Raw genomic sequence first — 448,876 nt, 5'->3', positions numbered from 1 at the left:
GGCAGGCGGTGGGCATGGCCACCACCACCAGTGTCGAGATCGCATTCGACGACAGCCCCGGCATCGCCGTCGGTCGCCCCGGCCAGTACCTGTCGCGCCCGGGGTTCTGGCACGGTGGTGCCGGCATCGCTGCCTGCTGGTACGGCGCCGCCGAGGCCCTGGCCGACTACCTGCGCGAGCAGTGCCGCAAGCCACGCCCCGATGTCCACGCCGAGGCTCATCTGGGGGCGGTGGACGCCGCGCTGTTCGGCGCCCGCGCCGCCCTGCGCGAATGCGCCGCCTGGATCGACCGGCAGCCGACCGCCGATGCCAGCTTCGAAGTCCGCCGCACCCGCGCCCAGGTGGAGCAGGCGGTCGAGCAGGTGATCCGTCACGTGGGTCGTGCGCTAGGGGCCACGCCCTTCTGTCGCAGCAGCCATTTCGCCAGGCTCAGCGCCGACTTGCCCGTGTACCTGCGTCAGAGCCACGCCGAGCGTGACCTGGCAGCGCTCGGGCAACAGCTGGCCCAGGTGCCGGCAGGTGCGTGGCAGCTATGAGCGAGAACCGCATCCAGGCCAGCCGCGGCACGCCCTGGAGCGCCTGGCAGCACTCGGCGCACCTGGCCCGGGCCAGTTGGATCAGCCCCGATCAGCTATGCCCGCCGGGCCGGCGCCTGGTCCTGGTGGCGCCGCACCCGGACGACGAGGTTCTCATGGCCGGCGGGCTGCTGGCGGGCTTTCACGGCCGAGAACAGGACCTGCTGCTGATCTCGGTCAGCGATGGCGAGGCCAGCCACCCCGGGTCCGCGCACTGGACCGAGCATCGCCTGCGGCGCCAGCGGCCGCTGGAGAGCCGCCACGCCCTGCAACACTTGGAGCTGGACCTCAACCAACTGCAATGGCACCGGCTCAACCTCAAGGACGGTGCCGTGGCCCGCGACGAGGCGTTCCTGGTCAACCACCTGGGCCAGGCGCTCAAGCCCGGCGACCTGCTGCTGACCACCTGGCGCGGCGACGGTCATGCCGATCACGAGGCGGTCGGCCGCGCCGCGGCCCAGGCCGCCCGGGCCCGCCAGGCGCAGTTGGCCGAGGTACCGGTATGGGCCTGGCACTGGGCTCAACCCGACGATCCCCGCCTGCCCTGGCCCCGCGCCCACCGCCTGCAACTGGACGAGACGCGCCTGGCGCGCAAACGCCTGGCCATCGCCGCCCATGCCAGCCAGCTGGCGCCGGACCAGGGGCGCCCGCCGGTGCTCCCGTCCAGCCTGCTGGAATGCCTGCTGCAACCTTTCGAACTGGTGCTGCTTTGAATGGAAACGGAGTTGCCATGACCCTCGATGCACAGTATTTCGCTGAGCTGTACGCCACCAACGACGATCCCTGGGCCTTCCGCACCCGCTGGTACGAGCGGCGCAAACGCGCGCTGGCGATGGCCTGCCTGCCGCGCCAGTGCTACCCGCGCATCTTCGAGCCAGCCTGCGCCAACGGCGAACTGAGCGTTCAACTGGCCGAGCGCTGCGCCAGCCTGCTCTGCCAGGACATCGACAGCACCGCCGTGAGCCTCGCCCGCGAGCGCCTGGCCGGCGTGGCACATGCCAGCGTCGAGCAGGGCCGGCTGCCGGCGGACTGGCCCGACGGGCGCTTCGACCTGATCGTCCTCAGCGAGATCGGCTATTACCTGGACCCGGCCGAGTGGCTGCACGTGATCGAGCGGGCCGTGGCCAGCCTGAGCGACGACGGCGGCCTGCTGGCCTGCCACTGGCGCCATCCGATCGCCGGCTGCCCCCAGGACGGTGACCAGGTGCATGCGCTGATGGCCCACCACCTGCCACTGTATCCGCTGTTGCGCCACGAGGAAGCGGACTTCGTGCTGGCGTACTGGTCGTGCCGGCCCAACGTGCTCGACCTGGACGAGACCTGCCCATGATCGCGGTGATCATTCCCGCCCACAACGAAGCCCGCTGGCTCGGCCGATGCCTTGCGGCGGTCAAGGCCGCTGCGGTCCAGGCCCGGTGCGCCGGGCACTGCGTCGAGGTGCTGGTGGTGCTGGACCGCTGCAGCGACGCCAGCGCCGCCATTGCCCGTCGCCATGGCGTGCAGACCCTGGCGGTGGAAGCCGGCAACGTCGGCATCGCCCGCCGCGTCGGGGCGGCGCTGATGCTCGAACGCGGGGCTCGCTGGCTGGCCTTCACCGACGCCGACAGCCGGGTGCCATTGCACTGGCTGCTGTCGCAGGTGCAGTTCGCCGCCGATGCAGTGTGCGGCACGGTGCACGTCGAACGCTGGCAGCCATGGCAGAAGGCGGCCCTGCGCGAGTTGTACCGCAGCCGTTACGAGGCGCGCGAGGGGCACCGCCATGTGCATGGCGCCAACCTTGGCGTGTGTGCCCGCGCCTATGAGCGGGTGGGAGGTTTCCTGCCGTTGCCGACCCATGAGGATGTCCACCTGGTGCGGGCGCTGGAAGCCAGTGGTGCGCAGATCGTCTGGACGGCGCGGCACAGCGTGGCGACCAGTAGTCGCCGGGGCAGTCGGGCGCGGGATGGGTTCGGGGACTACTTGGCGGGGCTGGAGACTTCGCTGTCGTAGCGGCTTACCGGCGATGGGCTGCGCAGCAGCCCCATGACTCCCAAGCCTCCCCGACCGGCCGGCCTACATTGCCATCACGACGCCTTGCGCGAGCGCTTGGCCGTCTTCTTCGGCGCGCCGCCCTTGCCCCCCAGGCTGCGCTTGAGCAACTCGGTGAGGTCGATGATGTCGGCTCCCTTCTCCGCCGCGCCTTCGCCCTTCTCCACCACGCTGATCTTGCCCTTGCTGGCCTTCTCCTGCACCAGGTCGAGAATGGTCTGGCGGAAGGCGTCGTGGTACTCCCCGGGTGTCCACGGCCCGCTCATGTCCTCCACCAGGCGACGGGCCATGTCCAGTTCGCGCTTGTCGACCTTGGCCTCGGTCACGCTCTTGTCCAGCTCCAGCGTTTCCAGGCCGCGCACCTCCTCGGGCCAGCGCAGGGTGATCAGCACCAGCGCCTCCTCCAGCGGGCGCAGCAGTGCCAGGTGCTGGCGGGTGTGCAGCACCACCGTGGCCAGAGCCACCTTGCCGGTGCTCTGCAGGGTTTCTCGCAACAGGGCGTAGACCTTGCCGCCCCGGCGATCGGGGCTCAGGTAATACGGGGTGTCGAAATGCTGCAGAGGGATCTCGCTCGCCTCGACGAAGGAAAAGATGTCGATGGTCTGGGTCGCTTCCGGGCGCGCCTCGCGGATCTCCTGCTCGCTGATGATCACGTAGCGGCCTTTCTCGTATGCCACGCCCTTGACGATATCGTCCTTGTCGATTTCCTTGCCGGTGATCTTGTTCACCCGCTTGTAGCCCACCGGCTCCATGCTGCGCTTGTCGAGCCAGTCGAAATCCACCCGTTCGCTGCGTACCGCGGTGTTGAGGGAGACGGGGATATGCACGAGGCCGAAGCTGATCGCGCCCTTCCAGATTGCCCGGGCCATGGCAGTGCTCCTAAGGTTCGAACGGCGCGCCGTGCCGGCAGTAGCGCAAGGTGCCGCAACGCTCGCAGCACTGGCATTGCAGCCCGGCGACTTCACAGGTCAGCGTGGCGCGCCACTGGCAACCACGCAACAGGCAGACAAGGCTCATCGACCACCTCCTGGGGCCCGGAAAACGCAGGCCCCTCCCTTGCAGTGACTGCGCAGCATCCCGAAGGTTTACCCGCCCTGCTCTACGGCAGCGGGTTGCCACCGGTGACACCGAAGACCTCGCCGGTGATGTAGCTCGACTCCTGGGACGCCAGCAGCACGTACAGCGGCGCGCATTCGGCCGGCTGGCCGGGGCGCTTCATCGGGCTCTGTGCGCCGAACGAAGGGATCTTCTCCGGCGGCTGGCCGCCACTGGGCTGCAGCACGGTCCAGATCGGCCCCGGGGCCACGGCATTGACCCGGATGCCGCGCTCGACCACCTGCTTGGCCAGAGCCTTGGTGAAGGCGACGATGGCGGCCTTGGTGGTGGCGTAGTCGAGCAGGGTCGCCGAGGGCTGGTAGGACTGGATCGACGCGGTGTTGATGATGGTCGCCCCGGCCGGCATCAGCGGCACGGCGGCCTGGCACAGCCAGAACATCGCATAAATGTTGGTCTTCATCGTGTGGTCGAACTGTTCGTGGCTGATCTGGCCGATGTCCTTGCGTGCCACCTGCTTGCCGGCGACGTTGACCAGGATGTCCAGGCCGCCCAGCTGCTCGTGGCCCTGGTCCACCAGTTGCGCACAGAACGCTTCGTCCTTTAGATCGCCAGGGATGGCGATGGCCCGGCGCCCTTCGGCCTCGATCAGCTTGATCACCTCGCGGGCGTCGGGCTGCTCCATGGGCATGTAGTTGAGCACGATGTCGGCGCCCTCGCGGGCGAAGGCGATGGCCACGGCGCGGCCGATGCCCGAGTCGGCGCCGGTGATCAGCGCCTTGCGCCCGGCCAGGCGGCCGAAACCTTTGTAGGTGTCTTCACCGTGGTCGGGCTTGGGTTGCATGTTCACGTCCAGCCCCGGTTCCGCCTGGCCCTGGGCGGGAAACGGCGGATGCGGGTACTGGGTCAGGGGGTTCTGCATGCTGAACTGGTCGCGGGGTCTGTTGGGCATGGTGGCCTCCTGCTGGCGCTGTCTGATGGGCCCGTCGCTAGGCTGAACGACGTCACCTTTTTTTCGAGGCAGGCACGCGGCGAAGGTTTGTTTCGCGGGGCGGCGTTGCCGACGGGTGGTTGCCACAGGCGCGCTGAACCAATTGCCGCGTCCAGGCGTCCACCACAAAAGTTCGAGCGAGGCGCAATCGATGCAAGAAGATCCTGTCCAGGTCGTGCTGGACTACCTGAAGCGACACGACCTGGTGTTGACCACCGCCGAGTCCTGTACCGCCGGGCGCATGGTCGCTTTGCTGGCCGAGAAGCCTGGCACCGGCGAGGTGCTGGAAAGCGGCTACGTGGTCTATTCGCCCAAGGCCAAGCAGCGCCTGCTCGGCGTCAGCCCCCTGACCATCGAGCGCTATGGCCTGACCAGCGAGGCCGTGGCCTGGGAAATGGCCCTCGGCGCCCTCAAGGACAGCACCGCCACTGTCGCCATCGCCACCACCGGCGTGGCCGGGCCCGACGGTGCCGCTGGCATCGCGCCGGGCACCCTGTGCTTCGCCTGGGCCTTCGCCGGCGAGCCGCTGGCGGTGTTCACCCGCAGCCAGCGCTTCTTCGGCGATCGCCCCGAGGTGCTGCGCCAGGGCGCGCTGTACGGCCTGACGCGGCTGGAGCACTACCACCAACGCTGGCTGCGCGGCGAGCGGGCCTGACAGGAGCGCGACATGACGGATGACGAACAGGCCTCGCGTCGGTATCCCGTGCACGAAGACATGCACCTGCAGCGCCGCGTGTGGCGTTTCGAGCGGGCCGGCTGGTATGCCCTGCTGGTACTGGTCGTGGCGGCACTGGCCGGGCTGTTCGGCAATGGCCCGCTCAGCCAGGGCGAGGTGGAGAGCGCGGACGGCCGGGTGCGGGTGGAATACCAGCGCTTCAGCCGCAGCGGTGCGGTCGACAGCCTGCGCATCCGCATCCAAGGCACGGCCGGGGAGCCGCTGCAGGTGCTGCTCGGCGGTTCGCTGTTCCGTGAAGCGAGCATCGAGACGCTGCAGCCCGAGCCGCTGGCATCGCTGTCCCAGGGCCGGGCCCTGTTGCTGCGGGTGGGGACCGGCGCGGATGGCGTGGCCACCCTGTACCTGACCCTGCGCGCCGACACCGTCGGCACGCTTGATGGCCTGGTCAGGGCCGGGCCGACCAGCGCCGTGCGCTTTTCCACCTTCGTCTACCCCTAGGAGCTGCCATGGACTCGATCCTTCGCGCCGCCGGCATGTATGTCGCCCTGATGCTGCTGTTTCGCATCGCCGGCCGGCGCTCGCTGGCCGACCTGACCACCTTCGACTTCGTGCTGCTGTTGATCATTGGCGAGGCGACCCAGCAGGCCTTGCTGGGCGAAGACTTTTCCTTCACCAACGCGATGCTGGTGATCGCCACGCTGATCGTGCTGGATGTCGGGCTGTCGCTGGCCAAGCTGCGCTCTGTGCGCCTGGCCCGGCTGCTCGACGGCCATGCCACGCTGGTGGTGGAACACGGGCGCTTCCTGCACGGGCGCATGCGCCGGGCACGGCTGACCGAGGACGATATCCTCGAGTCGGCGCGTGACAGCCAGGGGGTCGAGACGGTGGAGCAGATCAGGTATGCGATCGTCGAGCGCAACGGCAAGATTTCGATCGTCAAGGAGCAGTGAGGGGGCCGCTTCGCGTCCCGAGTTCAGAAAGCCCTCTGGATTTACACCTCACCCTTTGCTGTGTTCCGGCGAGGTCGGCCCGGTGCCAGGCTTGATCCCGCGAGGACCGAAGATACCCCAGATGATCAGCCCCAGCACCGGCAAGGCGACCAGTACCAGGGCCCAGAGAATTTTGGTCGCATCGGACTTCTCGCTGCGAAACACGCTGACGATGGCCCACAGGTCCACCAGCAGGATGATCACCGCGACCGCTATCCAGAAATAGATCGTCAACTCACCCATGGCGCTTACCTCCTCGGGTTCGAAAGTGTTCAGGCCTGCCCCTGCGCGAAGGCCGGGGGCAGGCCGTTTTCCTGGCCCTGCGCCAGCACCTGGTCGACCACCGCCCGCACGGCCTGGCGGTGGTCGAGGCCGGCACCCTGCGCCTGCGCCAGGCAGTCGAGTTGCTGGTCGGCACTGGTGCCTTCGCGCAGGATGCGCTGGGCGTGGATGAAGGCGCGTTCGGCATCGGCGGAGTCGACCGGGACCTGCGCCTGCAACTGCGCCAGCCACCCCTCGGCGCTCACCGGCTGTTCGTCGTGGACTCCGATGAACTGGCCGTGGCGGCCGTGGCGCTTGGCTCGCCAGTAGTTTTCCTCGGTGATCCAGCGGACCTCCCGCGACAGCGGCGCCGGAGCGTAATGGGGTTGCGCGCAGCTTTCCACCAGGTGGCGGAACAGGCCGGCGATGCACAGGGCATCCTCCAGGCGCGGGCAGGCGTCGCAAATGCGCAGCTCCACCGTGGGGAAGCGTCGCGACGGCCGGATCGCCCACCAGAAGTCGCCATCCCTGGCCAGTGAGCCGGTACGCTCCAGCAACGCCCGGTAGCGCTGGTAGGCGGCCCAGTCGGCCAAGGGCTCCGGCAGCCCGGTGTGCGGCCACTCGCCACTGATCACCCGGCGATAACTCATGTAGCCAGTGACCTGGCCACCCCACAGCGGCGACGACGTGCTCAGCACCAGCAGCAGCGGCAGCCAGTACAGCAGCCGGTTGATCAGCTGCATGCGGTCGCAGCCCGGCGGCACGCCCACGTGCACGTGCAACCCGGACAGCAGGCTGCGCCGCGCCACGTGCTGGTAGTCATCGAAGACCTGGCGGTAGTGCGGGGTGGTCCGGGCTCGCTGGCGCAACCACTGCGCGCAGGGGTGGCTGGCGGCGCAGTACAGGCCCACGCCCTCCGCGGCCAGGGCATCGCCCAGGCGCTGGCGGCTGTCGCAAAAGAACTGGCGTGCCTCGTGCAGGTTGCCGAACACCGGCGAGGCGACTTCGATCTGGCTGCGGAACATTTCCTCGGCGAAGTATTCGCCCATCACCTCGCGACAGCGTCGGGCCACGGCCAGGGACGGCGTGGCCAGCACGCGGCCGTTGGCCAGCTCCACGAGGAGGTACTCTTCCTCGATACCGAACATGCAAGGCCGGTACATGGCCGCGTCATCCGCTGCGGGTGACGCTGAGCGCCACGGCAGCGATGCGCTCGACCTGCTGGTAGCCCGGCTCGAGCAGTTGCTCGCCGAACACGTCCGGGTCCACTTCCCGGTACACCCAGCTCCACTGTGGCCCGGCCAGGCGCAGGCGGATGGCGTGGAGCAAGGCGTCGCGCCCCTCGACGATGGCCACGCCGGTATAGAGCAGCAAGGTGCCGCCCGGGGCCAGGCGCTGGCAGGCCTGTTCGACGATGCGCAGCGACAGCTGCGCGCCCAGCGCCCCTCCGCCGTGGCGATAGACCCGTTGGCCGGCATCGAGCATGTAGGGCGGGTTGGCCACGATCAGGTCGAAGGTACCGCTGACGCCGTCGAGCAAGTCGCTCGGTTCCACCGAGACATTGCCCACCCCTGCCAGGGCGGCATTGATGGCGGTGTAGCGCAGGGCCAGGGGGTTGATGTCCAGCGCGCTGACCTGCGCATGCGGTGCGGCACGGGCGATGATCAACGCACCGATGCCAGTACCGCAGCCGATGTCGACGGCGTGCTGGACACGGGAGGGGCTGCGCTGCAGGTGGTCGTGGATGACCTGGGCGAAACGGTAGCTGTCGGGGCCGAAGAACACCGCGTCGCTGGCCTCGGTGGGAAAGGCCGAGTGCACCAGCAACAGGTCGTCCAGGTTCGACCAGCGCACCTTGGCGCGCAACCGTTCGCCCGCCTCCTCCAGGACCTGGGCGGTACGCAGTTGCTCGAGCTCGTCGAGCGACAGCAAGGAGGGCGGGAACGGCCGGCTCCAGCCGAACACGTCACGCAGGGTACGGGCGCGCTCGGCGCCTTCGCGGGCGTTGTTGCGCGCGTGGGTCGCCGGGGTCACGCAGGTGAAGCGGTAGCCGTCGGCGCGCAGGCGCCGGCCCAGCTGCAGCAGGGCCTGGTCGGCCTGGGTCTGTTCCTGGTTCAGCAGCATCAGTGAGGTTCCTCCTGGGCAAGGCCGGTCGCATGGGCGTAGGCGCGGGTGGCGCGCAGGCCTTCGGGCAAGGCGTGCCGGTTGCCGGCCATGCGCTGGATCAGAGCCTCGAGGGGCAGCGCCCTGGCGTGGGCGTCGTCCCGCTCGCCTGGGGCCATCTCGGCCTGCCAACTGCCCGGCGCCACCCGGGATACCCTGGCGCCTGGCCAGTCGCCGGCGATCCAGTCGTGCCAGAGTTGCTTCTCGTAGGCGCTGAACACCCCGAACATGGCGGCGTTGGGGCCTTCGATCAGGCTCCACAGGCGGCTGCGCGCCGGGTCCTGGCCACGGCATACCCAACCTTGGCGCTGCAAGGCCTGGAGAAACCCGGGCATGGCCTCGGCCGTGGACAGCCACTGGTTGATCGTGCGGCCCTGCAGGCGGCAGTGGTCGGCGTGCATGAGCCGGCCGAAGGCGCGCTTGCGCTCCAGAGCCGCGAGCAGTTCGCCCTCGAGGTCGAAACTGGCGATCAGGCTGGGTGTGTCGATACCCAGGGCGTTGAGCCGATAACCGCGCCGGACTCGTTGGTAGAACGCCTCGCCACCCGCTTGCGGCCATAGCTGGCGTAACGTCTGGAGCGACTTGCGGGCATGACCGCTGGCGGCATTGTCGATGGTCACGTGCAGTTGGAAGTAGTGGCCGTCGATGCCCAGCTCGGCCAACTCCTGGGTAGTGATCAGCAGGTGCAGCGGTGGCTGCTCATAACCAAAATTGTAGCCGATCACTTCGGCGAGAAAGCGGTCGCCGTGCTGCCCCAAGGCCAGTTGCAAGGCCCCTTGCAGGTAGCGTCCGTCGTCCAGGGGCAGTGGCTCGAGGCAGCCCAGCCGGCTGAGCAGGCGCTGGTAGATCAGCACATGGTTGCAACGCGGGTCGCCGTCACCGAGTTCCTCGAGGAAAGTGCGGATCAGGCCGTGGTAACGCGGGTCGCGCCAGTGCCGCAGGGTGCCATGCAGCCAGGCGCCATCGACCGCCTTGGTGGGGGCCACCTGCTGCAGGAACCACAGGGCCTGGGCGCGGTTGGCGAAGTAGCGGCGCGACGCGCCCTGGCGTCGCGCTGCCAGGTAGGCGGCATAGTCCTGGGCGACACGCTCGGCGTGTTCGCCGACCCAGGCCTCCAGTTGCCAGGGTGAGGTCGGCAGGTCATCGCGCAGGCCGTCGACGCGGGCCAGTTGCCCGGCGAGCCATTGTTCAGCGTCGCTGCATTGCCCGGCCAACAGCGCTTGGTAGCGTCGCGCCAGGCTGTCGTCGGCGGACGGGGTCAGCGCCGTGCTGGCGGCCTCTTGAGTCATGAGCCTCATGCCTGGGTCCCCTCGCCCGCTCAGTTATCCTGGTCCCGCGGCGGCATCGGCTGCGGTTCGGGCGTCGGCTGAGTGGCCGGCGCGTCGGGCTGCTGCATCTGCAGCGATGGCTTGCTCGGGTCGGCGTCCTTGGCCGGATGGTCGTTGTCACGGTCGAAACAGCCGCCGAGCAGCGTCAGGCTGCCCAGCAGGCAGATCAGTGGGGCCATGCGCATGGGATGTCCTCCTGTGCTGGAACGTGAGCGCAGTGCCAGGAGGCCCGGCACTGCGGGATGCCGCTACGAGCGACCGCCCTTGCGACCCGACTCGCTCGACCGGCCAGCGCCGGAATGCTGGCCGCCCTTGCGACCGGCTTCGGAGGCTTTCTGGCGGTCATTGGCGAAGTTGCCCGGGTTCTTCGATCCACCCTGGCTGCCGGTCCTGCTGTTCTCTTTGTTGGCCATGGTTGCTACCTCGTGTGGCTTGGGATGCACGGCCGTGTGCCGTACATAGCTTGGGAGTACGGCGGCAAGGCGGGATTCGCTCGATTCCGCTATCCACCGGACCGGTGGCGTTAAATAAGCGACCGGCGCTTATTGGTGCGCCAGGCTTACAAAGACTGCCTAGCCTTGCCGTGGATCGCCTCCAGCCTCCTCCAGCACCCGTTGCCGTCGGCCCAGCCAGCCGCCGGTCACTCCCCAGCCCAAGGCGATCAGCGCGCCGATCAGCATGGCCAGTTGCGGATGCTCGCCGATCACGTCCAGCCCGCGCTTGACCCAGCCGCTCAAGGCATCGCCACCTCGGTAGACCACCGTGTCGATGAAGTTCTTGGCCTTGTACTTGTCCTCGGCCGGCAGCACGGTGAACAGCATTTCCCGCCCGGGCCGGACCAGTGCGTATTCGCCGGCTCGGCGCACCACCATCACCACCACGAACACCGCGAACACCGGTGCCAGGGCCAGCCACAGGAAACCGACGGCCATCACCAGCGGCACCACCACCAGCAGCACGCCTACGCCCAGGCGCCGGGCCAGGCGGCCGGTGACGAACACCTGGGTGAGGATCGCCAGGGCCTGAACCACCGTGTCGATCAGGCCGAACACCTGGGTCTGGCGGGTGCGGTCGGTGAAGGTCTCGCTGACGATGCGCGCCTGCTCGAAGTACAGGAAGGTGCTGACGCTGGCCAGCAGCACCACGAACAGGGCGATGCCCAGCAGGTAGGGCGAGCGCAGCACCGCCGTGGCACCGGCGAAGGGGTTGCCGCCCAGCGGCCGCGACGGCGGGTGCTCGGCCAGGGCCGGCAACGGATGGCGGTCGCGCCAGTGCTGCAGGTAGCCGGCCGCCGCGATGCTGCCGAGCAGGAACAATCCGGCCAGCAGCAACAGCCCGGCATGGCCCAGCGGTGCCACCAGCAGCGTGCCGAGCAACGGGCCGCTCAGGCCACCGAGGCTGGCACCGGCGGCCAGCAGGCCGAACAGGCGCTTGCCCTGGACGCTGGTGAACAGGTCGGCGAGCACGCTCCAGGCCAGGGAAATGGCCAGCAGGTTGAACACCGACAGCCAGATGTAGAACGCCCGTGCGTTCCACAGGTCGTCGGGATCGCGGGCGAACAGGAGGGCGAACAGCCACAGGTTGCTGACGAAGAAGCCGTAGGTCCAGGGCAGGATGCGCCGGCGCCTGACCCGCGAGGCCAGCCAGCCGAACAGCGGCAGGCATGCCAGGGTGACCACGAAGGTGCCGGTGAACAACCATTGCAGGTTCTCCACCCCACCGGCCACGCCCATGGTCTCGCGCACCGGGCGCAACATGAAATAGCCGGTGAACAGCAGGTAGAACAAGGCCAGCCCGGCGACCACCGCCGGGCCTTCGCCAGGCTGGATGTTCAGCCCCTGGTCCAGGCGCCGCCGCCAGCCGTCCATGGCGTCAGGCGAACAGCTTGACCAGCGCCTGCTGTTGGGCCTCGCTGAGCAGCGGCCCTGTGCCGGCCTTGAGCTGGTCGAGCTGGCGCTCCGGGCGGCTGGTGGCCGGGATCACCGTGGTCACCGCCGGGTGGCTGATGGCGAACTTGAGGAACAACTGCGCCCAACTGCCGATCCCGGCCTGCGCGGCCCATCCCGGCAATGCCTGGTCCTTGACCCTGGCGAACAGGCGGCCATCGTCGAAGGCACGGTTGATCAGCACCGCCACGCCCTTGTCCTGGCACAGCGGCAGCAGTTCGCGGGCAGCCTCGGGGGCGTTGACCGAATAGTTGATCTGGATGAAATCCAGGGGCTCGCTGCGCACGATGCGCGCCACCTCGTCCTGGCCACTGGCCAGGTAATGGGTGATGCCGACGTAGCGGGTCTTGCCCTGGGCCTTGAGTTCGCGCGCATAAGGCAACTGGGTACGCCAGTCGCGCAGGTTGTGGATCTGCAGCAGGTCGACCTTGTCGGTACGCAGGCTCCTGAGGCTGCCGGCCCATTGTTCCTCGGCGGCGGCGCGGCTGTCGGCGGCGATCTTGGTGGCCAGGAAGCACTGGCGGTGCCAGCCGCCCTCCTCCAGCAATTGGCCGAGGATGGCGTCGGCGCCACCATAGTTGGGCGAGGTGTCGATCACCTTGCCGCCCCCCGCGAAGAACAACCTCAGCACTTCCTTGAGCTGCTGGTACTGGGCTGAGCCCGAGCGGACCTCGAAACTGCCGGAGGTGCCGGCGCCGATCACCGGCAGGGCTTCGCCGGTGGACGGCACCTTGCGGGCCAGCAGGCCGCTGGCGGGCTCGGCGCGCAACCAGGGTGTGGTCGCCAGCAACCCCACCGCCGCGCCGGCACGTAGGACATCGCGACGCCTGAACATAGAAAAGCCCCCGTCATGAGTCGGAAACTTTACAAGGCTAGCTGCTGGCCCTGGTGCTGTCCGGGGATTCTGTATCCGGATGTTTAGGCTTGGGGCCGCTTAGCGGCCCCAAAATGCCAGAGACCTACAGCAGCAAGCTCAGGTCCAGCCCCTGCTCCGTCATGGGCGGGCACCAGTAGTAACCACCGGTCAGTGGCCGGCTGAAGCGGTACAGGCCATCGACCACACCGTCCTCCAGGCCACTCATGCGCCGCAACTGCACTTCGAAGGCATCGAAGGCATGCCCCAGGGCGACGAACGCCAGGCCAGCGCCGCGCTCGTCGGCCCAGGCCAGCGAGCGGCGAACGATGAACGCCTCCGGCTCGAAGCTTTCCTGGGCGGTACGCTTGACGTGGGCCGACGCGGGCGCGTCCTCCAGCTCTTCGTTGTCGTCGAGGCGGCGGCCGATGATGTTGTCCTGTTCGTCCTGGGGCAGCGACTTGAAGTAGCCCAGGTCGTGCTTCCACAGCTGGAAGGCGGCGAAACTGGAGCCGGCCAGGCCCACCTGCTCGCCAGCGACGATCGCCGCCTCGACGGCGGCCTCGTCCACCGGGTTCTCGGTGCCATCCTCGTAGCCACTGAGGTCGTGGCCACCGCGGTGCAGGAAGCCCTCGACGCTGTCCACCAGGCTCAGCGCCGGGGCCAACAGCGCCTCCAGCGCCTGGGCGCGCAGAAACAGCTCGCCGCGCTGTTCACCGCGCAGCCACAGCCACAGGCCATGCTGGGTGCTGGGGTTCTCCACCGCCGCGTCCAACTGCGGGAAGGCACGCAGGCCCGGAACCTGGCGCCCCAGTGCCTTGGCCAGCGGCGCGCCGACGCCCAGGATCAGTGCCTGGCCATCGACCTGCGGCAGCAGCGCATCCAGCACGGCGGGCAGCGCCTCGGCCGCATGGACGGTGAAGAACAGGTGACGGGCATGGGCCGGCACCGGGGTGGCAAGCAGACCTTGCTGGAACGGCATGACAGGCTAATCCTCGGCAAAAGCGCGCATGCTAGAGCCGCAAGCCGCAAGGTTCAAGCTCCAGGTACCGCGCAGATCTGCTTACGTTTGCAGCTTGCAGCTAAACTGCTCTCAATTTGCCAAAGGGATGCCCACGATGACCGCCTCGCCCCTGCTCACCGCTGTCCTACCCCTCGCCCTGGGCATCATCATGCTCGGCCTTGGGTTGTCACTGACCCTGGCCGACTTCGCCCGAGTGGTGAAGTACCCTAAGCCTGTGATCGTCGGCCTGGCCTGCCAGCTCGTGCTGCTGCCGTTCGTGTGCTTCCTGATCGTCAATGGCTTCGGCCTGGAGTCGGCGCTGGCGGTGGGGCTGATGCTGCTGGCCGCGTCGCCCGGCGGCACCACGGCCAACCTGTTCAGCCACCTGGCCCATGGTGACGTGGCATTGAACATCACGCTGACGGCGGTCAACTCGTTGATCGCCATCCTCACCATGCCGTTGCTGGTGAACCTGTCGCTGATGTGGTTCATGGCATCCGACCAGGCCATCCCCCTGCAATTCGCCAAGGTCATGCAGGTGTTCGCCATCGTGTTGCTGCCGGTGGCCCTGGGCATGCTGATCCGGCATTGGGCACCGGCTTTCGCCGCGCGCCTGGAGAAGCCGATGAAGCTGGTGGCGGCGTTGTTCCTGGCCTTCACCGTCATCCTGGCGCTGGTCAAGGACTGGCAGACCGTGGTCGAGTACGCGCCGGTGGTCGGCGTGGCGGCGCTGCTGTTCAACCTGCTCAGCCTCAGCGTCGGGTACTGGGTACCGCGCCTGTTGAACATTCCCAAGCGCCAGGCCATCGCCATCGGCATGGAGATCGGCATCCACAATGGCACGCTGGCCATCGCCCTGGCGTTGAGCCCGACCCTGTTGAACAATCCGACCATGGCGGTGCCGGCGGCGATCTACAGCCTGATCATGTTCTTCACCGCGGCAGCGTTCGGCTGGTGGGTGAGCCGTGGGCAGAAGGTGGCGCCTGTGAGCGGGCGCGAGCCGGTGAACTGAGGCGGTATCGCTATTTTGGGGCTGCGAAGCGGCCCCAGCATTTGCCGACCCCGACGGCGTGACAAGCGATTTACCCAGCCCTTCGAGCCGCCCGCCGCCGTGCCTTGAGCTGGCGCTTGAGCACCCGCAGGGGCGGTGCATAGAAAAATCCGAACGAAACGCCGCTCTTGCGCCCCGGCATGGCATGGTGCAACCGGTGCGCCTGGTACAAGCGCTTGAGGTAGCGATTGACCGGCCTGGGCGCGTTCGGCCAGTGCCGGTGGAACACGCCATCATGGGCCAGCACGTACGCCACACCGTACCCCGCCACCCCGGCGCCGACCCACTGCAGCGGCGCATGCCCGGCCTTGCCCAGCGCCACCAGCCCGGTCGCGACCAGGGCCAGGGCGAGCAGATAGACGTCGTTGGTCTCCAGCATCCCCAGGTGCGGCTCATGGTGCGAGCGATGCAGCCACCAGCCCCAGCCATGCATGATGTACTTGTGGGCCAGCGTACCGACGCCCTCCATGGTCACCAAGGTGCCGAGCAGGATGGCGATATTGAACAGCATGTGACGATCCGGGTTGGCAACGAAGGGCGCAAGATTAACATTGCCCGCACGGCCCACGGCGGGTTTTTCCAGGGTTACCTGGACAGCGCCTGCAATTGTCATGTTCGTGCCCTTGACCCTCACGGGCGCGAGGCGTAAGGTCCGCGGCGCAATTTCGCATCCCGCAACAGGAGTCCTGCATTGGACAGTAGCCCCAGTCGATTGCGACAGGCCCACACGGCGAGCTAGTCCGGCAGCATTCCTGCCGCCGTCTCGCCGCCCTTGGTAGACGGTGGTTCACGCGGCCCTGGCGGGTCGCTGTTTCCCCTCTTTCCTCCCAGTTCCGTCGCCTCCGGGCGCTCGGGCCCGTGGTCCTGCGCACTCACCCATTTTTCGGTCGCGCCGCCTGCCTGCGGCGCCTGTACGGGCATTGCCCGTGGAAAGAGGTTCGCTATGGATTGGAAAGTCTTTCTGCTGCGCGTCAGCGTAGCGCTCCTGCTCGGTGCCCTGATCGGCGCCGAACGCCAACTGCGCCAGCGCCTGACCGGCCTGCGCACCAATGCGCTGGTCAGCACCGGCGCCTGCCTGTTCGTGCTGATGACCCAGGCAGTACCGGGCATGGCGCCCACCGACGCCTCGCGCATCGCCGCCTATGTGGTATCGGGTATCGGTTTTCTCGGTGGCGGCGTGATCATGCGCGACGGCTTCAACGTGCGCGGCCTGAACACCGCTGCCACCCTCTGGTGCACCGCCGCCATCGGCGTACTGTGCAGCCTGGGGCTGCTGCTGGAGGCAACCCTGGGCAGCCTGGTGGTGCTGTGCGCCAACATTCTCCTGCGCGACATCGCCCAGCGCCTGGACCGCCAGGACATGCTGCCGGCCAACGAGGTCGAACAGCGTTTCGAAGTGCGCATCGTTTGCCGCGGCGAGGACGAGATCCAGGTCCGCAGCCTGATGCTGCACAGCCTGAGCGACCCGGGCCTGCGCCTGCAGTCGCTGCACAGCGAGGACCTGGCCGATACCTCACGCCTGGAAGTGCGCGCCGAACTGCTTGGCAATCCGCAGGCTCCGGCCCAGTTGGAGCGCCTGGTCAGCCGGGTGAGCCTGGAGAAAGGTGTCAGCGCCGTGCGCTGGCAGGTTCATGGGTTGGCCTCTGACTGACGGGGCGGGCCGCAAGCTGCAAGCTAGCCCCCGTCCCGCAGGTGGCGCTCCTTCATTTCCTGGCGTTCCTTGGCCTCGATGCACAGGGTCGCGGTGGGGCGCAGCAGCAGGCGGCGCAGGCCGATCGGCTCGCCAGTCTCCTCGCACCAGCCATAGTCGCCGCGTGCCAGGCGCTCCAGGGCCTGGTCGATCTTGTCCAGCAGCTTCTTCTCCCGCTCCAGGGAGCGTAGCTGCCAGTGACGCTCTTCCTCGGCGCTGCCGATGTCGGCTGGGTCGCTGTGTACTTCCTGTTCGCGCAGGGTGCGGAATTGTTGTTCGATGCGTGCTTGCAGCTCGGCGCGCTGAGCCAGCAGCAGGTTGCGGAAGAACTGCCGTTGCGGCTCGTTCATGTAGGCATCAGGGCTCTGGCGCAGCAGTTCGTCTTCGGTCATGGTCGTTACTCGACAAGGAAGGGGCAGGAGGCAGATATTGCCAAAATGTTACGTTATAACAATATCATTGCAAGCCCGGGGGACCTGATAAAAAGCCCAATGCCTTAATGTCAGTCAGTTAAGCGGCGCTTTGTCATTTTTGGGGCTGCCTTGCAGCCCATCGCCGGCAAGCCGGCTCCCACACAGGCTGTGTGAAAACCCTCCGAGCAATCGGGCTGTTCAAAAAACAACCTAAAAATCGCGCTTCTACGCGTATTCTGGGTGAGTTGAGCAGCCAAGCTTTTCCAGATTTCGCGTAGAAACGCGATCCTGAAAAAGCATTGGAGGTTTTCACACAGCCTGCACAGGGACCGCGGCGACCACATCTGATGCGGTTTGCACGGACAGTGTGGGAGCCGGCTTGCCGGCGATGGGGCGCGAAGCGGCCCCAAATGACAACTGAAAGTCTTAACTGACCGGCATTGCCCAATGCCTTGCCTTGGCGCAGCGCGGCGTCCAGACTTGCCGGTTTCCCGCCAAGGACAGCCCGATGCACGTACGCCCTACCCTGCCCCGTGATATCCCGTCGCTCCCTGCCATCGAGCGCTCGGCCGCCCAGGCATTCGCCCGCCTCCCGGCACTCGCCTGGCTGGCCACCGGCGAGGTGCTGGACGAAGCCGCGCACCAAGCCTTCATGGAGGCCGAAGGCAGTTGGGTGGCGGTCGACGCACAAGACCGGCCACAGGGGTTTCTATGCGCCCACCCGGCCGGCGATGCGTTGCACATCCATGAGCTGTCGGTACGCCTGCAAGCCCAGGGGCAAGGCGTCGGAGGCAGCCTGCTGGCACAGGTCATCCGTGCGGCACGGCATCGAGGTATCCCGTTGCTGACATTGACCACCTTCGTCGAGGTGCCGTGGAATGCCCCGTTCTATGCACGTCGTGGGTTCGAAGTGATTGCGACGGATCAGCTGGGTGAGCGCCTGCGCGAGCTGCTGGCCGAAGAGCGGCGCCATGGGCTGGAGGGCCGTTGCGCCATGCGCCTGGTTATTCGAACCCATGGAGCATTGAATTGAACATGCGGTTGACGGAGTGCCCTATGGGAGCGTGATCAGCGTCGCGTGCCGCTACCCAGTTCGATCCACACCGGCGCATGGTCGCTGGCCTTGGGCTCGTTGCGTACCCAGGCATCCACGCCAGCGGCCTCGAGCCGGGGTGCCAGGTCGGGGCTGAGCAGCAGGTGGTCGATGCGCAGGCCGGCGTTGCGTGGCCAGTGGTTGCGAAAGTAGTCCCAGAACGTATAGACCCGGGCGTCCGGGTGAAGCTGGCGGATGGCATCGCTCCAGCCCTGCGCCAGCAGGCGCTGGTAGCATTCGCGGGACTCGGGCTGGAGCAAGGCGTCCTTGCGCCAGGAGCGTGGGTTGTAGATGTCCTGGTCGGTGGGCACCACATTGAAGTCGCCGGCCAGCACCGTCGGGTGCCCGCTGTGGCGCAGCGTCGCGGCATGCTCGATCAGCCGCTCGAACCAGCGCAGCTTGTACTCGAACTTCGGCCCCGGCTGGGGATTGCCGTTGGGCAGGTACAGGCAAGCCACCAGCACGCCGTGGGCGGCCGCCTCCAGGTAGCGGCTCTGGGTGTCCTCCTGCATGCCCGGCAGCCCACGGCGCACCTCCAGCGGCTGGCTGTCGCGGGCGAGGATGGCGACGCCGTTCCAAGAGGGCTGGCCATGGTGCAGGCAACCATAGCCCGCCGCCTCCAGGGCCTCGCGGGGGAAGTCCTTGTCAGCGGCCTTGAGCTCCTGCAGGCAGGCGATGTCGGGCTGTTCGCGCGCCAGCCAGGCGAGCAGCCCGGGCAGGCGGCTGCGGATGCCGTTGAGGTTGAAGGTGGCGATCTTCAATGTCTTCATGCGTCTGGGTCGTCCACATGGGCCTGTACCGCCTCCGTGAGGGCTCGCGCGTGGGCCTGGTCGGCCAGGGCCTTGAGCGCCAGCCAATCGTCCCAGTCGATGGCGCCATCGTCGCGCAGGGCCTCGGCGGTACGGATCAATTCATGATGATAGGCGTCCGGCGACTCGCGCCGGTAGCTTTCATCGTCGTACTGGGCGTACCAGGCTTCCAGCTCGGGGATGCTGCGTTCGATGCTCATGGGCCTGCTCCTCGCTGCGACCTTTGAATGTCTGAGCCCGGGGTGCCGGCAACGTTCAAACGCGAGCGCCGCCTGGGCAGCGCCGCGTGGAAAAAATTAAACCTTTGCCCCGAAGCTGCGCTCAACCGTTCGCGACACCGACGTCGCGGCAACCGATAGCGCGAGGCCAGAAATGAGTAACGATGCATTGCGAGCGGAGGTTCTCACCCGCCTGTTCCATGCCCATCCCCAGGGGCTGGGCAAGGAATTGCTGGACAACTACCGTGGCGAGAAGGCCGTGGCCGGCATGCTCAAGACCCTGCAGGAGCAGGGACTGATCCAGGACGGCAGCGTCAGCGTCGATGCTGGGCACCAGATCAGCGTCAGCTACCCGATCAAGCTGTCGTCGGCGGGGGTCGAAGCGGCGAAGAAGATCGAGGGGTGACGGGGCGCGAAGCGCCCCCTGTGTGAACAAGGCCCGCCATCATTCCCGCTTCTCATGATCCCGAGGCGGCTTGGCTGGCCCCTGCGGATCGACCTGCGGGTCTTCCAGGTCCGGGGAGTCCGGGTCGAAGCCCAGGTCCTGCGGCTGGGTGGCATGTTCGGAGGAATGCGGCCCCTTGGCGGGCTGCTGTGGCTTGCGGTCTTGCCCTGGCGTGGTCATGGCGTCGTCTCCCGGCGAAATGTCTACGGAAGAGCCCCAGGGCCGTGCAAAGTTTGATTCATCTGCCCGCCCCCACGCCCGACGGCATCAACCCGCCCCTGGCAATGCGTCAAGACGCGCCTGGCAGGCTGCCAATGCCGCCGTGCGGGTATCCAGCATGCCTTGCAACTGCTCCAACTGCCGGCGCATCTGCTCGCTGGCGCCCTGGACCTGGGCCAGGATCGCTCGCAAGCCCTGGACCTGGGCGTCGCGCTGCTCCAATTGTTCCTCCAACTGCGTGCGCTGCGTGGCCTGCTGGCGAGTCTGGGCCAACAGGCGTTCATTGTCGCGATGCAGTTGGGTCAGCTCGGCCTGCCTGGCGAGCATGCCCTGCTGCAACTGCTCCTGGGCGTCGCGGGCATGGCGGTGCTTTTCTTCCAGCGAGCGAACTTGCTCGTCCTTGTCGGCCAGGCGCACCTGCAGCTCGCCCAGCGACTGGTTGAGGCTGGCGCTGCGCAATTGCTCGCGCTGCAGAGTGCTCTGGGTGGCCGCCAGCTTCTCGGACTCGGCCGCCAGCGCACTGGCCTGGACCCGCTGCTGCTGGTGCGCCGCCACCAATGCCTGCTGGGCAAGCTGTAACTGTGCCTCGAGCTGCTGCCGTTGTTCGGCGAACACCGCCTCGGCCTCGTGGATGCGCGCCTGCGCTTGTTCATGCAGTTGTTCGGCCAGTTGCTCGACCAGGCGCCCCAGTTGCTCGTTCAGGCCCGCCATGCCCAGCGGGGCCGATGGCGACTGGCTGTCCAGCTCCTTGAGGTAGCGGTGGATGGTGGTCTTCGAGCCGGTATTGCCCAGCTCGATACGCACCGCATCGATGCTCGGGTGCTCACCCCGGGCCAGCAGCGCCTCCCGTGCCTGCTGTACCGCTGCCTTGTCGATCCCACCCCGGGCCATGTTCGCTCCTGTGATTCGTACCGTGGTATGTACCATGTAATTACGTATCGAATTCTGCGGATTGTCGGAGCACCTTTCAAGCCCTTCTACGAGCGACCATTCAACCGCGACACAAGGTCGCGTCCACGGGGGCGTCTCTTGATACAGGTCAATACGCCGGACAGGGTTCGCGAGACGATGGTCGGGCGGGTGCCCCGCGCTGCCAAAGGAGATCGCTATGTCGTCGCTGAGCCACATCCTGGTCGCCACCGACCTGTCCGCACCTGCCCGCCATGGCGCAGAACGCGCCGCACTGCTGAGCAAGGCACTGGACGCCTCACTGGACCTGCTGTTCGTGGCGAACCCCGCACCCTTCGAGCGCCTCCGGCAGATGGTCGCGCCAGAGGACGACCTGCTGGAGCAAGTGCTCCAGAGCGGCAGGGAAAAGCTCCACGAACTGGGCGAGCGGCTGTTCCAGCAACATGAAGTCGCCGCTGGCACGCATGTCATGTCTGGCCCGGTCATCCCCCAGATCATTCGTGCCGTGCAGGAAAAGCAGGCGAGCCTGCTGGTCTGCGGAGCGAAAGGCGAGAGCACGGCCCGCCGCCTGCTCCTGGGCTCGACCGCACAGCGGCTGCTCAGCCACATGCCCTGCCCCATGCTGGTGGTCAAGCAACTGCCGCGCCGCGACTACCGCACCCTGCTGGTGCCGGTCGATTTCTCGCCTTCGTCCCGGCGCTCGATCGCCCTGGCCAAGGCCATTGCCCCGCAGGCCGAGATCATCCTCCTGCACGTGTACGAGGCCCCGTTCGAAGGCAGCATGCGCTTCGCCAACCTCGACAACGACACCCTCAGCCACTACCGCAACGTGATCAGGAAGGACGCCCAGGAACAGCTCGCCGCCCTGGCCGAAGCCTCGGGCCTGCCCATGGCGCGCCAGGTCGCCGTGCACGGCGACCCGGCCTGGCGTATCGTCGAACAGGAACAGGAGCTGGACTGCGACCTCATCGTGATGGGCAAGCAAGGCGAGAGCGCCCTGGAAGAACTCTTGGTCGGGAGCATCACCAAGCATGTCCTGAACGCGTCCCAGTGCGATGTGCTGGTGACCCTGTAAGCCATGCCCTGGCGGCAGGATGCCGCCACCGCTACCGAAGCCCATAGAAGGCCCGAGCCTATGAATCTTCCCTCCTCCGATCCCTGCGCAGCCCACGCTACCCCTGCCTGGCAGGCACTCTCGGTCGCGGAGGTCGAGCAGATGCTGCGCACCGGGCCGGAGGGCTTGCAGGACGTCGAGGTCGCCAGGCGCCTGGAGCTGTACGGGCCCAACCGGCTGCTGCCACCCAAGCGCCGCGGGCCATTGCTGCGCTTGCTGGCGCAATTCCACAATGTTTTGCTGTACGTCATGATCGCTGCGGCGGTGATCACCGCCTTGCTCGAGCACTGGGTCGATACCTGCGTCCTGCTCGCCGCGGTAGTGATCAACGCCATCATCGGCTTCATTCAGGAAGGCAAGGCGGAAAGCGCCCTGCAGGCGATCAGGGCGATGCTCGCGCCGCATGCGATGGTGATTCGCAACGGCATCCCCCAAGAGATCGATGCCGCCGAGCTGGTGCCGGGCGACCTGGTCGTACTGGCCTCCGGCGACCGGGTGCCCGCCGACCTGCGCCTGGTGGCGGTCAAGGAACTGCGCGTCGAGGAAGCCGCGCTGACGGGCGAGTCCCTGCCGGTGGAGAAGGACACCGAGGTGGCCCAGGCCGACGCGCCACTGGGCGACCGCCACGGCATGGCCTATTCGGGCACCGTGGTGGTGTACGGCCAGGCCAGGGGGATCGTCGTCGGCACCGGCGCGGCGACGGAGCTGGGCCGGATCAACCAGATGCTCGCCGACATCCGCGGCCTGGCCACCCCGCTGCTACGCAAGGTCGATCGCTTCGGGCGCGTGCTGGCCGTGACCATCCTGGCCATCTCCGCCGCGACCTTCGTCATCGGCACGCTATGGCGCGGCCATCCACCGGCGGAAATGTTCATGATGGTCGTGGCGCTGGCGGCTTCGGCGATCCCCGAGGGCCTGCCGGCGATCATGACCGTGACGCTCGCCCTCGGGGTACAGCGCATGGCCCGGCGCAAGGCGATCATCCGCCACCTGCCGGCCGTGGAAACCCTGGGCTCGGTGACCGTGATCTGTTCCGACAAGACCGGCACGCTGACCCGCAACGAGATGACCGTGCAGCGCGTCGTGTGCGCCGGCCACGTGTTCGATGTCGGCGGCGTGGGCTATGCCCCGGTCGGCGATTGCAGCATCGATGGGCGCATCGTCGATCCTGGCGATTACCCGGCCCTGGGCCTGGCGATCCGCGCCGGGGTGCTGTGCAACGACGCCCACCTGCGCAATGAAGACGACTGCTGGCGGGTCGAGGGCGACCCCACCGAAGGCGCCCTGCTGGTGCTCGGCGGCAAGACCGGTTTCGAGCCCTCGGCCTGGACCCGCCTGGATTCCATTCCCTTCGAATCGCAGCACCGCTTCATGGCCACCCACCACCTCGACGGCGAGGGCCACTCCTGGATCTTCGTCAAGGGCGCCCCGGAGCGCATCCTCGAGATGTGTCACCGGCAACGCGACCACGATGGCGAGCACCCGCTGGATGTCGACTACTGGCGGCGCATGACCACCGACACGGCGGCCCAGGGCCTGCGTCTGCTGGCTCTGGCCTGCAAACGCTCGGCGCCGCAGGAGGGCAGCCTAGGCCACCAGGACATGGCCTCGGGGTACACGTTGCTGGCCCTGGTCGGGATCGTCGACCCACCGCGCGAGGAGGCGATCAGGGCAGTCGGCGAATGCCACCACGCCGGTATCCGGGTGAAGATGATCACCGGCGATCATGCCGAAACCGCCCGAGCCATCGGTGCCCAGCTGGCCATCGGCGTCGGCAAGCCCACCCTCACCGGCGCCGAAGTGGCGATGATGAGCGACGAAACCTTGCGCCAGGTCGTGACGGAGGTGGACGTGTTCGCGCGCGCCAGCCCCGAGCACAAGCTGCGCCTGGTGAACGCGCTGCAGGACAACGGTCAGATCGTCGCCATGACCGGCGACGGGGTGAACGATGCGCCTGCGCTCAAGCGCGCGGATGTCGGCATCGCCATGGGCCTGAAGGGCTCCGAGGCGGCCAAGGAGGCCGCCGACATGGTGCTGGCCGACGACAACTTCGCCACCCTCGCCACGGCCGTGCGCGAGGGCCGGGCAGTCTACGACAACCTGAAGAAATTCATCCTGTTCATGCTGCCCACCAATGGCGGCGAAGCGCTGGTGGTGATCGCCGCCATCCTGTTCGAACTCGCCCTGCCGCTGACGCCCGCGCAGGTGCTGTGGATCAACATGGTCACCTCCAGCACGCTGGGGCTGGCCCTGGCCTTCGAGCCGGCCGAGCGGGACATCATGACCCGCCCGCCGCGCGCGCCCAGGGAGCCTTTGCTGTCGGGGTTCTTCGTGTGGCGGATCCTGATGGTCTCGGTGCTGATGATGTGCGGGGCGATGGGGCTTTTCCTCTGGCAGATGAGCGAAGGCGCCAGCGTCGAGACCGCCCGCACCATGGCGGTCAATGCCGTGGTCGTCGCGGAAATGTTCTACCTGGTCAATACCCGTGCCCTGATCGCGCCGGTCACCAACCGCGAAGGCCTGCTCGGCAACCCTTACCTGCTGCTGGCCATCGCAGCCTGCGTGCCGTTGCAGCTGTTCTTCACCCATGCGCCGGTCATGCACGAGATCTTCGGTTCTACCGACCTGACGCTGCTGGAATGGGGGAAAGTCGTGGGCGCCGGGTTGCTCGTGTACCTCGTCGTGGAGCTCGAGAAGTCCATGATCCGCCGCACCCGCCTGGCGGCGAGGCTGGCCATGGCGGCGTACGATCCGCCGGGGCGCTAGGGGTACAGTCAGTTAAAGCTGTTTAGCCGACATTCGAGGCCGCTTCGCGCCCCATCGCCGGCAAGCCGTCCCCCACAGGGCTCCGCGTCAACCTAAGACTGGGTGATCTCCCGCTGGGGGGGGGGGCGACAAAACCACTCGATGCTCACACCACCTTGCGCAACGCCGGCAACCGGACCAGCGACCACCCCGCCTCGGATTCCGCCAACGCCAGGCGAATCCCGTCCAGGGGCATGGTGTTCAACAGCGTCAGGGCCAGGTCGCCGACCATCCAGTTGGCGGTGTTGGACGCAATCACCCGGCCATCGGCGGAAATCAGCACGGCCTCGTGTTCCAGGCGCATCAGGCTGCGCACCAGCAGGCGCTCGACGTTGTGCAGCGACAGGTCCAGCCCGGCCACGCCGATGAAGCGGCCCTGCACCAGAATCGGCATGGTGAACGTCAGCACGTACATGTTGGTGCCGTAGAGGTCCACGTAGGGCCCCTCCACCACGCTCTTGCCGGTGTCGCGCGGCCGGCTGTACCAGGGCATCGCGGTGTAGTCGTAGTAGTTTTCCCGGCGCCGGTCGAAGTTGGGCCGCAGCGGGAGGGTCTTGCCGGCATCGGCCAGGTACCACCACTCCAGGTGCATCTCCCGGTCGGCCAGGCAATTGGGTTCCACGATGATCCCGCCGCCACAGCCAAAGGCACCGGTGACCAGCAACTGCCGGTCGATCGCCGGCCGCAGGGAGGCCAGGTCCCTGGCGGCGGGCTGGCGCCCCTCGGCCAGGACACGCTCCCAGAGCTCGCGGGTTTCCTCCACCAACTGGCGGACCTGGCTGAAGATGGTCTCCAGCGTGCTGTCCAACTGCTGGGCGCAGGCGGCCAGGGGGTCGTTGTCGCTCAGGGCAAACATGGTATTACCTCACGCAGGTTCGGCTTTCTTGTTATGGGTCGCCTCGGGTCAAGGCATTGTGACGCAATTACCACGCCAGGCCTGGCGCGCTGCTTCCGGTCGGCGGCGTTCAGCCCCCGTGCGCCTCGGCCAGCAACTCCAGGCGCAGGCTGATCAGGCGCTTGATGCCGCGGCTCACATGCGCCTCGGCCAGTGCCCCGGCCAACACCGCATCGCCCGCCACCAGCGCCTGCAGGATCGCCCGGTGCTCCTGCTCCACCACCGTCACATCGCCACCGCCGGCCGCCTCCATCCACAGCAGCTCGCCCACCTCCGACTGCAGGCGCATCTCGGCGTTGGTCAGGCGCAGCGACTGGGCGGCGGCGGCCACCTCGATGTGGAAGCGTGCATCGGCCCGATGGCGTGCCAACCGCGAGCCGGCCTGGCTGAGCATGTCGATGTGCTGGGCGATGCGCGCGTGCTGCTCGGGCGAACTGCGCTTGGCCGCAAGGCGCGCAGCGGTGCCCGAGATGGCGGTCTGTTCGTCGCCCAGGTCACGCAGGTCCGGGCCGCTCATGTCGCGCAGGCGCTGCAACAGCAGCGCCTCGGGCAGCTCCACCGGCGCGCAGACGAAACTGCCGCCGTTGCGGCCGCGGCGCGTTTCGATCAGCCCCCGCTGGCGCAGCACCACCAAGGCCTCGCGCAGCGTGACGGTGGCGACCCCGAGCTGCAGGGCCAATTCCGATTCGCTGGGCAGTTGCTGCCCTTCGGCAAACAACCCGAGCTCGATGGCTTCCATCAACTTGCGCGCCACTTCATCGGTACGCCCTTCCTGGCGCAACCGGATGAATGCGGTATTACGAGCAGTATTCAGGGCAGTCATTGCCTCTCCCTATCGAGCATTGCCTGGCGTGGCGCGAGCCTCGGCCAAAAGGTTCAGTTCCGTATCTTATAACCAAGCGCAAGGCCTCCGATACCGATTGATCGCCCATTCTACCTCTCGACAAGGCGTTTCAGGGTACTGTTGGCAACTTTCTAAATCTAAGATATGGTTTCATATGTTTACAGCGTCGACAGGCCACCGTGGCTTCTGCTGTGCCTGCGTCCAGCGATTTCCACCAACAAGACCGACCAAGGAATACGCCATGCAAACCAAACTCCTGATCAACGGCCAGTTGGTCGATGGGCAAGGCAGCCCCTATCCCGTGTACAACCCCGCCGAGGGCACGGTGCTGGTGACCATCCCCGAGGCCAGCGGCGCCCAGGTCGATGCTGCCGTGCAGGCGGCCGACCAGGCGTTCGACAGCTGGTCGCAGACCCCGCCCAAGGAACGCGCGCTGCTGCTGCTCAAGCTGGCCGAGCGTATCGAGGCCGAGGCCGAGCTGCTGGCCCGCCTGGAGTCGCAGAACTGCGGCAAGCCCTACCAGGCCGCCCTGAACGACGAGATCCCGGCCATCGCCGACGTTTTCCGCTTCTTCGCCGGCGCCAGCCGCTGCCTGTCGGGGTCCGCCGCTGGCGAATACCTGCCCGGGCATACCTCGATGATCCGCCGTGACCCCCTCGGCGTGGTCGCCTCCATCGCGCCGTGGAACTACCCGCTGATGATGGTCGCCTGGAAGCTCGCCCCTGCCCTGGCTGCCGGCAACTGCGTGGTGCTCAAGCCCTCCGAGCAGACCCCGCTCACCGCCCTGGCGCTGGCCCGGATCATGGCCGAGCTGTTCCCCGCCGGCGTCGTCAACATTCTCTTCGGCCGCGGTCCGAGCGTGGGCGAGCCGCTGGTCAACCATCCCAAGGTTCGCCTGGTGTCCCTCACCGGCTCCGTCGCCACCGGCGCACGCATCATCTCCAGCACCGCCAGCAGCGTGAAGCGCACCCACATGGAGCTGGGCGGCAAGGCCCCGGTGTTGATCTTCGATGACGCCGACATCGACGCAGCCGTCGAGGGCATCCGCGCCTTCGGCTTCTACAACGCCGGCCAGGACTGCACCGCCGCCTGCCGACTGTACGTCCAGCAAGGCGTCTACGACCGCTTCGTCAGCAAGCTTGGCGAAGCGGTGGCGAGCTTGCGCATGGGCCTGCAGGACGACCCACAGACCGAACTGGGGCCATTGATCACCCGCGACCACCTGGAGCGCGTCGAAGGCTTCGTCGAGCGCGCCAAGGCCCAGCCACACATCCGCGTGATCACCGGTGGCAAGCGTGTCGACGGGCCGGGTTTCTTCTTCGAGCCGACGGTGCTGGCCGACGCCCGCCAGGACGACGAGATCGTCCAGCGCGAAGTCTTCGGCCCAGTGGTCAGCATCACCCCCTTCAGCGACGAAGCGCAGGCGCTGGCCTATGCCAACGACTCCGACTACGGCCTGGCCTCTTCGGTGTGGACCCGCGACCTCGGCCGCGCCAGCCGCCTGGCCGCGCGCCTGCAGTACGGCTGCACCTGGGTCAACACGCACTTCATGCTGGTCAGCGAAATGCCCCACGGCGGCATGAAGCAGTCGGGCTACGGCAAGGACATGTCCATGTACGGCCTGGAAGACTACACCTGCGTGCGCCACGTCATGTTCAAGCACTGAGCACCTGCGCGGCGCACCCGAAAAGTGCGCCGCGCACCCTGACGAGGCATCGCCAGCGATGCCTTCCCGAGTAGCAACCTGATGAAAAACGCCCAGCATGGGCCTTCGACATAAAACATATAAAACAATAGGTAATATGGCATGAGTTCTGCTTTCTCTCCTGCCTGAGCCCGAAACCAGCCGTCATCGTTACTTTCCGGCACAGCCGGGGTAATGGCTTACGAGGTGTGTCACCATGCTTATCACTGGCATCAAGAGCCGTCCGGTCTACGACCGGCTGCACCCCATGGCAGGTGGCCTGCGCCACTTGATCGCGGGCCAGGGCAGCGGCGGCGCGGCCATGCTGCGCCTGATCGCGGACATGTCGCCTGCGCAACGCCGCGACAGCACCCTGCTCTACTCCACCGAGTCCTTCTCTGGGCACAACCACCTGCAGGCCTTGCAAGCGGCGCAGGTGGGCGAACTCGAAGCGTTCAGCAGCAACCAGGCCTTGATCGAGGCCCTGCGCGACAGGCTCAGCGACGCCTACATGGGCACGCGCCTGTACCTCAGTGGCTCGGAAAGCTTCATCGGTACCGCCATGCAAGCGGCCAATGCCGTCGACCTGAATCGCGACGAAGTGCTTCGCGAACACAGCGGTACCCTGGTACGCCGCGTGTGGTGCGCCCATTGCGACACCTACACCGAGAACGTCACCCAGCGCGTGTTCACCTGCCCCGGTTGCCAGCTCAACCTGGTGGTGCGCGACCACTATTCCCGCCGCCTGGCCGCCTTCCAGGGCATCAAGGCCGATGGCGAAGTCCCAGGCGAACTGCCACCTGCCGAGGAGCTCGACACATGAATACCCATAACGGCACCCTGAGCGTGCGTGTTGCCCGGATCGAGCAGGTGACGCCAGAGATCAAGCGTTTCACCCTGACCTCTCCGGACGGCAAGCATCTGCCTGCCTTCTCTGGCGGCAGCCATGTGGTGGTGGTCCTCGAGGATGGCGACAAGACCCACCGCAACGCCTACTCGCTGATGAGCTCGCCCTATGACTCCAGCGCCTACCAGATCGCCGTGCGCCGAGTCAGCGACGGCCGTGGCGGCTCGCGCCACCTGCACGACAAGGTCAGCGAAGGCGACCTGTTGCAGATCCTGCAGCCGGCCAACCTGTTCCCGCTGGCCAAGCATGCCCGCCAGCACCTGTTCATCGCCGGTGGCGTGGGCATCACACCGGTGTATTCGCAACTCGAAGAGCTGCAGTCCAAGCAGTCCACCTTCGAGCTGCACCTGGCCGTGCGCGGCCCCGAGCACACCGCCCTGGGCCTGGAGCTGCAAGCCCGGTACGGCGAGCGGGTGCACCTCTACGTGCAAGGCCAGGACGCGCGCATGGACATCCGCCGCATCCTCCAGGCCCGGCCGTTGGGCAGCCATGTCTATGTCTGCGGCCCGGACAGCATGATCGACGACACCCTCGACAGCGCCCGCGCCCTGGGCTGGACCGACAGCCACATCCACTACGAACGCTTCGTCGAGCAAGGCTCCAGCGGCCAACCGTTCAGCGTCACCCTGGCGCGCCAGGGCGTGACCATCGAGGTACCCGCCGAACAGTCACTGCTCGAAGCCGCCGAACAAGCCGGCTACAAGCTGCCCTACCTGTGCCGGGGCGGCGCCTGTGGCTATTGCGAGGCCGAAGTACTGGAAGTCGATGGCGAACTCGACCATCGCGATGACTGGCTCAGCGAGGAAGACAAGCTGAGCAAGCGCAAATTCATGCCTTGCGTATCACGTGCCAACTGCAGCCGCCTGGTCGTAGACCTCTGAGACAGGAAAACAACAAGATGACCGTATTCAAGCCAATCGAAACCTACGCCGACGCCGGCGGCGAGCACACCTACAGCAACAGCCGCGAGGCGGTGCTACGCCTGCCCTTCCCGTACCCGGAAGACCAGTACATGTACTCGATGAACGTCGAACCCCATGTGCCCTTCGGCAACGGTGCCCTGCGCGCCCAGTTCGACATCGACGAGCACTACATCTCCGAGTGCCACCACCGTGCGCAGACCCTCGACAGCCAGCCGGGCGTGCACTACGCCGCCCTGCCGCACATGATGGAAGCCCAGTGGGACCTGCTGGAATTGCTGATGGAGTCCTACTCCCGCGACTTCCCCGAGCATTTCACCCTGGAGAAGAAAGGCAGCCAGTGGCGCTGGATCAACCGCCCGCTGCAGATCGACGACACCTTCACCTTCGGCGATGCCAGCACCTTGCCGATGGAGCCGATGGAGTACATCACCCGCCAGGCCCAAGGCGAGTTCATCCTGCTCGAAGAGCGTGACGAGACCCTGGTGATGGGCGCCGGCATGGCCACCCAGCGTGCGGATTACTCGCTGCGCTTCAACCTCGGCATGAGCTTCATGGAGTTCCACGGCCCGGTACCCAAGCTGCACGAGATGGGTATCCTGCAGCGCGCCCTGAAGTTCCTGCTGCGCCTGCGTCCGGGGCACCCGGTGCGCCGCACCAACTGGTCGATCACCGTCAACCCGCGCCTGGAAACCTCCGCCGAGACCCTGCCGGACTGGGCGCCCGACCGCACCATCGTCACCCCGGAGAACGCCGGCGAACTGGTCAACCTGCGCATCGAGCTGCAGCCCCTGCACCGCCTGCCGCGCAGCAATGCGGTGCTGTTCCCGGTGCGGACCTACCTGGTCAGCCTCAAGCAACTGGCCGAGTTCGCCCCGCAGTGGGCCAAGCGCATGCACCGGGTGATCCGCGACCTGGACCAGGAGCTGGTCGACTACAAGGGTTTCACCCGCTACCGCGACGCCATGGTCGCCTGGCTGTCGCAATACGATGACGGCACTCCGGTCGACGAGAACCTGCAGTAGTTCCACCCCACAGCGCGCCGCTACCGGCGCGCTTCCTTCCTTGATGTGCTTGCCTCCCAGGGTTCACCCATGAAAACAACAATACGCAATGTCTTGCCCGAGCGCTGGAGCCTGGTGTTCTCCGCCGCAGGTTCGGCCTATGGTGTCGGCCTGCTCGGCCTGTGGGCCTTGCCCTTCCTGATCAGCGCCATCATCAACGACCTGCAGCTCAACGAGGCCCAGGCCGGGTTGTTGATGTCCGCGGAGTTCGGCTTCACCATGCTCGCCTCGCTGCTGGTCGCGCCCTTCATGGGGCGTGCGCCACGGCGCACCCTGGCCCTGCTCGGGACCTTGCTGGCCATCGCCGCCAACCTGGTCAGTGCCCACATCGAGAGCATCCAGGCCCTGGCCGCGGTACGCTGCATCGCTGGCCTCGGCGCGGGCCTGGCCCTGGCCTGCGGCAACGCCGCGGTGTCCAGCGCGCGGCATCCGGACCGCATCGCCGGGCACATGAACGTGCTGTCGGTGCTGCTGATGATCGTGGTGATGCTGGGTTATGCCAAGGTCATGGCGCTGTTCGGCCTCTCGGGGCTGTACTACGCGATGGCCGCGACCATGGCGGTGATGCTCCCAGCCATTGCGGCGCTGGAGCAGCGTGCAGCGACCGTCGCCCCCGCGCCGGCGGCCCCTGGGGCGAGCAAAGGTTCGGGCAACATCCTGCTGAGCCTGCCGGCGATCTGCATGATGCTGGCGATGTTCGTGTTCCAGGCTCGCGACACCATGGGCTGGGCCTTCGTCGAGCGTATCGGCACCCTGGTCGGCTACAGTGGCGACGAACTGGGCGTGTTGCTGTCGGTCCAGTCCGTGGTCGGCCTGATCGGCCCGCTGATCGCGGCGATGGTCGGCAAGCGCTTCGGCATGAGCACCCCGGTGATCCTGGCCATCCTCCTGACCGGCGGCACCAGCCTGAGCTACGTGCTGGGCGAGCACTCCAAGGCCCTGTACACGGCGGGCGTGATGACCATCTGCGTCACCTACTTCTACGCCCTGAGCTACCTCACCGGCCTGGCGGCGGCGCTGGACCGCGAAGGCCGCGTCGTGGCGGCGGCCAGCAGCTTCCTGAGCCTGGGGCTGGCGGTGGGGCCGGCGATTTCCGGCGGGCTGATTTCCCTGGGTGGTTTCACCCTGGCGGCCTGGGGGATTGGCGTCACCGTGGTGCTGACCTTGCTGCTGGTGACCGTGCCGTTGGCCAGCATTCGCCGCGAGCATACGGCCTACACGCCAGTCGCGGCGCTCTAGCCAGCGGGCATCGGCCCTTGTCCTCGGATAAGGGCCATTGATCTGACAGAACACCGGTGGTGTCAGGACCGGTCTATTCGCCGCGGACCGAACCCAGCAACCAACTCAACGCCCCCGCCCAGCCACCTGCCACAGTCGGGCGATATCCCGGGCTCGTGCCTCGAGCAAATCCCCGGCTTCGGCACAGGCCTGCTCCAGGCTCATCGGCCCGCTGGCCAACGCGAAGGCGGCATCGACACCGTGGTCGTAGAGCTGCTGGTAACCCGCCCCAAGCGTACCGGCGAGCACCACCACCGGCACGCCATGACACTTGGCGACCCGCGCCACACCCATGGGCGTCTTGCCGCGCAGGGTCTGGGCATCGAAACGCCCTTCGCCGGTGATCACCAGGTCAGCGCCCCGCACCAGGGCATCGAGGCCCGCCAGCTCGGCCACCACCTCGACCCCAGGGCGAAAGCGCGCGTCCATGAACGCCTTGGCGGCGAAGCCCATACCGCCCGCCGCGCCACAACCAGGGAAATCGCGCACGTCTTCGCCCAGCAGGCGGGCGCAATGGTCGGCGAAATGGCCCAGGGCCCGGTCCAGGGCCTGCACCTGCGCGGGGCTGGCCCCCTTCTGCGGGCCGAACACCGCCGAAGCGCCATGGGGGCCGCACAAGGGGTTGTCGACATCGGCCGCCACCTCCACCTGCACCTCGGCCAGGCGAGGGTCGAGGCCGCTGGCGTCGAGGCGCGCCAGCCTTTCCAGGGCCAGGCCACCCTCCTCCAGCGGCTGCCCGTCGACGTCCAGCAGGCGCAAGCCCAGGGCGCGCAGCATGCCGGCACCGCCATCGTTGGTAGCACTGCCGCCGATGGCCAGGACGATGCGCTGCGCGCCGGCCGCCAAGGCGGCGGCGACCAGCTCGCCGGTGCCCCAGGTGCTGCTGCGGCAGGCATCGCGCTGGCCGAGCGGAACCCGTTGCAGGCCGCTGGCCTGGGCCATCTCGATGATCGCCGTGCGGCTCTCAGGCAGCCAGCCCCAGCCGGCATCCACGGCCTGCCCCAACGGCCCGCGTACCACCTGGTGGCGCAACTGGCCATGGCTGGCGGCCAGGATCGCCTCCATGGTGCCCTCGCCGCCGTCGGCCATCGGGCATTCGACCAGTTGCGCACCCGGCCAGACCTCGGCCAGGCCTTTGCCGATGGCCCGGGCGACACCGGCGGCATCGAGGCTGTCCTTGAACGAATCGGGGGCGATGACGACTTTCATGGGGATTCTCCTGATCCAGATGACCCGCATGCTGACAGCTGCGCGGCGATGCGGCCTCGGTCGGGTGCACAAAGACGCGACGGCATTGTTTGGGCAAATGCCTTTGCACCGCGCAGGCCGCTTCGCGGCGGTTCAGCGCGCATGGCATGGGCCAACCCTGCCAACACCTCACTGCGCCGGCAGCAACTGCAACCCCAGGTAAAGGCTCAGCAAACCTTCCAGCCGCAAAGGGTCCACCTCCGCCACTTCGGCGATCCGCTCCAGCCGATACCTCAGGCTGTTGCGGTGGATCCCCAGGGCATCGGCGCACGCCTGGCTCTGCCCATCATGGGCGCACCAGGCACGCAGGGTAGCCAGCAGTTGCCCGCTGGCATCCTTGGCGCGGATGCGCTGCAGCGGCTCGAGCAATTCATCCAGGGCATCGTCGTTGCGATGTCGCCAGAGCAATGTCGGCAATCGGTAGCGGGCAAGGCTCAGCAGGCGTTCGCCCGGCTCCACCTCGCGGCCGTAGGCCAGCAGGTCGCGTACCCGCCGGTACCCCCGGCGCAACTGCTCAAGGCTCTGCGCCGGGTTGCCCAGGGCCAGGCGCTGCACCTGCCAGCCATGGCGCTGCAGGCGCTCCAGCAGGCGCGGCTCGTCCGGCGCCACGGCCGCCGGGCGGCACCACAGCAGCGACTGCCGCGCAGGGCTCACGCACCAGCTGTCGGGGTAGCGGCTCATCAACCAGCCGGACAGCGCCTCGGCCGACGACCCGGCGTCGAGTTCGAACAGGCATGGCACCCGCGCCAACTGCGGCTTGAGGCCCAATTGCCGGGCTTCGTCGAGCAAGCGCGGGGAGTCGCCGCTGCCGCCGAGCAGCAGGGCCAGCAGGTCGTCGCAGCGCTGGCGCCGCCACTGCTGTTCCACCTGCAGGTGACGCTGGGCCAGAAGCATCTCGGCGGTCATGCGCACCAGTTCGCCATAGGTGCGCAATTGCTGCGGGTCGCCCGTCAGGCCCAGCACGCCGATCAGCCGGTCATCGAGCATCAGCGGCAGGTTGACGCCCGGCTGCACGCCCTTGAGGCACTTGGCCGCCTCGGCGTCCAGCTCGACGATCCGGCCGTTGGCCAGCACCAGTTGCGCGCCCTCGTGGCGGGTATTGATGCGCTCCGGCTCGCCGCTGCCCAGGATCAAGCCCTGGCTGTCCATGACGTTGACATTGCACGGCAGGATCGCCATCGCCCGATCGACGATGTCCTGCGCCAGGTCGTGGTCCAGTTCGAACATTCCAGGGTCCTTGCGGTGGTAGGCTTTGGTCCGCGGCACAGCAGCCCGTGCCCACGGCTGTGCAAAAGCACAAAGACAGCCGTGCCGCGCTCGCCGAGACTCGTCAGGGCCGGCGCCGCACACGGCACGGCGACAACCATAACAAAGAGATTCCGATCATGGCACACAGCCCTGCCCCTGACCAAGGCAAAGACCTCAGCCGCGACGCGCTGTACCGGCGCATCACCCTGCGGCTGATCCCGTTCATCTTCATCTGCTACCTGTTCAACTACCTGGACCGCGTCAACGTCGGCTTCGCCAAGCTGCAGATGCTCGACGCCCTGCAGTTCAGCGAAACCGTCTACGGCCTTGGCGCCGGTATCTTCTTCATCGGCTACGTGCTGTGCGGCCTGCCCAGCAACCTGGCACTCAACCGCTTCGGCCCGCGCCGCTGGATCGCGGTGATGATGATCGCCTGGGGCAGCCTGTCGACCTGCCTGCTGTTCGTCACCACACCCATGGAGTTCTATGTGCTGCGCCTGCTCACCGGCGCGGCGGAAGCCGGCTTCTTCCCCGGCGTGGTGCTGTACCTCTCGCGCTGGTTCCCGGCGGACCGCCGTGGCCGGATCATGGCCTTGTTCATGTCGGCGATCCCGGTCTCGGGCCTGCTCGGCGGGCCGTTCTCCGGCTGGATCCTCGAGCACTTCGCCGCCGGCCAGCATGGCCTGGCCGGCTGGCAGTGGATGTTCCTGATCCAGGGCCTGCCCACCGTCGCCCTGGGCATCCTCGCGGTGCTGCTGCTCAGCGACGGCTACCAGAAGGCCGCCTGGCTGAGCCCCGCCGAGCGCCAGGTGATCGAGGCCGACCTCAAGGCCGACGCCGCCACCAAGCCCACCACCCACAGCGACAGCGTGCTGGCCGTACTGACCAACCCGCTGATCTGGACCTTCGGCTTCGTCTACTTCTGCATCCAGAGCGGCGTGTACGCCATCAACTTCTGGCTGCCGTCGATCATCAAGAACCTGGGCTTCGACAATCCCTTGCTGATCGGCTGGCTGAGCGCCATCCCGTACCTGCTGGCCGGGGTGTTCATGATCGTCGTCGGGCGCTCGGCGGACCTGCGCAACGAGCGGCGCTGGCACCTCGTCGTGCCGATGCTGATGGGCGCCGTCGGCCTGCTGATCGCGGTGAACTTCGCGCAGAACCCGACCATCGCCCTGCTCGGCCTGTCGATCGCCACCATGGGCGCCCTCACCGGCCTGCCGATGTTCTGGCCGATGCCCACCGCCCTGCTCAGCGCCAGCGCCGCCGTGGCGGGCCTGGCGATCATCAACTCGGTCGGGCAGATGGCCGGTTTCCTCAGCCCGTACCTGGTCGGCTTCATCAAGGACCAGACCGGTTCGACCGATGCCGCGCTGTATTCGCTGGCGGCGCTGATCGTGCTCGGCAGCCTGGTCGCTCTGCGGGTATCCCGGGCTGGAGCGCTGGCGGCCGCGCGGGCCAGTTGATCCGCGAGGAGGGACTGCCAAGACTTGCAGCCGCCATTTGGGGCCGCTTCGCGGCCCCAAGCACCAGAGCTACCGCTTGACCGAGGGCTCGCCTCCGATCGTCAGATCATTGCATCGCTGCACCGCCAAAGGCGTCAAATGAAGCTGAACGGTCCTATGGAGAGCTCCCATGACCCAGCACGCCGTGGCACGCCTCGAACAACTCGACGAACACCACCCCCTGCGCGTCCAGGCCGGCAGCGAGGAAGTCATCCTGGTCCGCCGGGGTGACCTGGTGCACGCCTACCAGGCCAACTGCCCCCACGCTGGCGCGCCCCTGGAAGAAGGCGCCGTATGCGGCGGCCTGCTGGTCTGCCCCTGGCACAAGGCCGCCTTCGGCCTCGACGAGGGCGCGGTCTGCGAGCCGCCGGCCCTGACGGGCCTGCGCCGCTACCCGACCCAAGTGAAGGACGGCGAGGTCTGGGTCGACGACCAGCCCTGCCCCGCGAGCGAACCACCCCGCCACAGCGATGCCCGCTGCTTCGTGGTGATCGGCGCCGGCGCCGCAGGCTCGGCGGCGGTGGCCACCCTGCTGGACCACGGTTTCGGCGGCCGCCTGGTGTGGGTCGACCAGGAGCAACGGCCGGCCTACGACCGCACCGCCCTGAGCAAGTTCGTCATCGCCGGGCAGATGCCAGCCGATGAGGTGCCCGCGCTACTGGAGCCCGACGACCTGCACCGCGGCCAGCTACAACGCCTGCATGGCAAGGTGCGCGTGCTGGACACCGAGAAGCGCGAGGTCATCCTGGCCGACGGCCAGCGCCTGGCCTACGACGCCGCCCTGCTGGCCACCGGCGGCAAGCCCCGGCGCCCCGACCTGCCCGGCGTACAATTGCCCGGCATCTACGTACTGCGTTCCCAAGAAGACGCCGCGCACCTGCTCGATGCCGCCGAGCCGGGCCAGCCGGTGGTGATCGTCGGCGATGGTTTCATCGGCCTGGAGGCCGCCTCGGCGCTGCGCAAGTACGGCCTGCAGGTGCATGTGGTGACCCGTCACGAGATCCCCTTGGCCCGGCAGCTCGGCGAACGCATCGGCCGCACCCTGCGGGAACTGCACGAGCGCAAGGGCGTGGTGTTCCATGGCCCCACCGAGGTGGAACGCTTCGAAGGCCAGGACAAGATCGAAGCCGTGCAACTGGCCAACGGCGAGCGCCTGGAAACATCGCTGGTATTGCTCGGCACCGGCGTGCGGCCCGCCACATCGTTCGTCCAGGGCCTGCGCCTGGCCGAGGACCAGTCCTTGCAGGTCGACGCCCAGATGCACGCAGCCGAAGGCCTGTGGGCTGCCGGCGACATCGCCACCTTCCCCCTCGCCGGCCATCCAGTGCGCATCGAGCACTGGCGCCTGGCCCAGCAGCAAGGCGTGATCGCCGCCGCCAACATGCTCGGCGAACAGCGCCGCTACGACGATGTGCCCTTCTTCTGGACCTACCAGCACGGGCGCACCTATGAGGTGCTCGGGCATGGCCAGGGCTGGAACCGCATCGAGTACGTGGGCGAACCGGAGAAAGGCGACTTCATCGCCCTGCAGTGCCTCGACGACCAGGTCGAGGCGGTGATCGCCAAGGGCCACTCGCGGGCCATGGCGGTGCTGTCGCAGCGGATGAAAAGCCCGTTGAGCAGCCGGGAGGCGCGGGAGTTGATCGATACCTGGCCGGACTGAGGCCGCCTGGCTCACCGTCACACGCCCTTTCAAACCGTGGGGGACCTGTGTAAAACAGTCCAGATCCCTCACGGCAAGAAAAGGACCCTCTCCATGATCTACCGCTCCCTCGGCCAAAGTGGCCTCCAGGTCTCGGCCCTCACCCTCGGCAGCATGATGTTCGGCGAGCAGACCAGCACCGAGGACGCCCTGCGCATCATCGACAAGGCCTGGGACCAGGGCATCAACTTCATCGACACCGCCGACGTATACAACGGTGGCCGCTCCGAGGAGATCGTCGGCGAAGCGGTGGCCCGTCACCGCCAGGACTGGATCGTGGCGTCCAAGGCCGGCTATGGCCCGGTGGAGGGGATACCCAACCGCAGCGGCCTTTCGCGCAAGCACCTGTTCAACGCCATCGAGGCGTCGTTGACGCGCATGGGCCTGGACTACCTGGACATCTACTACCTGCATCGCGAAGACCACAAGGTGCCGCTGGAGGAAACCGTGCGGGCCATGGGCGACTTGCTGCGGCAAGGCAAGATCCGCTATTGGGGCGTGTCCAACTTCCGGGGCTGGCGCATCGCCGAACTGTGCAACCTGGCCGAGCGCCTGGGCGTGGCCAAGCCGGTGGTGAGCCAGCCGCTGTACAACATCGTCAACCGCCAGGCCGAACCTGAACAGTTGACCGCAGCCGCGTACCACGGCCTGGGCGTGGTGCCGTTCAGCCCGTTGGCCCGCGGCGTGCTCAGCGGCAAGTACGCCCCCGGGGCGGTGCCGGACGCCAGCAGCCGCGCCGGCCGCCAGGACAAGCGCATCATGGAGGTGGAATGGCGCCAGGAGTCGCTGGCCATCGCCCAGAAGATCCAGGCCTACACCCAGGCCAAGGGGGTTGGCATCGTCGAGTTCGCCATCGCCTGGGTGCTGAACAACCAACTGGTCAGCTCGGCCATCGTCGGCCCGCGTACCGAAGCGCAATGGAACACCTACGCAGGTGCGCTGGACGTGGCGATCACCGCCGAGGACGAGGCCTTCATCGATTCGCTGGTGACGCCGGGGCATGCCTCCACGCCAGGCTTCAACGACGTGGCGCATTTCGTGACAGGGCGACTGCCGCGCCAGTGAGTCGCTCGGGGCCGCGAAGCGGCCCCAACCTGGCATCGACCGATTGCAAGCGTTTATGCCTGGATCAGCCCCTGCAAGCCTTTGATCGCCAGCAGGTGCAGCGGGTAGAAGGCATAGCCCCAGCGCCCCACCGGCACGATACGCCAGTCGTCACGGCGCAGTAGCCAGCCCCCCAGCGGGAGCGCCACGGCGGCGATGGCCAAGACCAGCAAGGTCGTGGGGTGCAGGAGGTGGTCGCGCAACCAGCTGTTGGTCAGGTTGCCAGCCATGGCCAGCAGGCAGGGCAACAGCCAGCTCGCCCCACCCCGGCTACGCGCGATCAGGCAGGCGCCCGGCAATAGCACACCGGGCACACCGTACATCAGGCGCTCGCTGGCCAGGGCGGCGAGCAACGCCGCGGCGATCCCGCCCAGGCGCGCCAACGCCTGGGGATGGTGCACGCCCCAGGCGACCAGCAGGCCCAGCGCCAGGGTGGGGATCACGCTGAAGGTCTGCGAGCCGTTGTCCAGCCAGCGGTAGGGGCCTTCGCAGAGCACCGCGAACACCAGCAGCCAGCCCAGGTAGCGAGCATTGCCACGGGAGAACAAGGCCCCGCTGCGGCTGCGCCCGACATTGACGGCGATGGCCAGGCAGAACAGCGGAAAGGCCAGCCGCCCGAGGACGAACAGGCCCTCGGCGGCCGGCCAGAGAAAGCGCAGGTGGTCGGCGACCATGGTCAGGATCGCCGTCCACTTGACCAGGTCCAGCCCTGCCGAGCGCATCAATGGGCGTCCGCCCCCTGCCCCAGGTATTTGTCGCTCCAGGCGGCCAGGGGCAGCGGCGGTTGCTGCTCGAGGATGCGTCGCCAGATCAGCGCCAGGTCGTGGGCATTGAGCATCGAGCCGGCCCCGGCGCCGAGCCACAGCGACGGCGTGACGGCTGCCCAGCGCCCTTGCCCATCGCGGTGGGCCATGTCGAAGCGGAAGGTGTAGTTGCCGGGGATGCCCATGCGCAGGTCGCTCACCACCAGGGCGTCGCCGACCACGTCGTAGCGTAGCCAGTCGCCGGTGAACCAGCGCAGGCGCTCGTGCAGGGGCTCACCCTGCAGCGCCTTGGCCAGCGCCAGGTTGAGCGGCTGGCGCTGCATTTCCGGCGGCTCGCGGTCGAACCAGCTGCTCACGCCTTCGTAGTAGTCGCCGTCCGGGGTCTTGGCCAGCACCCGCCAGACCAGGCTGTTGAAGGCGATGGGCACGGCGCGCAGCTCGGTGATGGCGATCCCACGCTGTTCGAGCGCGAGTTCGAAGCGTTGCTCGGCGGCCATGCGCCCGGCCAGGCCGAAGCCCAGGTAGGCGGTACTGAACAGCAAGGCCGCCGTCAGCAGCGGGATCGCCCTCCCCGCCATGCCCCTGATGCCGGCATAGGCGACGGCGGCCAGCAGCGGCACGGTGTACAGCGGGTCGATGATGAACACCGCGGCCCAGCTCTCGGGGATCGAGTGCAGCGGCCAGAACAACTGGGTGCCGTAGACGGTGAAGGCGTCGAGGATCGGGTGGGTGACCAGCACCAGCCAGAACGCCAGGAACAGCCTGGGCAAGGTGTAGCCCTTGTGCGGCCAGCGCCTGCGCCCGATCCGCTCGACCAGCCAGGCCAGCAACAGGGCCAGGGCGGTGAGGACGAAGACCGAATGGGAGAAACCCCGGTGGTAGGTCATCTGCGACACGGGGTCGGCATAGCGGATCACTACGTCGAGGTCGGGCAACGTGCCCAGGGCAGCGCCGTAGAGCAGCGAACGGCGGCCCTGGATACGGCCCAGGACCGAGCCCTGCAGGGCGGCGCCGAGTACGGCTTGAGTCAGTGAGTCCACGGTTCAGGTCCCTGAAGCAGATGTTTTCGGGAACCTACCTGCATCGCGGTGGGCAGTGCAAATCCAATCGCCTGGCAAGCTTCAAGCTGCAAGAAAAAAGCTGGCCCGCGCAGATCCCGCTTTTCTTGCCGCTTGTAGCTTGAAGCTTGCAGCTGCGCCGCCCCCTCAGAACAGCTGCCAGGTATAGACCAGGATCAAGCGGTTCTCGTCGATGTCGGTGCGGTAGTTCGACCGCGCCATGGCATTTCTCACCCGAATGCCGAGCCCCTTGAACATCCCATCCTGTACCGCATAGCCGATGTCGATGTCCCGCTCCCGGTCCTTGCCTTCGTAGCCCAGCCCGGTGTCGACATTGTCGCCGGTGATGTAGCGCACGGTCGCAGTCAGCCCGGGGATACCCAGGGCTGCGAAGTTGTAGTCATAGCGCACCTGGTACGAGCGTTCGTCGGTATAGGCGAATTCATAGGTCGGCACCTCGTTGCCCAGCGGCGTGATGTTGGCGAACACTCGCGGGAACGGGCTGTCGCCATACATGCCCTGGTAGCCGACATGGAAGCTGTGCCCGCCGTGCTTGGCCGTGAACAGCGAGAAGAACGCCTGGTTGTCGATGTCGCCCAGCAGGGCATCGCCCTCTTCGCGCGCGGTGAAGTACCCCAGATTGGCGCTGAGCAGCCAATCCCCCACAGGCTCGCTGTGCTTGAAGCCGACGAAGCCCTGCCGGTAGATATCCTCCAATTGCCCGTACCACAGGCTGACGCTGCTCCGCTCGCCATTGAAGGCATAGTCGCCGCCCGCATAGTTGAAGGCGTCGCTCTCGGCCTGGCGCATGGGGACATGGCCGAGCATGGCGCTCATCTTGCCGTCGCCCCCCTCGTTGCGCAGGTGCGAGGACTTCAGGTGGCCAGCCTGCACGGTCAGGCCGTCCAGCTCGGTGGAACGGATGCTCGCCCCCTGGTAGGTCGGCGGCAGCAGGCGGATGTCGCTGAAGGTCAGCACCGGCAGGTTGGGCTGCAGCTCGCCGATGCGCAGTTCGGTCTTCGACAGCCGCGCCTTGAAGGTCGGTGCCAGGCGGCTGTACTCGTCGGCGGCGCGGCCATCGCCATGCACCGGCAACAGGCCGCTGTTGGCCCGGTCGGGGCTGCTGTCGAGCTTGATGCCCAGAAGGCCCAGGGCATCCACGCCGACGCCCAGGGTGCCCGGGGTGTAGCCGGACTTGAAGTCGAGGATGAAGCCCTGGGCCCACTCCTCGGTCTTCGACTGCGGATTGGCCCCGACGATGTCGGAATAGTCACGGCTGAAGTAGTAGTGACGGGCGCTCAGGCTGGCCTTGGCATCCTCGAAGAAGCCGCCTTCGGCGGCCAGCAGGGGTTGGCTGAGCAAGGTGACGCCCAGGGCGACGCAAGGGGTGTGGTTCATTCCGAAGCTCTCTTTGGATCTTGTTATTGTGAGTAAGGTGCTGGGAACGCGAAGGTGGCGGTTGGTGGGTTCCTCCTAAGGGCTACGGCGCAAGGCCGCCTGGGGTTGGGGGCGGCGCAGGCGCAGCAGCGCATGGGCCGCCAGGCCGAACAGCAAGCCCCAGAATGCTGCCGACAGGCCAAGGAAGGAGACGCCCGAGGCCGTCACCAGGAAGGTGAACAGGCCCGCATCGCGCTCTTGCGGTTCGGCCAGGCTGCGGGCCAGGGCCTCGCTGATGGCGCCGTACAAGGCAAGGCCGGCCAGGGCGGCGACCAAGGCGGCGGGGAATGCGGCGAACAACGACATCAAGGTGGCCCCGGCAATGCCCAGCAACAGGTACAGCACACTGCCGGCGACGGCCGCGACATAGCGCCGCCGCGGGTCCTCGTGGGCCTCGCGGCCGGTGCACAGGCTGGCGGTGACCGCCGCGAGGTTCAGCCCATGGCAGCCGAACGGCGCGAGCAAGGCGCCGCCCACGGCGCTGGCGCTGATCAGCGGGCTGGCCGAGGTCTGGTAGCCGGCGTTGCGCAGCACCGCCATGCCCGGCATGAACTGCCCGGTCAGGGCGACCAGCACCAGGGGCAGACCCAGGCTGAACAGCGCCGACAGGCTGAACTGCGGGGCGATGAATTGCGGCGAGGCCAATTCCAGCACCAGGGCTTCGCTGCGCAGTTGCCCGCTGGCCAGGGTGACCGCCGCACCGACCAGCAGCACAGTGGCCACCGCGTAGCGCGGCCGGAGCCTGCGCATCAGCACGTAGGTGACGAACATCGCCAGCACCAGCGCCGGCTGTGCCGGCAAGGCCCGGAACACCTCAATACCGAAGCTGAACAGGATGCCGGCCTGCATGCCGGCGGCAATGGAGCCCGGCAGGCGGGCGATGATGCGGTCGAAGGCGCCGCTGATACCGATCAGCAGCAGCACCAGGTTGGCCGCCAGATAAGCGCCGATGGCCTGCTCCAGGCCAAGCTGGGGCAAGGCCGTGACCAGCAGCGCGGAGCCGGGGATCGACCAGGCGATCACCACCGGCACCCGGTAGCGCAGGCTGAGCAGTGCGCCGAGCACGGCGCTGCCCATCGACACCGCCCACACCCAGGACGACAGCAGCCCCTGGGACAGGCCCGCGGCCTCGGCAGCGTGGAAAATGATCACCAGGGGGCCGGCGTAGGAGATCATCGTGGCGATCATGCCGGCGACGATGGCGGACAGGGAGCAGTCCTTGAACAGGTCTTTCATGGGACCTCGCGTGAGACATCGGGGCCCGGCCTTGGGTGGCGGGCGCTTGTTGTCAGGGGGGCCGGCATGGCGAGGGCTTGGCCCTCGATTCGCGGGCAAGCCCGCTCCCACAGGGCCCGAGTCGACCACGGCAAGGCCGTGTGGGAGCGCCGCCGTGAAGGGGCTGCGAGGCAGCCCCTGCGCCCTCAGCCCTCTTGCAACGCTCGCGGCCGGTTGCTGCGCTGCTCGGCATCGCTGTCGGGCGCCTTCTGCAGCTGGAAGTCGAACGTCAGCTCGGCATAGCGCCCGGCGATCCCCCGCGCCCCGTCCTCGCGGAACACCACCTCGCCCACCAAGCCATCGCGGGTGGCGTAGGCGAAGTCGTCCCACAGGTACTTGTCGCCAGACAGGTTGATCTGGGTGGTCAGGTGCCGGTGCCCCGGCGCCGAGATGAAGAAGTGCACATGGGCCGGGCGCTGGCCGTGGCGGCCGAGCAGGTCCAGGCACTCCTGGGTCGGGCCCTGCGGGTCGCAGCCGTAGCCCGAGGGCACGATGGTGCGCGCACGGTAGCGGCCCTCGGCATCGGTGACGATGCGCCGGCGCAGGTTGTACTCGGACTGGCTCTGGTCGAAGAACGAGTAGGTGCCACGGGTGTTGGCATGCCACAAATCGACCGTGGCCCCGGCCAGCGGCTGGCCCTGGGGATCGAGCACCTGGCCTTCGAGGAACATCACCGTGGCCACGCCCTCCTCGCTGCCGTCGTCCATGCGCACCTCGCCTTGGGCAATCGGCGCGCCGGCCACGTACAGTGGGCCTTCGATGGTGCGCGGGGTGCCGCCGGTGAGGCCGGCCTGGGCATCCTTGGCATCCTGCAGCAGGTCGAGGAAGTGCTCGATACCAAGGCCAGCCACCAGCAGCCCGGCCTCGCCGCGCCCGCCCAGACGGTTGAGGTAGTCGACGGCATGCCAGAACTCGTCCTCGCTGACCTCCAGGTCCTCGATCAGGCGGGCGGTGTCCTGCAGCACGCGCTGGATGATGCGCTTGAGGCGCGGGTTGCCGTCGTCGTTGCCGAAGCCGGCGACTTCTTCGAAGAACTTCTGGACCTCGGCAGTGTGGGAAATCTTCACGGTCATGATGGCGTACCTCGTGTTGTTCTTGTGCGTAGCGGGTGGGTCAGCGGTCGTCGGCGTGGATCGACGAGGGGTGGCGGCACAGGCCGTGCACCTCGATATCCATGTAGGGGAACAGCGGCAACTGCATCAGGGTGTCGTGCAGGGCCTCGACGCTGGGCAGGTCGAACACGCTGTAGTTGGCGTAGTGCCCGGCGATGCGCCACAGGTGGCGCCAGGTGCCCTCGCGCTGCAGGCGCTGGGCCAGCGCCTTCTCGTCGGCCTTCAGTTGCGCGGCCTTGGCCGGGTCCATGTCGACCGGCAGTCTCACGGTCATCTTCACGTGGAACAGCATGGTGCTTCTCCTTCTAGGCAAGTCAGGTTCAGCGCCGGGCGAAACGGATCAGGCGCGCTTCGTCCAGGGCCAGGCCCAGGCCCGGCGTGCGTGGCACGTGGAGCTGGAAGTCGCGGTAGACCGGCGCCTGGCTGACGATTTCCTCGGTCAGCAGCAACGGCCCGAACAGCTCGGTGCCCCAGGTCAGCTGGCGCAGGGTGAGGAAGGCATGGGCCGAGGCCAGGGTGCCGATCGAGCCTTCGAGCATGGTCCCGCCGTACAGGGCGATGCCGGCCGCCTCGGCGATCTGCGCGGTGCGCAGCACGGCACGCGGGCCGCCGTTCTTGGCGATCTTCAAGGCGAAGATGCTCGCCGCGCCGTCGGCCGCCAGGCTGAAGGCATCCTCGACGCTCTCGATCGACTCGTCGGCCATGATCGGCGCCGGGCTGCGCTGGTTCAGGCGCACCTGGCCGGCGCGATTGATGCGCGAGATGGGTTGCTCGACCAGGTCGATGCCGTTGTAGCCCAGCACCTGGCAGGCGCGGATCGCCTGGGACTCGTCCCAGTACTGGTTGACGTCGACCCGCACGCTGGCCCGCTCGCCCAGGGCGCGCTTGATCGCCACCACGTGCTTGAGGTCGTGATCCAGCGGGTTGGCGCCGATCTTCAGCTTGAAGATGCGGTGGCGGCGTGCCTCGAGCATCTGCTCGGCCTCGGCGATGTCCCGGGTGGTGTCGCCGCTGGCCAGGGTCCAGGCCACGTCCAGGCTGTCGCGCACCCGGCCACCGAGCAGTTCGCTGACCGGCAGGCCCAGGCGCTTGCCCTGGGCATCGAGCAAGGCGCTCTCGATGCCAGACTTGGCGAACGTGTTGCCCTTGGCGATCTTGTCCAGCTTGAGCATGGCGGCGTTGATGTTGTCCGCCGCCATGCCCAGCAGCGCGGGCGCCAGGTGGGCATCGATATTGGCCTTGATCCCCTCGGGGCTTTCGTAACCGTAGGCCAGCCCGCCAATGGTAGTGGCCTCGCCGATGCCCTCGACGCCGTCGCTGCAGCGCAGGCGCAGGATCACCAGGGTCTGCTGCTGCATCGTGTGCATGGCCAGCTTGTGGGGGCGGATGGTCGGCAGGTCGACGATGATCGCCTCCAGCCGGTCGATGGTCGGGCTTGTCATGCAAGGCTCCAGTTCAGTCAGTTGAGGGTCACGCCTGGCCGGCGGCCAGCAGGCCTTGGCGCCGGCCGCTGGCCAGGTGCACGGCCATGGCCAGCGCGGCGACCGCGCCAGGGATGGCGAAGGCGATGAAGTTCAGTTGCAGCGGCAGGTTGATGCCCATCAGCGCGCCACCGAGCAGCGGGCCGACGATGGCGCCGTTGCGGCCGATGCCGGAGGCCCAGCCAAGGCCGGTGGAGCGTACCGACAGGCCATAGAGCTGGGCGGCGCCGGCATAGAGCAGGATCTGCGTGCCGATGGTGGTGGCCCCGGCGACGAAGATCAGCAGGTACAGCACCGGCATCGGGCTGTTGACGCCCAGCAGGCTAATCGACAGCGCCGCGCCGAGGAAGAACGCCACCTTGACCTTGACCAGGTTGTAGCGGTCGCCCAGCCAGCCACCGAGGATCGCCCCGGCCATGCCGCCGAAGTTCAGCGCCAGCAGGAACGACAGGCTCGACCCCAGGCTGTAGCCGGCGTTGGCCATCAGCTTGGGCAGCCAGGAGCTGAGCGCATAGACCATCAGCAGGCAGCAGAAAAACGCCAGCCACAGGGCCAGGGTGCGCACCGCCAGGCCGTCGCGCAACAGCGCCAGCACCGAGGCACCCTTGCCCTTGCGCTCCGGTGCCTGCAGCACGTCATCGGGCCGCACGTCGCAGTCGGGGTCCAGGCGCTTGAGCAGTGCACGCGCTTGCTCCGTACGGCCCTGGCGCACCAGGAAGCCGATGGATTCCGGCAGGTAGTAGAGGATCACCGGCAACAGCAGCAGTGGCAGCGCGGCGGCGAAGAACATCGACTCCCAACCGAAGCGTGGCAGCAGGTAGATGCCGATGCCCGCCGAGAGCATGCCACCCAACGAGTAGCCGCTGAACATGATGGCCACCAGGGTGCTGCGCAGGCGCTTGGGCGCGTACTCGTTCATCAGCGCCACGGCGTTGGGCATCAGCCCGCCGCAGCCGAGCCCGGCGAAGAAGCGGTACACGCCGAACTCGCCGGGGGTGCTGGCGAAGCCGTTGAGGATGGTCGCCCCGGAGAACAGGGCGAAGCAGATGGCGATGCCCTTCTTGCGCCCGATGCGGTCGGCCAGGCTGCCGAAGACCAGGGCGCCGAACATCATGCCGAACAGCGCGTAGCTGCCCAGGGCGCCGGCCTGCAGCGGGGTCAGGCCCCACTCTTTCATGATCACCGGCAGCACCACGCCGTAGATGAACAGGTCGTAGCCGTCGAAGACCAGCAGCAGGCCGCACCAGGCCATGACCATCCAGTGAAACGGGGTGAAGCGGGCATTGTCGATGATCGGGTGGACGTCGAGGGTTCGCATGGCATCTGTCTCTCTTGTTTTTGTTGTGTGAGGAAAACCTTGCCCGAAGGCGGCGCTCAGCCGAGGTCGCCGCCGCCTACCGGCAGGGTCACGCCGGTGATGTAGGAGGCCTCGTCGGAGGCCAGGAAGAGGATCGCGCCGACCTGTTCGTCGATGCTCCCGTAGCGTTTCATCAGGCTGCTGGAGACGGTCTGGTCGACGATCTGCTGGTACCAGCCCTTTTCCTGCTCGCTCTGCTCGCTGCTGTTGCGCGGAATGCGCCGGGGCGGTGCCTCGGTGCCGCCTGGGGCGGTGGCATTGACCCGGATGCCACGGCCGGCCGTCTCGAAGGCCAGGCACGCGGTGAGCGCGTTGACCCCACCCTTGGCCGCACCGTAGGGCACGCGGTTGACCCCTCGGGTGGCGATGGACGAGACGTTGACGATGGCGCCGCTGCCGCGCTCGAGCATGTAGGGCAGCGCCGCGTGGCAGCACCACAGGGTGGGGAACAGCGAGCGGCGCACTTCGGCCTCGATCTGCGCCACCTCGTAATGCTCGAAGGGCTTGGCCCAGATCGTGCCGCCGACGTTGTTGACCAGGATGTCGAGGCAGCCGAAGGTCGCCACGGCCGTGGCCATGACCCGGGTGCAGTCGGCGTATTGCTCGAGGTCGGCGGTAAGGGTCAGTACGCCTTCCCCGGCCAGCTCGTGGACCAGTTCGGAGCGGTCCACCGCCACCACCTGCGCGCCCTCGGCCTTGAGCCGCCAGCACACGCCTCGGCCGATACCCTGCGCGGCGCCGGTGACCAGGGCGACCTTGCCTTGGAATCTGCTATCCATCGTTCTCTCCCACCATTGGGTTGTCGAACCCGCCACGAGCCCCTTCAGGCCCGTGGGCTTGGGTTGCGGCTACCGGCCCATTCGCCGCAAGCAGTTGCTCCCACAGGTACAGCGCATGCCTCGAAATGTGGGAGCTGGCTGCCTGCGATCGAGGGCAACGCCCTCGCCAGTCGCCAGGAATAAAAAGGAGGCCGCCCTCACCCGCACGATGCGGGCAGCCCCGTGAAGTCTCAGGCTGCCGCGGCGGCGAACTTTTCGTAGTAGAAGTTGGCCGGGGTGATGCCCTGTTCGCGGATGTACTGGCTGACCGCCTCGACCATCGGCGGTGGCCCGCACAGGTACACGTCGACATCGCCGTCGTTGAGGTGGCGCGGCTCGATGTGCTGGGTCACGTAGCCCTTCTGCGGGTACTGGCTGTCCGGGTTGGCCACGCAGGCGCTGAAGGTGAAGTTGGGGATGCGCGCGGCCAGGGCCTGGAGGCGCTCCATCTCGACCAGGTCGAAGTCGTTGGTGACGCCGTAGATCAGGTGCAGGGGATGCTCCGAGCCCTGCTCGGCGATCTTCTCCAGCATCGCCGTGAACGGCGCCAGGCCCGTGCCGCCGGCCAGCAGCAACAGCGGCCGCTGGATCGGGCGCAGGTAGAAGCTGCCCAGCGGCCCTGCCAGGGTCAGGCTGTCGCCGGCCTTGGCCAGGCTGGTGAGGAAGTGGCTCATCAAGCCGCCGGGCACGTTGCGGATCAGGAAGCTGACCTCGCCGTCCTTCTGCAGCGAGCTGAAGGAATAAGCACGGCTCTGGTCGCTGCCCGGCACCTGCAGGTTGACGTACTGGCCCGGCAGGAACGCCAGGCGGCTCAGGGACTCGCCCTTGATCGACAGGGCGATGGTGCTCTCGGACAACTGGCGTACCTCGCTGATGGCCGCCTCGAAGCTGGCCTGCTCGGCCTTGCACAGCTGCGACGAGGCCGGAATGCGCACCACGCAGTCGCTCATCGCGCGCATCTGGCAGGTCAGCACGTAGCCCTGGGCGATCTCTTGCTCGCTCAAGGCGTCCTCGATGAAGTTGTCGCCCAGGTCATAGCGCCCGGCCTCGGCCTGGCACTTGCAGGTGCCGCAGGCGCCGTCGCGGCAGTCCAGGGGGATGTTGATGCCCTGGCGGTAGGCGGCGTCGGCCACGCTCTCGTGGCCTTCGGCCTGGATGAAACGGGTCACCCCGTCTTCGAAATTCAATGCGATCTGGAAGCTCATGGCGTACCTCCGGGGCGAGCCTGGCCACGGTGCGCCATGCGGCACACCGGGCGACCCTCGCCTTGGCCTGGTGTCAGATGTGGTAGATGTCGATGACCTGACGCACGTAGTCGTTCTTCAGGACCACCTTCTTGGCCAGGATCCGCAGGTCTTCGCCCCGCAGGTCGAGGGTGTAGAAGCTGGTGCCGAAGTAGCTGTCGGTGGTCTTGTAGCGAAAGCTCAGGGTGTGCCAGTTGAACCGCACCTGGCACTGGCCATCGCGCTGCTCGACGATCTCGATGTTGCTGATGTTGTGGGAGGTGCGGGTGTCCGGGACGGTGGCGCTGGAGCGCTCGGTCTTGATGCGGAACACCCGGTCCTCCAGGCCGCCACGGTTGCCGTACCAGATCAGCGAGATCTCGCTCTGCGGGTCTTCGGTGAGGCGGTCGTCATCGTCCCAGGACGGCATCCAGAAGGTCGCGTCGGCAGCGTACAGCTCCAGCCACAGGTCCCACTGGGCATCGTCCAGGTAGCGCGCCTCGCGGTAGAGGAAGTCGCGCACGGTTTCATAGGTGCTGGTCATTGCACGGCCTCCACGGGGATCAGGCGCTGTTCCTGCTCAAGGGCCTTGATCATGGTCTCCTGCCAGTACTTGTGCTGCAGCACGAACAGGCCCTCGTCCTCGGTGCGTACGCCCGACAGCAGCGGCTTGAGCTCGATCTCGCGGGCGGCCTCGTCGGCGCCTTCGACCCAGTGGGCCGCGCCACGGGACATGTCGTTCCAGCCGGCACCGGCGCCATAGCCGGTCTGGCAGGAGCGGAACTCCTCCAGGTCATCCGGGGTGGCCATGCCGCTGACGTTGAAGAAGTCCTCGTACTGGCGGATACGCCTGGCCCGGGCCTCGGCACTCTCGCCCTTGGGGGCGATGCAGTAGATGGTGATCTCGGTCTTGTTCACCGAAATGGGCCGGGCGATGCGGATCTGCGAGCTGAACTGATCCATCAGGTAGACGTTGGGGTACAGGCACAGGTTGCGCGAATTCTCGATCATCCAGTCGGCGCGGGCCTGGCCGAAATCGGCGGCTAGCTCATCACGTCGCTCATACGCCGGACGGTCCTCGGGGTTGGCCCAGCGGGTCCACAGCAGTAGGTGGCCATGGTCGAAGGAATAGAAGCCGCCACCCTGCTTGGCCCAGGCGCCGGCACTCATGGTCTTGATCTGTTCCCCAGCCTCGCGCTGCTTGCGCTGGTTCTGGGTGGCGGCGTAGTTCCAGTGCACGGAACTGACGTGGTAGCCATCGGCGCCGTTCTCGGCGGTGAGCTTCCAGTTGCCTTCGTAGATGTAGGAGCTGGCGCCGCGCAGCACTTCCAGGCCTTCCGGCGACTGGTCGACGATCATGTCGATGATCTTCGCCGACTCGCCCAGGTGTTCGACCAGGGGTTTGACATCGGAGTTGAGGCTGCCAAACAGGAAGCCGCGATAGGACTCGAAGCGGGCGACCTTGGTCAGGTCGTGGGAGCCGTCGCAGTTGAAGCTGTCGGGGTAGCCGGCGTTGCTCGGGTCCTTGACCTTGAGCAGCTTGCCGCTGTTGTTGAAGGTCCAGCCATGGAACGGGCAGGTATAGCTCGAACGGTTGCCGCGCTTGTGCCGGCACAGCATGGCGCCGCGGTGGCTGCAGGCATTGAGGAAGGCATTGAGCTCCCCGTCCTTGTTGCGCGCGATGAAGATCGGCTGGCGCCCCATGGTCAGGGTGAGGAAGTCGTTCTTCTCGGGGATCTGGCTTTCGTGGGCCAGGTAGATCCAGTTGCCCTCGAAGATGTGCTTCATCTCGAGTTCGAACAGGCGCGGGTCGGTGAACATCTCTCGCTTGCAGCGATAGACACCTTTTTCCCGGTCATCCTCGAGCAAGGCATTGAGGTAATCGAATCCCAGGGACATGGCCAGGGTCTCCATTGTTATTGTTCAGGCCAGGTCAGGTTAGGGTGTGCCGGGATGGGGCAATATCCGGATCGTGCAGAGTGCTATCCGATTTGTGCAGGCAGGTTGGGCACCTGGGTGTATCGGGGCTGCCTTGCAGCCCCTGGATCAGGCGCCCGTGCGACGCCGCAAGGTCTCGGAGGGCAACTCGCCGAACTGCTGCCGGTAGCTCTCGGAAAACCGCCCCAGGTGCAGGAAGCCATAGTCCATCGCCAACTCGGTCACGCTGCGCACCGCGCAGCTGGCATCGCTCAGGCAGGCGTGCACCTGCTCCAGCTTGCGCTGGCGAATGTACTGCCTGGGGGTGGTCCCCAGGTGCCGGTCGAACAGCGCGTACAACGAGCGCACGCTCATGCACGCCTGCTCGGCCAAGCCTTCGGCGGACATCTCCAGCTTCAGGTTGTGCTCGATGTGCTCGAGGATTCGCTCCAGGCTGGCCCCCGGCGTACCGAGGCATTCACGGCGGACGTTGGTGGTCAGCAGGGTCAGCAGCTTGCTGGCGACGATCTGGCTGTAGTGCCCCTGCACCCGCGGCAGCGAATCGCTCACCTCGGCCTCGTGGCAGATCATCGCCAGCAGGCTGACGAAACCGTCCAGCTCCTCCAGCCGGTAGTGATTGCGCAAGAAGCGTACGCCTGCGCTGGGTCGCTGCCAGCGCTGCTCGTCGCAGATCGATTCGAGCAGGCGGGTCGGCACCTTGAGGATGAACTTCTCGCAATCTTCCGAGTAGGTCAGGTCGACCGGGTCGTCCGGGTTGATCAGCAGCAGTTCGCCCGGCACCAGGTGGTGCTCGCGCTGGTGCCCGCGCCACAGGCAATTGCCGTTGAGCAGCACCTGCAGGTGGTAGATGGTCTCCAACGCCGGCGAGGTGACGCGCACGCTGCCGCCGTAGCTGATGCGGCACAGGTCGAGGTCGGCGAACTTGCGATGGCTCAGGCTGGCCTGGGGGTGGGTGCTTCGGGACAGGCCGATGCAATGCTGGCCCACATGCCGGTTGACGTAGTCGGAAACGGCATAGGGGTCGGCGTGATGGAACACGCTGCTGCGCTCGCTCAACAGGCGGCTTTCCATAGGCAAGGCACTCGGCTTCGTTATTGTTCTGGTCGCCGCTTCCTACGGGCGCGAGGGCCTGTGGTCGCGGTCGTTCACGGTCATTCTATCGGGCCGGCGGGGGAATTCAGGGCTCAGGCGACCACCGGCGATGCTTGCACACACTAAGCAAAAAGCCGAGAGCCAGGCAATGCGACCAAGGAAAGGTCGTGCGGATAGCGGACAGGGCTGGACGGGTAGCCGGGCGATTATCGGACAAATTTTGAATCCAGATGGGCAAGCTGACCCCAACAAGCTCAATGCGCCGCCATGTCCTGACGAACCGCCCAACCCTGGCTGCGAGCCCGGAACTGCCGTGGCGCGATGGAGAACAGCTCACGAAAACGCCGGTAGAAATGCGGGAAGCTGACGAACCCGCTGGCCACCGCCACTTCGGTCAGCGACTTGCTGGTGTGCTGCAGCAACTGCCGCGCATGGGTCAGGCGCAGCTCCAGGTAGTAGCGCGGCGGCGTGGCCTGGACATGGCGGCGGAACAGGCGCTCCAGGTGACGCCGGGAAAGCCCGGCATGGCGGGCGATCTCGTCGATGCAGATAGGGTCCTCGATATTGGCATGCATCAGTTCAAGGGCCAGGCGCACACCGCGCGGCAAGGTCGGGTCGATGTCCGGCGCGGCCGCCGGCAGGCTGGCCTGCACCCGTGAACGGTCGCAGGCCAGCATCTGCTCCACGGCCCGGCGCAGCAGCTCGCCCCCGCTGTGTTCGAGCAGCCCGAGCATCATGTCCAGGGCACTGCTGGCGCCGGCACAACTCATGCGCTTGCGATCCAGCACATAGGCCAGCCGGCTGACCCGCACATGCGGGAACAGCTCGTTCATCATCGCCCGGCCATCGGGGTGGAAGGCGCATTCATGGTCATTGAGCAGGCCGGCCTCGGCCAGGAAGTAGGCCCCGTTCCACAGGCCACCGAGCAGGCAGCCTTGCTGGTCGGCCTGGCGTAGCTTGCCACGCAACAACGGATCGTTCTCCAGGCGCACCCGGAAACCACCGCACACCAGCAGGATGTCCAGCCCCTGCACATCGAGCTCGGCCAGCGGCGTGTTGACCGGCAAGGCCAGCCCCAGGTCGCTCATGACCTGGCTGCTCTCGCCCACCACCTGGATCTGGAACAACGGCGTGGCGCTCATCAGGTTGGCGGTCACCAGGGTGTCCATGGCAGCGGTGAAGGCCATCATGGAGAAGTGCTCGCGCAGGACGAAGGCCACCCGCCGGCACGGCTGCGACAGCGCCGTGCGGCCAGACGGATCCAGGTGGGCCAGGTTGGTGTTCTTCAGGACGCTTTCGAAATGACTCATGGCTCGACTCACAGGCAGCCGGTGCCCCGGCCAGGCCAGGGCGGGTGGGAGAAAAACGTTTACTTGCCGGCGGCGTCGCGGGACGCCTGCAGCCACTCGTCGAACTGCTGGCGGTGGGCGGCGACCCATTCCTTGGCGTGGCGCTGGATATCGGCAGGCTTCTTCTCGCCCTGCTGCATCTTCAGGTTCTGCGCGCTCTCGTCGTCGGTGCTGATCTGCACCAGCGAGAGGAACTTCAGCGCCGCCGGGTTCTTGTCGGCGAAGTCCTTGTTCAGCACGGCCACCACCTTGTCCACGGCAAAGCCCAGGTTCTTGCCCTTGTACAGGGTGTCGACATCGTTGTTGCCGTCAGGCAGGTCGGTCTTGGGCACTTCCAGCCAGACCACGTCGCGGCCTTCGACCAGCACGCTGGCGATCCACTGCGGCACCCAGGTGAAATACAGGATCGGCTTGCCATCCTTGTAGCGGGTGATGGTGTCGGCCATCAGTGCGAAGTACGAGCCTTGGTTGACGTGCACGGTCTTCTCCAGGTCGTAGGCCTTCATGTGGTGGGCGATCACCAATTCGCAGCCCCAGCCCGGGTTGCAGCCGGTCAGATCGGCCTTGCCATCGCCGTCGGTGTCGAACAGCTTGGCGATCTCTGGCTTCTTCAGGTCGGTGATGTACTTGATGTTGTGCGCATCGGCGGTCTTCTTGTCGATCAGGTAGCCCTGGCTCACTCCGGGCAGGATGTTGCCGGTCTTGACCATCGCGCTGTCACCGCCGGCCTGCTGGTAGAACTTGTCGTGCAGCTTCTCCCACAGGTGCACGGTGAAGTCGGCGTCGCCATTGGCCAAGGCCACCATCATCACGCCGTACTCGGTCTCCTTCGGTTCCTGGACCTTGTAGCCCAGTTCACGCAAGCCTTCCATGGCCACCTCGCCACGGAAGCGCTCCTCGGCGATGGAGGGGAAGATCGGCGTGACCTTGACGCCCTCGCCCGGCTTTTCGGCCGAGGCGCTGGCGCACAGGGAGGCGGCCACCAGCGACAAGGCGGTGGCGCATTGCAGGACGCTACGGGAGAACTTGGATCGATGCATTGTCACTTACCTTCTTCTGGTTGTTCTTTACAGGTAGGGCAGATGGGGTCGGTGGGCTCAGGCGGCCTTGCGTGGTGCGCCCTGCCCTGAACCACACAGGCGCAGCAGCAGGCCCACGGGGCCGGTGTGGTACCAGCGCAGGCTCGGGTCGGCGCTGCTGCGCGCGCCCATGGCCTGGGTCAGGCGGTCGAGGAAGATCGCCAGCAGCACCAGCCCTACCCCGCCGACCGTGGCCAGGCCCATGTCCAGGCGGCCGATACCGCGCAGCACCATCTGCCCCAGGCCACCCACCGAGATCATCGAAGCGATCACCACCATCGACAGCGACAGCATCAGGGTCTGGTTCATGCCCGCCATGATGGTCGAGGTGGCCAGGGGCAGTTGCACCCGGGTCAGCATCTGCCGCGGCGTGCAACCGAAGGCGCGCGCCGCCTCGATCTTGTCTTCCGGCACCTGGCGGATCCCCAGGTTGGTCAGGCGCACCAGCGGCGGCAGGGCGAAGACGATGGTCACCAGCACGCCCGGCACGTTGCCGATGCCAAACAGCATCACCACCGGCACCAGGTAGACGAACGCCGGCAAGGTTTGCATGGCATCGAGCACCGGGCGCACCACCCGCTCCAGGTGATCGCTGCGGGCGCAGAGGATGCCCAGCGGGATGCCGATCACCGCGCAGAAGAACACCGAGGTCAGCACCAGCGCCAGGGTGGTCATGGATTCCGACCACACGCCGATCAGCCCCAGCAGGGTCAGGGTGACGAAGCACAGCAGCGCCATGCGCCGGCCGGCCAACTGCCAACCGAGCAACGACGAAAGGATGATGCCGATGCTCGGCGGGATGCTCTGCAGCACGAACTCGATACCGTTGAGCACCTGGTCGATCGGCCAGCGGATGGCACGGAATACGTCGCGGAAGTTGTGCACCAGAAAATTCAGGGTGGCTTCCACCCAGTCACCCAGCGGCAGGGTGGCGGACTGGAACGGGTCGAGAAGACTGAACTCGGACATCGGGGCTTACCTCTTCTTGTGGCCGCAGGCGCTCATCGGCACCCGCGACGGGCGCTCAGTGGCGGCTCAGGGTCTGCAGCAGCTCGTTCTTGGAAATGGTGCCTTTGAGGGCGCCGGCGCGGTCGAGCACGGGTACCGGGTAAGGCAGGCTGGCAACGATACCCAGCACGTCATGCAGGGGCGTGTCGATGTACACCGGCTGCTGCTCGTGCAGGCTGTAGCGATCGCTGGCCGAGGCGCCGTTGACGTCGGTGTCGACCACGCCAAGCAACTGGCCATGCTCGTCGACCAGGTAGCCGTACGGCACCCCGGGCTTGAAGCGTGGCGCCTTGCCGTTGACCCGGCACACCGTCTCTGGATCGAACTGGGCGACATCCCCTGCCTTGAGCACCCGCGAGCTGTCGAAGCCTTTGAAGAAGGTGCGCACGTACTCGTTGGCCGGCTGGTTGATCAGCTCCTGGGGCGTGCCGATCTGCACCACCCGGCCGCCTTCCATGATCGCGATGCGATGGCCGATGCGGATGGCTTCCTCGATGTCGTGGGAAATGAAGATGATGGTGCGTTGCTGCTCGGCCTGCAGGCGGATCAGCTCGCCCTGCATCTCGCTGCGGATCAGTGGGTCGAGGGCCGAGAAGGCCTCGTCCATCAGCAGGATCGCCGGGTCGTTGGCCAGCGCGCGGGCTAGGCCCACGCGCTGCTGCATGCCACCGGAGAGCTGGTGCGGGTAACTGTGCTCGTGGCCAGCGAGGCCAACCTGGCTCAAGGCTTCGCGGGCCCTGGCGTGGCGCTCCTGCTCCGGGACGCCGGCGATCTCCAGGCCGAAGGCGGTGTTCTCCAGCACGCTCATGTGGGGCATCAGGGCGAAGGACTGGAACACCATGCCCATTTCCTTGCGCCGCACGTCGAGCAAGTCCTTGTCGGACAGACCGGTGATCTCTCTGCCGTTGAGATGGATACTGCCGGCGGTGGGTTCGATCAGGCGGTTGAACAAGCGCACCATGGTCGACTTGCCCGACCCGGACAGGCCCATGATGACGAAGATCTCGCCACGCTTGACGGAAAAGCTTGCATCGAACACGCCGACGACGTGGCCGGTCTTGCTGAAAATCTCATTCTTGTCGGCACCCTTGCGCAACATCTCCATGGCCATGTCCGGGTTCGGACCAAACACCTTGAAAATATTGTTCACCGAAAGAATTTCATCGGCATGGCTCATACGACCCTCTTCTTATGCTTATAACCAATCTTCAAACATCGCACTTCTCGGGTAAGGCGGGTTCGGATCAGTGCGAGTACGCTTGGCAGTCCGTTCAAGTTCGAACGCGAGTCAAACCGGCACGCAGGCGGCCCTGCTTGGAAAAATTCTCGACATCGATGTCTTCGATGCCGCGCCGTTGCTTTCACGTTAGGCCCAGGGGGGAGCGGGGTCCAACGACATTTAGGGCGCGCTAACCATTACCTGGGGTTATCAATGCCTTGGCGAGCGCGCTGTCCTGCAGGTTCCAGCGGGGCCACGGCTTCCCCAGGGCAAGCGCATACCGCCGCGAAGGGCCGCATGGCCGTGCCCCGCGCCCCGACGCAGCGGTTTACCGCCTGGGCGCTCCCACGCTAGAGTGAGGCACACCGCGCCCTCCCCAGCCCCACGAAGGACCTCGACACCCTGCCCCATGGCCAGACACACCGAACCCGATCAGACCCTGATCAAGATGCCCTCCCTGCGTGCGGTCAAGGTCTTCGTCGCCGCCGCCAAGTATCAGAACTTCACCCGCGCCGCCGAGGCCCTGTGCGTGACCCAGGCGGCGGTCAGCCGGCAGATCCGCGAGCTCGAGGCGCACCTGGGCGCCGAACTGTTCACCCGCGCCGGGCGTGCGGTGGAGCTGACCGTGGCCGGCTCGATCTTCTTCGATGCGGTGCAGTTGTCGTTCGTCAACATTTCCCAGGCCGCCGAGCGCATCCGCAGCAACACCAACACCAAGCACGTGGTCACCCTGTGCTGCTCGCCAGCGTTCTCCGCGCTCTGGCTCGGGCCTCGGCTGCCGCGGTTCTTCGAGGAGAACCCGGACATCGACATCAACCTCATCACCACCCAGAACTTCCTGTCCATGGAGCCGGGGGCGCGGCCGGACATCTTCATCTCCAAGCTGGGCAGGATCCACGAAGGCTACCGCTGCCAGCCGCTGAACCACGACATCATCTACCCGGTGTGCTCGCCCCAGTACCTGGAGCAGCATCCGGAGCTGCGCACCCTGGAAGGCATCCGGGATGGTGCCCTGCTCAACCTCAGCCCTTATGGCCGCTCCCAGGTCGCCGAGCACGTGGACTGGAACGTTTGGCTGGCCTTCCATGACATCGACCTGAAGAGCCGGGCCAGCCAGGCACCGCACTTCTTCAACGCCAACGACTACAACCTGCTGGTGCAGCTCGCCCAGAGCCACCAGGGCGTGGTGCTCGGCTGGCATATCCTGGTGGCGCCGCTGGTCGCCCAGGGCCTGCTGGTGCGGCCGGTGCCCCAGGAGGTGGTGCTCAAGGACACCTTCCACTACCTGTCGTTCAACGAAGACAAGGAGCACGACTCCAGCTGCCGCCGCCTGCGTGACTGGTTGCTGGCACAATACGAGCCACTGCAACGGGACGATCCCGGCGCCATAACGCCAGCTCATCGATCGCTCCGCTAGCGACGAGCCGTGAGCAAGGCCGCAGTTCTTGCCATACACCGATGCTGTCAGAGCCGGCGATGGGCTGCGAAGCAGCCCCACAGGCGCCAAGCCGATCACACATGAGGGTGGCTTGCAGGGCCGTGGGGAGCGGGCTTGCCCGCGAACAAGGCGCAACCCTTGCCCTGTACCGCTGGTATCACGACCGGCCCATAGGCTACTGCACCGGCAGGAAGTTCATCAGCAACAGGCTCTGCGCATAGTTCAGCCCGATCCTCCGGTAGCGCTCGTCGAGCATCTGCGCCAGCAGGTCCAGCCTCGCCACGATCTTGCCGAACTCCACCGCGAAACTCAGGTTGCTGCCCTCCTCGGAAATCTCGTTGGAGAACAGCAACAGCACACCATTGGCATCCTGGCGCTGGCTGAGCATCCAGGTGGCCTTCTCGATATTGCGCGCAGCGTTGTTGACGAACAGCGGGTCGATGGTATCGGTCATGTAGAACTCGGTGCGCCCGCCATGGGCGGTGATCAGCATGCTGCCGATGGCGTAGATGAAGGCACCGACCCGGTCGCCACGAAACTCCGGGCTCAAGGCATAGCTCAGCGCTGCCAGGTCGCGGCGGTTGCCCAGTTGCGGCAACGGCTGGCGCTGTTCGATGGCCAGGCGGATCTGCCGCTCGGCGGTGGCGGCATCGAGGTAGCCGGACTGCTTCCACTGGCTGGGGTTGCGCAGGTACAGCTTGTTCATCAGCAGGTACAGGCTCTGCAGGTTGTCGCGCATGGACAGGGTGGCCATGCGGTCGACGCTGGTCTGGAACAGCTCGCTGGGCTGACCGTCGCCGAACTGGCTGATGATGTCACGGCCCTGCTGCTGGGTGCAGGCGCACAGGGCGGTCAACGCACCTGCCAGGAGCAGGCGCAGGGAGAGTCTGAGGTGTGGAGCAACCATCGGCACCGGGGTCTGGAATCAACGGCTGGGCCGGGAATCGGCCCAACCTGACCAGACATAGAGCGCGCAAATGGGAAAAAGTGCGGCGGGCGGTTGCAACGCCGCCCCTTGGCTCACATCGCTTGGCGCAGCATCTGCACCACCTGTGCATGCAGCGCCGGATCGCCACAGGCCACCACGCAGCCGCCGTGCTGCGCCGGGCCGCCGTCCCAGGCGGTGATCACCCCGCCCGCGCCCTCGATGATCGGGATCAGCGCCTGTACGTCGTAGGGCTGCAGGCTGGCCTCGACGATCACGTCGACGAAGCCGGACGCCAGCATGCAGTAGGCATAGCAGTCGCCACCGTAGCGCATCAACCGGGCACGGCCGGCCACGGCCTCGAAGGCCGCCTTGCGCGCGGGCGTGTCGAACATGTCCGGGGTGGTGCACATCAAGGTCGCCGCGGCCAGGTCGGCGCAGGCGCGGGTCTTCAAGGGTGTGCCGCTGCGCCAGGCGCCCTCGGGCGTGCCGACGAAACGCTCGCCGGTGAACGGCTGGTTCATCACCCCGAGGACCGGGCGCGTACCGTCGTTCAGGGCAATCAGCGTGCCCCACAATGGCAGGCCGGTGATGAAGGCGCGGGTGCCGTCGATCGGGTCGAGCACCCAGGTCAGCGGGCTGCTGCCAGCGGCCACGCCTTGCTCCTCGCCGAGGATACCGTGCTCCGGGTAGCGGGCCTGGATCTGCGCACGCATGGCATCCTCGGCGGCCTTGTCGGCCACGGTGACCGGGTCGTACAGGCGCCCGCCCTTGTCCTCGACCTCCAGGCTCGCCCGGAAATACGGCTGGATCGCCGCCGCGGCGGCATCGGCCAACTGCTCGGCGAAGACGCGGAATTCGCCAATCTGCTCAGCACTCAGGGACATGGGTCAGGCCTCGTTCAGGGAAAGGGCTCGCATCATACCCGACTCCACCCGGGATCGAAGCCTGTGTCGAACCCAGGGTGGAGCGCGCCCATTCAATCGGCGAAGTCGGTGGACAGCGACCATTCCCGCCAGTGCGCCAGTTCCCGCTCGACCAGGGCATGCTTGGCCTCGACCCGCGCGACCGCATCGCTGCCCAGCGGCAGGCGCAGCGGTGGCTGCTCGGCGTTGGCCAGGGCCAGCATGGCTTCGGCGAATCGTTGCGGGTCGCCCGGCTGGGCATGGTTGGCCGAAGCGGCGAAGGTGCGCATCTGGCCGACCGTCTGGTCATAGTCGGGCAGTTCCAGGGCAGTCTTGACCAGCGACTGGTCGTCGAGAAAATCGGTGCGGAAGAACCCCGGCTCGACCACGGTCACCTTGATGCCCAATGGCGCCAGCTCCTGGTGCATGGCCTCGCTGATGCCCTCCACGGCGAACTTGGTCGAGCCGTACACGCCCCAGCCCATGTAAGCCTGGTAGCCACCCAGCGAAGAGATGTTGATGAGGTGACCGCTGCGCTGGCGGCGCATGTGCGGCAGCACCGCGCGGCTGACGTTGAGCACGCCGAACACGTTGGTGGCGAACAGCCGCTCGGTCTCGCTGGCGCTGGTTTCCTCCACCGCCCCCAGCACCCCGAAACCGGCATTGTTGACCAGGACATCGATACGGCCGAAGCGCTTGATGCCTGCAGCCACGGCCTGGTGGGCCTGTTCTTCGCAGGTGACGTCCAGGCGCACGGCCAGCAGGTTCGGCTGCTGGCCCAGGCGGGCCTCGATGTCCTCGGGCTTGCGCGCGGTGGCGATGACCGCATCGCCGGCCGCCAGGGCCTGTTGGGCGATCAGTGCACCGAATCCGCGGGAAGCGCCAGTGATGAGCCAGGTACGCATGTCAATTCCTCCTGTAGACGACCCTGCACCGCGCAGGGCCTTGTCGATGAGTGAGGTCACTGTACGTCTGGGCGGTTGATGTGATAATCCCATGAATTTCGCATGCGCTTGTGAGGTGCATTCAACAATGAAATCGCCCAGCACCGCCGACCTGTCGCTGTTCCTGTGCATCGCCCGGCACCTGAACTTCAGCCGCGCCGCCGTCGAACTGGGGCTCACGCCCTCGGCCCTGAGCCATGCCCTGCGCACCCTGGAAACCCGCCTGGGCGTGCGCCTGTTCAACCGCACCACGCGCAGCGTGGCCCTGACCGAGGCCGGCGAGCGCCTGTACCAGCGCCTGCAACCGGCCTTCCGCGATATCGCCGATGCCCTGAAAGATCTCGACAGTATGCGCGACAGCCCCTCTGGCAAGCTGCGCATCACCGCCGGCCGGGCCGCCGTGGAGCTGGCCTTGCTGCCGCTGGCCAGCCGTTTTTTGGCCGCCTACCCGGACGTGCGCCTGGAGATCGCCAGCGACGATGCCCTGGTGGACATGGTCGGTGCCGGCTTCGATGCCGGCGTACGCCTGGGCGAGCGCCTGCAGGCGGACATGGTGTCGCTGCCCATCGGCCCCTACCTGCGCTCGGTGGTGGTGGGCGCGCCGGCGTTCTTCGAGCGCCATCCGCGCCCCCGGCAACCCCACGACCTGCGCACCCTGCCCTGCATCGGCCACCGTTTCCCCAGCGGTGCGCTGTACCGCTGGGAGTTCGAACGGGGTGGCATGCGCCTGGAGGTGGACGTGCAGGGGCCACTGGTGCTCGGCGATGTCAGCCTGATGCCCGACGCCGCCCTGGAGGGCGTGGGCCTGGCCTATGTGTTCGAGGACATGGTCCGCGAGCACCTGGCCAGCGGCCGGCTGGTGCAGGTGCTGGAGGACTGGACGCCCTACTACCCGGGCTTGCACCTGTACTACCCGAGCCGACGCCATGTACCGGCAACCCTGAAGGCCTTCATCGAGTTCGTGCGCAGCCAGCGCGACGCCGATTTGTAACGCCAGGTTGCAGGCCCTCCTGCGGCCACTGGCGTTTTGCCCCTATGCGGTTTTTACTTGCAGAGTGCCTGGCGCGTGGCTGGGCTGCCGACGGCTGGAGATCCCGCCATGCGCCAAGACCACCTCGATGGCCTGGTCACCTTTCTTGCAGTGGCCGAGGAGAAAGGCTTCTCCACGGCCGCCGTGCGCCTGGGCGTCTCGCCCTCGGCGGTCAGCCAGAGCATTCGCAGCCTGGAGCATCGCCTGGGGCTGGTGCTGTTCAACCGCACCACCCGCAGCGTGGCCTTGACCGAGGTCGGCGAGCGCTTCCTGGAGCGGGTCCAGCCGGCCCTGGAGGCCTTGACCAATGCCTCCCGCGAACTGGGCCGCGAAGCCGACCACCCCAGTGGGCTGTTGCGCCTGAACGTGCTGCGGGCCAGCTACCTGATCGTGCTGCAACCGATCCTGCGGCGCTTTCTCGCCACCTACCCGGAGATCAGCCTGGAGCTGCGGGTGGAGAACCAACTGGTAGACATCGTCGCCCAGGGGTTCGACGCCGGTATCCGCTTCGGTGCGGCGGTCGACAAGGACATGGTCGCCCTGACGGTCGGCCCGCCGCTGCAGGCGCAGGTCATCGCCGCCCCCGACTACCTGGCCCGCCATGGCCGCCCCCAGCATCCACGGGCGTTGCTCGAGCACGACTGCATCGGTTTTCGCCACAGCAGCAGCGGGCAGATCGAACGCTGGGCCTTCAGCCGCGGCAACGAGCACTTCGAGTTGCAGGTGCGTGGGCGCCTGGTGCTCAACGACTCGGAGATCCTCGTACGCTCGGCCCTCGATGGGCTGGGCATCGCCTACATGATCAATGGCTATATCGAGCCCTTTCTCGCGCAAGGGCGCCTGGTGCGCCTGCTGGAGGACTGGAGCCCGTGCTTTCCCGGCTTGCAGCTGTACTACCCGGATCGCCGCCGGGTGCCGGCCAAGCTGCGGGCATTGATCGACTTCCTGCGCGCGGAATGGGCGCAGGCGCCATTGGTGGAGGAGTTGCTGTCGTGATGCGGACCTTCATTCAGTGATCGTCCAGGGCCGCCTCGCGCCCCGGTATTTGCTGGGGCCGAACACTATGAAGCCCTGCTTCAAGCCCCTTGCAGCAAGCCCCCGTCAATGCTTCGCCGATCCTGTTGAATAATCTGCATTCGGGCAACGAAGCGGAAAGCACGCGCATGAGCGAGATCGGCAGGCTGCTGGCCGCCCTGGCCAGCCAGGCCAGGGATGGCGAAGAAAGCGTCATGGCCACGGTGGTCAGGGTCCAGGGTTCGGCCTACCGGCGCCCCGGTGCGCGCATGCTGATCGCTCGCCACGGCGGCACCGTCGGCATGGTCAGCGGCGGCTGCCTGGAAGGCGAGCTGGCCCGCCGCGCCTGGTGGCTGACCGAGGGCGCAGAACCGGTGCTGCGTACCTACAGCACCGGCGTCCGGGACGGCGATGCCGATGAACAGGAGGCCCTGGCCTTTGGCCTGGGCTGCAACGGCACGGTGGATATCCTGCTCGAACGTGTCCGCGAGCTCGACCGTTACCTGCCGGCATGCCTGTTGCGCGAGGTCCGTGCCAGCCGCACCCCTGCGGTGCTGGCCACGGTGATCGACAGCACCTTCGCCGGCCTGGGCCTGGGTGCACGGGCCTGCCTCGACGCACGGGGCGTGCAACTGCCGCCCGGCCTGCCTGACGCGCTGGTCGAGCGGCTGGCCCTCGACCTGCACCAGGTGGCCGCGCAGCGCCGCAATGCCAGCCAGGCCTACCTGTGGCAAGAGCAGCGCTGCGAAGTGCTGTTCGAGTACCTGGCGGCACCGCGCCGGCTGGTGCTGTTCGGCGCAGGCCACGATGCACAACCCCTGGCGAACATGGCCGCGCAGCAGGGTTGGCAGGTCTGCGTGGTGGATGCGCGCCGCCACTTCGCCCGGCGCGAGCGTTTCCCCGAGGCCGAGCAAGTGCTGCACCTGGAGCTGCAGAGCTCCGTCGACCTAGCGGCCCTGCTCGACGATGCCGCCGTGGTGGTGATGAGCCACAGCCTGGCCCAGGACCGTCACTGGCTGGCCCAGGCCCTGGCTCATCGCAGCGCCTATATCGGCCAGCTCGGCCCACGGGAGCGCACCGAACGCCTGCTCGACGAGATCGGCGCCGGCAGCGACGCCCGCCAACGCCTGCACTACCCCATGGGCCTGGATATCGGCGCCGAGGGCCCGGAAGCCGTGGCCTTGTCGGTGCTGGCGGAGATCGCCGGGCACTTCAACGGCCGCGACGGCCGCCCGCTGCGCCTGCGCAACGCCCCCATCCACGATGGCCTGGGGGCGTTGCACGGCTGAGCCTCAGGCCTTGCGCAGCGCCTGGGGATCGATGGGCAGGCTGCGCAGGCGCTTGCCGGTGGCGGCGAACACCGCGTTGACCACCGCCGGCGCCACCGTCACCGTGGCCACCTCGCCCAGGCCGCCCGGCGCCTCGGGGCTGTCGATGCGGAAGGTATCGAGCGTTGGTGTCTCGTTCAGGCGCAGCATCCGGTAGCTGTCGAAGTTGCCCTGCTCGACCCGGCCGTCCTTGAAAGTGATATTGCCGAACAGCGCCGCCGTCAGGCCGAACAGGGTGCCGCCCTGGACCTGTGCCACCACGCTGTCAGGGTTGATGGCGATGCCGCAGTCGACCACGGTGGTGATGCGTTCGACGGTAACGTTGCCGGCATCGTCCACGCTCACCTCGGCCACCTGCGCCGAGTAGGTGCTGAAACAGTAGGTCAGAGCCAGGCCACGGCCCCTGCCGGCGGGCAAGGGATCGGCCCAGCCGGACTTGTCCTTGAGCGTTTCCAACACCTTCAGTGCCCGTGGGTGGGCCTCGAGCAACGGGTAGCGGAAGTCGAACGGGTCGCGCCCGGCCAGGTGCGCCAGCTCGTCCATCAGGCCCTCGACCATGAAGGCGTTCTGGGTATGCCCGACCCCGCGCCAGAACGCCGGCAGGATCCCCGCCGGCGGCTCGTGACGCACGTAGTGCACCGCCAGGTTGGGGAAGGCATAGGGGCCGCAGGCATCGCGCACGGCATCACGGTCGACGCCATTGACGAAGGCCGCCGGCAACCAGCGGGCGAGGATCGAGCCGCCGGTGATCTTGTGGGTCCAGGCCACCGGCCTGCCCTCTTCGTCCAGCGCCGCGCTGAGGTGGTTGTAGTGATAGGGCCGCAGGGTGCTGTGGCGCGTGTCTTCCTCACGCGACCAGATGACCTTCAGCGGATAGTCCACCTGCTTGGCCAGCTTCACCGCGTCGCTGACGAAATCCACGTCCAGGCGGCGACCGAAACCACCGCCGAGCAAGTGGTTGTGGACCGTCACGGCCTCTTCCGGCAGGCCGGTGATCTGCGCCGCCACGGCCTTGGCCCGGGCGGGCACCTGGCTCCCCAGCCATAGTTCGCAGGCGTCCTTGCGCACATGCACGGTGCAGTTGACCGGCTCCAGGCAAGCATGGGCCAGCCAGGGCACCTGGTACACCGCGTCGATACGCTTGCTGGCCTTGGCCAGGGCTGAGGCGGCATCCCCCTCGACCCGCACCTGCACCCCCGGCTGTTCGGCCGCCTTGCGCATGGCTTCGAGCATCTGCGCGCTGGACATCCCGGCGTTGGCACCTTCGTTCCACTTCGGCTGGAGCAGCGCCATGCCCTTGCGCGCCGCCCCCATGTGATCGGCCACCACCGCCACGGCGTTGTCGCTGTGCAATACCTGGCGCACACCCGCGACCGCCAGGGCCGGCGCCGGGTCGACCTCGGCCAGGGTACCGCCGACCACCGGGCACAACTGGATCGCCGCCACCTTCATGCCGTCCGGGTGGGCGTCGATGCCGAACACCGCCTGGCCGTTGATCTTGTCTGGCGAATCGGTACGCGGCGCCGGCGTGCCGATCAGCTTGAAGTCCTTCGGGTCCTTCAGCGGGATCTGCTCCGGCAGCGGCAGGCCGGCGGCGGCATCCACCAACTCGCCGTAGGCCAGCTGGCGGCCACTGCCTGGGTGCAGCACCTTGCCCTGCTCGGCCCGGCAACTGGCTGGGTCGACCTTCCACTGCGAGGCCGCTGCGGCTACCAGCAGGATACGCGCCGCCGCGCCCGCCTCGCGCAGCGGCTTCCAGTTGCCCGGCACCGAGGTCGAGCCCCCCGTGACCTGGAAGCCCAGCACCGGGTTGGCGTAGCGTTTGTCGTCGGCCGGAGCATGCTCGACGGTGACCTGGTCGAGGCCGACTTCCAGCTCTTCGGCGATCAACGCCGGCATCGAGGTGTAGGTGCCCTGGCCCATCTCCACCGGTTGGATGGTCAGGTAGACATGGCCCTGGCGATCGATGCGCACGTAGGCGTTGGGCGCGAATGCTGCCGCTTCGGCCTGCACGGCACGCACGCCCAGCGGCAAGGCGAAGCTGATCAGCAGCCCGCCGCCGACAGCGGCGCTGGCCTTGAGGAAACCACGCCGGCTGAAGCCTGGGGCAGGTTCATGGCGGGTCATGTCACACCTCCACCTGGCCGGAGGCGGTCTTGATCGCCTGGCGGATACGCACATAGGTGCCGCAGCGACAGATGTTGCCGGACATGGCGCCGTCGATCGCGGCATCGTCCGGCGTGGGGTTGCTGGCCAGCAGCGCGGTCGCCGACATGATCTGGCCGGTTTGGCAATAGCCGCACTGGACCACTTCGTGCTTGAGCCAGGCGGCCTGCACGCGCTTGCCCAGCTCGGTCTGGCCAATGCCTTCGATGGTGGTGATGTCCGCACCGGCCAGGGCGCCGACCGGCATCATGCAGGCGCGCACCGCCGAGCCGTTCATGTGCACCGTGCAGGCCCCGCACAGGGACAGGCCGCAGCCGAACTTGGTGCCGGTCATGCCCAGCACGTCGCGCAAGACCCAGAGCAGCGGCGTGTCGTCCTCGACCTCCACCTGATGCTCATGGCCGTTGATCTTCAGGGTGTGGACCATTGGACGATCTCCTCGGGGGTGTTGGGCGCTCACGGCTTGTCGTTATCGTTCTGGGCCCGGCCTTCGCGGCCTCGGGCGGGTAACCTGTAAAGGGTAGTGACTGGAGCGCGAGGGAAAAACCGCGCAAGGCTGCAAGCGGCATGAAGGCAAACTTAATGATCACGGCAACGCTGCCAGCCCGCGATTGCATCGGCGTGCCCTGCACAGTACGGTGATGCCCACACCCAAGGAGCCCCGCATGACCACCACCGCTGTCGCCCTCGTCCTGGCCGCCGGCCGCAGCCAACGCTTCGGCAGCGACAAGCGCCAGCAGCGCCTGGACACCGGCCAGACCCTGCTCGAAGCCAGCCTGGCTTTGCCCTGCGCGCGGCTGGCCGAGGTCTGGCTGGCCTTGCGCGATGACGACCGCGCCCCGGCCACGCTGCCGGCCAAGGTGCGCGTGCTGCAGTCCGGCGCCAGCCGCCTGGGCCTGGGGCACAGCATCGCCGCGAGCGTCGAGCGCATCGCCCAGGCCAGCGATGCACAGGTCCTGGCCCTGTTCCTCGCCGACATGCCCTTCATCCGCCCGGCCACCTTCGAGGCCCTGCTCGCCTGTGCCGATGCCGCGCACATCTGCCGCCCCGCCTACCAGGGCCGCCCAGGGCATCCGGTGCTGTTCGGCCGCGCCTTCTGGCCCGCGCTGTGCCTGCTCGAAGGCGACAACGGTGCCCGCGCCGTGCTGCAGGCCCACCCTGGGGCGGTACGCACGGTGGACGTGGCCGATCCAGGTGTGCTGCTGGACATCGACCGCCCTGCCGACCTGCCGAGTAGCGGCCAGCGTCTAGACTGAAGAAGGAATTCCCGCGCCACTTGGCCCGGACAACCAGCACCGGCATGAACGGGGGGCTGCCGTACGTGGAGGTGTGAGATGAGCCAGTTCAAGCGATTGTTCGTCATGCTTGGCCCGCAGATGCGCCACACACCCGCCCTGCAGCGGGCGGCGGCGCTGGCCGAATCCAGCGGGGCGTTGCTGGATATCAACGTCTTCGTCGACGATGTCGACACCTTCGGCTTGATGAGCGATGGCCGCGAGCGCGAGCGACTGCTCGAGCACAATCGCCAATGGCTGGCCGACGAGGCCGAACAACTGCGCACCGCCGGCCTGGACGTGTCCACCGAACTGCTGCTGACCCGCGACCCGTTGGCCAGCGTGCTGGAACAGGTCGAGCGGCTGGGATGCGACCTGCTGGTCAAGGACGTGCAGCACGAACCGGTGCTCAAGCGCTTGCTGGTCACGCCGCTGGACTGGCAACTGCTCAAGGACAGCCCGGTCGCCGTGCACCTGGTCAGCGAGATCCGCCTGCCCTTGCCCCGGCAGATCGCCGCTGCTGTCGACCTCAACAGCCATGGCGCCGGCGAGCACCTGGACGAGCAGGTGATCCGCAGTGCCCATGCCCTGGCCTTGCAATGCAACGCCGAGCTGCACCTGCTGCACGTGTGCGACGCGGCCAAGACCCATATCGCCGATTTCGGTGCCGGCACGGTGACCATGCCCGGTTTCGACGCCAGCGTACGCACAGCGCAGCGCACAGCCTTCAACCGCCTGGGCGATCATCACCAGATCGACCTGGAGCGCCGGCATTTCCTCGAAGGGCCGGCCATCCGGGCGATCGCCCAGTTCGTCGGCCAGAGCCGGATGGATGTGATCGTCATGGGCAACCACCGCCACGATGCCATGCAGACCTTCCTCGGCGGGACCACGGCCCATGTGATCGAGCATTCGCTGTGCAACGTATTGGCGATCAAAGCGGTGCGCTGAGGCGGCTGGTCCCATGCCGGTCAGCAAGCGATAGGGGGCTGCTGTGCAGCCCATCGCCGGCGAGCCGGCTCCCAGGGCCGCGCCGTTCTTGAGGTCGGCGCCAAATTTGTGGGGCTTGCCAGCGATGGGGCGCGAAGCGGCCCCAACGCTCCCATCCTGGGGAGCAACGCCGATCAGAAGCCCTTGCTGTAGTACAGCGAGTACGACTCGATGCCGTCGTTCGGCTGCTTGAGGCCAGCGTTGGAATAGTGGATCGCACGCAAGCCGACCTTCTGCTCGCCCGGCAGCTTCAGGCCGAAGCCGAGGCGGTCCTCGAAGTTGACCGACGAGCCCAGGCGCTGGTCGCCGACGTCGGTCTTGGAGAACGCCGCCAGGCCGATACCGGCCTCGATGAACGGGGTGTAGGTGAAACCGCTGAACTCATAGACGAACACCGGGCTGAACGACAGCGAATGGGCGCCGCTGGCCTCGCCACCTTCCCAATAGGTGTAGGCCGCATCCCAGTAGCCGGTCAGGTGGCCGGTGTTGCTTTCGAACCACTTCTTGTCCCAGTCGAACGACAGGCCGACACGGTAGGTCATGTCGCCCTGGCCGGTGGCGCCAACGGCGCCGGAAACCTGGGCGGCCTGCGCCAGGCTGGCGCCGGCGAAAGCCAGCACAGCGGCGGCCAACGAAGCGGCGAGACGGGTTTTCATCAATGACATCTCCTGATGGTCTTCACGGACAGGCCAGCCCCCATGGCTTGCGGCCTGTTGGCAATCGGGGGCTCGTGCCCCTCGTTCTCGCTTGTTTAACCCGGCGCATCCAGCCAGGTAACAAGGCGTAATACTTTTCGGATTATCGACCAGATAAACGGAAAGTTGAAAGGTATATGCCACTATTGGCTAAGACACACTGTTCCATTTGTGTAAGTAGTTTCGCTTTTTGCGCATGACAGTTCCCGACCCGCTCAGTCGTACTCCGCCTCCTCATGTTCCCCTAGCAGGCGCCGCTGCCGTGGCGTGGCCGCCGCCAGCACCTCGGGATTGAACTGCCATGCCAGGTCCGGCGAGAACTTCTGCGCCACCATGCGCCGGCCGTAGTGCACCTGGAGCATGTCGCGTACCTGCCCGGCGCTGCTGTTGGCGCCGCCGCTGTGCCAGACGTCACTGCGAAATACCAATGCATCGCCCGCCTGGCACAGGACCGGGCGCGCGTCCTGCCCCTGCCAACTGTCCTCGCCTGCCTGCGGCGGGCGCCCGGCGCGATGGCTGCCGGGCACGATCCAGGTCGGGCCGATGGCCTCGTCGATGTCACACAGGTACAGGTGGGCGGTGAGGATCTGCATCGGCAGGCTGAAGCCCTGCCGCGCGCGGACCCAGTCCGGCAGCGCCATGGGCAGGTGGTCCAGGTGCAGGCCCATGCCCGGGTAGCCGGGATGGCTGCGCCAGGCGGTCTGGCCGATCACATGGCAGTCCTGGCCCAGCGCAGCCTCGGCCAGCGCGATCACCGGCGGCAGGTCGAGAAACGGCAACCACAGTGGGTCGCGGTTGAACACGCACTTGTAGTGTTCCAGCAGGCCCTGGTAGTCCCAATGGATCGGTTGCAGGTCATCGATGGCGCAACGCAGCAAGGCGATCTGCAAGGGTTCGAGGACGCGGGGCAGCAGCGCATAGCCACGGTCGTGCAACGCTTGCAGCTGGGCATCCAGGCTCATGAGGGGGGCTCCCGGAAGATGGCCTACACCCCAATGCCGGTCAGTTAAGACTTTCAGTTGTCATTTGGGGCCGCTTCGCGCCCCATCGCCGGCAAGCCGGCTCCCACACTGTCCGTGCAAACCGCATCATGTGTGGTCGCCGCAGTCCCTGTGGGAGCCGGCTTGCCGGCGATGGGCTGCAAGGTAGCCCCAAAATGACAAAGCGCCGCTTAACTGACTGACATTGGCCTACACCCTGTTCGACGCCCCCAGGGCCGCTGCGTTCGAACCATGGCGGGCCGTCGGTCAGGCGGCCCGGCGCTCCTCCAGCAGCTTGACGAACATGCTCAGGCTGCGCGACACCGTGCCCCGCCGCCATACCAGCCAGGTCTTGAGGTAGCGGAAGTCCTCCGACAACGGCCAGACGCTCACCGTGCTGCAGCCGGGCATGCTGTCGAGCATGCTGCGTGGCATCAGTGCCAGGCCCGCACCGGCGCTGACGCAGGCGAGCATGCCGTGATAGGACTCCATCTCGTGGATTTTGCCCGGCACGGCGTTGTCCTGGACGAACCAGTTCTCGAAGTGATGGCGGTACGAGCAGTTGGCGCGAAAGGCATAGATGTTCTCGCCGTTGACGTCACGGGCGCGGCCCACCGGGGCGTGGTTGAGCGGCGCGATGATGACCATCTCCTCCTCGAACACCGGCATGCCCTCGAGGGTCGGATGCAGCACCGGGCCATCCACGAAGGCCGCCACCAAGCGCCCCGACAGCACGCCTTCGAGCATGGTCCCCGAGGGGCCGGTGGACAGGTCCAGGTCGACCTTGGGGTAGCGCTGGTTGTAGGCCGCCAGCAGGCCCGGGATGCGCACTGCCGCGGTACTCTCCAGCGAGCCGAGGGCGAAGGTACCCTGGGGATCCTCCCCCGCCACGGTCAGCCGCGCCTCGTGCACCAGGTCGAGGATGCGCCGGGTGTATTCGAGGAAGTTCCAGCCAGCCGGCGACAGGCGCAGACGGCTCTTCTCGCGGATGAACAACGCCACGCCCAGGTCTTCTTCCAACTGCTTGATACGGGTGGTCAGGTTCGACGGCACCCGATGGATATGCTGGGCAGCGGCGCTGATGCTGCCATGCTCGGCCACGGCCTTGAAGATCTCCAGTTGCACCAGGTCCACGGTCTTTCTCCAATCGTGAATGTTCCGCTCATTATTATTCAGTTTTCATTAAAGCCGCACACCACTAGTCTGGGCGCCAGTCGGATACAACAACGAGGAGCCCGCCATGAGCGAGATCAGCAGCCTGACCCATGCCATTTCCGTCGACCCGTACAGCGGCGAACGGATCGGCCACTATCCCTTCGACACCGACGCCGCACTGGAAGCGGCGCTGCAACGCGCCAAGGCAGGCTTTGCCCAGTGGCGCCGAGTGTCGCTGGGTCAGCGCAGCGAATACCTGCTCGCCCTGGCGACCGCCCTGCTGGCCAACCAGGAAGCCTTCGCGCAGATGATCGCCCGCGAGATCGGCAAGCCGATCACCCAGGCCCGTGGCGAAGTGAGCAAGTGCGTCGGCCTGTGCCAGTGGTACGCCGAGCACGGCCCGGCCATGCTCGCGCCGGAACCGACCCAGATCGACAAGGCCCGCATCGAATACCGCCCGCTGGGCCCGATCCTGGCGGTGATGCCGTGGAACTTCCCGCTCTGGCAAGTCCTGCGTGGCGCGGTCCCGGCATTGCTGGCCGGTAACACCTACGTGCTCAAGCATGCGCCGAACGTGATGGGCAGCGCCTACCTACTGCTGGAGCTGTTCAAGCAGGCCGGGCTGCCCGAGGGCGTGTTCGAGGTGATCAATGTCGCCCCGGAAGGCGTCACCCGTGCCATCCAGGACCCACGCATCGCCGCCGTCACCCTGACGGGCAGCGTACGCGCCGGCATGGCCATCGGTGCCCAGGCCGGCGCTGCGCTGAAGAAGTGCGTGCTCGAGCTGGGGGGCAGCGATCCGTTCATCGTCCTGGCCGATGCGGACCTGGATGCGGCGGTCAAGGCCGCTGTCATCGGTCGCTACCAGAACACCGGCCAGGTCTGCGCCGCGGCCAAGCGCCTGATCGTCGAGGCCAGCATCGTCGAGGAGTTCACCCGCCGGTTCGTCGAGGCCACGCGCCAGCTGAAGGTCGGCAACCCGCTGGAGGACGATACCTACATCGGCCCGATGGCCCGCTATGACCTGCGCGACGAGCTGGACGGCCAGGTCCAGGCCACCCTGGCCGAAGGCGCCACCCTGCTGCTCGGCGGTCACAAGCTCGAGGGTACCGGCAACTTCTACGCCCCGACGGTCTTCGCCGACGTGACGCCGGCCATGACGGCCTTCAGGCAGGAGCTGTTCGGCCCGGTGGCAGCGATCATCAGCGCCCGCGATGCCGACCACGCAGTGGAGCTGGCCAACGACAGCGAGTTCGGCCTGGCCTCGACGATCTACACCGCCGACCTGACCCTGGCCGAGCGCATGACCGAGGCGCTGGACACCGGTGGCGTGTTCATCAACGGCTACTGTGCCTCCGACCCCCGCGTGGCCTTCGGTGGCGTGAAGAAAAGCGGCTTCGGGCGAGAGCTGTCGCACTTCGGCGTGCGCGAGTTCTGCAACGTGCAGACGGTGTGGCTGGATCGCAACTGATTCCGACCGGGGCCGCATCGCGGCCCCAGATGGACCCTGGCCCCCTCACCCCCGCCTACGCTTCAAGGTCTCGCTCGGCAACTCCCGGAACAACTGCCGGTAGCTGTCGGAAAACCGTCCCAGGTGCCAGAACGACCAGCGCATGGCCACCTCGGCCACGGTGACCTGCGCATCCCCCCGCAGCAGGTCGCGCCGTGCGCCGTTGAGCCTGCGCAAGCGCAGCCAGTGCGCCGGGGGCATGCCGGTGAACGCCTTGAAGGCCTGCTGCAACTGGCGCAGGGAAACCCCGGCCACCTGCGCCAGCTCGACCAGGTTGAGGGTTTCTTCCGGGCAGTCGGCGGCCCACTCGCTGACCCGGCGCATGATCGCCCGCTCCTCGTCACGCCGGCCCAGGGCCTGCCCTTGCAGGCGCTGGCAGGCGTTGTCGAGGATGAACAGGCAATCTTCCAGCAGTTGCTCGGCCAGGGCCTGCCCTTGCAGCGGGCAGTCGGCACCGGCCAGACGCGTCAGGGTCGCGCTCAGCCAACTGCCGAACAAGGCATTCTGCCCACTGCCCAGCGGCACCATGAACAAACCTTCCAGGCGCGCCAGGTCCAGACCATGGCGGGCCAGAAACGTCTGGTCGAACACCACCGCCACTTCTTGGTAGTTCTCCGGAGTGATCCAGATGTTGCGGCTGTCTTCGTTGAGCAGGTACAGGCTGTTGTCGCTGCGGTCGAAGCAGAACGCCAGGGCACCGCTCGGGGCGTGGAAGAACTGCTCGACCCGGGTGTTCAGGCATTCCTCGTAGACCTCCACGCCATCGAGCCACAGGCAGCGCAGTTGACCATTGAAATGCCCCGGGGACATCTGCCGGTATTGCTGCTGCCAACCGGGGGTCACGCGCACCTGTTCGGTCACGTCGTGGGTATGGAAAGCCTGGACCTGCAAGGCATTGGGCGTTGTCACGCGGCATCCTTCATGCACTCTTTTGGTGCATTCATCGAGAAAAAAAGTGGATAGATCCACCCAGGGGGCTGCGGACAAGATAGCCCTCAGCGCTTTTCCTGGGAAGTTTCCTGCGCGAAGTGCCACCAAAACCCAACCAAGAGGTCTGTATGAACGCCCCCTTCGATCAGCTGTCCGCCTGGCTGAAAGAACACCGGATCACCGAAGTCGAATGCGTGATCAGCGACCTGACCGGCATCGCCCGCGGCAAGATCGCGCCCACCGCCAAGTTCCTCCACGAGCGTGGCATGCGCCTGCCCGAGAGCGTGCTGCTGCAGACGGTCACCGGCGACTACGTCGACGACGATATCTACTACGACCTGCTCGACCCGGCCGACATCGACATGGTCTGCCGCCCCGACCCGGCCGCGGTGTACCAGATTCCCTGGGCCCTCGAACCCACCGCCATCGTCATCCACGATACGTTCGACAAGCAGGGCAACCCCATCGAGCTGTCGCCGCGCAACGTCCTCAAGAAAGTCCTCAAGCTGTACGCCGACCAGGGCTGGCAACCGATCGTGGCGCCGGAAATGGAGTTCTACCTGACCCAGCGCTGCGAAGACCCGGACCTGCCCCTGCTGGCCCCGCTGGGCCGCTCGGGCCGCGCCGAAAGCGGCCGCCAGTCGTTCTCCATCGACGCGGCCAACGAGTTCGACCCGCTGTTCGAGGACGTCTACGACTGGTGCGAACTCCAGGGACTGGACCTGGACACGCTGATCCACGAGGACGGCCCGGCACAGATGGAGATCAACTTCCGTCATGGCGACGCCCTCGACCTTGCCGACCAGATCACCGTGTTCAAGCGCACCCTGCGCGAGGCGGCGCTCAAGCACAATGTCACCGCCACCTTCATGGCCAAGCCGATCACCGACGAGCCGGGCAGCGCCATGCACCTGCACCAGAGCGTGGTCGACATCGCCACCGGCAAGCCGGTGTTCGCCAACGATGACGGCAGCATGAGCGAGCTGTTCCTGCACCACATCGGCGGCCTGCAGAAGTACATCCCCAAGGTGCTGCCGATGTTCGCGCCGAACGTCAACTCGTTCCGCCGCTTCCTGCCGGACACCTCGGCGCCGGTGAACGTCGAGTGGGGCGAGGAAAACCGCACCGCCGGCCTGCGCGTCCCCACCTCCAGCCCCGAGGCCATGCGCGTGGAAAACCGCCTGCCCGGCGCCGACGCCAACCCCTACCTGGCGATCGCCGCGAGCCTGCTGTGCGGCTACCTGGGCATGGTCGAGCGCATCGAGCCCAGCGCGCCGGTCCAGGGCCGGGCCTACGAGCGGCGCAACCTGCGCCTGCCGATCACCATCGAGGACGCCCTGCAGCACATGGAGGACTGCCAGACCCTGCAGCGTTACCTGGGCCGCCAGTTCGTCCGTGGCTACGTGGCGGTCAAGCGCGCCGAGCACGAGAACTTCAAGCGCGTGATCAGCTCGTGGGAGCGTGAGTTCCTGCTGCTGAGCGTCTGATCCACAGGGCCAGCGGTGCCCACCCGTCATGCGCCCTGCCCAGGGCGCCGTGGGTGCCGGCTGGCCGGCGATGGGCTGCAGCGCAGCCCCTGTTACACCGAACCCAAGAACAAGACCAACGAGGTGTCGACATGCGTCATTTACCACCCCTGATTCCCACCGCACTCACCCTGCTGTTCGGCGCGACCGCCCAGGCCCAGCCGACGGTCAGCGTGTACAACTGGACCGACTACATCGGTGACACCACCCTGGCCGACTTCCAGGCCAGCCGCGGGATCAAGGTGATCTACGACGTGTTCGACTCCAACGAGACCCTGGAGGGCAAGCTGTTGGCCGGGCGCACCGGCTACGACGTGGTGGTGCCTTCCAACCATTTCCTCGCCCGCCAGGCCCAGGCCGGCGCCTTCATGCCGCTGGAACGCAGCAAGCTGCCGAACTGGAAGCACCTGGACCCGACGTTGCTCAAGCAACTGGAACGCAACGACCCGGGCAACACCTATGCCGTGCCCTACCTGTGGGGCACCAATGGCATCGGCTACAACGTCGACAAGGTCAAGGCGGTGCTGGGCATCGAGCGCATCGACTCCTGGGCGGTGCTGTTCGAGCCAGAGAACCTGAAGAAGCTCAAGCAGTGCGGCGTGGCCTTCATGGACTCGCCCGACGAGATGTTCCCGGCCATGCTCCACTACCTGGGCATGGACCCGAACAGCGAGGCACCTGCCGACTATGCCAAGGCCGAGGCCAAGCTGCTGGAGCTGCGCCCGTACGTCACCTACTTCCATTCCTCCAAGTACGTCTCGGACCTGGCCAACGGCGATGTCTGCGTGGCCTTCGGCTACTCCGGCGACGTGTTCCAGGCGGCCAACCGCGCGCTGGAGGCCAACAACGGGGTGAAGGTCGCCTACAGCATTCCCAAGGAAGGCAGCAACCTGTGGTTCGACCTGCTGGCCATTCCCAAGGACGCCAACAACCCCGAACAGGCCCTGGCCTTCATCGACTACCTGCTCGACCCGCAGGTGATCGCCAAGGTCAGCGCTGCCGTTGGCTACGCCAACGCCAACCCGGACGCCAAGGCCTACATGGACGCGTCGCTGGTGGACAACCCCGAGATCTACCCGCCCCAGGAGGTGCTGGACAAGCTGTACGTCTCCAACACCCAGAGCCCGAAGATCATGCGGCTCATGACCCGCTCCTGGAGCAAGATCAAATCCAACCGCTAAGCCGAGCCCGCACCATGTCCCAGACCTACGAACACACGACCTCCTACTACGCCGCCACGGCGCGCGACCTGGCGCCCTACCCCAAGCTCGAAGGCGAGCTGAGCGCCGATGTCTGCGTGGTCGGCGGCGGCCTGACCGGGGTCAACACCGCCCTGGAACTGGCCGAACGCGGCCTCTCGGTGATCCTCCTGGAGGCCCGGCGCATCGGCTGGGGCGCCAGCGGGCGCAACGGCGGCCAACTGATCCGCGGCATCGGCCACGACGTCAGCGGGTTCGCCCGCTACGTCGGCCAGGACGGCGTGCGCTACCTGCAACAGGCCGGGATCGACTCGGTGGCGCTGGTGGCCCGGCGCATCGAGCAGTACGGCATCGCCTGCGACCTGCGCTGGGGTTTCTGCGAGCTGGCCAACACCCCCGCGCAGTTCGCCGCCTTCCAGCACGAACTGGACGACCTGGCAGCCCTCGGCTACGCCCACGAGACACGCCTGGTCGGCCCCGAGCGCATCCATGAGGTGGTCGCCAGCGACCAGTACGCCGGTGGCCTGGTGGACATGGGCTCGGGCCACCTGCACCCGCTCGACCTGGTGCAGGGCGAGGCACGTGCAGCGCACGGGCTCGGCGCCCGCCTGTTCGAGCGCAGCCCGGTGCTGCGCATCGAGCACGGCAGCACCGTGACCCTGCACTGCGCCCACGGCAAGGTCCGGGCGCAGAGCCTGGTGCTGGGTTGCAATGCCCACCTGGACGAGCTGGAGCCGCGCCTGAGCGGCAAGGTGCTGCCAGCCGGCAGCTACGTGGTGGCCACCGAGCCGCTGCCCGAGCGCATCGCGCGCACGCTGATCCCCCAGAACATGGCCCTGTGCGACCAGAAAGTGGGCCTGGACTACTACCGCCTGACCGCCGACCGGCGCCTGTTGTTCGGCGGTGCCTGTCACTATTCCGGGCGCGACCCGAAGGACATCGGCGCCTACATGCGACCGAAGGTGCTCAAGGTGTTCCCGCAACTGGCCGACGTGCGCATCGACTACCAGTGGGGCGGCATGATAGGCATCACCGCCAACCGGTTCCCCCAGGTCGGCCGGCTGAGCCAGCACCCCAACGTCTATTACGCCCAAGGCTATTCCGGCCATGGCCTGAACGTCACCCACTGGACCGCGAAGTTGCTGGCCGAGGCCATCGCCGTCGGCCACAGCCAGGGCCTGGATGTATTCAGCGCCGTGCCACACCTGACCTTCCCCGGCGGCAAGGCGCTGCGCTCGCCGCTGTTGGCGCTGGGGATGCTGTGGTATCGGTTGCGCGAGGTGCTCGGCTAGCGGCCTGTACGGTCAATTCGTTTACCGCAGTTCGGGGCCCTGGGGAGCGTCAGCAGCCTGACGAACCCTGGGCCCCGCCGGCGTCTCGCGACGAGGTCGAGCAACCTCAGAGAATGGCGTGCAGCCCCTTGTCGGCGATGACATTGAGCAACTTCAAGGCAGGCCCCGCAGGACGCGTTTCACCCTGCTCCCATTTGCGAATGGTCGAAGTCGAGGTGTGCAGGTGCAGTGCGAACACCGGCTGACTGAAATTGAGCGTCTCGCGCAACCGCCTGATATCGAGCGCACTGAAGTCGCGAACCGGCGCCGGGCAGATCGCTTCGAATTCACGCATCGTGACCTTGCCAACGGCTCCGGTCTCGTGGAGAGCGGACAGGTCGTCGCGCAAGGATTCAATCAGTTTGCTGGTCACAACAGACCTCCATCACACTGCTGGCCAGGGCATCCGCAAAGCTTTCGCTCACCACGGATCCGACATATGCCCGTAACGGGCATATTTTCCAGAAATGATCAAAAAGCCAAAGCCTGGTATTTCAGAGAACCATGTAGGAAATCAGCCCATCACCCGCCCCGCAGGACGCACTCGACAGCCGGTCACGACCGCCCCACAGGGTCACGCAACAACGAGTACCCCCGCTCCAGCAGCGTCTGGCCGATGAAGCGCGAGCCGACCTCGTTGAGGTGGGCGTTGTCCAGGTACAGCAGCTTGCCGTCGATCAACGGGCTGCAACGCTGGCCCGGGCAGATCACCTGGTTGGGGTCGATGAAGCGCACCTGGGGGTACTTGGCGCGGATCTGCGCCCAGTAGTGGGGCCGGCTGCTTTCGTCGGTCTCGCACTGGCGCTGCAGGTCGAACATTAGCCGACGGATCGGGCAGGTGGCGGCCTTGTCGATGGGCTGGTTGTTGAGGATCACGATGACCTGGCCGCTGTGCTCCACGGCATGGCGGATGCTGTCCTCGATGATGCCCTTGGCCGCTTCGTCGCGCGGCCAGCTGCCCGCCAGCACCACATAGCGGTAGCGGTTGCGCTCGATCAGGTCGAACACCCGCGCATTGCGCAAGTCGCAATGGGCCGCGTACACAGGCGACATGCCGCCGGTGTAGCCGAGCACCGGCAGGCAGTTGTCGATGGTGTAGTCCATCAGGCTGATGTTGTCTGGCCGCGCCAGGATGTCCACCATGCCCGAGAAATGGTTGGCGAAGGAGTCACCCACCAGGATGCCGTCGATGGCCGGCTTCTCGGCACCCAGGCGGCAGTCGTCCTTGGGCCCGGTGGTGTACAGGGCATTGACCACATGGCAGCCCCGGCGGATCTCGGCAGGCTTGCTCAAGGTCATGGCCTCCAGGCTCTCGACCTTGGCACTGAAGCGCTGCGGGAACCCTTCGAACTGCTGGGTCACCCCTGCCACCAGCACCAAGCCCAGCGCCGGCACCGCGAAGCGCCGGAAGAACACCTGGGCAAAGCGCAGCTGCACCCCGCTGCGGCGCATCGGCACCTCGACATAGCGCCAGGACAGCCAGGACAGCAGCACCGCGACCACCACCACGGCGCCGCCCACGCCCAGGGTAATGGGGACGCCCAAGTAGTTGAGGTAGGCGATCAACGGCCAATGCCACAGGTACAGGGAGTAGGAGATCAGCCCGATGAACACCATCGGCCGGCTACTCAACAACGGCGACCGTGCCCCACCCGCCCCGGCGTAGATCAGCAAGGCCGCACCCAGGCAGGGCCAGAGTGCGTTGAGACCAGGGAACGGCGCACCTTCGCCGAGCCATGCCAGCGATACGCCGATCAGCAGGTAGCCAAGCACCGTGCACACCCCGGCACGCACACGACCGATGGCCCGTGGCTGCTGCAGGTACAGGCCCAGCCAACCCCCGAGCATCAGCTCGAAGAAGCGCGTGGGCAGCAGGTAGTAGGACGCCGTGGCGAACATCCCGGTGGCGTAGTGGGAGAACGCCACGGCCAGCGCCACCCCCACGCCCAGCACCAGCAGCAGGTGGCGGGGAGCCAGCCGGTACACCAGCACCACCAGCAGCGGCCAGACCACGTAGAACTGCTCCTCGATGCCCAGCGACCAGGTGTGCAGCAAAGGCGCTTCGCTGGCGTCGGCGGCGAAGTAGTTGCCGTACGTGATCCAGATATAGAAGTTCGACACCCCCAGCAGGGAAAACAACGCCGTGGCGTTGAGCCGCATCAGGTCGACCGGCGACAGCAGGAAGGCGCCGACCACCACGCTGGCCAGCAGCACGGTGGCCAGCGCCGGCACGATACGGTTGATCCGCCTTTGGTAGAACCGCCTGAGGGAAAAGCGGCCTTCGCGCACTTCGGCGAAGACCTGGGAGGTGATGAGGAAACCGGAGATCACGAAGAAGATGTCGACACCGATGAAGCCGCCCGGCAGCCACGCGGTATTGAGGTGATGCACGAAGACGGCGATCACCGCCACCGCGCGCAAGCCGTCGATATCGGTGCGGTACTTTTCACGAGTCATGCGCCAAGCCTTCCCTAGGTTTTGGAGACGGATGCCCAGAGGCAATGTGCCATCTCACAGTTGTAGGCTGGATTTGCGCGCTCGCCAAGGCGAAAAGTCAAAAACCCGACAATCGTACACCTAGCCAGGGTAACCTTTGAAAAACCCTGGCGCGAATCGTCATTTTTCTGGCTCCATCAACACTCGACGAAGGCCACGGCCAGGCCGCCACGCGAGGTTTCCTTGTACTTGTCGTGCATGTCTGCGCCGGTATCGCGCATCGTGCGGATCACCTGGTCGAGGGAGATGAAGTGCTCGCCGTCGCCGCGCAGGGCCATCTGCACCGCATTGATCGCCTTGACCGCGGCGATGGCGTTGCGCTCGATGCACGGCACCTGGACCAGGCCGCCGACCGGGTCGCAGGTCAGCCCCAGGTTGTGTTCCAGGGCGATCTCGGCGGCGTTCTCCAACTGCGCCGGGGTCGCCCCGAGCACCTCGGCCAGGCCCGCGGCGGCCATGGCGCAGGCCGAACCGACCTCGCCCTGGCAACCGACTTCGGCGCCGGAGATCGAGGCGTTCTTCTTGCACAGGATGCCCACCGCCGCCGCGGCCAGCAGGAACGCCACCACATCGTCGTCGCTGGCGCCGGGGTTGAACTTCATGTAGTAGTGCAACACGGCCGGGATGATGCCGGCCGCGCCATTGGTGGGCGCGGTGACCATGCGCCCGCCGGCGGCGTTCTCTTCGTTGACGGCCAAGGCGAACAGGTTGACCCATTCCATGGCGCTCAGGGTCGAGCCGATCACGTTGGGCTTGCCCGCCTCCTGCAGGCTGCGGTGCAAGCGTGCAGCGCGGCGCCTGACCTTGAGCCCCCCAGGCAGGATGCCCTCGTTGCGCAGGCCGTTGGCGACGCACTCGCCCATCGCCGCCCAGATCTTCAGCAAGCCCTCGCGCACCTCGGCCTGCGGTCGCCAGGCGCATTCGTTGGCCAGCATCAGTTGGCTGACGCTGAGCCGGTGCGCCCTGCACAGCGCCAGAAGCTCTGCGGCGCTGGAAAATTCATAGGGCAGGCGCACCGGGTCGGCATTGGCCTCGGGGGCATCGATCTCGCCTTGCTCGACGATGAAGCCACCGCCGATGGAATAGTAGGTCTGGCTGAAGCGCTGCCCGTGCTCGCCAAAGGCGTGCAAGCGCATGGCGTTGGGGTGGTACGGCAGGTTCTCGTCGAGCAGCAGCAGGTCACGGGCATACTGGAAGGCCACCGGGTGACTGCCGTCGAGCATCAGCCGCTGCGTATCCAGCAACTGCTCGATGCGTGGCTCGATGCTCTGCGGCTCGATACGGTCCGGCCACTGGCCCATCAGGCCAAGCAGGCAGGCACGGTCGGTGGCATGGCCAACGCCGGTGGCCGACAGCGAGCCGTACAGGCGCACCTCGACACGCCTCACCTGCGCCAGCAGCCCGCGCTCGCGCAGGGCTTGGGCGAAAGTGGCCGCGGCACGCATCGGGCCGACGGTATGGGAGCTGGAGGGGCCGATGCCAATCTTGAAAAGGTCGAAAACACTGATAGCCATGCTAATGCCTGACCGTGACGGGCGACTGCGCCGTGACACGGCTCTCTGGAAAAATTGAACGGTATTGCGAATTTGCGCGATACTGCCGCGCACACCCGCCAATGACCAACGAAAGTTCCTAAGCAAGGCTTTAGCCTAACTAAACGATGCGACGACAACTCAATGGCCAGCTGTTCGTCTGGCTGCATGTATTCTCCTGCGCGGCGCGGCACCTGTCGTTCACCCGCTGCGCCGAGGAACTGCACATCACCCCCGGTGCCGTCAGCCAGCAGATGCGCCAATTGGAGGAGCGCCTGGGCTACCGCCTGTTCCTGCGCCGGGCCCGTGGCGTGGAGCTGAGCGCCGAGGGCCAGCGCCTGGCGCAGACGGTGACCGAAGCCTATGGCAGCATCGAAGCCGAACTGCTGCGCCTGGATGCCGGCGAGATCCGCGGCACCCTGCGCCTGCGATCGATCCCCTCGTTCCTGGCCAAGTGGCTGACACCCCGCCTGCCGCGCTTCCAGCAGCGCTACCCGGACATCGAGCTGCGCCTGGTGGCCGAGGACAGCAACCAGGCCTTGCACCCGGACGATTTCGACCTGGCCATCGACCTCAACGATGGCAGCTACCCGGGCATGCGCTCGACCCCGCTGCTGGAGGAGCAGATCTTCCCGGTGTGCTCGCCGGCCCTGCTGCGCGGGCGCCCGCCCCTGCATGGCCCTGCGGACCTGGTGCACTACCCATTGCTGCACGACATCACCGCCTGGCGTGGCAGCTCGGAATACGCCGAATGGGAGTTCTACCTGCAGAGCATCGGCGCAGGTGGGCTGGATGTGCGCCGCGGGCACACCTTCAACCGCAACCACCTGACCATCGAGGCAGCCATTGCCGGGGTCGGTGTGGCCATCGCCCGGCGCACCCTGCTCAACGACGAGCTCGAGCGCGGGGCGCTGATCGTGCCGTTCGGCATGCCGATCGCCAATCACAAGCGCTACATGCTGCACTACCCGCCGGGGGGCCTGGGCCAACCGGGGGCACGGGCGGTGCATGACTGGCTGGTGGAAGAGGCACAAGGGTTCCGGGCGTTGCATCCCCTGGCGTTGGCGTGACGCGGTGCTGTCCCCTTTTGGGGCGCGAAGCGGCCCTAATGACCTCGGGATGGCACCTGGCCCCAGGATGACTACTGCACCGCGATCACCTTGTCCGGCTTGGGCGTCACGATCCGCCCCAGGTCGATACGCCGGAAATCCGGCTTCGCCCCCAGCCGCGCATTGAATCGCACGTTGAAGGTGAAGGGGTCCTCGGTCGCCACATCCAGCGCCCGCCCGTACATCGCCGTCACCCCTGCCCGGTCATACCCCATCAGGCTCAGCAGGGTCGGGAAGATGTTGTAGTGGCTGGAAGCGTTGTGGTTGTCGCCCAGGTGCGCGCGCCAGTCGAGCGACTTCACCCCCTGGCCCTGGATCACCACCAATGGCACCAACCCCTCCTCCGCCACCGGGTCGCTGCCGCAATGGGTGTTCAACCCCGGATCGCCCCGCTCATGCAGGTCCTGCCCATGGTCGGAGGTATAGATCACCACCGCCTGGCTCAGGTCGCCCTCGGCGAACAGGCGCCGAAAGAACTCGCCCACGCTCCACAGCAGGCTGTTACGGTACGAGTTGCGATACAGCACCCAGTCCTGCGGCCGGCCATCGAAACCTTCGCGGGTGCCGGTGTCGGCAACGTCGGCGAAGCGCCCACGCGGCAGCGCCGGCTGGTACTGCATGAATGCGTCGGGGTACTTGTCGTGCACCGGGAAGTGGGCGCCGACCTTGTTGATCACGATCAACTGTGCCTGGTCGTCCCGCAGCAGCTGCACCAGTGTCTGCAACGCGGCCATATCGCGCTGCATCACCGGCGTGTCGTCGAACTGCACGAAGCGGTCGATGTCGCGCTTCTCGGTTTCGGTCATCAGGTTCTGCAGCTTGCCGCCGGTACGTTGCCCATCGATGTAGACCGTGCCCAGCCCCGCCTGCTTGGCGTACTGCCAGATCGATGGGCCGGTCGAGTTGATCCGCAGGTAATCGGCGCGGGTCCCGCCATAGCGCAAGGTAACGTTGGTGTCGGCACTGCAGTTGGCCACCGCCGCCGCATAGCCGTAGTTGAAGATCTCCACCCCGGGCTGCGCCTGGGCCAGGTGACTGGTGACCCCCGCCGGGGTGTTCAGGTCCAGGTAGTTGCCGGCGACGCTTTCGTCGATCACCAGCACGATGTCCCGTGCCAGGGGCGACCCCGAACGGGCCAGGGTCACCGGCTGGCGCGGCCCGACGCTGTCGTGCAGCGACTCGTAGGTGAACAGGCTCAGGTAGGCCAGCGGCGTGTACATCACCGGCAGGCCACGGGCACCTTCGCCGGCACGCACGAACAGGATGCCGATCAGCAGCAGCAAGGCCAGCAACGGTGCCGCGACCGGCACCAGCCGTGGCAAACGCGGCACGGCGCCCGGCCGCAGGCCGATGCCGAACAGCAGCAAAAGCCCCTTGGCCAGGGCCACGCTGATCGCCTGCTGGTACTGCTGCAGCGCCTCGTGGATGAAGCCGCCGGAATAGACCATGGAGACGAACGCGCTGTAAGTCAGGTACGAATCGGTGATGCGGGTGTAGGCATCGAAGAACACCGCACTGGCCGTCAACGCCACGGCCAGTGGCCAGCGTACCCAGGCCGGGCGTATCCAGGCCGCCAACAGCAAGGCCACGGTCGTGATCGCGAACAGCCCCAGGTACATCAGCAATGCCGGGCCGATGCCCAGTGCTTCCATCCGCTCCTGGTAATACGTGTGGAAGCTCGCCAGGTAGGCGACCAGCAACAATCCCTTGATCCCTGCGCGCATGATTCGGCCACTCCGGTCATGGTTTTCCCTTCAAACCGTAGCACCCCTGTAACAAATCACAAGCCGAGAAAGTCAATTTTCCGGCGTTAACGTCACGCTGTATTTTGGCGTTACAAGTGACTCATCCTTGAGACTCTCTATCACGTACAGACCACGTTTTTCGCGGCCTTTGACCGTTCATCGGTTTGCCAACCGGCCAATTGCCAGTAGCTTTCCACGCTAACTCACGGATTGGAAAAGGGTTGATGGCAGATGGCCCTCTCGCTCAGCGCTTGTAAATTCAACGAAACATGCCATTGCTTTGACGCAAAACCGGACGGCTGAGCTATACCGAATTCACCACCTTGTTTCATCCCTATTACTCATCCATACGAGGCACTGCGCATGGACGTGAGCGTTTTTGGTACTGGTTATGTCGGTCTGGTACAGGCGGCGGCCCTGGCAGATGTAGGCCACCGGGTCCTGTGCGTGGATGTCGACGCCCACAAGATCAACCAATTGCGCCAGGGCGTGCCGCCGATCAGCGAGCCAGGCCTGTCGGAGCTGCTGGAAGACAACATCAAGGACGGTCGCCTGTTGTTCAGCACCCAGGCCAGCGATGCCGTTAGCCACGCCGAGCTGATCTTCATCGCCGTCGGCACCCCACCCGACGAGGATGGCTCGGCCGACCTCTCCCATGTGCTCGATGTCACCCGCCAGATCGTCGCGCTGATGGAGCAGGACCGCACCCTGATCGTCAAGTCCACCGTGCCGGTGGGGACCGCCGACCAGGTCCTGGCCCTGGCCCGCGAGGAACTGCAGCGCCTGGGCAAGGGCCAGTTGCAGGTGCGCGTGGTGTCCAACCCCGAGTTTCTCAAGGAAGGCAGTGCCCTGGCCGATTGCATGCGCCCGGACCGCATCATCGTCGGCACCCGCGACGAGATCGCCCACGACCAACTGGCCGAGCTCTACGCCCCGTTCTGCCGCAACCACGAAAAACTGATGTTCATGGACAACCGCAGCGCCGAGCTGACCAAGTACGCTGCCAACGCCATGCTCGCCACGCGCATCAGCTTCATGAACGAGCTAGCCAACCTCAGCGAGCAGCTGGGCGCCGACATCGAGGCGGTGCGCCGGGGCATCGGCTCCGACCCGCGCATCGGCTATCACTTCATCTACCCCGGTTGCGGCTTCGGTGGCTCGTGCTTCCCCAAGGACCTCAAGGCCCTGCTGCACACCGCCGAGCGCAGCGGTATGCCGCTGCGCCTGCTGCAGAGCGTCACCGAGGTCAATGACCGGCAACGCCAGATCCTCTTCGCCAAGCTCAAGCAGCGCCTGGGCACGCCGCTGGCCGGCAAGTCCATCGCGCTCTGGGGCCTGGCCTTCAAACCCAACACCGACGACATGCGCGAGGCGCCCAGCCGCTACCTGATGGAAGCGCTGTGGGCCGAAGGCGCCACCGTGCGCGCCTACGACCCAGAGGCCATGGACGAATGCCGGCGCCTCTACGGCTACCGTGACGACCTGCAGTTGTGCGCCACCCGCGACGACACCCTGCAGGACGCTGATGCCCTGGTGATCTGCACCGAATGGAAGAACTTTCGCGTGGTCGACTTCGCCCTGCTGGCCAGCAAGCTGCGCGAACGGGTGATCGTCGACGGACGCAACCTGTACAACCCCGAGCAGGTGGCGGCCCATGGCCTGCTCTACAGCGGCATCGGCCTGCGCCAGGTCGCCCCACAAGTGGGTGCGCCATGAAAGTGCTGGTCACCGGCGCGGCCGGTTTCATCGGTGCCCACACCTGCCTGCGCCTGCTGCGCGACGGCCACCAGGTGGTGGGGCTGGACAATTTCAACGACTACTACGATCCGGCCATCAAGCATGCGCGGGTGCTCTGGGTCCGCCAGCAAGGCGGCGACTTCAACCTGCGCCACCTCGACCTGAGCGACCGCGACGGCATGGCCCGGCTGTTCGCCATGGAGCGCCCGGAGGTGGTGGTGCACCTGGCCGCCCAGGCCGGCGTGCGCCATTCGTTGCAAAACCCCCAGGCCTACATCGACAGCAACCTGGTCGGATTCCTCAACATCCTCGAGGGTTGCCGCCGCCACCCAGTGCAGCACCTGCTGTACGCCTCGTCCAGCTCGGTGTACGGGGCCAACCGGCAGACCCCGTACCGCGTGCAGGACACCGTCGACCATCCGCTGTCACTGTACGCCGCCACCAAGAAGGCCAACGAGGCCATGGCCCACAGCTACAGCCACCTGTTCGGCATCCCTTGCAGCGGCCTGCGCTTCTTCACCGTGTACGGCCCCTGGGGCCGCCCGGACATGTCGCCGATGCAGTTCGCCAAGGCGATCAGCGAAGGCCGGCCGATTCAGCTGTTCAACCATGGCCGCCACCAGCGCGACTTCACCTATATCGACGACATCGTCGAAAGCCTGGTGCGGCTGATGCCACGGGCGCCGGCAGGCGACCCGGACTGGAACCCCCATGCCCCCGACCCGGCCAGCAGCCAGGCGCCCTGGCGCCTCTACAACATTGGCGGGCAGCGCCCGGTGGAACTGCTCGACTACCTGGCGCTGCTGGAGAAGCACCTGCAACGCAATGCAGTGATCGAGCTGCTGCCGTTGCAGCCGGGCGACGTGCTGGCCACCTGCGCCGATGCCAGCGCCCTGGCCCGGGTCACCGGCTTCACCCCACAGGTTTCCCTCGATGAAGGGCTCAGGCGATTCATCGCCTGGTTTCAAGAGTACTGCGCGCCCAACGCCACGACGACCACCCCGGCAGGCGAGCAGGCGGATCAACGGAGGGCGGTATGACGGGACAACCCAGAAGCGCGCAATTGCAGGCGCTGCACCAGGACAAACGCATGGACCCACTGCACCGGCAGCGCATCGACGCGGCCATCCACATGCAGGGCCGCGGCTGGCTTACCGGCCGCGTCGGTGGGCGACCGTGGACCCTGTCGCGGACCAACCGCGTGCTGTCGTGCCTCGCCGCACTGGCCTTGCTGCTGGTGCTATCACCCCTGTTCATCGTGCTCGCCGTGCTGATCAAGCGTTCGAGCCCGGGCCCGGTGTTCTTCGTGCAAAAGCGCACTGGCTACCGCGGGCGGGTGTTCGGCATGTTCAAGTTCCGCACCATGGTCGCCGACGCCGAGGCACTGAAGGAGTCGCTGCGCCACCTGAACAAGCACGGCGCCGATGCCATCGACTTCAAGATCGACAAGGACCCGCGCATCACCTCGGTCGGCGGCTGGCTGCGGCGCAGCAGCCTGGACGAGCTGCCCAACCTGATCAACGTGGTCACCGGCGACATGCGCCTGGTCGGCCCGCGCCCCACCTCGTTCAACGCCTACCGCTACAAGGACAACCACCTCGCGCGGCTGTCCATCTACCCCGGCATGACCGGCCTCTGGCAGATCTCCGGACGCAGCAACATCGACTTCGACCAACGCGTAGAGCTAGACCTGAGCTACATCAACGAACAGAGCCTGATGCTGGACCTGAAGATCCTCTTCAAGACTCCGTTCAAAGTCTTCACTGGCCACGGAGCAAGTTGAGATGGACGGTTCCACTTCGAGAAGCCTGAGTATCGCCACCCCGAGCGAGACCAACCTGACCGCCACTGTCCTTGACCTCGACCAGCGCACCCTGTTGCTGACCGCGGCCAACACCGGCAGCGGCACCAGTACCAGCACCCTGGCCTTCGCCAGCCAACTGGCCCTGATGAGCGCGGGCAGCGTGCTGCTGATCGACAGCAGCAACAGTGCCAACAGCCTCAGCCAGCAACTGGGCCTGGGCAAGCTGCGCGGGTTCACCGACCTGCTGTTCGACCAGGACACCCCGCCACTGGCCGAGGACTGCATCGTGCGCTTGTCCGACCAGGCATTCGACATGCTCCCCGGCGGCACCTGGATACGTGGCCGCGACCGCCTCGACCCCGAGCGCCTGCGCGTGCTGCTGCGCCAGCTCGCGGCCCAGTACCGCTTCGTGGTGATCGACGGCGAAGCCGTCTATGCCAGCGCCGACAGCCTGGTGATCGGCCCCCTGGTCGATGGCGTGATCCTCGTGGTGTGCGGCGAGCAGACGCGCTGGGAAGTCGCCCAGGCCGCCGCCCAGCGCCTGAGCCAGGCCGGCGCGCGGCTGATCGGCAGCGTGTTCAACAAGCGCAAGTACTACATGCCCAAGTGGCTGTACGACAACCTCTGAGGCCAGCACAGGATACCCACCATGAAATACCCATCGATTGCCCTGTGCGTGCTGGCACTGACCGGCTGCGCCAGCCAGGAAGCCCGGCAGATGCCGGTACAGATCCTCACCGCGCCGCCCACCGAGGCGCAGAACACCGAGATCGCCCGCCAGGAACAGGTGCTGCGCCCGCAGGACGTGCTGGAAGTGATCTTCCACCTCGGCAGTAGCAGCAGCTCGGGGGCCTACCGCATCCAGACCGGCGATACCGTCGACCTGAATTTCCTCGCCGCCGGCAACCTCAATGGCAGCCAACTGGTGCAGCCCGACGGCAGCATCACCCTGCCCAGCACCAACACCAGCGTGAACATCGCCGGCATGAGCACCGCCGAAGCCGAGAGCGCCATCCAGCAGGCCTATCGCAACAAGCGCGTGTTCCAGCGCAACCGCGACCAGGTCACGGTGCGCGTGCTCAGCCCCATGAGCACCATGAAGGATGCCCTGACCCACCCCGGCACCGGCATGAGCCGCGACATCACCGTGGGCATGGACGGGCGCGCGACCTTCCCCGAGATCGGCTCGATCCCGCTGCAGGGCATGACCGTCAACCAGCTGCGCGACTACCTCAACGAGCGCTACGCCAGCCTGCCGGGGCGCATGACCGTCGATGTGCTGCTCAAGTCCACCGCCGTCAACGAGATCTACGTGCTCGGCGAGGTCGGCCAGCCCGGCGCCTTCCCGATCCGCCGCCCGGTTTCGGTGCTCGAGGCGCTGACCCTGGCACGCGGCCCGACCATCAAGGCCAGGCTCGGCTCGGTGGTGATCATGCGGCGCAACGGCAACACCGTGCAGGCCTACAACTACGACGTCGACGAAGCGCTGTCGGGGAAAAGCCAGGCGATCGCCTACCTGCAGCCCGAGGACATGCTCTACGTGCCCAAGACCAAGCTGGCCAGCGCCGGCGAGCTGTCCCGGCAACTGGCCGACGTGATCCTGTTCCAGGGCATGGGCGTGAACTTCAGCTATCGCCTGGACAGCAAGGACGACAACAACGACCGGCGCGAAATCGACGCCGAATGACCGGGAGAACGCCATGACTACGCAACCCAAAGAGAACTACGTGCATGAGTTCTTCCGGATCTTCTTCGCCAACCGCCAGTTGGTCAAACGGGTGTTCCTGATCTTCGCGGTGATCGCCGTGGTGCTGCCGCTGGTGCTCAAGCAGAGCTACGACATCACCGCCGAGGTCATCGTGCAGTCCAAGAAGCTCTCGCAGAGCGACACCAGCTCGTCCCTGACCCAGGAGGCCGACCGCTTCATCCCGCCCTCGCTGGCCGACATGGAGACCGAGAGCAACATCCTGCGCTCGCCGACGCTGATCCGCCAGACCATCGACCAGCTGCGCCAGGAAGGCCACTACCAGGCCGAGCCCGGCCTGCTGCAGCGCTATGTGTCCGTGCCCCTGCGCGAACACGTGACCGACCCGCTCAAGCGCCTGTTCGGCAACGAGGTGGCCGAACAGCGCGACACCGCGCTCGATGACCTCACCGACCAGGCGATCAAGGAACTCACCGTCGAGACCCTGCCCGGCTCCAACGTGATCTCGGTGATCTACAGCGCCGACGATCCCAAGCTCGGCACCCTGTTCGTCCAGCGCTTGCTCGACAACTTCCTGAAGAACCGCCAGGACCTGCAGTCCAACGAACTGCCGGAAACCTTCTACGAGCAGAAGAAGCTGCACTACCAGGCCCGCCTGGGCGACCTGGAGAGCCAACGCCTCGGCCTGCTCGAAGCGGTCGGCTCGTCGGACCCGAAAGAGGAGATCACCTTCCGCCTCAACGCCATCAACACCGAGGAGCAGGCGCTGAACCTGTACCGCGACCGGCAGTTGCAGAACCGCCAGTGGCTGGACTACCTCAAGAGCAGCATGGCCATGGCCAACAAGGCCAGGATGACCGACTACAGCTTCCCCTACACCTTCACCACCACGGTCGACAACGTGGCCTTCGAGGACCGCGAGATCAAACAACTGGGTGAACAGCTGACCAGCCAGGTGGCCCGCTACGGCGCCGACCTGGCCGTGTTCCAGGCCAGCGCCGAACCCATGCTGCTGCTGCGCGAGCAGATCGGCCGCACCCGCCAGCAGTTCCTCAAGATCGTCGACAACCGCATCCGCGAACGCCAGCAGGACCTGGCCGTGACCCAGCAGGTGATCGATCAGAAGACCCAGCGCATCGCCGACTACAAGGCGCGCATCCACCAACTGCGCGAGACCCAGAGCAAGACCCGCCAGCTGGACACCGAGATCGATGCCCTGCACAAGGCCTTCTCCACCTACGCCCAGCGCTACGAGGAAAGCCGTGGCCAGGGCCTGCTCGATGGCAGCCAGTCCAACGCGCGGATCCTCAGCGCGCCGTACGAGCCGACCACCGCGGCCTTCCCCAAACCTGGCCTGATCATCCCGTTCGGCCTGCTCACGGGCATCCTGCTGTCGATCGCCCTGGTCTACATCAAGGAGTTCTTCGACCATCGCTTCAAGCATCCGGCGCAGATCGCCCATCAACTGGACCTGCCGGTGCTGCTGGTGATCAACGACCAGGCTCCGGCCCTGCCCAATCCGCATCGGTCCTGGTCGCTGCCACGCCTGATGCACTGGGTGCGCAATTGAACGCCGCCGTGCCCGCCGGCCACCGGCCGATCCTCCATCTGCTCAGCAGTGGCGGGTTCTACGGTGCCGAGCGCATGCTGCTGGACCACTGCCAGGCCACGCCGGGCCAGCATCGGGTGCTGTTCCTCGATGCCCCGGCGCAGCTGGTGGCGCGCTTTCGCGAGGCCGGCGTCGCGTGTCAATCGTGCCAGGGCCTGGTGCAGTTGCTGGCACAGCTGCACCAGTACCGGGGTGAACGGCCCTTGATCAACACCCACAACTTCAAGGGCCTGGTGTTCGGCTGGCTGGGCGCGACCCTATGGCGCCTGCCGCTGGTCAGTACCCAGCACGGCTTCACCCCGAGCAACCGCAAGCAGCGCCTATACACCTGGCTCACCTTGCAGCTGTGCCGCACACCCAAGGTGCAGCGGGTGGTCTGCGTGGCCGAGAGCATCGCCGCGCTGCTGCGTCAGGCGGGGGTCGCGGCCGGCAAGCTGCAGGTGATCCCCAACGGCCTGCCGCAGGCCGCCGCAGCGCCCAGGCGTGTCCACGGCAACGGCCAGTGGCTGGTCGGCTACGTGGGCCGCTTGAGCCGCGAGAAAGGCCCGGACCTGTTCCTCGACACCCTGATCCCGCTGTGCCAGCGCCACCCCCGGCTACAGGCGGTGATGCTCGGCGATGGCCCGGAACGCGCCGCGCTGCAGGCCCGTATCGATGCCGCCGGGCTGGGCGAGCGCATCAGCCTGCCGGGCTTTCAGCACGACATGCGCAGCTGGATGGCGCGGCTGGACACCCTGGTGATCAGCTCGCGCACCGAAGGCACGCCGATGATCCTGCTCGAAGCCATGCAAGAAGGCGTGCCGGTGGTGGCTTTCGGCGTCGGCGGCATCCCCGATGTCATCGAACACGGCCGCAACGGCCTGCTGGCCCGGCCGCTGGCGGTCGACGAGCTGGGGCGGCACCTGCAAGCCCTGCTCGACGACCCGGCGCAGGTCGCCGAACTGGTGGCCCGTGCCCGCCAGACCCAGCAGGAACGCTACCACCTGCCGACCCTGGCACTGCACTGGGCCCAGGTCTACCAGGGCGCGGCACAGGAGGTTGTCACATGATCATCCCACTGTCGCTGGTCAGCCTGGCCGGCCTGCTGTGCCTGGTGCTGCTGGCCAGCCCCTATCCCTACCTGGCGCCGGGCGCGGTGCTCGCCCTGGCCGGTGCGCTGGTGCTGTACCGGCGTCCGGCCTGGGGGCTGCTGGCGATCGCCACGCTGGTCCCGCTGGAGGGGCTGCTCAAGGACGGCCTGCTCTCCGGCGCCAAGCTGGTCGGGGTCGGCCTGGCGCTGATCCTGGCCCTGCAACTGGCCGTGCGCCAGTTGCCCGGCGAACGCCTGCGCAGCAGCCACTGGCGCCTGCTGCTGCCGTTTTTGGTGCTGTACCTGCTGAGCCTGTGGACCAGCGACAACCTGGCCCTGTCCCTGGGCCACCTGCGTGAACTGATCGTCGGCCTGGTGGTGTTCGTCATCGCCCTGCTGGTCGGTCGCGACCTGAACCTGGCCATGCTGGCGCGGCTGGTGAGCCTGAGCGTGTGCGTGATGTGCCTGTTCGCCATCTTCTCCACCAAGTACCAGGAACAGGGCCGCGCCACCGCGATGCTCGACCCCAACCTGTTCGCCATGCTGATCACCGTGGCCATGCCGATGAGCCTGTGGCTGGCGATCAAGGGCCGCCAGGTGCCGGTCAAGCTGTTCTGGGCCGCCTGCTGCCTGTTGCTGCTGGCCGGCATGACCAAGACCGAATCGCGCTCGGGCCTGGTGGTGCTGATGATCAGCCTGGTCATCGTGCTCTACAACTACCGCGAACAGCTGCGGCGCATCCGCCCGCGGCACCTGGGGTTCGCCATGCTCGGCCTGGCCATCGTGCTGCCGCTGGGGGCGGCGCTGATGCCGGCCGGCTACGTCGAGCGTATCCAGTCGCTGGTGCTGCTCAAGTCTGGGGTCAATGCGCACAAGGACGAGTCCCTGGGCCGCCGCGCCTCCTACCTGGTGGTGGGCAGGGAGATGATCGGCGACAGCCCGGTGTTGGGCACCGGCCCTGGCACCTTCCCGCTGCACTATGCCAGCACCGGTTTCTCCAAGGCCTTCGCCCCGGTCAACAGCAAGGTCACCGACCTCTACCGCCGGGCCCACAACACCTACCTGGAGATCGTCAGCGAAACCGGGTTGCCGGCCGGGCTGCTGTTCGTCGGCATGATCGCCCTGGCCCTGCGCAACTTCTGGCGAGCGCGCGCCGCCTGGCAGGCCGCCGGCGACCAGGACCAGGCCGACATGATGACCCACCTGACCATGAGCATGCTCGCCCTGGCGCTGTTCCTGATGTTCCTCAGCGCCCCCAGCCACAAGTACCTGTGGCTGATGCTGGCGCTGTCCAGCGTGGCCTGGCGCAAGGCCGCCGAAACGCGAACGATGGGGGGCGCGGCATGAGCCTGGTCAGCATCGTCATCCCCATGTTCAACGAGGCCCGGCACATCGCCCGGACCTTGCAGGCGGTACAGGCCGCCGCCGCGCAGGCAGGCCTGGCCTGCGAGGTGCTGGTGGTGGACAACGGCTCCAGCGACGCCGGGCCGCGTATCGCCCAGGCCCATGGCGCGCGCGTGCTGAGCCTGCCAGGCATGGCCATCGGCGCCCTGCGCAACCATGGCGCGCGGGCCAGCCAGGGGCAGTGGCTGGCGTTTCTCGACGCCGACATCGAAGTGCCCGCCGACTGGCTCGGCCGCCTGCTCGAACTGCACCGCCGTGGCGAAGGCGATGTCTTCGCCCTGGACTGCGATACCCCGCGCCAGGCGCCCTGGTTCGCCTATGCCTGGCAGCGCCGCACGCTGCGCGCCGGGCAGACAGTGCAGGACAGCACCTGGCTGCCGACCCCCAACCTGCTGATGCAGCGCCAGTGGTTCGAACGCGTCGGTGGCTTCGACGAGCGCCTGCGCACCGGCGAGGACAAGGACTTCACCCTGCGCCTGCACCAGGCCGGCGCCCGCCTGCGGGTGCTGCGCCAGCCGGTGGTGCTGCACTGGGGGTTCGAGGGCAGTTGGGCGGAATGGCTGGGCAAGGAGCTCTGGCGCCAGGGCAGCCACGTGCAACTGCTGCGCAGCCATGGCCTGAACCTGCGCCTGCTGCGCTTCCCGCTGCTGTCGCTGGCGATCTGGCTGCTCGATGCCCTGGCCCTGTCGCTGCTCCTGGCCGGCTCAGGGCACACCGCCCTGCTCCTGCTGCTGGTCGGCGCCCTGCCCGCCCTGGCGCTGAGCCTGCGCCAGAGCCTGAAGCACCGCGACCCGCTGTTCATCCTGCAACTGTGGGGGCTGCACTGGATCCGCCTGCACCTGGCCGGCGCGGCCCTGGTGCTCAATCTGTTCAACTGCAACGCAAGGAGGCCCGCTCGTGGCTGAATTCATCTTCTGGCTATGCCTGCTCCTGCCTTTCTATGCCTGGCTGGGCTACCCGCTGCTGCTCACGGCCATGGGGCCGTTCTTCCCCCGGCGCCGCCCCGCGCCGTTGCCAGCGCAGCACGTCAGCGTGGTGGTGGCCGCGCACAACGAGCAGCGGCACGTCGAGGACAAGCTGCGCAACCTGCTGGCGCACGACTGTCGCGTCGCCAGCCTGCAGATCGTCCTGGCCAGCGACGGCTCCAGCGACTGCACCGTGGCCCTGGCCCGCAACTTCGACGACCCACGCATCCTGGTGCTCGACCTGCCGCGCCAAGGCAAGAACAGCGTGCTGAACGCCGCGGTCGCCCACTGCACGGGCGACATCCTGGTGTTCACCGATTGCGACGTGCAGTGGGTCGACGGCACCCTCGACGCACTGCTGGCGCCGTTCGCCGACGCCGACGTCGGCGGCACGGTAGGCAAGATGATCATCCCCGTGGCGGGCAAGGGCCTGAGCCTGGGCGAAAGCCTCTACCGCCGCTACGAAGCCTGGCTGCGCCGGGTGGAGAATCGCACCGGTTGCACGGTTTCGGCCGACGGTGCCCTGCAGGCGCTGCGCCGCGAGCTGTACCAGCCGATCCCCGAACGGGTCAACGACGACTTCTACATCAATACCTGTGCCCCAGTCGCCGGCAAGCGTGTCGTCTATGTCGACCAAGCCACGGTGCTCGACTGTGGCGTCGACGAAGCCGAGCGGCAGTTCAGCCGCCGCCAGCGCGTCACCGTCGGCGGCCTGATCAGCCTCGCCGCTCGGCGTGAACTGCTCGACCCCCTGCGCCACGGTCTGTACGCCATCGCGCTGATCAGCCACAAGCTGGTCCGCCGCCTGGCCCCGGTGCTGCTGTTGCCCTTGCTGCTGGTCAACTTCTGGTTGCTCGACGAGCATGGCTTCTACCGCCTGACCCTGGCCGCCCAGTTGCTCGGCTACGCCATCGCCGTGGCCGGCCTGCTGGATGTGCGCCATCGCCTGCCCAGGCCGTTTCGCCTCGCCGCTTTCGTGCTGGTGACCCTGGCCGGCATGAGCGTCGGCCTGTGGCAGTTCCTGCGCGGGCACAGCTACAACCAATGGACCCCCAACCAGACCCGATGAGTGCCTGTCATGCCGATCAAGACCACTCTCAAGCGTGCCGGCGGTTGGCTGTACCTGAACTCGCCCAAGGGCCGCAGCCAGCTGCGCGGCGCCGGGGTCATCCTGATGCTGCACCGGGTGCTGCCCGACGACGCGAGCGCGGCCCTGCCCCATCGCAATGAACTGTGCGTCGGACCGCAGGCCTTCGAGTGCCTGCTGCGCTGGTTGCCACGGCACTTCGACTGCGTGCACCTGATGGACCTGCTCAAGGCCCATGAACACCCCCGTGGCACACAACGGCCCAAGGTCGCCCTGACCTTCGACGACGGCTGGCGCGACAATGCCCTGCATGCCTTTCCACTGCTGCAACGGCACCAGGTGCCGGCGAGCATCTTCCTGTCCACCGACTACATCGGCAGCCGCCAGCGCTTCTGGTGGGAGAGCCTGGGCGAGACCCTGTGGGGCAGCCATGGCGAGGCGCCGCGCCAGGCCCTGATCGAACAACTGCGCAAGGTCGGCCGGCCAGTGCCGGCGGCCTATTTCATCCATGAGCGCCCCCATGCCCGCAGCCAGGTGCTGGCCGGCTACCTGCAAAGCCTGAAGTCGCTCGCCCCACAGGCACTGTGCCTGCTGACCGACGCCTGCCCGGCCGAGTCGCAGCCCCAGGCCCTGGACTGGCGCCAGGTGCGCCAGTTGGAAAGCACCGGGCTGATCCGCTTCGGCCCCCACGGTGCCAGCCACGCGCTGCTGCCGGGGCTCGACGACCAGCGCCTGGACGAGGAGCTGAGCCGCAGCCACCAGGCCTTGCAGCAAGGCTGCACGCAGCCGCTGCCGGTGTACTGCTACCCCAATGGCGACCATGACGCCCGGGTTCGCGCGCGCCTGGCAGCGCACCGCTACCCCTATGCCCTGAGCACCCGCGCCGGGATCTGCCAAGGGCATGACGACCCGCTGGCCCTGCCACGCATCGGGGTCAGCCAGCGCACCGCCAGCCGGCCTTCGCTGCTGGCCTGGCGCATCAGCCGCGGAGGCACGGCATGAACCGCAACAGCTACCTGCGCCACATGCTGCTGAGCATGGGCACCAAAGTGGCGATGATCGCCCTGCGCCTGCTGCGCAACGTGTTGCTGGCGCGCATCCTCGGCCCCAGCGAACGTGGCCTGTTCGCCCTGCTCAGCACCCTGCCCGACCTGATCAGCGCGTTCACCAGCGGTGGGCTGAACACCGCGGTCGGCTACCAGGCGGCCCAGCAACGCAGCCTGGGCCTGCTGCTCAGCCAGGTGCTGGTCTACGGTTGCCTGATCGCCGGGGCGCTGACCCTGGTGTGCGTGGCCCTGGCGCGGACCTTCGGCACCGAGCTCGAGGCCACCGCCCAGCTCGGCCTGCTGGCCTGGCTGCTGCTGTTGGCGGTGCCGCTGACGGTGCTCAAGAGCGGCCTGTTGACCCTGCACAACAGCACCGGCGGCGTCGGCGCCTTCAACGCCCTGCGCCTGACCGAGTCGCTGGTGCCCTTGCTGCTGTTCGTCGGGTTGTTCTGGATGTGGCACGACGCGGCCCTGGAGGCGGCGCTGATCAGTTGGCTTGGCGGCCTGGGCCTGGTGGCGCTGCTGGGTCTGTACTGGCTCGGCCGCCAGCACTCGATCCGCCTGCGCTGGGACTTCCGCGGCCAGCGCGAACTGCTCGCCTACAGCGCCAGGAGCCACCCGGACGTGCTGTTCCAGCAGATGATCCTGCGCTCGGACTACCTGTTCATCGGCGCCCTGCTCGGCAGCACCGCCCTGGGCCACTACGCCATGGCCAGCGCCGCCGCCGAACTGCTGCTGATCGTCCCCGAGGCGGTCACCACGCCCTTGATGAAACGCCTGCTGCAGCAGGATGCCGGCATGGAGCGACTGACCCCACTGGCCCTGCGCCTGACCGCCACGGTGATGCTCGGCGCCTGCCTGGGCATGGCGCTGATCGGCGAGTGGCTGATCGTCACCCTGTTCGGTGCCGAGTACCAGCCGGCCTACCCGGCCCTGCTCGCCCTGCTGCCGGGGCTGCTGGGGTTGTGCTACGCGAGCATCCTGCGCCTGGACCTGCTGGGCAAGAACCGCCCCGGCACGGTGTCGTTGCTGATGGGCCTGGGGGCGGCGCTCAACCTGGTGCTCAATGTGGTGCTGATCCCCACTTTCGGCATCGTCGGCGCCGCGCTGGCCTCGTCCATCGCCTACCTGGCAGTGACGGTGGCGATGCTGGTGCTGTACTGCCGGCTCAGCGGCGTTCCCCTGTGGCAGACCTTGCTGGTGCTGCCCAGCGACCTGACGCCGCTGCGCCAGATGCTGCAACGGAGGCCGGCATGAAGCACCTGGCCCTGTTGCTCGCCAGCCTGACGTTGGGCACTGCCGCGCAGGCGGCACCGCTGTCGTGGGGCGATATCCGCGATGGCAGCCTCTACCTGCTCGCGCCCCGCGGCGACACCCTGGACATCCGCTGGCGACCGGCCTGGCAGGCCGAGGCCAACCATGAACGGCTCTACCTGCTCGACGGCCAGGGCCAGTTGCAGGCCGAGCGCCACATCCCCCCCGAGCAGGCCCGCGGCCACCAGCGCTGGCCGCTGCCTGCCAGCGACAACGCCTACCGCCTGGAGATCCCCGGCTACAGCTTCCGCCGCTACCGAGTCGAGTACAGCGACGGCACCCGCGCCCTGTTCGCCCCGGCCAAGGTGCACTTCAGCGCCGAAGTGGGGCCGGGTGTGACGCTGTTCTTCCAGGTGCCGGCCGGTGTGCAGGCCACCCTGGCCGGCAAGTACCACGGTGGCGTGCGCGGCCTGCAGGTGCAGCGCCTGGGCGACGAGCGGCAACTGGAGCTGACGCTCAAGCCCTACCGCGCCTACTGGCAATTCGACCAACTGGCACTGCCGGTATCCAGCACCGCGCAAACCTACCGCCTGCACTTGCAAGGCCGGGGCAAGGCGGCCTTCTGGCTCGACGGCAGCGCCAACCTGTTCGCCCAGCGCGCCGCAGACCTCGGCCCACTGCCGAGCGCCGAGGGCAAGGTCGCCCTGCGCCTGGGCGGCAGGGTGCTGGGCCCGACGCCCAGCCTGGGCGTCAACCTGCCCTACGTGATGCCGCCCCCTTCCAGCCATGCAGTGCTCGATGCCTTGCAGCCCCGGGCCGCCGGCTACTACAGCCTGCTCGACCTGCTGGCGCGCAAGCCGAACTACGAAAACGACTTCCGGCGCTTCTACCAGCAGCGCTACCCGATCACGCAGGACATCACCCTGCTCTCGGGCACCGGACGGCGCTCGGTGCTGGCTGCCGACCGCACCAGCGACGATGGCCTGGACGCCTGGCTCACCGCCACCCGCGAGCTGGGCGGCAAGGCCTTGCATTACCTGGCGTTTGCCGACGAGCCGAACCTCAACTACAGCGACTACGCCAGCTACCGGCGCTACTTCCAGGCCATGCTCGAGCGCGTCCAGCGCTTCCCCGGTGCCCGCGAGGCCGGGGTGCGCATCGCCATGCCGGCCAGCTCGAACCTGGTCAACGGGCCATTCCACGAAGGCAGCCGCCAGCGCATCGGCCTGGACTGGTCGCGGCGCCTGCTCGCCGAACACGACGCGCAGATCGACGCGCTGGCCTGGCACGAGTGGATGGTCCGCGACCTGCTGGCCACCCGCAGCTACCGCGACAGCGTGCGCCAGGCCGCCGCACTGGTTGGCCTGGACGACCAGGGCCGGCCGCGCAAGGCGCTGCTGCTGGACCAGACCAACATGTCCAGCGGCTCCAGCCTGAGCCGCTACGACCAGGACACCCACTACGCCAGCCTGTGGTGGGCCTCGGTGGTGGTCAACGCCTCGGCCGATGGCCTGCTCGACATGCTCAACTGGTTCCATGTGGCCGACGAGCCGGAGTGGCCCAAGGGCATGGTCCGCGTGCTCGGCGAGGACCACTTCGAACTCAAGCCGGTGGGGCTCGCCCAGCAGTTCATCCAGCGTCACTGGCTAACCCAGGTGCTGAGCCTGGACAACGACGCCTTCGAAGTCGATGCCCTGGCCATGGCCGAAGGCCGCCAGCGCAGCCTGCTAGGTGTCAACAAAACCGAGCGCGTGCAGCAGGTGGGCCTGACCCTGGCCGGGACACCGGCGCGCCGCGAGTGCCCGCAAGGCCAGTTGCAACTGTTCGGCCCCGACAGCCAGGCCCGGCAGGCCGCCTTCACCTGCCGCGACGGCACCCTGCACTTTCAACTGCCAGGGCAGACGCTGTTCGCCCTGACCTGGAGCGCGCCATGAGGCGCGCCTCGACCTGCAGCCATCAGGAGGCACCATGCACGTACTGAGCAAACTCCAGGACCGCATCAAGCGCAAGGGACTGCGCGACACACTGGCGAGCGCCTTCCGGCACTACGTCTTCTACCATTGGGAACTGCTGTGGATGGAGCGCGACCTGGAGACCCCGGTGCCACCGCACCGGCTCAAACCCTACCCGCCCCTGCGCGTGGAGACGATCACGGCGAACAACGTACAGGCCTTTGCCCGGCACTTCGGCGACCGGGTCGAGACCATGCGCGAGCTGGCCGCCGAGGGCCACACCGGGCTGATGTTCCTCGACGACGACGGCGATGCCGTGGCCTTCATCTGGGGCAGCCCGCGGCACTACCACGACCGGCACTTCTATGGCTGCTGGTTCCCGGTGGGGCCCGGCGAATTCTTCGAGTTCGGCGGCGAGCTGATCCGCAAGTATTGGGGCACCGAGCTCTCCGTGGACCTGCAACTGGCCCTGTGGAAGGCCATGGCCGCCCAAGGCTGCAACAAGGTGGTGGACGTGTGCGAGCAACACAACATCCCGGCGCTGAAGCTACACCTGCGCATGGGCTACCAGGAGCAAGGACGAATCATGAACGTGTACTGCCTGTTCGGCCGCTGGAAGTTCTTTCGCGAAACCCGTTACCAGGCGTCGCGCCTGGAGCCCCTGCGCAAGCCGGTGCCCGAGGGCACCACGGCCACGGCGTCCTGAGCCATGGGCCTGGACCTGAGCTGGTGCGCCTCGCTGTGCACCGACGACTTTCCCGCCGCCGGCTACGAGGCGCTGCGCCGCCGCCTGCCCGGCAGCACGCCATTCAACCACCTGGGCTGGCTGCGCGCCGCCGAGGCCGCCCTGCAGCCAGGCCAGCAGTTGCAGGTGTTGCTGGGGCATCAGGACGGCCGGCTGTGCCTGTGCCTGCCCCTGGTGCGCCAGCGCGAACCCTTCGGCCCCCTGAACGTGCCGGTGGTGCGGCACCTGGGCCATCCACTGAGCGACCGCATCGCCCTGCTCGTCGACCTGCCCGAGCGTTGCGCCAGGCAGGTGCTGCAGGTCATCCGCAAGCGCCTGCCCCACGCCCTGCTGCAGCTTGGCGAAGTCCCCGGCGAGGACGGCGACGACTGGTTGCGCCAATGGGCCATGGCCAGCTCGACCTACGAACGGCGCCTGACCTGCAAGGTACCGGTGCACCGCATCAGCGAGGCCGACCGCCAGGAGGTCAGCGGCGACCCGCGCTACAAACTGCGCCGCGCGCGCAAGCGCATCAAGGCCTGCGGCGCCCTGGTGCGGCGGGTCCTGGCCACGCCGCAAGACATCGTCGCGCTGCTCGACGCCGTGAGCGCCGTCGAGGCGGCCAGCTGGAAAGGCGACGACGAGGTCGGCATCTTCTCCGGCGACACGCGCCGCCAGTGGATGTACCAGGCCTTCACCGCCCTGGCTGCCGAAGGCCTGGTGTGCCTGGTGCTGCTGGAGCTGGACGGGCGCTGCATCAGCTATCGCCTGGGCTTGCTGGAGCGTGGCCGGGTCTACGACTACAACCTGGCCTTCGTCCCCGAGCATCGCGACCTGGGCAGCGGCCGCGTGCTGCTGGAGGAGTGGATCCACTGGGGCCTGGAAGACGGCTGGACCTGGGTCGATGCCTCGCGCGTGAGCCTCGAGAACTCCAGCCACCAGCTCCACGAACGCATGACAGGCCAACTCGAACAGTGGCGCATCAGTTGCTACAGCTGGCGCCTCGACGGTATCGCCCTGGGCCTGGCCCTGCGCTGCTGGCAGTGGCTCAAGCCACGCCTGCGCAAGCGCGCGGCCACGGCCGCGGGCGATGTTGTCCCCCATCCCCCACAGGAGAGCCCGGATGCCATCCCAGGTCATAGTCAACGCTGACGACTTCGGCCTCAGCGCCCACACCAACGCCGTGATCCTGCATGCCTTCCAGGCGGGCCTGATCAGTTCGGCCACGGCCATGGCCAACATGCCCGCCTTCGCCGGTGCCTGCGTGCTGGCCCAGCAACCAGCGCTCAAGGGGCGGATCGGGCTGCACTTCAACCTGACCTATGGGCGGCCGTTGAGCCAGGCGATCCTCGCCGAACAACGGTTCTGCGCCCCTCATGGGGAGTTCGACCTGCGCCTGAAGCGCCGCACGCTGCGGTTGTCCCGCAGCGAACGCGAAGCGGTCGAGCAGGAGCTGCAGGCCCAGTGGCAGCACTGCCTGGACCACGGCCTGGTGCCCAGCCACCTGGACTCGCACCAGCACGTGCACAACATCTGGCCGATCGGCGAGCTCGTCGCCCGCTTCGCCCGCCAGCAAGGCGTACCGGTGCGCCTGGCGCGCAACCTGGGGCACAACATCGGCCCGTTGAAACGGCTGTTCAAGACGCTGCTCAACAGGCGCTTGCGCCAGCTCAGCGGGGCGACCGCGGACTATGTCTGCACGCCCGTGGACCTGAAGGCGGGGCTGGCGCCCAAGGCGGGGGTGCTGGAGGTGGTGGCGCATCCCAGCGCCCTGGGCGGCCATGACTTCGGCGATGCCTACCTGGCCAGCGGCGAGTCGTTGAAGGCCCTGGTCGACTCGCAGTTGGGCGCGGTCGGCAGGATCGGCTACCAGGCGCTGGTCCCGGGCAAGAAACCTTGCCCCAGCGAAGTCGAACCGGCTTGAAACCCTGCCGGCGCGTCCCCGGTCGGCAGGCCGGGGGCGTCGGGATATTGTCTGATGGGCGGGAATAAATAATAATCCTTCTCATTTCATATCATACCTGCCTCGCCCATGTCGTCACCGGATACCTCCTCCCTGCGCCAGCACGTCCTGCATCGCCTGTTCGGCGAGCATCACGGCTGGCTGCTCGGGCGCCTGCGGGCCCACCTGGGTTGCCGCCACGACGCGGCAGACATGGCCGCCGAAGCGTTCGTCCAAGTGGTTGCCCATCCCGCGCCACACAGCATCCGCGAACCCCGTGCGTTCCTCACCACCATCGCCAAGCGCCTGGTCTATGCCAGCTGGCGCCGGCGCGACCTGGAACGCGCCTACCTCGAGGCCCTGGCGCAGGAACCCGAGGCGACCGCGCCCTCGGCCGAGGAACGGGCGCTGGCGATGGAAACGCTGCTGGCCCTCGACGCCTTGCTCGACGGCCTGTCGCCCAGGGCGCGCGCGGCGTTCTTCTGCAGCCAGCTCGACGGCATGAAGTACGCCGACATCGCTGCGCAGCTTGGCGTCTCGACCATCCGTGTTCGGCAGTACGTAGCCAAGGGGCTCAAGCTGTGCTGCCAGGAGCTGCTGTCGTGAGCAAGGCCATCGAACAGGCCATCGAATGGACCGCCTGCCTGGGCTCCGGCGAGGTGTCCCCACGCGAGCAGCAGGCCTTCGAGGCCTGGCTGGCCGCCGATCCGGCCCATGTCCGGGCCTGGACACGGGTCCAGGGCCATCTGGCGCTGACCCTGACGCCCCTGGCCGAGGGCGGGCCTGCACTGCGCCAGACCTTGCAGTCGGCGCCCAGCCTCGACCGCCGCCACTTGCTGCGTGGCGCCTTGGCCATGGCCGGGCTCGGCCTGGGCAGCTACCTGCTGGGCAAGACCGACCTGGCGCAGGAACTGGCTGCCGACCTGCGCAGCGGCACCGCCGAGCGGCTCGCCCGCACCCTCCCCGACGGCAGCCGGCTGCTGCTCGATGCCTGCAGTGCCGCCGACCTGCACTTCGATGCCCAGGCCCGCGAGGTCCGCCTGCGCAAGGGCAAGCTGCAGTTGCAGGTCGTCGCGGGCGCCCGGCCGTTCACCGTGCGCACCCCGGACGGCCAGGTGCAGACGACGGATGCCCGTTTCACGGTTGCCCTGCAGGCGCAGGCGAGCCGGGTGTGGGTACAGGCCTCCAGCGTCGCCATTCGCACCCTGGGCGGCGCCGAGGCGACGCTCGGCGAGGGGCATGGCGTGCGCTTCGATGTCGCCGGTATCCAGCGCCTGGCCGAGCATCGACGCGGCGAGAGCAGTTGGACCGGCGGCTGGCTCAGCGTCGATGACTGGAGCCTGGGCGAGCTGGTCGAGGCCTTGCGGCCCTACCGCCGGGGCATCCTGAGAATCGCCCCGCAGGCCGCTGATTTGCGGGTATCGGGCCTGTTCCCCCTGGATGACAGCGACGGCGCCCTGCGCGCCCTGGAGCAGACCATGCCGCTGAGGATCGAACAGACCTTGGGCTGGTGCACCCGCATCGAGTTGCGGGGTTAGCCAGATCAATTTTTTTCATCTCCCTATATCGCTTTCGCGCTCTCGTCACACATAGGTCCTGAAGCCGCACGAAAAACGCGGACCCGACCGACCTATGGAGCCCTTCATGCCCCCACGCCACCCCTTCCTGCTCGCCCCGCTCTGCCTGGCACTGGCCTGTTGCCTGCCGGTGGGCGTCGCCTGCGCCCAACCCCAGGCCGACAGCCGCCAGCAGACCTGGACATTCGACCTGCCCGCCGCCTCGCTGGCCACCACCCTCGATCAGGTCGCCCGGCAGAGCGGGCGCACCATCGTCTATGCGCCGGAACGGGTACGCGGCTTCTTTGCACCGGCCATCCAGGGCCACATGACCGCCGAGCAAGCCATCGCCCGTGCCCTCTCCGGCACCGGCCTGGTGCTGCAGGTCACCCCCGGCGGCATCCTGACCCTGGACCGGCAACGCACCGACCAGGTCAACCTCGGCGAAGTCATGATCGACGCCACGGCCGCCGAACAGGCCTGGGGGCCGGTCAGCGGCTACGTGGCCACGCGCAGCGCCACCGGCACCAAGAGCGACAGTGCGCTGCTCGAGGTCCCGCAGACGGTCAACGTGGTCACCCGTGACCAGATGCAGGCCCAGGGCGCGCAGAACGTCACCGAGGCCGTGCGCTACACCCCCGGGGTGGTCGCCTCCTTCGGCGATAGCGACAGCCGCAACGACGTCCTGCAGAGCCGTGGCTTCTTCCTGCGCTACAACCTCAACGGCTCGCGCCTGCCCTACGGTGCCTACAGCGCCGCGATGATGTGCATCGAGCCCTATGGCCTGGAACGCATCGAAGTGCTCAAGGGCCCGGCCTCGGTGCTCTACGGCCAGAACACCCCCGGCGGGCTGGCCAACCTGGTCAGCAAGCGCCCGACCTTCTCGCCCGTGCACGAGATCCAGCTACAGGCCGGCAGCAACGACCGCACCCAGGGCGCCTTCGACTTCGGCGACGGCCTGGACGACGACGGTACCCTCGCCTACCGCCTGACCGGCCTGCTGCGTGACAGCCAGGGCGAAGTCGACCACGGCTACGACAAGCGCGAGTTCATCGCACCGGCCCTCACCTGGCAGCCCAGCGAAGACACCCGCCTGACGCTGCTGAGCCACTACCAGAAAGACCGCAGCATCTCCGACTACGTCGCCTTGCCGGCCGACGCCAGCCTGCACGCCGGCGCCAACGGCCGCCTGCCGCGCAACCGCTACCTGGGCGAGCCCGGCTTCGACGGCTACGAGCGCGAGCAGTTCTCCCTGGGCTACCTGCTCGAGCACCGCCTGAACGACGTCTGGAGCCTGCAGCAGAACCTGCAGGTCAACCGCGTGCAGATCGACAACAGCGCCAGCCCCGGCTACCTGCTCAGCGCCGACGGCCGGGAACTCAGCCGTGTCGCCACCCGTGGCGAAGGCCAGGCGCGCAGCGTCACCGTCGATACCTTCGCCCAGGCCGACTTCACCACCGGCCGCCTCGGTCATCGCTTCCTGGCAGGCGTGGACTATCTCTCCCTGACCGACGAATACCAGTTCGCCTCGGGGCTCTACACCACCCCGCTGGACATCTACGCGCCGCGCTACGGCCAGGCGGTGCCCGAGCTGATTCCCCGGATCGACTACCACCAGCAGCGCGAACAGACCGGCCTGTACCTGCAGGACCAGATCCGCCTGGACAACTGGCTGTTGACCCTCGGCGCCCGCCAGGACTGGGTCTGGACCCGCACCGAAAGCGGCCTGGCCGGCGAGAACCGCAGCAAGCAGCGCGAAGACAAGCCGACCGGCCGCATCGGCCTGGCCTACCTGTTCGACAACGGCCTGGCGCCGTACCTGAGCTATTCGACCTCGTTCGAGCCGCTGGACGGCACCGACTTCTCCGGGCGCCCCTTCACGCCGATGACCGGCGAGCAGTACGAGGTGGGCGTGAAGTACCAACCGCCAGGCAGCAACGCGTTCGTGACGCTTTCGGCCTTCGAGCTGACCCAGGAGAACATCACCACGCCCGACCCAGACCCCACCCACGCCGGCTTCAACGTGCAGACCGGCAAGGCACGAGTGCGCGGCCTGGAACTGGACGCCAAGGCCAGCCTGCACGAGCGCCTGGACCTGCTGGCCTCCTATGCCTACATGGATTCGCGCGTCACCAAGGCCAATACCGCAGCTGACGGCAGCAGCCTGAAGGGCAACGAACTGGTCCAGGTACCTGCGCACCAGGCCTCGCTGTGGCTCGACCACACCCTGGGCGACGGCCTGTTGCAGGGCGCCGGGATAGGCTTCGGCGCACGCTACATGAGCAAGGCCTACGGCGATGCGGCCAACACCCTGGAAATGCCGGGCCGCACCCTGTTCGATGCCAGCCTGCACTACGACCTGGGCAAGGCCGATGGCCGCCTGGATGGTGCCGACCTACGCCTGAGCGCCAACAACCTGTTCGACAAACGCTACGTGGCGTTCTGCCAGAACGCCCTGCAGTGCTACTACGGCCAGCGCCGGACACTGCTGGCCACCTTGACCTACCGCTGGTAGTCGAGCAGCCAGCGCTGCAACGCCTGGGCCGGCATCGGCCGGCCCAGCAAAAAGCCCTGCCCCTGGTCGCAGCCGGCATGCCGCAGGAAGTCGTACTGGGCCTGGGTCTCGATGCCCTCGGCGGTGATACGAAAGCCCAGGGCATGGCCCAGGTCGATGATCGCCCGGGCGACGGCTACCGCGTCGTCGTCATCGGGCAGGTCCTTGATGAAGGCACGGTCGATCTTCAGGTGGTCGATGGGCAAGGCGCGCAGGTAGGCCAACGACGAGTAGCCGGTGCCGAAGTCGTCCACCGCCGTGGTCACCCCCATCGCCTGCAACCGGGCCAGCACCGCGCAGGCCTGCTGCTGGCTCTCCATCAACAGGCTCTCGGTGATTTCCACCTCCAGCAGATGCGGCGCCAGGTCATGGCGCGCCAGGGCCGTGGCCAGGCTGCTGACGAAGTCGCTGCGCTCGATCTGCAGGGCCGCCACGTTGACCGCCAGCGGGCCAGGCAGGCAGTCCTCGGTCCGCCAGGCTGCCAGTTGCGCACACGCCAGCTCCAGGACCCGCTCCCCCAGGGGGATGATCAGTCCGGTGCGCTCGGCCAGGGGAATGAACGCCCCCGGCGACACCAGACCGTGCTCCGGGTCGCGCCAACGCAGCAATGCCTCGATCCCTTCCAGGCGCCCGCTGAACAGGTCGACCTTGGGCTGGTACCACAGCTCGAACTCGTTGTGCTGCAAAGCCCGGCGCAGGTTGCGTTCCAGCTCCAGGCGCTGCTGCAGACGCTCGGTCATGTCGGGATGATAGGGGCGCCAGGCGTTGCGCCCACTCTCCTTGGCCACGTACATGGCGGTGTCGGCATGGCGCAACAGGCTGTCGACGTCCTCGCCATGCCGCGGGCACCAGGCCAGGCCGATGCTGCCGGTGACCAACGCGGCATTGCCGTTGAGATCGAAGGGCCGTTGCAGGCAGTGCAACAGGGCACGGACCTGGTGGCTGACCTGCTCCTGGCTGCCCTGGAGCATGAACACGAACTCGTCGCCGCCCAGCCGGCAGACCCGGTCCGGGGTGTCCAACTCCTGCAGGAAACGCGCCGTGGCCTGCTGCAGCAACAGGTCGCCCATGGCATGGCCAAGGCTGTCGTTGACCTGCTTGAAGCCATCGATATCGAGCATCAGCACCGCCAGGCCCTCGCCTTGGGCGATCGCCTGGGCCAGCTGTTGCTGGAACAGCACCCGGTTGGGCAAACCGGTGATGGTGTCGTAGTGGGCCAGGCGTTCGAAGCGGGCCTGGGACTGGCGCAGCTCGCGGTTGCGCTGTTGCAGCAGGCGATGATTGCCGCTGAGCTGGGCGACGAACAGGCTGAACAGCCCGGTGCAGCCCAAGGCGAAGAAGAACAGCGGCGAAGCGAACAGGCCCAGGGTCGGCCAGCCATCGCGGGGCGCGGCCACCAGTTGCCAGTGCCCGCCCGGCACCTCGACCGTCTGGCTCAGCAAGGGGTCGTCGAACAGCCGCGCATCGCCCCAGATCAGCGCCCCGTCGGCGCCCTTGCCATCGCCTCCGCGCACGGCCAGCTGGATCTCCAGCTCCGGCCCCAGGCCTGCCGCCCACAACAGGCGGTCGGTATCGGCGACGATCGACACATTGCCCCAGTAGAGTTTCACCCCACGCTTGCCGGTGATGAACACCGGGCGCCGGTAGATCAGCGCCCGGCCGCCCTGGTACAGCTGGACCGGCCCGGCCAGCACCGCCTGCTGGTGTTCGCGGGCCGACTGCAGCAGGGGGAACTGGTCCGGCAGGTGGCGGTAGTCCAGGCCCATGATCGCCTGGTTGCCCTCCAGCGGATAGACATCGCGGACCACGTCCGCCGGTGCCAGGGCGACATGGCGCATGTAGGGTACCGAGTCGAGCGCGCCACGGGCCATGCCGTGGAAGTGCCCGACGCTGATGCGGCCATCGGCGGCGATCAACTGGGCGATGCCCTCGGCCTCGCCGAATGCCGCGCGCAGCTGTGCCTCCAGGGCGGCACGCACGCCAGAGAGGCGTGCGCTGAGATTGGCCAGTTGCTCGCTCTCCCGGCGCTGCTGGTCCAGGTGCCCGAGCAGCGCCGACAGGCCGATGCCCACCAGGGCGAAGCCGACCGGTAGCAGGCGACCGAGGGTACGCCGCAGTGTCCCTTTTGCAGGCGCCGGTTCATCGAGGGGGGTAGGGAGGGTTCTCATGGGCGGCGGCCGAGGTCTATTCATCCTGTATCGGCGCGGTGGCGCCAATGTTGAGCCAGACTGGTGTTTTTCTTCACCAGGGTGCATGCTCGCAAGCTGAAGCGTTTCACCCCCAAGAAAAAGTGAGGTGCAGTACCCATGGACCGTCTGCTCGATTCGCTGTTTCCCGAAGCCTGTGACATCCCCGAGGCCTGGCGCCTGGGTGAGCCCCTGGAGCAACGCGACTACCTGGTCGCCGGCCAGCTCAGGCGCTGGGACGGCCCACTGGCCACGGTACGCAGTCCAGTGTGGATCAAGGACGGCGATGGCGAACACCAGGTGGTGCTCGGCAGTGCTCCGCTGCTCGATGCCAAGACCGCTCTCACCGCCCTGGACGCCGCGGTCGAGGCCTACGACAAGGGTCGCGGCGCCTGGCCGACGATGCGCGTGGCCGAGCGTATCCAGCATGTCGAAGCCTTCCTGGCGCGCATGCGCGAGCAGCGCGAGGCGGTGGTCAAGCTGCTGATGTGGGAGATCGGCAAGAACCTCAAGGACTCGCAGAAGGAATTCGACCGTACCTGCGACTACATCGTCGACACCATCGACGCCCTCAAGGACCTCGACCGCCGCTCCAGCCGCTTCGAGCTGGAACAAGGCACCCTCGGCCAGATCCGCCGCGCGCCCCTGGGCGTGGCGCTGTGCATGGGGCCCTACAACTACCCGCTCAACGAAACCTTCACCACCCTGATCCCGGCGCTGATCATGGGCAATACCGTGGTGTTCAAGCCAGCCAAGTTCGGTGTGCTGCTGATCCGCCCCTTGCTGGAGGCGTTCCGCGACAGCTTCCCGCCAGGGGTGATCAATGTCATCTATGGCCGTGGCCGCGAGACGGTGAGCGCCCTGATGGCCAGCGGCAAGATCGACGTGTTCGCCTTCATCGGCACCCACAAGGCGGCCAGCGACCTGAAGAAGCTGCACCCGCGCCCGCACCGCCTGCGTGCCGCCCTGGGGCTCGATGCCAAGAACCCGGGGATCGTCCTGCCCCAGGTCGACCTGGACAACGCGGTCGAGGAAGCGGTCACCGGTGCCCTGTCGTTCAATGGCCAGCGCTGCACCGCGCTGAAGATCCTGTTCGTCCACGAGGATGTGGTCGAGCCGTTCCTCGACAAGTTCCAACGCAAGCTCGCCGCCCTTGAGCCGGGCATGCCCTGGGAGCCAGGCGTGGCCCTGACGCCGCTGCCCGAGCCTGGCAAGGTCGACTACCTCGACGGCCTGGTGGCCGACGCCACCGCCAAGGGCGCGCGAGTGCTCAACCCGGGCGGCGGCCACAGCCGCGGCTCGTTCTTCTACCCGGCCCTGCTCTACCCGGTCGGCCGCGACATGCGCGTGTACCACGAGGAGCAGTTCGGCCCGGTCGTGCCGGTGGTGCCCTACCGCGACCTGCAGACGGTGATCGACTACGTGCTCGACTCCGACTATGGCCAGCAGTTGAGCCTGTTCGGCAACGACCCGCACACCATCGGCATGCTGGTGGACACCTTCGCCAACCAGGTCGGGCGCATCAACCTCAACGCCCAGTGCCAGCGCGGGCCGGACACCTACCCGTTCAACGGCCGCAAGAACAGCGCCGAAGGCACGCTGTCGGTGCACGACGCCCTGCGAGTGTTCTCCATCCGCACCCTGGTGGCGACCAAGTTCCAGGACGCCAACAAGGCACTGATCAGCGAGATCATCCGCAACCGTCAGTCGAGTTTCCTGACGACCGACTACATTTTCTAGCCGGGCCAGCTGGGGCGTATAGCAGCCCCAGCATTCTTTCCAACAATGTAACTGACGACTAGAACGCAAAGACCTTGAAGGCACCACCACTAATGGGGAAATGACATTTGCGTATTCGGCGAAACTGTACAAGCATACAGTTTCGTCTCATGCATGAGCCCACCCCAAGAAGGAGGACCTGGCAATGGCAGTCAAACCCATCCCCGAAGGGCAACACAGCATCACCCCGTACCTGGGCATCCAGGGCGCAGCCAAGGCCATCGAGTTCTACAAGCAGGCCTTCGACGCGGTCGAGATGTTCCGTCTCGACGGCCCCGACGGCCGCATCGGCCACGCCGAGCTGAAGATCGGCGACTCCTCGCTGATGCTCGCCGACCCGTGCGACATGGAAGACGGCCTGGCCGCCAGCCAGTCGGTCTCCGGTACGGCCATCGGCCTGCACCTGTATGTCGAGGACTGCGACAAGGTCTATGCCCAGGCCGTCGCCGCCGGTGCCACCGCGGTGCGCCCGCTGCAGGACCAGTTCTATGGCGACCGCAGCGGTGTCCTCAAGGACCCATTCGGCAACCTGTGGTTCGTCTCGACCCACAAGGAAGACCTCAGCCCCGAGGAAATCCGCGCCCGCGCCGCCAAGCTGTTCGCCGGTAACTGAGCGGCAAGCTGCAAGCTGCGAGCTTCAAGTTGAATGCCGCGCGGCTTTGCTTGAAGCTTGAGGCTTGTAGCTTGGAGCTGCTTCATGCGAATCATCGAAAAGAACGCCACCCAGGTGCGCACACTGACGCCGGCCGAGGAAGAACTGCTGGCCGGTTTCGTCACCGGCACCCTCGCCGGCCCACGCCTGTTGCAGGCCAATCAATGGCTGATGAAAGTGCGCAGCGCCAACCAGTGGCTGGCCTGCGATTGCCGCAAGGATGCCGTGCCGGTGCTCAATGTCACCCTCAACGGCAACACCGGCACGCTGTTCCTACGCAACAACCCGGACACGCCCGAACATGCCCCTGGTTGCCCGTTCAGCAAGGCCGAGCGCGAGGCCACCGAGCGTGTCACCGAGGCCGTGCAACCTGCAGCCTGGCTACCGCCCGATACACCGCTGCGGCTGCTCGGCGATTTCCGCCGGGCCAGCGAAACAGCCAGCGGCTCGGCCGAGGCCAACGAGCGGCGCGAACAGCAGCGCCTGCTGTCGCTGCTGCTGACCTGGATCGAAGCCAGTGGCTTGAACGTCTACGCCACCCACCTGAAGAAAGACCTCACCGCTCAGTTCGCCGAGCTGCGCAGCGTCGCTGGCCGGTATCCGCTGCTGGAGCGGGTCCCGGCCAGCAACTACCTGGAAACCCGCCTGGACATGAAGCACATGATGATGCTCAAGTCCCGCCTGCGCGAGGCCACGGTATTCGGCAACCACCGCCGCCACGGGCTGCTGCTCGACTGTGTCGACCAGATCAAGGGGCGCAAGCTGTTCAATGCCCGCAGCGAGGACGGCTTCGACTTCCAGGGGCACCACCTGTACTGGGGCGGCAACCGGGCGACCGGCCCCTTGCTGGCCCTGGCGCTGTATTCGCCGACCAGCGCCGGCAGCCACTTCTATGAGCTGATCCATGTGGCCAGCGTACCGGTGCTGTCCCGTGGGCACCTGTTCCCGGTGTATCGCGACGAGGAACGCGAGCCGCTCAAGGCACTGGTGTCGCTGGTCGACTGGATGGCGAGCAAGGGCGTCAAGGTGCTGATGCGCCGCCCGGTGATCGGCGGCCAGGTGATGGACGAACTGGTGCTGACCTCCGACCAGGACCGGGTGCTGTCGGTGTCGCTGCTGGAGCAGCCGGCCGGGCCCGAGCCGGATGCCGAGAATTTCAAGCGCTATGCCGACTTCAAGAGCCTGGAGACCTTTCGCAAGTATGTGGCGGGGTTCTTCATGCGTGAGCGTTGAGGGGCCAGGCTGCCTCTCAATTCAGGGCTGCGGAGACGAGCATCCAGCGTGATTTGACGCTCGTCGTTCCCCAGAAGCGTTTTTGTTGTTCGAGCCATCGACGCCGAGCAGTCCGATCACGAATGGACTGATCATAAAAGCAAGTTGAATCTCTATAGACCAGCTGTTCACATCAATCATGGGTAAAGTCATAAATACGTTCGCCTGCCAGTTCGCCAATCACACCGCCAGTAACGCCCCATCAATGAACTCGGGGGGGCAAACATCACCGTTGTGCGAATTCCTTTTGCCTAGTGAAGCCAAACAATATAGCGATCTTGGCAACCAAGCGTTGAGTTAGGCGCACACCTACATAAATAGAGAAATCTCCCACAACAACCTAGGAATCCGCTGGCAAGACTTCTTCTTATCCACCACTTACGGTCCTTACCTTGTTTCGTTACCGAATGCTCTCTTTTCACAGCGGGCGCTCGGTAAATCTGGATAAGGATCTTCCATGCCTCACCAATCCGATCTGCGTTACAGCTTCCAGCCCCTTGTTGGCAACGCCTTGTTCGAGGTGGTGTCGTTCAAGCTCCACGAAGCCCTCAGCACACCCTTCACGTTGCACCTGGAGCTGGTCAGCTTCGACGACGATGTCGCCTTCGGCGAACTGCTCGACAAACCCGTCCTGTTCACCCTCTGGCGCGGCGAACGCCCGTTGCGCTACGTGCACGGCCTGGTCAGCAGCTTCAGCCAGGGCGAGAGCGGTTTCCACCGCACCTACTACCACGCCCTCGTCGAACCCCAACTGGCCCGCGCCAGCCTGCGCTCGAACTGGCGCATCTTCCAGCACAAGAGCGTCCCACAGATCCTCGAACTGATGCTCAAGCGCCAGGGCATCACCCAGTTCGAGCTGGGCACCAGCTTCGAGCACCAGGTTCGCGAGTTCTGCGTCCAGGCCGGCGAGACCGACCTCGAGTTCATCGCCCGCCTGGCCGCCGAGGAAGGCTTCGTCTACCGCTTCGAGCACAGTGCCAAGCAGCACAAGCTGCTCATCACCGACCGGCTGCTGTCGCTGGGGCTGATCAGCCGAGGGGCCCACGAGCACGACGACGAGGATGACGGCTTCTTCGAGGACGATGAACCCACCGCTCCCCACACCGTGCTGTACCTGGCCAACAGCGGCGGCGACCAACCCAGGCCCTGCCTGCGACGCCTGCGCTACAGCGAACAGGTGCGCAGCACACGCCAGGTGCAGCGCGACTACACCTTCACCAACCCTGGCTACCGCCAGGAACATGCCGCGAACGCCCCTGAGGTCGTTCACCCGGCGCTGGCGTATGAACGCTTCGACTACCCCGGCCGCTACAAGCGCGATGCGGTCGGCAAGCCCTTCACCGAAACCCGCCTCACGGCCCTGCGCCATGACGCCCGTATCGCCGACGTCAAAGGCGACGACGCGCGCCTGCAACCGGGCCTGAGCTTCAACCTCGTCGGCCACCCGAGCGAAGACCTCAACGCGCACTGGCGGGTGATCCGCGTCACCCATGAGGGTTCCCAACTCACCAGCCTCGAGGAAGAAGCGGCCGGTGCCCATCAGGGCACACGCTACGAGCAGAGCGCGGTGCTGGTTCCCGGCATGGCCGAGTGGCGCCCCGAGCCCCAGCCCAAGCCGCGCATCGACGGCCCGCACATGGCCACCGTGGTCGGCCCGCCCGGTGAAGAGATCTATTGCGATGAGTGGGGCCGGGTCAAGGTCAGCTTCCCCTGGGACCGGGAAAGCAAGGACAACGAGTTCAGCTCCTGCTGGGTGCGGGTGTCGCAAGGCTGGGCCGGGGGTAGCTGGGGCTCGATGGCCATCCCGCGCATCGGGCAAGAGGTGATCGTCCAGTACGTCAACGCCGACCCCGACCAACCGATGATCATCGGGCGCACCTATTGCGGCAACCAGCTACCGCCCTACGAACTGCCCAAGCACAAGACGCGCATGACGATCAAGAGCCAGACCCACAAGGGCAAGGGGTTCAATGAACTGCGCTTCGAGGATGAGCTGGGGCAGGAGGAGGTGTTCATTCATGCGCAAAAAGACCTGAACACCAAGGTGCAGCACGATGAAACCCTCACCGTCGGCAACGACCGCAAGATTGCCACCGGCCGCGACTGCAGCTCGAGCGTTGCCCGTGACGAATCGACCACGACGGGGCGAGACCGGCGCGACCATGTCCAGCAAGACCTCTTCACCACGATCGACCGCAATGAAGTGCGTTCCATCGGCAACGCGAGTCACGACACGATCGGAACCGATCATTCCCTGAGCATCGGCGGTAACCAGTCACTCATCGTCGAAGGCGCACGCAGCGTGGAAGCCCGGACAGCCCAACGCCTGCTGACACCGTCCTACATGCTTCAGGGTACCGAGCGCATCCATATCCGCGGCCCCAGCGGCAAGATCATCCTCGATGCCGACGGCATTACCCTGGAAGCGCCCAACATCCGCTTCAAAGGCAACGTCACCTACCTGACGCCGGTGCAAGAGCAGCTCGAAGCGATTGAAGCGGCCATCCGTGAAGGCTCTCCCCTGATCGAAGAATGCCCCTTTGCCGATAGGGGCGACGCATGAGCCTGCATCAGCGATTGAGCGATCACGCAGCAATAGGTGATGCAGGTCGCGACAGCCTGTTCCTGCTGGCCGAAGCCTCTACCACCCCAGGCTTGCTCGGCCGCCTGGAGTTCCATGCCATCGAACACCAGTGCCTTTGGTACCTGGAGCAGAATCCCGGGCTGGAAAAGCATGCGCCGATACTCTTCCCGCTGAAACCCGGTAGTGACCTGGACACGTGGCTCGGCACACTGGACGGCTCGCTCGCCTTCACCGCGTTCGAGGCCACCTTGCCACTGGAGGCACTGGCGCAGCACCTACGCCGCTTCGGCAAGGTGCAGCAAGGCAAGCAACGGTACTTTCTACGCCTTGGCGACCCGCGGTCGTTGAGCCTGTATGTGGGATCACTGGCACAGCACGCCGATACCTTGGCCAGGCTGTTCGACCATGGGCGCGTACTCAGGCTCTATTTCCATGACCCCGCAACAGACCTGGCACTCGGCGTCCAGCCATTGTTCGAGCAAGCGGAAGACGCCTGCGAGCAAGAGGGTTACCTGGCCTGGCTGCGCCCTGAGCGGGAGGGCGGCCAATGAAATTGCCACCCCTGGACCTCGATGCGCTCCACAAGGCCGCGCTGCACGCCACGAACCGCCAGTTGGCCCAGTATCTACTCGATACCCTTGGCCCCACGCTACCCCGCCTGCATACCCGCCACGCACACATCCACGCGCTGGTCGCCCAGGCGGGCAACCTGGTCTGCCACGAGGGGTACGGCAGCACCCGGGAATACAGCGTGCTGGTCCTTACTCATTTCCTCCTCGGGCTGGGCTGGTGGAACGACCTCGCCTGCCAACCGCTGTGGCCTGGCACCCAAGCTGGCGGGCTGGCCCAGGATGAGCGGCTCGGCTTGCTGGCCGAGCAGGCGATCGCCCACCGTCAGCAGCTCGAAACCCAGTTGCCCCACATGCACGACATCATCCTGGCCATGTTGGGCTGGCGTGAAGATGCCAAGGACGACGACAGGCTCTGGCATTCGATCACCCAGCTGATGGCCCTGCGCGGCCTACCTTCGGACACGCACGAGGACTGCTACTGCCAATATGAGTCGGATGCCTGCGAGCGTTATGGGCTCCGCCCTCTGCAACACAAGGAACTCAATGGCAATGAGATCCTGGCCTATCGGCATTACGGCAAGCGCCTACCACAGCCTTCCGATGACCTGAAACACCTCCCGGCACTCCCCCGCAACCAAGTGCTGCTGCACGTCCTGCTGGCGATCGCTTTCGGACGCCATTTCTACCTCAATCCGCTGTTCGCCACCTGGGTCACGTCGCTGGACGAACAGGGCTCCGCACGCCAGAGGTGCCAGGTGCTGGGCAAGCAACTGACCGCTCACCAACGCGCACTCAAGGACACACCTTCGCATGTCTGAACCCCTTTTACCCCCCGGCCTGGAAAGGCTGCGCCAGGGCGTGCGCAACGGTGCACTACCCGTGCCCCCTACCCTCTGCGTGCCCTGCTCCCTGCCCGGCGCGCTGTTCTCCCTCGACGGCAACGACGGCTGCGACCACCTGCTGGGCATCCCCTCCCGCGATGGCGTCGGCCCTGAGTGGTTCCGCCGTAACCCCTGGATCCGCGACAAGACGCGCAATCAGCGCGACACCTTCCTGCAGCGGGTCCTGGAACACGCCGGCAGCACGCTAGGCGATGCCTGGCTCGCCGAGTTCCATGCCTTCGCCGCCACCGAAAAGCTTGAACTGGTGTGCGTCGATGACCAGTTGCAACTGGACGACCTGGCGCCGCCAGTGCTCGACCACATGGGCGTGCGCACCCACCAGGGGCTGGGCTTCGAGCTGCAGCGCAACTTCTTCTTCAGCGATCACAAGATCTACTTCGCCACCTTCACCCACGCCCGCTGGGCCGAGGCGCCGCGCGAGGAGTACACCGACGAGAACGGCGAGCATCGGATCAGCCCGCCCTATACCTGGCATACCCCCACCGGGCTGTACCCCGTCGAACTGGCCAGCGAGCAACTGGCCCGCCACTTCGCCGAGGCCAAGGCCAGGTCACGCGCCTGGGAGGGCGTCAAAGGCGCCGGCGAGCTCGCCCTCGGCGTGCTGGCCTTCGTGCCGGTGGTGCGCGGCATCACCGGCGCCGCCTCGGTCGGGCGCTACGTCTTCGTGGCCCTGGAAGCGGCCCTGGCCGCCGATGCCATGGTCGATGGCAGCCACCGCATGATCACCGGCGAAGGCCTGAGCATCGGCGAACACTTCTTCACCGAACTGGCGCGGCTGGCCAACCCCGCCACCGCCGAGGACCGCGGCAAGCAGGTGTTCATGGCCATCAACCTGGCCTTGTTGCTGCCCGCGGCCCTGGGCGGTGCGCGCTGGCTGATGCACAAGCTCCTGCCTGGCGGCGTGACCACGGTCAGGCTCGACAATGCCGCTCTTACCCAGGAGGAAGTCCGTCGCCTGGGCAAGCGCAGCGCCGGCGAAGTCACCGTGCTCGAAACCCGCATCGAGCGGCCCGCCCGCGACGGCGGGCTGCCGGTACGGGCCAGCGAACTGCACGCGGTGGACCGCAACGCCAGCCTGGTTTCCCTGGACGTCACCGGCGGCAAGGCCGACTACGCCTACATGGCCACCACCCTGCGCGACCGGCTGGTGGCGCTGATCCAGCACAGCGTGGGGCCGGTGCGCATGGGCGGCAGCTTGACGCGGGTGGTGGCCGATGCGGGTGAGGAGGCCCTGGCCGCGGCACTGGTCAAGCACTGGAACGTCAGGCCGCAGAACATCCTCGGCTACAGCACCGACCCTGCCATTCCCAGCCGTTTCGGGCTGAAGAACAAGAGCGACCATGGGATCGACATGTTGGTGTATGTGCCGCCACCACCGTCGATGAAGGTGAGGAATCCGACTACCCAGGCTATGCGTCATCACATCGATGGTTTGAAGGGAACAGCGCCGGTGGAAGAGATGCGCTTTGAAGAAGGAACGTTGTTGGTGATCGAGGTGAAAACGACGCTGGGGAAGAGTAAAACGCCAAGCCTTCTCAAAACTCAACAGGTTGGCGGAGCGAAGAATATCCGACGAGTAGATACGCTTATCACCAAAAAGAAAAGAGGCTGGGACCTCGAAAAACTAAAAGCAAATCAGCCAGATATCGAATCCAGAACACAGGGTCTTCGCGACGCCATGAGAACTGGAAAGATTGCATACCTTCACGCACAAATCTTCTTCAGCCCAAACGGCCAACTAAACAAAATTGCAGGAAACGCCACCGGCATCCAGATAAATAAATGGGACTAACATGAAACCAATAGACCGCTTAAAAAAAAGCCTCAAAGACACTCCAGAGTGGGCAGCTAGCGATTTACCACTGCAAACCTATAGAATACTCGACTACATAGATGGGAAAGAGATTATTGCAATTGCCTGCGATGAAATATTCAGAATAGGCATGAACGACATTGGAAAAAGTCTTCTGATGGCGACTCAGGCTCCAGGTTCAGAACCTACTGAAACTCTAGCTTCCGCCATACGAAAAATATTGTTAGCGAACGCCATCATAATACATGACCTAAAAGAAACCAACAGACTCGGCCTTGATGACCTAGATGGAATTACTCATGTAATTCTGACTGCATTATCCACCGGCCAATTCAATTTGATAGAACCCCTCCATAGAGCTGTTTTTGCAGGACTTGAAAACGGTTATGGTGTTAGTGACGGACATGACTTGCCCATTGGCACCACCCTGCGCTACGCCGCCTTCGGCCTGACCATCATCGGCGACTGGCTCGGCAAACCGCTCGACCTCGACAAACATGCCCTACCCCGCGACCCCGCCTGGGGCCAACTGGTCGCCCACTGGCGCGAGCCCGATCCCGAGAAACTGCTCCCCGTTCTACTCTCCGCCTGCGATACCCATGTCGAGCGCATCGCCCTGACCTCCCGCGAACTCGACTCCGGCAACTTCGAATTCGGCTCCCCCTTCGAAGCGGTCTACCCCGCCGAAATCCTGGCCATCCTCAACCTGCGCCGCTCCTTGGGGCTGACCAACCCTTTCATCGATCACCCGTTGATGAAAACGCCCTACGCCGCACTGACCTGCCCGCCAGGAACGCGCTTCGAAAAAGATGAGCTGCTCGAACGTTTCCTGTTGGCCGCTCGAAAGCACGACCCCGAGGCTGTTCCGGAGGGTCTCTATGAAGCCGTGCTGCAAACGAACTCGGCGAGGTGAACACGACGCTGGGTAAGAGCAAGACATCTGGGTTTCTGAAGACCCAAGCGGTCGGAGGTGCTGAAAATTTGCAACGAATTCAGGAGCTGATCAAAAAAGATAAAGGCGCATGGCAGTTAGACAAGCTGCAAGACTACGATCCCGATTTTTTGGAAAAAGTACAGACTATTGCAGCGTCCACAAGATCGGAAAAATCCCAACACGTCCACGCACAGTTTTTCGACACAAAGGGGAACCCCAGCAGGCTAACCACCCCAGCCAACGGCATACAGATAAATCTCTGGAACTAGCCATGATAAGAAACCGCTTGCAACGCAGCCTACGATCTTTAGATGGCTGGGCTACTGACAAACACCTTTACCAGCCCATTAGACTTGACAACTATATTGCAGGCACCTCCGACTTGGGACTGGCTTGTGATGACTTATTCAGGCTGGGACTTATTGAAATCAAGAAAGGTCTTTTACAGGCTCCTAAAGGCATGACATCACTAGCCCAGAAAAACATAATAGCCGGAACAATCCGAATGATTGTTAGCGATGCCACTCTAATTGAGCTACTTAAAAACACCAAGCAACCAGACACTGACTCCCTTGATGGTATAACCCATCTCATGCTATGTGCCGTTGCAACTGGACAGCATCAATTTATAGAGCCTTTTCATAGCACTGTTTTCAAAGGGCTGAATAACGGCTACGGGGTTCGCGACGGTCACAACTTACCCCTCGGCACCACCCTGCGCTACGCCGCCTTCGGCCTGGCCATCATCGGCGACTGGCTCGGCAAACCGCTCGACCTCGACAAACATGCCCTACCCCGCGACCCCGCCTGGGGCCAACTGGTCGCCTACTGGCGCGAGCCCGATCCCGAGAAACTGCTCCCCGTTCTACTCGCCGCCTGCGATACCCATGTCGAACGCATCGCCCTGACCTCCCGCGAACTCGACTCCGGCAACTTCGAGTTCGGCTCCCCCTTCGAAGCGGTCTACCCCGCCGAAATCCTGGCCATCCTCAACCTGCGTCGCTCTTTGGGGCTAGCCAACCCGTTCATCGATCACCCGTTGATGAAAACGCCCTACGCCGCACTGACGTGCCCACCAGGAACGCGCTTCGAAAAAGATGAGTTGCTCGAACGTTTCCTGTTGGCCGCTCGAAAGCACGACCCCGAGGCTGTTCCGGAGGGTCTCTACGAAGCCGTGCAACACCTCCCTACGGAGCACTAAAAATGTCCAGACAAGGTGCAATTCGAAAGGGCGACTCCCACTCGGGCGGTGGCCAGATGACCGAGGGCAACGGCGTGCTCATCGATGGTCGTCGACAATGCGTGTTGGGAGACCGGGCCCAATGCGCGCTGCATGGCGGCCCGTTCGCGCTAGTCTCCAGCGGGGACAACAGCGTGCTGTTCAACGGCACACCGCTGGCATTCGAACCTGCTGAGCTGGCTTGCGGCTGCCGGGTTTCGTCCTCCTGTGCAGCCGGCCATGCCAAAGGATGAGGTTGTGCTGACGGCCACCATCGCAGGCCCCCCGCGACAGGCCGGAACAGGCGACGTCTCTACCCCAGGAACAACCGATACGCCGGGTTCTCGGTCTCGTCCCAATACCGATACCCCATGTCCTCCAGCGCCTGGGGCAGCCCCGGCAGCTCTTCCACCGGCACCTCCAGCGCAGCGAACACCCGTGCCTCGGCCGCGCCGTGGTTGCGGTAGTGGAACAGGCTGATGTTCCAGCGCTTGCCCAAACGCTCCAGGAAACCCAGCAAGGCGCCGGGCCGCTCAGGGAACTCGAAACGCAGCACCCGCTCCTCGGCGCCCGGCGCGGCGTGGCCGCCGACGGTATGGCGCACGTGCAGCTTGGCCAGCTCGTTGTCGGTCAGGTCGAGCACCTCGTAGCCCTGCGCGCGTAGGCTGGCCAGCAACTGCTCGCGCGGGTCGTGTTGTGGGTGGGTCTGCACGCCAACGAACAGCCGCGCTTCCTTGCCCGGGTAGTAGCGGTAGTTGAACTCGGTGATCTGGCGCTTGCCCAGGGCACGGCAGAAAGCGCGAAAGCTGCCTGGGCGCTCGGGGATGGTCACCGCGATGATCGCCTCGCGCTGCTCGCCCAGCTCGGCGCGCTCGGCCACATGGCGCAGGCGGTCGAAGTTGACGTTGGCACCGGAGTCGATGGCGACCAGGGTCTGCCCCTGCACGCCTTCGCGGGCCACGTAACGCTTGATGCCGGCGACCGCCAGGGCGCCGGAGGGTTCGGTGATCGAACGGGTGTCGTCATAGATGTCCTTGATCGCCGCGCACAGCTCGTCGCTGCTGACCGTGATGACCTCGTCGACGAAGTGGCGGCACAGCTCGAAGCAGTGGGCGCCGACCTGGGCCACCGCCACGCCATCGGCGAACGTGCCGACCTGCGGCAGGATCACCCGCTCGCCCGCGGCCAGGGCGGCCTGCAGGCAGTTGGAGTCCTCCGGTTCGACGCCGATCACCTTGACCTCGGGGCGCAGGTACTTGACGTAGGCGGCGATGCCCGCCACCAGCCCACCGCCGCCGACCGGCACGAAGATCGCATCCAGCGCGCCTGGGCGCTGGCGCAGGATCTCCATGGCCACGGTGCCCTGCCCGGCGATCACGTCCGGGTCGTCGTAGGGCGGCACGAAGGTCGCGCCTTCGCTGTCGGCCAGCTGCAAGGCATGGGCCAGGGCGTGGGGAAAGCTTTCGCCATGCAGCACCACCTGGCCACCGCGCGAGCGCACGCCCTGGACCTTCAGTTCTGGCGTGGTGGTGGGCATGACGATGGTCGCCCGCATGCCCAGGTGCGACGCCGCCAGGGCCACGCCCTGGGCGTGGTTGCCCGCCGACGCGGTGATCACCCCGCGCTGGCGCTGGGCCGGGCTCAGGCGTGAAAGACGGGTGTAGGCGCCGCGGACCTTGAACGAGAAGGTCGGCTGCAGGTCCTCGCGCTTGAGCAGCACCTGGTTACCCAGGATGGCCGACAGCGCCGGGGCCGGTTGCAGGGGCGTCTCGATGGCCAGGTCGTACACGGGGGCGGCGAGAATACGCCGGACCTGCTCCGACAGCAGTTGCTGGGGCGTGGTCGGGGTACGGGGGCTGACGTTGAGGTTGGTCATCGATGACTCCTGGGGGTTGTTCAAGTGCCCGGGAGTCAGAGAGAAAGAACCCGCCTCCAGGGCGGGTTCGGTGCAAGTACGCGCTAGCCCGCCAATCCGATAATGGCGGTAATAATGCTGAGGGCGCGAAGTTGCGGGAAGGTATTCATGGTCGGGAAACTTATCCCGGCGCCCGGCATGAAGTCAACAGCCTTTCGCCGCTTCCTGAGCCGAGACCGGCACGTCGAACACTTTGTCGAACCCCCACTGGAAGACGAACGCATAGACGAAGAAGAACACGAACAGCGCCAGGTTGGTGACCAGCGCCGCCCACAGGCTGATGTCCAGCCAGTAGGCCACCAGCGGCAACAGGATCAGCACCAGCCCACCCTCGAAACCCAAGGCGTGCAGCAAGCGGCGCAACAGGGTACGGCTGCGCTTGCGCTGGCGCGCCTCCCAGCGCTCGAAGGCCCAGTTGAAGGCCATGTTCCAGCTCATGGCGATGCCCGACATCAGGATCGACAGCACCGTCGACTGGGCCATGCCGGCCCCGAACGCCAGCTCCAGCGCCGGGGCCACGCACGCCACGGCGATGACCTCGTAGAGAATGGCCTGGACGATCTTGCGGGCCTTGCCTTGCATGTAGCGTTTCCTCCAGAAAAGCCACACGTTACAAGCTACGGGCGACAAGTAAAAGCGCGAGTGTGGATGCCATTGCACATGCATCACATCCTTGGCGGCGTCTCGACGTCCTGATTGGACAACCCCAGCATCGCCTGCTTGTATCTAACACCTACAAAGCAAGACGCAATCGTACAACTTCGGACAAGGAATCGGACGGAGGAACGAGACGATGCCCCACACCGTCATGATGGTATTCGGTACCCGCCCCGAAGCGATCAAGATGGCCCCACTGGCCCGTGTCCTGCGCGAGTGGCCCGAGATCGACCTGCATATCTGCTCCTCCGGCCAGCACCGGGAAATGCTCGAGCAGGTCCTGGACGCCTTCGGCCTCTCCGTCGACCAGGACCTGAAGGTGATGACCCGCAACCAGACCCTCAACGGCCTGGCCCGCGACCTGCTGGACAAGCTCGAGCAGACCTACGCGCAGATCCAGCCGGACATCGTGCTGGTCCACGGCGACACGACCACCAGCTTCATCGCCGCCCTGGCTGCGTTCCACCGGCACATCCCCATCGGCCACGTCGAGGCCGGGCTGCGCACCGGCAACCTGCAGCAACCCTGGCCGGAGGAAGCCAACCGACGCCTGACCGGGGTGCTTGCCAACCTGCACTTCACCCCCACCAGCAAGTCCGCCGACAACCTGCTGCGCGAAGGCGTGCCGGCCACCCATGTGGAGATCACCGGCAACACGGTGATCGACGCCCTGCTGTGGATGCGCGACCACCTGACCCAGACCGCCTGGAAGCCTGCCAGCGACTCCCCGCTCGCCGTGCTGCGCGACGACCAGCGCCTGGTGCTGATAACCGGCCACCGCCGGGAAAACTTCGGCGCCGGCTTCGAGCGCATCTGCCTGGCCCTGGCCGAGCTCGCCCTGCGCTACCCGGACGTACAGTTCGTCTATCCGGTGCACCTCAACCCGCACGTGCAACAGGCCGTCTACGGCGTGCTTTCGCACCAGCCGAACATCCACCTGGTCGCCCCCCAGGACTACCAGCACTTCGTCTGGCTGATGGACCGCGCCTACCTGATCCTCACCGACTCAGGCGGCATCCAGGAAGAAGCCCCGGCCCTGGGCAAGCCGGTGCTGGTGCTGCGCAAGGTCACCGAGCGCCCGTCGGTGCTCGAAGGCGGCACGGTCAAGCTGGTCGGCACCCAGACCGAGCGCATCGTCAGGGAAACCAGCCAGTTGCTCGACGACCCCCAGGCCTATGCGCAAATGGCCAGGGTCTTCACGCCCTTCGGCGATGGCCATGCCAGCGAACGCATCGCCGAACGCCTGGGCCGCTGGTTCGTGGAGCGTGACAGCGGGCGAGACGACGCATGAGCCTGGTCTTCATCGACATCCTCACCTATGTGCTGTTCGGCCTGAAACTGCTGGCCATCGTCCTGGCCACGCTGATGTTCCTGCTCGGCCTGGACGACCTGTTCATCGACATCTGCTACTGGGGACGCAAGCTGATCCGGCGCTTTCGCATCTACGACAAGTTCGAGAAAGCCGACGAGAAACGCCTGTTCGAGGTCGCGGAGAAACCCCTGGCGATCATGGTCCCGGCCTGGAACGAGGTGGGCGTGGTCGGCGAAATGGCGCGCCTGGCCGCCTCGACCATCGACTACGAGAACTACCAGATCTTCGTCGGCACCTACCCCAACGACCCGCAGACCCAGGCCGACGTCGACGCCGTGTGCCTGCACTACCCCAATGTGCACAAGGTGGTCTGCGCACGCCCCGGCCCCACCAGCAAGGCCGACTGCCTGAACAACATCATCGACGCCATCCTGCGCTTCCAGCAGGACGCCCGCATCGAGTTCGCCGGCTTCATCCTGCACGACGCCGAGGACGTGATCTCGCCGATGGAGCTGCGGCTGTTCAACTACCTGCTGCCGAACAAGGACATGATCCAGATCCCGGTGTATCCCTATGCGCCGGAGTGGAAGGGCTTCACCGCCGGGCACTATGTCGACGAGTTCGCCGAGAACCACGGCAAGGACGTCATCGTCCGCGAGGCGCTGACCGGCCAGGTGCCTAGCGCCGGCGTCGGCACCTGCTTCAGCCGACGCGCCATCGGTGCCCTGCTCGAGGACGGCGACGGCATCGCCTTCGACGTGCAGAGCCTGACCGAGGACTACGACATCGGCTTTCGCCTCAAGCAAAAGGGCATGAAATGCATCTTCGCCCGTTACTCCATCACCGACCCGGCGCTGGCCCTCGAACAGCCATGGCGCCCGGGCATGAGCCGCGAGTTCGCCCAGGTGATCTGCGTGCGCGAGCACTTCCCCCGCGACTGGCAGCACGCGATCCGGCAGAAGTCGCGGTGGATCGTCGGCATCGTGTTCCAGGGCACCAGCAACCTGGGCTGGAGCCGCAAGGGCGCGCTCAACTACTTTCTCTGGCGCGACCGCCGCGGGCTGTTCGCCTACCTGCTGAGCTTCCTGGTCAACCTGTTGCTGCTGGTGCTGCTGGCCATCTGGCTGCTGACGGTGATCGCACCGGAGTCCTGGCGCTTCATGTCGATCCTCGGCGACAGCCGGCTGCTCTCCACCCTGCTCTGGCTCAACGGCCTGCTGCTGGTCAACCGCCTGTTCCAGCGCGGCTGGTTCGTCACCCGCTACTACGGCATCGGCGAAGGCCTGCTGTCGGCACCGCGGATGATGTGGAGCAACTTCGTCAACTTCTTCGCCAACCTGCGGGCCCTGCGCCAGGTCATGGAGATGGGCGACTCGCGACGGGTCGCCTGGGACAAGACCACCCATGAGTTCCCCGCCCTCGCCTCGCCGGCACGTACCCCCCTGGGCCAGCGCCTGGTGGCCAAGGGCCTGATCACCGACGAGCAACTGCAGCAGGCGATCACCAGCCCGGTGCGCCGGCGCCTGGGCCGCGAGCTGCTGTTGCGCGGTTGGCTGACCAGCGAGCAACTGGTCGAGACCCTGGCCGAACAACTGGACCTGCCCTGGGCACCGCTCAACCCGTTCAAGATCCCCCCTGAGCTGATCGCCAAGCTGCCACGGCGGTTGGCCACCCACTATGGCGTGCTGCCGGTGGACGAGGATGGCGACACCCTGGTGCTGGCCAGCGAAAGCCCGGTCAGCCAGGTTTCCCTGGGGGTCATCAGCCGCCAGCTCAAGCGCCCGGTGCGCTGCCGCCTGGCACCCCAGGGCCGGGTCACCCTCGGCCTGCGCCACCACTACCCCAGCCCCTGGCAGACGGCGCAGACCCAGGCGATGCTCGCAGTCCTGGCGCAGCACCAGGACGACGCCGAGCTGCTGGAGAAGGTCAGCGTGCACCAGGTCATGCTCGGCGCCTTGCTGCAGGTACGCGGCATGGTGCCAGTACCCCTGTTCAACCAGGCGCTGATCGACTTCGATCCGGAGCGCATGAGCCTGGGCGAACACCTGATCGCTCGCGGCATCATCACCGAACAGGTGCTCGAACAGGCCCTCGCGGAACAGGCCAGCGAACAGCAGGCCGCCTATGACCTGACCCGGGAGGTGGCATGAAGCCCCGTCTCGCCCTCCCCCTGGCCGGCCTGTTGCTGTGCACCTCCGCCCTGCCCACCCTGGCCGCGCCCATGAGCGATTTCCAGCGTTTTCGCAGCTACCCCTTCATGGAGCGTGGCTACCGTGAGGCCCAGCGCGACAACTGGCAGGAAGTCGAACGGCTGACCCGCCACGTGCTGGAGCGGGTCCCCAACAACGACGAGGCCCGCGCCCTGCTGGCCGAGGCCCTGGCGCACCAGCGCCGCTACAAGGAGGCCCAGGCCATCGCCGAGCAGCTCGCCAACAACCCCGACTATGCAGACGCCCTGCTGGAGCTGCGCCTGACCTGGATCGAACAGGACCCACCCGCGGCCAGCCAGGTGGAAGGCTGGATCGCCGACAGCGCCGGCAACCAGCGGGTGCGCCTGTGGCAGGCCTACAGCCTGAGCCTGGCCAAGTTCGGTGGCGCCGGTCGGGCCCTGGACTGGCTCAACCACCTGCCGCCCCGTGACGACGGCATGGTGCTGCGCCTGACCCGCGCTACCTTCGCCGAGCAACTGCGCAACTGGAGCGAAACCATCGAGCAGTTGCAGCCGCTGGCCGACCAGGGCCAACTGAGCACCGAGGACTGGCAGCGCCTGGCCAATGCCTACGTGCAGCAGCTCGATGAAGAAGGCCTGGAGAAGCTGCTGGCCAGCGCACCGTCCGAGCGCATCGCCAACCAGGCCCGCCTGGCCATGGCCAACCGCGCCATCGCCGTCGGCCACAACCAGCAGGCCCAGCACTGGCTGCGCTCGCTGCCGACCGAACAGTTGCAGCAACCCGAGCAGCGCCGTCAGCTCTGGGAGCTGGCCCGCGCAGGCAACGACGCCGCCCTGGTGCAACGCCTGAGCAACGCGCTGCAGCGGCCCTGCCTGGAAACCGTCGAGTGGCTGTCGCGTCGCGATCCGGGGTTGGCCCGCGAGCAGCTCAAGGGTTGCGCCGCCAGCGACGATCCGCGCGCCTACGCCGTGCTCCGGCAACGCCTGTACGGCGACCCGCCGCAACCCCGCACCGCGGCGCAGTGGGAGCAGCGCTACCGGCAGAGCGGCGACCTGGCCGCCCTCGAGCAGGCCAGTTTCATGCTCGTGAAACAGGGCCACAGCGAACGCGCCCGACAGCTGCTGGAACACGCCTACGACCGCCGCCAAGGCCGCCTGACACCTGGGCTGCTGCAGCGCCTGGGCAATCTGCATGCACGCGATGACACGCCACTGGATAGCCGGCGCGTGCTCAGCCTGGTCCCCCGGGTCGCCCCCGCCACCCGCGCCCAATTGCTCGGTCGCCTGGCCGAAGCCGGCCAGTGCGACGCGGTGCGCCAGACGATCCCCGCCACGCCCAGCGAAGTCGGCCAGTACCGGGCCCTGGGCCGCTGCGCCATGCCCGGGCAGCCAGGCGAGGCCGTGGTCTACTACCAGGCCGCCGAACGCCTGGGCGACCGCAGTAGCCGCCTGCCCCTGGCCTATGCCCTGGAGGCGGCCGGCGACTCCGAGGCGGCCGTGCCGATCTGGCGCAGCCTGCCGGACAGCGAATGGACCGACAACGCCCGCATGACCGCCGCCCGCGGCGCCCTCGACCTGGGCGATGCCGACAGCGCCCGCCGCCACTGGGACGCCGCCGCGCACCGCAGCGCTGACGACTGGGCGCTGGGCGCGGCCATCGCCCAGCGCCAGGGCGAGCCAGCCACTGCCCTGGACTTCCAGCGCCAGGCCCTGCGCCACCAGCCCCGTGCCGATCACTACTACGCCGCAGCCAACACCGCGCAACAGGCCGGCGACAGCGCCCAGAGCAGCGCCTGGCTGGCCGAGGCCGTACGCCTGGCGCCGGACCAGCCGCGCTACCGCGCCGACCATGGCATGCGCCTGGCCGGCTCGGCGGACAAGCAACAACGCCGCGCCGCCATCCCCTACCTGGAACAGGCCACCCGCGACTTTCCCGAGGACTACCGTATCGGCGAGACCCTCGCCCTGCGCTACGCCGAGGCCGAGGACAGCGCCGCCGCCCGCCGCGAGCTGCGCCGGGTCATCGACGTGGAGGAGCACCTGGTGGACGGCGATGACGAGCAAGGCAGCCTGGAGGCACGTCAGTACCGCCAGCGCCGCGCCCACGAGACCCTGTCGCGACGCGACAGCATCACCTTGGCCAGCACCTGGTCGCCGGCCGGCACCTCGACCAACGACAACTTCCGCGACAGCGGCCGCACGCAGCGCAGGGCCCAGTCGCAGAACGTCCAGCTGGCCATGTGGGACCATGCCCTGGGCGAGGAACCCAGCCGCAATGGCAGCACCTTGTCGGTCTATGGCCGGGTGCTGTTCGGCGGCCAGAGCCGTACCGACTACGCCCAGAGCCTGGGCACCGGCGTCGGCCTGCGCTACAAGCCGTTCGGTCAGGCCAACCTCAACCTGTACGCCGAGCTCTATCACCAACGGCAGGTCGAAGACAGCCACTACGGCGGCCTGAGCCTGGGCGAATTGCTCAGCCCGGCGAAGGTCGGTGGCAACTGGGGCGACTTGCGCCATCACGCCGAATCGAGCAACGACCTGCTGCTGCGCGCCACCGCCTCGTTCCTCGACCAGGGCGCCTGGCGCAACGACTGGCGCATCGACGAGGACCAATGGAACGAACGCTTCCTCTACCTCGATGCCGCCTGGTGGACCCGCGCCGGCGACCATGCCTGGCTGTCGCGCTACCAGCAGGGGCACGCGTGGAAACTGCCCGGCAACTCACCGCAAACCCTGATGCCCTATGGCTTCCTCGAATTCGCCAGCCAGGACCCGAGCAACGACTGGCGCCAGGACCTGCGTACCGGCGTAGGCGTGCGCTGGCAGTGGTGGTTCGACGACGACCGCTACAACGCCTACCGTGGCTCGCTGAAAGTACGCGCCGAATACCAGCAGTCGCTGGGCGGCAACCTCTACGAGCGCGCCAACGGCGTGCTGCTGGGTGTGGAGATGACCTTCTGATGCGCACCTTCCTGGCTACCTGCCTGCTCGCGCTGTGCCTTGCGGCGCAGGCCGACCAGCGCCTGTTCTACCAGCCGCTCAACCGCGATGCGGCCCTGACCCCCGCCCAGTGGCAGCAGCTGTGGCAGGCCACCGTGGCCCAGGGCGGCAAGACCCTGATCGTGCAGTGGAGCGCCTACGGCGACAGCGATTTCGGCGGTGCCCAGGGGTGGCTTGCGAACAGCCTGCGCGAGGCCCGGGCCCAGGGCCTGGAGCTGGTACTGGGCCTGTACATGGACCCTGCCTACTACTCGCGCCTGGAAGCGCTCGACGGTGACGGCCTGGGCGCCTACTGGAAGGCCCAGCTGGGCCGCTCGCTGGGCCAGTACCAACAGGTGCGTGCCACTTGGGACCTGGCCGTGGCCGGCTGGTACCTGCCCCTGGAGCTGGACGACCTGCACTTTCGCGATGCCGCCCGTCGCGAGGCCCTGTACCGCCAGTTGCAGGCCTTCAACCGCCGGTTGGACAAGCCCCTGCACCTGAGCGCCTTCAGCGCCGGGCACCTGTCACCGCGGGTCAATGCCGCCTGGCTGGACCAGTTGGCCGGCCTGGGCTTGACTGTCTGGTGGCAGGACGGTGCCGGCACCGCGCGGCTGCCGCCGCTGGTGCGCCAGGGCTATGAGCAGGCGCTGCCCTGCCGGGTCGGGATCGTGCGCGAAGCGTTTCGCCAGGTGAGCGCGGCCGGCCAGCCATTTCGCGCAGAGCCGGCCCAGCCCGCGTTGGCCGGTGGCTGCCATGCCGAAGCGGTATTCGCCCTGCGCTATCGACCCTGGGCACGTGGCCTGCTACCCCTGCGATGAGTGCCTGCGCCACTGGTTTGCCAACGGGTGGGAGTCGCCAGCCGATCATGTTCAGCACCATCGAAGAGCACGTGCGCAAGCAGGTCGCCCCCGCCGCCCTGCGTGCCGAGTTCCGCCAGCGCGAATTCGAGGCCATGCACAGGTTCTGCCTGCTGATCTTCTGCGTGAGCATCGGCGTCTGGCTGGTTTTCGACCTGATCGTCAGCTACCTCGGCGGCCAGGGCTTCACCTGGCGCTCGGGGCTGTTCATCGGCCTGCTGTGCTGCCTCACCGTGGTGCTCGGCTTCACCCGCAAAAGCCATCACTTCGATGTGCTCAACCTGGTGTTCATCGCGGTCATCACCCTGGCCATGCGCCTGGTGATCGAAGGCATTCCCATCGCCCTGCGCCCGGTGTGGCTGGTGCTGGGCGTGTCCACCGTGCTCTACAGCGTCTCGGTGCTGCCGGTACGGGGCTGGTCGTTCTTCTGCGCCGTGGCCATCACCTGGCTGCTGCTCAATCCGTTCTATCACACGCGCATCGAGCTGCTGGAGCTCGAAGGCGCCATGCTGCTGAGCTACGCGGTGTTTCTCAGCGGGCTGGTGAGCTACAGCTACCTGCGGATGCGCCAGGCCAAGCTGCACAACTTCTACCTGTCCAAGGTGCTGCTGGAGCAAGCCTACGTGGACGCCCTCACCGAGCTCCCCAACCGCCGCGCGTTCATGCTCAGGGTCGAGCGCCAGTTGCGGCTCGCGGCACCGGGGCAGTTCCTGGCGATGATCGATATCGACAATTTCAAGCAGGTCAACGACCGCTTCGGCCACGATATCGGCGACGAGGTGCTCAAGCGCGTGGCCGGGCACATCAGGGTGTCCATGGATGGCTATGCGTTCGCCCGACTCGGCGGCGAGGAGTTCGCCATTTTCTTCGAAGGGCTGGACCAGCAAGGCGCCGAACGGCAGGTCGCGGCGCTGTGCCAGCGCGTTCGCGAAGACCTGGGTGGACACCCCGTGACCGTCAGCATCGGCCTGACACCGGTCGATAGCGGCGATACCCTGAGCATGGCGCTGGTGCGCGCGGACCAGGCGTTGTACCAGGCCAAGCGCAGTGGCAAGGATCGGTTCGTAGCGTTTTCAAAAGCTTTGCGTTCCGGCCTCTAGTACACCGTTCGGCTTGGTAAATGCTGGGGCGCGAAGCGGCTCCCAAAAGCCTTGACTGGCCGGCACAAGAACACACCGGCGCCCCGCTACCCGGCAGGCAGGCGAATCCTGAACTGCGCCCCGCCCAGCGCCGACTGCGCCACGGTCAGGCTCCCCCCCTGCCCTTCGATGGCTCGCCGGCTGATCGCCAGGCCCAGCCCGAAGCCACCGGTACTGCGGTCGCGGCTGCGATCCAGGCGGTAGAACGGCTGGAAGATCCGCTCACGCTCCTCGGGCGGGATGCCGATACCGTCGTCCTCCACGGTCAGCAGGCAAGCGCCGTCCTCCTCCAGGCGCAAGCGCAGCAGCAGGCTCTCGTCGCAATAACGCAAGGCGTTGCGCACCAGGTTCTGCACCGCCCGGGCGGTCAGCCGTGGGTCGAGCACGAAGCGCGGCAGGTTGCCCTCGGCGCGAACCTCCCACTGGATACCCCGCCCATCGAGCTCCTCGGCGAAACCACCGAGCACGCTGTCGACCAGCTCCAGCAACGAGACCTCGACCCGCTCCCGCGCCTGGTCGGCATTCTGCAGGCGGCTGTACGACAGAAGTTCGAGCACCAGCTCATCCAGTTCGCGCACATGCCCCACCAGCTCCAGCAGGCGCTTGCGACTGGCTGGCGGCACCTCGTCGAACAACAACACCAGGCCGAAGTCCAGGCGCGTCAGCGGCGTGCGCAGCTCGTGGGACACCGCATTGAGCAACTCGCGCTGCTGGTTGACGTGACGCTCAAGCTCGCTGGCCATGGTGTCGAACACCCCGGCCAGTTCGCCGATGTTCGAGTGCGGCGAGATGTGCGTGCGCTCCGACATCTGCCCCTGCCCCAGGCGCCGGGCGGTTTCCTTGAGCCGTTCCAGGTCGCGCCAGTGCGGCCATACCCACAGCAGCAGGCAGCCGAGCATCGCCGCCCCGATCAGCACGGTGACGCCCCAGGACAGCACGTCGATGTCCAGCGGGTCCGGGGGCGAGTGCAGGCGCACCAGCCAGTCCTTGTCCAAAGGCGCCAGCACCGTTTCATAGTAGCCCCAGTCGCCGATGCGCACCGCGTGCAGGCCATGCTGCAGGCGTGCCAGCTCCGCCGTGCCCAACTCGGCCTGGTCCATGCGCAGCAGCTCGACCTGCAACGGCGCGAAGGCCGACGCCAGGTCCTGCGCCACCGAGGGCCACTGCTCACGCGGCGCCTGGTGGAACTGCCGCACGATCAACGACTGCACGCCCTTGGCCTGGTCCAGGTTGTAGGCCATGAAGCGCTCGTGGAAGGCGCCGACGATGGCATCGGGGATCAGCAGCAAGGCGCCGGCATAGGCGACGATGATCACCAGGTACAGGCGCACCAGGATCTTCAGCATGGCGCGTCAGTACTCCCACTCGACCCGGCTGAACAAGTAGCCCTTGCCCCACACGGTCTTGATCTTGCGCGCCTCGCCGGCGTTGTCGTCGAACTTGCGGCGCAGCTTGGAAATGGCCACGTCCACCGAACGGTCGGTGCCGTTGAACTCGATGCCACGCAGCTGCTGGAGAATCCGGTCGCGGCTGAGCACCTCGCCGGCGTTGCGCGCCAGCACCACCAGCAGGTTGTACTCGCCGCTGGACAGCTCCACCTCTTCGCCGCGCCAGGTGACGCTGCGCTCGGCCAGGTCGATGCGCAGCCCGCCGACCTGGATCAGGTCGCTGTCCAGGCGCGGCTCGTTGACGCTGCTGCGGCGCAGCAAGGTGCGCACCCGGGCCAGCAGCACACGCGGCTCGCAGGGTTTGGTGACGTAGTCGTCGGCGCCCATCTCCAGGCCCAGCACCTGGTCGTGGCTGTCGTCGCGGGCGGTCAGCATGAGGATCGGCAGGCTCTGCGACACCTGGCGCAGCAGACGGCACACCTGCAGGCCGTCCAGGCCCGGCAGCATCAGGTCGAGCACCACCAGATCCGGCTTCTGCCGGCGGACTTCGTCCAGGACGTGATCGCCACGGGCGATGACCTGGACGTGGAAGTCGTTGCGTTGCAGGTAACTGGCGATCAGCTCGGACAGGGCGCTGTCGTCTTCGACCAGGAGGATGTTCGGCATAAGCGGTTTGACAGAACGGAAAAGACAGGCAGGATATAGAATCCTACGCACGGGCAGGACTCTCCTTCACACTTTTTCACACTCGTCCTACAGGTCTTCACAGGCGCCAAGGGAATGGCTGCCGTAGCATACGCACGCTCATCAACGGAAGATCCGCATGCCTACCTACCGCTCCCCTCGCCTGCGCCCCGTGGCGCTTGCGCCGCTGCTGGCGCTGCTCCTGGCCGCCTGCGACGACACCGCCGAACAGGACGCACCGGCGCCCATGCCGCACGTGCGCGTCGAAACCGTACAGCTCCAGCCGCTGGCCATCAGCACCGAGCTCAGCGGTCGCCTCCTCGCGCCGCGTACCGCCGAGGTGCGCGCACGGGTGGCCGGCGTGGTGCTCGAGCGGGTGTACCGCGAAGGCAGCGACGTCAAGCAGGGCGACGTACTGTTCCGGATCGATCCGGCACCGTTCAAGGCCGACCATGACAGCGCCCGTGCCACCCTGGCCAAGGCCGAGGCCAACCGGTACCAGGCACGCCTCACCGAGCAGCGCTACCGATCGCTGGTCGACGACAAGGCGGTCAGCCGCCAGGAGTACGACAACGCCCGTGCCGCCTTCCTCCAGGCCGACGCCGAGGTGGCCCAGGCCAAGGCCGCCCTGGAGCGGGCCCGCCTGAACCTGGGCTACGCGACGGTCACCGCACCGATCTCCGGGCGCATCGGCCGGGCCCTGGTCACCGAGGGCGCGCTGGTCGGCCAGGACGGCAGCACGCCGCTGGCGGTCATCCAGCAACTGGACCCGATCCACGCCGACGTCAGCCAGTCGACCCGCGAGCTCAACGCCCTGCGCCGGGCGATGCGCGCCGGCGAGCTGGAGCAGGTCGGCCAGGGCCAGGCACGGGCGACCCTGGTCCAGGACGACGGCAGCGCCTACCCGCTGCCGGGCACGCTGCTGTTCTCCGACATCAGCGTCGACCCGAGCACCCACCAGATCACCCTGCGCAGCGAGTTCCCCAACCCCGACCTCGACCTGCTGCCCGGCAGCTACGTGCGCGTGCGCCTGGAGCAGGCCGTGCAGCCCAAGGGCATCAGCGTGCCGCAGCGCGCCATCCTGCGCGACAGCGCCGGGGTGCCCAAGGTGCTGGTGGTCGATCGCCAGGCGCGCATCGGCGAACGCCAGGTGCTGCTGGGCAGCGCCCAGGGCGATCGCTGGATCGTCAGCGAGGGCCTGGCCCCTGGCGAGCGCGTGGTGATCGAAGGCCTGCAGCACGTCAAGGTCGGCGACCAGGTGCAGGTCGACGCCACCGGCGATGCGCTCCCCATCGTCCAGCACAACGGCCAGTGAGGGCCTGACCCATGCCGCAGTTCTTCATCGACCGCCCGGTGTTCGCCTGGGTGGTCGCCCTGTTCATCCTGCTCGCCGGTGGCCTGGCCATGCCCCAGTTGCCAGTGGCCCAGTACCCCAACGTGGCGCCACCGCAAGTGGAGATCTACGCCGTCTACCCCGGCGCCTCGGCGTCGACCCTGGACGAGAGCGTGGTCAGCCTGATCGAGCAGGAGCTCAATGGCGCCGACAACCTGCTGTACTTCGAGTCCCAGAGCAGCCTGGGCAGCGCCACCATCACCGCCACCTTCGCGCCGGGCACCCACCCCGACCTGGCCCAGGTGGACGTGCAGAACCGTCTCAAGGTGGTCGATTCGCGCCTGCCCCGCGCCGTGACCCAGCAGGGCCTGCAGGTGGAGAAGGTGTCCACCGGCTTCCTGCTGCTGGGCACCCTCACCTCCGAGGATGGCAGCCTGGACGAAACCGCGCTGTCCGACATCCTGGCACGCAACGTGATGGACGAGATCCGTCGCCTCAAGGGGGTGGGCAAGGCCCAGTTGTATGGTGCGGAACGCGCCATGCGGGTGTGGATCGACCCGCGCAGGCTGGTCGGTTTCAACCTCACGCCCGACGACGTCGTCGACGCCATCGCCGCGCAGAACGCCCTGGTGGCGCCGGGCAGCATCGGCGACCTGCCCGGCCGGGCCAGCCAGGAAATCACGGCCAACGTGGTGGTCACGGGGCAGTTGAGCAGCCCCGAGCAATTCGCCGCCATCGTCCTGCGCGCCAACCCCGATGGCGCCACCGTGACCCTCGGCGACGTCGCCCGGGTGGAGATCGGCGCCCAGGAGTACCAGTACGGCACCCGCCTGAACGGCAAGCCGTCCAGCGCCTTCAGCGTGCAGCTGGCTCCGGGTGCCAACGCCCTGGAGACCGCGACCCTGGTGCGCGAGAAGATGGCGCAGCTGTCGCGCTACTTCCCGGACGGTGTCCGCCATGACATCCCCTACGACACCTCGCCCTTCGTCAAGGTGTCGATCCAGCAGGTGATCAGCACCCTGTTCGAGGCCATGCTGCTGGTGTTCGCGGTGATGTTCCTGTTCCTGCAGAACATCCGCTATACCCTGATCCCCACGCTGGTAGTGCCGGTGGCCCTGATGGGCACCTTCGCGGTGATGCTGGCCATGGGCTTCTCGGTCAACGTGCTGACCCTGTTCGGCATGGTCCTGGCCATCGGCATCCTGGTGGACGATGCCATCGTGGTGGTGGAGAACGTCGAGCGGATCATGGCCGAGGAAGGCCTGCCGCCGAAGGAGGCCACACGCAAGGCCATGGGCCAGATCAGCGGGGCCATCGTCGGCATCACCCTGGTGCTGGTGGCGGTATTCCTGCCGATGGCCTTCATGAAGGGTTCGGTGGGGGTGATCTACCAGCAGTTCTCCCTGTCCATGGCAGTGTCGATCCTGTTCTCGGCGTTCCTCGCCCTGAGCCTGACCCCGGCCCTGTGCGCCACCTTGCTCAAGCCGCTGGCCAAGGGCGAGTACCACACGCGCAAGGGCTTCTTCGGCTGGTTCAACCGGCGCTTCGAGGGCATGAGCAACGGCTACCAGCGCTGGGTGGCCCATGCCCTGGCGCGCAGCGGGCGCTACCTGCTGGTGTACGGCGTGCTGCTGGCAGCGCTCGGCTATGGCTTCAGCCAGTTGCCGACGGCCTTCCTGCCCACCGAGGACCAGGGCTATACCATCACCGATATCCAGTTGCCGCCTGGTGCCAGCCGGGTACGGACCGAGCAGGTGGCCGCGCAGATCGAGGCGCACAACGCCGAGGAGCCTGGGGTGGGCAACACGACCCTGATCCTGGGGTTCAGTTTCTCCGGCAGCGGGCAGAACGCGGCGCTGGCCTTCACCACGCTCAAGGACTGGTCCGAGCGCGGCGCGGGCGACAGCGCCCAGGCGATCGCCGAGCGCGCCACCACGGCCTTCAGCCAGTTCAGGGATGCCGTGGCCTACTCCGTGCTGCCGCCACCGGTGGATGGCCTGGGCGAATCGACCGGCTTCGAATTCCGCCTGCAGGACCGGGGCGGCCTGGGCCATGCGGGGCTGATGGCGGCCCGTGACGCACTGCTGGCCAATGCGCGCAAGAGCAAGGTGCTGGTCAACGTGCGCGAAGCCTCCCTGGCCGAGAGCCCGCAGGTGCAGCTTGAGGTCGACCGGCGCCAGGCCAACGCCCTGGGCGTGTCGTTCGCCGATATCGGCGCGGTGCTGGATACTGCCGTCGGTTCCCGCTACGTCAACGACTTCCCCAACCAGGGGCGCATGCAGCGGGTGGTGGTGCAGGCCGAGGGTGACCAGCGCAGCCAGGTCGAGGACCTGCTGCAGATCCACGTGCGCAACAGCAGCGGCAAGATGGTCCCGCTGGGTGCCTTCGTCCAGGCCCGCTGGTTCAGCGGCCCGGTGCAACTGACCCGCTACAACGGCTACCCAGCGGTGTCGATCTCCGGCGAGCCGGCGCCCGGCTACAGCTCCGGCGAAGCCATGGCCGAGGTCGAGCGCCTGGTGGCGCAGCTACCGGCAGGCGCTGGCCTGGAGTGGACCGGCCTGTCGTTGCAGGAACGCCTGTCGGGCAGCCAGGCGCCCTTGCTGATGGCGCTGTCGCTGCTGGTGGTGTTCCTGTGCCTGGCGGCGCTGTACGAAAGCTGGTCGATCCCGACCGCGGTGCTGCTGGTGGTACCGCTGGGCATGCTCGGCGCAGTGCTGGCGGTGACCCTGCGCGGCCTGCCCAACGACGTGTTCTTCAAGGTCGGCCTGATCACCTTGATCGGCCTGTCGGCGAAGAACGCCATCCTGATCATCGAGTTCGCCAAGCACCTGGTCGACCAGGGGCATGATCCACGCGACGCCGCGATACGGGCCGCACGCCTGCGCCTACGGCCGATCGTCATGACCTCGCTGGCCTTCATCCTCGGCGTGGTGCCCCTGGCCATCGCCAGCGGCGCCAGCTCGGCCAGCCAGCAGGCGATCGGCACAGGGGTGATCGGCGGCATGCTCAGCGCCACCCTGGCGGTGGTGTTCGTACCGGTGTTCTTCGTGGTGGTGATGCGTGTGGCCGGGTATCGGCGGGAGCGCGGGAACGCGGCAACGGCCAGCGAAAGCTGACTGGACAAGCGCCAGATGACATGGGAGGGTTCCAGATCTTAATTGCCTGGAACCCTTTTCATGTCAGTTGCCCTGCCTCCCTGCTCCATCCTGATCCTCGCTGGCGGCCGCGGCCAGCGCATGGGCGGCCGCGACAAGGGCCTGGTGCCCTGGCACGGCGAGCCACTGGTGGCCCATGTGCAGCGGGTGGTACGGCCACTGAGCGACGACTTGATCATTTCCTGCAACCGTAACCAGCAGGCCTACGCGGCCTATGCCGACCAGTTGGTGGGCGATGCCGATCCGGACTTCCCCGGGCCGTTGGCCGGGGTGATCGCTGGGCTTGCGGCGGCGCGGCATGAGTGGGTGGTGGTGCTGGCCTGTGATGCCCCTCAGGTGGACGACGCGTTGATCGAAGGTCTGCTGCGGCTAGCGGTCGAGCATGACAGTGCGGCCATGGTGCGTCAGGGAGGTTATTGGCAGCCGATGTTCAGTGTGATGCCGAGGCGGTTGCTGCCCCTGCTGGAGCAGGCCTGGCGGGCGGGTGAGCGGAGTTTGCAGAAAGCCCTGCTGCAGGCGCCGATACAAGGGCTGGAGTGTGCGCAGGAGGATGGGCGGTTGAGCAATTTCAACAGCCCGGAGTGGTTGCGCTGACAGGGCGAACCGTTGCCGCATCCAGATTCGCGGGCAAGCCCGCTTCCAGGCAGATGCTTCAGCGCTGCGCCATGCCTGGCGCACCACCCAATTCCTCGATACTGATCTCACGCATCCTGAACTTCTGCACCTTGCCCGTCACCGTCATCGGGAACTCGTCCACGAAACGGAAATAACGCGGTACCTTGAAATGCGCGATCCGCGCCCTTGCCCATTCGCGCAACTCGTCCTCGGTGGCCGAATGTCCAGGATGGAAGCGGACCCAGGCAACGATCTCCTCCCCGTAGCGACTGCACGGAATACCAATCACCTGCACGTCGGCCACCGCTGGGTGGGTGAAGAAGAATTCCTCCAGCTCGCGCGGGTAGATGTTCTCCCCTCCGCGGATGATCATGTCCTTGCTGCGCCCGACGATACGCACATGGCCCTGCTCGTCCATCACCGCCAAGTCCCCGGTGTGCATCCAGCCGTCGACGTCGATGCTTTCGGCAGTAACCTTGGGGTTGTTCCAGTAGCCGAGCATCACGCTGTAGCCACGGGTGCACAGCTCGCCGATCTGGCCGCGTGGCACGGTGTGGCCGTCGGCGTCGATGATCTTGCTCTCCAGCCGGGGCTGGGTACGCCCGACCGTGGTCACGCGCACTTCCAGGTCATCGTCCGGGCCGGTCTGCAGCGATACCGGGCTGGTCTCGGTCATGCCGTAGGCGATCTGCACCTGGGCCATGTGCATCTCGTCGATCACCCGGCGCATCACCTCGATCGGGCAGGTGGCGCCGGCCATGATCCCGGTGCGCAGGCTGGACAGGTCGAACTCGCCGCGTTGCGGGTGATCCAGCTCGGCGATGAACATGGTCGGCACGCCATACAACGCCGTGGCCCGCTCCTCGGCCACCGCGCGCAGGGTGGCCAGCGGGTCGAAGGCGTCGCTGGGGTAGATCAGGGTGCTGCCATGGGTGAGGCAGCCCAGGTTGGCCATGACCATGCCAAAGCAGTGGTACAGCGGCACCGGGACCACCAGGCGGTCATGCTCGGTCAGCCCCAGGCTCTCGCCGACCATGTAGCCGTTGTTGAGGATGTTGTAGTGGCTTAGGGTCGCCCCCTTGGGGAAACCCGTGGTGCCGGAGGTGTACTGGATGTTGATCGGGTCGTCCCAGTGCAACTGCCCCTGGCGTTCGGCCAGGGCCTCGGCGCTCACCTGCGTGGCCAGCGCCTGCAGCTCGGGCCAGGCGAGGAACCCGGCCGGCGGTGCACTGGCCAGGCTGACGACACCGCGCAGCTCGGGGAAGCGCTCGCAAGCCAGCGCACCAGGCTGGCCGGCGGCAAGGCCCGGTACCAGGCCCAGCAGCATGGCGTGGTAGTCGCAGGTCTTGAAGGCATCGGCGCAGATCACCCAGCGGCAGCCCGACTGGCCCAGGGCATAGTCCAGCTCGCTGACGCGGTAGGCTGGGTTGATGTTGACCAGGATCGCCCCGACCTTGGCGCTGGCGAACTGGGTGATGCACCACTGGGCGCAGTTCGGGGCCCAGATCCCCAGCCGGTCGCCCGGCTGCACGCCCAGGGCCATCAGCGCCCGAGCGTGCTGGTCGACGGCCTCGGCCAGTGCCTGCCAGGTGTAGCGCAAGCCCTGGTGGCGCACCACCAGGGCCTCACGCTCGGGGAAACGTGCGACGGTGGCGTCGAAGGCGTCACCGATGCATTGGCTGAGCAAGGCCTTGTCTGGATTGCCGTGGGTATAGCTTGGCTGGGTCATGGGCGCTCTCTTGTTGTTCTTGTGGCGGCTTCACCGGTTTTTCGCGACGGCTCGTCGCGAAAAACCGGCACCTAATTACCTGACGAACACCTGCGGCGTACTGGTGGACATGTCGCCCCCCGGCAGCTTGATGTTCGTCACCTTCTCCAGGGTATCGGGGTCGAACACCGCCAGGTCGTTGAAGGTGCCGCCCAGGTACAGCTTGTCGCCGGCCCGGTCGAAGGCCACGCAATAGTAAGTGTGGTCCAGATTGGCCGCCTTGATCAGCTTGCGTTGCTCGATGTCATAGCGCGCCAGGCGATTGAGCACACCGTACATCTGGTTCGGATCCTTCGGCGAGCGCAAGCCGGTGAAGTACAGTTCGGTGAGGTCGGCGAACTCCTGGGTATGGCTCTTGCCGGTCTTCAGGTCGATGCTCAGGTAGCCATAGAGCAGTTCGGCGGTGTCCGGGTCCTGCTTCTCGTCGGTGAACTTGGCGATGGTATAGAGCATGGAGAACTCATGCCGGGCGCTCTGGTGCGGCCAGAAATACAGCACGTCCGGCGCGCTGTAGCCGGGGCGGTTCCAGTTGCGCAGGGGCAAGGCCACCTCGTACTTGCCGGTCTTGACATCCATCTTGTAGATGTCGGGCCCGGCGACGTACAGGCTGCCGTCGTCGCCCGCGCGCATCAGGTAGACCTGACGCGGCATCGGGAAACTGCGCACCGGCTTGGCGTTCAGGCCATCGCCGGTATTGAACACCTCCAGCCGTGGCGGCTTGACCACGTAGTGGTCGTTCAGGCGCTGGGTCGGGTTGACGGTGGCGTAGATCTCCTTGCCATCGGGGCTGATGGCGAACGAGTACATCGACCGGGCGACCTCGCCGGGAACGCTGGAGAGGTTGGCGTGGAAGGTGGCTTGGCAGGTATCCAGGTCGATGCCGTAGAGGTCGGCATAGTGGTTGTTGAGCACGTAGGCGGTGCGGTTGTCCGGCGCCATCATCGCGGTGCCCGGGCCGAACGCATCCGGCATGCGACACGACTTGTAGACCGTGTCGCTGGCCACGTCGACCACGTGCAGATTGTTCGGGTAGTTGGTGACGATCAGGTATTCGTGGCCAGGCTTGAGCGCCGGGCCGGTGGCGCTTTCGCCAGCTTGCGCCGTCCAGGCGCCAGCACAGGCGGCGACGGTGAGCGCGAGCTGCGCGCAGAATCCAGGTTTCATGCGGTTTCCCCTTGTCGTTCTTGTCGGGCCGATCACTTGTCTTTCGGGAACACGGTGCCGAGGTTGCGCCAGTCGTCCTGCGAGTTGCTCGCCTGGGCGTTCCAGTCCTGGTAAGTACTCATCATGTCCGGCACCTGGGCCGGCCACCAGCAAGGGTCGGAGCAGCCGTACAGGTCGGCCTCCATCGGCTGGCACAGGGAGGTGACGCCACCGAAGGCGTCCACTTCCCAGCCCGGGTCGGTGGTGGCGGTGCAACCGGCCACCGCGCTCATGGCCATGACCTCTTCCACGCGGTCTTCGGCGGCGGCCTGTTCGAGGATGCGAGCCTTGTTGTTCAGGGGCTTCAAGTGCTTCATGTCAGTGCGCCTTCCGCGGAGTGATGTAGCGATCGATGAAGGCCGGGTTGGCGGCCATGATGCGGCTGTAGACCTCGATGCCGAAGTCGACCCAGTCGCGCATCAGTTCGCAGTAGTGGTAGGTCGGATGCTGGGGATCGCCGTAGCGGGCGTAGCTTTCGTGGTAGCAGCCCCCCGAACACAGGTTGCGGATGCGGCAGCTGTCGCAGCCGGTGCCACTGCGGTCCAGGCGCTGGGACAGGAAGTCGTTGAGCTGCGCCTGCTGCACGCCCTGGTGCACGTTGCCGAAGGTCGGCAGGCTGGAACCGGTGAAGCGGTGGCACAGGTTCAGCTCGCCCTCATGGTCGACCGCCAGCATCTTCAGCCCGGCGCCGCATGGCAGGGCCTTCTTGTGCCCTTCGTGGATGTCGGTGATCAGCTGGTGCAGGTTGGAGAAGCCGATGTTGCGGTGCTCCAGCGCCGCCTCCAGGTAGCGCCGGCCCAGGGCCTTCATGTTGGCGAAGACCTGCACCAGTTCCTCGCTGGTCAAGTTGAAGGCGGCCATGTCGCCGGAGGTGACCGGGGCGAAGCCCACCTCGGCGAACCCCAGCTCGTTGAACAGGTGGTTCCAGATGGTTTCCACATCGGTGATGCCACGGGTCAGGGTGACCCGGGCGCCGACCGGCCGGCTGCGGTAACGCGACAGCAGCATGTCGGCCTTGCGCCGTACCACGTCGTAGGTGCCCTGCCCGCCCACGGTGATGCGGTTGCGGTCGTGCACGGTCTTCGGCCCGTCGATGCTCACCGACAGGCCGAAACGATGGGCATCGAGCCAATCGACGATCTCTTCGGTGAGCAGCGTGGCGTTGGTGGTCATGATGAACTCCACCTGCTTGCCCGCCTCGGCGAAGCGCCGCTCGCAGTACGCGACCATGTGCTCGATCAGCGCCCGGTTGGACAGCGGCTCGCCGCCGAAGAACACCACGCTGTAGCGCTCTTCGTCCGGCGACTCCTTGAGCAGCATCTCCACCGAGGCCTCGGCGGTGGCGGTGCTCATCTTCTTGCCGGCGGAGGGTTTGTCGAGGTCCTCCTTGTAACAGTAGGTGCAACTGAGGTTGCAACCGGTGTTGACGTTGAGCACCACGGTGTTCAGCGCGGTGCGCTCGACCTGCCTGAGCGCGATTTCAGGGGTCAGCGGCGAGCCGTCGCTGACCAGTTCCAGGGCGATCAGCTCGCGCAGGGTCTCCTGGATCTGCTGGTCGGCGAAACGCCGGCCCAGGCGCTGCACCAGGTCCTCGGCGCGGCAGCCTTGCTGGCGTAGGGTGTCGATGATCCCGCCGGTCACCGCGTCGGCGGCGAACAGCGAGCTGCTGGGGATGTGGAAGAGCATGCGGTCGGCATCCACCTGCACTTCGTGCAGGTTGCGTTCGACCAGGTTCAATAGTGCGCCCATGGCGACCTCTCGATGTTTCAGCCCGTTCTGGTGGCGTGCACGACAAGCGGCCCTTATGGCAAGGGCGGGTTGTTCCAGCGCTGTACGGTGACGATCATGTGGCCTTCGCCCTTCTGCCCGCCGTCCTCGAGTTCGGCGATGACCTTCAGGTTGCCGGCGTTGTTGGTCATCATCTTGCGCTCAGGGTTGGGGCCGGCGCCGGCTGGCATGAAGACGCCGTCGGCCTGCATGGTCCCTGCGAACTTCACATCCTCGTCCTCGGCCGCCCGCTCGTTGAACGGCTCGACCTTCCACTTGGCCGGCAGGTAGCCGATGCGCAGCGGCTGGCCGTTGGCATCCTTGCCCCAGGCCTCGGCCTCGAAGCGGCCCTGGACCTTGGGCGTGGAGCCACCGTTCTCGCCGATACGGGCGATGGAGAACGCCGGCACCACCTTGACTTCCTCGACCTTGTCGTACACCGCCAGGTTCACGCCCTTGAGCGCGCCCACGGCGACTTCGCGCAGGCCGGGCGCGGCGTTGGCGGCCGCACGGGCCTTGACCCGCACCAGGGTCGGGGTCGACTCCAGCACTTCGATCACCTCGACACCGGCACCGAGCACCGGCTTGCCCGACAGGCCACTGCCGACCAGGGTGATCTCGCTTTCGCCACCGGCCTTGATGAACGCCGGCTGCACGGCCAGCAGGCGTGCCTTGCCCGCTTTCACCGCGCTGAAATCCAGGCCGCGCTCGTCGTGCTCGGCCTCGAACATACGGCCCTTCATCTCGCCGTCGAGGGCGGCGAAGACCTGGCGCAGGTTGGCATCGCCGACCTTCACGTTGCCGCGCCACTCGTAGCCGTTGTAGAGGATCGCCGAACCGCTGCCATTGAACGGCGTGCCGTCGGCATAGCGGCCCTTGACCTCGACCTTGAAGGTATCGCCGGCATCGGCGGTGACGGTCATCACGCCACGCACATCGCCCTTGGCGAGCATGTGGCCGCTGAACGCCCACTGCCCGGGCAGTGCCTCGGCCTTGGGCTTGGCCTTCTGCCATTCGGCCCAGGCGGGGTCATCGAGCGGGAAGCGCTTGGCCAGGTCCGGCACCATCTCCTTGAGGGCGATGCCCAGCCAGTCGCGGTCGCGCGCCTGGGCCTGGTATTCGAGGGACGGCCACTGGCCGAGGTGGAAGTTGACCAGGTGTTCCCATTCCTTGGCCGGACGCCGCTGCAAGGCGACCCGGGCGCCGGAGTGGCAGCGTCCGCACATCTGGCTGAAGCGGTCGTCGAAGTGCTCGACGGTGTTGAGCCGGCGCTCCATGGCATAGCGCACACCGTCGGTCTCGCGGGGCGCCAGGCCCTGCTTGTCGGCCAGGTACTTGACCAGGGTGCGGCGCTCTTCGTCGCTGATCTGCACGCCATGCATCACCTGCATGCGCGCGATGCTCATCAGCCAGCCTTCCGGGGTCTTGCGCTGGTGGCTGATGCGGCTGTAGCTGTCGTTGCCTTCGGGGATATGGCACCCCATGCACTTGGATTGCAACAAGCTCGGGCCCTGCTCGGCCGCCATGGCCTGGGTGCTCAGCAGTGCGGCGGCGACCAGCGCCAGTTTGCCCGCATGCCGCCGGAGTCGAGTCGTCTTCAAGGTCAGACCTCCACGGTGTTGTTCTTATCGTTTTCGCACGCTCTGATACCGCAGGTGCATGTGACGGTGCTGATACAGGAACTGTGCCAGTACTGGTTAAAAGCTTTCGCTTCAAAGGGTTGGACGATTTCGCCGGGCAATTCCCGGCAGCCGCCCGCGAGTCGGAACGTCCCATTTCGCGACAGGCTGTTTCAGTGTGAGACAGGGGCCGCGCCAAAGCGCACCGCAAACCCTGTGGGAGCGGGCTTGCCCGCGAATACAGGCACCGCTCAGTCACTGTTTCACCCCCGTCTCAACGTGTCTCAATGTGCAACAGCATAGTCCCCGCCCTTCTCCCCCGCGCCAGGAGAAAACCCTTGCCACTCAAGCCATTGCCCACCATCGGCGGCATTGGCACGGCCATTGCGCACTTGCTCGTCACACCCAATGACAAGAGGCATCGCATCATGCTTTCCGAACTGCCCATCCTCCCCGCCACCCGCGCCTTCCTCGAGCGCAAGCTGCAGATGCGCATCGGCGCCGGCTGGCAGGACGCCGCCAGCGGCCGCACCTTGAGTTTGCGCAACCCAGCCAGCGGGGCGGTCCTCGGCGAGGTACCCGCGGCCGACCAGGACGACGTGGACCGGGCTGTCGAGGCGGCTCGCCAGGCCTTCGACGACTCGCCCTGGAGCCGCCTGCGCCCCCGCGAACGGCAGAACCTGCTGTGGCGCCTGGCCGACCTGATGCAACGCGACGCCCAAGTGCTGGCCGAGCTGGAATGCCTGAACAACGGCAAGAGCGCCGCCGTGGCCCAGGCCATGGACGTGCAACTGGCCATCGATTTCATGCGCTACATGGCCGGCTGGGCCACCAAGGTCGAAGGCAGCACGGTCGAGCCCTCCCTGCCGCTGATGCCCAACGAGCAGTTCCATGCCTTCGTCCGCCGCGAAGCGGTGGGCGTGGTCGGCGCCATCGTCGCCTGGAACTTCCCCCTGCTGCTGGCCTGCTGGAAGCTCGGCCCGGCCCTGGCCACCGGCTGCACCCTGGTGCTCAAGCCGGCCGACGAGACTCCGCTGACCGCCCTGAAGCTGGCCGAGCTGGTCGACGAAGCCGGCTACCCGGCCGGGGTGTTCAACGTGATCACCGGCACCGGCCTCAACGCCGGCGCCGCCCTGAGCCGCCACCCCGGCGTGGACAAGCTGACCTTCACCGGCTCCACCGAAGTCGGCAAGCTGATCGGCAAGGCCGCGATGGACAACATGACCCGGGTCACCCTGGAGCTGGGCGGCAAGTCGCCGACCATCGTCATGCCCGACGCCAACCTGCAGGAGGCCGCCGCCGGCGCCGCCACAGCGATCTTCTTCAACCAGGGCCAGGTGTGCTGCGCAGGCTCGCGGCTGTACGTGCACCGCAAACACTTCGACAACGTGGTCGCCGACATCGCCGGCATCGCCAACGGCATGAAGCTCGGCAATGGCCTGGACCCGACCGTGCAGATGGGCCCGTTGATCTCGGCCAAGCAGCAGGACCGGGTCACCGGCTACATCGACCTGGGGCGCGAGCTGGGCGCCACCATCGCCTGCGGCGGCGAAGGTTTCGGCCCGGGCTATTTCGTCAAACCGACGGTGATCGTCGATGTCGACCAGCGTCATCGCCTGGTGCAGGAGGAGATCTTCGGCCCGGTGCTGGTGGCCATGCCGTTCGATGACCTCGACGAGGTGGTCAGGCTCGCCAACGACAACCCCTATGGCCTGGGGGCGAGCATCTGGTCCAACGACCTGGGCGCGGTGCACCGGATGATCCCCCGCATCAAGTCCGGTTCGGTGTGGGTCAACTGCCACAGCGCCCTGGACCCGGCCCTGCCGTTCGGCGGCTACAAGCTCTCCGGGGTCGGCCGCGAGATGGGCGCGGCGGCGATCGAGCACTACACCGAGCTCAAGTCCGTGCTGATCAAGCTCTGATTCGACACAACCATCGCGCGACCAGAACAAGAACAATGGAGCATCCCCGATGATTCGAATCCATCCCCTTCCCTTGGCCGTCCTGCTGGCCTCGACCCTGCAACTGGCCAACGCCCATGAGCTCTACAACCAGGACGGTACGGTCCTCAACGCCGACCTCGAAGCCCTGTTCGGTGTGTTCCACAGCGACGAAAGCTTCGACCAGGCCGGCAACCGCCAGCCCGGCAGCAGCGCCTGGCGCGAGGGCTACGTCAAGTACGGCTTGAGCGGCAGCCAGGCGCTGGCGGGCAACAGCACCCTGTACGGCGGCTTCAGCCTGCTCAGCTCGGCCACCTGGGGCGACGGCGATGCCGCGGGCCTCAGCCTGGGCGACGAACGCCGCACCGCCGTGGAGGATGCCTACCTGGGCTGGCGATCGGGCGACCTGTTCCCGGCCCTGGGCGAGGACGGTGTCGATATTTCCGGCGGCCGCCAGCTCGTGACCCTGGGCGACGGCTTCCTGATCCAGGGCGACCCGGTCAACCTGGGCAAGGTCGACCTGGGCGCCAACTTCAACCGCGGCGGCGCCTACTACCTGGCCGGGCGCAAGGCCTTCGACCGCACTGCCGTGCTGCGCCTGGGCGGCAACCAGGGCTGGCGCGGCGACCTGATGTGGCTCAAGTCGGACAACCACTACCAGGCCGACACCTCCCTGGCGGTCGCCAACCTCGAGCATGTGAACGATGCCGGGACCCTGGGCCTGAGCTGGATCCGCGGCCTGGATGTCGATCAGCGCTATGCCCGGATCATGGGCCTGGAGCACCGCGACGGCATGGACACCGTCAGCCTGCGCGGGCGCGGCAGCCTGGGCGTCGAGCACCTGGAGGTGGCAGCCGAATACGTGACCCAGGACCGCAGCGGCGGGCGCGAGAACGCCTGGTACCTGGAGGGCAACTGGACCTTCTCCGAACTGCCCTGGTCGCCCACCGCCACCTACCGCTACAGCCGCTTTTCCGAGGACTTCGACCCGCTGTTCTATGGCTTGAGCCGTGGCTACGGCACCTGGTTCCAGGGCGAGGTGGCAGGCAACTACGCCGGGCCGTTCAACAGCAACAGCCAGGTGCACCACGTGGGGCTCAAGGTCACGCCGCGGGACAACGTGACCCTGGGTGCGCTGTACTTCGACTTCGACACCCTGGAGACTGACCGAGGCAACCTGGGCGGCCGGGAGCTCGACCTGTACCTGGAATGGATGGTCAACGACCACCTGCTGATCAGCCCGGTGGTGGGGTTCTACAAGCCGGAGCGCAGTGCCGACAGGGGTGGGGTGCAGTTGGGGGGGCGCGATACCGGGACCTACCTGCAACTGCTGGTCGGGACCTTCTTCTAGGCAGGAGAACTTGGGGCCTGTCCTGACACCACCGACATATGGCAAGGGCTACGCCCTTGATCGCGGGCAAGCCCGCTCCCACGGGCCCCTGCAAACCACATTACTTGTGATCGACTCGAGCACCCTGTGGGAGCCGGCTTGCCGGCGATTGGGCCAGCCCTGACACCACCGACATATGGCAAGGGCCACGCCCTTGATCGCGGGCAAGCCCGCTCCCACAGGCCCCTGCAAACCACATTACTTGTGATCGACTCGACCGCCCTGTGGGAGCCGGCTTGCCGGCGATTGGGCCAGCCCTGACACCACCGACATATGGCAAGGGCCACGCCCTTGATCGCGGGCAAGCCCGCTCCCACGGGCCCTGCAAACCACATTACTTGTGATCGACTCGAGCACCCTGTGGGAGCCGGCTTGCCGGCGATTGGGCCAGCCCTGACACCACCGACTATGGCAAGGGCTACGCCCTTGATCGCGGGCAAGCTGCTCCCACGGGCCCCTGCAAACCACATTACTTGTGATCGACTCGAGCACCCTGTGGGGGGCCGGCGATAGGCTGCAAAGCAGCCCCCGGGTCCCTCACCGATACCCCTGCCCAACCAGCCATCCCTTCACCATCGCCCGCTGCTGCATGGTCAATGGCTTCAGCAGCGCATCCAACGGCCCGCCCGCCTGCACCTGGCGCACCAGCGGCGCCAGCTCGATGCCCTGCAGGTGCCAGATCCCCAGTGGCTGGTCCTGGGTAACCACCACCTCTGCCTCGTCCACCCAGCCATCGCGCAGCACCGGCCGGCGCTCCACCCGCACGGCCTGCCAATCGGCCTCGGCGTGCACCGGCCGATCATCCGGCCAGGCGCGCCGCCGGGCCCAGAACGCATGCTCGCCGCGGGCCTGCTCCTGGGCATAGAAATCCCGCCCGATCCGGGCAAAACGCAGGAACAACTGCTCGATACGCTCCTGGTGAAAACGCCGCGCCAAGGCCTCCCGCCGTGGCTCGCGCAGCAGCGTGTTGATCACCGCCGGAGCCTGCAACGCCGAGGACAGCGACTGGAAAATCCCATTCCCCGACAGGGGGTCCACGGCCATGGCCGCATCCCCCACGCGCAACCAGTCGCCACCACTGCACTCGCCCGCCAGGATCGCCGTGCTGCTGCGCGCATGCACGGCAGCTGGCAACAGCGCGCGCTCGTCGAAGAACCCGGCCACCAGCGCCGAGCGCCGGCGCCGTTCGGCGCAGTACGCGGGCAGTGCCGCCTTGCCCGGCAATTGCGCCGTACCGGCATCCAGGGTGATCTGCCAGTAGCAGCGGCCATCGGCCAGGCGCGCCATCCATGCCCAGCCATCGTCCAGGCTCTCGACCGCCGAGGCCGGCGTGCCCGGCGTGGACTGCCAGAGGTTGAGCAGGCTGACGGTCTCCGGGCCGCGCAGCCGGTCGGCGGCCAGAGGTGCCTGGCGGCCACGGGCCTCGACCAGGAAATCGGCCTGCAGCAGTTGGCCATCATCCAGCCGCACCTGGTGGCCATCCTCGCGCATGACCTCGCGCACCCGGCCCTCGACCAACCTCACCCCGGCCAACTGCAAGTCATCGCGCAGGGCCTGGTCGAAGCGCTGGCGGTCGAGCAGGAACTCCTGGTTCAGTTGCAGGTGCTCGCCGTTCCAGCGTACCTGTCGCGTCGCCGCTATCGCCGCCTCGGCCAGCCCGCCGGCGAGCCCGGCATGGCGCAGCCCTTCGAGCACCCGCTGGGACACGCCCTCCACCGCGGAGAAACGACGCCAGTCGCAGACCACCGTGACCGGGTAACCCAACCGGCGCAAGCCAATGGCGGTGGCCGCACCAGCAGGGCCGGCGCCCAGCACCAGGATCCGCGCTTCAGCCATCGCGGCCACCTCGCCGCTCCGGGCCGATGAAGCAAGCGCCCGCCCGCAGCCGCTCCACGACCTGCTGGCGGTCCAGGCACGGGCACTCGCGCAGCCAGGCAGCGACCTGCCCACTCACTGCCGCGCAAGCCAGGCTCGCCCCGGCCAGCCCTTGGCCGCCGACATAGCCACCGACATCCGCCTGGGCACTGCCCAGCCACGACCATTGCCCTGGCGCGCAACGGGCATCGCCGGTGATGCGCAGCACGCCCGGGTAGCTCGCCGGGTACACCGGCCCGCCACGCGCCGGGCTGGAGGCGCACAACAGCGCACCGGTCGCCAGGGCTTCGTCGCAGGCCTGGCGCAGCACGGGCCGGTCCTGGTGCAAGCCCAGGCTGAGATTGATCACGCTTGCGCCCTGCTCCACCAACCACAGCAACGCCGCGGCCACCTGCAGGGCACTGGTGCTCCACTGCTGACCGAATACCTGGGCCAGCAGCACCGGCATGTCGCCGGCTTGCGTCTGCAAGCAGCCCAGCACGGCACTGCCATGCCCCAGTTGGTCGGGCAGCGCTGGGCCTTCGCGCAGCACGCCGTCGTCGAGCCAAAAGCGCCGCGCCGCACGCAGCGCCAGGGCCTGCCCGGGCGAACAGCCGCTGTCGATCATGCCGATGCAGGCTTGACCGGTCATTTGTCGGCCATCGCCTGGGGCAGCACGCGCAACTGGCCATCGCCCAGGTGCAGGTGCAGGTCGGCGTCGGCCAGGGTCGAGGCACGGTGGCTGATGAGGATACGCGTGCGCCCGGCGAACAGCTGGTCGATGGCGGCGATCACCTCGCGCTCGGTGGCTTCGTCCACCGCCGAGGTGGCTTCGTCGAGCACCAGGATCGCCGGATCCTGCAACAGCGCCCGGGCGATGGCGATGCGTTGCTTCTGGCCACCGGAAAGCTGCTGGCCACGTTCGCCCAGCAGGCCATCCAGGCCCAGCGGCAGGCTGTCCACCAGGCTGTCCAGGCGGGTCAGGCGCACCACCCGCTCCAGTTCCGCGCGGCTGGCCTGTGGGCTGCTGTAGGCCAAGTTCTGCGCCAGGGTACCGCGAAACAGGACGATGTCCTGGCTGACCACGGCGATACGCCGGCGCAGGGCGGCCAGGTCCAGTTCGCGCAGGTCGGCGCCGTCGAGCAGGATACGCCCGGCGTCCGGGTCGTAGAAGCGTTGCAGCAGGTCGATCAAGGTCGACTTGCCCACCCCCGAGGCGCCGCTGATGGCGACCTTGAGGCCACCGGGGATGCGTACCTGCACGCCGCGCAGTACCGCGCCCTGGCGCCCGGCATGGGCGAAGTCCACGGCCTCCAGGCGCAGTTCGCCCGGCCCCTCCGGCATCGGCCGCGGCGCCTGCGCCTCGCGTACCGCCAGCGGCTCCTGCTTGAGCTCCATCACCCGCCCCAGGCTGACCGCCATGCGCTGCACCGCCACGTACAGCCCCAGCAGGCTCTGCACCGGGCCGACGGCCATGCCCAGGTAAGTGGAAAAGGCGATCAGCGCGCCCAACTGCCAGGTGCCCTGGATCACCCACCAGCCGCCAACCAGGAAAGCGCAGGCACGGCACAGGGAGGTCAGCGTGCCCGGCACGGCCTGGGTGAAGAATTCGGTGACCTGCACCTTGAGCAATTGCCCCATGTAGCCCTGGCCCAGTTGCTCCAGGCGCCCAGCCTCGCGCCGTTGCTGGCCGGCGGCCTGGATGAACTTCATCGCCGGCAGCGTCTCGACCAGGAACGACGACACGTCCGCCGAACGCTCGCGCAGGCTGCGCACCTCGCGCTCGACCTTGCGCCGCATCCAGCGCAGCCACAGCACCTCGATGGGGATCAACAGCGCCAGCAGCAGCGACAACTGCCAGGACAGCATCAGCATCAGGCCCACGGCGCCGAGCAGGCCGATCACGCTGGAGACCGCCGAGAACAGTGAATCCACGGCAAAACGCTGAATCTCGGCGACATCGCCATCGAGCCGTGACAGGATGTCGCCGGTACGCCGCCGGCCATAGAACGACGGCGACAGCTGCTGCAGGTGGCGATAGAGGTCATCACGCAGGGCGAACAGGATGCGCCCGGACAAGCGGGTGTGCAGGTAGCGGTTGACGCCCGCCAGCACGGTGCCGAGCAACCCGGCGCCGATCATCAGCGCCGCCATGTGCCAGAGGGTCTGGTAGTCCCGTGCCAGCAGGCCCTCGTCGATCAGGGTCTTGACCAGCCACGGCTGGGCCAGGGCCAGCAGCGAGGCGGACAGCGACAACCCCAGCAGCACGGCGATGGCCTGCCGCTGCGGGCGTACGAAGCCATACAGCCAGGCCAGGGCCTGGCGCATCAGCACGGGGTCGCTGGACTCCACCAGCCGCGCGAACAGGCCACCCATGGCTCAGCCGCGCAACTGCTTGAGCTTGCGGTACAGCGTCGCCCGGCTGATGCCCAGCGCCTCGGCGGCGGCCGAGACATTCCCCTGGTGGCGCGCCAGGGCGCCGCGGATCAGTTCCAGTTCGTTCTCGCGCAGGCTGCCGGAGGGCGCCGCGCCGCTGACCAACTCGTCCAACAGGCAGTCGGTAAGATGATCCAGGCCCAGCACCTGTTCACCGTCCTCACGCATGGCCAGGGCGGTGCGCAGCACCATCTCCAGCTGGCGGATGTTGCCCGGCCAGTCGAAGCCATCGAGCAGCTCGGCCAGGGCTGGGTCGAGGGTCACGCCCTTGGCGCCGAACTTGTCCAGCAGGCCCTCGATGATGCCTGCCAGGTCGTCGCGCTCGCGCAGCGCCGGCAAACGCAGGGACACGCCGTTGACCCGGTAGTACAGGTCTTCGCGAAACGCCTGTTCGGCCACCTGGCGCTTGAGGTCGCGGTGGGTCGCGCAGATCAGCGCCACATCGATCGCCTGCTCGTCGGCAGCCCCCAGCGGCGCCACCCGGCGCTCCTGCAGTACCCGCAGCAGGCGGGCCTGCAGGGCCAGGGGCATGTCGCCGATCTCGTCGAGGAACAGGGTGCCGCCATGGGCCTGCATCAGGCGCCCGACCATGCCGCCCCGGCGCGAGCCGGTGAAGGCGCCTTCGCGGTAACCGAACAGCTCCGACTCGATCAGGCCTTCGGGGATGGCCGCGCAGTTGACCGCGACGAAGGCTTTGTCGGCACGCGGGCTGGCCTGGTGCAAGGCACGGGCGACCACCTCCTTGCCGGTCCCGGTCTCGCCCAGCAGCAGCACCGGCAGGCCATTGGCCAGCCCCTGGCGGGCCATACGCAGCCCACGGGCCAGGCGCGCATCGCCGCCGGCCAGGGCCTGCAGTGCCGGCGACTTCGCCGAGGCGGCCGGCTTGCCGACGCCCGCTGCGCCATTGAGGTTGCCATGGCGCGGCAGTTGCAGGACCCGGAAGAAGAACTCGCCCTTGGCGGTCTGCACGCTGCTCACCCCGCCCTGCCACAGGCGGGCGATGAAGGCCGACGAGCGCTCGCCGAGCAGGTCGCTGCTGCGCCGCCCGAGCAGCGCCTGGCGCGGCACCTGCAGCAACTGGCAGGCGTTGTCGTTGGCCGCCAGCACCTCGCCATCCAGGCTCAGGGCCAACAGCCCCTGCCAGGCGCTGGCCAGGTACTGGGGCCGGCTGTGGAAGGCCAGCACCCACTGCTCGGGGTGGCACAGGCCGAACAGCCGGCCTTCGATATTGCCGGCCGCCAGCATGAGGGTGCAGAGGCTGTCCTGGGGCTGGGTCATCACCCCCTCGCGGGGGCACTGTTGCAAAGTTAGCGATGAGGCAGCCTTTTGTCTTATTCAAAGGCCTTACATTTCAAAAACTCTGCTTACCAGGCGCATTTCGCCCAGGGGATCACCATAATAAAATGCTGAGGCCTGGCCTTTGCGTAGTGCACGCATCACCTCAATACCTTTGATGGTGGCGTAAGCCGTCTTCATGGATTTAAATCCCAGCGTGGCGCCGATTATCCGTTTCAGTTTGCCATGATCGCATTCAATCACGTTGTTCCGGTACTTAATCTGTCGGTGTTCAACGTCAGACGGGCACCGGCCTTCGCGTTTGAGCAGAGCAAGCGCGCGACCATAGGCGGGCGCTTTATCCGTGTTGATGAATCGCGGGATCTGCCACTTCTTCACGTTGTTGAGGATTTTACCCAGAAACCGGTATGCAGCTTTGCTGTTACGACGGGAGGAGAGATAAAAATCGACAGTGCGGCCCCGGCTGTCGACGGCCCGGTACAGATACGCCCAGCGGCCATTGACCTTCACGTAGGTTTCATCCATGTGCCACGGGCAAAGATCGGAAGGGTTACGCCAGTACCAGCGCAGCCGTTTTTCCATTTCAGGCGCATAACGCTGAACCCAGCGGTAAATCGTGGAGTGATCGACATTCACTCCGCGTTCAGCCAGCATCTCCTGCAGCTCACGGTAACTGATGCCGTATTTGCAGTACCAGCGTACGGCCCACAGAATGATGTCACGCTGAAAATGCCGGCCTTTGAATGGGTTCATGTGCAGCTCCATCAGCAAAAGGGGATGATAAGTTTATCACCACCGACTATTTGCAACAGTGCCGTCCAGCGGATATCAGCGCTGAAAGATGATGGCTGAGCGTGGAGGCAGGAATCTCAAGGTGCTTCTGCAGTTCGCCAACCGGCAGGCCTTCATGACCCGCCCTGACCAGCTCCCGGTATATGCTGAGACGTGTCGGGTGGCCCAGTTCTCGAAGTGCGTTTGCAGCAGTGTTTAAATCCATAATACCTCCTTTATCTATATTTCCAGAATAATAGAAATATAGCCTGCGTCAATCGTTTCTGCCGTGAGGGTACCGCTTTCCCAATCATGCTCTGTCCGCCAGGTTATGGGGGGCAGAGCCAGAGCACTACCGAAATCCTTGCGAATACCCGTGCAGGGAATAATTTCCGCCCCCTTTATGGCCGGAAAAAAAACTGATAAACGTCGCCTTTTCAGAAGGTTGCTTTCTTAACGTGGTTTTTCGGGCACTGTTGCAAATAGTCGGTGGTGATAAACTTATCATCCCCTTTTGCTGATGGAGCTGCACATGAACCCATTCAAAGGCCGGCATTTTCAGCGTGACATCATTCTGTGGGCCGTACGCTGGTACTGCAAATACGGCATCAGTTACCGTGAGCTGCAGGAGATGCTGGCTGAACGCGGAGTGAATGTCGATCACTCCACGATTTACCGCTGGGTTCAGCGTTATGCGCCTGAAATGGAAAAACGGCTGCGCTGGTACTGGCGTAACCCTTCCGATCTTTGCCCGTGGCACATGGATGAAACCTACGTGAAGGTCAATGGCCGCTGGGCGTATCTGTACCGGGCCGTCGACAGCCGGGGCCGCACTGTCGATTTTTATCTCTCCTCCCGTCGTAACAGCAAAGCTGCATACCGGTTTCTGGGTAAAATCCTCAACAACGTGAAGAAGTGGCAGATCCCGCGATTCATCAACACGGATAAAGCGCCCGCCTATGGTCGCGCGCTTGCTCTGCTCAAACGCGAAGGCCGGTGCCCGTCTGACGTTGAACACCGACAGATTAAGTACCGGAACAACGTGATTGAATGCGATCATGGCAAACTGAAACGGATAATCGGCGCCACGCTGGGATTTAAATCCATGAAGACGGCTTACGCCACCATCAAAGGTATTGAGGTGATGCGTGCACTACGCAAAGGCCAGGCCTCAGCATTTTATTATGGTGATCCCCTGGGCGAAATGCGCCTGGTAAGCAGAGTTTTTGAAATGTAAGGCCTTTGAATAAGACAAAAGGCTGCCTCATCGCTAACTTTGCAACAGTGCCTTTTCAACACAAGCGTGATCATCGGTGCATCCGCACCCTATACATTTAGCAGTGAGCATAAGCGCCTCCCCAAGTAAATTAACAACATCATAGTATCATTATGTGATGCTGTAAATATTAAAAAGAAAGCGGCCATAGCCGCCCTTCCGAAGTAATTTTCCTTTAGTGGTTGTCTTGGCCCTGTTTCCAAGCGACGAATGCCTGCACTAGCGGTACGCCATCATCACTCAAGGCATTCCCTTCTATCCATCCGCCTCGTATGACGACAGACTGCCCTGATTCCAAGCCAAAAGGTTCCCACTCAGAAGCCACCGGGGAACCGTCCACCAGCAGGTCGAGATCTTCAATCCATTTATCCCGGCCATCCAGAGTTTTCCAAACTGAGTCATCGACCCAAAAGGCCTTGATTTGTTCTGGTGTGGCATTGGTCCAATCGTTGTCTTTCCCGTCAGCAAGTGAAAGTACAGAGTCAACCGTTTGCTGCCAGTTCGGCCAATCTTCTTCGACAACAACGCAAGTAAGCGAGCTCTTGCCATTTGCTCTGCGGCCATCATCAACCTTCCGGATCAGCCTTTCCAGTGTCGCCAGCTCCTCATCGCAGAGCACGGCCTGTGCATCGCTTATCTTTGCCACGAAGTAACGTGCTTCAAGCATCGACATAATTATTTACCAATATCAGCGCCTTCTTGGACTTTTTCGTCAAACGCTTTAGCAGCCAAGAAAGCCTACAATCCTTGATGGGCTAGGCACTTTATCGCAGCGGCATTATCCTTTACTTACATCGCCACTCCTTTATTCACACCCCCATGTTGAGTGACCATGGCCATTTAGATAACAAAAAAGCCTAGCAAATTGGCTAGGCTTTTTACGTTTAGGAATGTGATGCTAATGCTCAGGCTGAAAGTTAACGCGCGGAGCTTAAGTCGATTAGGCCTGACCGATTAAGTATGAGCCATTAACTACAAGCGCATCGAGCATCAGCATTTTGTCCATATATCTTTACAGCTTATATGACGGCTATTTCACACAAATACGCGCTAACCACTTCTAGGGAATAATTTTTTCCTGTTTGAGCACTTCTTTTGTGATGGCTTGGCGCAGCCCTAAACCATCCGATGTGGGCATATCCATATTCATCGCAAAAAACCACACATTATCATCCAGTTCAACCCAACCGACCCACCAGCCAATCTTAGGTTCGATTCTAGTCGAGTATCCCGTTTTAGCCCGAATAATATAGTCGCCATTGGCTTCGGTCAGCATGGCTTGTTTGACAATACGCTGGCTGCGCTCCGATACGTGTAACTTATTGTGATACAGCTTTCTTAAAAAGCTGATTTGCTCAGTGGCCGAAATTCGAATACCACCATCGAGCCAGAAACTGTCTACATTGCCCGAAATGTCCTCATTACCATAATCGAAAGCATGTAGCATCTTGCTCATACGTGCCTCGCCAATTTGGCGGGCAAATTCTTGATAAACAGGCACAACTGAATATTTCATCGCGGTGATTAGATTATGATCGCGATTCCAAGTGGCGATATCGCGCCGATGTCCATCCCACTTAAAGACTTGGTGTTCATCCTTAACCACGCCCAAATCGAGGGCGATCAAGCTATTGGGAATTTTAAAGGTAGATGCGGGTAAAAATGCTTGGTTCGCCCGTTTAAGATTATTGGTAAATCCTTGCTGCTTATTCTCATTCCAGAGCACAACTACGCCCTGTGATTTATGTTCAGTAAAGTGAGCATTCCAACTTTTGTTTTCTTGCCATTCCTTTGCTACCGCAGGCATTCCGATAATCGATGCCACCAAAAACACAGCCGATAAGGCTAATACACGCATAACGTCCCCTTGCTTAATGCAATATATCCATACAAATTAAGTGCTACCTAAATTCCACGTGTGTTTTTTATTAGCTTCAAAAATCACTATTTCACGAAGAATTTAGACTGCTTCTCACACATTGTAACATTATTTACAACCACCTTTCAATCATTTTTGATAAATCATTGATTTCATCTTTGCTGCAATGATACTTAATAAACTCTGCAAGTTATCCACAGAGCAACACTCAATTTTATTGATGATATTCTTATTATACCAGACATTTTTCATACACTCCCTTGTACGGATAGTTTTCCGACAACTTCATGATTACATATCTTGCGGTTTTGATTATTTTTGCTGCAAGAAATACATACTTCAAACGAAAGGTCTTTATTTGCTGTCTGTATTCTGAAGAGTCCAAGGAATCAAACTTGAACAACAAAAATAGGTTATATGAAAGCATCATCATTTGAAACACGGCTTCATTCGCCCAAAATGACTTTAGCAAGAGATGACCCACCGCCATGTCGTATTTGGCTTCTTTGATATAGTTTTCAGCATTACCACGCTTTTCATAGTATATAACTACTTTTTCAGAAAGCAAGGGGCTTTGTTGAATAAATCGAACTTTTGCTGAGTTGAAGGATCAGATCACGTATCTTCCCGACAACGCAGACCGTTCCGTGGCAAAGCAAAAGTTCAAAATCACCAACTGGCCCACCTACAATAAAGCCCTCATCAACCGTGGCTCCATAACTTTCTGGCTGGATGATGAAGCTATTCAGGCCTGGTATGAGTCAGCAACACCTTCTTCACGAGGCAGACCTCAGCGCTATTCTGACCTTGCCATCACGACTGTGCTGGTCATTAAACGCGTATTCAGGCTGACCCTGCGGGCTGCGCAGGGCTTTATTGATTCCATTTTTTCTCTGATGAACGTTCCGCTACGCTGCCCGGATTACAGCTGTGTCAGCAGGCGGGCAAAGTCGGTTAATGTCAGTTTCAAAACGCCCACCCGGGGTGAAATCGCACACCTGGTAATTGATTCCACCGGGCTGAAGGTCTTCGGTGAAGGCGAGTGGAAAGTCAAAAAGCATGGCCAGGAACGCCGCCGTATCTGGCGTAAGCTGCATCTCGCCGTTGACAGTAAAACACATGAAATCATCTGCGCTGACCTGTCGCTGAACAACGTTACGGACTCAGAGGCCTTCCCCGGGTTAATCCGGCAAACCCACCGGAAAATCAGGTCAGCCGCCGCCGATGGCGCTTACGATACCCGGCTATGTCACGATGAACTGCGGCGTAAGAAAATCAGCGCGCTTATCCCTCCCCGAAAAGGTGCGGGTTACTGGCCCGGTGAATATGCAGACCGTAACCGTGCAGTGGCTAATCAGCGAATGACCGGGAGTAATGCGCGGTGGAAATGGACAACAGATTACAATCGTCGCTCGATAGCGGAAACGGCGATGTACCGGGTAAAACAGCTGTTCGGGGGTTCACTGACGCTGCGTGACTACGATGGTCAGGTTGCGGAGGCTATGGCCCTGGTACGAGCGCTGAACAAAATGACGAAAGCAGGTATGCCTGAAAGCGTGCGTATTGCCTGAAAACACAACCCGCTACGGGGGAGACTTACCCGAAATCTGATTTATTCAACAAAGCCAAAGCAAGGTAGTATTTGTTACAAAGAAAAAGTAGTCGTATTCGGAACCTTCTAAAAGTGATAATTGTGCTCTTTCTTTTTCTGGTTTCAGTACGCGAGATACGACAAATCTTCTGTCTTTTTCCCATTTAACTAATTTTGTATACAGTTCTGTAGTTTCTCTACCTTCTTCTCCTTTAACGAATACAATTGATGAATTCGTTGCTTGTGAGGTGAGTGTAGAATAACTTTTGGCTTTAATTAAATATTTGCATCCAAGAGATTCTATCGTTTCGATAATTTTTTCATCAAAGTAGCCACTATCCATTCGAAATAAAATTTCTAAATCGTCTGATTTGATGTTAGCAACAATTTCTTTGATCATTTCCGCAGCACCGTTTGCAGTGTAAGTATTGCCACTTCTTACAAATCCGGTAACATATGCTTTTAATTCGTCGCAAAATGCAAATTGGATATTGTAGCATCGGTTTCCCAGTTTCTTAGGATTATATCCTTTTGACGCACCTTCTTGATGACCTTCTACGTTAATTACACTACTATCAATATCAATCGTAATGGATGTCAATTTACTTTTAGTGAGCAGTTTTTTAAAGACTTTAAAATTAATGTCTCTAAACATTTGGGTTGTCTTGAAGTTGAAGTTTCCTAGAAACCGTGACACTGTTTCAGGTTCTTTTACGGAAATATCAAACTCGTTGACGAGGGGATCATTTTGAAGTAGCTTTAGACGTTCTAACTTATCAATGCCAATGAAGTGACCGCAGAGCATGGTCTTTATATGATTCATCTTGATTTTATTTGTTGAGTCATTATCAAATACGAGGTCATTTTCAATAAAATCAAAAATCCCATTGCTTTTTGCATTCTCAAGGAGCAGAAAAAGACCTGCATTTGATGTTAGATTCTTAGCTTTGAAATCAATTTTATTAATCATAATTAGAACCCCTTTTTACTACTTTTCTTACTATTATTTTACCATATATCGAGTCATAAAAGCTGATAATTTAACATATTTTTGAGCACTTTTCTTTCACCCAATGGGTGAAAGCTGAATTTCGAAGGAATGCATATTTATCAAGGCTTTGATTATGCTTTTTGAAGTACTGACGTAGAATCTAGGTATTTTCCTCCCCAGGGCACAAGTTTTGTCGAATATCCAAGCATTAGTGGGTGCTTCGGGTCCCCCGAACCAGTCACGCCAAATGCCAATACCGGCTTCCCAGATGCAACGAGCTGCTCTAAAAGCCTGTCCAAATGAACATGCAAAGACTTAGGCAGCTTAGTTCGGCTCCCCCAGCAGGGCACCAAGACATCAGCATCCCGAATAATCCTTTCCAAGTGGATTTCATTTTCAGGCCCGACAGGATCAACCGCCGTAGCCAGCTCTCGAACGTCGGTCGCCCGAAAAGCAAAAGCATTACCGACTATGAATCGCCTCCCTCCGTTGACCTTGGTAAACCCTATCCACTTTCTGACCGTGTGATCGTCCTCGGTGGCCGTGGCCGTAGAGCCGTTTACACCAAAATAACCGAACACAAGGCCTTCGGGTTGCACATCCCTTTCCAGACGGTATCTGTACATGCCGCACTTGCTGATAATTGCACTCAAAGTGTCACCTCTTTTTGAATGAAAAATGCCCTTTCACAGTTGCATTTTTTAATGCTGTGATAGGATAAAAGTGTAAGTTGAAAAGGAGAGATGACCATGAAACATGTACTGAATATCGCGCTGATGGCTGTTGTTATTCTTGGCCTGGCTATGCTTGAGGCCACCAACTGGGGTTACGCAGTGCTGGCTATCCCGGCAGTGATTTGGGCCAAGTCGGTGCTCAACCTTCTGCACAAACTGCCGGTTCTGGCTGCTGCTTTTTGGATTCTGGTTGCTGTTTTCGCGTGGCAAGCGGCACTTGTTGGTATCCTGTTCTATGGCGTACTTGCGACCCCTAAAGCGCCAGCAAACACCAATGGCAAGAAAAGCCGAAAAGCCAATCTGATGGGCACTTACAGCTACGACTTTAAAACCGGCGAATGCTTTAGCTAAGACTGGCTCCACGGTTATTTCTCCTCAGCCTTCCTGATGGGCGCTCTCAGCGCTCTCAGGACAGCTTCTTCAAGAGCTGCGGCCCCTGCCCTATCACGTCGCTTTGTTAATGCCCCATATTGCTTCCTGATGGGTAGCATCAGCTCTTCGAGTTCATTGCGCTTCCTATCGTCGGCTTCAAGTTTCTCGCTTCGCGCCAAGGCTTCGGCTTGCTCGCTTTTTGCTTGCCACTCTATCTTGTCGCCTTGCACTTCCCATGCTTTAACGTAATGAGCATCATCCAGACCTTTTGCTCCGTTGTCCGAAAACGAGGCCCCTGAGTAAATGCCACCGACAACCCAGCGCCTTTTGCTTTTTCCCTTTGAGAAATACATCTCACGGCCTAAAACACCATCGCGCAAAGTGGCTACCGAGATAAATAGCCCAGCGTCCCCTTTCCTAAAGCCGCAGAACACAAACTCAAGCGGTTCGTATAAATCACTCATGCTGATCACTCCGAAGAACAGACAAGACCTTCTCAGCTCGCTCCTGGAGGTCTATGAGTTCGGCAGCATCATTACCGCTCAATGACATGTCCCCGCCATAGAGGCGATACTCAACGCTGTCCATCGCCTGGCGAAGCAATCCTAGAAGAGCATTCACGTTTGCCGGTGTTGATAGGGCGACGGCTTCACCTTTCAGCTCACGTCCATTAAATTCCGACCACTCGGCTATGCCTGTCAGTTCGCAACAATTTGAGCAGGACATACTGGCAACATTCTGGGGATCGTCTGGACAGTGTTCATTGATGACAAAGTTCATCTCGTCACTGCCGCACTTTCCACAAATGATGTGTACTTTTTTGCCCATGCTGCTGCCCTTAGTGGAGAGTCTGCTCTTCCACAACAATCATCCCGTCAACCAAGCTGATTGTGGCGGGACCGCAGTTACCCAGCACCTCAGCTTTGACTCCGTTGTTCAACGCGACATAAAGCCGTCTCGCCCCGTTGGTGACGCGGATGCCTTTCTGGTCGAGTTGTTCAAGCATTTCTTCGTAGGTAATTTTTTCGTCCATCAGTTCTCCTCAGCAAGGATCTCGTCGATGAGGTTCTTTGCTATCAATCTGGCATCCAAAGGGACAGCCAGGCTGTCAATTCTGCCTCTTTCATGGGCAACAATGAGTTGCGCCTTCCAAGCTATCCCGGAAAGAGAAGCATCAGGTTCTTTACCTGAGCTTCTCATACATCTTGCGTTTCGGTACGCCGCCAGCCACTCAGGTCTGGTTGAGTTATAACGCCCAAGGCCAGCTTTTCGTTGGAAGCACATTCATCGCGCACCTTTACAGATTCATTTTATGATACTGTAAACAATAAAAAGACACCTTGCAAGACTTTCACATGTGAAAGTTTTCTGGTTTACATCTGCTCGCTTGGATCAAACCCCAAAGCCTTGCACACGTCATCCAGGTCATCGAGCGTGAAGAATCCCAGCGTCAGTTCCCCGGAGCGCTTCGCGGGGTTATAGCGAACTTTGATAGGCCTACCCGTAGCATCGCTCATCAGGGTCTCCAGGCGCTTAATGTCTGCATCCCTGTCCACTTCTTTGCCCTTCGCTATCGCCTCAAATTTATGAACCGGTGTCCTGGTATGCAGGAGATCCCTCAGGAGCTTTTCTCTCTTGCTGAAAGGTAACTTAGCCACGGCCCTCACATGCCCCAGGGTGATCTTGCGTGGATTTCTGAGCCAGAGTGTTAGCTCTTCCTCCGATAGCGTACCGGCGCGTTTCAGGTGTGTAACCGTATAGACCTTCTCAATACCCAGATCCTCTCTGATCTGACTGTTTGAACGCCCCTCTCCGCTTAGGAACGCGACCACATAGGCCTTTTCTGCATCAGTCATGCCTGGATGCTGGTGGTAGTAGTCAATGGCTTCTCTTGCATCGAGCAGTAGGGGTAGGTTGTTCATTCAGGACACCTTTTAGTCACATGACTATATCGAGGCTTATTCTACCCCCTATTTTAGTCACATGACTACTTACTGACATTTCGGCCCCCATCGCCGCCGATTTTTCTTGATTATAGGTTTGAATCTATATAGGATTGCACCTATATTAAGTAAGGAGAAATCATGTGGGTCATCGAGACAACCGACACCTTTGATGAGTGGTTCGATGCTCTGGATGATACCGATAGAGCAAACGTGCTGGCTTCGATGATGGTGCTGCGAGATAGAGGCCCCATGCTGTCGAGGCCATACGCGGATACTGTTAACGGTTCATCCTACAGCAACATGAAAGAGCTTCGGGTCCAAAGCAAAGGAGATCCTATCAGAGCGTTCTTTGCGTTCGATCCAAAGCGTAAGGGGATTCTTCTCTGCGCCGGTAACAAGACCGGGGACGAGAAAAGGTTTTATGAAGTAATGATCCCAATTGCAGACCGTGAGTTTGCGGCGCACTTGGATAAATTGAAGAAGGAGTGACGTTATGGCAAGAACTCTTGACCAAATGCTGGCAACAGAAAAGCCTGAGGTTGTTGCCAAAGCACAGAAAGCGGCCACTGAGATGTTACTGAACATCCACTTGGCAGAGCTTCGTGATCGCATGAACCTTACCCAGGGGGAAATTGCTGCATCTCTGGGTGTGAGACAGCCGACAGTCTCCGAGATGGAAAAACCTGGACGAGATCTCAAGCTGTCGTCCATTAAGCGGTACGTTGAGGCCTCCGGTGGCAAGCTACGCCTCGATGTTGAACTTCCGGACGGCACCCACTACGGCTTTGCCGTTTAACTCGATACGCCCCGTTATGGGGCGTATTACTTCTCTTGCTCTTCTTCCAGCCGTTTTCGGTATATCTCTCCTGCACGTTCCCTGCCATCGTCGGTCAGCCTAAAGGCCAGCTTTAGAGAAGCATTCCGGTACTTGTTCAACAGGCCGTTCTCCACCAGCGTGTGGCATGACGTTCGGAAGTTCGTTCCATGAATACCGCTCTGGCGAGCTGAATTGATCATCTCCAGTATTTTTACACCTGGTACAGGCTCGGCTTTTCCACCGGCCTCAATTGCGTATAGAATGAACAAAACGTCTTTTTGAGTTGACGACAATCTCATCCCTTCCCCTTATTCATGTCTGATATGAATAAGGCTCCCACGAAGGAGCCTTATGTAAACCTTATTCATGTGTCACATGATTAAGATCTAGTTCACGGAGTCTTTCAACCCCTTACCAGCTTTGAACCCAGGAATGTTGGCCGCCGCGATCTGGATGTTCTCTCCAGTCTGGGGATTCCGCCCGGTTCGCGCTGCGCGTTCCTTAACGTGGAAAGTACCAAACCCAGTGAGCGCTACTGTCCCACCCGCTTTAAGCTCCTCTGTCACTGAGTTGATCAGCGCATTTACCGCAGCTTCGGCCTTTGCTTTGCTAATGTCAGCGTCTTCGGCCACTTTCATAATCAGTTCACTTTTGTTCATCGTTATTCCTGTTTGTTTTCTTGGTTACTGTTTACACCTGCATACTCTGGGGTGTGGTTAGTGCTTTCTTCGCCACTCCCAAGGGGGAGTTCTCTCCGATTCCGGTAATGCCCAGAGACCTCGCTTATCGGCTTTGGCTTCGGCCTCCAGCTTGAACAGCTCCGGTGTTTTGGCGTACTGCCGGTACACCCACGCACTCCCAGAACGGACCATTTCGGCATTGACCCATTTGCCATCGACATAAAGGTTGGCGACCAGACGGCCATAACGGTCTTTGTCGATTTGCTCGACTTTAATCATTCGACCAAACACCAGATCGGACAACGCCTGTTTCGCCTTTGAGCCGTAGGGTTGTTTCTTCTCTGGGGTGTCGATTTCCGCCAGCCTTACCCGGTACTGGATTTTGCCGCTCCGGCAATCTTTCCCGGAGTCACAGCTTTGTTCAGTCAGGACCTTGACCGTATCACCGTCAGACACCCCCACAACCTTCGCAGTAAAGGTTTCTGCCCATACCTGAGGGGCCACCACCAGCATGGCTACCAGGAACGCTGAAACCCCCGTATTTTTCACAAAACCTAACCTCATAATCACTCCATCCAAATTACTTTTTTTTCCCAGCCGGTAGAGCCTTGGCCCAACAGAGCCTTGTTTCATCCACCTTGCTGTCTACGATTCGACAGGCATCCCAGTTAAGAGATGACCAGTGAGCAATGGCAGAGGCCAACCAGTACCACGGTGCCGTAAACACCGGCTGGCCCCCTTCCTTCGTTTTAAATACCTGGTATCGCATGTTGATCCTCCTGTTTGGGTGAGGCTTAGGCCTCGTAATAGAAATTTTTTGTGTCCGGATAGGGTTTAAAGCAATGAGCCGTGGCTCTCCCCAGGGAAAGCACTGAAGCCTCAGCTTCCGGCGCTTCCTCAGTGTCTTCACGAAATTCCCCGCCAAGTTGCTTCACCCATTCGGCAGCGAGCTGCACACCTTCATCAAAGGGAACTTTGTTCTTTTGAAGCACATCCAGATAGGAAAGCAGCAAGCAGTGAGGCGTAATGACGGCGGTGTTCCAATCGGTTGCGAGCCGTGTTTCGTCCATATCTGCATACCAGGCATCAACCTGATGTTTCAATCCGATCTCGGCCATCATGCCGTGCTTACCGGCGACCTTTCTGCCTTCCTCTACCACATCAACCGGGGCGTCCCAGTAGAGGACTCCCCCGTCCGCTTCTTGGGTCGCACAGGTTGCACCTTGCGGCCAATGCCTCCGTTCCATAACGAGCTCGCAGAGCGTTTGGTTGCCTACAGGAGCCTTGTAGTCCTCATCGAGATTCACCACGATGGTTTCCGGCTCCTGTTCAACCGGTGGCAGGTATCTGGCGACCAGAGGCATTGTCAAAATCACAGCCCCATCCATGTGAAAGGATGTTGGAGCCTTCACTATTCGGTCCATTACCCAGCACCAAGCATGAAGCAACCGATCCTCTACCTTGTCGTCAGCCTCAATCTCTTGAACGAACTGGTTGAAACGAACCTGACTATCCAGAAACAGGCCTGAGCTCTGACACTTATCGCTGATCGTATGAATGAGCTCCGCCTGCTCCAGAAGCATTTCTCGGGTGACTTCCTCCACATCACCAAATGCGTCAAACAACTTTGTCATGTAGTCACGAATTTGCATGTTCGGCACTGTTGCAAAGTTAGCGATGAGGCAGCCTTTTGTCTTATTCAAAGGCCTTACATTTCAAAAACTCTGCTTACCAGGCGCATTTCGCCCAGGGGATCACCATAATAAAATGCTGAGGCCTGGCCTTTGCGTAGTGCACGCATCACCTCAATACCTTTGATGGTGGCGTAAGCCGTCTTCATGGATTTAAATCCCAGCGTGGCGCCGATTATCCGTTTCAGTTTGCCATGATCGCATTCAATCACGTTGTTCCGGTACTTAATCTGTCGGTGTTCAACGTCAGACGGGCACCGGCCTTCGCGTTTGAGCAGAGCAAGCGCGCGACCATAGGCGGGCGCTTTATCCGTGTTGATGAATCGCGGGATCTGCCACTTCTTCACGTTGTTGAGGATTTTACCCAGAAACCGGTATGCAGCTTTGCTGTTACGACGGGAGGAGAGATAAAAATCGACAGTGCGGCCCCGGCTGTCGACGGCCCGGTACAGATACGCCCAGCGGCCATTGACCTTCACGTAGGTTTCATCCATGTGCCACGGGCAAAGATCGGAAGGGTTACGCCAGTACCAGCGCAGCCGTTTTTCCATTTCAGGCGCATAACGCTGAACCCAGCGGTAAATCGTGGAGTGATCGACATTCACTCCGCGTTCAGCCAGCATCTCCTGCAGCTCACGGTAACTGATGCCGTATTTGCAGTACCAGCGTACGGCCCACAGAATGATGTCACGCTGAAAATGCCGGCCTTTGAATGGGTTCATGTGCAGCTCCATCAGCAAAAGGGGATGATAAGTTTATCACCACCGACTATTTGCAACAGTGCCGTTTCACCTGCTCTCAAAGCTGTACGAAAAAACCAGCGTGATACTGACCACCAACTTGAGCTTCTCGGAATGGAGCCGAGTGTTTGGCGATGAAAAGATGACAACAGCGTTGTTGGACCGACTAACCCACCACTGCCACATCCTGGAAACCGGCAATGAAAGTTACCGCTTCAAACACAGTTCAACTCAGAATAAGCAGGAGGAAAAACAGACCCGCAAACTGAAAATCGAGACATAATTCTGACAACAAGGGGTGGGTCAAAATTCAATGCAAATCCCGGGTCAAATTTGGGTGCAAATCAACAGATATCGACAACCTCTCGCGCAACCAAGACATCGCGGTCGGACTGCAAGTGATCTTGAAGCCACGGGCCCGTCCCACCCCGACATGGACCTCGATGCCCGAACGGACGTTAGATTTCGAGTTCTAGGCGTTCTGCGATGAAGGTTGGATCCCAGCCGGGATTGAAAGTGTCGACGTGGGTGAATCCGAGCCGCTCGTATAGGCCACGCAGGTTCGGGTGGCAGTCGAGCCGCAGCTTGGCGCACCCCTGCGTTCGCGCGGCATGGCGGCAAGCCTCGATCAGCGCGGAGCTGACACCCCGGCCCGCATGTGTCCGTCGCACCGCGAGCTTGTGCAGATATGCGGCCTCCCCCTTGAGGGCGTCGGGCCAGAACTCGGGATCCTCGGCCGACAAGGTGCAACAGCCGACGATGCCGTCGCTGCAACTCGCGACTAGGAGCTCGGATCTCAGGACGAAGGTCTCCGCGAATGTCCGGTCGATCCGCGCGACGTCCCAGGCGGGCGTTCCCTTGGCGGACATCCACGCCGCAGCGTCGTGCATCAGCCGCACAACCTCGTCGATATCACCCGAGCAGGCGACCCGAACGTTCGGAGGCTCCTCGCTGTCCATTCGCTCCCCTGGCGCGGTATGAACCGCCGCCTCATAGTGCAGTTTGATCCTGACGAGCCCAGCATGTCTGCGCCCACCTTCGCGGAACCTGACCAGGGTCCGCTAGCGGGCGGCCGGAAGGTGAATGCTAGGCATGATCTAACCCTCGGTCTCTGGCGTCGCGACTGCGAAATTTCGCGAGGGTTTCCGAGAAGGTGATTGCGCTTCGCAGATCTCCAGGCGCGTGGGTGCGGACGTAGTCAGCGCCATTGCCGATCGCGTGAAGTTCCGCCGCAAGGCTCGCTGGACCCAGATCCTTTACAGGAAGGCCAACGGTGGCGCCCAAGAAGGATTTCCGCGACACCGAGACCAATAGCGGAAGCCCCAACGCCGACTTCAGCTTTTGAAGGTTCGACAGCACGTGCAGCGATGTTTCCGGTGCGGGGCTCAAGAAAAATCCCATCCCCGGATCGAGGATGAGCCGGTCGGCAGCGACCCCGCTCCGTCGCAAGGCGGAAACCCGCGCCTCGAAGAACCGCACAATCTCGTCGAGCGCGTCTTCGGGTCGAAGGTGACCGGTGCGGGTGGCGATGCCATCCCGCTGCGCTGAGTGCATAACCACCAGCCTGCAGTCCGCCTCAGCAATATCGGGATAGAGCGCAGGGTCAGGAAATCCTTGGATATCGTTCAGGTAGCCCACGCCGCGCTTGAGCGCATAGCGCTGGGTTTCCGGTTGGAAGCTGTCGATTGAAACACGGTGCATCTGATCGGACAGGGCGTCTAAGAGCGGCGCAATACGTCTGATCTCATCGGCCGGCGATACAGGCCTCGCGTCCGGATGGCTGGCGGCCGGTCCGACATCCACGACGTCTGATCCGACTCGCAGCATTTCGATCGCCGCGGTGACAGCGCCGGCGGGGTCTAGCCGCCGGCTCTCATCGAAGAAGGAGTCCTCGGTGAGATTCAGAATGCCGAACACCGTCACCATGGCGTCGGCCTCCGCAGCGACTTCCACGATGGGGATCGGGCGAGCAAAAAGGCAGCAATTATGAGCCCCATACCTACAAAGCCCCACGCATCAAGCTTTTGCCCATGAAGCAACCAGGCAATGGCTGTAATTATGACGACGCCGAGTCCCGACCAGACTGCATAAGCAACACCGACAGGGATGGATTTCAGAACCAGAGAAAGAAAATAAAATGCGATGCCATAACCGATTATGACAACGGCGGAAGGGGCAAGCTTAGTAAAGCCCTCGGTGCGGCGGACATTATCCGCGAACAGGCTGAACAGCACGGCATTGCGCGGGTAACGGATGTCTGGCTGGAAGTCGGCGCACTGGCGGATGTTGAGGAGAGTGCACTGCATTTCTGTTTTGATATCGCCTGCCGTGATACCGTGGCGCAGGGCTGCACACTGCATATTGATGTTATCCCGGCACAGGCATGGTGCTGGGATTGCAGCCGTGAGGCCGAAATCATGCAGCACGCCGGATGCTGTCCGCACTGCGGCAGTGAACGGCTGCGCATCAGTGAAGGTGATGATTTGCGGGTAAAAAGCCTGGAAGGTGAGTGAGTTTTACGCCGCCGCCGTATTCAGCAGCCAGCGGGCGAATTGCTGCATGGCCGGGGTTTCCGTACGGGACTGTAACCGCGTCAGCCAGTAGCCGCCGAGGGTGATTTCTGCGGCAAACGGCTGTACCAGTGCGCCTGACTGTAACAGGCGGCTGAACATACATACCGGTGCGATCGCTACCCCGGCACCCAGTTGTGCCGCCTCGGCCATGGCCAGTGAGGTATCGAACACCATTACCGGCTGTGACGGGGAAGGCGGTGTGCCGCCCGCACAATCCAGCCAGCGGCTCCATTCATCCCGGCGGAATGAGCGCAGCAGGGTAAAGCGGTGAACATCATCCGGCTGCTGTAACTGTTCTGCAATGGCCGGTGAGCACAGCGGAGCGTGTGGTGCACTGAAAATCAGTTCCGCATCTGACTCATGCCACGCGCCGTTACCGAAACGGATCGTATAATCATGCCCTTCCGCCGCCGGGTCCACATGATTGTTATGGGTGGAGATATGCAGATCAATATGCGGATGGCTGTCATAGAATCCGGCCAGACGCGGCAGCAGCCAGCCTGCGGCAAATGTTCCCACCGCACCGACTTTCACCCGCTCACGGAACTGCCCGTGAGAAAAACACTCCAGAGTATCCGCAATCCGGTCAAACGCCTCATTGAGCACCGGCAGTAATCCCTCACCTTCATGGGTCAGCACCAGCCCGCGCGAGACGCGGGTAAACAGCACACAGCCGAGTTGTTCTTCCAGCGCCCTGACCTGCTGGCTGACGGCGGCATGGGTGACATTCAGCTCAATCGCCGCGCGGGTAAAACTGAGATGACGGGCGGCGGCCTCAAAGGCGCGCAGCGGGTTAAGGGGGAGATAACGTCTGACCATAATCCACCTGTAAGTTTTTCTTTAGGCTCTTGTTATAAATAACCGTTTGTTCTGTCCGGTGAATCTGACGATACTTGCCGCCGTTACTCACACACGGAAGGTTAATTCTGATGAAAAAATCGTTATCTGCAACACTGATTTCCGCTCTGCTGGCGTTTTCCGCCCCGGGGTTTTCTGCCGCTGATAATGTCGCGGCGGTGGTGGACAGCACCATTAAACCGCTGATGGCACAGCAGGATATTCCCGGGATGGCGGTTGCCGTCTCCGTAAAGGGTAAGCCCTATTATTTCAATTATGGTTTTGCCGATATTCAGGCAAAACAGCCGGTCACTGAAAATACACTATTTGAGCTCGGATCTGTAAGTAAAACTTTCACAGGTGTGCTGGGTGCGGTTTCTGTGGCGAAAAAAGAGATGGCGCTGAATGATCCGGCGGCAAAATACCAGCCGGAGCTGGCTCTGCCGCAGTGGAAGGGGATCACATTGCTGGATCTGGCTACCTATACCGCAGGCGGACTGCCGTTACAGGTGCCGGATGCGGTAAAAAGCCGTGCGGATCTGCTGAATTTCTATCAGCAGTGGCAGCCGTCCCGGAAACCGGGCGATATGCGTCTGTATGCAAACAGCAGTATCGGCCTGTTTGGTGCTCTGACCGCAAACGCGGCGGGGATGCCGTATGAGCAGTTGCTGACTGCACGGATCCTGGCACCGCTGGGGTTATCTCACACCTTTATTACTGTGCCGGAAAGTGCGCAAAGCCAGTATGCGTACGGTTATAAAAACAAAAAACCGGTCCGCGTGTCGCCGGGACAGCTTGATGCGGAATCTTACGGCGTGAAATCCGCCTCAAAAGATATGCTGCGCTGGGCGGAAATGAATATGGAGCCGTCACGGGCCGGTAATGCGGATCTGGAAATGGCAATGTATCTCGCCCAGACCCGCTACTATAAAACCGCCGCGATTAACCAGGGGCTGGGCTGGGAAATGTATGACTGGCCGCAGCAGAAAGATATGATCATTAACGGTGTGACCAACGAGGTCGCATTGCAGCCGCATCCGGTAACAGACAACCAGGTTCAGCCGTATAACCGTGCTTCCTGGGTGCATAAAACGGGCGCAACAACTGGTTTCGGCGCCTATGTCGCCTTTATTCCGGAAAAACAGGTGGCGATTGTGATTCTGGCGAATAAAAACTACCCGAATACCGAAAGAGTCAAAGCTGCACAGGCTATTTTGAGTGCACTGGAATAATTTTTTTCCTGAACAGGCCCCTGCGGATACGCCGGGGCCGTAATTTAAGATTATTCCTTATGCAATAATTTGCTTTATGGGCTGTTTTATGGAGGATGAGAGTATCGGGCACTGACAGCTTCCGGCTGAACCGGATTTCACTGTGTGCTGCGGCAAACTGATGTCAGTCTGGGTATAGGAAGTATAAACCACCTTTTTGCTCCTCATCCGAAGTATCTTACCTGAAATTCCCTCACTCGTTTACCGCTCAAGCCCCAATTTTAACTGCCGGTCCAGCCTAAACCGCTCTAATAAGGTTCGATTTGGCGGTAAAATCTCTAGCCTGATAGCTCGAGAGATACAAACTGCCCCACCGCCCCGTTTAAAAGTTGGCAGTGTTGAGCAGTGTTGGATTTGGGGTCGTCAGTCAAAGAGACGACTCTGTGATGGATCGAACAGGCTGGGAGTCAGTGGCGGCGCTCGTTCTGGTGGCAGCTCACGCTGCTTGGCGGCATTCGCCTTGGCTGTTTTCTGTTTCAGATGCTTGAGAATCTGCTCAATGACCTTCGGATCTTCGATGCTGGCAATCACTTTGACGTGACCGCCGCAGTGTTCGCAGACTTCAATATCAATATTGAAGACTCGCTTGAGGCGTTGCATCCAGGTCATGGCGCGGTGGCGCTCTGCAGGACTCTTGTCACGCCAGTTAGTATCGAGACCTTCCGATTTGTCGGGCTTCTTGCCCCGCTTGGCGGGTGTTACTTGAACTCGGTGTTTGCTGTTCGGTGCAAAGACGCCGTGGAAGCGTGTGAGGTTGACTCGCGGCTTAGGTACCAACGCAGCGAGTTTGGCGATGAAGTCCAGCGGCTCGAAGATCACATGGGTGGTGCCATTGCGGTACGGAGTTTTGAGCTCGTAACGCACCTGCCCATTGGCGGTTAATGCCAGACGTTTTTCTGAAACCGCTGGCCGACTAATGTAGCGACACAAGCGCTCAAGCTTATCCCGCTGATGCGCTTCGGCCATCACACCGGCGTGTAGCGAGAAACCAGCATGGTTGGCTACTCGACTGCTTGAGTCGGCTTTATCCTCACGCCCTGGCAAGGTTTGCAGGGTGAAGACTTTGCGCCCTTGCTGGGGGCCGACGGCAATGCGATACGTAACCGAAGCACCATGTAATTGAGTCAGCGTATCGTCTTCGCCCTCTTCCAGTGTCAACCACGTATTCTCGGCATCACGCTCCAAAATCCCACGCTTTTCCATGCAGCGAGCGATGCGATGGCTGAGGGTGTGAGCGAGCGTATTCAGCTCATCGTAAGTGGGTGCCTTGACACGATGGAAGCGTTGCTTGCCATAGTCATCTTCGGCATAGACACCATCGAGAAACAGCATGTGGTAGTGGACATTGAGATTTAGCGCGGAGCCAAAGCGTTGGATAAGAGTCACTGAGCCAGTTTGTGCAGAGGCTTTGGTGTAACCGGCTTTTTTGATCAGATGAGTTGAGAGTGTACGATAGACGATACTCAAGACCTGGCCCATCAGCTGGGGATGGCGAGCCAGCAAAAAGCGTAGCTGGAAAGGAAAGCTGAGCACCCACTGGCGAATGGGCTCCTTGGGGAAGACTTCGTCTATCAGCAGCGCCGCACTCTCGGCCATCCGGCGGGCACCGCAGCTAGGGCAAAAGCCGCGTCGTTTACAGCTGAAGGCGACCAGACGCTCGTGATGACAATCCTCGCAGCGAACCCGCATGAAACCATACTCCAGACGGCCACATTGGAGGAGGTCGTTGAATTCTTGTTGGATGTAGCGAGGCAGGTGTTGACCTTGGGCTTCGAGTGAGGCTTTGAAGGCTGGGTAGTGCTGCTCAACCAGCTGGTAGAGCAGCGTCTGGTCGGGTTGGTGGCGTTCGTAACCGTTTGTTTGAGTGGGCGATTGACTCGCCGTGGCGTTCCTTGCCAGCGACATGGGTATCCTCCGCTGATACTGTGGTTATGTACAGTATCAGCGGCTTGCGTTCAGACGTCCAGTCTGGCCCTAGACATCGCTAAATGCTTAACCCGCAATAGCCCTCACGAGTTGTTATCAGCCACTACCGGTTGAGCGAGAAGGTTTTGGGTTCAGGGTGCTATTGCTCCACCAATCACAATACTGAAGCCCCAACTGTTATCAGTTGGGGCTTTTTCTTGTCTGTTTGCGGCGGTTGCGTTTTATCGGTAGTCGTCGAGCTCTGCACCATCCCACATAAGAGCTTAACGGTGCGATCTTCAACGCCATCACACAAAACTTTCTTTTTCACGCACAGTCAACTTATTGGATGTTTTATTAACAACCCAAAAGGAGATATTTAGCGGGCGGCCGGAAGGTGAATGCTAGGCATGATCTAACCCTCGGTCTCTGGCGTCGCGACTGCGAAATTTCGCGAGGGTTTCCGAGAAGGTGATTGCGCTTCGCAGATCTCCAGGCGCGTGGGTGCGGACGTAGTCAGCGCCATTGCCGATCGCGTGAAGTTCCGCCGCAAGGCTCGCTGGACCCAGATCCTTTACAGGAAGGCCAACGGTGGCGCCCAAGAAGGATTTCCGCGACACCGAGACCAATAGCGGAAGCCCCAACGCCGACTTCAGCTTTTGAAGGTTCGACAGCACGTGCAGCGATGTTTCCGGTGCGGGGCTCAAGAAAAATCCCATCCCCGGATCGAGGATGAGCCGGTCGGCAGCGACCCCGCTCCGTCGCAAGGCGGAAACCCGCGCCTCGAAGAACCGCACAATCTCGTCGAGCGCGTCTTCGGGTCGAAGGTGACCGGTGCGGGTGGCGATGCCATCCCGCTGCGCTGAGTGCATAACCACCAGCCTGCAGTCCGCCTCAGCAATATCGGGATAGAGCGCAGGGTCAGGAAATCCTTGGATATCGTTCAGGTAGCCCACGCCGCGCTTGAGCGCATAGCGCTGGGTTTCCGGTTGGAAGCTGTCGATTGAAACACGGTGCATCTGATCGGACAGGGCGTCTAAGAGCGGCGCAATACGTCTGATCTCATCGGCCGGCGATACAGGCCTCGCGTCCGGATGGCTGGCGGCCGGTCCGACATCCACGACGTCTGATCCGACTCGCAGCATTTCGATCGCCGCGGTGACAGCGCCGGCGGGGTCTAGCCGCCGGCTCTCATCGAAGAAGGAGTCCTCGGTGAGATTCAGAATGCCGAACACCGTCACCATGGCGTCGGCCTCCGCAGCGACTTCCACGATGGGGATCGGGCGAGCAAAAAGGCAGCAATTATGAGCCCCATACCTACAAAGCCCCACGCATCAAGCTTTTGCCCATGAAGCAACCAGGCAATGGCTGTAATTATGACGACGCCGAGTCCCGACCAGACTGCATAAGCAACACCGACAGGGATGGATTTCAGAACCAGAGAAAGAAAATAAAATGCGATGCCATAACCGATTATGACAACGGCGGAAGGGGCAAGCTTAGTAAAGCCCTCGCTAGATTTTAATGCGGATGTTGCGATTACTTCGCCAACTATTGCGATAACAAGAAAAAGCCAGCCTTTCATGATATATCTCCCAATTTGTGTAGGGCTTATTATGCACGCTTAAAAATAATAAAAGCAGACTTGACCTGATAGTTTGGCTGTGAGCAATTATGTGCTTAGTGCATCTAACGCCGCCATAAACGGCGACAGGGTGGCGCGCCTATTGCGCATAAAATGGCGAAGCCATGCGCAACAGGCGCGGAATCTCTGGCGTCCGGTTTGATGGCTTTGTTATGCAAAGGACTAGTCTTCAATGACGTGTAAACCACGGCGCTTTAAGTCCTCCAACGAATCCAACATTCCCCTTATTAATTCAACAGGATGCCCCTCCCAGTCTTCAACAACGCCAACAATTCTCAAGGGTTCGCAGGTTCTATAGGACTGTGTTGGATTACCGGGAAATCTTTTGTTCGTAAGATTCGGATCGTCTTCGAACGGTCCTGTTGGCTCAACTATGTATATGTAGCCGCGACCCTCGAGGCCAGACAGTGACATAGCAAGTTCAGCTCCCCAAACTGCTGGCTCCATCAAGGCTGAAAAGTAGATGTGCTTAAGAATACGACCGTCCTCGAAATGAGAGATGAACCCTGTGGTTAGCAAGTCACCAATCGCCAAATTGGCTTTGGTTCCATGATAGAACGGTCCTTGCACCTGCTTGTAATTATCATGAGAGATGGGAATCCAATCTTTTACCATTTTAAGACCCTTAATTGTTGGGATTTGGCTGCATAACGCCTGAAATAAGCCGTGCCGCGAAGCGGCATCGGCTTGATTGAATTGTTAGACGGCAAACTCGAGCCAATACTTGTGCAGGCCAACAATATTAGACGAGCACAGCATGGGCATTGCCGCTTTGATCTTCTCCAGTGACCAATTCCACCACTCCATCTCCAGAAGCAATGAAATTTCCTCATCGGTGAAGCGTTTCTTAATCTTCTTAGCGGGATTGCCGCCAACGATAGCGTAAGGCTCCACATCTTTTGTCACCAACGAGCGGCTGCCTATCACCGCACCGTGCCCGATCTTGATTCCGGGCATGACCATTGCCTCAGAGCCGATCCAAACGTCATTGCCAATGACAGTATTACCTGCTTTTTGGAAGGCATCGAGTGCGCTTGAGAATGCAGGTTCTTCCTGCATATAAAAGAACGGGAAAGATGATGCCCAGTCGTACCGATGCCCCTGATTGCCAGCCATGATAAAGGAAGCCCCACTCCCGATAGAGCAGAAACTACCGATGATCAACTTATCAACGTCATCACGGTCCGGAAACAGATACCGTGCGCAGTCATCGAATGAGTGCCCATGATAGTAGCCAGAGTAATAGCTGTACCGCCCAACTTTGATATTGGGGTTCTTCACTTGCTCAGAAAGCAGCTTGCCTTTGAAGGGGCTATCAAAGTAGTTGGTCATAAGAGATCCCGCGGTCTGTGACTTTGCCGTCTAACGTTTGAAATAAGGGGCGCCGAGCGCCAGCGAGGGGAGCCAAAAGCTTGCTTTTGGCCGTCCCGACTTGATTGAAGGGTTGGGCGATTTTGCCATTAGATTTTTTATAAATTTAGTGTGTTTAGAATGGTGATCGCATTTTTCTTGGCTTTTATGCTTGATGTTAAATTCGACCCCAAGTTTCCTGTAAGTGCGGACACAAAAACATATTTATGTCCTGATTTGCTTATAATAAACCCTTCAAACCATCCGTTTTGTAAGGTTCTATTTGCTGTGAATCCTGCACCAGTTTTCCCATACAGTTTTGTACTATTATCCAGATCTTGTAGATACATGTTCTCTATGGTGTTTTCTATGGCTGAGTTTTTAACTGGGAGATTGTGATTAATAATTTTACGCAGGAATTGAATTTGTTCTTCTGGTGAAATTTTTAAGCTACTTTCGAGCCATGCTTCTGTTAATCCGTTGTTTCTTTCTTTATCTCCAGAGAAGTCTTGATTTCCATAATCAAAATCTTTGAGATAATTCTTGATTTTATTTAATCCAATTTTTTGGGTTATTTCTTGCGAAACCCAAACAACAGAAAATTGCATCCACGTCTTTGGTGTATGATTGCTGTTCCAGATCTCCATTCCTTTGGGGGTTTTATCCCATTTGAATATGGTTTTCTGATCTATTATTTCCGCATCAAATGCCATAAGTGATAATGCGATCTTGAAAGTTGAATCTGGTGCCATTTGCGTTGCACACTTTGCTTTATTGAATTGAGCAATTTCAGCGTTTGTGGATGCATCGTAAAGTAAAAAACAACCTTCAGTTCCTTCAAATAATGGAGATGCAACAGTAGAGATATCTGTTGATGCACTGGCGCTGCTGTAGATAATATTTGCAATTATTAAAAAAATAGCGAAGTTGATATGTATTGTGTTTTTCATAATAAGTATTGGTTTGGTAAAGGGCTTAATTTTAACGGCTAACAATTAATGAGGCTCCGGGTTCGCCCAACGTTTGACATGAGGGGCGGCCAAGGGCGCCAGCCCTTGGACGTCCCCCTCGATGGAAGGGTTAGGCATCACTGCGTGTTCGCTCGAATGCCTGGCGTGTTTGAACCATGTACACGGCTGGACCATATGGGGTGGTTACGGTACCTTGCCTCTCAAACCCCGCTTTCTCGTAGCATCGGATCGCTCGCAAGTTGCTCGGCGACGGGTCCGTTTGGATCTTGGTGACCTCGGGATCATTGAACAGCAACTCAACCAGAGCTCGAACCAGCTTGGTTCTCAAGCCTTTGCCCAGTTGTGATGCATTCGCCAGTAACTGGTCTATTCCGCGTACTCCTGGATCGGTTTCTTCTTCCCACCTTCCGTCCCCGCTTCCAAGAGCAACGTACGACTGGGCATACCCAATCGGCTCTCCATTCAGCATTGCAATGTATGGAGTGACGGACTCTTGCGCTAAAACGCTTGGCAAGTACTGTTCCTGTACGTCAGCAAGTGTCGGGCGTGCTTCTTCTCCGCCCCACCACTCGACGATATGAGATCGATTTAGCCACTCATAGAGCATCGCAAGGTCATGCTCAGTCATGAGGCGCAGTGTGACGGAATCGTTGCTGTTGGTCACGATGCTGTACTTTGTGATGCCTAACTTTGTTTTTGCGTTGCTCATGATGTCTAACTCCCAATTTGTGTAGGGCTTATTATGCACGCTTAAAAATAATAAAAGCAGACTTGACCTGATAGTTTGGCTGTGAGCAATTATGTGCTTAGTGCATCTAACTTTACAGCTTACCAACCGAACAGGCTTATGTCCACTGGGTTCGTGCCTTCATCCGTTTCCACGGTGTGCGTCACCCGGCAACCTTGGGCAGCAGCGAAGTCGAGGCATTTCTGTCCTGGCTGGCGAACGAGCGCAAGGTTTCGGTCTCCACGCATCGTCAGGCATTGGCGGCCTTGCTGTTCTTCTACGGCAAGGTGCTGTGCACGGATCTGCCCTGGCTTCAGGAGATCGGAAGACCTCGGCCGTCGCGGCGCTTGCCGGTGGTGCTGACCCCGGATGAAGTGGTTCGCATCCTCGGTTTTCTGGAAGGCGAGCATCGTTTGTTCGCCCAGCTTCTGTATGGAACGGGCATGCGGATCAGTGAGGGTTTGCAACTGCGGGTCAAGGATCTGGATTTCGATCACGGCACGATCATCGTGCGGGAGGGCAAGGGCTCCAAGGATCGGGCCTTGATGTTACCCGAGAGCTTGGCACCCAGCCTGCGCGAGCAGCTGTCGCGTGCACGGGCATGGTGGCTGAAGGACCAGGCCGAGGGCCGCAGCGGCGTTGCGCTTCCCGACGCCCTTGAGCGGAAGTATCCGCGCGCCGGGCATTCCTGGCCGTGGTTCTGGGTTTTTGCGCAGCACACGCATTCGACCGATCCACGGAGCGGTGTCGTGCGTCGCCATCACATGTATGACCAGACCTTTCAGCGCGCCTTCAAACGTGCCGTAGAACAAGCAGGCATCACGAAGCCCGCCACACCGCACACCCTCCGCCACTCGTTCGCGACGGCCTTGCTCCGCAGCGGTTACGACATTCGAACCGTGCAGGATCTGCTCGGCCATTCCGACGTCTCTACGACGATGATTTACACGCATGTGCTGAAAGTTGGCGGTGCCGGAGTGCGCTCACCGCTTGATGCGCTGCCGCCCCTCACTAGTGAGAGGTAGGGCAGCGCAAGTCAATCCTGGCGGATTCACTACCCCTGCGCGAAGGCCATCGGTGCCGCATCGAACGGCCGGTTGCGGAAAGTCCTCCCTGCGTCCGCTGATGGCCGGCAGCAGCCCGTCGTTGCCTGATGGATCCAACCCCTCCGCTGCTATAGTGCAGTCGGCTTCTGACGTTCAGTGCAGCCGTCTTCTGAAAACGACACCATGTGCAAACGATGTCAGAATAGAGTTAAATTTCCTATTGATTGACATATTCCGTCAAAGGTAATAGATTTCATCCTGACACTTTTGCCTTTGGAGGCATCTTGCAAGGTCAACGCATCGGCTATGTCCGCGTCAGCAGCTTCGACCAGAACCCGGAACGGCAATTGGAGGGTGTTCAGGTGGCGCGGGTGTTCACCGACAAGGCTTCTGGCAAGGACACCCAGCGTCCCGAGCTGGAAAGGCTGCTGGCCTTCGTCCGCGAGGGCGACACCGTGGTGGTGCATAGCATGGACAGGCTGGCACGCAACCTTGATGACCTGCGCCGCATCGTCCAAGGGCTGACACAACGGGGCGTGCGCATGGAGTTCGTCAAAGAAGGGCTGAAGTTCACCGGCGAGGACTCACCGATGGCCAATCTGATGCTGTCGGTCATGGGAGCCTTCGCTGAGTTCGAGCGCGCCCTGATCCGCGAACGTCAGCGCGAGGGAATCGTGCTGGCCAAGCAGCGCGGTGCCTACCGGGGACGAAAGAAATCGCTGAACAGCGAACAAATTGCCGAGTTGAAACGGCGAGTTGCGGCAGGCGACCAAAAAACCTTGGTGGCCCGTGACTTCGGCATCAGCCGCGAAACCTTGTACCAGTACCTGCGGGAAGACTGACCATGCCACGCCGCTCAATCCTGTCCGCCACCGAGCGCGAAAGCCTGCTGGCACTGCCAGATGCCAAAGACGAACTGATACGGCACTACACGTTCAACGAAACCGACCTGTCGGTGATCCGTCAGCGTCGCGGCGCCGCGAATCGATTGGGCTTCGCTGTGCAGCTTTGCTACTTGCGATTCCCTGGCACCTTTTTGGGCGTCGATGAGCCTCCGTTTCCGCCCCTGTTGCGCATGGTGGCCGCGCAACTCAAGATGCCAGTGGAAAGTTGGAGCGAGTACGGCCAGCGCGAACAGACACGGCGGGAGCACTTGGTCGAGCTGCAAACGGTTTTTGGGTTCAAGCCCTTCACCATGAGCCACTATCGGCAAGCCGTGCATACATTGACCGAGCTGGCCTTGCAGACCGACAAAGGCATCGTGCTGGCGAGCGCACTTGTCGAGAATCTGCGGCGGCAGAGCATTATCCTGCCCGCCATGAATGCCATCGAGCGCGCAAGCGCCGAGGCCATCACCCGTGCCAACCGACGCATTTACGCGGCGCTGACCGATTCTTTGTTATCACCCCACCGTCAGCGCCTGGACGAACTTCTCAAGCGCAAGGACGGCAGTAAAGTGACGTGGCTGGCATGGCTGCGCCAGTCGCCTGCCAAACCGAACTCTCGCCACATGCTCGAACATATTGAGCGCCTGAAATCCTGGCAAGCACTTGATCTGCCCGCAGGCATCGAGCGGCAGGTTCACCAGAACCGCCTGCTCAAAATCGCTCGTGAAGGTGGCCAGATGACGCCTGCTGATCTGGCAAAGTTCGAGGTGCAACGACGCTATGCCACGCTGGTAGCGCTGGCCATCGAAGGCATGGCCACCGTCACCGATGAAATCATCGACCTTCACGATCGCATCATCGGCAAGCTGTTCAACGCGGCCAAGAACAAGCATCAGCAGCAGTTCCAGGCTTCCGGCAAGGCGATCAACGACAAGGTGCGGATGTATGGGCGCATCGGTCAAGCGTTGATTGAGGCCAAGCAAAGCGGCAGCGATCCGTTCGCCGCCATCGAGGCCGTTATGCCCTGGGACACCTTCGCCGCCAGCGTCACCGAAGCGCAAACATTGGCGCGGCCTGCCGACTTTGATTTCCTGCACCACATCGGTGAAAGCTATGCCACGCTACGCCGCTACGCGCCGCAGTTCCTGGGCGTGCTCAAATTGCGGGCTGCGCCCGCCGCCAAGGGTGTGCTCGATGCCATCGACATGCTGCGCGGCATGAACAGCGACAGCGCGCGCAAGGTGCCCGCCGATGCGCCAACCGCATTCATCAAGCCGCGCTGGGCAAAGCTGGTTCTGACCGACGACGGCATCGACCGGCGTTACTACGAGTTATGCGCCCTGTCGGAGCTGAAGAACGCGCTGCGCTCCGGTGATGTCTGGGTGCAGGGTTCTCGCCAGTTCAAGGACTTCGACGAATACCTGGTGCCGGTCGAGAAGTTCGCCACTTTGAAGCTGGCCAGCGAATTGCCGCTGGCAGTGGCCACCGACTGCGACCAATACCTGCATGACCGGTTGGAATTGTTGGAGGCGCAACTCGCCACAGTCAACCGCATGGCTGCGGCCAACGACTTACCGGATGCCATCATCACCACCGCGTCAGGCCTGAAGATCACGCCGCTGGACGCGGCAGTACCAGACGCCGCGCAAGCCATGATCGACCAGACAGCTATGCTGCTGCCGCACCTCAAAATCACCGAGTTGCTGATGGAGGTCGATGAATGGACGGGCTTCACCCGCCACTTCACACACCTGAAGACCAGCGACACGGCCAAGGACAAAACCTTGCTGTTGACGACGATCCTGGCCGACGCGATCAACCTGGGTCTGACCAAAATGGCCGAGTCCTGCCCTGGCACCACCTACGCCAAGCTGTCTTGGCTGCAAGCCTGGCACATCCGCGATGAAACCTATTCGACGGCGCTGGCCGAGCTGGTGAATGCGCAGTTTCGGCAACCCTTCGCCGGCAACTGGGGTGACGGCACCACGTCATCGTCGGACGGCCAGAACTTCAGAACCGGCAGCAAAGCAGAAAGCACTGGTCATATCAACCCGAAGTATGGAAGCAGTCCAGGACGGACTTTCTACACCCATATCTCCGACCAGTACGCGCCCTTCAGTGCCAAGGTGGTCAACGTGGGCATTCGTGATTCAACTTACGTGCTTGATGGCCTGCTGTACCACGAGTCGGACTTGCGCATCGAGGAACACTACACCGACACGGCAGGCTTCACCGATCACGTGTTTGGCTTGATGCATTTGCTGGGATTTCGCTTCGCGCCGCGTATCCGTGACTTGGGCGAAACCAAGCTATTCATCCCCAAGGGCGATGCCGCCTATGACGCGCTCAAGCCGATGATTAGCAGCGACAGGCTGAACATCAAGCAAATACGCGCCCATTGGGATGAAATTCTGCGGCTGGCCACCTCCATCAAGCAAGGCACGGTAACGGCTTCGCTGATGCTGCGCAAACTCGGCAGCTACCCGCGCCAGAACGGCTTGGCCGTGGCGTTGCGCGAGCTGGGGCGCATCGAGCGCACGCTGTTCATTTTGGATTGGCTGCAAAGCGTGGAGCTGCGCCGCCGCGTCCATGCGGGGCTGAATAAGGGCGAGGCGCGCAACGCGCTGGCCAGGGCGGTCTTCTTCTACCGATTGGGTGAAATCCGCGACCGCAGTTTTGAGCAGCAGCGCTACCGGGCCAGCGGCCTCAATCTGGTGACGGCGGCCATCGTGTTGTGGAACACGGTATATCTGGAGCGTGCCACCAGTGCTTTGCGTGGCAACGGCACGGCGCTGGACGACACATTGTTGCAATATCTGTCGCCGCTGGGGTGGGAGCACATCAACCTGACCGGCGATTACCTATGGCGCAGCAGCGCCAAGGTCGGTGCGGGGAAGTTTAGGCCATTGCGACCGCTGCCACCGGCTTAGCGTGCTTTATTTAATGAGATGGTCACTCCCTCCTTCCCAGTACTATGCTGAGGACAGGCTTTCATTCGGAGAACCATCATGGAAAACATTGCGCTTATTGGTATCGATCTGGGTAAGAACTCTTTCCATATTCATTGTCAGGATCATCGTGGGAAGGCCGTTTACCGTAAAAAATTCACCCGACCAAAGCTAATCGAATTTCTGGCGACATGCCCGGCAACAACCATCGCGATGGAAGCCTGTGGCGGTTCTCACTTTATGGCACGCAAGCTGGAAGAGTTAGGGCATTTTCCAAAGCTGATATCACCGCAATTTGTCCGCCCATTCGTTAAAAGCAACAAAAATGACTTCGTTGATGCTGAAGCTATCTGTGAAGCAGCATCACGTCCATCTATGCGTTTCGTGCAGCCCAGAACCGAATCTCAGCAGGCAATGCGAGCTCTGCATCGTGTCCGTGAATCCCTGGTTCAGGATAAGGTGAAAACAACTAATCAGATGCATGCTTTTCTGCTGGAATTTGGTATCAGCGTTCCGCGAGGTGCTGCCGTTATTAGTCGACTGAGTACCCTTCTTGAGGACAGTAGTTTGCCTCTTTATCTCAGCCAGTTACTGCTGAAATTACAACAGCATTATCACTATCTTGTTGAGCAGATTAAAGATCTGGAATCTCAGTTGAAACGAAAGTTGGACGAAGATGAGGTTGGACAGCGCTTGCTGAGTATTCCCTGCGTTGGAACGCTGACTGCCAGTACTATTTCAACTGAGATTGGCGACGGGAAGCAGTACGCCAGCAGCCGTGACTTTGCGGCGGCAACAGGGCTGGTACCCCGACAGTACAGCACGGGAGGTCGGACGACATTGTTAGGGATTAGCAAGCGGGGCAACAAAAAGATCCGAACTTTGTTGGTTCAGTGTGCCAGGGTATTCATACAAAAACTGGAACACCAGTCTGGCAAGTTGGCCGACTGGGTCAGGGAGTTGTTGTGTCGGAAAAGCAACTTTGTCGTCACCTGTGCTCTGGCAAACAAGCTGGCCAGAATAGCCTGGGCACTGACGGCGCGACAGCAAACTTACGAAGCATAAAGGCAGAAATACACCAGTTTAAACAATCATTCATCTGGTTTTGCGAATACTGATATTGATGATACTAACGGCCCACCGGCCTGTTGAGGAACCTGTAAAACGGAAAGGCTCATTGAAGCCGTATATTTTCTGGAGGTTCATCAGGCGCGGAACTCATCGAGGCGCGGGAATAAAATCCCATTCAGACGCCGGATAGATTCAAGCAAGCCAACTTGTCGTCAAAATCGGTGTTGCAAAAACGGGAGTGACCATAGATTCCGTTTTCTGAGACGACCCCTACAATACCGACACCGATGGCTGTTACGGCGACCTTACGCAGGTCTTCACCGATAGCTCCCAGAGTCTTCTTGTCAGGAGAGAAAAGACGCACAAACCACGTCTTAATACGCAAAAACTTTTTCATGATTACCTCCATAGTTGAAGAGGAGGCGAATCATGCCTGAGAGGGCATGAACACCCCCTCAGGGTTAAAGTTTTAGGCAGACAAAGCTGTTGGCTTCGCCTTGTTCATCTTCATTGAGTTAATGATCTTCGTCGCTTCATCAGCAAACGGGCCAGTAACTTGGATAGGCTCCCTTCTTGCGAAGGAGGCTGTCACCATCATTCTCTGGCCGTGCATCAGATGACGATACCGAGACCGCATAAGCTCAACGTAGGCCGCAGAGTCCCCCTCCCACCCCTCAGGGGGAGAGAAGGGGCACACCGCGTCGTTACCAGGCGTTGTATCAACCTTCGAGACATCAATGACGGCCATACTCAGCTCTCCTTCTCGCAATGAAATCGCGCAGGTAGCGAGCATTCGGGAAACCGAGGCTTCCCTGACTCATCAGGACATCGTTCCAGTCAATCCCTTTCGCTCTGGGCGGGATCGGGAGCTTAGGCAGCAGGACGTACACACGAATGCCGCGCTTCTCCAGCTTGGCTTTCAGCACGTTCGCTGACTTCTCCCCAGTCACAGACTTATCTTTGTCAGCCCAGATCAGTACGGTGTGAACACCTTCTGGAACCTCGAAGGACTCCATTAGGGTGGCATTGACCGTTGACCAAACCGGGATTTGAGTGACTCGATAAGCTGACAGAGCTGTTTCCAGCCCTTCTGCAACACCCAGGATACCCTCAGTCGGTTCACCGAGGCGGATGGCCGCGCCATTGACATCCAAACCGTCAGGAATGGGCATCATCTTTTTGGCGTTGCCGACCTTGGCTTTTTTACCGTTTTGGGTGAGATAGGTGCGGTGGAGCGTTACCAGGTTGCCTTCCACATCTCGGATAGCGCAGACGATAGCCGGGAATTTCCCAACTTCATTGCCATCTTCGTCGTAGTAGGCCATAGCCGGATTGAACCGCAGACAGTCTGTTTTTTCTACTTCATCAACTTTGAACAGCAGCTCGCGGTTTTTGAAGTACAGACGCATTGGCTCAGTCACATGACTGGAGAACGGCAAACACTCGTTCCATACCTTCTCGATTTTCTCACGGAGACGAGCACTGTAAGCGCGTTCGCGCTCCATTCTCTTCTCCATTTCTTCTTGGAGCTCAAGCAACCAAGGCTTAGGTTGTTCACGAAACATCGGAACAACTTTCGGCTTATTTTCGCTGCTTTGCTCTTCCGGTTGTGTGGCCGCAGGTTGTACTTGCGGTGCCGGAGTTTCTACCTTGCGGTTGACCACAGGGGCCGACTCAACATGGTGACTCACCGGCTCAACACCACCGTTCGAGCGAGCGCGGAACTGCGTTACCGTAGCGCCGCGACGTTCCACCAGCCAGGTGTTGCGATGCGTTTGCATAGGTTGTTCTCTCACAACATTCCCCTGCTCGTCCTTAACTTCAACGACGACAGTTACAGGCTCGCGCCCGAGGTTTGTCATGACGATCTCATCCCCATACTTGGCTTCACTTTCACCAATGGCTCTTTCAAGATCCACGCCCCAGATGGTGCGTTCCAAACCGCTCTTGTCACGGATGAAGGCAAAGTAGCTGAGCTCGTTGTCTTCGTTATGCTCATAAGGAGCTTTACCGTGGGCAATCAGAGTACCGGCAATGGATTTTTTACGATTCTTGGAATCGAGAACCTTGTTATTCACCTTCATAGGCTCTTGCTGAACAGGCGCTTTGGCCTGGACAGGAGCTCGTGTCGGTGCAGCGGCTTGTTGATACTGGGGTTGCTCTTTCTCAACGCCCAGATAATCACCAACCTCGCTCAGGCACTGTTTAAAGTCCCAGTTATTGAGCCACATCAGCAGCTCAAAACCATCATGATTGGCACCGCATGTATTGCATACGCCGCCACCAGTCAGGTGGGCATCCTTGAACAGTCGGAAGCCATCTTTCCCGCCGTGGATAGGACAAGAAACATGACGACCAGGTTTACGGAGAGCTGGTTCAAGATGGGGCGCTAGGGCCGCCAGGATGAATAGCCAGTTTCCGTTTGCAGCTTCACGAACGGTGTCAGCTTTGTAGTAAGACATAGGTTTTCTCCTTAGCGTGAACCCCAGCATCGAGGCTTCCTTAAACCCCCGTCGCCAGGGTTTTAAGGAAACCCCGACACCGGGAGAATGTGCCAAGGAGGCTCCCCAGCCGGGGAGTTCTCCCCGGCGAGGGGTTTAAAAAGGTCGCCCCCGAAACGGAGGCGAATTTTGTGAATATCACAAGCACAAATGAGCGCCCTCTTCCGAGGCCATCATGATTGTGACATCTGCGGTTACAGGATCTGACTTAATCACAACCTCAGTGGGTTTGAAAAAGCCATCTACAGTGGGCATGGGGTAATAAAGACGAATCTTTCCCCAATTCTTGTTGTCGGTAAAAGCGACCTTTGTTTGAGCAACACAAAGCTGCAAAAACATGAAAAGGAAGTCTTCTACCGAGTGCTTACCATCTGCACCAAATACTCCATCGACAATTGCCGGGGTCACTGCCACATTGGTCAGGAAACCAGCTTGTTTACCGATGGAAGATTGGTCCACCAGCAGACCATCATTGATGGCTTGTTGACGGATTTGGGCGAGGTCCAATTTAGCTACTTGGTTCATAAGGTGTACTCCAAAGTTAATGGGTACACCTACCCCGTGCGGGGAAGTGTACCCGCATGGGTTATTGAAAGGTCACGGCCAAAGCCGAGCTTTAAGGTTCCGAGTTTTACGCTGGCTGAATGCGCCAAAGAACGGTCGGAGGAAACGAGTCAGCGACACGCTTCACATTCGCGTAAAGAGTGTCCGTAAAGACACGCTCTAAGCGACGACCACCTTGACGATAAACCAACTTAAAGTCTTGGAATTTGTTCATGGATACCTCCAGAAATAACGGGAGGTATCTCCAGCAGGAGATAGACTCCCGCAGGGATTAATAAATTAACGTTAATTTGCTGTTTGTTTTTGGCGACCAGCTATCGCACTTTTCGCTCTCCGAAGAGAACAAAATCTGCTTACTGATGGTATTCACCATGAGTAAGAAGACTTGGGAAGTAAAGCAGGGGTTTCCCCCTGCCTTGTTATGCCGCTTTGAGGTGGCGAGAGAAAAAGTCCCTGGTTTGCTGGATAGCTCCCCGGAGAAGTTCTCGTCTGTAGCCAGCGTAGCTCTTGTCATCACTGGCAACGGTCAAGCCGTGCAGACTCTCTTCACCCAGGACAATCTCGTTTTCACGAGAGAGTACCTCAACACGTAGGCCAAGCACTCGCTCTTTCCCTTCCAGGATAGAACAAATTGTTTGGTCTCTTACTTCGTCATCCCAGTGGCCCATATCGAAATCCCGCTCAGGGAGTTCAGTAACACGCACCAGGTAGTTTTCAGTGGCCCGTTCCCAAACCACTTCATCTTCGCATGGAGAGGCCTCGATCAGCGAGTACCCGTCCGCTTCGAGCTTCTTGGAAAGACTTTTTACATCATCCGCCAGCTCCAGCACAAAGCGTTCCCAGAGGTCTTGCCAGCGCTCGACCATATCCTGGTTAATCCCTTCAATGCCGGTGCCAATCATGGAATCATCATCAGGGAAGATCCCTGTGAAGTCCACGTTGTCGTCGATGTTCATGCAGTTCCAATGGCTGTAGTGATGCCCGTGACTATTCCGAGTAATGGACAGGTCACAGGAACCATATTCGCGGAGGACAGAAAGCATATTCTCAATGTCTTTCTGTGCCATCAGGTTCTTCACGCGGCTGACAGCATCCACTTGGCCGGGCTCAGTGCTGAATAGGCGATTCATGAGAGCTTTGACGTCATCAACGCTCAAATCCCCGTAGAAGGCTACGCCATCCCCCTGGCAGTATCCGAGACTGTACTCAATCGTCAGATCATCCGGGTATCCACACTTAACCAGTTCGTTTTGAAAATGCTGTTTAATCATTGGTATCTCCTTAATTTCAGAGGGAGACACCATCCCCTCAGGGACCGATGTCCCCCGTGGGGTTAATGTTTGGGTTAAGAAGCCTTGCGGCTTAATTCAGTATCAAATCGAGGACCTTTGAGAACCGCAGTTTTCATAACCTCGAAGTTTCTTGGGTAACGCAGCTTTGAAACTGCGCCAGCTCGGATGTCGGCAGCCTCACTTGGAGAGACTAGCCTTAACCCTTCGCTGGTTTCAGCGTAGAACCAACCGGCATAACGCTCATAGGCATTCTGCTGGTACTGTTCAGTCGCCATATTCTTCCGGATCGCCTCTGTTAAGGCCTCAACAACACCGTCATCTTTCGTGATGATGTTGAAAACATGAGAGACAGTCAGGAAGTTCCCAAAGAAGCAGGCTGCCCCAAGCCAAGGCTGGAACATTTCGCCATTTCGCCCCGTCCTCACCATTGGTTCAAACGGGTATGGGCGATAACAGTGATACTGCTCAAACATCGGGTCAAGAACGTTGTCACCCAGGACATCCAGTAAAGTCTGAATACTGTCCGGGTCTTGGCCTGCCCACTTACTCCCATTGCTGAGAATCAGTGTTTTACCGTCAGTACGCTCCAGAGCTTGTTCAAAGTTAGACATAGTGCATTCCTTTTGGTTAGGACGCACCACACCCTCTCGGGATGATGCGCCCGAGTGGGTTAGTTGAGAAGGCTTAGCCGTCAAGTCCGTAAATTACGGCGGAGCCGGGCTCCATCTCGACAACTTGTGCGCTTCCTTCTTCTATCAGCTCCTGCATGTAACCAGACTCAGCATCCGGATTACGTTCGCAGTGTTCGTCCCAGCGTTTCAAAAGCCCTTCTGTGGCTTGTCCGTGGGTCTCACCAAGGCCGATAAACTCATAGTGTCCTGTGTTTACGATGATCACCACCATAGCTAGTGCTCTCCTACAGGTCACTTGGTACATACAGGTCATCTTTGATGGCAGAAAAATCGACAGGAGACTGGTCCCCATAGGTTCGATTCACGCCACCAGCATCATCGACACTGACAAAAACCGTGCGGAGTAAACCGCTGGGCTTTGCAGGGTAAACGATGCTGACATGCTGACCTTTGTACTGTTCTGACAAAGTGCTTTGAAGCTCATCAACCGAACGGAATTTCCGGTCGCGGCCAAAGTCCTTAATCTTGATGTCGCCAGGGATTGGATTAGTCATCGTTACCCCCTGCCAGCAGTTTATCTACTGAATGGCCGAGTCCGTTACCAAACCATTTGTCCAGAGCGTCGATTTCCGGGAAGTCCGATTTCACCTGAGCAACAACACGTTCCATTTTGCTGAGAGCATCCTGGAACTCAAGGCCATTACCTGCGGCCACCTCAAGTTTGCACTTGATGTAAGCGGAGTAGGTATCACAGGCCTTAACCAGTGATTGTTCATAGCCACCGGGAGCGAAGGCTATGGCGACTGCATCCTGGAGTTCTTCGGGAAGAGTCTGGATGAGTTTGTCCTCTGCGGCCTTTTCCAGTCGTTCAAACTCACGCTGCAAAACAGCGTTTGCTTTCTTGACCGGTGTTACAACATCCGAACAGAGAACCTCGGCTGCATCATGCAACGAAGCATGAGCAAGCATGACTGCCAGATCCACCGACTTCCCTTGCTGAATGGCAATATTGCCAGCCAGGTAGGAAAGCAGGGTAACAACAGCGCTGTGTTCCAACACAGACTCCGGTTGAACAGAGTGCATCAGTGACCAGCGTTTGATCAGGCGTTGGCGCAAGGCCAGAGCTAGAAAGCCGAAATTTGAATTAGACATAGTGCCTCCAAAATTGGTTGGAGGTACACCAAAGCCGACCGGGCCTTGGTGTACCCGGTTGGGTTACTTAGTTATCTCGGGTCAAGCTGCTTAGCTATAGCGAGTAAAAACGGATGGAATGGATGATCTTGCGGGACACCCCCAACAAGCTCACGGGCTAAACCGACTGAGTTTGTAGCCAACACCTCTTTGACGGCCAGAATGATTTCATTGTCGATTTCATCCTGGATCTTTCGTTGTTGGTCCACCAGCCGACTTAACTTGTCTAGGCTCATGCTTCTCTCCTTTGTTTGTGGGAGAGAACCCAGGAGGGGTTTCCTCCCGAGGGGTTAGGTTATTGCTGTTTTGGGCCAGCTACCGTTATAGCCAGCAAGCGCTGACAATGAACAAAGAGTATGACAGCCACCTAAAAGGGTAAAACGCTGTAATTGCCCTTTTGGGGTGCAAAAGAAAAAGCCCTCCCGAAGGAGGGCTTTTTATGCGGCCAAGGACAAGCCTTGCTGTCCTCTTTGCAACTCTGTGTCGTCGCGGCGATGTAAGCGTTGAACCGCCTTGATCATCGTTCTGACATGTCGCTCCAAAGAGGCTGGATGGCGTTTTGACAGTAGGTTGATCCAGTCGAGATAGATAGCAAGCGCGGAACCTTCGGTTAGGGCTGCCTGTATCGCCTCATACTGCCCTACGGCACTCTGGACCACATCATTCATCCACTGGGCGTCAGTATTGTCCAAGAGCTCGCAGAGGGCCGTATAAGCCTTCCTTCTGGTCGCGGCCATGTAACGACGAATGTTGGCGTTTCCGCTCCCCTCTCGCCCTTCCATGACGCTCATACAGAATGCGCTGGAGTAACAAAGCATCGCGTCAGTCACGTAGTTAAACCATCGCTCCTGATGCCGTTTCTGTTCTTCCATTGCTTCCTGGTCAAGTTGCTTCTCGATGAACAACCCCGTCGGAGTACGGTGGTGCAGATGGTACTTGAACGTTAAGTGCAAGTTGACCCACCAGCGTACCGTTGCCAGTCTTCCCTTGATTTTTCGCTTCACCAGATCTTTGTACTTAGCATCGCTAAGCACTTTGACATCCTTGCGCTGTTGGATTCCTTCCATCGTCTGTAGCCCTGTAAGGCCCATCTGGTGGTAGGTTTGACCTCTTTGCATCATACGGTGATACAAAGCGCCTTTTCCTTTCGCAAGCTGGATTGCTCCGAACCGAAGGTAGAACTGCGCTGCACTACCGGGCGTATAATGTCCCTTTAGTACAGACTCCCTTAGTCGCGGGTATTCGTTCCAGATGATGAACGCAGCGGAGTCGGGATCGACTTTCACTTCATCATCTTCTGCGAAGCAAACCACCCTTCTCTTTCCGTCTGCGGTATTGATCACTTGCGCTGCCAACGGGTCATCCCCGCCGTCAAAGTAAGCCATTTCCGCTAACGGATCGGCCAAGCCATCAGAAAGCGAACCATCGCCCCAGCGACCAACCTTCAACCACAATGGCTTCGGAATTGGTGACTGAGGAACGGTTTCACACTGCGGCTCGTCTTCCAGCAAGTCCAGATCACCCATCGACCAAACCCTGTGGTAAATCTCCAGGGCATGGAAAGGCTTATCATTGAAATGATGGAAGGCCCACATGAAGTCGATATGGACTAAAGCCTCTTCCGATATGATCCGGAATTGTGGCTCTGCCATTCGACGGTTCCAGTCGTTATCCTCTGCTTGACCAGTAGCCAGCTTGTATGCCAGCTCATCAGCTCTCTTTTGCTCCATGTAGTCCATGCTGCAACAGACATGAAGCAATCGTTCTAGGAAAACAGGACTGTAAACGTCCGGCTGTATTTTGATGTATCCGCCCTCGTAAATCGTTCGACCTACGGGATGGCGGTCTTCCCATGCGTACCGGCGTTTTGCCAAGTAGCGCTGGATGCGGTTCAGCCCCGACATATAGCCATGCCTTTCAGGGTCCGTGGCAAGCAACGTCTCCATTGACTTATCCAACCCAACAGCCTGGCAAGCCCAGCAACCGAAGCGAGCGCCACAGGCGTCACTGGCCTTCTTCTCTGTTGCCGACCACACGCACTCCCCTGTTGCCGCCTTGTAAAGCTCTGCCGTAGTGACATTGCTCTCCAAGTAACTTGGCTGAGGATATGCTGAGCCCATGCCAGCGGATAGTAAGAACTCCCAGACATCACTCGCCAACCAGTTTTTCACCACATACAGCTCACCCCCATCTTTCGTCTTAATGACGCGATCTGAGCTTCCTCGCTGTTTTGCAATGTTGGCCGCACGAATAGTGCTTTCAGCATCACGACTGCCCAGCAAAAGGCAGACTTTCTGTCGAACCTCTTTGGGAAGCTCTCGCATATAAGCTGCCTTCGCTCTTTTGGCAGAGGTGATTTTTAAATCCTGGCTACACTGGCGGGCCGTGGAGTTGGAAAACGTAGGCAACCCCCTCCCAGTAAGGATTCGGCCCGTCCAACTCTGCGAGATCCCAGGCTTTGCTAGAACGATGGTCAGAGGAAGGTTTTCCTTCGCAATGAAACGCTCCAGCTCGGCCAGTTTCTGATCCGCCAGCCACCTTACCTCTGGGCTTTCGATCAGTGTGTCAGTGTGCAAGATGAAGTGGTGCTGGCTGATGGTCGCCCCACTCCTTACAGCCCGGATCAGGGCCATCAGGAACAGGTGCAAGACCGTTTCAGAATCTTTACCACTGGAATAGCCGATCATCATGGTCCACCCATCAATTAAGGCCGTGTGAATGGACTCAACCGATGACGTGATCAACGATGACAGACTGGTTCCTCTACTGGCATCAACGAAGTTCAAATCCTCGTTATCAGTCAGTTCTGACCAAACAGAATCCCACTTATCCCCACGCAAAAGCACTGGGATGGGTTGTTCTGATAGATCAAAGTTTAATGTTTGTTGCATAGGGCCTCCTGGATTAGCAGGGTGCCCATCCCTTCCGGGAAAGCACCCCGGTAGGGTTAAAATTGAATCCTGGCTATCAGACCTGAACTAGCTGCTACTCGACATCTGGTTGTCTTCGTATTGCTGCTTGGCCTGTTTCACCAGATCAATGTCACCGTCTTGCAGCTTTTGAATATCAAGCTGTAGACGAGCCTTGTGTTTCAACAGTTCAGCGACCGCATTATCAATGTGATCAATGAGCGATTGGTTTTTTTGGATGGTGTAACTGTTGAGTTCATCGAGCAGGGGCCATGCAACACTCGAATGAGTGTTGAGCAATGGGTACTCTGCTTCGATCTCACAAACCACACCGTTTGCTCCTTCTCTGTAATGAGGGAACCCGACACGCAGACCGATACGACGATCCAGCGCTGCATTCACAGTACATTCCAAAGAAGTTCGGTTTGAAAAAACATCGTTGACGTTTTTAGACATGCTATATCTCCGTTCAGTTTATGACGGAGCCCCCCTAACAGGAGGTGCTCCCGTCAGGGTTGATAATTTGCTGTTTGTTTTTGGCAGCCAGCTACCGCACTTGAGCGCCTAAGGCACTTTCCGAAGCACCCTGGGAAACCGAGATGCTTGGGAAAGCGCGGGGTTTCCCCCTGCGCTGATTACCCTTTTTAAGGGGCCGGTACGCCGATTTCTCGGCGCACTCAGGTTGAAGCTACACAGTCAAGAACCAACGTTTCATAGGGACGGTGATGTCTATCATCCCGTTTCCACATGGATTCTGGCCCCAGAATCTGTAGGTCGTCTCATAGAAGTCAAACTCAGACAAGGACTGAATCTGCGCTTCTGAGATCGGCTCAAATGGTCCACCGCAACCGATGTGCATATTGAGCCCATAATCTCGAAGCTCTAGCTCTCCGAGATTTATCGTCTTCCCGCCCACACAAGCAACCAAGTTCTGGTTTCTGACGTCGCCTTCTTTGAACAGCAAAGCTGACTCATCGTAGCTCCCATATTGGTTGGTAAACTTCACAATATGCCCGTGCTTAGGTGAGGTTTGTTCCGACAACTCTTTCAGTAATCGCTTTACGCTTTGAAATCTCGCGTACAGAGCTGGCGTAAACTGCCCAGAGTAGTTCAAGTTTGGGCAGATCATTTCAAGCATCTCATCAGGTACAGATTCAAGCCCCATTTGCGCGGCCAATGGCTTCGCCTTTTTCAGACCTTCCTCAAGCACTCTCTGATTTACAAGTTGTTCTAATGTGTTCATTTGACTCTCCACTTTCGAGAGAGCAATGCAAGCCGTCTCCGGACTTACATTGCCCGTTAACGGCTTTATTGGTTTATCCCAAGAGGTACGGAGCTACGCCAGTCAGGAAGCCCATGACTCCCAACACAGCGCCAACCACGCCCAATTTGATTGACAGTTGGACACTTTGATCCGGATGGTTCCAGAACCACTGCCAGACTTCCCAGCGCCTGGCTCTGCGAACCTCAAGATTTACAGTGTCTTTAAAACGAACACCCAGAGCATCTACCGCATCGTAATCCAGCGCGACCGCCAGCTTTGTGATGGATAAATTCCCAGGGTTGCCCATCGCATACCGGAGAACCTTTGCTTTGGTCTCTGGGTTTACGATCATAACCGGCTCCCTCCTGAAAAAACGGGTCTTGTCTTTTCGCTTGGAATCCATGTTGCGGTTATGGAACCTGGCAATGCAGTGTTGAAGGCCTGAATCCTCGGGAGGTAAAGGCACAACAGTTTCGATTTTCATGATTACTCTCCTTTCGGATAGGCCGGAGCAAAGGCCTTTCGGCATTGCCCCGGTGAGTTACTAATGAACCAAAGATGAAGTGACCATGATTGCGTCTCCGGACATCATTACCGGGAGATATTCGCAAGGCTCATGGCCGCAGCTCTTTTTAGTTCCGTTAGGTGAATAGACAGCCAATTGACCATCCATAATGTTGAAGGGCATCCCCTGTTTTTTCGCTGCCGGTGACAGCTTGAGAGTGCCCTTTGCGTCAACCAATGCCGTTGCCCAATGGAAGTCTTCACCACCGATCACCGGCTGTGATTCATCCACGACTTCGACCATGATTGGCATCATTCCAACCCAGCTCCACAGGCTGTTCCCTAATGCGAGGGCTAAAGCCTCGAACGCGGGAAAGACTACCGATTGCCCGAGAATCTGGTGGGCAATAGTGTCCGACAGACCTTGGATGAGTTCCTCTGGTATCCCTTTCACTCGACAATGTTCTGTCGGTGTAAAGATGCGAGACAACTCCGGCTGTTCTGGATGAACAATGAAAGGTTCGGTACTTCTGCATTTTGCATAGTCCTTACCTATGGTGCCGCAAAACTCATCGTCGCCAGTCAGAAGCTGGCGAGAGAACCCCTTGCCAGCAGCTTTGTCTCTCAACTCCTTCTCAGCCAGATAGTCAAATGACTTCCAACGTTCAGAATCGAGCGGAACTGGCTCCAGGATGTCCTGTATGCGACTTTCCTTGGTGCGAACAGGCTGAACCTTCTCAAGTTCAAACCCGTCGATCCCGTGGGAAAGCGCAACAACACAAAGACGCTTGCGGCGCTCAATAACCCCAAACTCATTGCCGTCGAGAATGCGCTCTTGTAGGGAGTAACCCAACGAAGAGAGCACCGAACGAATCACTTCCATCGAAGCGGTGTTCTGGTACTCAGGCACGTTCTCAATCAGCACAACGGCTGGGTTTAGCGCTTCTACGAATTGCAGGAAGTTGAAGAACATGGCACCTGCCGCCTCATGCGATTCGGCAAACTCCAACTTGTTCTTACTGCGACCTGACTTTGACGCGCCGGTACACGGTATGCCCCCCATCAAAACATCCACCTGTGGTGGGCGTTTGCTGAGATTCACAGCCTGGATTGGCGATTCGATAACAATAGAATCTTCGTTCCAAAGCTCCGGGTTATTTGCCAAAGACGAATCGAGATATTTCCCTTCCATCTCCACGGCCACAGATATGGCACTGGCAATTCCCGCCTTGTGAAAACCGGCGTGAATCGCTTTATCAAGCACACCACCCCCATGAAAGAGGCTGCATACCGAAAGCGATTCTCCATTCTCCAGCTTACTGATAAGCCGGTTGACGCGCTCGATCACTCGCTCTTGTTGATGGTGAGCAGAGATCACAATTGCGCCGTTACGGATGAACACGCGGAGCATCTCTACACCGTCAAAAACGGTAGCAAGCTCCTGCACGGTCAGATCGATGATTGGAGACACCCGGCCATTGCGCTCACGCTTACTGATGGTGAACTTACCCTCCTCTTTGACGCGAAGCACAACCTGGGAATCTTTCAGCTCCAGATCATACTTCATGCCAGGATAGTAACCTTCACGCAGTAGCTTTTGGCCTTCCAGCCAGACGCGCTTCTTGCCTCGATGTTCTCCTAACTTGGTGTTTACGATAGTAGCCATGAGCTCTCTCCTTTCGGTTGAGAGGCCACTACCGTCCCAATCGGGAAGTAATGGCCCCGATGGGTTTAAAGTGGTTCTCAGTTCACAGCGATGCCGTGAGACTGAATGGCATTAGCAAAGCCAGCCATTTGTTCAGGGAAGGTGTAGCGGTTGATGTCCTGGCTGCGAGCCAGATTGACATGCACCTTCTTCACCTTCGTTTCGTCAGAGTCGTACTTTTCAAGCGCCAGCTTCTCAGCTTCTTCCGGATCTCGGCCCAGCGAGTAGGCGTAAATCACAGAGGTGAAGCCAAGTCCTGAGCCGAATGCGTAGACTTGTTTCTCGAAATGGACGTCAGCGAAATAGATGCTGAATCCGGATTTGAGGTTATGTTTTTCCATGATGCACTCCAAATAGTTTGGGGGCGCACCACGTCCCGAACCGGGCGGATGCACCCGGTTTAGGGTTAGTAGATTGCTCAAGCTGTTACGCCAGCCTGAGCCTTTATTGCTTCAAGCACGATCTCTGCTTCCTTGATAGAACCAGTGCTGTACAGCTTATGCAGCACCCGGCCAAGGTTCACAGAGATCTTTTCTTTCACTTGGAGATACTTGACATAGAAGTCATACAGTTTCTCCGCCTGCTCAAGGTGGGACATGCTCTCAACGGGAATGGTATTCCCTGGATTGCAGTACCACTTTCCGAGCACCTTTTGTACAAATCCCTCTTTGTCTCCTACGAACTGATTTGTGCCAAACACCCCACTGGTTGGTGAGCGTTGAATAACAGAAATCGGATTCGCAAAGCTGGCAAGAGTAGTCATAGTTGTGGCTCCATGTTTGTCAGGGAACCACCAGCCCGAGGGGCAGTGATCCCCCAAGGGTTATGTAGAATGCTGTTTGTTTGGGGAGGCCAGCTACCTCACTATTCACTCTCGACAGAGAGCAAAATCTTGCTTTCCGAGGGGCACAAACTTTCACATGTGAAAGTCGATGCCACTGGGAAAGCAGGGGGTTAACCCCCCGCTTTAACCCGCGCTAAGCGGTTTAGGATAGACTTCACGCCTTCCCTTACTCCAGATGGATCGTAACCTGCTTCATCGCAGCAGACCACAAATGAGAATGGATGTACCTCATCGGACATCACCCAAGCCATCGTTTCCTGCTTGATTTCACTTCCAGCTCGACCATCAGCAAGGACTCTAAGGCTATGCCATAAAAGCCCATCACGTAACTGCCTTACCTCATCATCAGTCCATTCAGGCTTTGGCTCAAATGGAATGACTTCTGCGGTCTTCGGCTCTTCATCCAGGAAGAAAAGCGGCAGCTCAAGCTGGTTTTCCTTCTGGATCATCTTCACTGCATTCATGGTGACTCCTTTTACGGGCACCATGCCCCCACAGGGGCATGAAGCCCCCAGTGGGGTTACAGTCATAGTTACTTCACGCCTGCCAGTTGAGAATTGATGTTCTCTTCCAGCCAGCCTTGAAGCGATTCAAGGTCACGTTTGTCTTCCGTATTGCTGGCTTTACGTGCATCTTCCGACACAGCGCTCAACATGGCGTTAGCCTCAGCAAGTGATTCAACATTGTTCCCAGGGAACACAATCGTTTGACTGTGATCTTTCATGGTCTTCTCCTTTGAGAATGGAGGACCGTCTCCCATCAGGAAGAGCGGCCCCGTGGGTTAAAAGTAAAAATCCTCCAGCTCTTCATGGTCAGGCTTTCGCTCAACTGGTCGAAGCAACTCAGCTTCATCAGCGAACTCAAGCTCAGGATGAAAAGCAGGATGAAATCCTCGATGCCAGACTGGACGGTCATTATCGAGGTCTAAGTAGCAGTGCCTCCCACTGGCTGGGTGATAGCAGTAAAGCCACTGTCTACCACTAACGGTAAACGGCTTCTCTGCACCTCCACATGCCGGTACAAGGTTATCTGCTGCTATATGCGCTACAGCATCCATAGGATCAGTCCTCATCTTCGTCATCACGAACACAAAGATCACGAGCAACTATCCCGGATTTCTCATGACCGCATAAACAAAAACGGCTGAAAGCCTTATGATTCTTGTCGCCAAACAAAGCCCCATAAGTCTTCAGCCGCGCACAAAATGCTACCAGAAAAACTCCACTTTTCACCCCTCTCTCGCCGCCTCGTCGAGGCCTCTTTCACCGGTGGTCACATCACCTCGGATGCGGGCTTGTTGCTGCTGCGCGAGGTCGACCGGCAACATGGCTTGACCCGCCGCCTGGCCAAAATCGTTCCCGATCGGCGTGATCCTGGGCGTGTCCAGCATGGACTGCAGACACTGCTCGCCCAGCGTATCTATGCACTGGCCGCCGGCTACGAGGATCTCAACGATCATGACGGCCTGCGCCATGACTACGCGCTGCAGACTGCGGTCAACCGCCTGCAACCGCTGGCCGGCAAATCCACTCTGGGGCGCCTGGAACAGCAAGCCGATCGCGAAACGGTGGTGCAAGCCCATCGCCTGCTGTGGGAGCACTTCATCGCCCAGCATGACCAGGCGCCGGCTGAGATCGTGCTCGACTTCGATGCGACCGATGTGCCGGTGCATGGAGATCAGGAAGGGCGCTTCTTCCATGGCTATTACGACCATTACTGCTTCCTGCCGCTCTATGTGTTCTGTGGTCGCCATCTGCTGGTGAGCTATTTGCGCCCGAGCAACATCGATGGCGCCCGACACAGTTGGGCCATCCTGGCACTGCTGGTCAAGTTCATTCGCCGCTTCTGGCCAGAGACCCGCATCGTGTTCCGCGGTGACGGCGGTTTTTGCCGACATCGCATGCTCGACTGGTGTGACCGCAAGCAGGTGGATTATGTGGTGGGTCTGGCCCGCAACACCCGCCTGCAGCGGATGGCGGCGCCGGCCATGCAAGCGGTCGCCGAGGCCTACCAAGAAACCGGGCAGAAGATGTCCGGCGTGTATCGCTTCCTCTATCAGGCCGGTAGTTGGCGTAGGCGCCGCCTGGTCGTGTCGCGCCTGGAACATGGCGAGCAGGGTGCCAATCCACGCTTCATCGTCGTGTCCCGCTTTGCCGAGGATGCTGCCCAGCAGTACTACGAAGACTACTGCGGCCGTGGCGACATGGAGAATCGGATCAAGGACCAACAGTTGGATCTGTTCGCCGACCGCACCTCCAGCCCACGCTGGTGGACCAACCAGTGGCGGCTGATGCTGTCGGCCTTTGCCTATGTGCTGTTCGAACGGCTACGCGATCATCTCCAGGGCACCGCATTGGCGCGCATGAGCATCCATAACCTGCGCTTGAAACTGCTCAAGATCGGTGCGGTGATCATTCGCAACAGCCGGCGCATCCGCGTGCTGATCAGCGAGGCCTATCCGCATCAGGAACTCTTTGCGGGGCTGGTTGCCCGCCTCAAGCCGACCTGAACAGGCGGGCGCCCCCGGCCCGGCTCAATGGGGGAAAGGGGGCAGTGCGCCCCATACGCGGGAATTGAATAAAAAACGATCAATTTTTAGCGGTGGAAGGCAGGTTGTTGATACGCCGAGGCTTCACCGGCCACGCCTGCCGGCCTCATGAGAAATCCGGGCTATTTCCGCAGCTATCAACGCATAATCGTTGCCCTGCCAGAACCACCGCTCCGCCAGCTCATAGGCTTCGCTGGAAGGTTCGCCATAACCATGAGCCACCACGTAATCGTGGAACACTTCATGATCAAATGCCTTGCCATCAGCTTCCATGAACCAACCGACAGGGCACTCCAGAATGCGATGCCTTACGACATCTCGCTCTGAATACCCCTCTCTGACGGCTTGCTCCAACATTTCCCGCGACATACCAGGAGGAGTGATGATCTCTATGCTGATCCCATCACTTCCTGCAAGATTGTCCTCGTATGGAAGACCGGCAAGTGTAAGGTGGTTGCGCTTGCACCAGCCTATGGTCCGAAGTATCCGACTTTTGTCAGACTCCCTGGCCGTGTATCGGTTAAGCTGCATAGCCACCTCCAGCACACTCCCCATCTTCGATTTCACTTCCGAGCTCGACCATTCCAATCAGGTCAAGCTGGGTCATGTCCGAATCCAGAGAGCAGTCAATTGCTGACTGAATGATGCCTTTGTGGGCCAAGCCTAAAACCGACTTAATAGTCGAAAGCAGAGACTCGGCTTCGCTCTCGATCTGCTCCAGAATGTCTTTCCATTCCCAGTGCTCAAACGGTTGCCAAACGACCAGATCCTCAGGTTCGTCTCCCCGTTCTACACACTCAGACAAATACTCATAAGCCTTGCACCAATTCTCTTGTTGGCCCAGTTCACTGAGCACTAGAGCGGTAGCATGACCGTATGCGATTTGTTCAACTTTGGTATTGATAGACATAGTGTTTCTCCTCGTAATGGATAGAGGAGCCCCACCCGCAGGAAAGGCTCCTCCGGATGGGTTAAATTTCCAAGGTCACATCGGTTTTTGCTTTAGCGCAGCAAACCAACACTTCCCCTTCTTTGACAAATGCGATGGGCGTCTCGTCATAAGCCACTTGACCTTCGAGTAGACGAACCCGGCACATACCACAAAAGCCACTGCGACAATGCGTTTCAACAGTGAGGCCTTTGCTTTCGATTTGCGCCAACAGCACATTGTTGCTGGCTTGAAGTTGTACGTTCATGGTCACGCTCCTTTGTTGTTGATGAGCGCGACCAATCCCCTCCGGGATGTCACGCCCCGGTTGGGCTACTCAGCAAGTGCATAGACACCTACCTCGATGCGAATAAAGAACCTGGCATCTTGAAGAACTTGCCTGACCTTTGCTTGCCAGTGGTTGTTCTCTCGATGCTTTGCGTAGGGTTCAATCTCTTTGTAAATCTGCTCCAGCTTCAACGTTTTCCCCTGTAGGGTTCGGCGTATTGCAGCTTTCCACGTAGTCGAAACCATATTGGTTGCTCGACGGTGTACGGCAGCAAGAAGACAGAGCGATGAGGCAACGTCGTTACGACGAAACACCAACAGCTTTTCATGGGCGATACGCACCAGCTTCCCGGAATACTGAGTTCGGTCACTCACACAGTTGTGCTGTGTTTTGATGATCTCATCCACCAGCTTCCCAGGTGCGATACGTTCCACAAGGCTGGACAGGTTGAAATAATCCCCATCGCGCCTCAGGTTTCCCATGAGGATTCCGTAATGCCCTCCTCGCTCACAGGCGTCATGAATATTCATAACGGCCAGCTCAAGGGCTTCAACGAACTCAGGCAAATTCATGCGGCTCATATCCCATTTGTTGGGCTCGCCCCACTGCTTACCTGAATACTGGATCATGTCCCAGTAAGGAGGGTGCCACCAGATCAGGTGTGCAGGCTCTCCGAGGAACGAAAGGAAGTCATCCCGCAACAGGTTGAACCCCTGATGCAAGTCTGTCCCTTTGAAACGGACACCAAGTTCATTGGCAACGTCGATGCTAGAGCCACCCCCAACACTTGGGTCTGCCACCAGCCCGTTCGGCTTTCTCATGTAAGACTCAATGAAGTCTTTAACGATAAAGCCCGAGCAGTTGCCTCGGTACTTGTTGTTTCCGTAAGGCCCCCTGTTTTCGTAGGAGCATACTGATGATTTGAACATGGCGTCCTCCATCATAGATGGGGCGCACCATGCTCCCATCAGGGGCCGGTTCGCCCCTGGTTAGGGATTAAGATCAAGCGTTATCTGCATACCACCAGCTAAGGCGATTGCAATCACGAAAGAAGGTTGCTTCATCAGGAGCCTTCATCATGACCACATCACCTTCGCAGTAGGTGCATAGCTCAAGCGTTGCTTCATTTTTCCAAAAGGCACTGCACCCCGATTCTTGATACACAACCTCCCATTTGGGATGTCGCAAGTACCGATGGAAGAAATCGAGAGTGTCACCATAAGGGAAGTTGAAGCGCTCCATCACTGAACCATTTTCTGTCAGTTCAGGTTTAACCTTGCCGGTTTTCAAGCGCTTCTTGATGATGCGCTGAACCCAACGAAGTCGTGCAAACAGCCGATTGGTGTCTTTCTCGTACCACTGGGGATTACGCTTGCTCCAGTAGAGCTTGGCGAAGATTTCCCCGGACAAATCCTTCATCTGGTTTTCGTTGAGCTCATCAAGAAAACGTCGAGAAGGTTTGTCGTAGTCAAGAACTGCTTCCAAAGCTGATAGGTTTTTCATAGGGACTCCTTATTGCGATTGCGGAGCCCCGTCCCCTCAGGGCTATCGGAGCCCCATAGGGTTAATTAGGGTTAATGGTTGAACGGCGATTTATCGAGGGTTGGTGAATCGAATGGCTTTACCAACGAAATCGGCCATCAGTCGATTCCCAGTAGAGCTGAAATAGCTCTGCCACTCTTTCCAACCACCAACGGATTCCACCGAGCTTGGAGACTCGAAGATACCCCAGATACGCATTTCACAACCTCGTTGCAATACTCGGTTTACCTGGTCAACCAAGTATTCCTTGTTCTGCAATGAAGAGAGGTTGCAAGGCATCTGCATGATCAGCTTTTCAGCTTGCTCGAAGTCGATTTTTTCAATCAACCCCGTGCGGGTATCCACAGAGAATGGAACCACCTGTTGACCGTGGTTAGACCACAACCAATGGGTGATATAGATCGGATTAACGCCAACTTCCGCTGGCACCAATACGCTGCCGCAAGACCGCAACAGCCAGACCAGACGTAAACCATCGAATCGATCCAGAGACTCCACATCGGTAGTGATGTCATCCTGGTAGATTTCAGGCAGCTTATGTTCGGCGGCGAGAGAGATCATTACGGATTTGAGATTGTTCAGATGAGACATGTGTGCTCCTTAAAGTAACTTGGGCACACAGAGCCTGTCAGGCGCAGTGCGCCCTTAGGCTGAGGTTGAATGCTGTTTGTTTTTGGCGACCAGCTATCGCACGTTTCGCCCTCAGAGAGGACAAAATTCACTTTCTCAGCAACCCTCAATGAAGGCCTCTGAGAAAGTGGGAGGGTATTCCCTCCTCACTTTGATTGTTCCACGAGAGCTGTGTGAACAGGAACGCTCAAACTGCCCTTTTCGGGTGCAAAGCTCAAAGACGCATCAACTGCCCCGTCTTTTCAGTTCTTCGACCAGATGTTCAGGCACCTTACTCGCAGTACAGGCCAGCAATACATCGAGGCCTACCGGCTTGTGAAAGCGCTTATTTGACCAGGAATCGCCAACTGATGACTTTGCCCAGTCGATTGCTTGCCCAAGACGGTGGAACTGCCGCCTGCCTGTGTATCCCATACGACTATCCAAAGTAACACCCTGGAACAGTCTCCAGTACATCGGAGGAATGCGCTTAGCAAGCAGTAAAAAAGGCGTCTCCGGCACTGTAGCCCTTCTACCTTTGTTCCGATGATACAAATCCAAAGATGAATGGAATTGGTTCATAGACTCTCCAAATAAAAACGGCCACCCCCGAAGGGATAGCCGTTTGTCGTTTCACTTCCTGTTAAGCTGCAAAAGCAGTCAATGACCGCTCCATCAACTTAAACAGTGTGCGTTGCAGAGCTGCCGCATCATCAATGACAATGTTCTTTTGGAACAGTCCTGACACTGCGGTAGTCTCTACCCCTATGCCGATCACCTCAACATCGCTTCGTTCACAGAGGTCAATCACTGAGCGACATGCCGGGGCGCTTTGAGGCTGCCCGTCAGTCACTACGATCAACATTTTTCGCTCTTCACGGGTCTTGGTGAGTTCAAAAGCTGCATACCACATAGCTTCCGCCATAGGCGTACCGCCAGTTGCTTTGAACCCAAACCGACCGGCCCGATTCTGAACCGTATCTCCATGCTTCACGACACTGAACACTGGCTGGTTCCGGTTGCCACCAAAAAAGGTGACTGCCGGGTTTACGCCGGGTATTGCTTCCAGAGCCATCGAAATAGCCAAGGACGCTTCCCGCGCAATGTCTTGACGCTCCTTTCCATTGGCGGCCTTGTAGGCCATCGAGGAGCTCATATCAACCAGGATGTGAACCGCCGTATTAGGGCGTTTCTTGGCTTCTGGCTTGAGGAATACGCGGGTATCACCCGTCACTACACGATGTAGTTTCCGAGCATCCACACGCTTCCCTGATCGTTGGTTACGGTGAGCAACTCGCTGGCTGGCCTGGACCAATCCGTAGAGCTGCGTTCTTATCTTTGAAGTGGTGCTCTTCACATCCCCTACCAGGCTTTTGCCAACAGCAGGGTTGTCCTGGGTGTTCACAGCAGAGCGAACAGTCATATAGCTACTGTCCCCCTTATCTTGAGCCACCCGGTTGAGCTCGGCTTTAAGTGCATCATGCGCGTCACCACGCAAATCACCGGCACCGGCATTCAGAACCTGCTGGAGCATTTTGGCCGCGTCTTGTTTCGCCGCGTCAGAATTGCCACCAGCCTGGCTTTGTCCTGCCTTGCTGCCACCATCAGTATCCGACTTGCCTTGGTCGCCCTGTCCTTTCGGATCAGATTTCCCGTTAGCATCGTCTTGCTTCTGGTCTTTACCTTGCTGATCACCACCATTGGCATCAGGCCCTTGGTTTTGATCGTTACCACTTCCGCCCTGACTGTTCTGAGGTTGGTTGCCACCAGCATTCTGCTGGTTGTTACCATCCTGACCATTCTGGGGCTTTTGCTCTTCTTTCTCCTTTTCCTCCTCGATCATCTTGATGATTTGGTCGGCCAAGGATGTCACCTCTGCGGTTGACTTAGTGTTCACAGCCTTACGCAGTAAAGCGTTCAGCCGAACAACAACACCCTGAGGGAACACGCGCTCGAATACGGGGGTAGCCGAATCGAGATAGGGTTGAAGGACGGATTGCCCTACAGCCTTGGTTTGCAACCAGTACAAACAAAACCCTGTCAGAATGGAGGCAGGGGCCTCTTTGTCTGTGACGTGCTCGTAATGACCAGCTTGAGCCATATAGCGAGCAACCTCATTCAGGGTCTGCGACGTACCGGGGAAGAGTTCCATCATGGCCCGTTCTATGCGGCAGTCCTCCAAAACGTTGGACAACTCAGCATGAAGACCTCTGCGGCGCTCAACACCAAAGTCCGTAAACCGGACATGGGCTGCTTCATGGGCCAAATACCCCCAGACAGCATCCATGTGAGGATAGTCGTCGGGGATATTCGGAACCACGATGGTCTTACCATCGGTGTATGCGTCATCGTTACCGATGGCGACTTTGACACCGAGTTTTTCACCATAGGCTGCGGCCACGATTGGTAGAGCGCTGTAAATGGTGCGTTTTTTGGACATATCTTTTCTCCTGGTAGGGAAGGAGATAGTCCACCCCTGGAGGGAATGGCTATCCCCTCCGGGTCGGTTTAGTTGAAGTGACTATTAGAAGAAATAGTCGCCATCGTCGTCAGTTTTAGGCAGCTCCTGGTTGAGAGGCTCCTCTGTCGTCTCCTCTTGGACAGGCTCTTGCTCTACCGGAGTTTCCTCAGGCAAAACCAGCTCATCCTCAACATCAACACGCTCTTCTCGAACCACATCACCGGCATTGGATTCATCTTCCGATTCACCCTCGCCTCGTTCTGCAAAACTCTTGAAGAAGTTGTCGATGTCTTCATCCAGGTCAACAGAGTTACCACCGCTGTTAGTCTGTTCTGATTGAACAGATTCAGTACCACCTACCTGTTGCTGCTTGGTTTCGCCACCCTCTGTTGCAGGGATAAGCTCACCGGCTTTATCGCTTTTCTGTTCGGCCTTTTCATCTTTAGAACGGTCCCCCATCTGGGCTCCCGAACCGCCAATGTCATTAGCCATGCCCTCTACAGTAATCGAGCCATTGGCATACTGCTCGATGCGGTCCCTCTCGCTCATGATCAGCACTGCGGCCACGACCTGATAAAAGAAAGGCGCAACGATGTTTCGGCCATCGGCATGTTGCTCGTATCCCCGGAGGGTTTGGTCGAGCAGCTTGACCAGAGGGTTAAAAGCGCTGTTCAGGAAGCTAAGCCCATCCACCTTGTCGCGGATGTTACGGAGTGTCTGCCGAGTAGTGACCGCACATTGGTCTCGACCGGCCAAACGTTCCATATAGAACTTATTCGCTTCCTGAACCACTTCGGAGATGAGATCGTCACCCAGGCGCTCAACCTTGCGGTTAAGGCGTTTGGCGTTGGCCTCATCTTCGTTCACAGGCTGGATCATGAACACCTGGTACTCAAAGCCAATCCGCTCCTCGACCGTTTCCTTTGGAAGGGCTCCGGCACGGATAGCTCGTTCATACTCAGGGTTCTCCTGACACCATTCATCCACGGCTTTGTTGTAACCTTTGATGAAATCCTGTTTCAGTTGGTTAAACTGAAAGTTGATGTCATTCAGCTTGTTACAGATTTCATCGGTCTTGCTGACGGGTACGGCAAATCCGTTCATGAACGGCATACCGAATTTCAGCAGGAGGCGACGAGTTTCTGTTTTCAGGCGATGAAAGCCTTTCAGCTTAGCCGGATCACAGATCTTCTTACTTCCCAGTTGAGCTACTTTCTCAGGTGGAATTTCACCACCCTCGCCCAGCTTGAGATCAGATGCAGACAAACGGGTTTGTCCACTCCAGATGTCAAAGTCTACGTGGATAACACAGAGGCTTTGTAGATGGTTCACTTTAGTCATGATGCACTCCAAAAAGTTGGGGGCGCACCACGTCCCGAACCGGGCGGATGCGCCCGGTTGGGCTAGTAAATTAACGTTAATTTGCTGTTTGTTTTTGGCGACCAGCTATCGCACTTTTCGCTCTCCGAAGAGAACAAAATCTTGCTTTCCGTTGGAGACTCCCAGAATCCCCAAGGGAAAGCGGGGGAAAATCCCCCACTCACCAGTAGAACGTCTCTACTTCTTCCGGCAAATCATCAAGAGGAGCAAGCACGTCCTCATCAACAATGTACCGTGGCTTCACAGAGCCAGTAACCGTTACACGGCACCGCTCTGATGACTTCTCTCTGTACTGGTCAACATCCTCAGGCTTCACGCCTGACGCCTTATCAGCCAACAGCTTTTTGTAGTCTACCCGGCCAGCCGCTTTGTATCTCGTTACCATCACACCGCAGTAGTCGGCATGGAAGTATTCCCCCATGAGGGACTTCATGGTGTCGAGATGAGGCTTTTGCCTTTCTTGAAGCTCAGACAGTCGCTGTTTCAGCTCCTGAATCTCTGCATCATAGAGGCGGTATTCCTCAGCAGCAGCAATCCAACGGTTGACCTCTTCACCTTGCGGTATGTACAGGTCTCTCTCTGGATCTTTGTCGGGCTCCTTCTTGTCTACTACCTGTTGCCAGAACTTTTTAGCCTCGGCCAAGATTTCTTGAATCATGGCTTCGTCTCGGAGTATTGGAAACTCCTGAATCTGACCTTCAAAGTAGAAGACTAACCAGCCTTGCTTGGTCCCCGTTACCAGGAGCTGGTGTTGCACCTGCGGGTAATAAAGCTGGTATGCCTTGCTGTTTGCTTTCTCAGCACAAACATCTTCCCAGACAGTCGCACTCGGGCTTTTCAGCTCGACGGGCTCCCCGTTATCTCTCAGGCCATCCAGGGAGGCCCTCATGAGCGGGTATTGAACCGATTCGACACAGGCGGGGAGCAGCATGTCATCATACTTCTCCTCGAAAGCGCGTCTTGCAGCATCTTCGTTTTCTATCCCCCGGCGAACCAGCGGATTAAGACTCAGATCGACTTCACGCGCATACCCAGTCTTCTCGGCCCACAGTCTCCATCGTGTTTTGTACGGAGACCGATTGAGCAGGATAGCGGCGTCAGTGGCTGTTACACCTTGACGCCGCCAATCAAGCCAATCTTCCTCGCGTTGCGATAGGTTGACTATTTTCATGGACCTCTCTCCAATGGTTAGGAGGGAGATCTCCCCCAGCGGGGGAGTCCCCCCCGTTGGGGTTAGTAGTAACTGCCTTCCGCGCCCTCCTCTTCTGTAACAGGGATCATGTCCTCGTCACTCAAAGGCGGCATTTCTTCGGCACCAGGTTCAGCATTTGCAGAACCACCAGCGGCGGACTCTTGCTCGTGCGCTTCCTGGTAGTCAGGTTTCGGAGGCTCCATTTGATCCATCTCCTTGTCACGAAGGAATTGAGTCGCATATTGCAGTTCCGAACCTTCATACCGTCCCTTCACATACTCATGCGCCGCAGACCATGCGTTTTCAGCAATGGCGCGATTTGCGAGTTTGGTTAGGATCGGGTCAAGCTCTTTGTGCTCAATAGCCAAAGGCTCTTGGCTTTGAACTTGAGATGGTGAAGGGAGATTGGCAATAGCCGGGTTAATGGCCGATGCCTGCTCCATTTCACGGATGCGTTCAGCTTCATCCTGGTCATAAATACCAGAGAAACCAAATGCGACACGAGAACACTGGATCAGCGACTTGTGCCGGAGTTGACGCTTGGTGTGCGTTTGCCAGGGGCCATCAACAGTGTAAGCACCATTGCGACCTTGACCCTGAAACGGTTCACGGTACACCTCATCAATGAACTCCTTGATGCGGATAGGGCGAGATCTGTCCTTACGGTAAATCACGCATTCAATCCACTCAGGGCAGTCAACTTTCGCCCCCTGCATTCTGACCATCTTGTCCGAATACACGAACTCGACGCCATCATACTGGGGATGCTCGTTGATGATGCGGCTCCAACCATCAACACCTACTACCGGAATGATCCCATTTTGCTTGTCAGGAAACGCATAGATTTCCCGAGTGAAAGGGTTCAAACCGTACTGTTCAGCCACGATCAGGAGCGTCATCATCTGCTCATCGGTCGGGGCACTTCCATCTCGCTGCTTGAATGCGGTCGCCTTCAAAGTTTCATAGAACTTTCGGGTGTCCACGCCAAACCGGCTTGCGATACGGGTTACAAGAGATTTGTTATCAGACATGGTGTTTCTCCAATTCACGAATGAACGGTTTGAGGACACCATGACCCCCTCGGGGCATGAGTGCCCCCGTGGGGTTTAGTAAGAGTTGGCGGTGTTACCCGCCAGCCAAGTGGTGCAGCCGCATGAACGGGATGTCATCATCCCAGCCATCAGGAGCGGGACCATAGCCTCCGCCCATACCACCTTGCGGTGCTGATTGCTGCACAGGAGCAGATTGCGTACCGGCTCCTGTACGTTGCCCTTTTTGGGGCGCTGCACGTTGAGAGTTGTCCTGAGGTGCATTTCCACGACCACCAAGCATCTGCATTTCAACGCAGTGTACTTCGGTGGTGTAGCGCTCGATTTGTTGGCTGTCAGTCCACTTCCGGGTGCGGTTGCTCCCTTCGAGATAGACTTGGGAGCCCTTTTTCAGGTACTCACCAGCGACTTCCGCCAAACGACCTTTAAGCACAATACGGTGCCACTCAGTATGCTCTCTTTGCTCGCCAGACTGCTTATCGCGCCACGTATCCGTTGTTGCAACGTTGAAGTTGGCAACGGCAGTGCCGCTTGGCATGTAGCGAATTTCCGGGTCAGAACCGAGATTACCGACCAGAATTACTTTGTTGACGCCTTTAGACATCATGACCTCCAAGTTATTTGGAGAGGGCCAACGCCCCTTTCGGGGAGCAAGCCCCCGTAAGGGTTAAAAAAAGTGATCCTCTTGTTCGGCGTCGATCTCTGCCAGGCGAATCAGCTCAGATACAAGGCCAAGCCTTTCTGCATCTGCTCTTACTTCGTCGTAGCTGAAACCAAACCGTTCAATGAGGGGTTTTAGTGAATCAAAACGCTCGTAGTCGAAGGTATCACCCTGTTCATCACAGAATGCCACCAGCGGCTTCTCTACGTTTGAAAAGTCATCCGCGAAACGCTGTTGCAGGTAAACCAACATCAGCAGGGGTTTGTGACCATGTTCCGGGCGGAGTTCACCAGCGCCTTCCAGCGTAGCTGGATGGATAGTGTTTTCGCCTAGTCCAGTGCTAACCCCAAGCTCATAACCGCTGTCAGTACGCATCAGCACACTGGGTAGCAAGTCATTTGAGCCTTCGCTCCGAGCAACCTCAAAGCCGATTAAACCGGCTCCTTTGGCAAAAACCCCAGCAACAAAACCTTTGAAGAGGTTTATGTCACCTGGAGGTAACTCAGAGGGCGGAGATAACAGCCAGTTGAGAGATCCCAAGCTGGCTGTTTGTCCGGCTGAAACATTCCCCCCTTCCAGCACCGTCTGTGTCTCTGCGTTTACCAGCACCTCATCCAGAAAGGTGTACCCCTGGCTGAGAAACTGTGACACATACTGGCTTTCTTTGTCCTTGTAGGACATTGGGATCGTGTCTGGGCCGTTAGCTTCAAAAGGTCCTTCGAGCTTTGTCTCAGACCAATTTTCAGCTTTCCCATCAGTGACGGTTCGGCGTAGCTCGACCATCGTGAATTGGCCTGGCTCCGAGGAGCTGGGCTCCCGGAGCAACTTGTAGCCAATGAAGACTTCTATTGTGGTTTCGTCATTGCCCCACTCTTTAGCAGTGTAACGACGGCACAAACAGTCATTTTTCTTCATGCGTCACCTCTTAGCGCCATTGGTCCCCGAACACATCCTTCGCAACACGCAGGATGGCTTCACGCTCCTCTTTGGCCGCACGGATAAGCAGAGCTTGATCCAAGGCGTATTCAAGAGCATTTGGGGCACCACGGAACGCTAGAGACAGTTTCGCCCAACGCACCAACGTCCGAGTGGACATGGTGACGCTGATCTGACCATCTTCACCGTTTTCGCCAAGAAACAGTTTGCGGACCTGATTAGCAATCCGAACCATTCCCTTCCGCACATTTTCCGGAAGTTTCGGAGTAGCACGGCCAAGAATGCTGAGTTCAGCTTCCTCATCCGCATACCCTACTTTGGTGAAACGATAGCGATCCATAGCTGCGAGGTTCTGCATCATCACCCCCTGGTACAAACCAGAAGCATCACCGGACCCCGTAGAGTTACCAGTAACGACCACACGAAACATCGGGTGCGGCTTGATGATTTCCCCGCCATTCTGAGCGATCACAAGGGGACGCCCTTCAAGGACATCGTTGAGACCAGCCAGCTCGGCAGGGTCGGCCAAATCCACCTCGTTGATGAGGAGCAGATGACCTTCACGCATAGCGACTGCCAGAGGTCCATACATGAACTTCATGACAGGTGGTTGACCAGGCTTTTCCGCGACCAGAGCGTGATGTCCAATCAGATCTGTCAGCTCCATCCGCCCGTGGGCAGTGATTTGCTGAACAGGCCAGTTGAGACGACCAGCGATCTCGGTGATACCTGAGGTTTTGCCAGACCCGGTAGGGCCGGTTACGAACAATGCGTCACCGCCAGGCTCTTTGAGATAGGCCAAGACCTCTCGCAGAAACTCTTTGCGGAAAACGTAGTTGGTATCAGTGGCAGGGATGAAAGGGTTTGAACCGTCAGCGTAGCCGATGGCCGTTACCTTCTCCGGAATGCTGGGCATACCGAAAACCTTGCTTACTGAGAATTGAGAGTATTGAGACATAGGTGCGCTCCTATTGTGACAGGCGCACCACGTCCCGAACCGGGCGGATGCGCCCGGTTGGGCTAGTAAATTAACGTTAATTTGCTGTTTGTTTTTGGCGACCAGCTATCGCACTTTTCGCTCTCCGAAGAGAACAAAATCTGCTTACTGATGGTATTCACCATGAGTAAGAAGACTTTTAAGGAGCGAGGAGAGTAGCCTCTCCTGGAGGCTACTCCCTCAATGGACGAACATCACCACATCGTCGTTTTGACCAATGACCCCGGTTTCTTTGGCCCACTTCACTGCTTCACTGTGCGCCTGGTAGGAGCTGGAATACAGTTTCGGATCAAATTTCACCTCGCGTCCATCAGCCAGATAGATGATGCCTGCGTGATCGTCGTAAACATGAAGATTCTGTTGCATTCGACATTCCCCCTGTAGCTTGTCGTCAAAGCCAACTGACACCAGAAGACTTTGAGGACAAGCCACAGAGGCTTGACCAGAAAGAGAGGGGTTGCCCCCTCCCTTTGCGTTGACTATCAGCAGTAACCGAACGATTCAGCGATTCTCACGAAAGGACGAGAGATTGCCCAACCAGCAGGGATACACAAAGCGATGATAGCGATTTCCATGATGTTGCTCCTAAGCAAAAAGGGGCAACATCCCCGTCGGGGTATGGTTGCCCCGATGGGTTTGAAAGTGTCGAAGATTACTCAGCGACAGTTATTACCAAACAAGTTCCTTGCCCTTACGAAGGTAAGTCGGGATTTCGAGATAATCCCAGTCAGGTTCTTGTTTAGCGACTTCTTGAACTTGAGTTACCTCAGGTTCAACGACTGCTTTGGCTTGTTCAGCCTTGGCAGCACGTTCTTTGATGACGGCCTGTACAGACCGCATTGCAGGAACTGCGAATTTGTTCCAAAGGAACAAACCGATACGCTGGAACACTTTAGCGAGAACGATGAAGGAAAAAGCAAATGCCTTCGCGCCTACGTACAGTGCGCCCAGAGATGCAAGCAGAACTACAATGAAAGTGATGATGTGCATGGTGTTGCTCCTATGTAAAAAAAACAGGGGCAACACCCGAAAACCGGGAGAAGCCCCCGGCTTGGGGTTAAGTAATGCCATACGGCATAAGACTAGATGCTGTTTGTTTTCGGAGACCAGCTATCTCACCTATAGCCGCAGAGCGACTAAGATGATTCAAATATAGCTCACCTTTGCTAAACAGAAAACGCTGTAACTGTCCATTTTGGGCACTTCGAGAGGTCAGGTTACAGATTGACCGCATTTATCCTTTCCAGTGCGTTTATCTGTACCTCAAATTTAGGAGTATCTCTAATGGCAGAAGCACAAGTAGCACTGGACACAAACAACGACCGCAGCAACCACTACTCTCGCCCTGTTTTCAAGCAAGTTCTGAAAGTAAACAGCCTCCAAGCTCAGCGCGTCATGGAACGCAGCTTTGAGCGAGTTTCCAACTCCCTGTTCTCCATCGACGTGATCCTTCGCATCATCGGTGAGCAGGACGAAATCGACCAGGTTGAAACCGTCATCCTGGAACACATTTCCAAGGTCTCCGAAGACCTGGACAAAGCTACCGCCCAGCTCAACAAGCTGATGGAAGACAACGGCATCGACATGATGCCCGGCTACACCAACCCGAATGAATACACCATCGAGATCAACTCTCCTCAGGTTGCTCAGTTTGCACACCTGATCCGCAAACTGGATACCCTGATGGGGATCGTTGACACTCTCTGGCTGAACACCGTACTGACCAGCAAGCAGCGCACCGACGCCACTTACCAATGGCAGCAACGCCTCATCAAGCTGGCCGGTCGAATCATCGGCATCGAGAAACGGGCTCGCATTTCCGCCCACAGCAAAGGCAAAGAAGGTGAAGTGGCCGAAGCCGCTCCGGAATCTGCAACCGGCGACAAGGAAATCGCAGACGAAGCCGAGAAAACAAAAGCAGCATAACCCAGCCCAAACCTTTGCCCCTCGCCCGAGGGGCTTTTTTTTGTCTTTTATGGTTGCATTTTTTGATGCTGTGATATTATCGAAGTAAATCAGATTCAACTCAGGTAAGAACGGAGAACAACATGAAAAAGGCTTTAATCACCACCGTGGCTCTGGCTGTAGCAGCTCTATCTGGCTGTGCATCCACCAGCAGTTACGAACCCACAGCGTACAAAACCAATCACAGTCGCGCTTACAACATCGCGGAGGCCGGTGGCCTGGTAACAGGCATCCAAGACGCTTCTGTTCCGCGTGACAAGCTGGAGCGTCTGACCGACACCAAAACGTTTGGGGCAGCCTACGTGCTGTCTGGCTACATGTCCCCTCAGCTCGGAATGACCGACTGGCAAGGTGGCTTGGTCAACCTTGCGAACTGGGCTATCGGCCCCAAACAGCATGGCGCTCGCAATAGCTTGATCGCTTGGATGCCTGCTAACGAAGCAGTTTCACCGGCAGACGCTCAGGCCAAATTTCTTTCACATGTGAAAGTTTCCATTGAGTCAGCGCTGACTGATTTGGGTGCCAATTTCACGCTTCTGTATGACAAAGACGGTCGCCTAACCTATCAGTTCTACAAGAATGAATGGGGTTGCCCGACGTGGGTGAACGGACAAAGTAAGGTAGCTGACATGTGTTCCGTTAAGGTGAAAATCGTGGAGCCTCGCCTAGGGTCAGCTCCTAATTTTGTCTCTGGCGTTCAAGGTACAGCGTATGCCTTCACATCAGGCCATGAGACCGCATACAACTTTGTGAATGTCGGTAATGGGGCAGCAAGCCATGCTCCTCAGCAAGCGATCTACGCAGCTATTAGCAAACAGCTACCAGCTTGGGCCTACCTCTACCTTGCTCCAAAATCGGTTGAGCTGGATAATGGCGAAAAAGTTGCTTTCCCTTACCTTCTTGATCAGGGAAAAGCAGAGTTATTTGTTTACCCAGAAGCGTAATCAATCTACATGAGAAAGGGGCCGAAAGGCCCCTTTTTTTATCCACCACCAGTTGGCGCGCCTGTTTGAGGGTCTATGCTGTTTGTCGCCTCTTTTCGCTTCGCGTCAATATCAATCCCTTCCAACCGCTCCAACGCCCTTTCCTGAGCATTCTTCCGCGTCCCGTCAATATTGAAGTCATTCCCTGCTCCAGTCAGCGAGTCGAGATTTATTGAGGCCGGATCAGGGAATTTACCGTTCTGCTGTAATATCCCAAGCCACTCATCCAAATTAATTTTGCTCCAATCAATTTCGGCAATTTTATCTAGTGGAATCCCTTCACACTGAGGATTTTTGGGGTCTCCAAAGTTCTGCCCCAATTGAGGGCGAACCTGTTCTTGTATAATACGAGAGAGCGGAGAATTGAAGCAGCAATACGCTTCTCTTTTTTCAATACAAGCGCCCAACACCTTAGATTTACAATAAGAGCCTACATAGGTGCAATTCTTGAGCGCTCTTTTTGCGTTCATAGTGAACTCTTCTTCCTCGCACTTATAAATCATCTGGATCATCACCATCGCAACGACATAGACGGTATATATCGTCATGGCAGTGCTAAGCCATGTTGTCGCAGTCTCCATCATTGCTTCGGCAGCTTGTTCAGATGCTGCGGCAGCCGCCTGCTCTGTTGCTGCATCTTGGCCTGCTGATTTCATGACATCCATCATCACTTCTTTGACTTGCTCTTTGAGCTGGTCAATGAGTTGATCAACAAACTGCTCTACAGGCTGGAAGAACGAATCAACAGCACCTGAAACGTTCTCTATATAACTTGTGAACGGTTTTGTGACTTCTGTCCACCCTTGAAGGGCAGGTTCCCTAAGTACCTGATAAGCACCTTTAAGCGCATTACCATCAGTCAGCCCCATCACTGCGCCATCGAGCTTTGGAACGGCCATTATTAGGTTCAGATAATCGGCAAGAGATATATTGGTTGGCTTTTCACAGCAATCAGAAACTCCCCCAACAGCTATCTTGCATTCGCCAGCTTCCCCTGCAAAAGCAGAGCAAATAACGTTTTCATCCCCGGTAGGATTGTCATCCCCATCTTGGCCTGTGCAGCTCATATCCTGCGTCATGAATTGGGCTGCATTGAGCAACGCAGTAGCGCGAGCAAAATCAGTGCTTTGTGTTTTGGTCAAATCAAGGCAGTCATCTCCCATGCAGCGTATAGGCCCACCGCACTGGTACTCAGTTTCCTTTTCCAAGGTCGGAACAGAAACATCTGTACCACAGTCATAAGTATCCTCGTGGACGTAGCACGTACCAGAACTTCCCTGAGCACCATCAACACATTTGGAACTGATGAAGCCGCACTGAGGGTTTTCTTCATATTTCTGACAGCTATCGAGATTCCCGCCCGTGTTTACCGGACAGTGCGTTTCACCTTGAGGGTCTGTCCAGCAGTCCATTTGCCCCTTATAGAAGTCATAGTCAGCTTTAACTCGAACCTTTTTGCATAGTTTTGGAATACCAGGCAAAGGTGACGGCTTGAGTTGAGATTCGCAAACTTTGATCCCATTGATGACTGTGCAGCCAGTAGCATCAGTCGGGTCATCTATACATGTGATCTCGCCTTCCGCAAAACCATCTACCACCCCTTTGGCTGAATCCATGCAGCTCTGTGGAGCCCACTCATCCTTGGTAATGGCTTTCGATGGGTCATAGCGGAGTTTTATGCGGCCAAAACCCTCACCTTCGCCACTTACTGAAACGCGGATCTTAAACGTAACAACATCACCATCTTTCACGTTCTTAAAATAGGGAGTGACATCAACATTAGGGTTTCGCTCCCAACTCGTGGAGAGCTCACATCTACCGGCTGTTTCTGGAGGGAAGTTGCCATCTGGGCCAGACCACACTTTAGTCTCTTGGCCGGACTTACCGACCCACACTTGCATGTAGTCATCCCACTTGGCGTATTCAAGCGTTGCAGACACTATGGCATCTGGATTGCTGACTTGGACCCGCGTGTACTCCTCATAAATCTTGCAGTTACCACTCCAGTAGTTGTCCCCCACTCGACCAATCCACAACTCAGTACAGCCTTCTCCACAAGATTTGAGGTTATATGGACCATCATAGTGCTTCACCACAGAGGCGTCGTAGTCATGGACAACCTCACAGTCCGCGCTTTGATCTACAACACGCTGACACCGTTCATACTCTGGAATGTGGGCGTTGATAGTATTCTGATTGATGGTTGTTTCGGCAGAACAATCCCCAAAGCCACCTGCGATGAGGTCCATATCCTCATAGGTCTTTTTGCTTAGATTTAGTACCGGGTCATTACTGAAATCAGGGCGTGATCGATTAGAGGCATCGAGAAGAACCTTGTATGCCGCACCAGAGATTGATGGATTAGCACTATTGGCATCACTCCACAGCGACCCTTTTGCATTATTCCCCACGCTGTCCATGTCATCGCCAGAGTCGTAAATGCCTTGCAGACCGCCCACATCAGGTTTATTGGCATCAGGGAAGTAATAACTATCAGGTTTATTGTTGGTCCCGCTCGTTCCGGGGAATAGATCATTGACATTAATCTGACTCCCCCCGTTCATTTGGAATTGACCGTCTTTCAACGTCGGCATAGAGATTGTGCCATCTTGCACAGTCCCCGAGCTCGACTTGAATGAGTTTGAGAGGTTTTGTCCGAAAGCCTGGGCCTCTTTACCCACCGCTGTGATGTCCTGGTCTTGGCTACCGTTAGCGTAGGAATGTATCGGCAGCGCAGACATGGTTACTGTCAACAGCGAGGCCACAGCTTTCATAAAGTAATTATGACTTCGCATTGTGTTCTCCATTTCAACCTTCCCATGCTATCTGAGAAGACAAGGGCCACCTGTACGTGTAGTGGCCCTTTTGGGGCATAATCTAAAATGCCCGTGCAAATTCGTTAGGGTCTGCTCAATTGTTACAGCAATCATTCCATCGCCAGATGGTGTAAATAGGGTCTTGCCCAATTGCCGGTATAGTTCGCGCCAGACCCCACGTAAGAGTGGATTCGCCAATTACGTGAGATGAGTTTGTCTCTGGAACCGGATGCAATAGCGTGAATTTGTACTGCGTTTTGGGTAGTGTTGGGCTAATAACGCCTCTACACATAGCCTCAGAACCCATTGTCTTCCACGCTAACCCCCGGCGATGCAAAGCAGCCAGAACCCTTGTGCTAAGAAGACTGCTATCGCGGATAACACCTTTTCCACCATTCTGGTTGCCACTAAATGGATACAGGGTGCCCCATGAACCAGCACACCAGAAAAGCTGTTTTAAAGGTTTTCCAGCGGTTGATGAGACAGCATCAGCAGTACACGCAGCCGCCGCAATTGGGTTTGCTACTGCCGCCGCCTCTGGATTGGTAAAAAAAGCGAGCTCATCATTGTTCCAGGTCGGGTCGAGCTCCGACATGTACATGATGTCGAGATCCATATACCCATCAGCATTACAGGTCTGCTTAATAAATAAATCGAGCATCACCAACAGAGGAAACGCATAGTAGTGATAGTGCATAAAAGAACCATCACCACCATCCATGTCTCCCATGCCATGATGCCCTTGGTTAGTCCTATCAAACGGGAACCTGACACCATTCAAGACTGATGAGCAGCCAGGCACTCTCTGAAATTCAACGAGCCGTGCTGGCTCCCACATAGAAGTGGTGACTCCAGGCCGAGGGACCCCTAGATTATCCTCGCACATACACAGAGGGTTGCTTACGGCTTCACTCGGGAATGATCCGCCTCCACCACTTATAGGAACCCCTGCTACTTTGATAGGGAAAATACAGCTCCAGCAGATGTCAGTAATCAGTTTTCCGCCGATCACTTCCGCATTCTGGCACCCAGGGTCAGCCGATACCGAACCAACCCAAAAGACCGCGCTAACGGCCATGATCCGTAGAATTTTTTGCATCATGGTAAGGCCTTTACGTAATTCAAATTTTTCTCCATGACAGCAGGCTTCCCGTGATAGAAACCTTGTTGCCATGACAGTCCAAGTAATTTGGCGCTCTCCCCCAATGGGAAGCTCTCCACCTGCTCAGCAATGAGCTGTATGCCTTTTCGGCGGCAGTGGAGGATGGCCGGGTAGTCTTCAAGCGACCGCAGTCTTCTCGCGTCAAACTTGCAATAGTGCCAGTCATAACGGCTCAGGCGATCCAGAGAAGAGTTTTTGTCTCCATAGTCATCCAGCGCCAGCTCAACCCCTATTTCGGTCAGAGCCTCCCATCTCGATGCGAGAGAGGCGTCCTGAATGCCCTCTGTAATCTCGATGACAAGCCGTGATGAGTGATTTTTAGCAATGTCGCGGACAACCCTACACCACGCCTTGAAGATGACGTCTGATTGCAAAGTTTGTTCGGAGACATTCAGAAAGAGAGCCGGGTACAGATCCAAGCAATAATGAAGGTTGTCCTGAATGAACCGTGCCATCTCCATATCCACCAGTCCCCAATAAGGAGGAGATGACAGAGAGGATGGTGTAAGAACCCGGCCTTCGTCGTACCAACGAGCCAGTACCTCAGCAGCGACAAACGAACCTGTGCCGACGTCTTTAATTGGTTGGAAAGCCGGGGCAAAAATCATTCACCGCCCTCCTCAGCAAGTTCGCGGACAACAAACTTCTTGCCTCTGGCAGTAATGACGCTCGGTGTGTGCTCCAGCTCGAACCGGGTAATCAGATCTGGCGTCAGCAGATATACCGGCGCGTCAAAGTTGTCGGTGACACTCTTGTAGGAATCCCAGCCTTTGTCTTTGTCGAACTCTGTGGCGATATAGGTGATCCGTTGTACGCCAGGCTCCAGCTTGATTTCAGGCAGCTTCTTGGCGAGTAGTTCCATTTGCTTTTTGTCCAGCGGGTCGAAAACTACGACCGCTTGGGTAAATGGCCGCGTTCCAGGCTTGCAAACTTCCTTCGGATCGCACAATGGGTTGATCACGTCACCCGCGTGAGCGAACACAGTGCCATCCGGAGTGCTGATGTCACTGGTGATCATGACGCTAGGGTCAATTTCTCGTGTTCGAGATTTTGGCGCTCTTGGCAGCTCATTGAAATTCTGCTTGGTCCAGAAGCGCTCTATAGCCTGTTTCTTCTTCTCTTCCCAGTCGATATTGGCAAGGCGTTTCTTGGCAACATCAATAAGGTCTGGCTCACTGATTTTCTCCACCGGCCCCTTAACGCCGAGATCGCCTTTTTCTCCGTTATCCACTTCCCGAGCCAACCATACCGGGTCGGACAACCCGGAGACCTGGGCGACGACGTTTGGTTGTTCGCCAGGCAGCGGCTCATCCTCCAGCATCACAATCGTGGGAACGGCTGTGATGTTGTACGTTTTGAACAACGTAGGGTTGATGATGATGTTCGGCACTGGGTCTTTTTTGGCCGCGAGCGCCTGAATAGCTTTAACTCCCTGCCCCAAGTTCATTCCTTCCGGGATGCCACGGAACACAATTACAGAATCAGGCTGGCCTGACACCGCCGTTAGGACGTCATCTAACCCCTGTTCGCCAAGAGACAACGAGGCGAAAACCAGTATCCGATGGTCAGAGTAGATACCCTTTTCAGCCTGTTTCCGGTGCATCTCCTTGAGCGTTGGGTTAGTAGTTTGGAGCTGCTTGAAAAATGCCTTGGCTTCGGCCTGAGCCTCGTCCATGTGTTGGTTTTGCAACAGAGATGGCATTTCCATCTTCTGGGCCTTTTGGGCAATTTGCTTTCCTTGCTCAATAAGCGCCTTATCCTGCTCTGTGAGCGGAGACTCTTGAGCGTATGCCCCGCCAGCCACAGAGAACATCAACGCCACCAGAACGCTCTTAGAACAGGGGATATGCGCGGCCAATGATCTGATCATTTTTCACAGTCCCCCAGTAACGTGAGTCGAAGCTGAATGGGCTTTTGCCCATAAACCAGTAGTTGTTCTCTTTCAGCGTGGTCTTGCCGTAAAAGTGGCTCTCTGGCAGATGTAGTTTCCCTGCGAGCTGGAGCCCCTCTCCGACGACATCACCATTGACGGTGATCTTCCACTTATCGTTGATCTCGACTTTATCCCCCGGCATACCGGTGAGGATTTTGACCATGCGAGTCCCGTCCTTGTAGAAAGGCTGCATGTTCTTGGCTTGGAAGGCGTAAACCGCTCCCCTCTCCAGAGTTTGGTCGTTCAGATCAATGAGGAAGAAGGTGTAACCCGGCAGGCACTTCTCCTGTTGTGGATCAATGCCAATACGGTAGCGGCTGGCAAAGGCCGCACCAGCAGCCCAAAGAACCACTAGTGTCACACCTGCCTTAACCCCGAAGCGCTTCCAGGATTCCTTTTTGACGAAATACTTCTTGAGTGGAAAATTCATTTCAGCACCTCATCAGGGAGGTACACGTCACTTGGAGCCCCGACGACAGCACTTGCGTCAAGGACCAAATAACCTGCGTCTTTCAACTTCAAAATTGCGTCATTGGTCTTGACCATCAGCCTTTCAACTTCCTCCTGAGAGGCACCAGCGGGATACGCCGACGCCACTTTAGCGAAGTCAACCACGACCACTGGCGGGGTTTGATTCAAACGCTGATGGATGCTTGCCGTTTGTTCGCTCATCACGTAGTAGCTACCGCCGAAGCCACCAGCGGCACCGAGAATGGCGGCGATTGCGATTGATTTAATGTCCATTACTGTCTCCCTGGTTATGCAGCCTGCCGACGGCTTCGCATTACGGCCTTGATTGCCTCAGGTATGCTCATGCCTTGTTTCACAAACTGGTCGATGGCGTTAACGTCCACCGGATCGGTCGAATAAAGTAGCTTCTGGAAGTCGCCCACTATCAAGCGACCGACGCCCATACCGCTCTTCGATTTGATAAAGATTTCTGAGTACACGCCTTGGATGGTGTGTACCGTTTTGAGGGTGTGGAACCCGCCCTCTGAAAGGGTCAGACGACCGCTACGTTTAACAGATTCCACGGTTTCTTCGGTTTGGCCGAGCAAGTACATGCTGGCCGAGTTCTCCGCGATGGCGCGGCCCACTGCGTTCTCATAGAGGTCGTTGATGGACTGCGTTGCAATGACAACGGAGCCACCGTACTTACGGAATTTGCGGTAGGCATGTTCCATGAAGACCGAGACCTCGCCCTCTTTGAGCAGGTCCCAGGCCTCATCCACGATGACGACTTTCTTGCGGTTACGTTCACCCAGGAATACTTCTTGCTGGATCTGGTAAATAAGCTGGAGTAGTACAACCTGACGCAAGTGCTTACGCCCTTGCAGTTCATCGAGCTCCAGTACAGTGAACTGGTTCTGGAAGCTGACGTTGTTCTTGCGAGAGAAGTATTTCCCGTAGCTGCCCTGCGACGTAAAGGCGTAGAGCTGCTGACCAATATCCTTGAGGCGCTGGTCATTTTCTTCTTCCAGGCAGCGCTCAGCGATGTCGTCAACCTTCATCTCTTTACCTTTCTCTTCCCACAGGCGAGAAAGGACCTGTTTCAACGCAGAGATTTGCCATTCATCCAGCAAGCCCTTAGCCGAAGCCATCGCACAAACGAGGCTGACTATCGCGTCTTCTTCGTCCTCGTAGTTCTGTATGAGCTCAAACGGGTTGAGGCAGACGTGCGTTCCTTCTTCAAAGTGAACGAAGTCGCCATTGAGCATTTCCGACAACTTCTGGTAGGACTTACCGGCATCAATAACCCAGACCTGAGCCCCCTCGGACAAGTAGGAAAAAATCAGTTCGTTGGTAAGGAACGATTTACCCGAGCCGGATTCGGCTGCGATCACCAGGTTCTTGTTGGTATTACTGTCGTGAAGAGACAGACTCATGAGCTGGCCGTTGCGGGAAATCAGCGCTGCATGATAGGTCCCGGTCCCCTTCCATTCCCCAAACACCGGCAGGACCACAGCAGCCTGCTCGGTTGTCATGGTCTTGTAGCGGAATAGGTCTCGCACTGCATCCCGGTCGGTACAGAATGGCAGGCAGTTGAGGAACATCGGCAGAGCAACGAACTTGTCCTCCATCAGCTCGAACCGAGATTCACGCCAGATGTTTCGTGCGGCCATCGCCGCCGCTTCAACACGTTCTTTGGTTGGAGCAAATAAAACCACCGAGTAGGTGATCTTGACTGGCTTAGCCCCCTCTTTCATGGACTCATAGAGAGTGTCGAAGCTCTCCTTCTTGTCCGCCAGCACCGGCACGAATTTGAGCATCGGCCCGTAGGCTTGGTTTACAGTGAACTGGCGTTTGCGCTCCAGAGTGTTTTTCGTGCTTTCTGCCTCAGGGAAAAAAACATTGGTCACGACCATGTAGTTTTCTTTGATGCTGGAATTGCCGCCGCTGAGATCCCCGGCATAGGTCAACGCATCACCAAAGTAGAAAACGTCAGGCAGCTTTTTCGCTGACATGACTTTCGCGTGGTAGTCACCCAGCCTGATGCCATTCTTGCTGACTTCCACGTCGGTGCCGTAATCGAAGATTTGCTCGCAGATGGGCTTATCCATCTCCCAATCCACAGAGTCATGTCGCCATGAAGCATCTGGCCCCCAATTCAGGATGGTGCTCATGATCCGGATGTAGTTCACCGCCGTCATTGTGCGAGGACGCAGACCAACGGTTTGAAGCGATGATTCGACCTTCGTGCGAAGCTGTGCGAGCTGCTGGAGTTCGCTTTCAGTCGGGTTATTGTTCTTGATGGGGACTTTGCACGTAACGAACAGCTTGAGGTCTTGGATCAAGCCATTGTCGTAGATACCTTTGTTGGTCTTGGCAAATATGCGATCTGTCGTGTGGTGCTGGAGGAAGTTAATCCGTTCCTTGATAACAGATGTCAGCAGCTCGTGACGGAAGCCATCACGCAAACCCATCATCCGGTACATCTCCTGATTGATGTCCGGGGAGCGGAACAGGACAAACTGGAGCGTAGTCTTCGACGGGAACTCCTGATTCAGGAAACCGTTCATTCGCTCCTGAACTTTTTCATCGGCACCACACAGGGGCTCACACATGAAACCAAAGCCTGCACTGTGATCATCCATAAGGAAGACATGATCGTCTTCGTCATAGGCCAGGACAGGAATAATCCCGGCAGCTCGCAAGTGCTCCGGGATCAACGTTTCTTCGAGTTTCTTTTTGATGGTTACGATCATTCAGCACTCTCCAACCATGATTTCAGGTTCTTCGGACGTCCTTTGCTGACACGACCATCCGGAGCAACAACGAACGGAACGCCCTCAATCCCAATGAAATGAGCTGTCAGCAGCGTTTGGTCGTATTGGCCGGGGTCGCAGGTTTCTTTTGAAGGAAGGGAACCCAGGGTGTTGTTCATCAGCGCATCAAGCGCGTGGGTTTTGTCTTTCGCGCAGTACAAGTTTTTTGCCAGGCGGTTGGACTCAGCACCCAGAGCTGGAATCACGATAAATTTAAAGGTGTAATCATCCACCAGCGATTTGGCATCACCCATGAGCTGATGGCAAACCGCGCACCTAGGATCAACAAAGACCACCACCTCTTTGTCACCACGCCCCATCGACACAGTGTTCAGCGTGTCCACATCCATGCCCATGCTCTTGAAGTGGATACGCTCCGCTACATCCCTCATTTGGGACATCGTGTTGAGGGGCTTCTTGCTCCACAGGTCGTAGATTTGTCCTGAAATAACAAATCGTCCGTTTTCAGAGAGGAACATGATCTGCCCATCACTTTGGACGGCTCGAACCCCTTTGATGGGTAGCTCTACAATGTCCTCTATCTTCGCCGCTCTGGGATCGGTGATTTCCAATTTCGATGACGCATGAGCCGTGCCGGTAATAATCCCGAACACCATCAGCGCCCCAAGTAATTTTGTCCGCATGTCTATCCCCTAAGATTGGATTACTGGATGCTGGGCAGTGTATCCGGGGGATGGAAATAGACTCGCCTCTGTAATAGCCCAATTTGGACAATTCCAGCGCGATACAAAAAAAAGCCCGGTCTGAACCGGGCTTTGAGAGGAATGAACCTTAGTTCATGGTAACAGCTTCGGATTTGCCCCCAGAGTCATCGACCCCAACCAGAGAGATGGTCGGCATCGTTTCATAGGTGCCCTTGCTGATAGTCACTCGATCAGAGCTGATGCTCTGCAACTCACCGGCAATGGTCCATTCGTAGGACTTCATGCGGCCATCGGTATCTTCGCAGTTCGCATAGACGATCCACGACCCAACGGTCTCTCGTGAGCTCAGGCTACATGCAGGCAACTTGTTCTCTGCAACATTGATGTTCACCTCGCCCTCAGCTTCATGCCCCATTTCTGAGGTTATTTTCAGCTTGATGCTGTGCTCACCAGCGCCCAGAGTTGCTCTGCCGTAGTAACCACTGCTTTCCAACGGTGTACCATCTACCGAATAAACACGAGTCGAAATACGGTCGCGTGGGTGGCCGCCAGAAATGTACGGTCGCAACAGCACATCCAGAGGCTCACGCTCGTATTTGTTCGAGCCAGAGTATTGCAGGTCAATGGCATAGGGCGCTGCCTGGCCGATCTTGAGCGGTTGCTCGATCACGGTCTCATGGCCGCGAGCATCACGGACAGTGACCTTGATGTTGTAATCACCCGGCTCATTGATCACAAAGGACCGGACAATATCCTGCCGCTGATCCTGAATCACAGCGCCTTCCGGCAACTCCCACTCGTAGGTCGGCTCTTCCAGCTTGCCGTTGAAGGCAATTGGCCGCACTGACGCGGTGATCGTCGCAGGAGCCACGTCTGCGTTCTTCCTAACCTGCATTCCGAAGCTCGGCCATACATACTGCCAAACGCGGGAGCGTAGGCTATGCGAAGCCTCTGCACCCTGATCTCGGTATCCTTCGATCCAGGTGGTGTACTTCGTTTCTACAGTAGCCTGATTGAGGTCAGTGTCAGAGGGTTCGTACTCAGCAGTATCACCCTGCACAATCGAGCCATCAGGCAGCGTGAAGAACCCGTTCAGCTTCACGTCCATCCCACGGTAAGGCAGGCTGGTTTCGGCTTTGAACACATACTTCTTACCGGTCTCAATAACTCGCGGCCCTGTCACGTAAGGACGAGGTGCCTTCACTGCTCGGAAGTCAACCGCCGTTTTCGCAACTTCATAGGCATAGCCGTCATCAGCCGGTGCCGTGGCAGAGCGCACACGAGCCCACAGGCGGTATCGGGTTTCTTCATCGCTCGAAAGCGTGATGCTATCCCCTGTCTGCGCGTAGGTTTTGCCACCGTCAGTAGACCACTCAACAATGGCATTGCCACCGGAGATTGGCTCATCGTTCAACGTCAGGTTCGCTGTGTACTTGCCTTCACTTCCGACAAACAACGTGGTCGGGCCGATAACAGCAATATCAGGTTTGTCGTAAGCGACAACACTGACCGCTTCGGTGTACTTTTCCGCACCTGAGTTGACGTTCACCACCTTGGCCCGAACCTGGTACTCCCCCTTGTCGAAGGTCTTCACAAGCTGATACTTGTATCGATCTTCTGGGATGAACTGCTCCCAGGTTTTACCGTCGTCCTTACTGGTTTCCCACACAACCTGGCCGGTAGCCCGGAGATCCTGACGGTCGTCCAAAGATAGCTTGAACACAGCAGTGAACGGAGCTTCACCAGACAACTTGCGAGCCTCCACGCCAGCACCGATGGCACCACCGCGAAGCACTGTCAAGAAGGCAGGTCTGATAGACAACTCTGTGCGGTTGTAACCCTCAACAGGGCTTTCCAGAACAGCCTCAGCAGCGATACGGACGGAGGAAGTATCCACACCAGACAGGTCTACTGAGAACTGAGCTTCACCGTTCGATGCTTCCGCATAATCAGTGAGCGCAACCGTCTCGTTGTAGGCCTTTTGCTGGATCAGGCGTACTTTCCACACCCCCATCGTGTTAGCGTCATAGTCACCATCAGGTTTGTACTGATCACGGATGAGAACCCTAACCGGCAATGCCTGGGTGTCAATCGCGGTATCACCTTTAACTTCAACGATAGGACGGATACTGTCAGAAGGTGCAGAGATAGCCCGGTAGACAACCTCAGTCTTCACATCAGGCACCTTGTTGTAGGCCGCGTTCACCTTGTAGGTGGTCTCCTCCCACAACGCTCGCTCATCGGTATTGATGCGGCGATACACCTTATTGGTGGCACCCCATCCCGGAGTGAAGGTCTCAGACTCAAGAACATCCGAGTTGCGCGATATGGCAATATCCAGATCAGCTCGTTCAGAGTTGATAATGGCATCACCCAGGTAGTTACCTGTCATCGGCACCAAGTAGATGTTGTCTTTGAAGTTGTAGTCGGAGGCTAGTTCAACGGTCGGAGCTGGTGGGTCAACCGCTTCGACATTGAAAGTCTCGTCGTTCAACGTCACCCTAGTGCCGTTACGGGTGAAAATACTTACCCGCCACCCCAGTGGATGAACGCCGTTGGAGGCCAATGAACCAGAGAGCGAAGGTGATTCCGATAACGGGTCTTGGACCAATCCATCGGGGATCTGCTGCCACTCGAACAGACAGGCACGGCTTGCACTACCAACAGCCTTGTTCGCGGCCTCTTTTTTCGCACGGTCTGCGCTGAGGGTTATAGAACAGTCTGGCCCCTTGCTCTGCTTGAAGTTCACATCAAAATCTTCAATGACGCGATTCACCTGAGCAATGTCATCAATCGGGGTGTAGCCAACAGAGCCATAGGCAGTAGTTACCGTCAGGTTCTGAGAGCCAGACCCAACTTTTACCTTGGAACCGTCACCACTGAACAGGTACAGGCTGTATTCGACAGGTTGTTCACCAATGCTCACAGCCTGCCCCACCAGCCCAGCAACTTTCATCCCGTTGTTGTCCTGCGTAGTTTGTTCAGCCTCATCTGGAGTTCTGTCCCACTGGAGCAAACACACCGGGTCACGAATTGGGTCTGCGGCCATAGCCACATCCTCTTTCGTGGTGAACCGGCAAGGCACACCCGACTCTGGCAGGGCATAGATTTTCACTGGGTCAATGACCTGGCGAATTGTCCATGATTCAGCAGAGAGCTTAGCCGTCCCTTTCCAGGTATTGATGTCCACAACCAAGATGGGTGAGTTCGGCGCGGAGGTCATGACAAGAAGGCTGGAAGAGCCGACCACATCAGGAACAGCAGGTTTAACCGGAATGCTCAAACGACCACCTGACGCACCGAAATCATGTTGGCTCATGATCCCCATTGTCTGGCCTGGCTCGATACGCACCCCATTAACCACCAGCGGTACTTTCGCATCAGAACGTAGGGTCGCAAACACGTCGTATGAACCTGTCACGACAGCACCATCACTGAGCGTCAGCGGCTTGGTTTCGATGATCCGTTTGCCATCTGCATGAACAAATTCATGAGTGACAGCGGGGACCATGACCTTGCCATCCATCCCATCCGCCAGCATTACCTGACGAGGTTTGTACTCGAAGCCAACAGCCTTTTGAACCGCATTGCCTTGTGCATCCTCACCGGAAACAGTCAGCGTGTAAGATTCCCCTTCCTTCAAAGAAGGGAACATTACCGGGTACTCAAGGCGGAATCGACCTTTCGACTCCTCACGCCAAGACAACTGCACCTTGTCATTGGCAGGCCCCCCTACAAGGGCAATAGAGGTCAATTTAGGTGAAGGGTCGATAGCATCAGCCAAGGTAATAACAACATCATCTAGAGTCTGGATAGCTGCTCCATCTGCCACACTGAGTGTCATGGTTGGTGGCGTTCTATCAGACGTTATCTGGAACATTGGTTGTCGCGTTAAAGGCCCGTGCATCTCCTCTGCTGCGGCAACAAGACTGTATTGCCCCTCAGGGAGAGTTTTAAGATCCCACTGGTAAGTGTAGTTCTCCCAGTTGTTGGCTATTAACCCACCAGTTGGAGACAGCTTGTTGCCTTTGCTATCTTCAATCCATGCACTTCGCAGACGCAGCCTATCAAAGTAAGCGCCTCGTCCTGGCTGGTTAACGAATAAGGTAAATACCTTGCTATTTTGATCGAACTGCTGACTTAGCTGAGGGTAGTGCTGATCGTTCCAGTTAACCTCTGCCCAAAGAGGATTCGAGCGAAGAGATTTATCCGGATTGAAAACTGTCGCATTATCGTGGACGTACCCTGTTGTGCCTTTAGCCATTGTGAAGCTATTTGCAATCACGCAGCTATCTTGACCAACAGGAATTTCACAGCTTCCCCTGTGAACGGCAGTTTGAACGTAAGGCCTTGGTTCAACTTTGACACGGATACTACTAACAGTGACAGGAAGAACAGAATTGTTCACCCAGTAGCGGTAAAAACTAGACCATCCTATATCACTGTAATTGTAGTCCACACCCAAAAGTCTGGGACTTTTAGGCGCTGATGGAGAGAGTGTGAGGTTATAAGCAATACCGCCTCCCCCCCACTGGCCGAAGTTCACCCAACGCCAATAATTGCCGTCGGTATTGCCATAAGGTGCGGTTGTGACGAGATAAACATAGCTGGCATCTTCTCCTACCTTGGACATCTCTCCCAAGGCATTGGTCATATTTATCCCACCTTCTCTATACTCATGCCAGTTATCACGCGGAACACGCCAAGCTAACTTGATTGGGTTAGTTTTAACTGTCATGCCCTCAGTGTAAGCAACAAATCCGGTTAATCCAGGGCCTAAGTTGTTTGTACTTGAAGGGTCATAAACACCAAAAGGTGCAGACGGAGCATTGGTTATGCTATCAAACATCACTTTTTGACGAGGTGAAAGATAGCTATTTCCAGCGCTATCGCTTATCTCAAACTGAAGTGTAAACACTTCATCCAAGTCAGAGGCTGGGAAAAAGCCAGATTGGAAAGACTGTCTAGCTTGTCCGTTAGCGTCATCGTAGTTCACGGATACATCTTTGTAGAGTGAACCGTCTTGACGATACAGCTTTGCTTTGACGCCTTTGATGGGTGACTCATCAGAGATTCCTGACAGCAAAAAGGCATTATCCTCAGAGCCACCTAGACCCAGTTTCCAAACATCACCGCTAGTAACCTGCCCATAGTTACTATAAACCGGGGCAAGCGAAGAGTAGGTTGGCGGCGTCACATCGACAGTAAGAGGGTATTCATCCGTCTGTACTGTAGAACCATCAGAGGCAAGAATTTCCGCCCTGATAGTGTATGCCCCACCAACTGGAGCTGGTAGTTGAAGTTCCGCACCATAGTAGGATTTTCCACCCACTGTGATGCGATCAGTAGCCCCAAGAAGGTGGCTGGTCGCTGTCGAAACCACTGTTCCATCCGACCGAAGCACCGAAATCTTTACCTTTCGGTCGATACCGGCACTCAAGGCAAACGAGATATTGCCCGTTGGGTTGGCATAGTTGGCATTCGGAGTCAGAGACCGTTGCGTACCATCTGGAGCCTTAAAGGTGTATTCCAGCAGCTCTGCATGAGCAGCACCAGCGGTAAGAACCGCCAGAGCCCCAAGCATCGCCGGAATTTTAGGCTTGAAATTGATCATCGCATTCTCCATTCGTTTTGAGTTACAAGAACCCAATGCTGGAGGTTACGGGAGGGAGTGCATAAACATGGGCTGTGGAAGTGCCCTTTTTGAGCAAATAAGGAAATCCTGAATTGTGTGGGAGAGTGTGTTCAGCGTGGTGTGCTTGGTCAAGACCGAATGGGCTACGGATTGAGAGGGCACGATGGGTGCATGCTGTCTGTCTGCTGATTGCAGTAAAATTAGTGGGATGACGCCACAACTCATAAAAAAAGGTTTAATTGGCGGACTGGAGTGCGTCTCGCTAATAAAACTGTATAAATCCGCGATCACCAGATGCGGTTTCCATTGCAAAATATGCTCTTTTGCTAACAGGAGATTATTGATTCCTGATACCAGAAATGAGGAGCTGAACCTGCCAGAATGATTAAGCAAGGCCTCTATCCCTGTGCGGGTAAAGTGGCACCGGTCAATCACTAAAATTTTAAGCATAAACGTTTCGCATTCAGAAGAGGGGCAATCGACTTTCTGGTTTCAGAAAGCCCTTCATCATAGAGAACTCCGATGAGTGCCAAATGCGGGAACTACGCCGCTAATTATGCTTAATTCTTGCTTTTAGCAGGCGGTGAATAAAAAGGTTGAAATTCATTTTCTTCCGGGCAAAAATGCCATTTCACACATTAGCTTTGCAGGACGACCTGCAAACGCTTCTTTCACCGGGGACGGCCCCATTGTTCTGGAGCCTGATATGTCCTGGATCGTTTTATTAATTGCAGGTTTGCTCGAAGTTGTCTGGGCGATTGGCCTGAAATACACCCACGGTTTTACGCGTCTTACGCCAAGCATTATCACTATTGCGGCGATGATCGTCAGTATCGCCATGCTCTCTTGGGCAATGCGCACGTTGCCTGTAGGAACCGCTTATGCGGTCTGGACCGGTATTGGCGCTGTTGGGGCGGCCATTACAGGGATTTTGCTGCTGGGTGAGTCTGCCAGCCCGGCACGTTTGCTGAGCCTTGGGCTGATCGTTGCTGGCATTATTGGTCTGAAGCTGAGCACTCACTAAGCGCCAGGCTGTTTCACCCAAATCAGTTTATTCACTTCAAACCCTTCCCGGGTCGCGATGGCTAACATTTGCTGTTTCATTTCATCTGAAATAGTAGGGGTCCGTGAAAGGATCCACAGGTAGTCGCGATCCGGACCACAAACCAGCGCGTGACGATATTCCCGGTCGAGTGCAATTACGTTATACCCGCCATAGAAGGGGCCGAAAAAAGAAACCTTAAGCGCGGCTCTGCTTGGGTCGCCGGTGAAATAGGCTTTCCCTTCCGTTTTCTGCCACATCTCCCTGTCAGGGTTATAGCCCTTGTTAATAACGTTGATGCCGCCGTCGTCGCGCAAGCTGTATGTTGCGGTCACTTTATCCAATCCGCGCTCGAAACGATGGTCGAAGCGCGCAATTTCATACCAGGTTCCCAGATAGCGTTTGGCATCAAAGTTATTTACCACGGTAACGCCTTTCGGCGGTGTCGGGGAGCTACACGCGACAACCAGGAATGCAGCCGTAACTGCAGCAACGACGGGCAAAATGCGCATGGGATTTTCCTTGCTGTATTTTTGTTAAGTGTAGATGACAACAGGAAAAAAAGAGAAAGAAAGGAGGCCCAATATCCTGGGCCTCATCGTCAGTTATTGCAGCTTTTCAAGAATGCGCCAGGCCGCCTCGACACGGACAGGGTTAGGATAGCTTTTGTTTGCCAGCATCACGATGCCAAGGTTTTTTTCTGGAACGAAGGCTACGTAGCTGCCAAATCCACCAGTGGAGCCCGTTTTATGCACCCATGAGGCTTTCACTGCGGGGGCGGGCGGGTTTACCTCAACGGCGGGAAGCGCTGCCAATGCCACTTTGCTGTCGCTGCCGTTGATGATCGAATCAGCTTTCAGCGGCCAGTTCAGCATCTCCCAGCCTAATCCCTGGTACATATCGCCAATACGCCAGTAGCGAGACTGCGCAAGCGCAATGCCCTGCTGGAGCGTTTTCTCCTGAACGTGGCTGGCATCCATGTTGGCCTGAACCCAGCGGGCCATATCAATAACGCTGGATTTCACGCCATAGGCTTCGGCGTCAAGTTGTCCCGGAGAAACGTGTACGGGCTTCCCTTCGCGATAGCCCCTGGCATAATCTTTTTGTTCGTTCTGCGGAACCGTAATCCAGGTATGCGCCAGTTTTAATGGTTGCAGGACGCGTCTGGTCATTGCCTCTTCGTAACTCATTCCTGAGGGTTTCACCGCCAGCGCGCCAAACAGACCAATGCTGGAGTTAGAGTAAAGTCGCTTAGCGCCCGGAGTCCATTGCGGCTGCCAGTTTTGATAAAAATGCAGTAATGCGGCTTTATCCCTAACGTCATCGGGGATCTGCAGCGGTAGGCCGCCTGCCGTATAGGTGGCTAAGTGCAGCAGGCGGATACCCTGCCACTGTTTGCCTGTCAGTTCTGGCCAGTATTTCGTGACCGGATCGCTGAGCTTAATTTCGCCGCGGGCGATAGCATCGCCGCCCAACACGCCGTTAAACGTCTTACTAACCGATCCTAGCTCAAACAGCGTTTGCTGCGTGACTGGGTGGTTATTGGCGATATCGGCTTTACCCCAGGTGAAATAATAGGGTTTTCCCTGGTAGATAACGGCAACGGCCATACCCGGAATAGCCTGCTCCTGCATCAACGGGGTGATGGTGCGATTAACGATATCGGCAATCTGTTGTTCTGTTTTTGCGGCAGCAAATGTGGAGAAAGAGGCTGTCAGCAGCAGAGCGCAGCATAACGATTTTTTCATCATGAAATCAGTTCCGTAATTAAAAGCAAAAAGGTGTCCGTGCCCGTCAGACGCAATCAGTGTGTTTGATTTGCACCGTGTTGACAAACGGTTAAATTTAGCAGCAGATATAAGTTTTTCCTAAATTCCACGTGTGTTTTTTATTAGCTTCAAAAATCACTATTTCACGAAGAATTTAGACTGCTTCTCACACATTGTAACATTATTTACAACCACCTTTCAATCATTTTTGATAAATCATTGATTTCATCTTTGCTGCAATGATACTTAATAAACTCTGCAAGTTATCCACAGAGCAACACTCAATTTTATTGATGATATTCTTATTATACCAGACATTTTTCATACACTCCCTTGTACGGATAGTTTTCCGACAACTTCATGATTACATATCTTGCGGTTTTGATTATTTTTGCTGCAAGAAATACATACTTCAAACGAAAGGTCTTTATTTGCTGTCTGTATTCTGAAGAGTCCAAGGAATCAAACTTGAACAACAAAAATAGGTTATATGAAAGCATCATCATTTGAAACACGGCTTCATTCGCCCAAAATGACTTTAGCAAGAGATGACCCACCGCCATGTCGTATTTGGCTTCTTTGATATAGTTTTCAGCATTACCACGCTTTTCATAGTATATAACTACTTTTTCAGAAAGCAAGGTAGTATTTGTTACAAAGAAAAAGTAGTCGTATTCGGAACCTTCTAAAAGTGATAATTGTGCTCTTTCTTTTTCTGGTTTCAGTACGCGAGATACGACAAATCTTCTGTCTTTTTCCCATTTAACTAATTTTGTATACAGTTCTGTAGTTTCTCTACCTTCTTCTCCTTTAACGAATACAATTGATGAATTCGTTGCTTGTGAGGTGAGTGTAGAATAACTTTTGGCTTTAATTAAATATTTGCATCCAAGAGATTCTATCGTTTCGATAATTTTTTCATCAAAGTAGCCACTATCCATTCGAAATAAAATTTCTAAATCGTCTGATTTGATGTTAGCAACAATTTCTTTGATCATTTCCGCAGCACCGTTTGCAGTGTAAGTATTGCCACTTCTTACAAATCCGGTAACATATGCTTTTAATTCGTCGCAAAATGCAAATTGGATATTGTAGCATCGGTTTCCCAGTTTCTTAGGATTATATCCTTTTGACGCACCTTCTTGATGACCTTCTACGTTAATTACACTACTATCAATATCAATCGTAATGGATGTCAATTTACTTTTAGTGAGCAGTTTTTTAAAGACTTTAAAATTAATGTCTCTAAACATTTGGGTTGTCTTGAAGTTGAAGTTTCCTAGAAACCGTGACACTGTTTCAGGTTCTTTTACGGAAATATCAAACTCGTTGACGAGGGGATCATTTTGAAGTAGCTTTAGACGTTCTAACTTATCAATGCCAATGAAGTGACCGCAGAGCATGGTCTTTATATGATTCATCTTGATTTTATTTGTTGAGTCATTATCAAATACGAGGTCATTTTCAATAAAATCAAAAATCCCATTGCTTTTTGCATTCTCAAGGAGCAGAAAAAGACCTGCATTTGATGTTAGATTCTTAGCTTTGAAATCAATTTTATTAATCATAATTAGAACCCCTTTTTACTACTTTTCTTACTATTATTTTACCATATATCGAGTCATAAAAGCTGATAATTTAACATATTTTTGAGCACTTTTCTTTCACCCAATGGGTGAAAGCTGAATTTCGAAGGAATGCATATTTATCAAGGCTTTGATTATGCTTTTTGAAGTACTGACGTAGAATCTAGGGAAATAGTTGGAATTTGTTATGACTGGACTTTTTGCCAAAAAATAAGGGCAGCTTTTAGGCTGCCCCTATCACCCGTTGATTAACGGCAAGGTGTCTTTTACACCCCCAGGCCATTGCTGAGTTGCACAACAGCCGGGATGACCTTCTCTGCATGTTCCAGAGTAGCAGACATGATGGATTCCACTACGGTCGGGGAGTTGTACAGGCCCATACCGCCACCGATACCCATAGCGAAAGCCATGAGGCTCTGGCGAGCGATACCACCAACAACACCGACCAGGATCATCGCACCCGCAACGATTCGACCCAAAGTACCTTGGGTCCAATCCTTGAGAGTTACCCATACGTCGTCAAACGCTGTACCACCAGTACCAGCGTGGGCCTGATCCGGCACGAGCAGGAAGGCTACCACCATCAACCCCAGGAAGAGGAAGAGTGCGTTGTTTTTACTTGAGGCATTCGCCAACTGATTTGCGTTCATCAAGAACATCTCCTATTTGGTTGTTTCAGACTTCGGTTCGTGTTGTACCGTTTGCAGCGGTCTCAAAACTGGCTCACTTTGCGGTGTGCCATCCCCAATCACCCACCTGCGCGGTTCGATTTCGGTATAGACATACCCTGTCACGATGAGATCACCATTGGTGTCCTCCCAGGGAGCTACCCAAATCCGCATAACCTGTGCTGGTGTACGAATTGGAATCGGGCGATCCGGAAGACGCGGTGCGACATAGTTGTCAATCACCGGGTCTCCGGAGCTAGATGAGTTCGCTGAAACGTTTGAGGAACCTTCGCCATCCGCTTCCGCTTTGGCCTCGACTTCCTCTGGTTTCATTGGACGCGGGACATTTCCGTCATTGGTTGCGGCGTAAACGTCTCGCGCTGACATACACTGAACACCATTCGGCATTCCCGGACAGCTATACTCATCCTTGCCGATGTTGAACGTCGAACAGCCCGACAAAATAAGTAGCGCTGCACCCACCCCCAACATCTTTGCGGATCTTACTGCCTGTTCCTTTTGAGCCTCGCCTCTGGAACTGCCCTTTCTGGTCAAAATGTTCAAATTTTTCATTTCTTGGTTCCCCCGGTGGAACGAATTTGTAGCTTGGTTCCTTTGGTCACGATGATGTCTACCTGACGGCCAGCATCGACCTCGATAACAGGGAAGATGCCTTCGGCCATGTCGATATAGAACTGAGCGATGCGATCTAGCGCCTTACTGGCCCCCTTCACTGCTGCTCCCTGCAACATCTGGTCGGAGAACACAGACTGGTACTGGGTATTTGAGCCAGGGTTAGTGCTAACGACCGGCACAGGATTGACGTCAAAGGCTTCGGAAACGCCACCAAGGAAGCCTGCCATCAAGCTCTTGGCGATGATTTGCCCCTGCTTCGATACGACGCGACCACGGACACCGGCCTTACCGTCTTCACCCACTGCATAGGAATCCAGCTTCGCTTCTATGACACCCCCATCATCCCGAACGCACGAGAAGGTCTCGCCACGCAGGTACGCTCGCTCTGAACTGAGATCTCCATAGCCTGAAACAATCAGGAAGCACTCACGAACATCCGCACGGAAGCGGTTAGGCAAAATAGCCTCTTTCTGAATCCTGAGGGTCGAAGGGAACGGATCTCGACGAGCACCTTGAGATGTTGGTGCGTCCATACCGTTGATGAGCACCCCTGTCAGGATGGAGCCAGAAGGTAGGTAGATAGACTCATCATCCTTGTTGTCCTTCTCTTCAACTTCTGGCGCTTTCTGCGAGTAGCTCACTATTTGGATGCCTGGTTTAGTTGCATCACGACCGTCTCCCTTGCCAGTTGCAGGAGCCCCACCCTTCGAGTCAGGAAGCGGTGCGTCCCGAAAAAAGGATGCAGGATCTTTGTAGTCGAGCTTTTTCTCCATGAACTGACCATCACCACCAGATGCACCATTAACATCGGCTCTGGCATCCTCTGATGAAGAGGATGTTTTTCCACCAGCAGCGCCGGTTTCGACTTTCTTAGCCAATTCCATGTTCTTCTGGGTCAGGCGGTCCAAATCTTGACGAAGGCGGGTCATCTCACGGCCAACATCACTGGATTTCCCGGCAGTGGTTTTGGTTTCCTCCAGCTCTTTCTTGACTCGTTCCAGCTCCTTTTTCAGGTCGGAGTTTTCACGAGACACCATCTTCACATCGGCAGACAACGAATCTATCCCGATCTCACGGGTGTTTTTGTCTGTGAGAACGTGCTTGATGGTTTCTTGGCGACCGCGCTTCTCTTCTTTCTTGGGTTCACCAGAGAACATTGTCACGACCGCAAAAAGAACGAAGACGCCGCCAGCGATAGACACCCAACGCTTCTTGTTGGGGTCTAACTGTGTCCAAAATCGCTTAATCATTGGGCACCTCCCAGCAGCGATGGACGCTTAGACGTTGGTGCGAGACCACGCTTCTGCTTCTTCGCCACATAGATCTCCGTCTTCTGGCCGGGCTCAAGCACGTTAAGCGGCCACGTAGTCACCGCAGCCACATCCCAGCTCCCACACAACGCCTCTTTGAACTCAATAGGCTGATCAGAGACGTTCAGGGCGACACCGATGAACACGTTAAGGTGGTGGCCCATCATGTATTGCCCCTTGCTGAAATCCACCTTTACCCCAGGATGAGCGCAGCTCGGCACCGCAGCACCAGCAGGGATGCGGTTCAACGTGTAACCTTGAGGGACTTCACCAAGAGCAATCTTGCGGAATACCGACCGGATGGTTTCGACATAAGGCTGGCTCTGTTCCCAGGTCTCAGCCTTGGTATTGGCAAAAGCACCAGTGATACCTACACCACCATCGAGCTTGAGAAAGACTTCTCTGGGCGGAATACGACGGGGAACCATCGTCAGGCTGAGAGCTTGGGCTTCCGAGCCTTTTTCAGTAATGAACATAGTCACCGGATACTGCTTATCCGTGGCGACATAGACCACATTCTCTTTGATGCAGACCTCACCACACTGGCCGTTATCCGTCGCCCCGGTCAGAGATGTTGAAACGATCTCAGGATTGCTGAAAGGCGTGACGATTCGGTTCGGATGACCAACGGCTATCGGGATGATCTGGTTAACCCCCGGCTTCATCGTCAGTAAGGGGTTTTCATTCATGCTGCCCACAACCTCATGGGAGCTTTGTCCTGACGTCACAGGGGCAGGAACATCCTTTTTCATAACACTGGCCGGGACAACAGGAATGTCATCCGAGGCATAGGCCATTGAAGTTCCAAGCGCCAAGGACAGCGCCAGGAGCGAAAGTTTAGCGTTGTTCTTCATGCTTTCTCCGGTTTTCTTCTTTGCGCTGGAGTTGCTCCAAAACAGTTTTGGTGCGTGGCTTTCCTACATAGGTGTCGATGTAGTCCAGCACGGGCGCGTAGTTTGAAATCTTGATGGCGAACTCGTAGGAGCGTTCGCTACGCTCTTCGTTAGAAGAAGCCCCTTTGACGTAGGAATATCCGTAGACAAACACCTTGTCGCTCTTGGGCTCGTACTCAACAAAACGCGGCTCAAACCGCATGGTTACGCGGTCGTTCTTGATCTGTTGAGCTTGAATTTCGATGGCATCAATCACGTCCTGATAGATGCTCGGGGAGAGAAGCGGGGTGATCCGTTCTTTCACAAAGTCAACGGTTCCTGGCGTCACATTGCCAAGGAGCTGAGCAAAAGCGAAACCCCAAGCCTCTTTATAGGACTGAGAGGCGTTACTTTTCGTCACCCAGGCTTCTTCCGTGAGCGTGAAAGGCTGGATAGTGACGATGGTTTCCTTGCTGAATACTTGGACCACCAGCAGGAAAACGATAGCAATAAGACCACCCTGGAAGATTCGCCCCCACTTATTTTCTGTTTGGGTCCCTTCCCAGGTCTTGAGATACTTTTTCAGGTTCAAGGCAAATACCTCCGGACAAACGGGTTCTTGAGAGATTTGGCCTTGGTCATGATGAACCCGGCCCAGTAGATCATGTGGAGCAGGTATCCATCCGGATGGTTATCCCTGAATCGGCGATAAAGGTTGGTTACAAGTAACCCCCCCAGAAAGCAGATCAGAGCCTTACCGATGATGACCCCTATCGTTAGCCCCAAAAGCATCGGGGCCAACTCATCTGCGCTCCACAACAGCAGATGCGGGGGCTCATCGACCCGGCGCGGTATCTTTACAGGCTTCATAGCAACCCTCTTCTTTTCCTAGTGGCCTGTATTCTCATTCAGGGTCACTGATTTTCTGCCACGGCTTCGCGCCCTTTTCGGGCACTTCCAGCGACAAATAAAAAAAGGCGGCCTAAGCCGCCTTTTTTGCGTTTACTGGATCGGTTATTGATTTTGAGGAACCGCTTCCGAATGTTTTTCCGAAGCCGCAACGCTAACTTCATTGGCTGGTCGGGCCACCTCCAGAGTTTTCACTTCCTTGTTAGCATTGGCTTTAAACTTGAACATCAGACTGTACGCCGCCAGCAGGAAGAAGCTGAGAATGCCCCAGTAGGTCTGAACCGTGCCCAGAGCCTTGGCCGGGTCACTTGCAGCTCTGTTGGCCGTATCAGCAGCCAACTTAACCCACTGACTCCAGTCAAAACCTGCCGCAAAAGCAGACAGCCAAAACGCGACGGCCACTGGAACGATGAAGATGCACATCAGCACCGCGTTCATCAAAAACCAGAAAAATTGTTTATTAAGGTTCACACTTCCTCCCATTAACCTAGAAAATTGAATGCGTGTTCCAGGTTCATCCCTGCAACAACACCTATAACGAACATCACCTGCCAGACAAGGAACTGCCAGGAGATGAATGAACCAGATGAGCTTTCGCTTTCTCTGACGTGAGCTTGTGCGGACATAGACCCTCCAAATAACTTGTCGTCATCACGGAGTAATCGTCTCTTAATTGATCAATCTAGGAACAGTGCTGTTACGGCCCATTTTGGGCACTTTATGGAGGTTTATTCGAGGAGATGATAAGAGCGGGAGGCGAAAAACTTTCACATGTGAAAGTTCAAAGCGGCCGATGGCCGCTTGTTTCACACTGTTCTATTGTAACGGAGTTCTCGATAAGCATCCCATGCTTGCTCTGATGAGACACCTCGACGACCAACATCTGTGGCGCACTCAAGGTCCATCTTGTACTGCTTAACCTTCTGGTCTGCTGTATCGCCCCAGCTCATGGCTGATGGGTACTTGGAAACACTAAACACATTTTCAAGTTCAGCCTGATAGTCGTCGTTTTGTAACAGAGGTTCGGTTTCACCATCATCCCAGCGAATGTAAGCCTTACCCTGGAGAGCCTTCAAATGCAAAGGCACCAGTAAGGTGGAAATCACTTCGTCAGCCCTGATGTCTTTGTAAGCACACCAGTGAGGTTTAACGGTGATCACACCATTTACCAAAACGATGTCACACGCCAGTGTCGCTTCAACATTATCGTTAACATCCTGCCGAGCGTAGATCTCCACGAAACCAACCTGCTCTGGATCAACCTTGTCGATGAAGCTCCAAAAGCTGGGGTACGACGTTCCATCGCTGAGCGTCAACTGACCGTCATGCTCTTTCAGTATACGGTTCAGTTGTGCAGTGAAGAACTCTGCCGACACTTTTCTTGCCAATGGTTCCATATCACTCAGTCGTAGAGTGGCTCCTCCACTCCCCTCATACACCTCTCCAAAAAAGAAATCTCTCTTACGCATTAGCCCGGATTTCTCATGACCGCATAAACAAAAACGGCTGAAAGCCTTATGATTCTTGTCGCCAAACAAAGCCCCATAAGTCTTCAGCCGCGCACAAAATGCTACCAGAAAAACTCCACTTTTCACCCCTCTCTCGCCGCCTCGTCGAGGCCTCTTTCACCGGTGGTCACATCACCTCGGATGCGGGCTTGTTGCTGCTGCGCGAGGTCGACCGGCAACATGGCTTGACCCGCCGCCTGGCCAAAATCGTTCCCGATCGGCGTGATCCTGGGCGTGTCCAGCATGGACTGCAGACACTGCTCGCCCAGCGTATCTATGCACTGGCCGCCGGCTACGAGGATCTCAACGATCATGACGGCCTGCGCCATGACTACGCGCTGCAGACTGCGGTCAACCGCCTGCAACCGCTGGCCGGCAAATCCACTCTGGGGCGCCTGGAACAGCAAGCCGATCGCGAAACGGTGGTGCAAGCCCATCGCCTGCTGTGGGAGCACTTCATCGCCCAGCATGACCAGGCGCCGGCTGAGATCGTGCTCGACTTCGATGCGACCGATGTGCCGGTGCATGGAGATCAGGAAGGGCGCTTCTTCCATGGCTATTACGACCATTACTGCTTCCTGCCGCTCTATGTGTTCTGTGGTCGCCATCTGCTGGTGAGCTATTTGCGCCCGAGCAACATCGATGGCGCCCGACACAGTTGGGCCATCCTGGCACTGCTGGTCAAGTTCATTCGCCGCTTCTGGCCAGAGACCCGCATCGTGTTCCGCGGTGACGGCGGTTTTTGCCGACATCGCATGCTCGACTGGTGTGACCGCAAGCAGGTGGATTATGTGGTGGGTCTGGCCCGCAACACCCGCCTGCAGCGGATGGCGGCGCCGGCCATGCAAGCGGTCGCCGAGGCCTACCAAGAAACCGGGCAGAAGATGTCCGGCGTGTATCGCTTCCTCTATCAGGCCGGTAGTTGGCGTAGGCGCCGCCTGGTCGTGTCGCGCCTGGAACATGGCGAGCAGGGTGCCAATCCACGCTTCATCGTCGTGTCCCGCTTTGCCGAGGATGCTGCCCAGCAGTACTACGAAGACTACTGCGGCCGTGGCGACATGGAGAATCGGATCAAGGACCAACAGTTGGATCTGTTCGCCGACCGCACCTCCAGCCCACGCTGGTGGACCAACCAGTGGCGGCTGATGCTGTCGGCCTTTGCCTATGTGCTGTTCGAACGGCTACGCGATCATCTCCAGGGCACCGCATTGGCGCGCATGAGCATCCATAACCTGCGCTTGAAACTGCTCAAGATCGGTGCGGTGATCATTCGCAACAGCCGGCGCATCCGCGTGCTGATCAGCGAGGCCTATCCGCATCAGGAACTCTTTGCGGGGCTGGTTGCCCGCCTCAAGCCGACCTGAACAGGCGGGCGCCCCCGGCCCGGCTCAATGGGGGAAAGGGGGCAGTGCGCCCCATACGCGGGAATTGAATAAAAAACGATCAATTTTTAGCGGTGGAAGGCAGGTTGTTGATACGCCGAGGCTTCACCGGCCACGCCTGCCGGCCTCATGAGAAATCCGGGTTAGACTTTGCCACCTTTAATCGCTTGCTGGGTCAGCTTGATCCAGTTCAACGGGTTTTCACAGTCAACATGGTTGCCAGCGGCACCAACTACCGTTTTGTATGCCTCCGAGCCTGCCGCTGTGTGTACAGCCAGCATAAACGAAAACATAGGGTCATTTTGCATGGTGCCAATCATCATTGCACTGGAAGTGTCTTTGAGCTGGCAGTTTTCAACCCGCAGATTGAGTACATCTTTTGCCACCATCTGACAGTCGGGACACACCTTCTCAAGGTTCTTGAGCTTTGCGTCGTCATTGAGCACATCAGGAGCCGCGATGGCAGTACCGGCTATACACAGCCCCAGTGCCAGCAGTTGGAGTCTATTAGTTACTTTCATGGTTCCTCTCTATATCGTTCCAATTTCGTTTCGGTAAAAGAACAGTGGCCCAGTGACTGTTCTGAGTTCCGGCGTTACTTGCTTTACTCTTGAGCAAATATGCTGCTTGAAAAAGTTGTGGTATCCGTACAACGCTGGGCGTGTAAATACGGAAAAGATAATGAGGGTGATGGCCGCACCAGCGGCCCACCCGATCACGTCCGGAGAGATAAGTCCTGACACGTCTGAGATACGTTCTGGTTCAACCAAGCGGCACACCACCAGCACCCAGAACCACATTACCGGCATCACAAAGATCATCTTTCCGACGCAAGCAATGAGCACCTTCACCAAATTCAAGCTCTGCGCCCAGTAAAGCCACAACGCAGACAAGGATTGGCGACGTATCACCTGGTAGACGTTCAATGGGATGTCGCACAGATGCACCCCATCTTGATTTATAACGGAGTAGCTCATCCTCCCTCCCTATACCCGTTTCTGGAGGTTGCCGAACGTCAGGCCAACCAGGACACAGCACGTCATCATTGTCATCGGGATGACAACCGGATCGAGCGCTATGGGGATGAAGAACGCGATGAACAATCCGGCCATCAGGTACATCGTTCCGCGAACGCTGTAACGATGGAGAACCGGACTCGCATAATCGAAGTTGGTCCGCTTAATTCGCCATGTCATCATCCCGTCATATACCGCAGGTACGAACAGGATCAGCATATAGGGAGCCCACGCGGCTAACAGTGCCAACCTTGTGTAGAACTGGTAAATGACGTTGACAAAGGCTTCCATGCGGCCTTTGACCCACACAAACCAGCCCTTGCCCATGTCCTGCATCCCCTTGGACTTCTGGCGCTCCTCTTCTGATGGGATCAGCGTTTGGTACATCCCCTCATAGAATCCTGAATCAATAACGCTCGACCTGAACCAGGTAGATGCTTTGTTCTGTATCCAGTCTCTTGCTTCGACACCAAGACTCTGTTCCACCAGCTCGGATTCCCTTTTGATGGCTCTGTCTGTCCAGTCGCCAGGGATCAGCAGCAATATTGCCAGCAACTCAATAACCAGCAGCCATGCGACCAGCAACCACGGCTTCTTCATAGTCGGTTCTCCTTAAAACAGTTTTCACGCTCTCACAGGTGATGAGCTCATACAGCAAGCCACGCAAAGAGGTCTCATCCTCATGGGGCTGCGGGTTAATGGATAGTTCTCCTGGATGGGAAGAAAGCCACAGTGAGAACGACTCTCCTGAATCGACAGACCATGAATCACCGCCACTATCGACAATTTGCACTTCCAACGCCCGGCAGGTTTCGGTGATCAGGGTTTCCAGAAATGCCCCAATTCTGGCCGGGTCTTCATATTTCTCTCTCTGCTCATGAAACACGAGCTGGCTGTAGCGATGCAGAGCTTCTTCAATGATCGGGTAAATCACAGGCTCCTGATTAGCCTTAATCCCGTCTGTGATGTAGCAGCTCAGCTTCTCGATGATGGCCTCCGATGCAGGCCAGTCGAATTGGAGGATGCTCAGGATGTGAGCGTTCTTGCGGCCACGACTTTTCAATTCATTCATAACCCTGTCGAAAGGGTTCACATCGACCATGATGGCTACCTCGTAATTTCTATACTTCTTGTCACACATAGCTCTGCTCTTACTGGGTCAATATGGGCAGACGGCCTTTTACGATTGTTCCGCCTGAAATTTTGGCTATGTATTCCAGGTTCGGAAGCATTCCCAATAACTGGGCTGGGAACAGATCAGCTTCCTCCTCCATCAAACGCTCGCCTTGGTTGCCTCCGTGCATAATGGGCTCCTTGCCATCCGAGTTCTGGCCTTGAGTCCGCATGACGTACTTGAGCCGGGTCTTCGGCAAGTTATCTGCGATATACTCCTGTGTTTCACCATCGACGATACGCAGAGCAAACGTGTTGTTGATGTTCCCCAACACTTGGAGCGCTTTGTCTTTGCTACCCAGTCGAGCTGCGAAGTCAGCAAAAGTCTGAGTTGCAACGAAAAGACGAAGTTTCGCACCGCGACCTTTGTTCAGGAGCTGGATGAACGGGTCGTTGATCACCTCAGCAGCCTCATCAACAAAGATATTTACGGGTCTGTTGTTGACGCCGTAGTTGTATCTGTCACCGGCAACCGCTGTCAGGTCTGACAGGAAGATGGACCCCATAGCACTACCAACCATGTTGTCGGTCAGGGAGTCGAGCCCCAGATAAGCAACTTGAGCGTTGTTGATGATTTTTGCGGAATCAGTGATCTGGCGTTCGTCGCTCAGATCAGATGAGTCTGGAGACAGCAGAGGGCCTAGCTCCCCGGACGTCAGCATATTCATGATCGGCAGGAGGTTCGCCACCATCTTGGAGAAGTGGGTTTGGTCGTGCTGGAACATCGACAGCAAGCCTTCCAGATCAGAGTTTGGGTGCTCAGGTTGGATGATGTCGTAGTAGAACTTCATCAACGCGAAAGCGATCTTCTCACGCGAACCGTTTTTGACTTTCTCCAAATAAGCCGCTGCTTCTGCCTCCCAGTCGGGCATAACTCGCTCTGAGTAAGCCTGAACGGCCTTGATGACCAAGCCAGCAGCGCCACCTTCAAGGAATCGGCGGAGCTTTGTCAGGTTGGGACGATCATGAGTGATGACCAAGCCCTGAGCGATGTTGTTCAGTGCCTGCCATCCAAATGATTTGAACGGGTCGGCCCCTGCTTCGGACGGGATCAACGCTGCCAAACGACTTGCAATTTCAGTCACGCGGGTGAAGTTACGCAGAGGGTCGATACGCACCGACTCTTCCGGGAATGCTGGATGAAATGAGACGAATCTTTCCGGCTGCCCCATAGCTTCACAGGCACGTCGTGCATTGTCCCGCATCTCCTTATCCCCTTTCGGGTCTATGATGATCACGGCTTCCCCACGCAGAATGGCCTGTGAAATCAGGATGTCGAACATACGGGTCTTGCCCGAGCCGGTGGTCCCAACGATCAGCGAATGCCCCTCAGTGTGCTTGAGTGGCTGCATCAGCTTCTCTTCTTTGGGTTCTACCCCGTGAATCCAGGGCTGGCCGATTGGCAGCTCCTTTTTCTTACCCTGTATCTTCCGGACAACCTTTTTGACCGTGGACTCTCTCCCTACGATGGAAGTCCAGTCGCGTTTCAGGATCTCAAACACGCGCTGGGCATGGCGGTTTTCCCACAGGAACCCACTACCAAGCCACATATCGTCCGGCGTGTCCTTGATGTACTTTTGGAGCTCCGCAATAGAAATAAACTCCAGATCACGCCCCTTCAAATGCTTTTGGAGCAGGTGAAGTTTGATAGCCTTTGGCAAACGAGCCATCGCCATCACGCCACAGATCCCCGTCATCCAATAGAAGGGCTCCGGAGGCATCGTGCTGACTTGCTCTACGGCCAAAGCCGCGCCGGAGGCGGCAAGCCAGCCTGCTACAGCATTTTTTTCATAGTTGGGCCGCCACGGCATCTCGTAGGCGAGCGGGTCATAACTCATTGTCATGTTTCATTTACCTCTAAATACAGTTTTCCCTGACGTTTCTTGAGCAAAGGCCGTCTCTGTGCCCGGCTCAGCATCCCGCAGAGGATGTGTTTGCTGATGCCGATGTTTTCACCGGCAATCATGTCGAAGGCTTTGTCACTGGTTACTAAGCAGCCATCCTCTTCCAGGACAGGTGTCACGAGCCATCTGCCCGAGCGTTTTTGGATCATGTCCTTGAGCATCTGGAGTGCTTTCTGAGGCGTAACACCAGACGGCAAGAAATCTTCCGCGTTGATGTCTTTCGGGTTTGTTTTCGCCTTAGGCGGCTCAAACTCCCTAACCTCTGGCTCTTCCCTTTCTCGCACCTCGACGTGTCCCAATTCCTTCTCACGCTCAACTTTGGGCTCAGGAGCCACTGGTTGAACCTCCCGCTTAGGAAGGCGAGCCACGTTCTGTTTTTCTTGGACCGGCTGGCGCTGCGGCTCTTCAACCGGAGAAGTAACATCGACCTTCTTCTCCTTCTGCTGTGGCTGGGAGTCCTTACCTTTCGCCTTTTGTTCAGGCGAGGGTTTACCGGCGTTAACCTCAGGCTTCTGCTGCTGCGCCTTTTTTCGGCTTTGTTGTTTCGGTGCAGACTTATTCTTGCTTGCATCCAAGCCAGGGGGAGAGACGAGCTCAAAGGCATCCTGGTATCCCCCCATTGACGCCTCGGCATCCTTAATGGCCGCTACGACTGCATCTGAAAGCTGCTCCGCCAGTACAATTGCCTTCACTCCGCTGAAATCACGAACTTTGCGACCTGGCATAATCGGGTCTGGAACAATCGCGTTGGCGTGGGACAGCTTCGAGAGAACCTCTGACGGCGCACCCAGCGACCGAGCGCCATCCGGGTACAAAATGACGGCTTGACCCTTCATCAGGCATAGGACTTCGCCCAGCGTCGTTTTACCTTCCAAAACAGGCATGATCGCTTGTTCAAGCAACGCCGATGCTTCTCCGTACCCGGCTAACATCTCAACGAGTAAGGTCTTTGCGTCTTTCTCATGCAGATTAGGTTTGTCCGTAGGTGGCATTGCTGGCGCTGGTGTTGTTTGTTCTGGTGCGTCAGTCAGCATAGGGAGCGGCTCAATCGCCCATGATGGCGGTTCATCAGAACTACCGAACATTGGAAAGTCATCGCCCTGCAGGGAGTTTTGTTCTTGTGGAACGAAGTCCTGTTTTGGCTGCTTCTCTTGCTTTCCGGGCATTGCCACATCTGGGATTTCTGAGTTTGTTGCGTCAGTGCTGGCTGTCTCTGCCGATGCGCTGAATGCGTCAAACGGAAAGTCGATGTCCCCCAGTCCACCCCCAACATCCTTGAGTGCTTGTAACGGATTGTCGTTTGCCAAAGGTGGTGCGTTTTTGGCAATGTCCTGAGGGGACAAATCCTCTTTTGCCTCTGGTTTGTGGGGTTGTTTCTCTGTATCACTCTTCGGTTTTGCTTTGCCCGGTTTGCTCTGCGGCTTACCCTTCTTGCCAGCGTCAGGCTTAGATGATTCCGTTGATCCAGCATCTTTTTGCTCTGGTTTCTCCTCGACAGCATCTGAGGTGCTTTTCAGCATCTCCATCGCATCACCAAAGCCAAGACCAGCTAGAGCTTTCTCTGCTTCCTGCTCTGCGGCCAACATGTCATCGTTCAGAGCTGACACATCTTCCTCTTGGTCGTCATCGACTTCCTCAGGATCAACGAACTCAATCTCAGCGTCCTCAACATCACCAACAACTTCCGCAGCAACAGCCGCAGGAGGCTCAGTCGTAAACACCAGGTCGTTTGATTCGAGTCGGAGCATCAAGATCTTCACCGATCCCGCCGCCTCCTGGAGCATCTCAGGCAAAACTTCCCAGTAGCGGTAGTACGCACGTTCACCCTTCTCCTGCACCGTGTTTGGTACAGCAAAACCACGTTCGATGAGAATGTCGGCCAGTGTGTCAGGGTCTCGTGGAATACCGGGGATCTTGTCGTGGCTGATCAAGTCATAAAGGTCCCCAAGCTGTTTCCAGGCAATGAATACACCTTGGTTGAGGTGCCAGACTTTCGCGCCTGGCTCATTGACCTTCCATTTTCCGGTTTTAACCAGGCGGCGGATGGCATCGAACACGTACCGCTCGACAGGCACACCATAGGAGAACTCGTCCACATCGAGACGACTCTGGCGAAGGTCCCGTGAGACGCTCTCTTGGTCAGCGCGAAGCATCAGCTTGGTCACAGGCTGATTGACGCTGGTTCCTGAGATAGCTTCCAGCATCGCTTCCATGATGGACGGGCCAGACTTGGACAGAAACTCCCGAGTCTCAGCCGGAATAATTCGATCCACCGCCAGCAGCGAGAATTGCTCATGTCTTTTGTGTCGCTTGTCGCGCCACCGGATAAAGTAACGGTCGATTTCGTGACGGTGTGCCCAGTCATGAAGTGACTCCGAATACGGGTTCCATGTGATTGACCCGTCTTTGTCCGTAATGGACACATCCGAGAGCGGTTTACCCACATCATGCAGCAGCCCGGAGAAACAGCTCGCCAGTCTCCAACGCGGCTCATTGTCACGGCGTTCACGAGGCGTCCCCTCGATGGAAAAGATAACTGACTCAGATGCCTGAGCTGCCCAGAAGGCCACTTCAAGCCCATGTCGGAACAGACCACCAGCGCCACGGTGGTGGTGTGATTCGGAAGCTGGCAACAGGTGAACAAACGCGGCATACCGCTGGATCACCGGCAAAACAAGCCGGTTGAAGTCGTCCACAGTGAAACCGAGAGAGTTCCGCACTTTCTCAATCAGTTCAGCTTGGGTTGCCAGTATCTTGTCTAGTGGGGCCACTGGCAGGCCCTTGGCAAAAGGTGGGTATCGAGGGATTTCTTCATCTTCCACGTCTTTAAGCGGCAACACTCTGACGCTCGGCGCGGTCTCGATCACTCCACTTCGCCCACCAAATAACTTGTTAAGGGCTTTCAGCATGTAGGTTGACCATATTCCTATCGTATTTCTCGTCGCTACATGCTCTCAAAACACCTTTAGATCGCACACACGCCTATCTGTCCAATTTGGGCAGTTTGAGAAACCAGCTTTCCATCCCCCCCCTTTTAGAATGGGCTCATCGACAATTTTTTATGAGGAACGACACGATGAGACAACTGATAGCAATTCTGGGAGTGGCAATTCTGGCCGGGTGTGCCTCTAACGCCCCCGAGCAAAAGCCTCAGCCCCAGACTGCCCCTGCCGAAAATGACAAACCTGCCCGAGTTAGCCGGGAACTGTCGATGGCATGGGACAACATGGGGCGCGGTGGTGCTGCATTACGTCAACCTGGTTATATCCATGTGCTGGGCGACGGTAATGTCAGCGCAACGATGAACAAGGTCAAAGATGACTCCGCTGGTTCAGATAAAACTCCAGCAGGGATCAAACAGCACGGGGATGTCAACGAAGCCATCAATACCTTCAAGTCCATGAATAAAGGCAAAGGCTACTCGCTGTACGAGTTGTCACGCTGGGAACGCTATTGCGATGGTGGCAAAGGTATGGACGAGCACGATTGGCGCTTTGTGGAAGCCGAGGGAACCACAAACATCCCCAAGGACGTTGTAACCGGCTGCATACCACCTACCCACACCTATAAAGATTATCTGAATGCCTGGACGCACTTTTGCACCAGTCAGGCTGTAACTGACGCAGATCGCCGCATTGTGCGCGAGTCCGTGCGTCCCTATTCAGTGGTGAACCCATGCAAAGCTCTGAAATAAGAAACCAGACAGAGCTAGGCCGTAAGGCTGAGCTCTTCGACGCTTTATTAATCATGCTCCAGGAGGCCGGTTCGAGGGGTAATTCCAGCGAAGCGGCCTATGTCATTTCTGGAGTCCTCGAAAACCTCTCCAGAGACTACCCCGAAGTCAAAGGTCTGGCTCAAAGCTGGACTGAGCTGGCGAATCTGGAATCAAAGATGAGAGGAGCTGCTTAATGGACCTTTATATCTGCGAGAAGCCTTCTCAGGCAAAAGATTTGGCTGGCGTAATGAAGGCCTCCCAACGAGGTGATGGATTTCTCCATGATGGAGGAAACCGCGTTATTACGTGGGCGTTCGGCCACCTGCTGGAATTGTATATGCCAGACGATTATGACGAACGCTACAAGTCATGGTCACTGGAGACCCTCCCTATTGCACCAGAGTCATGGCGGTACAACGTTCGCAAGAGTGCGTTCAAACAGTACAAAATTGTTGAGGGACTGGTCAAAAAGGCGAGCACCATCTACATCTCAACGGACTACGACCGAGAAGGTGAGGCTATCGCCCGTTCGCTTCTGGATCGATTCCGCTACTCTGGCCCTATTCGCCGAGTTTGTTTGACGGCTCTCGATGAGTCAAGCATCAAGAAAGCGCTGAACAACGTAAAGGATGGCAAGGATACGGTCTCACTCTACTACGCCGCATTGGCACGGCAACGCGCTGACTGGTTGGTAGGCATGAACGTGAGCCGCCTCTACACAGTGCTGGCCCGAGATGTCGGCTTCAACCACACTCTTCACGTTGGCAGGGTTATCACCCCAACCGTCGCTCTTGTTTGTCAACGGGACCGAGAGATCGCCGGTTTCACCCCCTCACCATACTGGACTCTGGGTGTGAACGTGTCCGTACAGAATGGACAGTTTGCCGCCCAATGGATACCACCAGAAGAGTGCAGTGACGAGCAAGGCCGGTGCGTCAATAAGGCCTATGCCGAGCAGGTAGCCTCCCAGGTCAATGGTGCCAATGCTGTTATCAGCAAAGCAGAAACCAAACCAGGTAAAGAGTCAGCCCCCCTCCCCTTCGATCTAACGTCGCTGCAACAATACGCGAGCAAACGATGGGGATACACAGCTCAGCAGGTACTGGATGCAGCTCAAGCTCTGTACGAGACGCACAAAGCGACCACCTACCCTCGTACTGACAGTCGTTATCTACCCGAGAGCCAAAAGGAAGACATTCCGGACATTCTCCAGGCGCTCATTTTGTCCGATCAGAACGTCTCTGGGCTGGTGGCTGGCGCAGATCCTCATCGCAAGGCCAGGGTATTCAATGACGCCAAAGTGACCGCGCACCACGCGATCATTCCAACACCGGCCAGAACAGACATCAGTGCCATGTCTGAGATCGAGTTCAATCTTTACGACGCCATCCGTCGTTTCTACATCGCGCAGTTCTACAGCGAGTTCGAGTTCACCAAAACCTCCATCGAGGTGCAGTGTGGGCGTCACCTCTTTGCGTCCGCTGGTAAGACACCTACCAAACAAGGCTGGAAGGTTTTGTTTGCTTCTGATAGTGAAAGCAGTCCCAAGGACGAGGGGGAAGACACCGACGCGCCGGTTGAACAAGAGAAGCTCCCCAGGGTTAGCCAGGGCGAACCTGCCTTGCTGAATGGGGCCGAGCTGGCAAACAAAATGACGCGGCCAGCACCGCACTTCACCGAAGCCACATTGCTTGCCGCGATGGAGAACATTGCCCGGTTCGTGACTGAGGAGAAGTTCAAACAAATCCTCAAAGACACAGCCGGTTTAGGCACTCCAGCAACACGCGCAAGCATCATCCAGGGCGCTGTTGATAAAGGCTACTTCAAGCGTCAGAAAAAGGTACTGCTTGCAACTGATAAGGCTCATGCGCTTATAGCAGTGCTTCCACCAGCCATCAAATCACCCGGCATGACTGCGGCTTGGGAGCAGGAGCTTGAGAAAGTTGCCTCCGGCTCCGGGAACATGTCTGTCTTCATGAAGCAGATTTCCACCTGGATCTGCCAAATGGTTGAGCAGCTCAAAGTGGCCGCACCGGTTCTGACCAAAGAAGGTGGCGCGATGGCTAAAGCCTTCGAGGGCGCGAAGCCTCCTTCACACGAATGCTTCAACTGCGGTGGAGAGATGCACCGGATCAAAGGGAAGAACGGTTTTTTCTGGGGCTGCCAGAACGAGGCTTGCAAGAAGACGTTCCCAGACAACCGAGGGAAACCCGAGAAACGTATCGCGGCGGAGGATTGTCCAGACTGCCCAGATTGCGGTAGCCCGATGCGTCTCAGGAAAGGAAAAGCCCCTGGCAAGAAACGAGCCTCTAAGTTCTGGGGCTGCACAGCGTATCCCGATTGCAAAGGCACTATGCCCTTCAAAAAGTCGGACTTTATGGATTGATAGAGGAATTAAGTATGTTTGGAAAAATCATTTTAACTGCGATGCTCACAACCAGCTCTGCCACTGCCGAAGATGCCGGGAAGAACATCGCCTCAGGCTTGGCAACTGCATCTACCCGCCAAATAGGTCAGGCCATCATGCCAACTCTAGCTATCGGCTCGGCCATTGCAAAAAGCGCAGGAAAAGGCATGGTGTTAGGTTTCGCTGAGACATCTGCCAGCTATATTTCCCACGATGACCTGAGCGCCACTCGAAGCTATCAAAACCCTGAGGCTGTTGATATGGCAAAAGGCCTGGGGACCTTGAAAGACGTCCCTGATTTCCTCTACGTCATTACAGACGTAAATGCCAACATGGCTGACAAATGCAAGCGCGTCTGGGAGCCTCAATCACTGGCTTTAAGCCAATTGATTGTTGAGCTGGTGGCACTGCGTAAGACGAACAACAAAGGTAGCTACGAACAAGCGCTATCCCACCTCGATTGTTCAATATTCACAAACTAAAACAATTAAGGGGCCGTCGGCCCCTTATCTTTAATTACCCAAGTTCTTTTGATACCTGAGCTACAATAGTTTTAAATCAGAATACCAAAATCAATTCACATGGATGGCGAATACTTCAACCGGATAATCTCCAAAGTGCGGGTGCGTTATGACGTTCCTTGAGAAGCCACGCCAAGGACGAATCTCTATCCTGGACATATCTCCAGCCTTTGGGTAGCCACACTTAACATGGACTTCATCATACTCGCGCCCCTCTAGTCTTTTTATCCAGTAGTCTGTGACGAGGCGATATTCATCTGGTTTTTCTCCAGATTTGATCTGATCGAAGTAAATCTTTTTTACGGGCAGATGAAGTATTCTCTTTTTCATAATCACCACCTGATAGCTCATCAGACTATCTAACTATTAGACAAAACATCCCTTTTTCAATTTCTGTCTCTCTCGCCTCATGGGCCAATACAATATCCGCGATAACACGAATATTCCCTTCATAGTTGCGAATGGCCGCATCCCGCATCGTGTCTAAAGTGTCCTGACACTTCGCTCGCCTGAATTTAACGAGCCAACTTTGCCGATCTATCTTGTCCACACCAAATCCCATTCAGCGAACCATGTATCCAGCTTCTTTTGCCGCAGCATCAAGCTCGGAGGAAAAGTTAACGTCGGACTTTTCTGCCGCGTTATAGAGGGCTCCACACTTGGGCCATGAGCGCCCTACCAGTTTCATCGCCAACGCATCCGCCAGCATTTCTCGGATCTGTGTTTCAGCCTCACCAAAATCGGCTAGAGTTTCGTCTATGCCCGACTCTTCCATCAGCTCGATGAGCTGAGGTTGTTTGAGCCAGACGCCTGTTTGCATTTCCAACTGGTCTCTTGCATCTGCCACCAATTGGCGTTCAAGGGTGACGCCATTTACGGTCTTAACAAATTGCTTTGGCTGACGCTTTACCTTTTTTGGTCTGGACACATCAGAGATAACCGTCACCGGCTTCCCACGCAGTTCACGCGGCAACGGTCCACTTAGCCCCAGAACTAAGCGACGAGCGTACTCATGCTCGTATGGTTTCAACCCTCGACCTTCACGGTACATCTCAGTATCCACCAGCAGATCACCGCGCAGCCTCGCGTTTTTCCGCACTTGTTCGGACAAGACCGATTTGCCCTTCCCGCTGGCTCCCATTACGAGCGAGTGAGATTCTACTTTGTTATCAAAAAACATAATTCCGCCCCCAAAGAGGTGTTGCTATAAAACATGGTTTGAACATCTGGCGCTGTTATTGCGCCCACCGATACTCTGGGCAACGCACTCTGTTGTGGCCGCTTTTCCCTTTGCTATTGGTGATGTCATCTTCATTCTTCGCAGCCCCCAGCTTACTCAGTATTTCAGCTTTTGTGGCGCGATGACCGCGTATTAAAAGAGCATTCAGCAGGTATCCAGTGAACACCTCTGTACTCGGCATACGGTCAAGCAACTCAACATACTGCTCATCCGTCAAATCATGGATCTCACAATATTTTTCCACCGCCTTTTCGTAGGCTTCTGCGTAGCCATGAGTGGAAATCCTGAAAACAATATCCCCATTGCCGTAGCCTGGCTTTGTGACGAGAAAACAAGGTGCGAAGTAGGTTCTCTTCACCCCCATCCGGCTCCGGTTCTCGATACTGATATAAGCCCTCAGCCCCTCAGCAATGATATTTGGCCCGGAGTTGCGTCGCCGCTTACAAGTCTTATTCTGACGCTTCACCTCTTCTGCCTCAGCTTCCCACTTTCGGTCCAAGCTGTAGGCCAGCCGGTGAGCTGTTGCGTAGGAATACTCTCTCAAGGAGAAGTATTCCTGCCGGTAATCATCCGCCACCCCAACTGTTCGTGCGACACGGAACCCGACGAAACCGGCGTCATGGGTTCCCTCGCCGTAGTAAATGACTGCCATTATTTACCTTCCTTACTTCTGATACCGTGCTGCACCACGGTATGGCGACCGCAATTCACATTCAGGTGATCCCGAACTGCGGCCATGACCGCTGAATGCAATCTGTAATCCACACTCTGCCCAAGTGTTTCTGTCGCTTGTTCTTTTGCCATCCACGAAATATCAAAGCTATCAGGTATCGACATCAACTCCTGAACCAGATCGACCGATGGCTTGTAAATGCGGCCACCGTCTTGGATGTACACTGCATCCTTTACCCCACGATCCTGAGACTTGAGGATGGTCGGGCAACTGGTGCTTTCTCTCGTCAAGAACGCAGGCATCCTGCGAGAAGTTGACTCTCTGGCCTGAATTGACTTCAACGCTGTGACGTCTGCACAATCCCCGAGGTGCTTCTCGATCACCGGCCACAATCGTCCACCAGCTCTCTGCTCAGGTTTCGGTGGAACGAACCCAGGGAAGACCGACGCCACCATGTAATAGCGTTCTCGCCCCTGGTACGCGCCGAAATCCAGACCGTTCAAGACCATCTCAGTGAGGAAGTACCCCATCCGCCGCAGTGTCGTTCCCATCATCGCCCCGGCTCCGGATGCTTTGAAGTTCGGGACGTTTTCCACCAGCACGACGGCAGGGTTCACGACCTCGATCTGTTTTAGTGCCGGGTAAACCATGTCGAGCATGGTGGAGAGATCTTCAAGAGAACGCTCTTTGTCCCTTGGACTTTTGGCGTTTGAGTGGTCATCACACCCCAACGAGTAATGGGCCAAACCAATTGGTGGGCACTCCGCCAGCAAGGCTCCAAGGCGATCCAGCTCCAGGTGATGAATGTCTTCATTCAGCAGGATACGCGGGGAGCTGTTCACCAGCGTATTGAGCGCATGTACTTCACTCAGGTTCCGCCCGGATGCTCTGTCTCTGGCTTCAACTGGACGATGTTCCAAAACAATCTCAGCCTTCCAGCCAAGCGATTCCATAACATGAATGTCTACCCCGCCAGTCAATGCCACAAAGGCACGGAAAGGGCTGGTTTTTCTGAACCGATCAGCAATGGCAAAGGCTCTGTTTGCGACGGGAGTGAAGACTACTCGACCTTTTCGCATTTCGACGTGGAAACGCTCTGTATAGCGAGGGAAGCACTTATCTATGAGCCCTTGTCCAGAAAACTCAATAACGGTTTCCAGCGGGTTGTTGGAGCGACTCTTTGGTTGATACCGGCGCTGATAAACCTGGTGTGTCTGTAGTTCATCGGTCGCTGGGATCACCGAAAAACCGCCCATCCCCTCCCCTGGCTCAACGGCGATGCCCATACCTGGCTTGAACCCCATAACATCCAAAAAGTTGGACGAAACCCTAACCTTGCGTTTATCGCCTACTCGATTGAACGCAAGTTGTTTGGTTACTACGGAGGGGGAGACGATCGGTAACATTGGTCAACCTCTTTTCTTCTTGTTTTGCTCGCGCTTCACCATTGCTCCAGCAGCTTTCAGAAGTCTCTGGTTCTCCGCCAGCTCCTCTTGGAGTTCCTGAGTATCCTCTTCTGTCTGAGCCTTTTTCAGCTCGGCCTCGCAATATTGGACCTCTTCCTGCAAGCTGACTTTCGCAAACTTGAGAGCGGCCAGTCGCGTCGTATAAACGCCAAAAGGCAATTCGCCACCTTCCCGGAACTGCTTCAAGCACCAGCTCGGTATAGATGGCAACCAACCAAAGTCCCCATTCTTCCGTGACCTTTTCCCCCACGTAATCCCATCTAACTTTTGGGCAAGATTGACATAGCGTTGATCGCTGGTTGAGTTGCGTCGTTTCTGAATAGAGCGAACTATCCACTCTGTAACCTCGACCTTTGCTTTATCATCATCAGAGATGTAATAAAGGGCTGCGTACAACACAGCGCCTTTACGAATGACTGATGGTGGGTATGCCTGGGCTTTCATCTATCCCCCTATCGCTTTTTCTTTCCGACAAGACGGAGATGATCGGCGGCCAAGTCATACTGCTCGTTTTTGTCGCGGCGGCGGAATCTGTCAAAAAACTTCCCTCGTGGCAGGGTTTCTTCCATAGCGATCAGGCGGTTCAGCCACACTTCTTGAGGTAGCATCCCTGCTGGAGTCGGCCCGAGCTTACGTCCTTCCTTGACGTGCTCCATTGTTTGCGTGGCAGTAAAAATCGCACCACCAAACTTTCTCCACTTGAATTGCAGGGGCATATCTGGAGACTCATCCAGCATCAATTTCTTATTGGTTTGTTCTGTCACGACAATTACTCCACCATCCATTCTTCACTAAGCAGGAACGCCCAGCGCTCTTCTGCTTTTTCTGGGTTGTCTTTGGCCTGTTTGATCATGATCTCGGCGGCGTTAAAGCCTACCTCTCCACTGAACCGGCCCCATGAATGGCTATGCCACTCGCGCATCACACTTCGGCCAAGCGATGCAAGTTCTGGACTTACACCCTCATGGAGGGCATAGAGCTCCCAAGCATCCCACCCGTATCGTAATAGGTTGTGCCCTGGGGCGTTAAAGGCCTGAGCAGCCTTGAACCGCTCTCCAGGCTCCTTCCCTCTAACATCCACACCCTGGAGCACCAACCCCATTACCACTTCAATGACAGGCTCGCGTTGCTTCTTTGCCAGCTCGATGGCAGCCACCAGCATTGCTTTGGCGTCAACAAATTTCCCATGCCCTTGGCACATACCGCAGGTTTCTTTGGAAGGGGAAAAGTCATAAACACCGGAACCAGCACAAAGGCGGCATGTCAGGTCAATCATGGGCTCTTCTCTCCTCATACTCTTCGATGCGCTCTTTCAGACGCTGAACCACTGGTGCGAGCTCAGGGATAGCTTCCGCTTCCTCAAGCGTGTATCGCTTGTCTTCCTGGTAATCGACTATTTGAGGAGGCCTTGGCTGTTTAGGGAACTCAGCAAAGTCATTCAGCGACATCGAGGTAGGAAGTCCTCCTTCAATCTCACCTTTTTCGTTGAGTGACTGAGTGACGATAAGCTGTGTTCCGCCCACCTCGGTATCAAAGCGGTCATCAAAGCGCTCACCGATAGTCCAGCCGCCACGGCCAAGAACACAGGTCGTACTCATACGTAGGCGATTGAATGCTTTAGCGTCATCCCAGTTCAAAGGATTTTCATCCATGAGGAAAAAAGGCGCTTCGTCCCGAACGAACACCTTGGACTTGGCGTTATCGAAGATCGGCCCAAACACCCCCTGCTGGAGGTATGGTTCGACTTTCTCTGCAAGATCCTGGTGCCCTTGAGAACGCAGCGCCTCATAGAGCTGGGTGATTGTTTGTTTGCCGGTGTCCGGAAGGCAGGACAATACTGTCTGCTTTTCCTCGTCACTCAGGCTTACCATTCTGGACAAAAAGCTGACTACCAGCTCGTTGTGCCCATCGACCGTTTCAATGTTGAGCTTGTTCTCGTCCATCTTCTTCCTCAGTAATCGGTTCGATAAATTCAATGGAGTCCATGCTTACATGACTGATAATGGCTTTCAGGCCGCAGCAGTCGCATGGTTCAAAGGTCAGTTCTGATCCCTTGGGAGACTGATGCGTGACCGTTGCCACAGCCCCTAGAGGGATCAACCCCCAGCCGTTTTTTAGTACCCGAGTAGTTCTGACCAGCCGACCTTTGTACTCTCGTTTCAGTTTCGGATGCGGCACTACCGCATATCGCTTACTCATTTCGGTCCCCTTGTACCAAAGGCTCGACAACCAGCTCTTGAGCTTCGTCCCAGTCGGACACCTTTGCATCACCAAACGCAAAGGCAATTCGCATAGCCACTGTCGGCCTGCCTATTTTCATCAAGTAAGCCGCAGCACCGGCACACATCGACTCTTGTCCCGAAGGTGCATAGTTACCCTCTTCATCCCATTCACCACCTGACTTTGAGTGCACGGTCTTGTGGCAATGAAACGTCGTCATGTCGTTTTCAACGATGTCGTTGATGATGCCTTCTAATCGCCCAGGGGCCAGCTCGATAGCGCCCTCCTTCCGGAATGGACAGTTGGCGCAAGGTTTCTTCAAACGGAGATGATTTGCTTGCTTTGGCATACATATCACTTTTACAGCATCATTTTATGATTCTATGATATAGCCATATTCCGTGTAGTCAATATCTCACTAACAATTACTTTCTATCGGACGCTTACGCGCCCATTTTGGGCAGATAGACAAGTTATTTGGGCGTTTGGGCGTTTGGAGTGTGCGAGGTGGACAGCGGGGAGACTTTCACATGTGAAAGTTTTGTTTCTTGGTATCGTTTTATTGTCTCTTGATATTATTTTATGATGCTGTAATAATCATAAATAAGGGCCGCATCGCTCTTCGACCTTCGTTGCAGCCCTTACAACACAATCAAGCAATTAAGGAGCTTTGTTATGCTGCAAGGCAATACTAACACGAATAAGCGCATCCCGCTCGCGGCGTTCATGAAATGGCCGCTGGCGAAACGTCAGGACTTCATCGACCGGGAAATGTCCGGTTGCCCCGACTTTATCAAGACGTCTTTGCTTCGGCATTAAGGCGATCAGGCAGGAAAGCAAAGAACCTCGCTTCGGCGGGGTTCTTCGTTTCTACCTCTTGAATGTTTCGTCAGAACAAACTGGAGCGCTTATGTCACCAGAAACACAGCAACTTACATCCAAGGCTTTATCTCTCATCGAGCAGTCCCGATACAGAATGGGCACATCTCGGTTTGTTGAGGCCTTTATTGACCAGTGGGCATACTTGCAGACTGGCCTATACCCAGCCAAGGAGGAGATCCCGGAAGAACTTCAGCCGGTCGCCTTCGAGCTCTCTCACGTCCTGTCTGCCGCCATTAAGCGCGACCCCACCAGCGATGTTTTGGGTTACGTCCTAAGCATGTCTGGCTTCCACAAGAAGGGCACCAATTACTTCCCCACTCCTCCAGAGATTGGCCGCTTGATGTCACTCATTGTTGGCTCACAGTCTTCGGCAGACTTTTATGAGCCCTGCTGTGGTTCTGGCATCAACGCCATTCACTGGATGGAAAACCTGATCGAGAACCACGGTCCCGAAGCATTGAGAGAAGCCTCAATCTACCTGGAAGACATCGATCCGTTGATGGTGAAGTGCTGCATGATCCAGCTATTCCATTATTTCGAGTCCCGCAATACCACTCCCAAAACGCTGAGTATCGTCGGCATAGACACCCTTAGCAGACGAACCAAGAACATCGCCTACTACGCCGAAAAACCTCCAGCAACCGCCGCTACCGTGGCAGCATAAAAAAACCCGCCGATTGGCGGGTTTTGCATTCAATGCGCTGCTCTATGGCACCTTACAGTTTTCCGTACCGGTTCAAGAACGAAGACCTGTCTAAGATCCCCCAGTCTGTCAGCATGTAGTAGCCGGTGGCACCTCGTTCGCCGGTAGACTCCCTGACGAACAAGATATTCATTCCGAACTCATCACGCAGGGCAGACAACTGTCTCTTGATCGTTGATTCAGGAATATTTGTTGCCTTGTGAAGGTCTTGGAGACTTGGCTTCTCCGTTTTAGACAGGGCATTCACCAAAGCAAATTTTCTTTTCATGTCCTGTGAGATCTTCATATTCACCTGTTCTTGACAGGCCCAACCTCTCTGGCTGGGCCTCCTTTATTAGCCTTCGACACTCAGGAGTTCAATGTCTGACACAGGCACATGAACATGCTTTTCCTTGCCTTCGCCATCGAGCGTTTTAACCCAGACAGTAGACGGAACCAGAGCAACACGGTCGGTCATGATGACTCCACGTTTGGTCTCGCCATCCAGGTTAACGTTGACAGCAAAAATCAAACTGTCAGCCCGGACGTTCTTCCATTCCTTGTCCTTCGGCAGAGGAGGAAGAGCATCACCGCCTTCTTCATCTTTGTCCTTGCCGCTGTTATCTGGCTGCTTGACAGGATCTTTGTGCTCACCCTCTTCATCACGCAAAGGGTCTTCGTCATCATCGTCCTGACCATTGGAATTTTTACCCCCTTCCAGTTCCTCCTGGGCAAGGTTCAGGTCGTCATTCCCGGTTTGTTCCGACGTACCATCCCCACCCGAGTTGAGGGATTGCTCGTCGGTGTTGCCAGCGCCAAGCTCATCATTCTGGTGGGAGCCAGTCAGTGGGCCTTTTTCCATTTCGTCTTTGATACGTTTGGCATCATTCAGCAGCTCACGGCTTTGTTTACGAGTAATCCCGTCAGACATAGCCACCGCGCAGACGGCGCGACATCTTTCTTCATTCAGATCGAACAAGAGACGAAGGTTATTCAAGGTCTCTGTATCAGAACATACTTCATTATCGTATAACTCACGCACACAGTCAGGTAGCTTGAGCAACGACAGATGCGTAGATACGAAAGTGATATTCTTACCGAGCCGATCAGCAATATCCTTTTGCTTCCAACCTTCTTCAATAAACAGGTTTAACGCCTCGGCAATCTCTACCGGAGTCAAGTCATCCCGCTGGATGTTTTCGATCAGCTCACCAGCAGTCTCGTCCAAGTTGTTCTGGACCTTATCATTCACCACCAAGTCAATGGTCTCGATACCAGCGTGTTTACACGCTCTCCAACGCCGCTCCCCTTTTTGGATGACGAACTTGCCTTCTTCGTTCTTCGGGAACACGATGATCGGAGACTGCTGCCCTTCGGTCAGCAAGGTTGCCGCCAGCTCTTCAATGTTACGGAAGCGCTTACGAACCTGGACCTTGGATACAACGTCGTCAACAGGTACGGTAAGAACCTCTTTGCCTTTCTTGCCTTTGGCGGCTTTAGCAAGTTCGGACAGGCCTTTTAAATTGTTCAATGCCATCGCTTAGCCCACCTTCTCTAATAGTTCTTCCAACACCGCCTCAACTTCTTTGGCCGCGACATGTCCATAGCGAAGCTCCCAGACAGGGATGCCATCAGTCGTCGCCGTATCGAGCGGAGGCCGGTGCATAATTTTGTTCTCAAACAACAGATCCGGAACTGTGTTCTCCAGCGACTTGAGGGCTTTGTCGTGATTGACAGAGCGGTCCATGTCGTTGATCACGATGCCCAGGATCTCCAAATCTTGGTTGTACGCCTCGCGCACACCAATAATCGTGTTCAGGAGACCTTCTACGCCGTCCACAGCGAAGCCAGAGAGCTTTACTGGACATGCCACATGGGTAGACATCACCAACGCTGCCACCAGCTTTCTGCCGAGGCTAGGCGGACAATCAATCAGCACGTAGTCGTAGTTCTCAAACAGCTCAGCCAAATGGCGAGCCGGATTCATGGCCTGGTCAAGAGGCACAGCCTCCATCTCAAACAGATCCGGGTCGTTTTTCGGCGTATGAATGAGGTCTGCACCGCAAGGGCAGTGCATGACCTCAATGCCGTCCAGCTCGTAAGCGAACAGCTCTGCGGTTTTGGTTCCTGTGAGGATGGGCTCGTAGTCACCATCCTCAAGCTCTCGTCTGGGGGCCAGTCGAGAGGACGTGTTCCCCTGACCATCCATATCCAAGACCAGCACTTTCTTTTTCTTCTGTAACGCCAGATAAAAGGCCTGCTGGATACAGAGGGTACTCTTACCCACTCCGCCTTTCTGGTTGGCGAAGCTGATTACTTTTGCCATACCCACCTCTATTTTGGTTTCTCGCAGGTGATCAAGACCACCCCCAAACTTTCACATGTGAAAGATTGTAGCGATCATAAAATGATACTGCAATATCTAATTATGGTTCTGTTAAAACAAACTTTAAACAAAAAAACGGCCATGAAGGCCGCTTATTGACAAGGTTTGTGCTGTCAGCGCAATTGATTTGCTGCTCCAAGCCCATTCGCCAATAACTGCATCGCATCGTTGAACAGCGCGGAGCCCCGTTCCGGTGTGAGCAATTCCGGCATATCTTCTCGCGGCCAAGTACCGGCTACTTGAATGAGCAAACTGGCAGCCCAGTGGATCTGCTTTTCTTCACTTTCATCGGCCAGAGTGCATACGACGGGGAAACCGTACTTACGCCCCCAGCGACTCACCTCTTTGAACGATACCAGCTCAGGCTTTTGCAAATCCCGGCTGTAGGCCTCAGCTATCATGTGGTTCAGTTCTTTAGCGTCCATTTATCCCACTCTATTGTAAACAAGACATTTTTATCTTTTATATTCAATGGCTTATTTTCCTGCTAATTGGTAATACCATGAAAAATACCATGCTCAGAAAAGGCTTAACAATATTTTGAAAAATTGCCTACTGAGCGCTGCCGCACAGCTCCATAGCCCGGATTTCTCATGAGGCCGGCAGGCGTGGCCGGTGAAGCCTCGGCGTATCAACAACCTGCCTTCCACCGCTAAAAATTGATCGTTTTTTATTCAATTCCCGCGTATGGGGCGCACTGCCCCCTTTCCCCCATTGAGCCGGGCCGGGGGCGCCCGCCTGTTCAGGTCGGCTTGAGGCGGGCAACCAGCCCCGCAAAGAGTTCCTGATGCGGATAGGCCTCGCTGATCAGCACGCGGATGCGCCGGCTGTTGCGAATGATCACCGCACCGATCTTGAGCAGTTTCAAGCGCAGGTTATGGATGCTCATGCGCGCCAATGCGGTGCCCTGGAGATGATCGCGTAGCCGTTCGAACAGCACATAGGCAAAGGCCGACAGCATCAGCCGCCACTGGTTGGTCCACCAGCGTGGGCTGGAGGTGCGGTCGGCGAACAGATCCAACTGTTGGTCCTTGATCCGATTCTCCATGTCGCCACGGCCGCAGTAGTCTTCGTAGTACTGCTGGGCAGCATCCTCGGCAAAGCGGGACACGACGATGAAGCGTGGATTGGCACCCTGCTCGCCATGTTCCAGGCGCGACACGACCAGGCGGCGCCTACGCCAACTACCGGCCTGATAGAGGAAGCGATACACGCCGGACATCTTCTGCCCGGTTTCTTGGTAGGCCTCGGCGACCGCTTGCATGGCCGGCGCCGCCATCCGCTGCAGGCGGGTGTTGCGGGCCAGACCCACCACATAATCCACCTGCTTGCGGTCACACCAGTCGAGCATGCGATGTCGGCAAAAACCGCCGTCACCGCGGAACACGATGCGGGTCTCTGGCCAGAAGCGGCGAATGAACTTGACCAGCAGTGCCAGGATGGCCCAACTGTGTCGGGCGCCATCGATGTTGCTCGGGCGCAAATAGCTCACCAGCAGATGGCGACCACAGAACACATAGAGCGGCAGGAAGCAGTAATGGTCGTAATAGCCATGGAAGAAGCGCCCTTCCTGATCTCCATGCACCGGCACATCGGTCGCATCGAAGTCGAGCACGATCTCAGCCGGCGCCTGGTCATGCTGGGCGATGAAGTGCTCCCACAGCAGGCGATGGGCTTGCACCACCGTTTCGCGATCGGCTTGCTGTTCCAGGCGCCCCAGAGTGGATTTGCCGGCCAGCGGTTGCAGGCGGTTGACCGCAGTCTGCAGCGCGTAGTCATGGCGCAGGCCGTCATGATCGTTGAGATCCTCGTAGCCGGCGGCCAGTGCATAGATACGCTGGGCGAGCAGTGTCTGCAGTCCATGCTGGACACGCCCAGGATCACGCCGATCGGGAACGATTTTGGCCAGGCGGCGGGTCAAGCCATGTTGCCGGTCGACCTCGCGCAGCAGCAACAAGCCCGCATCCGAGGTGATGTGACCACCGGTGAAAGAGGCCTCGACGAGGCGGCGAGAGAGGGGTGAAAAGTGGAGTTTTTCTGGTAGCATTTTGTGCGCGGCTGAAGACTTATGGGGCTTTGTTTGGCGACAAGAATCATAAGGCTTTCAGCCGTTTTTGTTTATGCGGTCATGAGAAATCCGGGATAGGCCGCTTTCCTGGCTTTGCTTCCAGATGTATGCTATTCTGCTCCTGCAGCTAATGGATCACCGCAAACAGGTTACTCGCCTGGGGATTCCCTTTCGACCCGAGCATCCGTATGAGACTCATGCTCGATTATTATTATTATAGAAGCCCCCATGAATAAATCGCTCATCATTTTCGGCATCGTCAACATAACCTCGGACAGTTTCTCCGATGGAGGCCGGTATCTGGCGCCAGACGCAGCCATTGCGCAGGCGCGTAAGCTGATGGCCGAGGGGGCAGATGTGATCGACCTCGGTCCGGCATCCAGCAATCCCGACGCCGCGCCTGTTTCGTCCGACACAGAAATCGCGCGTATCGCGCCGGTGCTGGACGCGCTCAAGGCAGATGGCATTCCCGTCTCGCTCGACAGTTATCAACCCGCGACGCAAGCCTATGCCTTGTCGCGTGGTGTGGCCTATCTCAATGATATTCGCGGTTTTCCAGACGCTGCGTTCTATCCGCAATTGGCGAAATCATCTGCCAAACTCGTCGTTATGCATTCGGTGCAAGACGGGCAGGCAGATCGGCGCGAGGCACCCGCTGGCGACATCATGGATCACATTGCGGCGTTCTTTGACGCGCGCATCGCGGCGCTGACGGGTGCCGGTATCAAACGCAACCGCCTTGTCCTTGATCCCGGCATGGGGTTTTTTCTGGGGGCTGCTCCCGAAACCTCGCTCTCGGTGCTGGCGCGGTTCGATGAATTGCGGCTGCGCTTCGATTTGCCGGTGCTTCTGTCTGTTTCGCGCAAATCCTTTCTGCGCGCGCTCACAGGCCGTGGTCCGGGGGATGTCGGGGCCGCGACACTCGCTGCAGAGCTTGCCGCCGCCGCAGGTGGAGCTGACTTCATCCGCACACACGAGCCGCGCCCCTTGCGCGACGGGCTGGCGGTATTGGCGGCGCTGAAAGAAACCGCAAGAATTCGTTAACTGCACATTCGGGATATTTCTCTATATTCGCGCTTCATCAGAAAACTGAAGGAACCTCCATTGAATCGAACTAATATTTTTTTTGGTGAATCGCATTCTGACTGGTTGCCTGTCAGAGGCGGAGAATCTGGTGATTTTGTTTTTCGACGTGGTGACGGGCATGCCTTCGCGAAAATCGCACCTGCTTCCCGCCGCGGTGAGCTCGCTGGAGAGCGTGACCGCCTCATTTGGCTCAAAGGTCGAGGTGTGGCTTGCCCCGAGGTCATCAACTGGCAGGAGGAACAGGAGGGTGCATGCTTGGTGATAACGGCAATTCCGGGAGTACCGGCGGCTGATCTGTCTGGAGCGGATTTGCTCAAAGCGTGGCCGTCAATGGGGCAGCAACTTGGCGCTGTTCACAGCCTATCGGTTGATCAATGTCCGTTTGAGCGCAGGCTGTCGCGAATGTTCGGACGCGCCGTTGATGTGGTGTCCCGCAATGCCGTCAATCCCGACTTCTTACCGGACGAGGACAAGAGTACGCCGCAGCTCGATCTTTTGGCTCGTGTCGAACGAGAGCTACCGGTGCGGCTCGACCAAGAGCGCACCGATATGGTTGTTTGCCATGGTGATCCCTGCATGCCGAACTTCATGGTGGACCCTAAAACTCTTCAATGCACGGGTCTGATCGACCTTGGGCGGCTCGGAACAGCAGATCGCTATGCCGATTTGGCACTCATGATTGCTAACGCCGAAGAGAACTGGGCAGCGCCAGATGAAGCAGAGCGCGCCTTCGCTGTCCTATTCAATGTATTGGGGATCGAAGCCCCCGACCGCGAACGCCTTGCCTTCTATCTGCGATTGGACCCTCTGACTTGGGGTTGATGTTCATGCCGCCTGTTTTTCCTGCTCATTGGCACGTTTCGCAACCTGTTCTCATTGCGGACACCTTTTCCAGCCTCGTTTGGAAAGTTTCATTGCCAGACGGGACTCCTGCAATCGTCAAGGGATTGAAACCTATAGAAGACATTGCTTTTGATGCCATTTTTCTTTATACTGTCACTGAGCCTCGCATTTGCGAGGTTTTTAATGCTGAATAAAAGGAAAACTTGATGGAATTGCCCAATATTATTCAACAATTTATTGGAAACAGCGTTTTAGAGCCAAATAAAATTGGTCAGTCGCCATCGGATGTTTATTCTTTTAATCGAAATAATGAAACTTTTTTTCTTAAGCGATCTAGCACTTTATATACAGAGACCACATACAGTGTCTCTCGTGAAGCGAAAATGTTGAGTTGGCTCTCTGATAAATTAAAGGTGCCTGAACTCATCATGACTTTTCAGGATGAGCAGTTTGAATTCATGATCACTAAAGCGATCAATGCAAAACCAATTTCAGCGCTTTTTTTAACAGAGCAAGAATTGCTTGCTATCTATAAGGAAACACTCAATCAGTTAAATGCAGTTGCTATTATTGATTGCCCATTTATTTCAAGCATTGATCATCGGTTAAAAGAGTCAAAATTTTTTATTGATAACCAACTCCTTGACGAGATAGATCAAGATGATCTTGATGCTGAATTATGGGGAGACCATAAAACTTACATAAGTCTTTGGAATGAGTTAAATGAGACTCGTGTTGAAGAAAGATTGGTTTTTTCTCATGGCGATATCACGGATAGTAATATTTTTATAGATAAATCTGGTGAAATTTACTTTTTAGATCTTGGTCGTGCTGGATTAGCAGATGAATTTGTAGATATATCTTTTGTTGAACGTTGCCTAAGAGAGGATGTATCTGAGGAAACTGCTAAAATATTTTTAAAGCATTTAAAAAACGATATGCCTGACAAAAGGAATTATTTTTTAAAACTTGATGAATTGAATTGATTCCAAGCAATATCTAAAAATACTTAGTTATCTTTTTAAGTCGCTAAGTTTTAAATAAATAAGTGAAAGAAGTTAGTGGAGCTACTGATTTAAAGTTTTATATCACCAATGAATCCAAGTTTTGGTTTTTAAAATAAACTTATTTAAAATAGCTAAAGCTGTTTATTAGCTTAACTTGTGATTTAAGTTTTTTTGAATATAAAATTGTTAATTTATTAGCTTTACAAGTTTATTTAAATTTCATCGTGCAACATTTTTAACCAATTTTATTATCGATGGTATTTTTTTGTCTGCTTTTCTTTTCCTAGTCTTTTATCTATCCGTCAGCCATATAGTATTTTATTAAATTCTTATGGAAAATGACGCATGTTAAATTATCTTAAGAGCTTTAATAATATCAATACTTATTTGGTTTTATCGATAATTCTGCTGTTAATCATAATATCTCTAGATTATTTCTAAACTGAATGAATGTTTATAATGAGTGATTCATATTACTATTGAAATCGACTTCTCACTTTGAAAGAAGGCGAGGATGAGGGGCTTTTATGTTGATTTATCATTTTAAAAATGTCTTATAAAAGAAGCCTAACGTGTTTTCTTATATAGGTTTAAACATAATTTTTGGGTGGTGTTTCAAAAAGTATGCTGACATTAAATGAAGCCATTATTGATGTAAAAAAAGGTTAAGTCGAAAGCTTTAAAATGGTTTTCAATCTTTTTTGAAAAATTACAACTCCTTCTAAAACCGCGCCTAATTCGATGCCTTATTTTGCAATTATTACCTTCAATACCTACAGTAAAAAATTTACCAATACTTTGCTTGCAGTTTTTAAAAGCAGTTATGAAACTGTCCCAATGATCACTTGCAATTCGGGTGTAGTGAATACCTAATTGTTTAAGCTTTGCCTTCAATCGTTGAACTGTAGCTAAGTCTCTTTTACCCCAAACATAAGCAACAATCTCACCTGTTTCTCGATGGTAGGCGTAAATAAGCCATTGTTTATTATTTTTATTTCCCACAAAAGTCCAAAACTCATCAACTTCAAGAGACTCATAATGACTTTGTTTAGGCTGAATTTGGTAGGTCGATTCGGTTAAAGTACGTAAAACTTTACCGATACTGATTCGCTCAACTTCAGCGATATCTCGTATACCACTACCTCTGACCATCAACTGTAATATTTTTCGAGTAATGCCTGAATGACATCCTAGATAGCTCAGAGCATGGTCACCAATAAACTGACGTTTACAGTCTTTGCACTGATAGTTTTGTTTCCCATCTACTTTGATGCCATTTTTCTTTATACTGTCACTGAGGCAGGTTGGACATTTGATTTCTAGAGTTATTCGCATTTCTCTATTTTATCAAAATTCAACCTGCTTTGTTTCAGCATACTTTTTGAAACACCACCTCTTTTCGCAGGTTGAGCCACCTCCGCGCTTCATCAGAAAACTGAAGGAACCTCCATTGAATCGAACTAATATTTTTTTTGGTGAATCGCATTCTGACTGGTTGCCTGTCAGAGGCGGAGAATCTGGTGATTTTGTTTTTCGACGTGGTGACGGGCATGCCTTCGCGAAAATCGCACCTGCTTCCCGCCGCGGTGAGCTCGCTGGAGAGCGTGACCGCCTCATTTGGCTCAAAGGTCGAGGTGTGGCTTGCCCCGAGGTCATCAACTGGCAGGAGGAACAGGAGGGTGCATGCTTGGTGATAACGGCAATTCCGGGAGTACCGGCGGCTGATCTGTCTGGAGCGGATTTGCTCAAAGCGTGGCCGTCAATGGGGCAGCAACTTGGCGCTGTTCACAGCCTATCGGTTGATCAATGTCCGTTTGAGCGCAGGCTGTCGCGAATGTTCGGACGCGCCGTTGATGTGGTGTCCCGCAATGCCGTCAATCCCGACTTCTTACCGGACGAGGACAAGAGTACGCCGCAGCTCGATCTTTTGGCTCGTGTCGAACGAGAGCTACCGGTGCGGCTCGACCAAGAGCGCACCGATATGGTTGTTTGCCATGGTGATCCCTGCATGCCGAACTTCATGGTGGACCCTAAAACTCTTCAATGCACGGGTCTGATCGACCTTGGGCGGCTCGGAACAGCAGATCGCTATGCCGATTTGGCACTCATGATTGCTAACGCCGAAGAGAACTGGGCAGCGCCAGATGAAGCAGAGCGCGCCTTCGCTGTCCTATTCAATGTATTGGGGATCGAAGCCCCCGACCGCGAACGCCTTGCCTTCTATCTGCGATTGGACCCTCTGACTTGGGGTTGATGTTCATGCCGCCTGTTTTTCCTGCTCATTGGCACGTTTCGCAACCTGTTCTCATTGCGGACACCTTTTCCAGCCTCGTTTGGAAAGTTTCATTGCCAGACGGGACTCCTGCAATCGTCAAGGGATTGAAACCTATAGAAGACATTGCTGATGAACTGCGCGGGGCCGACTATCTGGTATGGCGCAATGGGAGGGGAGCAGTCCGGTTGCTCGGTCGTGAGAACAATCTGATGTTGCTCGAATATGCCGGGGAGCGAATGCTCTCTCACATCGTTGCCGAGCACGGCGACTACCAGGCGACCGAAATTGCAGCGGAACTAATGGCGAAGCTGTATGCCGCATCTGAGGAACCCCTGCCTTCTGCCCTTCTCCCGATCCGGGATCGCTTTGCAGCTTTGTTTCAGCGGGCGCGCGATGATCAAAACGCAGGTTGTCAAACTGACTACGTCCACGCGGCGATTATAGCCGATCAAATGATGAGCAATGCCTCGGAACTGCGTGGGCTACATGGCGATCTGCATCATGAAAACATCATGTTCTCCAGTCGCGGCTGGCTGGTGATAGATCCCGTCGGTCTGGTCGGTGAAGTGGGCTTTGGCGCCGCCAATATGTTCTACGATCCGGCTGACAGAGACGACCTTTGTCTCGATCCTAGACGCATTGCACAGATGGCGGACGCATTCTCTCGTGCGCTGGACGTCGATCCGCGTCGCCTGCTCGACCAGGCGTACGCTTATGGGTGCCTTTCCGCAGCTTGGAACGCGGATGGAGAAGAGGAGCAACGCGATCTAGCTATCGCGGCCGCGATCAAGCAGGTGCGACAGACGTCATACTAGATATCAAGCGACTTCTCCTATCCCCTGGGAACACATCAATCTCACCGGAGAATATCGCTGGCCAAAGCCTTAGCGTAGGATTCCGCCCCTTCCCGCAAACGACCCCTGGAAGCCCCGTAGCGACGCGGAGAGGGGCGAGACAAGCCAAGGGCGCAGGCTCGATGCGCAGCACGACATAGCCGGTTCTCGCAAGGACGAGAATTTCCCTGCGGTGCCCCTCAAGTGTCAATGAAAGTTTCCAACGCGAGCCATTCGCGAGAGCCTTGAGTCCACGCTAGATCTATCTCATCTGCGCAAGGCAGAACGTGAAGACGGCCGCCCTGGACCTCGCCCGCGAGCGCCAGGCGCACGAGGCCGGCGCGCGGACCCGCGCCACGGCCCACGAGCGGACGCCGCAGCAGGAGCGCCAGAAGGCCGCCAGAGAGGCCGAGCGCGGCCGTGAGGCTTGGACGCTAGGGCAGGGCATGAAAAAGCCCGTAGCGGGCTGCTACGGGCGTCTGACGCGGTGGAAAGGGGGAGGGGATGTTGTCTACATGGCTCTGCTGTAGTGAGTGGGTTGCGCTCCGGCAGCGGTCCTGATCAATCGTCACCCTTTCTCGGTCCTTCAACGTTCCTGACAACGAGCCTCCTTTTCGCCAATCCATCGACAATCACCGCGAGTCCCTGCTCGAACGCTGCGTCCGGACCGGCTTCGTCGAAGGCGTCTATCGCGGCCCGCAACAGCGGCGAGAGCGGAGCCTGTTCAACGGTGCCGCCGCGCTCGCCGGCATCGCTGTCGCCGGCCTGCTCCTCAAGCACGGCCCCAACAGTGAAGTAGCTGATTGTCATCAGCGCATTGACGGCGTCCCCGGCCGAAAAACCCGCCTCGCAGAGGAAGCGAAGCTGCGCGTCGGCCGTTTCCATCTGCGGTGCGCCCGGTCGCGTGCCGGCATGGATGCGCGCGCCATCGCGGTAGGCGAGCAGCGCCTGCCTGAAGCTGCGGGCATTCCCGATCAGAAATGAGCGCCAGTCGTCGTCGGCTCTCGGCACCGAATGCGTATGATTCTCCGCCAGCATGGCTTCGGCCAGTGCGTCGAGCAGCGCCCGCTTGTTCCTGAAGTGCCAGTAAAGCGCCGGCTGCTGAACCCCCAACCGTTCCGCCAGTTTGCGTGTCGTCAGACCGTCTACGCCGACCTCGTTCAACAGGTCCAGGGCGGCACGGATCACTGTATTCGGCTGCAACTTTGGGCACTGTTGCAAAGTTAGCGATGAGGCAGCCTTTTGTCTTATTCAAAGGCCTTACATTTCAAAAACTCTGCTTACCAGGCGCATTTCGCCCAGGGGATCACCATAATAAAATGCTGAGGCCTGGCCTTTGCGTAGTGCACGCATCACCTCAATACCTTTGATGGTGGCGTAAGCCGTCTTCATGGATTTAAATCCCAGCGTGGCGCCGATTATCCGTTTCAGTTTGCCATGATCGCATTCAATCACGTTGTTCCGGTACTTAATCTGTCGGTGTTCAACGTCAGACGGGCACCGGCCTTCGCGTTTGAGCAGAGCAAGCGCGCGACCATAGGCGGGCGCTTTATCCGTGTTGATGAATCGCGGGATCTGCCACTTCTTCACGTTGTTGAGGATTTTACCCAGAAACCGGTATGCAGCTTTGCTGTTACGACGGGAGGAGAGATAAAAATCGACAGTGCGGCCCCGGCTGTCGACGGCCCGGTACAGATACGCCCAGCGGCCATTGACCTTCACGTAGGTTTCATCCATGTGCCACGGGCAAAGATCGGAAGGGTTACGCCAGTACCAGCGCAGCCGTTTTTCCATTTCAGGCGCATAACGCTGAACCCAGCGGTAAATCGTGGAGTGATCGACATTCACTCCGCGTTCAGCCAGCATCTCCTGCAGCTCACGGTAACTGATGCCGTATTTGCAGTACCAGCGTACGGCCCACAGAATGATGTCACGCTGAAAATGCCGGCCTTTGAATGGGTTCATGTGCAGCTCCATCAGCAAAAGGGGATGATAAGTTTATCACCACCGACTATTTGCAACAGTGCCCTCGCGGGTGATGTCCAGCACACCGATCACCTCCCCGCGCGGGTCGCGCAGGGGCACCGAGGTGCAGGAGAACGGGCTGAGCCGGTCGAGGTAGTGCTCGCCACAGTTGATCAGGGTCGGCCGCCCTTCGACCACCGCCGTGCCGATGGCGTTGGTGCCACGCAGCGACTCGCTCCAGCAACTGCCCGGGTGCAGGTCGCGCAGGCCATCGCGGTTGAGCACGTGCTTCTGCCCTTCGATGGCCAGGACGTTGGCCTGGGCGTCGCCGAGGATGACGATGCCGCTCTTGCCCTGGCGCTTGACCAGGTAGTCCAGCTCCGGGGTGACCGCATCGATCAGCAGCCGGTTGTGCTCCAGCAAGGCGCGCAGGTCATGGCCGTGGCGCATGCCCAGGCCCACCTGCTCGCCTTGCAGGCAATCCAGGCCATGGCCGAGGCTACGGCGCCAGGAGGCATCGATCTCGTCGCGCAGCATCCCGGAGGGCAGTTCGCCTTCGTTGGCCAGCTTGAGCCGGGCCTGGCGGGATTCGTGCAAGGGGTTGCGGGCGTTTGTTATGGGTATGTGTCGCGCCATCGTTCACTCCAGCGATGCCTCCGCGAGCGGGGCAACGGGCTTCGGGACTTGTTGCAGTGTGCTTCAGAATCCGCGAGCCGTCATCAGGCTGGGGTGGAGGGTGGCACAAAGCTTACGTTTACGTAAAGGCAGAGGAGATGCTGCCGCTGACAGTGGGGCCGCTTCGCGCCCCATCGCCGGCAAGCCCCCACACAGTCCTCTGCAGGGCACATGCTGGGTGAACACCGCCGACCCTGTGGGAGCCGGCTTGCCGGCGATGGGCTGCGAAGCAGCCCTGAGGTTCGGCGCAGTCCCCTATGGGTGCAAGCTTGCCCGCGAAAGCGCCAGCCCGACCCACCACAAAAGCAGCCCCAATTCCCCAATGCTGGGGCCCCCAGCCCACCCGCCCAGCGCGCCAACCGATCCGGCCAACATCACCGCAGCCCTTGCGCCACAAGGCCTGCAGGGCAAGATCCACAAACTGGCACGGCTGTTGCCGATCCCTCGTCAGACGCCCCAACCCCTTGGGCCCGTTTGCAGGAGGGATTGACTCATGCACCGACCGATACCCCACCCGCTGGCAGTGGCGATCCTTGCCAGCATGCTCCAGCTACCGGCCCAGGCTGCGCTGTATGCGGTCGACCCGGGCCCCTACCTACCCGAGAACGGCAGGTTCGCCGCCTGGTACCAGGACACCCACGGCCGGACCCTCGACCTGTGCCTGTCCAAGGCCGTCAGCTCACGTGTCGGCGGCGCCCCCGGCGCACCGTCCTACATGTGCCCACTGACGCCGGCGCCGGGCGTGTTCGACGATACCCAGCCGATCCAGTTCCCCGGCAACTTCCCCGACGAAGCCTTCTGGTTCACCGCCGATGCCGAGATCGTCGATGCCGCCCGTGGCATCGAGTTGAGCTATGGCACGGCACTCGAGGCGGCGTTCAGCGTCGAGGAACCCATCGATGGCGACCAGATCAGCTTCGCCCGGGTGCGGATCCGCGTGGACGTGCCCGTGGCCGGTACCTACGTGGTCACCCACCCCTATGGCGTCGATGTGTTCGACGTGGAGACTCCCGGCCGCCGGGCGATCAACATGACCCGCGACCTGGGCATCGGCACCCCGCTCACCTACGACGGCGCGCTCACCGGTGACGTCGGGCCGTTCCTGCGCAGCGTCAATGGCCCCTACACCGAGACCAACCCGGTCACCGGCGCCAGCGAACGCTACATCGGCGACCCGAACCTCGAGGAGGCTGTCACCGGCAGCCCGTTCAACACCAACTACGTGCGCATCGAGGGCCCCAACGGCCTGGACCTGCGCACCGAGCTGTTCGCCGTCTCCGGCAAGCTCTCCGAGGTGCACCGGCCGACCCCGTTGCTGCCGCTGCGCAGCACCTACTCGCGGCACAGCGAGAACGGCGACCTGCGCGCCCAGCAAGATGTCTTCGTCATGGCCCCACCCCAGCCGGCCAGCGTCACCCTCACCAGCCAGACACCCAACCTGACCCTGACCGAAGCCAACAGCACCGGTGCCTGGTACGCCCAGTCGGCGCTCAACCCGAGCCTGCCCACCACCCTGGTGGTCAACGCCGACAACAGCGTGGCCATCCCCACCAGCAGCGCCACCAGCGCCAACCTGCCACTGACCGACCTGGTGACCATCAGCCGCGCCGAATACAGCCTGGCCAGCGGCCAGCTGACCCTGGTGGCCAGCAGCAGCGACGAAACCAGCCCGCCCGCCCTCACCGCCCATACCGGCAACGGCGCCCTGATCGGCAGCCTCTCCGGCAACGGCGCGGTGAAGACTCTCACCACCGGGCTCTCGCCGATCCCCCCGGCCAAGGTGCAAGTCACCAGCGCCCACGGTGGCAGCGACAGCGAAGACGTGGTGCTGGTGCCATGAACAGACAAAGGCTCCGCCTTCAAGGAGGCAGCATGAACACTTGGCCACGCCGGGCGCTATGCGCCGCCGGGCTCTCCTTCACCCTCTCCGGCGTGGCCTGGGCCGCGCTCTCCGAGGTCGATCCAGGCCCCTACACCCTGGCCACCGGGCGCTACCCGATGTGGTACAAGGACTTCACCGACCTGTCCCTGGAACTGTGCCAGTCGCGGGCGATCAGCTCGCGGGCGCCCGGCACCCCGGCAGCGCCGAACTACATGTGCATGCTCGCCGCCGAGCCAGGCTACGACGACAGGCTGCCGATGGTGTTCCCGGACAACTGGCCCTCGGAGCTGTTCTGGTTCCTGGCCGAGACCGAGATCCCGCAGGTGGGCAACAGCGGCTACGAGCTGGAGGTCTACGTCGCAGGCCTGGAGGCGGCCTTCGCCTCCGAGGTGCCGGTCGATGGCGACCAGCAGAGCTTCGCCCGCATCCGCATCCGCGCCACGATCCCACGCACCGGCGTCTACACCATCACCCACCCCTACGGGGTCGAGACCATCAACGTCACCTCCACCGGCCGACGCGCGATCAACATGACCCGCGACATCGGCATCGGCGGCCCGGGCAACTTCACCGGCGCGCTCAACGGCAACCTCGGGCCGTTCCTGCGCAGCGTCGACGGGCCCTACACCGAAGTCAACCCGGACACCGGCGCCACCGAGACCTTCGTCGGCGACCCGAACATCACCCAAGCCGTCACCGGCAGCCCGTTCAACACCAACTTCGTGCGTATAGAAGGCCCGGCCGGGACCATCCAGACCAACCTCTTCACCGTCTCCGGCAAGGTCCTCGACGCACGTGCCCAGACCCCGGTGGAGCTGCAGCGCGCCACCTACCAGCGCAATGCCGCCGGGACCCGCGTCGAGCTGTTCGCCAAGGCACCGAACAGCGCCAGCCTGTGCATGCGCAACGGCCTGGAGCTGATCGGTACGCCGCCCTCGCCCTGCCAGTTCAACCTGCTGACCGACAACAACGGGCTGTTCTTCAGCCAGCAACTGAGCCAGGCCGCACCGCCTGCGGTGGTGGTGGTCACCGCCAGCAGCAGCACCGGTGCCACCCGCCCAACGTCGTTGTCGAGCACCCTCAGCGACGTGGTGAAGATTCGTACCGCGCGCTACGACTGGGCCAACAAGCGCCTGGTCATCGAGGCCAGCTCCAGCGATGAAGTGCAGGTCCCGGACCTGGTCGCCCAGGGCTATGGTCGCCTGTCCAAGGCCGGTACCCTGCAGAGCCTGACGGTCAATGACCTCGCCCAGCCACCTGCCAGCGTCACCGTCAAGTCCGCCGCCGGCGGCAGCGACGTCGAGCCGGTGGTGGTGGTCGGCAGCGCGCCGGTGGAAGCCGAGAACCAGCCGCCGCTGGCCCAGCCCGACAGCGGCAGCACCAGCGTCGGCGTCCCCGTGACGCTCAACCTGCTGGCCAACGACAGCGACCCGGACGGCAACCTGCCACTGAGCATCGCCGACCTGACCCAGCCCGGTACCGGCCTCGGCTCGGTGGTACTCAACGGCAGCACCGCGGTGATCTACACCCCGCCGCCCGGTGCCACCTCGCCGCTGGTGGCCACCTTCAGCTATCGCGCCCAGGACGCCAAGGGCCTGAAGTCGGAGCCGGCCACCGTGACCGTCAATGTCGCGCCCAACCAGCCGCCGACGGCAGTGCCGGACAACGTCGCGACCCTGGGCGTGCCGCTGACCATCGACGTGCTGGCCAACGACAGCGACCCGGAAGGCAACCTGCCGCTGAGCGTGGCCAGCGTCACCCAGCCGCCGGCCGGCCGAGGCACGGTCAGCACCGATGGCAGCGTGGTCACCTACACACCGCCGGGCACCGTCACCGCCCCGTTCAGCACCAGCTTCACCTACGTGGCGCGCGATGCCCTGGGGGCGCTCTCCGGCAGCGGCACGGTCACCGTGCAGGTGTCGCCACGCCCGGCCCAGGAGACCTTCACGGTCACCGCGGCCAGCGTCACGGCGCGCTCCAACAACCGCTTCAACTGGGATATCAGCGGCACGTCGTCGGTGACCACCGGCAACACCGTCACGGTGCAGGTGACCACCCCGAACGGCCTGGTGACCCTGGGCAGCGTCGCAGTGCCGATCACCGGCCGCTGGCGCCTGGCGGTGAGCAACAGCACCACGGTGATCCCGACGGCCAACCCGACGGCGATCATCCGCAGCAGCCAGGGCAGCGAACGCACCGTGCCGGTGAACGTGCAGTAGCCAAGGCCAGGGAGAGACGCCATGCAACGCCTGTATCCACTGCTGCTCGGCCTGGCCCTGGTGGGCCAGGCCATCCCGCCCGGCTGGGCCGATGACCTGATGGACAACGCCGACCTTGCCGCCGGCAACGACCTCGGCGAGCCGTCGATCGTCCGCCTGCTGCCGGCCGGCGCCGGCCAGTTGGCGGTGATCGAGCAGCAGGGCACGGGCAACCGCGCCGCCCTCGACCAGAACGGCCAGGCCCTGCTGGGCCGCATCGTCCAGGCCGGGGGCGCGCAGGAGGCGTTCATCCTGCAGGAAGGCAGCGACCTGATGGCGTCGATCACCCAGCAGGGCCAAGGCAACAGCGCGTCGATCCAGCAGCGTGGCAGCCGCAACAGTGCGTCGATCGAACAGATCGGCAACTACAACACAGCCAACATCGAACAGCACGGCAGCGGGCTCACCAGCGCCGTGACCCAGGCCGGCAACGGCCAGCAGATTCACATCACCCAATACCGATAGACCTGGAGGCACCATCATGTTCAAGCTCGCTCCCCTAAGCGCCGCCATCGTGCTGGCCCTGGCCGGCCAGGTCATGGCCGACGACAGCACCTCGACCCAGACCCAGCAGGGCAACGAGAACATCGCCGAGGTCCTGCAGAGCCTCGCGCCCTTCGCCTCGGCCACCCAGCACCAGACCGGCCAGGGCCACAACCACATGGCCGTGCAGGACAACAGCACCAGCGACATCCAGCAGAGCGCCACCGGCTCGTACAACGCCGGCTACGGCGAACAGCTGTACGAGAACGGCAGCCAGATCACCCAGCAGTCCGGCGGCACCCTCAACGACAACTTCGCCAGCCAGTCGATCGGCGAGAACAACCAGTCCCTGCAGGCCCAGCAAGGCACCGGCAACGTCTCGCTGGTGTTCCAGGACACCCAGGTGGGCAGCCAGGCCACCACCCAGCAATGGGGCAGTGGCAACGAGGCGGTCGTCGAACAGTTGTTCGGCGGCACCAACAACCGCAGCCTGATCATGCAAGGCGGCAGCGGCAACTTCGCCGCCGCCGAGCACCTGAGCCACCAGGACGGCGACATCCAGATCTACCAGGACGGCTCGGCCAACTGGGCCTACGGCGACCAGCGCGACGGCCTGGGCGGCACCATCGGCATCCTGCAGTACGGCACCGGCAACTCCATGGAGGTCTGGCAAGACAACCAGAACGCCAGCCAGGCCACCGTGTACCAGCAAGGCCAGCTCAACGAAGGCTACATCGACCAGAGCTTCGGCCAGGCCAACACCGCCAGCCTGACCCAGAACGGCCAGCGCAACGCCAGCTGGTCGGATCAGTACGAGACCACCCAGTCGGTGACCAGCATTTCCCAGAACGGCAGCGACAACCTGCACTTCACCTACCAGACCGGTGACAACCACAGCCTGAGCATCACCACCACCGGCAATGGCAACAAGATCATGGCCAGCAACTGGAAGGGCGAGAAACCCGGTGGCCAGTTCGGCAGCGGCCAGCGTGCCGAGATCAGCCAGACCGGCACCGGCAACGGCGTCAACCTGACCCAGGACGGCATGAACCAGCGGGCCCAGCTGAACCAGAAAGGCACCGGCAACCAGATGCAGACCAACCAGGTCGACAGCAACAACGAGCTGTACTTCGAGCAGAACGGCAGCGACAACCTGCTGATCGCCGACCAGCGCGGCAGCGACAACTACGCCACGGGCCTGAGCGCTGGCAGCGGCAACGCCATCACCCTCGAGCAGTCCGGCTATGGCAACCAGAGCTACACCTACCAGCTGTACGGCAGCGGCAACGAAGCCACCATCAAGCAGGCCGATGGTGTCAACGTCGCCTTCGTGACACAGGGAGGCAACGCCAACCTGGCCTTCGTCGACCAGAGCGGCGCCAACCAGACCGCCACCATCACCCAGTACGGCAACGCCAACCTGGCGACCGTGACCCAGCAATAACCCCCTCCCCCTTGGACCGCGGTGTGCCTCTCCCTGGCGCCGCGGTTCCTTTTTGTCCCTGCCCTCCGTCGGCAAGCCCCACAGGGGCCAAGTCGATCACGAGTGATGCGGTCTGCACGGCCCTGTAGGAGCTGCCTTGCGTCGCGAAAGGGCTGCACGGCAGCCCAATGGGCGCATGCCTTCAAACACCGTCAGTGTGCAGCGAACAACGTGATCAGCGCACAAAGTGCGTGCCCGGACCTGACATTTTTGTCAGTAGCCCCCTCATCGAGCGGCATTCGATAATCACCCACCTCACGTGCGGCCATTACAGGATGCCCACGTCGTATTCCCGCCCCTGACCAGGAGAGCTCGATGAACACCCATCACTACGAGGCTGACCAACAGCAAGCCCCTAGCCCCTCGTCGAGTTGCACGTTGACCTTCGAGGTCCTTCCCACCGCCGAGTCCGAGCGGCGTCGGCTGGGACGCTGGTTCAAACGCGCAGACTTTCAACCCACAGGCCTGTTCGCCCACACGTCAATCGACCTGACCGTCGTCACACCGGAGCCCGGCGAAGCAGGCATTACCTTGCAGTTGATCGTCGGTACCCATGGTTTCCAAGGCAAGTCCGCGACAGAGGTGGAAAGTCCACGCACTTATAGCCTGAAACCTGGGGCGAACGTGATCCAGGATCCGTTGGGTGGCGTGATGTGGTTCAGGGCAGTTTCTGATGAAACTGACGGCCTCCCCAGGCAGGTGACCGTCGAGTTCACCCCGACCAACTCCAGCTTGAGACCCTTGCCTGTGTATCGACACGGCATCACCACTCACTTGGAGTGGCTCATGCAACTGCTGGCGTGGGCACCCACCTACCCTGTGCAGTTGATCAGCGACCGCATCGTCATTACCGCCTGGTGCTCTACCGCGATGGATAACCTCGCACAGGACCCCGCCCTGCTATTGGATGAATACGCATACATACTTGACCGCGAGAACGAAATGGCTGCGATTGGCACGGAACCAGGCCAGACGCCCGATAGCCCGCTGCGCATCCTCGTCTCGGAAAAAGTGGGCGGTAACCCCAATGCCTCGCATTACCGCATCAGCCTACCTCGGTATGGACGTGAGTTCATGACCGTGGAAGGGCTTCGTCGCTCCTGGGGCGTCTGGCATGAACTGGGGCATATGCAGCATCAGATCGCCTGGAGTGCCAACGCCTTGACCGAAAACTCGGTCAATATCTTTTCGCTCGCCGTGCAAAGGTCCATGAGGCAACCGTCGCGGGCCGTACCCTACGACGCTTCGGCCCATGCCTTCTTGAATAGCCCGGCACCTGACTTCGGAAAAGTCAGTAACATGGTCGCGATGGTCATGTGGGAGCAACTGCGTACTGCATTCGGCCATGCCTTCTTCCATCGACTTCACCAGGAAACGCGTGCAAACGGTAATAGCGATAGTGGCCAGGGCGATGCGCAATACCGCCACTACTTCATGGTGACCAGTTGCAAAGCCGCGCGCGCCGACCTGACCCGCTTCTTCACCCGCTGGGGCTGGCACCCACAAGCGCGAACGCTGGAGGAAATCGAATCGCTTGGTTTACCCGCACCTGATCCCGATCCGTCCACCCTGCATATTCAAGATGCCACCTACATTTCACAGGCTACAAGGGACGCTGGCAGTATCGTCATCGTCGGCACGGCCCAGCGCGGCAGTCGTCTGAAGACCACCAATGATCCAGGCAAAGGGTGGTACGACCCAGAGGCGGGGAAAGTGTTTGCCAACGCTGACACGGGTGCTTTCACGCTGCGCACCCAACGCTCGATAAACGGTCAGGCTGCCGTCAAATCCTATGATCCGCAAACCGGCGTGGCGATCAGCGAATCCAACCACATGCCGATCGAGGTTTCGATGGAAGCGTTCGATGACGAGTTGTGTCACTGCCTAGAGCACGGCGATCAGTAGTGAGCACTGAGGGGGTATGCACCACTGCTAGGCATTTTGGGGCTGCGTTGCTGCCCATCGCCGGCAAGCCGGCGATGGGGCCAGTTCATACAGGCCACCTACGGCTCAAATTAGTCCGCACCGCGAACAAAGAACGAATGGGTGGCGACTCAGAGGAGGTTTCCCCACGAAAAGTCCCACAGCGCTACAATGGCCAGACCTCCGACCCGTGCCAGCACCATGATCCAATCCGACCTCGACCTGTTCGGCCCCCAGCCGCAACGCCTGGCCAGCCAGACCGTGCTGCTGCCCGGTTTCGCCGTGCCCGAGGTCGAGACGCTGCTCGACGCCTTGCGCCCGGTCCTGCGCGCCGCGCCCTTCCGGCACATGCGCACCCCCGGCGGCCTGCACATGGCGGTGGCCTTGACCAACTGCGGGTCGCTGGGCTGGGTCAGTGACGAAAAGGGCTATCGCTACAGCCCGACCGACCCGGTCAGTGGCCACCCCTGGCCCGCCCTGCCGCCGATACTGCTCGACCTGGCCGGCCGCGCCGCGGCCACTGCCGGCTTCGACGGTTTCGTCCCGGACGCCTGCCTGGTCAACCACTACCTGCCCGGCACCCGTCTGAGCCTGCACCAGGACCGTGACGAAGCGGACTTCGGCCAACCGATCGTGTCGATCTCGCTGGGCTTGCCGGCGGTGTTCCTGTTCGGTGGGCTGCAACGGTCGGACCGGCCCCGGCACATACCGTTGAGCCACGGCGACGTGCTGGTCTGGGGCGGCGAAGATCGCCTGCGTTTTCACGGCGTGCTGCCGATCAAGCCCGGCGTGCATCCACGCCTGGGCGAGCGGCGGATCAACCTGACGTTGCGCAAGGCGGGTTGATCCCCTATCGGCTCAGTCTCGTTGGCCACCAGGCTCGGAAACGCGCATGCCTCCCCGTGTTTTGCAGTACCGCTCGATTTTTGGCAGGAAGAACTGGAGGATCTTCGGCATCGTATGGATGGGTAATTGACAACAAGCAAAATACAACGCCATGGTTGGCGAAACCGTTACCCCCAGTGCAGACCATAACAAGCCCACATTGCGATTACCGCCATTGAGGGCCATGGTGAACTTAGACATCAAACTGCCAGGGTAAAGCCCTCCAAACATCAACTGAAGCACGAAGTTCACGCCGTATGCAACGGCGATCATGGCAGCGACCCCCACCGGTTTTTCAAGGATGGTGGACTGAAGACCGGCCATGGTGCCGATCGAAAAAATAAACAACGCGAGCACCACGATACCGTCGATGGCTAACCCATGACGAGCAACGATGTCATGTGAGAAGTGTCTGATCAGAATCGCCACCCCTTCCGCCCCGCCGATCAGCAACGCTAATCTGGCTGCCAGTTCCCAAGGATCGATTAACAACAAAAGGCCATTGCCGAAGACATGCAGTACTGCTGGGGCCGTAACGGGGATGAGCACCATGGAACACAGGACAACGACTAACGACATCGAAGGGTCCAGCCCCAGCATTCTCGCAACCGCTACATTGCCACTGGCTGGTGGCGCCGCAACAGCCACAGCGATAGCCAGCGATAACTCCTGATTGCCGCTGATCGCATATGCCCCCATACCGAACAGATAGGGACATGCGGCAACCATCAATAACGGGAATATCACGGAAACTTTCAAATTTTTTACCGCGATGACGACTTCGCGATTATCGATGCGCAGCAGCGTTCCCAATACGAAGATGAAGACCATCATCGGGAGCAACGGGCGAGCCGCTTCAGCGCTTGATGGCAACAGCAGGCCAATCGCGCACCCTGACGCCAGCACCGCAGGCCCACGCCGGGTAATACCAACTAGAAGATGGAGCATAATCTGGCCCTGTGAGGCGCCCCCATAAGGGGGGCACCTTTATCTGAGGTACTCTTGGATATCCGGTGAAACCGAAGGTGGTGGGGAATTCCGCGATTGCCGAATAACCAAGCGTCCATCCTCAGAGCCGTTACCGATGTATTCGCATGACGCGTCCGGATGAAGCACTAGGTCGTTGACCAATCTCGCACTTTCATGGTGAATGGAGTACGGCTCAGCTCTATAAGACTGCCGAATGCAACCCGTACGTTCTCTGAAAGACATCCGGTTTATACCTGAGGTGATCAGCCCCCTGGGTGGGCTGCCATGAACCGTATCTATCGGTACATTATCGAACACACAAAACGTTTTCGTATCGAGCCCCTTTCTTCATCGGACAGGAAAAACACTTGACCTTCTTGTTCTGTTCGCTCCATATCTTCCTCGCTCAGGTAATGACTTGTCGAGCACCCTGCAAAGGTGATCAAAGACAAGCGGCCTACCTGCTCCTGTCATTTCGAACAATGCATCATGAACGAGCAACTAGCCAGCCAAAGTCCAGATCGACCACAACACTGAACCGACCGTTCAGAGTCGAGTCATTTGCACCCTAGAGTGCAGACCAAGTTAACGCAACAGTTTGCAAGCCAAAAATACGCATTCCGGAAATGGACTACAGAGACCAGAGAAAGTCTTAGGACGACGCCAAGCTCTTGTGCAACGCTAAACACAATGTTTAATGAATGCGGAAATTTTAAGACTGCTGAAAGTCAGTCACACCTGAATCCACTTTGAAACTGAGCCTCCAGACCAAAAAAGTAAAAAAACCGGGTCGGACTTCTCCGACCCGGCGAGGTTACTCAGCTTGCCACGGCGCAGGTTTGCGCCTGTCCTACCGAGACGCTGATTTTCTGTCCATTCACATTCACTGGACTGGCTTACAGCCAGAAGCCACTTACTCCTGCTGATTCTGACTCAGGTACTTCTCCAACACCGCCTTGTCGCCCCCGCCGTCCCCCGCCACCTGCCACAGCCGCCGCTCGATACCTTGCGCCAAAAGGTGCCCCACCGCCGCCTCGATCGCCGAGAGCACGCACAGTTGGGCCGGTTCGTTGGTGGTGTAGCCCACCTCGGCCTCGAGCAGTTCCTTGAACTCGATGAACTTGAACACCCCGGCGCTGCGGCCGACCGAGTAGATGGTCTTGCTGGTCATGACGTTGGCCAGCACCTGCCCGGTGCGCACGTCGACCGCGCGCAGGTTGACGGTGACCTGGTCGACCCGGTACTCGCGGGAAGCGCCGATGCCCAGGTAGCGGGCGCCCTCCCCGCCGCTGCGCACATTGGTGTCGTAGGCGATGATGCCGCCCTCGAGCATCAGGTTGGCGGCCTGCAGCGGTGGCAGCTCGCTCTGGATGTTGGGCGCGACGTCGGGTTTTTTCTGCGAGGCACGGATGATCTTGCGCTCGGTCAGCAGGTTCTGCAGGCCTTCGCGTTCGAGCACCACGAACCAGCCGCTGGCATTGAGGGCATCCATCAGCATGCTCGCCGCGCCCTGGGTGACGCTGGTGGAGAACGAACTGGCCGGGGTCGGCTTGTACTGCCCGGTCTGGTCGCGAAAGCCATACACCACCGCCATCAGCCGTCCCTTGGGCCGTGGCATGTTCAACAGGTCGTAGTAGGTGGAAGCCCGAGGCGTCAGGGTCGGCGTCTCGGTGTCCTGTTCGGCGGGCATCGGCTCGCGCAGGCCGCAGCCTTGCAAGGTGGCGAGGATCAGCAGTGCGCTCAGCAGGCGTTTCATGGTCGTTCTCCCCTATTGACCCGTCCCTCTCAGGGGTTCAGGCCGCTGACCTCGATGATCGAGACTTCGCCTGTGGCACGGTCGGTGACCTTGATGCTCAAGGCGCCGGAATCGTCGATGACGTCGATCAGGAATGAGTCGGTGGACATGCTGCCGGTGGTGCCGTTGCTGATGTTGTCCAGCAACTGCGACAGCAGCCGCGACTCGAGCTGGTTGCTGAAGCGCTCCAGGGCCGAGGTGCCGCTGAACGAGGTACGCTTCTTCAGGTCTGGGTCGTCGTAGTCGTTCTGCGCCTGGGCGTTGTTCAACAGCCAGGTGCCGTTGAGCGGGTTGCCGCCGAACGCCGGGTTGACCGGCGTGTACACCAGCTCCGTGGCCTGGGCCAGGCCCGCGGCGGCGCCGGCCAGCAGGCAGGCGGCGATACAACGGGGAATGCGGTTGTTCATAGCTCGTCCCTCTCCAGATCGGTGGTGTCCTGTAGCAGGCGCTGCAGCTTGCGCTGGATGATCTGCTGCTTGACCAGGTCGGCGGCCGCGACGGCCTCGTCTTTGAGTTGCGTGGTGTTGGGCGGCAGGAAGCGCCGGTACAGCACCTCGCGTTCGTATTCCACCGTCACCAGGCTGCCCCAGCGGGCATCGGGGCGCTCGCGCACCACCAGGTTGAAATCCAGGCGGCTGGTGGCGCGCAGGCGGTCGGTGAAGGCGTTGTAGAAGTCGTGGCCGATGTGCGAGATGGTGTGGTCGACGATGAAACCCATCATCTCGTCCTCGGCACTGGCGCGGGCCGCACCGTTGGGCAAGGCGCCCAGCAACAGGCACAGCCAGCCGATCATGACCAGGCGTTTCATGGCGTATCTCCCGGGCCGGCATGACGGAACGTGGCGTTGCCACCCTCGGCGAAGGCCTGCTCGGCGACGAACTGCCAGTCGCTGTAGTGCTCCAGCCCTTCGAACGCGGACCACTGGGCGTCGAAGCCGGCGCGCTTGTGCGGCGTGGCATCCGAGCGGCTGTGCACGCCGGTGATGCGGCCATCGATCGAGCGCAGCAGGCCCCAGTCGTCGCTGCCCTCGATCGGGTCCGGGTAGAGCCTGCGGATGTGCCGTTTCGGCGAGGGAAAACGGTTGTCCTCCAGCAACTCGCGCAGTTCCTGGGGGTACTGGGCCAGGCCCGGTGAGGCCCGGTAGTAACTGCGCAGGGCCTGGGCGTACTGGCCGCCGACCCACAGCAACTGGCGCTCACGCTCGCGCTGGGCGGTCGCCGACCAGAGGCTGCCGCTGGCGGCCAGGGCCAGGCTGCCGACCGCGATCAGCAAGAGCACGCCCAGGTAGGTGAAGCCCGCGCAGGCCTTACCATTGGGTATAGAGGCTGCCATCACGCGCCCTCCCGGTTGCTCCGCTCTTGATATCGGCCACGCCGCCAGCCACGCCCTCGGGCGGCGGCACCAGTTGCCAGGCATCGCTGCGCTCGGTGATCGGGTCGACCGGCGTATTGCGCAGGTAGCGCGCCTCCACCAGTTGCTCCAACGACTCGGGGTAGCTGCCGGTGTCGCCGTAGTAGTGGTCCAGGGCCTCGCGCAGCACCGCCAGGCTCTGGCGCAGGGTCGCCTCGCGGGAGGCCTCCAGGCTGTCGAAGTAGCGCGGCATGGCGATGGTCATCAGGGTGGCGATGATCGCCATCACCACTAGCAGTTCGATCAAGGTGAAACCCAGGCTACGTTTCATCGCCGTCACCATTGCCCGTAGGGGATGCCGTTGAGGCCCTTGCCGCGGGCCCGGGAATACACGTCGAACACGTCCTCGCCCTGGCGCGGGTCGTCGGCGCTGCTGTCGTAGGCGCGCAGGCCCCAGCCGCCCTGGTCGTCGTCCTTGGCCGCGAGCAATGGGTCGCGGGGGATACGGCGCAGGAAGTAGAACTTGGCACCCTTGGCGCTGCGCACGTCACGCACGCCGTCCACCAGCACCTGCAGGTTCGGGGGGTAGCCGCTGGCATTGAGGCGCTTCTCGATGTAGCCGGCGTCGAAGGCGCGCTTGTAGGCATCGATGGCGTCGCGGATCTGGTACAGCGCCTCGCGCAGTTGCTGTTCCTTGTTGCGGCGCACCACGGTCTCGGTCAAGGGCGCGGCCATGCTGGCGAGCAGCCCGAGCAGCGCCAGGGTCAGCACCACCTCGATCAGGCTGAAACCACGCTGCGGGCGTTTCATGGCCGTGGGCTCCGGGTGGGCGGCACGACGGCCATCTGGCCTTCGGCCAACGGCGCGTCGGCGGGCGCATCGAGCGGAGCCTCGGCCGGCAGCCCGCCCGAGGGCAGCGGCTGGGCCAGTTGGCGTACCTGCAGGCTGGACTCGGTACCGGTGGCGAACTCCATGTCCGACGGGCTCTGGTACGGCAGGTTGCGCACGATGCGCGGGGTGATCGCCAGCACCAGTTCGGACTTGCTCATGTCGTCGCGATGACTACCGAACAGCCGGCCCAACCCAGGGATGTCGCCCAGGCCTGGGATCTTGTTGCCGTTGGAGCTGTGATCGTTGCGTACCAGGCCGGCCAGCACCTGAGTCTCGCCATCGTGCAGGCGCAGGCTGGTCTGGGCATTGCGGGTGTCGACCTGGACCGGGATGGTGCCCTGGCGGGTCGGCTCCAGGGGCGTGGCATTGCTCACCTCCAGGGCCACCTTGATCGCCACCTCGTTGTTCAGGTGCACGGTGGGCTGCACTTCGAGCTTGAGGCCCACATCCAGGTAGGTGATGCTCTCGGTGATCACCGGGCCCTGGGTCGAAGGCACCGAGGTGGCGCTGACGATCGGCACCCGCTGGCCGATGTGGATGCGCGCCTGCTCGCGGTTGCTGACACGGATCACGGGGCTGGCCAGGGTGTTGATGCCCTTGTCCGCGGCATTGATCTTGGCCTGGGGTGCCGGGCCGATGCTGATGCGGCTGGAGTTGATGCCGCGCAACTGGTCGAGCACGCTGACCGGGTTGCCCTGGTCGTTGAGCACGCCGAAGGTGTTGGGCCATTGCAGGCCGAGGTCGAGGATGCGCGAGCGGGCCACCTCCATCACCTCGACTTCCAGTACCACCTCGGGGTTGGACTGGTCCTGCGACTGCAGCAGCTTCTCGGCCATGCGCACGGCGTCGGGGGTGTCGCGCATGGTCAGGGTGTTGAGGCGCTCGTCGACGAACACGTCGCGGGTCTTGAGCATGGTCTTGAGCATGTTCAGCGCGGTGTTGGCGTCGATGCTGGTCAGGTAGAAGGTGCGCATGACCAGTTCCTGGTAGTCCTTGGTCTTCTGCGGCGACGCGGGGTAGATCAGCAGGGTGTTGTCGTTGACGATCTTCTGGTGCAACTGGTTCTGCTCCAGCAGCAGGGCCACGGCGTCCTCGATGCGCACCTCGCGCACGAAAATGGTGGCCTTCATGTCGGGGCGCAGGTCCTTGTCGAAGATGAAGTTGATGCCGGCCACCTGGGCCAGCACCTCGAAGATGGTCTTGAGGTTGGCGTCGCGGAACTCCAGGGTCACCGGCCGCTCCAGCTTGCTGCGCAGTTGCGGGAACGGCTGGGCGGTACGCGCCTGGACGTTCTCGATGTCGCTGCGCAGGATGATGCCCTTCTGGTTCTGCGGGTCCAGGCGCAGCACTTCGCGCATGTGGCGCTCGGCACCGAACAGGTCGCCCTGACGCAGCGCCGCCTGGCCCAGGGCGACGCGCTCATCGAGGGTACGCATCAACTCCAGCTGGCGGATACCTTCCTGGGCGCGGCGGTTGTTCGGCTCGATGGTCAGCACTCGGCCATAGCCCATGCGCGCACCGCTGAAGTCATGGCGGCTACGGTCGCTGTCGGCCTGCGCCAGCAGGGCCTCGACCGCGCGCTGGCGGCCATGGGCCAGGGCGATGTTCAGCTCGGTGTCGCGCGGCTTGTCGCGCAGTGCCTCTTCCAGGCGGGCGATGCCGGCCTCGTACTGGCCTTCCTTGAACAGCGCGTCGCTGTCCTTGCGCACGGCGCTCGAGCCACAACCGGCCAGGGCCACGCACAGGGCCAGGAGCATGAACGGAGCAGGCTTGCACGACTTCGATGGCTTCATGGTGCGCTCCCGACAGACAGCGTCTGTGGCTGGTGCAGTGGCAGGTAGACCAGGCTCAGCTCGGTGGCCGAGACGTGGTCGAGGCGGTAGGTGTCGTCGATGACGTCGCCCTGGCGCACGACGTAGAGCTTCTCGCCGTTCTGCAGGAACACCTGCAGGTCATCGCGATCGCCCAGGCGGCCGACGAACTGGAACGGCAGCGTCGGCGCGGTGGGCGCGACGGCGGCCACCGGGGCGGCGATCACAGGGCGTTCGGTCACGCTGGCCAGGACCTTGGGCTGGCTCCATTGCTGCACCGGGAACAGGTTTCGTGGGGCCTGGGCCGGCCCTGTCACGGCGCCTCGACGCCCCGACGAGCGCTCGCCCACGGGTTCGGCGGTGCCCACGGCGCCTGTGGGAGCGGGCTTGCCCGCGAAGGGAACGACGCTGTCCGCCTGGCCGAACCAGTGCCCCGGCGCCCAGGCCAAGGCGGCGCTCAGGCCCAGAAAGCCCACCCACATCGTCACGCGCTGAGTGTTCATCACGACCTCGACAGGTAGAGGGTCATGCGCAGGCGGCCATTGAGCTCGCCGTCGCCGATGCGCTTGCGTTGCAGCTCCAGGTCCTCCAGCACCAGGGTCGGCAGCGCGCCGGGCAATGCCTGGAGAAAGCCACGGATCTGTGGGTAGCTGCCGCGCACCGGCAGGACGATCTGGTAGCGCGCCAGCCGGGTCTTGGGATCGATGCCCAGGGCGTATTCACCACGGGCCAGGCTGATGCGCTCGGCACTGGCCAGGCGGTACAAGCGCTCGATCAGTTCGCTGGCCTGGGGCTGGCCGGGCAGTTGCCGGCGCAAGCCATCCAGCACCTGTTGCTCGGGCTTGGCCGCCACCTTCAGTTCGCCACGCTGCAGGCGCTGGACCTGCACACGGGCATCCGCCTCGCTGGCGCGCAGCTCGCGCACGGCCTGCCACTGGGGCAGTACCCAGGCACAGGCGACGAACAGCGCCAGCAGCGCCACCAGCACCGCGCCGAGGCCGGCCCGGCCCAGGCGAGCCAGGTGTTCATGGACGATCAGGCTAGGGACGTGCATGGCCGGTCTCCCAGGTGGCGGTGAGGTTGAAGCGCACCGGACGCTCGGGCTGGCCAGACACCACCTCGTGGTTGAGCAGCGAGACATCGTGCAACTCGGCGCTGCGCTCCAGGCGCTGGTGGTACTGCAGCATGGCCTCCAGGTTGCGCGCCTCGGCGGCGATGCGGACCTGGCCCTTGCGTGCATCGGGGGTGAGGCTGAGCAAGGCGACGTCTTCCTGGGGCTGGGCTTCGAGCATGGCGAACAGTTGCTCCCAGGGCCGTTGCAACTGCTGCGAGACGTGGCGCATCTGCGCCAGTTGCTCGGCCTGCTCGCGGCTGGCGGCGCTGCTCTGCGGCGCGGCGGTGGCCGGGCGGCGGCCGAGCTGCTGCTCAAGCTGGTGCACCCGGGCCTCCAGGTCCAGTTGCTCGCCTTGCAGCCGTTGCTGCACCAGCACCAGCAGTGCCAGGGCGCAGCAGCCCAGGGCCAGCAACGCCCAGGCCAGCGGGCTGCTGCGCCGGGGCTGGAATTCCAGGTCCAGGCGGCGCATGTCAGGCCACCGCCCGCCACATGGCGCACAGCGGGTCGCTGTCACCCGCCGGCGGGCACAGCTGCACCGCCGCCAGTCGTGGCGCCTGCTCACGCCCCGGGGCGTGCAGGTAGATGCGCGGCAGGCGCTCGCCATACAGCTCGCAGGTGCGCTCGATCAAGGCCTGCAAGGCCTGGTCGTTGTCGGCGCAGCCCTGGGCCAACACTTGCTGCCAGGCGCCCCCGGCCGCCAGCAACAGCACGCTGCGGCGCGGCTCGGCGAGGACGAACAGGAAGTCGCCCTGCTCCAGCTGGGCCAGGCTGCGGTTGTAGGCGGCCATCAGGTACGGCTGCACCGAACGCAGTCGCAGCCGGCTCTCCTGGCCTAGCGCCTGCAGCCCCTGCAGCAGGCCCTCGGGCAACGCCGTGGCGATGCGCGCAACCCCCGCCGGCTCCGCCGACAACACGATGCGCCAGTCGTCCAGGGGCTGGCCGTAGAGGTGCTCGAAGCAGGCCCGGGCATAGGCATCCCGCTCCCGTGGATGGCCAATGGCGTCGCTCCAGGGGACCAGGCAAAAACGGCTGTAGCGGGCCGACAGCAAGACCCGCAACTGGGCACCGCGTACGCCCTGCTCGGCCAGCAGCGCGGCCAGCGCCTCCAAGGGCGCGACCCAAGCCGGCTGGCCGGCTGCGCAGGCAAAGCTGCGGCTGCCCAGCCACTGGTGTTGACGTGCGTGCCAGCGACCCAGGCCGACACCCTCGGCGCCGAGCACGGCGCAATAGCGATCAGGCGATAAAGGTGACACGGTTGATCTCCTCGAGTGTGGTGCGGCCTTCGCGGACCAGGTCCAGGGCCGAGGCGCGCAGCAGGCGCAGGCCGCGCTGGCAGGCCAGCGCCTTGATCTGCGACAGGGGGCGACGTTCGACGATCATCTGCCGCAGGTCGTCGTCCAGGTGCAGCAGCTCGGCGATGGCGCTGCGTCCACGATAACCACTGCCACGGCACTGGCCGCAGCCCTGGGCGCGGACGAAGATCCAGCCGCCGACGGCCGCCCGGGTGAGGCCCGAGGCGGCCAGGGTTTCGTCGCTCGGCGCGCAGGCCTGCGCACAGTGCGGGCAGGCCAGCCGGATCAGGCGCTGGGCCAGCACGGCGTTGAGCGCGGAAACGAAGCTGTAGGGGTCGACCTGCATCTGGCTGAAGCGGCCGATCACGTCGAAGACGTTGTTGGCATGGATGGTGGTGAACACCAGGTGCCCGGTGAGCGCCGACTGCACGGCGATCTGCGCGGTGTCGGGGTCGCGGATCTCGCCGACCAGGATCTTGTCCGGGTCGTGGCGCAGGATCGAGCGCAGGCCACGGGCGAAGGTCAGGCCCTTCTTCTCGTTGACCGGGATCTGCAGCACCCCCGGCAGTTGGTATTCGACCGGGTCCTCGATGGTGATGATCTTGTCCACGCCGTGGTTGATCTCGCTGATCATGGCGTAGAGGGTGGTGGTCTTGCCGCTGCCGGTGGGGCCGGTGACCAGGATCATGCCGTAGGGTTCGGCGGCCAGGCGGCGCAAGGCGCGCAGGGTCTCGTCGGCGAACCCCAGGGCCTGCAGCTGTACGCCGCTGACCTGATCGGACAGGTCCTGCTTGTCGAGCACCCGCAGCACCGCGTCTTCGCCGAAGATGCTCGGCATGATCGACACGCGAAAGTCGATCTGCCGCTCGCCCACGGCGACCTTGAAGCGGCCGTCCTGGGGCACGCGCTTCTCGCCGATGTCCAGCTCGGCCATGACTTTGATGCGCGAGATGACCTGTTCGGCGAAGGCGCTGCCGCTGGCCTTGCCAGCCCCATTGAGCACGCCGTCGATGCGGTACTTGATGGTCAGGCCCTGGCCAGTCATGCCCAGGTGGATATCGCTGGCGTGCTGCTTGAGGGCATCGTAGAGGGTCGAGTTGACCAGCTTGACCACCCGGCTCTGGTCTTCGCTGATGCTGGCCAGGGACAGGCGCTGCAGCGGGTCGGCCTCGGCGCCGGGCTCGGCGTCCTGGCCGAGGGCGTCGATGGCGTGGAAGCTCTCTTCCTGGCGCGCCAGGAAGGCGGCCAGGTCCGCGGCATGGGCCAGGTACAGCGGCGCGCCCTGCAGGCAATCGTCGATCCAGGCCAGGCGGGCGTTGTCGAACGGGTCGGCGAATACGCCGATGACCTCGCCGCCACGCAGCACCTGGGCGAATTCACGTTTCAGGCACTGGGCCAGGCTGACCTGTTCGAAGACCGGCGTGCTGGCCAGCAGCCCCTGGCTGTCGAGCACCGGGAAATGCAAGGTGGCGCCCAGGCGCTGGGTGAAGGTGGCAGGGGTGTCGCCGGCAAGGCGTTCGAGGCAACTCAGCAGGCGCTCGTCACCGGCCTCGAGACGGGCCTGGGCGAGCAGTTCGCGGGGGTAGGCGCAAGGTTGAGACGTCGGCAGCGGCCCTTGCACGGGCGAGCCTGCTGCTACAGGGTATGCGTCGACGGCTGGATCGGTGGCTTCGGGCATGACCTGCGACTCCGCTCAGGGGGCGCGTCGCAGGCTGGTTCGGGAGTTCCAAAGTGGCCGCGGGCGCCGCTATTCCCCGGTGAGCAGTTGGTCGTCGTCAGGTTCGGGGGGCTTGGCGCCGTTGCGGCGGCGATCGGCCAGGACCCAGCTGCCATCGTACAACTGCAGGGGGAACGTCTCGTTCCTGTTCTGGCGTCGTTCGACGAAACCCTCGGCCTGTGTGTCCGCTGCCGCGCGCTGGCGCTCCATGCCCATCAGGTCGAACACCGCGCGGGCCAGTTCCGCCAACGGGAACGGCTTGAACAGGACATGGGTGACGCCAAGCTCGGCGGCCCGCTCACGGACCTCGGCGGTCGGGTGGGCGGTGATCAGCACGAAATGGCACTGCCTGTTCCTGCGCACGGTCTCCAGGACCTCGAACCCCTCCATATCGGGCAAGCGGTAATCCAGCACGATCACATCCGGCGCCAGGGCTGTGGCCTGGCCGATACCCGTGGCACCGTCATGGGCGACATGGACTTCCAGGCCTTGCGCCTGCAGGTAGGCCTGCAGGTTCTGTGCAAGGGTCTGCTCGTCATCGACTACCAATACTCTGTTCACCAAGGTCGACTCCCAAGAACTGCCCGGTTTCCCGGTCTGCGAAGTGCGGCCTCATACAGGCTTGAGCAGGCTTCGTGCCAGGCGTGAATAGTCATGTCGCACCGTTGTAAGTCATTGATCTGCTGGGTTGCCTCCACACTGTCCGGCGCATGCCAGGCAGGCTCCCCCCAGATGCGGGGAAACCTGATGGCCTTTTGCCCTGCGTTATTCCCCAGAAGTGGGGAAAGCCAGCTCGGCGGTGGGTCAGCGCGCCCGCTCCACCTGCGCCCCTTCACGCAGGCGTTGGCGCACCGACTGCCACGCCTGGGCCTGCAACTGCCCGACCAGCGCGGCCCTGGCCATGGCCAGGCCCTGTTCCCCTTCGACCGAAGCGTTATCACTTTGGTTCTGCGTCCCCTGCAGTCTTTGCCGATTCGCCTGATAGAAGGCCTCGACCTCGGCCTCGCTGGGCGCATCGATGGCGGTCAGCTGGGCGAACACCTGCTGGGCGGCCATCTCGTGACGAGTGTAGTCGGCGAACCCTGCCCTATCGAAGCCGGCCTCGGCCAGGCGGCGCTCGAACGCCGCGGCGCTGCCGAAGGCCCGTTCCAGCTGGTCGAGCCGCGCGGCCACCTGTGCCTCATCGACGACGATACCCCGCCGACCGGCCTCCTGCCATAGCAGCTCCTTGTCGATCAGCTGGTCCAGGGCCTGGTCGCGCAGGCGCTTGTACAGGCTCGGGCTGCGAATGCTGGCGAGCGCCCGCCCCTGTTCCTGGAGGTATTCGCTGAAGTAGCGCTCCAGGCGCATGACGCTGATCTCCACGCCATTGACCCGCGCCGCCACCAAGTCGGCCCAGGCATTCGGCAGGCTACCGAGCAACAGGCACAGCAACAGGATTCGCATGGCGACCTCCATTCAAGGGGTATCAGGAATGGCCCGGTACGGGGCGACGGCGTGAAAGCGTGGCCCAGGCAGAGCCACCTGGACCACATGGGCGCCGGCCAGCCCCTGGCGCCGCCCCGGGCCGAAGCCCAGGGCCGGGGTCAGGCCGGTGTCCACGTCGTGCAGGCCTTCCAGGGTACGCACCAGTTGCTCGCGGCTGGCGTCGCGGCCCACCTGCTTCAGGGCCTCGGCCAGCAGGCGCAGGGCGCACCAGGTGCCCACCTGCAGCGACGCCTGGCGGCTGTCCAGGCCCTGGCGGCGTTGCAGGCCGGCCAGGGTGGCACGCCCCTGCTCGGTCCAGTCGCCGGGGAGGAACGGGTAGGCCAGGAACAGCCGCTGCGACCAGGGCTGCGCAAGGCCAGGCACGGCGCCAGCCACCTGGCTGGAGGCGGCGAACAGGTACGGCTGGCGCCCGGCGACGTGCAGCGCTCCGGCAAGTTCGGCGAAAGCCTGGACACGGCCGAGAAAGACGATGCCCTGGCCGTCCGGCGCCTGGCCCTCGAACGCCTGCGCCGGCGGTGGGGCCCAGCCGGCGCCTTGCAGGCGCTGGCGCACGGTCTCGGCGAGCGCCGCCTGCTCTGCCCCGGCATACACCACCTGCAGCCCGTCGGAAGCCAGGCCCAGGCTGTCGCGGGCATGTCTGGCCAGGCTCAGCAGTTGCTCGGGCAGGCCAGGCAACGGGTCGAAGATCTGCGGGCTGGCGCCGCTGCGCGGGGTGCTGCCGACCAGCGGCACGCCACGCCGTTCGAGTTCGCCGGCCAGGTGCGCGTCGAGCATCGGGGCCAGCGGGGCGACCAGGGCGAACACCTGCTCGTCGTCCAGCAAGCGCGCCAAGGCCTGCTGGGCGCTGTCCCGGTCCGGCCCCGGGTCGAGCGCCACCAGTTGCAGGCGACGGCCATGGATGCCGCCCTGCTGGTTGAGCTGCGCCAGGCCATCCTCCAGGACCGCGCGCACCACCCTGCCCGCCTCGGCCAATGGCCCGTGCGTGGGCAACAGGGTGCCCAGGCGCAGCACGGCCTCCTCCACGCCGGGGTCGCGCTCTTCGGCCAGGCGCTTGAGGTAGGCGGTCAGGTTGCGCTGGTCGGCCAGGCTCAGGTCGAAGCGCGGCATGGCCGGGTCCAGGCGGTTGCCGGCCGGGTCCAGGCCATGCTGGATGGCCCGGGCCAGGCTAGCCTCGGTGTAGGCCGGGTAGCGCCGGTTGTTGACCTGGCGCGCCCCCTGACCCACGGCCAGGCGCTGCCAGTCCAGGCTCGGCGGGCGCACGCCGCCCTCGGCGCGGCCACGGCCATCGTTGCCATGGCAGCTGGCACAGGGCAATACGCTGGCAGGCACCTGCACGTCGCTGGCGCCGACCCGTGCCAGCACCTGGGCATCGCTGCTCGACACACCCTCGCGGTACAGGCGCCTGCCGGCCTGTTCCTGCTCGTTCAGGTCAAGGGCCACGGCCGCCCCGCACAGGGACAGGCCCAGCCACAGTGCCAGCAGCCGGCCCATGGCGTTCACCGACCTGCCAGTGGCTGGGCCAGCAACTGCATGCGCTGGGCGATCGCGACGGCGGGCGCATCCGGGCGGATCCTGCTCCAGCGCTTGCCGGCCACATCGCCAGCGATCAGTTGCGTCGAGTGCTGCTCGGGGCTGGGCAGGAACTGCCCGAGGCGTCCCAACACCTGTTCGACCTCGTCCTGCCCGCCGGTCAGGAACAGCCAGTTCGGCCCGTCCACCCCCTGCTTCTCGGCGAACGCCTTGAGCACCGCCGGCGTGTCATTGGCCGGGTCGCTGCTGATCGAGACGAAGGTGACCTGGCTGGCCAACTCCGGCCCCATGGCCTCGCGCACCTCGCGCAACTTGCGGGTGATCAGCGGGCAGGCGTCGGTGCAGTGGGTGAAGATGACATTGAGCATCACCACCTTGTCCTTGAGCACGTCGCTGTAGAAACGCAGCTCGCGTCCGTTCTGGTCCTTGAGCAGGGTATCGGTGAACCAGGCCTGGGCATCATGGGTGCCACCGCCGCTGGCCATCGGCGGGAGCGCCGGTTGCGGCGACGGCGTTGTCGGGCCATGGCCCTCGTGGGCGAGCGCCACCGAGGCGAGGATCCACAGGCAGCCGGCCAGGGCCAGCCAGTCGAGGCCGCGCATGCTGGCGCGGCGGGTGGCCGGGTTGCTCATGGGTGCACCTCCTGGTGGTCAGGCGTGGCGGCGATGGCGGTGCTCTTGGCGTGCACCCGTCGGGCGCTGAGGCGGTTGACCTCCTCGATCAGCACCTGCGGGTCGGTGAAGCCGTAGTAGCGTGTCCACTGGCCACTGCGCCCGTCGCCGACCATGATCAGCGGCGGGTGCTGAGCCAGGTCGGCGCTGAAGCTGCCCAGGCCCTTGAGGGTTTCGCTGATGGCATAGGGCGAGCCGGTCAGCCAGCGCCAGCCCGGCCCATGCTGGAAAGCCTTGGCGTAGCCCAGCAAGCGCTTGGGATCGTCACGCTGCGGATCGACGCTGATCGACACCAGCTGGACCTCCTCGCCAACCCGCCCGCCCAGTTGCTGCTGGACCTTGGACATGATCGACGAGACCACCGGGCATACCGTGGTGCAACTGGTGTAGATGAAGCCCATGACCACCAGGCGGTCGCCCACCAGGTCCTTTTCCAGGCGTACCGGCAGGCCGTCCTGGTCGAGCAAGGCAACGTCGGCGAAGCGCACGCTGGCCTTTTCCTGGTGAGCCGCCGGCACCTGCGCGGCATGGCCGGCATGCTCCTGGGCACTGTGGTCATGCCCGGCGTGGGCCAGGGCCAGGTTACTGGCCAGCAGCAGGCCGAGGGCGAGCAGCTTGGGACGATTGGCGTTCATCGCACACTCCTGGGTTCCCCTTGGGAAGCGGTGGATGCTGCGGCGGGCAAGACGCGCAGGCTGGTGTAGTTTTCTTCGGTGAATTTGCGTCCGAGCGAAGGCGACTGCAGGTGCAGGTACCAGGCACCCGCCTCGGCCAGTTGCAGCGACACCTGGTAGACCCCGTCGCCAATTTCTTCCAGCGGCAGGCTGCGCGGCATCGACGAGGGCGCCAGGAAGTAGCGCAGGCTCAGGTCACGCAGGCCCAGGCGCGGCTGGCCATCGCTGCCGAGGATGCGCACCCGGGCGACGAAGGGGCTGTGCTGTATCGCCGGCTGGTCGCTGCCGAGGAACTCGGCGTGCACACCCTTGCGCCGGGCCGCCGCGCCAGGCACCGCCGCCACGTCGGTGCTGAAGCAATGGATGATCTGCGGCTGGTTGAGCAGGAAAGCCACGTCGAAGGTCCCGGCCGCCGGCATCTTCACGGTCGAGCCGTACACGCCTGGGGCCAGCTCGCGCAGGCTGCGGTCGATGACGATCGCCGCGCGGGCCTGATGGCCACGGTTGTTGTAGCCGGACATCGGCGCGTTCATGCCCTCGGCATAGAAGTAGGTGGTATTGTCCACCGGGTTGACCACGAACACCGAGTTGTCATCGCGCGCCACCGACAGGCCCTGGGCCAACGGCAGGTCGCCGGCCTGGCGCGGTGCGGCGGCGCCGGCCTCGAAACCCTGGACGATCGGCTCGCGCCCCTCGCCCAGGCTGCCCAGGTTGATCATGCTGACCTTCGGCGAGGCCAGGCCACGCACGTAGGCATAGCCCTTGGTGAACACCAGTTGGTACGGCTCGGCCGCCACCGGGATACGGTGGATCAACCGGTCGTTGCTGGCATCGATCACCACGGCCTGGTTCTCCAGGGTATTGAGCACCACGCCGTAGCGCCCGTCGCCACTGAAGCGCATTGGCCCCAGGCCCTGGCTGGCCTTGACCGTATGGCGCAGTTGGTGACTGCGGGCGTCGATCACCTGCACCGTGCCTTCCTTGCCGTCGACCACGTAGACCGCCTGGGACAGCGCCGAGTAGGCCACCGACAGCGGGTGCGGGCCGACCTCCAGGGTCTTGACCAAGCGCATCTCGGCGGCATCGATGACGCTCAGGGTACCGGCATCGCGGTTGCTGACGAAGGCGTAGCGCGAGTCGGCGCTGAAGGCGATCTCGTGATGCCCGGAGCCGGTGGCGAAGAACTTCAGGGTGCCGCGGCTGGGCACGTCGATCACCGTCACCCCGCCCTTGGCCGGGTCGCTGCTGTTGTTGCCCACCCACAGCCGGCGCTGGTCCGGCTGCAGGGCCACGCGCAGCGGTTGTTCGCCGGCGTCCAGGCTGGTCACGTGGCGGAAGGTCTCGGTATCGATCACCGCCACCTGGCCACGCTCGGGCATCGACACGAACACCTGCTTGTCGTCGCCGGTGGCCACCCAGTCCATGGGCCGCCCCGGCAGGTCGATGCGGGCCAGGGTGCTGGTGACGCCCCCCACCGACACCGTGGGGTCGATCACCGTCAGGCTGGCGTCCCTGTTCAGCACCAGCAAGAAGTAGCTGTTGAGGTCGAGCAACGGCCGGGCGCCGATGCTGCTCTTGAGAAACAGCGCCACGCGGGCCTTGCAACTGCTGTCACGGTCCCCGGCGGGGGCCGCTTGCGCCGGGTCCAGCCAGGCCCCCGGGGCCATGCCCGACAAGGGCTGGCCGCTACTCTGGTCGCTGACCTTGAAACGGATGTTGGCGAAACTGCCTTCACGCAGCTCGCCGCCATCCAGTGGCCGGGCCTCGAACTCCACGGTCACGCCATCCCGGCTGAGCCGGTGCAGGGCCTGCGGATCGGCAGGTGCCTGCAGCAGCTCGCGGGGGTCGCACCAGAGTTTGTCGTAGGCCACCCCCAGGCCGATCAGCGCCACTCCCAGCAATACCCCCAGGTAGGCGGGGCGGGTCTTCTTGTCCATGCTCACGCTCCCCCTCTTCTGTCATTGCGCCGGTGCGGTGGCCGGCGGCGCTTCGTGGGTGACCCGCAGCAGGCCCCACAGCCCCGAGACGTTGCCGTAGGCGGCATAGTCGCGGAACAGGTAGTCCCCCGGCACGGCGTTGGCTCCCCCGGCGCTGGGCAGCATGAAGCTGAAGTGCGCCGCCGGCAGCACGCTTTCCTGGGCGCCGATGTAGACCGACATCGGGTTGTAGCCAAAGCGCACCGAGCCGATGCCCGGCAGGCCCATGGGGTAGCCATCGAGGTCGTTCTTCTCGGCCTGGTAGGCGTGCAGCGGCCACAGGTGCCCGTCCAGTTGGTAGGTGATGCCACGGCTGCCGCCACTGGGCATCAGCACGTGGCTGCGCAGTGGCTGCCCGGGCTTGGCCCAGAGCACCGGGGTCTGCGGGTCGCCGCCGACCAGGTCGTTGCTGTAGGCCATGTGGGCGTTGGGCACATCGGCGAAGCCATTGCCGTCGGCGTGGCCGAAGGGTGCGTCCGGCGCCAGGCCGAAGCGCAACCACAGGGGCTCGGTCTTGTAGTTCATGGCCATGTTGCCGTTGTCCTTCGGATCGCCCGGCACACCGTTGCCCTCGGTGTTGATGCCCTCCACCGGCCGGCCATCGGCCCAGCGCATGTTCATCGCGCGTTGCCACACCGTGACGAAGTCGCGGTAGTCGGGCTGGCCGGCGACCTTGACCGTGGCCTGGGCACGGCTGGCTGCGTCCTCGGTCCAGGTGGCGCCCTGCGCCAGGATGCTCATGGCGCCGACCAGGCCTTTCTGCGGCTGCTTGATGAAGTCCGCCGGGGTCAGGTTGAGGCCGCCGAACTCGATGGCCGTGGTGTTGATGTTGTCCACCGTGCGGCCCAGTTGCAGCACCGGCTTGCCTTCGCGCTCCAGATGCCCGGCGTAGTACTGGTACACCTTGCTCGGGTACGCGCCGCTGCTGCCTGCGCGCGGTGGCACGGTCTGCACCGGGTTCAGGCCCACGTTGGCGCCGTCGGACTTGGTGATGTCGTAGGCCAGCAACTGGGCGTGCAGGCCCACGTGGCTGGACGGGCGCATCAGGTTGTTGTTGAAGGCGGTGGAGCCCTCGCTGCCGTTGCGGTCACGCTTGACCACGTGCTGCATCACGGCCGTGCTGGGCAGGTCGGGCATGACCAGCGGCAGGCGGTTCTCCAGGGTGATGCTCAGGCAGTCGCCGGCGTTGGCCCGCAGCACCAGCGGCTCCACCGGGACCCCGGCCTTGAGCTTGCCGGTGGCCGGGTCCAGGTCGGCCTTGCGCACGTACAGCACCGCGGTCGGGTCGTGCAATGGGGCGCTGTGGCCGCCGATGGTGAAGGTGGTGCCCTCCTCCTCGTCGGTCACCGTCACCTGCGGGATGCTGGTCTTGCGGCTGTTAAACACCAAGGTGCCACCGTTGGCCTTCAGCGGGCCGCCGACGTGCTGGCCGACGCCGGCCGGGTCGTCGATGCTGACCCCGTGGTTGTTCTGCAGGATGTCGTTGGCCAGGGCGGCGACGATCTCGTAGCTGCGCTTGACCGTCGGCCGGCTGCCGATGCCGTTGGGGTTGGCGGTGGTTCGCGGGCAGATGCCATCGAACGCCACGGTGTTGCGCATGGCCACCGGCTGCGGGTTGTTCGGCAGCGCGATCAGGTCCGGGCGATGGGCGGTGTAGTTGCGCATGACGCCCCAGATGCCGTTCCAGTAGCCCTCCAGTGCCGCGTCCAGGGAGTACAGGTAGTCACCGTTGGTGGCCGCGGAGCTGGAGATCATCGACACCGGTGCCATGAAGCCCATCTGCTCGGAGATGCCGACCATCTGCGAGGATTTCCACCCCGAGTTGGAGCTGCTGCCATAGCCGGAGCCGTTCTGCAGCCACTTCACGCCGTGCAGGGTGATGTTGTGTTCCTCCTCGTGACCACCGGCATGGATGCGCAGGCGCACGTTGTCGCCGGAATAGGTGCGCAGCATCGGGGTGAATGGGTCGCCCGGCTCGCTGCCCTGGTTGATGTGCGGTGGGAACAGCGTGGTGCCGCCGGTAGGCCCGACCGCCGCGGTGATCGCCGACGGCGCCAGGTTCATTGCCGGGATGGCGCGGTCGGTACGGCTCTGCATGGCGTAGGCCAGGTCGCCGCCGAGGCCATCGGCCTGCATGCCGCGCTTGCCGTCCGGGCCGACCTTGTTGGGATCGAACACGCGCAGGGCCAGCGGCTCGTTGCGGTAGTTGACGACGAACATGCCCGGATCATCCACCGAGATCGCCTGCGGGCACGGCCGGGTCGGGCAACCCGGGGCCAGGCCGCCACGCGACTCGACCACCGCCTCCAGCAGGTTGGACGCCTTCTGCCGCACGGGCGGGTTGATGGCGTAACGGAAGCTGTCAGCCGTGGCCGGATAGGCCTGGCTGTCGGGGATGCCGTCCGGGCCCGCGCCCACGTACACACCCGCCTCGTAGGCATGCTGGAAGTCGCTGTATTCGAGGAAGAACTCGCGGTAGCTGTCGTTGCGGCCATCGCCATCATGGTCGCCGGTGTGGATCACCGCCTGCCACGAGGTCGGCCCGCCATCCTGGCGCACGGCCGGGTCGTACAGCTTCTCGCCGGTCTCGGCGTGGTACCAGGTGGAGCCGGCCGGCTCGGCCAGCACGGTGGCGTACAGGCCCAGTTGCTGGTGGGTCGACGGGCCGAAGTGGTCGTGGGTGAAGATGGTGCCCAGGCCACGGTCGACGTTGTGCACGTTGACCAGCGGGTCGGCGAACCAGCGCTGCATGGCCGTGCGTGCGCCCAGCCAGTCGGCCCTGCCGAAGCGGCCGAAGTACGGGTGCTGCTTGGCTTTCGGGCAGGCGGCGGTGCCCTCGCGTTCGTCACCCTCGGTGCAGCCGTTGAAGCTGCGGATGGCCTGCACGCGCTCCACCAAGCTGCCGGGCGAGAGAACGCCGTCTTCATAGTTCCAGCCGTTGGCCGAGCCGTCGGAGGCGGTCAGGTCCCACTTGGGCAGGTGGATATGCTGGCCGATCACGTCGGTCGGGGTGCGCACCTGATAGTCGTCCATCTCGTAGAACGCCGGGATCAGGTTGGTGTGCTGGTACAGGGTGCAGTCGAAGGTGTTCATGCGCATCACCAGCGGCTCCGGTGGGCGCTGCTTGGTGATGACTGGCCAGGCGTCTTCCCAGAGGGCGATGATGCGCGCCTGCGGAAAGTGGTAGCCGACCTTGTTGTACACCGCGTCGAACTGGATGTTGGCGCCCTTGTAGATGCGCGGGCGGTCGGCGGTGAAGCTGGAGCCGCCACGGAAGTTGAGGCCGGTCAGGCTCTCGCCGCTGAAGAACTCGCCAAGCCCCGAGGCCTGGGTCAGGCGCTTGCCGCGATCGTCCATGCACGGTTCATAGAAGGGCGCGCCGGCGCTGGGCAAGGCACCGTTGGTGCGGAAGTTGCCAGGCTGCAACTGGCCGCCTGGCAGCAGGGCGAAGCTGGCGTGCTCGGCCTTGGCATGGAACCGCATGGCCGCCTGCTCGACCTCGGTGCCCTCTTCCGGCAGGTAGATCGGCTTGGCCTTGTGCACCACCTTGGAGAAGTCCAGCCGGGTGGTGGTGGTCAGGGCCTGGCCACCGGAGGAGAGGCCGTCCAGGGTGTGCCGGCTCAGGCCGCCATCCCAACCGTCGACCTGGTTCGGGTCGAGGTCGGCCCACAGGGCATTGCCACTGTCCTTGAGCTGACGGGCCAGGGCCGGGTCGAGCATGTCCAGCGGCGGGGTCGGCGGGCGCTGGCCGACGCTGCTTTCCATGCCACCGATCCAGAATGGGTAGCCGGGGTTCTTCAGGCTGCCATCGGCGTTGCGGTTGCTCTCGCTGCGATCGACCAGGGCCAGGGAGCCCACTGCGCGGGGCCCTGAGGCGCCATGCCCTGAGTGGTCGTCGCCTTCCTCGTCGTCGTCTTCGTCATCGTCGTCATGGCCGGCGACCAGAGTCTGGGCGAGTTTCGGCACCACCGTCACCTTGCCCGGCATCGGCGCCATGGCCTTGCCGGGCAACGGCACGATCGCCGGGATCGGCGTGCCGGCGATGATCTCGCCGTCCGGCAGGGCCCGGGCACCGGCAGCGGGCTTGCCGCTGCGCAGGGCGAACGGGGTGCTGTGGAAGCCGTTCTCGCTTTCGCCGCTGACCGCCAGGCGGGTGCCCTCCTCGAACACATCGTGGACCCGCCACATGCCCCACATGCCCTGGGCGAAGTGCGGGTAGAAGTGGCAGTGGTAGATGGCATCGCCCGCCACCCGGTTGCGGTTGCCCGAACCGCCGTTGGCGATCTCGTAGGTGTAGCCGACACCCGGGCCGATGCCTTGGGCATCGAGGTAGTCGGAGTTGTCGTCATTGGGGTTGAACAGCCACTGGTGGCCGTGCAGGTGGAAGATGTGCTGCTCGTGGCCATTGTGGGTATTGCGAAACTTGGTGAAGTCACCGATGTAGCTGTGGTGCACGTTGGCCGGCTCCGACGGGTACAGGGCCATGCTGGCCTTGACCCCGGTCGCGCTGGCCGGCGGTGTTTCGCCCGGGCGGATCTGCTCCAGGCCGACGTTGGCCGGTACGTCCACCAGGGTGCCGATGTCGCCCACGGTGTGGGCGCTGAGGAAGAACTCCTCGTAGGCGCACGACAAGCAGTCGTGCATCGGCCCCACGCCGAGGCGGTTGGCCACCACCTCGGCGCCCATGCCGCCAGAGCCGTAGTTGATCATGAAGGAGTCGCGGGTCGGCTCCAGGACGTGGCCCATCACAGGGTCGGCCCAATAGCCGGGAAAGGCCTGGGTGGCGGCCACTTCGTCAGCGAACTGCGAGGCGAAGTCGCGGAACGCCTCCAGGCGGTTGGGCAGTGCCGGGTTGCGCTTGCCGACGCTTTCCAGCGGATAGGTCGAGCGTGGGAAGCTGCCGTCGGGGTTGGGGCCCATGACGATGGCGTCGGTCTCGCTGCTGAGGATCTCGTTGCCGTCGACCATGGCGATGATCGGCTTGCCGGCCTTGCCTTCGGCGATCCACGGCTCGACCTGCGGATAGCGAGCCTCGTAGTCGATCACCGGCTGGCCAGTGGGCGCGCGACCCGTGGTGGCCAGGCGCATTTCCTCCTCGGTGAGGGTGTTGCGGTAGGTGCGGCCGCCCTTGGGCACCACCACCACCTGGCCGAACAGCCCGTTGGCCACGTTCCCGGCCCCGCCCTGGCCACCGAAGGTGGCGCCCAGGCTGGTGGCGGCGAAGGCGCCCTCGCGCTCGGCATAGAGGGTGTAGCTGCGGGTATTGCCGGGGGCGACCAGGAAGCTGCCGTTGCGGCCGGTGTTGGCGGCGATGTCGCTGATGCCGTTGACCGCCTGCATGCCGTTGACCTGGAAGCCCACGTGGCGGTCGGTCACCTGTTCGTCGGCGATGAAGTGTTCTCCGCCCGGGTGCCCGGCCTGGGCGTCGTCTTCTTCCTCGCCTTCGACGTCGTGCTCGTCGTGATCGAGGCCGTGCTTGTTGGGGTTGGCCTGGTAGGCCAGCAGGTTGGTCAGGTTGACCGTCAGGCAGTCACCGGCGGCGACCCGCAGCACGATCGGCCGCGGGCGCTTGTCCGGGCGCAGGGTGACCTTGCCGGGAACGGCGGCACCGCCCTTGGACAGCGGCACCAGGTGCTCGTCCACCACATCCTGGCGCAGGGCGAACATCATGCCGTTGGCGTTCTGCGCGCCAAGGCGGTTGAACATCAGCGGCTGGTCCAGCGCCACCACGTTGGCCACCAGCGTGCGCTGGCATTGCACCGCCGCCTCGCTGGTCGCCTGCCAGCCGAACAGGGCCAGCACGAGTGAAGTCAGGACGGAGCCTTTGAGCGGGGTCATCATGCTGCACCTCCGGGGGACACAGGGACTCTGCGAAGGGCCGGAGCAAGCGGCATGCCATAAATATTCGTGTGGTTTTTCAGTGGGTTGCGGTGACAACCGGAACGAGTTGGGGAGGATTCCCCAGTGGATTCCCCTGAATCGGGGGGCTGTGCAGGTCTTGCGGCTTGTCGCTGGGTTTGGCAGATGCTGGGGCCGCTATCGCCATAGTAAAAAGCCCTAGGACCGGGCTACACCTGCCGCCGTTTTTCTGCCAATGTCTGCCCCGCAGTGCGGACCAGCGCACCGCGCCTTGCCAGGACGTCGAATGAAAACACAAGAAAACGGCAACAAGCACAAAGGCTACCGGCGCATCATCCCGTCGATGACTGCGCTCCTCGAGTTCGAGGCGGTGGCCCGTCACAACAGCTTCACCCTCGCCGCCCGCGAGCTGGGCGTCACCCAGGCGGCAGTGAGCAAGCAGGTCAAGCAGCTCGAGGAGAACCTCGGCACCCAGTTGTTCCAGCGCCTGCACCGGGGCATCCGCCTGACCAGCGAGGGCCAGGCGCTGTTCGCGGTGATCTCCGACTCCCTGCAGAAGATCGCCGCGGTGTTCGACCGCATCAGCGAAGGCAGTGGCGAACAGGAGCTGGTGCTCAGCACCACTGCGACCTTCTCCCAACTGCGTGTCATGCCGCGCCTGGGCAACCTGCGCGCTACCCTGCCGCAGATCCAGTTGCGCCTGGCCACGCAGATGTTCACCGGCGACCTGCGCAACCATGACGTCGACCTGCTGGTGCGCTACGGCAACGGCCGCTGGGAAGACGGCAGCGCGGTGCTGCTGTTCGAGGAAGAGATCTTCCCGGTCTGCTCGCCCGCCTGGCTGGCACGCAATACGCCACCGACCTCGCTGCACGACCTGTACACCAGCGACCTGCTCGACGCCGACGCCACCAGCGAAGGCTGGATGACCTGGCCCACTTGGTTCAGGGAGCAGGGCCATACGCCCCCCAAGCTGCGCTACAGCCTGCGCTGCCACCTGTACACCGACACCATCCAGGCCGCCCTGCACGGCCATGGCGTGGCCCTGGGCTGGGGGCGGATGATCGATCACCTGCTGGCCAGCGGCGAACTGGTACGCCTGACCGAGCTGACGGTCAGGCCACGCGAGGCGTACTACGTGGTGATCCCCCACGGGCGCAGCGCCACCCCGGCCATCCTGGCGCTGATCGACTGGCTGCGCGACGCCCTGCCAGAAGCCGCGCGGTAAAGCCGCCGCTCGCATAACCCTGGGTAATGCGAGCGGTAAAATTAGGCGCGTTGACGCTTTTTCGGGCCGTTCTGATACTGCGGGCACAGCCTCCGTAATGTCTGACAAAGTGCCTGAGGAAAACAATGAACATTGCGCCTGTCCAAAAGAGCCATCGTGAGCTCGTCGCCCTGCGTCAACCCGGCTTCGGCATGAACGGCGAACTGTTCGGCCGCCAGGATATCTTCGACACCGACGTGGATATCTTCTTCACCAAGCACTGGATCCTGGTCGGTGTCACCGCCGACATCGCCGAGCCCGGCGACGTCTCGACCCTCGACATCGGCAAGTCGTCGATCCTCCTGGTGCGCGATGACGACGAGCAGGTCCGGGCCTACCGCAACGTCTGCCGTCACCGCGGCGCGCGCCTGAAGGAGGCCGGCAAGTCCACCGTGGGCATGCTGGTGTGCCCCTACCACCAGTGGACCTATGACCTGGACGGCAGCCTCAAGCATGCCGCGCACATGGGCAAGGGCTTCGACCCCAAGTGCCGCAGCCTGATCCCGGTGCATTGCAAGGTGATCGGCACGCACATCTTCGTTTGCCTGGGCGACAACCCGCCCGAGGACATCGCGGTGCTGGAGCAGACCATGACCCCGCGCTTCGCGCCCTATGACCTGACCAACACCAGGATCGCCCACGAGCAGGAGATCATCGAGAACGGCAACTGGAAGCTGGTGATGGAGAACAACCGCGAGTGCTACCACTGCGCGGGTACCCACCCTGAATTGACCGCCTCCTTCCTGCCGGAGGACTTCGGCTTCTGCACCGACGGCATGGGCGAGGACTCGCTCAAGGCCCTCGACGAATACTACCAGCGCAACGCCGATGCCCAGCGGGACTGGGAGCGCGACGGGCATCTCTGCGCCGCCGTGGAATACCTCGACGAAGACGCCGTGACCCAGTTTCGCACCCAGCGCCTGGTGATCGCCGGACGCGGCGAGTCCCAAACCCTCAGCACCGCAGTGGCCTGCACCCGGCTGTTCGGCGAGCTGACCCGCCGCGACCTGGGCGATACCCACTTGTGGACCCACAACTCCTGGACCCACGTGATGAGCGATCATGCCGTGATCACCTACATCATCCCGCTGTCGCCGGACAGGACCCTGGTGCGCTCCAAGTGGCTGGTGCACAAGGACGCCGTGGAAGGCGTCGACTACGACCTGCAGGCGCTGACCGAAGTGTGGATCGCCACCAACCAGCAGGACGCCAGCCTGGTCGGCATCACCCACAGCGGCACCCAGGACCCGGCCTACGCACCCGGCCCGTTCTCGGCCTTCACCGAGCGCTACGTCGATCAATTCTCCCGCTGGTATGCCGCGCGCCTGGCCGCGCATGGCGTGTGAGGCCAGACATGAACAGCATCCATGTGATCCCCAGCCTGATGGTCGAGGAACGTTTCAACGACCCTGCCCACTGGAGCACCTTCGGTGCCCAGTGGGGCAGCGCCGACAGCCAGCGCCTGGAATGCGTGAGCGTGGTGGACGAAACCCACGACGTGAAGACCTTCACCTTCCGCAGCCCGGTCCACCACGCCATCGCCTACGAGCCTGGGCAGTTCCTCACCGTGTCGCCGCTGATCGACGGGCAGACGGTATCGCGCTGCTATACCCTGTCGTCGACGCCGACCCGGCCGTTCACCGTCTCGATCACCGTCAAGCGGGTGCCCGGCGGTGTGGTGTCCAACTGGCTGCACGACAACCTGCGCAGCGGCCACACCCTGGCCGCGTCGGGGCCGGCGGGCAACTTCACGCCGGTGGCCGGGCCCGCGCGCAAGCTACTGTACCTTTCGGCCGGCTCCGGCGTGACGCCGCTGATGGCCATGACCCGCGCCGCCGCCGACCTGCATGCCGAGCTGGACATCGTCTTCGTGCACAGTGCGCGCACCCCGGCAGACATCATCTTCCGCGCCGAGCTGGAGCGCCTCGAGCGTACCCTGCCCCAGCTGCGCACGCTGTTCTTCTGCGAAGACGTCGGTGACGAGCCTGGCTGGAGCGGCCCCATCGGCCGCCTGTCGCTGCAGGCGCTGCGCCAGCAGGTGCCGGACTTTCTCGAGCGCGAGGTCTTCACCTGCGGCCCGAAGGGCTACATGGACGCAACCCGCGCACTGCTGGCCGAAGGCGGTCTCGACCTGTCCCGCTACCACCAGGAAAGCTTCGACATCAATGCCGAGCCGATCATGGAACCGGCCCCCGCCGAACCTGCCGCAGGCCAGGCCCAGGCCACCTTCAACGTGCGCCTGGCCCGCTCCGGCAAGACCTTCACCATGACCGCCGAGCAGACCGTGCTCGCCGCGGCGAAGAAGGCCGGCGCCATCGTGCCGTCCTCCTGCAGCCAGGGCGTATGCGGCACTTGCAAGACCGCCCTGCTCGAAGGCGACGTCGAGATGAAGCACAACGGCGGCATCCGCCAGCGCGAGATCGACAAGGGCCTGCGCCTGCTGTGCTGCAGCCGGCCGACTTCGGACCTGGTCATCGACCTCTGACCGGGCGCCTCGGCGCCCCTTCCCTTCACCCTGCCACCTCTGCAGCACCTGTGCCTTGCCGCGCAGAGGCTTGGCGCGAGCCCACAGGTTCACCCACGTCCATCCTGCCGCCAGCGGCCTGACACGCCGCGCCATGGACCCACTCGCTGAACAAAGGCCGCCTGACGGCCTGAAAACAACAAAAGCTCAGCTGTACCAGGAGAAACCATGACTCACCCCGCTCAATCGATCGAAGACGTCCCCCTGAACCACTTCCATCGACTGCTCACCCTGCGCTCGGCCGGCGGCTCGTTCGTCGACGGCTACGTCCTCAGCCTGATCGGCATCGCCCTGATACCCACCGCCGCCGCCCTCGGCCTGGACAGTTTCTGGGAAGGCATGATCGCCGCCTCGGCGCTGATCGGCATCTTCTTCGGCGGTTTCCTCGGCGGCTGGCTGACCCACCGCCTGGGCCGTCGCCGTGTGTATTTCATCGGCCCGCTGCTGTTCATCTTCGCCTCGCTCGCCCAGTACTGGGTGCAGGATGCCCAGACCCTGTTCATCCTCAGGTTGATCATCGGTGTGGCCGTGGGCATCGAGTACCCGGTGGCCACCTCGATGCTGGTGGAGTTCATGCCGAAGAACGCCCGCGGCCCGCGCCTGGCCGGCTTCATCGTCATCTGGTTCGCCGGTGCTGCAACGGCCTACGGGCTGGGCGAGATCATCCTGCGCCTGGGCGATGCCGAAGCCTGGCGCCTGGTGCTGGCCAGTGCCGCGGTATTCGGCGCGGTGCTGCTGCTCCTGCGCCTGGGCACGCCCGAGTCGCCGCGCTGGCTGCTGAGCAAGGGCCGGAATGCCGAGGCCGAGCGGATCATCAAGCAGGTCTACGGCCCGGCATTCTCCCTTGCACATCTGCCGGAGGAGCCACGCAGCAGCACGCTGTCGGCCTGGGACTTGATGCGCGCCGGCTATGGCCGACGTATGTTGTTCGTCAGCGCGTTCTGGAGCTGCTCGGTGATTCCGCTGTTCGCCGTATACGCCTTCGCCCCGAAAGTGATGGACGCGCTCAATCTCAAGGGCGATTGGGCCTCCCTCGGTTCGATGGCGATCACCCTGCTGTTCGTGGTTGGCTGCATCCTCGCCGCGCGGTTGATCAACAGCATCGGCCGGCGCAACCTGCTGATCGGCAGTTTCCTGTTCTCGGGACTGGCGCTGTTCGGGCTGGGGCTGTTCCACGACAGCAACGCCCTGCTCATCCTCATCCTGTTCGGCGCCTATGCCGTGGCCATCGGCGGTGCCCAGGTACTGGCACTGGTCTACCCCAACGAGATCTTCCCCACCGAAATCCGCGCCCAGGCGGTCGGCGTCGGCACCTCGCTGTCGCGCATCGGCGCGGCGGTGGGCACCTACCTGGTGCCCATCTCCCTGCAGGACTATGGCATCGCCCATACGATGTACGCCGCCGCGGCGGTGACCCTGGTGGGGTTGCTGGTCAGCTGGGCGCTGGCGCCGGAAACCCGCTCGCTGAACCTGCAGCAGGCGGCAGCCTTGAGCTGAGCCGTTGGCGGCGCTTCGCCCCCCGGCAAGCCTGCTTGCGCAGGGACAGCGCCAAACTTCAGGATTGCGCTGTACCCTGTGGGCTTGCCAGCGATGGGCAGCAAAGCAGCCCCGCGATGGCATGGCAACACGAGCACCGGGCGTCTTTACTTGCAGGTAACTGCCCACAGGAAGGATGCATTGCCTATGAAGATCGTCGTCACCAGCATTCTCGTCGACGACCAGGCCAAGGCCCTGGCGTTCTACCACCATGTACTGGGCTTCGAGCCCAAGCACGACATTCCCATGGGCCAGCACCGCTGGCTGACCCTCACCTCGCCCAACGACCCCGACGGCGTCGAGCTGCTGCTCGAGCCCGACGTGCACCCGGCCGCCAAGGCCTTCAAGGCGGCGATCAAGCAGGACGGGATTCCCGCCACCTCCTTCGGCGTCAAGGACATCCAGGCCGAGTACGCACGCCTGTGCGCCGCGGGCGTTCATTTCACCCAACCGCCGACGGCCATGGGGCCGGTCACCGTGGCCGTGTTCGACGACACCTGCGGTAACCTGATCCAGATCGCCCAGCGACATTGAGCGACCACGCCAGGCGGTTCTTCCGCTACAGTGCCCTTTCCCGCCAAGAAGCGCAGCCACAATAAGGAAACCCAATGCGCTACGAATTCAGCGAAGTCCTCAACGACCTGGTCGATTACTTCCTCGTCGGCGACATCCAGTTGCTCGAACGCTTCAAGGAAGAGAACGACCTGCCCGACGACCTGGCCTACGAGTTCACCCACAACGACAGTGGCGACCAGGCGGTGCTCGCGGGCGTCGTCTTGCCCCTGGCCGGCATCGAGAACCTGCCCTACCGGATCATCTTCAGCCTGAACGAAGCCACCCCCGTCCTGCGCGAGGCCGGCAGCCGGCTGCAGCACCGCCGGGCTGGCTACCTGCTGCGGGTGGAGCATCGCACGCTGATGCTGTTCACCTGGCGCATCCTGCAGCACTTCACCAACAAGACCCTCGGCGACCTGCTGGCGCGCTACCAGCAGCCTGGGCGGCCGATCATCGAGCTGGACAACGGCTGGTACGAGGTCGAGGTGCTCGCCGGCGCGGTGTTGCGCGATGGCCTGTACGAACCGGCCTTCGAGTTCATGCTCAAGCGAACCGGCGGCCCCGGGGCCGCCCGTGAAATCGACATCGGCTATCGCTTCAGCCTGCAGGACTGTTTCGACTGAACCGGTGTGCCCCCATTCGCGGGCAAGCCCGCTCCCACAAGGCCCTGCAAACCACCGCACTTGCGATCGACGCAGACCCTGTGGGAGCGGCGCCGAAGCGCCACGAACAGCGCTGTTCAGGCGTGATGGATATCCCGGTCCTTGGTCTCCGGCAGGAAGAAGATGCCGAGGATCGCCGTCATCACTGCAATGACGATCGGGTACCACAGCCCGTAGTAGATATCACCGGTGGCCGCCACCATGGCGAACGCCACGGTCGGCAGGAAGCCGCCGAACCAGCCGTTGCCGATGTGGTACGGCAGCGACATGGAGGTGTAGCGGATGCGCGCCGGGAACAGCTCCACCAGCCAGGCGGCGATCGGACCGTAGACCATAGTCACGTAGATCACCAGGATGGTCAGCAGCAACAGCACCATCGGGTAGTGGACCTTGTCCGGATCGGCCTTCTCCGGATAACCCGCCTCCTTGAGGGCGTTGCCGAGGGTCGCGGTGAAGGCATCGTTCTGGGCCTTGAACGCCTCCGGCGCCAGGCCACTGCCTTCGAAACTCGGGATCACCTGCTCGCCGATGCGGACCTGCGCCACGCTGCCAGGTTCGGCACGTTCGTTCTCGTAGGGGATGGCACGCTTGGCCAGCAGGCTCTTGGCCAGGTCGCAGGAGCTGGTGAAACGGGCCTTGCCCACCGGGTCGAACTGGAACGCGCACTGGCTGGGGTCGGCGATCACTACCACCGGGTTGCGCTCCTGGGCGACGAACACGTCCGGGTTGCCGTACTCAGTCAGCCCCTTGAAGATCGGGAAGTAGGTCAGCGCGGCGAGGATACAGCCGGCCATGATGATCTTCTTGCGGCCGATGCGGTCCGACAGGCTGCCGAACAGGATGAAGAACGGCGTGCCGATCAGCAAGGAACCCGCGATCAGCAGGTTGGCCGCCTGCGGGTCGATCTTGAGCGTCTGCAGGAGGAAGAACAGCGCATAGAACTGCCCGGTGTACCAGACCACCGCCTGGCCGGCGGTGCCGCCGAGCAGCGACATGATCACCACCTTGAGGTTGTCCCAGCGGGCGAAGGACTCGGTCAGCGGCGCCTTGGACGCCTTGCCCTCGGCCTTCATCTTCAGGAACACCGGTGACTCGTTGAGCTGCAGGCGGATGTACACCGAGATCGCCAGCAGCAGGATCGACAGCAGGAACGGAATGCGCCAGCCCCAGGCTTCGAAGGCCTCGGTGCCCAGCAAGGTCCGGCAGGCCAGGATCACCAGCAACGAGAGGAACAGCCCCAGGGTGGCGGTGGTCTGGATCCACGAGGTGAAGAACCCACGCTTGCCCTTGGGTGCGTGCTCGGCCACGTAGGTCGCGGCGCCGCCGTACTCACCGCCCAGCGCCAGGCCCTGGAGCAGGCGCAGGGTGATGAGGACGATGGGTGCGACCACACCGATGCTCGCGTAGCTGGGCAGCAGGCCGACCAGCGCGGTGGACAGGCCCATGATCACGATGGTGATGAGAAAGGTGTGCTTGCGCCCGATCATGTCACCCAGGCGACCGAACACGATCGCGCCGAACGGTCGTACGGCAAAGCCTGCCGCGAAGGCCAGCAAGGCGAAGATGAAGGATGTGGTTTCGTTGACGCCGGCGAAGAAATGCTTGGCGATGATCGCAGCCAGCGAGCCATAGAGGTAGAAGTCATACCACTCGAATACGGTGCCCAGGGATGAAGCGAAGATGACCTTGCGCTCCTCCCGGGTGATGCCGCGTTGGGGCGCACTGCCCGTGGATGTGCTGTCGATTGCCGCCATGGGTTGCCTCCGTCTTGTTGTTTTCAGGCCGGAGTACCTTGCACGCAGTTGATCATCGCACCCTGGCCCTGGATTGACACTCGGTTGCGCGAAGCACGACGAGGCGTACCGCCCCGCATCGCAAAGCCTGTTGAAGCATAATCAGCTTTGCCGGGATATCCACCGCCCCCGGCCTGCGGCCTCCTTCAGGAACGTGACTGGCGCAGCAGCGCGACGACCTCCGTGTCGGTGGTCTGCTCGAATGTTTCGTAATGCAGGCCCACCGCGCGAAACGGCTCGGGCATCTGCAGGCACACCAACTCATCCACCAGGGGCCTGAGCCGCGCCACCGACTCCCAGGCACCGACCGGCGCGGCGAACAGCAATCGGGAAGGCCCAGCGGCGGCCAGCGCCATCAGCGCAGCGCGGGCGGTGTTGCCAGTGGCGATGCCGTCGTCCACCAGGATCACCTCCCGGCCAGCCACCTCAGGCAATGGCCGGTCACCGCAATAGACGGCGCGCCGCCGGGCGATCTCCGCCAGTTGCCGGTCGCGCTCGGCATCGAACCAAGCCTGGCTGGCACCGAACATGTCCATCACAGCCTGGTCGGCCACGCAGAATGGCGGGTTGCCTTCGGCCACCGCGCCGATGGCGAACTCCGCATTGCCCGGTGCACCGATCTTGCGCACCAGCACCACGTCCAGCGGTGCCTGCAAGGCCTCGGCGACCTCGAAGGCCACCGGCACCCCGCCCCGTGGCAGCGCCAGTACCAACGGCTCGCCCTGGACCTTGGCGCGCAACACCGCCGCCAGGGCTCGCCCGGCCTGGCGGCGGTCGCGGAAGGCGGGTCCATCCGGGAACGCGCGATTCATGGTTTCAGGCTCTCGCTGGCAAGGTGTGTTTTCGCATGGCCGGCACCTGTGGGGCGGTTTGCCGGTAATGGGCCGGCCCTGATATCCGGCAGACACCAGCACAACCCAGGATGTTCCTCCCGACAGTCAACGCCGTCGTCGCCCCGCAACGCCCAAATGCAGGGGAACCGCACCACGGCAAAGCCCTGAGCCGGCCTGAACGCCTGGTTTAGAGGGCCACGCCAAGGGAAAGGTCATCGCAGCCCATGGCCGTGTCAGGCCAGGAACCGGCCGATCGCCTCGAGCACCGCCGCTGGTTGCTCGCGGTGCGGCACATGCCCGCAGCCGGGCAGCAGTTGCATGACACTCGGCCCACCGGCCAGGGCGGTGATGCGCCGGGGGTGTGCGGGCGAGCCGAATTCATCCTGGTCGCCGTGCAGGCTGAGCAGCGGGCAGTGCACCCTGGGCAGCAGTGCATCCAGGCTCCAGCCGGCGAAGGCCTCGCTCAGCCAGGTGTCCACCCAGGCCCGCAGCACCCATTCGGCCTTGTCGCCATGGTACTTGCCCAGCCGCTGCAACTGCCCGGGCTCGGCGAACTGCCGTTGCGCGGCACGAATGCCGTCGAGGGTAAGGGGCTCGACGAAGGCCTGGGCCGACTCGCTGACCAGGCCCCGGCACTGCCCGGCGAAAGCCGCTGCGCAGCCAACGGCCATGCCACCGCCCACGCTGTGACCAAGGACGAGGAAGCCGTCGATGCCGAAATGACCACGCACGGCCGCGAAACCCTCGTGCGCCTCGGCCTCGACGAAGCCCGGGCGCAGATGGCCGGGATGGGCATCGGAACGGCCGAAGCCCAGCCGGTCGTAGGCGACGACCCGGCGCCCGGTGGCCTGCGCCAGTTGCGCGGGGAAGTCGCGCCACAACGCCACGCAGCCGAGCGAGTCATGCAGCAGGACGAAGGGCTCGCCCCGCGCCTGAGTGGGAGTCCAGACTTGGGCGAACAGCCTGCCCTGGGGGGTGCCTATCATGTGCTGGCTGACGATGAGGTCCTTCATGCAGTCTCCTGATCCCGGCGCCGCCGGGGTACTGGGCTTTCCCTATGGGCCGGCGGAGGGCCCCTTGAGCTCGACCTGGTTGCCATCGGGGTCGAAGCAGTACAGCGACAACCCCTCGCCCTCGGCACCGTAGCGTTTCTCGGCGGGCTCCACGACCACGCCCGCCGCGTTCAGGTAGCCGACCAGGGCTGCCTCGTCGAACGGCTCGATGCGCAGGCAGAAGTGATCGACATTGCGCCCCTCACGGGCTGCGGCTCGCCCACCTCGACGCCCCAGCGGGCCGTCGAGCGCCACCAGGTCGATCATCGCCGTGCCGGCGGCGAGGTGGATCATGCCCAGGTCGTCCCGCTGACGGCTCACCTGGCAGCCGAGCAGGTCACGATAGAAAGCGACGCTGCGCGCCAGGTCACTGACCCGCAGCACCACATGGTCGATGCGCTGGATGGTGAAAGGCCGCATGCGCAGTTCCTCCTTGCAAGGCACAGGGAAAGGCTTGGCAGCACCATAGCCTATCGGGCGCCGGCTCGACCAGCGCCCGGTCGCGCTCATTCGTTGACCAGGCGCTGCAACTGGCCCAGGTCGTGGCTGGCCAGCACCCGCAGGATCTGGTCCACCAGCGCCCTGTCCGGCGCCTCCAGGTGGAAATGATGCCCTCCGGGGTGCCAGGACACCCGGGCATGTCCAGGCAAGGCCGCGCGGCGCTGCTCGAAACCACTGCCCGCGAAGGCCCCCTGGCGGCCGAGCATCAGGTACAGCGGGCAGTTTATTTGCCTGAGCAGGTCGCAGGCTTCGCGCTCGGTCAGCGGCATGGGCTCGGGCAATACCAGGCGCGGGTCGTGCCGCCAGCAATAGCCCTCGCCCACCTGCAGCAGGTCACGCAGTGCCAGCAAACGTGCGGCCTCGTCCGACAGGTTGCCGTCGAGGCGGTTACGGCGTTGCTGCAGCGCGGTTTCCAGGCTGTCGAACTGGCTGCCGTCCGGCTCGGCGAAACCTTGCAGGCGGCTGCGCCGCACCAGACGCTTGAGGCGGTAGGCCCGGGCCAGGTGCTGCACCCGGTCATCCTCGGCAACGGTGAAGGGTACCCCCATGCCATCGAGGAAAATCATGCTGGCAATCGAACTGGACAACGCCGCCAGCACCGAGGCGATCCCCGTGCCCATGCCGTGGGCCAGCACATGGACGTGCGAAAGGCCCAGGCTGTCGAGCACCGCCAGCATGTCTTCGGCGTGCTCCCACAGGTAATAGCCGCTGTCGTCGCGGCGGTGATCGGAACGGCCGTGACCGACGAGGTCCGGGGCCACCACGAAGCAACCGTCGAGCAGTGGCGCCAGGCGCTCGAAGGAGGCCGCGTTGTCCAGCCAGCCGTGCAAGGCCAGCACCGGAACGCCATCCTCCGGCCCCCAGGTACGGACGGCGATCTCGATGCCATTGAGGTCAAGCAGGTGATCCTTGGGTGTCGCGGTCGAGCGCATGGGCATTCTCCTGGCCAGGGCCCGGCGCCTGCGCGCCAGGCCGGACATGCCGCCGCCCTCATGCCGGCGGCTACTACGCAGCGGACGTCCGCACGGCGTCCGGCATCCCACCTTCGCGCATGCGGCGGCGCGATGCTGGCCCCTCAACGACCGTCGCATGCGCGACACCGACCCCTGGCCACGACACGGCTACTGGCCGCGCAGGTCCTCGAAGAACACGTGCCGGCCATCGACCTGGGCCGAGGCGCGAAGCTGCCCCGCCTCGCCGCTGGCCGGCTCCACGTGCCAATAACAGTGCCTGGCCGCCCGGGTCACGGCCACGTAGGCCAGGCGTTGCACCTCTTCCTTCTGCGCCGTGTCGAACGGCTGGGCATCCCCGGCACGGCCAAGGCCTGCCTGGCGATAGACCTGGTTCTTGTACGGCGAACTGGTCAGGTACTGGCAGTCGCCGAGCATGAATACCGCGTCGGCCTGCAGGCCCTTGGCGCTGTGGTAGGTGAGCTGGCGCAGCCGGCGCTGATCCGGCGGCAAGCTGGACTCAGCTTGAAGAACCGAAACCAAATGCTCGTTTATCAACGATTTATCGCTTGTTTTTCGAAACAACATCATCACCGTCTCACCCTGCTGGTAATGCTCCATCAGGGTCTGGGCCAGCGCCGCCTCATCGCGCTCGCAAACCTTCACCGGCGACAAGGGCAGCTCGGCCGCCGGGCCGCTGGCCCTGGCCTTCTTGCCGGCGATGGCCGGCGCGCCCTTCACCAGGTGCTCGGCGGCCGCGATGATGTGCTGCTGGCTGCGGTAATTCTCCACCAGCATCACCCGGGTATTGGCCGGCGACGGAAAGGTCTTGGCGAATTCCATGAAGTACTTCGGCGAGCTGCCCCGCCAGCCGTAGATCGACTGCCAGTCATCACCCACGCACATCAACGAGGAATGCCCGGCGTTGCGCCCGACGTGCATAGCCGGGCCGCGTCGGCGGATCTCTGCCAGGCTCGCGCGCAACCAGCTGACGATCTGCGGCGAGACATCCTGGAATTCATCGATCATCAGATGCGCCATCGGGCGCAGCAGCGGGTCGGGCAACAGGCGCAGGTTCTCCGGGTTGTTCTCACCGAACAGGGCGAACATGCGGTTGTAGGTCATCACCGGTGGCGACTGGGCCAGCAGGTGCGCCTCCAGCGCCTGCCAGTACAAGGCCAGGGCCTCGAAGAACAGCCCGTCGCTGTCGCCTGGGGCAAAGCGCATCCCGGCCACGGCGGTGCCTACGTCCAGGCCCAGGTTCTCGATGAAGCTGGCCGCACTGACGAAGGCATCGAGCAAGGGCGCCGGCGCCAGTTCGCCCTTGACCTTGTACTCGAACCCCGGCCCGGCCACGGCATCGCCGGCCAGGGACGCGGCCAGGCGTTTTGCCGATGCGTAGTTTTCCAGCCATATCAAAGGCTTGTCGCAGAAAGCTTGAAACAGGGTGCGTTTCACCGCCCACTCCGCACGCACTCCAAGCCTGGCCCCTGGGCGCTGGTACTGCGCGCTCTCGGACGGGTCGAAGCCCAGCACCACCCAGGCGTCCAGGCCTTCCAGGCGGCCATGCACGTGAAAACGACTGCCGCGGATCTGCACGGTGTCGCGGCATGGCTCGATCCCCTTGATCGGCCAGGCGCCGGCGGCGAACCAGAGGTCCTCGATCAGGTCGCACAGCTCCTCGTCGCGTTGTGCGGCCAGCTGGGTCACCTGCACGCGCTTCTGCACGTCGGGGTGGTCCGGGTCCAGCGGCTTGAGCTGCAGGGCCTCACGGCGCATCGCCGCCACCAGTTCGGCGAAACGTGGGTTGCCTTGCAGCAGGTCGCGGTAGCAGAGGTTGAGCTGCTGACGCTGGGCGTCGTTCAGGCGCAGGTCGAAGGGGTTGCCCTCGGCGTTGGCCTCGTTGCCCGCGGGCAGTTCCTGGCCGAGGGTCTCGAACGCGCGCAACTGGCCGAAGCCCGGCAGGCTGCGCACCAGCGGCAGGATGCGCGAGTGGAAGGTGCGCACCAGCTCACGGGCCTGGGCTGGCGGCAGTTCGACTTGCCAGAGGGCGAAGACCTGTACCAGGCGCTTGATGAAGTCCTTGCGCGATTCGCGAGTGAAGGTCACCACGGTCATGGCGTCCAGCTCGAAGCCCAGGTAATGGCGCAGCAGCAGCAGGCGCAGCACCAGCGAGGTGGACTTGCCCGCCCCCGCGCCAGCGACCACGCAGGTGGACGGCGTATCGCTGAAGATCAGCTTCCATTGCGCCGCGCTGGGCTGTGCCTGGGCGGGCAGGCGCTGGGCGACGTCGGCCTTGAAGCGTTTCTTCAGCTCGGCACTCAGCGGCAGGCGCCAGTCGTCGAACAGCGCGTCGTCCTGACCGGGGACTGCGGCGCTGTCGGGCCGCACGTCGCGGATCACCAGCACCTGGCGCCCGGCCTCGTAGCCTTCCGCCCGGCCACGCTCGTAACCTTCGCGCAGGCCGTCGGCATGGCCACTGCGCTGGCCGGTGGCATGGCCGAGGAACCAGGAGTCGCGGTGCTGTGCCCGCAGGCGGGTCAGGCCACGGCCCAGCAGGCGCGCGGCCAGGCGGCGGAACCAAGGCAGTTGGGCCGGTGGCGTCAACTCAGCCGAGGCTGGGGGAAGCTCGTGGGGCACGGTCACTCCATTGCAGGTCGAATCAGCAGGCCATGTTCGCCGCATCTGCAAAAAATCGCCAGCGAATGCTTGAGGATCAGGGGATTAGGCGATGAATCGCAGGGAGTATCGCACCTTTATTTATCTATTAAATAGATAATATAAAGCCGATATTTACGCTTATTTTCGATCTTTCATTAGCGCATCATGGCGTCATTCCACCCATTCAAGGAGCACGATCATGCTGCAACTGCGACCGTTCGAAAGCCTCGGCCACGCCAACCATGGCTGGCTCGACGCCCATCACCACTTCTCCTTCGCCGAGTACTACGACCCGGCTCGCATGCACTGGGGCAACCTGCGCGTGTGGAACGACGACCTGATCGCCGCCGGCAGCGGCTTCCCACCGCATCCGCACCGGGACATGGAGATCGTCACCTATGTCCGCGAAGGGGCCATCACCCACCAGGACAGCCTGGGCAACAAGGGCCGTACCGAGGCTGGCGATGTGCAGGTGATGAGCGCTGGTACCGGCATCGTCCACAGCGAGTACAACCTGGAGAAGGTCGACACGCGCATCTTCCAGATCTGGATCGTCCCCGAGCGGGTCGGCGAAGCACCGTCGTGGGGCACCCGGCCGTTTCCCAAGGGCGAGCGTGGCGAGGGTTTCGTGACCTTGGCCAGCGGCCGGGCCGGGGATGAAGACAGCCTGCGTATCCGTACCGACGCACGCTTGGTGGCGGCCACCCTGCGGGCCGGGGAAAGCGCCGAGTACCGCTTCGATGCCGAACGCCGGGGATATCTGGTGCCGGCCAAGGGGCTGGTGGAGGTGAACGGGGTGCGGGTCAAGGCGCGGGATGGCTTGGCCATCGAGCAGGAGCCGGTGTTGAAGGTCACGGCCGTGGAGGATAGCGAGATCGTCCTGGTGGATGTGGCCTGATCCGGGGGCGACAGGGCTTGCCTTTGGCGGGCAAGCCCGACCCTACAGGGTACCCGTTGGGCTTTCGGGCGCTTGTTCTCTGCAAGACAACGCAGCCCTGTCCTTGCCGCCCACCGCCCGAAGCCTGTAACGTGCCGCCACCCCACCCCGGAGGCCGTTCGCATGTCCCTCAAAGCCCTGCGCACCCTGGTGACCATCGCCCGCCACGGCACCTTCGCCCGGGCTGCCGACCTGCTCAGCCTGACCCCTTCGGCGGTAAGCCTGCACATCAAGACCCTGGAAGACGAACTACAGGTCACCCTGTTCGACCGCAGCCGCCGCCAGGTGGCGCTGACCGAGGCCGGGCAGTTGGCGGTGGCTCGCGCCGAAAGCATCCTGGCGGCCTACGACGAACTCGCCGACGCCCTGGCCAGCGGCCCGAGCCTGCGCGGGCGGCTGCGCATCGGCGCGATCCATACGGTACTGGCGCGGCGCCTGCCCAAGGCCCTGGTATGGATCAAGGCCCATCACCCACAGCTGCACATCAGCGTCGCCTCGGGGATGTCGGCGGAGCTGGCGCGGCGGGTCGAGGACGGCGAGTTGGATGCCGCGATCACCACCGAGCCGGTCAGCCCCTACCCCCAGTGCCTGCAGTACACCACCTTGTTCGAGGACCGCTTCTGGGCGGTGGCCAGCACCGAGCTCGCCGGCCAGAGTCTGCCGCAGTTGCTGGCCAGCCAGCCGTTCCTGCGCTTCGACAAGCGCGCCTGGGCCGGCCGGCAGATCGAGCAGGAACTGCGCCGCCAACACCTGCAGGTCAGCGAACAGATGGAGCTGGACAGCCAGGAAGCCCTGGCGCGCATGGCCGCCATGGGCCTGGGCGTGGCCATCATTCCCATGGCCGACGATGACCTGGAACGCCTGCCGCCGGCGATCCGCCTGCCCTTCGGCGAACCGCAGCTGACCCGTCGGGTGGTGCTGCTGGAACATGAAAAGAGCCAGCGCCGGCACCTCAGTGCCGTGCTCGGGGCAGCCCTGGCGAGCTGATCCCCCTCGCGACCATGCAGTTTTCCTCAATAGTCACTGCAGAAAACACCGTTTTTTCCCATCGTTGCTCAGCGGTAGTCTGTGCCAGACCCGACAACGGAATGCCGCCATGCTCCACCTGCTGCTGACCACCCTGGTGCCCATCATCCTGCTCATCGCCCTGGGCGCTTTCCTGCGCACCCGCCATTTCCTCGCCGACACCTTCTGGCCCGGCGCCGAGCGTCTGAGCTACTACGTGCTGCTACCGTCGCTGTTCCTCCACGGCCTGGCCACCGCCAACCTCGACGGTGTGCCGGTGCTGGGCATGGTCGGCGTGCTGATGCTCTCGACCGTGCTCGGTGCCGCCCTGCTGGTGCTCTACCAAGGCGTGGTGCACCACGATGGCGCCGACTTCACCTCGGTATTCCAGGGCGGTGTGCGTTTCAACAACTACATCGGCGCCACCCTTGCCGCCGGGATCTACGGCAGCGCGGGCATCGCCCTGGCGGCAGTGGCCAACGCCGCTATCGTGCCGCTGGTCAACCTGCTCTGCGTGCTGGTGTTCGCCCGCTTCAGCGCACGCCACAGCTCACCGCTCACGGTGCTGCGGGCGATCTTCGCCAACCCGTTGATCGTCGGTTGCGCCGGCGGCCTGTTGTTGCGGGTGAGCGGGCTGGGCCTGCCGGCGGGGCTGGAACCGACGGTCAAGGCATTGGGCCAGGCCGCCCTGCCCCTGGGCCTGCTGTGCGTCGGCGCGGCGCTGGGCGGTGCGCGCCTGGGCCATCAGGTGCGGCCGCTGGCGGCGGCCTCGGCGTTCAAGTTCCTGGTCCTGCCAATGACAACCTGGGGCCTGTGCCGCCTGCTCGGGCTGGGAGGCCAAGCAGCCGTGGTGGCGGTGCTGTTCCAGGCGTTGCCCACGGCGTCGTCATCCTACGTCATGGCCCGGCAGATGGGCGGCAACGCCCCGCTGATGGCCACCATCATCGCCTTGCAGACCATGGCCGCGGCCATCACCCTGCCACTGGTGCTGGGCCTCATGCTCGATTGAAGCCATGCGGGGCACTAGACTGAGATTCACTTCACACTTCGGAGCATGGCCATGCGCCTCTCGTGGATGCTGTCCGGTCTGACCCTGGCCCTGCTCGCAGGCCCGTTGCACGCCGCCGACAGCCCCCAGGCCGCGGTCGCCGAGGACAAGGCCGAGGTGCTGGAGGAAAGGGTCGTCGAGGACGCCACGCCGCCGAAGCCACGCGAAACCCTCAGCCCTGGCGAGGTGCAGGCGGTCGACCCGGCTGGCCAGTCGCCCATGGACGACAGCATCACCTGCCTGGCCCGTACCCTCTACTGGGAAGCCAAGGGCACCGATGCCCGGGACATGGCCGCGGTGGCCAGCGTGGTGCTCAACCGCCTGGGCCACGACGGCTTCCCCGACAGTATCTGCGGCGTGGTCAAGCAGGGTGTGGAGCGCGGGAGCTGCCAGTTTTCCTGGTGGTGCGACGGGCGTCCCGACCAGGTGGAGGAAGCGCAGCGCTACGCGATGGCCAAGGAGATCGCCCGCAAGGCGCTCAACCAGCAGCTCGAGGACTCCACCGGCGGTGCCCTGTACTTCCACGACCGCCACGTACTACCCGACTGGGCCAAGGCCTACCGCAAGACGGCCGAGACCAGCCACTTCATTTTCTATCGGCCGAACCAGGCGCTGGCGCACTGAGGATGGGCGGGGCGTGTCGGTTGCAACCCGTTCGCGACGATTCGACGCCCGACAAGCCCGCTCTCGCAAAGTGAACTTTTCCTTACAGCGACCCCACGCCGGGCACCGGGCGTTAATCTGGACAGGCATCCCTGCCAACCCGCCGCCCGAGGTGCCGAGCCATGAACCCACGACTGCGCGTACTGTTCGTCTGCATTCACAACGACGCCCGTTCACTGATCGCCGAGGCCGTGCTGCGCCATGCCGATCCCGAGCACTTCGAGGCCTTCAGCGCCGGCGTGCGGCCTACCGAGGTGGATCCACGTGTACGGGCAGTGCTCGAGCATGCCGGGATATCCGGCCAAGGATTGCAGAGCAAGCCGCTGGAGACCTTCGCCGGTGAAGCGTTCGACTACCTGATCGACTTGTGCGACAGGCGCACCGACGAACTGGCGGAGCTGCCCCAGTCCAATGCGACGATCACCTGGAGCTTCGTCGACCCGGTGGGGCAGGATGGCGAGGAAGGCTTCCGTCACCTGCTGCAAGAGGTGAGCGACCGGGTGAAGCTGTTCGTGATGGTGAAGAACCGGCCGCATGGGCGGGAGGAGTAGGCTCAATATCCAAGTAGTCCTGGAGCCGCTTCGCGCCCCCAAATGGCGGCTGTAAAACCGTTTGCCGGCAAAACCTTCCATGAGCCGTCCCGCACGTTATATCCCCCCTGCCCCCTCGGTGCGATATTGGAGAAAACAACACGGATAAAAAACATGTACAGAAACACCTCTACCCCCGCGGACGACAACGGTTGCGGCTGGTTCGACCTCAGCCCCAGGCGCCAGCCTCGTCCCGCTCACCGGGGGCGGAGCGAAGCGCGCTGGGTCGTGCTCGGCGCGGGCTTCACCGGCCTTGCCGCCGCCCGGCAACTGGCCCTGCGTCACCCCGGCGACCAAGTGATCCTGGTCGAGGCGCAGCAGGTAGGCTTCGGCGCCTCGGGGCGCAACTCCGGCTTTGCCATCGACCTGCCCCACGACATTGGCGCTGCCGACTACATTGGCGATTTGCCCACGGCCAGGATGAACCTCAAGCTCAACCTGCGCGCCCAAACGATCCTCAGGCAACTGATCGCCGAGCATGGCATCGACTGCCAACTGCGCCCGGACGGCAAGTACCAGGCGGCGGTGGAGGACAAGGGCCTGGCGGTGCTGGATGCCTACCGCAGCGGCCTGGACAAGCTCGGCCAGCCCTACGAGATGATCGACGCCCGTGACCTGCCCGCGCACCTGGGCACTGCCTTCTACCGCAAGGCGCTGTACACCCCCGGCACCCAGCTGCTGCAACCGGCGAGCCTGGTCAAGGGCCTGGCCGATAGCCTGCCGGGCAATGTCACGCTGTACGAGAACACGCCGATCAGCCACCTCGAGCAAGGCCGGCGCACCACCCTCAGGCATCCGGATGGCGAGATCGTCGCCGACCAGTTGCTGCTGACCAACAATGCCTTCGCCAGCCACTTCGGCTTCTTGCCCGGGCGCCTGCTGCCGATATTCACCTACGCCAGCATGACCCGCCCACTGAGCGAGGAGGAACAGGCGCGCCTGGGCGGCAAGCCGACCTGGGGCATCATCCCCGCCGACCCGTTCGGCAGCACCTTGCGCCGCACCCCCGACCAGCGCCTGCTGGTGCGCAACAGCTTCAGCTTCAACGCCGACGGCCGTGCCCAGCAGCGCTACCTGGACCGCGCCGGGCGCCAGCACCGCGAATCGTTCGAACGGCGCTTCCCGATGCTCTCGGGCATGCCGTTCGAATACACCTGGGGCGGTTCCATGTGCCTGTCGCGCAACCACCTGTCGTTCTTCGGCAGCCTGGCGCCGAACATCCATGGGGCACTGTGCTGCAATGGCCTGGGCATCACCCGCGGCACCGCCACCGGCACCCTGCTGGCCGACTGGCTGGCGGGCGAGCGCGACGAACTGATCGATTTCCTGCTCGGCGGCGCTGGGCCGAACCGCAACCCACCAGAGCCGTTCCTCAGCCTGGGGGTCAACATGAACCTGTTCTGGGGCCAGCGTCGCGCCGGCCTGGAAAGCTGAAGGAGGCGGCATGCACAGCCTGGGCATCCTAGGGGTCGGCGAGCTGACCGAAAAAGTGGTACATGGCCTGCGCCGCAGCGGCTTCACCGGCGCCATCCTGCTCTCTCCACGCAATGCCCAGCGGGCCGCGGCCCTGGCCCGGGAATACGGTTGCCAGGTGCTGCCCGACAACCAGGCGGTGGTCGAGCAGGCCGAGCTGCTGGTGCTCGGCGTGCGCCCCGGGTCGCTCGGCGAACTGGCGGCGCAGGTGCAGGTGCGGCCTGGGCAGCGCCTGGTGTCGCTGGCGGCCGGGGTGAGCCTGGAGCAGTTGGCGACGGCCTTTCCTGGCGCCCGTTGCGTCCGCGCGATGCTGTCGTACGCGGCGCAGTACAACCAGTCCACCGTGGTGGTCTGCCCGGCGGATGGGCCCACCGAACAATGCCTGGGCCCACTCGGCAACCTGGTGGTGGTCGCTGACGAGTCGGCGTTCGAACTGGCCACCGTCGCGGCGTGCATGAACGGCTGGTTCTACTTCCTGCTGCACGACCTGCAGCAGTGGCTGAGCGACAAGGGCCTGCCGCCGGAGCAGGCGCGGGCCCTGGTGCTGGGCAACCTGCAGGACTGTGTGGCCAGTGCCCAGCGTCAGCCCGAACAGCCCCTCAAGGCCCTGGGCCAGGCGATCGCCACGCCGGGCACCTTCACTGCCGACGGCCTGGCGGTGCTCATGCACCAGCCTTCCAGCACGAGCTGGGGAGCGGCCTGCGAAGTGGTGCTCGATGGCCTGTTGACACGGTCGCGGTAGCGGTATTCGCGGGCACACCCCGAGGCCGGTTCAGCGGTCATGGGCTGCAAAGCAGCCCACGCGAGCCGCTGCGGCCCTCACAACTGCCGGTACACCCGCGCCGTATCCTCCTCGAAATACCGCAGCTCTTCCTGCCGCCGCACCTCGGACCAGCCCAACGCCGCCGCCATGCCCTGCGATAGCTGCTCCACGCGCTGGCGCCCCAGGTCCGGGTCCAGCCCCCAAGGCAGGCGCCGGCGCACCAGGTCCACCAGGCGTACCACATGCTCGCGGGCAACGAGGCGGGCAATGTCGTCCGCCGCCACCCGCTCCCGCTCGAGCATGCCCTTCGGCGCGGCGCCACGCTTGCCCAGCCGCCGCTCCACCGCCCGGGCGATTACCCGCGCCGCGTGGCGGTGGAGCATGATGGTCGAGCCGGTCAGGGTGAGCAGGTCCGGCTTGTCCGCCGCTTCGCTGAGGCGCACCGGCAGGTAGGCGGTGCGGCCGTCGAGGGTCGAGGTAGGACGCACGCCGCACCAGCAGTGCTGCACGTCGGCGCGGGTCAGCCCGAGCTCGGGGAACAGGTGGTTGGCCTCGCCGAGGATGTAGTCGATCTCGCTGTCCTGCACACGCACCTGGTCCGGGTTGTCGGTGAACGTCGACTCGGTGGGGCCGATGAAGTGGAAGTCGCGCCAGGGGAAGACATAGAACGGCTCGCCTTTGCTGGAGAACGCCTCCAACCCCTGGCCACGGTAGGACTCGGGCAGGCGCACCATGACGTTGACGCCCTTGATGCCCAGCACGCGCGTATCGCTGTCGCCACCAGCGCCCGGTACCCGGTCGACCCAAGGCCCGGCGGCGTTGATCACCACCCGGGCCTTGACCCGGGCCTGACCCAGGCATTCCGGGGCCTGCTCATCCAGGGTGACCCACCAGTGGCCATCGGCGCGCTCGAGCTGGCTGACGCGGGTGTAGGTGCGCAGCGTGGCGCCGCGCCATTCGGCGTCCAGCGCCGTGTCCACGCAGATGCGCTCGGGCCAGGCGTACATGTACTCCTCGAACACCCCGACTCCGCGCAATGGCCCGCCCAGGTCGGCGGCCATGGCACTCTCGCCTGCGGCCTTGTCCCGCGACAGGCGCCGGTAGGCCAGCGGCACCTTCCAGCCGCCCAGGGCCTCGACCAGGCGAAAGCCCATGTCCACCAGCCATGGCGGATAACGGTCGCCCTGGCGGAACGGATAATGGAAGCGGTGCTTGGTCAGGTGCCCGGGCATTTCCTTGACCAGCTCGGCACGACAGCGCATCACCTCGCGGGTGTAGCGCAGGCGCTGCCACATGTCGAGCGGGCGCAGCGGGATCTGCCACAAGGGGTAGCGCGCAGCCAGGTAGCCCAACCCGGAATACAGCATGCGGCTGGAGCGGGATGAGGTGCCGGCGCCGATATCGCCACGGTCCACCAGCAGGGTGCGGAAATTGCGCGCGGCCAGTTGCCGGGCGGCGGCGCAGCCCACCGCGCCAGCGCCGACGACCAGCACGTCGAAGCATTCGCCGTCGAGGCGCTCCAGTGCCGAGCGGGTCATGCGGCGTGCTCCATTGGGATGGCCTGGGTGTTTTTCATGTCGAGGGTCTCCGGTTTCTTGTGATTGTCCCGACACGATAGAAAGCCTCCTGCCTTGCCCCCTAGAACATCCATGACAACTTGCATAAGCCGGCGGCCACCTTCCATGACTCGTCCCAGGCGTTATATGGCCGGCCAGCGCCCCGGTGCGATAGTCCCTGCATGACCACCCCTGCTCGCAACACCTCAAGGAGCCTGTTTTCATGAGCCAAGTACTGACTGTCGTGCGCAATGCCGCCGAATCGCCCCTGGGCGAGCTGGCACCTGCCAAGTTGCCGATCGGCGAGCCGATCGCCCAGGCCGCCACCGGGCAACACCAGACCGATGAGGCGGTGAACGCCAGCATCGGCGTCTGGGAAAGCAGCCCGGGCGTGTTCCGCCGGCACCTGAAGAACCGTGAGTTCAGCCATATCGTCAGCGGCTGGTGCACCTTCACCCCGGACGGTGGCGAACCGGTGGAACTGCGCGCCGGCGATGCCGTGCTGTTTCCGGAGAACTGCGAGGGCGTGTGGGATATCCGCGAGCCCCTGCGCAAGACCTATGTGCTGTTCTGAAGGAGCGCCAGGATGATCGAACGTATCAACCCCGGAGCGCGCGCCAGCCAATTGGTAATCGTCGATGGGCGCATCGAGACGTCGGGGATCGTGGCCCTGGCGCCTGGGGATATCGCGGCGCAGACCCGCTGCGTGCTGGCCCAGCTCGAAGACTGGCTGGCCCAGGTCGGTGCCACCAAGAGCAACCTCACCCGCATGCAGATCTGGCTGGCCGACATGGGCGAGTTCAAGGCGATGAACGAGGTGTACGACGCTTGGGTTGGCGACCAACCACCGGTGCGGGCGTGCGTGGGCGCGGCGTTGGCAGCGCCTGAGTACCGGATCGAGATCCAGGCCTTCGGGCAGCGTTGAGAACGCCGGGGCTGCTGTGCAGCCCCTACAATCCTCCTGCTACAACTCCGGGTCCAGCCCCACCTTGTCCCCATGCCAGTCGAAGCGTTCCACCTCATGCCGCCGCTTGCGGAAGCTGTACGGCGTCTCGCCATACTGCTTGCGAAACCACAGGATGAAGTGCGAAGCATCGGAAAACCCGCAAGCCAGGGCGATGGTGGTGATGTTCTGGCTGGTATTGACCAGCAGCCGCCGCGCATGGTCCAGGCGCAGCTTGCGCCAGTAATTGGCAGGCGGCTCCTGAGTGTTGGCGACGAACTCCCGGTGCAGTTGCCGGGGGTGGGTGCCGACCGCCTCGGCCACAGCCTTGAGGGTCATCGAGGCATCCAGGTTGGCGCGCATGAAGGCAATGGCGCGCTGGACACGATCGTTCTGGTAGACGCTGGCCGCTTCCTCCCGCGCCTCCTCCGCCCGCTCGTCCACCAGCAGGTACTCCAGGCCCTTCTGCGCCCGCACCGCGCCGCAGTGTCGGCGGATCAGGCTGGCCGCCAGGTCGATGGCGGTGCCGCCGGGGCAGGTGATGATGCCGCGATCGTCCACGTAGCTCTTGTCGATCACCATGGTGGCCAGGGGAAAGCGCTCCTTGAACTCATCGCGCAAGGTGAAGTGCACCGCGCAGCGCCGGCCATCGAGCAGGCCGGCCTTGCCCAGCACGAACGAGCCGGAACACAGGGCGATGATCGGTACGTTCGCCGCATGCAGGTCGCGCAGCGCCTCCAGCAACCAGGCCGGCGGATTGCGGGTCTCGCCCAGCAAGCCGCCGGCGAGGACGATGTAGTCGTACTGCGCCCACAGGTTCAAGGGCTTGGTCGGCGAGACGGGCATGCCGCAACTGGCGCTGATCGGCTGGTCGTCGAGGGTCATCCAGTCCCACTGGCAGTACACCTGCTGGCTGCGGAACGACTTGTCGGCGGCAAAGCGCAGCGAGTCCACCAGGCCGGCCACCGGCACCAGGGTGAACTGGTTCATCAGCACGAAGCCGACGCGCAGTTCCGGCTTGACCGATGTGGCGATCTGCGGGGCTTGCAGGGGTTCTACTCGTTCTTGGGAAACCATGGACGCGGGCCTTGCGACATCCGGGATAACGCCATTCTAAGGGGCGGTTTCGGTCCGGCATATCATATCGATCCCAAGAAATAGTAGATCCAGGACAAAAGGTGAGCTGGGTTGGCTGAACTGCCGGTCAGTCAAGACGTTCTGTTGCCATTTGGGGCCGCTTCGCAGCCCCCTGCACACTCAATGCCCCCTGAGATACGCCAGCAACCGCCCAAGCATCGCATCGCACCCTTGCAACTGCTCGACACTGAGGTACTCATCCGGCTTGTGCCCCTGGTCCATGCTGCCAGGCCCGCACACCACGGTGGGAATGCCCGCCTGGTCGAACAGCCCGCCTTCGGTGCCGAAGGCCACGGTGGTGAACTCGCTCGAACCACTGAGCAGAGCGACCCACTGCGCCGCCTCGCTGTCAGCCGGGGTGGCCAGCCCCGGGTAGGCGCTCAGCGGCTGCAGGCGGATATCGCTGCCGGCATCCACCGCACGCATGCGCGGCAGCAGCTCGGCCTCGGCGTAGGTCTGCAACTGGTCGACCACGGCCTGCGCCTCGAAACCGGGCAAGGCACGTACCTCGAAGTCGAACTCGCACTCGGCCGGGACGATGTTCAGCGCCCTGCCCCCTTTGATCACGCCGGTCTGCACCGTGGAGAACGGCGGGTCGAAGCGGGTGTCGTGCTGCTCCGGGCGGGCCAGGCCGTCGCCGATCTCACCGAGCCTGCCGATCAACCGCGCCGCGTATTCGATGGCATTGACCCCATAGGGCGCGTAGGCCGAATGGCAGGCCGCACCGTGCACCTGGCAACGCATCGCAAGCTTGCCCTTGTGGCCGAGCACTGGCTTGAGTTCGGTCGGTTCGCCGATCAGGCACAGGCGCGGCTTGTGCGGGCGCTGCTCGAGGGCCGCGAGCATGGAGCGCACACCCAGGCAGCCCACTTCCTCGTCATAGGAAAACGCCAGGTGCACCGGCACCTTCAAGGGTTCGGCGAGCATCGCCGGTACCGCCGCCAGCACCGAGGCGATGAAGCCTTTCATGTCGGCGGTGCCGCGCCCGTACAGGCGGCCATCCTGTTCGCTCAGGCGAAACGGCTCGACACTCCAGGCCTGGCCATCCACCGGTACCACGTCGGTATGCCCGGACAACACCACGCCGCCGCGGTCCGTGGGGCCGATGGTGGCGAACAGGTTGGCCTTGGTGCCTTCGGCGTTGTGGAACAACTCGCTGTGCACGCCCAGGCCCGCCAGGTAGTCGCGGACGAAGGCGATCAACTCGAGGTTGGAGTCGCGGCTGACCGTGGCGAAACCGACCAGCCTGGCCAGCAGCTCACGGCTGGTGAACTCACTCATCGCCAGGCACCCCGTAGCTCGGCGCGGCGGTGGGGTTCAGGGCGCGGGTCACGTAGTCCTGCATCTGCGGCCGGTAGGCCTGCCAGAGCTGGTCGAGGGCCGCGATGGGGTCTTCGTCCGTCCAGTCCACGCGCAGGTCGACCAGCGGCCAGGTCAGCTCGCCGGCGATCTTCAGCGCCGCCGAATGCACAGGCCCCGCCTCGCCGCCGGCGGCGATCGCGGCGTGCATGGCGGCCAGCAGGCGGTCAGCCAGGTGCCCGTCGGCCTGTTCGAACGCCTCGACCATGGCTTCGATGACCTGGGTGGAGGTCAGCAGGTTGCCCGCCGCCGCGCATTGCTCGCCCGCCACGGCGTTGTGCACGCCCAGGGCCTCCTTGCCGGTGAACAGCGCCACCTGGCCTTGGCTGTCGATCACCGTGACCTGGCGATACTCGCTCCAGCCGTTGGCGCTGAGTACCCGGTCCAGGGCGGCGGCAGGTGGCAGTTGGGCCTGCTCCAGGACATCGAGGATCTGCGGGCCGAGGGCCGGCAAGGTGATGTTCTGGGTGGCCACGGCACCCACACCGGCGCGTACCCAGGGGCAGCGGGCGCCCACGGCGATGCTCGACGAGCTGATGGCGATGCCCAACTGGCCGGTTTCCTGGCAGCGGCCAATGATGGAAAAGGTCATGTCTGCGACTCCTGATCGTGTCTGTCCCATGCACTGCGAAAAGCGAACTTTCGCGTAATCGAAGGCATTCTGGGCAGAAGCGGCCGGCCCACGAAACCACCTTTTTCCTGGGTCTTGGGCAGGAAAAAACTAAGCCGGGCCAAGGGCCAGGAAATTGCCCGCGCCAATGGCCTCCAGCATGGCTCAAAGCCCCGTATCACAAGGCCTTCGTCAATTTATGGGCAAGCATTAGCTAAATAATAATTTCGCGATCCAAAGCGCATCCCTAGTCTGGCCCCAGGCAAAGACGGTCTCCCAACCGACCTGAATAAAACCGCCTTTCAAGAAGGGATCGGACATGACAATGAACACAATCGAAATCGACACCCTCGTGGTGGGTGCCGGCCAGGCCGGCGTGGCCATGAGCGAGCACCTGAGCAAACTCGGCGTGCCCCACCTGGTGCTGGAGCGCAAGCGCATCGCCGAAGCCTGGCGTACCGGCCGCTGGGATTCCCTGGTGGCCAACGGGCCGGTCTGGCACGACCGCTTCCCAGGGCTGGAATTCGACCTCGACCCCGATGCCTTCGCTGGCAAGGACCAGGTCGCCGACTACTTCGAGACCTACGTGCGCAAGTACAACCTGCCGGTGCGCACCGGCGTCGAGGTGAAGAAAGTGGTGCGCAACGCCGACCGCCCGGGCTTCACCATCGAAACCAACGAGGGCATGATCCACGCCAACCGTGTGGTGGCCGCCACCGGCCCGTTCCAGCGCCCGGTGATCCCGGCCATCGCACCGAAGGACGAACGCCTGCACCAGATCCACTCGGCCGCCTACTACAACCCCCAGCAACTGCCCGAAGGCGCGGTGCTGGTCGTCGGTGCCGGCTCCTCGGGCGTGCAGATCGCCGAGGAACTGATGCGTGCCGGGCGCAAGGTCTACCTGTCGGTAGGCGCCCATGACCGCCCGCCACGCAGCTACCGTAACCGTGACTTCTGCTGGTGGCTGGGCGTGCTCGGCGAATGGGACGCGGAAATCGCCAAGCCTGGCCGCGAGCACGTGACCATCGCCGTCAGCGGCGCCCGTGGCGGCCATACCGTCGACTTCCGCGCCCTGGCCCACCAAGGCATGACCCTGGTCGGCCTGACCAAGGCCTTCGCCGACGGCGTGGTCACCTTCCAGCCCGACCTGGCCGACAACATCCGTCGTGGCGACGAGAACTACCTGGCCCTGCTCGATGCCGCCGATGCCTACGTCGAGCGCAACGGCCTGGACCTGCCGGAAGAGCCCGAGGCCCGCAAGCGTCTGCCGGACCCTGCGTGCATCAGCGAGCCGCTGCTGCAACTGGACCTGGCCGAGGCTGGCGTCAGCACGATCATCTGGGCCACCGGCTATGGCGTGGACTTCAGCTGGCTGCAGGTCGATGCCTTCGACGCCAATGGCAAGCCGCAGCACCAGCGCGGCGTGTCCAAGGAGCCTGGCGTGTACTTCCTCGGCCTGCCCTGGCTGTCGCGCCGTGGCTCGTCGTTCATCTGGGGCGTGTGGCACGACGCCAAGCACGTGGCCGGCCATATCGCCACCCAGCGCACCTACCTGGCCTACCGCGACCGCGAGCAGCGCGCGGCGGATGCCGAGCACACCCCTTCCCCGATCAAGAAAGTCAGCACCCTCGGAGTTCACTGATGCCTACCCATACCCGTATCCGCATGTTCAACACCAAGGCGACCTACCCCAACCAGTCGCTGGACAACGACCTCTGCCAGGCCGTGCGCGCCGGCAACACCATCTATGTGCGCGGCCAGGTCGGCACCGACTTCGAAGGCCGCCTGGTGGGCCTGGGCGATCCTCGCGCCCAGGCCGAGCAGGCGATGAAGAACGTCAAGCAACTGCTCGAGGAGGCCGGCTCGGACCTGTCGCACATCGTCAAGACCACCACCTACATCACCGACCCTCGCTTCCGCGAGCCGGTGTATCAGGAGGTCGGCAAGTGGCTCAAGGGTGTGTTCCCGATTTCCACCGGGTTGGTGGTGGCGGGGTTGGCCCAGCCTGAGTGGCTGATGGAGATCGATGTGATCGCGGTGGTGCCTGAGCAGGTGTAGGCCCTTTACCCATTTTGGGGGCGCTTCGCGCCCCTTTCCGACCGGCCCGGCCGGAAAGGGCTGCAAAGCAGCCCCAGGACTACGGCTCAGAACCGCGCCAGCTCCTCCCGGCAGAACTCGACGAACAGCTGCGCCGGCTTGGTCAACTGCACCCGCTTCAAGCGCGCCGCCGCAAGCCCCGACAGGGCCACCGGCTCGGCGATGTCCACGGTCACCAACCGCTGCCCGTCATAGGTGCACTCCGAATGCGGCCGGGTCACCAGCAGCGAGAACCCGAACCCCTGCCCCACCATCCCCCGCACCATCTCGATCGACGGCGAACTGAAAACGATGTTCGGCGTCAGCCCCAGCTCGTTGAACAGGCTGACGAAGTAGGTACGGCTGGGCGCCACGTCGAGCAGGATCATCGGCTCCGGGCACAGGTCGCGCAGCGACACCTGGGCCTGTCCGGCGAAGCGGTGCTTTTCCGGCAGCAATACATAAGGTTTCTGCGGCGGCATCAGGGGTTCGGCCTCGATGGTACCGTCCAGGTCATGGTCGTAAAGGAAGGCCAGGTCGAAGGTACCGGCGGTCAGCCCCTGGATCAGGTCCTGTTGCTCGCCGTCGCGCAGGCGGATGTCCACGCCGGGGTAGCGCTCGCGAAAGCCGGCGATCAGCCTGGGCAGGTACAAGGGCGCCACGGTCTCGAAGCAGCCGATGTCGATCTGTCCGGCCACCGTGTCGTTGTCGGCCAAGGCATTCTGCTCGAACTCGTGAGTCATCTGCAGCAGGGCCTTGGTCTTGGCGTAGAAACGCTTACCGCTGGGGGTCAGCGACACGCCCTGGGCATGGTGGCGGATGAACAGCTGGACGCCGAAGCTCTCCTCCAGGCTCTTGATCGCCGTCGAGATCGACGGCTGGGCGATGTACAGCTGGCGGGAGGCCTCGGCCACGCTGCCGGCCTCCACGGTGGTGACGAAGTACTTGAGTTGTCGCAAGGTATAGGAAGCCACAGGCACCTCTCTGGCGCCTAAGGGCGGCGCGCGGGGATCTTTCCTGCCACCTTACCCCAGCGCCGGCCTGGCGGGCGCAGGAAAGACGCAAGGATTTGCCTAAGGCCTGGGCATATTTGCGCTATCCAGGCCGGCCCCGCGCAGGGGTGGCGCTACTGCACCACCCCGCAGGCCACCCGATCCCCGCCACCACCGAGCTTCTCGGGGTGGTCGCTGTGGTTGTCACCACCGGCGTGCACCATCAAGGCATGCCCCTTGAAGTCACCGGCCTTCAGGCGTGGTGCCAGCACCGGGTAGGTCGCCGTGCCATCGGCCGCGACATACAAGGCCGGCAGGTCGCCACGATGGCCACTGTCGTCGTAAGGGCCCTTGTGGGCATTGGTGGCGTCCGGGTCCCAGTGGCCGCCGGCGGCACCGGCCGGCACCGGCTTGCCGTTTTCCTCGGCCGGCTCGCACGAGGGCCGCTGGTGCAGGTGGAAACCGTGCACGCCCGGTGGCAGGTCCTTCAGGTCTGGCGTGAGCACGGCGCCGTACTGGCTCTGCTCGATGCTCACGGTACCGATCGGCTTGCCGGACCCGTCGGGCGCCGCGAGCGTCAGCTCCACGGTCTGGGCGGCCTGGGCGAGGCCAGCGGCGGCCAGCAATGCGGTCATTAGCACTGTTTTCATGACGATTCTCCATGGCTTGGATGCGTCGGGCGTCGTACCCGCCTGGGCAGGCACGCAACGCGCCCGCATAACAGGTGGGACTGCCCAGCCTGGCGACGATTCCATCCAATCACGGCCGGATACACGTCCATCCTGTGGAAGGAACCTCCTGGCCCCTGGGCTTTCTACCCAGCATCCCAGCGAAGGAGGCCCGTCCCATGCTCGACCCTGCAACCGGCATGCAACCTGGCGAACGCTATACCCTCGACAACGAGGAGCGTACCTGGCAGTTCTCCGGTTTTTTCCTCGACGGCAAGTACTACCTCGGCCCCGACCTGCAGACCGCCCTCGGCTGGCTGGAGGGCACGCGCTTCTACTACGACGATGTCGACCCGGACGGCCAGCCGATCTTTCCCGATCGCCTGGCCGGCACCATCGAGGACTTGGTCCTGACCCTGGCCGACGGCACGACGCTCAAGCTGCTAGGTTCGCTGCAAGGCCACCCGAGCGACCGCCGCAAGGGCCTGTGAGGCACACGCCGCCGATCGGCGAAACGGCCGGGCCGCCCGGCGATTCTTGACGAAGCGGCCATACTTGGACTCCGTCGCCCCTGCGCCGAAGGCCCCGCATGCCCAGCCGCCGCCCATTCTTCGACTTGCGTACCCTCGTGCTCGGCATGATAGTGCTGGCCTGCCTGGCCACCTTGTGCAACAGCCTCTACGTGGCCTACCGGGTGCAACGCGACGCCCTGGTGCAGGTCGCCCTGCAGGCCAACCAGGCCTACGCCAGCAAAGTGGCGTCGAGCATCGGCGAATTCCTCCGCTCGGCGCACAGTCACCTGCGCTACAGCGCCGGCCTGCTGGCCGCGGGTCTCGACGATCCAGCCCTGCTGCGTGCTGAAGCCGTGCGCTTGCAGGCCCAGGACGAGGACTTCAATTCCATCGTCATCGCCAATGCCGAGGGCCACGTGCTCACGGCCTACCCGGACATCCGCCAGATCGCCAGCCTCCCGTACCGCTCGCCCGAGATCCAGCAAGCGGTGAGCGAACGCCGCCCCCTGGTCAGCCGGGCCTACACCTCCCAGGGCGGCGACCTGGTGGTGTTCATCTGCGAGCCGATCTTCGCCGACGATGGCCGCTTCCTCGGCATCGTCGGCGGCTCGGTGTTCCTCAAGAAAGAAAGCGCGCTGCATACGGTGATTGGCGCTCACTACCACCACGATGGCACCTACGCCTTCGTCGCCGATGCCAACGCGCGCCTGCTCTATCACCCGGACTACCAACGCATCGGCGAAGCGATCAGCGGCAGCCCGACCCTCAGCGCAGCGCTGCGCGGCGAGAGCGGCACCCTGCAAGCCCCCAACTACATCGGCATCCCCATGCTCGCCGGCTTCGCCCCGGTACCCGCCGCCCATTGGGCCGTGGTGGCCCAGCAACCCGAAGCGCGTGCCCTCGCCCCGCTCACCGAACTGATGCGCAAGATGCTGCTGCATATCCTGCCGGCCAGCGTGGTCGGCCTGCTGCTGGTGCTGTGGATGACCCACCGGCTGACCCGGCCACTGCGCCAGTTGGCCCGCCGCGCGACCCACCTGACGGCCAACGAGGCCGGCAAGGAGCAGCCGCGAATCGATGCCTGGTATGCCGAGGCCGCCGCCATCCGCAGCGCCCTGCTCACCGGCGAGCGGCTGCTGCAGGACAAGCTCGGCCTCCTGCGCCTGGAAGCCCAGAGCGACGCCCTGACCGGGCTGGCCAACCGCCGGGCACTGCAGGCCGCCCTAGACACGCTCATGGCCAGCGGCCGCGACTTCGCCGTACTGGCCCTGGACATCGATCATTTCAAGCGGGTCAACGACACCCACGGCCACGATGCCGGCGACGAGGTGCTCAAGCACCTGGCCAACCTGCTGCGCCATGGCTCGCGTAGCCACGACCTGGCCTGCCGGGTCGGCGGCGAGGAGTTCACCATGCTACTGCCGGACACTGGCCCGGCCGATGCCCGGCAAATCGCCGAACGTATCCGCCAGGCCGTCGAGCAGGCCGAGACGCCCTACGTCGGCCGGCTGACCCTGTCCATCGGCGTGGCCTGCCGCCAGCCCGATACCCTGCTGGCCGAGACGGTACTCAAGCAGGCCGACGAACAGTTGTACAAGGCCAAGCAGAATGGGCGGAACCGGGTCGAGGCGCTCACATCCTGATGCCGATGATGTGCGACGTTGAAACGGAGGGTGCGCTGCTGGGTTTTCCAAACGAAGCGCGCAAAGGGCTGTCGCTACCTACGTATGCCGGATACCACCGCAACCTCTCCCGGTAGTATCCAGCCATTCACGTCATTCAAACTCAACGTCGGCAAGTACGCAGTCATCCCCAATACGCTTGTAGCCCAGCTCGCAGGGTATAGGTAGCACCGGCCCGATCGACCTGGGTGTTCTGCGCAGTGGCACCTGCTCCGGATTGGCAGCCTCGCCATCCCCCCGACTGTTTTCGGCCACGTTCTGCCCGATGCCGACGGGGCTGGTCGTCTTCGGCATCACTGCCGTCGCCTCCTGCGCCTGTGCGACCTGGACCGGCCCTGCGATCGCCAGCAAGGCAACCATCACCGTTACTTTCATGATTAGCGCTCCTCGGTTTGCGTTGGTCGGCCTTATGCCAACAACCGGCAAACGCTACGCAGTACCCGAGCAGAGATACATCTGGAAAGGGTGCGCGCTCCAGCCTTTGGCAGCCGCTAGGCGCAGGCCCGATCACCTGACGCCCAGCATCCCCCGCTCGACGATGAAGTCGATCACCGCCTGCAGCCCCTCGCCCTTTTTCAGGTTGCTGAAGGTCCACGGCCGCTCCGGGCGCATGCGCTGGGTGTCGCGCGCCATCACCTCCAGCGAGGCGCCGACGTACGGCGCCAGGTCCGTCTTGTTGATCACCAGGAAATCCGACTTGGTGATGCCCGGCCCGCCCTTGCGCGGGATCTTCTCGCCTTCGGCGACATCGATCACGTAGAGGGTCAGGTCGGCGAGCTCCGGGCTGAAGGTAGCGCTCAGGTTGTCGCCGCCGCTTTCCACGAAGATCACCTCGAGGTTGCCGAAGCGGCGCGCCAGCGCTTCCACCGCGGCCAGGTTCATCGAGGCGTCCTCGCGGATGGCGGTGTGCGGGCAGCCGCCGGTTTCCACGCCGACGATGCGCTCAGGCTCCAGGGCGCCGGCCTCGGTGAGGATGCGCTGGTCTTCCTTGGTATAGATGTCGTTGGTCACCACGGCGATCTGGTAATGATCGCGCATGGCCTTGCACAGCGCTTCGAGCAGCGCGGTCTTGCCGGAGCCGACCGGGCCGCCGACACCGACGCGCAGGGGTTGCTGGTAGCTTTGCATGGAGGCAGTCCTCAGGAACGGAACAAACGGGTGTATTGGGTTTCATGACGTGACGAGGCGATCGCCAGCAGCGGCAGGCCGCCACCGAGCTGGTCGTCCTCCAGCGCCAGGGCCTGGTCGAGCGCCGTCGGCAGCGCCTCGCCCAAGTCGCGCAGCAGAGTCTGGGCAGCCTGCTGGCCGAACGGCACCAGCTTGACGCCAGCCATCACCGCGCCTTCCAGCCAGGCATAGCCATGGCCCAGGGCCAACTGGCGTAGCGGGATCGACCAATGTGCACCCAACCAGGCCATACCGCCCAGTTGGCTGAGTTCGAGGCTAGCCCGCCAGGCCGGTGCCTGGGCCAGTTGCCAACCGTCCAGCAGGCGCGCCAGGGCGCTGCCGCGCTGGCGCTCCTCCAGGCGCAGCTCGGCGGTCTCGCGGTTGGCCAGCAGGAAGCGACTCCACTGGCCGAAGGCCTCGGCATCGCCGGCCTGGCAGGCGCGGTACAGGCGCGCCAGCACCGGCCAATCGAGATAGCCCAGGGTGTCGTGCAACTGCTCGCGCTGCCACGCGCCGAAACTCGCGACGTCGCCCACCCAGCCCACCTCGACGGCCCACTCCAGGCCCTGCGAGTAGGTGAAGCCACCCACCGGCAGGCCCGGGCTCGCCAGTTGCAGCAGGCGCAGCAGCGCCAGGTCGCTGTCCATCAGCCGGCCAGTACCATGGCGGCGCCGGCCAGCAGGCCGCCACCGAAGGCCTTCTGCAGGCCGCTGTGCCGACGCAGCAGGCAACCTACGGCGAAACCGGCCAGCAACAGCAGGCCGCTGACCGTGACGAAACCTGCGCTGAACAGCCAGAACGCGCTCGGCGTGGCCTCCACGCCATGGGCCCAGCCATGGAACAGGGCGAACACCGGCATGGCCAGGGCCAGCAGCAGTTGTCGGTCGGGCACCAACAGCGCGGCGGCGGCCACCAGCAGGGAACCGATGATCATCGTCTCCATGCCCAGCACGTCACCGAACAGGTGCCCGCATACGGCACCGGCGAACATCGCGCCCAAGGTCGCCAGAGGCAGTGCCAGGTTGCGTCGGGTCAGTGCCGCCAGCACACCGGTGCCCAGCAGCATCAACAGGTGGTCGAGGCCGGTCAGCGGATGCAGCAGGCCATCGTGCAGCGGGTTGCTGTCATGGCCCGGGTGAGCGAACGCAGGTACCGCTACCAGCAGCAGGACAAGGGCGAGGGTCTTTTTCATCGAGGGCTCCAACGGCAGTTCAGGAATGGGCGTGCAGACGCACGAAGGGGTGGTCGTGGCCATGGTTGTGCGGGGCGCTCTGGTAGGCGCCGGCTTCCGGCTCGAACGGCGCCTGCTCGGCCTCCACGGCCAGGCCGAGGCCGCGCAGCATGTCGTCCAGCACGTGGTCGTGCTGGTAGCGCAACAGGCCGGGTTCGATCTGCAGCGGGACATGGCGGTTGCCCAGGTGATAGGCAGCGCGGGCCAGCAGGTGCGGGTCGGCGCAGCGCACCGTGGACACCGCCTCCGGCGCGGCCAGCACGCGCACCACTTGCGTGCCGTCGGCGTCGGCGAGCAGCTCGCCGCCGCGCAGCAGGTGACCGCGCTCGAGCATCAGGCCCGCCTCGCGGCCATCGTCGAGGGTCACGCGCAGACGGCTCTTGATGCGGCTGTCCACATCCAGGGTGACGGTGCCGGTGACCGTGGCGGCCTCGGCGATCCGGCGGGTCAGGACAATCATGTTCGCTCCTTCAGAACAGGAAATAACGCTGGGCCAGCGGCAGTTCGCGGGCCGGCTCGCACACCAGCAGCTCGCCATCGGCGCGCACCTGGTAGGTCTGGGCATCGACTTCGATCACCGGCTGCAGGCCGTTGTGCAGCATGTCGGCCTTGCGCACCCGGCGGCAGCCCCGGGCCACGCCGATCAAGCTGTGCAGGCCGAGCGCATCGGGCAGGCCACGGTCCAGGGCGGCCTGGGACAGGAAGGTCATGCGCGTGGCATGCCGTGCCGCGCCCAGGGCGCCGAACATCGGCCGGTAGTGCACCGGTTGTGGGGTCGGGATCGAGCCGTTGATATCGCCCATCGGCGCCGTGACGATCATCCCGCCCTTGAGTACCAGGGCCGGCTTGACCGCGAAGAACGCCGGCGACCAGAGCACCAGGTCGGCCAGCTTGCCGACTTCCACCGAGCCCACCTCGTGGGCGATACCGTGGGTCAGCGCCGGGTTGATGGTGTACTTGGCGATGTAGCGCTTGACCCGGAAGTTGTCGCTGTACGCGCCATCCGGCGCCAGCGGCCCGCGGCGCAGCTTCATCTGGTGCGCCACCTGCCAGGTACGTAGCACCACCTCGCCGACCCGGCCCATGGCCTGGGAGTCGGACGAGGTCATGGCGAAGGCGCCCAGGTCGTGGAGGATGTCTTCGGCGGCGATGGTCTCGCGGCGGATGCGCGACTCGGCGAAGGCCACGTCCTCGGCGATGCTCGGGTCCAGGTGGTGACAGACCATGAGCATGTCCAGGTGCTCATCGACCGTGTTGACCGTGTACGGCAGGGTCGGGTTGGTCGAGGACGGCAGCACGTTGGCCTGCCCCGCTGCGCGGATGATGTCCGGGGCATGGCCGCCGCCGGCGCCTTCGGTATGGAAGGTGTGGATGGTGCGATCGCCGATGGCGGCCAGGGTGTCCTCGATGCAGCCGGACTCGTTGAGGGTGTCGGTGTGGATGGCCACCTGGATGTCCATCTCTTCGGCCACGCCCAGGCAACAATCGATGGCGGCGGGCGTGGAGCCCCAGTCCTCGTGCAGCTTCAGGCCCACCGCGCCGGCGGCGATCTGCTCGCGCAGCGCCTCAGGCCGCGAGGCGTTGCCCTTGCCCAGCAGGCCGATGTTGATCGGCAGGCTGTCGGCGGCCTGGAGCATGCGCGCTAGGTACCAGGGGCCTGGGGTGCAGGTGGTGGCGTTGGTCCCGGTCGCCGGCCCGGTGCCGCCGCCGATGAAGGTGGTGACGCCACTGGTCAGCGCCTCCTCCACCTGCTGCGGGCAGATGAAATGGATGTGCGAGTCGATACCGCCGGCAGTGACGATCTTGCCCTCGGCGGCGATCACCTCGGTGCCCGGCCCGACCGGCACGGTGACACCGGGCTGCACGTCGGGGTTGCCGGCCTTGCCGATCGCGGCGATACGCCCCTGGCGCACACCGATGTCGGCCTTGACGATGCCCCAGTGGTCGATGATCAGGGCGTTGGTCAACACCAGGTCCATGGCCTCGGCGGCGAGCATCTGGCCTTGGCCCATGCCATCGCGAATGACCTTGCCGCCGCCGAACTTGACCTCTTCGCCGTAGATCGTGAAGTCCTGCTCCACCTCCACCCACAGCGCGGTGTCGGCCAGGCGCACGCGGTCGCCGACGGTGGGGCCGAACATGTCGGCATAGGCCTGGCGGGAGATACGGCTCATGCCCTGCCCTCCAACGGCCCCATCACCTTGCCTTGGAAGCCGTATACCTCACGGTTGCCGGCGTAGGCCACCAACTGCACGGTACGCGCCTGGCCCGGTTCGAAGCGCACGGCGGTACCGGCCGGGATGTCCAGGCGAAAGCCTCGGGTCGGCTCGCGGTCGAACACCAGGGCGTCGTTGACCTCGAAGAAATGGTAGTGCGAGCCGACCTGCACCGGCCGGTCGCCGTGGTTGGCGACGCTGACGCTGACGGTCGTGCGGCCGGCGTTGAGCTCGATGTCGCCAGCGGCGACCTGGACTTCTCCGGGAATCATGCGGGGCTCCTCAGACAATGGGGTCGTGCACGGTCACCAGCTTGGTGCCGTCGGGAAAGGTCGCCTCGACCTGGACGTCGTGGAGCATCTCGGCGACGCCCTCCATCACCTGGTCGCGGCTGAGCACTTCGCGGCCCAGGCTCATCAGTTCGGCGACACTGCGCCCATCGCGGGCGCCTTCGAGCACCGCCGCACTGATCAGCGCCACCGCCTCCGGGTAGTTGAGCTTCAGGCCACGGCCCAGACGCCGCTCGGCCAGCAGCGCGGCGGTGAACAGCAGCAGTTTGTCTTTCTCTCTCGGGGTCAGCTCCATGGCGTTTCTCTCAGGTGGCCCAGATACGCGGCGGGCACGGCGCCAGGCCGAGGACGGCCGGGCGCAGCAGGTGCCAGAGGCGCTGCAGGGTGTGTTGCAGGTGTTGGTTGTCATGGTCGAGCAGGCGAATCACCAACAGTTGCCCGAGCAAGGTCGCGCCGGCGGGAATCTTTAGCTCATCGAGCAATAGCCGTACCTGTTCGAGCACAGCCTGGCCGGCGGGCGCCGCGCAGAACGTGGCGACCAAGGGGTGGTCGCCGAGCTTCTCCAGGCGCCCGCCGACGATGCGCAGGCGCTCGTGCAGACCCGGGTCGTCGGGCAGGTCGATACGCAGCCGGCTGTCCAGGCTGCCGTGGTCGAAACGCTCGTTCATCACTGGGCGTCCCAGGCACAGGGTTTCCCAGGCCAGCAGGCGGGCACCGGGCTCGAGGGTGAAGTGGCTGTCGAGGCTGGCGCGTGCGCCGGCGAAGAAAATGCTGTCCTGGGGCAGCCACTCCAGGGTGCTGCCAGCGGCCAGGTGAAAGCGCTGCGCGAGCCGGGCGGTGGGGCCGATGCTGCGGTAGAACTTGCTGGCGCCGGGCATGGTGAGCAGCGCATGGCTGCCCGCTTCCAGGTGAATGTCCAGGTCCAGGCGGTCGCCTGCGACGATGCCGCCCGGGGGGTGGAGGATGTATACATGGCACGGCGCGCCTTCGGGATGGAACGGCCGCTGCACCAAAAGAGGTCCGAAGTGTCGGCGCGCACCAAGACGGGTCACACCATCGCGCTGGACGAAGCGCAACTGCAGGTGGGCACTCCAGCCCTCCTGGTCATCCTGGTGTTCGATCTGTTCCGCCAACGACATTCTGGAGCCCCTGAAATCCCTGGCCTGACGGCCAGCTGCATGGCATTGCACGGCACCCATTGGCACCTGCCCTGACCAGTCGATCAAAATTCTCAGGCTGGATATTGCAGATAACGGGCCAGGCCCGCAGATGAAGGCTCATGAAGTCCTTGCCATGGCGCGCGCCAGCGCCGATCACAGGGGCTTGCCAGCGCACAACGCAGGGGCGAGACGGGCGCCCTGTTCCAGTGCCTGCCGCATACAAGGGCGAAGGATCGGGGACCTGCCCTGGTCCAATTCGTGACTGGACGTTTCCGATCCGCGGCGGATGTATTATCGTGGCGAGGTGCGCAAATAACAGCAGCCTGAGCGATCAGGCCTCTGCAAGACAATCGAGGGTGTCATGAGTAACGAGAGCATTAACTGGGACAAGCTGGGCTTCGACTATATCAAGACCGACAAGCGCTACCTGTCCTACTGGCGCAACGGCGAATGGGACAAGGGCACCCTGACCGAAGACAACCAGCTGCACATCAGCGAAGGCTCGACCGCCCTGCACTACGGCCAGCAATGCTTCGAGGGCCTGAAGGCCTACCGTTGCAAGGATGGCTCGATCAACCTGTTCCGCCCCGACCAGAACGCCGCGCGCATGCAGCGCAGCTGCGCCCGCCTGCTGATGCCGCAGGTGCCGACCGACGTGTTCGTCGAGGCGTGCAAGCAGGTGGTCAAGGCCAACGAGCGCTTCGTCCCGCCGCACGGCAAGGGTGCCTTGTACCTGCGTCCGTTCGTCATCGGCGTGGGTGACAACATCGGCGTGCGCACCGCTCCCGAATTCATCTTCTCGATCTTCGCCATCCCGGTCGGCTCGTACTTCAAGGGCGGCATGAAGCCGCACAACTTCGTGATCTCCAGCTACGACCGTGCCGCGCCCCAGGGCACCGGCGCGGCCAAGGTCGGAGGCAACTACGCGGCCAGCCTGTTGCCAGGCGCCGAGGCCAAGAAGGCCCACTTCGCCGACGCCATCTACCTGGACCCGCTGACCCACAGCAAGATCGAGGAAGTCGGTTCGGCCAACTTCTTCGGCATCACCGCCAACAACGAGTTCATCACGCCGAAATCGGCCTCGGTGCTGCCGGGCATCACCCGCCTGTCGCTGATGGAGCTGGCGGCCTCGCGCCTGGGCCTGAAGGTGATCGAGGGCGACGTGGAGATCGACAAGCTCGACCGTTTCGTCGAGGCCGGCGCCTGCGGTACCGCAGCGGTGATCACGCCGATCGGTGGTATCGAGTACAACGGCAAGCTGCACGTGTTCCACGACCTGGAGAAGGTCGGGCCGGTCACCCAGAAGCTCTACAACGAGCTGACCGGTATCCAGAGCGGTGACGTCGAGGCGCCGGCGGGCTGGATCGTCAAGGTCGCCTGACGGCTCGCCTTGCACTGACCACGGGGCATGCCAGCGATGGCATGCCCCGTTTTTTCTGGCCTGCCAGAAGCGGCCCCGTGTTTCCAGATGAATTTTTCTTAAATCCCCACTTGGCTATTCTTTGGCACAATCAGGTTTCCATTCGCTGCCCAGGAACCCGCATGCCCCGCGTACTGACCATCGAAGACGACGCCGTCACCGCCCAGGAAATCGTCGCCGAACTGTCCAGCCATGGCCTGGAGGTGGACTGGGCCGACAATGGCCGCGAGGGGTTGTCCAAGGCCATCGCCGGCGGCTACGACCTGATCACCCTGGACCGCATGCTCCCAGAGGTCGACGGCCTGACCATCGTCACCACCCTGCGCAACCTGAAGATCGCCACGCCCATCCTGATGATCAGCGCTCTGTCCGACGTCGACGAGCGGGTACGCGGGCTGCGTGCCGGTGGCGACGACTACCTGACCAAGCCGTTCGCCTCCGACGAGATGGCCGCGCGGGTCGAGGTGCTGCTACGGCGCAACAGCGTGCCCATGACCCAGACCCGCCTGCAGGTCGCCGACCTCGAGCTGGACCTGATCAGCCATGAAGCACGCCGCGGCGAGCAGACCCTCAACCTGCTGCCCACCGAGTACAAGCTGCTCGAATACCTCATGCGCCATGCCGGCCAGGTGATCACCCGGATGATGATCTTCGAAGAGGTCTGGGGCTATCACTTCGACCCGGGCACCAACCTGATCGACGTGCACATCGGCCGCCTGCGCAAGAAGATCGACCCGCCCGGCCAAACACCGCTCATCCGTACCGTGCGGGGCTCCGGCTATGCCATTGCCGAACCCGTCTAAGGGCTGGAGCTCCTCGACCAGCCGCCTGCTCGCGCTGTACAGCTTCCTCTTCGTGGCCTGGAGCTGCATCCTCATGGGGGTGCTGTACTTCGAGGTCTCCAGCTACCTGAACAAACTGACCCGCCATTCCATGCTGCAACGCCAGCACCTGTTCGCCCACATGAGCGGCAAGCAACTGGACGACGCGCTGATCGCCAGCCAGGCGTTCGAGGAGCGCAGCTTCGACGCCTACGGCCTGTTCGATGCCCAGCTCAACCCCATCGGCGGGCGGATCCGCGCCATTCCGCCGGAGCTCGGCCTGGACGGCCAGGTCCATGAACTGAAACGCTGCCTGGACGCCGATGACCCGCACATGCCTCGCGACAGTTGCGACGCGGTGGCGATCAAAGTGCAGGATGGCCGCTGGCTGATACTGGTACGCGACAACGGCTCGTTGTTCGTGGTCACCCGCATCATCCTGCATGCGCTGCTGTGGGGCATCTCCCTGACCCTGATCCCTGGTTTCGCCGGCTGGTACCTGCTGCGTCGCCGGCCACTCAAACGTATCCGCGCCATCCAGGCCCAGGCCGAGCTGATCGTCGCTGGCGACCTCACCCACCGCCTGCCGCTGTCGGCACGGCGTGACGAGTTGGACATGCTGGCCGCCATCGTCAATGCCATGCTCGACCGTATCGAGCGGCTGATGCACGAGGTCAAGGGCGTGTGCGACAACATCGCCCACGACCTGCGCACTCCGCTGACCCGCCTGCGCGCCCAGCTCTACCGGATTCGCCAGCAAAGCGGTGACGACTCGCCCGAGGCCGAGGCACTGGACCAGGCCATCGGCGAAACCGATACGCTGATGGCGCGCTTTCGCGGGTTGCTGCGTATCAGCGAGCTGGAGGATCGCCAGCGGCGTGCCGGCTTCGTCCAGCTCGATCCGCATGAGCTGCTGGTGGAACTGCACGATTTCTACCTGCCCCTGGCCGAGGACGGCCGCATTCATCTGTCCCTGGAGCAACCGGCGCAGTTGCCGGCACTGTACGGCGATCGCGAGCTGCTGTTCGAAGCACTGGCCAACCTGGTGGGCAATGGCATCAAGTTCACGCCCGAGGGTGGGCGGGTGTCCATCACGGCGACGCATGACGAGACGGGTGTGCATATCGCCATCGAGGACAGTGGGCCGGGGATTCCCGAAGAGGAGCGTGCCGCGGTGTTGAAGCGCTTCTACCGTAGCGAGGAAGGTCACCGGCACCCTGGGTTCGGGCTCGGGTTGTCGATCGTCGCGGCGATCGTCGACTTGCACGGGTTCAGGCTGGAGGTAGGGGCTGGTGGGCTGGGTGGGGCCAGGTTGGTCCTGCATTGCCCGCTGGTGGGGTGAGTCGGGGCTTCGCGGTGCAACCTCTGCATGGCTGGGGCCGCTGCACGCCCCTTTCCGAGCAGTCCGGCGCCCCGGCAAGGCCGCTCCAGGTTCAGCATTGTGCCTGTGGAGCGGCCTGGTGTCGCGAAAGGGGCGCGCAGCGGCCCAACGGGTCTTGCCCGGTCAGTCAGCCAGGCGCCAGGTGGTGCCACCCTTGCCGTCTTCCAGCACCACGCCCATGGCGGTCAGCTGGTCGCGGATACGGTCGGACTCGGCCCAGTTCTTGTCCGCACGCGCCTGCAGCCGCGCCTGGATCAGTGCCTCAACTTGCGCGGCATCGACCTTGCCTTCGGCGCCCGCACGCAGGAATTCGTCGGCATCCAGCTGCAACACCCCCAGCACGTCGCCCAGCTCGCGCAGGCGACCAGCCAGGCCGGCGGCGGCTTGCGGATCGCTGTCGCGCAGGCGGTTGATCTCACGCACCAGGTCGAACAGCACGGCGCAAGCTTCCGGGGTACCGAAGTCGTCGTTCATCGCTACGCTGAAGCGCTCGACGAACGCCTCGCCCCCCTTGGCCTCGACACGCGGCAGGCCGCGCAGCGCATGGTAGAAGCGCTCCAGGGCGCCCTTGGCCTCGCGCAGGCTGTCCTCGGAGTAGTTGATGGCGCTGCGGTAGTGGCTGGCCACCAGCAGGTAGCGCACCACCTCCGGGTGGTACTTGTCGAGCACGTCGCGGATGGTGAAGAAGTTGTTCAACGACTTGGACATCTTCTCGCCATTGATGCGGATCATGCCGCAGTGCATCCAGGCATTGGCATACGGCTTGCCGGTGGCCGCCTCGCTCTGGGCGATCTCGTTCTCGTGGTGTGGGAACTCCAGGTCGCTGCCACCGCCGTGGATGTCGAAGCTCTCGCCCAGGCAGCAGGTGGACATCACCGAGCACTCGATGTGCCAGCCCGGACGGCCCGGGCCCCACGGCGAATCCCAGCTCGGCTCGCCCGGTTTGGCGGCCTTCCACAGGACGAAGTCCAGCGGGTCCTGCTTGGCTTCGCCGACCTCGATCCGCGCACCGATGCGCAGGTCTTCGATCTTGCGCCGCGACAGCTTGCCGTAGCCGACGAACTTGCCGACCCGGTAGTACACGTCGCCGTTGCCCGGCGCGTAGGCATAGCCCTTGTCGATCAGGGTCTGGATCATCGCGTGCATGCCGGCGATATGATCGGTGGCACGCGGCTCCTGGTCCGGCGGCAGGATGTTCAGCCGGCGCTCGTCCTCGTGCATGGCATCGATCATGCGTGCGGTCAGCGCGTCGAAGCGCTCGCCGTTCTCGTTGGCGCGGTTGATGATCTTGTCGTCGATGTCGGTGATGTTGCGCACGTAGGTCAGCTCGTAGCCGCTCTTGCGCAACCAGCGGGTGACCAGGTCGAAGGCCACCATGCTGCGGCCGTGGCCCAGGTGGCAGTAGTCATACACGGTCATCCCGCACACGTACATGCGCACTTTGTTGCCGTCCAGGGGCTTGAAGGCTTCCTTGGTCTTGCTCAGGGTGTTGTAGATGGTAAGCACGGCGGTTCCTCAGCTGCCCCAGGAGTCACGCAGGGTGACGGTGCGGTTGAACACCGGACGACCCGGCTGGCTGTCCTTGAGGTCGGCGCAGAAATAGCCTTCGCGCTCGAACTGGAAACGGTCCTCGGGCTGCGCCTGGGCCAGCGACGGCTCGGCACGGCAACCGGTCAGCACCTGCAGCGAATCGGGGTTGATGTTGTCCAGGAAGCTGCCGCCCTCCTCGGTCTTGTCCGGGTTCGCCGAGCGGAACAGGCGGTCGTACAGGCGCACCTCGCATTCCACGCTGCCTTCGGCCGGGACCCAGTGGATCACGCCCTTGACCTTGCGGCCCTCGGGGTTCTTGCCCAGGGTGTCCGGGTCGTAGGAGCAGCGCAGCTCGACGACGTTGCCGTCGGCGTCCTTGATCGCCTCGTCGGCGCGGATCACGTAGCTGCCGCGCAGGCGTACCTCGCCATTGGGCTCCAGGCGCTTGTAGCCCTTGGGCGGCGTTTCCATGAAGTCGTCGCGGTCGATGTACAGCTCACGGGCGAACGGCAGCACGCGCACGCCCATGTCTTCCTTGGGATGGCGCGGCAGTTCGAGCTGCTCGACCTGGCCCTCGGGGTAGTTGGTGATGACCACCTTCAGCGGGCGCAGCACGCACATGGCGCGCGGAGCGGTGCGGTCGAGGTCGTCACGGATGCTGAACTCGAGCATGGACATGTCGACCACCCCGTCGGAGCGGTTGGTGCCGATCATCTCGCAGAAGTTGCGGATCGACGCCGGGGTGTAGCCGCGGCGACGGAAGCCCGAGAGCGTGGACATGCGCGGGTCGTCCCAGCCGTCGACGTGCTGCTCGTCCACCAGTTGCTTGAGCTTGCGCTTGGAGGTGATGGTGTAGTTCAGGTTCAGGCGGCTGAACTCGTACTGGCGCGGATGGGCCGGCACCGGCAGGTTGTCCAGGAACCAGTCGTACAGCGGGCGATGGCCTTCGAACTCGAGGGTGCAGATCGAGTGGGTGATGCCCTCGATGGCGTCGGACTGGCCATGGGTGAAGTCGTAGTTGGGGTAGATGCACCACGTGTCACCGGTCTGGTGATGGTGGGCATGGCGGATGCGGTAGAGGATCGGGTCGCGCATGTTCATGTTCGGCGACGCCATGTCGATCTTCGCGCGCAGCACGCGCTCGCCATCCTTGAACTCGCCGGCCTTCATGCGCGCGAACAGGTCCAGGTTCTGCTCGACGCTGCGCGTACGGAACGGGCTGTCCTTGCCTGGCTCGGTCAGGCTGCCGCGGTATGCGCGGGCCTGCTCCGGGGTCAGGTCGCAGACATAGGCCTTGCCGGCCTTGATCAAGTCCACCGCCCAGTCGTGCAACTGGTCGAAGTAGTCCGAGGCATAGCGCACCGGGCCTGCCCACTCGAAGCCCAGCCACTTGATGTCGCGCTGGATGGCGTCGATGTATTCCTGGTCTTCCTTGGCCGGGTTGGTGTCGTCGAAACGCAGGTGACAGACGCCACCGAACTCCTGGGCCAGGCCGAAGTTGACGCAGATCGACTTGGCATGGCCGATGTGCAGGTAGCCGTTGGGCTCGGGCGGGAAGCGGGTGACGATGCTGCTGTGCTTGCCCGAGTCCAGGTCGGCCTGGATGATCGGCCGCAGGAAGTTCGCAGGGACGGCGGGAGCGCCTTTGGCAGCGGCGTTGGGCGCGTTGTCGGCAGTGGGCTTGCTCATAGGTTCCTTGAATGCAGGTGTTCGGCCCGGGTAGGCCGATTGAATCAAAGGGCCTATCATAGCCGAAGCAGTCAAGCTGCCGACAGCCGGGCGCCGACAAACTGGCGCGATTTATCGCAGGCCGGGCAAAATGGCCGGCGCACGCCCTGTGTCGCGGTCGCCCGATCCTGCGTCAGGTGACAGTACGCGCCCTGCGCACCCTATTCATGAATGCCTTGAAAGAGCGAATTCCAGTATGTCCAAAGTCAAACTGAGCACCAACCACGGCGACATCGTCCTGCAACTGGACGCCGAGAAGGCACCGAAAACCGTCGAGAACTTCGTTCAGTACGTCAAGGACGGCCACTACAATGGCACCGTGTTCCACCGCGTGATCAACAACTTCATGATCCAAGGCGGCGGTTTCGAACCGGGCATGAAGCAGAAGTCCACCCGCGCACCGATCCAGAACGAAGCCGACAACGGCCTGCCGAACAAGCGCTACAGCATCGCCATGGCCCGTACCATGGAGCCGCACTCCGCGTCGGCGCAGTTCTTCATCAACGTCGCCGACAACGACTTCCTCAACCACAGCGGCAAGAACGTGCAGGGCTGGGGCTATGCGGTGTTCGGCGAGGTGATCGAAGGCCGCGAGATCGTCGACGCGATCAAGGGTGTGTCCACCGGCTCCAAGGCCGGCCACCAGGACGTGCCGAAAGATGACGTGATCATCGAGAAAGCCGAGATCGTTGAGTGATCCTGCTGATCTCCGACCTGCACCTGCAAGAAGAACGCCCGGACATCACCCGGGCGTTTCTTGATCTGCTCGATGGCCGTGCGCGCCATGCCAGGGCCTTGTACATCCTGGGCGATTTCTTCGAAGTGTGGATCGGCGACGACGCCATGACGCCCTTCCAGCAGTCGATCTGCCAGGCCTTGCGCCGGCTCTCCGACAGTGGCACGGCCATCTACGTGATGCACGGCAACCGCGACTTCCTGATCGGCCAGCGCTTCTGCCAGGCGGCCGGCTGTACCCTGCTGGACGACCCGTGCGTGGTGGAACTGGGCGGGGAGCCGGTGCTGCTGATGCATGGCGACACCCTGTGCACCCGCGACCTGGGCTACATGAAACTACGCCGCTACCTGCGCAACCCGCTGAGCCTGTGGCTCCTGCGGCACCTGCCGCTGGCCACCCGGCAGAAGCTGGCCCGCAAGCTGCGCAGCGAGAGCCGCACGCAGACACGCATGAAGAACACCGAGATCGTCGACGTCACCCCCGAGGAAGTGCCGAAGGTAATGGCTGCCCATGGCGTGCGCACCCTGGTCCATGGCCACACCCACCGGCCAGCGATTCACAAGCTGGTGGTCGATGGCGAGCCGGCACGGCGTATCGTGCTGGGGGACTGGGACCGTCGCGGCTGGGCCTTGCAGGTGGATGAACAGGGTTTCCAGCTGGCGCCGTTCGAGTTTCCCTGAGACCAGGCCCTGCCCCATTCGCAGGCTTGCTCCAATGCCGGGGCCGCTAAGCGGCCCCAAATGGGCGGCACAGTGGATAGATTCCAGCCTGACCGCCCTCGCCTCCCTGGTTACTGACCGCTGCTGGCCACTGCGCTGTGGTCGCGCTCGCTGATCACATACTGCCGATACTGCGGATCCGCCTTGATCTGCGCCTCGGTGAACGGGATCGGCGCCAGTTGCTTGGCCGAGAAGGCGCGGGTCTGGTCACCGGCATGCGGCGAAGCGGACTCGCTGGACTGGGAGAACGCCAGCAGGCCCTGGGCTTGCGGTCCCTGGTCGGTGAAGCTGACCAGTTGCAGGTAGCTGGTACCGCTGACCACCAATCGCTTGCCCGCCCCGCGCGGGACGCTGTAGATGGCGTTGTACACCCCCAGGCCCTGTGGCCCACCCGGCACGGGCGTGCCGTCGGCCGCCTGCTGGATCTGGCCCCAGCGGCTGTCGGCGCTCACGCCAGCCTCGGCCACCTGCTGCTGGGAGGCCAGCGCCGCCTCGCGCAGCAGCTTGCGTACCGCCGCCTGCTCGACGGCCAGGCCGCGCGGGGTATGCTGCGGGTCGGCCGGGTCGAAGGCCACGCGCCAGCTCTGCGGGTGCTGCGCCAGGGCGCCGAGGATGTTCTCGAAATGCACCAGGCCGATGCCGCTGTCCAGGTCGGCCTTGCCGTTCCAGTCCGCCAGGCTGCTGCACACGGCTTGCAGGTCGGCCCCGGTGGATTTGCACCATTCCAGCAAGTCCGGCAGCAGCAGGCTGGCCAGGTAGACCTCGTCGTCCAGCACCATGCGCTGCAGGTCAGCGACACCCAGCTTGCCATGGCCTTGCAGACGCTGCAGGGCAAAGCGGCCACGCATGCCCAGGGGCTGGTCGTCACGGCTGACCAGCGGCGAGAACCCGGTCAGCGGCTGCGCCGGGTTGGTCATTCGCGCCGGGTCGTTGGAGTTCTGCACGAAATCTCGACGCTCCAGGCTCGGCAACAGCCGCGCCGGGAAGATCCCGGGTTGGGCGGCTTCGTCGTCGACCTTCCACTGGCAGGCGCTGCGCGAACCGTCCAGCACCACCAGCGGCCCGGGCGCGGCGGGGTCGCTGCAGTGGGCGAGCAGCGCCTGGTCGACGTACGGCACCACCGACTGGTTCAGGTACAGCGCCTGACCATCGGCATCGACGGCCAGGGTGTTGACCCAGGGAATGCCCTGCACCTGCCCTACGGCCGTCTTCAAGGACGCCAGGCTGTCGGCTCGGTTGATCCGGTACCACTGCTGCAATACCCGGGTGTTGTCCAGGTTGGCATCGCGCAGGCTGTAGGCGTAGCGGTTGTCCCAGTCCAGCCGGCCGGGCCACTGCACCACCGGGCCGAAGGCCGAGGCATAGACTTGGCGCGCGACCTGGCTCAGTTGGCCATCGTCGCCCTTGACCGTCACGCTCAGGGTCTGACGGGCCAGCGGTAGCGACTTGCCGTCGAGCAGGTAGCGGGTCGGGTCCTTGGGGTCGAGCTGCAGGCGGTAAAGGGTGAAATGCTTGGACGTATCGACCGTATGGGTCCAGGCCAGATGCTGGTTGAAGCCGATGTTCACCACCGGCAGGCCGGGCAGCGCGGCCCCCATGACATCCAGCTGACCGGGAATGGTCAGTTGCATCTGGTAGAAGCGCAGCCCACCCATCCACGGGAAATGCGGGTTGGCCAGCAACAGGCCGCGACCGTTGGCCGAGCGTTGCGAGCCGACCGCCACCGCGTTGCTGCCACGTTCCGAGGCGAATTGCGCCTGACGCGCCAGTGCCACGCTGAAATCCTCACCCGCTCGCTGCGCCGCCAGCTTCGGCGGGGCCGCCGCCACCAGCGCCTCGGCGAACTGGCCGACGCCTCCCTCCACCAGCAGGCGGCGGGTCAGCTTGACAAGGTCGAGGCTGGTGATCGGCCGCAGCCAGTCGCCTTGCCCACACTCACCGGGCAACCCCTGGGCCCGGCGTTCGGCCAGGGCCCGGTTGTAGCCGCTGGCATAACCTTCGAGCAGGTCACGCACCTGGGCCGGCTGGGCCTGGAGGAAGTCTTCCGTCGCCGCCTGGGTGTTGAGCCAGGTGAAGAACAGGTCGCTATCGAGGTTGTCGCGCTGTTCGACGGTCTTGCCCTTGGCGCCGAAATAGCGGGAGCGCTCACCGTTGACCGTCAGCACCTCGTTGGCCAGCAGGCAAAGGTTGTCCTGGGCGTAGGCATAGCCGATGCCATAGCCCAGGCCGCGTTCGTCCTTGGCCAGGATGTGCGGCACACCGAAGCTGGTACGGCGGATCTGCGCCGAGGCATCGCCGGCGGTTTCCCGGGCCTGTGCGGCCAGGCTGGCGGCAACCAGCGCGGCCACCAGGCCAAGACGGGTCATGGGACGCGAAAGTGTGGTCACGGGCACTCCTGGAGTTGTAAGGGTGATCCCGATCAGACGAATGGCTGGATGAAAATTTTACGCCTGGCGGGGCTTTGCAACGTCTTGAAAAGGACGCGGCAAATTTTTTCAGGCAAAGGTTGCAGTTTTGCCGATCTCATTCGTCTTAGTAAGTGAGGCACCCATGATTTCGGGACAGATCACGAAAAAGGAGCATTCACATGTACAACCCACAACCCTCGCCACAGAGCGCTCGAAGCCCGGGCAAGGCGAGTGCCGGGCAGCTCGCCGGCACGGCGGAACGCGTCGGCAACGAGCAGATCCGCGAACTGCTGCGCACCTACGGCCTGCGCACCAGCCTGATCCGCCTCAAGGTCATCGACGCCCTGCACAACGCCGATCGCAATGGCCGCAGCATTGGCGTGCGCGGCGTTCATGCGCAACTCGAGCAACTGGACATCCCGCTGTCGTTCCTGAGCGTGCGCGAAGTGCTCAAACGGCTGTGCGCCGAAGGCGTGATCAGCCTCGGCAGCGACAAGTGCTACAGCCTCAACCCCCAGGCCAGGGCCGTGCTGGAACAACCCGCCGCGCGCTGAGCGCATGGCCGGCCAAGGCAGGCCAGCCCGTGCAGGTCAACGCTTGACCTTGCGCCGCAGGATCCCGTTGAGCACCACCACGACGACCGCGATGGCGATGGCGATGTACTGGAACGTCTGCTCGCTGATCGTCCCCTGCCGCTGCAGGTAGCTCAGGCCCACCATCAGGCCCATCATCACCAGGATGATCAGGATCGAGTACTTCAAGCGTTGCATGTGTGTCATCAATGGTTCCTTGCGACATCAGGGACATAGGGCTCGCGACGAGCCGCGCCCATGATACAACGATGCAAGGCGCAGGCGGGGCATTTCCTGCTGAGCCCACCTGCCCGCACCTGAAAGCATGAAGCCCCCACCACCACTCCCTGATGGAGGCCCCATGCTCAACGCCATGCTGATCGCAGGCCTGCTCCTGCTTGCTCCCTCTCCTGCCCACGCACTGGAGACCACCCACCTTCCCCCTGAACGACTGCATGCCCTTGGCAGCGCACTGGCCAACAAGGCCGGCTCCAGCCAATGGCAACTGCTGTGGCAGAACGTACGCACCGCCGGCTACCTGACAAACCACCCCACCCGCCTGCACTTCAGCGTGCCGCACCGGGAGTTGCCGACCCTGGCCCGCGAGACCCTGGCCCAGTCCGACCAGGTCGAGGCCCTCGAACGGACTCGGGCGCGCTATCGCCGTGACTTTCATCCGCGGGTCATCGGCCGACGCGATGGCCAGGCACTCAATGCTCTGTGCCTGGTCGTGGACTGGCGGGCCGTGCCCCACGGCATGCGCGACAGGCCCGAGGCCTACCTGCGCCTGGCCAGGTTGCTGGACAGCTATCCCTGTGACTGAGGGTGGTACTACCCAATGAGCCACCTGGAAATCGCTACCACGGAAAACCAAGGCCTGCCGGGCAAAGCTGAAGCGATGTCCTACGCGAGCAGCCATCGCTGCCTGCGAGACATGCTCACTGGGGCTACAGGCCTTGGCCCGCATGGCGCCTAGCGACGTTGTCAGGCCCTGCTCGACAATCCAGTCACACCACCACAGCACCGGTGGCGTACCCGACAGCCATCCCGGATGTCCATGCATTGCGCCACCCCACACGCCCGAGGGAGCCCATATGGAATTGCCAGACCTCAGCCACATCGAAATCACCCAGTTGCCGCATTCGCTGCAATCGCTGATCGAGTGCATCGGCATCGAGAACGCCTACCGCCTGACCTGCGCCTATGGCGGGCGGCCGAAATACATCCCCAAGCACCGCGAGCGCACCCGGCTCGCCGATGTCCTGCCGGCCGAAGCCTTGGAAGCGTTGATCAAGCGCTTCGCCGGCGTGGCACTGGAGATCCCCAAGGCGGATCACTTCCTGCGCCAGCTGCGCAACCAACAGATCCAGAAGGAAAGCGCCGACGGCCTGTCCCGTAGCCTCTTGGCCAACAAGTACGGCCTGAGCCTGCGCCAGATCGGCAACATCCGCCGCCTGGAGAGCCATGCCCGCTGATGGGCATGACACCCACCCACCCTCACCTCAATCTCCCTTGACGAAAAGGAATGCCACCCTTGGCCACGATCGACAACAACCTCATCGGCTCCGTGCTCAATGCCCTACCGATGGACAGCATGATTGCCGCCCCGCTGCAGGCGATGATCGATGCGCAAGTGACAGCCAGCAAGTCCTACGCCGAGTTCCTCATGCAGGTCTGCGTGGAAAACGGCAAGGCCCGCGCCGTCGAATTCAACTACGAAGAAACGGTGGTCGACGAGCAGGGCCAGGCCCAGGGCACCATTGCCCGGAAAATGCAGATCCCGCTGATGGCGGCCATCACCCACCCCAACATCTGCATCGAGCAAGGCACGGTCGAGTTCGAGCTGACCATCAGCCAGATGGCCGAGAGCAGCAAGTCCACCGAGGCCAATGCCGAACTCGAGGCCTCGCTTGGCTGGGGCCCGTTCAAGCTCAACGTCAAAGGCAGTGTCAGCCACAAGTCGGCGCAGACGCGCAAGACCGACACCCGCGCACGCTATGCCTTCAACACCACGGTGCGCCGCCAGGAACCACCCGAAGCACTGCAGCGCGTCATGGACTTCCTCACCGAAGCCGCCATCAAACCCGTACCGGTGAGCAACGCGGACAAGGCGCCGAACCTGCCGCCGGCGCAGGCGTAGCAAGCCACCCTCCACCCATCCCCCGCCCCCGCTGCCCGCGGGGGTAGCCCCTTAGCGCTTGAGGAGCCTACCGCGTGGAATCCAGCATCCCCAGCCAAGCCCCGATGACTTCGAGCGACCTGAGCGACATCACCCGCGGCCTGCAAGAAGCCGCCGCGGCCACCAACACCTTGGTCGCCCAGCAGTACATCAGGCTGTTCGACCAGTTCTTCGACTACGACCCGAACGCATTGGGCAGCCCGATGAAGGCCAAGATGGTCGAAGTGGCCATGGACGGCCAACACAGTTTGCAGATCCCGCTGATCACCCTGGTATCTCCCCGTGGCCTGGCCCTGGAGCGCATGCAGGTCGACCTGTCGGTGCGGGTCAACGGCCTCGACGCCGGTGCCGCCGTCGAATCGGGCGCCGTTGGCGGCACTCGCTTCCAGGTGACGGTCGGCGCCGGTGGCAGGCGTACCGACCAGCGCGACCCGGACGAAGTGCAGATCCGCATGCAGTTCCAGGCCTGCGAGCCTCCCGAGGCGATCAATCGCCTGATCGAGGAATACACCAACCTCATCCTGCCCCGGCGCCAACCCGCCCCAGCCGCCACGGACGAGCAGCGCAACGAGTTCATCGACGCCGCCACGGTCCGTTAGAAATCCCGCTTGTAGAAAATGTCCAGCGAGCTGGCCAGCCCGCTGGCTGCCTCCAGGTACACCTTCTTGCTCAGCTTGTAGCGCAGGGCGATGGTATTGGCCGGCTCGAACACCCCGACGCCGTAACGCAGGCTCAGCCGCTCGGTCAGGTTGCCGCTGGCCACCACGCTGGTGCTGGTCCCCGAACCCTCGGTGTCGAGTTGGAAATCATCGATACCCAGGCTCGAGGCCAGGCTGCCGGTGAGCCCGGCGCTACCGGCCAGGCCCAGGCCGAGGGCCGCCTCGGCGAGCATGTTGCTGTCTTCGCCGGAGGCGCCCAGTGGCCGGCCAAGTACCAGGTACGACAGGGCCTGCTCCTGGCTCATGGCCGGCTCGGAGAACACCTGGCTGGTGGGTTGCTCGGCGCTGCCGCTCAGGCGGATGCCGGCGATCACATCGTCGACCCGGCGGATCGCTTCGATGTCTAGGTAGGGTTGGTCGATGGGGCCGGCGAACAGCAGGCGTGCGCGGCGAATGGTCAGGCGCTGGCCATAGGCCCGGTAGCGGCCGTCGGCCAGGCGCAGCTCGCCCCGGGTATCGAGGTTGTCGCCAATGTGCACGTGGCCCAGCAGGTTGGCCGTCAGGCCGAAGCCTGTGAACGACAGCTTGTCCTGGCCGACCTCGACATCGATATCCATGGCCACCGCCATGGGCGGCTTGCCCTCTTCGGTCTGGCGACCGACGATCACCGCGTCGTCGGACACCTTGACCGTCGACGGCGGTAACTCGCGCACAGTGATCTCGCCCTTGGGCACGTGCACCTTGCCAGTCACTGCCAGCCTTTCGTCGACCAGGCGGATGGTCAGGTCCGGCGCCACTTCCAGCGCCGCATAGGGCTCGACGTTGACCGGCAACTGCTGGCCTTGCAGGCGCAGGTGCACGCCCAGGGCCTGCCCCCAGGTCAGGTTGCCGTCGAGCTGGCCACGCCCGGCCTGGCCGCTGCGCCAGTTGCCTTTCAACTGCACCTGCTCGCCGGCGATCAACGCCTGTAGCGACAGGTCCTGCAGGCTGACCGGCAGCTGCGCGCCGCTCACCTCGCCCCCGGTCAAGGCCAGGCTGCCATTGACCTGGGGCGCCAGCAAGGTACCGGACAACCGACCACTGCCATTGAGCTGGCCGACCAGGCGCTCGACCATCGGCACGAACGGCCGGGCGATCGACAAGTCCAGCCCGGTGAGACGGAAGTCGCCGGACAGCGGCTTGTCCTTGCCCAGTGGATCGAGCCGGGTCGTCAGGTTCAGCTCGCCCAGGCGCTCGCCACGAAAATCCAGGCGGGTATCGATGCGCCGCGGATCGAGCGTGCTGTCCAGGCGCAGCACCTGGTACGGGAAATCGATCCAGCGCCCGTTGTCGCGTACCCGCAGGGTGCCGCCGCTGGCGTCGACGTGGACGCTGCCCTTGGGCCCGCTGGCGGGTATGTCCAGATTGATGTCGGCGCCGAGCAGGCCCTGCCAGGCGAAATCCTTCGGCAACCACTGGGCCAGGCTGTCCAGCGGGAACTGCTTGAGGTGAAAGCGCAGGCGCGGCTCCGGCGCCAGGCGCTGGTCTTCGCCGCACAGGCTGGCTTGGCCGGCGCGCCAGCAATGGGCACCCAGGTCCAACTGGCCGTTGGCCAGGCGCTGCACCCGCGCCGGGGCCTGCAAGCGCCAGTCCTGGCCGCCGGCCTGGATTCGCCCGCTGGCCAGGCGGCCGTGCCAGTCCCCTTTGGCCAACTGGCCGTCCGCGGCCAGGTCGAGCTTGAGTTGTGGCCCATCGAGGCCCACGGTGGCCGCCTGCTGACGGATGTCGCCCTTGCCTTCGACGTCCAGGTTGCCCAGCGCCGTGTCACCCAGGCGGATGTCGCCTGCCTTGAGCGTGACCAGCCCACGCTGGGCATTGTCCAGGCGGGCGTCCAGGGCCAGGCGCTGGATGCGGTTGTCGGCCTGGCCCAGCCGCTGACCCTGCAGGGTCAGGCTGCCTTGTGGCGCCGCCAGGGTACCGGCCAGGTCCAGCCGCCCCTTGACCTGGCCGTGCAACTGCGGCCACAGCTGGCCCAGGCGCGGCAGGTCGAGATCGATGCGCCCGGCCAGACGCTGCTGCAGGCTGCCGCTGCCATTGATGCGGTTATCGCCCAGTTGCACCGCCAGGCTGCCCAGGGTCCAGTGCTCACCGGCGCCCTCGGCCTCGACCTTGAGCAGTGCCGGCTGGCCACGCAGGCGCCCCTTGAGGTCGAGTTGCGCCTGCAACTGCAAGCGCTCGTTCTTCATTTCCCCCTGGCTGCGCAATGGGCCGGCCAGGGTGCCCGGCAGCTCCGCGACCCAGTAGGCCGGGTCGAGGGCCGACAACTGCAAGTCGACATCCCAGGCCAGGGTATCGGCGAAGCGCAGCGCGAGCATGCCGGTGGCCTTGCCCTGCCCGGCATTCAGGGCCAGCTGCGGCAGGCGCACTTGGGTCAAGTCACCCTCGAAGGGGCTGGCCAGGCTGAAGGCGCCCGCCGGACCATCGAGGTCGCCGGCGAAGGTGCCCTGGTAGTTGCCGTCGCGGTACTGCACCTGGGCGTTGAAGCGCTTGAGGGTGACCTGCGGCGCCTCCTCCAGGGGGTAGAGGCGCAACCAGGGGAAGTCCAGCCAGTCGACCTTCGCGTCGGCCGCCAGCCCCTGCTGCCAATCGGCACTGGCCTGCAGCTTGACCCGCTGCTGGTCGTCGGCATTGAGGTCGAGGGCATCGAGCCTGGCGCCCTTGGCATCCACCCGCCCCGCCAGGACCAGGCCGATCGGCCCCTGCTCGGCCGGCAAGCTGGCCGAACCGGACAGCTGGTAGCCCTCGAGCAAGTCGCCCTTGGCATCGAGGCGAAGCTGGTTCAACTGCAAGGTGTCGGGCAGCGACGCGGAGGGTTTGAAGGCATCGGCACGAATGCTCAACATCGCGGGCAAGTGCTCGGCCAGTGGCTGCAGCGCGCCGCTCAGGTGCGCGTCGAGATAACCGCTGCTGGTGGCCTCGAGGTCGAGGGTCTTCTGCAAGTCGCCCTTGGCGTTCAGCCCCAGTTGCCAGGGCTGGCCATCCACGGCAGGCAACTGCAGCGTGCCGCCCAGTTGCAGCGGCCAGTCGCCTTGCGGTTGGAGGTTGCCTTGCAGGCTCAGGTGCAACTCGTCGCGCTGCAGTTGCAGGGTGTCGATGCGCAGGCCTTCGGCCGTCCAGTGCGCGGCCAGTTGCAGGTCGCCCAGCAGATCGCTGCCATCGAGGCGCAGTTGGCCGACCTTGACTTCGCCCAGCTCGATGGCCAGCGGCAGACGCAGCGCTGGCAACTGCAACGGGCCGCTGTCCGGCGCTGGCTCAGCGGGGGCGAAACCCATGTCGACCCGCTCGGCTTGCAGCCGCTCGATGCACAGCCTGGCCCCCAACAGGCACCCCGGCGACCAGGCCATGTGCGGCGCCAGCACCTCGACCCGATTGCCAGCGTCGGCCCAGAGCAGCCGCTCGGCCTGCCAGCCACCGCCCAGGCGCCCCTGGAAGCCCGTGACCTCCAGCCCCGGCACCTGCTTCAGGGCCCAGCCGCTGCCGGCCTGGGTACCGAGCACCAGGCCAAGCGCCAGCGCGACCAGGGCCAGCAGGCCCAGCACGGTCAGCAGGAGGTATTTGAAAACACGCGTCACAGCTCAGGCCCCATGGAAAAGTGCAGACGCAAACCTCCGTCGTCGTCCAGCGCCCGGGCCAGGTCCAGGCGCAACGGCCCGACCGGAGAGACCCAGCGCACGCCGATACCGACGCCGGTCTTGAGGCTGGGCAGCTCCAGCGTATTGAACGAGTTGCCCTGGTCGATGAACGTCGCCACGCGCCATTTTTCGGTCAGCGAGTACTGGTACTCGGCGCTGCCGGCCACCAGGTAGCGGCCGCCGATACGGTCGCCATCGCTGTTCTTCGGCGACAGGCTCTGGTAGTCGTAACCCCGTACGCTCTGGTCGCCGCCGGCGAAGAAGCGCAGCGATGGCGGGATGTTGTGCTTGTAGCCGTTGGTGGCACTGCCGCCGAACTGCACACGACCCAGCAGGCGGTGGCGCTGGCCGAGCGTGGTCAGGCCCTTGAGCAGGACGTTGCCATGCAGCAGGTTGGTGTCCGAGACCAGCCCTTCCTTGGCGGCCTGCAGGTCGAACTGCAGGCGGTAGCCATTGTGCGGGTCGATACGGTTGTCGCTGCGCAGGTAGGCGAAGCTCACCCCAGGCATCAGCAGGTTGCTCAAGCCCGAGTCGTCGCCCAGGCGGTATTCCTCGCGCTGGTACTTGAGCGAGATCACCCGTTGCCAGCCGCTGGGCAGCTTGCTGTGCCACTCCGGGCCGACCGTCAGCAGCTTGCTCAGGGTATCGGTGCCGGCGATCTCTTCGTTCTGGTAGCCACCGGCGAAACGCAGCTTGTCGGTCAGGGGTGGGTCGAGGGGGATGTCGTACCACAGGCCGACGTTCTGCCGTGGCGCCGACAGTTCGGTTTCCCAGCCGTAGCTATGGCCCTGGGGGTTGACCCAGTGCCGGGTCCAGTTGGCCTTGCCGCGCGGGCCGACGTCGGTCGAGAAACCCAGGCCCAGCCCCATGGTGCGGGGCTTGCGGGTCTCAAGCAGGACATCCACCGGCACCACCTCGTCGACCGCGGCGGTCGGCGCCGCGTCGACACGCACGCCCTCGAAGTAGCCACTGGACTGCAGGTCATTGTTGAGTTCGGCGATCAGCTCCGAGTCGTAGGGCGTGCCAGGCTTGAAGGCAACCATGCGCTGCAGCAGGTCGTCGTCCAGCGGGGTGTCGCCGCCGAAGGTGACCGCGCCCAGGCGGTAGCGAGGACCGCTCTGGTAGACCAGTTCGATGTCGGCGACCCCGGCCCGTGGGTCGACGGCCAGGCGTTGCCGGCTGAAGCGGCCCTCGAAGAAGCCATAGCGCGAAGCCTGGTTCTGGATCAGCCGCTTGGCGTCCTCGTAGACACCATGGTTGAGCTGTTCGCCCGGGCGCAGGGCCTTGGCGTCGGGAATGCGGAACGCTTTCATCTCGCTGGCCGGCCCTTCGATGCGCACGGTCACGTTGCGCAGGCGCACCGGCTCACCCAGCTCGATGTGGATGATCAATTGCGCTGGGTGGTCCTTTTCGCTCGGCGGCTTGACCTCGCTGGCGATCCGCACCTGATAGTAACCCAGGGCCTGGGCGGCTTTGCGCGCCTGCTCCTGGGCGCCGCGGCTAAAGCGCAGCAAGGCCTCTTCGTCGCGGTCCCCGAGGCTGCCGATATAGCCTTCCACATTGGCCTTCAGGGCCTTGTTGGCCGGTTTCACCCGCACCAGCAATTCGCTCTGGGCCCACACTACGCTGCTGGCGGCCCAAAGGATCAGGCCCCAGGTAAGTCTTCCTGAATACGTCATGCGGCGCATGCTACCAGAGGCGCGCCACGAGTGCGCCGCTTGTCGGCTTCGTCACGCCGTCGCCGGCCTCGACGACGACGGATTGGGGTGGAAGAACACCCGCTCGCGGATCGGCCCCACGGCGATCTCACCGATCTCCTGGTAGCCCTGGCGCTGGTAGAACGCCAGGTAGTGGGCGTTGCCGGTATCCAGGATCACGCCTTGGGTGTCAGGGTCTTCGGCGCACCAGTCGTGCACCGCCTGGAGCAACTGCTCGCCATAGTGCTGCCCCTGGAACTGCGGGTGCACGCCCAGCAAGGGCAGCACATGCACCTGGTCCGTGGGCAGGCAGGCGGCCAGCGCGGCCTGGTAGTCGAGGTAGCGCCGGGTGCAGCGCAGGCCCGTACCGAGGATCATGCGCAGGCGCCAGCTCCAGCTGTCGGCCACGCCCAGGCGGCGGTACGGCGGCACGATCAGCGCCAGGCCCACCAGGCGATCGTCCAGCAACAGGCCGATGGCCGGCAGTTGCATGTAGAAATGCTGGCGCACCCACTCGCGCACCATCGCCCGTAGGCGCCGCTCGTAGCCCGGGCGCTGGGCCTCGAACACATAGGCGAAGGTGGGCTCGTGGCGATAGGCATGGAACAGCAGCGAGCGCGCCTCGCTGCTGTAGCCATCGTCGAGCATGCAGATCCGGGCCGGGGCGGCAGTGGCGTCGGGCATCGTCGGCAGTCCTCCTGGAATGGTCATGCAGTGTCTTGGAGGTGATCCTCCACGCATCGTTCAGCCCCCCAGCACGTTAGCAGTGCCAGCGCTTGGGTGCCATGCTGGTGGTGACGGCCGATGTCGGCTAGCATCCGAGGCTTTTACCAGGATTGTCTTTCCATGAAGATCGTCTCGTTCAACATCAATGGCCTGCGCGCCCGCCCTCACCAGTTGGCGGCGGTGATCGAGAAACACCAGCCGGACGTGATCGGCCTGCAGGAAACCAAGGTCAGCGACGATCAGTTCCCGCTGGCCGACATCCAGGCGCTCGGCTACCACGTGCATTTCCATGGCCAGAAGGGCCACTACGGGGTCGCCCTGCTCTCGCGCCGGGAGCCGCTTTCGCTGTTCAAGGGCTTCGCGGACGATGAAGAAGATGCCCAGCGGCGTTTCATCTGGGGCACCTTCGTCGACGCCAACGGCACGCCCATCACCGTCATGAATGGCTACTTCCCCCAGGGCGAAAGCCGCGACCACCCCACCAAGTTCCCGGCCAAGCAGCGCTTCTACCGCGACCTGCAGAGCCTGCTGGAAGGTCAGTTCCGCAGTGACCAACCGTTGCTGGTGATGGGCGACATGAACATCTCGCCCCAGGACTGCGACATCGGCATCGGCCCGGACAATGCCAAGCGCTGGCTCAGGACCGGCAAGTGCAGCTTCTTGCCCGAGGAGCGGGAGTGGATGGAGCGCCTCAAGAACTGGGGCCTGGTCGACAGTTTCCGCCACCTGCACCCGGAGGTGGACGACCGCTTCAGCTGGTTCGACTACCGCAGCCGCGGCTTCGAGGACGAGCCCAAGCGCGGCCTGCGCATCGACCTGATCATGGCCTCCCATGGCCTGGTGCCGCGACTCAAGGCAGCGGGCGTGGACTACGACCTGCGGGGCATGAAAAAGCCCTCCGACCATGCGCCTATCTGGCTGGAATTGCACTGACTCAAGCGGCAAGCTGCAAGCTACAAGCGGCAAGAGAACGTGAGCACCGCACCGCTTTACTTGCGGCTTGGCGCTTGCCGCTCCCCCCATCGCACCGGACTCCCCCCATGAATGCTGCAAAGGACACTGCACCCCCGCCCGCCACCTCGACCCTGGACATGCGGCCGTTGTTGCTGGTCAACATGGCTTGCACCATGTCGATGATGGCGTTCGTCTCGCTGATCGGCCCGATCGCCCGGCTGCTGGGCATGGCCACCTGGCAGGCCGGTGCGGCGGTGACCGTGGCCGGCGTGGTCTGGGTCGTGCTGGCACGGCCGTGGGGGCGCGCCGCCGACCGTCATGGGCGGCGACGAGTGTTGCTGCTGGGCAGCGCAGGCTTCGCCCTGGCCTACTGGGGGCTGTGCCTGTTCATCGATGGCGCGCTGCGCTGGTTGCCGGGTGCCACCCTGGCCTTTCTCGGCCTGATGCTGGCACGCGGGCTGATCGGCGCGTTCTACGCGGCCCTGCCGGTGGGCTGCAACGCACTGATCGCCGATCATGTCGAGCCGCAACGGCGTGCCGGGGCCATGGCATCGCTGGGCGCGGCCAACGCCGTCGGCCTGGTGATGGGGCCGGCCCTGGCGGCGCTGCTGGCACGCCATAGCCTGAGCCTGCCGTTCTATATCATGTCGCTGCTGCCGGCGACCGCCTTCCTCGTGCTGCTGTTCAAGCTCAAGCCGCAACCCCTGCCCCAGCGCCATGCACCCAGCCCGGTACGCCTGGCCGACCCGCGCCTGCGCCGCCCACTGCTGGTGGCCTTCAGCGCCATGCTCAGCGTGACGGTGGTGCAGATCACCGTGGGGTTCTTCGCTCTCGACCGCCTGCAACTGGGCTCGGCCGAGGCGGCCCAGGTCGCCGGCATCGCCCTGACCACGGTCGGCATGGCGCTGATCCTGGCGCAGGTGCTGCTGCGTCGGTTGCAGTGGCCACCGCTGAAGATGATCCGGGTTGGCGCCAGCGTGTCGGCCCTGGGCTTCGCCTGCGCCGCCCTGGCCCTCAGCGCCCCCTGGCTGTGGGCCTCGTTCTTCGTCGCCGCGGCCGGCATGGGCTTCGTCTTCCCGGCCTTCTCGGCGTTGGCGGCCAATGCCATGCAGGCCTCGGAACAGGGCGCTACCGCAGGTTCGGTCGGCGCCGCCCAGGGCATGGGCGCGGTAGTCGGGCCCCTGGCCGGTACCCTGGTCTATGCGCTCGACCCGCGCCTGCCGTTCCTGGCGGTGGCGGCCCTGTTGCTGCTGGTCGGCCTGTGGCCGATGCCCGGCGCGCAACGCCGCTGACAAGCACAGCGCGTTGCCGCCCAGAGTGTGTTTTAATGCGTCGCCCATTATTTTTGACACCTCTTACTACAAGGCGGCTATGGACACGGGGACACGACTCAAACTGGTGCGTGAACGCAACAACCTCTCCCAACGGGAACTGGCCCGCCGCAGCGGCCTGACCAACTCGACGATCTCGCAGATCGAGCAGAACCGCGTCAGCCCCTCGGTCAGTTCCCTGAAGAAACTGCTCGAAGGGATCCCCATGACCCTGGCCGAGTTCTTCGCCTTCGACGAGCCGGTGCGGGAAGAGCGCTACGTGTTCCGTGCGGGCGAGCAGCCCGACCTGGGCCGCAACGGCCTGCGCATGCTGCTGGTCGGCGCCAGCGTCGAAGGCCGGCAGATGCGCATGCTGCGCGAGCTCTATGCGCCCGGCGCCGACTCCGGCGAGCCGATCGTGCATTCCGAAGGCGAAGAATGCGGCCTGGTCACCCGGGGCACCATCGAACTGTGGGTCGATGGCCAGGTGAGCGTCCTCAACTCCGGCGATGGTTACTACATCCCCACCACGCTGCCGCACAGCTTCAAGAACATCGGCCCGGACGAAGCGGAAATCATCAGCGCCAACACCCCGGCCAACTTCTGACCGGCGCCCAGGTCAGGCGCGCGCCAGGGCCTCCTCGACGAAATCCAGGCGGTCCTGGCCGAAGAACATCCGCTCGCCGACGAAGCAGGTCGGCGCGCCGAACACACCCCGTGCCACCGCCTCCTCCGTCGCCCGCTTGAGCGCCTCCTTGACCTCGGCCTGGGCAACCAGTGCATGGAACACCGCGGGGTCGAAGCCACCCTGCTCCAGGGTTTCGTCCAGCACCGCCGCCTCGCCAAGATTGCGCCGGTGCACCCAGAGCCCGTTGAACAATACCTCGAGCAGCGCCTCGAAGCGCTCCGGTGCCCGCAACTGGATGCCGATGGCGCCGCGCATCAGGGTCAACGTGTTCACCGGAAAGCCCGGCGGCAAGCCGAATGGCACGCCGTAGCGGTCGGCGAAACGCTTGAGGTCATCGAACATGTAGCGGCCCTTGGCCGGGACCATCACCGGCGACGCATTGCCCGTGGCCTGGAACACCCCGCCCAGCAACATCGGCCGGTAGCGCAACGTAGCGCCGTGGCGGGTACAGAGGGTGGGCAGTTGGGTCCAGGCCAGGTAGCTGGCCGGGCTGCCCAAGTCAAAGAAGAATTCGACGTGCTTGCTCATGACGTAGTCCTTTTTTCTCGGCAACAGTGGCTACCAGCGCTCCATCCACGGGCGCAGGTCCAGTTCGAAGGTCCAGGCATCCCGTGGCTGGGCATGCAGGAACCAGTAGCTGTCGGCGATGTGCGCCGGATCGAGGATACCGTCCTGGTCCTTGAGTGCGTAGCGTTCGGGGAAGCTGTCACGGATGAACGCCGTATCGATGGCGCCATCCACCACCACGTGGGCCACATGGATGTTCCGTGGCCCCAGCTCGCGCGCCATGCTCTGGGCCAACGCACGCAGGCCATGCTTGGCCCCAGCGAAGGCAGCGAACCCGGCGGCGCCCCGGGTACCGGCCGTGGCGCCGGTGAACAGTAGCGTGCCGCGCGCGCGGGTGACCATGCGCCGGGCCACCGCCTGGGCGGTGAGAAAGCCGGCGAAGCAAGCCATTTCCCAGATCTTGAAGTACTTGCGCGGCGTCTCGTCGAGGATGCTGCAAGGCACGTTGGCGCCGATATTGAAGACGAAGACCTCGATGGGGCCGATGTCACGCTCGATGGTCTCGACCAGCGCCGCCACTTCATCCTCCTTGCGTGCGTCGGAGCCGAAGCCATGGGCCTGGCCACCGGCGGCACGGATCTCGTCCAGCAGCGGTTGCAGCTTGTCGACCTGGCGCCGGGTGACGCAGGCGATGTAGCCCTCGCGGGCGAAGCGCTTGGCGATCGCCCCACCAGTGGCATCGCCCGCCCCGATCACCAGGGCCACTTTGGGTTGTGCGGACATCGGCGCCTCCTTTTGATGAATGATCGTTTAGTAAACGAACGCTATGTTATGATCGCGACCATCGTCAAGCCCGCGCCCAGAGGTTCCTCGATGCGCTACTCCACCGAGCACAAGCAACAGACCCGCGAGAAACTGCTGGCCAGCAGCGGCGCGCTGGCCAAGCGCGGCGGTTTCGCCACCACCGGCGTGGCCGGGCTGATGAAGGCCATCGGCCTGACCGGCGGTGCGTTCTACAACCACTTTCCGTCCAAGGACGACCTGTTCACCGAGGTGGTGCGGCGCGAGCTGTCCAACAGCCCACTGGCTCGCCTGGCCGAACAAGGCGCCAGCCGCGAGCGCCTGCAACGCTGCCTGGAGCAGTACCTGAGCCTGGCGCACCTGCACAATGCCGAGGGCGGCTGCCCGTTGCCGCCGCTGGGCGTGGAGATCGCCCGCGCCGGGCGCGAGGTCCGTGAGGAGGCCGAGCACTGGCTGGTGGCCTTGCACACGGCCTGGAGCGCGACCCTGGAGGATGGTGAACTGGCCTGGGCGTTGATCAGCCAATGCGTCGGTGCCCTGGTGGTCGCCCGCATGCTCGCCAGCGAAGCGGTGCAGGCCCGGGTACTGGAGGCCAGCCGGCAGGTCGTCGCGAGGGCACTGGATGAAACTCGCTAGCGCCTTTCTCGGCCTGGTCCTGGCGCTCCCGGCGGCGGCCGAGAACGCGTGCCCGCCAGGGCAATACCAGGTGTGCCTGATGGGCTGCTTCTGCGCCCCGATCGATCCCGGGCAGGCCGGCAAGGTACTGGAGGACGTCGAGCGCATGGCCTCCTCGAGCCTCGCCTTCGCCCTGCGCCAGGCCCGCGACGAGGCCACGGCCAGCGGTACCCAGCCGATCCCTCTGCATATCCGCGCCCAGCTCGAGCCCTGGTACGACTTCGCCGTGCTCGACGCGGTGCGCTACCGGGTCGGCGACGAACAGCAGGTCAGCGCGGCCAATGCGCTGTTGCACAATCCGGATGTGAATGCGGTGACACTGATCGATACCATCATCTTCCGCCATGCCCGGGATGCCGAGGACAACGTCGCGCTCTGGGCCCATGAACTCATGCATGTGCAGCAGTACCAGACGCTAGGGGTGGAGGGATTCGCCCAGCGCTACACCCGCGACTACCAGGCGCTCGAGGGGCCGGCCTACGCGATCGAGGCCGAGGTGGCCAAGGTGCTGCGCGAGCGTGCGGCGGGGCGGCGGCGCTGAGTTGCAAGCAGGCTGCGAGAGGGGGTGCTGGCCCGTCAGGAACAGCGCTGCGCCTCTGCCGCCCCCGCCTCCTCTCGGCTGGCGTACCGCTGCGCCAGTACCGCACAGACCATCAGCTGGATCTGGTGGAACAGCATCAGCGGCAAAATCATCGCCCCGATACCGCCGCCAACGAACAACACCTGGGCCATGAGCACACCGGTGGCCAGGCTCTTCTTCGACCCGGCGAAGAGGATGGTGATGCGATCCTCCAGGTCGAACCCAAGCAGGCGCCCGAGCAGCCGCGTGCCGAACAGCACCACGGCCAGGAGAATGCCGCACACCGCGAACAACCCGGCCAGGTGCTCTGGCGAGACGGTGTGCCACAGCCCGGTGACCACCGCTTCGCTGAACGCCGTGAAGACCACCAACAGGATCGAACCCTGGTCCACCAGCTTCAGCCAGCGTGCATTGCGCTTGACCCACGCCCCGATCCAGCGCCGGGCGACTTGCCCGGCCACGAAAGGCACCAGCAGTTGCAGGGTGATCTTGAGCACCGCATCCAGCCCCGAGCCGGTGTCGCCGCTGGCACCGAGCAGCAACATCACCAGCAAAGGCGTCAGGAAGATGCCCAGCAGGCTGGACGCCGCGGCACTGCAGATCGCCGCTGGCACGTTGCCGCGCGCCAGCGAAGTGAAGGCGATCGCCGACTGCACAGTGGCCGGCAGCGCGCACAAGTAGAGCACGCCCAGGTACAGCTCGTTGCCCACCAGCGGCACGAACAGCGGCTTGAATGCCAGGCCCAGCAGCGGGAAGAGCACGAAGGTGCAGGCGAACACCAGCAAGTGCAGACGCCAGTGGCTGGCCCCGGCGATGACCGCCTCGCGCGACAGCTTGGCGCCATGCAGGAAGAACAGCAGGCCGATGGCCAGGTTGGTCAGCCAGCCGAAGAACACCGCGCCGTCGCCCGAGCAGGGCAGCACGGTGGCGACGAGGACCACCCCGAGCAGGGCCAGGGTGAAATTGTCGAAAAGCATGCGCAGGTACTTCATGGCAGGGTCCATCTTGTCATTGTCCAAGGCCAGACGATAAGGTCTGCCGTCTCCCGCCGCTAACGCCGGAACCCCCAGCCGTATCGCCGAACGGACACCTCGAGGCCCGCCTCGCCCCATCAGCCCCTTCCAACCTGGAGCCATGACATGCTGAAAATCCTCGGCAAGGCCTCATCGATCAACGTGCGCAAGGTCCTGTGGACCTGCGACGAACTGGGCCTGCCCTACCAACGGGAGGACTGGGGCAGTGGCTTCCAGCCCACCGACGCCCCGCAGTTCCTGGCGCTCAACCCCAACGCCACGGTGCCGGTGATCGTCGATGGCGACTTCGTGCTGTGGGAGTCCAACAGCATCCTGCGCTACCTGGCCAACCAGCACGCTGGCGAACACCTCTACCCTGCCACGCCCCGTGCCCGCGCCAGCGTCGACCAGTGGCTGGACTGGCAGGCCACCGACCTCAACGACGCCTGGCGCTATGCCTTCATGGCCTTGGTACGCCAGTCCCCGGCCCATCGCGACCCGTCTCTGCTGGAAGCGTCGTGCGCGCAGTGGACGGCGAAGATGCAGTTGCTCGAGCGGCGCTTGCAGGACACCGCGGCCTATGTCGCCGGCGACGACTTCAGCCTGGCCGACGTGGTGATCGGCCTGTCGCTGAACCGCTGGCGGCGCACCCCCCTGGCGCACCCGCCCCTGCCCGCGCTGGATGCCTACCACGCCCGCCTGAGCCAACGCGCAGGCTTTCTCCGGCACGGCGACAACGGCGTCGCCTGAGCCGTGCACGCAGGATTGTCCGACAAGATGTAGTGCGGAAAAATTTTCACTACAAAACGGTTGACGCCGTTCATCGCCCTTGGGCATGATGAAGCCGTCTCCCCGATCGGGAGCGGTGGCAAGGGTGTTCCAGACGGCCTGCGCGGTAACGCAGGCCGTCCGTGGAGAGGGAAACTGTCCAAAAGGCAGCGTGAGAAAGCCCCTGTTGCGATGCTGCTGTAGCAGCCTTGGTAGTGCGCTACACGTTGTGGCGCCGAGTGCGAAATCACTAACTGACGGGTAATGGGGGCTTTATGATGAACTTGAACAACAATCCCACGATCGACCAATTGGCCCAGCTGTTCGCCGCGCGCAAGGACAGCCTCGACGACCATCTGCTGTGGGTCAGCCAGACCGGCGAGGTACGCCTCGACCGCCTGCCGCCCAACACGGTCGAAGATGAATTCGAATCGCACATGCCCAGCATGCGCGCCCGCTTCAAGGTCTACCGCCGTGGCCAGGGCTACGTCGGCAAGAAGGCCGCCGCCGACACCGAGTTCGTCGGTCGCGTCCTGCAGACCCTGCAACAAGAATGGCCCGCCGCCCGTGAGCGGCAGGCAGTCAAGGTGATCGACCCACTGAACTGAGTCGTACCGCCATCTCTTGAGCCCGGCCCACAACGCCGGGCTTTTTCATGCCTGCTACAATGCCCGCCCCTGTTTCCCGGAGCCCCCGATGAACACTCCCGCCTACGGCACCGGCGATGCCTCCTACCAGGCCGCCGGTGGTATCGACGGCCTGCGCCGGCTGGTCGACGACTTCTATCGGCTGATGGATGAAAACCCCGAGGCTGCGAGCGTACGGCGTATGCACCCGGACGACCTGGCAAGCTCGCGGGACAAGCTGGCCTGCTTTCTCAGCGGCTGGCTCGGCGGGCCTCGCCTGTACAGCGAACGCTATGGCTCGATCGCCATCCCGTCGTTCCATGCCCAGTGGCCGATCGATCAGGCGCAGGCCGACATCTGGCTGACCTGCATGGCCAAGGCCATCGCCCTGCAACCTTGGCCTGCGGATTTCGCCGAGTACCTGTTGCGCCAGCTGCGGGTGCCGGCCCAGCGCATCGTCCAGGCCAGCCGCAACCGGCATCCTCAAGCCTGACGCCGCCGACGCTCCGGCAATGCCACGGCACCGATCGCCAGAGCCCGCGCCCGCTCCACGCCCCACACCAGCGCACGGGTCATGGTCTCGCCGGGGCGCGATGGGTAGTACTCCTCCACCAGGGCCTTGCCACCCCGGGCGTACAGGCCGAGGAACAGTTGCGTCGCCCCCAGCCGCGACAGCCGCACCTGTACATCGAGGGTGGTGCCGTCGCTCAATACCTCATCGTGGCAACGGCTATGCAGGTGGGCATCGGCCCACTCCCAATACGTCTCTTCCCTGACTCGCATGGCAACCATCCTCCCTTTCTGACAATGCCGCGCAAGAAAAGCACAGCCGTGGCCATCCGGCGAGGGCAACCCGCCGATGCCATGAGCAGGATCAAGGAATGCGAAAAAAACCCGCCGTCGGGCGGGGTAACCGTCGAGACTGCAGGTGGCCTCCCGATGGATCGGCAACGAACAACCCAGCGCCCCTGAACGGGGCGCTGGCGGGATTCACTTCTTCTGTGGCACCCGCGGCGTGAAGCGGCCTTTCTTGCTGCGCTGCAGATGTGCAGGCTGCAGTTGCTCCGATTCGTCCAGCGTCATGTTGGCAAAACCCAGGCGAAACGCCGACTGGCCGCAGCGCACCTGGCTGTTGATGGGAAATGCATCGTTCATGTCTTCGAAAAAGGATTCGCTCATGCCCTGTCTCCCTCCAATGACGACCGCGCCGACAAGCAGCGTGCTTGCCTAGATAAACGACGGTCCGTTGAAGTGAGACTAGCCGGTCATTTGCGGACTGCCTGGCCAGCCCTCCCGTCCCCGACCAGCGGCATCCCAAGCTCCAATGCCAGGACCGTGCCCGGCTCGCATAGGCGCCGCCTGCTTCTTCTTGCCGCTTGCAGCGTGTTTCAGTGCGCGCTGGCCGCCCGCAGACGCTGGCCCAGACGCGGGCCGAAGACATTGATCAGCAGCCCCAGCATCACCAGCAACGCGCCCCAGCCTTGTACCGCAGTCAGGCGCTCGCCCAACAGCCAGGCCGAGGAACTCAGCCCGATCACCGGCACCAGCAGCGAGAATGGCGCCACCTTGCCCGCCGGGTGGCGCGACAGCAATGTGCTCCACAGGCTGTAGCCGAGCATGGTAGCGACGAAGGCCAGGTAGGCCAGGGCCAGCACCGAACTCCAGCCGATATGGGCCAGCGCATGGCCGATGCGCTCAGGCCCTTCCAGCCACCAGGACAAGGCGAAAAATGGCAGTGGCGGAATCAACCCACCCCAGATCACCAGCGCCACCAGGTCCACCGAACCGAAACGGCGAGTGATGATGTTGCCCATGCCCCACATGGCACCGGCACAGAGGGTCAGCAACAGCGCCAGCAACGGCACGTGCCCACTGTCTTCGCTACCGATCAGAGCCAGCCCGCCAGCGGCCACCAGCAACCCCAGCAGGCTGGCCAGACGCAGGCGCTCGCCCAGAAACAGCGCGGCGAAACCGAGGGTGAAGAAGGCCTGGGATTGCAGCACCAGCGACGCCAGCCCCGGTGGCATGCCGCTGTACATGGCCTGGAAGAGGAACGCGAACTGGCCCAGGGAGATGGTCGCGCCATAGGCGCACAGCCAGCGCCAGGGCAGCTTCGGCCGCTTGACCAGAAGGATCGCCGGGAAGGCCACCAGGGCGAAGCGCAAGGCGCCGAGCAGCATGGGCGGCAGGCCATCGAGGCCGATCTTGATGACCACGAAGTTGACTCCCCATGCAATGATCACGACCAGGGCGATCAGCAAGTCCTTGAGCGGCATTGGCCTTTCCTTCTTCGGCGTTCTAGACATATTTCGTTACAGCATAAGGCTATTCCTTCCACGCGGACCAGCACAGTTGGGGGCCAGCCTTGCGCAACAGTCCCCTGTAAAGCCCTCTATCCACGGGGGCTCCGTTCGCACGGAACACCCCTGCCGGTAGTTGACCAATCTTGTATATACATGCCCATATAAGCCAAGGTCATCCACCCCGCGTCCTGACGATGGCCGTCGCCCCCACAACAACAACGAAGCGGAGCCACCCGATGTCCAGCAACCCCGTGATCGAACGGCGTTCGATCGACTACATCCCCGAAGCTGAACGCCATGGACGCGTCTACAGCCAGTTCACCCTGTGGCTGGGAGCCAACCTGCAGATCACCGCCATCGTCACCGGCGCCCTGGCCGTGGTGCTCGGCGGCGATGTGTTCTGGTCGTTGATCGGGCTGCTGCTCGGCCAACTGGTCGGCGGCACGGTGATGGCGCTACACGCCGCCCAGGGGCCGCGCCTGGGCCTGCCGCAGATGATCTCCAGCCGGGTGCAGTTCGGCGTGTACGGCGCCGCCATCCCCATGGTCCTGGTGTGCCTGATGTACCTGGGCTTCACCGCCACCGGCACGGTGCTGTCCGGGCAGGCCATCGGCCAATTGCTCGACGTCAGCGACAGCACCGGCATCCTGGTCTTCGCCGGGGTCATCGTACTGGCCACCCTGGCCGGCTACCGGGTGATCCACTGGATCGGCCGGCTGGCCAGCGTGCTGGGGATCATCGCCTTCGTCTACCTGTTCAGTCGTATCCTGATGCTGGCCGACATCGGCCAGTTGCTTGATAACCGCCACTTCAGCTGGGCGACCTTCCTGCTCGCGGTGTCGCTGGCCGCGTCCTGGCAGATCGCCTTCGGGCCCTACGTCGCCGACTATTCGCGCTACCTGCCCAGCGGCACTTCGCCGCTGAAGACCTTCCTCGCCGCCGGCCTCGGCTCGGTGATCGGCGCCCAGGCGTCGATGATCCTCGGGGTCTTCGCCGCCGCCATCGCCGGGGGCCAGTTCTCCGGGCGCGAAGTGGCCTACATCGTCGGCCTGGGTGGCGCTGGCACCACCGCGGCGCTGCTGTACTTCAGCATCGCCTTCGGCAAGGTGACCATCTCGACGCTGAACTCCTATGGCAGCTTCATGTGCATCGCCACCATCATCAGCGGTTTTCGCGGCCACCTGCAGATCAGCCGCCTCCAGCGCCTGCTCTTCGTCCTGGCCATCGTCGGCGCGGCGACCCTGGTGGCCCTGCTCGGGCAGCATTCGTTCCTCACGGCGTTCAAGTCGTTCATCCTGTTCCTGCTGACCTTCTTCGTGCCCTGGAGCGCGGTCAACCTGGTGGACTACTACTTCATCACCCGCGAGCGCTACGACATCCCCGCCCTGGCCGACCCCAATGGCCGCTACGGGCGCTGGAACTGGCCGGGCATCATCGTCTACACCGTTGGCGTGCTGGTGCAGATGCCGTTCATCGACACCAAGCTGTACACCGGCCCCATGGTCGCCCACCTAGGGGGTGTCGACGTGTCATGGCTGATCGGCCTGGTAGTGCCCAGCGTGCTGTACTACTGGGTGGCCCGGCGCCGGGCCGCCGAGGCGCCGGCGCAGCTCATCGTCCCCGACGCACGCTGATGCCTGTCCCTGCCATAGGCGCCCAAGCTCGTTGAAGGCTGCTGCTCGGCGGGCCGGTTGGTGATAACCAGCGCGGCCCGCCTGTATGATACGGTCCAGCCCAACCGAGACCTGACGATGGCCAAAGACAACGAAACCGAAGGCGGCGCACGCCGCCACAGCGGTCGCTACATCTACGAGGAACTGCGCAAGCAGATCCTCACCCTCAAGCTCAAGCCCGGCGTGCAATTGGACGAAGTGTCCCTGGCCGCCCAGTTCGGCCTGTCCCGCTCGCCGGTGCGCGATGCCCTGGCGCGGCTGATCACCGAGGGGCTGGTGACCATCCTGCCCAACCGCACCACCCTGGTGACGCCGTTCGAGATCGCGGAATTCCCCAACTACATCAGCGCCCTGGACCTGATCCAGCGCGCGGTCACCCGGCTGGCGGCGACCCAGCATCGCGACGAGGACCTGGCGCATATCCGCCAGGCCGATGCCGCCTACCTCGAGGCCGTGACCACAGGCGACTTCCAGGCCATGTCCGAGCTGAACAAGGCCTTCCACATGGCCGTCGCCCAGGCCGGGCGCAACCCCTACTTCATCACCTACTACGAGCGCCTGCTCGGCGAGGGCCAGCGGCTGTTGCACCTGCACTTCGACCATATCGTCAGCTCGGCCGGTACGCAGCAACTGGGGCGTGACCATGAAGACATGATCGAGGCCATCGCCGCCCGCGACGCCGACGCGGCGGAAAGGGCCGCGCATGAACACACGATGCTGTTCCAGCGGCGCTTTCTCGACTACATGCGGCAGAACCTGACGGCGCGCATGCCGGTGTCCTGAGCGATAGGCCGCAGGATCCTGGGGCCGCTACGCGCCCCCAAGGGCTCACCTAAGGCGCGGCGACCTGCGTCTCGCCTGTCGGTGGCGGCGCCAGTTGCAACGCCTCGTTGGTATAGGTCCACACCTGCTGGACCTTGTCCGGGTGATCGTTCAGGCGGATCCCGTAGGACGGGATGATCTGGTGCAGCTTTTCCTGCCAAGGGGCGGAGGCCATCTTGTCCTTGAACACCTTCTGCATCAGGTCGAGCATGATCGGCGGCGCGGTCGAGGCACCTGGCGAAGCGCCCAGCAGTCCGGCGATGCTGCCGTCCTTGGAGGCGACCACTTCGGTACCGAGCTTGAGTACCCCACCCAGTTCCTCGTCCTTCTTGATGATCTGCACCCGCTGGCCGGCCTGCCACAAGCGCCAGTCCTGCTGCTTCGCTTCGGGGAAGTAGGTGCGCAGCGCCTCGAAACGGTCGTCGTCCGACTGCAGGAGCTGGCCGATCAGGTACTGCACCAAGTCGAACTCACGTACGCCGACACGCACCATCGGCCAGGTGTTGTGCACCGACATGCTGGCGAACAGGTCGAGCAGCGAACCCTCCTTGAGGAAACGGGTGGAGAAGGTGGCGAACGGCCCGAACAGGATCATGCGCTTGCCATCGAGCACTCGGGTGTCCAGGTGCGGTACCGACATCGGTGGCGCACCCGTCGCCGCGATGCCATAGGCCTTGGCCATGTGCCGCTGGGCGATGGCCGGGTTGTCGGTCACCAGGAACGACCCACCCACCGGGAAGCCCGCGTAGTCCTTGGCCTCGTCGATGCCGGATTTCTGCAGCAACGGCAACGCGGCGCCCCCGGCGCCGATGAACAGGAACTTGGCATCGGTGGCGGCCTTGCTGCCGTCCTTGAGGTTCTTGTACTCGACGTGCCAGGAGCCATCGTCGTTGCGGGTGATGTCCTGGACCTCGGTCGACAGCTTCAGGTCGAAGTTCGGCTGGCCTTGCAGGTAGGACACGTACTGCCGGGTGATCTCGCCGAAGTTGACGTCGGTGCCGATGGGCGTCCAGGTGACAGCCAGCTTTTGGTTCGGATCACGCCCTTCCATCATCAACGGCACCCATTTGCGGATCTGCTCCGGGTCCTCGGAATACTGCATGGGCTTGAACAGCGGGCTGGCCTGCAGCGCCTCGTAGCGCTTCTTCAGGAAGCGGATGTTGTCGTCCCCCCAGACGAAGCTCATGTGCGGCGTGGTGTTGATGAACGAGCGCGGGTTCTTCAGCACCCCTTGCTTGACCTGCCAGGCAAGGAACTGCCGGGTGACCTGGAACGATTCGTTGATCTCGATGGCCTTGCTGATGTCGATCTTGCCGTCCTTCTCCGGCGTGTAGTTCAGCTCCGCCAGGGCGGAGTGGCCGGTCCCGGCGTTGTTCCAGCCGTTGGAGCTTTCCTCGGCCACCTTGTCCAAGCGTTCGACCATCTCCATGGACCAGCCCGGCTCCAGCTCGTTGAGCCAGATGGCCAGGGTCGAACTCATGATGCCGCCACCCACCAGCATGACGTCGACCTGCCGGGTCTCGGCCGCCTGGGCATTGAGCATCCCGCACGTCAGGCCCACCAGGACCCACCTCAACTTGATCATGTTTTCCTCCTGCAAGGCGCTGTGCCTCGATATGGTCTCCATGGCTCTTCCTGCCGGGTCTTGCCGACCAGCTCACGCGCCGCCCCCTGTGTCTGGCATCAGCCTCACAAACGAAGTCAACCCACTAGATTGTTAGCGCATTTTTCTGAATGCCTCCACTCTGGCGCCTGGCTGGCATCGAGGCAGATGCCCCCTGGCGCGTACCTGCTCCCCTCCCCGCGCCCCAGACAAATGTGAAAATTTCATTGAATTTCTACCGCACCTGACTTTTTCACCGCGACAAAACCTGACACACTTATTGCTAATCGTTCTCATAAATATCTTTATTAACAACAAGCTCCGTCAGGAACCCTTCGCCATGTCGCGTCTCACCCCACGACCTTGTTTCACCCCCACTCACAACCTACTGGCCATGGCCATCTGCATGGCGACCCTCGCCCCTGCATTGGCCGACGAGCGCAGCGAGCCCCAGGACCAGGCCCCGCCAGTGACCCTGGAGCTGGGTGCCACCGAGATCAACTCCCAACAACTGGGCTGCATCACCGAGGGTTCGGGCTCCTACACCAGCGGCGCCATGTCCACCGCCACCAAGCTGCCGCTGAGCATGCGCGAGACCCCACAAGCAGTGACCGTGATCACCCGCCAGCGCATGGACGACCAGGCCATGACCAGCATCAACGACGTGGTCCAGGCCACGCCTGGGTTGTTCCTCGACTTCTCCAACGGCCCGGGCCGCCAGACGTACTCGGCCCGCGGCTTCGACATCGACAACCTCATGTATGACGGCATCCCGAGTGGCTACCAGGGTTGGATCGTCGGTGCCCAGCCGAACCTGGCGATGTTCGACCGGGTCGAGATCGTCCGTGGCGCCACCGGCCTGGTCACCGGTGCCGGCAACCCGTCGGCGGCGGTCAACCTGGTGCGCAAGCGCCCATTGGCCGAACAGAAGGTCACCCTGACCGGCGCAGCCGGCAGTTGGGACAACTACCGTGGCGAGATCGACGCCTCCAGCCCGCTCAACGACAGCGGCACCCTGCGTGGCCGGGTGGTGGCCTCGTACCAGGACGCCAACAGCTTCCGCGACGGGGTGGAGGAAGATCACGGCCTGTTCTACGCGATCACCGAGGCCGACCTGGGCGAGGACACCACCCTGACCCTCGGTTTCTCCCACCAGAAGGACAAGACCAATTTCTTCTGGGGCGCCATCCCCGTCGGCCTGGACGGGCATCACCTGGACCTGCCGCGCTCGTACAACCCAGGCACCGACTGGGAAAACAAGGACCAGGAGATCAACACGGTCTTCGCCGAAGTGCAGCAGCGCCTGGCCAACGACTGGAAGCTGCAGGTCAATGCCAACTACTCCGAGCAGGACGCCCTGTTCTCCGGCTCCTACCAGTCGCGCTGGTTCGGCCCACTGACCCGGACCGTCTACCAGGCCGGCCACCAGGAGAACCAGGCGGGCCTGGACGCCTTCGCCAGCGGCCCCTTCCAAGCGCTGGGCCGCACCCATGAACTGGTGGTGGGCGCCAGCAAGCGCATCTACGACATGACCACCCGCAACTACAGCCCTTATGACATGAACTGGCCGCTCAACGGCGCCAAGCCGAACTTCGTCCATACCGACAACCGCCGGGAAGTCACCAACCAGGAAGGCGTGTACCTGACCACCCGCCTGAGCCTGGCCGACCCGCTCAAGCTGATCCTCGGCGGGCGCCTGGACTGGTACGACTACGACGACCGCGAGAGCGACAACGACTACAAGGTCACCCGTAACGTCACCCGCTACGCCGGCCTGATCTACGACCTCGACGATCACCACTCGGTCTACGTGAGCTACAGCGACATCTTCACCCCGCAGAGCTCCAAGGGCATCTCCGGCAGCCCGGTCAAGCCGATCGAGGGCAAGAACTACGAGATCGGCATCAAGGGCGAGTACTTCGACGGTGCGCTGAACGCGAGCCTGGCCCTGTTCCGGGTCGACCAGGAAAACCGTGCCGTGCAGATCTTCGTGCCCAACTGCCCGCAAGCGTCCTGCTACGAAGCCTCGGGCAAGGTGCGCAGCCAGGGTATCGACATGGAGCTGCAAGGTGCGCTCACCGAAAACTGGCAGGTCGGCGCCGGCTACACCTACGCCCGCGTCCACACCATCAAGGATGACGCCAACCCCCAGACCGAGAACCAGCGCTTCGACACCGACACCCCGGAACACCTGTTCAAGCTATCGAGCACCTACCGCTTCCAAGGCCTGCTGGAGAAACTGCGCGTCGGTGGCAACGTCTACTGGCAGAGCCGCATGTACAACGACATCGCCCTGGGCGATGGCGGTAGCTACCGACTGGAGCAAGGCGGCTACGCCATCACCGACCTGATGGCCGGCTACCAGGTCAACCAGCACCTGGACCTGCAGCTCAACGCCAACAACATTTTCGACCGCAAGTACTACTCCTCCATCTCCAACTCCGTGGACTATGGCGGCGACACCTACGGCAACCCACGCAACCTGATGTTGACGGCCAAGTACAGTTTCTAAGGTCGCCCACGCTATGCAAGCGCGCGCAAGGACGCGCCCCTTCGTGGTGCTCGGGAAATTGGCGCTCCAAACGATTGCCATCTAGCCTGTAGCCCCATAAGCAGCACCTATAACGAGAACGTGCAGTACACACCGTGATTCGGCTGGCGGGTGGCGTTTGCAGGCGACTGGTTCGGCCAGCCCCGTGTACGCCCCTGGCTGACGCACATCCGTCGCTTTCGCACTCCAGGAGGAAGTGCTTGCATGGCCACGAATGTCCCAGCCAAAGATCAGTACCGCGCCCTTGTCCTGTCTACCCTGGCCTTCACCCTGTGCTTCGCCGTCTGGACGTTGTTTTCCATCCTGGGCCTGCAGATCAAGGATGAATTCACCCTCAGCGACACCCAGCTCGGCCTGCTGATGGCCACGCCGGTGCTGACCGGCTCGATCTCGCGGATCTTCCTCGGCCTGTGGACCGACCGCTACGGCGGCCGTTGGGTCTTCGGCCTGCTCATGCTCGCGTCGGCGCTGTGCGTCTACCTGCTGACCTTCGCCACCAGCTTCGCCTTGCTGTTGCTGGCGGCCCTGGGCGTGGGCCTGGCCGGCGGCGCCTTCATCGTCGGCACCGCCTACACCGCCACCTGGTTCGAACCCGAGCGCCAGGGCACCGCCTTGGGGATCTTCGGCGCTGGCAACGTCGGCGCCGGCCTGACCAACTTCGCCGCCCCCTTCCTGCTGCTGGCCCTGGGCTGGCGCGGGGCGGCGCTGGTGTACGCCAGCGTACTGGCGATCATGGGCGTGCTGTTCATCCTGCTGGCCAAGAGCGATCCGCAGAGCGCTTCGCGCCGGGCCCATCCGCTGCCCCTGGCCGAGCAACTGGCGCCGCTGGCCGAGCTGCGCGTCTGGCGTTTCTCGCTGTACTACTTCTTCGTCTTCGGGGCCTTCGTCGCCCTGGCCCTGTGGCTGCCGCACTACCTGATGGAGGTCTACGGCCTGAGCCTGGCCGCCGCCGGCATGGTCGCCGCGCTGTACACGGTGCCGGCCTCGCTGTTCCGCATCCTCGGCGGCTGGCTGTCGGACCGCCATGGCGCGCGCAAGGTCATGTACTGGACCCTGGGCATGTCGACGCTGTGCACCTTCCTGCTCAGCTACCCGCCGACGCGCTACAGCATCACCGGCGTGCAGGGCCAGATCGACTTCGCCATGCACCTGGGCCTGGCTGGTTTTGCCGTGATCATCATCGTGCTGGGCTTCTTCATGTCGCTGGGCAAGGCGGCGGTGTTCAAGCACATCCCCACCTACTACCCCGGGCACGTCGGCGTGGTCGGCGGCTTGGTGGGCATGATGGGCGGCCTGGGCGGTTTCCTGCTGCCATTGACCTTCGGCATGCTCAACGACGTGATCGGCATCTGGCAGAGCTGCTTCATGCTGCTGTTCGTGATCGCCGCTGCCGCCCTGGCCTGGATGCACTACGCGATCCGCATGGCCGAACGGGTGGAATGGGCCGAACGCAGCGAAAGCCGCGACCTGCCGGAGCTGTCCACGCCCAGCGGCTTCGTGCTGCGCGAATGGCACCCGGAGGACCCGACCTTCTGGGCCGATACCGGCAAACGCATCGCCACGCGCAACCTGTGGATCTCCATCCCCAACCTGCTGCTGGGCTTCGCCATCTGGATGGTCTGGTCGGTGGTGGTGGCCAAGCTGCCGCTGGCCGGCTTCGACTACAGCGCCAACCAGCTGTTCTGGCTCGCCGCCCTGCCCGGCTTGTCCGGCGCCACCCTGCGCATCTTCTACAGCTTCATGGTGCCGATTTTCGGCGGGCGACGCTGGACGGCGCTGTCCACCGCCTCGCTGCTGCTGCCAGCACTGTGGATAGGCTTCGCGGTACAGAACCCGCAGACACCCTACCTGGTGATGCTCATCCTGGCCTTGCTGTGTGGCCTGGGCGGTGGCAACTTTTCCTCGAGCATGGCCAACATCTCGTTCTTCTTCCCCCGCCAGGCCAAGGGTGGTGCCATGGGCCTGAACGCAGGGCTGGGCAACCTGGGCGTGAGCGTCATGCAGTTCCTGGTGCCGCTGGCGATCACCGCCGCGGTGTTCGGCAGCCTGGGCGGCGAGCCGCAGGTCACTGCGCAAGGCACGCCCTTGTGGTTGCAGAACGCCGGCTTCATCTGGGTGCCGTTCATCATCGCCGCGGCCCTGGCCGCCTGGTTCGGCATGAACGACATCGCCAGCGCCAAGTCGTCGTTCAGGGACCAGATGGCGATCTTCAAGCGCAAGCACACCTGGCTGATGAGCGTGCTCTACACCGGCACCTTCGGCAGCTTCATCGGCTTCTCGGCCGGCTTCCCGCTGCTGGCCGGGCACCTGTTCCCGGCGGTGGACGTGCTCAAGTTCGCCTTTCTAGGCCCGCTGATCGGCGCCCTGTCACGCGCCTTCTCCGGCGGGCTGGCCGACCGCTTCGGCGGCGCGCGCATCAGCCTGTGGGTCTACGTGGCGATGGCCGCGTGCGTGGCCGGCGTGCTGTTCTTCATCGCCGGCAAGGACCAGCCGGGAGCCTTCTGGGGCTTTCTGGCGATGTTCCTGCTGCTGTTCTTCTTCTCTGGCGTGGGCAATGCCAGCACCACGCAGATGATCCCGGCGATCTTCCGCATCCAGACGCCCCGCCTGTTCCCCGACCTGCCCACCGCCGAGCAGGCCCTGCTCGGCGAGAAGGAGTCCGCCGCCGTGGTGGGCTTCATCTCGGCGGTGGCGGCCTACGGCGGTTTCTTCATTCCCAAGTCGTTCGGCAGCTCGTTCGACCTCAGTGGCGGGCCGGAATGGGCGCTCTACGGTTTCATCCTGTTCTACCTGCTGTGCATCGTCCTGACCTGGTTCTACTACACCCGTCGCAACGCCGAGGTTCGCTGCTAGCCGATCCCATCGCCAAGGAGGAAGACCATGAGTTTCTTCATCGACCGCCTGCGCTACCTGGTCAAGCGGCCGCCGCAGTTCGCCGCAGGCCACGGCGAGACCCGCGACGAGAGCCGCGCCTGGGAGGACGGCTATCGCCAGCGCTGGCAGTTCGACAAGATCGCCCGCTCCACCCACGGGGTGAACTGCACCGGCTCCTGCAGCTGGAAGGTGTACGTGAAGAACGGCCTGGTCACCTGGGAGACCCAGCAGACCGACTATCCGCGCACCCGCCCGGACCTGCCCAACCACGAACCCCGCGGCTGCCCGCGCGGCGCCAGCTATTCCTGGTACCTGTACAGCGCCAACCGGCTCAAGTACCCCATGGTGCGCAAGGCGCTGATCCAGCTCTGGCGCGAAGCGCTGGCCGCCCAGCCCGACCCGGTGCTGGCCTGGGCCAGCATCGTCGAAGACCCCGACAAGGCCCGGCGCTACAAGTCGATCCGTGGCCGTGGCGGCTTCGTGCGCAGCGACTGGGACGAGCTGCAGACGCTGATCGCCGCCGCCAACGTCCATACCGTCAAGCGATACGGCCCCGACCGGGTCGCCGGCTTCTCGCCGATCCCGGCCATGTCGATGGTCAGCTATGCCGCCGGCACCCGCTACCTGTCGCTGATCGGCGGGGTGTGCCTGTCGTTCTACGACTGGTACTGCGACCTGCCACCGGCCTCGCCGCAGGTGTGGGGCGAGCAGACCGACGTGCCGGAGTCGGCCGACTGGTACAACGCCGGCTACCTCATCGCCTGGGGCTCCAACGTCCCGCAGACCCGCACCCCCGACGCGCACTTCTTCACCGAGGTGCGCTACAAGGGCACCAAGACCGTGGCCATCACCCCCGACTACGCCGAGATCGCCAAGCTCTGCGACGAGTGGATGAGCGCCAAGCAAGGCACCGATGCCGCCCTGGCGATCGCCATGGGCCATGTGATCTTCAAGGAATTCCACCTGGAGAAACCCAGTGCCTATTTCACCGACTACATCCGCCGCTACACCGACATGCCGATCCTGGTCGAACTGGAGCCGCGCGAGGACGGCAGCCTGGTGCCGGGCAAACAACTGCGCGCCAGCGACTTCGCCGGCAACCTGGAACAGGCCAACAACCCCGAGTGGAAGACCCTGGCCTGGGACGAGGCCCATGAGCGCCTGGTGGTGCCGCGCGGCTCCATCGGTTTTCGCTGGGGCGAGAGCGGGCGCTGGAACCTGGAGACGGTCGAGGCCCAAGGCAGCGAGGTGAAGCTGTGCCTGTCGCTGCTCGGCCGCCACGACGAGGTGGCGCGGGTGGCCTTCCCCTACTTCGGCGGTATCGAGCGCCAGCACTTCGCCCATGTCCCGCTGCACGAGGTGATCCACCACCATGTGCCGGCCAAGCGCCTGCGCCTGGCCGATGGCCGCGAGGTACTGGCCGTCACGGTGTTCGACCTGAGCGCCGCCAACTACGGCATCGACCGCGGCCTGGTCGCCACGGTCGGCGGCAGCGGCGAGGACGACGGTGCTACCGCGTACGACCAGCTCAAGCCCTATACCCCGGCCTGGCAGGAAGCGATCACCGGCGTGCCGGCGGCGCAGATGATCCGCATCGCCCGCGAGTTCGCCGAAAACGCCGACAAGACCCATGGCCGCTCGATGATCATCGTCGGTGCCGGGATGAACCACTGGTACCACATGGACATGAACTACCGTGGGCTGATCAACATGCTCATCCTCTGCGGTTGCGTGGGCAAGAGCGGCGGCGGTTGGTCGCACTACGTCGGCCAGGAGAAGCTGCGCCCGCAGACCGGCTGGACACCGCTGGCCTTCGCCCTGGACTGGCACCGTCCGCCTCGGCACATGAACAGCACCTCGTTCTTCTACAACCACTCCAGCCAGTGGCGCTATGAAAAGCTGCAGGTCAGCGAGCTGCTTTCGCCCCTGGCCCGCCCGCAGGACTTCAGCGGCAGCCTGGTGGACTTCAACGTGCGCGCCGAGCGCATGGGCTGGCTGCCTTCGGCGCCGCAACTGGCGACCAACCCGCTGCGCCTGGCCGCCGCGGCGAAGGCCAACGGGCAGAGCACGGTCGACTACACCGTCGCCCAGCTCAAGAGCGGCCAACTGCGCTTTGCCAGCGAAGACCCGGACAACCCGCAGAACCACCCGCGCAACCTGTTCGTCTGGCGCTCCAACCTGCTCGGCTCCTCGGGCAAGGGCCACGAGTACATGCTCAAGTACCTGCTCGGTACCCGCAACGGCGTGCTCGGCAAGGACTTGGGCGAGGCCGGCGGGCAGAAGCCCGAAGAGGTGCTGTGGAGCGACACCCCCATCGAGGGCAAGCTCGACCTGGTGGTGACCCTGGACTTTCGCATGTCCACCACCTGCCTGTACTCGGACGTGGTGCTGCCCACCGCCACCTGGTACGAAAAGGACGACCTCAACACCTCCGACATGCACCCGTTCATCCACCCGCTCACCGCCGCCACCGACCCTGCCTGGGAAGCGCGCAGCGACTGGCAGATCTACGACGGCATCGCCCAGGCCTTCGCCCGCGTGTGCGTCGGCCACCTGGGCGAGGAGACCGACCTGGTCACCCTGCCCCTGCAGCACGACAGCCCCGGCGAGCTGGCCCAGCCCGAGGTGCGCGACTGGAAGAAAGGCGAATGCGAGCCGATCCCCGGCAAGACCATGCCATCGCTGATCGAGGTCCACCGTAACTACCCCGAGACCTATGAGCGCTTCAGCTCGATCGGCCCGCTGCTGGACGACATCGGCAACGGCGGCAAGGGCATCGCCTGGCAGACGCGCGAGGAAGTCGAGCTGCTCGGCCAGCTCAACTACCGCAAGCAGACCGGCGCCGCGGCCGGCCGGCCCTGCCTGGCCTCGGCGCTGGACGCCGCCGAGATGATCCTCACCCTGGCGCCGGAGACCAACGGCCAGGTGGCGGTCAAGGCCTGGGAAGCGCTGTCGAAGGTCACCGGTCGCGACCACAGCCACCTGGCCAGGCGCAAGGAGGAAGAGAAGATCCGCTTCCGCGACCTGGTGGCGCAACCGCGCAAGATCATCTCCAGCCCCACCTGGTCGGGCCTGGAGGACGAACACGTGAGCTACAACGCCTGCTACACCAACGTCCACGAACTGATCCCCTGGCGCACCCTCACCGGCCGCCAGCAGTTCTACCAGGATCACCCGTGGATGCGCGCCTTCGGCGAGAGCCTGATGGTCTATCGCCCACCGATCGACACCAAGGCCGCCGCCAGCGTGGCCGCGCCGCGCAGCAACGGCAACCCGGAAATCGCCCTGAACTGGCTCACCCCGCACCAGAAGTGGGGCATCCACTCCACCTACAGCGACAACCTGTTGATGCAGACCCTGTCCCGGGGCGGGCCGATCGTCTGGATCAGCGAGGATGACGCGCGCGCCATCGGCGTCGCCGACAACGACTGGATCGAGCTGTACAACGCCAACGGCGCCATCGCCGCCCGTGCCGTGGTCAGCCAGCGGGTACGCCCGGGCATGGCGATGATGTACCACGCCCAGGAACGCATCCTCAACATGCCCGGCTCCGAACTCACCGGCACCCGCGGTGGCATCCACAACTCGGTGACCCGGGTATGCCCCAAGCCGACCCACATGATCGGTGGCTACGCCCAGCTGTCCTACGGTTTCAACTACTACGGCACGGTGGGTTCGAACCGCGACGAGTTCGTCATCGCCCGCAAGATGCGCAACATCGACTGGCTCGACGACGAAGGCAACGACTACCAGCAGGAGGCCGTGAAATGAAGATCCGTTCCCAGGTCGGCATGGTCCTGAACCTCGACAAGTGCATCGGTTGCCACACCTGCTCGGTGACCTGCAAGAACGTCTGGACCAGCCGCGAAGGCATCGAGTACGCCTGGTACAACAACGTCGAGACCAAGCCCGGCATCGGCTACCCCAAGGAGTGGGAGAACCAGAAGAAGTGGAACGGCGGCTGGGTGCGCAACGCCGACGGCTCGATCAACCCACGCATCGGTGGCAAGTGGCGGGTGCTGGCGAACATCTTCGCCAACCCTGACCTGCCGGAGATCGACGACTACTACGAGCCATTCACCTTCGACTACCAGCACCTGCACAGCGCCAAGGAGGGCGATCACCAACCCACCGCGCGGCCGCGCTCGCTGATTTCCGGCCAGCGCATGAAGAAGATCGAATGGGGCCCGAACTGGGAGGAACTGCTGGGCAGCGAGTTCGCCAAGCGGCGCAAGGACGTGAACTTCGACCAGGTCCAGGCCGACATCTACGGCCAGTTCGAAAACACCTTCATGATGTACCTGCCGCGCCTGTGCGAGCACTGCCTGAACCCGGCCTGCGTGGCCGCCTGCCCCAGCGGGGCGATCTACAAGCGCGAGGAGGACGGCATCGTCCTGATCGACCAGGACAAGTGCCGTGGCTGGCGCATGTGCGTCAGCGGCTGTCCGTACAAGAAGATCTACTACAACTGGAAGAGCGGCAAGTCCGAGAAGTGCATCTTCTGCTACCCACGCATCGAGACCGGCCAGCCCACCGTCTGCTCCGAGACCTGCGTGGGGCGCATCCGCTACCTTGGGGTATTGCTGTACGACGCCGACCGCATCGAGGAAGTGGCCGCCTCGCCCGATGACCGCGACCTGTACCATCGCCAGTGCGAGATCTTCCTCGACCCGCACGACCCCGAGGTGATCGCCCAGGCACGTCGCGACGGCGTGCCCGACAGCGTGATCGCCGCAGCCCAGGCCTCGCCGGTGTACAAGCTGGCCATCGACTGGCGCCTGGCCCTGCCGCTGCACCCGGAATACCGCACCCTGCCGATGGTCTGGTACGTGCCGCCGCTGTCGCCGATCCAGTCCGCCGCCGAGGCCGGCCATGTGGCATTCGACGGCATCCTGCCGAAGATCGAGTCGCTGCGTATTCCCGTGCGCTACCTGGCCAACATGCTCACCGCCGGCGAGGAAGCGCCGGTGGTGCTGGCGCTCAAGCGGCTGATGGCCATGCGGGTGTACATGCGCGCCCGGCATGTGGACGGCCGCGACGACGATGCCGTGCTCGCCGAAGTCGGCCTGACCCAGGCCCAGTGCGAGGACATGTACCGCTACCTGGCGATCGCCAACTACGAGGACCGCTTCGTCATCCCCACCGGCCACCGCGAACAGATCCCCGACGTGTTCGCCGAACGCAGCGGTTGCGGCTTCTCCTTCGGCGACGGCTGCAACGGTGGGCGCAACGAGGTGAGCCTGTTCGGCGGGCGCAAGCAGACCACCACGCTGGTCAAGCCGGTGCAGACGTTCGACCCGGTGGAGGACAGCCGCCATGGGTGACTATCACGCCAGCCAGGCGCCACAGGTGGGCCTGCTCAGCCTGCGCGTGCTGGCACGGCTGCTCGACTACCCCAGCCGCGAACTGCAGGCCGCCAGTGCCGAGGCGATCGCCATCCTCGATGCCGAGCAGCGCCTGCCCGCACCGCTGCGCGCCCAGCTGGCGCAGTGGTGCCAGGCACTGGCCCAGGGCGACTTGCTGGACCTGGAGGAAGCCTACGTCGAGCTGTTCGACCGTGGTCGCGCCACCTCGCTGCTGCTGTTCGAGCACGTGCACGGCGAGTCCCGCGATCGAGGCCAGGCCATGGTCGACCTGCTGGCCGAGTACGAGGCCGCAGGGTTCGCCCTCGACGCCCGGGAGCTGCCAGACCACCTGCCGTTGTTCCTCGAGTACCTCTCCACCCGGCCCCACGACGAAATCGGCCAGTGGCTGGGCGAGATCCAACCGATCCTCGCCATGCTCGGCGCACGCCTGGAAGAGCGCGGCAGCCGCTACGCCCTGGTGCCTCGCGCCCTGCTCGCGTTGATCGGCGCCAGCGACAGCATCGATGCCCAACGCCCGGCTGCCAGCGTCGAGCCACCGGACAACACGCCCCAGGCGCTGGACGCGGTGTGGGAAGAAGAAGCGGTGCGCTTCGAGGCCCAGTCCGACCAGGACTGCAGCCTGCAGTCCGCCACAGGCCGGCGCCTGGCCGAGCGCAAGCACGAGGCGATCCCCCAGGTCATCCAGGTCATGCCGTCCGCCGCCGCGGACCGGCGCTGAAAAGGAGGTGCATCATGCATGAGGGCTACCTGCTCCACCTGATCTACGGCTTCTACCCCTACCTGGCCGGCACCGTGTTCTTGCTCGGCAGCCTGCTGCGCTACGACCATGGCCAGTACACGTGGAAGACCGGTTCCAGCCAGATGCTTTCGAGCAAGCACATGCGCCTGGCCAGCAACCTGTTCCACATCGGCATCCTGGCGATCTTCTTCGGCCACCTGGTCGGCCTGCTGACGCCGCACTGGGTCTACGCGCCCTTCCTCTCCGCCGGGCACAAGCAACTGATGGCCATCGTCTTCGGCGGCATCGCCGGGGTGCTGTGCGTCATCGGCGGCGCCATGCTGCTCTGGCGTCGGTTGTTCAACCCGCGGGTACGCGCCTCCTCCAGCCTGATGGACAACCTGATCATCGCCCTGCTCCTGCTGCAGGCGATCCTGGGCCTGGTGACCATCGTCTTCTCCCTGCACCACCTGGATGGCGGCATGATGGTGGCGTTGGCCAACTGGGCCCAGGCGATCGTCTTCCTGCGCGGCGACGCGGCAAGCTTCCTGGTCGGCACGCCGCTGATCTTCAAGCTGCACATCTTCCTCGGCCTGACCATCATCCTGCTATTCCCCTTCACCCGCCTGGTGCACGTGTGGAGCATTCCGCTGGGCTATTTCGGGCGCAGCTACCAGATCGTCCGCCGACGCGGCTGAGGAGCAACAAGCATGGAGATGATCGCCGTCGAGAACCTGCCAGACAGCCCGACGCTGGTGATCCGGGTGGGCGACACACGGCTCAGCGAGGCCGATATCGCCCGGGAAACCCCCTTCCACCCCGCGCCATCGCTGGCCGAGGCGCAGCGCTGCGCGGCACGGGCGCTGGTGGTGCGCGAGCTGCTGGCCCAGCGCGCGGCCATGCTTGGCCTGGCGCCGGGCGACGAGGCCGTGGCCAGCTTGCTGGAGCGTGAGCTGCAGGTGCCGCAGGCCGACGAGGACGCTTGCCGGCGCTACTTCGACAGCCACCGCGAGCGCTTCTGCGCACCGGCGCGGCTGCGGGTGCGGCACATCCTGTTGCCCGCGGCGCCGGAGGATGCACGGGCGCGCGATGGGCAGTACCGGCTCGCCGAACGGTTGCTGGGGGAGCTGGTGCAACATCCCGAGCGCTTCACGGAACTGGCGCTGCGGCATTCCGCCTGCCCGTCCAGGGACCAGGGTGGCGAGCTTGGCTGGCTGACCGCCGGGCAGACCGTCGCCGAGCTGGACCAGGCGCTGCTGCGCCTGCCGCCGGGCCTGCACGACCGGCCGCTGGCCTCGCGCTATGGCTGGCACCTGGTGTGCATCGACGAGCGTGTCGAGCGCCGCCCCCTGCCCTATGCCCAGGTCGCCGAGCGGGTGCGCCACAGCCTGCGCGAAGCGTCCACCCGGCATGCCCTGCGCCAGTACCTCCTGGCACTGGAGAGTGAGTTCGGGGTCGAGGGGTTCAGCCTGGAGGAGGACGGTGGGTAGCTGTCCATTCGGCCCCAGGATTACCAGGCAGCGCTTATCGACCGGCCAGCCGCCGTCTCAGCGCTCGGCCCCATGCTGGATGACGATCGAATCGGTCCCCAGGCGCCCCATGACATCGGCCTTGCGGGCCTCGGCCTCGGCCTTGGTGGGGAACGGCCCCATCAGCACCACCGGCTTGCCGTCGCGGTACTCCACCGAGGACGGGATCCCCTTCTCGATCAGGCGCGCCGTCATGTCGCTCAGGGCCCCCATGTTCGGGCCCTGGATCACTTCCACATCCCAGCCTTGGGGCGCCGGCTGGTCGGCCAGGGCATCGGCGCGACGCTGCAGGTCGGCGCCACCGCAGATTTCACGGATGCGCAGGTTGTTGCCGGTTTCATCGACGAGCACCTCGTACTGGCCATCGTGCTTGATCGCCACGTAGCTGCGGTACGGCTCGTACTGGCCGGCATCGTCCTTGCCACGGACCTGGCCGCAGATGGAGCCCTGGGTGTCGATCCGCACGTTGGCGAACTTGGCCGTCTTGGGGTTGTGCAGGTGTTCGGCCACCTGCTTGTGCACGCCCTCGACCTCGTTCTCACAGCCGGCCAGGGCCAGCACTGCCATTACCACTGCCAGTTTGCGCACGCGTCTACCTCCTGATTCGAAGGGGCGGATTCTAGCATGATGCAAGCAGCAGATCGCTGGGACGTAGCCACCCGCCAGCGTTGCCGGGATCAGATCTCACAGCGGACCTCCCGCGAAGGCGGGTGGCCGAAGAAGGCGCTGTAGCATCGGCTGAAATGGCTGCTCGACACGAAACCGCAAGCGAGCGCGACATCCACCACCGACAGGCCGGAGTTCTGCAGCAGGCAACGGGCCTCGGCCGGTACCGGCCCGGGGCGCGCGCAGGCAGCCACATTCACTACACCGCGTCTACTTGCAGCTTGAAGCTTGCTGCTCGCCGCTGAAAAAAACCGCCCCCCTAGTCCCGCAGAAAGCGCTCCTCGAACGGATAGTGGGTCAACAGCTCATACCCGTTCTCCGTCACCAGCAGCTGGTTCTCCAGTTTGATCCCGTCACGCCCCCCGACCTCCCCCACATAGGCCTCCACGCAAAGCGCCATGCCAGCCTGCAGCTCGCCTTCATAGCCATGGGACTGCAAATCCTCCGGGTAGCGGATGCTGGGGTATTCGTCGCACAGCCCCACCCCGTGGAACATCACGCCGTAGCGCTGGGCGCGGCAGCTCTCGGGCAGGCGGTGGCCCTTGGCGGTCAGCTCGGTGAAGTGCACACCGGGCCTGACCAGCTCGATGTTGGTAGTGATGTGCTCATGGGCAATGCGGTACAGGCGCTTCTGCTCCGCGGTCGGCTCCCCGCCACCACAGATCCAGCTGCGCGACATGTCCACGCAGAAGCCGTAGACCCCGATCAAGTCGGTGTCGAACGACAACAGGTCGCCATCGCTCAGGACCCTCGGGCCGGACTCCTGGTACCACGGGTTGGTGCGAGGACCGGAACTGAGGATGCGCGTCTCGATCCACTCGCCGCCACGGCGGATGTTGCCAGCGTGCAGTACCGCCCAGACGTCGTTCTCGGTCATTCCGGCACGCATGGCCTGGTGCATCTCGGCCACCGCCGCTTCGCAGGAGGCGACGGCGCAGCGCATGGCGAGGATCTCGTCCGGCCCCTTGACCATGCGGGCGAACTCGGTCACCTCCTGGCCGTTGTGCACCTCCACGCCCAGGGCATCGAGGGCGCGCAACCCGGCCACCTCGATGCGGTCGACCGCCAGGCGGCGGTTGTTGCCTGCATGGGTGCGTAACAGCTCATCCACCTGCGCGCAGAAATGGCGCGCATGCTCGTCGGTACGGTCACCGGACTCGAAGTAGAAGAACGACGCCCCGCTACGCAGCTCACTGATCAGCGGCAAGTGCGCAGACAGGTGGTCGCAACCGTGAAAGTCCCACAGCACCACATGGCCACTGGCGGCGACGAAACAGGCACGAGCCGGGTTGTGGGTGGTCCACAGCTGCATGTTGGTGGTGTCGGTGGCGTAGCGGATGTTCAGCGGGTCGAACAGCAAGATACCGCCCAGGTCACGGGCTACCAGCTGTTCGCAGATGCGCCGCAGGCGGTACTCGCGCATGCTCGGCAGGTGCGGCGCCTGCAGCCCGAGGCGCTGCCACTCGGCAAAGGCCAGGGGCGTCGGGCCGATCTCGACGCGGTCGTTGTCGTCGACCGAGCCGTCTGCCTTGAGCGCAGCGGCGCGTTGCCGGGAGGGGTCGATACGTCGGGCATGGCTGGGGATCGAGAATGGCGATGTCATCACGGCGTTCCTGTGTTGTTGTTCTTGAATACCGATCACGGCAGAGGGCCGGTGAAGGCCCCTGCCCCACCGGCCACCCCACCCAAATGCCTCTTGCGTGACTCAGGCGATCCGCGCCGAGGCCTCGCCCAGACGGCGGATCATCAGCTCGCAATACCAGTCGACGAACTGGCACACGCCATTTTCCACCAGGCCCGAATACGGCCCTGGCGCGTAGGCCGGCGAGGTCACGCCGACCTGGGTGCCCTCCACCAGGCGGCGGTCCTGGTCGTTGGTCGCCATCCACACCTTGGTCAGGCGCTCGAGGTCGTAGTCCACGCCTTCCTGGGCATCCTTGGGAACCAGCCACTTGGTGGTCACCACGGTCTCCCCCGGCCCCATCGGCAGCACACGGAAACTCAAGGCGTGGTCGCCAAGGAAGTGGTTCCAGGTCGAGGGGTAGTTGAAATAGAGCAAGGCACCGATATTGCCCACGCCGCTGCGGTCCAGGCGACGGGACACCGCTGGCTTGCCGTCCATGGTGTAGCTGCTGGCGCCATTGTTGAGCGGGATGCGGGTCATGCGGTACTGGCCGCCTGGGTCCATGACCAGCCGGCTGGCCAGGCCACCGGCCTCGTAGGTGTTCCAGTGGGTGGCCAGCTCCGGGTCTTCCTCGCCGCCGATCCCCTGCACCGAGACGTTCTCGACGAAGGAGTTGAGCAGCTCCGGGTGCGTGCCGTCGCAGTGGTAGCACTCGCGGTTGTTCTCGAAGACCAGCTTCCAGTTGCCCTGCTCGACCAGGTTGGACTCGAAGGCGACCTTGCAGTCTTCCAGGTAATGGGGGCCGATGAACGGCGAGACCGCGCTGCGGAACTTCTCGAAGTCCGGCGCCACCTTGGCTACGCAAACGTAGATGTAGCTGTGGACCACCTCGCAGTGGGCGGGCAGCAGGCCGTGGTCGGCGGTATTGAAGTCCGGGCCCATGTTACCGGCGAACAGCAAGCGACCATCCAGTTCGAAGGTCCACTTGTGATAAGGGCAGACCAGCTTGGCCACCTTGCCCTTGGCCTCGGTGCAGACCTTGGAGCCGCGATGACGGCAGGCATTGTGGAAGGCACGGACCTGGCCATCGCCACCGCGCACCACGGCTACCGGATAGTCGCCAATCTGCAACGTTATATATTGGCCGGGCTTTTCGATCTCGAACGTATGCCCGGCGAAGATCCATTCGCGGTGCCAGATCTGTTCGAGGTCCTGGCGATAGACTTCCGGGTCCCTGTACGCGATACCCGGCAGCCCATGCTGCGGCTTGCGTTGTTTTATCAGGTCCAATACATCGGTACTTTTGTACATTATTATGGATGCTCCCAAGTAAGTGCAGGAGGGCCGCGGCATGCCGTATGCGTCAGGGCTCATCAGCCCGATACAACCTGTACGATTAAGTCCTCAATGTTTCAATCGACTCGGATAGTCTGCCGATTGAAATAATCGAGCGGTCATCGCTGCTGCTTGACAAACAGTCTAGGGCGAGGTTCTCAGTCTCAAGAATCGACTTTTTATACGGTCTATTGATTACCTGATGTTATGGTCAAGCCACACCGAACCCGATCACACATTGATGAAGATGCCGTCCCTGCGCGCCGTCAAGGCCTTCGTCGCGGCGGCCCGCTACCAGAACTTCACCCGCGCGGCGCAAGCACTGTGCCCCACCCAGGCGCGGCCATCAGCAAGCAACGGGTGACGCCGTGCTGCTCGCCGGCCTTCGCCAACTTCTGGCTCAGCACCAGGTTGCCCGCCTTTTTCGACACCTATCCAGAAATAGACCTGAACCATCGCGTTCGAGTGGTCATCCCCCGAAGACCTGGATGGATAACCTCAGATCATCAGATGCTCCGTGTAAATGTCGCTGTATTCCACTCTTGCGCAACACTAACCTTCACCTTGATGCTGTGCAGCGCTTCGAGGTGAAGGTGGCCTGAATGTGGGAGGTCTGAATAAATGAATAATTCATTCGTCCATCCGGATATCAATCGCCCTGCAAAAGTTCTCTTTCAGCGGACGCCGTGAAAACATTCATGTTGCGTGAAGAACAACGTCATACCGACTGATTTTTCACTCACAAAAGAAGCGCGCCCCGAAAATATACAGCCAAAACAAGAAGAGGTTATTCCATATGTCCGCATTCCCGTTTTCCGGTATCAACCTGGCCATCACTACGCCCTTCGATACCCAAGGCAATATCGACTATGCCCGCTTCGAAACCCTGATCGAGGGTTATATCGCCGCTGGCGTGCATGGCTTCGTGCTCAGTTCCGGCACTGGCATGCACGTCTACCTGAGCAAGGAAGAATCCAAGGAGTTGGTCGCCTTCGGCGCCAAGGTCATCGCTGGCCGTGCCCGGGTGATCGCCCAGACCTCCGCGCTGCTGGTCGAGGACGTGCTGGAACGCACCCGGCATGCCACCGATTGCGGGGCCGATGGGGTCATGGTGCTGCCGCCGTTCTTCGAAGGCCCGACCGACGACCAGGGCATCGTCGACTTCTACACCACGGTCTGCCAGGCGGGCCTGCCGGTCATCGGCTACAACGTGCCCCAGGCCGTAGGCGTGGAAGTGACTCCGGCATTGTTTGGCAAGCTCAGCGAAATCCCCAACTTCGTGTCGGTCAAGGACAGCAGCGGCGACCTCGCTGCCCAGGCCTCGCTGATCCGCACGGGCCTGCCCACCATGAACGGCGCCGATCCGCTGGCGCCCTATGCCCTGTATGCTGGCGCCGCGGGCCTGATCTGGGGCGGCGCCAACATGGCGCCACGCACCTGCGTCGCCTTCGTCAATGCGGCCATGGAGCGCCAGTGGGAGCGTGCCCGCGAGATCTGGCGCGAACTGGAGCCGGTCATGTCGTTGATCTGGCAAGGCGACTACGTGCAGTCGGTCTACGCAGGCGCGCAACTGAGTGGCTATGGCGCCGGCAACCCACGCCGCCCGCTGGCTCGTCTGTCGGCGGAAAAGCTCGAGGTGCTCAAGGCCGCCCTGGGCCCGCTGGCCTCGCGCGAAGCCGGCCTGGCCTGACACCTCGACATGTACGTGGCCAAGAAGTTTCCCAAGCACGCCAGCCTGTCCGGCTGGGTGGGCCTACTGCCACCGCGCACGCCCAGGCCGTCCCTCGACAGCGCCGTCACGGCCGACGTCGCCATCAATGACGCCCGGGCGTGCTCAGAAGCACAACCTGAGCATGTCCGCCAAGCGTCGGTCATCCGCGCTGCGTGACCGGCAGCAGGCCTTCAGCGCTTGCTGCAGGCAGCGCACGAAACAGCGCGCGGCCGGGTCCAGCACCTGGTCGCGCAGCTGAATCACGCTGATATCCCCCTCCTCCAACGGCTCGTCCAGCGCCAGGGCGCGTGCCTTGTCGCGCAGTGGCTCGCACAGCAGCATCGGCGCGGGCGAATAGCCGAGCATGCCGGCATCGATGATCAGGCTGCTGAGCATGGCGCTGGACTGGGCGCAGACGATGCGCCCCGGCTCGAGGTCCAGGCCATGGCGGCCGAACAACTGCTGCATCAGCGAGTGCTGGCCTGTCTGGGTGAAGTTCATGACCCAGTCGTGCTCCAGCAACTGGCCGAGCTAGCGCGCCTCCTGCAACGGGTGGCCGATGCGTGCCAGCACCTGCATGGGGTAGTGCGCCAACACCTGGTGGCTGAACTCCTGGGCCGGCAGCCCCCCGGCCGGGCCCAGGGCGAACTGCATCTGGCCGCTGCGCAACAGCGACAGGCTGACCGCCTGCAGGCCTTCGTAGAGCTCCAGTTGCACCGCCGGCATCGCCTGGCGAAAGGCTTGCAGTGCCGCGCCCAGCAGGGTCTGCCCGAACCAGGGCGTGATCCCCACGCACAAGCGGCTCGGCGTTTCCCCCCGCAGACTGGCCAGGTCGCGCTGGGCCTTTTCCAACTGGCTGGCGATCTGCCGGGCATGCGGCAGCAGGGTCAGGCCCGCCGTGGTCAGGCGCGCGCCGCCGGCATGCCGGGCCAGTAACGCCAGCCCCTGCTCTTGCTCCAATTCACGCAAGGCACGGGTGATCGCCGCCTGGGACAACGCCAGGGCCCGGGCGGCGGAACGGATGCCACCGTGGTCGGCCACGGCGATCAGGGCCTGTAGCTGGTGCAGCTTCACGAAGAGTCTCCTGCCTGAACACCAAGGGTCGTCATGACAACATTTTTGCGGCTTATGCCCGGCCGGCGGGGGCGCTAGGTTAAAGCACGAGGCCAGGGCCGCCAACGGGCCCTGCAGTGTCGCCTCGCTGACCAGGAAAGAACAATATGCATAACACCTGCATCGCCCCCGGCATCGCCGCCATCACCCCGGCCATGGTCGAGCTGCGCCGGGCCATCCACCGCCAGCCCGAACTGGGCTTCGAAGAGTTCGCCACCCGTGCGCGGGTGATCGACCACCTGCAGCAGTGGGGCTACGAGGTCCACCAGGGCCTGGCCGGCACCGCCGTGGTCGGCACCCTGCGCAATGGCGCAGGCCTCACGCTGGGCCTGCGCGCCGAGCTCGATGCCCTGCCGATCGACGAACAGAGCGGCCGCCCCTGGGCCAGCACGGTACCGGGCAAGATGCACGCCTGCGGCCATGACGGGCACACCGCCATGCTCCTGGCGGCAGCTTGCGAACTGGCCCGCGAGCGCCACTGGCGCGGCACCCTGCACCTGTTCTTCCAGCCCGCCGAGGAAGGCCACGGCGGCTCCGGCGCCAAGCGCATGCTCGACGAAGGCGTGTTCGAACGCTTCCCCTGCAACGCCCTGTTCGCCCTGCACAACTCCCCCGGCATGCCGGTCGGCCAGTTCGGCGTGCTCGCCGGGCCGCGCATGGCCTCTACCGACAGCGTGACCATCGTCATCCACGGCCAGGGCGGCCACGGCGCGATGCCCGACAAGACAGTCGACCCGGTGGTGGTCGGCGCTTCGCTGGTCCTGGCGTTGCAGACCATCGTGTCGCGCAACGTGCCGCCGAGCGAGACCGCGATCATCACCGTGGGCGCCTTGCTCGCCGGCGATGCCGCCAACGTCATTCCCGACCGGGCCGAACTGCGCCTGAGCGTGCGCACGCTCGACCCCTAGGTCCGCCACCTGCTGCGCCAGCGGATCGCCACCCTCGCCGAGCTGCACGCCCAGGGCTATGGCGCCACGGCCGACGTGAGCTTCGGCGAAGGCTACCCAGTGCTGGTCAACGACCCAGAGGCCAGCCAACTGGCCGAACAGGTGATACGCGACTGGCTCGGCGACGAGGGCCTGGCGCCACGGCAGCAGCCGATCTGCGCCAGCGACGACTTCGCCTTCTGGCTGGAGCAGGTCCCCGGTTGCTACCTGCTGATCGGCAATGGCCACGGCAGCGGCACCTGCGAGGTCCACAACCCTGGCTACGACTTCAACGACCTGGCACTGCCCCTGGGCGCCACCTTCTGGGTGCGGCTGGCGCAACGTTTCCTGGCCTGACGGCCATCGCAAGAGAGCACAGACGATGACAACAAAAACAACAGACTTCGCCATCGACACCCACAGCCGGCCACCCAGCAAGCGCCGGGCGATCGCCGCGATCTGCGTGGGCAATGCCCTGGAGTTCTACGATTTTCTGGTCTACAGCCTGCTGGCCACGCTCATGGCACGGCTGTTCTTTCCCTTCAGCGACCATCCGTTGATTCCGCTGATGCTGTCGCTGGCGGTGTTCGGCACCGGCTTCGTCATGCGCCCCCTGGGCGGCTTGGTGATCGGCCTGTACGCCGACCGTGCCGGGCGCAAGGCGGCCATGCGCCTGACCCTGTGGCTGATGGCGATCGGCTCGCTGCTGTTCACCGTCGCGCCCACCTATGCCCAGGCCGGCCTGCTCGGCCCAGCGGTGGTGATCGTCGCGCGGCTCTTGCAGGGCTTCGCAGTGGGCGGGCAGATCGGCACCTCGACCACCATGCTCATGGAGTATGCCGACAAGCATTCGCGCGGCTACTACTGCAGCTGGCAGACCTTCAGTCAGAGCCTGGGCATCTGCCTGGGCGGGCTGATGGTCACCCTGTTGAGCACCCTGCTCAGCCCCGAGGCCATGGACAGCTGGGGCTGGCGCCTGATCTTCGCCCTGGGCATCCTGGCCATCCCGGTCAGCGAGTACATCCGCCATCGCCTGGAAGAAACCCAGGCCCACCGCCAGATCGTGCGCAGCGGCGCGGCGGTGTCCCAGGGCAGGCAACTGGCCGTGCTGCTGCAGCACCCACGGCAGATGCTGGCGGGCGTGCTGCTGGTGATCGGCGCCACCGTGCCGATCTACACCATCCAGTTCTACCTGGCCAACCATGCCATCGGCGTACTCGGCATGCCCCTGGCCAGCGGCACCTGGGCGGCGATCGTCGCCTGCCTGCCGCCCCTGCTGCTCTCGGCCCATGCCGGTCGACTGAGCGACCGCATCGGCCGGCGCAAGGCGATCTTCTGGCCCTTGCCGATCCTGCTGCTGGCGATCTACCCGGCCTTCCTGCTGCTCAACCAGCACCCCAACCTGGGCGTGCTGCTCGGCGTGGTGACCCTGCTGAGCATCCCGCTGACCTACACCATCGTGCCCAACCTGGCGATCCTGCCGGAGCTGTTTCCCACCCACATCCGTGCCAGCGGCATGTCTTTGGCCTATTGCATCGGCGTGGCCCTGTTCGGCGGTTTCGCCCAGTTCTTCGCCGCTGGCCTGGTCAGCCTCACCGGCAACAGCAATGCACCGGCGTTCTACATCATCGCGGCGATCCTGCTGTCGCTGGTGGGCCTGAAGCTGGTGCCGGAAACCGCTGGCAAGGACCTCGACTGACCCCTCGGCTCACGGACGAGCCCTCCCCTTCACTGCCCTGGGCCTCCCGCCTACGGCACCCGGATGCGCCGAAAACAAGAACAACAGGTGAAACCTCATGCTCCATCGCCCTGCCACGCTGCTCTGCAGTGCCCTGCTGGCCTCCGATGTGCTGGCCGCTCCCCACGGCCTTGTCGAAGACAGCCAACTGGAGTTGCGCAACCGCAACTTCTACTTCAACCGCGACCTGCGCAACGGCGCCAGCAACGGCCAGGGCGACAATGCCGCCCGGCCTGCGGACGAACGCAAGGGTTACCGCGAGGAATGGGCTCATGGCCTGATGCTTGGCCTCGACTCCGGGTTCACCCAGGGCACCCTGGGCCTGGGGCTCGATGCCCATGCCCACCTCGGCCTCAAGCTCGACAGCGGCGCGGGGCGCACCGGCACCCTGCTGCTGCCGGTGCGCCATGACCGCCAGCGCGACGCCGAAGTGGCGGACGACTACAGCCATGCCGGTGCCGCGCTCAAGGCGCGCTGGCGCGGCAACGAACTGAAATGGGGCGAAATGCGCACCTCGACGCCGGTGTTCACCACCGCCGACAGCCGCCTGCTACCCGAACTGGCCACCGGCCTGTACCTGCGCAACGACACCCTGCCCGGCCTGCTGGTCGAGGCAGGCCACTTCACCGCCTACCACGGCTTCGCCTCCAGCAATGACGACGATAGCCTGCGCACCCGCTATTCCGACGTGGCGGTACGCAGCCTGGATTTTCTCGGGGCCAGCTATTCGTTCAGCGATACCCTGCGCGCGAAACTGTTCCATGCCCGCGCCGAGGACAACTGGCTGCAGTACTACCTGAACCTCAACCAGGACCTGCCGTTCACGCCGTCCAGCGGCCTGAACCTCGACCTGCAGCTGTACCGCAGCGACGCCACCGGGCGGGAACTGTCCGGCCCCGTCGCCAACACCAGCTGGAGCCTGGCCGGAGCCTGGCGCCACGGTCCGCACCGCATCACCCTGGCCTACCAGCAGATCGACGGCGACACACCGTTCGACTATGTCGGTGGCCTGTCCATCGACCTGGCCAACTCGGTGCAGCTATCGGACTTCAACGCCCCCGGCATGAAATCCCGCCAGGCACGCTACGACCTCAACCTGGCCGGCTATGGCGTCCCTGGCCTGAGCTTCATGACCCGCTACGTCACCGGCTCCGGCGCCAGCGACCGGCACTGGCGCCCCGGCCAGCGCTATGCGGGCGGGGCATTGTCCACCTATGGCCAGTATGACGGCGCGAAATGGCACGAACTGGACATGGAGGTGCGCTACGTGGTGCAGGCAGGACCGGCCCGCGACCTCTCCCTGCGCACCCGCGTGGCCAGCTACCGAGGCAACCGACAGGCCCAGGCCGACCTGCCGGACATCAATGAAGTGCGGCTGATCGTCGAATATCCGCTGAGCCTGTAGAACGGGCGGTGCCAACCCTTTGGAGAAAAACGAAAACACCCAGGATATGCACTACGCTAAAGCAGCGCGGATACTTGCGCAGCGCAGGTGTCGGCCAGTTCTCAGACGACGTCAATACCGGAGATTTTCATGGGCGGTTACTACGAATTGAAACGCAGCGGCGATCAGTACATGTTCAACCTGAAAGCCGGGAACAACGAAATCATTCTCACCAGCGAACGCTATACCACCAAAGCCAGCGCACAGGACGGCATCGCTTCGGTCCGCCAGAATTCGTCGAGCGATGCCAGGTATCAACGCAAGACGGCAGCCGACGGTTCGCCCTATTTCACCTTGACCGCGGCAAACGGCCAGGTCATCGGACGCAGTGAAATGTACTCCAGCACGTCGGCCCGGGATAACGGCATCGCCTCCGTCAAAACCAACGGGGCCACGACCACGGTGAAGGACAACACCTGACCGCTCCGCCGGGCAGCCCTACAGCGCTGCCCGGCAATCGGCACTGTTGCTGCAGAAAACATCATTGCCTCCAGGCAGGCGCAAGCACGACACCCTTGCGGTGAGCATCGAGGAGCACAGGTTCACAGAAGCGCCACAGTTGCTCGAGAACGGAGCTCACCCGGCCGGCGAGTTGCAGGGGGCCAATGACACTTTCCTCGGGCACGGAGCGTTCGAGGACAAGATGCAACATCTGCCGCCGCATTTCGGTGGGCGGATGGGTGGTAGAGAGCGGTATGTCGGCCTCGCCCGTCCTGATGACACTGACTGCCCGCTCGACGATTTCGATGCAACCGAAGAAAAACTCAGCGCCCCAGAAACTCAATGAAAGATCGAACCCTCTTTTCCCCATGACGGCGAGCATGAATTCGAGCCCACGGACATCCGCCTCGAACTCTTCGTTCCAGTTCGTGGTTATTTCGTCGATATCTTCACCGGCGATGACGGCCCGCTTCGTCTCATCGCCATTCAGGTGCCCGCTGACCAGATGCCCGTACTCATGCCCCAGGACGAACAACTCGAGGGCATCGCGCAATGCGCTGGCAATCCCATCGTAATTGGGCTCTGGCAAGTAAGACGTGGCCAGGTGCGGGTGCCCGCCCACGATGTACGCCAGCAGCACCTCCAGGAACTTCTCGGGAAGTTCCGGCCTGGCTGCCAGTTCCTGTTGCCAGTCTGCCGGGTCGACAGAAAACATCAGGCGCCCCTCGCTGTCGCCTTTGAACGGGAATGTTCTGGAAACCGCCTTGGCCGCGAGGTTGGCGAAACCAAAGAGCCCGTCTTCGATGAGGATGATGACGTGGTCGAGCCCGGGTGCCTTGAGCGCCATGCCATTGACTCGCCCTGTGGGGAGCGTTCCGAACAGGGGCGCAGGATCCAGCTTCATGTTCTGCCCGCTCAGCACCTCCTCTATTTCCTTGGTCATCCTGACCAAGAGCGAATACCACGCGGGGTCCTGATAGGTGCTGATCGCGGTGTCGGGGCCACCGCGCAGTTCTTGCAGCGCCATTTCCCGGAACACCTCGAACGGCGTTCCTCGATGGCGAACCTGAGACTCGTAGTACCTGCGGATGAATGCTTCCTGGAATTCGAGGTAGTCGGCTGTCGCCCAGTCTGGCTCGATGCCCAGGTGTTCATACGTATGCCGCTGGAGTTGTTCGAGATAAGCAAGTGCCTCTTGCGTGTCGGTCGTCATGTCTGCACCTGCGATCGGATGGCATTCATTTCTTCCTTATCGTGAACTCCAGCCCCGTGCTGCCCTTGAGCGAGCCCTTTGCCAGGGAGACGACTGAAACTTCGCCTGACGCATCGAAGGCCAGGCTGAATGAAATCTCGGTAACCACATGCGTTGCGCTTTCATCCGTGACCTCGGACAGCAGTTCGAAAATACCCTGCAGCGTCCCGTCGATGCTTTTCTTGAGCACGTCACTGCCAAGTTCCACGACCCGCTGACCCAGCGCATCGAACCCGGGCACAGGTAAGGCGCTCTTCGTTCTGGGCGGCTCTTCATTAACCAATAATCGAATTTTCCTGGCCATGCGAATCACTCTTGTTGGGTGAGAACTGCTCTGGCATTCCTGGCGAACGATGCTCGGTTCAGTGTAGCTGTCTCGATGGGCTTGTGTGCTGTGAGGGCCTAGGGCCGCTGCGCGCCCCAGTATGGGCGACACATCCAACTGTGCAGACAGCACCGCACTACGTAGTACTACGTAGTCTTCCCGCGTATTACTGCGAATTTTCTCCCAAGCCCAGTGCGCGGACAGTGTGCAGCGCCCTACCCGGGCCCAAACAACAACAAAGACCGCCGCAGGTAACCCACCCGTGGCAGGAGAAAACTCGATGACCAATCTGGCTACCCGAATTGCCTGGTTCGCCGTTGCCCTGCTTGGCGCATTCGCGCTCGGCACCCTGGCCTTGCGCAGGGGCGAAGCCATCAATGCCTTGTGGATCGTAACCGCCGCCGTGGCCATCTACCTGGTCGCCTACCGCTACTACAGCCTATTCATCGCCACCAAGGTGATGCAGCTCGACCCTACACGTGCAACCCCCGCCGTACTCAACAACGATGGCCTGGACTACGTCCCGACCAACAAGCACATCCTCTTCGGCCACCACTTCGCCGCCATCGCCGGCGCCGGCCCCCTGGTCGGTCCGGTGCTCGCCGCGCAGATGGGCTACCTGCCCGGCACGCTCTGGCTGATCGCCGGCGTGGTGCTGGCTGGCGCCGTGCAGGACTTCATGGTCCTGTTCCTGTCCACCCGCCGCAACGGCCGTTCGCTGGGCGACATGGTCCGCGAGGAAATGGGCCGGATTCCGGGCACCATCGCCCTGTTCGGCTGCTTCCTGATCATGATCATCATCCTCGCGGTGCTGGCGCTGATCGTGGTCAAGGCCCTGGCCGAGAGCCCGTGGGGCATGTTCACGGTGATGGCGACCATCCCGATCGCGATGTTCATGGGCATCTACATGCGCTACATCCGCCCGGGCCGCATCGGCGAGATCTCGATCATCGGCGTGGTCCTGCTGTTGCTGTCGATCTGGCTGGGCGGCCAGGTGGCCGCCGATCCGGTCTGGGGCAAGGCGTTCACCTTCACCGGCGTGCAGATCACCTGGATGCTGGTCGGCTACGGTTTCGTCGCCGCCGTGCTGCCGGTCTGGCTGGTGCTGGCGCCGCGTGACTACCTGTCGACCTTCCTCAAGATCGGCACCATCGTCGGCCTGGCCATCGGTATCCTGATCATCGCGCCAGAGCTGAAGATGCCGGCCCTGACCCAGTTCACCGACGGTACCGGCCCGGTCTGGAAGGGCACCCTGTTCCCGTTCCTGTTCATCACCATCGCCTGTGGCGCGGTGTCCGGCTTCCACGCGCTGATCTCCTCGGGGACCACGCCCAAGCTGCTGGACAACGAAGTCAACGCCCGCTACATCGGCTACGGCGGCATGCTGATGGAGTCGTTCGTCGCCATCATGGCCATGGTCGCCGCCTCGGTGATCGAGCCGGGCGTGTACTTCGCCATGAACAGCCCGGCCGCGGTGGTCGGTGCCGACGTCGTGTCGGTGGCGCAGACCGTCAGCAGTTGGGGCTTCACCATCACCCCCGAGCAGCTCGAGGCGACCGCCCGCGACATCGGCGAGCACACCGTCCTGGCCCGTGCCGGCGGTGCGCCGACCCTGGCCGTGGGGATCGCGCAGATCCTCCACCAGGTGCTGCCGGGCGAGAACACCATGGCCTTCTGGTACCACTTCGCGATCCTGTTCGAGGCACTGTTCATCCTCACCGCGGTGGACGCCGGTACCCGCGCCGGGCGCTTCATGCTGCAGGACCTGCTGGGCAGCTTCATCCCGGCGCTCAAGCGCACCGAGTCGTGGGGCGCCAACCTGATCGGCACCGCCGGCTGCGTGGCCCTGTGGGGCTACCTGCTGTACCAGGGCGTGATCGACCCGCTGGGCGGCATCAATACCCTGTGGCCGCTGTTCGGCATCTCCAACCAGATGCTGGCCGGTATCGCCCTGATGCTCGGCACCGTGGTGCTGATCAAGATGAAGCGCCAGCGCTATGTCTGGGTCACCCTGCTGCCGGCCGTGTGGCTGCTGATCTGCACCACCACCGCAGGCCTGATCAAGCTGTTCGACCCGAACCCGGCGGTGGGCTTCCTGGCCCTGGCCAACAAGTACAGCACTGCGCTGGACGCCGGCCAGGTACTGGCGCCGGCCAAGGACCTGGCGCAGATGCAGCACGTGGTGTTCAATGCCTACACCAACGCAGGCCTGACCGTGCTGTTCCTGTTCGTGGTGCTGAGCATCCTGTACTTCGCCCTGCAGGTCGGGCGCCGTGCCTGGGCCAAGCCCGAACGTACCGACAAGGAGTCGCCGTTCCAACCCCTCCCCGAGGCCTGAGGATACGCATCGATGTTCAATGACCTGAGCAAGATGGGCAAATACCTGGGGCAGGCAGCCCGCATGCTGGTCGGCATGCCCGACTACGACAACTATGTCGAGCACATGCAGGCCAAGCACCCGGGCAAGCCGGTGATGAGCTACGAGGCGTTCTTCAGGGAACGCCAGGCCGCACGCTACGGCGGCGGCAATGGCCGCCCCGTCCGTTGCTGCTGAACACCCCACCCGTACAAAGAGCGCCACGCCTGTCGTGGCGCTCTTGCTTTTGGGGCATGACATCAGGCAAAACCTGCTACCCCCGCCTCCTCGCCCCGGGACCGACCATGCAACTCAAGCACAAGATCGTCACCCTCAGTGTCCTGCCGCTTCTGGTGTCGGTGCTGTTCATCTGCGTCCTGGTGTTCGCCCAGAGCCGCAAGCTCGAGGAGGACCAGGCCCGCCTGGTGCAGAGCAGCATCATGGCCGCCAAGAAGGCGGAGCTGAAGAACTACCTCGAACTGGCGATGAGCCTGATCGCGCCGCTGTACGACAGTGGTGCGGACGACGACAAGACCCGCCAGCGTGCCTTGCAGATGCTGGCCCGGGCGAGTTTCGGCGTGGATGGGTACTTCTTCGTCTATGATCGTCACGGCAAGAACCTGATGCACCCCAGGCAGGCGGAGCTGGTCGGCAAGGAACTCATCGGCATGACCGACAAGAACGGCCTGCCGGTGATCCAGGCGCTGCTAAGCAGCGCCAGCCAAGGCGACGGCTACCAGCTGTACGACTGGCAGAAGCCCTCCAGTGGCCAGGTCACCGGCAAACTGTCCTACGTGGTGATGCTGGAGCGCTGGGGATGGATGCTGGGCACCGGCATCTATATCGACGACGTGGAAGTGGCAACGCTCAAGTCGCGCCAGGAAGTCGCCTCCGGCGTCCTGACCACGGTGCTGGCGATCGCCTCCTTCTCCTTGCTGGCCGTGCTGGTGATCTTCACCGGCGGCCTGATGCTCAACGTCAGCGAACATCGCCTGGCCGACCGAAAGCTGTCGATGCTCAACCAGCGCATCGTCAACCTCCAGGAAGAAGAGCGCTCCCGCGTCTCCCGCGAGTTGCACGACGGCATCAGCCAGTTGCTGGTGTCGATCAAGTTCCAGTTCGAACTGGCAGCCCTGGAAGTGGCCAACGGCCAGGCCGAGGGGCTGGCCAACCTGCGCAAAGGCACGACCCGCCTGGGCGCCGCGATCGGTGAGATCCGCCGTATCTCCCATGACCTGCGCCCGTCGCTGCTCGATACCTTGGGCCTGTCGCCGGCCATCGACCAGCACCTGCGCGAGTTCGAGCAGCGCACCGCGATCCGCACCCAGTACGAATGCGCGCTGGACGACATCGAGGTGGATGCCGACCTCTCGCTCACGCTGTTTCGCATCATCCAGGAGGCCCTGGCGAACATCGAACGCCATGCCAAGGCGAGCACCGCTATAATCGCGCTGGCCGCCCACAACGGCATGATCACGCTGCGCGTGCAGGACAACGGCGTGGGCTTCGACCCTGGCGCGGCGGACGAAAGCCACGGCATCGGCTTGAGAAACATCCGTGAACGGGTCGATCACCACCACGGCACCTTCAGCATCGTATCCATGAGCGGCCGCACACAATTGCAGGTCCACATACCGATCCGCAGCGCGTGATCGGCTTCATCACCTTCAGTGCCCCGAGACTGCCATGAGCGTTACTCCCCCAATCAGAATCGCCCTGGTCGACGACCACGTCCTGGTGCGTGATGGCGTCAAATCGCTGCTCAGCGCGATCGCGCATTTCCAGGTGGTCGGCCAGGCCGAGTCCGGCGCCCAGGCGCTTGAGCTAGTGGCGGCCCTGGAGCTGGATATCCTGCTCGTCGATGTGGGCCTGCCGGACATGAACGGGCTGGAGCTGACCCGCAGGCTGCGGGCCCTGTACCCGGGCATCAAGATCCTCATGCTGAGCATGTACGACAACCAGGAGTACGTGCGCACCTCGATCAGCGCCGGCGCCCTGGGCTACGTACTGAAAAACGCGCCCTCCACGGAGCTGATCGCCGCGATCGAGGCCATCGCTGCGGGCGGCAGCTTCTACAGCCCGGAAATCGCCCGCAAGCTGGTCGGCAACAACCGCGACGAGCATGACCTGACGCCGCGCGAAGTGCAGGTGCTGTCGATGATCGCCAAAGGTGCGAACAACAAGGAGATGGCGCGGGAGCTGGGGATCAGCGTGCGCACCGTGGAAACCTACCGCTTGAGCATACGGCGCAAGCTCAATATCGATACGGCGGCGGCGTTGGTGAAGTATGCGATCGAGCATGGGTTGGTTTCCCTTTGAGGGGCCTGGTGAAACGGCCTGACCATCGGGCATATGAGCTCGATGGCACGTTGGCACGGTCTACTCGCCTAGGCGCCGCCTGACAGGCGGGGTTAAACTGGGGGCGACGCGAACCGCCCAACCATTTCCAGGAAATCCCGTGCCCAACGCCTCCGACGACCGCGCATCCTTGGCCGCCTTTGCCCTCGAAAGCCCTGCCCCGCTCTACGCCAGGGTCAAGGACATCATCTTGCAGCAGATCCGCACCGGTGTCTGGGGACCGAACTTCAAGCTGCCCTCCGAGAGCGAGCTGTTCAACCAGTTGGGCGTCAGCCGCATGACCATCAACCGGGCGCTGCGCGAACTCACCATCGAAGGCGTGCTGGTGCGCCTGCAAGGGGTGGGTACCTTCGTCGCGGAAGCCAAGGGGCATGCCGCGCTGTTCCGTATCCACGACATCGCCGAGGAAATCACCTCGCGTGGCCACACCCATCGCAGCGAAGTGATCCTGCTCGAAGCGCTGGGGGACCAGGCCCCCGCCTCGCTGCCCTTCACCCTGGACGGCGTGTGCAACCTGTTTCACTCGGTGCTGGTGCATTACGAGAACGAAACCCCGGTGCAGATCGAGGAGCGCTTCGTCAATGCCGACATTGCTCCCGATTACCTCAAGCAGGACTTCACCCGCATCACCCCTTATGCCTACCTGGTGCAACTGGCGCCGCTGACCGAAGCCGAGCACAGGGTAGAAGCCATCCACGCAACCCCCGCCGAATGCAAGCTGCTGCGCATCAAGCGTACCGATCCATGCCTGCTCATCCGCCGTCGTAGCTGGTCTGGCAAGGGGCAAGTGGGCTGCGCGCGGCTGGTCTATCCGGGCTCACGCTACCACTTGGAGGGCCGCTTCGGTCAGTAGCGCTGCAAGCCCTGCTGGGCCATCGGCCTGTTTGGTCGATAGCCCCTCGTTTTGCATTTTTTGCTGCTCGCAAAACTTTTTCTCTCCTTTCGTCGCCCTCCTGGCGTCCACGGCGGATGCCGATAGACACCTTCACGACACTCAACCCATTGAAAAATAAATTCATTTTCTCTCCCTGAAGCCCTTGTCCAGAGCGCCGACGGCAGGTTGCGCGCGCGTTCGCGCCATCTTGTATATACAGGTTGATATATGGTTGTATGTATAAGCGATGACAGGCATCGACGATCTCTCAGGTGCGAGCGAGAAATCGTCACCCGGGACACCACCCCCACAAGAAGGAAACCACCATGAAAGCTTCCCGATTCCGCGACACCGAAATCCGCGCCCCGCGTGGCAACAAGCTGACCGCCAAGAGCTGGCTGACCGAAGCGCCGCTGCGCATGCTGATGAACAACCTCGACCCGCAGGTGGCCGAGAACCCCAAGGAGCTGGTGGTGTACGGCGGCATCGGCCGCGCCGCGCGCAACTGGGAGTGCTACGACAAGATCGTCGAGACCCTGACCCGCCTGGAAGACGACGAAACCCTGCTGGTGCAGTCGGGCAAGCCGGTCGGCGTGTTCAAGACCCACGCCAATGCCCCGCGCGTGCTGATCGCCAACTCCAACCTGGTGCCACACTGGGCCAACTGGGAACACTTCAACGAACTGGATGCCAAGGGCCTGGCCATGTACGGGCAGATGACCGCCGGCAGCTGGATCTACATCGGCAGCCAGGGCATCGTCCAGGGCACCTACGAAACCTTCGTCGAGGCCGGTCGCCAGCACTATGGCGGTGACCTCAAGGGCAAGTGGGTGCTGACCGCAGGCCTGGGCGGCATGGGCGGTGCCCAGCCGCTGGCCGCGACCCTGGCCGGCGCCTGCTCGCTGAACATCGAATGCCAGCAGAGCCGCATCGACTTCCGCCTGCAGACCCGCTACGTGGACGAGCAGGCCAGCGACCTGGACGACGCCCTGGCGCGCATCGCCCGCTACACTGCCGAAGGCAAGGCCATCTCCATCGCCCTGCATGGCAACGCCGCCGAAATCCTGCCGGAGCTGGTCAAGCGCGGCGTGCGCCCGGACATGGTCACCGACCAGACCAGCGCCCACGACCCACTCAACGGCTACCTGCCCGCCGGCTGGACCTGGGAGCAGTACCGCGACCGTGCGCAGACCGAGCCAGCCGCCGTGGTCAAGGCGGCCAAGCAGTCCATGGCCGTGCACGTGCAAGCCATGCTCGACTTCCAGAAGCAGGGCGTGCCGACCTTCGACTACGGCAACAACATCCGCCAGATGGCCAAGGAAGAAGGCGTGGCCAACGCCTTCGACTTCCCCGGCTTCGTCCCGGCCTACATCCGCCCGCTGTTCTGCCGTGGCATCGGCCCGTTCCGCTGGGCGGCCCTGTCGGGCGACCCGCAGGACATCTACAAGACCGACGCCAAGGTCAAGGAGCTGATCCCCGACGACGCTCACCTGCACCGCTGGCTGGACATGGCCCGCGAGCGCATCAGCTTCCAGGGCCTGCCGGCACGTATCTGCTGGGTCGGCCTGGGCCTGCGTGCCAAGCTGGGCCTGGCGTTCAACGAGATGGTGCGCAGCGGCGAGCTGTCGGCACCGGTCGTCATCGGCCGCGACCACCTGGACTCCGGCTCGGTGTCCAGCCCCAACCGCGAGACCGAAGCCATGCGCGACGGCTCCGACGCGGTCTCCGACTGGCCGCTGCTCAACGCCCTGCTCAACACCGCAGGCGGCGCCACCTGGGTCTCGCTGCACCATGGCGGTGGCGTGGGCATGGGCTTCTCCCAGCATTCGGGCATGGTCATCGTCTGCGACGGTACCGACGAAGCGGCGGCGCGTATCGCGCGCGTGCTAACCAACGACCCGGGCACCGGCGTGATGCGCCACGCCGACGCCGGCTATCAGATCGCTATCGACTGCGCCAAGGAGCAGGGCCTGGACCTGCCGATGATCACAGGCAAGCCGTGAGGGCCACTGTCATGAACCAGCACAACTCTACGCCAAGGCCATTGCAGGGCATCCGTGTGCTCGACCTCAGCCGCGTGCTGGCCGGCCCGCATTGCACCGCGATGTTGGCCGACCTGGGCGCCGAGGTCATCAAGTTCGAAGTCCCTGGCCATGGCGACGACAGCCGCCACCTGGGCCCTTTCGGCGCAGATGGCCAGAGCATCTACTTCGGCTTGATCAACCGTGGCAAGCGCAGTGTCGAACTCGACTTCAAGGCGCCGCCCGACCTGCGCCGCTTCCATGAGCTGGTGGCCGACGCCGACGTCGTGGTGGAGAACTTCCGCCCCGGCGTGACGCAGCGGCTGGGCATCGATTTCGACAGCCTCAAGGCGCTCAACCCCCGGCTGATCTATGCCAGCATTTCCGGGTTCGGCCAGAGCGGGCCGCTGTCCGCGCGCCCGGCCTACGACATCGTTGCCCAAGCCATGTCCGGGCTGATGAGCGTGACGGGTTTCCCGCAGACCGGCCCGACTCGCAGCGGCGAAGCCCTGGGCGATCTATGCGCCGGGGTCTATGCCGCCTGGGCGATCAGTTCGGCGCTGTTCGCCCGCGAGTTCCACGGGACAGGCGCGCAGTACCTCGACGTGGCCATGTTCGATGTGCTGGTCAGCCTGCAGGTGACCGGCCTGTCCAACCTCTTCGCCCGTGGCAGTGCACCGGGCCTGGTGGGTAACCGCCATCCGGTCTCGACACCCTTCGACACCTACCGTGCCGTCGATGGCCTGGTGGTGATCGCGGTGGCCAGCGACAAGCTGTTCCGCCGCTTGTGCCACTGCATGGCGCACGAGGCCCTGGCCGATGACCCACGCTTCGTCGACGACGGCTCGCGCACCGCGAACGAGGCGGCACTGAAGGCGCAGATCGAAGCCTGGACAGGCACTCGCAGTGTCGCGCAGATCTGCGACCTGCTGCTGGACGCCGGCGTACCCGCCTCCCCGGTCTGGAACCTGGCACAAGCCACCGGCAGCGAACAGGCCGAAACCCGCCAGTTGCTGGTGGAGGCTGGCGTGCAGTCGCCCCTGGTCCCGCAGCCGATCTTCTTCAACGGCAACAAACCCCACGCCACCTCGCCCGCCCCACGCCTGGGCGAGGCCAATGCCCTGTTCGGCCTGAACCCCACTGGAGAATGAAGATGAACTTCGAACTGGACGCCGCGGAGCTCGCGGTCATCGAATCTGCCGAGCGTGTCGCCCGCGAGGTGCTGCAGGTCAACGCCCAAGGCTACGACGAGGCCGAGGCCTTCTGCGCCGGTAGCCTCAAGGCCCTGGGCGAGCTGGGCTTCATGGGTATCAACCTGCCCGAGGCCTACGGCGGCCTGGGCATCGGCAGCCTGACGATGAGCCGTGTGGTGGAGGCGGTGGCGGCCGCCTGCGCCTCCACCGCCTCGGCGCTGACCGCGCACTTCCTGGCCACCGACTCCATCCTCATCGGTGGGAGCGAACCGCAGCGCCAGGCCTGGCTGCCCCGCGCCGCCACCGGCGAGCTGCTCGGCGCCTTCGGCCTGACCGAACCTGCCGCCGGCTCCAACCCAGCCGACATGCGCACCCGCGCTATCCAGGAAAACGACGGCTGGCGCATCCGGGGCAGCAAGCACTACATCACCAATGCCCGCGAAGCCGACTTCATCGTGCTCTACGCCAAGACCGACGCCGACGCAGGCCACCACGGCATCAGCGCCTTCCTCATCCCCAAGGGCACCGAGGGCATCACCTTCTCCAGCCCGGAGAAGACCATGGGCCTGCGCGGCAGCACCATCTACGAGCTGGCCCTGGATTGCTGGCTGCCCGCCTCGGCCCTGCTGGGCGAGCAGGGCCAGGGCTTCAAGACCGCGATGGAAGTGCTGGACCGCGGCCGGGTGGAAGTGGCGGCGATGTCCCTGGGCATCGCCCGCGCAGCCCTGGAGTACAGCCTCGGCTGGGCCCGGGAACGGCAGATCGGCCCCAAGCCCCTGGCCGCCTACCAGGGCACCCAGTGGCGCCTGGCGGACATGCACACGCAACTGCAAGCGGCGCGCCTGCTGACCATGCAGGCCGCGGCTCGGCGCGACTCGGGCGAGCGTTTCAGCCTGGAGTCGGCCACCGCCAAGCTGTTCGCCGCCGAGGCCGCCGGCTTCATCACCGATGCCGCCCTGCAACTGCATGGCGGCTATGGCTACATCCGCGACCTGCCTCTGGAGCGCTTCGTGCGCGATGCGCGCATCCTGCGCATTTTCGAAGGCACCTCCGAGGTACAGAAGATCATCATCTCCCGCGCCGTACTGGACGCTGCCCGCAGTTGAGGCGACCGGCCTGGGCGGTAGTGGCCGCCCGGGTCTGCAGGGCATCCGTTGCATAACAACAATAGAGGCGCCATGGCCAATGGCGCCGCAGGAGAAAACCCTCATGTCTGGCAAGTCCCTCATTGAAACGCGCTCTATCGACTACATCCCCGAGAGCGAACGGCACGGCCGCCTCTTCAGCCAGTTCACCCTGTGGTTCGGCGCCAACCTGCAGATCACCGCCATCGTCACCGGCGCCCTGGCGGTGGTGCTGGGCGGCGATGTGTTCTGGTCATTGATCGGCCTTTTGATCGGTCAGGTGTTCGGCGGCATCGTCATGGCCCTGCACGGCGCCCAGGGGCCGCGCCTGGGGCTGCCGCAGATGATTTCCAGCCGGGTGCAGTTCGGCGTGTTCGGGGCCGTGATCCCCCTGGTACTGGTCTGCATCATGTACATCGGTTTCAACGCCACCGGCACGGTACTGGCCGGCCAGGCCATCGGTCGCATGGCCAACGTCAGCGACACGGCGGGCATCCTCGTCTTCGCCGCCGTGATCGTGGTGCTGACGGTCTGCGGCTACCGGGTGATCCACCTGTTGGGACGGGTCGCCAGCGTGCTCGGCCTGGTGGCCTTCGCCTACCTGTTCGTGCGCCTGCTGTCGGTGAGTGACATCGTCACCTTGCTCGACAACCGCCACTTCAGCTGGAGTACCTTCCTCCTGGCCATTTCGCTGTCGGCCTCCTGGCAGATCGCCTTCGGCCCCTACGTCGCCGACTACTCGCGCTACCTGCCGAGCGCGACCTCCCCATTGCGTACCTTCCTGGCCGTCGGCCTGGGTTCGGTGGTGGGCTCGCAAACCTCCATGATGCTCGGTGTATTCGCAGCCGCGCTGGCGGGCGATGCCTTCTCCGGTCATGAGGTGAGCTACATCGTTGGCCTGGGCGCCAGTGGCGTGATGGCGAGCCTGCTGTTCTTCAGCGTGGCCTTCGGCAAGGTGACCATCGCCACCTTGAACGCCTACGGCAGCTTCATGTGCATCGCCACCATCGTCAGCGCGTTCCGCAGCCGCTTTACCGTCTCCCACGGCCAGCGCCTGCTGTTCGTCCTGTGCATCGTCGGTGTCTCCACCAGCCTGGCGCTGGTCGGCCAGCACGCCTTCCTCAGCGCGTTCAAGTCGTTCCTGCTGTTCCTGCTGGCGTTCTTCACCCCCTGGAGCGCCATCAACCTGGTGGACTACTACTTCATCACCAAGGAGCGCTACGACATCCCCGCCCTGGGCGACCCGGATGGCCGCTACGGCCGCTGGAACTGGGTGGGTATCGGCACCTATGCATTCGGCGTGGCGGTGCAGATGCCTTTCATCGCCACTGGCTTCTACACCGGCCCACTGGTGCAGCACCTGGGTGATACCGATATCTCCTGGCTGGTGGGCCTGATCCTGCCGGCGCTGGTCTATTACCCGCTCGCCCGGCAATGGGCCCGGCGCCGGCCGCATTCGCATGGCCAGGACCTGGGCCAGCAACGCTGCTAGCGAACACGGCTTGTCGCCCCGCCGGGGCGGCAAGCCCGATCCCTGCCCCTTTCGACGACACACTCCAAGCCCCCATGAACAGCCGCTCAAGATTCGCCCAGCCGACCGGCACGCAGGAACGCCTGCACCTGGCGGCCGTGGACCTGTTCACCGAACAGGGTTACCAGAACACCAGCCTGCGCGACCTGGCCGCCCACCTGGGCATCGGCGCGGGATCACTGTACTACCACATCGAAAGCAAGCAGGCCCTGCTCTTCGACCTGATCGAGGAGTGCATGAGCGACCTGCTCGGCCTTACCCGGGCAAGGTTGAAGAACGTCCAGGGCATGCGCCCCCGCCTGCGTGCCTTCGTCGGCGCCTTCGTCGAGTTCCAGCTCGGCGAGCGCAAACGGTTGCAGCTCATGCTGCGGGAGCGGCGCAACCTGACGGCCGAGCAGCGTCGCCTGCTCGGCGCTCTGCATCATGAATACACGCAGTGCCTGGCCGCCATCATCGGCCCTGTCACGATCCACGGGAGCCTTGAAGGCCCACGGATGAAGTGCTTCACCCGCGGGGTCATCGGCATGCTGGAAAGCCTTCCCGACGTCGAGGACATCGAACCGCCCCAGCAGGTCACCGAACAACTCACCGCGATGATCCTCGGCGCCGCCGCGAGCATCAGCTCAATGGGTGGCGATGCCAGTACTCGCGCAGGTGCTCGATGAACGCATTGATCTTGTTCGTCGCACGCCGGGTACTCGGGTAGACCGCCAAGCCGGTCTCGGCCACGCTGGCACCGGTGCTGGTCGCAGGTTCTGGCATGCCATGCCCGAGTGCATTCGCGGTCCGGCAGAGCGAGGCGTAGGGTGTGCAGCCGAGACTCGTGAGTACCCCTCCCTGGGGATCAAGCCGGCTATCGACCAGCCATGCGCCGACGGTACTGCCGGGTACGCAAGGCGTTGGCCAACTGCTGCACCACCAGGGCCCACCAAGGTGCCACCTGTGGATTGGGTGCCTTGTTCTCGCTCAGCCTGCGCAGCTGGAACTTCACCACCGCCATGTTGCCCAGCGAGGCGAGGGCTTTGTTCTTCCATCGGATCGGCGGGAGCTGGGGCACGGTGTCCTTGCCCTCCTGCCAGCGCCGAGGCAAGGCGGGATCGATCGCCAGGGCCGTACCGATCCCGACCATCTGCACCCCACTCTCGATCACCTGCTCGGCTATCGAGCGTCGACGAATACCGCCGGTCACCATCACCGGCATCTTCGCCACCGCTCGAATGTCGCGGGCGAACTCCAGGAAATAAGCCTCCCGCGCCAATGTCCGGCCATCCCGGGCTTCGCCCTGCATCGCCGGTGCCTCGTAGCTGCCGCCGGAAATCTCCACCAGGTCGACCTCGAGCGCATTGAGCAGGCGCACCACCTGCTTGGCCTCGTCGGCACTGAAGCCGCCACGCTGGAAGTCAGCCGAGTTGAGTTTGACGGCCACGGCGAACCCGGGCGAGACGACCGCCCGCACCGCCTTGACGATGTCCAGCAACAGGCGCGCGCGGTTTTCCAGGGAACCGCCCCACTGGTCCGTCCGCCGGTTGCTCAGTGGCGAGAGAAACTGGCTGAGCAGATACCCATGCGCGGCATGGATCTGCACACCGGTAAAACCGGCCTGCTCGCCCAGCCGCGCCGTATTGGCGAAACGGCGGATGACCTCGTCGATGAGCTCCGGCGTCATGGCCTGCGCCGTGGCGAAATGCCTGGACATGCTGCCCAGCGCCAAAGGTACCGCGGAGGGCGCCCAGGTCTTCTGCCCCAGGTTGGCCTGCATCTGCCGACCGGGATGATTGATCTGCAACCAGAACTGCGCGCCCTGCGAGCGCCCGATCCTCGCCCATTGGCGGAACGTGTCGAGGTGCCGCTCATCCTCCAGCACCACGCCCCCAGGGCCGGTCATTGCACGGTTATCGACCATGACATTGCCAGTGATGATGAGCCCGGCTCCACCGTCCGCCCAGGCCTGGTAGAGACGCATCAGCCGGGCCGAGGGCGCGTGGTCGGCATCGGCCATGTTTTCTTCCATGGCGGCCTTGGCAATGCGGTTCGCAAGGGTCGAACCATTGGGGAGGGTCAGGGGGCTGAACACGTTCATCGGGAGTACCTCAAGGTGATCGTGTTCGGACAGTAGCCTTAAAGTTAACTTTAATGTCAATGCCTTGACTGCAGGGCAGTCGGTCGACTCGCAAACGACTTGGCCAGGACGGCGAATGGCGGGACCTTCCGGCCACGCGTGTTTCGCCGGCCAAGACTACGGCGTTCATCCAGTACGAATACGCCAACCATGATTTACGCCTGCAAGCCATGCGGCTCGAGAGCTACGACGCCGGCTTCAAGGTGGGCGTGCCTTCAGGTCTTCCAGGCCCGGTAGGCACGCCGTGGACCCATGCCAGTCAGTCATCATTTTGGGGTTGCCTTGCAGCCCCAAGGGGCGTAGGTAGCCCTTGCGATATACCTGACAGCGGCGTATTGATGAACGCTTCCAGTTGCTGGATACGGTGGGTGACCACGGATCGAGTAACACCGAGCTGCTGTGCGGCGCGAGCGAAGTTCCCGGTTTCGGCGACCCGGACGAACGCCTCGATGCTTAACAGGCGATCCATAGCGGCTCCCTATTCTTGTAGTTATTGATAACACCGCCCCGACAGAACGTGGAGCATGTTCCCGAGGCCAGGCGCGTATAGGCTGTACCGAGGGCTGTTCAGCACAGGCTAGGCGAGTTGGGCGGACTTGATTGGCGTTTTCCTAGCTGAGGGCTAACTGAAGAGAGCGGCCCAAAGTGCCCTAGCCAAAAAATAGTACATCAAGACTTGAACAGGCCCCTTCGCAACCAGGCCCTCAAGGCTTGATGCGCTTCAACTCCTCCAGCAAACCCAGCAACTGTTGCATTTTTTCCTCTCCGAACTGCTCCTGGATGCGCTGATAGTTGCGTTCCATGCCTTCGCTCATGGATACGAAACACTGCTGCCCTTTCTCCGTCAGGGTCACCAGCAGCCGGCGCTGGTCCTGCGATGACTTCCAACGCCGCACGAGGCCTTCGCGCTCCAGCCTGGCCAGCACACCCGTCATGCTCGGTTTGAGGATGCACGCCTGGTGCGCCAGTTGATGACTTTCCAGTTCGCCCTGCAACCGCAGGATGCGAATCACCCGCCATTGCTGTTCGGTCAGGTCGTGCTCGTTGAGCAAGGGGCGAAAGAACGCCATCGCCGCCTCGCGGGCTTGCAACAGGGTCAGGGTCAGGGACGGTCTGGGGTCGGCCATTGACTTCACACGTAAAAGGGAAAGCCCGCAGATTAGAGTCGTCGGCAGGGGTACGCAAGTATCCAACGGGCCGAACACACCATTAATTTATTAATAAAAAAACGAAATCGCACTGAGGGCTTCGCGCACGAGCGGCTCTTTCATTGGGAATTCACAAAAAAATCTTCACAAAAATTAAGATAATATGTTAACAATTTAACAACGAGGCGAACCTCATCGACACCTACAAGAACAAAAAAGGAATCACTCATGCCCCCCCTACTGCCTGCGCGCAGCAGCAACGAACGGCTTGTGCATCATGCTTGCCCCGTTGAGCGCCCATGCCGATTTCGTCCGCGACAGCAAAGCCAGCCTGGAGCTGCGCAACGTCTACATCAATCGCGACTACCACCAGGCCAATGCCCCACAAAACCTGTCCGAGGAATGGGCCCAGGGTTTTGTCCTGCGTATGGCGTCTGGCTACACCGAGGGGCTGATTGGCGTGGGGGTCGACGCCTTGGGCAAACTCGGCGTCAAGCTCGACGCCAGCCGCGATCGGCGGGGTACTGGCCTGCTGCCCTATGGCACCAGCCAGGAGCCGGTGGATGACTACAGCAACCTGGGGCTGACCGCAAAACTGCGCGTGTCCAGGACCGTGCTGAAGGTCGGCACCTTGCAACCCCTGCTGCCCGTGGTCAGCTACAACGATGGCCGCCTGCTGCCTTCGACCTATTCCGGCGCCCTGCTCACCTCGCACGACATCGAAGGCCTTATCCTGAACGCAGGCCGGTTGAAAGAAGAGAACCTGCGCGACGCCTCCAGCAACGACCCTATCGGCTATGCCGGCGTCGAGAGCGACCACCTGGATCTTGCCGGTGGCACCTATGCGGTCAGCCCACAGTTGGCCGCCACCTATTACGTCGCGCAGATGGCGGACATCTACCGCCAGCACTTCGTTGGCCTGGTGCATGACCTGCCGCTGGGCGAAGGCATGAACTTGCGCAGCGACCTGCGTTACTTCGACACCCAAGAGCAAGGCGACAAGGCCCTGCGCGCGCCCACCCGCGTGGACGGCGGCAAGATCGACAATCGCTTTTTCAACGGCATGCTGACCCTGACCGTGGGTGCGCAGAAATTCGCCGTCGGCTACCAGAACCTGTCAGGCGACGGCGACTTCCCGTTTCCCGGTCGCGATCCCTACTCGATCAACCTGGTGACCGCCAGCGTGTTCAACAAGGCCGAAACCGACGCCTGGCAGGTGCGCTACGACTACAACTTCGCAGCCATGGGCATCCCCGGCCTTACGTTCATGACCCGTTATGTCGATGGCCGCCACGTCAACACGGCAACCGTGAAACACGGCCGCGAATGGGAGCGCGACACCGACCTGGTCTACACCGTGCAAAGCGGGCCGCTGAAGAACGTCAACCTGCGGCTGCGCAATTCGAGTTTCCGCTCCAGCAGCGGCCTGACCAACGACTTCGACGAAAGCCGCGTGATCATCGGCTACAGCCTGGCACTGTGGTAAATGGCTTGACGATAGTTAATATATTAACCATAACGCGACCGGCTCGGCCGCACGCCCCACCCCACTTGTTTCCAACAATAAGAGAACCCACTCATGGCATTCACCCTACGCTCCGCCCTGTCCACCCTGCCCCGCGCCGTGGCGCTGGCCACCGCCTTGTCGTTCGCCAGCGGTGCAGCCCTGGCAGCGCCCCAGCCAGACGCCCAGCCCCCCAAGGTGCGCCTGATTCTGCTGGGCACCAAGGGCGGGCCGTCGATGCTCGCCACCGAGAAGCTGCCGCAATCCACCGCGCTGGTCGTGGATGACGATGTCTACCTGCTCGATGCCGGTTACGGCGCCAGCCTGCGGCTGGTCCAGGCCAAGCTTCCACTGGCCAAGCTCAAGGGCGTGTTCATCACCCACCTGCACAGCGACCACATCGTCGACTACCCGGCGGTGTTGATGAACAGCTGGGCCAGCGGCCTGAAAACCCCGGTCGCTGTCTATGGGCCGCCGGGCACCACCGAGATGACCCGCCATGTGTGGGAGACCTTCGCCATCGACATCGGCCTGCGTATCAAGGACGAGGGCAAGCCCGACCCACGCCCACTGGTCACCGCCCACGACATCGACCAGGGCGTGGTCTTCCAGGACGACCGCCTGAAAGTCAGCGCCTTGCGCGTGCCGCACCCACCGTTCGCCGATGGCGAGGCCTTCGCCTACAAGTTCGAGGTGGGCGGCAAGACCATCGTGCTGTCGGGTGACTTGAACTACTTCCCACCCCTGGCCGATTTCTCGCGCAATGCCGATGTGCTGATCAATGAAGTGGTGCATGTCCAGGCGGTCGATCGCCTGGCTGCGCGCATCGGCAATGGCAAGACCTTGGCCAAGGCGATCATCAGCCACCACGTCACCGCCGAGGACGTTGGCCGCGTCGCCGCCGCAGCCAAGGTGAAAACCCTGGTCCTGAGCCACTTCGTGCCGGCTGACGACCCGAGCATCACCGATGCCGACTGGCGCGCCGCCGTGGGCACGACCTTCAAGGGACCGATCATCGTCGGCCATGACGGCATGGAAATCCCGTTGAACGACTGACCGCCAAGCCCCGGCTGCCGCAACGGCGTGCCGGGTGCTTTCCTGTTGTCGGGGTAGCGGCTGAAGCTGGCCGAGCGTGCAGGGTCAAGGGCTTGCTTACATGCCTGCGCCAGGTTGAATTGCAGCATTTGCTGGATGGCCTCGGTACGACCGGACCATCTCTAGGTGGGGGCAAAAGTTTTGCACAGCAAAAAGGGCGACCCTCTCGGATCGCCCTTCTCGTGCCCGGAAACCGGGACTTTTGTTTGGTAGGCACAATTGGACTCGAACCAACGACCCCCACCATGTCAAGGTGGTGCTCTAACCAACTGAGCTATGTGCCTGTCGTGTGGCGCGCATATTAAGGGGGATTCAAAAGGCTGTAAAGCTTTTTTTTCAAAAAAATCAAAAACTTTGCGCAGGTCCTTGCAGCCCATCGCCGGCAAGCCGGCTCCCACAGGGTGCCCCCCCTGAAGTTCAGCGCCATCCCTGTAGATGCTGCTTCAGGCAGCATCCTCGACCTGCGGGCGCCCTACCCGGTCCGACCGCCCGGGCAACTGCCCAGGCCAATGGCCGACATGACTCGTCGAAGTTCTTGTCCACCGTCCACTGCGGCGACTTGAACTGGTACTCGCGCACCGAGCCTTCGTTGAACAACGCGTAGCCGGCCATGTGCTCCAGGGCCTTGTCCTTGGCGATGTGGCGGCCGCCGCTCTTGAGTACCACGGCCATCTCGCCTTTGTAGTCCAGGGTGTCGGAGATACGTGGGCGGATCAGCGGCTTGTTGTGCACCGTCAGGCTGCTGTTGAAGCGCGGGAACAGGGTCGGGTAGTCCGGCTGGGCGTAGGGCGATTCCTTGGTGTGGTCGGCGTAGTTCAGGCCGACGCAGATGATCTTGTCCGGCTTGCTCATCAGCGGCAGATAGTCCTGCTCGCCGAGCTCGACCAGCGGCCCCTGGGCCTGGGCACCGTAGGTCGCCAGGTCGACGCCGCGCTCGAGCAGCGACTCCAGCGTCTGTTCCCCAAGAACCTTGACACCCTCGGTGGTGCGAACGCCCAGCACGGGGCGTGCCTTGGAGAGTGAAGCGAACGTAGCGCATGGGAAGACCTCTTGTTGTGGTTCGTAACCCTGCGGAGGAAATCCGCGACATCACCCGCACCCGCCTGCTCATCGAATGCCAGGCCTTGGCCGAATCGATCCGCAATGGCGATCTGGAATGGGAAAGCCAGCTGATCGCCGCCCATCACCGGCTCGATCGCCTGCCCATCGTCGAAGGCTCGGAGCGGCTCATGAAGCCGGAATGGGAAAACGCCCACGAAGTCTTCCACCAGGCGCTGATCGCCAATTGCCGCTCCCCCTGGCTGTTGCGCCTGTCGCGCCTGCTGCGCGACCAGACCGCGCGCTACCGGATGCTCTCGCTGCACTACACCGACGGCGCCACGCGCGATGTGCCCGGCGAGCACCGGGCCATCCTCGAAGCCGCGCTGGCGCGAGATGTCGACAAGGCCTGCGCGCTGCTCCAGGAGCACTACGAGACCACCACACGCAACGTGCTCGCCCATGAGGCGCTCAAGCGCTGAGCCCGCCGTAGTCGAGCCTGGGGCCGCTTCGCGCCTCGTCGCCGGCAAGCCGACCCACAAAAGAATCGTAACGCGTTGATTTAGCTGGGACCTGTGGGGGAGCAGGCTCCAGCTAAATCAATAGGCTCACTCGTAACCTGTCGCCTCAGGCGGCGCTCGCCGTTGCCAGGTCAAGCGAACGCGTTTCCGGGGCCATCTTCCAGGTAAAGAACAGGCCCACCATGGAGATGCCGAAGGCCACGATCATGGTATTGGCGATACCGATCGAAGACAGGGACATCGGTACCAGGTAGGTACCAATCGCCGCACCGATACGCGACAGGGAGGTCGCGAGGCCGACGGCCGAACCCCGTACTTCAGTAGGGAAAAGCTCGTTTGGATAAACGTACTGGAGTACCTGCGCACCACCGATGAACAGCGCGTAGCTGCCAAACAGCGCGAGGGTCAACAGGCCGGCGGCGTCTGGATACAGGCCAAGCAACAGCAGCGCCAGGCCGGACCACAGGAAACTGTGGATGAGCATGTTGCGCCGGCCCAATGGGTTGATCAGCTTCACACCGAGCAGGCAGCCAAGGACGAAGATGATGGTGATGGCGACAGCCCCCCAGGCTGCCAAATCACCGGTCAGCCCCATGGCCGAGAGGATCTTCGGTGCGAAGGCATAAATGGCGAACTGCGGAATGATCGAGCAGGTCCAGAAGATGCTGACGAAGAAGATGCGCTTGCCATAGTGGGAATGGAACAGCGACCAGACCGATACCCGGCGCTCGGCCACAGGCTCGGGCAGGTCGGCGATCGAGAAGGCGTCGCCATAGACTTTCTTGATCACCTGATCCGCTTCGGCAGTACGGCCTTTGCTCAGCAGCCAACGGGCGGACTCCGGCGTGCCGGCACGCATGATCAGGAACAGCACCGCCGGCACCACCGCGCTGGCCAATGCCCAGCGCCAGGCTTCAGGGCCCATGCTGCGCAAGATGAGCTCGCCAGCCACATAGGCGACCGCCGCCCCGACGAACCACATCATCACCAGGCTGGCGAGGATGGAGCCGCGCTGTTTCCTGGGCAGGAACTCAGCCAGCAGCGAGGTGGCCAGGGGATGGTCGGCGCCAATCGCGATACCCAGCAACAGGCGCAGCGTGATCAGTGCGGCCGCGGAGGTGACCCAGAACTGCCCGAGTGAGAACACCGCAAGCGCGACCAACACGAGTACGTAAAGCGTTTTCCTGCCGAGTTTGTCGGTGAACAGGCCGCCGACGAAGCCGCCGAAGAACATGCCGATGAGCGATGCCGCCGCGACCATGCCTTCTTCGAAGACGGTGAGCTGCAGCGATTGGCTGAGCTGGACAAGTACTACGCCAATGATGCTGAGGATATAACCGTCCAGGAACGGAGCACCTGAGGAATAAACGGCCAGTTTCTTGTGGAAACTGTTAAGGGGGGCATCTTCTAATGAAATCTTATGATTATTGGTCATGTCTTGCTGCCTCGGTTTCTTCTCGCTGCTGAACTACACTTCACGCATGACACATGGCGTCGTACGCTAGTGAATAATGTTGTTATTGTTAGAGACTGCCGTATCGTGCCGCTCACCTTCGTGAGGGCCTCAAACTAATTACCCGGCCGAAGCCAGGCACTCCCTGGCCGCCAGCCAAACAATCTGGAAGTGCCTTGATTATTCCGTTCACCACAACGTTCAATCATGTGTACCCGTTGACTTGAAGTTCACCGGGCACTTCGCCACATGACAGCTTCAGATTAAGCTCGCATGAATATAAGAAATAGAAGGATTACCTCAAAGAATGCGAGATCTCGGTCATCACCTTGAGCGGGTAATCCTGGGGCTGCTTTGCAGCCCCGGGGGCTGACTCAAGCCAACTGGTAGGTGGTCTTCACTCGGGTGAAGAACTGTCGGGCATGGGTGCCCTGCTCGCGCGAGCCCAGGCTCGAGGCGCCGTTGCCGCCGAACGGCACGTGATAATCCACCCCCGCCGTCGGCAGGTTGACCATCACCATCCCCGCCGAGCTGTTGCGCTTGAAGTGCTCGGCATGGCGCAGCGAGGTGGTGACGATGCCGGCGGACAAGCCAAAGGCCGTGTCCTCGGCGGCCGCGAACGCCTCGTCGTAGTCACGCACCTTGAGCACGCTCACTACCGGCCCGAAGATCTCCTCGCGGTAGATGCGCATGTCCGGCGTGACCTCGGTGAACAGCGCCGGCGTGAAGAAGTAGGCACCCGCCTCGTTCTCCACCCGCTCGCCACCGCATACCCGCTTCGCGCCTTGCTCCACGCCGCTGGCCACGTACGACAGGTTCTGCTCCAGCTGGCGGCCGTCGACCACCGGGCCGATGTCGGTACTGGCCTGCAAGGCGTCGCCAACCGTCAGCGCCCGGGTGCGCTCGGCCAGGCGGGCGACGAAGGCATCATGGATGCCCTCGGTGACGATCACCCGTGAACTGGCAGTGCAGCGCTGGCCGGTGCTGTAGAACGAGCCGTTGAGCGCAACCTCCACCGCCTGCTCCAGGTCGGCATCGTCGAGCACCACCAGCGGGTTCTTGCCGCCCATCTCCAGTTGCACCTTCTTCATGCCTTCAGCCGCCAACCTGGCGATCTGCCGCCCGGTGTGCTCGGAACCGGTGAAGCTGATGCCATCGACCTGTGGCGAGCGGATGATCGTGTCGCCCACACTACGGCCGGGGCCGACCAGCATGTTGAAGACGCCGGCCGGCAACCCGGCGCGACTGATGATCTCGGCCAGCGCCCAGGCCGAGGACGGCACCAGCTCCGCCGGTTTGAACACCACACTGTTGCCGAAGCACAGGGCCGGGGCGATCTTCCATGCCGGGATGGCGATGGGAAAGTTCCACGGCGCGATGATGCCCACCACGCCCAGGGGCTGGGTGAACACGTCGATACCCACGTCCTGGCGCACCGACTGGTATTTCTCGCCTTCGGCACGCAGGGCTTCCTGGGCGTAGAACTTGAACGAACGGCCGGCGCGGTCCACCTCGCCCAGCGCTTCGCGGACGACCTTGCCTTCCTCGCGGGCCAGCAGGGTCGCCAGTTCTTCACGGCGGGCGAGGATCTCGCTGCCGATGAAGTCCAGCGCGTCTGCGCGCTGCTGCGGGTTGCTGCGCGCCCAAACGGGCTGGGCACGGCGGGCGGCGGCGATGGCCTGTTCGGTCAGGGCCTGATCGGCGCGCACGAAGCGCTCGATGACCTCGGCCGGGTTGGAGGGGTTGCGGTTTTCCAGCAGGTCGCTGGCCGCGTCGAAACCGACGAAGGCGCCGTCGACATAACTGCTCTTGATCACGATGCTCATGCGCGCTGGATCCTTTTTTCCGGGGCCTGACTGGCGACGAAGCGGCTGATGTTGTCCACGGCGCTGTCCATCAACTGCTGCATGGCGTCTTCGCTGCTCCAGGCGATGTGTGGGTTGAGGATGAAATCGTCGCGATCGATCAGCTGGAACAGCGGGTTGCTCGGGTGCAGCGGCTCATGCTCCACCACATCCAGCGCCACGCCCCCCAGGCGATCGTTGTGCAGCGCATCGATCAGCGCCGCCTCGTTGACGATGCCGCCACGGCCGGTGTTGATCACCAGGGCGTCGGGCTTCATCAGGGCCAATCGACCTGCGTCGATCAGGTCGTGGGTTTGCGGGGTCAGTGGGCAGTTGATCGACAGCACGTCACAGCTACGCAGCAGCGCGGCGAGCGGACGGCAATCCGGGCCGCTGCGCTTGCCACCGCGGTCTTCGAAGAACACCTCCATGCCGAACGCACGGGCCAGTTCGGCCAGGCGCAGGGCAATCGGGCCGCTGCCGATGATCGCCAGTTGCTTGCCGCGCACATCGCGGATGCGGTGGTCGAAGTAGATGTTCTTGTGCTGCGCCTGGCCGGCGTGCACTTGGCGCATCAGCCGGGTGAAGGCTGCCGGGCGGCGGAACAGCTCGAGGATCATCGCCATGCTGTGCTCGGCCACGGTATTGGCGGCGTAGCCAGGCACGCTGGCCACCTCGATACCATGGGCCTCGCAATAGTCGACGTCGACGATGTCGCGGCCGGTCAGGGCCAGCGAGATCATCTTGAGCTTGGGCAACTGACGCAGGTGCTCCTTACGCAGCGGTACGCTGCAGGTCAGGGCGATGGTGGCGTCCTTGAGGTGCTCGAGCACCTGGTCCGGATGGGTATAGGCGAACTGCTGCCAGGTGTGCGCGCAGTCAGGCCGCTTGAGACGGGTCGAGGATGCCAGGCCCTCGTCGTCGAGGAAGACGATATGTTCGCTCACGATCTTGTCCTTATTTTTTCTGGGCGGGGACGTAGCCGGCCGGCGCCATGGCCACCAGTTGGCGGGTGACGAAGCCGGCGTCCTGGTCGTGGTCCTCCAGCGACTCCTTGCGCACCAGGGCGTCACGCACCATGTGCGCGCCGAAGAAGCGAAATGGCTCGGGCGGCAGCAGCTTCATCTTCTGGTTGACCAGGCCGCAGTTGGCCCACGCGTCGTTGGCATGCTCGACCAGCGACTTGATGATGCGACTGGCGAACACCGTGGTGGCCACGCCATTACCGGAGAAACCGATGCCGTAGGCGATGTTCTGGTGACGGTCGAGGTAGCCGAAGTTCGGCAAACCCTTCATGGCGCGGTCGATCGGGCCGGTCCAGCTGCTGACCACCGGCACGTCCGCCAGTTGCGGGTACAACCGACGCAGTTCGGCGGCGACCTTGTCGGCGGCCGGCGAAGGCTTCTCGTAGAGGTTGCCGATGCGCCCGGCGAAGGCGAACTGGCCCAGCGGCTTGCCGAACACCACGCGGCCATCCGGGGTGTTGCGCCAGTAGTTGAGCACGGTGCGCGAGTCGGTCATGCACTCGCCGCCGCTCAAGCCGATGGCGTCGAGCTTGGCCTTGACCGGCGCCGTGGCCACCATGTCGCTGGACATGATCGCGATCATCCGGCGCAGCTCCGGGAACGCTGCGCCCCAGGCGTTCATCGCCAGCACCACGCGGTCGGCCTTCACATGGCCCTTGGCCGTGTGCACCACAGGCTTGGGGCCGCGCGCCAGGTGGGTGAGCGGGGACTTCTCGAAGATCTTCACGCCAAGCTTGAGCGCGACGCGGCGCAGGCCGCGAGCGAGCATGGCCGGCTGCACGGTGGCGGCGTTGGGATCATAGATGCCGCCGAGCACCAGCGGCGAGCCGACGCGGCCCTGGATGGTGTGGCGCGCCATCTCCTGGAACGGGTTGACGCCCAGGTTCTGCAGGCCGTCGGTGAGCACGCGCCAGGAATTCAACTGGCGCTGGTTGGTGGCGGTCCACAGCCAGCCGTCCTTGCGGTACTGGGCATCGATACCGTGCTCCTGGCAGAAGCTGCCGATCTCGTCGATGGCCGACTCGGCCGCCTCGCAGATGCGCCGTGCCTCGACGTCTCCGCAGATGGTGCGCAGCGACAGGTACTTGCCCCACCAGTTGGTGGCGATGCCGCCGTTGCGCCCGCTGGCACCGGAACCGCAGCGGTCGCGCTCGACGATGACGATGGTCTTCCCGGGATGCGCCTGCTTGAGGCGGATGGCCGACCACAGGCCAAGGAAACCACCGCCGACGATGCAGACATCGGCTTGAATCGAGTCCTGCAGCGCAGGGGCCAGGTCGCTGTCCAGGTCGAGTGCCTGGGCATACCAGAATCCACGGTACATAGTGAGGGTGCCTCTGAACAGGTTGTCTTGTCGCGACATGATGCTCAGCCGGCACAGGGCACCGATATTACAGTCATGACAATTGATAGAACGGCCACGCCTTTTGTCATGGATTTGCTATTTCCGGCGATTGATAGGACGTGAAGGACGTACAGCTGCGCGCCCTGGCGTCACACGAGCTGTCCCAGACGTTATAGGGCAGCAGGTGCCAGGGGTGAGAAAGTGCCGCTACAGGCCAATGCCGCTTAACTGACGGGCATTGCGCCACAGACAGTCTGTTCGATACCCATAAGCTGGAGATCCCGATGGCCTTCAAAAGAACCATTCATGCTGTCGATACGCACGCCGGCGAGCCGATGCGCGTCATCACCGGTGGCGTTCCACATATCCCGGGCAAGACGGTTCACGAAAAGATGCAATGGTTGCGCGAAAACGACGATCAGTTGCGCAAGCTGATGCTGCGCGAACCCCGCGGCTACCCTCCCCTGTGCTGCAACCTCATCGTGCCCCCGAGCCATCCCGACGCCGATGCCGGCTATATCATCATGGAACAGGTCGAATACCCAGTGATGTCCGGTGGCAATACCATCTCGGTGGTCACCGTACTGCTGGAAATGGGCATGCTGCCCATGAAGGAACCCGTCACCGAGTTGATCCTCGAAGCGCCGGCCGGGCTGATCGGCATCAAGGCGCAATGCCGCGACGGCAAGGTCAAGAGTGTCACGTTCAAGAACGTGCCGGCCTTCGCCGCACACCTGGATGCCAAGATCCAGGTGCCCCACCTGGGCGAAGTGACGGTCGATGTGGGCTGGGGCGGCATGTTCTATGCGATCGCCGACGTGCGCCAGTTCCCGGGCCTGGAGCTCAAGCCCGAGCATGGCGGCGAGATCGCGCGCGTCAGCGCCATGATCCGCCAGGCCGCTGCCGAGCAATTGCCGGTCGCGCATCCCGACTACCCTGGCATCGGCATCACCATTTCCCAGCTGTCCGGCCCCACCGACAGCCCGGACGCCGACTGGAAGAACGCCGTCACCGTCGCCTCCGGTGAGCTGGATTGGGACAACCCTTCCACCTGGACCGGTGCACTGGACCGCTGCCCATGCGGCACCGGTACCTGCGCGAAGATGGCGGTCCTGCACGCCAAGGGCGAGCTACCGCTGAACCAGGACTTCCGCCACCAGGGTGTGCTGGGCAACGTGTTCACCGGCCGCCTGGTCGAGGAAACCCGTATCGGCGACTACAAGGCCGTGGTGCCGACCATTACCGGTACCAGCTGGATCTATGGCCTGAATACCTATGTGCTGGACCATGACGATCCGTTCACCGAAGGCTTTGTCGTGAGCGACATCTGGGCGTGAGCGGTCTCCATTCGGGGCTGCTTTGCAGCCCCAGTATCACAAAGGCGGCGCCACTCAAGCCACCGCCTGCGCCCCGGTAATCTCCACCAACGAACCACACATGAACGCCGCTTCATCCGACGCGAGGAACGCCACCAGCGCCGCGACCTCCTCGGGCTTGCCGATCCGGCCGAAGGGCACCAGCTTGTCCAGGTCGGCGATGGTCCTTCCCGAGCGCCGCACGCCAGCCTCGAGCATCGGCGTATGGATCTCGCCAGGGCATACCGCGTTGACCCGAACGTTCTGCGGCGCATAGTCACGCGCCAGGTTCTGGGTGAACGAGGCCACGGCAGCCTTGGTCACGTTGTAGGCGATGTGCCCGGGCGCAGGATGCAGCCCCCACTGGGAGGCCGTATTGACGATAGCGCCGGCTCCCGCCTCGATCATGATCGGCAATACCGCCCGGCACAGGTGGAACATCGAGTCCAGGTTGACCGCGAAACTGGTATGCCAGTCATCTTCCGTCAGCGCTAGGAGGTTGCCGCGGCGGTTGATCCCGGCGTTGTTGACCAGCACATCGATCCCCCCCAATTGCCTGACAACCGTCTCCACCAGCGCCCGGCAGGCCTCACCCTGGGCGATATCCGCCGCCACGGCGATGGCCTTGCCGCCGTTGCCTTGAATGGCCTCGGCGACGCCCTGGGCCGCCTCCAGATTGACGTCGCTGACCACCACCGTCGCCCCTTCGGCCGCCAACCGACCGGCGATCGCCGAGCCGATCCCCCCGGCACCACCGGTCACGATCGCCACCTTGTTTTCGAACCTGTTCATCGTCGACTCCTCGATTTATCGGATATAGCTGCCGCCGTTCACATCCAGGGTCGCGCCATTGAGCGAAACCTGGGACGGACGCAAGGTGAAGGCCACCAACTCGGCGATCTCTTCGGGGCTGGCCATGCTCCTCACGGGAATGTCGGCAGTCGCCGCGGCCTCGCCGAACTGGGCGACGAAGCGCTCGGCCATATCGGTACGGACCCAACCGGGCGCGATGGCCACGGCGACCACACCCTCGCCCGCCACGCTGCGCGCCAGTGACTTGGTCAGGTTGATCAGCGCAGCCTTGCTGGCGCCATAGGGCAAGGCGTCGGCCGCGTAGCCACGCTGGGCGGCACGGCTGGCCATGTTGACGATGCGGCCACCGCCATGGATGCGAAAATGCTCGACCGCCTCACGGCACAGGTCGGCCGCCGCGAAGAAGTTCACCTGGAACTCGCGGCGCCAGGCGGCACGCCATTCGGATGACGGCGCGTGCAAGGGAATCTCCGTGCGAATACCCGCGTTGTTGACCAGGCCATGAAGGCGTCCGCCGGCCAGGGCCATCGCTGCCTGCCACAATCGTTCGGGACCATCGTCCTGGGACAGGTCGCCCTGGACGATAAAGCCCTGGCCACCAATCCGCTCGAGCAAGGCTTGCGCGCCCTGCGCGTCGCGACTGTAGTGGATCACCGGTCGGGCACCTTCAGCCGCCAGGCGCTCGACAATCGCCGCACCGATACCGCCGGAGCCACCCGTGACGAGCAATGTCTGGCCAGCCAATGGGCGTGTGGAATCGTTCATCCGTGCTCACCTTCTCTTGATAAAGATGCAAAGGTGCCGCCTGCCTCGCGCGCGAAGACGGCATTCCCGGTTAACGACGAAGGGTTACTTCGCGGCGTTGGCCTGCACCGAGGCCTTGTCCACGAGCTTGTCGATGTCGCCACTGTCGCGGCGCTGCTTGAGGTAGATGTTCAGCACGTCCATGTCGGCCGGGGAAATGTCCCGGCGCACACCGAACGCGACGCCTTGCTTGGCCAGCGCCGGCTTGGGCAGGATCTCGCGCGCCCAATCGGCGTTGGCCAATGCGAACAGGTGGTTGGTGTCGCTGGCGTCCACCAGTACATCGGCGCGCTTGGACATCACCGCCAGACGGGTCTCGTCCATGCCTGGCAGACGCATGATCTTCGCGTTCCGGATCACCGAGGAGATCGCCTTGTCCTGGGCGGTGCCGGACATGACGGCGAAGGTCACGTCGGGTTTGTCGAGGGCGCCGATATTGTCCTCGATGTCCGTGAACTTGGGGTTGTTCTTGTTCACCAGCAACGACACTTGATAGTCCGTGGCGGGGGTGGTGAATGCCACGGCCAGCGCGCGCTCGGGAGTCTGGTTGAGGGCCATGGCCAAGTCCCACTTGCCGCTCTGCAAGCCGGCGACAAGGTTGTCCCAGCTCGTGCCGACGAAATCGACCTTGACCTTCAGCACCTTCTCGCCGAAGTCCCTGCACAGGTCGACGAAGTAGCCGCTGTAGTCACCTGAACGCGCATCGCGCATGACATAGGGCGCGGCTACCGCAGCGCCACAACGCAGGACACCGGCTTTCTGCACATTCTGCCAAACCGAGGTTTCAGCAGCCTGGGCCATGGATTGGCCAAGTATGGCGCCGCAAAGGCTGGCACCCAGGAAAAGCGGCTTGAGGGAACGGAGCATTTTTGACCTCACTGTTAATCATTGTTGTAGGCAGGAAGGTAAGCGCTGGGTAGTGCACGCCATATTGTGTGCATGGCTGCATGCAGATTATGAAGCACACCAGATGCTGTCAACAGGCTTTTTCGAATGGTTGGAATCGGCCTCTCTCGCTCCCCTCGTTTCTTTCCTCGCGCCCTCGGGCCTTCCTTTTGTCCTGGATGGACGGCGCGCCAAGGCAAGCGAATAAATTTTTCCCCACGTGTGTTGACAGTACACTCAAGGCGGCCATAGTCTGAATACAACATTGCACACAACAAGAAGCTCAGCAAAGCACTCATCAACTGTTGATCGACTCTTCTGCCTACAAGAACAAGCTATCGGAGAGAATCAAAATGGCTCAGACCGCTTCCCACAGCGCCTGCGCAGGTGCTGCCAGCCCTTCGCTCCAAACGCCATGGCGGTGGCAAGCGCCCACCCGGGCTGCTAGGCACTTCTGCAAACGCCCCCATGCACCACTGGCCAGGCCCGGCAAGACCGTCGGCCTGACCGACACAGCGCGCACCGCAACCAACGCCGCAGGCAACAGCCTCCAGTAACCCTGAGCCGAGGTGCCGCCCAGTGCGCCCTCGTGGAGACAATCGCGATGAACATCCCTCGTTTGGTGGCAGCCCAGCCACAGGTTTCGCTCGGCCCGGATTCGCCCCAGGGCGGCGACTTCATCCAGTTGCGCGACGTGCGCAAGGCCTATAGCGAGCAACTGGTGGTGATGGACCAGATGAACTTGGACATGCGTGCCGACGACCGCCTGGTGATCATCGGTCCATCGGGCAGCGGCAAGAGTTCGCTGCTGCGGGTGCTGATGGGGCTCGAGGGCATCCAGGGCGGCACGATCCATTTCCAGGGCAAGCCCTATATCGATGGCAGCCGCAAGCTGGGCAAGCCGCTGGATGAAACCCTGCACAAGCAGATCGGCATGGTGTTCCAGCACTACACCCTGTTCCCGCACCTGTCGGTGCTGGGCAACCTGATCCTGGCGCCGGTCAAGGTCCATGGCCTGGGCAAGGCCCAAGCCACCGAGAAAGCGCGCGCCTACCTCGCCCGCCTGGGCCTGGAAAACAAGCTGCACGCTTACCCAAGCCAGCTCTCCGGCGGGCAGAAGCAGCGCGTGGCGATCGCCCGTGCGCTGATGCTCGAACCCCGCCTGATGTTGTTCGACGAAGTCACCTCGGCGCTCGACCCGGAAATGGTCATCGAAGTGCAGAACGTGATGATGCAACTGGCCGAGCAGAAGATGGCGATGATCATCGTCACCCACGACATGCACTTCGCCCGCCACATCGCCACCCGCGTGGTGTTCTGCGCCAACGGCAAGGTGGTCGAGCAAGGCCATCCCGAGCAGATCTTCACCCAGCCACGGGAAGCACGCACGCGTGAGTTCCTCGAAAAGGTCGTGCAGTTCGATTGAGGACGCCGTGATGAACTACCAATTCGACTTCCACTTCCTCAACGGCAGCCTGCCTGCGCTGCTGGATGGGCTGAAGGTCACCCTGCAACTGGCATTGGTTTCCAACCTCATCGGCCTGACCCTGGGCTTCGTGCTGTGCCTGATGACCCTGAGCCGCTGGTTCTTCATTCGCTGGCCAGCGCAGTTGTTCATCGAGTTCTTCCGCTGCACACCGGCGTTGTTGCAGATCGTCTGGTTCTTCTACTGCGTGCCGATGCTGTTCGACGTGTTCATCGACCCGATAGCCATGGGCTTCCTGGCCCTGGGCCTGAACCTCACCGCGTTCAACGCCGAAGCCTATCGGGCCGGCGTGCAGGCGGTGCCGCGTGAACACCTGGATGCCTCGATCGCTCTGGGCCTCAAAAGCTGGCAACGCACGCTGTACGTGATCCTCCCGCAGTCGCTGCGCAGCGCCCTGCCGGTGCTGATCACCAACGGCATCGGCACCCTGCAACAGAGCGCACTGGTGGCCATCGTTGCCGTCGCCGACCTGATGTACGTGGGCAAAAGCCTCGCGACCGAAGCCTACCGCCCGCTGGAAACCTACACCCTGATCGCCCTCATCTACTTCGCCCTGTCGCTACCGATCGCGCAGCTGGTGCAGTGGTTCGAACGGCGCCAGGAACTGGCCGGCCAGCGCTGAGGAGATAGCCATGCCACTCGATTTCTCGGTTGTCCTGAACTACTGGCCGGTGCTGCTCAAAGGCCTGGGCCTGACCCTGGCATTCACTGGTGCCTGCGCCGTGCTCGGCAGCCTGTTCGGCTTCGTGGTCAGCCTGCTGCGGCAGCTGAAGCTGAAGCTGGTGCGCCTGCCGCTGACGCTGTACGTGGAGTTCTTCCGTGGCACGCCGCTGCTGATCCAGCTGTTCTGGGTGTTCTTCTGCTTCCCGGTGATATTCGGCCTGGACATCCCGCCCTACGTCTCGGTGCTGATCGCCCTGACCCTGTACATGGGGGCGATCACCAGCGAAACGTTCCGCGGTGCGCTCAAGTCGATCGCCAGCGAACAGCACGACGCTTGCACGGCCCTGGGCCTCACCTCCCGCGTCAAGGTGCTCTACGTGGTGTTCCCCCAGGCCTTGCTGCGCGCTGTGCCACCACTGCTGTCGAACGTGGTCAGCCTGTTCAAGGAAAGCGCGCTGATCTCCTCGGTCGGGGTGGCCGACCTGATGTTCGTCGGCCAGAACATTTCCAACAGCACCGCCCGCCCGGTCGAGTTCCTGTCGGCTGTCGCAGTCATTTACTTCCTCGTGGCCTTCCCGCTGACCCGCCTGGTCGGTGTGGTCGAAGGGCGCCTGCTGCGCCGCTACGCCTACTGATTCCCAACAAGGAGACTTCACCATGAAACTCAATGGCATCCTGCCTGCCCTGGTCACCCCATTCGATGCCGCTGGCAAGGTCGATCACGACACCTTGGCCTCGATCCTCGAACATCAACTGGCCGCGGGCGTGAGCGGTTTCGTGCCGCTGGGCTCCACCGGCGAATACTATGCGCTGACCAACGAAGAACGCCGCCAGGTGCTGGCCACGGTGAAGGAAGTGGTCGGTGACCGTGGCACCCTGATCGCCGGCGCCAACGGCGCCTGCACCCGCGAGGTGCTGGAGCAGGTCAGGCAGACCGTCGAGGCGGGCTACACCCACCTGCTGATCGCGCCGCCCTACTACGCCCTGCCCTCCCAGGAGGAACTGCTGGCCCACTACAACACCATTCTCGAAACCTTCCCCGAGATCAACGTGGTGCTGTACAACTACCCGATCCGTACCAACGTCGAAGTCGGCCTGGACGTGGTCGCCGCGCTGCATGAGCACCCGCGCGTCATCGGCATCAAGGAAAGCAGCGGCAACCTGCTGCGCGCCATCGAGATCGGCGAGAAATACAAGGGCATCCAGCTGTCCTGCGGCTCGGACGACCAGGCCCTGGACTTCTACCTGTGGGGCGCCGACAGCTGGATCTGCGGCCCGGCGAACATTTTCCCGGAGAAGGTCGTCGCCTTCCACAAGGCGTTCACCAGCGGCGATATCCGCGGTGCCCAGCAAGTCATGCGCAGCCTGTTCCCGGCCATGGCCAACCTGGAAAGCGGCAAGTTCGTACAGAAGGTCAAGTACGGCGCCGAGCTGTCCGGCTTCAAGGTAGGCAACGCACGGGCACCGCTGCTGCCGTTGACCGACGAAGAAAAAGCCGAGTTCCGCAAGGCGTACGAGGCGTCGCAAGCCTGATGCACTCCCCCTGTGGGAGCGGGCCTGCCCGCGAATAGGCCGGCCCCTGACGACACCGGTATATGGCAAGGGCCATGCCCTTGTGTGCGGGACGAGCCCGCCCCCACAGGAACCCCACCACCTTTTGAAGAGCACGCCTCTCATGAACAACCCGCAAACGTCATCGCAACAGGCCGTGGTCATCGGTGGCGGCATTGTCGGCGTATGCTGCGCACTGTACCTGCAGCGCGACGGCCACCGGGTCACCCTGGTCGACCCTGCCGCGCCCGGCGACAGCACCGCGAAATGGAGCTGTGGCCAGATGGCGGTCAGCGAAGTCATCCCGTTGTCCAAGCCTGGCATCCTGATGAAGATCCCTGGCTGGCTGCTGGACCAGAAAGGCCCGCTGGCCCTGCGCCCCAGCGCGCTGCCGGGGATCCTGCCCTGGTTCATGCGTTTCCTGGCCTGTGCCCGCCCGTCGAAGATCCATGAGATCGCCCAGGACATGGCGCGCCTGACCCAGCATGTCTATGAAGACTATGCCCCTCTACTCGATGCCTGCCCGGACAAGGCTCTGCTTGGCGACCGGCCGATTATCGAGGTGTTCGACTCCCCTGCCGGCCTGGCCCACGAGCGCCCCCACCTGGCCTTGCGCAAGCAGTTGGGCTTTCGTTCCGAGGAGCTCGACGGCGCGCAGATCGCTGACCTGGAGCCGGCCCTGGCTGGCAAGTTCCAACATGGCCTGATGTTCCCTGACTGGCGTGCGGTGAACGACACCGAAGGCTTCATCGCCGCCCTGACCGAAAGCTTCATTGCCCAGGGCGGCAGGCGCGTGCGCCAGCGGGTGGTGAAAATCGATGAAAACCTCGACCAGGCGACTGGCGTGACCCTGGCCGACGGCAGTCGCGTACCCGCCGGCTTGCTGGTAGTGGCCGCAGGCACTGGCGCGCGGGCATTCTTCGACACCCTCGGCGTGAACATTCCGCTGGCGGGTATCGCCGGCTATCAGGCGGTGCTGCCACGACCCGACGTGGAATTTCGCCATTCGGTGATCTACGCCGACGGCGGCTTCTGCTTCGCCCCCATGACCCGCGGCCTGCAGATCGGCGGCACCCTCGAGTTCGCCGGCGCCGATGCCGAGCCCAATTTCAAGCGTGCCGAAATCATCATGGAAAAGGCCCGCCGCGTCCTGCCGCAATTGAACACCCAAGGCATGGAGTTCGGTGTCGGCTACCGCCCGTTCCTGCCCGATACCAAACCTGTGATCGACCGCTCGCCACGGCTGAAGAACGCCCTTTTGGCCTTCGGTCACGGCCAGCTCGGCCTCACCCTCGGCGCTACCACCGGCCGCCTGGTGAGCGACCTCGCTGCCCAACGCAGCCCAACCCAGGATCTCTCTGCATTCAGTGCCCGACGCTTCGCCGTCCTTGGAGGAAACGCATGAACCGCTACGACCAGTTCTACATCAACGGCCAATGGGTCAGCCCCGTCAATGGCGATAGTTTCGAGACCTTCGACCCGAGTGACGAGAGCCTGATCACCACGGTGGCAGCCGGTTGCGCCGCAGACGTGGACGCCGCGGTGAAGGCGGCCCGTGCCGCTTTCGACGAGGGCCCCTGGCCGCGCATGAGCGGCGCAGAGCGCGGCCGTTACCTGCGCAAGATCGCCGATGGGATTCGCGCGCGCCAGCAAGAGCTGGCAACCCTGGAGGTTCGCGACAATGGCAAACCGTTCCCCGAGGCCATGTGGGACATCGGCGATACCGCAGGCTGCTTCGACTTCTACGCCAACATGGCCGAAGCGCTCGATGCCCAGCGTGAAAAACCTGTCGCGCTGTCGGACGAGCGCTTCAGCTCGGTGGCGCGCAAGGAGCCGATCGGTGTTGCCGGGGCCATCGTGCCGTGGAACTTCCCAATGCTGATGGCCGCCTGGAAAGTAGCCCCGGCCTTGGCCGCAGGGTGCTGCATCATTCTCAAGCCTTCCGAGCAAACCTCGCTGACGGCGCTGGAGCTGGCCCGCATCGCCGATGAAGCCGGTCTGCCGGCAGGTGTGCTGAACATCGTCACCGGTTCCGGGTCCACGGTCGGCGCCGCGCTGACCGCCCACCCTGGCGTGGACAAGCTGGCGTTCACCGGCAGCGTCCCGGTGGGCAGCCGCATCATGCAAGCCGCGGCCCAGGACATCAAGAACGTCACCCTGGAGCTGGGCGGCAAGTCGCCCTTCGTGATCTTCGCCGACAGCGACATCGAAGCCGCCGTGGAGTGGATCCTGTTCGGGATCTTCTGGAACAAGGGCGAAGTCTGCTCCGCCACCTCGCGCGTGTTGGTGCAACGCTCCGCGTACGAGCCGCTGCTGGCCCGCCTTGCCGAGGAGGCGCGCAAGATCAAGATCGGCAATGGCATGGAAGACGGCGTGCTGCTCGGCCCATTGGTCAACCGCAGCCAGTACGACAACACCCTGCAGGCGATAGCCCGCGGCCTGGAAGAAGGCGCCCGCCTGGTATCGGGTGGCGAGCGTCCGGCGCACTTGGACAAGGGGTTCTACCTGCAGCCGACCATCTTCGCCGATGTACCGGAAGACAGCTGGATCTGGAACGAAGAAATCTTCGGCCCGGTGGTATGCATTCGCCCGTTCGATACTGAAGAAGAGGCCATCAGCTCGGCCAACCATTCGCGCTTCGGCCTCGGTGCCGCGGTGATGTCCAAGGACCTGGAGCGCTGTGAACGTGTCGCCCGTCGCTTCCGTGCAGGTATTGTCTGGATCAACTGCTCGCAGCCGACCTTCACCGAGGCCCCATGGGGCGGCTACAAGCAGAGCGGCATCGGCCGCGAGCTGGGCGAGTGGGGCCTGAACAACTACCTGGAAACCAAGCAGATCACGCGCTACGACAGCGAACAGCCCTGGGGCTGGTACATCAAGTGAGGTAACACCCATGCGTTGGAAACAGACCCTGCAACTGGCCGAAGTGCACTGCGAGGGCGAAATCGGCAAAGTCATCACTGGCGGCGTCCTGGGTATCCCGGGCGCCACCCTGCTCGACAAGATGAACTACATCAACGAGGTCGATGACAGCCTGCGCCGCCTGGTGACTCTGGAGCCGCGCGGCTGCCTACAGATGTCGGTGAACCTGCTGCTACCGCCCACCCGCCCCGAGGCCCATGCCGCTTTCATCGTGCTGCAGGCCGACAAGGCGCACCCGATGTCCGGCAGCAACTGCATCTGCGTCGTCACCGCCCTGCTCGAGCTGGGCATGGTGCCGATGCAGGAGCCGGAAACCACCGTGGTCCTCGACACCCCGGCCGGTCTGGTGACCGCCCGCGCCCAATGCGCGGATGGCCGTTGCCTGAACGTCTCACTGGACATGGTGCCTGCGTTCGTGGAGCACCTCGACCTGGCCATCGAGACCGAAGCGTTCGGCACGCTCAAGGTCGACGTGGCTTTTGGTGGCGTGTACTACGCCCTGGTCGATGTCGAGCAGACCGGTTTGTCGATCGCCCCTGAACATGCCCGCGCCCTGGCCGATGCCGGGGTGGCGCTGAAGACTGTGATCAACCGCCAACTGGCGATCCAGCACCCGCTGCTGTCTTCGGTCAACGAAGTGGCCTACGTGATGTTCCGTCATCGGCTGGACGACCGCACCTACCAGACCTGCACCACCCTGCCCCCGGGGCGGGTCGACCGCTCGCCCTGCGGGACCGGCAGTTCCGCCAACCTCGCCACGCTGGCGGCGCGGGGGCTGGTGCAGGCGGGTGACCAGTTGGTGTCACGCTCGACCATCGGCGGGCAGTTCCAGGTCACGCTGCTGGGCCATACCGAGGTGGCCGGCCGCCCCGCGGTGCTGCCTCGGGTAACCGGGCGGGCCTGGCTCTATGGCCTCCAGCAGATCGGTGTGGACCCTGACGATCCGCTGGCGGCGGGGTTCATGCTCAGCGATACCTGGGGGGTGGGCCTGGACCAGTAGCCCATGCGCACCGTGCTCCTGGTAGGCAGGCGGAGCACGGTGCGTTCCTGCTCCTACTGCTCGACACCCGCCAGGCATGTTTGACGCAGCCGCCATCCCCGCAGCATGCTGCCGGCTACACCGTCGACAAGCACGGCAAGATAACGAAGGCCGCACGCGACCATGGCGCGGTCCAACCGAGAACCGATGATGGCAAAAGACAACGACCTCGAAGGCGGCCCCCGTCGTCACAGCGGCCGCTACATATATGAAGAACTGCGCAAGCAGATCCTGACGTTGAAGCTCAAGCCCGGCGTGCAATTGGATGAAGTGTCGCTCGCCGCCCAGTTCGGCCTGTCGCGCTCACCGGTGCGCGATGCCCTGGCACGGCTGATTACCGAAGGGCTGGTGGTCATCCTTCCCAACCGCACCACCTTGGTGACCCCGTTCGAGATCGAGGAATTCCCCAACTACATCTCGGCGCTGGATCTGATGCAGCGTGCGGTGACTCGCCTGGCCGCGACCCAGCACCGCGCCGAAGACCTCGAGGCCATCCGCCAGGCCGACGCGGCCTACCTCAAGGCCGTAACGGATGGCGACTTCCAGACCATGTCCGAGCTGAACAAGGCCTTCCACCTGGCGATCGCCCAGGCCGGCCGAAATCCGTACTTCATCAACTACTACGAGCGCTTGCTGAGTGAAGGGCAACGCCTGTTGCACCTGCACTTCGATCACGTGGTCAGCTCGGCGAGCACCCACCGGCTGGGTCGTGACCATGACGAGATCATCGATGCCATCGCCGCCCGTGATCCGGATGCGGCGGAAGCCGCTGCGCATGAGCATACGATGCTGTTTCAGCGCCGGTTCCTCGACTACATGCAACAGAACCTCACGGCGCGGATGTCCGTGGCGTAGTGCCAATTGGCACACGGCTGCGAACGGGGCACGGCTAGCGCACTGACTGGCCCCCTTATAAAGGGAGTTGTTCTAGGGCCAAAGCATGCCCCTCTCGACGCGTTGCTGGGCATGGCTACGGTTTCTTTCTTGCGACAACAATGACCAGGATAGGGGATCAAGGCTCTCTAAAGGCACAATGTCTGCACGGCGAGCACCTCCCACCTGACTCCCGTTTATCGAACCAACTTGCAGGCTGGTCTTGCCTAAATCACACTGGCCAGCCCGCCACGTCCCCGGACGCCAAGATGCCTGACCTGTCGCTAAAACCAGCATTGCCCGGCATTGCGCTCAGGCGATGGCGCCTACTGCACCGCGTCAAGCAATCCCATGCCGCGGCGTTGTTCAACGTCACTCAGTCGACCATCTCGCGCTGGGAAAGCGGCGTACAGGCCATGGATCCCCTCGCACACGAAAAGCTTGAACGACTGCTGGCCGCGCGCCTCGATGCAGCCGCCGATCAAGCGTTGGCCCGGCTGGTCAGGGAAAGCTCACGGCCCGTTCACCTCATTTGCGACCTGACGCATCGCTTGCTGGCCTGCTCCCCTTCGCGCGCCGCCCAGTTCGCCAGCCCGCTCAGCGACCTGCTGGGTCGTTCGCTGTGGCGCTTCGCTACGCCAGAGATCGTCAGCAAGGAGTTCGCGCTGGATGAATCGGGGTGGCGGGAAGCCCTCGCACCGCCAGCGCTGGAGTTCACAACCGGCAACAACGACTCGTCCCTCGTACCGATCAGCCAGAGCCTCTGTCGCTGGACACGCATCCCCCTCTCGGATGGAACGGCCGCGCGCCTGGTAGAGACGCTCTGACGGATCGCCCCCCTTTGCTCGCATATTTTATGCGTGGACGCTGAACACCTTCGGATCTAGGCTGGCCTCATCAAGGTGAACGGCATGCTGTTCACCGACGAAATCAGAGGGGTCTATGGACATCGAGAAACTCAAAGGGCGCCTTGCATTCCTGCGCGAGGCGGAAAAGCTCAAGGACGTGCTCAGAAGCGCACACACCTCCTCCGGGCGCACCGAAAGCACGGCCGAGCACAGTTGGCGCCTTTGCCTGATGGCCATTGTTTTCGAGGCGCAGCTAAGCGGCCTCGATACGCTGAAAATGCTCAAGATGTGCGTGATTCACGACTTGGGCGAGGCCATCAACGGCGACATTCCCGCCGTCAGCCAACACGCGTTTCCCAACAAGAGCCAGCAAGAGCGAAATGATCTTCTGCTCTTGACCCAGGCACTGGATGAAACGCTGCAAGCCGAGATACTGGCGCTCTGGGATGACTATGAACATGCACGATCGCCAGAAGCAAAAGCCGTCAAGGCGCTAGACAAGCTGGAGACCCTCCTGCAGCACAACCAGGGCAAGAACCCAACTGGCTTCGATTACGCATTCAATCTGGCCTATGGCAGGAAATACACCGATGCCGCCCCTCTATTCGAGGTGCTTCGCAGCATCATCGACAAGGACACCAGAGAAAACATCAGCATGAACACGACCATCCGCCCTGAACACCCCCAGGACATCAGCGCCATCGCCCAACTGACCGAGGCGGCGTTCGAGCACGAGGAGCATTCAAGCCATACCGAACAATTCATTGTCGATGCACTGCGACGCGCCAACCAGCTGACCGTCTCCTTGGTCGCGGTAGAGCATGATGCGATCATTGGCCATGTCGCCCTTTCACCCGTCACGATCTCGTCCGGTGCGACGGGCTGGTACGGCCTTGGGCCTATCTCCGTGCAGCCAGGCCGCCAGGGGCAAGGTATCGGTTCGGCCTTGATGAAGGCCGCCCTTGCACAACTACAGCGCCTTGGCGGGGCTGGCTGCGTGGTGCTGGGCGACCCTGGCTACTATGGCCACTTCGGGTTCCGAGCCCACGCCGGCCTCACGCTGCCTGGCGTTGCGCCTGAGTACTTCCAAGCCTTGTCTTTTGGCGGTGAACTCCCCGAAGGCATCGTGGAGTACCACAAGGCTTTTGAAGCGACCGAGTAGCGAACGCCCCCTGGCATTCGCGCTCTGCCCGGCTAGCCCGCCGCGACGATCATTCGCCCAGCGGCTCGAATACAGATACCGCTCGCGCATCCACCGGCTTGGGCAGCAAGCCTTCGCGGTAGAACGCATCGGCGATGCGCTGCTGCTCATCGAGGTTGTCCAGCTTCACCGGCTGCACGTCATAGCTGCGCCGGGCATTGGCCTGCTGCACCGTGGCGCTGTCCAGGTTGCCCCACAGCGGCCCGAGGATACGTGCCGCGAACGTGCTCTGACAGCTTTTGCATGGACGTCGGCGGCCTGCGTCAGGGTCGCCGAGATCCAGTGGGCTTTTGCAAAAGCGAAAAAGGGCGACCCTTGCGGATCGCCCTTCTTCATGCCCGTAAACCGGGACTTTCGTTTGGTAGGCACAATTGGACTCGAACCAACGACCCCCACCATGTCAAGGTGGTGCTCTAACCAACTGAGCTATGTGCCTGTCGATGAGGGCGCATTCTACGCATTCCAAAATCGGTGTCAACTGTTTTTTTCACGCTAACCCACTGAATCTAAAAAATATTTGGACAGAAGCCAGCACCAGGGCCGAGTAAAGGATTTTCAACAGACGACTAGCGGGTGTTTATTATTATTGATAGCATCGGTACATTCGTTAAAAATATAAAACACGAGGTTCCCCGAGCATGGCCAATACCCCCTACCCCCAGTCCTACTACGCCGCCTCGGCCAACCCGGTGCCGCCACGTCCGGCGCTGCAGGGTGAGGTGGAGACGGATATCTGCATCATCGGCGCCGGCTACACCGGCCTGTCCAGCGCGCTGTTCCTGCTGGAAAACGGCTTCAAGGTGAGCATCGTCGAGGCTGCCAAGGTCGGCTTCGGCGCGTCGGGCCGCAACGGTGGCCAGATCGTCAACAGCTACAGCCGCGACATCGACGTGATCGAGCGCACCGTCGGCCCGAAGCAGGCGCAACTGCTGGGCCAGATGGCCTTCGAAGGCGGCCGCATCATCCGTGAGCGCGTGGCCAAGTACAACATTCAGTGCGACCTGAAGGACGGCGGCGTGTTCGCCGCGCTCAGCGCCAAGCAGATGGGCCACCTGGAGTCGCAGAAACGCCTGTGGGAGCGCTTCGGCCATACCCAGCTGGAGCTGATGGACCAGAAGCGTATCCGTGAAGTGGTCGCCTGCGACAACTATGTCGGCGGCATGCTGGACATGAGCGGCGGCCACATCCACCCGCTGAACCTGGCCCTGGGCGAAGCTGCCGCCGTGGAGTCGCTGGGCGGCGTGATCTACGAACAGACCCCTGCCGTGCGCATCGAGCGTGGCGCCAACCCGGTCGTGCACACCCCGCAGGGCAAGGTGCGCGCCAAGTTCATCATCGTCGCCGGCAACGCCTACCTGGGCAACCTGGTGCCGGAACTGGCGGCCAAGTCGATGCCCTGCGGCACCCAGGTGATCACCACCGAGCCGCTGGGCGAAGACTTGGCGCGCACCCTGCTGCCGCAGGACTACTGCGTCGAGGACTGCAACTACCTGCTCGACTACTACCGCCTGACCAGCGACAAGCGCCTGATCTTCGGCGGCGGCGTCGTCTATGGCGCCCGTGACCCGGCGAACATCGAGGCGATCATTCGTCCGAAGATGCTCAAGGCCTTCCCGCAGTTGAAGAACGTCAAGATCGACTATGCCTGGACCGGCAACTTCCTGCTGACCCTGTCGCGCCTGCCGCAGGTCGGCCGTATCGGCGACAACATCTACTACTCCCAGGGCTGCTCCGGCCATGGTGTCACCTACACCCACCTGGCGGGCAAGGTGCTGGCCGAGGCCCTGCGCGGCCAGGCCGAGCGTTTCGATGCCTTCGCCGGCCTGCCGCACTACCCGTTCCCGGGTGGTCAGCTGCTGCGCGTGCCGTTCAGCGCCCTCGGCGCCTGGTACTACAGCCTGCGCGACCGTCTGGGGATCTGAGTCCCTGGTTGGCGGGTACCGCCATGCCGGTACCCGTCAGTTGAGGTAGTTGCTGGCTGTACCGGCCTATTCGCGGCGGTTCGGCGCGAATAGGCCGGTACAGGCAAAGTCACTGCCCCAGGCTGCGCACCGCCTGCTTCGCCGCGATCTCCTGGCCCGCCCGGGCCAATTCGTCGGCAGCCTGCAGCCAGCGCTGTCGGTCCACCTGGGCCGGCAGTTGCCGTGGCGGCTGCACCAGCACCGCCCAACGCCCCTCCTTCGCCCATGCCGCCTGGAAGTCGTCGAATGCCATCAGTTGCCGACGATGCATCCCTGAGCGCAGCAACACGCGCTGCTTGTAGCTGTCATAGCCGATCAACACCGCATAGCGCGGCTCGCTCCACCAGGCCGCCCCCTCCTGGTAACGCAGCAGCACGGGATTGCCTGCGGCCACCTGGGCCAGCAGGGCGTCCAGGCGCTTGTCCAGCGGGTAGACGACCATGCCGTACTCCCGTGCCACCCTCGCAATGCCGGTTTCCAGCGCGTCGACACCTTGTGGCAGGTTCAAGGGCTTGTCCAGCAGGCCCGGGGTGATGCCCACCCCCTGCTGCGAGAGGACCGCCGCCAGGGCCATGGCACCGCTGTGATTGGCATTGCCGCGGTAGAACGGCACGCTGCTGATCTCGACCCGCTGCGGCAGGCCCTTGGGCGCGGGAGGTGGCGTGCCGGCGCATCCGGCCAGGCTGGCGATCACCAGGCACGCGGCCAGCAGGCGGCGCGGGCCCGTGGCCCGTGAGGTGAAGGAATCTTGCAACATGGACACTCGCTTGTTCGACGCCAGGCAGGCAGCGCCCGGCCATGGGTACCGATCATAGGCCGGGCACGCGCTTGGGTATAGCCCGGCACCGGCTTGGAACGAATCGGCCCAAGGGAATAGACCTTCGGTCAATGGAACGTCACGGGCAACGCGCTAGACTAAAGCAGTGTCTGGAAGGCGAGCGCAGCCCGCCTGAGAGAAGGAGGCACACATGAGCCTGACAATGGCAATCCTCATGCTGGTAGGTATGTGGCTCAGTGTCGCAGCCGCCATGCTGTGGGGTGTGTTGCGCATCGTGCGCCGTCACGCCCACCATCACCACCTGCCCCCCCAAGCCCAGCCCAAGCCACAGCCGGTGCGTCGTGCCCGGCGGCATGCGGGTGCGCATTGATCGGATAGTCCCAGGGCTGCAACGCAGCCCTTTCGCTATACAAGGCCCCAGCCCTCAGCCTTGCGCGGCTTCGCGCTTCACCCGCGCCCGGCGCGCCAGGATGTTGAGCACTTCGATCGCCGTGGAGAAGGCCATCGCGGCATACACATAGCCTTTCGGCACATGGGCACCGAAGCCTTCGGCGATCAGGGTCATGCCGATCATGATCAGGAAGCCTAGGGCCAGCATCACCACGGTCGGGTTGTCGTTGATGAACTTGGCCAGCGGGTCGGCGGCCACCAGCATCACCACCACAGCGCAGATCACGGCGATGATCATGATCGGCAGGTGCTCGGTCATGCCCACGGCAGTGATGATGCTGTCGACCGAGAAGACGATGTCGAGCAGCAGGATCTGGCCGATGGCGGCGGCGAAGCCCAGGGTCACGGTGGAACCGGCCTTGGCTTCTTCCTTGGCGCCGCGCGGGTCGACGTTCTCGTGGATTTCCTTGGTCGCCTTCCACAACAGGAACAGGCCACCGGCGATCAGGATCATGTCCTTCCAGGAGAAGCTCTGGCCGAAGACATCGATCACAGGCTCGGTCAGCTGGACGATCCAGGCCACGGTGGAAAGCAGCGCCAGGCGCATGATCAGGGCCATGCTGATGCCGATGCGCCGCGCCTTGGAACGGTAGGCCTCGGGCAGCTTGTTGGTGAGGATGGAGATGAAGATCAGGTTGTCGATACCCAGCACGATTTCCATGGCCACCAGGGTGGCCAGGGCAACCCAGGCGGTAGGGCTTGCGGCGAGTTCCAGCAAATATTCCATTGGTCGATCCTAAGTCGGGTCTGGGTCAGATGTCCTGGGTCTTGCGCTGGCCTTCATCGGCCTGGGGCTTTTCGCCCTGGGAGCCGAGCGCTTCGCTCAGGGCCTGCTGGGCAGCGTCGTTGGTCTTGTCGATGGCCTGCTTGGCCGACTCGGCGGCCTGGTCGAGCATCTGCTGGGCGGATTTCTCGGCCTGGTCGCAG

At 62.4% G+C, this 448,876-nt stretch carries 418 protein-coding genes, 2 tRNA genes and 18 pseudogenes (2 of these 438 cut by a window edge); 186 read left to right on the top strand and 252 right to left on the bottom strand.

Annotation, left to right across the window (positions count from 1 at the left end; all coding sequences use genetic code 11):
- The 4 genes in view from ACDI39_RS03500 to ACDI39_RS03485 are tightly spaced (at most 17 nt apart) and all read left to right on the top strand, a layout consistent with a single transcriptional unit that may run on beyond the window.
- Window positions 1-536, top strand: the 3' portion of a protein-coding gene (locus ACDI39_RS03500) for an acyl-CoA dehydrogenase family protein (protein WP_486537655.1). Its footprint begins 508 nt before the window's first position; 536 of the gene's 1,044 nt are visible here — the last part of the coding sequence; its start codon lies beyond the left edge, outside the window; its stop codon occupies window positions 534-536.
- Complete coding sequence (locus tag ACDI39_RS03495; protein WP_225787859.1) at window positions 533-1,288, top strand: PIG-L deacetylase family protein; 756 nt, start codon at window positions 533-535, stop codon at window positions 1,286-1,288. The genes ACDI39_RS03500 and ACDI39_RS03495 overlap by 4 nt, the downstream gene beginning before the upstream one ends.
- Window positions 1,289-1,305: 17 nt before the next feature.
- Window positions 1,306-1,905 (top strand): class I SAM-dependent methyltransferase, encoded by a 600-nt coding sequence (locus tag ACDI39_RS03490; RefSeq protein ID WP_486537653.1) that lies wholly within the window; start codon window positions 1,306-1,308, stop codon window positions 1,903-1,905.
- On the top strand, window positions 1,902-2,564 hold the full coding sequence (locus tag ACDI39_RS03485; RefSeq protein WP_225787861.1) for a glycosyltransferase family 2 protein: 663 nt from the start codon (window positions 1,902-1,904) through the stop codon (window positions 2,562-2,564). The genes ACDI39_RS03490 and ACDI39_RS03485 overlap by 4 nt, the downstream gene beginning before the upstream one ends.
- A gap of 74 nt (window positions 2,565-2,638) precedes the next feature.
- Here ACDI39_RS03485 and ku read toward each other — a convergent pair whose 3' ends face one another.
- The 3 genes from ku to ACDI39_RS03470 form a co-directional block, all read right to left on the bottom strand.
- A complete protein-coding gene (gene ku, locus ACDI39_RS03480) occupies window positions 2,639-3,472 on the bottom strand; it encodes a non-homologous end joining protein Ku (RefSeq protein ID WP_225787862.1) in 834 nt (277 codons plus the stop codon).
- Window positions 3,473-3,482: 10 nt separating this feature from the next.
- Window positions 3,483-3,620, bottom strand: a complete 138-nt coding sequence (locus ACDI39_RS03475; RefSeq protein ID WP_225787863.1) for a PSPA7_2676 family Cys-rich small protein — start codon at window positions 3,618-3,620, stop codon at window positions 3,483-3,485.
- Window positions 3,621-3,702: 82 nt separating this feature from the next.
- Window positions 3,703-4,608: an SDR family oxidoreductase gene (locus ACDI39_RS03470; RefSeq protein WP_253101412.1), complete on the bottom strand. Its 906-nt coding sequence runs from the start codon at window positions 4,606-4,608 to the stop codon at window positions 3,703-3,705.
- Between the two features lie 190 nt (window positions 4,609-4,798).
- Here ACDI39_RS03470 and ACDI39_RS03465 point away from each other — a divergent pair, with 190 nt between their 5' ends.
- The 3 genes from ACDI39_RS03465 to ACDI39_RS03455 are packed head-to-tail and all read left to right on the top strand — an operon-like array spanning window position 4,799 to window position 6,273.
- Window positions 4,799-5,302 (top strand): CinA family protein, encoded by a 504-nt coding sequence (locus ACDI39_RS03465; RefSeq protein ID WP_225787865.1) that lies wholly within the window; start codon window positions 4,799-4,801, stop codon window positions 5,300-5,302.
- A 12-nt stretch (window positions 5,303-5,314) separates the two neighbouring features.
- Entirely contained in the window at window positions 5,315-5,821 is a 507-nt protein-coding gene (locus ACDI39_RS03460) for a hypothetical protein (protein ID WP_225787866.1), read from the top strand.
- Window positions 5,822-5,829: 8 nt separating this feature from the next.
- A complete protein-coding gene (locus ACDI39_RS03455; protein WP_253080146.1) occupies window positions 5,830-6,273 on the top strand; it encodes a DUF421 domain-containing protein in 444 nt (147 codons plus the stop codon).
- Between the two features lie 48 nt (window positions 6,274-6,321).
- Here ACDI39_RS03455 and ACDI39_RS03450 read toward each other — a convergent pair whose 3' ends face one another.
- The 9 genes and pseudogenes from ACDI39_RS03450 to ACDI39_RS03410 form a co-directional block, all read right to left on the bottom strand.
- On the bottom strand, window positions 6,322-6,555 hold the full coding sequence (locus ACDI39_RS03450; protein WP_225787868.1) for a PLD nuclease N-terminal domain-containing protein: 234 nt from the start codon (window positions 6,553-6,555) through the stop codon (window positions 6,322-6,324).
- Window positions 6,556-6,584: 29 nt separating this feature from the next.
- Window positions 6,585-7,736 carry a carboxylate-amine ligase gene (locus ACDI39_RS03445; RefSeq protein WP_486537648.1) on the bottom strand — a complete coding sequence of 384 codons (1,152 nt, stop codon included), beginning with the start codon at window positions 7,734-7,736 and terminating at the stop codon, window positions 6,585-6,587.
- A gap of 7 nt (window positions 7,737-7,743) precedes the next feature.
- Entirely contained in the window at window positions 7,744-8,697 is a 954-nt protein-coding gene (locus tag ACDI39_RS03440; RefSeq protein WP_225787870.1) for a methyltransferase, read from the bottom strand.
- Window positions 8,697-10,034: an iron-containing redox enzyme family protein gene (locus ACDI39_RS03435; RefSeq protein ID WP_486537646.1), complete on the bottom strand. Its 1,338-nt coding sequence runs from the start codon at window positions 10,032-10,034 to the stop codon at window positions 8,697-8,699. The genes ACDI39_RS03440 and ACDI39_RS03435 overlap by 1 nt, the downstream gene beginning before the upstream one ends.
- Window positions 10,035-10,054: 20 nt before the next feature.
- Window positions 10,055-10,249, bottom strand: a complete 195-nt coding sequence (locus ACDI39_RS03430) for a hypothetical protein (protein WP_225787872.1) — start codon at window positions 10,247-10,249, stop codon at window positions 10,055-10,057.
- A gap of 63 nt (window positions 10,250-10,312) precedes the next feature.
- Window positions 10,313-10,432 (bottom strand): annotated as a pseudogene (locus ACDI39_RS03425) (con-10 family general stress protein); the annotation flags it as partial.
- 204 nt (window positions 10,433-10,636) lie between these two features.
- Window positions 10,637-11,932 carry an NTP/NDP exchange transporter gene (locus ACDI39_RS03420; RefSeq protein ID WP_225787874.1) on the bottom strand — a complete coding sequence of 432 codons (1,296 nt, stop codon included), beginning with the start codon at window positions 11,930-11,932 and terminating at the stop codon, window positions 10,637-10,639.
- A 4-nt stretch (window positions 11,933-11,936) separates the two neighbouring features.
- On the bottom strand, window positions 11,937-12,845 hold the full coding sequence (locus ACDI39_RS03415; RefSeq protein ID WP_253080150.1) for an aldo/keto reductase: 909 nt from the start codon (window positions 12,843-12,845) through the stop codon (window positions 11,937-11,939).
- Between the two features lie 124 nt (window positions 12,846-12,969).
- Complete coding sequence (locus ACDI39_RS03410) at window positions 12,970-13,845, bottom strand: Dyp-type peroxidase (RefSeq protein ID WP_225787876.1); 876 nt, start codon at window positions 13,843-13,845, stop codon at window positions 12,970-12,972.
- Window positions 13,846-13,981: 136 nt separating this feature from the next.
- Here ACDI39_RS03410 and ACDI39_RS03405 point away from each other — a divergent pair, with 136 nt between their 5' ends.
- Window positions 13,982-14,878: a bile acid:sodium symporter family protein gene (locus ACDI39_RS03405; protein ID WP_225787877.1), complete on the top strand. Its 897-nt coding sequence runs from the start codon at window positions 13,982-13,984 to the stop codon at window positions 14,876-14,878.
- Window positions 14,879-14,948: 70 nt separating this feature from the next.
- Here the strand turns inward: ACDI39_RS03405 and ACDI39_RS03400 are convergent, their stop codons facing one another.
- A complete protein-coding gene (locus tag ACDI39_RS03400; protein ID WP_253101508.1) occupies window positions 14,949-15,428 on the bottom strand; it encodes a sterol desaturase family protein in 480 nt (159 codons plus the stop codon).
- A 432-nt stretch (window positions 15,429-15,860) separates the two neighbouring features.
- Here ACDI39_RS03400 and ACDI39_RS03395 point away from each other — a divergent pair, with 432 nt between their 5' ends.
- Window positions 15,861-16,568: an MgtC/SapB family protein gene (locus ACDI39_RS03395; RefSeq protein ID WP_225787879.1), complete on the top strand. Its 708-nt coding sequence runs from the start codon at window positions 15,861-15,863 to the stop codon at window positions 16,566-16,568.
- A gap of 23 nt (window positions 16,569-16,591) precedes the next feature.
- Here ACDI39_RS03395 and dksA read toward each other — a convergent pair whose 3' ends face one another.
- A complete protein-coding gene (gene dksA, locus ACDI39_RS03390) occupies window positions 16,592-16,999 on the bottom strand; it encodes an RNA polymerase-binding protein DksA (RefSeq protein WP_225787880.1) in 408 nt (135 codons plus the stop codon).
- 529 nt (window positions 17,000-17,528) lie between these two features.
- Between dksA and ACDI39_RS03385 the strand changes: the two genes are divergently transcribed.
- Window positions 17,529-18,053, top strand: coding sequence for a GNAT family N-acetyltransferase (locus ACDI39_RS03385; protein ID WP_225787881.1), 525 nt, complete (start codon window positions 17,529-17,531; stop codon window positions 18,051-18,053).
- A gap of 35 nt (window positions 18,054-18,088) precedes the next feature.
- On the opposite strand, the gene xth is transcribed toward ACDI39_RS03385, so the two are convergent.
- The gene (gene xth, locus ACDI39_RS03380; RefSeq protein WP_225787882.1) at window positions 18,089-18,883 is read right to left on the bottom strand and encodes an exodeoxyribonuclease III; all 795 of its coding nucleotides are present in this window, start codon (window positions 18,881-18,883) and stop codon (window positions 18,089-18,091) included.
- Entirely contained in the window at window positions 18,880-19,122 is a 243-nt protein-coding gene (locus ACDI39_RS03375; protein ID WP_225787883.1) for a hypothetical protein, read from the bottom strand. Before ACDI39_RS03375 ends, xth begins: the two co-directional genes overlap by 4 nt.
- A 172-nt stretch (window positions 19,123-19,294) precedes the next feature.
- Here ACDI39_RS03375 and ACDI39_RS03370 point away from each other — a divergent pair, with 172 nt between their 5' ends.
- Window positions 19,295-19,546, top strand: coding sequence for a hypothetical protein (locus ACDI39_RS03370; protein WP_486537641.1), 252 nt, complete (start codon window positions 19,295-19,297; stop codon window positions 19,544-19,546).
- A gap of 39 nt (window positions 19,547-19,585) precedes the next feature.
- On the opposite strand, the gene ACDI39_RS03365 is transcribed toward ACDI39_RS03370, so the two are convergent.
- Window positions 19,586-19,765 carry a DUF6021 family protein gene (locus ACDI39_RS03365; RefSeq protein WP_253090820.1) on the bottom strand — a complete coding sequence of 60 codons (180 nt, stop codon included), beginning with the start codon at window positions 19,763-19,765 and terminating at the stop codon, window positions 19,586-19,588.
- Window positions 19,766-19,852: 87 nt separating this feature from the next.
- A complete protein-coding gene (locus ACDI39_RS03360) occupies window positions 19,853-20,695 on the bottom strand; it encodes a DNA-binding protein (RefSeq protein WP_225787886.1) in 843 nt (280 codons plus the stop codon).
- Window positions 20,696-20,912: 217 nt separating this feature from the next.
- Between ACDI39_RS03360 and ACDI39_RS03355 the strand changes: the two genes are divergently transcribed.
- Together ACDI39_RS03355 and ACDI39_RS03350 are read left to right on the top strand one after the other, a co-directional pair.
- Window positions 20,913-21,788 carry a universal stress protein gene (locus ACDI39_RS03355; protein ID WP_368815932.1) on the top strand — a complete coding sequence of 292 codons (876 nt, stop codon included), beginning with the start codon at window positions 20,913-20,915 and terminating at the stop codon, window positions 21,786-21,788.
- 60 nt (window positions 21,789-21,848) lie between these two features.
- Window positions 21,849-24,593, top strand: a complete 2,745-nt coding sequence (locus tag ACDI39_RS03350; RefSeq protein ID WP_225787888.1) for a cation-transporting P-type ATPase — start codon at window positions 21,849-21,851, stop codon at window positions 24,591-24,593.
- Window positions 24,594-24,738: 145 nt separating this feature from the next.
- Here the strand turns inward: ACDI39_RS03350 and ACDI39_RS03345 are convergent, their stop codons facing one another.
- Together ACDI39_RS03345 and ACDI39_RS03340 are read right to left on the bottom strand one after the other, a co-directional pair.
- Window positions 24,739-25,488, bottom strand: a complete 750-nt coding sequence (locus ACDI39_RS03345) for a cache domain-containing protein (protein WP_253101409.1) — start codon at window positions 25,486-25,488, stop codon at window positions 24,739-24,741.
- 109 nt (window positions 25,489-25,597) lie between these two features.
- Complete coding sequence (locus ACDI39_RS03340) at window positions 25,598-26,350, bottom strand: FadR/GntR family transcriptional regulator (protein ID WP_253080152.1); 753 nt, start codon at window positions 26,348-26,350, stop codon at window positions 25,598-25,600.
- A 262-nt stretch (window positions 26,351-26,612) separates the two neighbouring features.
- On the opposite strand from ACDI39_RS03340, the gene ACDI39_RS03335 reads away from it, so the two are divergent.
- The 5 genes from ACDI39_RS03335 to ACDI39_RS03315 all read left to right on the top strand — a co-directional run bounded on the left by ACDI39_RS03335 (window position 26,613) and on the right by ACDI39_RS03315 (window position 32,185).
- Window positions 26,613-28,037, top strand: a complete 1,425-nt coding sequence (locus tag ACDI39_RS03335; RefSeq protein ID WP_225787891.1) for a gamma-aminobutyraldehyde dehydrogenase — start codon at window positions 26,613-26,615, stop codon at window positions 28,035-28,037.
- A gap of 235 nt (window positions 28,038-28,272) precedes the next feature.
- Entirely contained in the window at window positions 28,273-28,878 is a 606-nt protein-coding gene (locus tag ACDI39_RS03330; RefSeq protein WP_225787892.1) for a dimethylamine monooxygenase subunit DmmA family protein, read from the top strand.
- On the top strand, window positions 28,875-29,843 hold the full coding sequence (locus ACDI39_RS03325; RefSeq protein ID WP_225787893.1) for a PDR/VanB family oxidoreductase: 969 nt from the start codon (window positions 28,875-28,877) through the stop codon (window positions 29,841-29,843). The genes ACDI39_RS03330 and ACDI39_RS03325 overlap by 4 nt, the downstream gene beginning before the upstream one ends.
- Before the next feature lie 17 nt (window positions 29,844-29,860).
- Window positions 29,861-30,907 (top strand): heme-dependent oxidative N-demethylase family protein, encoded by a 1,047-nt coding sequence (locus tag ACDI39_RS03320; protein ID WP_253080154.1) that lies wholly within the window; start codon window positions 29,861-29,863, stop codon window positions 30,905-30,907.
- Between the two features lie 69 nt (window positions 30,908-30,976).
- On the top strand, window positions 30,977-32,185 hold the full coding sequence (locus ACDI39_RS03315) for an MFS transporter (RefSeq protein ID WP_253080155.1): 1,209 nt from the start codon (window positions 30,977-30,979) through the stop codon (window positions 32,183-32,185).
- Window positions 32,186-32,290: 105 nt separating this feature from the next.
- On the opposite strand, the gene ACDI39_RS03310 is transcribed toward ACDI39_RS03315, so the two are convergent.
- Complete coding sequence (locus ACDI39_RS03310; protein WP_225787896.1) at window positions 32,291-33,433, bottom strand: glycerate kinase; 1,143 nt, start codon at window positions 33,431-33,433, stop codon at window positions 32,291-32,293.
- 168 nt (window positions 33,434-33,601) lie between these two features.
- Window positions 33,602-34,699, bottom strand: a complete 1,098-nt coding sequence (locus ACDI39_RS03305) for a sugar diacid recognition domain-containing protein (RefSeq protein WP_253080156.1) — start codon at window positions 34,697-34,699, stop codon at window positions 33,602-33,604.
- 158 nt (window positions 34,700-34,857) lie between these two features.
- Between ACDI39_RS03305 and ACDI39_RS03300 the strand changes: the two genes are divergently transcribed.
- The 3 genes from ACDI39_RS03300 (at window position 34,858) to ACDI39_RS03290 (ending at window position 38,992) form a co-directional block, all read left to right on the top strand.
- On the top strand, window positions 34,858-36,186 hold the full coding sequence (locus tag ACDI39_RS03300) for an MFS transporter (protein WP_225787898.1): 1,329 nt from the start codon (window positions 34,858-34,860) through the stop codon (window positions 36,184-36,186).
- 169 nt (window positions 36,187-36,355) lie between these two features.
- Window positions 36,356-37,888, top strand: coding sequence for an FAD-dependent oxidoreductase (locus tag ACDI39_RS03295; RefSeq protein ID WP_486537634.1), 1,533 nt, complete (start codon window positions 36,356-36,358; stop codon window positions 37,886-37,888).
- 93 nt (window positions 37,889-37,981) lie between these two features.
- On the top strand, window positions 37,982-38,992 hold the full coding sequence (locus ACDI39_RS03290) for an aldo/keto reductase (protein WP_486537632.1): 1,011 nt from the start codon (window positions 37,982-37,984) through the stop codon (window positions 38,990-38,992).
- A 53-nt stretch (window positions 38,993-39,045) separates the two neighbouring features.
- On the opposite strand, the gene ACDI39_RS03285 is transcribed toward ACDI39_RS03290, so the two are convergent.
- From ACDI39_RS03285 to ACDI39_RS03205, 17 genes are all read right to left on the bottom strand, one after another.
- A complete protein-coding gene (locus ACDI39_RS03285) occupies window positions 39,046-39,753 on the bottom strand; it encodes a TraX family protein (protein WP_225787901.1) in 708 nt (235 codons plus the stop codon).
- Window positions 39,753-40,835: a metal-dependent hydrolase gene (locus ACDI39_RS03280; protein ID WP_225787902.1), complete on the bottom strand. Its 1,083-nt coding sequence runs from the start codon at window positions 40,833-40,835 to the stop codon at window positions 39,753-39,755. The genes ACDI39_RS03285 and ACDI39_RS03280 overlap by 1 nt, the downstream gene beginning before the upstream one ends.
- Window positions 40,836-41,000: 165 nt before the next feature.
- Window positions 41,001-42,251, bottom strand: coding sequence for an OprD family porin (locus ACDI39_RS03275; protein WP_253101398.1), 1,251 nt, complete (start codon window positions 42,249-42,251; stop codon window positions 41,001-41,003).
- Window positions 42,252-42,326: 75 nt separating this feature from the next.
- Window positions 42,327-43,526 carry a benzoate/H(+) symporter BenE family transporter gene (locus ACDI39_RS03270; RefSeq protein WP_253101395.1) on the bottom strand — a complete coding sequence of 400 codons (1,200 nt, stop codon included), beginning with the start codon at window positions 43,524-43,526 and terminating at the stop codon, window positions 42,327-42,329.
- A gap of 185 nt (window positions 43,527-43,711) precedes the next feature.
- Window positions 43,712-44,638, bottom strand: coding sequence for a catechol 1,2-dioxygenase (catA, locus tag ACDI39_RS03265; RefSeq protein WP_253090829.1), 927 nt, complete (start codon window positions 44,636-44,638; stop codon window positions 43,712-43,714).
- A gap of 40 nt (window positions 44,639-44,678) precedes the next feature.
- The gene (gene catC, locus ACDI39_RS03260) at window positions 44,679-44,969 is read right to left on the bottom strand and encodes a muconolactone Delta-isomerase (RefSeq protein ID WP_225787906.1); all 291 of its coding nucleotides are present in this window, start codon (window positions 44,967-44,969) and stop codon (window positions 44,679-44,681) included.
- Window positions 44,970-44,997: 28 nt separating this feature from the next.
- Window positions 44,998-46,119 carry a muconate cycloisomerase family protein gene (locus ACDI39_RS03255; protein ID WP_486537628.1) on the bottom strand — a complete coding sequence of 374 codons (1,122 nt, stop codon included), beginning with the start codon at window positions 46,117-46,119 and terminating at the stop codon, window positions 44,998-45,000.
- A 28-nt stretch (window positions 46,120-46,147) separates the two neighbouring features.
- Window positions 46,148-47,476 (bottom strand): MFS transporter, encoded by a 1,329-nt coding sequence (locus ACDI39_RS03250; protein ID WP_225787908.1) that lies wholly within the window; start codon window positions 47,474-47,476, stop codon window positions 46,148-46,150.
- Window positions 47,477-47,532: 56 nt separating this feature from the next.
- Complete coding sequence (locus tag ACDI39_RS03245) at window positions 47,533-48,294, bottom strand: 1,6-dihydroxycyclohexa-2,4-diene-1-carboxylate dehydrogenase (protein WP_225787909.1); 762 nt, start codon at window positions 48,292-48,294, stop codon at window positions 47,533-47,535.
- Between the two features lie 230 nt (window positions 48,295-48,524).
- Window positions 48,525-49,538 (bottom strand): benzoate 1,2-dioxygenase electron transfer component BenC, encoded by a 1,014-nt coding sequence (gene benC / locus ACDI39_RS03240; RefSeq protein WP_225787910.1) that lies wholly within the window; start codon window positions 49,536-49,538, stop codon window positions 48,525-48,527.
- Between the two features lie 73 nt (window positions 49,539-49,611).
- Entirely contained in the window at window positions 49,612-50,100 is a 489-nt protein-coding gene (gene benB / locus ACDI39_RS03235) for a benzoate 1,2-dioxygenase small subunit (RefSeq protein ID WP_253090830.1), read from the bottom strand.
- Entirely contained in the window at window positions 50,097-51,455 is a 1,359-nt protein-coding gene (gene benA / locus ACDI39_RS03230) for a benzoate 1,2-dioxygenase large subunit (protein ID WP_253080160.1), read from the bottom strand. The genes benB and benA overlap by 4 nt, the downstream gene beginning before the upstream one ends.
- 147 nt (window positions 51,456-51,602) lie before the next feature.
- Window positions 51,603-52,565, bottom strand: coding sequence for an AraC family transcriptional regulator (locus ACDI39_RS03225; protein ID WP_225787913.1), 963 nt, complete (start codon window positions 52,563-52,565; stop codon window positions 51,603-51,605).
- Between the two features lie 275 nt (window positions 52,566-52,840).
- Window positions 52,841-53,896: a GlxA family transcriptional regulator gene (locus tag ACDI39_RS03220; protein ID WP_253080161.1), complete on the bottom strand. Its 1,056-nt coding sequence runs from the start codon at window positions 53,894-53,896 to the stop codon at window positions 52,841-52,843.
- Between the two features lie 59 nt (window positions 53,897-53,955).
- A complete protein-coding gene (proX, locus tag ACDI39_RS03215) occupies window positions 53,956-54,975 on the bottom strand; it encodes a glycine betaine/L-proline ABC transporter substrate-binding protein ProX (RefSeq protein WP_253101390.1) in 1,020 nt (339 codons plus the stop codon).
- 57 nt (window positions 54,976-55,032) lie between these two features.
- A complete protein-coding gene (gene proW, locus ACDI39_RS03210) occupies window positions 55,033-55,983 on the bottom strand; it encodes a glycine betaine/L-proline ABC transporter permease ProW (protein ID WP_225787916.1) in 951 nt (316 codons plus the stop codon).
- Window positions 55,984-56,038: 55 nt separating this feature from the next.
- Entirely contained in the window at window positions 56,039-57,199 is a 1,161-nt protein-coding gene (locus tag ACDI39_RS03205; protein WP_225787917.1) for a quaternary amine ABC transporter ATP-binding protein, read from the bottom strand.
- Between the two features lie 451 nt (window positions 57,200-57,650).
- On the opposite strand from ACDI39_RS03205, the gene ACDI39_RS03200 reads away from it, so the two are divergent.
- The gene (locus ACDI39_RS03200) at window positions 57,651-58,658 is read left to right on the top strand and encodes a LysR family transcriptional regulator (protein ID WP_225787918.1); all 1,008 of its coding nucleotides are present in this window, start codon (window positions 57,651-57,653) and stop codon (window positions 58,656-58,658) included.
- Between the two features lie 196 nt (window positions 58,659-58,854).
- On the opposite strand, the gene ACDI39_RS03195 is transcribed toward ACDI39_RS03200, so the two are convergent.
- From ACDI39_RS03195 to ACDI39_RS03185, 3 genes are all read right to left on the bottom strand, one after another.
- The gene (locus tag ACDI39_RS03195) at window positions 58,855-59,586 is read right to left on the bottom strand and encodes a hypothetical protein (protein WP_225787919.1); all 732 of its coding nucleotides are present in this window, start codon (window positions 59,584-59,586) and stop codon (window positions 58,855-58,857) included.
- Between the two features lie 113 nt (window positions 59,587-59,699).
- Window positions 59,700-60,491: a histidinol-phosphatase gene (gene hisN, locus ACDI39_RS03190; protein WP_225787920.1), complete on the bottom strand. Its 792-nt coding sequence runs from the start codon at window positions 60,489-60,491 to the stop codon at window positions 59,700-59,702.
- A 92-nt stretch (window positions 60,492-60,583) separates the two neighbouring features.
- Window positions 60,584-61,414, bottom strand: a complete 831-nt coding sequence (locus ACDI39_RS03185; RefSeq protein WP_225787921.1) for an oxidoreductase — start codon at window positions 61,412-61,414, stop codon at window positions 60,584-60,586.
- Window positions 61,415-61,541: 127 nt separating this feature from the next.
- On the opposite strand from ACDI39_RS03185, the gene ACDI39_RS03180 reads away from it, so the two are divergent.
- From ACDI39_RS03180 to ACDI39_RS03170, 3 genes are all read left to right on the top strand, one after another.
- Window positions 61,542-62,444, top strand: coding sequence for a LysR family transcriptional regulator (locus ACDI39_RS03180; protein ID WP_225787922.1), 903 nt, complete (start codon window positions 61,542-61,544; stop codon window positions 62,442-62,444).
- Between the two features lie 108 nt (window positions 62,445-62,552).
- Window positions 62,553-63,479: a LysR family transcriptional regulator gene (locus ACDI39_RS03175; protein WP_225787923.1), complete on the top strand. Its 927-nt coding sequence runs from the start codon at window positions 62,553-62,555 to the stop codon at window positions 63,477-63,479.
- A gap of 167 nt (window positions 63,480-63,646) precedes the next feature.
- A complete protein-coding gene (locus tag ACDI39_RS03170) occupies window positions 63,647-64,786 on the top strand; it encodes an XdhC family protein (protein WP_225787924.1) in 1,140 nt (379 codons plus the stop codon).
- 3 nt (window positions 64,787-64,789) lie between these two features.
- Here the strand turns inward: ACDI39_RS03170 and ACDI39_RS03165 are convergent, their stop codons facing one another.
- A complete protein-coding gene (locus ACDI39_RS03165; RefSeq protein ID WP_225787925.1) occupies window positions 64,790-66,952 on the bottom strand; it encodes a xanthine dehydrogenase family protein molybdopterin-binding subunit in 2,163 nt (720 codons plus the stop codon).
- 1 nt (window position 66,953) lies between these two features.
- Complete coding sequence (locus tag ACDI39_RS03160) at window positions 66,954-67,418, bottom strand: (2Fe-2S)-binding protein (RefSeq protein ID WP_225787926.1); 465 nt, start codon at window positions 67,416-67,418, stop codon at window positions 66,954-66,956.
- 238 nt (window positions 67,419-67,656) lie between these two features.
- Between ACDI39_RS03160 and ACDI39_RS03155 the strand changes: the two genes are divergently transcribed.
- Window positions 67,657-68,247, top strand: coding sequence for a nucleotidyltransferase family protein (locus tag ACDI39_RS03155; protein WP_225787927.1), 591 nt, complete (start codon window positions 67,657-67,659; stop codon window positions 68,245-68,247).
- Between the two features lie 78 nt (window positions 68,248-68,325).
- Entirely contained in the window at window positions 68,326-69,216 is an 891-nt protein-coding gene (locus ACDI39_RS03150) for a universal stress protein (protein WP_225787928.1), read from the top strand.
- A 173-nt stretch (window positions 69,217-69,389) separates the two neighbouring features.
- On the opposite strand, the gene ACDI39_RS03145 is transcribed toward ACDI39_RS03150, so the two are convergent.
- From ACDI39_RS03145 to ptrR, 3 genes are all read right to left on the bottom strand, one after another.
- Window positions 69,390-69,911: an acyloxyacyl hydrolase gene (locus tag ACDI39_RS03145; protein ID WP_225787929.1), complete on the bottom strand. Its 522-nt coding sequence runs from the start codon at window positions 69,909-69,911 to the stop codon at window positions 69,390-69,392.
- Between the two features lie 254 nt (window positions 69,912-70,165).
- Entirely contained in the window at window positions 70,166-70,912 is a 747-nt protein-coding gene (locus ACDI39_RS03140; RefSeq protein ID WP_225787930.1) for a phytanoyl-CoA dioxygenase family protein, read from the bottom strand.
- A gap of 285 nt (window positions 70,913-71,197) precedes the next feature.
- Window positions 71,198-72,064, bottom strand: a complete 867-nt coding sequence (gene ptrR, locus ACDI39_RS03135) for a putrescine utilization regulator PtrR (protein ID WP_225787931.1) — start codon at window positions 72,062-72,064, stop codon at window positions 71,198-71,200.
- Window positions 72,065-72,170: 106 nt separating this feature from the next.
- Between ptrR and ACDI39_RS03130 the strand changes: the two genes are divergently transcribed.
- The gene (locus ACDI39_RS03130; protein ID WP_486537617.1) at window positions 72,171-73,556 is read left to right on the top strand and encodes an aldehyde dehydrogenase family protein; all 1,386 of its coding nucleotides are present in this window, start codon (window positions 72,171-72,173) and stop codon (window positions 73,554-73,556) included.
- A 45-nt stretch (window positions 73,557-73,601) separates the two neighbouring features.
- On the opposite strand, the gene ACDI39_RS03125 is transcribed toward ACDI39_RS03130, so the two are convergent.
- Window positions 73,602-74,504, bottom strand: coding sequence for a helix-turn-helix domain-containing protein (locus ACDI39_RS03125; protein WP_225787933.1), 903 nt, complete (start codon window positions 74,502-74,504; stop codon window positions 73,602-73,604).
- 149 nt (window positions 74,505-74,653) lie between these two features.
- Here ACDI39_RS03125 and ACDI39_RS03120 point away from each other — a divergent pair, with 149 nt between their 5' ends.
- The 3 genes from ACDI39_RS03120 to ACDI39_RS03110 all read left to right on the top strand — a co-directional run bounded on the left by ACDI39_RS03120 (window position 74,654) and on the right by ACDI39_RS03110 (window position 78,542).
- Window positions 74,654-76,012 carry a glutamine synthetase family protein gene (locus ACDI39_RS03120; protein ID WP_225787934.1) on the top strand — a complete coding sequence of 453 codons (1,359 nt, stop codon included), beginning with the start codon at window positions 74,654-74,656 and terminating at the stop codon, window positions 76,010-76,012.
- A 131-nt stretch (window positions 76,013-76,143) separates the two neighbouring features.
- Window positions 76,144-77,232, top strand: a complete 1,089-nt coding sequence (locus tag ACDI39_RS03115) for a polyamine ABC transporter substrate-binding protein (protein ID WP_225787935.1) — start codon at window positions 76,144-76,146, stop codon at window positions 77,230-77,232.
- A gap of 14 nt (window positions 77,233-77,246) precedes the next feature.
- Window positions 77,247-78,542 (top strand): NAD(P)/FAD-dependent oxidoreductase, encoded by a 1,296-nt coding sequence (locus tag ACDI39_RS03110; protein ID WP_225787936.1) that lies wholly within the window; start codon window positions 77,247-77,249, stop codon window positions 78,540-78,542.
- A 106-nt stretch (window positions 78,543-78,648) separates the two neighbouring features.
- Here the strand turns inward: ACDI39_RS03110 and ACDI39_RS03105 are convergent, their stop codons facing one another.
- The 3 genes from ACDI39_RS03105 to ACDI39_RS03095 form a co-directional block, all read right to left on the bottom strand.
- Window positions 78,649-78,954 carry a helix-turn-helix domain-containing protein gene (locus tag ACDI39_RS03105; protein ID WP_225787937.1) on the bottom strand — a complete coding sequence of 102 codons (306 nt, stop codon included), beginning with the start codon at window positions 78,952-78,954 and terminating at the stop codon, window positions 78,649-78,651.
- Window positions 78,955-79,136: 182 nt separating this feature from the next.
- Window positions 79,137-81,038 (bottom strand): acyltransferase family protein, encoded by a 1,902-nt coding sequence (locus ACDI39_RS03100; protein WP_225787938.1) that lies wholly within the window; start codon window positions 81,036-81,038, stop codon window positions 79,137-79,139.
- 176 nt (window positions 81,039-81,214) lie between these two features.
- Window positions 81,215-82,591 carry an L-serine ammonia-lyase gene (locus tag ACDI39_RS03095; protein WP_253081390.1) on the bottom strand — a complete coding sequence of 459 codons (1,377 nt, stop codon included), beginning with the start codon at window positions 82,589-82,591 and terminating at the stop codon, window positions 81,215-81,217.
- A 146-nt stretch (window positions 82,592-82,737) separates the two neighbouring features.
- On the opposite strand from ACDI39_RS03095, the gene ACDI39_RS03090 reads away from it, so the two are divergent.
- On the top strand, window positions 82,738-83,679 hold the full coding sequence (locus tag ACDI39_RS03090; RefSeq protein ID WP_225787940.1) for a LysR substrate-binding domain-containing protein: 942 nt from the start codon (window positions 82,738-82,740) through the stop codon (window positions 83,677-83,679).
- A 71-nt stretch (window positions 83,680-83,750) separates the two neighbouring features.
- On the opposite strand, the gene ACDI39_RS03085 is transcribed toward ACDI39_RS03090, so the two are convergent.
- A complete protein-coding gene (locus ACDI39_RS03085; protein ID WP_225787941.1) occupies window positions 83,751-85,442 on the bottom strand; it encodes a sulfatase-like hydrolase/transferase in 1,692 nt (563 codons plus the stop codon).
- 384 nt (window positions 85,443-85,826) lie between these two features.
- On the opposite strand from ACDI39_RS03085, the gene ACDI39_RS03080 reads away from it, so the two are divergent.
- From ACDI39_RS03080 to ACDI39_RS02990, 19 genes are all read left to right on the top strand, one after another.
- Entirely contained in the window at window positions 85,827-87,179 is a 1,353-nt protein-coding gene (locus ACDI39_RS03080; RefSeq protein ID WP_225787942.1) for a UDP-glucose dehydrogenase family protein, read from the top strand.
- Complete coding sequence (locus tag ACDI39_RS03075) at window positions 87,176-88,240, top strand: NAD-dependent epimerase (RefSeq protein ID WP_225787943.1); 1,065 nt, start codon at window positions 87,176-87,178, stop codon at window positions 88,238-88,240. Before ACDI39_RS03080 ends, ACDI39_RS03075 begins: the two co-directional genes overlap by 4 nt.
- Complete coding sequence (locus tag ACDI39_RS03070; RefSeq protein ID WP_225787944.1) at window positions 88,237-88,983, top strand: sugar transferase; 747 nt, start codon at window positions 88,237-88,239, stop codon at window positions 88,981-88,983. The genes ACDI39_RS03075 and ACDI39_RS03070 overlap by 4 nt, the downstream gene beginning before the upstream one ends.
- 1 nt (window position 88,984) lies before the next feature.
- Complete coding sequence (locus tag ACDI39_RS03065; protein ID WP_253081388.1) at window positions 88,985-89,632, top strand: CpsD/CapB family tyrosine-protein kinase; 648 nt, start codon at window positions 88,985-88,987, stop codon at window positions 89,630-89,632.
- Window positions 89,633-89,653: 21 nt separating this feature from the next.
- Window positions 89,654-90,691 carry a polysaccharide biosynthesis/export family protein gene (locus ACDI39_RS03060; RefSeq protein WP_225787946.1) on the top strand — a complete coding sequence of 346 codons (1,038 nt, stop codon included), beginning with the start codon at window positions 89,654-89,656 and terminating at the stop codon, window positions 90,689-90,691.
- Between the two features lie 13 nt (window positions 90,692-90,704).
- Window positions 90,705-92,279, top strand: a complete 1,575-nt coding sequence (locus ACDI39_RS03055; RefSeq protein WP_225787947.1) for a GumC family protein — start codon at window positions 90,705-90,707, stop codon at window positions 92,277-92,279.
- The gene (locus tag ACDI39_RS03050; RefSeq protein WP_410046068.1) at window positions 92,264-93,367 is read left to right on the top strand and encodes a glycosyltransferase family 4 protein; all 1,104 of its coding nucleotides are present in this window, start codon (window positions 92,264-92,266) and stop codon (window positions 93,365-93,367) included. The genes ACDI39_RS03055 and ACDI39_RS03050 overlap by 16 nt, the downstream gene beginning before the upstream one ends.
- Window positions 93,364-94,734, top strand: coding sequence for an O-antigen ligase family protein (locus ACDI39_RS03045; protein ID WP_486537610.1), 1,371 nt, complete (start codon window positions 93,364-93,366; stop codon window positions 94,732-94,734). Before ACDI39_RS03050 ends, ACDI39_RS03045 begins: the two co-directional genes overlap by 4 nt.
- Window positions 94,731-95,696 carry a glycosyltransferase family 2 protein gene (locus tag ACDI39_RS03040; RefSeq protein WP_486537608.1) on the top strand — a complete coding sequence of 322 codons (966 nt, stop codon included), beginning with the start codon at window positions 94,731-94,733 and terminating at the stop codon, window positions 95,694-95,696. Before ACDI39_RS03045 ends, ACDI39_RS03040 begins: the two co-directional genes overlap by 4 nt.
- Window positions 95,689-96,825 carry a glycosyltransferase gene (locus ACDI39_RS03035; RefSeq protein WP_225787950.1) on the top strand — a complete coding sequence of 379 codons (1,137 nt, stop codon included), beginning with the start codon at window positions 95,689-95,691 and terminating at the stop codon, window positions 96,823-96,825. The genes ACDI39_RS03040 and ACDI39_RS03035 overlap by 8 nt, the downstream gene beginning before the upstream one ends.
- A 9-nt stretch (window positions 96,826-96,834) precedes the next feature.
- On the top strand, window positions 96,835-97,845 hold the full coding sequence (locus tag ACDI39_RS03030; protein WP_225787951.1) for a polysaccharide deacetylase family protein: 1,011 nt from the start codon (window positions 96,835-96,837) through the stop codon (window positions 97,843-97,845).
- Window positions 97,842-99,146: an oligosaccharide flippase family protein gene (locus ACDI39_RS03025; RefSeq protein WP_253104042.1), complete on the top strand. Its 1,305-nt coding sequence runs from the start codon at window positions 97,842-97,844 to the stop codon at window positions 99,144-99,146. Before ACDI39_RS03030 ends, ACDI39_RS03025 begins: the two co-directional genes overlap by 4 nt.
- On the top strand, window positions 99,143-101,077 hold the full coding sequence (locus ACDI39_RS03020) for a hypothetical protein (RefSeq protein WP_225787953.1): 1,935 nt from the start codon (window positions 99,143-99,145) through the stop codon (window positions 101,075-101,077). Before ACDI39_RS03025 ends, ACDI39_RS03020 begins: the two co-directional genes overlap by 4 nt.
- A gap of 34 nt (window positions 101,078-101,111) precedes the next feature.
- Window positions 101,112-101,801 carry a GNAT family N-acetyltransferase gene (locus ACDI39_RS03015; RefSeq protein WP_253081382.1) on the top strand — a complete coding sequence of 230 codons (690 nt, stop codon included), beginning with the start codon at window positions 101,112-101,114 and terminating at the stop codon, window positions 101,799-101,801.
- Between the two features lie 3 nt (window positions 101,802-101,804).
- Complete coding sequence (locus ACDI39_RS03010; RefSeq protein WP_225787955.1) at window positions 101,805-102,971, top strand: GNAT family N-acetyltransferase; 1,167 nt, start codon at window positions 101,805-101,807, stop codon at window positions 102,969-102,971.
- Complete coding sequence (locus tag ACDI39_RS03005) at window positions 102,943-103,743, top strand: ChbG/HpnK family deacetylase (protein WP_225787956.1); 801 nt, start codon at window positions 102,943-102,945, stop codon at window positions 103,741-103,743. Before ACDI39_RS03010 ends, ACDI39_RS03005 begins: the two co-directional genes overlap by 29 nt.
- A gap of 108 nt (window positions 103,744-103,851) precedes the next feature.
- On the top strand, window positions 103,852-104,367 hold the full coding sequence (locus ACDI39_RS03000) for a sigma-70 family RNA polymerase sigma factor (protein WP_486537604.1): 516 nt from the start codon (window positions 103,852-103,854) through the stop codon (window positions 104,365-104,367).
- Window positions 104,364-105,299 carry a DUF4880 domain-containing protein gene (locus ACDI39_RS02995; protein WP_486537602.1) on the top strand — a complete coding sequence of 312 codons (936 nt, stop codon included), beginning with the start codon at window positions 104,364-104,366 and terminating at the stop codon, window positions 105,297-105,299. Before ACDI39_RS03000 ends, ACDI39_RS02995 begins: the two co-directional genes overlap by 4 nt.
- 106 nt (window positions 105,300-105,405) lie before the next feature.
- Window positions 105,406-107,832 (top strand): TonB-dependent siderophore receptor, encoded by a 2,427-nt coding sequence (locus tag ACDI39_RS02990; RefSeq protein WP_486537600.1) that lies wholly within the window; start codon window positions 105,406-105,408, stop codon window positions 107,830-107,832.
- Here the strand turns inward: ACDI39_RS02990 and ACDI39_RS02985 are convergent.
- Window positions 107,820-110,039, bottom strand: a complete 2,220-nt coding sequence (locus ACDI39_RS02985; protein WP_225787961.1) for a putative bifunctional diguanylate cyclase/phosphodiesterase — start codon at window positions 110,037-110,039, stop codon at window positions 107,820-107,822. The two genes, ACDI39_RS02990 and ACDI39_RS02985, sit on opposite strands and share 13 nt — an antisense overlap.
- Window positions 110,040-110,177: 138 nt before the next feature.
- Between ACDI39_RS02985 and ACDI39_RS02980 the strand changes: the two genes are divergently transcribed.
- From ACDI39_RS02980 to ACDI39_RS02930, 11 genes are all read left to right on the top strand, one after another.
- Entirely contained in the window at window positions 110,178-111,797 is a 1,620-nt protein-coding gene (locus ACDI39_RS02980; RefSeq protein ID WP_253104025.1) for an NADP-dependent glyceraldehyde-3-phosphate dehydrogenase, read from the top strand.
- A gap of 184 nt (window positions 111,798-111,981) precedes the next feature.
- On the top strand, window positions 111,982-112,449 hold the full coding sequence (locus tag ACDI39_RS02975) for a VOC family protein (RefSeq protein WP_253081378.1): 468 nt from the start codon (window positions 111,982-111,984) through the stop codon (window positions 112,447-112,449).
- Window positions 112,450-112,533: 84 nt separating this feature from the next.
- A complete protein-coding gene (locus tag ACDI39_RS02970) occupies window positions 112,534-113,721 on the top strand; it encodes a hypothetical protein (protein ID WP_486537597.1) in 1,188 nt (395 codons plus the stop codon).
- A gap of 496 nt (window positions 113,722-114,217) precedes the next feature.
- Window positions 114,218-116,323, top strand: coding sequence for a type VI secretion system Vgr family protein (locus ACDI39_RS02965; protein ID WP_486537595.1), 2,106 nt, complete (start codon window positions 114,218-114,220; stop codon window positions 116,321-116,323).
- Window positions 116,320-116,895, top strand: a complete 576-nt coding sequence (locus ACDI39_RS02960) for a DUF4123 domain-containing protein (protein ID WP_410045975.1) — start codon at window positions 116,320-116,322, stop codon at window positions 116,893-116,895. Before ACDI39_RS02965 ends, ACDI39_RS02960 begins: the two co-directional genes overlap by 4 nt.
- The gene (locus ACDI39_RS02955; protein WP_253081814.1) at window positions 116,892-117,734 is read left to right on the top strand and encodes a hypothetical protein; all 843 of its coding nucleotides are present in this window, start codon (window positions 116,892-116,894) and stop codon (window positions 117,732-117,734) included. The genes ACDI39_RS02960 and ACDI39_RS02955 overlap by 4 nt, the downstream gene beginning before the upstream one ends.
- Window positions 117,727-119,610, top strand: coding sequence for a hypothetical protein (locus tag ACDI39_RS02950; RefSeq protein ID WP_486537592.1), 1,884 nt, complete (start codon window positions 117,727-117,729; stop codon window positions 119,608-119,610). Before ACDI39_RS02955 ends, ACDI39_RS02950 begins: the two co-directional genes overlap by 8 nt.
- Before the next feature lies 1 nt (window position 119,611).
- The gene (locus ACDI39_RS02945) at window positions 119,612-120,544 is read left to right on the top strand and encodes a hypothetical protein (RefSeq protein ID WP_486537590.1); all 933 of its coding nucleotides are present in this window, start codon (window positions 119,612-119,614) and stop codon (window positions 120,542-120,544) included.
- A complete protein-coding gene (locus tag ACDI39_RS02940; RefSeq protein ID WP_486537588.1) occupies window positions 120,541-120,834 on the top strand; it encodes a hypothetical protein in 294 nt (97 codons plus the stop codon). Before ACDI39_RS02945 ends, ACDI39_RS02940 begins: the two co-directional genes overlap by 4 nt.
- 2 nt (window positions 120,835-120,836) lie before the next feature.
- Entirely contained in the window at window positions 120,837-121,766 is a 930-nt protein-coding gene (locus ACDI39_RS02935) for a hypothetical protein (protein ID WP_486537586.1), read from the top strand.
- A 2-nt stretch (window positions 121,767-121,768) separates the two neighbouring features.
- Window positions 121,769-122,038, top strand: coding sequence for a PAAR domain-containing protein (locus ACDI39_RS02930; RefSeq protein WP_410045891.1), 270 nt, complete (start codon window positions 121,769-121,771; stop codon window positions 122,036-122,038).
- A 59-nt stretch (window positions 122,039-122,097) separates the two neighbouring features.
- Here ACDI39_RS02930 and ilvA read toward each other — a convergent pair whose 3' ends face one another.
- Both ilvA and ACDI39_RS02920 read right to left on the bottom strand, forming a co-directional pair.
- Window positions 122,098-123,660, bottom strand: a complete 1,563-nt coding sequence (gene ilvA / locus ACDI39_RS02925; RefSeq protein ID WP_486537584.1) for a threonine ammonia-lyase, biosynthetic — start codon at window positions 123,658-123,660, stop codon at window positions 122,098-122,100.
- 183 nt (window positions 123,661-123,843) lie between these two features.
- Complete coding sequence (locus ACDI39_RS02920; protein WP_225790684.1) at window positions 123,844-124,281, bottom strand: PACE efflux transporter; 438 nt, start codon at window positions 124,279-124,281, stop codon at window positions 123,844-123,846.
- 211 nt (window positions 124,282-124,492) lie between these two features.
- On the opposite strand from ACDI39_RS02920, the gene wecB reads away from it, so the two are divergent.
- Genes wecB through ACDI39_RS02895 form a run of 5 tightly spaced genes read left to right on the top strand, consistent with a single transcriptional unit; the run spans window position 124,493 to window position 132,777 of the window.
- Window positions 124,493-125,647: a non-hydrolyzing UDP-N-acetylglucosamine 2-epimerase gene (wecB, locus tag ACDI39_RS02915; RefSeq protein WP_486537582.1), complete on the top strand. Its 1,155-nt coding sequence runs from the start codon at window positions 124,493-124,495 to the stop codon at window positions 125,645-125,647.
- Window positions 125,644-127,818 carry a cyclic di-3',5'-guanylate-activated glycosyltransferase NfrB gene (gene nfrB, locus ACDI39_RS02910; protein ID WP_486537580.1) on the top strand — a complete coding sequence of 725 codons (2,175 nt, stop codon included), beginning with the start codon at window positions 125,644-125,646 and terminating at the stop codon, window positions 127,816-127,818. Before wecB ends, nfrB begins: the two co-directional genes overlap by 4 nt.
- Window positions 127,815-130,799, top strand: coding sequence for a phage receptor (locus ACDI39_RS02905; RefSeq protein ID WP_225790687.1), 2,985 nt, complete (start codon window positions 127,815-127,817; stop codon window positions 130,797-130,799). The genes nfrB and ACDI39_RS02905 overlap by 4 nt, the downstream gene beginning before the upstream one ends.
- Window positions 130,799-131,638 (top strand): DUF4434 family protein, encoded by an 840-nt coding sequence (locus tag ACDI39_RS02900; RefSeq protein WP_225790688.1) that lies wholly within the window; start codon window positions 130,799-130,801, stop codon window positions 131,636-131,638. The genes ACDI39_RS02905 and ACDI39_RS02900 overlap by 1 nt, the downstream gene beginning before the upstream one ends.
- Before the next feature lie 47 nt (window positions 131,639-131,685).
- Window positions 131,686-132,777 (top strand): GGDEF domain-containing protein, encoded by a 1,092-nt coding sequence (locus ACDI39_RS02895; RefSeq protein ID WP_225790689.1) that lies wholly within the window; start codon window positions 131,686-131,688, stop codon window positions 132,775-132,777.
- 86 nt (window positions 132,778-132,863) lie between these two features.
- Here ACDI39_RS02895 and ACDI39_RS02890 read toward each other — a convergent pair whose 3' ends face one another.
- Entirely contained in the window at window positions 132,864-134,162 is a 1,299-nt protein-coding gene (locus ACDI39_RS02890) for an ATP-binding protein (RefSeq protein ID WP_486537577.1), read from the bottom strand.
- A 6-nt stretch (window positions 134,163-134,168) separates the two neighbouring features.
- The gene (locus ACDI39_RS02885) at window positions 134,169-134,870 is read right to left on the bottom strand and encodes a response regulator (RefSeq protein ID WP_225790691.1); all 702 of its coding nucleotides are present in this window, start codon (window positions 134,868-134,870) and stop codon (window positions 134,169-134,171) included.
- A gap of 157 nt (window positions 134,871-135,027) precedes the next feature.
- Here ACDI39_RS02885 and ACDI39_RS02880 point away from each other — a divergent pair, with 157 nt between their 5' ends.
- The 3 genes from ACDI39_RS02880 to mobA are packed head-to-tail and all read left to right on the top strand — an operon-like array spanning window position 135,028 to window position 139,970.
- Entirely contained in the window at window positions 135,028-136,203 is a 1,176-nt protein-coding gene (locus tag ACDI39_RS02880; RefSeq protein WP_486537574.1) for an efflux RND transporter periplasmic adaptor subunit, read from the top strand.
- An 11-nt stretch (window positions 136,204-136,214) separates the two neighbouring features.
- Entirely contained in the window at window positions 136,215-139,337 is a 3,123-nt protein-coding gene (locus ACDI39_RS02875; protein WP_486537572.1) for a multidrug efflux RND transporter permease subunit, read from the top strand.
- A gap of 60 nt (window positions 139,338-139,397) precedes the next feature.
- A complete protein-coding gene (mobA, locus tag ACDI39_RS02870) occupies window positions 139,398-139,970 on the top strand; it encodes a molybdenum cofactor guanylyltransferase MobA (protein ID WP_225790694.1) in 573 nt (190 codons plus the stop codon).
- Between the two features lie 58 nt (window positions 139,971-140,028).
- Here mobA and ACDI39_RS02865 read toward each other — a convergent pair whose 3' ends face one another.
- The 5 genes from ACDI39_RS02865 to peaA form a co-directional block, all read right to left on the bottom strand.
- A complete protein-coding gene (locus tag ACDI39_RS02865; RefSeq protein WP_253080096.1) occupies window positions 140,029-141,720 on the bottom strand; it encodes a fatty acid CoA ligase family protein in 1,692 nt (563 codons plus the stop codon).
- Between the two features lie 75 nt (window positions 141,721-141,795).
- Complete coding sequence (peaD, locus tag ACDI39_RS02860; RefSeq protein WP_225790696.1) at window positions 141,796-142,923, bottom strand: quinohemoprotein amine dehydrogenase subunit beta; 1,128 nt, start codon at window positions 142,921-142,923, stop codon at window positions 141,796-141,798.
- 32 nt (window positions 142,924-142,955) lie between these two features.
- Window positions 142,956-143,279: a quinohemoprotein amine dehydrogenase subunit gamma gene (gene qhpC / locus ACDI39_RS02855; RefSeq protein WP_225790697.1), complete on the bottom strand. Its 324-nt coding sequence runs from the start codon at window positions 143,277-143,279 to the stop codon at window positions 142,956-142,958.
- 1 nt (window position 143,280) lies between these two features.
- Window positions 143,281-144,711 (bottom strand): quinohemoprotein amine dehydrogenase maturation protein, encoded by a 1,431-nt coding sequence (peaB, locus tag ACDI39_RS02850; RefSeq protein WP_225790698.1) that lies wholly within the window; start codon window positions 144,709-144,711, stop codon window positions 143,281-143,283.
- A gap of 53 nt (window positions 144,712-144,764) precedes the next feature.
- Window positions 144,765-146,330: a quinohemoprotein amine dehydrogenase subunit alpha gene (peaA, locus tag ACDI39_RS02845; protein WP_486537568.1), complete on the bottom strand. Its 1,566-nt coding sequence runs from the start codon at window positions 146,328-146,330 to the stop codon at window positions 144,765-144,767.
- Between the two features lie 446 nt (window positions 146,331-146,776).
- On the opposite strand from peaA, the gene ACDI39_RS02840 reads away from it, so the two are divergent.
- Together ACDI39_RS02840 and ACDI39_RS02835 are read left to right on the top strand one after the other, a co-directional pair.
- Window positions 146,777-148,270 carry an aldehyde dehydrogenase family protein gene (locus ACDI39_RS02840; RefSeq protein ID WP_225790700.1) on the top strand — a complete coding sequence of 498 codons (1,494 nt, stop codon included), beginning with the start codon at window positions 146,777-146,779 and terminating at the stop codon, window positions 148,268-148,270.
- 49 nt (window positions 148,271-148,319) lie between these two features.
- Window positions 148,320-149,639 carry an alginate export family protein gene (locus ACDI39_RS02835; protein ID WP_486537565.1) on the top strand — a complete coding sequence of 440 codons (1,320 nt, stop codon included), beginning with the start codon at window positions 148,320-148,322 and terminating at the stop codon, window positions 149,637-149,639.
- Between the two features lie 576 nt (window positions 149,640-150,215).
- Here the strand turns inward: ACDI39_RS02835 and qhpG are convergent.
- From qhpG to ACDI39_RS02805, 6 genes and pseudogenes are all read right to left on the bottom strand, one after another.
- Window positions 150,216-151,514: a flavin-dependent monooxygenase QhpG gene (gene qhpG, locus ACDI39_RS02830; RefSeq protein WP_225790702.1), complete on the bottom strand. Its 1,299-nt coding sequence runs from the start codon at window positions 151,512-151,514 to the stop codon at window positions 150,216-150,218.
- Window positions 151,507-152,184: a subtilisin-like serine protease QhpE gene (gene qhpE, locus ACDI39_RS02825; RefSeq protein ID WP_225790703.1), complete on the bottom strand. Its 678-nt coding sequence runs from the start codon at window positions 152,182-152,184 to the stop codon at window positions 151,507-151,509. The genes qhpG and qhpE overlap by 8 nt, the downstream gene beginning before the upstream one ends.
- Entirely contained in the window at window positions 152,181-153,908 is a 1,728-nt protein-coding gene (locus ACDI39_RS02820; protein ID WP_225790704.1) for an ABC transporter ATP-binding protein, read from the bottom strand. Before ACDI39_RS02820 ends, qhpE begins: the two co-directional genes overlap by 4 nt.
- A 3-nt stretch (window positions 153,909-153,911) precedes the next feature.
- Window positions 153,912-155,258, bottom strand: a pseudogene (locus tag ACDI39_RS02815) (sigma-54-dependent Fis family transcriptional regulator); the annotation flags it as partial.
- A gap of 54 nt (window positions 155,259-155,312) precedes the next feature.
- A complete protein-coding gene (locus ACDI39_RS02810; protein ID WP_001067855.1) occupies window positions 155,313-156,017 on the bottom strand; it encodes an IS6-like element IS26 family transposase in 705 nt (234 codons plus the stop codon).
- A 46-nt stretch (window positions 156,018-156,063) separates the two neighbouring features.
- Entirely contained in the window at window positions 156,064-156,261 is a 198-nt protein-coding gene (locus tag ACDI39_RS02805) for an ArsR/SmtB family transcription factor (protein ID WP_000365431.1), read from the bottom strand.
- Window positions 156,262-156,567: 306 nt separating this feature from the next.
- Here ACDI39_RS02805 and ACDI39_RS02800 point away from each other — a divergent pair, with 306 nt between their 5' ends.
- Entirely contained in the window at window positions 156,568-157,272 is a 705-nt protein-coding gene (locus ACDI39_RS02800; RefSeq protein ID WP_001067855.1) for an IS6-like element IS26 family transposase, read from the top strand.
- A gap of 214 nt (window positions 157,273-157,486) precedes the next feature.
- Here the strand turns inward: ACDI39_RS02800 and ACDI39_RS02795 are convergent, their stop codons facing one another.
- From ACDI39_RS02795 to ACDI39_RS02785, 3 genes and pseudogenes are all read right to left on the bottom strand, one after another.
- Window positions 157,487-157,984 (bottom strand): hypothetical protein, encoded by a 498-nt coding sequence (locus tag ACDI39_RS02795; protein ID WP_000062185.1) that lies wholly within the window; start codon window positions 157,982-157,984, stop codon window positions 157,487-157,489.
- A gap of 387 nt (window positions 157,985-158,371) precedes the next feature.
- Window positions 158,372-159,169, bottom strand: coding sequence for an OXA-48 family carbapenem-hydrolyzing class D beta-lactamase OXA-204 (locus tag ACDI39_RS02790; RefSeq protein WP_032495449.1), 798 nt, complete (start codon window positions 159,167-159,169; stop codon window positions 158,372-158,374).
- A gap of 253 nt (window positions 159,170-159,422) precedes the next feature.
- Window positions 159,423-159,761, bottom strand: a pseudogene (locus ACDI39_RS02785) (transposase); the annotation flags it as partial.
- Window positions 159,762-159,837: 76 nt separating this feature from the next.
- Here ACDI39_RS02785 and ACDI39_RS02780 point away from each other — a divergent pair.
- The gene (locus ACDI39_RS02780) at window positions 159,838-160,761 is read left to right on the top strand and encodes an IS5-like element IS903B family transposase (RefSeq protein WP_001118619.1); all 924 of its coding nucleotides are present in this window, start codon (window positions 159,838-159,840) and stop codon (window positions 160,759-160,761) included.
- Window positions 160,762-160,818: 57 nt separating this feature from the next.
- Here ACDI39_RS02780 and ACDI39_RS02775 read toward each other — a convergent pair.
- Together ACDI39_RS02775 and ACDI39_RS02770 are read right to left on the bottom strand one after the other, a co-directional pair.
- Window positions 160,819-161,751 (bottom strand): annotated as a pseudogene (locus tag ACDI39_RS02775) (IS1380-like element ISEcp1 family transposase); the annotation flags it as partial.
- 152 nt (window positions 161,752-161,903) lie between these two features.
- Window positions 161,904-162,398: a DUF1643 domain-containing protein gene (locus ACDI39_RS02770; RefSeq protein WP_117027706.1), complete on the bottom strand. Its 495-nt coding sequence runs from the start codon at window positions 162,396-162,398 to the stop codon at window positions 161,904-161,906.
- A gap of 123 nt (window positions 162,399-162,521) precedes the next feature.
- Here ACDI39_RS02770 and ACDI39_RS02765 point away from each other — a divergent pair, with 123 nt between their 5' ends.
- A complete protein-coding gene (locus ACDI39_RS02765) occupies window positions 162,522-162,857 on the top strand; it encodes a hypothetical protein (protein ID WP_000683476.1) in 336 nt (111 codons plus the stop codon).
- A gap of 14 nt (window positions 162,858-162,871) precedes the next feature.
- Here ACDI39_RS02765 and ACDI39_RS02760 read toward each other — a convergent pair whose 3' ends face one another.
- The 4 genes from ACDI39_RS02760 to ACDI39_RS02745 form a co-directional block, all read right to left on the bottom strand.
- On the bottom strand, window positions 162,872-163,342 hold the full coding sequence (locus ACDI39_RS02760; protein WP_001281821.1) for a hypothetical protein: 471 nt from the start codon (window positions 163,340-163,342) through the stop codon (window positions 162,872-162,874).
- Window positions 163,335-163,706 carry a hypothetical protein gene (locus ACDI39_RS02755; protein WP_000516916.1) on the bottom strand — a complete coding sequence of 124 codons (372 nt, stop codon included), beginning with the start codon at window positions 163,704-163,706 and terminating at the stop codon, window positions 163,335-163,337. The genes ACDI39_RS02760 and ACDI39_RS02755 overlap by 8 nt, the downstream gene beginning before the upstream one ends.
- Window positions 163,707-163,716: 10 nt before the next feature.
- On the bottom strand, window positions 163,717-163,911 hold the full coding sequence (locus ACDI39_RS02750) for a hypothetical protein (RefSeq protein WP_000343597.1): 195 nt from the start codon (window positions 163,909-163,911) through the stop codon (window positions 163,717-163,719).
- A 340-nt stretch (window positions 163,912-164,251) separates the two neighbouring features.
- A complete protein-coding gene (locus ACDI39_RS02745; RefSeq protein WP_001061574.1) occupies window positions 164,252-164,800 on the bottom strand; it encodes a transcriptional regulator in 549 nt (182 codons plus the stop codon).
- 162 nt (window positions 164,801-164,962) lie between these two features.
- On the opposite strand from ACDI39_RS02745, the gene ACDI39_RS02740 reads away from it, so the two are divergent.
- Both ACDI39_RS02740 and ACDI39_RS02735 read left to right on the top strand, forming a co-directional pair.
- The gene (locus ACDI39_RS02740) at window positions 164,963-165,313 is read left to right on the top strand and encodes a type II toxin-antitoxin system RelE/ParE family toxin (protein WP_000270043.1); all 351 of its coding nucleotides are present in this window, start codon (window positions 164,963-164,965) and stop codon (window positions 165,311-165,313) included.
- A 4-nt stretch (window positions 165,314-165,317) separates the two neighbouring features.
- Entirely contained in the window at window positions 165,318-165,620 is a 303-nt protein-coding gene (locus ACDI39_RS02735) for an XRE family transcriptional regulator (RefSeq protein ID WP_000124640.1), read from the top strand.
- Between the two features lie 26 nt (window positions 165,621-165,646).
- Here the strand turns inward: ACDI39_RS02735 and ACDI39_RS02730 are convergent, their stop codons facing one another.
- The 5 genes from ACDI39_RS02730 to ACDI39_RS02710 form a co-directional block, all read right to left on the bottom strand.
- Entirely contained in the window at window positions 165,647-165,940 is a 294-nt protein-coding gene (locus ACDI39_RS02730) for a chromosome segregation protein ParM (protein ID WP_001239997.1), read from the bottom strand.
- A gap of 87 nt (window positions 165,941-166,027) precedes the next feature.
- Window positions 166,028-166,300, bottom strand: coding sequence for an HU family DNA-binding protein (locus ACDI39_RS02725; protein WP_001043047.1), 273 nt, complete (start codon window positions 166,298-166,300; stop codon window positions 166,028-166,030).
- Window positions 166,301-166,357: 57 nt separating this feature from the next.
- Window positions 166,358-166,954, bottom strand: a complete 597-nt coding sequence (locus ACDI39_RS02720) for a thermonuclease family protein (RefSeq protein ID WP_000809130.1) — start codon at window positions 166,952-166,954, stop codon at window positions 166,358-166,360.
- A gap of 161 nt (window positions 166,955-167,115) precedes the next feature.
- Window positions 167,116-167,973 carry a hypothetical protein gene (locus ACDI39_RS02715; RefSeq protein ID WP_432806119.1) on the bottom strand — a complete coding sequence of 286 codons (858 nt, stop codon included), beginning with the start codon at window positions 167,971-167,973 and terminating at the stop codon, window positions 167,116-167,118.
- Between the two features lie 56 nt (window positions 167,974-168,029).
- Window positions 168,030-168,734 carry an IS6-like element IS26 family transposase gene (locus tag ACDI39_RS02710; protein WP_001067855.1) on the bottom strand — a complete coding sequence of 235 codons (705 nt, stop codon included), beginning with the start codon at window positions 168,732-168,734 and terminating at the stop codon, window positions 168,030-168,032.
- Window positions 168,735-168,798: 64 nt separating this feature from the next.
- Between ACDI39_RS02710 and ACDI39_RS02705 the strand changes: the two are divergent.
- A pseudogene (locus ACDI39_RS02705) lies at window positions 168,799-169,035 on the top strand (ATP-binding protein); the annotation flags it as partial.
- A gap of 175 nt (window positions 169,036-169,210) precedes the next feature.
- Here ACDI39_RS02705 and ACDI39_RS02700 read toward each other — a convergent pair.
- The 3 genes from ACDI39_RS02700 to ACDI39_RS02690 form a co-directional block, all read right to left on the bottom strand.
- Window positions 169,211-169,711, bottom strand: a complete 501-nt coding sequence (locus ACDI39_RS02700) for a GNAT family N-acetyltransferase (RefSeq protein ID WP_000376623.1) — start codon at window positions 169,709-169,711, stop codon at window positions 169,211-169,213.
- A gap of 127 nt (window positions 169,712-169,838) precedes the next feature.
- Window positions 169,839-170,678 carry a sulfonamide-resistant dihydropteroate synthase Sul1 gene (gene sul1 / locus ACDI39_RS02695; RefSeq protein WP_000259031.1) on the bottom strand — a complete coding sequence of 280 codons (840 nt, stop codon included), beginning with the start codon at window positions 170,676-170,678 and terminating at the stop codon, window positions 169,839-169,841.
- On the bottom strand, window positions 170,672-171,007 hold the full coding sequence (locus tag ACDI39_RS02690) for a DMT family transporter (RefSeq protein WP_052238321.1): 336 nt from the start codon (window positions 171,005-171,007) through the stop codon (window positions 170,672-170,674). The genes sul1 (ACDI39_RS02695) and ACDI39_RS02690 overlap by 7 nt, the downstream gene beginning before the upstream one ends.
- On the opposite strand from ACDI39_RS02690, the gene hypA reads away from it, so the two are divergent.
- Window positions 170,900-171,265, top strand: a complete 366-nt coding sequence (gene hypA / locus ACDI39_RS02685; RefSeq protein WP_025999322.1) for a hydrogenase maturation nickel metallochaperone HypA — start codon at window positions 170,900-170,902, stop codon at window positions 171,263-171,265. The two genes, ACDI39_RS02690 and hypA, sit on opposite strands and share 108 nt — an antisense overlap.
- A gap of 3 nt (window positions 171,266-171,268) precedes the next feature.
- On the opposite strand, the gene ampR is transcribed toward hypA, so the two are convergent.
- On the bottom strand, window positions 171,269-172,144 hold the full coding sequence (gene ampR / locus ACDI39_RS02680) for a LysR family transcriptional regulator AmpR (RefSeq protein ID WP_004193231.1): 876 nt from the start codon (window positions 172,142-172,144) through the stop codon (window positions 171,269-171,271).
- 110 nt (window positions 172,145-172,254) lie between these two features.
- Here ampR and ACDI39_RS02675 point away from each other — a divergent pair, with 110 nt between their 5' ends.
- On the top strand, window positions 172,255-173,394 hold the full coding sequence (locus tag ACDI39_RS02675; protein ID WP_004236386.1) for an extended-spectrum class C beta-lactamase DHA-1: 1,140 nt from the start codon (window positions 172,255-172,257) through the stop codon (window positions 173,392-173,394).
- A 402-nt stretch (window positions 173,395-173,796) separates the two neighbouring features.
- Here the strand turns inward: ACDI39_RS02675 and ACDI39_RS02670 are convergent, their stop codons facing one another.
- From ACDI39_RS02670 to aac(6')-Ib, 7 genes are all read right to left on the bottom strand, one after another.
- Window positions 173,797-175,338 (bottom strand): IS91-like element ISCR1 family transposase, encoded by a 1,542-nt coding sequence (locus ACDI39_RS02670; RefSeq protein ID WP_000050481.1) that lies wholly within the window; start codon window positions 175,336-175,338, stop codon window positions 173,797-173,799.
- Window positions 175,339-175,742: 404 nt separating this feature from the next.
- On the bottom strand, window positions 175,743-176,582 hold the full coding sequence (sul1, locus tag ACDI39_RS02665) for a sulfonamide-resistant dihydropteroate synthase Sul1 (RefSeq protein ID WP_000259031.1): 840 nt from the start codon (window positions 176,580-176,582) through the stop codon (window positions 175,743-175,745).
- On the bottom strand, window positions 176,576-176,923 hold the full coding sequence (locus tag ACDI39_RS02660) for a quaternary ammonium compound efflux SMR transporter QacE delta 1 (protein WP_000679427.1): 348 nt from the start codon (window positions 176,921-176,923) through the stop codon (window positions 176,576-176,578). The genes sul1 (ACDI39_RS02665) and ACDI39_RS02660 overlap by 7 nt, the downstream gene beginning before the upstream one ends.
- A 222-nt stretch (window positions 176,924-177,145) precedes the next feature.
- The gene (locus ACDI39_RS02655) at window positions 177,146-177,598 is read right to left on the bottom strand and encodes an NAD(+)--rifampin ADP-ribosyltransferase Arr-3 (RefSeq protein WP_001749986.1); all 453 of its coding nucleotides are present in this window, start codon (window positions 177,596-177,598) and stop codon (window positions 177,146-177,148) included.
- 84 nt (window positions 177,599-177,682) lie between these two features.
- A complete protein-coding gene (locus ACDI39_RS02650) occupies window positions 177,683-178,315 on the bottom strand; it encodes a type B-3 chloramphenicol O-acetyltransferase CatB3 (protein WP_000186237.1) in 633 nt (210 codons plus the stop codon).
- Window positions 178,316-178,452: 137 nt separating this feature from the next.
- Window positions 178,453-179,283, bottom strand: a complete 831-nt coding sequence (locus ACDI39_RS02645; protein ID WP_001334766.1) for an oxacillin-hydrolyzing class D beta-lactamase OXA-1 — start codon at window positions 179,281-179,283, stop codon at window positions 178,453-178,455.
- Window positions 179,284-179,413: 130 nt separating this feature from the next.
- Window positions 179,414-179,968 carry an AAC(6')-Ib family aminoglycoside 6'-N-acetyltransferase gene (gene aac(6')-Ib / locus ACDI39_RS02640; protein WP_486539062.1) on the bottom strand — a complete coding sequence of 185 codons (555 nt, stop codon included), beginning with the start codon at window positions 179,966-179,968 and terminating at the stop codon, window positions 179,414-179,416.
- A gap of 158 nt (window positions 179,969-180,126) precedes the next feature.
- On the opposite strand from aac(6')-Ib, the pseudogene intI1 reads away from it, so the two are divergent.
- The 4 genes and pseudogenes from intI1 to ACDI39_RS02620 form a co-directional block, all read left to right on the top strand.
- Window positions 180,127-181,056, top strand: a pseudogene (gene intI1, locus ACDI39_RS02635) (class 1 integron integrase IntI1); the annotation flags it as partial.
- A gap of 305 nt (window positions 181,057-181,361) precedes the next feature.
- Complete coding sequence (locus ACDI39_RS02630; protein ID WP_001162012.1) at window positions 181,362-181,919, top strand: recombinase family protein; 558 nt, start codon at window positions 181,362-181,364, stop codon at window positions 181,917-181,919.
- Window positions 181,920-181,921: 2 nt separating this feature from the next.
- A complete protein-coding gene (locus ACDI39_RS02625; protein WP_001138073.1) occupies window positions 181,922-184,894 on the top strand; it encodes a Tn3 family transposase in 2,973 nt (990 codons plus the stop codon).
- 78 nt (window positions 184,895-184,972) lie between these two features.
- Window positions 184,973-185,977, top strand: a complete 1,005-nt coding sequence (locus ACDI39_RS02620) for an IS110-like element IS5075 family transposase (RefSeq protein WP_000427619.1) — start codon at window positions 184,973-184,975, stop codon at window positions 185,975-185,977.
- Window positions 185,978-186,158: 181 nt separating this feature from the next.
- Here the strand turns inward: ACDI39_RS02620 and ACDI39_RS02615 are convergent, their stop codons facing one another.
- The 18 genes from ACDI39_RS02615 to ACDI39_RS02530 form a co-directional block, all read right to left on the bottom strand.
- Window positions 186,159-186,380, bottom strand: a complete 222-nt coding sequence (locus ACDI39_RS02615) for a hypothetical protein (RefSeq protein WP_000714163.1) — start codon at window positions 186,378-186,380, stop codon at window positions 186,159-186,161.
- 337 nt (window positions 186,381-186,717) lie between these two features.
- On the bottom strand, window positions 186,718-188,445 hold the full coding sequence (locus ACDI39_RS02610; protein WP_000122922.1) for a DUF7146 domain-containing protein: 1,728 nt from the start codon (window positions 188,443-188,445) through the stop codon (window positions 186,718-186,720).
- Between the two features lie 177 nt (window positions 188,446-188,622).
- Window positions 188,623-189,009: a hypothetical protein gene (locus tag ACDI39_RS02605; protein ID WP_001077336.1), complete on the bottom strand. Its 387-nt coding sequence runs from the start codon at window positions 189,007-189,009 to the stop codon at window positions 188,623-188,625.
- 458 nt (window positions 189,010-189,467) lie between these two features.
- Window positions 189,468-190,319: a hypothetical protein gene (locus ACDI39_RS02600; protein WP_000595210.1), complete on the bottom strand. Its 852-nt coding sequence runs from the start codon at window positions 190,317-190,319 to the stop codon at window positions 189,468-189,470.
- A gap of 74 nt (window positions 190,320-190,393) precedes the next feature.
- On the bottom strand, window positions 190,394-190,951 hold the full coding sequence (locus ACDI39_RS02595) for a hypothetical protein (RefSeq protein ID WP_000064432.1): 558 nt from the start codon (window positions 190,949-190,951) through the stop codon (window positions 190,394-190,396).
- A gap of 73 nt (window positions 190,952-191,024) precedes the next feature.
- Window positions 191,025-191,243: a hypothetical protein gene (locus tag ACDI39_RS02590; RefSeq protein ID WP_000260293.1), complete on the bottom strand. Its 219-nt coding sequence runs from the start codon at window positions 191,241-191,243 to the stop codon at window positions 191,025-191,027.
- 13 nt (window positions 191,244-191,256) lie between these two features.
- Window positions 191,257-191,526: a hypothetical protein gene (locus ACDI39_RS02585; RefSeq protein WP_000184110.1), complete on the bottom strand. Its 270-nt coding sequence runs from the start codon at window positions 191,524-191,526 to the stop codon at window positions 191,257-191,259.
- Window positions 191,519-192,124, bottom strand: coding sequence for a 5'-deoxynucleotidase (yfbR, locus tag ACDI39_RS02580; protein WP_000071870.1), 606 nt, complete (start codon window positions 192,122-192,124; stop codon window positions 191,519-191,521). The genes ACDI39_RS02585 and yfbR overlap by 8 nt, the downstream gene beginning before the upstream one ends.
- Window positions 192,125-192,195: 71 nt before the next feature.
- Window positions 192,196-192,399 carry a hypothetical protein gene (locus tag ACDI39_RS02575; protein ID WP_000050847.1) on the bottom strand — a complete coding sequence of 68 codons (204 nt, stop codon included), beginning with the start codon at window positions 192,397-192,399 and terminating at the stop codon, window positions 192,196-192,198.
- A 201-nt stretch (window positions 192,400-192,600) separates the two neighbouring features.
- Complete coding sequence (locus ACDI39_RS02570; protein WP_117027704.1) at window positions 192,601-195,054, bottom strand: adenine nucleotide alpha hydrolase family protein; 2,454 nt, start codon at window positions 195,052-195,054, stop codon at window positions 192,601-192,603.
- 87 nt (window positions 195,055-195,141) lie between these two features.
- Window positions 195,142-195,528 (bottom strand): hypothetical protein, encoded by a 387-nt coding sequence (locus ACDI39_RS02565; RefSeq protein WP_000042274.1) that lies wholly within the window; start codon window positions 195,526-195,528, stop codon window positions 195,142-195,144.
- Window positions 195,529-195,760: 232 nt separating this feature from the next.
- Window positions 195,761-196,315, bottom strand: coding sequence for a hypothetical protein (locus tag ACDI39_RS02560; protein ID WP_001093867.1), 555 nt, complete (start codon window positions 196,313-196,315; stop codon window positions 195,761-195,763).
- Window positions 196,316-196,388: 73 nt separating this feature from the next.
- The gene (locus tag ACDI39_RS02555; protein WP_000687894.1) at window positions 196,389-196,820 is read right to left on the bottom strand and encodes a hypothetical protein; all 432 of its coding nucleotides are present in this window, start codon (window positions 196,818-196,820) and stop codon (window positions 196,389-196,391) included.
- Between the two features lie 60 nt (window positions 196,821-196,880).
- Entirely contained in the window at window positions 196,881-198,506 is a 1,626-nt protein-coding gene (locus tag ACDI39_RS02550) for a DNA cytosine methyltransferase (RefSeq protein ID WP_000201432.1), read from the bottom strand.
- A gap of 77 nt (window positions 198,507-198,583) precedes the next feature.
- Window positions 198,584-198,886, bottom strand: a complete 303-nt coding sequence (locus ACDI39_RS02545) for a hypothetical protein (protein WP_000410925.1) — start codon at window positions 198,884-198,886, stop codon at window positions 198,584-198,586.
- A 77-nt stretch (window positions 198,887-198,963) separates the two neighbouring features.
- Entirely contained in the window at window positions 198,964-199,308 is a 345-nt protein-coding gene (locus ACDI39_RS02540; RefSeq protein ID WP_000209093.1) for a hypothetical protein, read from the bottom strand.
- 191 nt (window positions 199,309-199,499) lie between these two features.
- A complete protein-coding gene (locus ACDI39_RS02535; protein ID WP_000994741.1) occupies window positions 199,500-199,853 on the bottom strand; it encodes a hypothetical protein in 354 nt (117 codons plus the stop codon).
- 68 nt (window positions 199,854-199,921) lie between these two features.
- On the bottom strand, window positions 199,922-200,113 hold the full coding sequence (locus tag ACDI39_RS02530) for a hypothetical protein (protein WP_000651508.1): 192 nt from the start codon (window positions 200,111-200,113) through the stop codon (window positions 199,922-199,924).
- Window positions 200,114-200,593: 480 nt separating this feature from the next.
- Here ACDI39_RS02530 and ACDI39_RS02525 point away from each other — a divergent pair, with 480 nt between their 5' ends.
- Window positions 200,594-201,898 (top strand): IS1380-like element ISPa33 family transposase, encoded by a 1,305-nt coding sequence (locus ACDI39_RS02525; RefSeq protein ID WP_010793081.1) that lies wholly within the window; start codon window positions 200,594-200,596, stop codon window positions 201,896-201,898.
- A 123-nt stretch (window positions 201,899-202,021) separates the two neighbouring features.
- On the opposite strand, the gene ACDI39_RS02520 is transcribed toward ACDI39_RS02525, so the two are convergent.
- The 16 genes from ACDI39_RS02520 to ACDI39_RS02445 form a co-directional block, all read right to left on the bottom strand.
- Window positions 202,022-202,468: a hypothetical protein gene (locus ACDI39_RS02520; RefSeq protein WP_486537499.1), complete on the bottom strand. Its 447-nt coding sequence runs from the start codon at window positions 202,466-202,468 to the stop codon at window positions 202,022-202,024.
- A complete protein-coding gene (locus ACDI39_RS02515; protein WP_000026577.1) occupies window positions 202,458-202,847 on the bottom strand; it encodes a hypothetical protein in 390 nt (129 codons plus the stop codon). Before ACDI39_RS02515 ends, ACDI39_RS02520 begins: the two co-directional genes overlap by 11 nt.
- Window positions 202,848-202,908: 61 nt before the next feature.
- A complete protein-coding gene (gene yfaE / locus ACDI39_RS02510; RefSeq protein ID WP_001102700.1) occupies window positions 202,909-203,133 on the bottom strand; it encodes a class I ribonucleotide reductase maintenance protein YfaE in 225 nt (74 codons plus the stop codon).
- Between the two features lie 65 nt (window positions 203,134-203,198).
- The gene (locus tag ACDI39_RS02505) at window positions 203,199-204,083 is read right to left on the bottom strand and encodes a hypothetical protein (protein ID WP_000477209.1); all 885 of its coding nucleotides are present in this window, start codon (window positions 204,081-204,083) and stop codon (window positions 203,199-203,201) included.
- A gap of 73 nt (window positions 204,084-204,156) precedes the next feature.
- Window positions 204,157-204,657 (bottom strand): hypothetical protein, encoded by a 501-nt coding sequence (locus tag ACDI39_RS02500; protein WP_000793769.1) that lies wholly within the window; start codon window positions 204,655-204,657, stop codon window positions 204,157-204,159.
- A 90-nt stretch (window positions 204,658-204,747) separates the two neighbouring features.
- Window positions 204,748-205,287 carry a hypothetical protein gene (locus tag ACDI39_RS02495; RefSeq protein WP_000018872.1) on the bottom strand — a complete coding sequence of 180 codons (540 nt, stop codon included), beginning with the start codon at window positions 205,285-205,287 and terminating at the stop codon, window positions 204,748-204,750.
- Between the two features lie 264 nt (window positions 205,288-205,551).
- On the bottom strand, window positions 205,552-205,887 hold the full coding sequence (locus ACDI39_RS02490) for a hypothetical protein (protein WP_001447572.1): 336 nt from the start codon (window positions 205,885-205,887) through the stop codon (window positions 205,552-205,554).
- 61 nt (window positions 205,888-205,948) lie between these two features.
- Window positions 205,949-207,745: a VWA domain-containing protein gene (locus tag ACDI39_RS02485; RefSeq protein WP_000039319.1), complete on the bottom strand. Its 1,797-nt coding sequence runs from the start codon at window positions 207,743-207,745 to the stop codon at window positions 205,949-205,951.
- An 84-nt stretch (window positions 207,746-207,829) separates the two neighbouring features.
- Window positions 207,830-209,107, bottom strand: coding sequence for a DUF3150 domain-containing protein (locus ACDI39_RS02480; protein WP_000170087.1), 1,278 nt, complete (start codon window positions 209,105-209,107; stop codon window positions 207,830-207,832).
- 199 nt (window positions 209,108-209,306) lie between these two features.
- A complete protein-coding gene (locus ACDI39_RS02475) occupies window positions 209,307-210,317 on the bottom strand; it encodes a YqaJ viral recombinase family nuclease (RefSeq protein WP_486537492.1) in 1,011 nt (336 codons plus the stop codon).
- 62 nt (window positions 210,318-210,379) lie between these two features.
- Window positions 210,380-211,369 (bottom strand): phage recombination protein Bet, encoded by a 990-nt coding sequence (bet, locus tag ACDI39_RS02470; RefSeq protein ID WP_001282585.1) that lies wholly within the window; start codon window positions 211,367-211,369, stop codon window positions 210,380-210,382.
- A 94-nt stretch (window positions 211,370-211,463) separates the two neighbouring features.
- Window positions 211,464-211,991 (bottom strand): single-stranded DNA-binding protein, encoded by a 528-nt coding sequence (ssb, locus tag ACDI39_RS02465; RefSeq protein WP_000033700.1) that lies wholly within the window; start codon window positions 211,989-211,991, stop codon window positions 211,464-211,466.
- Window positions 211,992-212,054: 63 nt separating this feature from the next.
- Complete coding sequence (locus tag ACDI39_RS02460) at window positions 212,055-212,963, bottom strand: hypothetical protein (RefSeq protein WP_000739139.1); 909 nt, start codon at window positions 212,961-212,963, stop codon at window positions 212,055-212,057.
- A gap of 10 nt (window positions 212,964-212,973) precedes the next feature.
- Window positions 212,974-213,942: an AAA family ATPase gene (locus ACDI39_RS02455; protein WP_000085160.1), complete on the bottom strand. Its 969-nt coding sequence runs from the start codon at window positions 213,940-213,942 to the stop codon at window positions 212,974-212,976.
- A 219-nt stretch (window positions 213,943-214,161) separates the two neighbouring features.
- Window positions 214,162-214,347 (bottom strand): hypothetical protein, encoded by a 186-nt coding sequence (locus ACDI39_RS02450; protein ID WP_001186917.1) that lies wholly within the window; start codon window positions 214,345-214,347, stop codon window positions 214,162-214,164.
- Window positions 214,348-214,650: 303 nt separating this feature from the next.
- The gene (locus ACDI39_RS02445; RefSeq protein ID WP_000547566.1) at window positions 214,651-214,971 is read right to left on the bottom strand and encodes a hypothetical protein; all 321 of its coding nucleotides are present in this window, start codon (window positions 214,969-214,971) and stop codon (window positions 214,651-214,653) included.
- A gap of 294 nt (window positions 214,972-215,265) precedes the next feature.
- Here ACDI39_RS02445 and ACDI39_RS02440 point away from each other — a divergent pair, with 294 nt between their 5' ends.
- Window positions 215,266-215,907, top strand: coding sequence for a hypothetical protein (locus ACDI39_RS02440; protein ID WP_000796664.1), 642 nt, complete (start codon window positions 215,266-215,268; stop codon window positions 215,905-215,907).
- Between the two features lie 122 nt (window positions 215,908-216,029).
- Complete coding sequence (locus tag ACDI39_RS02435) at window positions 216,030-216,890, top strand: hypothetical protein (protein WP_000709517.1); 861 nt, start codon at window positions 216,030-216,032, stop codon at window positions 216,888-216,890.
- Window positions 216,891-216,928: 38 nt separating this feature from the next.
- On the opposite strand, the gene traN is transcribed toward ACDI39_RS02435, so the two are convergent.
- The 9 genes from traN to ACDI39_RS02390 form a co-directional block, all read right to left on the bottom strand.
- On the bottom strand, window positions 216,929-219,724 hold the full coding sequence (gene traN, locus ACDI39_RS02430) for a conjugal transfer mating pair stabilization protein TraN (protein ID WP_001256484.1): 2,796 nt from the start codon (window positions 219,722-219,724) through the stop codon (window positions 216,929-216,931).
- Window positions 219,725-219,839: 115 nt separating this feature from the next.
- Window positions 219,840-220,823, bottom strand: coding sequence for a TraU family protein (locus ACDI39_RS02425; RefSeq protein ID WP_015060043.1), 984 nt, complete (start codon window positions 220,821-220,823; stop codon window positions 219,840-219,842).
- A 20-nt stretch (window positions 220,824-220,843) separates the two neighbouring features.
- Window positions 220,844-221,515, bottom strand: coding sequence for an EAL domain-containing protein (locus ACDI39_RS02420; RefSeq protein ID WP_000575345.1), 672 nt, complete (start codon window positions 221,513-221,515; stop codon window positions 220,844-220,846).
- On the bottom strand, window positions 221,512-222,720 hold the full coding sequence (locus ACDI39_RS02415; protein ID WP_000493161.1) for a TrbC family F-type conjugative pilus assembly protein: 1,209 nt from the start codon (window positions 222,718-222,720) through the stop codon (window positions 221,512-221,514). Before ACDI39_RS02415 ends, ACDI39_RS02420 begins: the two co-directional genes overlap by 4 nt.
- Before the next feature lie 19 nt (window positions 222,721-222,739).
- Window positions 222,740-223,270, bottom strand: coding sequence for a S26 family signal peptidase (locus ACDI39_RS02410; protein ID WP_001010740.1), 531 nt, complete (start codon window positions 223,268-223,270; stop codon window positions 222,740-222,742).
- Window positions 223,267-223,584, bottom strand: coding sequence for a hypothetical protein (locus tag ACDI39_RS02405; protein WP_000351984.1), 318 nt, complete (start codon window positions 223,582-223,584; stop codon window positions 223,267-223,269). Before ACDI39_RS02405 ends, ACDI39_RS02410 begins: the two co-directional genes overlap by 4 nt.
- Window positions 223,585-223,598: 14 nt before the next feature.
- Window positions 223,599-226,046, bottom strand: coding sequence for a type IV secretion system protein TraC (gene traC / locus ACDI39_RS02400; protein ID WP_000637384.1), 2,448 nt, complete (start codon window positions 226,044-226,046; stop codon window positions 223,599-223,601).
- Window positions 226,043-226,750, bottom strand: a complete 708-nt coding sequence (locus ACDI39_RS02395; RefSeq protein WP_001259346.1) for a DsbC family protein — start codon at window positions 226,748-226,750, stop codon at window positions 226,043-226,045. The genes traC and ACDI39_RS02395 overlap by 4 nt, the downstream gene beginning before the upstream one ends.
- A 148-nt stretch (window positions 226,751-226,898) precedes the next feature.
- A complete protein-coding gene (locus ACDI39_RS02390) occupies window positions 226,899-232,385 on the bottom strand; it encodes an Ig-like domain-containing protein (RefSeq protein WP_000606835.1) in 5,487 nt (1,828 codons plus the stop codon).
- Window positions 232,386-233,112: 727 nt separating this feature from the next.
- Here ACDI39_RS02390 and sugE point away from each other — a divergent pair.
- Window positions 233,113-233,430, top strand: coding sequence for a quaternary ammonium compound efflux SMR transporter SugE (gene sugE / locus ACDI39_RS02385; protein ID WP_000118520.1), 318 nt, complete (start codon window positions 233,113-233,115; stop codon window positions 233,428-233,430).
- On the opposite strand, the gene ACDI39_RS02380 is transcribed toward sugE, so the two are convergent.
- The 11 genes from ACDI39_RS02380 to ACDI39_RS02330 all read right to left on the bottom strand — a co-directional run bounded on the left by ACDI39_RS02380 (window position 233,427) and on the right by ACDI39_RS02330 (window position 242,667).
- Window positions 233,427-233,960, bottom strand: coding sequence for a lipocalin family protein (locus ACDI39_RS02380; RefSeq protein ID WP_001221666.1), 534 nt, complete (start codon window positions 233,958-233,960; stop codon window positions 233,427-233,429). The two genes, sugE and ACDI39_RS02380, sit on opposite strands and share 4 nt — an antisense overlap.
- A 93-nt stretch (window positions 233,961-234,053) precedes the next feature.
- Window positions 234,054-235,199: an extended-spectrum class C beta-lactamase CMY-16 gene (locus ACDI39_RS02375; protein ID WP_014386387.1), complete on the bottom strand. Its 1,146-nt coding sequence runs from the start codon at window positions 235,197-235,199 to the stop codon at window positions 234,054-234,056.
- 323 nt (window positions 235,200-235,522) lie between these two features.
- Window positions 235,523-236,785 (bottom strand): IS1380-like element ISEcp1 family transposase, encoded by a 1,263-nt coding sequence (locus tag ACDI39_RS02370; protein ID WP_000608644.1) that lies wholly within the window; start codon window positions 236,783-236,785, stop codon window positions 235,523-235,525.
- Between the two features lie 284 nt (window positions 236,786-237,069).
- A complete protein-coding gene (gene traA / locus ACDI39_RS02365) occupies window positions 237,070-237,453 on the bottom strand; it encodes a TraA family conjugative transfer protein (RefSeq protein ID WP_000993344.1) in 384 nt (127 codons plus the stop codon).
- A 12-nt stretch (window positions 237,454-237,465) separates the two neighbouring features.
- Window positions 237,466-238,044 (bottom strand): type IV conjugative transfer system lipoprotein TraV, encoded by a 579-nt coding sequence (gene traV / locus ACDI39_RS02360; RefSeq protein WP_000793435.1) that lies wholly within the window; start codon window positions 238,042-238,044, stop codon window positions 237,466-237,468.
- Window positions 238,041-239,357 carry a TraB/VirB10 family protein gene (locus ACDI39_RS02355; RefSeq protein WP_000595749.1) on the bottom strand — a complete coding sequence of 439 codons (1,317 nt, stop codon included), beginning with the start codon at window positions 239,355-239,357 and terminating at the stop codon, window positions 238,041-238,043. Before ACDI39_RS02355 ends, traV begins: the two co-directional genes overlap by 4 nt.
- Window positions 239,354-240,271, bottom strand: a complete 918-nt coding sequence (locus tag ACDI39_RS02350) for a TraK domain-containing protein (RefSeq protein ID WP_000794249.1) — start codon at window positions 240,269-240,271, stop codon at window positions 239,354-239,356. Before ACDI39_RS02350 ends, ACDI39_RS02355 begins: the two co-directional genes overlap by 4 nt.
- A complete protein-coding gene (locus ACDI39_RS02345) occupies window positions 240,255-240,881 on the bottom strand; it encodes a TraE/TraK family type IV conjugative transfer system protein (protein ID WP_001049717.1) in 627 nt (208 codons plus the stop codon). The genes ACDI39_RS02350 and ACDI39_RS02345 overlap by 17 nt, the downstream gene beginning before the upstream one ends.
- Window positions 240,878-241,159: a type IV conjugative transfer system protein TraL gene (gene traL / locus ACDI39_RS02340; protein WP_000805625.1), complete on the bottom strand. Its 282-nt coding sequence runs from the start codon at window positions 241,157-241,159 to the stop codon at window positions 240,878-240,880. Before traL ends, ACDI39_RS02345 begins: the two co-directional genes overlap by 4 nt.
- Window positions 241,160-241,303: 144 nt before the next feature.
- A complete protein-coding gene (locus ACDI39_RS02335; protein WP_001052530.1) occupies window positions 241,304-241,669 on the bottom strand; it encodes a hypothetical protein in 366 nt (121 codons plus the stop codon).
- Window positions 241,670-242,004: 335 nt separating this feature from the next.
- Complete coding sequence (locus ACDI39_RS02330) at window positions 242,005-242,667, bottom strand: hypothetical protein (RefSeq protein ID WP_001231464.1); 663 nt, start codon at window positions 242,665-242,667, stop codon at window positions 242,005-242,007.
- Window positions 242,668-242,765: 98 nt separating this feature from the next.
- On the opposite strand from ACDI39_RS02330, the gene ACDI39_RS02325 reads away from it, so the two are divergent.
- Complete coding sequence (locus ACDI39_RS02325) at window positions 242,766-244,070, top strand: IS1380-like element ISPa33 family transposase (RefSeq protein WP_010793081.1); 1,305 nt, start codon at window positions 242,766-242,768, stop codon at window positions 244,068-244,070.
- Window positions 244,071-244,231: 161 nt separating this feature from the next.
- On the opposite strand, the gene ACDI39_RS02320 is transcribed toward ACDI39_RS02325, so the two are convergent.
- The 6 genes from ACDI39_RS02320 to mobH are packed head-to-tail and all read right to left on the bottom strand — an operon-like array spanning window position 244,232 to window position 251,090.
- Window positions 244,232-244,609: a hypothetical protein gene (locus ACDI39_RS02320; protein WP_000869297.1), complete on the bottom strand. Its 378-nt coding sequence runs from the start codon at window positions 244,607-244,609 to the stop codon at window positions 244,232-244,234.
- 9 nt (window positions 244,610-244,618) lie between these two features.
- Complete coding sequence (locus ACDI39_RS02315) at window positions 244,619-245,065, bottom strand: hypothetical protein (RefSeq protein WP_000122507.1); 447 nt, start codon at window positions 245,063-245,065, stop codon at window positions 244,619-244,621.
- A gap of 9 nt (window positions 245,066-245,074) precedes the next feature.
- Complete coding sequence (locus ACDI39_RS02310) at window positions 245,075-245,704, bottom strand: IncC plasmid conjugative DNA transfer DtrJ family protein (RefSeq protein ID WP_000743449.1); 630 nt, start codon at window positions 245,702-245,704, stop codon at window positions 245,075-245,077.
- A complete protein-coding gene (locus ACDI39_RS02305) occupies window positions 245,661-246,206 on the bottom strand; it encodes a hypothetical protein (RefSeq protein ID WP_000228720.1) in 546 nt (181 codons plus the stop codon). Before ACDI39_RS02305 ends, ACDI39_RS02310 begins: the two co-directional genes overlap by 44 nt.
- 49 nt (window positions 246,207-246,255) lie before the next feature.
- Complete coding sequence (gene traD, locus ACDI39_RS02300) at window positions 246,256-248,121, bottom strand: conjugative transfer system coupling protein TraD (protein ID WP_000178857.1); 1,866 nt, start codon at window positions 248,119-248,121, stop codon at window positions 246,256-246,258.
- Window positions 248,118-251,090 (bottom strand): MobH family relaxase, encoded by a 2,973-nt coding sequence (gene mobH / locus ACDI39_RS02295; protein WP_001326173.1) that lies wholly within the window; start codon window positions 251,088-251,090, stop codon window positions 248,118-248,120. Before mobH ends, traD begins: the two co-directional genes overlap by 4 nt.
- A 167-nt stretch (window positions 251,091-251,257) precedes the next feature.
- Here mobH and ACDI39_RS02290 point away from each other — a divergent pair, with 167 nt between their 5' ends.
- From ACDI39_RS02290 to ACDI39_RS02275, 4 genes are read left to right on the top strand one after another with little or no spacing between them, the layout of a single operon-like run.
- Window positions 251,258-251,875 (top strand): hypothetical protein, encoded by a 618-nt coding sequence (locus ACDI39_RS02290; protein ID WP_001249395.1) that lies wholly within the window; start codon window positions 251,258-251,260, stop codon window positions 251,873-251,875.
- Entirely contained in the window at window positions 251,857-252,090 is a 234-nt protein-coding gene (locus ACDI39_RS02285) for a hypothetical protein (RefSeq protein ID WP_001191890.1), read from the top strand. Before ACDI39_RS02290 ends, ACDI39_RS02285 begins: the two co-directional genes overlap by 19 nt.
- Window positions 252,090-254,282 carry a DNA topoisomerase III gene (locus tag ACDI39_RS02280; RefSeq protein WP_000366823.1) on the top strand — a complete coding sequence of 731 codons (2,193 nt, stop codon included), beginning with the start codon at window positions 252,090-252,092 and terminating at the stop codon, window positions 254,280-254,282. The genes ACDI39_RS02285 and ACDI39_RS02280 overlap by 1 nt, the downstream gene beginning before the upstream one ends.
- A gap of 14 nt (window positions 254,283-254,296) precedes the next feature.
- Window positions 254,297-254,785 (top strand): hypothetical protein, encoded by a 489-nt coding sequence (locus tag ACDI39_RS02275; protein ID WP_000467110.1) that lies wholly within the window; start codon window positions 254,297-254,299, stop codon window positions 254,783-254,785.
- A gap of 90 nt (window positions 254,786-254,875) precedes the next feature.
- Here ACDI39_RS02275 and ACDI39_RS02270 read toward each other — a convergent pair whose 3' ends face one another.
- The 10 genes from ACDI39_RS02270 to ACDI39_RS02225 form a co-directional block, all read right to left on the bottom strand.
- Window positions 254,876-255,175 carry a hypothetical protein gene (locus ACDI39_RS02270; RefSeq protein ID WP_001326171.1) on the bottom strand — a complete coding sequence of 100 codons (300 nt, stop codon included), beginning with the start codon at window positions 255,173-255,175 and terminating at the stop codon, window positions 254,876-254,878.
- Window positions 255,176-255,386: 211 nt separating this feature from the next.
- Window positions 255,387-256,004 carry a hypothetical protein gene (locus ACDI39_RS02265; RefSeq protein ID WP_000464630.1) on the bottom strand — a complete coding sequence of 206 codons (618 nt, stop codon included), beginning with the start codon at window positions 256,002-256,004 and terminating at the stop codon, window positions 255,387-255,389.
- 55 nt (window positions 256,005-256,059) lie between these two features.
- Window positions 256,060-256,716 carry a hypothetical protein gene (locus tag ACDI39_RS02260; protein WP_000268552.1) on the bottom strand — a complete coding sequence of 219 codons (657 nt, stop codon included), beginning with the start codon at window positions 256,714-256,716 and terminating at the stop codon, window positions 256,060-256,062.
- On the bottom strand, window positions 256,716-258,143 hold the full coding sequence (locus tag ACDI39_RS02255) for a DNA cytosine methyltransferase (RefSeq protein ID WP_000936897.1): 1,428 nt from the start codon (window positions 258,141-258,143) through the stop codon (window positions 256,716-256,718). Before ACDI39_RS02255 ends, ACDI39_RS02260 begins: the two co-directional genes overlap by 1 nt.
- A 3-nt stretch (window positions 258,144-258,146) precedes the next feature.
- A complete protein-coding gene (locus ACDI39_RS02250; RefSeq protein WP_000647188.1) occupies window positions 258,147-258,647 on the bottom strand; it encodes a hypothetical protein in 501 nt (166 codons plus the stop codon).
- Window positions 258,648-258,655: 8 nt separating this feature from the next.
- Window positions 258,656-258,967, bottom strand: coding sequence for a hypothetical protein (locus ACDI39_RS02245; protein WP_001447539.1), 312 nt, complete (start codon window positions 258,965-258,967; stop codon window positions 258,656-258,658).
- Between the two features lie 5 nt (window positions 258,968-258,972).
- Entirely contained in the window at window positions 258,973-259,479 is a 507-nt protein-coding gene (locus ACDI39_RS02240; RefSeq protein WP_000566443.1) for a hypothetical protein, read from the bottom strand.
- Entirely contained in the window at window positions 259,472-260,146 is a 675-nt protein-coding gene (locus ACDI39_RS02235; protein ID WP_000344149.1) for a hypothetical protein, read from the bottom strand. Before ACDI39_RS02235 ends, ACDI39_RS02240 begins: the two co-directional genes overlap by 8 nt.
- Complete coding sequence (locus tag ACDI39_RS02230) at window positions 260,121-260,402, bottom strand: hypothetical protein (RefSeq protein WP_000044823.1); 282 nt, start codon at window positions 260,400-260,402, stop codon at window positions 260,121-260,123. The genes ACDI39_RS02235 and ACDI39_RS02230 overlap by 26 nt, the downstream gene beginning before the upstream one ends.
- On the bottom strand, window positions 260,395-260,772 hold the full coding sequence (locus tag ACDI39_RS02225; RefSeq protein WP_001125904.1) for a hypothetical protein: 378 nt from the start codon (window positions 260,770-260,772) through the stop codon (window positions 260,395-260,397). The genes ACDI39_RS02230 and ACDI39_RS02225 overlap by 8 nt, the downstream gene beginning before the upstream one ends.
- Before the next feature lie 326 nt (window positions 260,773-261,098).
- Here ACDI39_RS02225 and ACDI39_RS02220 point away from each other — a divergent pair, with 326 nt between their 5' ends.
- Window positions 261,099-261,242: a hypothetical protein gene (locus tag ACDI39_RS02220; protein ID WP_000939033.1), complete on the top strand. Its 144-nt coding sequence runs from the start codon at window positions 261,099-261,101 to the stop codon at window positions 261,240-261,242.
- A 91-nt stretch (window positions 261,243-261,333) separates the two neighbouring features.
- Window positions 261,334-261,969, top strand: a complete 636-nt coding sequence (locus ACDI39_RS02215) for an N-6 DNA methylase (protein WP_000074431.1) — start codon at window positions 261,334-261,336, stop codon at window positions 261,967-261,969.
- A gap of 52 nt (window positions 261,970-262,021) precedes the next feature.
- Here ACDI39_RS02215 and ACDI39_RS02210 read toward each other — a convergent pair whose 3' ends face one another.
- From ACDI39_RS02210 to ACDI39_RS02190, 5 genes are all read right to left on the bottom strand, one after another.
- Window positions 262,022-262,294, bottom strand: a complete 273-nt coding sequence (locus ACDI39_RS02210; RefSeq protein WP_000703827.1) for a helix-turn-helix domain-containing protein — start codon at window positions 262,292-262,294, stop codon at window positions 262,022-262,024.
- Window positions 262,295-262,342: 48 nt separating this feature from the next.
- The gene (locus tag ACDI39_RS02205; protein ID WP_001207227.1) at window positions 262,343-263,524 is read right to left on the bottom strand and encodes a ParB/RepB/Spo0J family partition protein; all 1,182 of its coding nucleotides are present in this window, start codon (window positions 263,522-263,524) and stop codon (window positions 262,343-262,345) included.
- 3 nt (window positions 263,525-263,527) lie between these two features.
- Entirely contained in the window at window positions 263,528-264,313 is a 786-nt protein-coding gene (locus tag ACDI39_RS02200; protein ID WP_001151304.1) for a ParA family protein, read from the bottom strand.
- Between the two features lie 173 nt (window positions 264,314-264,486).
- Window positions 264,487-264,798, bottom strand: coding sequence for a hypothetical protein (locus ACDI39_RS02195; RefSeq protein ID WP_000338945.1), 312 nt, complete (start codon window positions 264,796-264,798; stop codon window positions 264,487-264,489).
- A 317-nt stretch (window positions 264,799-265,115) separates the two neighbouring features.
- Complete coding sequence (locus tag ACDI39_RS02190; protein WP_010793081.1) at window positions 265,116-266,420, bottom strand: IS1380-like element ISPa33 family transposase; 1,305 nt, start codon at window positions 266,418-266,420, stop codon at window positions 265,116-265,118.
- A 249-nt stretch (window positions 266,421-266,669) separates the two neighbouring features.
- Between ACDI39_RS02190 and sul2 the strand changes: the two genes are divergently transcribed.
- The 4 genes and pseudogenes from sul2 to ACDI39_RS02170 all read left to right on the top strand — a co-directional run bounded on the left by sul2 (window position 266,670) and on the right by ACDI39_RS02170 (window position 269,356).
- The gene (sul2, locus tag ACDI39_RS02185; protein WP_001043260.1) at window positions 266,670-267,485 is read left to right on the top strand and encodes a sulfonamide-resistant dihydropteroate synthase Sul2; all 816 of its coding nucleotides are present in this window, start codon (window positions 266,670-266,672) and stop codon (window positions 267,483-267,485) included.
- Window positions 267,486-267,545: 60 nt separating this feature from the next.
- Entirely contained in the window at window positions 267,546-268,349 is an 804-nt protein-coding gene (gene aph(3'')-Ib, locus ACDI39_RS02180; RefSeq protein ID WP_001082319.1) for an aminoglycoside O-phosphotransferase APH(3'')-Ib, read from the top strand.
- Window positions 268,349-268,498, top strand: a pseudogene (locus ACDI39_RS02175) (aminoglycoside phosphotransferase family protein); the annotation flags it as partial. The gene aph(3'')-Ib (ACDI39_RS02180) and the pseudogene ACDI39_RS02175, both read left to right, overlap by 1 nt.
- A gap of 78 nt (window positions 268,499-268,576) precedes the next feature.
- Entirely contained in the window at window positions 268,577-269,356 is a 780-nt protein-coding gene (locus ACDI39_RS02170; protein WP_015586041.1) for an APH(3')-VI family aminoglycoside O-phosphotransferase, read from the top strand.
- Between the two features lie 654 nt (window positions 269,357-270,010).
- Here the strand turns inward: ACDI39_RS02170 and ACDI39_RS02165 are convergent.
- Window positions 270,011-270,712, bottom strand: a complete 702-nt coding sequence (locus tag ACDI39_RS02165; RefSeq protein WP_015586042.1) for an IS1-like element ISPa14 family transposase — start codon at window positions 270,710-270,712, stop codon at window positions 270,011-270,013.
- Window positions 270,713-270,827: 115 nt separating this feature from the next.
- On the opposite strand from ACDI39_RS02165, the gene aph(3'')-Ib (ACDI39_RS02160) reads away from it, so the two are divergent.
- On the top strand, window positions 270,828-271,631 hold the full coding sequence (gene aph(3'')-Ib / locus ACDI39_RS02160) for an aminoglycoside O-phosphotransferase APH(3'')-Ib (protein WP_001082319.1): 804 nt from the start codon (window positions 270,828-270,830) through the stop codon (window positions 271,629-271,631).
- Window positions 271,631-272,467: an aminoglycoside O-phosphotransferase APH(6)-Id gene (locus tag ACDI39_RS02155; protein ID WP_000480968.1), complete on the top strand. Its 837-nt coding sequence runs from the start codon at window positions 271,631-271,633 to the stop codon at window positions 272,465-272,467. Before aph(3'')-Ib (ACDI39_RS02160) ends, ACDI39_RS02155 begins: the two co-directional genes overlap by 1 nt.
- A gap of 579 nt (window positions 272,468-273,046) precedes the next feature.
- Here the strand turns inward: ACDI39_RS02155 and tetR(A) are convergent.
- The 3 genes and pseudogenes from tetR(A) to ACDI39_RS02140 form a co-directional block, all read right to left on the bottom strand.
- Entirely contained in the window at window positions 273,047-273,706 is a 660-nt protein-coding gene (tetR(A), locus tag ACDI39_RS02150) for a tetracycline resistance transcriptional repressor TetR(A) (protein ID WP_486537423.1), read from the bottom strand.
- 39 nt (window positions 273,707-273,745) lie between these two features.
- The gene (locus ACDI39_RS02145) at window positions 273,746-274,450 is read right to left on the bottom strand and encodes an IS6-like element IS26 family transposase (RefSeq protein WP_001067855.1); all 705 of its coding nucleotides are present in this window, start codon (window positions 274,448-274,450) and stop codon (window positions 273,746-273,748) included.
- A 51-nt stretch (window positions 274,451-274,501) separates the two neighbouring features.
- A pseudogene (locus tag ACDI39_RS02140) lies at window positions 274,502-275,086 on the bottom strand (GAF domain-containing protein); the annotation flags it as partial.
- A 532-nt stretch (window positions 275,087-275,618) separates the two neighbouring features.
- Here ACDI39_RS02140 and ACDI39_RS02135 point away from each other — a divergent pair.
- From ACDI39_RS02135 to alkB, 6 genes are all read left to right on the top strand, one after another.
- Window positions 275,619-276,965, top strand: coding sequence for a hypothetical protein (locus tag ACDI39_RS02135; RefSeq protein ID WP_225790129.1), 1,347 nt, complete (start codon window positions 275,619-275,621; stop codon window positions 276,963-276,965).
- Between the two features lie 32 nt (window positions 276,966-276,997).
- Window positions 276,998-279,226, top strand: a complete 2,229-nt coding sequence (locus ACDI39_RS02130; protein ID WP_486537402.1) for an Ig-like domain-containing protein — start codon at window positions 276,998-277,000, stop codon at window positions 279,224-279,226.
- Window positions 279,227-279,247: 21 nt separating this feature from the next.
- Window positions 279,248-279,730 (top strand): curlin, encoded by a 483-nt coding sequence (locus tag ACDI39_RS02125; protein WP_225790127.1) that lies wholly within the window; start codon window positions 279,248-279,250, stop codon window positions 279,728-279,730.
- Window positions 279,731-279,746: 16 nt separating this feature from the next.
- Window positions 279,747-281,192, top strand: a complete 1,446-nt coding sequence (locus tag ACDI39_RS02120; RefSeq protein ID WP_225790126.1) for a curlin — start codon at window positions 279,747-279,749, stop codon at window positions 281,190-281,192.
- Window positions 281,193-281,546: 354 nt separating this feature from the next.
- The gene (locus ACDI39_RS02115) at window positions 281,547-283,136 is read left to right on the top strand and encodes a M60 family metallopeptidase (protein ID WP_253167992.1); all 1,590 of its coding nucleotides are present in this window, start codon (window positions 281,547-281,549) and stop codon (window positions 283,134-283,136) included.
- 219 nt (window positions 283,137-283,355) lie between these two features.
- Entirely contained in the window at window positions 283,356-284,000 is a 645-nt protein-coding gene (gene alkB / locus ACDI39_RS02110; protein ID WP_225790124.1) for a DNA oxidative demethylase AlkB, read from the top strand.
- A gap of 12 nt (window positions 284,001-284,012) precedes the next feature.
- On the opposite strand, the gene ACDI39_RS02105 is transcribed toward alkB, so the two are convergent.
- The 20 genes from ACDI39_RS02105 to mnxG all read right to left on the bottom strand — a co-directional run bounded on the left by ACDI39_RS02105 (window position 284,013) and on the right by mnxG (window position 307,158).
- Window positions 284,013-284,987: a hypothetical protein gene (locus ACDI39_RS02105; RefSeq protein WP_225790123.1), complete on the bottom strand. Its 975-nt coding sequence runs from the start codon at window positions 284,985-284,987 to the stop codon at window positions 284,013-284,015.
- 934 nt (window positions 284,988-285,921) lie between these two features.
- Complete coding sequence (locus tag ACDI39_RS02100) at window positions 285,922-286,764, bottom strand: CsgG/HfaB family protein (RefSeq protein WP_253091200.1); 843 nt, start codon at window positions 286,762-286,764, stop codon at window positions 285,922-285,924.
- Between the two features lie 29 nt (window positions 286,765-286,793).
- Entirely contained in the window at window positions 286,794-287,210 is a 417-nt protein-coding gene (locus ACDI39_RS02095) for a curli assembly protein CsgF (RefSeq protein WP_225790119.1), read from the bottom strand.
- Window positions 287,207-287,611: a curli production assembly/transport protein CsgE gene (gene csgE, locus ACDI39_RS02090; protein WP_225790118.1), complete on the bottom strand. Its 405-nt coding sequence runs from the start codon at window positions 287,609-287,611 to the stop codon at window positions 287,207-287,209. Before csgE ends, ACDI39_RS02095 begins: the two co-directional genes overlap by 4 nt.
- Window positions 287,608-288,135 (bottom strand): type II secretion system protein, encoded by a 528-nt coding sequence (locus ACDI39_RS02085; protein WP_253080085.1) that lies wholly within the window; start codon window positions 288,133-288,135, stop codon window positions 287,608-287,610. Before ACDI39_RS02085 ends, csgE begins: the two co-directional genes overlap by 4 nt.
- Window positions 288,110-288,484 (bottom strand): type II secretion system protein, encoded by a 375-nt coding sequence (locus tag ACDI39_RS02080; RefSeq protein ID WP_225790116.1) that lies wholly within the window; start codon window positions 288,482-288,484, stop codon window positions 288,110-288,112. Before ACDI39_RS02080 ends, ACDI39_RS02085 begins: the two co-directional genes overlap by 26 nt.
- A 5-nt stretch (window positions 288,485-288,489) precedes the next feature.
- A complete protein-coding gene (locus tag ACDI39_RS02075; protein WP_225790115.1) occupies window positions 288,490-288,963 on the bottom strand; it encodes a type II secretion system protein in 474 nt (157 codons plus the stop codon).
- On the bottom strand, window positions 288,960-290,837 hold the full coding sequence (locus ACDI39_RS02070) for a secretin N-terminal domain-containing protein (RefSeq protein WP_225790114.1): 1,878 nt from the start codon (window positions 290,835-290,837) through the stop codon (window positions 288,960-288,962). Before ACDI39_RS02070 ends, ACDI39_RS02075 begins: the two co-directional genes overlap by 4 nt.
- Window positions 290,834-291,358 carry a hypothetical protein gene (locus ACDI39_RS02065; RefSeq protein WP_225790113.1) on the bottom strand — a complete coding sequence of 175 codons (525 nt, stop codon included), beginning with the start codon at window positions 291,356-291,358 and terminating at the stop codon, window positions 290,834-290,836. The genes ACDI39_RS02070 and ACDI39_RS02065 overlap by 4 nt, the downstream gene beginning before the upstream one ends.
- Window positions 291,358-291,909 (bottom strand): type 4a pilus biogenesis protein PilO, encoded by a 552-nt coding sequence (pilO, locus tag ACDI39_RS02060; protein ID WP_225790112.1) that lies wholly within the window; start codon window positions 291,907-291,909, stop codon window positions 291,358-291,360. The genes ACDI39_RS02065 and pilO overlap by 1 nt, the downstream gene beginning before the upstream one ends.
- Window positions 291,896-292,438, bottom strand: a complete 543-nt coding sequence (locus tag ACDI39_RS02055) for a PilN domain-containing protein (RefSeq protein ID WP_253080083.1) — start codon at window positions 292,436-292,438, stop codon at window positions 291,896-291,898. The genes pilO and ACDI39_RS02055 overlap by 14 nt, the downstream gene beginning before the upstream one ends.
- A gap of 1 nt (window position 292,439) precedes the next feature.
- The gene (locus ACDI39_RS02050) at window positions 292,440-293,222 is read right to left on the bottom strand and encodes a hypothetical protein (protein WP_486537394.1); all 783 of its coding nucleotides are present in this window, start codon (window positions 293,220-293,222) and stop codon (window positions 292,440-292,442) included.
- Window positions 293,203-294,939 carry a GspE/PulE family protein gene (locus ACDI39_RS02045; RefSeq protein WP_486537392.1) on the bottom strand — a complete coding sequence of 579 codons (1,737 nt, stop codon included), beginning with the start codon at window positions 294,937-294,939 and terminating at the stop codon, window positions 293,203-293,205. Before ACDI39_RS02045 ends, ACDI39_RS02050 begins: the two co-directional genes overlap by 20 nt.
- A gap of 69 nt (window positions 294,940-295,008) precedes the next feature.
- Complete coding sequence (locus ACDI39_RS02040) at window positions 295,009-295,542, bottom strand: response regulator (RefSeq protein WP_225790108.1); 534 nt, start codon at window positions 295,540-295,542, stop codon at window positions 295,009-295,011.
- A gap of 240 nt (window positions 295,543-295,782) precedes the next feature.
- Window positions 295,783-296,424: a SurA N-terminal domain-containing protein gene (locus ACDI39_RS02035; protein ID WP_225790107.1), complete on the bottom strand. Its 642-nt coding sequence runs from the start codon at window positions 296,422-296,424 to the stop codon at window positions 295,783-295,785.
- 12 nt (window positions 296,425-296,436) lie between these two features.
- A complete protein-coding gene (locus ACDI39_RS02030) occupies window positions 296,437-297,957 on the bottom strand; it encodes a cytochrome c/ABC transporter substrate-binding protein (RefSeq protein ID WP_486537389.1) in 1,521 nt (506 codons plus the stop codon).
- A gap of 5 nt (window positions 297,958-297,962) precedes the next feature.
- Window positions 297,963-298,628 carry an SCO family protein gene (locus ACDI39_RS02025; RefSeq protein WP_225790105.1) on the bottom strand — a complete coding sequence of 222 codons (666 nt, stop codon included), beginning with the start codon at window positions 298,626-298,628 and terminating at the stop codon, window positions 297,963-297,965.
- Window positions 298,625-299,302 carry an SCO family protein gene (locus ACDI39_RS02020; protein ID WP_225790104.1) on the bottom strand — a complete coding sequence of 226 codons (678 nt, stop codon included), beginning with the start codon at window positions 299,300-299,302 and terminating at the stop codon, window positions 298,625-298,627. Before ACDI39_RS02020 ends, ACDI39_RS02025 begins: the two co-directional genes overlap by 4 nt.
- Window positions 299,299-301,278 (bottom strand): cytochrome D1, encoded by a 1,980-nt coding sequence (locus tag ACDI39_RS02015; protein WP_225790103.1) that lies wholly within the window; start codon window positions 301,276-301,278, stop codon window positions 299,299-299,301. Before ACDI39_RS02015 ends, ACDI39_RS02020 begins: the two co-directional genes overlap by 4 nt.
- Window positions 301,279-301,299: 21 nt before the next feature.
- Window positions 301,300-307,158 carry a manganese-oxidizing multicopper oxidase MnxG gene (gene mnxG, locus ACDI39_RS02010; protein WP_225790102.1) on the bottom strand — a complete coding sequence of 1,953 codons (5,859 nt, stop codon included), beginning with the start codon at window positions 307,156-307,158 and terminating at the stop codon, window positions 301,300-301,302.
- A gap of 304 nt (window positions 307,159-307,462) precedes the next feature.
- Between mnxG and ACDI39_RS02005 the strand changes: the two genes are divergently transcribed.
- From ACDI39_RS02005 to ACDI39_RS01980, 6 genes are all read left to right on the top strand, one after another.
- Window positions 307,463-308,404: a LysR substrate-binding domain-containing protein gene (locus tag ACDI39_RS02005; RefSeq protein WP_368816190.1), complete on the top strand. Its 942-nt coding sequence runs from the start codon at window positions 307,463-307,465 to the stop codon at window positions 308,402-308,404.
- 125 nt (window positions 308,405-308,529) lie between these two features.
- A complete protein-coding gene (locus tag ACDI39_RS02000; protein WP_368816191.1) occupies window positions 308,530-309,789 on the top strand; it encodes an aromatic ring-hydroxylating oxygenase subunit alpha in 1,260 nt (419 codons plus the stop codon).
- 8 nt (window positions 309,790-309,797) lie between these two features.
- Window positions 309,798-310,928 carry an FAD-binding oxidoreductase gene (locus tag ACDI39_RS01995; RefSeq protein WP_225790099.1) on the top strand — a complete coding sequence of 377 codons (1,131 nt, stop codon included), beginning with the start codon at window positions 309,798-309,800 and terminating at the stop codon, window positions 310,926-310,928.
- A gap of 207 nt (window positions 310,929-311,135) precedes the next feature.
- Window positions 311,136-312,464, top strand: a complete 1,329-nt coding sequence (locus ACDI39_RS01990) for an MFS transporter (protein WP_253080075.1) — start codon at window positions 311,136-311,138, stop codon at window positions 312,462-312,464.
- 186 nt (window positions 312,465-312,650) lie between these two features.
- On the top strand, window positions 312,651-313,037 hold the full coding sequence (locus ACDI39_RS01985) for a VOC family protein (RefSeq protein WP_225790097.1): 387 nt from the start codon (window positions 312,651-312,653) through the stop codon (window positions 313,035-313,037).
- 74 nt (window positions 313,038-313,111) lie between these two features.
- On the top strand, window positions 313,112-313,681 hold the full coding sequence (locus tag ACDI39_RS01980) for a hypothetical protein (RefSeq protein ID WP_368816194.1): 570 nt from the start codon (window positions 313,112-313,114) through the stop codon (window positions 313,679-313,681).
- Window positions 313,682-313,797: 116 nt separating this feature from the next.
- Here ACDI39_RS01980 and ACDI39_RS01975 read toward each other — a convergent pair whose 3' ends face one another.
- The 6 genes from ACDI39_RS01975 to ACDI39_RS01950 all read right to left on the bottom strand — a co-directional run bounded on the left by ACDI39_RS01975 (window position 313,798) and on the right by ACDI39_RS01950 (window position 321,534).
- Complete coding sequence (locus tag ACDI39_RS01975; protein ID WP_225790095.1) at window positions 313,798-315,474, bottom strand: MFS transporter; 1,677 nt, start codon at window positions 315,472-315,474, stop codon at window positions 313,798-313,800.
- A 185-nt stretch (window positions 315,475-315,659) separates the two neighbouring features.
- The gene (locus ACDI39_RS01970; RefSeq protein WP_225790094.1) at window positions 315,660-316,325 is read right to left on the bottom strand and encodes a phosphoribosyltransferase; all 666 of its coding nucleotides are present in this window, start codon (window positions 316,323-316,325) and stop codon (window positions 315,660-315,662) included.
- Window positions 316,326-316,579: 254 nt separating this feature from the next.
- Window positions 316,580-317,359, bottom strand: a complete 780-nt coding sequence (locus ACDI39_RS01965; protein ID WP_225790093.1) for an alpha/beta fold hydrolase — start codon at window positions 317,357-317,359, stop codon at window positions 316,580-316,582.
- Between the two features lie 42 nt (window positions 317,360-317,401).
- Complete coding sequence (locus tag ACDI39_RS01960) at window positions 317,402-317,818, bottom strand: VOC family protein (protein ID WP_225790092.1); 417 nt, start codon at window positions 317,816-317,818, stop codon at window positions 317,402-317,404.
- An 86-nt stretch (window positions 317,819-317,904) separates the two neighbouring features.
- Entirely contained in the window at window positions 317,905-318,831 is a 927-nt protein-coding gene (locus ACDI39_RS01955) for an alpha/beta fold hydrolase (protein WP_225790091.1), read from the bottom strand.
- Between the two features lie 189 nt (window positions 318,832-319,020).
- Window positions 319,021-321,534 carry a UvrD-helicase domain-containing protein gene (locus tag ACDI39_RS01950; protein WP_225790090.1) on the bottom strand — a complete coding sequence of 838 codons (2,514 nt, stop codon included), beginning with the start codon at window positions 321,532-321,534 and terminating at the stop codon, window positions 319,021-319,023.
- 175 nt (window positions 321,535-321,709) lie between these two features.
- Here ACDI39_RS01950 and ACDI39_RS01945 point away from each other — a divergent pair, with 175 nt between their 5' ends.
- The 7 genes from ACDI39_RS01945 to ACDI39_RS01915 all read left to right on the top strand — a co-directional run bounded on the left by ACDI39_RS01945 (window position 321,710) and on the right by ACDI39_RS01915 (window position 327,968).
- Window positions 321,710-322,408: a pirin family protein gene (locus tag ACDI39_RS01945; RefSeq protein ID WP_225790089.1), complete on the top strand. Its 699-nt coding sequence runs from the start codon at window positions 321,710-321,712 to the stop codon at window positions 322,406-322,408.
- Window positions 322,409-322,570: 162 nt separating this feature from the next.
- Window positions 322,571-323,434 (top strand): LysR family transcriptional regulator, encoded by an 864-nt coding sequence (locus ACDI39_RS01940; RefSeq protein WP_225790088.1) that lies wholly within the window; start codon window positions 322,571-322,573, stop codon window positions 323,432-323,434.
- Between the two features lie 109 nt (window positions 323,435-323,543).
- Window positions 323,544-324,461, top strand: coding sequence for an AEC family transporter (locus ACDI39_RS01935; RefSeq protein ID WP_225790087.1), 918 nt, complete (start codon window positions 323,544-323,546; stop codon window positions 324,459-324,461).
- Between the two features lie 51 nt (window positions 324,462-324,512).
- Window positions 324,513-325,124: a cell wall hydrolase gene (locus ACDI39_RS01930; protein ID WP_225790086.1), complete on the top strand. Its 612-nt coding sequence runs from the start codon at window positions 324,513-324,515 to the stop codon at window positions 325,122-325,124.
- Between the two features lie 161 nt (window positions 325,125-325,285).
- On the top strand, window positions 325,286-325,714 hold the full coding sequence (locus tag ACDI39_RS01925; RefSeq protein WP_225790085.1) for an arsenate reductase ArsC: 429 nt from the start codon (window positions 325,286-325,288) through the stop codon (window positions 325,712-325,714).
- 153 nt (window positions 325,715-325,867) lie between these two features.
- Window positions 325,868-327,187 carry an NAD(P)/FAD-dependent oxidoreductase gene (locus tag ACDI39_RS01920; protein WP_225790084.1) on the top strand — a complete coding sequence of 440 codons (1,320 nt, stop codon included), beginning with the start codon at window positions 325,868-325,870 and terminating at the stop codon, window positions 327,185-327,187.
- A gap of 10 nt (window positions 327,188-327,197) precedes the next feature.
- Window positions 327,198-327,968 carry an NAD(P)-binding domain-containing protein gene (locus ACDI39_RS01915; RefSeq protein ID WP_225790083.1) on the top strand — a complete coding sequence of 257 codons (771 nt, stop codon included), beginning with the start codon at window positions 327,198-327,200 and terminating at the stop codon, window positions 327,966-327,968.
- Between the two features lie 77 nt (window positions 327,969-328,045).
- Here ACDI39_RS01915 and ACDI39_RS01910 read toward each other — a convergent pair whose 3' ends face one another.
- On the bottom strand, window positions 328,046-329,527 hold the full coding sequence (locus ACDI39_RS01910; RefSeq protein ID WP_262923650.1) for an FAD-dependent oxidoreductase: 1,482 nt from the start codon (window positions 329,525-329,527) through the stop codon (window positions 328,046-328,048).
- A gap of 241 nt (window positions 329,528-329,768) precedes the next feature.
- Between ACDI39_RS01910 and ACDI39_RS01905 the strand changes: the two genes are divergently transcribed.
- Together ACDI39_RS01905 and ACDI39_RS01900 are read left to right on the top strand one after the other, a co-directional pair.
- Complete coding sequence (locus ACDI39_RS01905; RefSeq protein WP_225790082.1) at window positions 329,769-330,119, top strand: cupin domain-containing protein; 351 nt, start codon at window positions 329,769-329,771, stop codon at window positions 330,117-330,119.
- Window positions 330,120-330,131: 12 nt separating this feature from the next.
- Window positions 330,132-330,470 (top strand): RidA family protein, encoded by a 339-nt coding sequence (locus ACDI39_RS01900; RefSeq protein WP_486537379.1) that lies wholly within the window; start codon window positions 330,132-330,134, stop codon window positions 330,468-330,470.
- 39 nt (window positions 330,471-330,509) lie between these two features.
- Here ACDI39_RS01900 and ACDI39_RS01895 read toward each other — a convergent pair whose 3' ends face one another.
- The 3 genes from ACDI39_RS01895 to ACDI39_RS01885 all read right to left on the bottom strand — a co-directional run bounded on the left by ACDI39_RS01895 (window position 330,510) and on the right by ACDI39_RS01885 (window position 333,576).
- Window positions 330,510-331,565 carry a GlxA family transcriptional regulator gene (locus ACDI39_RS01895; protein ID WP_225790080.1) on the bottom strand — a complete coding sequence of 352 codons (1,056 nt, stop codon included), beginning with the start codon at window positions 331,563-331,565 and terminating at the stop codon, window positions 330,510-330,512.
- A gap of 180 nt (window positions 331,566-331,745) precedes the next feature.
- Window positions 331,746-332,906: an acetylornithine deacetylase gene (gene argE / locus ACDI39_RS01890; RefSeq protein ID WP_225790079.1), complete on the bottom strand. Its 1,161-nt coding sequence runs from the start codon at window positions 332,904-332,906 to the stop codon at window positions 331,746-331,748.
- Window positions 332,899-333,576, bottom strand: coding sequence for a DUF1028 domain-containing protein (locus ACDI39_RS01885; RefSeq protein WP_253080069.1), 678 nt, complete (start codon window positions 333,574-333,576; stop codon window positions 332,899-332,901). Before ACDI39_RS01885 ends, argE begins: the two co-directional genes overlap by 8 nt.
- A gap of 270 nt (window positions 333,577-333,846) precedes the next feature.
- Here ACDI39_RS01885 and ACDI39_RS01880 point away from each other — a divergent pair.
- Window positions 333,847-335,236: pseudogene (locus ACDI39_RS01880) on the top strand (flavin-containing monooxygenase).
- A complete protein-coding gene (locus ACDI39_RS01875) occupies window positions 335,236-335,652 on the top strand; it encodes a RidA family protein (RefSeq protein ID WP_225790076.1) in 417 nt (138 codons plus the stop codon). Before ACDI39_RS01880 ends, ACDI39_RS01875 begins: the two are co-directional and overlap by 1 nt.
- Window positions 335,653-335,738: 86 nt before the next feature.
- On the opposite strand, the gene ACDI39_RS01870 is transcribed toward ACDI39_RS01875, so the two are convergent.
- Complete coding sequence (locus ACDI39_RS01870) at window positions 335,739-336,644, bottom strand: LysR family transcriptional regulator (RefSeq protein WP_225790075.1); 906 nt, start codon at window positions 336,642-336,644, stop codon at window positions 335,739-335,741.
- Window positions 336,645-336,796: 152 nt separating this feature from the next.
- The gene (gene sodC, locus ACDI39_RS01865; protein WP_253102330.1) at window positions 336,797-337,312 is read right to left on the bottom strand and encodes a superoxide dismutase [Cu-Zn] SodC; all 516 of its coding nucleotides are present in this window, start codon (window positions 337,310-337,312) and stop codon (window positions 336,797-336,799) included.
- 197 nt (window positions 337,313-337,509) lie between these two features.
- On the opposite strand from sodC, the pseudogene ACDI39_RS01860 reads away from it, so the two are divergent.
- Together ACDI39_RS01860 and ACDI39_RS01855 are read left to right on the top strand one after the other, a co-directional pair.
- Window positions 337,510-337,773, top strand: a pseudogene (locus tag ACDI39_RS01860) (short chain dehydrogenase); the annotation flags it as partial.
- A gap of 146 nt (window positions 337,774-337,919) precedes the next feature.
- Window positions 337,920-339,485, top strand: a complete 1,566-nt coding sequence (locus ACDI39_RS01855; RefSeq protein WP_253102328.1) for a sensor domain-containing diguanylate cyclase — start codon at window positions 337,920-337,922, stop codon at window positions 339,483-339,485.
- Between the two features lie 132 nt (window positions 339,486-339,617).
- Here the strand turns inward: ACDI39_RS01855 and ACDI39_RS01850 are convergent, their stop codons facing one another.
- The 9 genes from ACDI39_RS01850 to ACDI39_RS01810 form a co-directional block, all read right to left on the bottom strand.
- Window positions 339,618-339,899, bottom strand: coding sequence for a hypothetical protein (locus ACDI39_RS01850; RefSeq protein WP_253102326.1), 282 nt, complete (start codon window positions 339,897-339,899; stop codon window positions 339,618-339,620).
- A 132-nt stretch (window positions 339,900-340,031) separates the two neighbouring features.
- The gene (ureG, locus tag ACDI39_RS01845) at window positions 340,032-340,652 is read right to left on the bottom strand and encodes an urease accessory protein UreG (RefSeq protein ID WP_225790070.1); all 621 of its coding nucleotides are present in this window, start codon (window positions 340,650-340,652) and stop codon (window positions 340,032-340,034) included.
- An 11-nt stretch (window positions 340,653-340,663) separates the two neighbouring features.
- Window positions 340,664-341,338 (bottom strand): urease accessory protein UreF, encoded by a 675-nt coding sequence (locus tag ACDI39_RS01840; protein ID WP_225790069.1) that lies wholly within the window; start codon window positions 341,336-341,338, stop codon window positions 340,664-340,666.
- On the bottom strand, window positions 341,338-341,883 hold the full coding sequence (locus ACDI39_RS01835) for a HupE/UreJ family protein (protein ID WP_225790068.1): 546 nt from the start codon (window positions 341,881-341,883) through the stop codon (window positions 341,338-341,340). The genes ACDI39_RS01840 and ACDI39_RS01835 overlap by 1 nt, the downstream gene beginning before the upstream one ends.
- A gap of 19 nt (window positions 341,884-341,902) precedes the next feature.
- Window positions 341,903-342,382, bottom strand: a complete 480-nt coding sequence (gene ureE / locus ACDI39_RS01830; RefSeq protein WP_225790067.1) for an urease accessory protein UreE — start codon at window positions 342,380-342,382, stop codon at window positions 341,903-341,905.
- 10 nt (window positions 342,383-342,392) lie between these two features.
- Window positions 342,393-344,096 (bottom strand): urease subunit alpha, encoded by a 1,704-nt coding sequence (ureC, locus tag ACDI39_RS01825; RefSeq protein WP_225790066.1) that lies wholly within the window; start codon window positions 344,094-344,096, stop codon window positions 342,393-342,395.
- Window positions 344,093-344,410 carry an urease subunit beta gene (locus ACDI39_RS01820; RefSeq protein ID WP_253102324.1) on the bottom strand — a complete coding sequence of 106 codons (318 nt, stop codon included), beginning with the start codon at window positions 344,408-344,410 and terminating at the stop codon, window positions 344,093-344,095. The genes ureC and ACDI39_RS01820 overlap by 4 nt, the downstream gene beginning before the upstream one ends.
- 10 nt (window positions 344,411-344,420) lie before the next feature.
- The gene (locus tag ACDI39_RS01815; RefSeq protein ID WP_225790064.1) at window positions 344,421-344,723 is read right to left on the bottom strand and encodes an urease subunit gamma; all 303 of its coding nucleotides are present in this window, start codon (window positions 344,721-344,723) and stop codon (window positions 344,421-344,423) included.
- Between the two features lie 10 nt (window positions 344,724-344,733).
- Complete coding sequence (locus ACDI39_RS01810; protein WP_225790063.1) at window positions 344,734-345,567, bottom strand: urease accessory protein UreD; 834 nt, start codon at window positions 345,565-345,567, stop codon at window positions 344,734-344,736.
- Window positions 345,568-345,949: 382 nt separating this feature from the next.
- Here ACDI39_RS01810 and ACDI39_RS01805 point away from each other — a divergent pair, with 382 nt between their 5' ends.
- The 3 genes from ACDI39_RS01805 to ACDI39_RS01795 all read left to right on the top strand — a co-directional run bounded on the left by ACDI39_RS01805 (window position 345,950) and on the right by ACDI39_RS01795 (window position 349,171).
- Window positions 345,950-346,969 carry a branched-chain amino acid aminotransferase gene (locus tag ACDI39_RS01805; protein ID WP_225790062.1) on the top strand — a complete coding sequence of 340 codons (1,020 nt, stop codon included), beginning with the start codon at window positions 345,950-345,952 and terminating at the stop codon, window positions 346,967-346,969.
- Between the two features lie 161 nt (window positions 346,970-347,130).
- Complete coding sequence (locus ACDI39_RS01800; protein WP_253080064.1) at window positions 347,131-347,811, top strand: response regulator transcription factor; 681 nt, start codon at window positions 347,131-347,133, stop codon at window positions 347,809-347,811.
- Complete coding sequence (locus ACDI39_RS01795; protein ID WP_253091196.1) at window positions 347,789-349,171, top strand: sensor histidine kinase; 1,383 nt, start codon at window positions 347,789-347,791, stop codon at window positions 349,169-349,171. The genes ACDI39_RS01800 and ACDI39_RS01795 overlap by 23 nt, the downstream gene beginning before the upstream one ends.
- Window positions 349,172-349,333: 162 nt before the next feature.
- Here ACDI39_RS01795 and cysS read toward each other — a convergent pair whose 3' ends face one another.
- Both cysS and ACDI39_RS01785 read right to left on the bottom strand, forming a co-directional pair.
- Window positions 349,334-350,716, bottom strand: a complete 1,383-nt coding sequence (gene cysS / locus ACDI39_RS01790; RefSeq protein WP_225790059.1) for a cysteine--tRNA ligase — start codon at window positions 350,714-350,716, stop codon at window positions 349,334-349,336.
- A 9-nt stretch (window positions 350,717-350,725) separates the two neighbouring features.
- Window positions 350,726-352,429 carry a glutamine--tRNA ligase/YqeY domain fusion protein gene (locus ACDI39_RS01785; protein ID WP_486537369.1) on the bottom strand — a complete coding sequence of 568 codons (1,704 nt, stop codon included), beginning with the start codon at window positions 352,427-352,429 and terminating at the stop codon, window positions 350,726-350,728.
- A gap of 235 nt (window positions 352,430-352,664) precedes the next feature.
- On the opposite strand from ACDI39_RS01785, the gene ACDI39_RS01780 reads away from it, so the two are divergent.
- Window positions 352,665-353,165, top strand: a complete 501-nt coding sequence (locus ACDI39_RS01780) for a peptidylprolyl isomerase (protein ID WP_225790057.1) — start codon at window positions 352,665-352,667, stop codon at window positions 353,163-353,165.
- Entirely contained in the window at window positions 353,162-353,884 is a 723-nt protein-coding gene (locus tag ACDI39_RS01775) for a UDP-2,3-diacylglucosamine diphosphatase (protein ID WP_225790056.1), read from the top strand. The genes ACDI39_RS01780 and ACDI39_RS01775 overlap by 4 nt, the downstream gene beginning before the upstream one ends.
- Window positions 353,885-353,994: 110 nt before the next feature.
- Here the strand turns inward: ACDI39_RS01775 and pvdQ are convergent, their stop codons facing one another.
- Window positions 353,995-356,289 (bottom strand): bifunctional acylase PvdQ, encoded by a 2,295-nt coding sequence (gene pvdQ, locus ACDI39_RS01770; RefSeq protein ID WP_253080106.1) that lies wholly within the window; start codon window positions 356,287-356,289, stop codon window positions 353,995-353,997.
- Between the two features lie 221 nt (window positions 356,290-356,510).
- On the opposite strand from pvdQ, the gene ACDI39_RS01765 reads away from it, so the two are divergent.
- Window positions 356,511-356,885, top strand: a complete 375-nt coding sequence (locus ACDI39_RS01765) for a fe2+ zn2+ uptake regulation protein (protein ID WP_225790055.1) — start codon at window positions 356,511-356,513, stop codon at window positions 356,883-356,885.
- Window positions 356,886-356,921: 36 nt separating this feature from the next.
- Here the strand turns inward: ACDI39_RS01765 and ACDI39_RS01760 are convergent, their stop codons facing one another.
- On the bottom strand, window positions 356,922-357,110 hold the full coding sequence (locus ACDI39_RS01760) for a hypothetical protein (RefSeq protein ID WP_225790054.1): 189 nt from the start codon (window positions 357,108-357,110) through the stop codon (window positions 356,922-356,924).
- Between the two features lie 154 nt (window positions 357,111-357,264).
- Between ACDI39_RS01760 and ACDI39_RS01755 the strand changes: the two genes are divergently transcribed.
- The 4 genes from ACDI39_RS01755 (at window position 357,265) to ACDI39_RS01740 (ending at window position 359,681) form a co-directional block, all read left to right on the top strand.
- Complete coding sequence (locus ACDI39_RS01755; protein ID WP_225790053.1) at window positions 357,265-357,726, top strand: hypothetical protein; 462 nt, start codon at window positions 357,265-357,267, stop codon at window positions 357,724-357,726.
- A gap of 271 nt (window positions 357,727-357,997) precedes the next feature.
- Window positions 357,998-358,378 carry a Mor transcription activator family protein gene (locus ACDI39_RS01750; protein ID WP_225790052.1) on the top strand — a complete coding sequence of 127 codons (381 nt, stop codon included), beginning with the start codon at window positions 357,998-358,000 and terminating at the stop codon, window positions 358,376-358,378.
- A 110-nt stretch (window positions 358,379-358,488) separates the two neighbouring features.
- A complete protein-coding gene (locus ACDI39_RS01745) occupies window positions 358,489-359,043 on the top strand; it encodes a DUF2589 domain-containing protein (RefSeq protein ID WP_486539047.1) in 555 nt (184 codons plus the stop codon).
- 104 nt (window positions 359,044-359,147) lie between these two features.
- A complete protein-coding gene (locus ACDI39_RS01740) occupies window positions 359,148-359,681 on the top strand; it encodes a DUF2589 domain-containing protein (RefSeq protein ID WP_225790131.1) in 534 nt (177 codons plus the stop codon).
- Here the strand turns inward: ACDI39_RS01740 and ACDI39_RS01735 are convergent.
- The 3 genes from ACDI39_RS01735 to ACDI39_RS01725 are packed head-to-tail and all read right to left on the bottom strand — an operon-like array spanning window position 359,678 to window position 365,793.
- Window positions 359,678-363,352, bottom strand: coding sequence for a translocation/assembly module TamB domain-containing protein (locus ACDI39_RS01735; RefSeq protein ID WP_486537366.1), 3,675 nt, complete (start codon window positions 363,350-363,352; stop codon window positions 359,678-359,680). The genes ACDI39_RS01740 and ACDI39_RS01735 overlap by 4 nt on opposite strands.
- Entirely contained in the window at window positions 363,349-365,091 is a 1,743-nt protein-coding gene (locus tag ACDI39_RS01730; RefSeq protein WP_225790049.1) for an autotransporter assembly complex protein TamA, read from the bottom strand. Before ACDI39_RS01730 ends, ACDI39_RS01735 begins: the two co-directional genes overlap by 4 nt.
- A gap of 51 nt (window positions 365,092-365,142) precedes the next feature.
- Window positions 365,143-365,793, bottom strand: a complete 651-nt coding sequence (locus tag ACDI39_RS01725) for a GNAT family N-acetyltransferase (RefSeq protein ID WP_225790048.1) — start codon at window positions 365,791-365,793, stop codon at window positions 365,143-365,145.
- A 162-nt stretch (window positions 365,794-365,955) separates the two neighbouring features.
- Here ACDI39_RS01725 and xthA point away from each other — a divergent pair, with 162 nt between their 5' ends.
- From xthA to ACDI39_RS01710, 3 genes are all read left to right on the top strand, one after another.
- Entirely contained in the window at window positions 365,956-366,768 is an 813-nt protein-coding gene (gene xthA, locus ACDI39_RS01720; RefSeq protein WP_486537363.1) for an exodeoxyribonuclease III, read from the top strand.
- A 107-nt stretch (window positions 366,769-366,875) separates the two neighbouring features.
- A complete protein-coding gene (locus ACDI39_RS01715; protein WP_253080058.1) occupies window positions 366,876-368,081 on the top strand; it encodes an MFS transporter in 1,206 nt (401 codons plus the stop codon).
- A 79-nt stretch (window positions 368,082-368,160) separates the two neighbouring features.
- Window positions 368,161-368,706, top strand: coding sequence for a cupin domain-containing protein (locus ACDI39_RS01710; RefSeq protein ID WP_225790045.1), 546 nt, complete (start codon window positions 368,161-368,163; stop codon window positions 368,704-368,706).
- A 12-nt stretch (window positions 368,707-368,718) separates the two neighbouring features.
- Here the strand turns inward: ACDI39_RS01710 and ACDI39_RS01705 are convergent, their stop codons facing one another.
- Window positions 368,719-369,315: a 2-hydroxychromene-2-carboxylate isomerase gene (locus ACDI39_RS01705; RefSeq protein WP_253080057.1), complete on the bottom strand. Its 597-nt coding sequence runs from the start codon at window positions 369,313-369,315 to the stop codon at window positions 368,719-368,721.
- A 30-nt stretch (window positions 369,316-369,345) separates the two neighbouring features.
- Window positions 369,346-370,077, bottom strand: a complete 732-nt coding sequence (locus ACDI39_RS01700; protein ID WP_225790043.1) for an SDR family oxidoreductase — start codon at window positions 370,075-370,077, stop codon at window positions 369,346-369,348.
- A gap of 90 nt (window positions 370,078-370,167) precedes the next feature.
- Between ACDI39_RS01700 and ACDI39_RS01695 the strand changes: the two genes are divergently transcribed.
- Both ACDI39_RS01695 and ACDI39_RS01690 read left to right on the top strand, forming a co-directional pair.
- Entirely contained in the window at window positions 370,168-370,731 is a 564-nt protein-coding gene (locus ACDI39_RS01695; protein ID WP_225790130.1) for a TetR/AcrR family transcriptional regulator, read from the top strand.
- Window positions 370,718-371,311: an eCIS core domain-containing protein gene (locus tag ACDI39_RS01690; RefSeq protein ID WP_225790042.1), complete on the top strand. Its 594-nt coding sequence runs from the start codon at window positions 370,718-370,720 to the stop codon at window positions 371,309-371,311. Before ACDI39_RS01695 ends, ACDI39_RS01690 begins: the two co-directional genes overlap by 14 nt.
- 35 nt (window positions 371,312-371,346) lie before the next feature.
- Here ACDI39_RS01690 and ACDI39_RS01685 read toward each other — a convergent pair whose 3' ends face one another.
- Complete coding sequence (locus ACDI39_RS01685) at window positions 371,347-372,342, bottom strand: bile acid:sodium symporter family protein (RefSeq protein WP_486537359.1); 996 nt, start codon at window positions 372,340-372,342, stop codon at window positions 371,347-371,349.
- A 147-nt stretch (window positions 372,343-372,489) separates the two neighbouring features.
- Here ACDI39_RS01685 and ACDI39_RS01680 point away from each other — a divergent pair, with 147 nt between their 5' ends.
- The 3 genes from ACDI39_RS01680 (at window position 372,490) to ACDI39_RS01670 (ending at window position 374,250) form a co-directional block, all read left to right on the top strand.
- The gene (locus tag ACDI39_RS01680; RefSeq protein WP_225790040.1) at window positions 372,490-373,113 is read left to right on the top strand and encodes a glutathione S-transferase family protein; all 624 of its coding nucleotides are present in this window, start codon (window positions 372,490-372,492) and stop codon (window positions 373,111-373,113) included.
- 293 nt (window positions 373,114-373,406) lie between these two features.
- Complete coding sequence (locus tag ACDI39_RS01675) at window positions 373,407-373,739, top strand: hypothetical protein (RefSeq protein WP_225790039.1); 333 nt, start codon at window positions 373,407-373,409, stop codon at window positions 373,737-373,739.
- An 88-nt stretch (window positions 373,740-373,827) separates the two neighbouring features.
- Entirely contained in the window at window positions 373,828-374,250 is a 423-nt protein-coding gene (locus tag ACDI39_RS01670; protein WP_225790038.1) for a group II truncated hemoglobin, read from the top strand.
- On the opposite strand, the gene ACDI39_RS01665 is transcribed toward ACDI39_RS01670, so the two are convergent.
- The 3 genes from ACDI39_RS01665 to ACDI39_RS01655 form a co-directional block, all read right to left on the bottom strand.
- A complete protein-coding gene (locus tag ACDI39_RS01665; RefSeq protein ID WP_225790037.1) occupies window positions 374,241-374,540 on the bottom strand; it encodes a hypothetical protein in 300 nt (99 codons plus the stop codon). The two genes, ACDI39_RS01670 and ACDI39_RS01665, sit on opposite strands and share 10 nt — an antisense overlap.
- A gap of 207 nt (window positions 374,541-374,747) precedes the next feature.
- Window positions 374,748-374,936 (bottom strand): hypothetical protein, encoded by a 189-nt coding sequence (locus tag ACDI39_RS01660; RefSeq protein ID WP_225790036.1) that lies wholly within the window; start codon window positions 374,934-374,936, stop codon window positions 374,748-374,750.
- Window positions 374,937-375,145: 209 nt separating this feature from the next.
- Window positions 375,146-376,033 (bottom strand): EamA family transporter, encoded by an 888-nt coding sequence (locus tag ACDI39_RS01655; RefSeq protein WP_225790035.1) that lies wholly within the window; start codon window positions 376,031-376,033, stop codon window positions 375,146-375,148.
- A gap of 263 nt (window positions 376,034-376,296) precedes the next feature.
- Between ACDI39_RS01655 and ACDI39_RS01650 the strand changes: the two genes are divergently transcribed.
- Together ACDI39_RS01650 and ACDI39_RS01645 are read left to right on the top strand one after the other, a co-directional pair.
- The gene (locus ACDI39_RS01650; RefSeq protein WP_225790034.1) at window positions 376,297-377,694 is read left to right on the top strand and encodes a purine-cytosine permease family protein; all 1,398 of its coding nucleotides are present in this window, start codon (window positions 376,297-376,299) and stop codon (window positions 377,692-377,694) included.
- Window positions 377,695-377,811: 117 nt separating this feature from the next.
- On the top strand, window positions 377,812-378,516 hold the full coding sequence (locus tag ACDI39_RS01645) for a GntR family transcriptional regulator (RefSeq protein WP_253080055.1): 705 nt from the start codon (window positions 377,812-377,814) through the stop codon (window positions 378,514-378,516).
- Between the two features lie 49 nt (window positions 378,517-378,565).
- Here ACDI39_RS01645 and mqo read toward each other — a convergent pair whose 3' ends face one another.
- Window positions 378,566-380,140, bottom strand: a complete 1,575-nt coding sequence (mqo, locus tag ACDI39_RS01640) for a malate dehydrogenase (quinone) (RefSeq protein ID WP_253167982.1) — start codon at window positions 380,138-380,140, stop codon at window positions 378,566-378,568.
- A 358-nt stretch (window positions 380,141-380,498) separates the two neighbouring features.
- Here mqo and ACDI39_RS01635 point away from each other — a divergent pair, with 358 nt between their 5' ends.
- The 7 genes from ACDI39_RS01635 (at window position 380,499) to ACDI39_RS01605 (ending at window position 393,157) form a co-directional block, all read left to right on the top strand.
- Window positions 380,499-382,670 (top strand): TonB-dependent siderophore receptor, encoded by a 2,172-nt coding sequence (locus ACDI39_RS01635; protein WP_486537354.1) that lies wholly within the window; start codon window positions 380,499-380,501, stop codon window positions 382,668-382,670.
- Between the two features lie 243 nt (window positions 382,671-382,913).
- Window positions 382,914-385,562, top strand: coding sequence for a nitrate/nitrite transporter (locus tag ACDI39_RS01630; RefSeq protein WP_262923649.1), 2,649 nt, complete (start codon window positions 382,914-382,916; stop codon window positions 385,560-385,562).
- A 27-nt stretch (window positions 385,563-385,589) separates the two neighbouring features.
- The gene (locus ACDI39_RS01625; RefSeq protein WP_253102312.1) at window positions 385,590-389,354 is read left to right on the top strand and encodes a nitrate reductase subunit alpha; all 3,765 of its coding nucleotides are present in this window, start codon (window positions 385,590-385,592) and stop codon (window positions 389,352-389,354) included.
- Window positions 389,351-390,907, top strand: a complete 1,557-nt coding sequence (narH, locus tag ACDI39_RS01620; protein WP_253080050.1) for a nitrate reductase subunit beta — start codon at window positions 389,351-389,353, stop codon at window positions 390,905-390,907. The genes ACDI39_RS01625 and narH overlap by 4 nt, the downstream gene beginning before the upstream one ends.
- Window positions 390,900-391,667 carry a nitrate reductase molybdenum cofactor assembly chaperone gene (narJ, locus tag ACDI39_RS01615; RefSeq protein WP_225790791.1) on the top strand — a complete coding sequence of 256 codons (768 nt, stop codon included), beginning with the start codon at window positions 390,900-390,902 and terminating at the stop codon, window positions 391,665-391,667. The genes narH and narJ overlap by 8 nt, the downstream gene beginning before the upstream one ends.
- A gap of 14 nt (window positions 391,668-391,681) precedes the next feature.
- Window positions 391,682-392,365: a respiratory nitrate reductase subunit gamma gene (gene narI, locus ACDI39_RS01610; protein WP_225790790.1), complete on the top strand. Its 684-nt coding sequence runs from the start codon at window positions 391,682-391,684 to the stop codon at window positions 392,363-392,365.
- A gap of 12 nt (window positions 392,366-392,377) precedes the next feature.
- Complete coding sequence (locus ACDI39_RS01605) at window positions 392,378-393,157, top strand: peptidylprolyl isomerase (protein WP_486537350.1); 780 nt, start codon at window positions 392,378-392,380, stop codon at window positions 393,155-393,157.
- A gap of 57 nt (window positions 393,158-393,214) precedes the next feature.
- On the opposite strand, the gene ACDI39_RS01600 is transcribed toward ACDI39_RS01605, so the two are convergent.
- From ACDI39_RS01600 to ACDI39_RS01585, 4 genes and pseudogenes are all read right to left on the bottom strand, one after another.
- The gene (locus ACDI39_RS01600) at window positions 393,215-393,784 is read right to left on the bottom strand and encodes an SPOR domain-containing protein (protein ID WP_225790788.1); all 570 of its coding nucleotides are present in this window, start codon (window positions 393,782-393,784) and stop codon (window positions 393,215-393,217) included.
- Between the two features lie 89 nt (window positions 393,785-393,873).
- A pseudogene (locus ACDI39_RS01595) lies at window positions 393,874-394,020 on the bottom strand (helix-turn-helix domain-containing protein); the annotation flags it as partial.
- A gap of 101 nt (window positions 394,021-394,121) precedes the next feature.
- Window positions 394,122-395,465: a dimethylsulfonioproprionate lyase DddP gene (dddP, locus tag ACDI39_RS01590; RefSeq protein ID WP_486537348.1), complete on the bottom strand. Its 1,344-nt coding sequence runs from the start codon at window positions 395,463-395,465 to the stop codon at window positions 394,122-394,124.
- 102 nt (window positions 395,466-395,567) lie between these two features.
- On the bottom strand, window positions 395,568-396,797 hold the full coding sequence (locus tag ACDI39_RS01585) for an aromatic ring-hydroxylating oxygenase subunit alpha (protein ID WP_486537346.1): 1,230 nt from the start codon (window positions 396,795-396,797) through the stop codon (window positions 395,568-395,570).
- Window positions 396,798-397,023: 226 nt separating this feature from the next.
- On the opposite strand from ACDI39_RS01585, the pseudogene ACDI39_RS01580 reads away from it, so the two are divergent.
- Together ACDI39_RS01580 and ACDI39_RS01575 are read left to right on the top strand one after the other, a co-directional pair.
- Window positions 397,024-397,274 (top strand): annotated as a pseudogene (locus ACDI39_RS01580) (LysR family transcriptional regulator); the annotation flags it as partial.
- 343 nt (window positions 397,275-397,617) lie between these two features.
- Window positions 397,618-398,511: a dihydrodipicolinate synthase family protein gene (locus ACDI39_RS01575; RefSeq protein ID WP_486537344.1), complete on the top strand. Its 894-nt coding sequence runs from the start codon at window positions 397,618-397,620 to the stop codon at window positions 398,509-398,511.
- A gap of 144 nt (window positions 398,512-398,655) precedes the next feature.
- Here ACDI39_RS01575 and ACDI39_RS01570 read toward each other — a convergent pair.
- Window positions 398,656-399,573: pseudogene (locus ACDI39_RS01570) on the bottom strand (LysR family transcriptional regulator).
- 179 nt (window positions 399,574-399,752) lie between these two features.
- Between ACDI39_RS01570 and ACDI39_RS01565 the strand changes: the two are divergent.
- From ACDI39_RS01565 to ACDI39_RS01550, 4 genes and pseudogenes are all read left to right on the top strand, one after another.
- Window positions 399,753-400,928: pseudogene (locus ACDI39_RS01565) on the top strand (M20 aminoacylase family protein).
- Window positions 400,929-400,953: 25 nt separating this feature from the next.
- The gene (locus ACDI39_RS01560) at window positions 400,954-402,270 is read left to right on the top strand and encodes an MFS transporter (RefSeq protein ID WP_225790782.1); all 1,317 of its coding nucleotides are present in this window, start codon (window positions 400,954-400,956) and stop codon (window positions 402,268-402,270) included.
- A gap of 97 nt (window positions 402,271-402,367) precedes the next feature.
- Complete coding sequence (locus ACDI39_RS01555; RefSeq protein WP_225790781.1) at window positions 402,368-403,714, top strand: OprD family porin; 1,347 nt, start codon at window positions 402,368-402,370, stop codon at window positions 403,712-403,714.
- A 129-nt stretch (window positions 403,715-403,843) separates the two neighbouring features.
- Window positions 403,844-404,173: a YegP family protein gene (locus ACDI39_RS01550; RefSeq protein ID WP_225790780.1), complete on the top strand. Its 330-nt coding sequence runs from the start codon at window positions 403,844-403,846 to the stop codon at window positions 404,171-404,173.
- 61 nt (window positions 404,174-404,234) lie between these two features.
- Here the strand turns inward: ACDI39_RS01550 and ACDI39_RS01545 are convergent, their stop codons facing one another.
- The gene (locus ACDI39_RS01545; protein WP_225790779.1) at window positions 404,235-405,407 is read right to left on the bottom strand and encodes a hypothetical protein; all 1,173 of its coding nucleotides are present in this window, start codon (window positions 405,405-405,407) and stop codon (window positions 404,235-404,237) included.
- Window positions 405,408-405,432: 25 nt separating this feature from the next.
- Entirely contained in the window at window positions 405,433-405,750 is a 318-nt protein-coding gene (locus ACDI39_RS01540; protein WP_225790778.1) for a hypothetical protein, read from the bottom strand.
- A gap of 301 nt (window positions 405,751-406,051) precedes the next feature.
- Here ACDI39_RS01540 and ACDI39_RS01535 point away from each other — a divergent pair, with 301 nt between their 5' ends.
- From ACDI39_RS01535 to ACDI39_RS01490, 10 genes are all read left to right on the top strand, one after another.
- Entirely contained in the window at window positions 406,052-408,109 is a 2,058-nt protein-coding gene (locus ACDI39_RS01535; protein WP_486537340.1) for a carbon starvation CstA family protein, read from the top strand.
- 12 nt (window positions 408,110-408,121) lie between these two features.
- Window positions 408,122-408,325, top strand: coding sequence for a YbdD/YjiX family protein (locus ACDI39_RS01530; RefSeq protein WP_225790947.1), 204 nt, complete (start codon window positions 408,122-408,124; stop codon window positions 408,323-408,325).
- Between the two features lie 107 nt (window positions 408,326-408,432).
- Window positions 408,433-409,779, top strand: coding sequence for a cache domain-containing protein (locus ACDI39_RS01525; RefSeq protein ID WP_225790946.1), 1,347 nt, complete (start codon window positions 408,433-408,435; stop codon window positions 409,777-409,779).
- A gap of 34 nt (window positions 409,780-409,813) precedes the next feature.
- Window positions 409,814-410,446, top strand: a complete 633-nt coding sequence (locus tag ACDI39_RS01520; protein ID WP_225790945.1) for a response regulator — start codon at window positions 409,814-409,816, stop codon at window positions 410,444-410,446.
- 139 nt (window positions 410,447-410,585) lie between these two features.
- Window positions 410,586-411,338, top strand: a complete 753-nt coding sequence (gene hutC, locus ACDI39_RS01515) for a histidine utilization transcriptional repressor HutC (protein WP_253081799.1) — start codon at window positions 410,586-410,588, stop codon at window positions 411,336-411,338.
- 347 nt (window positions 411,339-411,685) lie between these two features.
- Entirely contained in the window at window positions 411,686-413,362 is a 1,677-nt protein-coding gene (gene hutU, locus ACDI39_RS01510; protein WP_486537337.1) for a urocanate hydratase, read from the top strand.
- Between the two features lie 11 nt (window positions 413,363-413,373).
- Window positions 413,374-414,531 (top strand): CaiB/BaiF CoA transferase family protein, encoded by a 1,158-nt coding sequence (locus tag ACDI39_RS01505; protein WP_225790675.1) that lies wholly within the window; start codon window positions 413,374-413,376, stop codon window positions 414,529-414,531.
- Window positions 414,532-414,533: 2 nt separating this feature from the next.
- On the top strand, window positions 414,534-415,679 hold the full coding sequence (locus tag ACDI39_RS01500) for an acyl-CoA dehydrogenase family protein (RefSeq protein ID WP_225790674.1): 1,146 nt from the start codon (window positions 414,534-414,536) through the stop codon (window positions 415,677-415,679).
- Between the two features lie 103 nt (window positions 415,680-415,782).
- The gene (locus tag ACDI39_RS01495) at window positions 415,783-417,189 is read left to right on the top strand and encodes a purine-cytosine permease family protein (protein WP_486537334.1); all 1,407 of its coding nucleotides are present in this window, start codon (window positions 415,783-415,785) and stop codon (window positions 417,187-417,189) included.
- 74 nt (window positions 417,190-417,263) lie between these two features.
- Entirely contained in the window at window positions 417,264-417,893 is a 630-nt protein-coding gene (locus ACDI39_RS01490) for a TetR/AcrR family transcriptional regulator (RefSeq protein ID WP_225790672.1), read from the top strand.
- On the opposite strand, the gene ACDI39_RS01485 is transcribed toward ACDI39_RS01490, so the two are convergent.
- The 4 genes and pseudogenes from ACDI39_RS01485 to hpaR form a co-directional block, all read right to left on the bottom strand.
- A complete protein-coding gene (locus tag ACDI39_RS01485) occupies window positions 417,847-417,990 on the bottom strand; it encodes a hypothetical protein (protein WP_225790671.1) in 144 nt (47 codons plus the stop codon). The genes ACDI39_RS01490 and ACDI39_RS01485 overlap by 47 nt on opposite strands.
- A 91-nt stretch (window positions 417,991-418,081) precedes the next feature.
- On the bottom strand, window positions 418,082-419,308 hold the full coding sequence (locus ACDI39_RS01480) for an NADH:flavin oxidoreductase/NADH oxidase family protein (RefSeq protein ID WP_225790670.1): 1,227 nt from the start codon (window positions 419,306-419,308) through the stop codon (window positions 418,082-418,084).
- 364 nt (window positions 419,309-419,672) lie between these two features.
- Window positions 419,673-419,816 (bottom strand): annotated as a pseudogene (locus tag ACDI39_RS01475) (helix-turn-helix domain-containing protein); the annotation flags it as partial.
- A gap of 235 nt (window positions 419,817-420,051) precedes the next feature.
- A complete protein-coding gene (gene hpaR / locus ACDI39_RS01470) occupies window positions 420,052-420,474 on the bottom strand; it encodes a homoprotocatechuate degradation operon regulator HpaR (protein WP_225790669.1) in 423 nt (140 codons plus the stop codon).
- A gap of 298 nt (window positions 420,475-420,772) precedes the next feature.
- Here hpaR and ACDI39_RS01465 point away from each other — a divergent pair, with 298 nt between their 5' ends.
- Together ACDI39_RS01465 and ACDI39_RS01460 are read left to right on the top strand one after the other, a co-directional pair.
- Entirely contained in the window at window positions 420,773-421,981 is a 1,209-nt protein-coding gene (locus ACDI39_RS01465; protein WP_225790668.1) for an OprD family porin, read from the top strand.
- 93 nt (window positions 421,982-422,074) lie between these two features.
- Window positions 422,075-423,055, top strand: a complete 981-nt coding sequence (locus ACDI39_RS01460) for an MBL fold metallo-hydrolase (RefSeq protein WP_253103288.1) — start codon at window positions 422,075-422,077, stop codon at window positions 423,053-423,055.
- Between the two features lie 246 nt (window positions 423,056-423,301).
- Here the strand turns inward: ACDI39_RS01460 and ACDI39_RS01455 are convergent.
- Window positions 423,302-423,378 (bottom strand) — tRNA-Val (locus ACDI39_RS01455).
- Window positions 423,379-423,511: 133 nt separating this feature from the next.
- Entirely contained in the window at window positions 423,512-424,096 is a 585-nt protein-coding gene (locus tag ACDI39_RS01450) for a fumarylacetoacetate hydrolase family protein (RefSeq protein WP_486537330.1), read from the bottom strand.
- 53 nt (window positions 424,097-424,149) lie between these two features.
- Here ACDI39_RS01450 and ACDI39_RS01445 point away from each other — a divergent pair, with 53 nt between their 5' ends.
- The gene (locus ACDI39_RS01445; RefSeq protein ID WP_410045037.1) at window positions 424,150-424,614 is read left to right on the top strand and encodes an FCD domain-containing protein; all 465 of its coding nucleotides are present in this window, start codon (window positions 424,150-424,152) and stop codon (window positions 424,612-424,614) included.
- A gap of 145 nt (window positions 424,615-424,759) precedes the next feature.
- On the opposite strand, the gene ACDI39_RS01440 is transcribed toward ACDI39_RS01445, so the two are convergent.
- From ACDI39_RS01440 to ACDI39_RS01425, 4 genes are all read right to left on the bottom strand, one after another.
- A complete protein-coding gene (locus ACDI39_RS01440; protein ID WP_225790663.1) occupies window positions 424,760-426,088 on the bottom strand; it encodes an MFS transporter in 1,329 nt (442 codons plus the stop codon).
- Between the two features lie 392 nt (window positions 426,089-426,480).
- Window positions 426,481-427,932 (bottom strand): aldehyde dehydrogenase family protein, encoded by a 1,452-nt coding sequence (locus ACDI39_RS01435; RefSeq protein WP_253081199.1) that lies wholly within the window; start codon window positions 427,930-427,932, stop codon window positions 426,481-426,483.
- Window positions 427,929-428,897 (bottom strand): NAD(P)-dependent oxidoreductase, encoded by a 969-nt coding sequence (locus tag ACDI39_RS01430; RefSeq protein WP_253081198.1) that lies wholly within the window; start codon window positions 428,895-428,897, stop codon window positions 427,929-427,931. The genes ACDI39_RS01435 and ACDI39_RS01430 overlap by 4 nt, the downstream gene beginning before the upstream one ends.
- 10 nt (window positions 428,898-428,907) lie before the next feature.
- Complete coding sequence (locus tag ACDI39_RS01425) at window positions 428,908-430,299, bottom strand: NAD(P)/FAD-dependent oxidoreductase (protein ID WP_225790660.1); 1,392 nt, start codon at window positions 430,297-430,299, stop codon at window positions 428,908-428,910.
- A gap of 305 nt (window positions 430,300-430,604) precedes the next feature.
- Between ACDI39_RS01425 and ACDI39_RS01420 the strand changes: the two genes are divergently transcribed.
- Window positions 430,605-431,657, top strand: coding sequence for a proline racemase family protein (locus ACDI39_RS01420; protein ID WP_225790659.1), 1,053 nt, complete (start codon window positions 430,605-430,607; stop codon window positions 431,655-431,657).
- Window positions 431,658-431,711: 54 nt separating this feature from the next.
- Here the strand turns inward: ACDI39_RS01420 and ACDI39_RS01415 are convergent, their stop codons facing one another.
- From ACDI39_RS01415 to ACDI39_RS01405, 3 genes are all read right to left on the bottom strand, one after another.
- Window positions 431,712-432,467, bottom strand: coding sequence for an SDR family NAD(P)-dependent oxidoreductase (locus ACDI39_RS01415; RefSeq protein WP_225790658.1), 756 nt, complete (start codon window positions 432,465-432,467; stop codon window positions 431,712-431,714).
- Window positions 432,468-432,482: 15 nt separating this feature from the next.
- The gene (locus ACDI39_RS01410; protein WP_486537325.1) at window positions 432,483-433,253 is read right to left on the bottom strand and encodes an SDR family NAD(P)-dependent oxidoreductase; all 771 of its coding nucleotides are present in this window, start codon (window positions 433,251-433,253) and stop codon (window positions 432,483-432,485) included.
- A gap of 84 nt (window positions 433,254-433,337) precedes the next feature.
- A complete protein-coding gene (locus ACDI39_RS01405) occupies window positions 433,338-434,159 on the bottom strand; it encodes a transporter substrate-binding domain-containing protein (protein WP_486537323.1) in 822 nt (273 codons plus the stop codon).
- A 622-nt stretch (window positions 434,160-434,781) separates the two neighbouring features.
- On the opposite strand from ACDI39_RS01405, the gene ACDI39_RS01400 reads away from it, so the two are divergent.
- The 11 genes and pseudogenes from ACDI39_RS01400 (at window position 434,782) to ACDI39_RS01350 (ending at window position 444,721) form a co-directional block, all read left to right on the top strand.
- Window positions 434,782-435,603, top strand: coding sequence for an amino acid ABC transporter ATP-binding protein (locus tag ACDI39_RS01400; protein WP_225790655.1), 822 nt, complete (start codon window positions 434,782-434,784; stop codon window positions 435,601-435,603).
- Window positions 435,604-435,613: 10 nt separating this feature from the next.
- A complete protein-coding gene (locus ACDI39_RS01395) occupies window positions 435,614-436,285 on the top strand; it encodes an amino acid ABC transporter permease (RefSeq protein WP_225790654.1) in 672 nt (223 codons plus the stop codon).
- 10 nt (window positions 436,286-436,295) lie between these two features.
- Window positions 436,296-436,961 (top strand): amino acid ABC transporter permease, encoded by a 666-nt coding sequence (locus ACDI39_RS01390; RefSeq protein ID WP_225790653.1) that lies wholly within the window; start codon window positions 436,296-436,298, stop codon window positions 436,959-436,961.
- 22 nt (window positions 436,962-436,983) lie between these two features.
- Complete coding sequence (locus tag ACDI39_RS01385; RefSeq protein ID WP_225790652.1) at window positions 436,984-437,859, top strand: dihydrodipicolinate synthase family protein; 876 nt, start codon at window positions 436,984-436,986, stop codon at window positions 437,857-437,859.
- A gap of 142 nt (window positions 437,860-438,001) precedes the next feature.
- The gene (locus tag ACDI39_RS01380; protein ID WP_253081195.1) at window positions 438,002-439,282 is read left to right on the top strand and encodes an NAD(P)/FAD-dependent oxidoreductase; all 1,281 of its coding nucleotides are present in this window, start codon (window positions 438,002-438,004) and stop codon (window positions 439,280-439,282) included.
- Window positions 439,279-440,760 carry an aldehyde dehydrogenase family protein gene (locus ACDI39_RS01375; protein WP_486537320.1) on the top strand — a complete coding sequence of 494 codons (1,482 nt, stop codon included), beginning with the start codon at window positions 439,279-439,281 and terminating at the stop codon, window positions 440,758-440,760. The genes ACDI39_RS01380 and ACDI39_RS01375 overlap by 4 nt, the downstream gene beginning before the upstream one ends.
- A gap of 10 nt (window positions 440,761-440,770) precedes the next feature.
- Complete coding sequence (locus ACDI39_RS01370) at window positions 440,771-441,799, top strand: proline racemase family protein (RefSeq protein ID WP_225790649.1); 1,029 nt, start codon at window positions 440,771-440,773, stop codon at window positions 441,797-441,799.
- A gap of 189 nt (window positions 441,800-441,988) precedes the next feature.
- Window positions 441,989-442,693: a GntR family transcriptional regulator gene (locus ACDI39_RS01365; protein WP_253081193.1), complete on the top strand. Its 705-nt coding sequence runs from the start codon at window positions 441,989-441,991 to the stop codon at window positions 442,691-442,693.
- 287 nt (window positions 442,694-442,980) lie between these two features.
- A complete protein-coding gene (locus ACDI39_RS01360; RefSeq protein WP_225790647.1) occupies window positions 442,981-443,538 on the top strand; it encodes a helix-turn-helix domain-containing protein in 558 nt (185 codons plus the stop codon).
- Window positions 443,539-443,653: 115 nt separating this feature from the next.
- Window positions 443,654-444,211, top strand: a pseudogene (locus ACDI39_RS01355) (HD domain-containing protein); the annotation flags it as partial.
- 3 nt (window positions 444,212-444,214) lie between these two features.
- Entirely contained in the window at window positions 444,215-444,721 is a 507-nt protein-coding gene (locus tag ACDI39_RS01350) for a GNAT family N-acetyltransferase (RefSeq protein WP_253081205.1), read from the top strand.
- Window positions 444,722-444,770: 49 nt separating this feature from the next.
- On the opposite strand, the pseudogene ACDI39_RS01345 reads toward ACDI39_RS01350, so the two are convergent.
- Both ACDI39_RS01345 and ACDI39_RS01340 read right to left on the bottom strand, forming a co-directional pair.
- Window positions 444,771-444,980 (bottom strand): annotated as a pseudogene (locus ACDI39_RS01345) (ABC transporter substrate-binding protein); the annotation flags it as partial.
- 139 nt (window positions 444,981-445,119) lie between these two features.
- Window positions 445,120-445,196: transfer RNA gene (locus ACDI39_RS01340), tRNA-Val, on the bottom strand.
- Between the two features lie 202 nt (window positions 445,197-445,398).
- Here ACDI39_RS01340 and ACDI39_RS01335 point away from each other — a divergent pair.
- The gene (locus tag ACDI39_RS01335; protein ID WP_225790645.1) at window positions 445,399-446,682 is read left to right on the top strand and encodes an NAD(P)/FAD-dependent oxidoreductase; all 1,284 of its coding nucleotides are present in this window, start codon (window positions 445,399-445,401) and stop codon (window positions 446,680-446,682) included.
- A gap of 109 nt (window positions 446,683-446,791) precedes the next feature.
- Here ACDI39_RS01335 and ACDI39_RS01330 read toward each other — a convergent pair.
- Window positions 446,792-447,534 (bottom strand): annotated as a pseudogene (locus ACDI39_RS01330) (peptidase C39 family protein).
- Between the two features lie 155 nt (window positions 447,535-447,689).
- Between ACDI39_RS01330 and ACDI39_RS01325 the strand changes: the two are divergent.
- Complete coding sequence (locus ACDI39_RS01325; RefSeq protein ID WP_225790644.1) at window positions 447,690-447,869, top strand: hypothetical protein; 180 nt, start codon at window positions 447,690-447,692, stop codon at window positions 447,867-447,869.
- A 54-nt stretch (window positions 447,870-447,923) separates the two neighbouring features.
- On the opposite strand, the gene ACDI39_RS01320 is transcribed toward ACDI39_RS01325, so the two are convergent.
- Together ACDI39_RS01320 and ACDI39_RS01315 are read right to left on the bottom strand one after the other, a co-directional pair.
- Window positions 447,924-448,676: a TerC family protein gene (locus ACDI39_RS01320; RefSeq protein WP_225790643.1), complete on the bottom strand. Its 753-nt coding sequence runs from the start codon at window positions 448,674-448,676 to the stop codon at window positions 447,924-447,926.
- 25 nt (window positions 448,677-448,701) lie between these two features.
- Window positions 448,702-448,876 carry the 3' portion of a hypothetical protein gene (locus tag ACDI39_RS01315; RefSeq protein WP_225790642.1) on the bottom strand. 65 nt of this gene lie beyond the right edge of the window, so only the last 175 of its 240 coding nucleotides appear in the window; its start codon lies off the right edge, out of view — the gene reads right to left on this strand; it ends in the stop codon at window positions 448,702-448,704.

It is taken from the genome of Pseudomonas sp. Tun-23181 (assembly GCF_057415455.1).
Note: the sequence above shows the minus strand (reverse complement) of the source record. Positions and strands in the feature narration are given on the sequence as shown.

What these genes read in the sequence shown, in the direction of transcription:
- ACDI39_RS01930 (WP_225790086.1), top strand. Translation starts at nt 324,513, where the DNA reads ATGCGCCTCTCGTGGATGCTGTCCGGTCTGACCCTGGCCCTGCTCGCA.
- ACDI39_RS01805 (WP_225790062.1), top strand. Translation starts at nt 345,950, where the DNA reads ATGAGTAACGAGAGCATTAACTGGGACAAGCTGGGCTTCGACTATATC.
- ACDI39_RS03045 (WP_486537610.1), top strand. Translation starts at nt 93,364, where the DNA reads ATGATCATCCCACTGTCGCTGGTCAGCCTGGCCGGCCTGCTGTGCCTG.
- ACDI39_RS01415 (WP_225790658.1), bottom strand. Translation starts at nt 432,467, where the DNA reads ATGAACAGGTTCGAAAACAAGGTGGCGATCGTGACCGGTGGTGCCGGG.
- ACDI39_RS01405 (WP_486537323.1), bottom strand. Translation starts at nt 434,159, where the DNA reads ATGCTCCGTTCCCTCAAGCCGCTTTTCCTGGGTGCCAGCCTTTGCGGC.
- ACDI39_RS02675 (WP_004236386.1), top strand. Translation starts at nt 172,255, where the DNA reads ATGAAAAAATCGTTATCTGCAACACTGATTTCCGCTCTGCTGGCGTTT.
- ACDI39_RS02575 (WP_000050847.1), bottom strand. Translation starts at nt 192,399, where the DNA reads ATGAGCCTAGACAAGTTAAGTCGGCTGGTGGACCAACAACGAAAGATC.
- ureC (WP_225790066.1), bottom strand. Translation starts at nt 344,096, where the DNA reads ATGAGCCGTATCTCCCGCCAGGCCTATGCCGACATGTTCGGCCCCACC.
- ACDI39_RS03335 (WP_225787891.1), top strand. Translation starts at nt 26,613, where the DNA reads ATGCAAACCAAACTCCTGATCAACGGCCAGTTGGTCGATGGGCAAGGC.
- ACDI39_RS01945 (WP_225790089.1), top strand. Translation starts at nt 321,710, where the DNA reads ATGCTGCAACTGCGACCGTTCGAAAGCCTCGGCCACGCCAACCATGGC.
- ACDI39_RS01560 (WP_225790782.1), top strand. Translation starts at nt 400,954, where the DNA reads ATGACAACAAAAACAACAGACTTCGCCATCGACACCCACAGCCGGCCA.
- ACDI39_RS03310 (WP_225787896.1), bottom strand. Translation starts at nt 33,433, where the DNA reads ATGAAAGTCGTCATCGCCCCCGATTCGTTCAAGGACAGCCTCGATGCC.
- ACDI39_RS01425 (WP_225790660.1), bottom strand. Translation starts at nt 430,299, where the DNA reads ATGTACCGTGGATTCTGGTATGCCCAGGCACTCGACCTGGACAGCGAC.
- ACDI39_RS03175 (WP_225787923.1), top strand. Translation starts at nt 62,553, where the DNA reads ATGCGCCAAGACCACCTCGATGGCCTGGTCACCTTTCTTGCAGTGGCC.
- ACDI39_RS01970 (WP_225790094.1), bottom strand. Translation starts at nt 316,325, where the DNA reads ATGAATCGCGCGTTCCCGGATGGACCCGCCTTCCGCGACCGCCGCCAG.
- ACDI39_RS03120 (WP_225787934.1), top strand. Translation starts at nt 74,654, where the DNA reads ATGAACGCCCCCTTCGATCAGCTGTCCGCCTGGCTGAAAGAACACCGG.
- ACDI39_RS02235 (WP_000344149.1), bottom strand. Translation starts at nt 260,146, where the DNA reads ATGGACGAGAACAAGCTCAACATTGAAACGGTCGATGGGCACAACGAG.
- ACDI39_RS03370 (WP_486537641.1), top strand. Translation starts at nt 19,295, where the DNA reads ATGAGTAACGATGCATTGCGAGCGGAGGTTCTCACCCGCCTGTTCCAT.
- ACDI39_RS03445 (WP_486537648.1), bottom strand. Translation starts at nt 7,736, where the DNA reads ATGTACCGGCCTTGCATGTTCGGTATCGAGGAAGAGTACCTCCTCGTG.
- hutU (WP_486537337.1), top strand. Translation starts at nt 411,686, where the DNA reads ATGAAAGCTTCCCGATTCCGCGACACCGAAATCCGCGCCCCGCGTGGC.
- ACDI39_RS01695 (WP_225790130.1), top strand. Translation starts at nt 370,168, where the DNA reads ATGCGCTACTCCACCGAGCACAAGCAACAGACCCGCGAGAAACTGCTG.
- ACDI39_RS03460 (WP_225787866.1), top strand. Translation starts at nt 5,315, where the DNA reads ATGACGGATGACGAACAGGCCTCGCGTCGGTATCCCGTGCACGAAGAC.
- ACDI39_RS03325 (WP_225787893.1), top strand. Translation starts at nt 28,875, where the DNA reads ATGAATACCCATAACGGCACCCTGAGCGTGCGTGTTGCCCGGATCGAG.
- ACDI39_RS03220 (WP_253080161.1), bottom strand. Translation starts at nt 53,896, where the DNA reads ATGAGTCATTTCGAAAGCGTCCTGAAGAACACCAACCTGGCCCACCTG.
- ACDI39_RS02165 (WP_015586042.1), bottom strand. Translation starts at nt 270,712, where the DNA reads ATGCGAATAACTCTAGAAATCAAATGTCCAACCTGCCTCAGTGACAGT.
- ACDI39_RS01685 (WP_486537359.1), bottom strand. Translation starts at nt 372,342, where the DNA reads ATGAAGTACCTGCGCATGCTTTTCGACAATTTCACCCTGGCCCTGCTC.
- proW (WP_225787916.1), bottom strand. Translation starts at nt 55,983, where the DNA reads ATGTCCGAGTTCAGTCTTCTCGACCCGTTCCAGTCCGCCACCCTGCCG.
- ACDI39_RS02515 (WP_000026577.1), bottom strand. Translation starts at nt 202,847, where the DNA reads ATGTCTATCAATACCAAAGTTGAACAAATCGCATACGGTCATGCTACC.
- ACDI39_RS03350 (WP_225787888.1), top strand. Translation starts at nt 21,849, where the DNA reads ATGAATCTTCCCTCCTCCGATCCCTGCGCAGCCCACGCTACCCCTGCC.
- ACDI39_RS02025 (WP_225790105.1), bottom strand. Translation starts at nt 298,628, where the DNA reads ATGAGCAACCCGGCCACCCGCCGCGCCAGCATGCGCGGCCTCGACTGG.
- ACDI39_RS02760 (WP_001281821.1), bottom strand. Translation starts at nt 163,342, where the DNA reads ATGAGTGATTTATACGAACCGCTTGAGTTTGTGTTCTGCGGCTTTAGG.
- ACDI39_RS02645 (WP_001334766.1), bottom strand. Translation starts at nt 179,283, where the DNA reads ATGAAAAACACAATACATATCAACTTCGCTATTTTTTTAATAATTGCA.
- ACDI39_RS02225 (WP_001125904.1), bottom strand. Translation starts at nt 260,772, where the DNA reads ATGCCAAAGCAAGCAAATCATCTCCGTTTGAAGAAACCTTGCGCCAAC.
- ACDI39_RS02805 (WP_000365431.1), bottom strand. Translation starts at nt 156,261, where the DNA reads ATGGATTTAAACACTGCTGCAAACGCACTTCGAGAACTGGGCCACCCG.
- ACDI39_RS02540 (WP_000209093.1), bottom strand. Translation starts at nt 199,308, where the DNA reads ATGACTACTCTTGCCAGCTTTGCGAATCCGATTTCTGTTATTCAACGC.
- ACDI39_RS01990 (WP_253080075.1), top strand. Translation starts at nt 311,136, where the DNA reads ATGACTCACCCCGCTCAATCGATCGAAGACGTCCCCCTGAACCACTTC.
- ACDI39_RS02085 (WP_253080085.1), bottom strand. Translation starts at nt 288,135, where the DNA reads ATGGCAGCCTCTATACCCAATGGTAAGGCCTGCGCGGGCTTCACCTAC.
- hpaR (WP_225790669.1), bottom strand. Translation starts at nt 420,474, where the DNA reads ATGGCCGACCCCAGACCGTCCCTGACCCTGACCCTGTTGCAAGCCCGC.
- ACDI39_RS01820 (WP_253102324.1), bottom strand. Translation starts at nt 344,410, where the DNA reads ATGATTCCCGGAGAAGTCCAGGTCGCCGCTGGCGACATCGAGCTCAAC.
- ACDI39_RS03375 (WP_225787883.1), bottom strand. Translation starts at nt 19,122, where the DNA reads ATGAGCATCGAACGCAGCATCCCCGAGCTGGAAGCCTGGTACGCCCAG.
- ACDI39_RS02615 (WP_000714163.1), bottom strand. Translation starts at nt 186,380, where the DNA reads ATGAAAAAGTTTTTGCGTATTAAGACGTGGTTTGTGCGTCTTTTCTCT.
- ACDI39_RS01875 (WP_225790076.1), top strand. Translation starts at nt 335,236, where the DNA reads ATGCCTACCCATACCCGTATCCGCATGTTCAACACCAAGGCGACCTAC.
- ACDI39_RS02620 (WP_000427619.1), top strand. Translation starts at nt 184,973, where the DNA reads ATGGAAAACATTGCGCTTATTGGTATCGATCTGGGTAAGAACTCTTTC.
- ACDI39_RS02485 (WP_000039319.1), bottom strand. Translation starts at nt 207,745, where the DNA reads ATGTCCAAAAAACGCACCATTTACAGCGCTCTACCAATCGTGGCCGCA.
- ACDI39_RS01950 (WP_225790090.1), bottom strand. Translation starts at nt 321,534, where the DNA reads ATGCGGCGAACATGGCCTGCTGATTCGACCTGCAATGGAGTGACCGTG.
- ACDI39_RS01420 (WP_225790659.1), top strand. Translation starts at nt 430,605, where the DNA reads ATGGCCTTCAAAAGAACCATTCATGCTGTCGATACGCACGCCGGCGAG.
- ACDI39_RS01625 (WP_253102312.1), top strand. Translation starts at nt 385,590, where the DNA reads ATGAGTTTCTTCATCGACCGCCTGCGCTACCTGGTCAAGCGGCCGCCG.
- ACDI39_RS02105 (WP_225790123.1), bottom strand. Translation starts at nt 284,987, where the DNA reads ATGCTCCATCTTCTAGTTGGTATTACCCGGCGTGGGCCTGCGGTGCTG.
- catC (WP_225787906.1), bottom strand. Translation starts at nt 44,969, where the DNA reads ATGCTGTTCCACGTGAAGATGACCGTGAGACTGCCGGTCGACATGGAC.
- ACDI39_RS03130 (WP_486537617.1), top strand. Translation starts at nt 72,171, where the DNA reads ATGAGCGAGATCAGCAGCCTGACCCATGCCATTTCCGTCGACCCGTAC.
- ACDI39_RS03440 (WP_225787870.1), bottom strand. Translation starts at nt 8,697, where the DNA reads ATGCTGCTGAACCAGGAACAGACCCAGGCCGACCAGGCCCTGCTGCAG.
- ACDI39_RS02750 (WP_000343597.1), bottom strand. Translation starts at nt 163,911, where the DNA reads ATGGACGAAAAAATTACCTACGAAGAAATGCTTGAACAACTCGACCAG.
- ACDI39_RS02880 (WP_486537574.1), top strand. Translation starts at nt 135,028, where the DNA reads ATGCCTACCTACCGCTCCCCTCGCCTGCGCCCCGTGGCGCTTGCGCCG.
- ACDI39_RS01645 (WP_253080055.1), top strand. Translation starts at nt 377,812, where the DNA reads ATGGCCAAAGACAACGAAACCGAAGGCGGCGCACGCCGCCACAGCGGT.
- ACDI39_RS01855 (WP_253102328.1), top strand. Translation starts at nt 337,920, where the DNA reads ATGCCCAGCCGCCGCCCATTCTTCGACTTGCGTACCCTCGTGCTCGGC.
- ACDI39_RS01320 (WP_225790643.1), bottom strand. Translation starts at nt 448,676, where the DNA reads ATGGAATATTTGCTGGAACTCGCCGCAAGCCCTACCGCCTGGGTTGCC.
- ACDI39_RS02655 (WP_001749986.1), bottom strand. Translation starts at nt 177,598, where the DNA reads ATGGTAAAAGATTGGATTCCCATCTCTCATGATAATTACAAGCAGGTG.
- ACDI39_RS01965 (WP_225790093.1), bottom strand. Translation starts at nt 317,359, where the DNA reads ATGAAGGACCTCATCGTCAGCCAGCACATGATAGGCACCCCCCAGGGC.
- ACDI39_RS03200 (WP_225787918.1), top strand. Translation starts at nt 57,651, where the DNA reads ATGGCCAGACACACCGAACCCGATCAGACCCTGATCAAGATGCCCTCC.
- ACDI39_RS02585 (WP_000184110.1), bottom strand. Translation starts at nt 191,526, where the DNA reads ATGACTAATCCAATCCCTGGCGACATCAAGATTAAGGACTTTGGCCGC.
- ACDI39_RS01400 (WP_225790655.1), top strand. Translation starts at nt 434,782, where the DNA reads ATGAACATCCCTCGTTTGGTGGCAGCCCAGCCACAGGTTTCGCTCGGC.
- ACDI39_RS01925 (WP_225790085.1), top strand. Translation starts at nt 325,286, where the DNA reads ATGAACCCACGACTGCGCGTACTGTTCGTCTGCATTCACAACGACGCC.
- ACDI39_RS01635 (WP_486537354.1), top strand. Translation starts at nt 380,499, where the DNA reads ATGTCGCGTCTCACCCCACGACCTTGTTTCACCCCCACTCACAACCTA.
- ACDI39_RS01905 (WP_225790082.1), top strand. Translation starts at nt 329,769, where the DNA reads ATGAGCCAAGTACTGACTGTCGTGCGCAATGCCGCCGAATCGCCCCTG.
- ACDI39_RS02900 (WP_225790688.1), top strand. Translation starts at nt 130,799, where the DNA reads ATGCGCACCTTCCTGGCTACCTGCCTGCTCGCGCTGTGCCTTGCGGCG.
- ACDI39_RS01370 (WP_225790649.1), top strand. Translation starts at nt 440,771, where the DNA reads ATGCGTTGGAAACAGACCCTGCAACTGGCCGAAGTGCACTGCGAGGGC.
- ACDI39_RS03430 (WP_225787872.1), bottom strand. Translation starts at nt 10,249, where the DNA reads ATGCGCATGGCCCCACTGATCTGCCTGCTGGGCAGCCTGACGCTGCTC.
- ACDI39_RS02455 (WP_000085160.1), bottom strand. Translation starts at nt 213,942, where the DNA reads ATGTCTCAATACTCTCAATTCTCAGTAAGCAAGGTTTTCGGTATGCCC.
- ACDI39_RS02220 (WP_000939033.1), top strand. Translation starts at nt 261,099, where the DNA reads ATGCTGCAAGGCAATACTAACACGAATAAGCGCATCCCGCTCGCGGCG.
- ACDI39_RS03400 (WP_253101508.1), bottom strand. Translation starts at nt 15,428, where the DNA reads ATGCTGTTCAATATCGCCATCCTGCTCGGCACCTTGGTGACCATGGAG.
- ACDI39_RS03415 (WP_253080150.1), bottom strand. Translation starts at nt 12,845, where the DNA reads ATGTTCAGGCGTCGCGATGTCCTACGTGCCGGCGCGGCGGTGGGGTTG.
- ACDI39_RS02275 (WP_000467110.1), top strand. Translation starts at nt 254,297, where the DNA reads ATGTTTGGAAAAATCATTTTAACTGCGATGCTCACAACCAGCTCTGCC.
- ACDI39_RS03300 (WP_225787898.1), top strand. Translation starts at nt 34,858, where the DNA reads ATGGCACACAGCCCTGCCCCTGACCAAGGCAAAGACCTCAGCCGCGAC.
- ACDI39_RS01460 (WP_253103288.1), top strand. Translation starts at nt 422,075, where the DNA reads ATGGCATTCACCCTACGCTCCGCCCTGTCCACCCTGCCCCGCGCCGTG.
- ACDI39_RS03015 (WP_253081382.1), top strand. Translation starts at nt 101,112, where the DNA reads ATGCACGTACTGAGCAAACTCCAGGACCGCATCAAGCGCAAGGGACTG.
- ACDI39_RS03160 (WP_225787926.1), bottom strand. Translation starts at nt 67,418, where the DNA reads ATGGTCCACACCCTGAAGATCAACGGCCATGAGCATCAGGTGGAGGTC.
- ACDI39_RS03385 (WP_225787881.1), top strand. Translation starts at nt 17,529, where the DNA reads ATGCACGTACGCCCTACCCTGCCCCGTGATATCCCGTCGCTCCCTGCC.
- ACDI39_RS01540 (WP_225790778.1), bottom strand. Translation starts at nt 405,750, where the DNA reads ATGGCCAGGAAAATTCGATTATTGGTTAATGAAGAGCCGCCCAGAACG.
- ACDI39_RS01765 (WP_225790055.1), top strand. Translation starts at nt 356,511, where the DNA reads ATGTACAACCCACAACCCTCGCCACAGAGCGCTCGAAGCCCGGGCAAG.
- ACDI39_RS02920 (WP_225790684.1), bottom strand. Translation starts at nt 124,281, where the DNA reads ATGCAAGGCAAGGCCCGCAAGATCGTCCAGGCCATTCTCTACGAGGTC.
- ACDI39_RS03345 (WP_253101409.1), bottom strand. Translation starts at nt 25,488, where the DNA reads ATGTTTGCCCTGAGCGACAACGACCCCCTGGCCGCCTGCGCCCAGCAG.
- ACDI39_RS02020 (WP_225790104.1), bottom strand. Translation starts at nt 299,302, where the DNA reads ATGAACGCCAATCGTCCCAAGCTGCTCGCCCTCGGCCTGCTGCTGGCC.
- ACDI39_RS02740 (WP_000270043.1), top strand. Translation starts at nt 164,963, where the DNA reads ATGTGGGTCATCGAGACAACCGACACCTTTGATGAGTGGTTCGATGCT.
- ACDI39_RS01760 (WP_225790054.1), bottom strand. Translation starts at nt 357,110, where the DNA reads ATGACACACATGCAACGCTTGAAGTACTCGATCCTGATCATCCTGGTG.
- ACDI39_RS03060 (WP_225787946.1), top strand. Translation starts at nt 89,654, where the DNA reads ATGAAATACCCATCGATTGCCCTGTGCGTGCTGGCACTGACCGGCTGC.
- ACDI39_RS03435 (WP_486537646.1), bottom strand. Translation starts at nt 10,034, where the DNA reads ATGAGGCTCATGACTCAAGAGGCCGCCAGCACGGCGCTGACCCCGTCC.
- narI (WP_225790790.1), top strand. Translation starts at nt 391,682, where the DNA reads ATGCATGAGGGCTACCTGCTCCACCTGATCTACGGCTTCTACCCCTAC.
- alkB (WP_225790124.1), top strand. Translation starts at nt 283,356, where the DNA reads ATGATCCAATCCGACCTCGACCTGTTCGGCCCCCAGCCGCAACGCCTG.
- ACDI39_RS02600 (WP_000595210.1), bottom strand. Translation starts at nt 190,319, where the DNA reads ATGATTAAACAGCATTTTCAAAACGAACTGGTTAAGTGTGGATACCCG.
- ACDI39_RS03490 (WP_486537653.1), top strand. Translation starts at nt 1,306, where the DNA reads ATGACCCTCGATGCACAGTATTTCGCTGAGCTGTACGCCACCAACGAC.
- ACDI39_RS02625 (WP_001138073.1), top strand. Translation starts at nt 181,922, where the DNA reads ATGCCACGCCGCTCAATCCTGTCCGCCACCGAGCGCGAAAGCCTGCTG.
- ACDI39_RS02970 (WP_486537597.1), top strand. Translation starts at nt 112,534, where the DNA reads ATGCGAATCATCGAAAAGAACGCCACCCAGGTGCGCACACTGACGCCG.
- ACDI39_RS01585 (WP_486537346.1), bottom strand. Translation starts at nt 396,797, where the DNA reads ATGTACAAAAGTACCGATGTATTGGACCTGATAAAACAACGCAAGCCG.
- ACDI39_RS01980 (WP_368816194.1), top strand. Translation starts at nt 313,112, where the DNA reads ATGCGCTACGAATTCAGCGAAGTCCTCAACGACCTGGTCGATTACTTC.
- sul1 (WP_000259031.1), bottom strand. Translation starts at nt 170,678, where the DNA reads ATGGTGACGGTGTTCGGCATTCTGAATCTCACCGAGGACTCCTTCTTC.
- ACDI39_RS02475 (WP_486537492.1), bottom strand. Translation starts at nt 210,317, where the DNA reads ATGAAAATAGTCAACCTATCGCAACGCGAGGAAGATTGGCTTGATTGG.
- ureG (WP_225790070.1), bottom strand. Translation starts at nt 340,652, where the DNA reads ATGCAAAGCTACCAGCAACCCCTGCGCGTCGGTGTCGGCGGCCCGGTC.
- ACDI39_RS02190 (WP_010793081.1), bottom strand. Translation starts at nt 266,420, where the DNA reads ATGCTACCAGAAAAACTCCACTTTTCACCCCTCTCTCGCCGCCTCGTC.
- ACDI39_RS01535 (WP_486537340.1), top strand. Translation starts at nt 406,052, where the DNA reads ATGACCAATCTGGCTACCCGAATTGCCTGGTTCGCCGTTGCCCTGCTT.
- nfrB (WP_486537580.1), top strand. Translation starts at nt 125,644, where the DNA reads ATGAGCCTGGTCTTCATCGACATCCTCACCTATGTGCTGTTCGGCCTG.
- csgE (WP_225790118.1), bottom strand. Translation starts at nt 287,611, where the DNA reads ATGAAACGCCTGGTCATGATCGGCTGGCTGTGCCTGTTGCTGGGCGCC.
- ACDI39_RS03485 (WP_225787861.1), top strand. Translation starts at nt 1,902, where the DNA reads ATGATCGCGGTGATCATTCCCGCCCACAACGAAGCCCGCTGGCTCGGC.
- ACDI39_RS03290 (WP_486537632.1), top strand. Translation starts at nt 37,982, where the DNA reads ATGATCTACCGCTCCCTCGGCCAAAGTGGCCTCCAGGTCTCGGCCCTC.
- ACDI39_RS02495 (WP_000018872.1), bottom strand. Translation starts at nt 205,287, where the DNA reads ATGTCTCATCTGAACAATCTCAAATCCGTAATGATCTCTCTCGCCGCC.
- traA (WP_000993344.1), bottom strand. Translation starts at nt 237,453, where the DNA reads ATGAACGCAAATCAGTTGGCGAATGCCTCAAGTAAAAACAACGCACTC.
- ACDI39_RS02545 (WP_000410925.1), bottom strand. Translation starts at nt 198,886, where the DNA reads ATGGAAAAACATAACCTCAAATCCGGATTCAGCATCTATTTCGCTGAC.
- ACDI39_RS01835 (WP_225790068.1), bottom strand. Translation starts at nt 341,883, where the DNA reads ATGAAAAAGACCCTCGCCCTTGTCCTGCTGCTGGTAGCGGTACCTGCG.
- ACDI39_RS02800 (WP_001067855.1), top strand. Translation starts at nt 156,568, where the DNA reads ATGAACCCATTCAAAGGCCGGCATTTTCAGCGTGACATCATTCTGTGG.
- ACDI39_RS02130 (WP_486537402.1), top strand. Translation starts at nt 276,998, where the DNA reads ATGAACACTTGGCCACGCCGGGCGCTATGCGCCGCCGGGCTCTCCTTC.
- ACDI39_RS03170 (WP_225787924.1), top strand. Translation starts at nt 63,647, where the DNA reads ATGAGCGAGATCGGCAGGCTGCTGGCCGCCCTGGCCAGCCAGGCCAGG.
- ACDI39_RS01335 (WP_225790645.1), top strand. Translation starts at nt 445,399, where the DNA reads ATGGCCAATACCCCCTACCCCCAGTCCTACTACGCCGCCTCGGCCAAC.
- ACDI39_RS02405 (WP_000351984.1), bottom strand. Translation starts at nt 223,584, where the DNA reads ATGGACATTAAATCAATCGCAATCGCCGCCATTCTCGGTGCCGCTGGT.
- ACDI39_RS03365 (WP_253090820.1), bottom strand. Translation starts at nt 19,765, where the DNA reads ATGACCACGCCAGGGCAAGACCGCAAGCCACAGCAGCCCGCCAAGGGG.
- ACDI39_RS02960 (WP_410045975.1), top strand. Translation starts at nt 116,320, where the DNA reads ATGAGCCTGCATCAGCGATTGAGCGATCACGCAGCAATAGGTGATGCA.
- ACDI39_RS02820 (WP_225790704.1), bottom strand. Translation starts at nt 153,908, where the DNA reads ATGGGTGGCCTGTTCGCGCGGCTGGTGGAGTCCAGCGACCCCGTGCTG.
- ACDI39_RS01725 (WP_225790048.1), bottom strand. Translation starts at nt 365,793, where the DNA reads ATGCCCGACGCCACTGCCGCCCCGGCCCGGATCTGCATGCTCGACGAT.
- narH (WP_253080050.1), top strand. Translation starts at nt 389,351, where the DNA reads ATGAAGATCCGTTCCCAGGTCGGCATGGTCCTGAACCTCGACAAGTGC.
- ACDI39_RS01795 (WP_253091196.1), top strand. Translation starts at nt 347,789, where the DNA reads ATGCCATTGCCGAACCCGTCTAAGGGCTGGAGCTCCTCGACCAGCCGC.
- ACDI39_RS02500 (WP_000793769.1), bottom strand. Translation starts at nt 204,657, where the DNA reads ATGAAAAACCTATCAGCTTTGGAAGCAGTTCTTGACTACGACAAACCT.
- ACDI39_RS01385 (WP_225790652.1), top strand. Translation starts at nt 436,984, where the DNA reads ATGAAACTCAATGGCATCCTGCCTGCCCTGGTCACCCCATTCGATGCC.
- ACDI39_RS02100 (WP_253091200.1), bottom strand. Translation starts at nt 286,764, where the DNA reads ATGAAACGCCTGCTGAGCGCACTGCTGATCCTCGCCACCTTGCAAGGC.
- ACDI39_RS01395 (WP_225790654.1), top strand. Translation starts at nt 435,614, where the DNA reads ATGAACTACCAATTCGACTTCCACTTCCTCAACGGCAGCCTGCCTGCG.
- ACDI39_RS02570 (WP_117027704.1), bottom strand. Translation starts at nt 195,054, where the DNA reads ATGCAACAAACATTAAACTTTGATCTATCAGAACAACCCATCCCAGTG.
- ACDI39_RS03305 (WP_253080156.1), bottom strand. Translation starts at nt 34,699, where the DNA reads ATGTTCGAACTGGACCACGACCTGGCGCAGGACATCGTCGATCGGGCG.
- ACDI39_RS02755 (WP_000516916.1), bottom strand. Translation starts at nt 163,706, where the DNA reads ATGGGCAAAAAAGTACACATCATTTGTGGAAAGTGCGGCAGTGACGAG.
- qhpC (WP_225790697.1), bottom strand. Translation starts at nt 143,279, where the DNA reads ATGAAGCACTTGAAGCCCCTGAACAACAAGGCTCGCATCCTCGAACAG.
- ACDI39_RS02205 (WP_001207227.1), bottom strand. Translation starts at nt 263,524, where the DNA reads ATGGCATTGAACAATTTAAAAGGCCTGTCCGAACTTGCTAAAGCCGCC.
- ACDI39_RS02710 (WP_001067855.1), bottom strand. Translation starts at nt 168,734, where the DNA reads ATGAACCCATTCAAAGGCCGGCATTTTCAGCGTGACATCATTCTGTGG.
- ACDI39_RS01715 (WP_253080058.1), top strand. Translation starts at nt 366,876, where the DNA reads ATGAATGCTGCAAAGGACACTGCACCCCCGCCCGCCACCTCGACCCTG.
- ACDI39_RS02440 (WP_000796664.1), top strand. Translation starts at nt 215,266, where the DNA reads ATGGCAGAAGCACAAGTAGCACTGGACACAAACAACGACCGCAGCAAC.
- ACDI39_RS03450 (WP_225787868.1), bottom strand. Translation starts at nt 6,555, where the DNA reads ATGGGTGAGTTGACGATCTATTTCTGGATAGCGGTCGCGGTGATCATC.
- ACDI39_RS02195 (WP_000338945.1), bottom strand. Translation starts at nt 264,798, where the DNA reads ATGGACGCTAAAGAACTGAACCACATGATAGCTGAGGCCTACAGCCGG.
- ACDI39_RS01915 (WP_225790083.1), top strand. Translation starts at nt 327,198, where the DNA reads ATGCACAGCCTGGGCATCCTAGGGGTCGGCGAGCTGACCGAAAAAGTG.
- ACDI39_RS01490 (WP_225790672.1), top strand. Translation starts at nt 417,264, where the DNA reads ATGAACAGCCGCTCAAGATTCGCCCAGCCGACCGGCACGCAGGAACGC.
- argE (WP_225790079.1), bottom strand. Translation starts at nt 332,906, where the DNA reads ATGAGTGAGTTCACCAGCCGTGAGCTGCTGGCCAGGCTGGTCGGTTTC.
- ACDI39_RS01530 (WP_225790947.1), top strand. Translation starts at nt 408,122, where the DNA reads ATGTTCAATGACCTGAGCAAGATGGGCAAATACCTGGGGCAGGCAGCC.
- ACDI39_RS01975 (WP_225790095.1), bottom strand. Translation starts at nt 315,474, where the DNA reads ATGGCGGCAATCGACAGCACATCCACGGGCAGTGCGCCCCAACGCGGC.
- ACDI39_RS02375 (WP_014386387.1), bottom strand. Translation starts at nt 235,199, where the DNA reads ATGATGAAAAAATCGTTATGCTGCGCTCTGCTGCTGACAGCCTCTTTC.
- ACDI39_RS03195 (WP_225787919.1), bottom strand. Translation starts at nt 59,586, where the DNA reads ATGGTTGCTCCACACCTCAGACTCTCCCTGCGCCTGCTCCTGGCAGGT.
- qhpG (WP_225790702.1), bottom strand. Translation starts at nt 151,514, where the DNA reads ATGGCTGAAGCGCGGATCCTGGTGCTGGGCGCCGGCCCTGCTGGTGCG.
- ACDI39_RS02715 (WP_432806119.1), bottom strand. Translation starts at nt 167,973, where the DNA reads ATGCAAATTCGTGACTACATGACAAAGTTGTTTGACGCATTTGGTGAT.
- ACDI39_RS02200 (WP_001151304.1), bottom strand. Translation starts at nt 264,313, where the DNA reads ATGGCAAAAGTAATCAGCTTCGCCAACCAGAAAGGCGGAGTGGGTAAG.
- ACDI39_RS01745 (WP_486539047.1), top strand. Translation starts at nt 358,489, where the DNA reads ATGGACAGCATGATTGCCGCCCCGCTGCAGGCGATGATCGATGCGCAA.
- ACDI39_RS02305 (WP_000228720.1), bottom strand. Translation starts at nt 246,206, where the DNA reads ATGGTCGATGTGAACCCTTTCGACAGGGTTATGAATGAATTGAAAAGT.
- ACDI39_RS01670 (WP_225790038.1), top strand. Translation starts at nt 373,828, where the DNA reads ATGAACACTCCCGCCTACGGCACCGGCGATGCCTCCTACCAGGCCGCC.
- ACDI39_RS02370 (WP_000608644.1), bottom strand. Translation starts at nt 236,785, where the DNA reads ATGATTAATAAAATTGATTTCAAAGCTAAGAATCTAACATCAAATGCA.
- ACDI39_RS01650 (WP_225790034.1), top strand. Translation starts at nt 376,297, where the DNA reads ATGTCCAGCAACCCCGTGATCGAACGGCGTTCGATCGACTACATCCCC.
- peaD (WP_225790696.1), bottom strand. Translation starts at nt 142,923, where the DNA reads ATGAAACCTGGATTCTGCGCGCAGCTCGCGCTCACCGTCGCCGCCTGT.
- ACDI39_RS03180 (WP_225787922.1), top strand. Translation starts at nt 61,542, where the DNA reads ATGAAATCGCCCAGCACCGCCGACCTGTCGCTGTTCCTGTGCATCGCC.
- ACDI39_RS03360 (WP_225787886.1), bottom strand. Translation starts at nt 20,695, where the DNA reads ATGGCCCGGGGTGGGATCGACAAGGCAGCGGTACAGCAGGCACGGGAG.
- ACDI39_RS03495 (WP_225787859.1), top strand. Translation starts at nt 533, where the DNA reads ATGAGCGAGAACCGCATCCAGGCCAGCCGCGGCACGCCCTGGAGCGCC.
- ACDI39_RS01675 (WP_225790039.1), top strand. Translation starts at nt 373,407, where the DNA reads ATGATGAACTTGAACAACAATCCCACGATCGACCAATTGGCCCAGCTG.
- ACDI39_RS01435 (WP_253081199.1), bottom strand. Translation starts at nt 427,932, where the DNA reads ATGAGCATCGTGATCAAGAGCAGTTATGTCGACGGCGCCTTCGTCGGT.
- ACDI39_RS02865 (WP_253080096.1), bottom strand. Translation starts at nt 141,720, where the DNA reads ATGACCCAGCCAAGCTATACCCACGGCAATCCAGACAAGGCCTTGCTC.
- ACDI39_RS02525 (WP_010793081.1), top strand. Translation starts at nt 200,594, where the DNA reads ATGCTACCAGAAAAACTCCACTTTTCACCCCTCTCTCGCCGCCTCGTC.
- ACDI39_RS02355 (WP_000595749.1), bottom strand. Translation starts at nt 239,357, where the DNA reads ATGATTAAGCGATTTTGGACACAGTTAGACCCCAACAAGAAGCGTTGG.
- ACDI39_RS03085 (WP_225787941.1), bottom strand. Translation starts at nt 85,442, where the DNA reads ATGCGCGCAGGGATCAAGGGATTGTTGCTGGTCGCCTACCTGGCGAGC.
- ACDI39_RS01750 (WP_225790052.1), top strand. Translation starts at nt 357,998, where the DNA reads ATGGAATTGCCAGACCTCAGCCACATCGAAATCACCCAGTTGCCGCAT.
- ACDI39_RS02935 (WP_486537586.1), top strand. Translation starts at nt 120,837, where the DNA reads ATGATAAGAAACCGCTTGCAACGCAGCCTACGATCTTTAGATGGCTGG.
- ACDI39_RS02170 (WP_015586041.1), top strand. Translation starts at nt 268,577, where the DNA reads ATGGAATTGCCCAATATTATTCAACAATTTATTGGAAACAGCGTTTTA.
- ACDI39_RS02290 (WP_001249395.1), top strand. Translation starts at nt 251,258, where the DNA reads ATGAGACAACTGATAGCAATTCTGGGAGTGGCAATTCTGGCCGGGTGT.
- ACDI39_RS02135 (WP_225790129.1), top strand. Translation starts at nt 275,619, where the DNA reads ATGCACCGACCGATACCCCACCCGCTGGCAGTGGCGATCCTTGCCAGC.
- ACDI39_RS01955 (WP_225790091.1), bottom strand. Translation starts at nt 318,831, where the DNA reads ATGCGCTCGACCGCGACACCCAAGGATCACCTGCTTGACCTCAATGGC.
- ACDI39_RS03185 (WP_225787921.1), bottom strand. Translation starts at nt 61,414, where the DNA reads ATGCGTACCTGGCTCATCACTGGCGCTTCCCGCGGATTCGGTGCACTG.
- ACDI39_RS02725 (WP_001043047.1), bottom strand. Translation starts at nt 166,300, where the DNA reads ATGAACAAAAGTGAACTGATTATGAAAGTGGCCGAAGACGCTGACATT.
- ACDI39_RS01390 (WP_225790653.1), top strand. Translation starts at nt 436,296, where the DNA reads ATGCCACTCGATTTCTCGGTTGTCCTGAACTACTGGCCGGTGCTGCTC.
- ACDI39_RS02890 (WP_486537577.1), bottom strand. Translation starts at nt 134,162, where the DNA reads ATGCTGAAGATCCTGGTGCGCCTGTACCTGGTGATCATCGTCGCCTAT.
- ACDI39_RS03275 (WP_253101398.1), bottom strand. Translation starts at nt 42,251, where the DNA reads ATGAACCACACCCCTTGCGTCGCCCTGGGCGTCACCTTGCTCAGCCAA.
- ACDI39_RS03070 (WP_225787944.1), top strand. Translation starts at nt 88,237, where the DNA reads ATGACGGGACAACCCAGAAGCGCGCAATTGCAGGCGCTGCACCAGGAC.
- dddP (WP_486537348.1), bottom strand. Translation starts at nt 395,465, where the DNA reads ATGACATCGCCATTCTCGATCCCCAGCCATGCCCGACGTATCGACCCC.
- ACDI39_RS01995 (WP_225790099.1), top strand. Translation starts at nt 309,798, where the DNA reads ATGAACAGCATCCATGTGATCCCCAGCCTGATGGTCGAGGAACGTTTC.
- ACDI39_RS02490 (WP_001447572.1), bottom strand. Translation starts at nt 205,887, where the DNA reads ATGAACCAATTCCATTCATCTTTGGATTTGTATCATCGGAACAAAGGT.
- ACDI39_RS01350 (WP_253081205.1), top strand. Translation starts at nt 444,215, where the DNA reads ATGAACACGACCATCCGCCCTGAACACCCCCAGGACATCAGCGCCATC.
- ACDI39_RS01550 (WP_225790780.1), top strand. Translation starts at nt 403,844, where the DNA reads ATGGGCGGTTACTACGAATTGAAACGCAGCGGCGATCAGTACATGTTC.
- benA (WP_253080160.1), bottom strand. Translation starts at nt 51,455, where the DNA reads ATGTCCCTGGGATTCGATTACCTCAATGCCTTGCTCGAGGATGACCGG.
- ACDI39_RS02945 (WP_486537590.1), top strand. Translation starts at nt 119,612, where the DNA reads ATGAAACCAATAGACCGCTTAAAAAAAAGCCTCAAAGACACTCCAGAG.
- ACDI39_RS03000 (WP_486537604.1), top strand. Translation starts at nt 103,852, where the DNA reads ATGTCGTCACCGGATACCTCCTCCCTGCGCCAGCACGTCCTGCATCGC.
- ACDI39_RS01960 (WP_225790092.1), bottom strand. Translation starts at nt 317,818, where the DNA reads ATGCGGCCTTTCACCATCCAGCGCATCGACCATGTGGTGCTGCGGGTC.
- traN (WP_001256484.1), bottom strand. Translation starts at nt 219,724, where the DNA reads ATGCGAAGTCATAATTACTTTATGAAAGCTGTGGCCTCGCTGTTGACA.
- ACDI39_RS01815 (WP_225790064.1), bottom strand. Translation starts at nt 344,723, where the DNA reads ATGGAGCTGACCCCGAGAGAGAAAGACAAACTGCTGCTGTTCACCGCC.
- ACDI39_RS03020 (WP_225787953.1), top strand. Translation starts at nt 99,143, where the DNA reads ATGAAGCACCTGGCCCTGTTGCTCGCCAGCCTGACGTTGGGCACTGCC.
- ACDI39_RS03115 (WP_225787935.1), top strand. Translation starts at nt 76,144, where the DNA reads ATGCGTCATTTACCACCCCTGATTCCCACCGCACTCACCCTGCTGTTC.
- ACDI39_RS01940 (WP_225790088.1), top strand. Translation starts at nt 322,571, where the DNA reads ATGTCCCTCAAAGCCCTGCGCACCCTGGTGACCATCGCCCGCCACGGC.
- yfbR (WP_000071870.1), bottom strand. Translation starts at nt 192,124, where the DNA reads ATGTCTAATTCAAATTTCGGCTTTCTAGCTCTGGCCTTGCGCCAACGC.
- ACDI39_RS02450 (WP_001186917.1), bottom strand. Translation starts at nt 214,347, where the DNA reads ATGCAACAGAATCTTCATGTTTACGACGATCACGCAGGCATCATCTAT.
- ACDI39_RS02005 (WP_368816190.1), top strand. Translation starts at nt 307,463, where the DNA reads ATGAAAACACAAGAAAACGGCAACAAGCACAAAGGCTACCGGCGCATC.
- ACDI39_RS02720 (WP_000809130.1), bottom strand. Translation starts at nt 166,954, where the DNA reads ATGAAACAAGGCTCTGTTGGGCCAAGGCTCTACCGGCTGGGAAAAAAA.
- catA (WP_253090829.1), bottom strand. Translation starts at nt 44,638, where the DNA reads ATGACCGTGAAGATTTCCCACACTGCCGAGGTCCAGAAGTTCTTCGAA.
- traD (WP_000178857.1), bottom strand. Translation starts at nt 248,121, where the DNA reads ATGACAATGAGTTATGACCCGCTCGCCTACGAGATGCCGTGGCGGCCC.
- bet (WP_001282585.1), bottom strand. Translation starts at nt 211,369, where the DNA reads ATGTCTGATAACAAATCTCTTGTAACCCGTATCGCAAGCCGGTTTGGC.
- ACDI39_RS01545 (WP_225790779.1), bottom strand. Translation starts at nt 405,407, where the DNA reads ATGACGACCGACACGCAAGAGGCACTTGCTTATCTCGAACAACTCCAG.
- ACDI39_RS01840 (WP_225790069.1), bottom strand. Translation starts at nt 341,338, where the DNA reads ATGGACAGCGACCTGGCGCTGCTGCGCCTGCTGCAACTGGCGAGCCCG.
- ACDI39_RS01780 (WP_225790057.1), top strand. Translation starts at nt 352,665, where the DNA reads ATGTCCAAAGTCAAACTGAGCACCAACCACGGCGACATCGTCCTGCAA.
- ACDI39_RS03330 (WP_225787892.1), top strand. Translation starts at nt 28,273, where the DNA reads ATGCTTATCACTGGCATCAAGAGCCGTCCGGTCTACGACCGGCTGCAC.
- ACDI39_RS03030 (WP_225787951.1), top strand. Translation starts at nt 96,835, where the DNA reads ATGCCGATCAAGACCACTCTCAAGCGTGCCGGCGGTTGGCTGTACCTG.
- ACDI39_RS02120 (WP_225790126.1), top strand. Translation starts at nt 279,747, where the DNA reads ATGTTCAAGCTCGCTCCCCTAAGCGCCGCCATCGTGCTGGCCCTGGCC.
- ACDI39_RS02015 (WP_225790103.1), bottom strand. Translation starts at nt 301,278, where the DNA reads ATGGACAAGAAGACCCGCCCCGCCTACCTGGGGGTATTGCTGGGAGTG.
- ACDI39_RS02215 (WP_000074431.1), top strand. Translation starts at nt 261,334, where the DNA reads ATGTCACCAGAAACACAGCAACTTACATCCAAGGCTTTATCTCTCATC.
- ACDI39_RS02650 (WP_000186237.1), bottom strand. Translation starts at nt 178,315, where the DNA reads ATGACCAACTACTTTGATAGCCCCTTCAAAGGCAAGCTGCTTTCTGAG.
- ACDI39_RS02310 (WP_000743449.1), bottom strand. Translation starts at nt 245,704, where the DNA reads ATGAAGAAGCCGTGGTTGCTGGTCGCATGGCTGCTGGTTATTGAGTTG.
- ACDI39_RS03470 (WP_253101412.1), bottom strand. Translation starts at nt 4,608, where the DNA reads ATGCCCAACAGACCCCGCGACCAGTTCAGCATGCAGAACCCCCTGACC.
- ACDI39_RS02255 (WP_000936897.1), bottom strand. Translation starts at nt 258,143, where the DNA reads ATGTTACCGATCGTCTCCCCCTCCGTAGTAACCAAACAACTTGCGTTC.
- ACDI39_RS02730 (WP_001239997.1), bottom strand. Translation starts at nt 165,940, where the DNA reads ATGAGATTGTCGTCAACTCAAAAAGACGTTTTGTTCATTCTATACGCA.
- ACDI39_RS02555 (WP_000687894.1), bottom strand. Translation starts at nt 196,820, where the DNA reads ATGAAAATCGAAACTGTTGTGCCTTTACCTCCCGAGGATTCAGGCCTT.
- ACDI39_RS03090 (WP_225787940.1), top strand. Translation starts at nt 82,738, where the DNA reads ATGCGACGACAACTCAATGGCCAGCTGTTCGTCTGGCTGCATGTATTC.
- ACDI39_RS03205 (WP_225787917.1), bottom strand. Translation starts at nt 57,199, where the DNA reads ATGAGCCATGCCGATGAAATTCTTTCGGTGAACAATATTTTCAAGGTG.
- ACDI39_RS03055 (WP_225787947.1), top strand. Translation starts at nt 90,705, where the DNA reads ATGACTACGCAACCCAAAGAGAACTACGTGCATGAGTTCTTCCGGATC.
- ACDI39_RS03315 (WP_253080155.1), top strand. Translation starts at nt 30,977, where the DNA reads ATGAAAACAACAATACGCAATGTCTTGCCCGAGCGCTGGAGCCTGGTG.
- ACDI39_RS01500 (WP_225790674.1), top strand. Translation starts at nt 414,534, where the DNA reads ATGAACTTCGAACTGGACGCCGCGGAGCTCGCGGTCATCGAATCTGCC.
- ACDI39_RS01690 (WP_225790042.1), top strand. Translation starts at nt 370,718, where the DNA reads ATGAAACTCGCTAGCGCCTTTCTCGGCCTGGTCCTGGCGCTCCCGGCG.
- ACDI39_RS02240 (WP_000566443.1), bottom strand. Translation starts at nt 259,479, where the DNA reads ATGATTGACCTGACATGCCGCCTTTGTGCTGGTTCCGGTGTTTATGAC.
- ACDI39_RS01480 (WP_225790670.1), bottom strand. Translation starts at nt 419,308, where the DNA reads ATGAACGTGTTCAGCCCCCTGACCCTCCCCAATGGTTCGACCCTTGCG.
- ACDI39_RS02055 (WP_253080083.1), bottom strand. Translation starts at nt 292,438, where the DNA reads ATGCGCCGCCTGGACCTGGAATTCCAGCCCCGGCGCAGCAGCCCGCTG.
- ACDI39_RS02125 (WP_225790127.1), top strand. Translation starts at nt 279,248, where the DNA reads ATGCAACGCCTGTATCCACTGCTGCTCGGCCTGGCCCTGGTGGGCCAG.
- sul2 (WP_001043260.1), top strand. Translation starts at nt 266,670, where the DNA reads ATGAATAAATCGCTCATCATTTTCGGCATCGTCAACATAACCTCGGAC.
- ampR (WP_004193231.1), bottom strand. Translation starts at nt 172,144, where the DNA reads ATGGTCAGACGTTATCTCCCCCTTAACCCGCTGCGCGCCTTTGAGGCC.
- ACDI39_RS03270 (WP_253101395.1), bottom strand. Translation starts at nt 43,526, where the DNA reads ATGAAAGACCTGTTCAAGGACTGCTCCCTGTCCGCCATCGTCGCCGGC.
- narJ (WP_225790791.1), top strand. Translation starts at nt 390,900, where the DNA reads ATGGGTGACTATCACGCCAGCCAGGCGCCACAGGTGGGCCTGCTCAGC.
- ACDI39_RS01785 (WP_486537369.1), bottom strand. Translation starts at nt 352,429, where the DNA reads ATGAGCAAGCCCACTGCCGACAACGCGCCCAACGCCGCTGCCAAAGGC.
- ACDI39_RS02075 (WP_225790115.1), bottom strand. Translation starts at nt 288,963, where the DNA reads ATGAAACGCCCGCAGCGTGGTTTCAGCCTGATCGAGGTGGTGCTGACC.
- ACDI39_RS01465 (WP_225790668.1), top strand. Translation starts at nt 420,773, where the DNA reads ATGCTTGCCCCGTTGAGCGCCCATGCCGATTTCGTCCGCGACAGCAAA.
- xthA (WP_486537363.1), top strand. Translation starts at nt 365,956, where the DNA reads ATGAAGATCGTCTCGTTCAACATCAATGGCCTGCGCGCCCGCCCTCAC.
- traL (WP_000805625.1), bottom strand. Translation starts at nt 241,159, where the DNA reads ATGAAGCCTGTAAAGATACCGCGCCGGGTCGATGAGCCCCCGCATCTG.
- ACDI39_RS02985 (WP_225787961.1), bottom strand. Translation starts at nt 110,039, where the DNA reads ATGAGAACCCTCCCTACCCCCCTCGATGAACCGGCGCCTGCAAAAGGG.
- mobH (WP_001326173.1), bottom strand. Translation starts at nt 251,090, where the DNA reads ATGCTGAAAGCCCTTAACAAGTTATTTGGTGGGCGAAGTGGAGTGATC.
- pilO (WP_225790112.1), bottom strand. Translation starts at nt 291,909, where the DNA reads ATGCACGTCCCTAGCCTGATCGTCCATGAACACCTGGCTCGCCTGGGC.
- ACDI39_RS02975 (WP_253081378.1), top strand. Translation starts at nt 111,982, where the DNA reads ATGGCAGTCAAACCCATCCCCGAAGGGCAACACAGCATCACCCCGTAC.
- ACDI39_RS03455 (WP_253080146.1), top strand. Translation starts at nt 5,830, where the DNA reads ATGGACTCGATCCTTCGCGCCGCCGGCATGTATGTCGCCCTGATGCTG.
- ACDI39_RS03065 (WP_253081388.1), top strand. Translation starts at nt 88,985, where the DNA reads ATGGACGGTTCCACTTCGAGAAGCCTGAGTATCGCCACCCCGAGCGAG.
- ACDI39_RS03080 (WP_225787942.1), top strand. Translation starts at nt 85,827, where the DNA reads ATGGACGTGAGCGTTTTTGGTACTGGTTATGTCGGTCTGGTACAGGCG.
- ACDI39_RS02230 (WP_000044823.1), bottom strand. Translation starts at nt 260,402, where the DNA reads ATGAGTAAGCGATATGCGGTAGTGCCGCATCCGAAACTGAAACGAGAG.
- ACDI39_RS03140 (WP_225787930.1), bottom strand. Translation starts at nt 70,912, where the DNA reads ATGAGCCTGGATGCCCAGCTGCAAGCGTTGCACGACCGTGGCTATGCG.
- ACDI39_RS02070 (WP_225790114.1), bottom strand. Translation starts at nt 290,837, where the DNA reads ATGAAGCCATCGAAGTCGTGCAAGCCTGCTCCGTTCATGCTCCTGGCC.
- ACDI39_RS02265 (WP_000464630.1), bottom strand. Translation starts at nt 256,004, where the DNA reads ATGTTTTTTGATAACAAAGTAGAATCTCACTCGCTCGTAATGGGAGCC.
- ACDI39_RS02505 (WP_000477209.1), bottom strand. Translation starts at nt 204,083, where the DNA reads ATGTTCAAATCATCAGTATGCTCCTACGAAAACAGGGGGCCTTACGGA.
- hisN (WP_225787920.1), bottom strand. Translation starts at nt 60,491, where the DNA reads ATGTCCCTGAGTGCTGAGCAGATTGGCGAATTCCGCGTCTTCGCCGAG.
- ACDI39_RS03110 (WP_225787936.1), top strand. Translation starts at nt 77,247, where the DNA reads ATGTCCCAGACCTACGAACACACGACCTCCTACTACGCCGCCACGGCG.
- ACDI39_RS03295 (WP_486537634.1), top strand. Translation starts at nt 36,356, where the DNA reads ATGACCCAGCACGCCGTGGCACGCCTCGAACAACTCGACGAACACCAC.
- ACDI39_RS02325 (WP_010793081.1), top strand. Translation starts at nt 242,766, where the DNA reads ATGCTACCAGAAAAACTCCACTTTTCACCCCTCTCTCGCCGCCTCGTC.
- ACDI39_RS02520 (WP_486537499.1), bottom strand. Translation starts at nt 202,468, where the DNA reads ATGCAGCTTAACCGATACACGGCCAGGGAGTCTGACAAAAGTCGGATA.
- ACDI39_RS01505 (WP_225790675.1), top strand. Translation starts at nt 413,374, where the DNA reads ATGAACCAGCACAACTCTACGCCAAGGCCATTGCAGGGCATCCGTGTG.
- ACDI39_RS02095 (WP_225790119.1), bottom strand. Translation starts at nt 287,210, where the DNA reads ATGAACAACCGCATTCCCCGTTGTATCGCCGCCTGCCTGCTGGCCGGC.
- ACDI39_RS03005 (WP_225787956.1), top strand. Translation starts at nt 102,943, where the DNA reads ATGCCATCCCAGGTCATAGTCAACGCTGACGACTTCGGCCTCAGCGCC.
- ACDI39_RS02380 (WP_001221666.1), bottom strand. Translation starts at nt 233,960, where the DNA reads ATGCGCATTTTGCCCGTCGTTGCTGCAGTTACGGCTGCATTCCTGGTT.
- ACDI39_RS02745 (WP_001061574.1), bottom strand. Translation starts at nt 164,800, where the DNA reads ATGAACAACCTACCCCTACTGCTCGATGCAAGAGAAGCCATTGACTAC.
- ACDI39_RS02840 (WP_225790700.1), top strand. Translation starts at nt 146,777, where the DNA reads ATGCTTTCCGAACTGCCCATCCTCCCCGCCACCCGCGCCTTCCTCGAG.
- ACDI39_RS03025 (WP_253104042.1), top strand. Translation starts at nt 97,842, where the DNA reads ATGAACCGCAACAGCTACCTGCGCCACATGCTGCTGAGCATGGGCACC.
- yfaE (WP_001102700.1), bottom strand. Translation starts at nt 203,133, where the DNA reads ATGAACGTACAACTTCAAGCCAGCAACAATGTGCTGTTGGCGCAAATC.
- ACDI39_RS02390 (WP_000606835.1), bottom strand. Translation starts at nt 232,385, where the DNA reads ATGATCAATTTCAAGCCTAAAATTCCGGCGATGCTTGGGGCTCTGGCG.
- ACDI39_RS01440 (WP_225790663.1), bottom strand. Translation starts at nt 426,088, where the DNA reads ATGACCAATAATCATAAGATTTCATTAGAAGATGCCCCCCTTAACAGT.
- ACDI39_RS02670 (WP_000050481.1), bottom strand. Translation starts at nt 175,338, where the DNA reads ATGTCGCTGGCAAGGAACGCCACGGCGAGTCAATCGCCCACTCAAACA.
- ACDI39_RS02115 (WP_253167992.1), top strand. Translation starts at nt 281,547, where the DNA reads ATGAACACCCATCACTACGAGGCTGACCAACAGCAAGCCCCTAGCCCC.
- ACDI39_RS01895 (WP_225790080.1), bottom strand. Translation starts at nt 331,565, where the DNA reads ATGGTTTCCCAAGAACGAGTAGAACCCCTGCAAGCCCCGCAGATCGCC.
- ACDI39_RS02950 (WP_486537592.1), top strand. Translation starts at nt 117,727, where the DNA reads ATGTCTGAACCCCTTTTACCCCCCGGCCTGGAAAGGCTGCGCCAGGGC.
- mnxG (WP_225790102.1), bottom strand. Translation starts at nt 307,158, where the DNA reads ATGATGACCCCGCTCAAAGGCTCCGTCCTGACTTCACTCGTGCTGGCC.
- benC (WP_225787910.1), bottom strand. Translation starts at nt 49,538, where the DNA reads ATGAGCTTCCAGATCGCATTGAATTTCGAAGACGGGGTGACCCGTTTC.
- ACDI39_RS01900 (WP_486537379.1), top strand. Translation starts at nt 330,132, where the DNA reads ATGATCGAACGTATCAACCCCGGAGCGCGCGCCAGCCAATTGGTAATC.
- ACDI39_RS01935 (WP_225790087.1), top strand. Translation starts at nt 323,544, where the DNA reads ATGCTCCACCTGCTGCTGACCACCCTGGTGCCCATCATCCTGCTCATC.
- ACDI39_RS01375 (WP_486537320.1), top strand. Translation starts at nt 439,279, where the DNA reads ATGAACCGCTACGACCAGTTCTACATCAACGGCCAATGGGTCAGCCCC.
- ACDI39_RS02930 (WP_410045891.1), top strand. Translation starts at nt 121,769, where the DNA reads ATGTCCAGACAAGGTGCAATTCGAAAGGGCGACTCCCACTCGGGCGGT.
- ACDI39_RS02445 (WP_000547566.1), bottom strand. Translation starts at nt 214,971, where the DNA reads ATGCACATCATCACTTTCATTGTAGTTCTGCTTGCATCTCTGGGCGCA.
- ACDI39_RS02210 (WP_000703827.1), bottom strand. Translation starts at nt 262,294, where the DNA reads ATGAAGATCTCACAGGACATGAAAAGAAAATTTGCTTTGGTGAATGCC.
- ACDI39_RS02810 (WP_001067855.1), bottom strand. Translation starts at nt 156,017, where the DNA reads ATGAACCCATTCAAAGGCCGGCATTTTCAGCGTGACATCATTCTGTGG.
- ACDI39_RS02045 (WP_486537392.1), bottom strand. Translation starts at nt 294,939, where the DNA reads ATGCCCGAAGCCACCGATCCAGCCGTCGACGCATACCCTGTAGCAGCA.
- ACDI39_RS02565 (WP_000042274.1), bottom strand. Translation starts at nt 195,528, where the DNA reads ATGTCTAAAAACGTCAACGATGTTTTTTCAAACCGAACTTCTTTGGAA.
- ACDI39_RS01605 (WP_486537350.1), top strand. Translation starts at nt 392,378, where the DNA reads ATGGAGATGATCGCCGTCGAGAACCTGCCAGACAGCCCGACGCTGGTG.
- ilvA (WP_486537584.1), bottom strand. Translation starts at nt 123,660, where the DNA reads ATGACCAACCTCAACGTCAGCCCCCGTACCCCGACCACGCCCCAGCAA.
- ACDI39_RS01705 (WP_253080057.1), bottom strand. Translation starts at nt 369,315, where the DNA reads ATGAGCAAGCACGTCGAATTCTTCTTTGACTTGGGCAGCCCGGCCAGC.
- ACDI39_RS03095 (WP_253081390.1), bottom strand. Translation starts at nt 82,591, where the DNA reads ATGGCTATCAGTGTTTTCGACCTTTTCAAGATTGGCATCGGCCCCTCC.
- ACDI39_RS01985 (WP_225790097.1), top strand. Translation starts at nt 312,651, where the DNA reads ATGAAGATCGTCGTCACCAGCATTCTCGTCGACGACCAGGCCAAGGCC.
- ACDI39_RS03245 (WP_225787909.1), bottom strand. Translation starts at nt 48,294, where the DNA reads ATGGATAGCAGATTCCAAGGCAAGGTCGCCCTGGTCACCGGCGCCGCG.
- ACDI39_RS02765 (WP_000683476.1), top strand. Translation starts at nt 162,522, where the DNA reads ATGAAACATGTACTGAATATCGCGCTGATGGCTGTTGTTATTCTTGGC.
- ACDI39_RS02835 (WP_486537565.1), top strand. Translation starts at nt 148,320, where the DNA reads ATGATTCGAATCCATCCCCTTCCCTTGGCCGTCCTGCTGGCCTCGACC.
- ACDI39_RS01575 (WP_486537344.1), top strand. Translation starts at nt 397,618, where the DNA reads ATGTCCGCATTCCCGTTTTCCGGTATCAACCTGGCCATCACTACGCCC.
- ACDI39_RS01910 (WP_262923650.1), bottom strand. Translation starts at nt 329,527, where the DNA reads ATGACCCGCTCGGCACTGGAGCGCCTCGACGGCGAATGCTTCGACGTG.
- qhpE (WP_225790703.1), bottom strand. Translation starts at nt 152,184, where the DNA reads ATGACCGGTCAAGCCTGCATCGGCATGATCGACAGCGGCTGTTCGCCC.
- ACDI39_RS03405 (WP_225787877.1), top strand. Translation starts at nt 13,982, where the DNA reads ATGACCGCCTCGCCCCTGCTCACCGCTGTCCTACCCCTCGCCCTGGGC.
- ACDI39_RS02610 (WP_000122922.1), bottom strand. Translation starts at nt 188,445, where the DNA reads ATGTCTTACTACAAAGCTGACACCGTTCGTGAAGCTGCAAACGGAAAC.
- ACDI39_RS01630 (WP_262923649.1), top strand. Translation starts at nt 382,914, where the DNA reads ATGGCCACGAATGTCCCAGCCAAAGATCAGTACCGCGCCCTTGTCCTG.
- ACDI39_RS03340 (WP_253080152.1), bottom strand. Translation starts at nt 26,350, where the DNA reads ATGACTGCCCTGAATACTGCTCGTAATACCGCATTCATCCGGTTGCGC.
- ACDI39_RS02145 (WP_001067855.1), bottom strand. Translation starts at nt 274,450, where the DNA reads ATGAACCCATTCAAAGGCCGGCATTTTCAGCGTGACATCATTCTGTGG.
- ACDI39_RS01680 (WP_225790040.1), top strand. Translation starts at nt 372,490, where the DNA reads ATGCTGAAAATCCTCGGCAAGGCCTCATCGATCAACGTGCGCAAGGTC.
- sodC (WP_253102330.1), bottom strand. Translation starts at nt 337,312, where the DNA reads ATGAAAACAGTGCTAATGACCGCATTGCTGGCCGCCGCTGGCCTCGCC.
- ACDI39_RS01730 (WP_225790049.1), bottom strand. Translation starts at nt 365,091, where the DNA reads ATGACGTATTCAGGAAGACTTACCTGGGGCCTGATCCTTTGGGCCGCC.
- ACDI39_RS03075 (WP_225787943.1), top strand. Translation starts at nt 87,176, where the DNA reads ATGAAAGTGCTGGTCACCGGCGCGGCCGGTTTCATCGGTGCCCACACC.
- ACDI39_RS03285 (WP_225787901.1), bottom strand. Translation starts at nt 39,753, where the DNA reads ATGCGCTCGGCAGGGCTGGACCTGGTCAAGTGGACGGCGATCCTGACC.
- ACDI39_RS01665 (WP_225790037.1), bottom strand. Translation starts at nt 374,540, where the DNA reads ATGCGAGTCAGGGAAGAGACGTATTGGGAGTGGGCCGATGCCCACCTG.
- ACDI39_RS01710 (WP_225790045.1), top strand. Translation starts at nt 368,161, where the DNA reads ATGGACACGGGGACACGACTCAAACTGGTGCGTGAACGCAACAACCTC.
- ACDI39_RS03320 (WP_253080154.1), top strand. Translation starts at nt 29,861, where the DNA reads ATGACCGTATTCAAGCCAATCGAAACCTACGCCGACGCCGGCGGCGAG.
- ACDI39_RS03165 (WP_225787925.1), bottom strand. Translation starts at nt 66,952, where the DNA reads ATGACCCGCCATGAACCTGCCCCAGGCTTCAGCCGGCGTGGTTTCCTC.
- ACDI39_RS03395 (WP_225787879.1), top strand. Translation starts at nt 15,861, where the DNA reads ATGGATTGGAAAGTCTTTCTGCTGCGCGTCAGCGTAGCGCTCCTGCTC.
- ACDI39_RS02435 (WP_000709517.1), top strand. Translation starts at nt 216,030, where the DNA reads ATGAAAAAGGCTTTAATCACCACCGTGGCTCTGGCTGTAGCAGCTCTA.
- ACDI39_RS01360 (WP_225790647.1), top strand. Translation starts at nt 442,981, where the DNA reads ATGCCTGACCTGTCGCTAAAACCAGCATTGCCCGGCATTGCGCTCAGG.
- ACDI39_RS02790 (WP_032495449.1), bottom strand. Translation starts at nt 159,169, where the DNA reads ATGCGTGTATTAGCCTTATCGGCTGTGTTTTTGGTGGCATCGATTATC.
- ACDI39_RS01495 (WP_486537334.1), top strand. Translation starts at nt 415,783, where the DNA reads ATGTCTGGCAAGTCCCTCATTGAAACGCGCTCTATCGACTACATCCCC.
- ACDI39_RS02595 (WP_000064432.1), bottom strand. Translation starts at nt 190,951, where the DNA reads ATGTCTAACTTTGAACAAGCTCTGGAGCGTACTGACGGTAAAACACTG.
- ACDI39_RS02080 (WP_225790116.1), bottom strand. Translation starts at nt 288,484, where the DNA reads ATGAAACGTAGCCTGGGTTTCACCTTGATCGAACTGCTAGTGGTGATG.
- ACDI39_RS02280 (WP_000366823.1), top strand. Translation starts at nt 252,090, where the DNA reads ATGGACCTTTATATCTGCGAGAAGCCTTCTCAGGCAAAAGATTTGGCT.
- ACDI39_RS02955 (WP_253081814.1), top strand. Translation starts at nt 116,892, where the DNA reads ATGAAATTGCCACCCCTGGACCTCGATGCGCTCCACAAGGCCGCGCTG.
- mqo (WP_253167982.1), bottom strand. Translation starts at nt 380,140, where the DNA reads ATGATCAAGTTGAGGTGGGTCCTGGTGGGCCTGACGTGCGGGATGCTC.
- ACDI39_RS02530 (WP_000651508.1), bottom strand. Translation starts at nt 200,113, where the DNA reads ATGAAAGATCACAGTCAAACGATTGTGTTCCCTGGGAACAATGTTGAA.
- ACDI39_RS01485 (WP_225790671.1), bottom strand. Translation starts at nt 417,990, where the DNA reads ATGCCAGAACCTGCGACCAGCACCGGTGCCAGCGTGGCCGAGACCGGC.
- ACDI39_RS02885 (WP_225790691.1), bottom strand. Translation starts at nt 134,870, where the DNA reads ATGCCGAACATCCTCCTGGTCGAAGACGACAGCGCCCTGTCCGAGCTG.
- ACDI39_RS02155 (WP_000480968.1), top strand. Translation starts at nt 271,631, where the DNA reads ATGTTCATGCCGCCTGTTTTTCCTGCTCATTGGCACGTTTCGCAACCT.
- ACDI39_RS01520 (WP_225790945.1), top strand. Translation starts at nt 409,814, where the DNA reads ATGAGCGTTACTCCCCCAATCAGAATCGCCCTGGTCGACGACCACGTC.
- ACDI39_RS02415 (WP_000493161.1), bottom strand. Translation starts at nt 222,720, where the DNA reads ATGTTCTCTGTGGCTGGCGGGGCATACGCTCAAGAGTCTCCGCTCACA.
- ACDI39_RS02420 (WP_000575345.1), bottom strand. Translation starts at nt 221,515, where the DNA reads ATGATTTTTGCCCCGGCTTTCCAACCAATTAAAGACGTCGGCACAGGT.
- ACDI39_RS02425 (WP_015060043.1), bottom strand. Translation starts at nt 220,823, where the DNA reads ATGGCCGTTAGCGCGGTCTTTTGGGTTGGTTCGGTATCGGCTGACCCT.
- ACDI39_RS01920 (WP_225790084.1), top strand. Translation starts at nt 325,868, where the DNA reads ATGTACAGAAACACCTCTACCCCCGCGGACGACAACGGTTGCGGCTGG.
- ACDI39_RS02660 (WP_000679427.1), bottom strand. Translation starts at nt 176,923, where the DNA reads ATGAAAGGCTGGCTTTTTCTTGTTATCGCAATAGTTGGCGAAGTAATC.
- ACDI39_RS02260 (WP_000268552.1), bottom strand. Translation starts at nt 256,716, where the DNA reads ATGGCAGTCATTTACTACGGCGAGGGAACCCATGACGCCGGTTTCGTC.
- ACDI39_RS02480 (WP_000170087.1), bottom strand. Translation starts at nt 209,107, where the DNA reads ATGACTAAAGTGAACCATCTACAAAGCCTCTGTGTTATCCACGTAGAC.
- ureE (WP_225790067.1), bottom strand. Translation starts at nt 342,382, where the DNA reads ATGATTGTCCTGACCCGCCGGATCGCCGAGGCCGCCACGGTCACCGGC.
- ACDI39_RS03100 (WP_225787938.1), bottom strand. Translation starts at nt 81,038, where the DNA reads ATGACTCGTGAAAAGTACCGCACCGATATCGACGGCTTGCGCGCGGTG.
- ACDI39_RS02795 (WP_000062185.1), bottom strand. Translation starts at nt 157,984, where the DNA reads ATGTCGATGCTTGAAGCACGTTACTTCGTGGCAAAGATAAGCGATGCA.
- ACDI39_RS02875 (WP_486537572.1), top strand. Translation starts at nt 136,215, where the DNA reads ATGCCGCAGTTCTTCATCGACCGCCCGGTGTTCGCCTGGGTGGTCGCC.
- ACDI39_RS02965 (WP_486537595.1), top strand. Translation starts at nt 114,218, where the DNA reads ATGCCTCACCAATCCGATCTGCGTTACAGCTTCCAGCCCCTTGTTGGC.
- ACDI39_RS03255 (WP_486537628.1), bottom strand. Translation starts at nt 46,119, where the DNA reads ATGACAAGCCCGACCATCGACCGGCTGGAGGCGATCATCGTCGACCTG.
- pvdQ (WP_253080106.1), bottom strand. Translation starts at nt 356,289, where the DNA reads ATGACCCGTCTTGGCCTGGTGGCCGCGCTGGTTGCCGCCAGCCTGGCC.
- ACDI39_RS03465 (WP_225787865.1), top strand. Translation starts at nt 4,799, where the DNA reads ATGCAAGAAGATCCTGTCCAGGTCGTGCTGGACTACCTGAAGCGACAC.
- ACDI39_RS02770 (WP_117027706.1), bottom strand. Translation starts at nt 162,398, where the DNA reads ATGTACAGATACCGTCTGGAAAGGGATGTGCAACCCGAAGGCCTTGTG.
- sul1 (WP_000259031.1), bottom strand. Translation starts at nt 176,582, where the DNA reads ATGGTGACGGTGTTCGGCATTCTGAATCTCACCGAGGACTCCTTCTTC.
- ACDI39_RS01700 (WP_225790043.1), bottom strand. Translation starts at nt 370,077, where the DNA reads ATGTCCGCACAACCCAAAGTGGCCCTGGTGATCGGGGCGGGCGATGCC.
- ACDI39_RS03010 (WP_225787955.1), top strand. Translation starts at nt 101,805, where the DNA reads ATGGGCCTGGACCTGAGCTGGTGCGCCTCGCTGTGCACCGACGACTTT.
- xth (WP_225787882.1), bottom strand. Translation starts at nt 18,883, where the DNA reads ATGAAGACATTGAAGATCGCCACCTTCAACCTCAACGGCATCCGCAGC.
- ACDI39_RS03150 (WP_225787928.1), top strand. Translation starts at nt 68,326, where the DNA reads ATGAGCCAGTTCAAGCGATTGTTCGTCATGCTTGGCCCGCAGATGCGC.
- ACDI39_RS03475 (WP_225787863.1), bottom strand. Translation starts at nt 3,620, where the DNA reads ATGAGCCTTGTCTGCCTGTTGCGTGGTTGCCAGTGGCGCGCCACGCTG.
- proX (WP_253101390.1), bottom strand. Translation starts at nt 54,975, where the DNA reads ATGCATCGATCCAAGTTCTCCCGTAGCGTCCTGCAATGCGCCACCGCC.
- ACDI39_RS01365 (WP_253081193.1), top strand. Translation starts at nt 441,989, where the DNA reads ATGGCAAAAGACAACGACCTCGAAGGCGGCCCCCGTCGTCACAGCGGC.
- ACDI39_RS02250 (WP_000647188.1), bottom strand. Translation starts at nt 258,647, where the DNA reads ATGAAAGCCCAGGCATACCCACCATCAGTCATTCGTAAAGGCGCTGTG.
- ACDI39_RS02550 (WP_000201432.1), bottom strand. Translation starts at nt 198,506, where the DNA reads ATGGCTACTATCGTAAACACCAAGTTAGGAGAACATCGAGGCAAGAAG.
- ACDI39_RS02315 (WP_000122507.1), bottom strand. Translation starts at nt 245,065, where the DNA reads ATGAGCTACTCCGTTATAAATCAAGATGGGGTGCATCTGTGCGACATC.
- ACDI39_RS01525 (WP_225790946.1), top strand. Translation starts at nt 408,433, where the DNA reads ATGCAACTCAAGCACAAGATCGTCACCCTCAGTGTCCTGCCGCTTCTG.
- ACDI39_RS01380 (WP_253081195.1), top strand. Translation starts at nt 438,002, where the DNA reads ATGAACAACCCGCAAACGTCATCGCAACAGGCCGTGGTCATCGGTGGC.
- ACDI39_RS02980 (WP_253104025.1), top strand. Translation starts at nt 110,178, where the DNA reads ATGGACCGTCTGCTCGATTCGCTGTTTCCCGAAGCCTGTGACATCCCC.
- peaB (WP_225790698.1), bottom strand. Translation starts at nt 144,711, where the DNA reads ATGGGCGCACTATTGAACCTGGTCGAACGCAACCTGCACGAAGTGCAG.
- traV (WP_000793435.1), bottom strand. Translation starts at nt 238,044, where the DNA reads ATGAAAAATTTGAACATTTTGACCAGAAAGGGCAGTTCCAGAGGCGAG.
- ACDI39_RS02895 (WP_225790689.1), top strand. Translation starts at nt 131,686, where the DNA reads ATGTTCAGCACCATCGAAGAGCACGTGCGCAAGCAGGTCGCCCCCGCC.
- ACDI39_RS03040 (WP_486537608.1), top strand. Translation starts at nt 94,731, where the DNA reads ATGAGCCTGGTCAGCATCGTCATCCCCATGTTCAACGAGGCCCGGCAC.
- ku (WP_225787862.1), bottom strand. Translation starts at nt 3,472, where the DNA reads ATGGCCCGGGCAATCTGGAAGGGCGCGATCAGCTTCGGCCTCGTGCAT.
- ACDI39_RS03410 (WP_225787876.1), bottom strand. Translation starts at nt 13,845, where the DNA reads ATGCCGTTCCAGCAAGGTCTGCTTGCCACCCCGGTGCCGGCCCATGCC.
- ACDI39_RS02330 (WP_001231464.1), bottom strand. Translation starts at nt 242,667, where the DNA reads ATGCGTAAGAGAGATTTCTTTTTTGGAGAGGTGTATGAGGGGAGTGGA.
- ACDI39_RS01755 (WP_225790053.1), top strand. Translation starts at nt 357,265, where the DNA reads ATGCTCAACGCCATGCTGATCGCAGGCCTGCTCCTGCTTGCTCCCTCT.
- ACDI39_RS02735 (WP_000124640.1), top strand. Translation starts at nt 165,318, where the DNA reads ATGGCAAGAACTCTTGACCAAATGCTGGCAACAGAAAAGCCTGAGGTT.
- ACDI39_RS02605 (WP_001077336.1), bottom strand. Translation starts at nt 189,009, where the DNA reads ATGAACCAAGTAGCTAAATTGGACCTCGCCCAAATCCGTCAACAAGCC.
- ACDI39_RS03250 (WP_225787908.1), bottom strand. Translation starts at nt 47,476, where the DNA reads ATGCGAACCCTCGACGTCCACCCGATCATCGACAATGCCCGCTTCACC.
- ACDI39_RS03155 (WP_225787927.1), top strand. Translation starts at nt 67,657, where the DNA reads ATGACCACCACCGCTGTCGCCCTCGTCCTGGCCGCCGGCCGCAGCCAA.
- ACDI39_RS02270 (WP_001326171.1), bottom strand. Translation starts at nt 255,175, where the DNA reads ATGAGCTATCAGGTGGTGATTATGAAAAAGAGAATACTTCATCTGCCC.
- ACDI39_RS02030 (WP_486537389.1), bottom strand. Translation starts at nt 297,957, where the DNA reads ATGGGCCGGCTGCTGGCACTGTGGCTGGGCCTGTCCCTGTGCGGGGCG.
- ACDI39_RS01850 (WP_253102326.1), bottom strand. Translation starts at nt 339,899, where the DNA reads ATGAAAGTAACGGTGATGGTTGCCTTGCTGGCGATCGCAGGGCCGGTC.
- ACDI39_RS02285 (WP_001191890.1), top strand. Translation starts at nt 251,857, where the DNA reads ATGCAAAGCTCTGAAATAAGAAACCAGACAGAGCTAGGCCGTAAGGCT.
- ACDI39_RS02700 (WP_000376623.1), bottom strand. Translation starts at nt 169,711, where the DNA reads ATGGACAGCGAGGAGCCTCCGAACGTTCGGGTCGCCTGCTCGGGTGAT.
- ACDI39_RS02000 (WP_368816191.1), top strand. Translation starts at nt 308,530, where the DNA reads ATGAACATTGCGCCTGTCCAAAAGAGCCATCGTGAGCTCGTCGCCCTG.
- ACDI39_RS03355 (WP_368815932.1), top strand. Translation starts at nt 20,913, where the DNA reads ATGTCGTCGCTGAGCCACATCCTGGTCGCCACCGACCTGTCCGCACCT.
- ACDI39_RS01410 (WP_486537325.1), bottom strand. Translation starts at nt 433,253, where the DNA reads ATGAACGATTCCACACGCCCATTGGCTGGCCAGACATTGCTCGTCACG.
- mobA (WP_225790694.1), top strand. Translation starts at nt 139,398, where the DNA reads ATGTCAGTTGCCCTGCCTCCCTGCTCCATCCTGATCCTCGCTGGCGGC.
- ACDI39_RS02065 (WP_225790113.1), bottom strand. Translation starts at nt 291,358, where the DNA reads ATGAACACTCAGCGCGTGACGATGTGGGTGGGCTTTCTGGGCCTGAGC.
- ACDI39_RS02535 (WP_000994741.1), bottom strand. Translation starts at nt 199,853, where the DNA reads ATGAATGCAGTGAAGATGATCCAGAAGGAAAACCAGCTTGAGCTGCCG.
- ACDI39_RS02320 (WP_000869297.1), bottom strand. Translation starts at nt 244,609, where the DNA reads ATGAAAGTAACTAATAGACTCCAACTGCTGGCACTGGGGCTGTGTATA.
- ACDI39_RS02395 (WP_001259346.1), bottom strand. Translation starts at nt 226,750, where the DNA reads ATGCGGACAAAATTACTTGGGGCGCTGATGGTGTTCGGGATTATTACC.
- sugE (WP_000118520.1), top strand. Translation starts at nt 233,113, where the DNA reads ATGTCCTGGATCGTTTTATTAATTGCAGGTTTGCTCGAAGTTGTCTGG.
- ACDI39_RS02460 (WP_000739139.1), bottom strand. Translation starts at nt 212,963, where the DNA reads ATGAAGAAAAATGACTGTTTGTGCCGTCGTTACACTGCTAAAGAGTGG.
- ACDI39_RS02560 (WP_001093867.1), bottom strand. Translation starts at nt 196,315, where the DNA reads ATGAACACATTAGAACAACTTGTAAATCAGAGAGTGCTTGAGGAAGGT.
- ACDI39_RS01660 (WP_225790036.1), bottom strand. Translation starts at nt 374,936, where the DNA reads ATGAGCGAATCCTTTTTCGAAGACATGAACGATGCATTTCCCATCAAC.
- ACDI39_RS03225 (WP_225787913.1), bottom strand. Translation starts at nt 52,565, where the DNA reads ATGGAAAGCCGCCTGTTGAGCGAGCGCAGCAGCGTGTTCCATCACGCC.
- ACDI39_RS02590 (WP_000260293.1), bottom strand. Translation starts at nt 191,243, where the DNA reads ATGGTGGTGATCATCGTAAACACAGGACACTATGAGTTTATCGGCCTT.
- ACDI39_RS01810 (WP_225790063.1), bottom strand. Translation starts at nt 345,567, where the DNA reads ATGTCGTTGGCGGAACAGATCGAACACCAGGATGACCAGGAGGGCTGG.
- ACDI39_RS01655 (WP_225790035.1), bottom strand. Translation starts at nt 376,033, where the DNA reads ATGCCGCTCAAGGACTTGCTGATCGCCCTGGTCGTGATCATTGCATGG.
- traC (WP_000637384.1), bottom strand. Translation starts at nt 226,046, where the DNA reads ATGATCGTAACCATCAAAAAGAAACTCGAAGAAACGTTGATCCCGGAG.
- ACDI39_RS01885 (WP_253080069.1), bottom strand. Translation starts at nt 333,576, where the DNA reads ATGACCTTTTCCATCATTGGCCGCTGCCAGGAAACCGGCCAGTTGGGC.
- wecB (WP_486537582.1), top strand. Translation starts at nt 124,493, where the DNA reads ATGCCCCACACCGTCATGATGGTATTCGGTACCCGCCCCGAAGCGATC.
- ACDI39_RS01325 (WP_225790644.1), top strand. Translation starts at nt 447,690, where the DNA reads ATGAGCCTGACAATGGCAATCCTCATGCTGGTAGGTATGTGGCTCAGT.
- ACDI39_RS03145 (WP_225787929.1), bottom strand. Translation starts at nt 69,911, where the DNA reads ATGAAAACCCGTCTCGCCGCTTCGTTGGCCGCCGCTGTGCTGGCTTTC.
- ACDI39_RS02990 (WP_486537600.1), top strand. Translation starts at nt 105,406, where the DNA reads ATGCCCCCACGCCACCCCTTCCTGCTCGCCCCGCTCTGCCTGGCACTG.
- ACDI39_RS01555 (WP_225790781.1), top strand. Translation starts at nt 402,368, where the DNA reads ATGCTCCATCGCCCTGCCACGCTGCTCTGCAGTGCCCTGCTGGCCTCC.
- ACDI39_RS02035 (WP_225790107.1), bottom strand. Translation starts at nt 296,424, where the DNA reads ATGCGAATCCTGTTGCTGTGCCTGTTGCTCGGTAGCCTGCCGAATGCC.
- ACDI39_RS01740 (WP_225790131.1), top strand. Translation starts at nt 359,148, where the DNA reads ATGACTTCGAGCGACCTGAGCGACATCACCCGCGGCCTGCAAGAAGCC.
- dksA (WP_225787880.1), bottom strand. Translation starts at nt 16,999, where the DNA reads ATGACCGAAGACGAACTGCTGCGCCAGAGCCCTGATGCCTACATGAAC.
- ACDI39_RS02905 (WP_225790687.1), top strand. Translation starts at nt 127,815, where the DNA reads ATGAAGCCCCGTCTCGCCCTCCCCCTGGCCGGCCTGTTGCTGTGCACC.
- benB (WP_253090830.1), bottom strand. Translation starts at nt 50,100, where the DNA reads ATGACCAGCACCTATGAAACCGTGCGCGACTTCCTCTACCGCGAGGCG.
- ACDI39_RS01800 (WP_253080064.1), top strand. Translation starts at nt 347,131, where the DNA reads ATGCCCCGCGTACTGACCATCGAAGACGACGCCGTCACCGCCCAGGAA.
- ACDI39_RS02410 (WP_001010740.1), bottom strand. Translation starts at nt 223,270, where the DNA reads ATGAATTTTCCACTCAAGAAGTATTTCGTCAAAAAGGAATCCTGGAAG.
- ACDI39_RS02350 (WP_000794249.1), bottom strand. Translation starts at nt 240,271, where the DNA reads ATGAAGAACAACGCTAAACTTTCGCTCCTGGCGCTGTCCTTGGCGCTT.
- ssb (WP_000033700.1), bottom strand. Translation starts at nt 211,991, where the DNA reads ATGTCTAAAGGCGTCAACAAAGTAATTCTGGTCGGTAATCTCGGTTCT.
- ACDI39_RS03420 (WP_225787874.1), bottom strand. Translation starts at nt 11,932, where the DNA reads ATGGACGGCTGGCGGCGGCGCCTGGACCAGGGGCTGAACATCCAGCCT.